We start from the raw sequence: 461373 nt of genomic DNA on the forward strand, positions 1-461373 counted from the left end.
CCGTAGAGATCGAAACGTTCGCCAATTGGGCTATATCTTTTATCTTTACCTTCAAGAAGATCACCATAACTTTCCATATGATTCACTTGGTGTTTCAACTCTCGCAAGCATATCACGGATAGCTTCAAGAATCCAAAAGATTGTTGTTGACCTAGGAAATAAAAGGTCCTATAATGATCGCTGAAGGAAAATTATTTCCTTGAAAAAAGCTTGTTTTGAACGATAAAGTTGAATTTTTGCTAAAAACAATAACTGAATTATTAATTCTAATGAATTTCGGGAAAATATTTTCCTGTGAAGGGTATATGAATACGAAGGAGCTGCATGCATTGAACAGAACATGGTGGAAAGAAGCCACAGCGTATCAAATTTACCCACGGAGCTTTATGGACAGCAATGGTGATGGTGTAGGCGATCTGCAGGGAGTCATTTCTAAACTTGATTATTTGCAGGAGCTTGGCATCAATGTCATTTGGATCTGTCCTATTTATAAATCCCCAAATGATGATAATGGTTATGATATTTCGGATTATCAGGATATTATGGCGGAGTTCGGAAGCATGGCCGACTTTGATCAGCTGCTGCACGAGGTTCATGCACGAGGCATGAAGCTGATTCTGGATCTAGTGATTAATCATACTTCGGACGAACATCCATGGTTTGTTGAAGCAAGTTCAAGCAAGAATAATCCGAAGCGGGATTATTATATTTGGAGTGATCCCAAGGACGGGAAGGAGCCGAATAACTGGGAGAGTATTTTCAGCGGTTCGATTTGGGAGCTTGATCCCGCCACAGAGCAATATTTTATGCATGTATTTTCCAAAAGACAGCCAGACCTCAACTGGGAGAATCCTGAGGTGCGCCGTGAATTGTATAGCATGGTCAACTGGTGGCTGGACAAAGGAATCGACGGCTTCCGGGTGGATGCCATTTCACATATTAAAAAAATCACCGGACATCCCGATCTGCCGAATCCACAGAATCTTCCGTATGTTCCGTCTGGCGATGGGCACATGAACCGTGAAGGGATTCACGATTTCTTGCAGGAGCTCAAGCAGGAGACGTTTGACCGATATGACATCATGACGGTTGGCGAAGCGAGTGGTGTAAATGTTGATCAGGCGGAGTCGTGGGTGGGTGAAGAGCAAGGCAAATTTAATATGATTTTTCAATTCGAGCATTTAGCTCTTTGGAATAAGAGTGTGACTGGTGGATTGGATGTTCTGCAGTTAAAATCAGCGCTCTCCCGTTGGCAAAAAGGTCTTGAGGGCAGAGGCTGGAACGCATTGTTCATCGAAAATCACGACCAGCCGCGTTCAGTTTCTACTTGGGGAAATGATGGCCAGTATTGGAAAGAGTCAGCTAAATCGTTGGCTACGATGTATTTCCTGATGCAGGGAACACCATTTATTTATCAAGGTCAAGAAATTGGGATGACCAATGTAAGATTTGAATCAATGGATGATTACGATGATGTGGCGATGAAGAACTTGTATCGTTTGGAGACTGAAGCCGGTAAATCACATGAAGAAGTCATGGAGGTAATCTGGAAGAACGGTCGGGACAACTCTAGAACACCAATGCAATGGAGCGACTCTGAAAACGCTGGTTTCAGCAGCGGCAAGCCATGGATGAAGGTGAATCCGAATTATACGGAAATCAATGTGGAGCGGGCGAAGCAGGACCCTTATTCCATCTATCATCATTACAAAAAGCTTATCGCTCTTCGGGCTGCTAATCCCGTTACTGTTTACGGGATATATGATCTCATTTTGCCTGAAGATGAACGTATTTATGCTTATACGCGGACGCTTGGAAATAAAAAACTGCTGGTCATGTCTAACCTGACAGCAGAGGAAGCGCTGTTTGACCTTCCATTTGATTTGGAGTTTGATACTAGTGAATTGCTCTTGCATAACTATGAGGTTGATCCTGCGGAGCCGATTGAGACTGTCGCATTACGGCCTTACGAGTCCCGTGTGTATATGCTGGTTAACGCACCTGTAGAGCAAGAGGGTAGCAGTGAACTTGTACCTGTACAAGAGGTAAGTGAAGCTTCTTTTCCAGAAACCGTTTAATATATTCATTGTAATTCAAAGCGTCCGGTTATCCGGGCGCTTTTTTTGTTGCGGTAGTGTAGGGCTCTTGCACAAAATGAATGCGCTTACTTAGGCGAGTCGTATAAAAATATTATTTTTTCTATTATTTTTGTTCCCAAAATTAATAGAATACTATATTATGTTATGAATACAGATTCATATAAGTGTATATTCATTCAATTTGGGGTGAAAGTAGACAAAATTATAGGAGGTAAAAAATGTCCAAGAGAATACTATCTTTATTACTAGCTTTTACACTTATGATGTCGGGTCTGCTTCCAGCTGCATATGCAGGTGAAGTTGCAACCGAAATTAACCCGCAGGCGGTTGTTGCTCCGGTTTCTACGGAGAACACAGCTGATCCAGCGGTGCTTTCTTCAGAACAAACTACGGTAGCGACTGCTGTCTATGAACAAATAGCGGCGACAGTTTCCACAGAAGTATACAAAGCTTCTATGACGGAAGCTAGAACATTAGAATTGACTTTAGATCTTCCTGATGGGGCATCGCCTCAAGATATCATCTGGAATTTTGGCAGAACGGCGGAAGAGATGAAGCCGCTGGCAGAGTGGAAGAAATGGAATAAAGATGCGAAAGATTATTCAGGTAATCCTTTCGTAACAGTGACCTATGAGCCGATCTCAGGTTCAAAAGTAAAGGCTTTAATTCATTTTGATTTGCTGTACGGAGAGAATCTTTCATTAACGGGTATACGTGCAGAGTACGTCAAACGAGTGGGAATTTATAATCTAATCGGGACATTACCTGCTGGAGATGTGCTGGTAGAGCAGCAAGTCAAACTAAATCCATATGAAACCTATCATACATATGATGAGATTAAACCGGCGATCGATAGGATTACTGCTGAAAGCAATAATAAATATGATCGATATGTAGAGTATCAGCAAATTGGGACCTCAACTCAAGGTCGTGCCATTCATTTCTCTATTGTTGCTAAGGATAAGTCCTCAGTAGATCAATATTTGAACGAGACCTTACCGCTTATGATGAATGATCCTGAAGCCCTGCAAAAGAAAATTAACGACGGGGATCTGCAGGATTATAAGGTACCTATCTGGTTGAACAACATTCATGCCGATGAAGCCAATGGTGTCGATGTAATCATTAAGTTTTTGGATACGCTGATGACACAGCAAATTGTCACCTATGATACCACTGATGAGAATGGAAATCCGAAAAAGGTAGTTCTGAACATCGACGAAGCGCTTGACCATGTGATTTTCCTGCTTGATTATGTAGAGAATCCTGACGGTCGCGCGTTAAACACGCGTCAAACTTCAACGCTGCTTGATCCAAATCGGGACAACTCTTACCAGACCCAGCCTGAGACACAAGCGGTAACTGCACAAATTGCTAAGTGGACGCCGCTTACCTTTTTGGACATGCATGGATTTGTAAGTGGCTTCTTGATTGAGCCTTGCACACCACCTCATGATCCTAACATTGAATATGATCTTGTAATGCCAAGTATGCTTGAGCAAGCAAATGCCATGGGGAAGGCGGGAATTGCTAATACTAAATATGATTCCTACCATATCCCTTATGAAGAATACGAAAAAACACAGCAGGATCCGAACTATAAAGGAATGAATGCAACAGGTTGGGATGATGCTTCACCGGCCTACACAGCTGTATATGCCATGCATCAAGGAGCACTTGGGCATACGATTGAAGTGCCTGAATTGAATGAAGATTCACTGGATGCCTTTTATTATGCGGCTTTGGGGGCAACCGATTATGTGATCAACAACAAGCAGGAACTGTTCCTGAATCAATTGGAAATCTTCAAACGGGGTATCCAAAATGAGAATACTAATGCTGCTGTTAAAGATTATCTAATCAATGCACAGAATGAGTCCATTGGACGTCCAGGGGTAGATGAGAATACGAATTTCTTCCCTGAGTATTACATTCTTCCGGTTGCAAAAGATTTGCAAAAAAATGATCTGGAAACCTACAAAATGGTTCAGTACCTACTGCGTAACAATGTGAAAGTAGAACGGACAACAGCCAGTGTAACTGTAGATTCTGTAGTCTATCCGGCTGGAACCTATGTGGTGAATATGCATCAAGCCAAAAGAGGTTATGCGAATCTTGTCTTGTATGATGGACTAGATGTCTCGGATTTTAATGAGATGTATTCAGATACGGTACAGAATTTCTCGGCTATGCGTGGTTTTGACCGATATATTAGCCGTTCTGTTGGAGCATTCACTGGGAAAACAGAACAGGTTAGCAGTGTAACGATCCCTAGTACGAATCTAGATCAATCTCCGTTCGAGCAAAATTATGTGATTAAAAACAGCAACAATGATGCGATAAAAGCTGTGAATGAGCTGCTAGCCAACCATAAGGCAGTGACACTGCTGGAGAATGGGGGGACGGGTTACGAGAAGGGAAGTTTCCTTGTTTCCAGATCCAACCTTAGAACGGTATCGTCTAAATATCTGCTGGATATTGTGCCGTTTAGTGCTTCAGAGAACAGAACGGGTAAATTGCTTAAGGCTCCTGAGGTAGCTATTGCAGGAGCGACTGCATTTATGCTGAAGGATCTTGGATTTAACGTAACTACGGATACAGTGGCAGCAGATGTTCTAATCAATTCGGGAACGAATCTGATTGCTACAGGTAAACCATTTATCGGTTATGGAAGAACGATGCTGAAAACTGTTAAAGGGCTTAAGGTCCTCCCTGGACTGGACTATTCAACTCCGGTCAATAAGGATGGCAAAGAAGATGCTCATGAGGGATTGTTTAAGGCTGAGGTCTCTCAGGACAATGTAATTACAGCGCCTTATGCCGATAGCGAATACCTCTACACGGTTTCCGCGGCTTATATTACAAAAGTGCCTGAAGGCGCAGAGATCTTGGCGAAATACGGATCAGGCGCTGACTTTTTCAAAGCAGGCTGGTGGCCGAATAACGAGGCTGCACAAGACCAAGTATTGGCGCTTACTTACAATACAGACAACATTCATGTGACGTTATTTGCGAATGATCTGATGAATAAATATCATCCGCAAAATCAATTCAGATTGCTTGCCAATTCAATCTATGCTGCCGCTCCAGCGGCGACTGAAGAGGATGGTATGGATAACGGGGTGAATGAACAAGAGCCAACAATACCTTCGACACCGTGGCAGCCATCTGTAACATCAACACCTGCACCGACCGTGCAGCCGTCTGCAACACCAACGCCAGCTCCAACTCCAACTGTGCAGCCGTCTGCGACACCAGCCCCAATAGGTTCTAACTTCACGGATCTAGGTAAGGTGGCGTGGGCAGCATCGGCGATTAAAGAGCTGGCGGCAAAAGGGATTCTGCAAGGGGTGAGCGATAATACCTTTGCTCCGCTTAAAGAGGTGACGCGTGCCGAGTTTATTACCATGATCGTGCGAGCTTTTGATCTGCTTGATGTGAAATCATCCGCTGCCTTCAGTGACGTGAAAGCTACTGACTGGTCTTACGGATACATTGCATCCGGGGTCAAGAACGGATTGATTAACGGTGTAGGCAATGGAAAGTTTGATCCTAACCGTGCGATTACACGCGAGGAAATGGCAATCATTGTATCCAATGCACTTAAGAAATTTAAAGGCAAGTCGGTAAGTGATACAAATGCCGCTTTGGCTAACTTTAAAGATCAGGCTACAATCGCTGCTTACGGTAAAGAAGCGGTGGCATTACTAACTCAGGAAGGTATTGTGCAAGGTCTGACTGCGGATACCTTCGGTCCTAAAAACATTGCCAACCGTGCTCAAGCAGCAGTGATTATCGATAGGATGTTGAAGCTTAATTAAGTTTTAGATTCTTATAAAAAATGCAAAAATGCCCCTCAGCTATTTGGCTGAGGGGCATTCTTTTTATAGTTACTTTGCATCATCCGTAGAGGGTAAATCCGGCAGTTGTTGAATGTAGCTGTTTGACATATTTAGAAGCCGCTGAACGGCGTCAAATTGTTCTTTTGTCGAACCGCCCTCTGTTTTTGAGCCATCGATTAGATTAAAGTTGTCTCCATCGTCGTAATCGACACCAGTTAAATACATGCTTGTGTCATTAATGAAAGAGCCGGTAGGCAAAAAGTGTCTGACAGGCAGCATGTTGGTCTGTTGGTTCATCAGGTCTTCTCCGAAGTGGAGCTGGTCTTTCATTGAAATCCCTAACAGGTTAGCTACAGTTGGCATAATGTCGATTTGGCCGCCAGTTTGGCTGTACACGGTAGGTTCACCTACACCAGGGGCATGAACGATGAAAGGAACATTGAACATATCGGTATAACCATATTCGTGTCCGACCATTTCTTCCATTAACGATTTCTCGTTGCCATCAAGGGAATATAGCGATACACCCTGATGGTCACCGTAAAAGACAATGACGCTATCATCCCATAGACCACTGGACTTTAATTGATCCAGGAATTGTCCCATTGCATAATCTGCGTAATTTTGAGCTAGAATATAGTTGCCAACTAGGGTGCCTTCATACCGTTTAGGCAGTGTCATTTTATTTTTTAACTCTGGCATTTTATAAGGGTGATGTGCGCTCATAGAAATGACCATCGCGTAAAAAGGATCATCTTTAGCATCCATTTTGACTAATTCAGGAACAGTCTTGGCATAGAGTACCTCATCTGAAGCACCGAATGCGATATGATCGTCATCCCCATAGAATGCTTGATCATAATACTTATCAAAGTCTAGTACTTTGTATAGGGTTTTGCGGTTCCAGAATTCTACGCTATTGGTGTGAAAGGTTGCTGTGTTATATCCATTAGCTTTCATCAACTTAGGCAGGCTCGGAAGCGCCTTATCCATATAATTGGATGAAGTGGCTACCTCGTGGTGGGGAACGTACAACGAAGTATTCACTACAAATTCAGCATCCGAAGTTGTTCCTTGCCCGGCATTAGTATAGAAGTTATTGAAATAATGTTCGCTTTTCAAAAGCTTATTTAGATTGGGTGTTACTTCCTGCCCGTCAATGCTCAGGCCCAGCAAAAAGTTCTGAAAAGATTCCATTTGTACCACGATTAGATTCTTACCTTGAGCTGCCGCCCAGTACTTCGGTGAGACAGGCTCTGTAATCCCTTTGGTCTCGTTAATGGATGGTTGCGTGATTTCTTTGCTGTCGATTATTTCTTCTGTTTCCCTTGTATCGGCAAAAATAGTATAGACCTCGTAATTAAGAATCCCCATACTCTCCGCTTTTTTGTTCTCGTTCATACTGGCATGATTTGGCCAAACATTAAAGACACAGACCGCCAAAGAAACACTGATGATTCCAAACAAAGCAGTCCGGTTCATGCGGCGGTTCATACCTCTTTCTTTCCAGATCGCAATATATTTCGGACGGAACATAAAAAACATGAAAACTACAATATCCACAAAAATGAACAAGTAGTAAGGGTCCAGCAATGAGTATGTGCTTTCTCCCACCTTAGTTACTTTATCTGCTTGTTCCAAGGCATGATAAGTAGCAATTACACCGTAATATTTGTAATACATTAGCACGGCAAAATATATGACTGAAATCAATAGGTTGGCTATCATGTAATACAGAAACTTTCGTTTGGAAGCCATCCATTCTATGAGTCCAAATACGATAAAGAAAAATGGGATCTCTGTCAGCAGCATGCTCCAGTTAGGACCGTCGCTAAAAACTACGAACCAGGCCACTGCGCATTTTAGCAGCAGGACGAAGCTAAAGACTAGGAAGGGTTTGTTTTTTATATCAAAATCTTTTTTCACTCGTTATCATCCTCTCTGATGCAATTACACCAAGGTCCTGCATATACCTGTATTTCATGGAAATCCGTTGCAATATGCCGAAGCTTATTATGCTCTCGAAGTTAACAAGTGTCAAAAGGTGGACGAGAGCCCTAGAGCGAAGCAACAGGCGATTTATGCCGCATAAGCAGGTAAAATCAACGCCAATCCCAAACTACAGGGTCCTATGCGTATAAAATGATTTTAATAATTTCCAGTATCCCGCAACTTTGTATAATATTCCTCAGTCTAAATATAGAGGAGTGATTAGAGAGGCGGGAATCAGATGACTAAGCGGCAGTTTGTAACGATGGTAACGATTTGTTTTTTTGTACTCTTAAACTCTGGATGTAATCAAGGGGAGAACTCCATAGGTGTGGAACCTGCTGCCTCTATAGCTTCAACGTCTGTACCACAGGTAACGCCGACATCTGCTCAAGTAACTATGATTCCCGAAGACTTTTTGCAAACACTGGATTATAAAGTTCAGAGCCATCCGGAGGTATTTGCAGTTGAGGTACCGCAGAACTGGGAGGTTAAGTTGGGGGAGTATCCAGTGGGACTTTACTGGCAATTAGCGAATGAGTTCTCTAAAGATGCAGGATTGGATTTGACACTGCTGAAGGGGACCACGGTAGAGGTGCAGCGGTATTCCTTAGTCGATGGTTTACCTGGTTCTGGCGAACAAAAAGAATTTTCTTATCCCTCCAACCTCGTTTTGCTTGTGCAATCAGGGAATACCGTTGGTGCGTGGCTGGAATTTAATATTCAAAGTATCGGGCCGTCGATTAAGAAGCGTAGCTTGACCGACATTACAGGACTTACATTTGAGGAGTGGACGGAGAGAGAAGGTTTGTTTGCTGAGGAAGGTGAGAATGGTGACTTAGCCTCATTAGGCCATTTCGAACTTCTGGATGCTTTCTTTCAGGCTATTCAGGATGGTAATCATACCCGTGCCCGCGCATGTTTGAATCCTAATGCCTTACTCACTGCATTGACGGTTAACCGTCAAACGCATCAACTCTATAACCCGGATTTTGGTGGTGAAAATGCTCTCAGTGAAAGTATTGTTGAGGCTAAGCCTACCTCTTATAAAGTGATGGATTATGATACTGGCTTAGAAATTAAAGACATCGGTGATCGCACAACGTTAAATATTGTGGTCGATCTGTATATGAAATCACTAAATCCCGTCTTCAATACCCCAGATGGCCGGGAGATTCGCTTCGCAGTGTTGACCAAACACGCTAACGGCTGGAAGATTGGAGGTTTTGGAACGGGACCGTGAGTTGTTGCGTTATCTATTTTTTAATAAAAGGAGTGATCTCAAGTGTTTAAACAAAGTTTGATGTCAAAAGTGCAGGTAAGTCGGATTTGTAGAGTTGTTGTCGGGACTGTTCTTTGCCTGACTATGGTCTCACCTTTAGTGGCAGCAGCAGATAATGTGAATTCACTTGAAGAAAAGAAATTATTGTCTGGCATCACCCAACTGGACGCTGGTGACAGAAGTGCGTATGCCGTCACTGCGGATGGAACAGCCTGGGCGTGGGGTGGTGGGTATGGCTCTATTGGTAATGGGGCGACCACACCAGCGTATACTCCCGTCAAAATGCATATCGATCATGTAAAGCAAATCTCAGGTGGTTATCGCCATAACTTGATGTTGAAGGACGATGGTACAGTGTGGGCGGTAGGGGGGAACGAGCATGGACAACTTGGCATTGGAACACAGTCTTCTAAGATTCTTGTAGAGCCTGTTCAAGTGCAAGGGCTAACAGATGTGAAAGCTGTTTCTGCGGGGGGCACCTTTAGCTTAGCTCTTCTTAAAGATGGAACGGTCTGGGCGTGGGGAGGCAATGAACAAGGAGAACTCGGTGACGATTCGCGGAAAAACAAGCTAACCCCGGTGCAGGTGAAGGGACTACCCACCGTCCTGTCTATAGCAGCGGGATCGAATAATTCAGTGGCTCTTGGTAACGGCGGAGAGGTATGGGTGTGGGGATCACAGCAACCACTGGGAACTCAGAAGGGCGTAATCTTAAAGCCTACGCTTATTAAAGGAAGCGGAGAATATAGAGCGGTTGATATGGATGGAGCCTATGGACTTTATGGGGCGGCATTGAGATGGGATGGCACAGTATGGATTTGGAATAATTACATAGATCCATATCTGGGAGAAGCTCTAAAGCCTGTTCAGGTTCCAGGACTTACAGACGTCATTTCGCTGACAACAGATTCCGCAGTGAAGGCGGATGGGACCGTGTGGCAGTGGACGGTTGGCGATAAGAACAAGATTAATGTTACACAGTCTAAAGGCATCCAGAATGCAGTTTCCGTTTCTAAAGGGAGCAGAAATCATTATGTACTCTTAAAAGATGGTCATGTCCTTGCCTGGGGGGCAAATGAATTTGGACAGACGGGTCTGGGGGTCAGAGAGATCGAGGTGAGTACGCCTCAGCTGGTGAAGAAATCTATTCAAGTGTTGTTGAATGGGAATGAAATGGAACTGACTATGCCGCCGTTACTAATCAATAATTCGACATATGTTCCTTTAAGAGGAGTCTTCGAGCAGATGGGAGTTAATGTTCGTTGGGATGTTCCATCGAGAGCTGTGGTTGCTGTGAAGGGATCTACAACGCTGATCTTGAATTCGGTAACTGTACAAACGACTGTTAATGGAAAGATTATCGCAACAGATCAAAAACCGGTCTTCATTAATGATAGCGTTTATGTACCCCTCAGATTGATAAGTGAAATGTTGGGGGCGCAGGTAGAATGGGATGCAGATGCTTATGCCGTTCGAATAAATTCCAATAAATAAGTTGACTATATATTAGAAGCTTTAGGCTGAACTCTCCTTCAGGGGAGCTCAGCTTTTTTGCGTGGAAGGCAGAAGATTTAGGGGGATATGCAATGACCGTAAACAAAGCGTACGCGATTTTGAAGAATGTGTGCGGGAATCTTTTCGAGGATTCTTTATACGGATGATGATGAATATTGGAAAAATGGGACAACTTATAATTATCCCAATGATCGTTCAATTATGGGCGCGAAACGGATGGGCATAGCAACAACGATTAATATTGGGACAAAAACGGGTAAGAGTATATATTACGGTCTCTTTGTATTTGTTGCAGTGCTGTTGATTGGAATGTGTGGAAACCGAACTTCTTTAGGCGGAGTTGAAAGGGTGGTGAGATTTTTCATTGATTTTAAAATAAATCGTATGAAGTATAACCCTCTTGTGATAGAATAATCTAGTTGCCCTAGTTTCTGAAAATCCACTCTGTTCCAGCAAAACACCTGATCTATACACGTGGATAATCGAGGAAATATGAGCATTTAAGAGTATTAACAAGATTTCTTAGAGATTTTACACAAAACACATCATTTTTTGTCGGTTTTTATTGATTTATTCAAAAATATTATGTATAATCAGCCTTGTTGATTTTGCAAATGGAATTTTAGGAGGTTTTTATTTTGGGAAAAGCGTTAATTATTGGCGCTGGCGGCGTAGCAAGTGTTGTTGTTCATAAATGCTGCCAGAACCCGGATGTATTTGAAGAGATCTGCATTGCTAGCAGAACTGTCGCGAAATGTGACGCTCTGAAAGATAAATTAGCCGGAGGCCGCACGAAGATTTCTACTGCTCAGCTCGATGCAGATAACACGGACGAAGTCATTGAACTGATCAAGAGCTTTGAGCCGGATGTCGTTATTAATGTCGCTCTCCCATATCAGGACCTGACGATCATGGATGCGTGCCTGGCAACAGGAGTGCACTATGTGGATACTGCCAATTATGAACCACAAGATACAGCGAAATTCGAATATTCCTGGCAGTGGGCTTACAAAGAAAGATTTGAGAAAGCTGGCCTTACCGCTTTGCTCGGCAGTGGATTTGACCCAGGAGTAACAGGCGTATTCACGGCTTACGCGCAAAAGCACTATTTTGACGAGATCCATACCATTGATATTGTAGACGCCAACGCTGGCGATCATGGATATCCATTCGCTACAAACTTTAATCCTGAAATCAATATTCGTGAAATTACCGCTAATGGCCGTTATTTCGAGAATGGCGAGTGGATTGAAACTGCACCACTTTCTGAGAAGAAAGTTTACGATCTTCCGGAAATTGGACCTAAAGATATTTATCTTTTGTACCATGAAGAGCTGGAATCCTTGGCTGTTAACATCAAGGGCGTGAAAAAGATCCGTTTCTGGATGACTTTCTCACAGAACTACCTGACTCACTTGAAAGTGCTTGAGAATGTGGGTATGACTTCTATCGAGCCTATCATGTACGAAGGTAAAGAGATCGTTCCTTTGCAATTCTTGAAGGCAATGCTGCCTGACCCAGCTTCCCTGGGACCAAGAACAAAAGGTAAAACTAACATTGGATGTATCATCCAAGGTACTAAAGACGGTAAGCCAAAAACTTATTATGTATACAACGTTTGCGATCATGAAGAATGTTATGCAGAGGTTGGCTCCCAAGCCATTTCCTATACTACAGGCGTTCCTGCAATGATCGGAGCAATGTTAATTATAAAAGGAATCTGGAAGAAACCAGGCGTGTACAACGTAGAAGAGTTCGATCCAGATCCATTCATGGAAGCTTTGAATAAACATGGTCTGCCTTGGCAAGAAGATTTCTCGCCAACGCTGCTAGACTAAGGCGCGATTGATGGATATTGATATCAGCGTTGTCCCGTCACCATGTTACCTTGTAGATGAAAGATTGCTTACCCGCAATCTTGAGATTATGAATTCTGTACAAGAACGTACAGGAGCTAAGATTTTGCTCGCGCAAAAAGGCTTCTCTATGCACTCCTTGTATCCGCTAGTTGGCAAGTACTTGCATGGCGTAACTTCCAGCTCCTTATTCGAAGCCAGACTTGGCTATGAAAAAATGGGCAAAGAGGTTCATGTCTACGCACCAGCTTATGTGGACAGTGAATTTGATGAGCTTCTTGAATACTCCGATCACATTGTGTTCAATTCTTTTGACCAGTGGAATCGATTCAAGGATCGTGTGAAAAATGCACCGAAGCACATCAGCTGCGGCATTCGAGTGAATCCGGAGTATTCCGAGATCGAAGTTCCGCTGTATGATCCATGCTACAATTATTCCAGAATGGGAGTAACTCTCCCTAACTTTAGACCTGAAGAGCTTGAGGGGATTGATGGATTACACTTCCATACCATGTGCGAACAAAATTCAGACACACTGGAGCGTACGCTCAAGGTAGTCGAAGAGAAGTTCGGACCTTATCTCAAAGGGATGAAATGGCTTAATTTTGGTGGCGGTCATCATATTACACGTCCCGATTATGATCTGGAGACCCTTGTCCGCTGCATTTTGCATATGAAAGAGACTTACGGTGTGGAAATCTATCTGGAGCCAGGTGAGGCCGTTGCGCTTAATACTGGATATTTGGTAGCTACCGTTCTGGATGTTATGCATAACGGAATGGACATTGCGATTCTCGATACTTCGGCTGAATGCCACATGCCAGATGTACTGGCTATGCCATACCGTCCGAACATTATCGATGCTGGACAACCTGGGGAATATCCTTATACGTACAGATTAGGTGGAATGACTTGCCTAGCCGGAGATGTTATTGGAGATTATTCCTTCAAGGAGCCTTTGAAATACGGCGATAGACTCGTATTCCTAGATATGGCGCATTATTCTATGGTGAAGAACCATATGTTTAACGGCGTGAATCTGCCAGCTATCGTCAGCTACAATGACGAAGAAGGAATTAAAGTAATCAAACAGTTCGCTTTCGAAGATTTCAGCGGACGTTTATCTTAATAGAATGATCTAAAAAGGTGTCCCTTCAGGGACACCTTTTTTGCTATAGTTCCAGTCCTTTGAATGCGCGATTACATCTAGGAAAAGAGAAGTGATGCTAAGGACCGTATAGCAGCTATTGGTATTTATTAGCTTATTTAGCTAAGGTAATGGACAGTATAGCTCTTATTGGCCGAATAGTGACTATTTTTAGGGCGCATTTGGTAGAATAGCTGCAACTGAGTCCGATTGTATGCTGATACAGCCGATTTTTCGGAAATAGAGTCTCCTCGGTCCGCTTCATGCTCGTGGGGATGGGGAGAAGATAGATATCGAACCGTTTTTTCATAGGGATGCTTCTCTTGTTATTGGGTTTATCTTACAGTTGGATACTTGTATTACTGGAAAAGTTTCTTCATAATTAGCCGCTCACAAGTAAGGTCTCATGTGATACAATAATTTAGTCTGTTTTTAAAAATAGTTATTGAAGGGTCCGTATCTGAGGAGGAAGTCAGCATCAATGAAACATGCACCGTTTATTGCAGTGGAAGGCCCGATCGGGGCTGGAAAAACAACATTAGCTTCGATGCTTGCAGAGGAATTAAACTTACCGATTATTAAGGAGATTGTTGATGAGAATCCGTTTCTGGCTAAATTTTATCAGAACATGGATGACTGGAGCTTTCAACTGGAGATGTTTTTTCTCTGTAATCGGTACAAGCAGCTTGAAGATACAGTAACTCAATACATAGATAAAGGTAAACCGGTGATCTCGGATTATCATATTTATAAGAACCTTATCTTTGGGGAACGAACGCTGAAGGGAACGAAACGAGAAAAGTATCGACAAATCTATCATGTGCTGACGGATGACCTGCCGAAGCCAAATATTATTCTCTATATAAAAGCGGATCTCGATACCTTGTTAAAAAGAATTGCCAAACGCGGACGCCCTTTTGAAGGGGATATGGATACTGCGTATTTGCAGCAATTGATAGAAGATTATGATGATGCGATGGCCTCTCTAGCGATTCAAGAGCCGTCTACCGTTATTATTACCATAGATGGAAATGCAGTCGATTTCGTGGAGAACCCAGAACACTTCGTCGAAATTGCCTCTCACCTAAAGGAGCTAATGAAATGAATCCATATAACATCCCAGATAACGCCATAATTACCGTGGCAGGAACCGTGGGGGTGGGGAAGTCCACTTTAACAGGTGCTTTGGCTAAAAGGTTGAATTTTCAAACCTCGCTGGAGCAAGTTGATCATAATCCTTATCTTGAAAAATTCTATCATGATTTTGAGAGATGGAGTTTTCATCTACAGATTTATTTCCTAGCCGAACGTTTTAAAGAACAGAAGAAAATGTTCGAAATGGGCGGTGGTTTTGTTCAAGATCGCTCGATTTATGAGGACACTGGTATTTTTGCTAAAATGCATGCGGATCAAGGCACGATGTCTAAGACAGACTATGAAACCTATACAAGCTTGTATGAAGCTATGGTTATGACACCCTATTTCCCGCACCCTGATGTACTGATTTATATTGAAGGCAGTCTTCCTTCTATTTTAGCGCGAATTAATGAACGTGGCCGTGAAATGGAAATTCAAACGGACGTGTCCTACTGGGAGCATATGCATGGCAGATATTCGAAATGGATCAATGAGTTTACAGCTTGCCCAGTGCTCCGACTGAACATTGATGATTATGACGTGAATGATTCGGCATCAATGGCGGATATTCTTACGAAGGTAGGCAACACCATTCGTAAGCCTGTTGATACAATATAATAGTTGATGATTAGCAGCTCCCGTGGTTTGGGGGTTGTTTTTTTATATGCTCATAAAAAAAGACCCAAATCTATGATTTGGGCTAATAGGGAAGTGTCAGTTGTCCTAATCATAAAATACGAAAAGTAAATTAAAATGGTGTGGACATTGTAATGTGCTTAAGGGCCACCTCCTATTTTATTAGCCTTTTTTTATAAAAATAGGTTCCAGTCTAATAGAAACTAGTTATTGGTCCATGTCTAAAATTAATAAGATGCGTACACTGAACTATCTTTATAGGGAGGTGTACGCATTGAGTTGTCCAGACGATAAAAAGTGTCATAAGAAAAAAGTCGCCACTGTATTTCCTTCGAAAAGAAAAAGAAAAGAACATCGCCGAAAGGTTATTAAGAAGATTGTAAAAGTAACCTGTCCTCCACCAGAAGTGAATGTTACTACTCCCACAGTCGTTGGAGCTACAGGACCGCAAGGGCCACAAGGAGCACAAGGACTCCAAGGAATACAAGGGGCCCAAGGCATTCCCGGAGCTCAAGGAGCACGAGGACTCCAAGGAGCTGAAGGACCTCAAGGACCTGCAGGCGGCCCTCCGGGACCCCAAGGACCTCAAGGTGAACCCGGGCCAGCGGGAGCGATTGGTCCTCAGGGTGTAGCGGGCCCCGTTGGTCCTCAGGGTGCGCAAGGCGTTCCGGGTGCCCAAGGAGTTGTAGGTCCTCAGGGATCGCAAGGTTTACCGGGTCCTGCAGGAGCTATAGGACCACAAGGTTTTGTAGGAGCAACGGGAGCGCCGGGAGCACCAGGAGCACCGGGAGCAACCGGAGCAACAGGAGCACCGGGAGCGCCGGGAGCGCCGGGAGCGCCGGGAGTAGCTGGAGCAACAGGAGCACCGGGAGCGGCCGGAGCACCGGGAGCAGCAGGAGCACCGGGAGCAGCAGGAGCAACGGGAGCAACCGGGGCGCCGGGAGCAGCAGGAGCACCGGGGGCAGCAGGAGCCGCGGGAGCAACCGGGGCAACAGGAGGCGTATTAGGTTTTGCTGATTTTTTTGCCCTAATGCCTCCTGATAATGCAGCAACTGTAGCACCGGGCACAGACGTAAGTTTTCCTCAAAACGGACCTACTAGCGGGACAACAATAGCAAGAACAGGTCCTAGTTCTTTTAATTTAGCGGCAATAGGGACTTATCAGGTGTTGTTTCAGGTTAGTGTAACCGAAGCGGGACAACTCATCTTGACTCTTAATGGCGCAGATCTCGCTTATACCGTAGTTGGACGCGCAACAGGTACATCGCAAATCGTAGAAATGGCTATAGTGCAAACAACGGTCATTAACACCATCCTGACCGTTCGGAATCCTGCTGGTAACTCTACTGCGCTTACTATTACTCCTCTCGCTGGAGGAACAAGATCTGTTTCAGCACATCTCGTTATTACACAATTAGCGTAACAAGGTGTATTTCGTATCGATAAGTTGGTCATCTTAATATTGGTGATTTTACTTATGATTATTGTAAAGAGGAGGACGAACGAAGGTCTTCCTCTTTACTCAGAGTATTTACTGGCTTTCAAAAAAGCAGCAATCGAACAAGTTCATTTTTTAATCAAGGTGATGCTAACATTCTATTGTTTTTCTATCGTCTAACAACTTAAAATTCATCATCTATTTATGTGAATTCTTTTGATTCTATCTTAAGATGCCATATCGGTTTCCTCATGATACAATAAAAGATAAGTTTATAAGGATGAGGTGACTTTAGTTGAAGTATGATTTCGATCGCGTAATTGACCGCCGTAATACTAGCTCTTACAAATGGGACCAATCCGAGAAGTTGTTTGGTGAGAAGGATATTATGCCGCTTTGGGTGGCAGACATGGATTTTGAAAGTCCTCCCGCAGTGAAGGAAGCCATTCTGCGCCGCGCAGAACAAGGAGTTTACGGTTACAGTGTACCTAGTGATACTTATAAAGAAGCCATCACGTCATGGTTTAAAAGACGGCATGATTGGCAGATCAAACCGGAGTGGATTTCAGATTCTCCCGGAATTGTAACTTCCTTAAGCCTCTCTGTTGAACTGTTTACTGAGCCTGGGGACGGGGTTATTTTACAATCGCCAGTTTATTATCCCTTTTATGATGTCATCCAGATGAATGACCGGAAGGTTGCCAAGAATCCGCTTATCGTCCGTAATGGGCGCTTTGAGATGGATTATGAGCAATTGGAAGGGTTGATGTTGGGTGGAGCGAAGCTGCTGCTGTTATGCAGTCCGCATAATCCAGGCGGTAGAGTATGGGAAAGAGAAGAGCTGTTGAAGCTCGGTGAACTGTGCTTGCGTCACGGAGTGACAGTTATCTCTGATGAGATCCATTGTGATTTGGCGCTTCCAGGTTATGAGCATATTCCTTTTGCGTCCTTGTCTGAGGAAATTGCCAATATTACGTTAACCACCCTTGCTGCGACCAAAACCTTCAATCTTCCGGGGCTTCAATCCTCTTTTATCGTGTCCTCGAATCCGGAATTGAAACGTAAATTTGATCAAAAAATGAAAGCCTTGAGCTTACATATGGCTAGTTTCTTCGCGCAAGGAGCGGTACAAGCCGCTTACAATGACGGAGAAGAATGGCTGGATGAGCTGTTACAATATGTATCAGATAATGTGGATTATACGGTCAGCTATTTGGCGGAGCATTTACCACAGGTTCATGTGATGCAGCCGCAAGGAACCTACCTGCTCTGGGTGGATTGCCGCGAACTGAACTTGGAAATAGACGGTCTGAAGCAGCTGATGTACAAAGAGGCTAAAGTGGCTTTTAATGAAGGTTCTGTTTTTGGAACAGAAGGCAAAGGCCATCTACGGATTAATCTGGCTTGTCCGAGATCCACATTAGTTGAGGCATTGGAACGCTTTTGCAAGGCAGCCGCAGCTTATACAACGAAATAAACGGTGATTACTGAAGCTTGATGATTCCGCTAATGGGATCGTTAAGCTTCTTTATTTTGCAATAGGGTAAAAAGAATAATAAAATAGAGTCCATTACGACAAGCAGGAGGACTGCAAATGAAATGGGTAGCTCAGCTTCCGTATTATAAGATACAACGAGAAATTAGGGATGGAGAACAACGAAGTGTTGCTTCGAATCGGCTAATGTATCTGTATCAAGATAGAATTGTAACACGCCATCGGGAATTCCCGCTAAAAGATATTTTCGATATGTCTTATCGCTCAATGGGGGATATGAGCGGCATGTTCTATCTCCACACGAGTAAGGGCGTGTATGCTTATTTGATAGAGTGCGATCCTGAGCGGTTTATTGAAGCCTTTAAAGAACAGGAATTGAATAAAAATTGAGCGACCCTCGTTGGCCGTGATATGATAGCTTTTATGAAAAAAACATAATGGGAGAGAACATAAATGAGCAAAACACGAATTATTATTGATGCAGATACAGGTATTGACGATGCACTGGCGATTCTATATGCCTTGCGTGCTCCAAACGTAATTGTAGAAGGAATTACAACCGTTTTTGGAAATATTGAGGTCGAAAAGGCGGCGGACAATTCACTGCGGCTAATCGAGCTTGTTAAGCCCGGTTATGAGATTCCTGTAGCGATCGGAGCATCCAAGGCACTTGTTCGTGAGCACTCAGGCTACGCCACTCATGTGCATGGTGAGAACGGTATTGGCAATGTGGAAATTGCTCCATCCAGCCAGCGTCCCATTAGTGAAACTGCATCTGAGTTTATTGTTCGGATGGCTAATGAGAATCCCGGAGAGATTGTATTAGTCACACTGGCACATCTAACCAACCTTTCAATGGCGCTTGATATGGACCCTGGTATTAAGAATACTTTGAAAAAAGTAGTGGTAATGGGCGGTACGATCTTCAATCCCGGCAATAGAACACCGGTTGCGGAAGCGAATATTGCCGGGGATCCGGAAGCTGCTGATCATGTATTTACATCTGGGCTTCCTGTTATGATGGTGGGTCTAGACGTTACGCTTAAGACGCGGATTACACAAGAGCATATCGATTTATTAAAACGTTTTGGACGTGAAGAAAATAAAGCGATCATTTCGTTTATGGAACAATCGCTTACTCATTATTTTAATTTCTATCGTGAAGCGAACTTTTTGATCAACAGCGCACCGCTGCATGATCCACTCGCACTTATGGTTGCGCTGCAACCAGATCTGGTAACCTACAAAGAGATGAATGTTCGTGTGGAGCACAAAGGTGAGTTTACAGCGGGAATGGTCGTAGCGGACTTGCGGGCTCAGCCAAAAGTGGGTAAACCCATACAAGTTGCAGTGGATGTAGATGTTGAACGAGCAGTGGGAACCTTTTTGAGCGTGTTTATGTAATTTTGCCGACCTCTTCTAATATGAAAAATAATTTCGCAGCTCATAGATGACAATCTATTAATTTTACAATTGGATAATCTTTGGTAAAATGGTAGAGGACATATAAGAGTTTACAAGATTAGACTGCATATCATAGAAGAGGGAGACTTAACATTCATGAATAAGCGAATCGGTAAAGTAGTATTATGTATGGCTATTTCGCTAGGAGGCACCACGGCGTTATTCCAAAATACTACACAGGCAGCCACAGCTGGTGGAGTTAGTATTGTGCTGGATGGTTATCCACTACCATTTCCAGTAGAACCTGTTGTGATGAGCGGAACAACGATGGTGCCATTCCGAGCTATATCTGAAGCTTTGGGAATTAATGTCGAGTGGAATCAAGCGCAGAAGAAAATTACGGCTACCAAAACAGATACTGCAGGGACCAAAGTGGTAACCCTGACCCTTGGCAGCAAAAATGCAGGTGTTAACGGCGCGGTTGTGAAGTTAGGAGTTGCTCCGCAGACGATCCGGGATACAACGATGATTCCCCTTAGCTTCTTCGGCCAGCAGTTTGGTGCGGGTGTAGCTTGGAATCAATCCACGAAGACCGTATCTATTACTTCGCCGAAGACTGAGCTGTACACTCTTGGTTTCTATGCGCTGAGTTCTTATAGTGAGATTTCCTTACTTCCTAATTTTGATGCTATGGCCTTCGGTTGGAGTGGGATTGATAAAACCGGGCAATTCACCACAACGGGGACTGATTTCAAATGGCCTCAGGCGGCTGGTGACGTAACACCAGAATCAATTGTCACGAATGCAGCGGCAGGTGGAACAGCTCCTTATCTGATGGTCTTCTCTGGAGACACCGCATCAGAGTTAACTAAGAACCTGGAAGATAAACAGCTTCAAGAACAGACGATTACTGGAATCGTAGATCTTGCAACGCAAAAAGGATTCCAAGGCATTACTCTGGATCTGGAGGGCCTAGGTCTAACAGGTGATAAGGCGAAGGTGCAAGCAGATTATAATGCTTTTGTGAAAAACCTATCACAAAAAGCACATGCAGCAGGACTTAAACTTACCGTTATTCTTCATCCATTAAATAGTTCTTATAAAGGTTATGATTACAAAACTTTAGGAACACTTGCAGATGATTTGGTCATTATGGCGTACGATTATTTACAAGAGAAAAAAGTTCCAGAGCCGATGAGTTTAGTTGATGAAGGCATCCGGCTTGCGCTTCAGCAAGTGAGTAAGGATAAGCTGATCCTCGGGATCTCTGTGTATAGCGAAAACGAATCTTCAGTGAATTCTAAGGTAGGACTTGCTAAACGTTATGGTCTTAAAGGAATTGCGATCTGGCGTTTAGGTCTGATCGGACAGCCTGTCTGGAACGAGATGGGGAAGTCAGTAGAGTAAGCAGCAACGATCAAAAAGAGTGGTACCGCGAAGGTTAAACCTATCGCCTCTTTGGAGGCGATAGGTTTTTTCTGTTCTCTATTGAATAAATACTATTGAAGGTGGGTGTTTTATCTACCTAAGGTTTTTTTATGGGCAGAATGCAACTGTTTAGAGAGAATATCAGACGAGAGTGTTGAACAATTGGACTGCTATGCCGCTGCTTGCGAGTATCTTTTAATACCAAAGTATGAAGAACGTTATTTAGATACGGAGGTTACACTCAACGATATAACTATGCACATGCAAAATCTCAAGAAAAAATGGATAAATGGATGGCGTGGATAATTAGCCGCCGTAACTGGCAGCCGATTGCTGTCTTCATAAGCGTTTAACGCCAATCTTTCGAGTGTTGGAGGTGAACACAACTGAGGGCATAAAGAGACCAAAAATACGAAACCAGTCCGAAGTTCGGAGCAGGTGTTGTGTTTTATCGTTCATTAAGCAGTAGCACAGAAAAATTGTAAGTTCTTCATTGGCCTCTGCATCTGCAGAGGGCTTTTCTATTGATCGGATCAATTCCATTAATCGCAATACTCAAGTCATTTAACTAACGAATCATATTCATGAGGAACAAACATATCACCAAATTTCTTTCTCATCATTATTTGAGTTTGTAATGCTTGTTCATAATTAGAACCCGTAGCAATGAAAGCCAAATTCTTCTCTTTAACATCTATCCAGTTAGTAGATGGCCAAATATTGATGTTTTCAAATCTATCATCAAACCACATTAGACCGTATTGATTTATTTCGTATGGTGCGGAGGAGTCTAGATAAAATAGAGTACTCATATTTATGCCTTTATTTCTTTTAGTGATATATACAGTGACCTCTTGATCTTTTGTGAAGTCATAGGCATCTATTGAGACATTTCCAACAAATTTCTTTTGACCAAATATTGGTTTATATAGTGTCCCATTAACCTTAATTATGGTACTTTTAGCTGAAGAAGAGTTGTTAAGGGTGAACACGACGGCAGTACGTTCTACGTTAACCTTTTTCGGGAAATTGTAGTTATATAAAAACAAAGCAACACCTATTAGCACTAAAAATAGTACAACTGAAATTAAGGTTATAGGTTCCTTTAATCTCATAATTCCCCTCCAAATCTCAACTTCAAATAATTGAAATCTATTACAATAAATAACCCATACCCATAGGCATAGCAGGGGTAATAGTTTGAACGGTTTTACCATCAATCCCGGTAAGAGTAATTTTTGTTATGAAAGAAGTTGCAGTAGGCCCGCTGAGATAATAATTTATTGCGGCAGAAGAATCTCTATGATACAGGGCAGTATAACTAAATTGTTTCGATGATCCCTGATTTATTGTTGCATTTGTTGTGGCACCAGTTGTTGAAGCATAGCTAAACGTAGGAATAGAATATGCACTAGCGCCGCTAACTGTACTAGTAATTAATGCTAAACTTTGATAAGAATCAGAAATAAAGTTCTTTACCGCGTCATATATAGTTATGGTAGCACCTACATAACTATTAAATGAACCAAGAGTAGTTGTCGCAGCTGACACCAAAAGATTGGAAGCCCCCGCTTGAATTTGAGTTTGAAAGAAACGTTACTCCCGTATTCTTGAGTGCAGAATTTTGAGCATTAGATTCTGCCGTTACATGTTGAACTTCATATGTAACCCCATTTTTGACCCAGTTAGACCGGAAACTAGACCAAACAATATTTGTGCTCGCCGGTAAATCAACAAATGGTTGTATTTGTGAGCTGTCTGTTCCTAAGAATTTTTTGTGCTATTACAACTTGTGCTTCCTCTGGAGTTAAATAATCTACCCCCAAAGATTCTAGTTCCTTCCCTAGCTTTTCATATTCTATTTCGTAGCCAGCCTTGTGTTCTCCCAGTAGATCCGCTCTTTCTTGATAAATCTTACTAATCTGTGCTTCGACATCGTTGTTGTTGCTACTTGAAGCGCTTACAACACCTGTTGATCCAAGAAGTAAAGAACTAATCAGTACTAATGAGGCAATTTTTCGGTATATCAGATTCCTCTTTTTACCAAAAATACTATATTTAGGATTTTTATTAGTATATAAGATCTTATGAAAATCTGTCAATGATTAACATAATCGAATGAAGGAGAGATTCAGGAATGCGCTTCGAGAGTACCATACAAGGGAGATATGATTGTAACTTCTGATGGTCGTAGGTAACTTTGTGTCATTGACTTTTGCGTGTTCTTCTAATTCCTCAAATGAAATACTTGTGAAGCTCACGTGCTCTTCTCTTACTTTAGGGGCTTCGCCAACAACGCCTACAGATAAACTTTCTTCATATAGAAGCTCCTTTAATTTAAAATGGTCTATATAATCCAGAGTGAAAGTAATGTAAAATATAACCTTTATTATATTGTATAACCAATATATAGTGGTAAAGGAAATTTTGAAACTGTGGCGTGTTAGCGACTGTCCGAAAGCTTTCCGAAGGAAAATTCGCCTCGTTAGCAGAGGTTGTCTCCGGAATCCGACCAATTGATACGGTAATAACAAAGAAAACTGGAGACAAATCCGGTTGGAAGAACGGATATTTCCGTAGTCACGATCGTTAGCTGTTATAGCTGGCAATCCGAATGTTATAAAACTCACATTAACCTAAGCCATAAACCTATATAATCTCTAAGGTTGAACTTTTGAACTAAATTCATTATTTTTCAGGAGGACTTTAGAGTATGAGATATAAAGCATTAGAGCTCGACAAACCGCTTACTTATGAGCTGGAAGGGTTAGAAATAGGGGTAACTTCGAACTGTAATTTCCGCTGCGATTATTGCTGTGCATATAATAGAAATGATGGACAAAGCATCAAAGCCAAAGAGGTCATCCGCATTCTGGACGAACTTCCAGGCCTTAAAAGAGTACGCTTATCAGGTGGAGAAGTGACGCTGAAATTCGATGACTGTGTGGAAATTGTAACCTACTGCGCATCCAGAGGGATTCAGACACAGTTAAATTCCAACGGCAGTCTTTTAAATGCTGAACGAATTGGCCAATTGGTCTCCGCAGGATTAACGACTATACATATTTCCTTCAATTTTACTACTGCGGAAGCTTTCTCAAAATATTATAATATTCATCCAAGCATCTATGAAAAAATAAGAGAAAATATTACCCTATTCGCTGCAACAAGTGTGGATACCGTACTGGAGACGCTGCTATTCAGTGAAACCCAGGATAATATGAAGGAGATCAGCGATCATGTCTACGCAATGGGCGTGCGCACACATGAAATTCAGAACAGTATTATCATGGATCATACGGGTTGGAAGTCTATAGCTGCACGGGAACAATTAAAGAATGCAGTGAGCGAGCTGATCGCACGGAAGAAAGAAGATACGATTCTGTATTTCACCTGTATGGACCGCTTTATGGACGCCCTTGGGTTCGAAGAGCAGCCGGGTGTGTATTTTCCTCACTGTATTGAGGGGAAGAAGCAGCTTCATCTGCATGGAAATGGCGACATTTTGATTTCAGAGCTTTGCCATCCGGTGATTATCGGCAACATTTATCAAGGAACTTCACTAAAAGATTTATACAATAATATGCCGGCGCCATTGGCACAGTTTTTGGATAAGCAACCCTGCCCAGCACTGGATGCATTGTTTCCACAAGGCATAGAAGTTTAACACTCTATATAGATTACTTCGAGGGACCAATTTAAGAATTGGTTCCTATTTTTTTATGGTAGACTTAATAAAAAACAAAGATAAGGGATGTATGAGCTTCATACATAAGGTGTACTGCCAAGTGTTTGCTAATATAAGAAATGGACTCATCAAATCTAATGTTGTTCTAGAAAAGATTATGCCGTTATTAACACCCACGGCCATCGTGGTCGGCGTATTTAACGAAAGCAGACTGCTGCCGTTCACAGGTCTCGTGCCCTGGATTTTTGCTGTAATGACGCTGATCGGTAGCTTGAAGTCCAACCTAAAGGATCTGTTGGGGGTACTTCTGAAACCTCAGAAGCTGATTATTCTAATGGTAATTTTACATATTGTAATGCCGCTGATCGGCTGGCTTGCAGCCATGGCTTTTTTTCCGGGAGATCCATATACAGTAACTGGTTATGTATTGTTGTTCGCGATTCCTACAGGTGTTGTAAGTGTGGTATGGGTGTCGATGTACGGAGGGAATATTGCGCTGACATTGGCGCTTATTCTGATTGATACGCTCTTGTCGCCCATTGTTGTCCCGGGTACCTTATATTTGCTGATGGGAGCGAGTGTTGAAATTCAGCTAGGCGATATGATGAAAGGGCTGCTATGGATGGTAGTCATTCCTTCTGTAGTTGGGATGCTGCTGAATCAATGGACAAAAGGGAAAGTAAATACGGTATGTGGACCGCCGCTTGCTCCGTTTGTTAAAGTCGGATTGTTTGTAGTTGTTTCTATTAATGGGGCCAGCATTGCCCGTTATCTGAAACATCCGGATGGCAAATTAGCGATCATTATTGGAGTGACCTTCATAACCGTTGTGCTTGGCTATGTGATCGGAGCTTTGGTGTCACGCCGTTTCCGCTTTAGTTATGAAGATTCCGTTGCGGTGCAGTATAATTCGGGTATGCGGAATTTAAGTGCAGGAGCTGTATTAGCGGTGAAATATTTTCCTCCTGCTGTCGCGCTTCCAGTAATTTCGGGGATGTTATTCCAACAAATACTCGCTGCGATGTCTGGTCTATTTTTACGTAGTAGAACTAAACGACTGTTAAGTGAGGGTGCATTAATGCAAGCGAATACGGTCTCTCAGCTAGAACCACCTAGTTCTTCTAGGACAGATGACAGGCCTTGTTAACCATCTCTTGAGGGCTATATGACCTAAAAGCTGTGATATTTTATTCATTTACATGAAAAATTTCGACATTTTATGATATATTTCTTATTTTTGCGCGATTTATATTCACTATTCAACTTTGCCACCCGATAGTAATTGTATTATTTACAATTTCATTGTTCGCAAATGAACAAGCAGTCGGAAGGATGAAAAGAATATGAAGATTCGCCTAAAGTTATCACTTGTTATGATAGGTGTGACCCTTTTATGTATTTCTGTAATGGGGATATTTACGTATTTGAAATCAACTCAGGCGATTGTGAATCTTACTGAGAATTCTATGAAGCAGGTCAATACGAACAAAGCTCAGACCATATCAGCCATGATAGCAAAAGAGCAGAGAAGCACAGAGCTTATTGCGAGCCGCTCGGAAATTGTTAATCTACTGCTGCAAGCTGGGAATGGTGGAGTTAACAAAGGAGATAAGCTTCAGAATGAGGCGAACGCCAGTCTTCAAAGCATTGTGGAGGAGGCCGGGAACCTTGAGCACATTCTAGTCAGTGATATGAAAGGTATTAGTGTGGCTGACAGTGATACTAAGCTTATAGGGACAGATTTTAGTGAAAGAGATTATACGAAAAGAGTAATGGAGACGGCTGAGCCTGTGATCAGTGAAACGCTGAAATCAAAATCCACAGGAGCTTATGTAGTGGCTTTTGTACAGCCCGTAAAGAGTAATGGAAAGATGATTGGATTTATTGCGTCAGCTGTTTCCGCAGATAGTATGATTAAGTATTTGGCCGATACCAAAGTGGTAAACACGACGAGCTCCTACGCTTATTTACTGGATGAGAACGGCAATAAATTATATTATCCGGATAAAACACAAATTGGTCAGCCTATTGAGAATACGCAGATCGCAGCTGTTATGGAGCGTGTGAAATCTGGTGAGAAGGTAGCGGATGGCCTGCTCAATAATACATATAATGGTGTGGAAAAAAAATCAACCTATACAGTTTTACCTGAGACGCACTGGTTGCTTGTATTAACCGCAGACCTCGATGAAATCGTGAAACCTGTCACTGATATGAGAAATTTCAACTTATTTCTTGGTGTGGGAAGTTTGATTATTGCCTTGCTGATTGCTCTTTATTTTGCTAAAAAAATCTCTTCTCCGATTGTTAAACTAACGGACATGATTAATAAAACGGCAGAATTGAATTTGACGCATGACTCAGAGTATGAGTATTTGACTAAAAACAAAGATGAGACAGGGACGATCGCCAAAGCGATGTTCAGCACTCGGGCTACACTTCGTGAGATGGCTGGAAGCTTAATTACGATCTCGTCCAAAGTGCTTGAAAATGCAGAAACGCTGGAGAAGCTGTCTATAGATGTGCGGGAAAATGCCCACGATAATTCAGCGACTACGCAGCAGCTATCGGCAGGTATGGAAGAGACCGCAGCCTCTACAGAGGAAATGACAGCAGCAATTACAGAAATTGATAACAATGTATCCGGGATCACCAATAATGTGAAGGAAGGCGCTGCCGTTTCTAGACAAATTAGTGAGCGGGCGCTGACTCTCCAAGATGAGGCAACAGAATCTACGACGAATGCTAAACAAATTTATGAATCCGTGCGAATGGATATGGAAAAAGCGATTGAGCAGTCGAGCGCGATTGCAGAGATTAATGTACTGACGGATACGATTCTATCCATTGCCAGTCAGACCAATCTGCTGGCCCTGAATGCAGCTATAGAAGCGGCAAGAGCGGGTGAGGCAGGTAAAGGTTTTGCGGTTGTAGCTGGTGAGATTCGGAAGTTGGCTGAGAAGTCGTCTAAGATTGCGGCCGGAATTCAAGGTGTGGTAACAGGTGTTTATTCCTCTGTTGAATCCATGAAGGAGAATTCTGAGGCATTACTTTCTTTTATTGATCAGAATGTTCTAGCAGATTATGAACGATTAACTGAGGTAAGTCAGCAATACAACAGTGATGCTGCCACCGTAAATACGCTGTTAAAACAATTCGAGAGCGCAGCTGATCATTTGAGTATGGCTATATCAAGTATTAATATTGCCGTTAATGAGGTAGCTGCTACAGTAAACGAGGGAGCTATAGGGATTCAGGATATCGCGGTAAAAACGGCGGATATCGTGGAAAAAACATTCCTAGAGGTTACTATGGCTGATGAAAATACTCAAAGTGCCAAAGAGCTTCAGGGGTTAGTAGATAAGTTTAAGATCTAAGGGTTTGAAATGAATTAAGGGAATCCTTATCTCTTTTTCATAAAATATTAAGCTTGCAGGGTTATAGTACATGTATAACCTCCCTTATATATAGACTTTACCCCGCCGGTCGCCGGCGGGGTCTTTTTTTATGCAGATCTTTTTAGGAGGATATCAGGCAGCAGTTTAGCCAGTAATAAGGTAGATAGCTTCATCTAATGGAACTATAACCTCTGTTTGTTCCTTCATATCCTTCAGACGCACCTTATCCACACTGGATTCACTCTCGCCGATCAGAATAACGTAACGTATATTTTGGGATGAGGCTGTGGCGAGTTGCTTTTTAAGTTTTCTTTTACCGGATACCAGACTGGTCCGGATAGAACAGGCACGGAGCTCGGCGGCTGCAATTAAAGCCTGTGGGAGCGTCTCGCCAATCGGAATGACCATAACCTCTGCTGTCTTGCGCTCTTGGATAGGACGTTCTGCAAGGAGCGCCATGATAGACTCCATACCAAAAGATAAGCCAACCGTAGGATATTGAATATCCTCTCTGCCTACTAGCTGTCCGATGATAGCGTCATATCTGCCTCCACCACCCAAGCTTGAGGTAAAGGAACCGGATGCATCAAAGATCTCGTAGACGGTTCCAGTGTAGAAAGAAAGCCCGCGGGATAAGAAGGGATCGAAACGGCAAGTCTGCTGCAGCTGAATGTCTTGGAGCAGCTTTTGCAGGACAAGAACCTCCATTGCTCCCGGTTGTCCGGTAAGACTATATTTTTCGCATAACTGCTCAAAGCTTGGATTGTCCATTTCAATAAGCTCTAGAATAGCAGCGATGGTTGCAGATTCGATTTCCTTGCTGATCAATTCATTTTTCACGCCGACGAGGTTGATTTTTTCTAATTTATCCAAGGTTAGCATAACGGACAGTTGGTCCTCGGCAGGTACACCAATCGATTCCAGGATCTCACCGAGAAAACGTCTGTTGTTCCATTTTAGGATGATCGGGATGTCCAGCTTACGAAAAGCCTCTGTGGCCAGCTGCATCAATTCAGCTTCCGCCTCAGATCCTGAAATACCAACAACATCAACATCGCATTGCAGAAATTCACGCAGGCGCCCACGTTTCACGGGACCATCACGGAATACTTTTCCGATCTCATAACGCTTGAAGGGAAACACTATTCCAGGATTTAAGGCGATCACTTTGGCAAAAGGGATGGTCAGATCATATCGTAAGCCCAGCTTGCGGTTGCCTTGATCGGTGAGTTGGTACATCTCCTTGAGAATTTCATCCCCACCTGCATATTTCGAGGTTAATAACTCCAGTTCATTTAATAATGTGGTGTCCATGGATTCAAAATCATAGAGTTCGAACAAATCCTGCAGCGTATTTTGAATGTTCTTTCTGAGCGCCTGCTCTTTTCCGAAGTAATCATAAGTTCCTTTAATGTTTTGCATCGTTAGTAGCTCCTTTGAATTGGCATAGTTTAGAAATAAAAAAACGCGCAGGACCTCATGGTCCTGCGCGTGATCTATGCCGCAGGGAGGCCAACGCGAGTAGCGTTAGCCTCCCTGAGAATTTCAGGGTTGCTAACGCTGTTTGTGATAATAATGAAGTTGATTCAGCATGATTGTTATGGTGTTCATCAGAATCAATTCCCTTCGACATTTTGATTACTGCCGATTATAGCGGATCATTTGGAGTCGTGCAAGTAAGAATTTGTTATAACAAAGATTTTTAGTAGGCGAATGGACAGGCAATCAGCTATAATAGGGCTTCGATATTTCATAGGTGAGGGGAGCTTGTTGACGATGAATCAACCTTTAATAATAGCCCGGGCGGAAGAATTTGTGAAAGAACAACTAGGACAAGATACTACGGGGCATGACTGGTGGCACACCCATCGGGTCCGCAGCACGGCATGTGAAATTGCTGAGATCGAGCGTGCGGATATTTTTATCTGTACGATGGCAGCCTTGCTGCATGATGTTGCAGACGAGAAGCTTAATCCGTCAAAAGAAGCAGGTCTGCTTAAAGTCCACACTTGGCTTACGGCAAACCTTACAGAGGAGGAGCAAATTCGTCATATCATGCTGATCGTTGAAACGATGTCTTTTAGTGGTGGTGGAGGAGAACCTATGCAGACTCTGGAAGGTCAAGTGGTGCAGGATGCAGATCGACTAGATGCACTTGGCGCGATTGGCATTGCCAGAACCTTTATTTTCTCAGGCGCAAAGGGACGTCCGGCTTATGATCCGGAAGTTTCTCCACGCGAGGAGTCGCTGCAGAAGGAATACAGGGATTATAGCAAAGGGACGGCTGTGAATCATTTTTATGAGAAGCTGTTGAAACTAAAATTCTTAATGAATACGGCTTATGGACGCAAGTTAGCGGAAGAACGGCATGATTTCATGTTGAATTTTCTGGACCAGTTCTATAAGGAATGGAATCAAGGACGCCAATAACTGTTATAATGATAAGTATGCACAAGATGGAAGGATCGCGGAGTTTCCGCTTTAACCAGAACAATCGGCATAGAAGAGGTTGAACGATGAGTGAATTGCAATTTAGAGATTATGAGTTAGACGAAGAGATAATTAAAGCACTGGATGTTCTGAAATTTATGACACCTACGGAGGTACAGAGCAAGGTAATTCCTGTAGCTTTGCAGCAAAAGGATCTGATTGTGAAATCGCAAACAGGCAGTGGCAAGACGGGAGCTTATGGTATTCCGCTTTGCGATCTGGTGGATTGGGTGGAGAATAAGCCGCAGGCTTTGATTCTTACGCCAACTCGGGAGCTTGCGATGCAGGTGAAAGAGGATATTACGAACATCGGACGTTTTAAACGGATTAAAGCAGTTGCTCTTTTCGGCAAGCAGCCCTTTGCCCCCCAAAAGATAGAGCTTACGCAAAAAACACATGTTGTCGTAGGTACGCCTGGACGCGTATTTGACCATATTGAAAGAGGCACACTTCCGCTAAATCGAATCAAATATTTGATCATCGATGAAGCTGACGAAATGCTGAGCATGGGCTTTATTGAGCAGATCGAGAAGATCATTAAGCAGCTGCCCAAAGAGCGAGTAACGATGTTATTCTCAGCTACCTTACCCGAAGTCATTAAGAATTTGTGCCTAAAATATATGAGCGATCCAACGGATATCGAGATTCAGGCAAGTGGAATTACGACGGCTACGATTGAACATGCGTTGATTGAAGTGAGACAAGCTGCCAAATTCTCTTTGCTAAGCGATATCATAACGGTGGAGAATCCGGATAGCTGTATTGTTTTTTGCCGTACGCAGGAGCAGGTGAATGCTGTATTCAGAGGACTGGCGGATCTGGAATATCCTTGTGATAAGATCCACGGGGGTATGGAGCAGGATGAGCGCTTTGAGGTCATGAATGCTTTTAAAAGAGGGCAATTCCGCTATTTAATCGCTACCGATGTGGCGGCTAGAGGGATTGATATCGAGAATATCACCCATGTGATTAATTACGATATTCCACTGGAAAAAGAAAGCTACGTGCATCGTACAGGCAGAACCGCGCGTGCAGGCAAGACAGGTAAAGCGATCACTTTTGTCACTCCGAATGAGCAGAAGTGGGTAACTGAAATCGAAAGCTATATTGGCTTCAGCATTCCGCATATGAAAGCTCCTTCGGACGACGCAGTGGCCTACGCAAAGGATGCGTTCGAGCAGAAGATCAATAAGCAACCTGTCCGCAAGAAGGACAAAAGCGAAAGCTTAAACAAAGAGATTATGAAGCTATACTTCAACGGCGGCAAGAAAAAGAAGCTAAGAGCCGTCGATTTTGTCGGCACAATAGCAAAACTTGAAGGTATTTCCGCCGAAGATATCGGGATTATCTCGATTCAGGACAATGTGACCTACGTGGATATTTTGAACGGTAAAGGCGCAATGGTACTGCAAGCGATGAGAGAGACCACCGTGAAGGGCAAGCAGCTGAAGGTTCATATTGCGAAAAAATAAGTCAAGGATGACAGCTTATTGCTGAGCTCCTTGCAAATATGCCGCTACTGATGCGGTTTATATGAAGAGGGAGTCGTGTTCACAACACGGCTCTTTTTTTATTTGTTGTTGTATCTCAGTATCTCCATTATTTCATTGTAAAATTATAGAAACTAGAATATAACTTGTAAGAGGTGATAGATTGAAAGGTGAATCTAGAAGCACAAGGATGAAAGCACTCCTACAAGTCACCATTGTTGTTTTCTTGCATTTAATTATTATCTACCTTTTGGGAATGAAAACGGGGAAGTTGGAAGTAGAAGTAGTAAAACAAATGTTTATAATGTATGCAGCACCAATAATTCTTCTGAATGTGTCTTGCAAGATAGCTTTAAAGACGGAAAAGCTTAGGTACAACATTTCTTGGTTAGTTATTAGTATTGTTCCTAGCACGAGAATTCTATTTTATTTAAAAGAATTACAAGGAAAAGAGTCTAGAGGTTCAGGGGTTGTTGATTTAAGTTTTTTTGATATTAAGCCTGACTTTGATCAGATAAGTCTTATCTATTTTTTTCCTGTAATATATTTAGGTATTCAACTAGTTTTGATTTTTTTACTACTGATCATGATAGTAACGAAAGAAAAATCAATAGCTGACTAGCATAATGTTCTTGTACATACTAGGAATGCCGAAATGAACGGTAAAAATCCCGTACAATGCACTGATCCTGCTGGAAACGCCGAAATGTACGGTAAAAATCCCGTACAATGCGCTGATCCTGCTGGAAACGCCGAAATGAACGGTAAAAATCCCGTACAATGCGTTGATCCAGCTGGAAACGCCGAAATGAACGGTATAATTACCGTACAATGCGTTGATCCAGCTGAAAGTGCCGAATTGTACGGTAGAAATCCCGTACAATGTGCTGATCCTGCTGGATCGTCCAAATGAACGGTAGAACTCCCGTACAATGCGCTGATCCAGCTGGAAGTTGCGAAATGAACGGTAGAACTCCCGTACAATGCGCTGATCCTGCTGGAAACGCCGAAATGTACGGTAGAACTCCCGTACAATGCGCTGATCCTGCTGGAAACGCCGAATTGTACGGTAAAATTCCCGTACATTCAGTCAGCATGTTATGTAATCCAAGGAACAACACCATAATGGTGTCGTCTCTTGGGTTTTTTCGGCGCTAAATGGAGCTGATAACGCAGATCCGTTCAGCTTAAGTAAAATAAGATCGAAAATAATTTATTTTCGTTCCATAAATGGAAACAAATGTGATATTATGGCGATATAGAGCCCATACTTCACGGATGACCTGCCTAGCTTGGTTCCTCCTGAGGATAGGCTCTGATTTTTTTTATGAGGAAGGTGGTGTGGCCCGAGCGGTATCGGGGAACAGGAAGAAACGAAGCCATAAGGTTCGAACCTAATTCAGAAGGGAGAATCGAAGCGATGAAAAAAGGAACTTTTTTGAAAGCGCTTAATTTTGTTTTGGTTTTATGTTTGCTTGTACCTGTGTATTGGGCTGCACCCGCACATGCGGAGAACACGCTTATTCAGCAAAGTGATTTTGAAGATGGCACTGTTCAAGGCTGGAGTGGGCGTGGGGAAGTTGAGGTGCTTACAGCTAAAACAGATGCGGCACGCAGCGGCACATATGGCCTGGAGGTAAGCGGCCGAACAAAAACGTGGCATGGACCTTCACTGGATGTGACTAGCCAGCTGGAAGTAGGACAAACTTATGTGTTTATTGGATGGGTGAAGCTGCCTGCCGGATCATCTAACGCGAATATCTATATGTCACTGCAGCGGACATTACCTTCTACCATTCATTATGACAATTTGACCTTTGGTGCAGTGACAGCGAACGGTTGGGTGAAGCTTCAGGCGCAGTACAAGCTATTGGAGCCGGCAGATCAACTTTCTATTTATTTTGAAGTGCCGGCTAGCGCGACAACTTCTTTTTATTTGGATGATTTTCGATTGGAAAAGCTACCCGATCTCGGTCCAATTGTCATCGAGGATGCGATTCCTTCGCTGAAGGATGTGTTTGCAAACAAATTTCTGATCGGCTCGGCGTTTACGAATAGTGAGCTGCTGACAGCTCCGGATCGGCAATTGTTGGCCAAGCATTTTGATAGTGTGACGCCAGGAAATGTTCTGAAATGGGACAGCACGGAGCCGCAGGAAGGTGTGTTTAATTTCGCTGAAGCTGACACGGCAGTAGCTTTTGCCACCGCAAATGGACAGCAGGTACGTGGACATACCCTAGTCTGGCATTCGCAGACACCGGATTGGGTGTTCCGTGACGTCAGCGGTAATTTGGTCTCCAAAACGGTGTTATATGAGCGAATGAAGAGTCATATTAAGACTGTTATGGAACGTTATAAAGGTGAAATCTATGCTTGGGATGTCGTCAACGAAGTGATTGACACTTCACAATCGGATGGCATGCGCCGCAGCCTATGGTACCAGATCGCGGGTGAAGAGTATATTGAGAAGGCGTTCCAGTTCGCTCATGAAGCTGATCCTAATGCAAAACTGTTCATCAATGATTACAATACGCATGAGCCAGCCAAAAGCCAGGCGCTATACAATCTGATTGTACGACTTCAGGCCAAAGGGGTTCCTATTGACGGAGTAGGGCATCAAACGCACATCAGCTTGTATTATCCATCGCTCTCTGAAATCGAGAATTCGATTATCAAATTCAAGGCTTTAGGGCTGGAAACCCATATTACTGAGCTGGATATTAGTGTGTATTCTGATAATTCTCAAGCCTATGAGATCTTCCCTGATAATTTGAAGCAGCGCCAAGCGGCTTTATACAAATCATTATTTGAGATCTTCCTGCGGCACACGGATACGGTCACGAATGTCACTCTCTGGGGGAAGGATGACAGTAATACTTGGTTGCGCACTTATCCGGTAGCCCGTAACAATTGGCCTTTATTATTTGATGAGCGCCTCCAATCTAAGCTAGCCTACTGGTCTGTATTGGAGACAGTGGCAGCTCCCGTAGTTCCAGCAGCTCCTGCTAACTTGAATGCAGCTGCAGGCAATGGGCTCGTGAATCTTAGCTGGAGCAACTCGGCGGGCGCAACTTCCTATACGGTGAAACGGTCACTTACGAGTGGTGGCCCTTATACCACTCTGACTACGGCTACCGGGACGAGCTATAGCGATGCGGCGGTTAGCAACGGAACGACTTATTATTATGTTGTGAATGCTGTCAATAGTGCGGGTACGAGCAGCAATTCTGTACAAGCGATGGCTACACCGCAAGACTCGGGGCCTGTCGAACCGGTCACCGGGCTTGCAGTGGCGTATCGGACAGCGGATACTAACCCAAATGACAACCAGATGAAGCCCTATTTTAATATTAAAAATAACGGCACAACTGCAGTCGATCTTAGCGAGCTGAGCATCCGTTACTGGTATACGATCGATGGAGACAAGCCGCAATCCTTTTTCTGCGATTATGCCCAGATCGGCAACAGCAAGGTAGCAGGCAGTTTTGTAAAGCTGGACACGCCTCGAACGGGAGCGGATTACTATTTGGAAGTGAAATTCAACGCAGGTGCGGGCATGCTTGCCGCTGGAGGAACTTCCGGGGATATTCAGACCCGGATACACAAGACAGATTGGAGCAATTTTAACGAGGCCAATGATTATTCGTTTAATTCACTTCAGACCGCTTATGCGGATTGGAACAAGGTGACCCTTTATCGGAACGGAGTGCTGGTATGGGGAACAGAGCCGCAATAGCGAAACTAGGGGAACTGAGCTTTAATTGTGCCGTTTTTAATTTTTAGGGAAAACCTCCCTGAAAATAGCTAATTTTTGCTGGTTACTTAGCTTTTCAGGGAAATCCTTCCTAAATATTGCCTGAATTCCACTATTAAGAGCAAATTGGGGTGAATTGCGGGAGGTTTTCCCTGATTGCAAGGGTTAGAGCAATAAACCAAAGAAAATCAGGGAGGAATTCCTTAATCAAGCATCACGTTTGCTGCAAACAGAGGAGTTACGTGAAAAAGTAAGCCTAGTCGCCAAAAACATGGTGACTAGGCTTGCTTCATTTTTGCCCAGCTGTGGCAAATTACTTTTTAAAAGTTATATTGTGCCTGATGCAGACGGCTGTAAATTCCACCAGCATGGACTAATTCTTCATGTCTGCCTTGTTCAGCGATTCCTTCTTCATTCACGACCATAATCCGGTCGGCATTTTTGATCGTCGTCAAACGGTGAGCGATGACGAGTGTGGTTCTGCCTACGGACAGATCAGCCAGGGATTGCTGAATCGCGGCTTCGGTCTCTGTGTCCAGCGCGGAAGTAGCTTCATCCAGAATCAGAATCGGCGGATTCTTGAGGAACATGCGAGCGATAGCCAGGCGCTGCTTTTGTCCACCGGACAATTTCACACCGCGCTCCCCGATGACTGTCTCCATTCCATCTGGCAGATTCTGAATGAGCTCCTCCAGATGAGCACGTCGCGCAGCTTCCCAGATTTCAGGCAGCTTTGCATCCAGTTTCCCATAGGCGATATTCTCGCGAATTGTCCCGGAGAACAGGAAAACATCCTGCTGCACGATCCCGATTTGTTTGCGCAGCGATTCCAGCTTCATGTCACGGATATCGATGCCATCAATCGTGATGGCCCCGGCTGTGACATCATAGAAGCGCGGAAGCAGGCTGCAGATTGTTGTTTTGCCTGCGCCGGACGGCCCAACAAAGGCAATGGTTTCGCCAGCCTTTACGTTAAGGCTTATATTTTGCAGAACCGGACGATTCTCTTCGTATCCAAAAGATACATCCTGGAATGTAATATCACCGCGCAAAGCGTTAATCTCCACGGCATCCGGTTTGTCACTGATGTCAGGTTCCGTGTCAATGATCTCCAGATAACGTCTGAAGCCGGCAATTCCTTTAGGATAACTTTCGATCACGGCATTGATTTTCTCGATAGGACGGAAGAAGATATTCGACAACAAGATAAACGCCACAAATTCACCGATTTGCAGCTCACCATTGATGAAGAACCATGCGCCGCAGATCATCACCAGGATGGTAATGAGGCGGGTCATCATATAGCTGACGGACAAGCTTCTAGCCATGATTTTATAAGCCATAAGTTTTGTTTTGCGGAACATTTGATTGTCTACTGCGAATAGCTCTTGTTCATGCTGCTCATTGGCAAAAGATTGCACGACCCGAATCCCGCCGACATTATCTTCGATACGGGCATTGAAACTGCCTACATTTCCAAATAGCTGGCGATAAGTTGAAGTCATATTGCGGCCGAAGTAGATGATTACCCAAGCCATAATTGGAACGATAATAAAAGTAATAATCGCCAGCTTCAGATTAATATCAGCCATTAGGAGAAAGGCTCCGACAAGGGTCATGATTGCAATAAATACATCCTCAGGACCGTGATGCGCCACTTCGCCGATATCATTTAAGTCATTGGTGATTCTTCCGATTAGATGGCCTGTTTTATTATTATCAAAGAATCGGAACGATAGTTTCTGAATATGGTCAAACATTTTTTTGCGCATATCAGTTTCGATATTTATGCCCAGCATATGACCCCAGTAAGTGACAATATACTGCATCACCGTATTTAAGGCGTAAATCGCCAGCAGCGCAACACAAGCGATAAGAATAAGCGGCCAATCTTGACCAGGAAGCAAATCATCAATAAATTTATTGACGGCTACCGGAAAAGCCAGTTCTAGCAGTCCCGCAAAAACAGCGCAGGAGAAATCCAATATAAATAATTTTCTATACGGACGATAGTAGGAAAAAAACCTTCGAAGCATTCTGTTCACTCTTTTCTGTGGTTTAAATATGAGTTCAAATGAAATTGATTCTCAACTACCCGATGATATGGATACTAAAGATGGTCAGCGGTTTTGTCAATAATTCGGGTATAAAATTACTTAAGGGTTGTAACTTCTAATAGAATAGTAGATGATGGTTCATAGTGTTTAAAATATTTCAAATCCTTGACAAGCTCTGTGCTTGGCGGGGTTATTTGTTTGTAATTTAGGAGGATACACGATGAAAGCTTCACAAAGCGAAGGACACATTCAGAATAATAGCTTAATGGACAGCAAGTATGATCGCTGGTTACTTGTGCTGGGAATTATTTTTATCGCTGCAGCGCTGCGGGCTCCATTTACTTCTGTGGGTCCATTAATACAATTGATTCAGGATGACCTCGGCTTATCCAATACTCTAGCAGGAGCTATTACTACTTTACCATTATTGGCTTTTGCCATCTTGTCCCCGTTTGCTCCAAAGCTGGCCCGCCGTTTTGGTTTAGCTAATGTGTTATTAGTTGCCATGGTCATGCTGGCTATGGGGATTCTAATTCGCTCGGGATCTGGAGCAGGTCTGTTGTTCACAGGTACTGCTATACTTGGATTATCTATTGCCGTGTGTAATGTACTGCTTCCAGGTCTTATTAAGGGGAAGTTTCCTCACAAAATCGGGCTAATGACAGGTATCTACACGGTTTCTATGAATTTATGCGCAGCTATTGCCTCAGGAATTAGTGTACCGCTGGCAACGAATGCTGGATTCGGTTGGAGAGGGACCTTGGCCATCTGGTTTATGATCGCAGCTCTAGCAACAGTGTTCTGGATTCCGCAAATGCGTAAGCTTAATCAAGGAACCGGCTCTAAGAGTGCAGCCTCAAGCAAAAATATGTGGCGTTCATCTCTTGCTTGGAAAGTCACGATCTTTATGGGCTTACAGTCACTGCTTTATTACGTCTTTATTGCCTGGTTTTCGGTTCTTCTCGGTGAACGGGGAATGTCGTCGAGTAATGCGGGTTGGTTTCTCTCGCTCATGCAATTGGCACAGCTACCCTTTACTTTCTTCGTACCGCTGTGGGCAGGCCGGATGAAGAACCAACGTATTCTAGTTATAATCACTGCTGTTCTTTATTTCATCGCATTAGGTGGCATCTGGCAAGGCAGCGGCGCTTTAATGGCTGTCTGGGCGGTATGCTTTGGTATTGCCGGAGGATTTGCCTTCGGTCTTGCGATGATGTTCTTCAGTCTAAGAACAAGAAGCACGCAAGAAGCGGCGGAGCTGTCAGGAATGGCCCAATCTGTGGGTTATGTACTGGCAGCAATGGGACCGGCATTATTCGGCTGGCTGCATGATGTAACGAACAGCTGGACGGTGCCATTGATTTTACTGCTGGGTGCAAGTGTGCTCTTGATGGTTGTGGGACTTGGCGCTGGCAGTGATCGGTACGTTGGAGATAGAAAATAGGATCCCGTGTAAAAAGAGTGTGCTAGCGCGTGTTAAGCGCCAGTGCACTCTTTTTTTGGCTATTGAACATGAGAAGTATTTCTTATCTATTCTAGCTTCGTTTGTAAGCAACAATCCGGATTCTGCGATAATCCATTACCCAGCGGCCGTCCTGATATAGCTTGGGTTTCAATTTCTGTTCCATAGAAGAGAGAACTTCTGCGCGTTCGGTGGGTGTGAGCACACTTAAGATTCCATCGGCAAAAGTATTCAGCCACCGCTGAAATCCTTGCTCCAAGCCTTCCAGTGGTGTTGGCCGGTCAAAACAAAGAGCGAGGTCCACGGTCAGTCCGTGCTTCTCTAGTAGAGTTGCATACTCGCCAACGCTTGGAAAGTACCAGGGCAAATGCAGCTTATGACTACAGCCAATGGCTGCAAAAGCTTGTGGAAGGCCAGCGACGATGGAAGCAATATTACCCAGTCCACCGAACTCGGCCACGAAACGGCCGCCTACCCGCAGGCTGGCCACGATGGACGCCGCCGCTCCGTTTGCGTCTGTTAGCCAGTGAAGGGCAGCGTTGCTGAACACAGCATCGACTGGCTGTTCCGCGACATAAGTTTGCCCATCAGCTAAGACAAAGCTTAGATGGGGATGTTTGTCACGGGCTGTCTGAATCATTTCGGCAGAGGCATCAATACCTGTCACAGTGGCGCCCCTAGCAGCAATGGCTGCCGCCAAATCCCCGGTTCCACAGCCCCAATCGATAATCTGTTCGCCTGGCTGTGGGTGAAGCAGCTCAATCAATGATTCTCCAAACTGAGACACAAAGGCCATATCAGTATCATAGGTTTGGGTATTCCACTGCTGGTTCATAAGTATTCATCCTTTCTATTGATCGATTATTCCGACATCTCCGTCATAGCGCCTTACTTTATCTATGTTGTACCATAGGAGGCTTTATAATAGAAATATATAAACTGAATAATATTGATTGGTTGTGCCTATGAGTTTATATGAAGCCTATTTCAATAACACAAAAACCTTGCGTTTTAAGTGCAGAGGGAGTATAGTATTATGTACAGGCGGTTTTGGTCGCCAGTTACATAATATGCGGTCATGGCGGAATTGGCAGACGCGCTGGCTTCAGGTGCCAGTGGTAGCAATATCGTGGAGGTTCGAGTCCTCTTGACCGCATCCTATCAACAAAAACAGGTTTCTGATTTACCTATTCAGGTAGATTGGAAACCTGTTTTTTTTATTGAATCAGGTTCGAGTTCTTCTTCGAAAAAATACTTACTTAGCTAAGTATTGATATTCACCGATTACTATGTTATTATTTTCACAATCTTAAGGAGGAGGTAATACATATGTTAACTACTTTTAAAGCGACAGCTAAAAAACTGCCTAATGGAATGCAAGTTGAAACCAATTCTAGAGGTTTTAAGATTATTATGGACGAACCAGAGGATTTGGGGGGGACCGATGTTGGTTTGAATCCCGTCGAGGCGTTATTGTGTGCCTTTGGTGCATGTCAGTCCATTGTCGCTAGTGCTTTTGCAGACGCTAACGATTTTAGCTTCGAAGAATTTTATGTTGAACTTGAAGGAGACTTAGATCCGGATGGTTTCATGGGTCTTGCAGATGTGAGAAATGGTTTCCAAGAAATTCGTTTTGTTATGCATTTTAAAACCAACGAAAGCCAAGAAAAGGCAGATGCTTTTGCTGACTTTATCGAGAAGACATGTCCTGTTGGAGATTGTCTTGCTAACGGTGTGAAGCTGGTAAAAGCAGGCGTAGTCATTCACTAATACATTCGCTTGAGGGGGCTCTTTATGAGTCCCCTCAAGGATATGAGGAGCATAACGATGGAAATAAAAATGTCTATGATTCCAGGTGGTAAAAAGGGGAAAGCAGGCAAGATAAATGTAAATATCGGAGACAAGATATCTGCAGGAGATACCTTGGTACAGATTGAAACTGGAAAAGGCAACAGATCGATTGAAGCGGCAGAAGAGGGGATTATTATCAATATATTATTTGAAGAGGGGAGCGAGATTGCCTCAAATCAAGTCTTATTTGAAGTAAATCCGATCCAGGTGGAGGCTCCGGTCCAATCATCTGTCCCACAACCTGCAGTCGCCGTGCAACAAACTCATGCTATAAACCCTGACTTGCTTATCATTGGAGCAGGACCAGGAGGTTACGTTGCCGCTATTTATGCAGCAAAAAAAGGACTTCAGGTAGCGATGATTGAGAAAGAAGAATTAGGAGGTACCTGCTTAAATGTTGGCTGTATCCCTACAAAATCTTTAGTCAAATCATCTGAAATCTGTCATGAAATAAAAAACTCCTCTTTGTTTGGTATAACAACAGGATCTGATCTTCAAGTGGATATGAAGCAGGTTATTCGTCGTAAAAATGAAGTCAAAGAGAAATTGGTCTCCGGCGTTGGTTATTTAATGGAAAAAAACGGTGTTCAGGTTGTTCGCGGCCACGCTTCGTTCCTATCGGCGCATGAAGTGAAGGTAACCGGCGAAAATAGTTACCGTATTTCAGCAAAAAATATCATTGTGGCAACAGGCTCGAGGATTTCCAAGGTGAACATCCCAGGAATTGATCTGCCATTTGTAATGAACAGTACTGAAGCGCTCGCCTGCGAAGAGTTACCAAAGGTAATAACTATCATCGGTGGCGGGGTTATCGGCATGGAATTCGCCTTCATTTACCGTAACCTAGGAGTTGAAGTTCATGTTGTAGAATTTATGGACCGTCTGCTTACGATGCTGGACAGTGATATTTCGGTAGAAATTATGTGTTTAGCTCAGCGGGCTGGGATTCATATTCATACCAACTCCAAAGTTTCCAAAATCCAACGTGCGGATGATGGTCAGGCGATTGTAACCTATGAGAATAGTGAGGGTGAGCATCTGCTAGTTAGTGAAAAAGTATTGGTCGCTATTGGACGCGAGCCTAACCTAGAGGGTCTGGATATCGAAAAAGCAGGTATTCAACTAAATGAACGTGGTAAAGGTATTGCCGTTGATAAACAAATGCGTACGAATGTAGAGAATGTGTATGCGATTGGCGATGTAACTAACATTATTCAGCTTGCTCATGTTGCTTCACATCAGGGCATTACGGCTGTAAACACCTTACTCGGTGAATCCCAAGATATGCATTATTCCGCGGTACCGAATGTAATTTTCACCTCTCCAGAGATTGCCAGCGCCGGGCTGTTGGAAGATGAATGTAAGGAGAATGGGCTGGACTATCGTGTGAGTAAGGTATCTTTTGCAAGTAACGGAAAAGCATTGACAATGAATGAACCGGAAGGTTTTATCAAATTAATCAAAGCTAATGGCTCCGGACAGATTGTGGGAGGGTCTATCATTGGTCCCGATGCGTCTTCTCTGATTAGTAGTCTTACACTTGCGATTGCCAATGGGCTTACGGAACAACAGATTACACAGACAATCTTTGCCCATCCAACTACTGGGGAAGTAATTCATGAAGCTGCATTCGGTTTAGGAATTGGGGCGTTGCATCAAGGATAAGTTGTTCTATGTATCTCAGGAGACGGATCCTGCTGCAGCCTAAATAAATGAACTATGTGATCACTTGAAAAGTATGTTCAGCTTCCTTAATATATTTTGCTATAATAAATTAGAAAAGAGTTGATTATTTTAAGATAAAACAGTTGGGATTGGTTGGTGTAAACAGTGTTTAATTTAGATGACTGTATGGCCTTTATTGCAAACCGTAGTGCAAAAATATTCGCGGAAGCCTTGGAAAAGGAATTTCGGCCGTATAATATGACCCGGAGCCAATGGATTGCGATGTATTACATCTATACCAGTGAATCCATTACCCAGAGAGAACTAGCAGATAAAATGTCTATAAAAGAGCCCAGCGTAGTCAGGCTGCTTCAAAAATTAGAATCTGAGGGTTTCTTGCATCGCTCTGGCACCCATGCGGATAAGCGAGTCAAGCAGTTGGAATTGTCAGATAAGGGAGTACAGATCTATCTCGATTTACTGCCGGTTGCCGAAAAGTTTAAAGATGATACGATCACCAATATTTCCGAACAGGATCTTCAAACTTTTAAAAATGTATTAGGTGTCATGGTTGAAAATGCCTCAAAAGAGAGACCATAAAAAACTATGCAGAACAAAATAAAGAATAGGTCAGGTTGGGTATGTTCCTTTTTTTTTACATATCTTATCTGGCCTATTTTTTGTATAGACTTTTGTAGTTTTAGTATATGTACGAACAGTGTCTGCTAACGGACCGTATGGCCGTTATTATTGATTTTTGGCACATTTTACAGAGGTTTCGGACTGCATAGCGCTTATTGCTAAGGAATCGTGTGAAAAGCGAGTGTTTGGAGACGAATAGCTGCATCTGAGTCCGAATGTAAGCTGAAACACGCTATTTTTCGGAAATAGCGGCATCTCAGTCCGATACTTCATAATGAGGAAGGAATAGGTGCCACGGTGGGAGTATCTAGCTGCTGAGTAGCCCCCAACAAATCCGTCCTAGCTAAGTGCTAGGCGTTTTTTTTGTTGCGCTCATAATCGCTGCGATGAAAAAATGGGTGTTTTTGTATTGACAATTATATCGGCTTCCGTAATAATGGTATTACGGAAGCCGATATATCGACAACAGTAATAGAATGGGGATGAAATGATGCCTGAAAGCACAGAAAGAGGCGCATTAACTGAAGCTGTATTTTATATCTTATTGTCTCTATATACAGCAATGCACGGATACGCAATTATGCAGAATGTGAAGGACTTAAGTAACGGTCGGGTTGATCTGGGCGCGGGCACTTTATACGGAGCACTTAACACTTTACTGGAAAAAGGCTGGATAAAAGCAGTGGAAGGGGAGCAAGGTTCTCGTAGAAAAGAATACGAAATTACCGGCTTAGGAAAGTCAGTGATTCAGGGAGAGATCATCCGTCTGGAAGAATTGATAGCCAATGGTAAGAGAATAGCTGGAGGTGAGTCCAAATGAAACATGTGGTTCGCAAGCTGATTTGGGATTATGAGAAGGAAGAACAGTGGCTTAATGAAATGTCTGCGAAGGGGATGGCTCTATCAGAATTATCTTGGTGCAAATATGTGTTTACAGAGACCCCCAATAATGAGTACACGTATAGAATTGAGCTTTTAGATAACTTGCCGGATCATCCGGATAGCATCAAATATATCAAGTTTTTAGAGGAAAACGGTATAGATTGTGTGAGTACTTACATGCGCTGGGTTTACCTTAGAAAGAAGTCAGTGGAAGGTCCGTTTGATATTTACACAGATCTGGAATCCAGAATAAAACACTATAAGCGAATCAACAGGTTATGGAAATCTGTAATGTGGTTAGAGTTGATTTTAGGCCTATTTAATGTGATGATTGGTGTAATAAATTATTCTTTTTCATCACAGAATCTCAGCATGGTAAACGTAATAATGGGCGGAATGTTGATTTTGTTAGGTCTTGTTTTTTTAATTATTGGTGCACCTATCCGGAAGAAAATTAAGAAGCTTCAGCTGGAAAATTTGATAATAGAATAGGACTTTAGAGTTGTAACATGCACACACGGCAAGTTTCCTTTTCAGAGGGAGACTTGCTGTTTATTTTTGCGGAGTTTTACTGCGAAAGTTACCAGTCTATCATTTAGGACTCAACTATCAAGCTTATTTACCGAAAAAAAGGTATACTGAAATTATTACAAGTTTGTTAATATAGTCCCCCATTTTCAAAAGAGGAGGCTTACAGGTGTCTGATTTTCTTTTTAAACAGCTATACTTACGGTCTTCTATCGGGATTGCGGTAGTCTCTCCAAAGGATGGGACGTTATTACAATCGAATCCTGCGCTATGCCAAATGTTTGGTTATGCAGAAGAAGATCTTTTGAATATAAATTATCTGGATCTTGTGTATCCGGAAGATAAAACTAATAACGATCATTCCGTTATCCTGAACGATTTGCTAGCTGAGCCTGGGACTGCATTGGAGAAAGAACGGCGGTTCTTGCGTAAGGATGGAGAAATCATCTGGGTAGCCCAACATATATTTTTAATCTATCAGGAGAATTCCAGTGAACCCTATGTCCTGATTTCTGAGTTAACGGATATCACTGACCGAAAACTTGCTGAACAAAAGATTCATGAAGATGAGCAGTTATATAATTTGATTACGAAAAATACACCGGATATGATTTCTTTTGGCGATCCTGACGGGACACTGCACTACGTATCTCCCTCAGTGGAGCTGCTATTAGGTTATTCTGCACAAGAAATGATAGGTACCAAAAGACCCGAGTATTATCACGTAGATGATGCTCTAGAGATGATTGAACAAGGTAAGATATATTCCGATACGGACGTATTTACTCGTAGAGCCCGTCATAAAGATGGACATTATTTGTGGATAGAGAGTTCTTCCCAAGTGGTACGTGATGAGCAGGGGAACGTTAAACAGATATTAACCATTGGTCGCGATATTACTCAGCGCAAGAAATACGAGGATATGCTGGCTAAAGCGCAACACCTTGCGAAGATGGGATCCTGGGAATGGGACATGACAAAATCACGGCTGACGGTTTCCAGAGAGATGCGTAATATTTTTGGCTTTTTGGAAGATGAGAGCAATCATTCTTATTTTGATTACAGACGTGTTTTTGCTTGCATTGATCCTGACGATTTCATCAGGCTTGAACGGTTAGTACATCAATCCATGGAGAATGGGACTAATGGCGAAGTAACGGTCCGTATTCATAGTGCGGATGGAGAGCTGAAATATCTGGATGCGCACTGGGAAGTGATTACGGATGAAGAAGGAAGACTGCTGCAGATCAGCGGGATAGCCCAGGATGTCACCGAACGTCAACGAATGGAAGAACAACTGCGGGAAAGTGAGCAGAACTATCGTCTGATCTCAGAAAATTCTATGGACTTCATTTCACGTAATGCAGCGGACGGGAGCTTTACCTATCTGTATGCCTCACCCATCTGCCAGACTATGTTTGGCTATGCACCAGAAGAAATGTGCGGAACTAGAGGGATTGATTACATACATCCGGAGGACAGAATCAAATTAACTTCATATCTCAGCAATTGTATGGAGGGGAAGAAGCTTGAGCCTGTTATTCTCCGGTTTATTTGCAAAGACGGAACCTGTATTTGGACAGAAACGACACTGCGGTATATTTACTCTGAGACCTGCGGGAATCAGGAGCTTGTCTGTGTAACCCGCGACATTGGGGAACGTACGCGTCATTTTGAAGAAATACAGAAATTAAGTAACGAGTATGCGCTGATCTTGAATTCGGTCTCTGAGGGCATATTTGGGATGAACCTTGAAGGCAACACGATGTTCATTAATCCAGCAGCCATTACTATGTTGGGTTTCGATCCTACTGAGTGGGGAAACAGCAAATTTCATGCGATTCACCAAACCTGGCTGGATAACGAGTCTTTTACAGGAATTCAGAAGACGCTGCTTCCTTCGCGCTCCAATAATCTCACTATTGAAGATAGGGAGGGTGTGTTTTGGAGGCAGGATGGTTCAAGCTTTTTAGTCAGATATCGAATGACCCCACTGTTTGATGGTGATGAACGGATTGGGGCGGTTGTCGTCTTTCGTGATATCACGGAGGAAAAGGAGATTGTGCGGGCGAAGGAGTCTGCCGAGGAAGCCGACCGGGCAAAATCGGAGTTCCTAGCGATCATGAGCCATGAGCTGCGTACGCCTATGAACGGTATTATTGGGATGGCTGATCTTTTATCGGGGACGGAGCTGGATGAAGAGCAAAGCTACTACACACAGATCATTAACAAAAGCGGAGAGGCATTGCTTCATATTCTGAATGAAGTGCTGGATTTCAGCAAAATTGAAGCAGGCATGATGACGCTTGAACTGCAAATGGTGGATTTGCATGAAGTGATACAGAACGTTTGTGAACTGTTTTATCCGAAGGTAAAGGAAAAAGGGCTTTTACTTACTAGCGAGTTATCTCCTGAGCTTCCAGCCGTCATCATGACTGATGGGGCGAGATTGCGTCAAATTCTCGTAAATCTGGTTGGGAACGCAGTGAAATTTACGGAGACAGGTGAAATCAGTATCTCTGTTATGCTAGAAGCCTCAGAGGCATCCGGAAATCTTATCGTGAAATTTGTCGTAAAAGATACTGGGTTGGGGATTCCAGTTTCCAGCCAAGGTCTATTATTTCAATCCTTCTCGCAATTGCATCCGTCGATCAATCGTAAATATGGCGGAACAGGGCTTGGACTTGCCATTAGTAAAAAGCTGGCCGAGCTTCTTGGCGGATCTATCGGTGTCAATAGCTGTGAGGATGAAGGCTCGGAGTTTTATTTTACAGTGGAGGTCTCTCTACCCAAAGAGGAATGGGATCAGAAATTGACCGTCAACGCCTCAACGGATTTGGTCAGAAATGATAAATCCACTGTTAAAGAGTTAACTACCGGTGAATATGGACCGATGTCCATTCTTATTGCTGAAGATCATCCTGTGAATCAGCAGCTTATGCAGGCGTATCTGAAAAAGAGGGGATATGTTCCTGACATCGCCTTAAATGGTGAGGAAGCAGTTCGGGCTGTGCTTTCCAATCATTATGATCTGGTATTTATGGATATTCAGATGCCTATTATGGATGGAATAGAAGCAACAGGAATCATACGTGAGAAGCTTGGGCTGAATCCAATCATCATTGCGGCTACAGCCTTTGCCAGAGATGAAGATAAGATGATGTGTCTTAGTGCTGGAATGCAGGATTTCATTTCTAAACCCATCTCGATAAAAGAGCTCGACCGGGTATTAAGAGAGTGGTCTGCCCAAATTCGTTTAGGTGAGCATCATTGACAAATAAGGTTATGATTAATATATTGATATTAATCGTAATCATTACGTATATTATTTGTCATGAAAGGATTCTTATCTTGCTAACAATGAAGCGCGGGGATATTTTAATTATTGTGATAGCCTTGTTAGCTGCGGGCTTGATTTATGGCATGAAGTGGTGGGACAGCAGCAATGAGCAGTATCAGCAAGGGGATTTGAAAGCTATAATTACGGTGGACGGTCAAGAGTACAAAACCGTTTCTTTGACTAAAGAAGAACAAATTATAGATATTCAAACGAAATTCGGCCACAATACGCTAAAGGTGTTTGATTATGGAATCCAAATGACCTATTCTGATGCTCCCTTAAGAATTGCTTTGGAAATGGGGTTCATCTCAAGACCCAAACAGCAAATTATCTGTATTCCAGCTCGTATTATGGTAGAAGTATTTAATCCTAATAAGTCTGAGGATGAGCTAGATGCGATTATTTAGTAATCTTAGTTGAGCCTTCTAGCTCCTTCCATGCGGTGATAGAGTCAGGACTGGTGTAGATGTAAGGTGTTACGGGTTGTTTGATAGGTGTAATAGACTCTGCACTAATTTGCATAATTTCTTGACCTTTATAGGGAACAACTTGAAGCTTGCCCCGGACCTCTATCCAGGTATCGGTAGGCAGGCTTTTTAGCTTGCCGGAATCCACTAATATCCCAAAAGGTGTAGCATCGGCAGTACAGCATTGGACCAGAAATCTACCTATGGCAAAAGAATTCTCTGAATGTTCACCTTGATCACGATATAAAAAGCCGGAAATAGTAATTTCTTTGCCTGCAAATTGTTGTTTGTACAGCTCAAGCGCACCTAAAGTTTCGGAGAAAATCGCCGAATAAACTGGGACCACAGGTTGTGCATAAAGGATCTTGGCCAGCTCAGTAAGCTCTTCATGGTAAGGATCAATGGACTCGAATCTCGCGGAATTTTTAGCTTCAGTGGGCAAGGAGGATAGGGAGATTCCTTTTTTAGCAGCAGCCATACTTCCCAATGCGCGATCAGGAAGAAGAAATCCGAGCAGCAGTGGAAAAAGGAATAATCCATATAGCGCTGTACTTTTGAAAAAAGAATGTGGGAGCCGATGCTCGCAGTCACAGAGAACACTACCTTTGCCAAATAAAGCCTGTATGGTCAGACTGAGCGCCATAAGTGTCAGCGGGATTGGGCATAATTGAACCCAGCGTGCCAGTTTAGGAGCTACATAATAATGCAAAGCGTCCTGCTGTACCAGATGCCCGATATAGAGGGCGAAAGCGAGCAGAATGACCGCCCTTAACAAATAGTGAAACCGGATGCTACGAGAGTCATTCATGCTCTATCCTCCTACCCATGTTGTAAGCAACAGCTTACCACCTCTATGAATTACAGCCACAAGGACATGAATACCGCCCCAACAAACACGCTTGCGAAGATCAGAAAGAACAAATAAAGAGCGAATTTGGTCTTAAACAGTGAGAGCAACATCAATGAATTTTTGAAATCCAGCATGGGTCCGAATACCATAAAAGCGAGCAGAGCCCCAGATGGAAAAGAATGTACGAAGGTGGAAGCTACAAAGGCATCTGAGGTGGAGCAGAGCGAGAGCACAAATGCCAGTCCCATCATGAAGAAATATGACCCCAGCGGCTTAGCTCCGATCGCGGCCAGACTGTCTTGAACCATAAATGTCTGAATACCAGCGGTTAACAAGCAGCCGATCATTAAATATTTCCCCATCTCAAAAAACTCATCTGAGGTATGGACGAAGACAGCGGCTATTTTTCCCCCGCGAGAATTATTCTGATGAGCTTCCCCCGTTTCACGCTGAACATTTAGGCGGATGGGAGATTTTTTGACCGTTGCGTAGATTATCAAGCCTATGAGACAGGCTACAACAAACGCCAGACCCATACGGGCATAGGCCAGCTCCGAGTGGCTGCGAAATGCTGTCATGGTTGCCCCATAGACGACAGGATTTAGGATCGGTCCGGACAAAATAAAGACGATAGCCACGTAAACAGGCATACCTTTATGGATAAGCCGGCGGACGAGTGGGATCATTCCACATTCGCAGACCGGGAAAATAATTCCGAGCAGACATGCGAACAGAATGGCCGGAAGAGGTCGCCGCGGAATCCACCGGGAAATCATTTCATCCGGGATAAAGACGCGAAGCAGTGAAGATAACAATGCTCCTGCTAATACAAACGGCAAGGCTTCCAGCAATATGCCGATAAAAGCGGTTTTGAAGGTGTCGATGTACGCATTATCCAACAGTTCCAGATGATACGGCAGCCATACAAAACCAATGATAATCAGGAACGAGATCGGGAGGAGCAACGGCAGTGTTTTTAATGGTGAAAAGGTAGTCAAAACTCGAATAAGGCGGACCACCGATCTGCCAGCTGTTCTTCATCTATATTCATCCCGATGAACACTACATAAGGCATACCAGGATAACGAGAGGCTTCCCAGGTAGTACGCATCCCCGCATATTGAACAAGCTGAACCGGCTCCTGTTCGGACAAAAGAATATGCCCCTTGGCACGTAATAGGTTGTCACCCCATTCTTGAAAGAAAGCCTCTAGGCGTTCTTTAGAAGGCATTGTTGTCCTTACCTGCGGAATGGTTAACGTGATGGCTGTTACCTGCGAGAAAGAAGCATGCTGCTCCTCATGCAGCTCTTTTACAGCGGTTCCCCCATGCTCTGAATGCATTTGTTTCAATGATGCTCCTTTGAAGGTTTGAGGCGCTCGCTGCGGAGCCGGAGCTATGATTTTACGTGGGATAATTCCTGACAATATCGGAGACAGGTTGATTTCACTGTAATGGGTGTACACAATTTCAGCCTCCGTATTTTGTTTACGAACTCCCTTTTCAATTCGCCATAAGGTTTCCGGTTCTACGAGATCACTTTTATTAACGACAATAAGATCAGCTGTGGAAAGCTGCTTACGCAGGGTCCGAACGAGCTGTTTGTCAGAGGAGAGTCTGCTGTTATATTCCAGAGCATTTTCCGCATCTAACAGAGTGATGGTATAGTGCAGCTCCACCAGATCCTGTAGAGGAGTTTCCTGCAACGTTTTGGCGATTTCTTCAGGATCGGCGACGCCGGTCAACTCCATATAAATGGCATCTGGACGTCCTCTCAGCAGCACCATCAGGCTATCTGCCAAATCCTCTTTACGGCTACAACATACGCATCCGTCCAGCAGTTTAGTTACAGCTGTACCGGTATGCTCCTGCAAAATATACCCGTCCACATCTCGTTTGCCCAGTTCATTCATTACTACTCCTGGATTCAGCCCTCTTACCTTGCTCTCTTTCAGCAGGGACAACAGCAGAGTTGTCTTCCCGCTCCCCAGAAACCCGCTCAAAATAATTACTGGTATCTTCATGATCTCCACTCCTGCCTGATTCTCTAGGAATTACAAGAATCATATTTTTTATAATTCCATCTATACGTAATTTGTCCACCAGAAAGACCACAAAATTAAGAGAGTTGAAATTTTTACAAGATCATAGTTGACAGATTGTGAATAAACCGTGTACGATGTGTTAATCGTAATTATTACGATTTAATCAAAAGGAGATGGAAATGATGAGAGTAATCATTACTCTGGCATGTACGGAGACAGGAGATCGCAACTATACCACTACCAAGAATAAACGAAATCATCCAGGGCGTATGGAAATGAAAAAATATTGTCCACGCCTAAAGAGAGTAACCTTACATCGCGAAACCCGTTAAGGGCGGATGTTTTTAATCTTGATTTTATAAACGATAGGAGTGGTATAGTTGAAAAAGCTCCCTGTTACCGTGCTCAGTGGATATTTGGGCTCTGGGAAAACAACATTGTTGAATCATATTCTGCACAACCGTGACGGTCTTAAAGTAGCTGTTATTGTAAATGACATGAGTGAAGTGAATGTGGATGCGAATCTGGTGAAGTCCGGAAATACGCTTTCCAGGACTGAAGAGAAATTGGTTGAGATGTCCAATGGTTGCATCTGTTGTACACTTCGTGATGATTTGATTGTCGAAGTACAAAAACTGGCTGCGGAAGGGCGATTTGATTACATCCTGATTGAATCCTCAGGCATTAGCGAACCTGTACCAGTAGCACAGACCTTTACCTATGCCAATCCCGAGTTGGATATTGATCTGACTTCGCTTGCTCAATTAGACACGATGGTGACTGTTGTGGATGCTGGGCGTTTCTGGCATGACTTCTCCTCAGGTGATAGTCTGATGGACCGCAACCAAACGGCTGGAGAAGGGGATTTCCGCGATATTGTGGATCTGCTTATTGATCAGATCGAAACTTGTGATGTCTTGCTGCTTAATAAGTGCGATCTGTTGAAAGAAGATGAACTCAATAAGCTTGAAGCTGTGCTGCGTAAGCTTCAGCCGTCTGCTAAGCTGATCCGTACAATTAACGGCGTAGTAGATCCAAAGGAAATTCTAAATACCGGATTGTTTGATTTTGAGAAAACAAGCTTATCCTCTGGTTGGATCGCCGAGCTGAATAAAGAGACCCATACCCCTGAGACGGAGGAATACGGGATTTCTTCTTTCGTCTATCGCCGGAGAACACCGTTCCACCCGCAAAGATTAAGTTTTTTCTTTAGCAACTGGCCGGAAGAGGTCGTTCGGGCAAAAGGGGTGGCATGGGTAGCGGCAAAAGGTGATCTTGCAGCTACTGTAAGTCAGGCAGGACCTTCCATTCAGTTCGGACCTGCTGGTTACTGGTTGGCTACAATGCCTAAGGATCAGCAGCTGGAGGTGCTGGAAAGCGAACCTGAGCTGCGGGCAAAATGGGACGAGCAGTGGGGCGATAGAATAAATGAAATCGTATTTATCGGTGTAAATATAGATCAGGCACAACTCGAAGCCAGATTGGACAGATGTCTGCTGACAGCGGAGGAGCTGAAGCAGGATTGGACAAAGTTCAACAATCCACTTCCGTGGCCTGTTGAAGAACTCCTTGCGGCTGCTGAGGAATAGATAGTTAGTAAATTAACGGTGGAAATCCGGAATCCAGAAGGTGGGATTCCGGATTTTTGTTGTATTCGAAAAAGGACTAATAGTTATTATTACGATTAATTTTCAGTTTTGGGTTTACAAATCGTAATGATTACGATATTATCAAATTTGTTAAATCGTAAAACTTACGATTTAATCTGGGTTGGACATAATATCAGTCAGAAGGGAGGCGAGGCATGATGATCCTATCATCCATGCGGAATGTAGTGTTCGGGTATGGGGATGAACCTGTTCTTGATGATATCTCATTAGATATTCATATCGGACAGTTTATTGGTATAACGGGACCCAATGGTGCTGCTAAAACCACCCTGCTGAAGCTAATGCTCGGCCTGCTTCGTCCATGGAGTGGAACGGTTCAGTTGAATAAAGAGTTATCAGATAACGGAAAGATGGTTATCGGCTACGTTCCACAGCAGGTAGCTTCTTTTAACGCAGGGTTCCCAAGTAAGGTGATCGAACTGGTTCGCTCGGGTTGTTATCCAAGGCTTGGATTATTTAGACGCTTTACACCTGAGCAGGACGAGATCGTTGAGCGAAGTTTAAAGCAGGTGGAGATGTGGCATTTGCGAGACCGGAAGATAGGAGAACTGTCAGGCGGCCAGAAGCAGCGGATTTGCATCGCTCGAGCATTGGCACAACAGCCGCAGATATTGGTTCTCGATGAACCTACTACGGGGATGGATCTGGACAGTCGTATTGGGTTCTATAAGCTGATGCGCCATGATGTCAGTGAACACGGCCGGACCGTAATCATGGTGACGCATGGCCTGGAAGAGACCAGCTCCTATCTGGATACGTTGATCAGCCTGGAACGAAAGGAGAATGAGGGTTGGCAATGTTTAGTTACGAATTCATGCAACGTGCATTTTGGGCCGGTGGATTAATTGGCATTATCGGTCCGCTACTCGGGGTATATCTCATGCTTCGCCGTCAGGTCCTAATGGCGGATACCCTCTCTCATGTTTCGCTTGCAGGAGTAGCACTAGGCTCAATACTACAGCTTAATCCGGCACTAAGTGGCTTCATGGTAGCGATTCTCGGTGGTATTGTCATCGAACAGCTTCGACGTTCTTATCGTACATATAGCGAGCTTCCGGTAGCGATTATTATGACCTCTGGATTAGCATTGGCAGTTGTACTTATGAGCTTAAAGCAGAATTTAAGTAAAAGCTTCAGTTCCTATCTGTTTGGTTCCATCGTTGCGGTCAGCGACACTCAACTAAAGATTATCGCTGTGGTTGCTGTAATCGGTCTGATCTATTTTATTGTGTTACGCAGATCCTTATATAATCTGACCTTTGATGAAGAGACCGCTAGTATCAGTGGAGTTCATGTGGGCTGGTTATCATTTTCGTTTGCTGTACTAACTGGAATGACAGTCGCTGCTGCGATGCCAGTTGTTGGAGTGCTGTTAGTCTCAGCGCTTATTGTTTTGCCAGCTTCGATTGCTTTGCGTATAGCGTCTGGTTTTACGACAGCTATATTGATCTCAATCGGCGTAGGATTACTCGGCGTTTTTAGTGGCCTAAGTGCCTCGTATTACATCAATACACCGCCTGGTGGGACGATTGCTCTTATACTGCTATCGTTCTTATTAATCGCAATTTTGGTACAGAAGCTGATCCGACTAAGAAATCGTCGGCGAATTCATAAAACTATTTCCAGTAAAGGAGTTACACCTCTCAATGAAATTTAGAATCCATCATTTAGCCATTTTGTCCCTGTCCGCGTTACTTATTGCCGCCGGTTGCGGTAATAATGCTGTTAATTCTTCTACTACTACGAATGCTTCTGGAGCCGCAGAAGCTACAGCCCTTCCGGAGTCATCTAAATTAAATATTAAAGTCAGTTTCTATCCTATTTACGAGTTTACCAAAAATGTGGCAGGAGATCTGGCGGACGTGGAAGCACTCATACCAGCAGGAATCGAACCCCATGATTGGGAACCGACAGCAAAAGATATGGCAGAAATCTCAGATGCGGATATGCTGATCTATAATGGCGCAGGAATGGAAGGTTGGGTAGATCAGGTGCTGGAAAGTGTATCTGGCACTCCGTTAATTACTGTAGAAGCGAGCAAGGGTCTGGACATCATGGAAGGCACGGAAGAGGAAGAGGCTGACCACCACCATGAAGAAGGGGAGCATGTTCATGAAGAAGGGGAACATGTTCATGAAGAAGGAGAGCATGCTCATGAAGAGCATTCGCATGATCACGGTGGATTAGATCCGCATGTGTGGCTCAATCCTACATTAGCCATTCAAGAAGTGCGTAACATTGAAGCAGCTTTAGCTGCTGCCGCACCTGAACATGCCGAGGATTTTAAGACAAATGCAGATGCTTATGTAGCTAAGCTGGAGCAACTGGATCAAGAATTTAAGGACGGTCTTAAGGATACTAAACGCAAGGATTTTATTACTCAGCATGCGGCTTTTGGATACCTTGCCAAGCAGTATGGATTAACTCAGGTCCCGATTGCCGGACTATCTCCGGAGCAGGAGCCTTCTGCCGCAAATATGAGTAAGATTGTGGAGTTTGCGAAAGAGCATAAAGTGAAGACGATTTTCTTCGAGACACTTGTATCCTCCAGTGTGGCAGACACAATAGCAAAAGAGATTGGTGCCAAAGCAGCCGTTCTAAACCCAATTGAAGGATTAACAGAGGAAGATCGCAGTCAAAACCTGGATTATTTAGGAATCATGCGTCAGAACCTGGAAGCCTTGAAGAGTGCATTGAACGAGTAGATTTAAAGGATGGAAGGAGAACGAACATGGCCAAGAAATCTAAAGTTGTGAAAGAATTGAAGAGACAAGCACTAGTCGCCAAATACGCTGTTAAAAGAAAAGAACTAAAGGAACAGGGGGACTATATGGCTTTGCAAAAGCTGCCACGTGATTCCTCCGCAACTCGTCAAAAAAATAGATGCCAAGTGTCTGGCAGACCTCGAGGCTATTTGCGGAAATTTAATGTTTCCCGAATTGTATTCCGCGAATTGGCGCATAAAGGTCAGATTCCGGGCATTACCAAGTCGAGTTGGTAAATGAGAACGGCTAATCCTCCGTAGTTTAGAGGATTGGCCGTTTTTGCTGTTCATCCATCATGGGCTTTAGAAAATTCGGCTATGCTTAGAATAGGAAAATGATTTATCATAGAAGGAATATATTTCTATTTAAGATGGAGGTGATGCAAATGAGCTATACCGATACTTTTATTCGTGTAGCAGAGGACTGTCCTGAGGAAATAGGAGTTCCTCCGATGTCTTGCCGAACGCTCCCGCCTGCACATGTGATTCAATATGAACTGTTAATCAATGAGCCCTACAAATACAATCATGAAGAACTTCTGTACGAGGTTCATGTGCGCCATAAACAAATTCCACAGGAAGAACGTTTGGCCCGTAAGGAAGAAATATGGAACGAACTATTTTCCAAAAATCATCCTTGTCTAAGGGCTTCACTGTTGCCGAAGCGTTTTGGTTGGGGTGTTCATTATAACGGTGAGGGGAAAATAGCTCTCTATGGCAAAGAGTCTCCCGAATATGACTATTTCACCTCCCAAGGGGAGGGAGCTGTGAAATTACTGCCTGCGATGCGTAACAAACGTGCTTCAAAAGGAGCGGATTAAGCTGTATAAATTCATAGAAGAAATCACACTTAATACTTGGCCGGCGGAGCAAAGCGTTCTCCTGCAGGGCTGGATTCTACGTTCGGCAGCTGGTTATACAAAAAGGGCCAATTCGGTCAATCCATTATACGGGGCTGACAGCTCTCAGGTTGAACTCACAGAACAAATCAAGCTTGCGGAGCGGTATTATGAGCATGCTGGACTACAGTCCGTGTTCAAAATAACCCCCTACATCCTGCCGCCAAAGCTTGATGAGATTCTTGCAGAGCGTGGCTATACAATTGCCGAGCCTTCATCTGTAAGGCTTCTTGATCTGGGGGACTTAGCGAGCCCCGATCTGCGTTATACGGTTCAGATACAGGAGAGCTTGACTGAAGAGTGGCTGCACACCTTCAGTGAGCTTACCGGCTTGTCTGATAAGAACCGGGAAACCTTAACTAGAATGTTGTCTGCATCACATTTGCAGCAGGGTTATGTCCTGTTGTTTAATCATGGTGTTCCTGTCGCCTGCGGTCTTGGTGTGATTCAGAACGGGTACTTGGGTCTGTATGATATTGTCACTTCCCCTGCTCATCGTAGAAAGAGAATGGCGGAACAACTGCTGCTAGCGTTGCTTAATTGGGGGAGAGCAAAGGGAGCAACGACTTCCTTTCTGCAAGTTGTGCAAGCGAATACGGGGGCTTCAGCCTTGTATGACAAGCTGGGTTTTAAGGAGATCTATCAGTATTGGTATAGAGTGAAAAACTAGCTGAGGAGGGGATGCGGTGAGAAAATTAGGATTGAATCTCCTGATCATTATTGTGTACTGTTTTCCATTTGTATATTTCGCGATGGATAAAGATTTCAATAATGGTTCAATGGTTGGTTATTTAATGATGATCGTCATAACATCACTAATAGCTTTTTTGGGAAAATGGTCTAATAATATAATTGCTATAGTCATTGGGAATATTGCTTCTGCATTTGTCTCTTATTATTTTATTAGCAACTTGTCAGGGGAAGGCGGTTGGGACGGGACGTTTTTCAAACCACTTGGACCTACAGGATCGTTTATATTTTTTAGTATGCTAAACCTGATCCCTCAGTTCCTTGCGATGAAATTAGCGAATAAATTTAAAAAGAAGGTCTAATCTATGTCCGAATACTGGAGTCGAAGATTTGCTCAGGAAGGAATGATCTGGGGGAGTGAACCTAGTCCTACAGCTCAGGCAGCAAGGGATATATTCCGGCAACATAACGTGAAATCAGTTTTAGTCCCGGGTGCGGGATACGGAAGAAATACGAAGGTGTTCTCAGATGAGTTTAAGACCTTAGGCATTGAGTTGAGCGAGGACGCGTTAAAGATGGCGGCAGAATGGGATCCCAAGAGCCATTTTATCTCAGGTTCTGTATTAGATCCTATTTCTGAAGTACAGGTTGATGCTGTCTACTGCTATGACGTATTGCATTTATTTCTCGAAGAGGATCGCCGCAGGCTCGTAGCTAATTGTCTGGAACAGCTGCGGCCGGATGGCTTGCTCTATTTTACCAGTTTTTCCGATGAGGATGCGAACAACGGCTGTGGAACACTTTTGGAACCGGGAACCTACGAATACAAAGAGGGAAAATACGCCCATTTTTTTAGTGAAGAAGATTTAAGACAACATTTTGCAGGTACGAAAATAATTACGACCGGCTCATGTGTGGAGACTTTATGTGGGCCGCTTGGAAAAAAACATCAATACATACTGAGATATATCGTCGCACGTAAATCTGCACTAAGCAAGTAATTTAGGGAGGAACTCCCTATAATTTCGTTGAATATCCGTAGAATCGGCTATATCAAATGAATTATAGGGACTTTTTCCCTAGACCTCTGTGCGCTGATCAGGAGTACCTTTTTTACACAAATTTACCTTGACCCGGTAGCGCCATTTCTTTGAAATTTTTGCACAAATGAGCAAGCTGAGTAGACAGCTCCTCACCTTCCATGGGTACTCCATGTCCCGAAAGAACAAGATGTGGATTCAGCAAGGCAAGGGTACGGACCGATTTCTCAGCAGCTTCCCAGTCTGTCGTGAAATAAGAGGGTGGGCCATGCACCACCTGATGCTGCGTAGCCACTGCAAATACAGATTCCTGTTTGACCGTAAGGAACGTATCACCTGCGATCAGAACTCTATCCTCAGGCCTGAACAGGGAGATATGTCCGGGACTATGTCCAGGGGTATGGATCCATTCCCAGCCCTTCGCACCAGGGACAGTCCTGTCTTCCGGCAAGGGATGAACGGCTGAACCAAGGTCAATGCCATGATGTGAAAATAAAGGGGAAATCATGCTCATAAGCCCGCCGCCTACGGCCGGATCGGCTGGAGGGTAGTCTTCTTTACCTGTCAGAAAAGGTAGTTCTAGAGGATGAGCATATACAGGCACATTCCATTCCTCAACAAGCCTTTTTACACCCCCAATATGGTCAAAATGCCCATGCGTCAGGATAATTGCCACCGGAGGTTTATCATAATGCTCCGTAGCAAAATCAATAATATTGCCTGTATATGAGCTAAGACCAGTATCTACAAGAACCCAATCCGAAGAGGGCTGGCCAATTAATGCGACATTTACAAACATAGTGCGAAGTCCAATGACACCAGGGGCCACTTTCCAAGTATCGGTATAGCCCTTTGACAGAATTCCGTTAAGTTTCATCTTGCGCCTCCTGACCCGTTCTTTAGTACTACACAATATATTTACACACAGTAGTATGACCTCTTTTTAAGAAAAAAAGGTATGGCAAATAACCCTTCTCATGATTTCTTGAAGAAGGGCTGTGTTAGACGTGTTTTGTGAGAGGATTGTATTAGAGCGTTCCGCAGTCTGCAAATAGAATATGGCGTGGAATCCGAAAGAAAGCTTCGGCTTTTTCCTGCAGAGCAGGGGTCGGCAGATGGCTGTTGTGGAGCCATTTTCGAAATGTTCCAGGATGGACGCCTATCCAGATACTTACATCCGTTACTGAGAAATCGTAAACCATACAAAGTCCGGTCAGGATAACATTGCTGCGCGGTGAACTGGTAATACTTCTTTTCATAAAACGTGAAGGTGTAGGCTGACATACAATGGGGCTTTGACGAATCAACGCTTCATTGAACAGAATGTGGGGTGGGTACCCCAATAGGCGGCAGGTCTTGTCAATGTTATTGTTGGAAGGGATACGACCTTCGTATACCCAAGCGCTTACACTGCGTGAGGATATACCAAGCTCTTCTGCGAGTCGTGACAGCTTGATATCCTTAGCCATCAATACAGCAAGCAGCACACGGTTTCTAATCTGGCTGCGCTTTGGACGGCGAAATCTTTTGACTCGAACGCCTTGTCCAAGGTATTTGCGATTGATCAGAGACCACGCCTGGATATTATGAGTTTCTTGTTGGTTATTAGGCATAATTCCTCCGATTTTTTAAAAATATACTACAACACTTTCTGGTATATCGGCAATGGTTAATGCTGCTATTTCTGACAACACCGTTTAAGTTTCTTTCAGAACAGCTACGCTTATGATATATTTTTAATATCTAATTACAATATTACATTAGGGAGCGATATAGAATGATCAAACATATTGTGTTTTTCAAATTAAAAGATCGGTCCGAAGAAAGCGTAGCGGCAACGGTAGCAGTACTGCGTAATATGGAAGGTAAGATCCCGCAGCTTCTCTCCATCGAGGTGGGTGCTGACATCATTCATTCCGATCGTTCCTTTGATATTGCTCTAGTCACAGAAGTGGCTTCTCTAGAGGATTTACAGGCGTATCAGGTTCATCCGGCGCATAAAGAAGTTATTGCTCACATTAATGAAGTCAAAGAGCTCTCGATTGCTGTAGATTACGAAATTTAAGCTGCTGCTTGAATATAGTATCATCATTTTATACCGGAAGCGGTGACAGGAATGCGTGAGCTTGAGTATCCAATGGAAGCGTTAACTTATTTAGTCGTTTTTCTCGGAGCATGTTTCGTAATGTTCTTCTGGCTGAAACGCCGTGGCAAACGCGGTAAGTAGAGATTAGGACGGTTCTCTAACAATTATAGACATGGGGGTATTGCTGTGTATTATGTCAACCGCAATCAAATCGAAACCATTCTTGCTCAAATCCCTGATATTACCGCTGGTCTTCGGACTGTAGCAGCTTCCTGGGATGGTACAACATTAACTGGACTAATACAGGAACGCTGCCTCCATCTGGCAATAGAGGTTGTAACAGACGTTGGTAGCTGTCTCATTGACGGGTTTATTATGCGTGATGCTGGAAGTTATGAGGATATAATTTCTATTATTCATGAAGAGAAAGTGCTAGGTCAAAGTGTGATTTATGAGAGATTGATAGAATTAGTTGCTCTGCGTAAGCCACTCGTTCAGGATTATTATGCCTGGGAGAGAGGTGATCTGCATCCACTTACCCCCATTCTTTCGGAAGTACTTGAGCAGTTTGCCGTTGAGGTACGGAAATATTTGGACCAGGAGCTTGGAGCCAGTGTACCGCTATAATAGCATAGGATAGAATCACATAGAATAGGCGATAGCCGTGAAAGAGAGGGGTTCCTTTATGATGAAGATGGGGCAGGAAAACGGATCGACAAGACAAATGATTATGACGCTCCTGAAGACGAAAGGAACACTGACCATCGGCGCGCTGGCAGAAGAATTGGGAATTACAGAGATGGGTGTCCGTCGTCATGTGCTTCAGCTGGAGCAAGAAGGGCTTGCAAAGACAAAAGTGGTCCGGCAAGCGATGGGGCGGCCTTTACATATGTACTCATTAACGGAGAGAGCCGAAGAATATTTTCCAAAAAGTTATCACAACTTGGCTTTGGAGCTTCTGCGTGAATTGGATTACGGCAGTGGACTGGATGCTGTTAATACATTATTTGAAGGACGCCGCCGCCGGATGCTCGCTCAGTATGCTCCGATGATGGAACGGCGGAATTTGGAAGAACGCGTCGCCGAATTATCTTCCATCCAAAATGCCGGTGGATATATGGCAGAATGGAACCGCGAAGAGGATGGCTCATATGTCATAAAGGAGTACAATTGCCCGATTCGCCAAGTGGCTACCCAGTATCGTAAGGCTTGCCAATGTGAGCATAGTCTTTTCGAAGAATTGCTGGATGCTAAGGTCACACGTAATGAATGTATGGCAGAGGGCGGCCATTGCTGCCGCTACGCTATCGTACCCAAAAATGTTACAGACAAAACTTCTGAAAAGTTATAATAATTAGTCACAAGACAATCCCCTGCTGCTTATGATATAGCAGATATAGGCATTAGCCCGGTAGAGCGGGGAGCAATGAATTTAAAGGAGAGATGAAACGATGAAAAAGGACACCAAAGGCTTATTATGGGGCGCTTTAGTCGGCAGTGTGGTTGGATCGGTGACAGCATTGCTGTTCGCACCTAAACCAGGTAAAGAGCTGCGCAAGGATATTGCGGAAGGAACTGCCGCTGGTATTGAGAAGGTTCAAGAAATTGCTGTTCAAGCCGGAGACAAGAGCATTGAGATTTATGACAAAGCAAAAGATTCGATTGGGCATGTAGTGCATGAAGTTCGGGAATGGAGCAAATCATGTGCGAATGCTGTTGATGAAGAAGAAAAAATCACAGTAACTGTAAGCGGTATTGCTACAGAAGATGCTGTAGAAGCAGTTGACGCTGTAGAAGCTGTTGAAGAGGCTGCTGCTACTTTGGAAATGGAAACTGAGTGGGTTGAGGCCACTATAAGTGAAGATGTAAGCGAAGAAGTTAGCCTTGAAGAAGTCGTTCAAGATGACAAGGTTGATAAAGAAATTCTATAATGGGACCGTGGTTTAAATCCTCTGTTTCAGTGGTAAAAGAGTACTCATTCTCTTATAATAGAGCCGCTTTTCGCATTGGGCGGAGGGTGGCTTTTTTAATTAGTTTACCCCCGCTTGCTAAATGATGGAAGAAGACTAGTCTTGAACTAAGAGGGCAAAAGGAGTAATATCTGCAATTGGGGCTGAAAGCCAGGTACATTTTGTTTTCACCTTACATAAGCTACACAAAACAAGTAGAAGGAAGCGGTGTGTTCGTGCAGCAAGCTATAGCAATATTAGACTCAGGTGTGGGAGGGTTAACAGTTGTCAAAGAAGTGATGAGGCAACTCCCGCGGGAGAAGATCATTTATTTCGGAGATACTGCCCGAGCTCCGTACGGACCCCGTTCGACCGAGGAAGTACAACTGTTTACTGAACAAATTGTAGATTATTTGATCCAGTTTAATCCTAAAATGATCGTTATCGCTTGTAATACCGCAACAGCTGCGGCACTCGATTATATCTCAGCCAAGGTCTCCATCCCTGTAATTGGGGTGATTCATCCCGGAGCACGCGCAGCAATTAGCGCAACCAAAAGCGGACATGTCGGCGTGATCGGTACGGTAGGAACCATCAACAGCGGAGCTTATACTAACGCATTAAAGCAGTTGTCCCCTTATGTTGAGGTTGTAAGTCAAGCCTGTCCAGCGCTTGTCCCACTTGTCGAGCAAGGCAAGTTCCGCTCAGAGAAAAGTTACGATATCGTAGAAGAGGCACTCGAAGGCATTAAAGACACTAACATCGATACTTTAATTTTAGGATGCACTCATTATCCATTTCTTGTAGAACCCATTGGTGAGACTATGGGATCAGGAGTCAAGCTGATCAGTTCTGCAGATGAGACCGCTCGTGAGATCAGCACAATTTTATATGACAAAGGCAAGCTGTCCATCGGCGATGAAAGTCCAATTCATCAGTTCTTCTGCAGCGGTGATGCTGAGATGTTTCAAAGCATCGCGCGAGACTGGCTTGGAGAACAAATTAGACGTACTCCAGTAGTGTGGCAAGTATCCACGTTATAAGCAGGAGCAATGTTGAATTGAATAGGGACAAACTCCATGGGAGTGTAAAAAGAAAAACAGACTGGGAAAGCACATTTCCCAGTCTGTTTTTTTGAAATATAAGCATTTATACGCTGCGGATCTGTAATATCCTTATTTTCATGAGAAATGGTTGCCATCTATAAAGGGCGATGACGTTGTTTTTTCTTGTGATTCATTTCTCCTTCATGCCGGGTAGTGGCGCTTGCATACAATAGAGTTAAGTGCTGTATGCCGCTGTTTTTGTATTGCTGTATCAGCAATTTAAGGCCGAGAGGATGAGACCTAATGCGACAATATATTGCAAACAGGGGAGATACCGTAAGCCGAATTGCCGCTCTACATGGATTAACTCCTGAGCATGTTATTCAAGGTAATCCATGGGTTGGGAGGCAGTCTTATTTATACCCAGGCCAGGTTTTATTTCTGCCATCTTCGCCGCGTAAAAGGTATGCTGTGCAGGAAGGGGACACTCCAGAACGCATAACCTCATTATTTAAAGTGAATTTAGAGGATTTGGAGAAGCTTAATCCTGGTGTGACCTCAGGGCGCTGCTGTACACCTGGGAAAATACTTGTCATTCCACCCCCGATTCCAGACCGCGTAGTGTTTCTGCGCGGGGAGTACGGTCCGGCTGATGTTGAGAGTGACATTGACAGCTTGCTTGTCCAATACCCGTTTATACAAGCAGCCACAATAGGCACGAGCGTACTCGGCAAGCCACTCCATGTACTCAAGATCGGGAACGGCACTCGTCATCTGCATGTTAACGCCGCTTTGCATGCCAATGAATGGCTGACTTCGCCATGCTTGATGTCCTTCATAGAGGAGTATGCGGCAGCTTATGCTGAAGGCTTGGAATGGAATGGACATAACCCTGAGGTTTGGTTCCAAAACTGGACATTATGGGTCGTGCCTATGGCTAATCCAGATGGTGTGGAGCTGGTTCAGGAAGGGGTTTTGCCTGACCATCCGTTTTATGATGACCTCATGAGATGGAATGGTGGACGAAGCAGCTTCCGGCATTGGAAAGCTAACATCCGCGGTGTGGATCTTGGGGATCAATTTCCCGCTCATTGGGAAGAGGAGCGGGAACGTCGGGGAGTAAGGCAGCCCTCACCTCGGGATTACAGCGGCCCTGAGCCGCTGAGTGAGCCTGAAGCAGCTGCTCTGGCAGCCCTGGCTGAGGAAGCGCCTGGCGAAGCTGCAGTGTCTCTGCATAGCCAAGGAGGAGAGATTTATTGGAACTACCGGGGGTATGAGCCTCCCGAGAGCCGTGAATTAGCCGCGCAGCTGGCAGTTGCGAGCAGTTACCGGGCAGTGGAGCTGACGGGAAGTGATGCCGGATATAAGGATTGGTTTATTCAGACCTTCCGCAAACCTGGATTTACTGTGGAGCTTGGGATTGGCAAAAATCCGCTGCCACTAGCAGATTTTGAAGATATGGCCCTGGAAACAGGACTTATATTAGCAACGCTCCTTTCCAATGTGAAATAATTATGAAACATTTGCAGTAAACTTGCGTAAAATAAACCATAGGGTATGGCCGCTGTCGTCACTACACGTTATCCGCGGCTGTATCCTTTTTACTTGGGAGGAGGGTCACCATGAAACTGAAAAAAATACTGTCACTAAAACAATGGTCCCATATCTTCAGTAGCTCCTGGCAATACATCCGCTCCCCTAAAGTAGCAATGGGGGACAAGCTGTTATTTACAATTCCAGTATTGCTCTATTGGGTCTTGCCGGACTTCATGCCATTTATTCCGATCGATGATATTGGAGTGACCATGCTGCTAATGGGCTGGTTCGTGTCACGAATGGGCCGGAAATATCCTACCCTTCAGCAGGGTGAAGGATAGCACCGCACATTTTCGACAAGAACTTCAGAGCTAATTAGCCAATATAGTTGCTTTTAGATGTCATTTACCTTTAAAATAAGTAATTGAGTATTTAATTTTCGGACTAGGAGATGGAATATAGATGAAGGTCAAAATTACCCGTAATGCGGCTAAAGTGATAAAGAAACAAATGGAGCTGGAAGGAAACAGTGAGTTGAAGCTGCGCGTAGCAATTACACATGCACACGGTGATCATGCTCACTACGGACTGGACTTGGACACGCCTAAAGAGAACGATGTTGTAGTATCGACAGATAAGGAAATCGATGTTATTCTTGATCCGAGCCAACCACTCCTTGATGGCGTGGTCGTTGATTATTTGTATCTTCCACAAGAAGGTTTTGTCATTACGAATCCCTCTAAAGGTAATCACGGCGATCACTAAACACTCGCCTGTAAATTTCGAACACAAAGAAGGGTTGCTCCATGGCTAACGAAATACAAGTGTGCGATGAATGTAATTTCATGAAGTTGAAAAGTATTATCCCAAAGCTGCAAAAAATGGCACCTGATGCCGAGATCAAGGTCGGCTGCAAGTCGTACTGCGGTCCATGTGGCAAACGGGCTTTTGTTTATGTGAATGGTCGTTATGTGAGTGCTCCAACGGAGGATGAAGTGTTGAAGAAAGCGGAAGCTTTTATCAAACAGCCCTCCGTTCAGAAATAATACTGAGTTCTTATCAACTAAGATAATAGGGTCGATCCCTCTTCATTCTCAGAATAAGTAAAAGTAAACAGAGCAGCGATTCTCCTGTTAATTTGGAGGATCGCTGCTCTGCGTTTTCTGGCCATTGACGGCTTACTTCAATCGTGCCCATCATCCCATCATTTCTCCGTCTCATCATCTCATCGTCCCACCATCTCACCGTCTCATCGAGCCCACCATCTCACCGTCTCATCGAGCCCACCATCCTATCATTCAACCATCCCACAGGGGTTACGGACTCAGATGACGTTATTTGCCTGTTTTTAGCCTTTAAAGCAAGATTTCGGACCCCAGTGACGCTATTCCTTAAAAAGAGGCTCATATCGGCGTTTTCTAGGCTAATAGCTGCTCTGGAGTCCGTTAGCATTCCAAATCTCGGATAATGCTGCGTTTAGGGTCAGCTGTGTCCGTTAGTGAGATACTTTACGTATCTAAGTCGGAAAACCAAACGTGCTTCCAACAACGATCAAGTGGTAAATGTCCAACATAGAGAGGATATCGCAGCAGCCCTTTTCGATAGTTTTTTGGGCAGTCTCTTCGTTTACCCGGATGTAAGCTTAAGGTGCAGATTGTGTGTTCTTGAGCTTCTTGATTCCATCATATTTCATGATATCGTCGGAGATCTGTAGGCGGAGCTTGCTGGTCTCATACCCGATGCTGCACTCCCCTACGTCAACGGCTTCCCGGCTTTCGAGACTATAACAGGTTCCGCTGGCAAATTGCCCATTTTCGCTGGGGAGATAAGAAAGCTTTGCATCGGCATAGGCACCGGATCGCAGCGTTACAAGACGCTCATGCCCGCTAAACAGATTATTGCCCATGAGATAATAAGGATCACGTGAGATCCCCAGCAAATGGAGCAAGGAAGGTGTAAGATCCAACTGACCAGCTGGAGCTGAATCTAGGACAGAGGCGTTAGAGCCTGGCAGATGAATGAGCAAGGGTACCTGATGCATTATTTGCTGCATATCGAGTGCGCTAAGGCTTTTGCCGAGAAATTGTTCGTAATAAGAGGTCTCCTGGATCGAATTATCATGATCTCCATAGAAAGCAACAATGGTATTATCCCACAGCCCACGCTGCTTCATCTCTTTGACCATTTCCCCTAAAGCTTCATCCGTATAGTGAACAGCCTGCAAATAATCTCCGAAGATCGTGCCCTTGAACTCTCCAGTATCAAGCCCTTGTTTATCTGCAGGGAGAGAATAAGGATGATGGCTGGATAGTGTAGTCAAAAATGAATAAAAAGGCTGCTTTATCGTTTCTGAAGTGTCCATAATATCGAGGGATTGCCGCAAAAAGGATTTGTCACCCAGAGACCAGCCTAGAGGTTCGTCTATTGTATAGTCTTTTTTGTTATAAAAATGGTCATAACCTATCGCGTTATACATAATCTGCCGATTCCAGAAGCTGCCTTCGTACGCATGAAAAGCATTGGTACTGTAGCCCTTTGATTTCAAAATAGCAGGCAGCGTGTCAAACTGATGATCCGGGTAACGGACAAATACCGAGCCGGAGACCAGCGGGTACAGGGAAGCGTTGGACGTGAAATCCGCATCGGAAGTTCGGCCTTGTGAGGTCTGATGGTAGTAGTTGCTGAAATAGGTGTTTTCTTTGATTAGAGCGTTCAGATTAGGCGTGATCTCCTGGCCGGATATTGAGCGTCCAACTACAAAGTTCATAAAAGCTTCAGCTTGAATAACAACGATGTTGCTTCCGCTGTATTTTCCAAAGCTGTCATTATTGGCATTTTGCTCAGTGTTTTGTTCATTGAACCAGAGCTGCATTGAGGTGGCTTCTTCTTGCGAAAGCTCGGGCTGCGGACCTAGATGATCTTTAGCATATAAGTAAATATCATAACCGTGAAAACCGATTAGTCCGGTTACGTTATACATCGCCAGACTCCACCAGTTGCCAGTGAATAGATCTTTAGCCCAGGTAGTAGCATAGGTGTGGATAGGGCCAAAGGTCAGCGCGCAACCTAGCGCCAGAGCAACGATGCCATTCACGCTTCTTTTTAGCATCTTGCTCAGGCGTGAAGAGCGGCGGGAATAACCGTTTTGAGAATAAGAGTGAGATTGCCCATAACGGCGAGGGGCGGCATTAGAAAAGTATGTATGGGTTTTCCGGTGGTAGAACCCTATTCCGATTCCATAGGCAATAAGCAGAAGCCAGTCAGCGAACAAATAAAGATCGGAAGGACGCAGTAGGGCGAAGATACTTCCACCAAGCGCATCCATCTGTCCAGCCTGAAACAATACGGGTACCGTGATAAAATCCTGAAAATAACGATAGTAGACGATATCCGAATAAATAAGCAGTGTCAGAAGCAAGTTTATACTTAACAACGCTATCGTCTGTCCCCGGCGGGGAAGCCACAGGGTCCAAAAAGACAATAACATGACTGAACCTACAGCAATCCATTTGTCCTGCCGGTTCATATCTATATTGGGAGCATGCAGCCCACTATGCAGAAATAATAACTTGGCCAGCATGATGCCAAGAAAAAGGAGATAACCGATATATCGGGAGCGAATCACAGCAGCTATTGTACTTGTTACGGTTCTGTTGCTCCGAATTGATGGAAAGTCAGACATTATAAAACCTCCTAACACAGAAAATAAATAAAACCAGAATAAACAATGTTGTTGTCTTTTTCAGATGATAAACGTTTCTCATAGAAATATATGAGCGAAAAGTTATAGGCGCTAAACTAAAACAGTCTTATACTCGGAGAAAAACGGACACCCTCCTCATACGAGGTAGATGTCCGTTCTGCATTCAAAGCAATGGTGATCCTAATTATTTCGGATTTCTAGGTGGAAGTGGACCCAAGTATTGATAATATTGACACTCGATACGTCCGTTATACAGTTTGCGGCGTTTGTCTGCCTTACGACCGTAAAATTGTTCGAATTCCTTGTATGGGGTGATCGCAAAAAATGACCATGTTGGCAGATATATCATCATTTCACCAAACTGGCGGGTCAGCTTTTCCACTTCTTTGTCATTACTGATCCGTTCTCCATAGGGAGGGTTGGTAATGATACAACCATATTCTCCTTCAGGTCTTGCTTTGGCAGCAGCCATCACTTTGAAGGTAATTTCTCCGGACAGTCCAGCACTCTTGGCGGCAGCTTCAGCAATTTCAATCGCTTCTGGATCGATGTCCGTACCTGTTAATTGCAAAGGATAATCATCGCGCACCGCATCGAAAGCTTCTTCGCGAGCCTCTTCCCAAAGATGTTTGGGGATGACTGGCCAATGTTCAGATGGAAATGAGCGGCGTAGTCCTGGAGCGATATTCCAAGCGATCATGGCAGCTTCAATTAACAGTGTTCCCGAACCACAACATGGATCGAAAAGCGGCCGATGGCCATTCCAGCGGCTAAGCTGGATTAGTGCAGCAGCCATTGTTTCCTTCAGTGGAGCCTCTGTTGCATGTCTGCGGTAACCCCGTTTGTGAAGCGCGGGTCCTGTGGTATCTAATGTGATCAAAGCGATGTCATTTAATAAAATCACTTCGATCACATATCGAGGACCGTTCTCCGGGAACCAGTCTGTATGATACGAAAGCTTCAGCTTCTCGACGATGGCTTTTTTGACAATCCCTTGGCAAGCGGGTACACTCGTTAGTTGTGATTTATGGGACCGTCCTTCAACCGGGAATTCTCCATTCTCTGGAATCCAGTCTTCCCAAGGCAACGCTTTAACCCCTTCGAATAACTCGTCAAAGGTTTTAGCAGGGAATTGGCCCATTTTAACCAATACGCGGTCAGATGTACGCAGCCACAAGTTACAGCGACAGATATCGATGTAATCACCGCTGAATAATACTCGTCCGTTCTCGACCTTGGTCTCATAACCCAGTTCGTTTAATTCGCGCGCTACCACAGCTTCTAAACCCATAGGGGCAGTAGCGATTAATTGTAATTTGCTCAAATACTCTCAACTCCGTTTAACTTGTAGATAAATACAAAAAGCCAGTACAATAAGAAGAGACGGCATTGTCGTCCTTTAAAGCATCCATACAAGTATAGGGGAATGTGGGACACTTCACAATGCCCGGCATTCCATAAATCATAAAATGTTCCCCGTCATCCCTTACTATGAGCAAACGGGGGATCCTCAAAGGAGAATCTTTATGCTTACGCAAGAAGAATACAGTGAACAACTTTATACAGAGGACGAAATTCTGCTTCGAGTAAAAGAAGCAATCGTCCAAGCAGGCATGCCGCCGGTGTCTGTCGAGCCAGGGTACGGAAGACTGCTCACCATGCTAGTTAGACTGTCTCGCTCTAAGCGTATTTTGGAAATTGGCGCACTTGGCGGTTACAGCGGAATTTGCTTGTCCCGCGGTTTCTCTGAAAGTGGCACACTGACTTCGCTAGAGCTGAGAGCCGACTATGCCGAGCTTGCCCAACGTAATTTAGAGCTGGCAGGCTTCGGCGATACTACGGAGTATAGAATAGGACCCGCAATGGACAGCCTGAAGGCACTGGAAGCAGAGGGCGCTAGGTTCGATTTCTTTTTCATTGACGCAGATAAGTTGAACTACACTAACTACTTGGAATATGCCATCAAGCTGGCCAATCCAGGAGCGATCATTGCGGGTGATAATATTTTTCTCCGTGGACGGACCCTAAATACAGATAGAAATGGTCCTGCCATCCTGGCTGTGCGCCACTTCAATGAGATGATCGCCACGGATGAACGTCTTATCAGTACATGCCTGCCTGCCTATGATGGACTGGCACTAGCGATGGTCAAATAACTGATTAGCGAAATAACCGCGGTGCAGTTACTTTGTACAGCTTTAATCGAACCCAAATCGTATTAACCAGCAGCAAGCAGCCGGATATAATGAAGAGCCCCTCAATTCCGATGTAACCTGATAGAAAGCCGCCCAAGATAGCTCCCAGCATATTGCCTAGCGCCAATGTACTGCTGTTGAAGCCGAATGCGCGGCTTTCTTTTCCGTCAGGGGTATAGGAGCGGATAAGCGCATTAACGCTGGGCAACAGTCCGCCCATGAAGACTCCCATTAGGAAACGGACTATAATCAGCTGCCAGACGCTAGTTACGAATGCCTGCGGAATTAGGAAGAGTGAAGCGCCAATTAACGCATAGGTCAGAATACGATGTGCGCCGACTTTGTCACTTAGCTTCCCAAGCAAGGGAGAAGCCAGCATATTGGAGATCCCTGTAACGGCACTGACCATCCCGGCCAAGAAAGCTATATTCTCAGCGGGTCCATTTAATTTTTCTACATAAAGTGGCAACAAGGCCATAGGACTAATCATTGCAAATTGCAGCAGAAAGGTTACACCGAATAGAGCTGGAAGCTGAGGGATTTTGATTAATTCCTTCAAGCCTGCGAGTACAGAAACCTGTGGCTCTTGTGCGGCTTCGGCGCGGTCGAATTTTTCTTTAACAAGAAATAATGCCAGCAGAGAGGCGATAAAGAGCAAGGCTCCAACGACATAAAAAATCGGCCGAAATCCGATTAAATCGGCAAGTAAGCCACCAATCAGTGGCCCTAGAATTGTCCCTGCTACAGATCCTGATTGCATCAATCCCATGGAGAAGCCCATACGTTCTTTGGGGGTAGTACCTGACACCAGTGCGATGGAGGCGGGATTGAAGCCAGAGATTGTACCGTTTAAGAGACGGAGCAGGAGCAGCTGTAAAGGGGATTGTGCGAAGCCCATTAATACCATGACAATAGCCATCCCAAAGCTGGAACGCAGCAACATGATTTTGCGTCCATATTTGTCTGCAAGCTTGCCCCATAATGGCTGGAATATGAAAGAGGTTAAGAAGTTTGCGGCAAAAATAAGTCCCGCCCAGATTCCAATTTCATGTTCACCCTGGACACCAAGATCCTTCGCAAGGTACAAGGTCAGGAAGGGTGTAATCATTGTCATTCCAGCATTCACCAAAAATTGCCCGAACCAAAGCACTAAGAGGTTGACCTTCCAGGTCTCCCATTTCTTCATAGTGCTTTCACATCCTTTCAAAGAATTTCAGAGAATATATGATTCACGGAAAAAATGCCATTTTATCAGTATATCATTTTTTGCAGCTTCATGTGTGCAACACATGTCATAGTAATGTCATAGGATTGTCATTCCAAACTCTTCGTATTAGTTGTTACAAGCTTTTAAAAAGGGCATAATAGTAGATATGCCGATTAAAAAATCTAATAAAATATAATGGAGATCTTATCATGACCTACAATGACACTTTTATCCGCGCCTGCAGAAAGCAGGACACGGAGCACGTTCCCGTATGGTACATGCGGCAGGCCGGCCGTTATGATCCCGAGTACCGTAAAATTAAGGAAAAGTATTCGTTGCTTGAAATCTGCAAGCAGCCTGAGCTGGCGGCAGAAGTAACCATGATGCCCGTTCGCAAGCTGGGTGTGGATGCGGCCATTTTGTATTCCGACATTATGAATCCAGTTGCTTCAATCGGAGTGAAATTCGATATCGTTAAGGATATCGGTCCAGTGATTGAGAATCCGATCCGTAGTGCAGCTGATGTGGAGAGACTAAAACCCATTGATGTGGAGGGTGATCTGAGCCACATTTTGGAAACGATTGCTATTCTGGATAAGGAACTGGACGTTCCTTTGATCACTTTTGCAGGCGCGCCGTTTACAATTGCCAGCTATTTGATCGAAGGTAGACCTTCCAAAGGATATATCCGTACGAAAGAGCTAATGTACAGTGAACCCCGTGTCTGGGAAATGCTGATGGACAAGCTGGGCGATATGATTATCACTTACCTCCGAAGTCATGTGCGGAGTGGAGGCAAAGCCTTCCAATTGTTCGACAGTTGGGTTGGTGCGCTTGCTCCACGCGATTTTGAAACATACGTGCTGCCGACGGTTTCTCGTATTTTTTCCGAATTATCTGATCTTGATGTACCTAAAATATACTTTCCTGGCGTAAGCTCTGGAGAATTACTGCCAAGTCTTACGAAGCTTCAAGCAGACGTAATCGGGCTGGATTGGCGAGTTAGCTTGACTGAAGGCCGACGCAGAATAGGCAATAAATTTGCGATTCAAGGAAATCTTGATCCATATTTGCTTACAGCTCCGATGGACCTCTTGAAAGAACGCGCGAAAGCACTGATCGATGAAGGTGTGCTTGAGCCAGGTTATATCTTCAATCTGGGCCATGGATTATTCCCGGAGGCCTCATTAGACAAACTTAGAGAATTGACGGAGTATATTCACACTTATTCTCAGGAAGTATTACAAGAAACGGCTAAGCAGCGTTCGTAAAAATATAAGAATTTATATGTTCCACGCTATTAAATTGTAAAGGGGACGGAATCCGTGACAGTAAAAATAGGTGTTCTCGTCATGTCGTATGGCACTCCTAAGAGCCTAGAAGATGTTAAAGCTTATTACACGCATATTAGACGGGGGAATCCGCCAACAGCGGAGCAGCTTAAAGAGTTAACCGACCGTTATGAAGCAATCGTCGGGGGGGTATTCCCACTGCGGGAGAATACAGACCGGCAAGTAGAAGCTTTACAAGCAGCATTAAATGCGGATAAAGCGGGAGCAGATGTTGAATTTGTCTGCTATCAAGGCTTGAAGCATGCCAGTCCCTTTATTGAGGACGGCGTGGAGGCTATGGCGAAGGATGGCATTACTCAAGCAGTGGGTATTGTTTTGGCGCCACACTATTCCAGTATGAGTGTAGGGAGCTACATCAAGCGTGCGCAGGAAAAGGCTGATGCATGCAAGATTGACATGGGTTTTGTGGAGAGTTACCATATGCATCCTGAATTGATCGATGTGTTAAGCCAAAGAGTGTCGGCGAAGCTGGATCAATATATTGAAGCAGGTGCGACCCGTGATGAGATTCGCGTATTATTCAGCGCTCATAGTCTTCCAGAACGTATTCTGGCTATGGGTGATCCATATCGGGATCAGCTGCTGGAAACTTCGCAGGCAATTGCAGCTCAAGCAGGCATAACCAACTGGCAGTTTACTTGGCAAAGTGCTGGCCGCACAGCTGAACCGTGGCTTGGTCCAGATATTCTGGACACGCTGCAACAGCTTAGTAAAGAACAGGTGGAATACGTATTGGTGGCCCCTATCGGATTCGTATCCGATCATTTAGAGGTACTGTACGATCTCGATATTGAGGCAACAGCCGTAGCTGCAGAGCTTGATATGCGTCTTATGCGGATTGACTCACTGAATAGTGATCCCGCATATATGTCTGTATTGAGCGATGTAATTCGTAAACGACTGGAGCAGATGAAGGCCGCTCAATCATGATTGGCCCCACAAGAAAAATTGTTATCATAGGCGGAGGGCTGAGCGGACTCAGCGCCGCCTTTTATATTCGTAAATTTTATAAAGAAGCGGGTATTAAGCCTGATATTGTTTTGCTTGAGAAAGAGAAAAACCTCGGTGGAAAGATTGAAACCTTACATCGCGATGGTTTTGTGATTGAAAAGGGACCGGATTCATTTCTGGCGGAAAGGGCGGAGATGTGCGAGCTGGCTAAGGAATTGGAATTGGATCACGAGCTGGTATCCACTAACCCTCTTGCTAAGAAGCGATATATCTTGCAGCGGGACAAGCTTAATCCTTTGCCAAACGGTCTTGTACTCGGTATCCCTACCGAACTGAAACCTTTTTTATCAAGTGGGTTAGTTTCGTTTGGGGGCAAAATACGTGCGATGATGGATTTTATTCTTCCTCCGCGGCGTAATGATGAAGACGAATCGCTTGGTGAGCTTATTGAGCGCCGTCTAGGGTCTGAAGTGCTGGAGAACTTAACCGAGCCACTCCTCTCTGGCATGTACGCCGGAGATATACAAAAAATTAGCCTGCATGCTACTTTTCCGCAATTTGGACAATTAGAACAACAGTATGGCAGCCTTATTCGTGGAATGCGCACAGGGCGAAAGAATAAAAAGGCACAGGAAGGTACTACACAGAGTACCTTCTTGACGTTCCGCAAAGGGCTGCAAAGCCTCGTGCATAGTCTGATTTATGAGCTGCATGATGTTGAACAACGGACGGAATCTAACGTAGTTTCTATTCAGGCTGTTGGGAGTCCTTCTATTTATGAGGTAGAGCTGGAGAATGGCGAACGGTTGCTTGCGGATGATGTATATATCACTACACCTAATTTTTCGGCTGCTGACTTACTTCGTCCCCATATGGAGGTTACGGCGCTGGAAGCGGTGGATTATGTTTCAGTAGCGAATCTAGTCATGGCTTTTAACAAAAAGGATATTGTTAACGAATATGATGGATCAGGTTTTTTTGTGCCTCGTAAAGAAGGGCGAAATATTACTGCCTGCACATGGACATCTACGAAATGGCCGCATACGGCTCCTGATGATAAGGTGCTTTTGCGCTGTTATGTGGGTCGTTCTGGTGATGAACAGAATGTTCAGCTGCCTGATGAGGCTTTGACGGAGCTTGTGCTTAAAGATTTACGAGAGATCATGGGCATTACTGCGAAACCAATATTTACGGAAATCACCCGCTTAGAGCATTCCATGCCGCAGTATCCTATAGGACATCTTGATAATATTACCGAATTCCGCAAAGAATTAGCGGCTTCGCTTCCTGGTGTGTATGTCATTGGCGCCGGATTTAATGGCATAGCAATGCCGGATTGCATCAAGCAGTCCAAGCTTATTGCGGAAAGCGTTGCTAAACAGCTAATGAATGAAATGTGAGTACGATGACTAAATAAAACAGTGAAGCGAAGCATGAGGCGCTTCACTGTTTTTCTTTAGTTAGTAAAATTTTCTATTTCTATCGACTCTCTTATTTGTAGGGTGCTGTGATAGATATGCTATAATAAAAACAATTTGAGAGTAGAGGAGATCACAGAAACCATGTATCCGCCGCGATCGCGTTCTAGACAAAAGAACAAACATAAGAGCAAACGCAAGCGCAGAACGGCCTGGGCTTGGATCAATGCAGGTCTTCTTTTGATGATTACCGTGTTATTGACTTATAGCTTTACGAATGACCCTGACAAGAAAAGCGCCTCACCGCCTCCGGTAGCAGAAGCGACAGCTACGCCTATACCAGAGAGTAGTGATCAGCCTCAGACAGCATCTCCGGTGGTTGCAGTTGCAACGCCTGAAGCTACAGAGACGCCAAGCCCTTCTCCTACGGCAACTCCAGAGCCAACGCCTACACCGCAGGAGGAGCCTGAAGAGATTATTGAAACACAAGCTCCTGAAGCGACAGCGACCCCTGCGAAGGATGAGGACAGCTCGGAAGCAGCAAATAATGATGCAGTGTCTGGTCTGCCGTCAGATGATAACGCGTCTGGTAAGACGGTAACTTTGAATTTTGGTGGAGATGTTATATTTTCCGGGAAAGCTGGAGAACTGCTGGAGAAGAAAGGTTATGATTATTCGTATGCCGCATTGGAGGGTCTGTTCAAGAAAGATGATCTTACGATCTTGAATCTGGAAACTCCAGTGACCACAGGTGGCGTAAGTGCCACTAATAAGCAATTTGTATTCAAAGGATCACCACTCGCTCTGGATGCGCTTAAGTCAGCGGGTGTGGACGCAGTAAATATGGCGAATAATCACACGCTTGATCAAGGAGAGCAAGGCTTGCGGGATACCCTTAACCACCTTGCTGAAAGAGGAATTCCTTATGTGGGTGCGGGGCTTAACAGTAAAGAAGCATATTCGGCGCAATATTTTGAACGTAAGGGCATTAAGATCGCTTTGCTGGGATTCACCCGGGTGATTCCTGCGTCGGATTGGATGGCAGGGAAAAATAAGCCGGGACTTGCCTCCGTATACGATAGTGCAGAAGGACTGAAGGCTATTGCTGCAGCCAAAAAGAAAGCCGATTTGGTGGTCGTAGTGGTCCATTGGGGTAAAGAACGGGTAGAACAATACGATAAAACGCAACAGTCGCTGGGCCATAGCTTTATCGATGCAGGAGCCGATCTTGTCATTGGCGGCCATCCACATGTGTTGCAAGGCGTGGAGCCATACAAGGGCAAATGGATTGCCTACAGCACCGGGAATTTTATTTTTACGAGATCTACAGTGCCTGCCACTTGGGAAACTGCGGTTTTTCAGGCGGAATGTAGTGTAAAAGGTCAATGCTCCTTAAAGCTGAAGCCTATGAAAGCCGAGCTAGCACAGCCTGTGCCAATGAACGAAGTGGATGGAAAGCTCTTGTTAAAAAGAGTAGAAGCTCTATCCGCAGGACGGGTAAAGATCGGCAGCGACGGTAAAGTCACTCAAGTTACCAAATAGGGTTCCTGGGAGGTCCTTATGATGAACAATTTGTGTGTAGCCCATCGAGGGTTTTCCGGTAAAGCTCCAGAGAATACATTGGCAGCCATTCGGATGGCGATTGCCATGCCCTTTGTGCACTGGATGGAAATTGATGTCCAGCTCTCCAAAGACGGCGTTCCTGTTGTCATTCATGATTATACGTTGGACCGGACGACCAATGGTCATGGCAAGGTAAAGAACATGGACTGGGAATATATCCGGCGTCTGGATGCGGGGAGCTGGAAAGGGCGTGTTTTTCAGGGCGAGCGGGTGCCTTCTTTGGAAGAGGTGCTGTCACTAGCCTCTGGAAGATTGCGTCTGAATATTGAACTGAAAACAGTGGGAGATATGTATCCTGGCATTGAGAAGACGGTGACGGATCTTATTTCTGCAAAAGGTATGCGGGACGACGTGATCTTGACCTCTTTTGATACTGGAGCATTAAAAAAAGTCAAGGAAATTGATCCCCGTTTTCGTACCGGATTGATCTTTGATTCCAGATTTGGCAATCCTGCACGCAGGCTGCATGAACTGGATTGCTCTTTACTTTCGATTAGCTTCTCGCGTCTGAATCCTAGACTGGCTAAGCTTTTGTCCGAGCGTGGGGTGGAAATTATGGCTTGGACTGTGAACAAAGCGAAAGAGATGCGTCGCTTAGCCGACATGCATTCTGATATAATGATCTGTACAAACCGCCCGGATATATGGGGCGACACCTTTCTGAAGGTATAAATAATCCAAATCGATGGGAAAGAGAGCTGACTGTTTATGTGCGCTGCTGTTAATAATCTATATTGTGTTGGACGCAACTACAAGCTACACGCGGAGGAATTGGGTAACAATGTGCCCGTGGAGCCGCTCATCTTCATGAAGCCCTCACATGCGGCTGTTTCCCTCGATAAAGCAGTAATTAAGCTGCCAAAGGATGCGGGTCAGATTCATTATGAAGGTGAACTTGTACTGCGTATTGCACGTGATTATACACCAGGCATGAGCGTGGAGGATCTGGTAGATGTTATGGCACTGGGACTGGATTTCACGCTGCGTGATGTGCATAATGATCTGCAGAAGAAAGGTTTGCCGTGGACGCCAGCTAAAGGCTTTAAAAATGCCGCACCACTCACCCCTTACATAGCGTTTCCAGATAAGGAAGAGCTGGAGGGAACTGATTTTACAGTGGTGAAAAATGGGGTGGAAGTACAACGCGGCAATGTTAAAAACATGATTTTTTCACTTCAAAAAATTGTTGATTTTATCGCGGAGCGCTACGGGTTAGGGAAAGACGATGTGATATTTACAGGTACTCCGGCAGGAGTGGGTCCTACTGTAGCTGGCGACGCTTTCGAGCTGTACTGGGGCGACAAGCTGATGGGGACTTGCCTGATCGGTTAATAGATCTGTTGGAGATGAATCTATGCAGTGGGTTATTGGCGCTTTAGGCGCTTTGATTGTTGCGGGAGCGGCATATTGGAAGCAGTCTTTAAGTCTCTCTGGCATGATTGCCGCGGTAGTGATGGGCACTATTTATTTTGGTGCCGGAAATGCTTTTTGGTTTGGGATATTGCTGATCTTCTTCATCACTTCAAGCCTGCTGTCCAAACTTCATCATGATAATAAAGCAGAATTAGAGCTGACGTATGCTAAGACGGGCCGCCGCGATGCCGGGCAGGTCTTTGCTAACGGTGGACTTGGCATGGTTCTGGTTCTTCTGAATGCGATCTTCCCGCATGAGCTATGGGGGTTCCTATTTATTGGTGTAATGGCTACAGTAACCTCGGATACATGGGCTACGGAGATCGGAACACTGAGCAAGAAACCGCCTCGTTCTGTCCTTACGGGTAAAGTTCTTCCTGCCGGAGCTTCGGGTGGTGTATCCAGCTTGGGTACGCTGGCGGCGGCGGCAGGAGGCGCACTCATCGGTGCGTCAGCTTGGCTGCTGCGTATGATATCCGGCATGCCGGATCACTCTTTCGTGCTGCTTACCCTAGCAGGACTTGCCGGAGGATTAGTCGGCGCCTTTGCCGACTCTATCCTTGGTGCAACCGTGCAGCAGATGAACCGCTGTACCGTATGCGGCCGCGAAGTGGAAGGCTCACAGCATTGTGGGGCTCCAGCTGTACACGCAAGAGGCTGGAAGTGGATGAGCAATGACGCAGTCAATGCCATCAGCTCTATCCTAGGAGGTGCGGCAGCCTTACTGCTGAGCATGATCATTTAGCATTTGAATTTAAGCTTTGAATGGCACAGTTTAGGGAGGGACCGATGAGTAGCGCATCCAATCAAAAACATACTGCTATTCTGGATGCCGCATACGAGCTCTTCGGTTCAGGTGGATTTTACGAAACGAAGATGTCGGAAGTGGCGGAGCAAGCCGGGATAGCAAAGGGCACCGTTTATTTATACTTCAAGAGCAAGGAAGATTTATTCATGGCAGTGACGCGCCGCGATTGTGAGGGGTTTCTCCTGCAATTACAGGAAAGACTGAAGGCTAGTGATACTTTGGCCGGTAAACTTTCGATCATTGCTAAACATCACTTGAATTATTATTATGAACGCAAGCGGCATACGAAGCTCTTTTTCCGTGCCCCTAACAATAATCCTGAATTAGTGGCGTATATGACTCAATTTATGGAGCAATACATGCAAGATGTGGTCAAGGTATTATTAGAAGGTGGAGCATCCGAGCCTGAGCTTATGGCACAGTCCTACATAGGGATGCTGGATCGTTTGAAGATGGATATTTTATTTGATCCGTCTTTTACGGAGGAGGACGCGTATAAACGCGCTGATTTCGCTGCTGGTCTTTTTATTAGAGGGGCCATGATCACCTGAATTTTGGATAGGATGATAGACCGGATAAATAGCATTGGTTAGATGCGGGCCGGTTTTATGAAAATATAAGGCAAGCGAGGAAATAGCATGAATATTATGACCGTGGAACATCTTTCCAAGAGTTATGGCGAGAAAGTACTCTTTAGCGACGCTTCATTTGGTATGGACGATCGGGATAAAATTGGCTTGATCGGTGTGAATGGAACGGGTAAATCAACCTTTTTACGGATTATTGCCGGTCTGGATACTCCGGATGGTGGACAAATTGCCATCGGGAATAATGTAAGAGTACAATATTTGGCGCAGAATCCTCCTTATGATCCTATGAATACAGTTTTGCAGCAAGTGTTCGCCGGGGATGATCCAGACCTTGCTACCATGCGTGAGTATATGGAGACTATGTCCCAGCTTGAACAGCAGCCTGGTAATGCTGAACTGGAAGGAAAACTAGTAAAGATTGGGCAGGCGATCGACGCTGCGGGAACATGGCATTTGGAGAGTGAAGCCAAAAGCGTGCTTACCAAGCTAGGCATCTTAAAGTTTGATGCGTTAATGGACACACTTTCTGGTGGACAACGTAAACGTGTGGCTCTGGCAGCTGCACTGATTACCCCCTCTGAACTGCTGATTCTTGATGAGCCTACGAACCATATTGATACGGATTCCGTGGCTTGGTTGGAGCAATATTTGCAGAAACGGCGCGGCGCTCTTTTGATGGTGACGCATGATCGTTACTTCCTGGAGCGTGTGGCTAGTGTCATGCTAGAGCTAGATGGTGGCCAGCTTTATCGTTATGAAGCTAACTATTCACGGTTTCTAGAGCTTAAAGCCGATCGAGAAGAACGAGAAGCCTCTGCCGAACAGAAGCGTAAGAATCTGTTGCGTACAGAGCTGGCTTGGATTCGTCGCGGTGCCAAAGCCCGTTCAACAAAACAGAAGGCAAGAATCGACCGCTTCGAGAAGCTGAAAGAGAGTACGGGAAGCAGCTCGAACGGTTCATTGGATATCTCTGTGGCTTCTACACGTTTAGGTCGCAAGATCATTGAAATTAATGACCTGTCGAAAGCGTTGGATGGTCGTCAGCTAATCAAAGATCTCAGCTATATCGCTGTACCCCAGGATAGAGTGGGCATCGTCGGCCCGAACGGCAGCGGCAAATCCACACTCTTAAATATGATTGCAGGTCAGCTGCAACCCGATAAAGGTGAAGTTCAGCTTGGCGCTACGGTTAAGCTTGGTTACTTTACACAAGAGCATCAGGATATGGATGACAGTATGCGTGCCATTGAATACGTGAAGGAAGAAGCAGAAGTGATACGGACAGCAGACGGCAGTGTGATTACGGCTGGTCAAATGCTGGAACGCTTCTTGTTCCCTCCTGCGATGCAGTGGACACCGATCTCCAAGCTGTCTGGTGGCGAAAAAAGACGCTTGTATCTGCTTCGTGTATTGATGGGAGCTCCTAACGTATTGCTTTTGGATGAACCTACGAACGATTTGGATATCGGCACATTGGCTGTTTTGGAAGATTATCTGGATGAATTTCCGGGTGTCGTCTTTACCGTATCCCATGACCGTTATTTCTTGGACCGTACGATAGATAAGCTGATTGCTTTTGAAAATGGCGATATCCGGATTCACGTTGGCGATTATACGGAATATGAAGAATGGCTGGCCAAAAATGTACCGTCACGCATTGGAGAACCGAACAAAGAAGGAAGCTCAAAGCAAAAAGAGGCCGCGGACACTGCCAGCAACCCTGCAGCTTCAACGGCTCCCAAAACAAAACTCAAATTCAGCTTCAAGGAACAGCGTGAATATGAGGGCATTGATGAGCAAATTGAGCTTGCAGAGCAACATTTGACGGATATTAGTGTACAGATGGAGGCGGCTTTTGCTGACTCTGGAAGGCTGCAGGAGCTAGTAGAGGAGCAACGCCTAGCCGAAGCAGAGCTGGAGCGTCTTATGGAACGCTGGACCTATCTGAACGAGCTTGCGGAGAAAATCGCTGGTAAGGCTTAAACCCGTTGGATGGCTTTGAATGAAAATAGGGGAGGGCTCTGTGTGGAAGATAAACTTAAAGCTGCCGTAGCCCTACGCAACGCTGGTAAAGCGGAAGAAGCCAAAATGATGCTGTTTGAGCTATATGAGCAGAATGCTGGGGACGCTGAACTTCTATATCAATTGGCCTGGACGCATGATGTGCTGGGTTTGGAGCGGGCGGCAGTACCCTTTTATGAGAAAAGCTTGGCGTTAGGATTACCTTCTGAGCAGAGAGTTGGCGCTCTATTGGGACTGGGCAGCACCTACCGGACACTCGGAGAATACGAGAAGTCAAAAGGTCTTCTGATGCAGGCTGTTCAGGAGTACCCGGAGAATAAGGAATTTCCGGCGTTCCTAGCCATGACCTTGCACAATCTTGGAGAGCATAGTCAAGCGATGGAACTGCTGCTTAAGCTGTTGGCAGAAACCTCTGCGGATGAAGGGATAAGAAGTTACAGTAAGGCCATTTCTTATTATTCAGATAAACTGGAGCAAGTCTGGGATTGAGGCTGGCTTTTAAATCACAGTGATTCTTACAAATCACTACCCGGACACAGCTGACCTTAAACGCAGCATTATAACCCATTTGGAATGTTAACGGACACCACAGTCGCTATTGACACTAAAAGCACCCAATACGTTCCTTTTTTGCGTGAATAACGTCGCTTGGGTCCGAAAGAATGCTCCAAAGGCTAATAATTTGCGAATAACGCCTTCTGGGTCCGTAAGCACCAGCCGAAAGTGATGACCACCGGAAATTCCGGCAGTGTCTGTTGAAGAACAAGTGAACCACCAATAAACAAAAAAAGAGTAGGATCCTCCACTAATTGGAGAATTCTACTCTTTTATTTTTCTACTTATTTATTTCGTTCCGTCCACAGCAATCATTTGTACTACAGACCGAGAATCGCCGGGTACAATGATTTCCTTCGCATTCATCTGGGAAGAGCCATCTCCGTCCAAGAAGATGCCTTCCAGACCCTTAGCAGGAACTGTCTGGAGGATCGCTGAACGGAACTCTGCCGCTGTTGAGAGCGTTGGGGTAACAATCAGCCAGAGCTTTCCTGTGTTGTCATACACCATGCCTGAGCGCAGGCGTTTCTCATCAGCGTAAGGAAGATGCTCTTCAGCTACTGCCGCTTCCCATAAGTCTTCGTGTCCCAGATTCATACTAATGCCACCTTGCGCAAAATAATGCTGGCGATCAGTAATCTTCAATTCTTCTCCAGAAGAGACAACCTGTACGGAGAAGCTACGGCTGGCACCATCCCAGACAAGGGTTCCACGTGCGTATTTAGCATTGAACCAGCCAGACCCATAACCCTTCTGGGCTCCGTTGACTGGAGTATCATTCATGATAGCCATGGATAAAAGCGCATCTTGATAGAAAAAACCACCGTTAATCCCATATGCATTAACTTGCCGTAAAGGGACACCCGCGGCCCTGAGCTTAATATCCTCAGGTGAAAGTGACATCATATAGAGCTGCACGTTATCTGTACTCACTGTTTCCAAAAAGCTATAGGCGTGAGGAAGACCTTTAAAGGGATCTTCCTTATGATTTCTAAATACCAGAAACAACGATAGCGCTAACCCCACTATCAATAACACCAGAAGTGAGACGATAAGTCCCTGTCTGCGCCTCCAGAGCTGGTTCAGCTTGCCAGAGCTACCCTCAGTTTGTCCCCACATAAGCAGCGAGAAGCTTAGCAGTGTTCACTACAGCTTGCTTATGCGTACGTTCCATGGAGTGGGAGGCATGTACACCTGGGCCAATCAATGCTGCACGGATATTGTTTCCGCCTCTGAGCGCTGCGGAAGCATCGGAGCCGTACATAGGATAAATATCAACGGCATAAGGAATTGCGAGTGCTTCTGCCAGTTCAATCAAACGACCTGTCATAACATAATCGTAAGGGCCGGAAGAGTCTTTAGCACAGATGGATACATCGGTTTCTTTACAGCTGAGATCATCACCCATGGCGCCCATATCGACGGCAATCATTTCATTGATTTCACCAGGAATCCAAGCTGTACCATGTCCCACTTCCTCGTAGTTAGAGATGAGGAAAGAAAGGTTGTGGAGAGGTTTCCAGCCTTCACGTTTAATACTTTCCAGCAATCCGAGAAGGGCAGCCACGCTTGCTTTGTCATCTAAATGACGGGATTTAATGTAGCCGCTAGGCGTAATCACTGCACGTGCATCGAAAGAAATGAAATCTCCGACGGAAATGCCAAGCTTGAGTACGTCTTCTTTAGAAGATACCAGCTCATCAATACGTACTTCCATGTTCTCCTCTGATCGTTTGAAGTCACGAGCGTCTGGATATACGTGAACAGATGGATGGCTGGTTAAGATGGTTCCTGTATAAGTTTTGCCGCTACGGGTATGGATCGTGCAGTATTCATTCTCAATGCTGTGCATGGCGAAGCCACCCACAGAGGTCAGACGCAGTGTACCATTAGCTTTAATCGAGCGGACCATGGCACCAAGTGTATCCACGTGAGCGCTGATGCCAATAGTACGAGAGGGATCTAGGCCAGGGACGTTAAGAATTACGCCGCCTTTTTCATTCCAGCTTAAAGGTACGTTCAGCGCAGCTGCTTCTTCAGCAACTAGTGTCATTACCTGTGCGGTGAAACCGCTTGGGCTGGGGGTGTCGAGTAATTTTTTTAGGATGGAAAGTATGTAGTCTTCATTAGGTTGAATGGTAATCATTAGTTAAGCCCTCCTGTTAAGCCATCATTGTCTGTGTTAAAAGAATCCAGTGAAGTGTCGGCATCACGAAGCTTGGTAAGCTCAGCAGTTAAGCTTTTAATTTGCTTTTGTAGTTTGTATTGACGAAAAATGCCGTAAGAGCCCACGATGATTCCGCCAATTAACGCGCAGCCAAGAATAACGAGTATAAGTGGTATATTAACCACATCAAAACCGAAATTGACTTGAACGGGATCAACGTTGATGACTGCGAATATGGCGGTTAGCAGCGCGAAGATTAGACCCGCAATTAGTGACCATTGAATTCTCATTGAATTCTTCCTCCTCAGGGGGATATAACAATATAAAATCCCCTGCCCAGATAGGGCAAGGGATTAATGTAATACTAAGCTCTCTGCCTTATTTGGTCAACTGTTCCATTTGCTCGATAACACTTTCGAACACACTCATCGCTTCGCGAATCGGCTCAGGAGACGACATGTCAACGCCTGCTTTTGACAAAATATTGATGGAGTAATCACTGCCACCGCTCTTCAGGAAGCCGAGGTAACGATCTACCGCCGGTTTACCTTCTTCAAGGATTTGTTTGGCAAAGCTAGTCGCTGCCGAGAAGCCTGTTGCATATTTGTAAACATAGAAGCTGTTATAGAAATGCGGAATTCGTGCCCATTCCATCTCGATATCCTGATCTACAACCATTTCTTTGCCGTAGTATTTGACATTCAGGTCGTAGTAGATACTTGAAAGATCTTGAGGGGTAAGCGAATCGCCCTCTTCAACACGCTGATGAATGATCTTTTCAAATTCTGCGAACATTGTTTGCCGGAAAATCGTTGTCCGGAACTGATCGGCATAGTAGGTGAGCAGATACATTTTTTCCTTAGGATCTGTAGACTTTTTGAGTAGATAATCCATAAGCAAAGCTTCATTGGTAGTCGAAGCAACCTCTGCAAGGAAAATGGTATACTGTGCATCCCGATAGTTCAGAGCGTTGTCTGAAAAATAAGAGTGTAGAGCATGACCCATCTCATGTGCCAGAGTAAACATACTGTTCAGATTATCGTTATGGTTCAGCAGGACGTATGGGTGTGTGCCATAAGGGCCCCAGCTGTAAGCTCCAGAGCGTTTATTCTCGTTCTCATAGACATCAATCCAGCCATTGTCGTAGCCTTTTTGCAGCACATTCAGATAATCTTCACCCAGCGGTTTGAGGCCTTCTTTGGTAATTTTCTTCGCTTCTTCGTACGTGATATCCAGCTTATATTCATCTACTAGTGGTGCAAATAGGTCATACATATGTAACTCATCCACACCAAGCAGCTTTTGACGCAACTTCATGTAACGGTGCATTAAAGGAAGACTCTCATGAATCGTATCGATCAGGTTGGTGTATACCTCTTTTGGAATGTTATCACCGTAAAGAGACATTTCCATTACAGATGGATACTTGCGGACGTGTGAGAAAAAGACGTTTTTGTTCACATTGGCGCTAAGCGTTGCTGCGATGGTGTTTTTTTGCTTACGATAGGTGTCATAGACTGCTTTAAAAGCATTTCGGCGAACCTCGCGATCGGAGCTTTCCAAGAACTTGATATAGTTGCCGTGAGTCAGCTCGACCTCTTTGCCATCTTCATCTTTAATCTTAGGGAATTTCAGATCTGCGTTGTTCAGCATACTAAAAATATTCTGAGGCGCTTGTGCTAGGTTTCCAACTTGGGCAAGCAGAGCTTCCTCAGCCTTGGACAATACATGCGCTTTCTCACGTTTCATCTCTTTTAAAGTGAAGGTGTAAGCGGACAGTTCAGGATCAGCAATAAATTGATCCAGCTTCTCAATAGGCAGTGCCAAGATTTCTGGGGTTACAAAAGAAAAGGCTTCGCCTGCTTCGATCCCAAGCTTCTTCGCTTTGGAGGACAAAGCTTGATATTCAGGATTAGCAGTGTCTTCATCCTGACGCATATGAGCATAGACAAAAAGTCGCTCAGTGGAGACGGACAGCTTGTCATCCAGCTCAAAACATTGTTTCACAGCTTCTGCGGAATCAAGTTTACCTTGGAAATCAGCAGCTTTTTTGATCAGTGATTTAGCTTCAGCATATTCTGCATCCCAATCCTTCTGAGAGGCAAATATATCTTCAAGCTTCCAACGATTCTCAGCAGGTACTTCACTTCTCTTCAATAATTGTTCCATAGAAACCCTCCTAGAATGATGAGATGTAGTAGGCATAATCTCCCTCGGCAATACTGTGGATGATATTTCACCCGGTAGCAAGCTGAGCACAAGTAGAAGAGGGATGGACTTGAGTGTAATAGGCATGACGTCCTCCTCTTTGAAAAGTAGAGTCAGCTTATTATGTCCTGCTAAGTCCTGATTATTAATATTTAGTCTTCTTTATATGGTAGTTATGCCAACAAGCTATAAATAACAAAGATGAAAGCAAACAGAATCATTACGACCGCAGCCATGGCCATGCCCCGCTTTAGTTTCGGCGGGACACGATCCTTGGTCATAATTAATACTGCGCCTAGACAGAGGACTAGGACAACATAAATCGTGAGATTTTCGTTATTCATTTCCTGTTATACCTGTTTGAAAGCTGCAATGATGTTTTTGTACTCTTCTTCATTGTCTTTATAAGATTCTTTGTTGAAGCGGTTATTCACCCATTGCATCATCGCTGGACGACTAAGGAAGGTATGTGTTTCTTCTCCCCATTGATCGGAAATTTCGCGGAGTACAATGTAGCGGCCTTGAACTTCTACCGTCATCATATTCCATTTGTCTGTTTTGTATATTTCATGTTTTTTGATCATTATCATTACCACCCTGGCGATTTTTGGCTTTTGGCTCAATGATAACGCACTGGAGAAGGGAAAAGCAAATTAAATCATATATTAAGGGTTGGGTTTGATTGATTTGAACAGAAGATTGCAGTATACTATAGTTATACGCCATATATGGCGGTTATTTTTAGGAGGTTGTTCAATTGAAAGGTACAGTAAAATGGTTTAACGCAGAAAAAGGTTATGGTTTTCTTCAAGTAGAAGGCGGCGAAGATGTATTCGTACACTTCTCAGCAATTCAAGGTGAAGGATTCAAGACTTTGGACGAAGGTCAAGAAGTAGAATTCGACATCACTGATGGTAGTCGCGGACCGCAAGCTGAAAACGTAGTAAAATTATAAGAAACAGCAGGACAGTTAAGCTGTCTGCTACAAATATATAATTTACTTGGCAAGCCCTTGCAAGAGTGGTTACCAACTTACAGAACACAGTTCTTTCGGGAACTGTGTTTTTTACGCTCACTATAGAAGTTATCCAAAATGAAAAAGGTCGTTTCACTCCAGTGAAGGGGAGTGAAACGACCTTTTTGTATTATGGAATAACACCAACCCTAATTATAGGGAGGCTTTTTTGTTCTTTTTTCTGAAATAATTGATCGGCTCCAGGTTGGATTTCAATAAATGCTGTCCCAGAAACCCTGCAAAAGCAAGTAAGCTGAAACCCGTAGCCACTATATAAAAAATATAACGCCCCGCCTCTTGATAAATAATGCCGCCAAAGGTACCGCTAAGCAGCCCAGAGGCACTTGACCAAACGACGGTGAAAATGGCAAGACCTGTTGCCCGAAGGCGATCCGGGATAATCCGGGTGATATAACGGACAGATGTTACATAAAAAACACCAAATGATATACTGTGCATGGCTTGAATGGCAATCATTGAGCCTGGATGATCCGCCAGGGACATCAAAAGAAAACGCAGAGCATACATCAGACTCCCCAAGGCCAGCAAGGGCAATTCTTTGAATTTGTCGCCGTATCTGCTGAGGATAAATAATACAGGGATTTCACTAAGAGCTGACGCGAGCAATGCCCAGCCAATGATTTCCTCACCAGCGCCTAGTTGTTTTAGACTGATCGTCAGAAAGGCTTCGTTCATTCTATGGCCTAACGCGAGTACAAACACACAGCCGAAGAACCACAGCACCTCTTTTTGCAACAATATATCTTTAAGTCCATTTTTGCTATTATCAGCTTCAGCTGTGTCCTTATCTTGATTCGTTGTTTCTATAACAGCAGGTCTTTTAACATCCTTAAGACCTAGGGTAATTAAAAGTGCAGCAATAATGATGATGATACATAGGGTCAAGCTCCAAGTAGAGCCCAATGCTCTTAATGCATAGCCAACGGTTAGAGCAAAGAAAGAATAGCCTAAGGAGCCAAAAACGCGAATGGTAATGAAGTTCCGTCCGTGTCTTTCGGCAACTTTGATAGCCATTGTATCGGCAAGCGGAAAAACTGGGTAATAGAAGAAGTAGAAGAAGGACAAAATAAGCATGACAGATGAAAATTCGGCCGCTCTGGCTAATAGAAGACCAGTTACTAATTGACCCGCAAGTAGTATGAACATGATCTTTCGAACGGTGCCTAACTTATCGCTTATCATACTCCAGAATAGATTGGATAGGATGGAGATAAGGGGACCGAGGGAATACAAGTAGCCTATCTGAGAACTGCTAAACCCTAAATGTGTGTAGAATAAAGGAAAGTAGGATACTACAAGGACGCTGGTACCATATATGGTAAAAAGAAAGGAACGCAGCCAGTTTTGATCACTGTAAAGGCTGCCGGTCCGTTTTGAAAACATGGATTGCACTCCTCCGAAATTGAAATATGCCTAGTATAGCATAAAGCAATGGGGAGATGTTTTTAAAAACTGCTGTATTTCTGAATCTTTCATGATTTTACGAAAGTGATTTTGTTGTTTGTACAAATACGCCTGATCATATTATAATAAGTGGTGATTTGGATAAGGAGACAACAATGTGGAGGCACTGTCATTGAGTGAATTAGAGCAAGGCCGTTACCTTAGCCCGCGTGGTCCACTGGGACTTATGAACAGGGTCTATAAGTACGTGCTGCCGGAAGTGAGAGAATGTCTCCATTTCTGGCGCCAAGATGCGAACGGGATTCCCGATCCCGAGCTCCGGAAGCAAGCACTTGCCAGCATTGAAACTAAAGAGTTTCATTGCATAGGCGGTGGTATTTATGCCGCCGGCAATTTATCGATGAAACATATACTGATTCCGCTAATTGTTGCTTATCAAACTATCAGTGATTATCTGGACAACTTATGTGATCGCAGTACTTCGCTTGATCCTGCAGATTTCAGGCTGCTGCATCAATCTATGCTGGATGCTATTGATCCAAATGCTGAGCCAGGTAATTATTATGCGCTTCGAAGTGAACAGAATGACGGCGGATATTTGTACAGGCTGGTTCGTAAATGCCAAGAAATGATTTCTTTGTTGCCAGGTTATTCCGCTGCTGCAGCGGAGATTCGAGAACTGGCTGTGCTCTATACAGATTTACAAGTGTATAAGCACATCCGCCCGGAACTCAGGGAAACAGCCCTGAAGGAGTGGTGGGAGGAACAGGGCAGTCGAGCGCCGCATCTGCAATGGAATGAGTTTTCGGCTGCAACGGGATCAACACTAGGTGTATTTATGTTATTTCTTTCCGCATGTGATCCGAAGCTGAACCAAGCTTCTGCGGCTTCGATTCGAGCCGCGTATTTTCCGCATGTATGTGGTCTGCACATTATGCTGGATTATCTGATTGATCAGGAAGAGGACCGAGCAGGCGGTGATCTTAATTTCTGCAATTATTATGATGACACGGATACCATGCTGAGTCGGATCGCTGCAATGGTTGAGTGGGCCCGTAAGGATGTTCGTAATCTTCCAGAGTCTTCGATGCATCGTATGGTGATTGAGGGATTGCTGGCACTTTATTTATCTGATCCCAAAGTTAGCGAACAGCGGGAAGTTCGCTCTGTATCTAAAAGCCTGATGAAAGGCAGTCCGCTTACAAGACTGTTCTTCTTCGCTAACAGCCGTTGGATACGCAAACGCTTTTTGTAACCATGTCGCGAAGTTGTTTTTATAAGATGTATCAGGCTTCGCACAATTTTAAGGAGGAACAACAGAATGTCTAAAATTCAAAAAATCGCAGTATTGACTAGTGGTGGAGATTCACAGGGAATGAACGCCGCTGTTCGTGCGGTTGTAAGAAGCGCACTTTATTTCGGTATTGAGGTATTTGGGGTGCAACGTGGTTATCAAGGTCTGCTGAATCGCGATATTTTCCCAATGGATCTTCGCAGTGTAGGGGATATTATTCAACGTGGCGGTACTGTTCTGCAGTCTGCAAGATGTCTGGAGTTCACGAAACCGGAAGGACAACAAAAAGGCGCGGATATCCTTAATGAACTGGGTATCGATGGTCTAGTAGTTATCGGTGGAGATGGTTCTTATAAAGGAGCTAACAAATTAAGTAAACTTGGTATCAAGACTATGGCTTTGCCAGGTACGATTGATAACGATATCTCCTTCACAGACTACACTATCGGGTTTGATACAGCGGTTGGCGTTGTTGTAGACGCTATTAACAAGTTGCGTGACACTATGTCATCCCATGAACGTTCTTCGATTGTAGAGGTTATGGGACGCCACTGTGGCGATATCGCGCTGCATGCTGGACTGGCCTCCGGAGCAGAAACAATTCTTGTGCCGGAAATGCCGTATGATTTGAATGAAGTTGCTGACCGGATGCGCGATAACTTTATCAGAGGTAAACGTCACAGTATCGTAATTGTTGCCGAAGGCGTTGGCAAAGGTGAAGATGTGGCTCAAGCTCTGAAAGACCGTCATGCTTCTCTGGATGCACGTGTTACTGTACTCGGACATATCCAACGTGGTGGAACACCAACTCCTGGAGACCGGAATCTGGCTAGCCGTCTTGGCGATTTTGCCGTACGTAAGCTAATCGAAGGTGAATCCGACAAGGCTTGTGGTATCATCAAAGGTGAATTAACTCTTACAGATATTGATCTCGTTGTAAATACGAAAAAGGGCTTTGACCTGGAGCTGTACGAGCTGGCTTCCCGTCTTTCCCAATAATTAGCGACGCTATATATAAAAAGGAACAGCTGCGAGATGCGCACTGTTCCTTTTTTGTGTAATATGGATCGTTAACTCTGTGGTTGTTCCTGTGTGTATTGTGCGGCATAACGCCGTTGAACTTTGATAAGCCGAGACAATAGCAGGGTCGCACCGATGGCAAGACCGGTAATAAGACCAATCCAGTAGCCGAATGCTCCTAGATCTGTATAAGTTGCAAGTACATAACCTGTAGGTAAGCCAATTACCCAATAGGCAATAAAACAAATGATAAAGGCTGGGTTAACATCCTTATATCCGCGAAGCGCCCCTTGAGTAGGTGTAGCAATTGCATCTGAGATTTGAAAAAAGATTGCATAGATCAGGAAATGCTGAATCAACGAGATGACATCGGGTTCATCTGAATATAGACCAGCTACATGATTTCCGGCAAACAAGAGTAATAAAGCTGTGGCCAGCGAAAGGATTGCTGCCAGCCCAATACCCATTATGGCATATTGGCGTGCATCCTTTTGTCTGCCAGACCCGGTCTCGAAGCCGACGAGGATGGTAAGGCTGATGCAAATACTGAGCGGAATCATATAGAGTGTTGTTGCAAAATTGATTGCTGCCTGATGCGCGGCAATTGTTACGGTATCAAATCGGCTCATTAACAAGGTTACAGCGGAAAAGACAGCCGTTTCGAAAAAAATCGAGAAACCGATGGGTACTCCGATTTTAAGCAAATCTTTAATGCTGTTTAACGATATGAAGTAGAAATTACGGAATAATCTGAGATTTACAAAGGCCTGAGAACGATATATGAACAGTAGAGCAACGGCAAATATAACCCAATAGGTAATGGCTGAAGCTACCCCTGCACCAACACCCCCGAGACGAGGGAATCCGAAGTTCCCGAAGATGAGCAAATAGTTCAAACCTACATTTACAGGCAAAGCTATTAGTGTAATACACATGGATACGCGTGTTTGCCCTAAAGCGTCTATACAGCTACGAAGTACCGTATATCCAAACAGGGGGATAATTCCGAACGAAATAGCACTGAGGAAGCGGAAAGCAACATCTCTTACACCAGGCTCCAAGTTCATAAAATTAAGAATAGGTGACAAGGCAAAGCTGCCAATCAGCAAGACGATGATCGAAACAATCAGTGACAGCCAAATACCTTGTGTGACTTGAAAGGCAACATCCTTATCTTTTTTGCTCCCGATGAGCTGTGAAACAATAGGTGTGATCCCCATAAGAATACCGCTGAGACCGGTTTGGATTGGAATCCAAAGACTAGTTCCTATCGCAACTCCTGCCAGATCGACGGTTCCGAATTTACCGGACATATTAGTATCAAAGAAGGTGATCGCGGATAAAGCAATTTGTGTAACAAGGATTGGGAATAAAATATGAAAAAATTGTCCTGCCTTTTGTTTTAAAGAGGTGGTCTGTATCATAATTCTGTGCCTCATTCTTTATGATTTTTCATGGAATAGGTTAAATAGTTCAATAAGTTTCCGTTAAAAGACCCGGCAGACGCCGGGTCTTTAGCATACGTATATCAGATCAGCTATAAATAATAAGGGCTGTATTCATTGTTTTTCGTAATCAACATCGGCTGTATAGCGATTATTGGCGTTCCAGAGAAGGAACTCATCCACATTCTCATCTTTTAAAGCGCGGATTTGATCTTCCACCTGTTTTTTACCATATTTCACATAATGACCACTTCCGAGCCAGCTTGCTGTAAAGTCTTGAATCCAAGGCCGAATAACGGGTTTGTAGCTGCCCAGTGGATCAAGCTTCTTATGTGTATCAACCATGGAGCCTTTGATTGTAGCGTAAGGATCTAAGTCGGGCTCTTTCACGCCAAACCATCCCGTTGAATAGTGACTTGGATAAACCATTGGACTGATAACATCCACATTCTTGGATATTTTAACAAAGTCTTGGCCGATACCCTCAGCAGGGGCAGATGCGGCATATCCAAAAATATCTACGGACACACGGACACCAAGTGGAGCTAGCTCTGCTTTGGCATATTTAACAAAATTAGATACAATTTCTACGCGTGAATCACTGGTTTTAGTGTATTTAAGGGTTTCAGCACGTTTTTCGAATCCTTCCGGAAAACGAACATAGTCGAACTGAATTTCTTTGAAGCCGAGCTTGACAGCTTCCTTGGCGATATCCACATTGTATTTCCAAACATCTTCATTATAAGGATTAACAAAGCTGTCGCCGCCTTTATTCTTCCATACAGTGCCATCAGAATTAACAAAAGACATCTGCGGGTTCTTCTTGGCAAGAATGGAATCTTTAAAAACAACAATCCGGGCGATAGGATAAACATCATGTTTCTTCAAACGTTCCATTAACTTGCTGATATCTCCAATAAAAGGCTGAGGGTTACCAAGCTTCTGAAGGTCGGCATTATCGGTCTTATACGTGATATAACCCGCATCGTCCTTAATGTCTATAACCATTGAGTTAAGTTCGGTTTGGTCAAGCAATGTAAGCAGCTTTTCCATTCGTTCCCCACCAGCACTGTAGGCGGTAACATAAATGCCTTTTACTTTGGGTGCGTCTGGCTGTGGATCGGTGTGTAACATACTTTCTGAGTTTGTTGCTTCAGGTGAAGCGCTTGGAGCTGGAGTTGCTACATTCGAATTGTTGTTTTGTTGTGCAATGATGGGGGGATTCATGGCGGACTTCAAAGCGATCGCCACTTCAGCGTCATGTTGGTTCTGTTGTACGCCTACGCTTCCCAAGGCCATCATCAGTAGAGCCCAGGTGATGTTCATTCGTTTTTCTCTCCCTTTATGTACTTTCCCCTAAATTATATAGGAACGGTTGCTCCCAAAAAGAACAGTGTTGTAACAATATTAGCTCAGATTGGGAATAAAAAACCGCCTTTGTTGTTTATAAACGAGATGTATGGATTCGAAACGGTATGAAAAAAGTAAATGCCGCCTTAAATCGGCAACAGGGCCGAACCCAAGGCGGCAACTATCAAGACTTCTCTTGCGGCTTGCTCATTGAAGATACGCAGAATTCTGATGTTCACAGATGCTGTAATGGATAATATCCATGGCATCTGCAGGTTCCAGAATACTTAGCCCGTCTCGCAGAACGATTACTGAATTTAATTCGTCCTGTTTGAGAAACGGCATCATATCAGGATACCACCTCATGACGATTGCTGACAGTTTTACCGTTTCCATTTCCACAAAAATCACCCTTTCCTTTTTCGATAGTTCTGAATAGATTCAGTGTTCATCGGAAAACGAAGTGCTTTGGAAAAAAGAGGGGTAAATCTCAATCTTTATGAAATTGTTAGGGTTCTGCGTGTGTATAATATATCATAATTCTGAGTTTGGTGCATTTTCCAATACTAGGAATTTTTATTTCCTCATTTTGTCTTTCCGGAAGGAGCCCATGACACCCACTGTTTCAACAATATTTACAAAAGCTTGAGGATCTGTCGTGCGGATGATACGTTGCAGCTCTGCAAGTTCGTAGCGGGTTGTTACCGTCATTAGCATGTCCTTTTCAACGTGAGAATAAGCGCCTTCTGTTTTAATCTTTGTGACACCTCGTTGAAGGCCTATTAGATGTTGCAGTAATTCATCTGTACGGTTTGTTACAATATATACGGTTACTTTTAAGTGGCTGATATGAATCATATCCAACACTTTACCTGTTACATATATAGATACCATTGATGAAAGTGCTAAATTCCAGTTCTGGTCAAGATAAGCGGCCGCCAGGATAACTAGTCCATTTAAACTTACCACTACATTACCGACCGGGAAATCACGGTATTTAGTGATAATTGAACCCAAGATGTCAAAACCTCCGGAAGAACCTCCTGCACGGAAAGAGATACCGCAGCCAATCCCAACGAGAACTCCGCCAAATACAGAGGACAGCAGCATATCTGTAGCCACCAGATGCTCGGGAATCACCGTTAAGAACCAGGTTGTAAACACAACGGACAACATGCTCATAATAATAAATCTCCGGCCTAACTGGAACCAGCCAGCAGCCAGCAGAGGAATATTAAAGAGCAAGTATAGGAGGCTTATGTTTAATGGAGTGAAATAACCCACTAACATGGAAAGCCCAGATACGCCACCACTTAGTAAACGGTGTGGAATTAAAAATAGATTAAATCCACTGGCGATCAGTGCTGCCCCTAAAAAAACAACCAAACAATTCAAAATCTGTCTTAACAAGTAAATCCACCCTTATATATATATTTAAAAAAATAAAACATGAAAGCAATGAAAAGAAAGGAACCCACTGGTATTCTCACATGTGTTTGTGATATAATGTATAGGATATTCTTGAGTAGAACGTTACAATGGTATTTTTGCATTGCATCGGATGTAAAGCTACAGTTGCTCAGGTACAACAAGGTACCTGATGATTAGGGAGGCTTTTCGTCCCAAAAGCGCTATATCATGCAGAAAATAGAGCATGATTGGACAGCCTATAAATGTGTTTACCGCTACTTAAGAATACAGACAAGCATGTGGAATGTCCACTGTATAGAAGGAGCATGAATAATTTGAAAACATTCGCAGAATTTGGCTTGGAGCCAAAAGTGCTACAAGCAATCACAGAGTTAGGATTTGAGGAGGCAACACCGATACAGGAACAGTCGATCCCATTAGCATTGACTGGGTCGGATCTGATCGGTCAAGCTCAGACTGGTACAGGTAAGACTGCTGCTTTTGGTATCCCCCTCATTTCGAAGATTAACCGTGAAGACGAAAAAATCTTGGCCCTTATTATGGCACCAACTCGTGAGTTGGCCATCCAAGTGTCAGAAGAAATTGGCAAGCTAAGCCGTTTCAAAGGTCTTCGCTCGTTGGCGATTTATGGCGGACAGGATATTGGACGTCAAATCCGTGGATTGAAAAAGAAACCACAAATCATTATTGGTACACCTGGTCGTTTGCTCGATCACATCAACCGTAAAACGATCCGTTTGGATGATGTTCAAACCGTTGTATTGGATGAAGCAGATGAAATGCTGGATATGGGCTTTATGGAAGATATTCAGACGATCTTGAAGCTCGTTCCTGTAGAACGTCAAACCATGTTGTTCTCTGCTACAATGCCACCAAACATTCAACGCCTAGCTCAACAATTTCTTAACAACCCGCAACATGTCTCCGTTATTCCGAAACAAATCAGTGCCCCACTGATTGATCAAGCTTATGTGGAAGTGCCTGAGCGTCAAAAGTTTGAAGCTCTTAGTCGTTTGATTGATATGGAATCACCTGAATTAGCTATCGTATTCGGACGTACTAAGCGCCGGGTTGATGAGCTTGCTGAAGCTTTGCAAAAACGCGGATATTCTGCTGATGGATTGCATGGTGACTTGTCACAGAACCAACGTGATGCTGTAATGCGTAAATTCCGTGATGGCAGCATTGACGTGCTGGTAGCTACTGACGTAGCGGCACGTGGTCTGGACGTATCCGGCGTAACTCACGTAATTAACTTTGACTTGCCACAAGATCCTGAAAGCTATGTACACCGTATTGGTCGTACAGGACGCGCAGGTAAAGAAGGTACGGCTTGGTCATTCGTTACTCCACGCGAAATCGATCACCTGCATTTGATCGAACGTGTTACTCGTCACCGGATTACTCGTAAACCTTTGCCAACAATGGCTGAAGCTATTGAAGGTAAACAACGCGTTACTGCTGAGCGTTTGCTTGAAGTGGTAGAAAGCGGAGAATTGAACGAGTACAAAGGAATTTCTATTCAATTGCTTGAGCAATATGATTCCGTACAATTGTTGTCCGCAGCTATGAAGCTTCTCACTGGCGACAAGAAGGATTCCGCAATTGAATTGACTCCTGAAGATCCAATTCGTGCTAAACGTCGTGGTGGCAAAAACGATATCCGCAGTGGCCGTAAACCTAATGGTGGTTATGGCGGAAACCGTGGTACTTCCGGTGGCAGCGGTAGCGGTGGCGGATACCGTGGTAACCGTGATAATAACGGTGGCGGTAGTCGTGGTGGCTATAGCAGCGGTGGCAGCAACTACGGTAGCGGCAGTGGCGGCTATGGCGGTGGCTATAAAGGCAACCGTGATGGCGCACCAGCTCGTGACGGTGGTGCAAACCGCAGCGCAGAGCGTAAACCATACACTCGTCCAAGCAGCACGAGCACTCGTCCTGCAAAACGTGAAGATTTCGATAATTAATACTTCGTCCAGATACCAAAGAAGACGAGATGCCGCATTGCGGTTCTCGTCTTCTTTTTGCTGAAATATAAGGATGTTTGGTGAATTGTTGTGTCCTTAGTAGGGCGCGAATTTGTTTTGTGAGATATTAGTATCCGAATGTACGAGTGATGATAACGAGCAAGATAAACAATACGAGGATCGTGCCTGTAGAAGTCCAACCGCCGAAGCCAACAGGTGTAGACATGAGATAACCTCCTTTAGAATGTGGGGATTTTGGTATTTCTTATGGTTACAATCCTAATATATGGACTATAAAGGCTTTACGTATAGACGATAGTCTATAATTCAGAAAGTTGGGCTATGGAAATGAGGAGGTCAAATGAGGTATAGTTAAGATATGTAGTATGTAAGAGACAGAGGAGGAAGGGAATTGGAGTTTAAAGGAGCAATGGGCGGCTTATACCGCGTCACAGAATGGATTTCACGTATCGCAGGAAGTAATATCTTATGGGCACTATGTTCCGCCCCGTTTTTGTTTTTTGGTGTTTTAAAGATGATTATGTTAGGGACAGGCGCAGGTGGAGCGAACGAGCAAATTACATTGAACTGGGCAATGGGGATTCTAGCGCCCTTTACGGTGTTTCCAGCTTCAGCCGCTTTATTTACTGTAGTACGTAAGTGGGTAATGGGGAATACGGATGTAGGAACTTTTCGTACATTTTTTCAGGGGTATAAAGAGAACTATGTAAAAAGTATGCTCGGAGGAGTTATCTATACATTGATGTTCGTTGTTATGTACGTTGATGTAACAGTTTACATGACACAAATGCCTAACTTCAGAATTGTTGGTATTTTGATGTTGGTGCTGATGATACTTTTGTCGGTATCCATGTTTAACTTCTTTTCCATTGTGGTTCACTACCAAATGGGCTTCAAGCAAGTGATGACCAATTCTATATTGCTGACTATAGCACGCCCAATTCGTGTGTTCTCTACATTGATTGCAGCCGCGGTTCTTGTTTATATCGGTCTTAGATATCCGGCTCTGTATTTCATTTGTATTCCAACGTTGATTGCAATGGCGGCCTTCTTTAACTTCTACGCTACTTATAATAAGCTACAGCTGCAAGTAGAAAAGAAGAAACTAAAAGAGCAGGAAGAAGCAGAAGCAGCAGCATTGAACAATCGGGCGGATGAATATGACGACGATGACGATGATGATGACTACGAGGATGAAATTGATGAAAAGGACACCAAACGCATTTAACAAAATGCTGGATTAAGCGTTGGATATTTCCAGGTAATTAATTCCTGTGTAAAAATAAAGCGCATACAGGTTTACTTTTTCGTTAAAACGCAATATAATAATAACAAATCCTGCGATGTACGTTACGGTTACTCGTTGTTTTGAACCAATGATAATGTCTTGGGAGATCTACACGAAGCGCAGCTGAACCGCCCTGTCTATATGACTTGGGGAATTCAAAAACGTTTTCTGCGATCACCCACCTGCTCTAGCAGGTTCAGAAGACACTGTAGCCGGACGGCATAAGCGGGTTTTCTCTTGTTTAAGCCAAGGCGCCCTGTTTCCCGTGAATAATGGGAGCGGGCGCTTTTTTGTATGTCTGGAATAAAGGGAAAGTGAGTTATACCCTTTTGTTCCTGAGACAAGAGTGTTACACTTAGAATAATGAACTTGGGATTTGTAGAGGGGGAAGAATTTTGTCGTTAAAAAGAACCTTGGTTGGCTTATTCCGCAGTCATGATGGAACAAGCGACCGCGCCAAAGATCCGACATTAAAAACGCGTTATTACAATCTAACTAAAGACAAAGCATGGGAAGAAGTTTCATCAACTTTAAAGAAAGTTCCTGGATTTAAGGTGCTTCACGAAGTGGAGTCTGTAGGTGAGATTACTCTTGAGAAAAGAACGGCATTTGGCCGTACGCTGGACATTACGGTATCGGTGCTAAATACGACGCCTGTTCGTTGTGGTGTAGACATGTATTCTGCATCTAGAGGTTCACTTGGTGATCTCGGGGCGAATTACCGTGTGATTCAACGCTTGTATGCATCTTTGGACAAAAAATTAGGAAAATACAAAGCAGACTGATTTTTAGAGGCCCGTCAAACCCTTCTTGCTTAGGGGTAGTATGAATGCGTTTACGTAAACGGTGAGCTGCTCAGTGTGTTATCGATAAATCTTTCTATTACAAAAAAAGCGGGAGAAGGATGGACCTTCTGCCGCTTTTTTAACAGAGATAATTAAGTATTGTTGGAATAACCGCTACTGATTAAAGAATTAGAGCAGCTTCTTCACAGCAGCAATAGCATCTTCATAGTTAGGGTGCTCGGTCATTTCACTCAAATATTCAACATACACGATCTTGTCGTTCTTATCCAGAACAAAGATGGAGCGCATATCTAAGCGGAATTCTTTAATCAGCACACCATAGGCTTGTCCAAATGAGGTTGCTTTGTGGTCGGATAGAGTAATTACTCGATCGATGCCGGCAGCACCGCACCAGCGAGCTTGGGCAAACGGCAGGTCCGTGCTTACCGTGAGAATTACCACATCGTCACCAAGCTCTGCGGCTTCACTGTTGAACCGGCGGGTCTGTGCGTCACATACCCCGGTATCAAGAGAAGGGACAACACTGATTAGCTTGATTTTACCGGCATAATCACTTAGAGACACGTCTTCTAGAAGATTCTTGCTCAGAACAAAATCGGGTGCAGGATCACCAGCTGTTAGCTTAGGTCCTACGAGAGTGATGGGGTTGCCTTTAAAAGTAGCTACGCCTGTTTTTTCTTGCGTCATATCCTTGTTTTCCTCCTCGAATTATAATATTGGATTCTTACTGCCACAATAAATTATAATCTTAATAGCAGGAAGATGTCCAACCGGACAAGATATATATGTAAAGGGATGGGTGTTATGATATTTATTCGATACGAAAATTGGAAAAGTTATGTCCGGTATTATCCGGTAACCTGTCTGCTCATACTGGCCAATGTGATCATGTTTATCCTGACGGTAATTAACGGAGGATCAACTAATATTCAAACGCTTATTGATTTTGGTGCTATAGTTGATGTGAGTCCGTACAAAGAGGAACTGTGGCGCTATCTGGCCGCTATTTTTTTACATAATGGGTTTTCCCATCTGTTCTTTAATTGCTTCGCTCTCCTGGTGTTTGCACCGCCTCTGGAGCGATTGCTGGGCTGGTGGCGTTATGCGCTGCTCTATGTGGCGGGTGGTTTTCTGGCAAATCTGCTTACAATTGCGATTAGTGCCCGCTCAGTTGTAGAGGTTGGTACGGTTTCGGTTGGCGCTTCTGGAGCAATCTACGCCATTTATGGTGCATTTTTATACATTGCCGTTATTCAACGGGCGATGATGGATGAGGGCTCGCGTAAGACTTTATACGGATTGTTAATGATCGGGATCATTATGTCGTTTGCTACACCGAATGTGAATTGGGTTGCACATCTCGGAGGTTTGGTTTCTGGCTTTTTCGTATATGGGCTAATTATTCGTATATTCAAAAAAAGCCTAAGACAGGGGCGATGATGGAGTGGAGCTAAGACAGCTGCAATATTTTTTAAAGGTAGCTCAAAAAGAACACGTAACAAGAGCGGCAGAAGAGCTTCATGTAGCGCAGTCTGCGGTAAGCCGTCAGATTCATCAGCTGGAGCAAGAGCTTGGGGTTGATCTATTCATGCAAAAAGGGCGCAATCTGCAGCTTACCCCTGTTGGGCAGCTCTTTTGCAAGAAGGTTGAGAGTATCCTTAAGGAGTTGGAGCATTCAGTAAATGAGGTGCATGAATTTCTGGATCCCGAGCGTGGTGAGATTCGGATTGGATTCCCGCATAGCCTTGGCACACATCTAATCCCGACTATCGTTGCAGATTTTCGTAAGTATTATCCTCATGTCAAATTTCGTTTTAAACAAGGATCTTACCCTTCTTTGATAAAAGACGTATTGTCTGGAGAAGTGGATTTAACTTTCATTTCACCTTTTCCTGAGAATGATGAGCATGTCTCGGGGGATATTGTAATGACTGAAGAGTTGTTTGCGATTCTTCCTCAGAATCACCGGTTGGCAGGAGAATCTGAAATTCGGTTGGAACAGCTGCAAAAAGAGAAGTTTGTTCTATTCAGCCAAGGCTATTCGTTGAGACCTATCGTTTGGCAAGCTTGCTTGCAGGCGGGATTCCAACCGCAGATTGCTTTTGAAGGCGGAGAGACCGATACCATTCGTGGTTTGGTGGCCGCAGGGATGGGTGTAAGCCTGCTTCCGGAGATGGCGTTCTATCAGACGAATCCTCTTCAACCAGCCCAGGTGAAGGTTGTGGAGCCTGCGGTGACGAGAACGGTTGGTTTGATCTACCGTACAGATAGTAAATTACCGCTGGTGGCACGTTCCTTTCGGACTTTTTTAATCTCCTACTTTAAAGCTAGGCAAAATAATACCCCGGTCGGCTCTTAGCCTTCCGGGGTTTTTGTTGTTTAGAGGTATGCGATATTAGTCGCGGTTGCCTAAAAAGACGGTGATCAAGCGAAGCAATTCAAGCAAGGATACTAGAGCGGCAGCAACATAAGTTAATGCAGCGGCGTTTAGAACCTTTGCTACTCCGCGTTCTTCTTCGTTGCGGATGAAACCTTGTTCTACCATGACCTGACGAGCCCGGTTACTGGCGTTGAATTCTACAGGCAGCGTTACGAGCTGGAATGCAACAGCTGCTGAGAAGAAAATGATACCCAAGCCTATAAGATTAAAGTAACCGAAGATGAAACCTGCCATCAGCATGAAAGGCGCGATGCCTGATGCGAAATTAACTACCGGGAACATCCGGTGACGAAGTGTCAACATAGGATAACTTACTTTATGCTGAATCGCGTGGCCTACTTCGTGACAAGCGACAGAAATTGCTGAGATGGAACTTTCATAATACACAGGCTCTGATAAGCGTACAACTCTGTGGATGGGGTCATAATGGTCTGAGAGTGTGCCTCTTACAGGTTCAATCGGAACATCGTGTAAGCCATTAGCATCGAGCATACGTCTCGCGGCTTCATATCCAGTCAGGCCGTTCGAATTAGCTACCTTTGACCACTTGCTGAAGGTTCCTTTGACTCTAAACTGTGCCCACAATGAGAAAAGAAAAGCAATAATTACTAATAGGTACATAAACATAGATGCATTCCTCCACTGTATTGTAAATATGGTATTTACATTGGCGGTCCTTGCGTAAGCAATAGCCGGATCGCTTCCATGCAGGCTAATCCCTGAGGGAGCAGATTTGAAAGTACGCGACTGGCCTGTCCTGGCTTCAAACCACTAATAAGAGGTTCAAGGGCTTTTACTTCCCGTTCTAGCCGCTGCATTTGCTGCTCTAACTCAACTAATTTATCAGAGACGTCAGTTTCTGGTGTTGCCTCGTTCCATTTGCCTAGCATAGATTTGATTTCTTCCAATGAATACTTGTCATGCTTTAATTGAGTAATACGTTCTAAAGCAGCCAAGGTTTCATGGCTGTATAGCCGATAATTTTTGGTGCTTCTAGATTCCGGGGAGATTAATCCCAGTTTCGTGTAATAATCAATAGTTCGTTCACTAATGTGAGCAGCCTTAGCTAATTCTCCAATTCGATACAAAATCATATCCCCATTTAATCTCGCCTCACTAATTGAATACGACTGCCGATAAGTGGCGGTCATCTCCTAAATTGATGGTTTCTTATGCTATCTGTAATGATAACAAACTGGAAACCATACAGTCAAACGTCATACTTTCATAAAGTATATGCAGTAAAGAAGGGTTAATTCATGAACGGTGATCTGTAGTTTCTATACAATACACTCAAACTCAAAGGGATATCAAATTTGAAGAATGATTGGGTTTGGAAATTATAAGTCACCCCAATACATAACATTAAATGTTATGTATTTTGTAATTTTGGTAAAAGATGCGTTCAATTATCAGGTAATATAAATGAGGTTGTGCGCGTAGTTATTTTAATGAAAATGCAGCTAGAATCAGGCCTTTAGGACCTCTAGTCCATTAGTACTGTGAAAATTTCGTGTGCTCAAATAAAATAAAATAAAAACATTCCTAAAATAGTCTTGTCAATTTACCTGACTTCTGATTATAATGACATTAAGAGTTTCACGCTTTGTTAGAAAATATAACATTGGGGAGTGGGGTAAAAATGAAAAAGAAATGGTTGATGATGTTACTGGCCATGATTACACTGATGATTTATCCGGTAAGTGCTTTTGCAGCGGACGGTCCGACGAACGTTGACTTACAAGTCGGATTGGACACAGCGTTTACCTTCCTGGCATTCATTTTAGTATTCTTTATGCAAGCAGGGTTTGCAATGCTCGAAGCGGGTTCGGTTCGGATGAAGAATGCAGGGCATGTAGCAGGTAAGACAGTACTTACCCTGGCTATCGCAAGTCTTTGCTTCTGGGCTATCGGCTTTGGACTTGGTTTCGGTAACGGCAATGGCTTCTTCGGTACTACAGGCTTCTTGTACGGAGGAGATTCAACCGCAGCTTCTTTTGAATCACTTGCATTTTCTGATGTTACTTTAAATGTTAAATTCTTATTCCAAATGGCCTTTGCAGCAGTTTCCTTGGCTATCGTATCTGGTGGTATGGCAGAACGTGCGAAGCTAAGTGTGTATATCATTTTCGGAATTTTGTTCTCCGTCGTAATTTATCCAGTTGTAGCTCACTGGGTATGGGGCGGTGGCTGGTTGGCTGAGCTGGGTATGCAAGATTATGCAGGTTCCACAGTTGTCCATCTTACAGGTGCAACGGCAGCAGTCGTAGCAACCATATTGCTTAAGCCTCGGCTTGGTAAGTTTAATAAAGAAGGTAAACCCGTGATCATTCCAGGTCATAACCAAGTATTTACTGTACTCGGTGTTATTATCCTCTGGTTTGGTTGGTTCGGATTCAATCCAGGTAGTGCTTTGTCCCCAATGGGCGGTTTCTTCGGTCACGTAGCCCTAACAACGAACATCGCAGCAGCAGCAGGTGGTTTGGCAGCATTGATTGCTTCTTGGTTGTACTTTGGTAAATCTGATATTCCAGCAATGCTGAATGGTGTTCTGGCTGCATTGGTTGCAATCACAGGAGCGTGTGCTTTCGTTGATCCATGGGCAGCAATCATTATTGGTTTTGTAGCCGGTGCTTTTACATTCATGACTTCCCAATGGCTGGAACGTGCAGGGCTTGATGATCCAATCTATGCTTTCTCGGTGCATGGTATTGCGGGGATGTGGGGTGCAGTTTCAACGGGTCTGTTCGCTGTACCTGAGCTTATTACTAAAGGCGGCTTGGTAGGTGAAGCTGGGTTGTTCTACGGTGGCGGTTTCCATCAACTAGGGGTTCAAGTGCTTGGTGTGGTTGGAACATTTGTTTTCGTAGCCGTTCTTTCTTTCATCATCTTGTATGTAATGAAGGTAACTATCGGACTTCGCGTTACAGAAGAAGAAGAATTAATGGGTCTGGATATCAGTGAGCATGGTACTTACGGATACCCTGAGCAAATGAAATTGATCGCAGATTCGGAATCCAAAACCCTTAAACAATAACATTTCAACTCGGACAGGGAGGCGGACCGTGTGGCATCGATGGAGTTAACAGATGAGTATAATGAAGAAAGCTTTAGGACCATCGTATTGGCCGGTTCGTCAGAGGAGCTTAGGGAGAGGCGTGTTGCCTGTCAAAAAGTACTTCTCGAACAGTTGAATGTTATTCCTATAGAGGAATGGATGTTCCGTGTGAATACTATGCATGATCTTATTGCCCAAACCGCAGTACTCATATGTGAGGCGCAGATGAAAGAGGCGGGCTATGGCCCGCCTCCCTGTGCTTATTCCTTTATTGTGTTTGGCAGCAGTGGGAGGCAGGAGGCAACGCTTTGGAGCGATCAGGATAATGGCCTGATAGTCGAAGGAGAGCCTGATGGGGAAAAAAATCGCTATTTCGAATTTTTCGGAACTTTGTTATCCGATATGCTTGAAGAAGTAGGATATGAGAAATGTGCGGGGAAGGTAATGTGCTCCCAAGTCATGTGGCGTAAGACATTATCTGAATGGATAGAGCAGCTTGATAGCTGGAGAACTCAGTTGGAATGGGAGCCGATCCGGTATCTTATTATCTCTTCGGATATGCGTCATGTGGCAGGAAGCGTGAAGTTATCAGCGAAGTGGCAAGAAGCTTTCTATGAAGGCTTTGCGGAAAATGAGCAGCTGTCTAATGCTGTTCTTCGCAATACAGTACGCCACAAAGCGACTTTGAATTTACTGGGACAGGTGTTAACAGAACGGTTTGGTGATTATGCAGGCGGATTTGATGTTAAGTATGGGGTCTATATTCCGTTAGTGAACATTGTTAGACGGTTGTCATTACTACATGGCATTAGAGCTGGCTCGACATTAGAGCGGATTGAAGCGCTTGATAGGCTTGGGAAATATCAACATTTAGAGGATATTCGCAGAGCTTTCTTATTAGCAATGCGGTTGCGAGTGAACACGCCATATAGTGTTCAGGATGGATTGTTAATCAGCAGTGATTATGTAGCTGAGAGTGAATTGAAGAATAAGCAGCTGCTGTCTGAGCTGCGTGAAAGCCTGCTGCTTGTCAGACGCCTTCATCGGGCGCTGCAGCGTCAGCTCCGCTCAGCGGAAAGGTGGCGGTCATGAGGGAGCCGAACAAAAGCGGAGGATTCTGGAGTAATCTAAGACAAGGTGGAATGCCCTCGGCAATTGCTTCGATGAGAGGTGGGGAAACTGCGCAACAGACTGCGCAGCAAATGGCCTTTATTCGATCTTTGATGCGAGAGAAGCGGCGGCCTGAGGTGCTGCATACCCCATTGTCTGAATTAGAGACAGTGATCTTTGATCTAGAGACTACAGGCTTTTCCCATCAGCATGGGGATGAGATTATGTCTTTCGGAGCCGTCAAGGTTGTTGGAGAGCAGATCAAAGAAGAGGAATGCTTTTATACACTGGTGAACTGTCAGACGGCTATTCCGGAGGATATTACAAGGCTAACTGGGATTACGGAAGAAATGACACAATCCGCTCCCTCCTTAATGGATGGCCTTCATAATTTTATGTCCTTTGTAGGTCAAAATGTGCTGGTGGCACATGCAAGCTCACATGATAAGGCTTTTCTTAATGCTGCTTTATGGAAAACCTCTAAAGTTCAGCTAACCCACCGTGTGCTGGACACGATGATGTTAGCGCGATGGCTTGAGCCACAGCGAAGTAATTATTCGCTGGATGAGCTGCTATATGTGCATGAAATTCCGATTCATGGCCGTCATCATGCCTTGGAAGACGCAAAGATGACAGCACAACTGTGGGTGATCTACCTGCGGGAAATTTCGGAGCGCGGCCAAGTGGATACCTTGGGTGATCTTTATGCTTATTTAAGTAGAACGTGAAGCGGGGCTTGAGATAAACCGCGGAACAAATTACCGCCGCGGTCATCAGGCAAACGCTTAATATAAAATCCGTTCAGAATGGGATTGCCGCTATCTTTGGTGTTGGGAGAACCTATAAGATAAAGCGCAAACTCAGGTCCTAGTGCTGTTAGTCCTTTATAATCGGCAACTGAAGGGATAGGTGCTGAATGTGGGTGGGAATGAAATAGACCGATGATAGTTGGTTCATTGTACAGTACATTAATCCACTCTTCAGGGTGGGGAGTAAAGGTGTGCAGCGGGTCTGGCGCTACGTTGCGCAAGGGTACGTAAGTATCTATGAGCATGCCACCCGCTGCGGCAGCACCCAGCAGGACTCCGCATGCTTCATGCGGATAACAGGACAGCAGGTGCTTCCCCAGTGCTTGCTGTACGGAATATTTCAGTCTAATAGGCTGGACATTTCCCTGGAATGCTGCCATTTGTTCACCCCTCTCTCTTCATTAGGGTTTCGTCGCAGACGAAACCCTCTTTTTTATTATAAAAGTATATATTATTGTGTAAAAAATGGATGGTTTGAAATTTAACCTATTGAGGGTACAATAGTAGAAAACTATTCCAATCGTAAAGGAACAGATGACTATGAAAGCAAGTAATAAATTAAATATAACAGTATTACTCATAGTTGTATGTGTTGCTGTGTTTGCGGTGTGGTATAATCGTGAGCCAAAAGCAGAAGCTGTGCTTGCGCAGCAAAATGAGCTGCCGATGAAGAGTGGACCTAAGGCTGGACTGCGTGCACCTTCGTTTTCACTTCAGGGAACAGATGGGACTACCTATGTAGTTGATGGTCCCAGAGATAAAGCGGTAATCCTTAATTTCTGGGCTTCATGGTGTGATCCCTGCCAGCAGGAAGCTCCTGAACTTAATACCATGGCCACTAAGTATAAGGATGTTCTAGATATTTACGGTATTAATGTGAGCAGTCAGGATTATAAACCCAATGCTGAACGTTTTATCAAGAAATACGGTCTTGTGTTTCCGGTTATGTTTGATGTAAAAGATGAGGTGTACAGCAAATATAATGGAGCTGTTTTTCCCACCAATGTGCTCATTGATAAGAATGGAGTGATCTCTGAGATTATTCTAGGTATTCTTAGCCCTGAAGAGTTGGAGGAGAAAATAATCAAGCTTACCGAATCATGAAGCAGGCTGTCCCATGTGGAGACAGATCTGCTTTTTTCTCCAAACAGCAAAAGTCTACAGATCAGCGATTCTTCTTTTTGGAGGATCGCTGATCTGCGTTTTTGGTCAGCCACGATTTGCTTTAGTTGACTCCAAGCATTAATTTCACTATACAGTGGAACAGAAATAGCTGGAACCCCGAAGGAAGCCTCATTGTACAATTGGGGAGTTTTTCCCTATTATTTCGAGATCTCGGGTCATTCAACGAATAATTAGGGAAAATATCCCTCTGATCTAGCTGTTTTGGTGGAAAATAATGAAATCACCCTGATTTTTAGGGAGGAATTCCCTGGTTCTGTTCATTTATAGCGAATATCGGCTATTTTCAGGGAGTTTTTCCCTAATTACTCTACCGCACCCGCACCCCGCACTCGCCCCCGCGCATCCCGCACCGCACACTGCCCATTGCTCACCACCCACCACCCAAAGTCTATGGGCTAAAGCAATAGTCCGATACACAGCCTATTTAATAAAAAGAAGCTGCCCTAAAAGTAGAATTCTACTTATGGGAAGCTTCTTTTTTGTCTTACAAAATTCTATAAGTGATCAATTAATGATTGACCAGGCCTCTAGGTTCACTGCTGGTCGTCTTCTCATTCTCCAAAGAGAGCTCATTGAGAAGCGCGTAGCGCATACTGTCAACAAGTGCCTCCCAGCTGGCTTCAATTACGTTACTGGAGACACCAACCGTACTCCAGGTGTCTGTGAAGTTCTTGGATTCAATCAATACCCTTACCTTCGCTGCAGTCTGATCCTGTTCATCTATTACACGGACTTTATAGTCGGATAGATGCATTTCCTTTAATTGTGGGAAATAGGTCTGTAATGCTTTACGAAGCGCGTTATCGAGTGCGTTGACTGGACCGTTACCTTCAGCAGCGGTATAAAGATTCTCACTGCCAACTTTCAGCTTCACGAACGCTTCAGATACTACTGGATGTTCTGCGGTTTTCTCAACTAACATCTTGAAGGATTCAAAGGTAAAGGTTTCATTCATCTCGCCAGTAGCTTCCCGAAGGAGTAGCTCCAGTGAGGCATCGGCACCTTCAAACTGATAGCCTTGATGTTCCATCGTTTTGATTTTCTCGATCACCCGGCGAGCCTGCTCGCTGCTTGGATCCAGATTTAAACCCATGTCCTGCGCTTTGGAAAGTACATTGCTCTGTCCGGCAAGTTCGGAGACCAGCACACGCTGCTTGTTCCCGACAAGCTCAGGAGCGATATGCTCATAGGTCCGTGAATCACGCATGATGGCGGAGACATGGATTCCACCTTTGTGTGCGAAAGCTGCATTTCCGACATAAGGCTGATTTACGGGCAGATTAACATTGGCAACTTCACTAATGTAGCGGGCAGTGTTGGTAAGCTGTGACAATGAATCGCCTGGAATACAGTGATAACCCATTTTGATCTGTAGTGTAGGAATAATAGAACATAGGTTGGCGTTGCCACACCGTTCACCGTAACCATTAATGGTACCTTGTACTTGCCGTGCTCCAGCTCCGATGGCGCTAAGTGCATTGGCAACCGCTAGCTCACAGTCATTGTGAGTGTGAATTCCGAGATTGGCTCCGGGCAATTGTTGATTTAGAGCGGTAACAATCTCATGAATTTCGTAAGGTAAGGTCCCACCGTTGGTATCGCACATTACAAGCCAATCTGCTCCGGCTTCCCGGGCTTTGGACAGAACAGCTGCTGCATATTCAGGATTATTCTTGTATCCGTCGAAGAAATGCTCGGCATCAAAAATCACTTCAAGGCCTTGGCGTTTCAAGTAGGATATGGAGTCGCCGATCATGGCGAGATTCTCCTCAAGCGTAGTCTGTAATGCAGTGTGTACATGAAAATCCCAAGATTTACCGACGAGTGTAGCAGCAGGAACCCCTGCGTCAATCATACGTTTTAAATTGTCATCGTTTTCGGCCAAGGAATTCTTCCGCCGAGTGCTGCCGAACGCTGTAATTTTGGCGTTCAGATGAAGCTCCTTGACTCTTTTGAAAAATTCAATGTCTTTATTGTTGCTTCCCGGGATGCCACCTTCAATATAGTGCACACCCAGATCATCGAGTTTCTTGGCAATCTTCAGCTTGTCGTCAGCCGACAGACTGATGCCTTCACCTTGGGTGCCGTCGCGTAATGTAGTATCGAAGATGGAGATGGACTTAGACATGAGAGTCCTCCTTATAGGGAAATGAATTTATATATTATAGCATTTTTACGCGGGAATGTAACAAAGAACTTTACAGCCTCTTAAGTTGACCTAACCGCAGCGGAGAGTTATTCTAAATTGGACAATAGAAAACCTGAGGATAAGAAGGTAGATATTGTGCAGAATGTTGATCAGTATTATCCAACGAGTGGCAGGGTTATCCTGCATGTTGATATGAATGCTTTTTACTGCTCTGTGCATGAGGCAGAGGACCCTGACCAATATAGAGGCAAAGCTACTGCGGTTGCGGGTAGTGTTGAATTGCGGAAAGGGATCATAGTGACTTGTTCCTACGTCGCCCGCAGAATGGGGATTTCGACGGGAATGCAGGTTCAGAAGGCGCTTCGTATTTGTCCATCGCTTATCGTTATTAAACCGGACTTCCATTTATACCGCAAATATTCTAATGCTTTTATGCAGATTGCATATAGCTATACTCCGTTACTGGAAGCAGTGTCCATCGATGAATGTTACCTTGATATAACTGGCTCCAGACAATTCGGTACACCCATGGAAATAGCGGAGACGATTCAGCGCCGTATAATGGAAGAATTGGGCTTGCCATGCTCAGTGGGGATCGCTCCCAATAAGCTGCTTGCGAAGATGGCTTCCGATTTAAAAAAGCCAAACGGTATTTCAGTGCTGCGACTGCGGGATGTGCCTAAGATTTTATGGGACAAGCCTTGTAACGAAATGTTCGGCATTGGTGGAAAAACAGCAGAAAAGCTCCGCAAACTGGGCATTTACAGTATTGGTCAATTAGCAGCGGCTGATGAAAATATGCTGGTTGAGAATTTCGGAGTTATGGGCTCATGGCTAAAGCGTGCTGGCAACGGTATTGATCATGGGATCGTTAATCCTGAGCGGGAGCAGAGTAAGTCGATTGGACACACCACAACATTGCCGCGGGATGTCATAGGTCTTGCTGAGGTACGACCGATTTTGTTGAATTTAAGTGATCAGGTAGCCCGGCGCTTGCGTAAGCAAGGACTTGTTGCTTCAGGGGTGCAGCTGACCATTCGGACACCCGATATGAAGACCATAACCCGTTCGCGTCAGCTAGAGGCTCCTTCGGAGAGTGGGGAGGATATCTACAAGTCCGTCTGCGATCTATATGTTCGTCATTGGAATGGGGAGAAGCCTGTGCGGCTGCTGGGTGTGACCCTGCAGGGCTTGATTGCTAAAGAGGATTCTGCCATTCAGCTTGATTTGTTCGATTACGAACGTCAGCCTAAGAAAGAGTCTCTTAACAAGACTATGGACATGCTACGTAATAAATTCGGTGAAAATGCAGTGTTGACCGCCGGGATGTTAAGCGATTCTCACTCTGCAAGGCTCCGCAATCATAAAGAACGTGGCACTTCGTTGCAAAAGGATAATCTTCTATCTGTCGAGTCTGATAAAGAGTAACAAGAACATTCTATGACATGTCAAAATAGATGCCGTAGAATGCGTCAGAAATGCAAACGTATTGAAAATCGATTGAAATTGTATTCTTTTTATATTAATATGAGAAAATATAAGACGCTGGTACAACAGCGCTGTATTGTTCAACGGGAGGCAGAGATAAAATGGCTAAGTACACTTGGGTCGAAAAAGACACTTGTATCGCTTGCGGTGCATGTGGCGCAACGGCTCCTGATATTTTTGATTACGATGACGAAGGTTTGGCAGAAGTTATTTATGAAAATGACGGAAACCACGGCATCACAGCGATTCCGGATGATTTGTTTGATGATCTCCAGGATTCTTGTGATGGATGCCCAACCGACTCTATTAAAATTGCGGATGAGCCTTTTAACAAAGAGGGCTAATTAGCCGGGATTTTGTAACTTCTAGCACAACATAAAGACATCTCTCGCGAACTTTTGTTCAGCTAGGGATGTCTTTTTTGCGATGTCTGACCGATATTAATGTAGGAAGGAATTATAAAATTTCGGAGGTTCCGATGAAAAATTCTCAGCACCTCAAAGCATATGTACAGATGCATCCAGACAATAAGATGGCATGGTACTTGCTGGGTAAGGAATACTATAAGAACGGTCAACAGGGGAAAGCTAACTATTGCTTCAATCAGGCTGGAGAAGTATATGAAGCTTTCGAGCATAGTAAGGTGCCTGCGGAAACGCTACGGGAATATGAGGAAGGGCTGCTTCAGGCAAGCCGCCAGCGGGACCGAAGGCAGCAAAGATTCCGCTACATTATGCTTGGGCTGATGCTTCTATTACTGGTTATGGTGCCATCGGCTGTGGCTCCGGGTCTAGATATTGCGGGAGATCAGGATACGGTCCAAGACACGGTTACTTCTGAAGTTAAAGATCCGCTTGATCAAAAAGATGTTGAGAAGGAACCCGTTCTAGAGGCACGAAAAATGATGTATACAGCGCAAGAGAGTGGAGCTTCGGCTTCGTCAGGGAAGCTGATGGCAACTATGCTAATGCGTGAGGAACCGTTTCAAGCTGCTATTTTGGGCATGGAGCGGGAAGGGAAGTGGCTGCTGTGGAAAGAGAAGCTTCCGCTTAATTCCACACTGCAGAAGAATGGGAACGGACGGTTGGTATACCAATCCTATGATCCAGCGGCATGTGCATGCGAACCGCCAGAGCAAGGGGAACTTGCGGTGGATGCAGCTAAGTGGCAGGGGGATCAAGAGGAGCTAGCTACATTATGGAGTGCAATGAGGTCTTATCAGAATCATAAAGGCAAGCTTCCGGCTTCTTTGGCGGAATTGACCAGATCTTTTCCGGAAAATTGGATTGGCGGGACGACACCAGTTATGAAGCGTGAGTTCAAATCTCTTAAGGAAATAGCAACTGCTAAGGCACTGGGTACACCGGAAGTTGCGGGTGAGCCTCCAAGCTCAATTGCTGAGGCGGGAATGGGCATACCGACGGCGTTAAGCGAGAGTGGAAGTAGTGGAAAGGGCGTTCCTTTTTTTGACCAGCCGCTTAGAGTGATTGTGGATAAACAAAAACACCGCTTGGCAGTAGTCAGCGGCTCTGTTATTCTACGAAATTATGAGGTAGGGCTTGGGGGAGACAAGACTCCGGAAGGCAATTTCATCATTACAGATAAAGTGGTCAATCCAAACGGTCATGATAATGGGGAGTTCGGAAGCCGCGGACTACAACTTTCAGATAGTAATTATGCTATTCATGGCACCAATGAGCCAGAAAGTGTCGGCAAGGATGAATCCCTTGGCTGTATTCGGATGAGTCGAGAAGATGTGGAAGAACTATTCGCTATGATTCCAAAAGGAACAAAAGTGGTGATTAGTAAAGGGGTTCTGCCTGACAAGCAGCTGCTGCCGGCGAAACGCTTCAACCCTGCTGCTCCATATGATCAGACCAACCCCCACAAAGTATACCACTGGCTGAATTAGTTCCCGGCAACTATAAACAGAACGATGATGAGAAGAATTAGTAAAGTTAAACTTACGCCGATCCACATTAGCGCTTTACGATTAACTTCTTCTTTCTTTTGCTGCAAAGTTGGTGGTTTACGTTTAGTTGACATCCAGCATACCTTCTTTCTCTCTTAATCGCTGATTACCCCTATATTGTAATGCGTTTACAAGAAAATTACTATACTTTGGGTTAAGCTCTCTGCACACTTACAGGGTAAAATGCTTTTCTTTTGTTCAAGAAAAGGCTAAAATTAAGAAGAAACCTACAGAATCGGGTAGACACGTGGATTAGTGAAGTACCCCTTAAGGAGCGAGAACGGTGTTGTATCGTAATTTTGGTAAACCAATTTTCTTTAAGCTGGACCCTGAGAAGGCTCACCATCTCGTCATAGGTGGATTGGATAAATCATCATCAGTTCCAGGGGGAAGCACGGCATTGCGTTTAATGTATGGCGTTCCTGAAACGGCAGATTTAGCAGTTGATCTGTTTGGCATACATTTTCCGACTCCAGTTGGACTGGCAGCAGGCTTGGATAAGAATGCCGAGGCCGTTACTGGATTCTCTTCGATCGGATTCGGATTTATGGAAGTGGGGACGGTTACCCCTAAGGGTCAACCGGGTAATGATAGCCCGCGTTTGTTCCGTCTTCCCTCTGATGAAGCTCTGATCAATCGTATGGGCTTCAATAACGAAGGGGCTGACGCTATGGCAGAGCGTCTAAAAAAATTAAAAAATCGCAGAGTTCCAATAGCAGTAAATATTGGACGGAATAAAATAACTAGTAATGAAGCGGCTCATGAAGATTATCGTCAGTGTATCCGTACGCTTTATCCGTACGGTGATTTTTTTGTGGTCAATATCAGCTCACCAAATACACCGGGGCTGCGCAGTCTCCAGCATGGCAGCGAATTAGCGTTCCTGCTGGCACAAGTAAAGGAAGAAATGGAGATTCAGCGTAAAGCCACAGGCCTGAATAAGAGCTTGTTGGTTAAGATTGCTCCAGATGTAAGTGACTCTGAGTTGGAGTATATGGTTCAATCACTGACAGAAGCTGGTATGGATGGTATTATTGCTACGAATACTACATTGAACCGGGATGGACTTAGTCATGAAAAGGCTAATGAGACAGGTGGATTAAGCGGTAAGCCACTTCGTGACCGGTCAACGGAAATCATTCGTAGGATTTATCGCCAGACTGAAGGGAAGATGCCGATCATAGGTTCAGGGGGCATATTCACCAGTCAGGATGCGTATGACAAGATAAGAGCAGGCGCAAGTCTGGTCGAAATTTATACAGCACTCATCTACGAAGGACCGGAGGTTAACCGCAGGCTGCATGCCGGATTACGGCAGCTCTTACGGCGGGACGGATTCAGTCATATCTCTGAAGCAGTGGGTGCTGATCATCACTGATTGAAGGAGTCGAAAGGACAGGAGGACGAAGGCGATGGACGGCAGGGACTGGGGAACTTTTTTGCTTCCATATGAACAGACTGTGGAAGAATTGAAAGTTAAATTCAAAACAATGCGTTCGGAGTTGAAGAAAAGAGAGGAATACACGCCGATTGAATTCGTAACTGGTCGTGTAAAGCGGCTGTCAAGCATTTTGGAGAAGGCTAAGCGCCTGAATGTGAAGATGGAGGATCTGGAGACAGGCATTGAAGATATAGCCGGGATCCGGATTATGTGCCAGTTTGTGGAGGATATCCGCAGAGTGGCCGAATATATCCGGGCTCGTAAGGATCTTGAAGTCCTGTATGAGAAGGATTACATCACCAATTATAAAGAGAGCGGGTATCGCAGCTTTCATATGATTATTAAATATCCTGTGCAGACAGCTCTGGGACAAAAAATAGTGCTCGCAGAGATCCAAATTCGTACACTAGCTATGAATTTCTGGGCAACCATAGAGCACTCTCTGAATTATAAATATCGGGAAAGCTTGCCGGATGAAATGCGAGTGCGCCTGAAAACCGCAGCTGAAGCAGCCTCCATCTTGGACAGCGAAATGTCCAGTATTCGTGATGAAATCCTAGAAGCGCAAAAGACCTTCGAGGAAAACTCGAATATGACGACTCAAATTCTCAAATCTATTCATCAATTGTATTTCTATCATTTGGTGAATGAGGCTATAGATACTCAGGCTCGATTTAACGAAATATGGCAGGCTCAGGACATGGAAGCGATGAAGGAGCTTCTGGATCATGTACGGGGACTTCTCTCCGCAGCTAAAAAGGATAGTTTGCCGGATGGCTTATGATCCGTTGTACTTGGCGTATCTAGTGTACTTTAATCGTGACCGGGATTATTTCGAATGTCACGAGGTGCTCGAAGAGCTATGGCTTGCCAAGCAACGCGACCCATTGTACAAAGCACTTCTCCAAGTAGCTGTTGGGTTGTACCATTGCCGCAATAATAATATGCGTGGTGCAACGATTATGCTAAGCGGGGCTGCTGCCAAGCTGGAAGAATATTCAGCAGTGACACTCGGCATTAATTTGGCTAAGCTAGTGGTGGAAGTGAAGGATTATGTTCGCCGCATGGAGTCGTGTGAGCAGCAGCCATTTTCTTATTATGATCTGACTATAGAAATCATTGATCAAGGTCTAGCGGATGAAGTGAACTCTGCGGCTGAGGTGATCACACCGAATAATCCTCAACGACGAGGTCCTCAAAGACCGACCTCTTCTCATCGTTAATAATGATCCTCTATAAATGAGTATTGCCAAAGGGACACCCGTAAGGGTGTTCCTTGAATCTTTAAACACCTAAATTTTAGCAGTACTATCAGGAGGACGGCATCATGGCGGCACAACTGCCCAGTTCTTTCAGCGAGCGTATGATGGACTTGCTGGGAACGGATTATAATCAATTTGCGGATTCGTACAAGGAGACCCCTAACGGAGGCGTTCGTGTTAATACCTTGAAAATTTCAGTGGAGAAATTGCAAGCTCTTTCCACTTTAGAGCTGGAACCCATTCCGTGGTGTCCAACCGGATTCTATACAGAGGATGGGGCCAGACCAGGTAAACATCCACATTATCACGCGGGATTGTATTACATTCAAGAGCCAAGCGCTATGGCACCTGTGGAACTGCTTGATGTACAGCCAGGAGATCGTGTCCTTGATTTATGCGCTGCACCTGGGGGCAAATCCACACAGATTTCTGCCAAGCTCTCAGGAGAAGGCTTGTTGGTTACCAATGATCTTCATCCAGAACGCACGAAAGCCTTAGCCAAAAATCTAGAGCTATATGGGGTGCGCAACGGTATCGTATTAAACGAAAGTCCAGATCATATTGCAGTGGCATTCCCGCTTTATTTTGACAAAATCTTGATTGATGCTCCTTGCTCAGGTGAAGGGATGTTCCGTAAAGACGAAGACATGGTGAAGCAGTGGGATTCAGGTACACCTGCCAAATATGCTGCCATGCAGCGGGATATTTTACGTTCTGCTGCAACAGCGTTGGCACCGGGAGGTACACTTGTCTATTCAACCTGTACATTTGCTACAGAAGAAAATGAAGAAATTATAGCGGAGTTTATTTCTGAACATCCACAGTTTTCGGTGATTACAGTTGGAGGCACTGGCTCATTTGCTCCTGGTTTTGGAGAACTATCAGGGACAGCAAGACTATGGCCGCATAAAGTAAAAGGTGAAGGACATTTCATGGCTGTGCTGCAGCATGTGGGGCCAAAGGTATCTGCAGAGGAACGTGATCAAGCCGAAGTTAAGTTGAGTGCAGTTACACGGAATACGAATAAAAAAGGCACTGCTCATATTAAATCCGCAAACAAACCAGAAGCCAGACGAGGGAAAGAAGGTAAGTTCTCTAATAAATCTGCTGCTGGCGCTGAACGTGGCCGTCAAGGTTCAGGAGAAGAGCAAGCCTTAGCTGCATATGGAGATTTTATAAAAGACCAGCTTGGCTGGGAGCCAAAAGGGTATCCGATTTTCTTCGGTGATCATCTGTACATCTCCCCACTACCTAAGGAAAGATTAAATGGATTAAAGGCGATTCGTCCAGGATGGTATGTAGGACATGTCCGTAACGGCAGATTTATCCCAGGACATCCAATGGCTACCGCGTTACACCCTGAAGAGAGCTGCCGAAGTGTCTCACTTTCCAGTACGAGTAATGAGGCTATTTCCTATCTTAAAGGAGAGACATTGTTGATTAGTCAAGAACGTCTCTCTATTAAAATAGGAACTACCCAAAAAGGATACGTACTGGTCTGCATAGATGGTTATAGTGCAGGCTGGGGGAAGTGGCAGGACGGTGTGCTCAAGAATGAATATCCCGCAGGCTGGAGGTGGATGTAAGAATGAGCCTATCAGGGAAAACTGCAAAAAAGCAGCGTTTAGATAAAGTATTGTCCCATATGGGGGTAGGATCACGCAGCGATATTCGTAAACAAGCCAAGCAAGGTTTAATTACCGTGAATGGTGCAGTCGTCAAGGATAGTGGATTTCATGTAGACCCTTATCACGATAAAATTGTGGTTGGCGGCGAGCTTGTTACCTATCGTGAATTTATTTATCTTATGATGAATAAGCCACCGGGAGTTCTGTCGGCAACAGAGGACAAGCGGGATCGGACCGTTCTGGATCTTTTAAAGCAGGAATATGTACAGTTTGAACCTTTTCCTGTAGGAAGGTTAGATAAGGACACAGTAGGGCTGCTTCTGCTCACCAATGATGGAAAGCTTGCTCACGAGCTACTATCGCCACGCAAGCATGTCCCTAAGACGTATGAAGCAACAGTTGAGGGAGACGTAGATGCAGACGATGTAGCGGCTTTTGCGGCAGGTGTCGAGCTGGAAGATGGATATGTTACTTTACCTGCACAGCTAACTATATTGGGAAGAGAACGCGGCAGTAAAGTAATCTCACATATTTCGCTGATCATCACAGAAGGAAAGTTTCACCAGGTTAAGCGAATGTTCCAAGCTGTCGGCAAAAAAGTCACTTTTCTGAAACGAGTATCTATGGGAGAATTGAAGCTGGACGAAAGCCTGCCACTGGGAGCTAGTCGTGAACTTACGCTAGAGGAACTGGCACTCTTAAGTACAGAAGCATTAGAACAATAATATAGAGAAAAAATGGTATGTAAATTGAATTTGGAAACTTGGGATTAGGGAATGAAGTGGCGGAGGGGAAATTTGGAACTGTAAAAGCGATAGCGACCGCCTTTGTTTCCGGATTTCAACCACTAGTAAACGGTATAAATCAAGAAATCTGGAAACAACAGCGGCTGGAAGTCCAAATATTCACCGCAGTTGCGACTGAAACTTAACTCAAATAGCCAGGTTCAATATATATAGAAAAAGAAAGACAAGGATGGTGGGAGTATGAGATACAAACTGATTGCACTAGATGTAGATGGTACACTGTTGAATGATGATCACCACTTGAGCACTGAGAATAAAGAAGCTATTGCTGAGGTTACGCGTCTTGGCGGGCAGATCGTGTTATGTACCGGCCGCAGTCCGCAGAACTCGATTCCTTTTATGGAGGAAATGGGGCTGTCTGGTTATGTGCTGGGTCATAATGGAGCTGCTACGGTTCGTGTGAAAGATCGGGAAGTGCTGCATCAATACGGTATGGATGCTCGTGGTCTTGACCCTTATATTGATTATTGTAGAAAGCATGATATTCATTATGATGTGAATACGGCTTTTGATATGTATGTAGATAATGTAGAAAACCTGACCAAAGAAGCCAATTATATGTATGAACACTTCCGTATCGTGCCGGCTACACTGCCAGCATGGGAAGATTTCCGTGAACCGGTTGTTAAGTTTACTGTATTTACACAACCAGAAATCCTTGACGAAGCTGAACGTGAATGGCGTACTTGGACCCATGAGTACAATATTTTGCGCAGTGGTGAATTTTTCGTTGACTTGATGCATCCGGAAGCCTCCAAGGGCAACGCCTTAAAGAATCTGGCTGTGAAGCTGGGAATTCCGCAAGAGGAAGTTCTTTCGATCGGTAATTATTTTAATGATATTTCTATGCTTACATACGCGGGTATGGGCGTTGCGATGGATAATTCTCCGGTTGAGGTCAAAGCGGCAGCGAATGCTGTCACGGGGTCTAACAACGAGCATGGTGTGCGAGATGCGCTGGTTAAATATTGTTTATCTTAATAATGGAAAGCATAAAGCGGACTTGAGTCCGTTCTATGCTTTTTTTGTTGTGAAGGAAATAAAAGAGAAACATAAACAGAAATGATTTTATCCATAAATAATCCGCCCTTAGGATTAACTAGAAAGGGCGGGACATAGATTAACTTCCTGCATTAAAGTTTAATTTCCTCGTTCCGGCTAGGATCGCTATATTTATAGATTCCAGGGTTCAGTTCGATTTTTTCGTCGAAAGGGATATCTTTGTAGCTATCAATATTAGTTCCTGTAGATATCATGCCCTTAGGTGTAATTTCAGGCACCACTTCTTTGCCATTAATCCGTAACGTAGTTTGGTTAACGCTTTTGAAGCCAGAAGATTTGGATGTTGATTCGACAATCAAATTTTCGCCCTCAGTATAGTAAGTGAATTCAATTTTTAACCCATCGACATCAAGTGAAGTGAACTGCTTTTCTTCTTTAGGTTTGTTTATAGTGATCCAATTCTTAGTAGTATCACGTTTCTCAATGACAGCATCCTTTAATATAAGTTTCATTGGAACATCGGACCAGTCATTATACCATTCCGGAGATTCGAATTGAAATAAATGCTGGTAGCTTTCGGAATGATCTCCCTTCAAATTCCAACCCCCAGTGATTGTTTGATCACCTATAACCAACTGAGCGGTATTATAGTGGACAATTCCTTTTTTAAGCGAATCATTTTCATCTATTAGAATTTGGATATCTAAAGGGGTAACCACTAGCTGATCTAAGGTTATGCCGGTCTTTTCTTGAAATTCAGGACTGTTATACAGTTTCTTAGTGTAAATCGCCTCACTTGCTTTTTGTCCATCTGCTTTAAAATCGAACTTCCACGTACCTGAAAATCGTTTCGCTTCTTCAATGTAACTAAAATGAAGACTAGCTTCCTTCCAATCTGATTCAGTTATATTGAAAACCTGTTCAATAAATAAATCCGATCCTTCGTTAGGCATGATGGTTGGAATTGCTTCATTCTCTTGACCACCAGTACTAACTACCAAATGTGGGTTACCCCGTCCTAAGTCAGATGGTGATGCAGCGACTTTGTAACGGATAATGGTTTGATTGGAAACATATCGAACGGATTCGATTTGAAGGCTTGGATATTGCTTAACTCCAGTATTGATAGTATCCCCTGCTTGATGATTAGATTGTAAGGGAATATTCCGATCACTGTAAAAAATGAGATTCCGTGCTTCAAACCTGTAGTCCTTTTTATCATCCTTTAATGTATCGGGTGTCTCATATACTCCAATGAGTTTCTGGCTTTCAGGATCGTATTCTAAATAACCGTATACCTTTGCCTTGGCACCGGATTCACTAGTCATGATGTTTTCCTCTGTAGCAAATCCAGTATATTTGGATAGATCAGATTTAGTATCAAGTGATAACAGCATTTTCATTTTTTCTCCATCAGTTACAACACCGTTCAAATTCATTGTTACTCCTGAACTGGAAGTTTGAAGATTATACTGTTGACCGATGCCGTTATTTAATGCATTGCTCACACTTCGACCACCAATTTTATCCCAATTAATCGTCATACTAGCGAATACAGGAATGGCTACAAGTAAGAGGCAAGAGAAGACAATACTGATAGGAATAACCTTTTTATTAGACCTAGGAGTATTCTGGGAGGCATGCAGATTTCTTTGACGTGTATAAGCTTCTTGTTTTATGGCAGTCCACATCAAATCATAATCCGGTCGGGGAATATGTTTATCTTTTTCAATATACAGACTCATTACTATTCAGCTCCTTTAGTTGGGTTCCACCCATTCTATTTAGTATTTTAAGTCCCTTGTTCAGTCTGGATTTTACAGTTCCTTCGGGTATGCTCATAACTTTAGAGATCTCGGGTACAGTCAATTCGTTTATAAAACGAAGGACTACTACCATTCTGATTTTGTCGGAAAGCTGACTGTATAACCCTTGTAATTCTTTTTTAGTTTCCTGTCGATCCAAACGTTTTTCTACAGGGTTTGATTCCTCAGACCTGGATAGTAAATAATTACGTACTTCTTTCATCCACCCCGTCTTACGCCTTTTGATCACACTGTTGCACTCATTCGAAGCAATTCGTAAAATCCAAGCTTTCAAGTTTCTTACCTTCGACTTATCCGCTAAGATAACTTTTACAAATACCTCTTGGGAAATATCCTCCGCATCTGCCTGATTTTTCATTAAGTAGTAACAAAAATAATATACTTGTTCTTTATAGAGCTCGAAAATTTCCCGGTCACTCATTTTGCTGCACCCCCTGTCTTTACTGTTCTCATTAATAAGACTTATAAGCGTATGTAATCGTTCATTTTTCATTTTGATTGTAGTATTTCTTCTGAGTATCATAGCGAATTCGAATGGAAGATAAGTCGTTTACAGGTAATTATAACCATGATAAAATTAGCGGTGGGACATGCGTCCGTAATCTATTAAAACTAATTGAATGTCCGCGTTAAAGGTAAAATCATCGAAAGATGATGACACAAAGCCATGGGTCTAAAGCCTTTCGACAGAAGGAAATGATCGCCAGGCCGCCATAGGGATGTCTTATGAAGCATAAAGGATAGCTCTAAGAATATGTAGTCTATTTTGAGCTCTTTTATTATTTCGACCTATACGGCGTTACATTATCGCAAGGGGCCGAAAGGGGAAGTACATGAACAGTTTTTTCAAAACAATAGGTACTAGTTTGGCAGTAGGTGCTTTATTGCTGTCCGGAACGATCGGATGGATGTCTAATCCAGGAGTAGTGTCAGCAGCTACCTCAACAGTAGTAACCGCGGATCAGATGATCAACAAAGTAACGGCAGCCTCCAAAGCAATAAAGAATTTCCATCTGGATGTGACCAAAAAACAGGATATTCAAAGCGGCGGGGTGCGTATCAGCAACACCAACACTCTGAAGCTGGATATCAACCGTCTGCCGAATTTTGCCGCAGCAGGCACTGTCGCTAGTAGTCTTTTAGAAACATCGTACAGTCTATATGCCAATGACAAGGAGTTTTACTATCTTGTAGACGGAAGTGAACTGATCGATGAATCTGAAGATGAAGGTTACGACGATGACGGGGAGCCAATCGATCCTGATGCACAATATTGGCTTGGACTGGAGAAAACGGAATGGGATGCCTTTTACTCTAAAGGCCAATACGATCCTGTTTCCATGCTTGATTCGGTCAAAAGTTATAAAAAATCCATGAAAGTCAGCACTGCTGGCGCACAAACAGTCTTACAATTCACGGTAACCGATCCGACAGCAGCTAAGGGGATAATCAAACTCTATGACCAGGAGAACCTCTGGGATGGAGAGACAGTTCAACCCAAAAGCGTAACGTGGAAATTATTCGTCAATACTAAGACCTGGCAAACGGAAAAGCTGATAGTCGATCTGAGTTATGTGCTGGTAAGTGATGGAGCCAAAGATACATACACCACGAAAATCGAAGCTAAATATTCCAAAAATAATAAAGGTGCAGCCATTGTAAAACCGGCCGAACTAGAATAATAAGGACGATTCATAACGAGCGAAAAGCGCTGTTCAGCGGAACAGCGCTTTTTGTTGTATCCAACAGCAGTTCTTTATTAGTTGACAAGAATAAATCATTGCTGTAATTTATATGTATGCGCATGTATATAATAATTTATCTAAATATAATTTAATGAAAGTTGGGAAAAAGATGATAGCACTAGACACAGCATTAACTTTTCGCAGAGGGCTGACATTAAAAAACCGAGTGGTTATGGCTCCAATGACCACGCGAATGAGCTTTTATGACGGTGTAGTAACACAAGATGAATTGAAATACTATTCGCTAAGAACGGGCGAAGTAGGTGCGGTCATCACTGCGGCAGCAAATGTACAAGAGGGTGGAAAAGGATGGGAAGGTGAACTTAGTGTTTCCTCCGATGAATTTATTCCTAGCCTCAGCCGATTAGCATCTACTATTAAACGAAATGGAACAAAGGCTATTTTACAGCTATTCCATGCAGGAAGAATGACAGATTCAAAAATATTGCGTGGCGTACAACCCGTTTCCTCCAGCGCCATTGCTGCCGAACGCCCGAATGCAGAAATTCCAAGAGCATTAACAGAAGATGAAATTTTCGGTGTAATTGAGGATTTTAAAAAAGCGACTCAACGTGCTATTCAAGCTGGATTTGACGGGGTAGAAATTCATGGAGCAAACACATATTTAATCCAACAATTCTTCTCTCCACACTCCAACCGTCGTGAAGATCAATGGGGCGGAAGCTTAGAGAAAAGATTTAATTTCATTAACCAATTAGTGGATGCAGTTATTGCTGTCGTTGACAATTCAAAGGTTAAGGATTTTATTGTCGGGTATCGTTTTTCTCCAGAAGAATATGAAGAGCCTGGAATTAAAATCACCGATACCTTTTATCTTATTGATAAATTAGCTGATAAAAAGCTGGATTATCTGCATATTTCATTAGGGGATTTTAAGAAAGTATCTGCATCAGAAGATTTTAAAGAAAAATCAATCCTGCAATATGTACATGAGAAAATCAATGGCCGTGTACCTTTAATTGGGGTAGGAGATATCCGTACCAAACAGGACGCAGAGGACACGTTGACAAATGCTGAATTAGTAGCAGTAGGACGATCTCTTATCATTGATCCTCATTGGACAAGTAAAGTGCTGGAGGGTAAAGAAGATATCATCAGAAGAGTACTTGCTGATCAAGATAGAGAAGAACTTGTAGTAGAGAATGGTATTCTAGAATTCCTTAAATTAATGATGCCTGATCGTTTACGCTAAACCCAAACACAGTTTTGAGGTCTAAATCTATAACGTTCCGCGGTAAATTCCGCGGAACGTTATTTTTCTGTAACGACTCTATTCCCTCTTTAAGATTGTTGTCGTATGTTTCAACATTCGATTCATGAGATTTCGCCGTTCTGTTTTTATGTCGGTGTCGCTTCTCTTTAATGCGTCGCGGATGGGGATGATCTCTGTAATTTTCCTGCCGCTTTTTATTCTTCGATCTACACAAGTCGGGATGTAACCTACGTTAGTTATACTCGTGTGTCCTTTTTCATCCTTCTTTATTTTAAGCGTAAGAATGATACCGCTTTGTGTATAAGGAATATTCATTAGTTTAGTCGAAACAAAATTCCCCAATGAGTAAATAACGAATTGTTTTTTTCCACGAAGCGCTAACGGTTGAAGAACATGTGGGTGAGACCCCAGTATGATGTCGGCGCCATTTTTAAAGAAGAGATTGACCAGCTCTTTTTGCCTCTTGTTTGGAGTGTAACGATATTCGCTTCCGAAATGCAGATAAAGCAAGACTAGATCGACTTTCTTTTTTAAATCTCGAATCTCCCGAATGATCTTGGGCGTAGATATCCGGTTAACCAGCCATGGCTTACTCACTGGTACAGGAATTCGGTTGGTTCCTGCTGTGTAGGAGAGGATGCCAATCGTAATTCCTTTGACGTTTTTAATAAGCGTTCTCTTGGATTCTTCTAATGATTTAGCTGTTCCCGTGTGGTCGATTCCATTACGGTCCAGAACTCGTAACGTCCGAACCAGACCCGGGGCACCATAATCCATGCAATGATTGTTGGCCGTTACTAATACGTCGAATCCGGCTTCCTTAAGTGCAGGGGCCAGTTCGTCTGGACATTTGAATATCGGACCGCCTGATCGGGGACTTTTCCGGCATTCGGGGCCACTTCCAGCAAAGGTGGTTTCGAGATTGCCAATCGTCAAATCAGCCTGTTTCAGATAAGGAGCTACTTTTGCAAACAGGGGGCTGAACGAATAGGTTCCGTCAGGCTGTTTAGCATCCGAAATAATATAACGTTTGACCATTAGATCTCCCACAGCAGCTATTTGTATTTCAGTCATGGATATCCACCTTTTTATTATTTTCATTAGGATATGGCATAAAGTTGTTATGGGTTATTCTTTCTTTAAGGCGAAGTGCAAACATTTGTGTGGCTTTTTATTTAAAATGTGACTCAACGCATAATCACTTTATTTAGATCGTCTAAATTTAAGGTATTCATTTTTTTCAAACTTTTATAATTTGATTCAAATCCTCTTTTTTGTTTGGCAGCCATAATAAAATAAGGTTGTTGATAAACATTATCAATCAAACATTGGAGGTTAAAGAAATGAGTACACAATTCAAAAAAATCGCCGAGGATACTTACTGGATAGGCAAAATCGATAACCGCCCGGTTCCATTTCACCGCCTGATTCTGGCAAAAGGAACTACCTATAATTCTTATTTATTAAAAACAGGTAAGCCAACTGTCATTGATACCGTAGATATGGAATTCGGACGTGAATATGCCGAGTGTCTGGGTGAAATGATTGATCTTCTAGATATCCATTACATTGTAATTAATCATACAGAGCCTGATCACTCTGGTGGACTGGCAGCTCTCGCTGCCAAGGCTGCAAATGCCACGATCGTATGCACCGAGATTGCTGTTCCCGAATTGCAGGAAATGTACAAGCTTCATAGCCGGAACTTCCTGGTGGTTAAAGACGGAGATAAGCTGGATATTGGCGGGAAAACGCTGCTGTTTAAAGAAACACCGTATCTCCATACCGCAGAAACGATGATCACCTATTGTATCGAAGATCAAATCTTATTTCCTTGTGATATTTTCAGCACGCATGTTGCGGTGGAGAATCTATTCAGCGATGAAGCCGGGTTTGATATTACGGAAGATTTCGAGGGCTATTACGCAGCAATTATTCATCCTCACAGAAGATATGTAAGAACCCTGTTAGAGGCTGTTAAGGATCTTGAGATCCGGATGATCGCTCCTTCCCATGGATTTGTGATCCGGAAGGACATACGTAAATATATCGGGATGTACGCCACATTGAGCCGTGAAACGACGCAAGGAAAAAAGGCAACCATCGTATATACCACCATCAAAAACAGTACCAAGAAGATGGCCAAAATCATACAGGATTGCTTGCAGGAAAATAATATAGAGACAGAGGTCTGGGATGCAGATAAAAGTAGTGCCACTGATATTCTGAACAGCATAACGTCAGCGGACGCGGTCTTTATTGGCAGCTCCACTAAATACGCGGACATGATTGGGAACCTGGAGAACATTCTGAAAGAATTGCACAATATGAATCTGGAAGGTAAACTTGCTGCAGCCTTTGGCTCCTACGGCTGGAGTGGTGAAGCCATTGAAGTCATTCAGGATTATCTGAATGGAACAAACATGACGGTGCAAAGCACATCTGAGGTTATTAAAACCACGGGGATGACACATGTAGAGTTCCCTGTACGAATCAGATTTTCCCCGAAAGAGCCTGAGAAAGTTCAAAAAATTAAAAATGCGGCTGAATTTGTTTCGGATTTGCTGCTGAGTTCATTTTAGGGAGGAGGAACATAGGATGACAAAACATTACGTTATTGTTGGCGGAGGAGTAGCCGCCGTCCATGCCGCCAAAGCCATCCGTGATCAAGACGCAGAATCGGAAATTTCGATCCTCGGGGAGGAAAGTCAACTGCCCTATAACCGGATTAAGCTGACCAAAGGGCTGTTTACCGACCTGCACAGTGAGAAGGTGCTGATTAAAAAGGAAAAATGGTACCGCGATAACCGTATCTCCGTAAAAACCTCGACCCGAATCCGTTCTGTCCACCCGGACCGGCAAATAGTTGTGACAGAAGATGGGCAGAGTGTTTCTTATCATAAGCTTTTATTGTGTATGGGAGCGAAGAATCGTGCACTCTCCCTTGAGGGCTTCGCCCTGAACAATGTTCATACCCTCCGGGATATGAACGACGCGGACAGATTGAAAGAAAACCTGCAGGATGGCAGCCATGTAGCCGTAATCGGTGGGGGAGTGCAGGGAATCGAAACCGCTTGGGCGCTGCATGAAGCTGGATATCAGGTAACGGTGATCGAAGCTTTTCACCGGTTGATGGGCAGACAGCTTGATGAGAAATCCTCACAGCTCCTTAAAGAGAACCTTGAACAAGCAGGTGTGAAGGTTATTCTTCGAGCTGATGTAGCGTCTATAACAGGAACTGAGTATGTTACCGGAATTACGCTGCACGACCAATCTCATTTTTCCTGTGACCATGTAGTCTACTCTATTGGTATTGTACCGAATACGAAACTGGTAAGTGGCTCGAATATTCAAGTCCGGCAGGGCATTATCGTAAATGAACAAATGCAAACAAATGATCCGCATGTGTATGCAGCCGGAGATGTGGCTGAAATTAACGGGCATGTGGAAGGACTGTGGGGCGGAGCGATTGAGCAGGGCAGGATTGCCGGCAGTAATATGGTCGCCAATCTGACGGCGTATCGTAGAGCCGTTCCGGTTACCTTGTTTACCGCCTTTGGTATCTCTTTATTTTCGATAGGCAACGTGGATGAACAGTGTTGCGATACGGCGGTAAGCGGAGATGACAATGGGGCGTTTACGCGTATCTATGTGAAAGATAACACAATGATCGGTGCGATATCCTGGCAAGGTGCAGCTGCTTCTCTTGGGTATAAAACCGCTGTAGAGTATGGCATCTCCCTTGAGGGGATCGATGTTAACGGGAGTAGCATCGAGGAGATTATGGCTGAAGTACAAACCAGGTTGAACTAAACTATTAACTTTTTAGGAGATGATAAAGATGAAAAAATACATTTGTCTACCCTGTGGTTATATCTATGATCCGGCATTAGGCGATCCCGATGAGGATGTTGTTGCAGGCACTGCATTTGAAGATTTGCCTGAAGATTGGGTCTGTCCGGTATGCGGTGAAGATACCAGTCATTTTGCGCCGGTTGAAGATAAAAAAACTTCTGTATCCTAAAGGAAAGTAGGAGTTGTACAAAAAAATGAACAACAGGGGGGACAGTTATGAAGGAGTATTCTTGCCAATACGCTGCTGAACCTTGTACCCGCAAGGTGCCTATTTTTGCTGCGTTAAGCGATGACGATCTCTCCCGGATCAGCGCTATGATCAAGCATCGTAAGTTTACTAAAGGTCAACCTTTAATTCTGGAAGGGGCGCCGTCAGATACGCTGTACATTATTCAGCGAGGGCATGTTAAATTATCCAAAACAACTCCTGAGGGCAAGGAACAAATTTTGCACATCTTGACGAATGGAGACTTTTTCGGGGAACTGAGCATTTTTAACAGCGATGAGCTGAGTAACTTCAGTGCTTATGCTCTGAAAGACACTAACATTTGCATGCTGACCCGAACGGATATGGAGCAGCTGATGAGGGATAATCCGGATATTTCGCTCAGACTACTGAAGAGTGTGACCAAAAGACTAGCCCATACGGAAAATCTGGCGCAAAGCCTGGCGACCAAAGATCCCGAAATACGAATTGCTTATATGATCATGGAACTCAGCGACAAATATGGTAAGCAGCGTGGCACTCATATTCATATTGACCTTCCGTTGTCTCGTGAAGAGCTGGCCAGTTATGTTGGGGTCACCCGCGAAACTATTAGCAGAAAATTCTCAAGGTTTGAAGATTCAGGTCTTATTGAGCTAATCGGAAACAAGCAAATGCTCATTATAGATCCAGCCGGTTTGGAGAGTTATATGGGGTATTAAGAGGATTACGGTGTATTGACCGCTCTGTATGACACCGTGGGTGCAGAACATACGCTATATGGGGCCAGACTCCGATACTTGTCGTTCCCAAAGGATTTCAGTATGATGAATACTATATAAACTTGTCCCTATGGGCTCGATTAATCGGAAGATGGCGAGGAAACCCAATGCAGAAAAGGAATAGCAGAAAATTTTTCCGTATCAGGCTAGAGGAAATGATTCAAACCTTGCGACATGAAATTCATTCGGGAAGTATAGCGATCGGCAGTTATCTTCCTTCAGAAAGCGACTTAGAGGTGCGCTTCGGACTTAGCAACGCTTCTGTGCGCAACGGGCTCAAGGTGCTGGTGGATGAAGGCTTAATTGAGAAAATTCCGCGTGTTGGCAATCGGGTAATTCCCCCCGTAGAGGAAGGCAGAACGACGATCAAGTTCGGATATGTGAACACCATCCCCAAGCTTGTAGAGATGCAAGAGCTACTGAATGAGTTCGGCAAACGCTATCCGCATATCGACGTTCAGCCGCTCGAGTTGTCTTCAGGAAACTACTCGACATCTTTGAAGGAATATTTGCAGTCGGAAATCATGGATGTCGTACTGATGAATAATAACAATTATCAGGATTTTTTGGAGCAAGGCTGTACGGAGCTGCTGGAGCCGATGGAGGAACAGCCGGACACGTATCGTTTTCTTTCCGACCCGTTCAGGTATGGTGACCGTAATCGCGTTCGCCCCTTCATTTATTCTCCAGTCGTGCTTTGTTATAATAAACAGCACTTTAAGGAAGCCGGCGTATCACCACCAGACAGTAGCTGGACCTGGGACGATTTGTTCGCTAATGGTCGAAAGGTAGCTGAAGGTCATGACTGGTATGGTTTTTATTTTTATTTGCCTTCTCGTAACCGGTGGCCGTTGTTCCTGCTTCAGAGCGGTACGACGTTTGCGGCAGAACAGGATGACGAAGGCAAATTCCGGTTCAGTGGCTCAAAGCTACTCGACAGTTTAGGAACCATTCGTAAGCTGATAGGCATGAAGGATGTATTTCCAGCCGTATTGTCCGAGAGCGATGCGGATGCGGAAGCCTTGTTCTTGCAAGGCAAAGTGTCCATGATTATGACGACCTATTACTTCTTGAATCAATTGCGTCAATCCGATTTGGCATTCGATATTGCTCCATTGCCGCGGCTGCAAAATGCTGATACGCTGCTGATTATAAATGGACTGGCGGTTAACAGCAAATCACAGAACAAGGATGCATCCATGCTGCTCGTTGATTTTCTCACCTCACACGAGGCGCAACTGATCATTAGGCGCAAAACACTGAATATTGCAGCCAACCGTTTGGTGATGGATTGGGAAGGTGAGGAAGTGGGGTATCGTCCGGCCCGTTTTCAGCTTTACCGTGAGATCTTCCCTACCTATCGTCTGGTTACAGAGCTGGGTTTGAGCAACCTCCAGTTGAAAGAGATTCAACGTGATATCATGATGTTTGTTTCAGGTCTACTGGACAACGACGAGTTATGCCGCAGGCTTGAGGAAATATTGAATGCGGTAAATCAGGAGACTCAGCACTCTTGAGGACTGAAAGTTTATGTGAAAATCCCGGCACAGGTTCAATTCTGAATCTGTGCTTTTTGGTATGTTGAAGTATTTGTTTGTTGCACAAGAATTGACTCATATATGACTCATAATAAACATAAAAACTTGTTGACTATGCTTTTGTTGTTATTATATGATGCAATAGAAGTCAGATATGAGTTAACGCGAACTCGATTTTATTAAGGTGGTGTAGCTGCAAAGATGGAAAAGGAAGGCGTTTATTTTCACAATGTTTCGGAGCTGGTTCATAAACCCTATCAATCTGGATTGCATCTCCAGCGTTTTCCACAGCATGTGCGCAATGGCTTGTCAGAGAAAGGAAGAACCAAAGCTATACAATCGAACGGCTGCGAATTGCGGTTTGTCACCGAATCCAAGCATGTTAGGGTCACTGTCGGATCGAATGATAGTAACGGCCGCGTTGTGGTATGCAGAGGGGATTTTTTTCATTCTCAGCATTTTCTGCAGGCGGGTACGGTAACCACTCTGCACTTGGAGGAGCCGGAACGTTTTACAGAGGTATCAAGTAAGCGGCTGAATCAGTCTGGATTTTCCTCTAACGTATGGCGTTTGCATTTTGATCGTTTCGGAGCTGTTTTCTACGATGTGGATGCTTTTGGTTGTGAAGTACGTGCGCCTAGACCGGAAGAGGTACCGAAGCTTACGATGCTCGCCTATGGATCTTCCATCAGCCAGAGCGCGGGATCCACGCATCATTTCAATGGTTACTTACAGCAGACAGCGCGCAGACTTGGTGTGGATGTGCTAAATCTTGCGCTTAGCGGATCTTGTTATTGCGAGGACGTAGTTGCCGATCATCTGGCTGAACGTGAGGATTGGGATTTTCTGTTTCTGGAACTTGGTGTCAATATGCGTGCTGTAGTGTCTCCAGAGGAATTCAAGCGTAGAGTGTCTTACATGCTGGACCGGGTTATCAAAAATCATCCTGACAAACCTGTGTTCGTTACTACGATTTATCCGAATCGTGCAACGTATTTTCTTGATACAGGCCATCTTCTTCATGTCCAAGAGGCGGTTTTTAACGAAGTGCTGCTTCGTTACTATGAGAGCAATAAACATCCACAACTACATCTGCTGGATGGCGCATCAGTCATGCGCGATCTAACCTCGCTGACCTCCGATCTTATTCATCCTTCCGATTATGGACACACGCTAATGAGCGAGCATTTAGCAAAGCTGTTGCGGCCCATGATCGAACCCCTCCGAACTTCTAGTCATTCTACCGAAGTGTCCCCAATTTTATAATAGGGAGTTGATGGAAATGAAGCGTTGGATGCTTACCATGGTGGGAGTTTCATTATTAGCCGTCTCTATGAATGGATGTTCCTCTTCTAATAAGGGAGGAGAAGAACAAGCAGGGGAGAGTCCGGAAAAAACCACTGCTTTCTCCATATCGTTCCGGAGCGGAAACATTTCGTATGCAGACAATCATCCGAATATCAATGATGACAAATGGGTCAAAAAGCTGGAGGAACTTACAAATACAGATCTTAACATCCGTTTGATGCAGCAGAAAAATTTTGATTCGCAAATGATTCAAATGTTCGCGATCAACGACATTCCGGATGTCGTGCAAGCAAGCTCTGGGCTGACGAACCCTCAGTTGGCAGGTTCCGTGGAGGCCGGAGTATTCATGCCCCTAAATGAATTGCTTGAGCAGTATGGGCAGGATCTTCTCAAGAAAGTCCCGAAGGAGGCATGGGAGAAGGAGACCGATGCGAAAGGTAATATCTATGCGATTCCGGAATGGCTGTCCAATCCGTCACGCCGGGCAACTTGGATTCGTGCGGATCTTTTGGAACAAACAGGGCTGCCAGAGCCTAAAACAGTAGATGACTTCCTGAATGTCATGCGTGCTTTTAAGAAGCTGGGTGTGGAGAATCCTTATATGGGCCGGGAGGACTTTGTATATTCGGATATGTTCTTCGGATCTTACGATACCTTTGCTAATTTCTTTATGAAACAAGGGGATCAAATTGTCCCGAAATTTATGAATATCGAAAATATGCAAAAGACGATCCAAACGTACAAGACAATGTTCGACGAAGGACTGATCAACAAGGAATTCGTCACAATTAATCCCACGAAATTTAAGAACGATATTCTTGCAGGCAAGGCGGGCATCTGGAACATGAATGCGAACCTGTTGATCCAATGGGATCAGCAGCTAAGAGAACAGGTGCCTACTGGTAAAATGAAGCTGATCGCCTCGCCCACAGGGCCAGACGGTAAGGGGGGACTTCGTCTTGTCGGTACGGTGCCGCGAGCGTATTTAATTAACAAGAATGCGAAAGACCCTGCCGGGATCGTCAAGTTTTTCAACTGGATGGTTAGTGACGAAGCGGAGAAGTTTTTTACCTTCGGAATTGAAGGGGAAAACTACACTGTAGAGAACGGAAATATTAACTATAACAGACCGAAAACAGCTGATGAAGTTGATGAAGAAACGTTCCGTCAAATCCTGCTGTGGTTCGTACAGGATACTACCTACAATAAAGGTGCGCTTAGTCTCACACCCGAAGGAAAAGATTTGATGAAGCTCTACGACACAGTACTTGCGAATGAGGGACGCGACGGGATTCAATTTGAACCGCAAGTAAAAGGCTATCAGAAAAACCCGGACATCACCCCAGGTGGAGATAAATTGCCACCAGTTATATTGACGCATGTGATCAATATGGTATACGGAAAAAAGCCGATTTCCGACTATCCGAAGGTGGTGGAGGAATGGCTGCAGAAAGGGGGAAGTGACGTCGTCAAGGAAGCAACAGAACGTTATAACAATAACGACGGTGTGATTTTGTCCCGACATTAATAAGCTGCATCTCACAAGAGGTTTGAACTCCATAATGCTTGTGATTACCTATACCATGTCAGGGAGGAATTCATTTGAGAAACGGACTATATAGGAAAGCTTTTCGAGTGGGCATTAGAGTACTGTTGGCTTTGGCTTTGTTATATTCGCCTTTGGAAATGCAAGCGCTTACTGTAGTTTATGCAGACGGAATAACCGATGACTATGTTACGCTCTACGAGGAAAACTTCGATGACCCTGACAATTTTGGATCTACCGGTGGTATTGCCATTCCGGGGCCTTGGCTGCAGGAAGGCGAAGGAAACAGTATGGCGAAAACTTCGGTTTCGTCCACGGCCCCGTCCGTACCGAATCTGGTGAAAATCGATGGCAAGGATGCATTGGCGCTGCCAGTGAATTCGACGGGGTACCGCAATCTTCAATTGAGTTATTATACACGGGCATCCTCCTACATCGGAGGAAGCGTCATTCTAGAATGGTCAAGTGACGGAGGGATAAATTGGACAACGCTGGAGGAATTTAAGCTGCCCCCAGGAACGCTGGAACAAAAGAACAGTGAGCCGAACCAACTCAAAGTCCAAAACTTGGGCAGCGGAGCTGACAACAACCCGAACGTCAAAATCCGGGTTCGTGTGGGGGAGCTTATGAGCGCGAATATGTACATCGATAGTGTCGCCCTCAAAGCTCAAGCGATTCCCGGAATACCACCCGCAGAGACACCGGTGCCAATCCCTACACCGGCTGAACCTAAGCCGTTTGTGGTTCCTGAAGGCGTTAAGCTGTATGAAGATGTGCGGATTGGGAATGCTGGAACGCGGCCGATTTATACTTCGATTGCCGTACCCAAGATCCTGCCTCAAGCACCCGTGCCAGTGATGGTATACATTCATGGCGGAGGTTGGAATCACGGAGACCGGAAGCAAGCCCTTGCCAGTATCTGCAACTATGTAACCAAGCGAGGATATATCGGAGTATCGCTGGATTACCGCTTAACCCCGGAAGCGCCATTCCCGGCGCAAATTCAGGATGTGAAGCTTGCTATTCGTTACTTGCGCGCGCATGCGGCAGAATACCATCTGGACCCGAGTCGGATCGGTGTATGGGGTTCGTCGTCAGGGGGGCATCTGGCCTCACTGCTCGGTACGACTGGGAACATTAAGTCAGGCGAGACAATCACATTGGATACAGGACATACCGTAAATGTTCCGGATTTGGCAGGGAATGGCGGTTGGCAGCAATATTCTGATCAAGTGCAAGCCGTTGTCGATCTCTACGGTCCAGCGGATTTTACAACAAACTTCGCTAATAGCTATAAATCAGTGAAAGCGCTTTTAGGCGGGAACGACGCGTTCTCTGTGCCAGACCAGGCAAGGTTGGCCATGCCTGGCACTTATGCGTCACCGGACGATCCGCCTTTTTTCATCCGCCATGGGGATGTGGATGCAACGATCCCATACACGGACAGCATTACGTTCTCCAATCAATTGAAGGATGCAGGCGTGAAAGTGGTCGATGTAAAAATTGTACCTAAACAAGGTCACGGTTTTATAGGCGAAGCGGCTGAGCAAGCAAGCGCCGAGGCTTGGGCTTTTATGGATCAATATGTAAAGAATCGAATGGCAACAACACCTGATGATGAGGTTGTATATCGCGATCTAGCCAGTCTGGCACCGAGCGACGATGCAGTCATCGACAGCAGCAAGCCCACTGTAAACTTCAATAGCGCGACGGGCAGCAGCAATGGATTGTTCAGTATTTCTTCTGGCGCCGAGAACAAGAAATATGTGTATTTTAAATTTGATGTCTCTTCATATAGCAATCCTGTAAACAGGTACATTTTTAATGTTGCTGCCAAAAAGGGTTCATCCAATGCGGACCTCGAACTTTCGTTATTCGGCCTAAAGGATATAAATTGGACTGAATCGGAGCTGACTTGGAGCAATGCGCCTGTCACAGATCTGACCATTGCTTCGTTAAGTGGGAAATTTACCGTAACGGCAGACAAATCAGGAGCTCCACAGGTTTACAGCATCGATGTGTCCGAGTTTGTCAGAGAAAGATTGTCCGCATCGGGCGGTAATATCGCTTTTCTGCTTGGTGATGCGGCAAGCACTGGAATTTCCCTCAATGTCTATTCGAAAGAAGCTAATGGCAACAGCAACCCCCGTCCACAGCTTGTTGTTCAAGAAGCGGTTGCACCTTCAAGCGACCATGAGAAACCTTCCTGGCCGGATGGAAGTTCTCTGAAAGCTGTCAATATAGGTACAGAGTTCATTCAACTTTCATGGCCGGCCGCCAGCGATAATCAAGGTATCGGCTCCTATCGCGTATACCGGGATAACACCCTGTTATCCAATGTTACCGGTGCAATGTATACAGCCGTTGGGCTTAGCCCTAGCACGGCGTACAGCTTTAAGGTTGAAGCGGTGGATCAGTCGGGCAATACATCCGTACCGCTTTCTTTTACGTGGTCAACGCTTACAGAACCCATCATTCCTTACGCGATTGCAAACGTGACAGCCAGCGACAGCGATGGCAATATCGCAACGAATACCATCGATAATAACTTGTTCACCCGTTGGTCCGCCGCAGGTAACAGCCCGTGGGTCCAATACGATTTAGGCGAACGGAAGCAGATCAGTTATTTAGGTATTGCCGTTTATAAAGGTGACACGCGTACGGCTCAATTGAGTATCGAAACTTCAAATGACGGTTTGGCTTGGACTACCATATGGACTGGTGCAAGCATGTACAGAACCATAGAGATGCAACCTTTTGATCTTCCTGACACAGAAGCCAGATATGTGCGGATCGTGGGTCTTGGAAATTCTGATGGCAGCGCGTTTACAAGTTTATCGGAGGTAAACATCTATGCGCCGTTCGCAAATGGCGATACACCTGTAGCCAGCATCCCGAACTACACACCTAATCCCCCCCGGGAACCGATCCCATTCACAGCTCCCGGATTAACCGAACCTGAGGGTACGGTGCATCCGGTTCATTCCTCACCTACTACCACTGGGCGCATCTTGAACGTGCTGGACTATAATGCTGATCTCGCCGATAACGACACAGATGACGGTATTGCTATTCAAGCTGCCATAAACAGTGCTGAGCCCGGCGATGAGGTCTATTTGCCGTCTGGGGTTTATAATTTGAACTCAACATTGGATACTCTTGTCAATTTGAAGCTCAAGTCAGGAGTAAACCTTCGCGGTGAGGATCAATCAACAACCATCCTCAAGACATCTCTCAATAAGGTAAAAAACAGCGCCCTGATGAAAGTATCCGGACAGCATGATCTGTCCATAACTAATCTCACATTGACTTCTACATGGAACGGTGTCTACACGACGGATCACAAAGTGAACAACCCGGACGCCGGTGGTCCCGACAGCATGATTACCATCGCAAATTTTGGTGAGGTTCCGTCATACAACGTCACGGTTGATGGAGTTACTGTAGAGAAGTATTCACGTATGGGTGTGCGTATCGACAACAGCCGTGATATCGTCGTACGCCGCAGCACGTTCCGAAATGCGACAGATGTAGGTCCGGGCGGTGCTGGCTATGGTGTGTCGATTCAGGGCATGGCCAAGCAGGATCGCAACGGGTATGAGAACGACACGGTTTGGAATGTTGTGGAGGACTCCCATTTCGAAGGCCCTTATTTGCGGCATGGGGCGCTGATCCAATTTGTTGCCCATAACAATGTCCTGCGAAACAATCAGTTTATGAATACAAAGCTGGATGCCATCGATCTGCACGGAGAACTCGAATATTTGAACGAGATATACGGCAATGTGATTAGCGATATTCCCTACGGCGCGGCGATCGGACTGGGAAACACCGGGGGTACAGCACCCAGCAATCACAGTAAGTCAGGACCGCGTAACTATATCCATGACAATACGATTCGTAATACAAGAGAAGGAATCAATGTAACTATGGGCACCCCGGATACAGTCATTGAGCGAAATGTGATTGAGAATACAACGCATATAGAGAACGCCAAGGGCATTCAGATTTTGAACGGGCCAGGTACTATCATTAAGGAGAATATCATTCGCAACAACACCGCGTCGAATTATTGGGCTGTATCCCTTGAGCATGATCCCGGCGACAGCAAAGCAAATGATATCGGAGCGGGCGACCCGCAGGACGTTCAATTGATCGCAAATTCGCTGATTGGCAATACGAACGGTATTCGACTTCTTGCTGGAAAAGGGATCATCCTGCAGGGGAATCTTATTGACAGTATAAGTTGCAATTATTTCAAAAATGATCATGTAGTAGTAGAGGGTTGGCCGTTACCGATTATACCCTAAAGAAAACACAAGCTCACTCATAGAAACTCCATATTGCAAGCGCTTTATTGTAGGTAGAATGAGGTTAGATTCATTCACTATTTAAGGAAATGGAGGAAAGCCGATGCCACATATTGAGATTAGGATGTACGAAGGCCGAACGAGTGAGCAGAAGGAGGAGATAGTCACCGTATTCACGCGGGAGTTATCCCGAATTATTGAACGGGAGGAACGATTTATTACCGTCGAATTTCAAGAAATTCCCCTGGATGAGAATGCTCCGGCGAACCTGCTGAAAACAGGACCTATAGGAAACGGTTATGAAAGCTAAGTTAACTGGGGTTGACCTTATTAACTACAAAGCCGACACGAAAAGGTCCTTGCTTTTAAACATGTGGAAATTCAGAGCACTCTATGTGATTGCGATTCCCGGGATCTTGTATTTTATTATTTTCAAGTACTTGCCGTTGGCTGGTTCAGTTATTGCGTTTCAGAACTACAATATTTTTAAAGGCTTTACAGGCAGTGAATGGGTGGGACTCGAGCACTTTAGGACGATGTTCCAATACCAGGATTTCGGAAGAATCTTGAGCAATACAATTCTGCTAGGCTTGTATGATCTTATATTCGCCTTTCCGGCTCCAATATTGCTTGCGCTTCTGCTGAATGAAATTCGGCTTGTGTTTTACAAACGGTTTTTGCAAACGGTGGTTTATATGCCCCATTTCCTATCTTGGGTAATTGTCAGCGGTATCGCCTTGGGTATCCTCTCCCCAGGAACAGGGATTGTGAATCAGGCTTTACAAGCTTTCGGCTTTGAACCGATTTATTTTCTTGGTGAAAATTCATACATTCGCACGATTTTGATCAGTTCCGGTATCTGGAGGGATTCCGGGTACGGTACGATCATTTATCTGGCCGCGTTGGCAGGAATAAACCCAGATCTTTATGAGGCTGCTGAAGTAGACGGAGCCGGGCGCTGGAAACAAACCTTAGCCATTACACTGCCGTCTCTTATACCGACGATTATGATTTTGTTCCTTCTCCATATCGGGAGATTTCTTGATCTTGGCTTCGAGCGGGTATGGGTATTCCTGAACGCGCTTAATACCGGGAACGGGGAGATTCTGGACACTTATATCTATAAGGCGGGGCTGCTGTCTCAGCAATACAGCTATACAACAGCAGTGGGGCTATTCAAGTCGGTAGTTGGACTCATTCTGGTGCTCATCGGCAACATTTTGAGCAAAAAAACAACCGGTGAATCGCTGTATTAATCGCTCTTTATGGAGGTAGGGATGATGAGAGTACGCTATACTCGCGGCCAGAATCTATTTAATGTGTTCAATCTTTTGTTTCTGACCGCTCTCGCTTTGGCTATGTTTCTGCCGTTTCTGAATGTGATTGCCCAGTCCTTTAGCAGCTCTGAAGCAATTATTAATGGCAGGGTAGGCTTGCTGCCAAAGGAATTTACCGCGATCAATTATCAGTACGTTTTCAGCGATCATTCCATTTGGCGGGCGTTCGGTGTTTCCGTCTATATTACGGTACTGGGCACCGCCATTAATCTGATTGCGACAGCTTCTCTCGCTTATCCGGTGTCGCGGCCGGAATTCGTAGGACGTAAATACATCGTCATGATGGTATTGTTCACTATGGTATTCAGTGCCCCTCTTATTCCAAACTTTATCCTGATCAAAAATTTGGGGCTTATGAACTCCTTATGGGCACTTATGATTCCGGGGGCCATCAGCGCATTTAACTTTTTCGTGATGAGAAGCTTCTTTATGCAGCTGCCTCAGGAGCTGATAGATTCCTCCAGAATCGATGGGTGTGGCGAGCTGCGGATCATAGTCAATATGGTACTGCCGTTGTCCAAACCGGTAATGGCCTCATTGGGGATTTTTTACGCCGTCGGGCACTGGAATACGTACATGAGCGCTCTGTATTATATCAACAAGCCGTCATTATGGCCTCTGCAAGTGATGTTGAAGAAGCTCTTCGAGACGGACGATATCAGCATTGATCCGGCTTCCTCAGTTTATAGCTCTTTGGCCCACACCTCACCTGAGGGCATCAAAATGGCTGTTATCATTGTCGCTACTATTCCGATTATCATGATTTATCCGTTTCTTCAACGCCATTTCGTTAAAGGAATGATGGTCGGATCCGTCAAATCCTGATCTATCATAGTGTGGTAGAATAGGAACGCGTTAAGCGAGACGAATCGGAAGGTGGTATCCATGGATGAGATGTGTATTAATCGTAGACGACGAGCCCATGATTCGAAAGGGACTTTCTATCATGATCCAGCAATGCGGCGAGCATCCGTATAACATTAAGCTGGCCCAGAATGGCGAGGAGGCCATCCAGCTCATTATGGAGGAGCAGCCGGATTTTCTTTTTACAGATATCCGTATGCCCAAGGTAGACGGACTGGAGCTGTGCCGGCGGCTGTCGGAGATGGAGACGGATATTCAGACTGTTGTCATCTCGGGTTATGGGGATTTTGAATACGCCCGCCAATGCGTGTCCTATGGAGTGAAAGAATATCTCCTGAAACCCGTGAGCAAAGGGAACCTTCAAAATGTGATCGCCAAACTGGAAGCGCATAGAGAGAAGTTAGAGAGTTTTGTCTCTGTCGCTAAGCTCGATGAATGGGTCGTGCGTATGGATGATGCCATCTGGACCTTGGATAAAGAAAGGCTGTACCTTGTACTGAAGGAATGGGAAACTGACTTCCTCCAGCGTAAGATGAGCCGGATTCAGCAAAAAGAGCTTCTGGAAGAGGGCTATGCTTTACTCGTGAAGAAGCTGCTTGTCAATTCAGTTACACCCGGTAAAAGCCTGTTAGACTTGTCCGCAGCAGCTGGACCTGAGCAGTTATTTCACTGCTTCGCAGAAGCGTCAGCAGCTATATTGGAAGAGCTTCGTAGAAAGCGCAAGGGTAAAGCGAAGGATCCGATAGAGGAAGCTAAAGCATTTATTGAAAAGCATCTCGCCCAGGAAGTATCGCTGGAAGAAGTGGCGGAAGTGCTTGGGCTAAATGCCTCTTATTTCAGCCAGATGTTTAAGCACTCAACAGGAGAGACCTTTGTACATTACCGCATAAAACGCAGGATGGAGAAGGCCAAAAGATTACTTGCCGATGCAAGCTATCGGATCACCGATATTTCCTATGAAGTCGGGTATGCAGACCATCCTCATTTTACGAAGACGTTCAAAAAGTTCACCGGGCTGGCTCCTTCGGAGTACCGCAACCAGCTGGGGATCGATTGATGAGAAAGAGTCTGTCGAACAAGCTGTTTGCCTCCTTTCTGACCGTCATTCTTCTATCCTTGTCCATGGTTGGATTTATCTCTTATTTTCAGGCTTCGGCTGAGCTGGATAAGTCTTCTGAGAAGTCCATTGCTCAAGTCATCAGAAGTGCGTCTTATCAAACGGATCTGTATTTGCAAAATTATGAAAAGGCTAGCGATTCCATCCTGTCCTACAATCAAGTCAAGGAGTTCTTGGATATGGACCCGGAGGATAGCTTCTCCTACTATCAATATACGAATGACATTCAGAAGTATTTGTTTCGTTCTTTGTTTATTCTGTATCCCCAGATTAATCTGATGTACGTCATCGGTGAACACGGCAAGGCCATTAGCGATGATAACTCCTATCAGGCACATAGCCTGCAGTTTCATCCTCAGGAACGCTACCGTTTCTTAAGCGAACATACGCCGGAGAGCGGCCGCATCACCATTCTCAACACGAATGTGATGAATGAAGGGGATAAGAACATTATTACGATGGTCCGCCGAATCAGAGGGGTCTCTTCCTATCGTCCCAAAGGTATAGTCGCCATTGAATTCAAGGCTGAGGATCTGGCCCGTATATGGGAACCTCTTGATCTGGGACAGGGCGGGTCCTATTTTATCATGGACGAATTCGGCAAGCTCCTTTACCGGGCGGAAGGGAATAATAACCACCCTGGGTTATCTGCTGAGCACATTCAGAACGTATTTCAACACCCAAATGACTCTGTGGTGGAAAAAGTAGACGGGAAAGAGTATTTGTTCGTGTCGAGAAAATCCGAATATTCCAAATGGCAGCTTGTAGTATCCATACCCGTTGGTGAGCTGCGCAAGCCTATTTCTACCATTCGTACGACCACGCTGGTGGTGGGAGTTCTCACGCTTGTCGGCACACTGCTCCTTGCAGCCTGGTTCGGACGATCCATCACGAAGCCCATCCTGATTCTTAAGGAGGGCATGAGGGAGACGGAAAAAGGCAAGTGGCGCAGGCTTGAGATGAACGGCCGTCAGGATGAACTGGGGGGATTGATGCGCAGCTACAATCTCATGGTGACCCGGCTGTCCGAAATGATTGAGCGGGTATACGAAGCGGAGCTTACCACCCAGAAGGAGGCTCTGGAACGTCATCAAGCTGAATTCCAGGCACTCCAGCTGCAGATTAATCCGCACTATCTATATAACACATTAGAGACTATCAAATGTTATGCGGTCGTTCAGGATTCGGATGAAATCACAGAAATAGTGGAGGCCATGGCATTCATGCTTCGCTACTCCATCCAAACTAATCTGGAGGAAATTACGATTGCCAATGAGCTTAATCATGTACTGAGCTACATGACGATTCTCAAGCACCGGATCGGCAGGGAGTTCGAAATTGACGTAGTGATTCCGCCGACGCTGCTACTGGCTAAGATGGTCAGGCTTACACTTCAGCCCTTGATCGAAAATATTTTTCAGCATGCGTTTCCCGAGGGAATTGAAGACAAGCACTATATTAGAATCGACGCCAGAAAAGAGGGAGATCGTTTTCTAGTTCTTGTAGAGGATAACGGCGCAGGGATGTCCCGCGAACGGCTTGATAAGCTTCGTGAGAAGCTGAATCTGAATCAGCTGGCGGATACGGAAGGAGACTCCCTCTATCATAGAGGTGGAATCGGGCTCATGAACGTGCACCGGAGAATTCAAATGGTGTTCGGTGAACAATACGGATTAAGTGTCGAAAGCGTGGAGAATGAGGGAACCCGGTTGATCTTATCCATGCCTGCGGAGTGAGGAAAAAGATGTTTTCAGAAAAAATTACTATTAGGAGGAAATAGGCAATGAAAATTGATTTGACTGGTAAAATTGCGCTTGTTACAGGGTCCAATGCAGGGATAGGCCGACAAATCTTGGAGACTTTGGCTGCTTCCGGCGCCAAAGTGGCGGTAAACTATTTGTTCGGTTCTGCGGAGGAGACGGTGGAAGCGATCCGTCAGGCCGGAGGAGAAGCTTATGCTTTTCAGGCAGACGCAACAAGTCCTGCCCAATTGGAAAATATGGTAAAGGAAATAGAGGAGCATTTCGGCGGAACCATCGATATTCTCGTCAACAATGCAGGCGGCATGATCAATCGGGTTCCCAATACTGAAATGAACGAAGAGCATTACAACAAGGTGATGGACGTCAATTTTAAATCATGCGTGTTTGCCTGCAAAGCCGTATCCGCAGGGATGATTGCCAAGAAAAGCGGTAAAATCATCAATGTATCTTCCCTTGCGGCCCATGACGGCGGCGGACCGGGGGCTTCCATTTATGCAGCGGGCAAAGCTGCGGTATGGTCTTATACCAAGGGACTTGCCAAGGAGCTGAGTCCTCACGGGATTAATGTAAACGCTATCTCTCCTGGATTTATCGGTCAGACCGCTTTCCATGCTACCTTTACTGCAGATGCGGCAAGACAGGCAACGATTGCGAAGATTCCGCTGGGCCGGGAAGGTGCTCCACAGGATGTGAGCAATGTGGCACTCTTCCTCGCTTCAGAGCTGTCGGATTATCTGACAGGCGAAATTATTGAAATTAACGGAGGCTTGTTCATGCGATGATGAACCTTAAGGAGAAAGCAGATACTTTTTCCTGGGTTGGTCTTGAGGTGGATAAATTGAAAATGGAGCTGGATCCCTTCCGGAGAGAAGAGATTCTGCTCCCGACAGAACCTGGTGGCTGGTGGCACCAATATGTATGTCCCCAGCATCATACTGAGCTAATCTTCGATGTTATGGAGCAAGATGCGGTTGTCTTTTCTTGCCCGAAGGGCTGCAAGCTGGAAGGTGAGCCCTACCGGGGAGCATGGCTGGTATACCGGCATCAGGCAATGGCGCGATACGCGCTGCAAGCTGCCGTGGTATTCGCCGCAGACGGAGAAGAATTCTACAGCAGCTTAGCCCGGAAGATTCTTGTCGGTTATGCGGAGCAGTTTCCTTTGTATCCGGTTCATCCCGATGCTCAACCCTGGATGCTTAGTGGCCGTGCCTTTCATCAGGCGCTGACAGAGGCTATCTGGTCCACTACGCTTATTCGGGCCTATCTGCTGCTTGTGGATCATGGAGTAACGTTCGCTGGGGAGGAAGAGGTAAAGCTGCAAGTGTTCTTCACGATGCTGGAGGAGAGTATGGAGCAATACCGCCACATCCTCATTTACGAGAAGAAGAATGCAGAGAACAATTATACCGCATGGCTGAATGCTAGCCTGGCTTGTGTATATGCCGCCAAGGGTACCAGAGAAAAGCTTGCTTCTTTGCTGGAGGGAGAAGGCGGATTCTATCATCATCTGTCCATTGGCGTGAAGCCAGATGGTTTTGAATTTGAAGGCAGCACGTACTACCATATTTTTGTATTGCGGGCTTATCTCATAGCAGCCGAGATGTACGGGCGCTTCGGGGTTGACCTCTATGCTGCCAAAGGAGAACAGGGACAATCCATCCGTGGCATGTTTCAGTTGCTGGCAGAGCTTAGCGGCGATAACGGGGAGCTTCCAGCCGTGCATGATGGTCCTTATGCGCGCGTTCCTTTCGCCCGAGAAATTGCTGAAGTATTTGAAATAGGTATTGCGGTTTACAAAGACCCGAGTCTCCAGCCAATACTGGCGAATGCTTATAGATATCTATACGGGCAGGAATTAAGGACTGGTCTGGAGGCAGTGCTGTATGGAGCAGGTGAGAGTAAGGAGCTTCAGACCAGTTACAGGGTGAGAGACTCTGTTCTACTGCCGGATTCCGGATTCGCCGTGCTCCGCCACCCGGGCAATCCGCTGTCCGTGCTGGCGGATTTCGGAGAGCATGGCGGATCACATGGACATTTCGACAAGCTTCATATCACGATTATGCACCGATGGGGCGAGGTTGCTCCCGAGCTGGGTATGGTTCCTTATGGATCTGTTTTGCGCAAGGAATGGTATTCCGAAACTGCGAGCCATAACACGGTCACCATCGGAGGTCGTTCCCAAGCTCCAAATACCGGAAGCTGCTGTCAATTTCGCCAGGAAGGCAACGCTACGTACTTATGGATTCGTTCAGACGGCGCCTATGAAGGAGCTGTTCTAGAGCGGCATCTTGTATTGGCCGACGGTTGGCTGCTGGATTGGTTTCATGTTGAGCAAGTAACGGAGCGGAGTCAGGAAGTAGACTTATGGTTTCATCCGACGGGACATTTGCTGTTACCGTTCGACCCTCACCGTGTCCAGAAGGATTCTCCGGCAGTCCTTGGACTGGAAGCGGGTTATGGCTCAGTAGAAGTACTGTCCGCAATGAAAAATGAGACGGACTGCCCGTTAAATACGGAGTGGAATATCCGTTATGATGGAGTGAGCACCTGCCGGGAGTATGAAGTATCCACGAGTACTCTACTGGCGCCCGGCTCCACTATGTATGAAATCCGCACACCGGGTAATGCCGAAGACCCGAGTAGATTGCTACGAGGCATTATGCTTCGGCACAAAGGCCCGTCGGTTGATTTTATTACGGTTTATCGGGACGGTCACGAACCTGCTGTACTGAAGCTAGTGAGTCAGGTGGGCGAACCGCCCCAAATCCAAATAGCAACAACTGGGCAAGCAGTGGTCTATTGCCTTGACCCTAAAGCGGGACTGATTCAGGAAAAGTCCCGGAATACGGAGGAGTAGAGATGTTAGAACCTTTATTTCAACCTACCAGCGGCGTACTCGACCTGTCGTATGGGCCAGATGAACATATAGATGTTGGAGAGAATCCTCCGCGGTTTACTTGGATGCCTGCTTGTCTGGAAGAGAGCATGTATGAGCTGCAGATCTCCTCAAAAACTGAATTTGAGTCTGAAGATACGTTGACCTACAGCAGAATTCCCTATAATTTGTTTACCCCGGATAAGCCGTTGGCGCCCGGCTCGTATTATTGGCGATACAGTCTTATCGGGGAGAATGATATCCGTTCCGAGTGGAGTAAAGTAAGAGCTTTTGTGGTGGAGGATGAATTGCCGCTAACGCCACTGCCTTCCCGTACAGAACGATATTCAGCTGCTTCCGCCAACCATCCGCGGCTTTGGCTTCAAGCGGAACAGCTACCGTCTTACCGGGAAGTTGTCCGCCAAGACCCGATTTCAACTGGCTGGGAAGACTTCCTGAAGCATTCCGTTCTACCCTGGACAAAGCGCGAGCTTATTCCCGAGCCTGCACCGTATCCAGATAATAAGCGTGTCGCCACACTATGGCGGCAGATGTATATGGACTGCCAGGAAGTCTTCTATGCTATCCGGCATCTTGCTATAGCTGGAGTTGTGTTGGAGGACGAGGCGCTTATCGCCAAAGCTAAAGAGTGGCTGCTTCATGCTGCAAGCTGGAACACAGATGGTACCACCAGCCGGGATTACAACGATGAATGCTCCTTTCGCATAGCCGGAGCGTTGGCATGGGGCTATGATTGGCTTCACGGCTCTCTGACGGAAGAAGAACGCCTTAAGGTAAGGCAGGCGCTACTGCGAAGAACCGGGCAGATCGCATTCCATGTCATCGAACGCTCCCGCATCCATCAAGTTCCTTATGACAGCCATGCGATCCGCTCTTTATCCTCTGTTCTCGTACCCTGTTGTATTTCCATGTTGGGTGAGGAGGAGAAGGCGCAGGAATGGCTTGATTATACGCTGGAGTACTTCTCCGCCATGTATACCCCATGGGGTGGCAAAGACGGCGGGTGGGCCGAAGGTCCGATGTATTGGACCACTCAGATGGCATTCGTTACGGAGGCGCTCAATCTAATTCGCAAATACATGGCAATCAATTTCTATGACCGTCCTTTCTTTCGCAAAACAGGTGACTTTCCGCTCTATTGCTTCAGTCCGGATACCATGAGGGCCAGCTTCGGCGATCAATCGTCACTGGGAGATCCGGTCAATCTCAAAACGGGCTTCAATATCCGTCAATTCGCGGGTTTAACCGGGAATGGCCAGTACCAATGGTATTTTGAGCAAACTAAGGAACTGAACCCTGACACCCAGATGATCTTCTATAACTACGGCTGGTGGGATTTCCGGTTCGATGAGATGGTTTATCGCACAGATTATCCGCAGATTTCTTCAGAGCCACCGGTGGCTGCAGAACCTTTGAAGTGGTTTCAGGATGTGGGATGGGTGGCCATGCATCATCGGATGGAGGATCCGCAGGAACATATCATGCTGTTGACCAAGAGCAGCCGTTACGGCTCTGTGAGCCATAGCCATGGGGATCAAAACGCCTTCCTGCTGCATGCCTTCGGCGAGCCCTTGGCTATTGAAAGCGGCTATTACGTTGCATTCAACAGTACGATGCATATGCAGTGGCGCAGGCAGACCCGCTCCAAGAACGCAATTCTTATTGACGGCAAAGGCCAATATGCTGGCACGGACAAGTCGAAGAACATGGCAGCCTACGGTAAGGTGTTGAAGGCGTATAGTACGCCCGGAATCAACTACACGCAAATGGATGCCACCGAAGCCTACCGCGAGAATGTACCCTATATCAAGCGGTATGTGCGGGAAATATTTTTCTTTGATAGCGCTTACTTTGTTATCACAGACAGTGTCGAGCTGGAACGTCCGGGAAAATTGGATTGGCTGTTTCATACGCTGTATCCCATGAAGCTGAAGGATCAATCTTTTAAAGTACATGGTAAAAAAGCTCAGATGGAGGGCAGATTTGTCTATAGTTCCTCGGGAGAAATGGCACTCAGTCAAAGCAATCAATTTACAGATGTAGATCCGAAAGAATGGGAAGGGCTGCCCGAGCATTGGCATTTGACTGCCTCTACCCAAGAGGCTGTAAGCCATCGGATCGTCACTCTTCTGATTCCCCAAAAAGCAGGAAGCCGGGATTACGTATCGTACTTTATGGACGATCAGGACCATGGGGTTCATGTCTACTTTACGAATCAGGGAATTACCCACCGTGTTGAGATCCCAAAAGCTTATTAGTCTTAAGATATCTTCATTTTACGTATACACCCCATTGTACAAGGAGAGGGTTATATTATGAAAAAATGGATTGGCATCTGTCTGGCTATCGTAATGGGTGCTACCGTTATTGCAGGTTGCTCGAACAAGGACAAAGAAGAGACTGCCGGAGGCGCGTCAAATACGCCGCAGAAAACTGAATTCTCGATCTCGATGCGGACGCTGGCTTTTAACTACGTTGAGAAATCACCCGACTTGAATAAGGACAAATGGGTGAAAAAGCTGGAGGAGATGACAAACACAGACTTGGATATTGTGTTGGTTCCTCATAAAGAGTTCGAGCAGAAAATGGTGCAGATGTTCGCTACTAATGATATACCGGATGTCGTTCAAGGTTCGGGCGGCGTAAATGGCAAGGAGATGGCTGGTTCTGTTGAAGCTGGTGTGTTCATGCCCTTGGATGATCTGCTGCAGCAAAACGGCCAGAACCTTTTGAAAGTAATCCCAAAGGAAGCTTGGGAGAACGTCACCTATCAAGGGAAAATTTATGCAATACCGGAGTTTCTATCCAATCCCTCCCGCCGGGCGACTTGGATTCGCAAGGACCTGCTGGATCAAACCGGCTTGCAGGTTCCAAAAACGGTCGATGAGTACTTGACTGTGTTGCGTGCCTTCAAAAAGCTGGGGATAGAGAACCCGTACATGGGCCGCCAAGACTTCAAATATGCGGATGCTTTCTTTGGCGCTTATGATGTTTTTCCGTATCTGACTATGTTCGAGGAAGTAAACGGCCAGGTTCAGCCGAAGTTTATGGATAGCGAAAATATGATGAAGGCGTTACAAACCTACAACACCATGTATACAGAGGGTTTGATCAACAAGGAATTTGCCACCATTAACCCGACCAACTACAAAAATGCGATTCTCTCAGGCAAAGCGGGCATGTGGACGATGAATGCCAACGAGCTTCTGCAGTGGGAGCAGCAACTGAAGGCTACGACGCCATCCGCCAAGCTGGAGATTATTCCTTCGCCAGTGGGACCTGATGGAAAAGGAGGCTCCTACTTGTACGGCTCCGCCACGCGCACCTATTTTATTAAGGAAGGTACGAAGAATGCTGCGGATATTGTGAAATTTTTTGACTGGATGCTGAGCGAAGAGGCAGAAACCTTCTTTACCTTTGGGATTAAGGACGAAACCTATAAGGAAGAGAACGGCAAAATCGTATACACTTCTCCTGCGGATTCCGCCGCTATAGATGAGGAGCGCTACCGCCAGTCATTCCTCTGGATGGTGCAGGATACTACTTATAATAAGGGTGTCCTTAACATGACAGAAGAAGGCAGAAGCTTGATCAATGTATACGATACTATTCTGGCTAACGAAGGCCGTGACGGAATTCAGTTCGACCCGCGGCTAGATGCCTTGGTGAAGAATCCAGACATTGCACCTAACTCGGACACGGCTCCTCCGGTACTGCTGACGCACATGGTAAAGATGGTATATGGCAAGGAACCTATCAGCGACTGGCCGAAGGTTGTGGAAGAGTGGCTTTCTAAGGGCGGTAACGATGTCATCAAGGAAGCTACGGAAAAATATAACAACAAAGCTGGCGTCACCATGCCTCGCAGATAGACTTATCCTACAGGGGAGTTGGAATTCAATTAAGGGCTGCCGAGAGGTAGCCTTTTTAGTTAGGGCCAGTTTACTTTAATATAATATCCAAAGTATGGATTATATGGTAAGTTAAATGGAGACATTCTAATGAACTATATAAAAAGAAATGGAGTGATTTCATGAAGATGCGGAATTCAAAACTTTTATATTATCTTGTCTGGATCATAGTGGGGGCGCTCTTATTACATTATGGAAACTCGCTAATTAGTCATTACACTGAAGAGGCACAAAAGAACTATCAATTAGAAAATACTGTATGGATCACGGCTATTATCCCGTTTGTCTATGGAATCTATCTGGCGTTATTAGAAGGATTACCTAAAGCTTTTGTTGTTAATTGGCTTCTGTTGTTTATTGTGTTTCTTCCAAGTTTTCTTCTGCTTATGTATCCAACTTTAGTAATGTATTTTAACATTTCGAATATGGAGATATTCAAATTCGCAACCATACATGATGGAATAGTATTTGGTCTGGTTAGTGGAATGGCACTAGTTAAATCTCTAACGACAAACCGTTAACGAGATTACAGCATTGCTGTTACAGAATTATTGGAGCAGTATAAAATAGTTATATGTAAAATCACCCTTTCAATTATTTGGGTTTTATTGCAAGATATTTATGCATCATGTATTTTATTGAATAATAAGGGGGAGTGCGAATAATGTTATCATCCACAGAGCTTAGCAAGCTGAACGAAGTGAATTACAGGGAGGACCGTTTAGAGGTAGTTAATCATTTTTATGAGGATCTCTGTGATAAAAAAGTAGTCGATGGTTATATTTATTCTCTTAGTCGTTACGGGAAAATCTTTGCTAGTGCTGCCGGAGGTCGTTTCAGTTACGAAGAAGAAAGCACCCAGGAAATGAAAACGGATACAATTTTTCGTGTTGCTTCAATTACGAAGCTGTTTACGGCGACAGCGATTTGGCAGCTTGCGGATGATGGTAAGATTTTTATGGGGCAGCCTGTGAGTTCTATTCTTCCAGAGTTTGATGCCGACCCTTTTAAGCCGATTACCATTGCACATTTACTGACTCATACCTCTGGCATCGCTCCCGATCCTGGCACTATAAGTGATACTTACTATAAAAGTGCATGGTGGTATATTTTTGAATCAGAGCTTGGAAAAGAAAACTGGATTAAAGCCGGTCTATCTAAAGGGATTCATTTTCCGGTAGGGACTCAATGGATGTATTCATCGTTTGGATACGCGATTTTGGGCGCAATTATCGAGAAAATAACAGGTGCTTTTGCAGAAAAATACATAATGGACCACATTGTAAAACCGTTAGGCATGAAAGATACCTTCTTTGATATACCAGCAGAAAAAGCTGGTAGGATCGCCATTCGTTCGGAAAGGGCTAAGGAATATCTTCAGAAGCTGCAAAACGGGGAAATTACGGATGCGGGACAAAGGTCTGAGGAAGAAATCAACGTTCCGGAAACTGGTGGTGGGTTATATTCCACAGTTGCTGATCTGCAAAAGTTCGGAATTATGCTGCTTAATCAAGGGCAATACGAAGGGAGTCATATCTTAAGCCGAATGGCTGTACAAAGAATGACCAAGCGGTTTAATTCTGAGAAAATTCCAAACTACGCATGGGGAGATGCAGGAGCGGATCGACCATACGGACTGGGACCAGACCTTCGCTATAATGTGAGTACTTCTTACTCTGAAGGCACTTTTTTTCACGAAGGGGCTGGGGCCTGTGCCTTATTCGTTGACCCGGTTGAAAAGCTGATTGCCGTTTGGTATCTTCCTTTTCACAAAGGGGTATGGGACGGTAGAGCGGTATTTGGCACCCACAATGTGATCTGGTCCGGACTCGAATAAGAAAAAGACTTTTTTTATGTGATATCTATAGATAGGCAGGATGTGACTTATGTTTGAGATGATAAAGCACCGCTTTCGCATTATGAGGGCGGTTGCTTTTGTTACTTATAAGGAATGGAGTGCGTACAGGACGCATTCGATGGTTTCTATTTTTGTAGGCCCAGTGTACTTTTTAGTGCAGTATTATATATGGAGCGCTGTTTATAGCGGGGAATCTTATATCAACGGGATGTCACTCTCCCAAATGCTTTCCTATTTTTGTGCTACGATGTTGATCAACTATTTGACGATGGATTTTGCCGATTGGAATTTACAAATGCTTATTCGCACCGGGAAATTCATTACGTTTTCGTTAAGACCGCTAAATCATATGTTCTTTGCTTTGTCTCAGAAGGCAGGGCATAGGGTACTTGGGCTTTTATTTGAATTTTTACCCTGCTTTATGATCTTTTTCTTTATTTTTCATATTGATGTCTTACCCGCAAATTTACTATACGCGATTCTTTCGATAGCTATGGCGTTTATGATGAATTTTTTCATTCATTATAGTATTGGAATGGTCGCCTTTTGGATGGTGCAATCCTCTAGTATTCGTAATTTTTTTAATCTTTGCGAAGGGATATTTTCAGGATCGCTGATTCCATTAGTATTTTTCCCAAAATCCTTACAAATGGCGTCCTTTTTTTTACCCTTTCAATACACGGCCTTTCTTCCTGCAATGGTCTATACAGGTAGCTATACTTTAGCGGATATAACCTTACCTATTCCTCAAGTGTTATTGCTGCAGCTCATAGCGGTAATTATTGCCGGAGTTGTCTGCCGGGTGCTGTATGCGGTGTCGCTTAAGCATTTTACGGGGGTGGGCGCATGAAACGTATGTATCAAATATATAAAACCTGCATGAAGGCGAATATTGCTTCTGCTATCACTTATCGTGTTAATTTTATTCTTAATAGTCTTATCATGCTCATAGGGAATGTGCTGTTTCCTCTAGTAACGGTATTCATTTATAATTCGAATGCTTCATTTGCAGGTTGGACCTTTAAAGAGGCGCTGTTGATTCAATCCGTTTTTATTCTGTCTACGGCTTGTGCCGGGATTTTTTTTAACGGAATTATGTGGAATACGATGTCTCATGTTGTAGAAGGGACTTTGGAAGTGGTATTAATTAAACCGACCTCGAGCCTTTTTCTGCTGTTGGCCAGATCTTTTGAGTTCGAAAGTATCGGGCTTTTAGGCGGAGGAGTAATCATGTTCGTATACGCACTTAGCGGAATCGATGGGATGACCATCGGCTCTTGGTTATTGTTCCTGTTGTTGTTTGGCGCAGGGCTGCTTGTTATGTTCGGCGTGGCGCTTATTGTGGCAGCGATTTCCTTCAAATGGGTAGCGAATTCCCGCTTGCCGGAGATGTTTGAGAGCATTAAGTCTTTTGGACGTTATCCAGGGACGATTTTTCCTAAAGCAGTCGTAGCCGTGAGTTCTTTTCTGTTTCCGGTTTCCATGATTGCTTACTTTCCAGCATCTACACTGATTGGCCGATGGGAACCCTATTTTTTTATAGCGATTATCCCTTGTGTGTTATTTGCTGCCTTCGGAATTTGGCTCTATACATACATGCTTCGCAGTTACAAAAGCGCTGGAGGATAAAAGATTAGTTTAGCTCTAAGAAGGAGAATTTCACTTGGACATTATTACCGTCAAGAACTTAACCAAGCAATATGAAACCTATCACCGTGGACAAGATGCAAAAAGCGTATTTAAAAGTCTGTTTCACCGTGAAAAATCGATCATTACCTCTGTAGAAGATCTTTCGTTCAGTGTTGGAAAAGGAGAAATCATTGGCATTCTGGGTCCAAACGGTGCGGGGAAATCTACGACTATTAAAATGCTGACAGGCGTTCTCTATCCTACCTCGGGCGAAATAAATGTTCTAGGGTACAACCCTCATAAGCAGAAAAATCAATATGTAAAACAAATCGGGGTATTGTTCGGACAGAAATCGCAGTTAATATGGGACATACCCCCTTTGGATAGCTTTTATATGAACAAGGAAATCTATGATATTCCTACGAACGACTTTCGTACAAGACTGGACCGATTTGTAAACATGTTTGAGATTGGCGATATTATCACTAAACCCACACGAACCCTTTCCCTGGGAGAACGAATGAAATGCGAGTTTATTATGGCGATGCTTCATTCACCACCTGTGGTTTTTTTGGATGAGCCGACGATCGGGCTGGATGTGATAGCTAAACAAAGAATCAGAGAATTCATTAAGCAAATGAATCAGGAAGGCACCACATTTATTCTGACAACACATGACTTGGAAGATGTAGAGCGTTTGGTTCAAAGAGTACTTATAATTCATCAAGGGAAAAAAGTATATGACGACAAGTTTTCTGAACTTCGACTGCATCTGGGCGCCAAAAAAGTAGTCAGGCTTTCAGCCGCCACAACTATTGGAGATATTGATCTGCCTGGGACTCTGATATCGGAAAGAATATCGGATTACGAAGTGGAGCTGCTGATCGATACCGAGCAATGTAAAATGGGCGAGTTTCTGCATATTCTTAGCGAAAAGGTAGAGATCCTTGATATATCTATTAAGGAGATTCCCATTGAAAAAATCATCAGCTCCATTTATGAGATGGATACGGGAGAGCATATTCAAGCTTGAGAACGGATCATCTGCAGATTTAGATCGACCATGGACCATAACTTTTCAGTGATCTCTTTTGCAGAGCAAGGATTACTATGAGTAAACCACCATTCAATCACTCCGACAGTCGCCGAACTCAAAAATTGCACAGATATATCTTTACTCAGCTCATCCAGGTTAAAATTGTTTTCTAAAAATTGTACCTTAATCTGCTCATTTATCATTTCTTGTAATTGGTTTCTAAAGGAGAGTAAAGCTTTGTTTCTTAATAAAGTCTTATAAAAGAGAGCATTCTCCTCCAATTGTTCCAGCGTGCGGAGCAATGACGCCTTCGAGGGATTAGGTTCGGTTTCATCCTCCACTGCGGAGCAGCTTTCGATTAGTTGCCGGAGCTGAGCCTCCAGACATTTATCCATCAGATCGTATTTATCCGCATAATGGGAATAAATCGTTCCGCGGTTTACATCAGCGCGCTCTGCGATTTCGTTGATCGTTATTTTTTCAAAATCTTTTTCAGCCATCAGTTGAATTAATGCATTCATGATGGCTGTTTGGTTTTTTTTAATTCTTCTGTCCATGGTAAGACTCCCTTTTTATTAAACAATGTATCGTATTCTGTTGAAAAATCAACAAACCCGATCAAACTAACGATTGAACCCTACCGGAGATGTGATAATCTGATTTTATCGAACAGTTGATCAAAATTCAACAAATGTCTAAAAAGGGATAGAGGAGTTAAATATGAGAGTTTTAGTTTTTGGAGCGGGAGTATTAGGCAGCTATCTTGCACATGTTCTAGTGCGTGGGGGAAATGATGTCACCATGCTTGCCAGAGGAAAGCGAGCAGAGCAATTGACGAAAGACGGACTTGTGCTTCGCCATTATTTTCAAATTAAAAACACTGTGGATACAGTAAAGGTCATCTCTACGCTTCGATCCGATGATCTCTATGATCTTATTTTTGTTGTTATGAAATATAATGATTTTCCATCTGTGCTACCTATTCTAGCTGAGAATCAGAGTCAGAATATAATTCTTGTGGGGAACAATGGCGATGCTCCTGGCATGCAAAAGGATCTACAGGAAATGAGCAATGTGAGGAAAAATATACTCTTCGGATTTCAGCTTAGTGCAGGAATTCGGGAAACGAGCGGTCGCGTTATCAAAATACACGCAGGAGGGCAAATGGTACTTGGCAGTTTAGACGGTGAGATTCCAATAAAGCCTGTACTGGATGATGCGTTTAAAAATGTTAAGTATAAGCTAACTTATCATGAGGATATGGATGCTTGGCTCAAAAGTCATATCGTGCCTATAGTGGCTTTGAACTCCCTTAGTTATCTGCATGACGGGGATTTGAAAAAGGTATCCAAAGATAAGAAGCTATTAAAACAAGCCATTTCAGTAATGGACGAGGGGTTTCAAATCATGGAGCAATTAGGTTATACTGTCACTCCAGCAGGGCAAGTTAACTTTGTTCGAAAGCACAAGCAGGCTGTATATTATGGTCTGACAATAATTCATAAATTACCGTTTATGAAATTAGTGGACGGTTCTTTCAGCGAAATAGCAGCTTTGTTTGATTCATTTGATATTTTGAAGCAACAAGCAAACATCGCAACGCCCAATTGGGATCAACTTAAAAAACAAGCGTTTTCGAAGTTTAATGCAAATGTATAACAATCTTGTTCAGGAGGTATACAATCGATGGCTATATATTTTATAAGGCATGGAATAGATGAAGAAGGCTTTCGTGGGGGTTGGAGTCAACGTGGACTTGTAGTAGAGGGATATAGACAAGCCGAACGTCTTGGATATTATCTTAAGGAAAATCAATCTAGCTTTAACATAACCCGTATTCTTTGTAGTGATTTGCAACGTGCGTTAGATACAGCAAATGAGATCGCCAGAGAGCTTAATTTGCCTGTTGAAAGCAGCCAGTATTGGAGAGAAACGAACAATGGTGTAATCGCTGGAATGCCCCATGAAATCGCAAATGAACGATACCCGGGTCTTTATTTCTCGGCTTTAAGAATGGATGAGAGATTTCCAGGAGGAGAAAGTCCCCAGGAATTTTTTACGCGAATAAGTTCAAGTTTCTCAAAACTATGTAATGAACTGGAGAGTACTGATCCAAATGAAAATGTAATTATGGTCACTCATGGTGGCGTAATTAATGTTATATACCATATTTTAAAAGGGCTAACGTGGACGAATAAGAATGCTCATTTCCCGACTTCATATACTAGTATTCATAAAATAGAGTATCAAGCAGATAAGTGGGCAGTTACAGCAGAAAATCTTACGGAACATATATCAAGGGATCAGGCTGCTGGTATGGCCAATTGATTGGGAGGTACAAATATGGGTTTATTGAATGCGCTGATTGAGCAAGCCAAGAATCCTAGAGGGTTCGTAGGAAATATCATGATCAAAATCATGAATCAGGCACATACCAGCATCACCGTTCAACGATGGATTTTTTGGGACGATCACAGCGATTCAGACGCATTATTTCTGGCCGGACCTCGAACAAGATATAAGTGAAGCATTTAGGGTGCTGATAGCAGGCGGTACATTTGTTATTATTTCTGAGATCTATAAAATCAATTATCATATGAAGCAATTCACTAAGAACGAAGAGATGGAGCAGTTATTACGGAAATCGGGCTTTCAGACGGTAAATATTCACGAGAATAACAAATGGAGATGTTATGTCGGAAAGAAATAAAGCGGCCGCACCGCCCCAAAAAAGGACGACACAGCCGCTTCGTTTCACCAGCTAATTAAGCCGGGAAGGTTTTAAACAAACAACGAACGGGAAATGATGACCAGCAAGATGAAAAGTACCAAAATCGCTCCGGTCGAAGTGAAAGCTCCTCCTTGAAATTCACCCATGATTTATTCCTCCTCAACTTATGTCTTCTTCTCAATTGCTGTGACTGGTGTCGCAGCTTTCTGAGATAATGACATCATATGCCGAAGAGGGCCTGTTGCACTGGTCTATGGCCTATTGCTCGTCAATATGGGCTTTTAGGATACGTAATCCTTTAGGGAGATGATTTTTAAGCTGGCCTAAACTCGCCTTGCCCCAACTAATTGGCAAACCATCTAAAGTTACAAGCGTCCATCCATGTAATTCGCTGGGGACAGGCAGGCTTTCACCGCGGAGCCAAGCATGTATTTCCGGGCCCTCACTGCTGAGATCAAAGCTTCGTGATGCTTGTAGGGGCTGAAGTGCCATAGCTAATGCATGAGCAGGTTCAATCCGATTTTTCTTCAAATGGGCAATATGTAGTCCAGCTCGTGGAATACGCAGTCCGTCCAGCAGCCCGGTATGGAGGTTGCCATTAAAGGATTCTGGCAGCAAATAAAGAGATTCGCCGAAGAGCAGGGGTACACCTTGGCATGAAAGACCAGGCAGTTCTACCGCAGCCCAGTCTTGAAAAAGCTGGTAGGCATCACGTACAGAAGAATTAGTTTTTGGGTTGTTTTTGCTTCGGCGTTTTTTGGCGTTGCGGTTGGCATCGTCATTTACGGATACAGTGTCAATTTGCTTACGCAGGAGTGCAACAAAGTGACCTTCGCCCTTTTCTAAATGCGGCCAAAGGCGTTTGCAGGTGAGTAGTTCCATATCGGGGTAACTAGCCGTCAATCGAGCAATGGTTTCTTCATTCTCTTGACGGTTAAAGGTGCAGGTAGAGTAAGCTAAAGTACCCCCTGGTTTAAGCATAATGTAGGCGTCTTGCAGGATATCCCATTGTCTCGCTGCGCACATAACTACATGAGCAGGAGACCATTCTTGAATGGCTTTTGGATCTTTTCGGAACATGCCTTCTCCAGAACAAGGAGCATCCAGCATAATTCGGTCAAAAGCTTGCGGGAAACGCGCAGATAGCTGTTCTGGTGTTGCACAGGTTACGAGGGTATTCTTAATGCCCAGACGTTCAACGTTCTCTGCTAGAATTTTTGCGCGTTCCGGATGGATTTCATTAGAGATTAAGAGGCCTTGTCCCTGCATTAAACCAGCGATATGCGTAGTTTTACCTCCAGGGGCTGCTGCAAGATCGAGGACGGTTTCACCGGGTTCAGGTGCCAGCAGTTCAGCTGCGGACATTGCGGAAGGCTCCTGAATATAATATAGTCCAGCTGCATGGTAAGGATGTCTGCCTGGTCGAGCGGGCTCATCATAATAAAACCCGCCCTGGCACCATGGGATAGGCTTCAAAATAAATTGTGAGACTGTACGGTCCACCGCAACTTGGCCTATGGCTGAGGTGCTTTTTAGCGGATTAAAGCGCAGTCCTTGAGTTCGTGGCGCTGAATAACTTTCTAGAAAAGCATCTGCCTCTTGCCCCAGCATTTCTTTAATAGATGCGGTGTAAGAGGCAGGCAGCTGTTCTTCCTTCATAGATCATTCTCCTTTTTCTTAGTTGCTGTTTCATGTTTATACCGATAAAATCAAGGTATGGGGAACGTAATCGTACCTGAAATTCTACATATATTCAACTATATCATAATTGCCAAGTCTTACAGTACACAGGGCAATTGTAAAGGGGATGTACCATATGAATTTGCTGCAAGCGCTCTTCTTCCCGCCGGAGCAACCCGGTGGTGTATCATCTATGATCCCTTATCTTCAGGAAAGATTCCGTTCAAGCCGTTGGGAGATGGATTTGTTTTGGCTGCCTAAGCGGATTCGCAATAAGGGGCATGAGGAAGTAATATTCGAGACGTTTGATTGGACGCAGTATGGAGAAAGTCCGATCGTTCAAAAATATATTCAGACCTATCGTGATTATTTATGGTGGACAAAACTGCGGATGAGTAAGCCTTATGATCTTATTCATTCTCATCATCCGATTGCTGGCTTAGCGATGAAAAAAGTGTTCCCTGATACTCCGTTAATTCATACCCTGCATTCCAGTTACGAGCGGGAATTGATTCTAAATGGAGCGATTTCCGAGGATGGCTTGGAGCATCGTTTTCTAGTCTCACTTTATCGTGAACTTGAGCATGTTAGTGATCGATTAATGACGGTGTCGCGATCTTTTGCAGAGTATGTGGCCCCTTATATTATTGATCCTTCTAATATAGGTGTTATACCGAATGGTTTTGATGAAAAAAGATTTAAGCCTGTTCCGCATGATAACGCTATTCCGCAGCTAGTGACCGTGACACGTCTGGTTCCGGCTAAAGGAATAGATATATTACTCAACGCTTGCGCGGAGCTTAAAAATCGCGGCCATGAGTATGTACTGCATATTATTGGCGACGGTCCTTCACGTGCGGATCTGGAAAAGATGGCCCAGCATTTAGGGATCTATAATGAAACGATCTTTTACGGATATACGCTGCACCCTGAAGAATTCATGCCATTCTTTGATATTTTCGTATTGCCCTCTCGGGCGGAGGCGTTCGGTTCAGTGTTTGCGGAAGCGGCACTTAGCTGCCTGGCTTTAGTGGGGACAAATGTGGGCGGAATACCGGAGCAGATTGAAGATGGTGTGAATGGTTTATTGGTCAGTCCTGACGATGAGATTGCTCTTGCTGATGCATTAGAGAAGGTGATATCTGATCCGGCTTATCGTTATGAGCTTTCGCGCTCCGCATGGGATAAAGCCAAAAGCCTATATTCGTTGACACGAGTTGCTAATGAACTTAAAAAAACCTATTTACAGTATCCTTCAGGAACGAAAGGGTGAGCACCTATGATTCCATTTCGCTTTCTGCATACTGCTGATTTACATCTGGATAGCCGTTTTGCCGGGCTGGCGCATATTTCGCCAGCCATTCGTGCTTATTTACGTGAGTCTACCTTTGCCGCCCTCGGGCGGCTTGTCCGCGTTGCGATCCAAGAGAATGTTGATTTTATTGTCATTAGTGGAGATGTGTATGATGTTTCAGATGCATCATTACAGGGACAGCTGCGATTTCAGGAAGCGCTCAAAGAACTCGGTGAGCACGGGATTCACGTGTTCCTGATTCATGGCAACCACGATCCGCTTGACGGACTGCGTCTGACAACGGAAATGCCAAAGCATGTTACCGTATTTGGCGGAGAGAAGCCAGATCACGCTACAGCTTGCCGCCGTATAGATGGCCAAGAAGTTGCCATCGTTAGTGGAATCTCTTACCCAACGGCGAAAGTGACGAACAACACAGCTGTAACCTTTTCTCGTAAACCTGGCAGCCGCCTGTTTCATATTGCGATGCTGCATGGCAATGTAGACGGTGATTTGCTGCATGAGACCTATTCTCCTTGCAGTCGCAGGGACCTTATCGAACGGGGGTTTGATTATTGGGCGCTTGGACATATTCATAAACGTAGTGTACTGCATGAGAAGCCTGTGATTGTATATCCAGGCAATATACAAGGGCGCAGCATTAAGGAAACCGGAGCTAAAGGTTGTTATATTGTGGATGTAGATGAGGCTGGAAGATCCACTCTGCAATTTCATGAACTGGATTTCGTCCGCTGGCAGGTTAGAGACTTATCTATAGAAGGATTAAGCAATGAAGCAGAATGGATACAGAAAGTGGAGCAGGTTATTGAAGACATCCGCGCGGAGCTCCCGGAGCTCATGTCGGTGGTCAGATTTCGTCTGATTGGGCGAGGGGACGTACATAAAGTATTGGCTGAAAAAGGGGCAGCAGAGGATTTGCTGTCTGAACTCCAGCGCCGTGAGGCGATTAGGGCTGAGCGTAAAGATTACAAAGGGCTTGTCTGGACGGAAGGGTTCGCTATAGAGTCCGGTTTAGCTATTGATCGCCAACGCTTATTGGAAGAGGATAGTTTTCTTGGAGAAATGCTGCGCATTGCAGAGCATACGGAACATTCCCCGGAAGCGCTCGAAGAATTATTAAATAGTGCGCTTAAACCGCTATTGGAGAATCAGGAGCTGCGAAAGCTGTTGTCTATGACTAGTCAAGAAGAGAAGTTGAGCTGGCTACGTGGTTCAGCAGAGCAGGGAATCACGATGCTTGGCGGGATGGATGATACTGTTGAAGCGGCGGAAAGTCTTTCGTATCAACAAGCCGGAGGGCAAAACGATGAGAATTGAACATTTGCATATCAATGGCTTCGGGCGTCTTCACAATCGAGAGATTCATTTAACGCAGGGAGTGACCGTACTTTATGGGCGTAATGAAGCAGGAAAAAGTACGACACTGCAATTCATACGCTCTATGCTGTTTGGAATTCCAAGCCGTGGAAATCCCTTGGAAAGGTATGAACCTATGCAAGGCGGATTGCATGGGGGAACTTTGAAGATACGTGATAGTAATGAAGGTTTGTGGACCATTCGCCGTTTTGCTTCAGGTGCTGAGGGATCAGGAAGAAATGAAAAGCTGAACATTACAGTAAATCATCCAAATGAAACGACTCAAGAGCTGGGACAAGCTGAAATGGAACGATATTTACTTGGGGGGATCTCTAGGAGTATGTTCCAGCAATTGTTCGCAGTTTCACTGGACGAGCTGCAGGAGCTTGCTGCCCTTCAATCTGAGGAGATGAGCAGCTTTCTTTTTCATGCAGGTATGGGCGGTGGCGGTACAATCATGCGTGCGGAACGCCGTTTGGTGCAGGAAGCTGAGAAGCTGTACAAACCTCGTGGCAAGCTGCAAGAAGCAGCAAAAGTTGTGCAAGCCATTGAAAAGCTTGAGCGACAAATGGTTGAGAGCCGTTCTTATCTTCCGCGATATAACGATAATATAGTTGCATTGAGGGTAACGGAGTCGGAGCTAGGTGAATTGGAGCAACAGCGCAAGCTCACTGGAGAGCAGCTAGTGATGTTTCGAAAAGCACAGGAAGTCCGTGAGCTGTGGTTAAAGTGGAGCGAGGCTCAGCTAGAGCTGCAAGGATTGCCATTGATTTCAGCCTTTCCTGAAGAAGGAGCAACTCGCTTTCAGGCGTTTGAAGGAGAAATTCGTAATGCACAGGGATCAGTAGTACGTTATGAACGTCTTCTAAGCGAGCTTACTATTGAACTGGCAAAGAACCCTCCAGATGAAGTATTAGCAGCGCAGGGGCCTGTTTTAGAGCGGCTGGACCGGCATCGGAGCAGTTACGAGAACCGTAGAACGGAAAGACAGCGGCTTGAGGGAGAATTAACGGCGCTGAATGAGCATTTGCGGCGAATTCTGCGCGGCATTGATGTGAGCTGGGGCCCTGCAGAGCTGACTTCATTCTCTGGGACAGCGGCGGATCGTGAAGCTGCACGGAAGTTTGCGGCGGCGTTCGCTAGTTATGACCGCCGCATGGAGGCGGAGGGTGCAACGCGGCAGTCGTTGCGATCCCGTTTGGCCGCTGCCTCAGCGTCGCTCCAAGCAGCAGAACGGGCGCTGGCGCGTGAGCACGCTACCGGCGCGGAAGCTTTTGCGCAGCTGGCTCCGCGCAGCGCCCGTGAAGTGCTGCAGCTGTGGGACGAGCTGCAGCAGGCGGCCGAACGCTGGCGCGAAGCGCAGCTCAGCGAAGGGCCAGCGCGCGGCGCCGGAAGTGACGGCCTTGGCGCGAAGCGCATGGCCGCGCTCTACCGGCGCCTGCTGTGGGCCGGGGCAGCACTAACCGTGCTGCTGCCCACAGTGTTGTGGCTGACCGGTGCTCCGCCGGCCAGCGCCGTGCTTGCGATCGGCCTGCTGGGCGCGGCCGATCTGGCCCTTTGGGCCGGCTTGCGCGGAGCGCGCCGGCTGGAAGCGTCCCCGCCAGAGCATGGCGGGGACGTCAGCGCAGCCGCAGCCGAGATGCTGCGGCTGCGGGGCAGCTGCTCTCCGGGGCGGAGCCGGAGAGCGTTGTGCCGGGGCGGCGGACGGCCGCCCCGGGGTCCAGCCCTGACGCAGGCGGCTGGAGGCCTCCATGAGGGAGCTTCGCAGGCTCATGGAGGCTTGGTCAGCTTGGCGGCAGCGCATCGAACGCTATGCCGCCGAGCGTGATGCCTGCCGCACGGAGCTGGAGACGCTGGCAGGCCAAGAGAAGCTGCTCGCTGAAGAAATGCACCGGGCGGAGGCGGCATTCACGGAAACGGCTGAGCAATATGAAGAATGGCTTTGCCAACGCAGGTTGCCTGAAGGATTATCTCCTGAAGGGCTGCCGGATATTTTTGCTATGGTTGAACAAGGGAATGAGCTGCTGCGCCAAGAGAATAAACTCTCCTTACGATTGAAGGAGCTGGAAGCAGAATGTAACGTGTTTGAGGAGGAGCTGCTCGCTCTTATTTATGAGTCGGGTGCTGATCTTGGCGACGAGTCTGGTGTAGCGGCAGCTGGTTTTGAAATAGATCCGCAAGAGGGGAAACGAGTATCTGCATTAACCTTACTAAGCTGGCTGGAACTGCGAAAAAGAGCATGGGATGATCTGAAAAAGGACTTGATTCGCCGGGAAACTATGCAGTCAAGATTGCAGGATGTGGATGAAGAACTCAAGGAGAGCCACAGGATATTAGGTGAGCTGAGAGAACATCGTGAGCTTCTGATACAGGAAGGCGGGGCGACTGGTGGAGAGGATTTCTTACGCAGGTCAGCAGCTGTGCAGCGGCGCAGTGATCTGAATAAATCGATTCGCCAGTGGGAGCTTGCTATGTTCGGTGGTTGGGAGGAGGAGCGGGTTGCTGCTCTGCTGGAATTATTAAATCATCATGATGCGGAAGCATTGCAGCTGGAGCGGTCATCGGCTGAAGAATTGATGGAACGGCAGGAAGAGGGTTGGAACACCCTGCTGGAGCAACGAGGCAAGCTGCTTCAGGAAAGGGAGTATTTGAAGGAGCGCTGCGTGGAGGATTCCGTTATTCAGCAACTGGAAGAGCAGAGAGCAGCCTTGCGGATCGTGGCTGATAAATATGCAGTGGCAGCGATAACTGCCGAACTAATCGGGCGAACTCGCCGTGTGTATGAGCAGGAGAAGCAGCCACAGGTATTACTGCTTGCCTCAGATTATTTCTCCAAGCTGACGGAAGGGGAATACAAAAGGGTTGTTATGACACTAGGGCATAAAGAGCTGAAAGCTGAACACAAGGACGGGGGACTGCTGGACAGTGGACTGCTCAGCCGAGGGACGGCAGAACAGCTGTATCTTGCCATCCGGCTGGCATTGGCAGAGACCATGTCACGGCAAGTATCGCTGCCGCTGTTATTCGATGATCTCTTCGTTAACTTTGATGAGTCTCGTCTTCATGCTGCACTTGGACTTCTTGGAGAACTGTCGATCTCCCGCCAGATTGTGATGATGACCTGTCACAAGCATGTGGCGGAAGCGGCAGCACGTATGATTCCTACAGCAGCGGTTATTTCCGTGTAGTTCGGGTGATTGGTTTTACGGATACGATACTGTTCCCCTTCTCCTTTGAGTTCGATGAAGTATTACTACCTGGTGGAGAGGACCATGGTGTTCGTAGCAGTTTGACAGCCCAGACCAGTGATAAACCTCCGAAGATTGGGTAGAACACGGAGAGCAGTGAACTAAAGCCGAACTGGCTCAGTAAATAGCAGACCAACATCAGAAGTGGTGTAATCAATGCGGTTGATAGGGGAAGCCGTTGCTTAAGCTGTACAGCTACTCCATAAATATCGGCGACAAAAGTGCTGAAGATCTCCAAAAAGATCAGCAGCAGATATATAGTTTGCACTACAGTACCCAACCGGACGGCGATGCTGCCCATCGGAATTTCAAACTTGAGAATCCCTGGCATCTGTGAGCTCATTGCGAAATGTGCGGCAATCAACATAAAACCAATCCCGGTACCCCCAATAATACCGCCCCATACAAGGGATTTTTCTTCCTCTGTGTGACGAGCCATAGGGACTAAAACAGCTTGTGCCATCCCTAAATTAAAGGCGGTGTAGAGCAGCGGTGACATCCATGCCCCAAAGAGAGAGCGATCGTTATCAAGGAACAGGAATCGTCCAGCTCCCGGAATTTGAAAAGTATTAAAAATAATGATAAGTGACAGAGTAAGCATTAAAGGAACTACAATACTGTTCATTTGCAGAATACCGGAAATTCCTCGTTTTAGCAGAAAGTATGAACCAAGCAATGTGATAAGTAGTCCAGTCTGATAATGAAGTCCGAGATGCTCCTGAAAAATAGCGCTTAAGCCCCTGCAAGCATAATACTGTTTACTCCGATCAGGACGACCATCGTGAACAAACTGATGGTGCTTCCGACCTGTTCCCCGAAGAGGTGACGGTTAAAGTCCTCATAGGATTCCGCTTCTATTCGCCGAGCAATGACCATCATTTTTGTACCCAGCCATATGAACAATATAGTTGAGAGCAGGATGGTCAGGACTGCCCAGTGCCCGTAACGTGTGAAGAATTTTAATATTTCCTGCCCGGTGGCGAATCCGGCTCCTACAATGGTGCCAATATAAGTGAAAGCGATCTGTAATGTTCGGACATGTGATTTCATGGCTCCCCTCCTAATAGTTTTACGAAGCTAAAGAAAAATCATAATGAGTGCTATGCAGGATAACCTTGTGTACTCTGTATAGTACAGGTTATGATGAGGATCAGTAGGACATGACTTCCGTCGTAATTGCTTTATGATCAGTGATTAATTTGTACGGAATGTCTGCGATTATAAAGGGTATTGGAGGTTCAAAGTCATGGAAGTGTTGAAACAGCGGATTTTGGAAGAAGGTGTCGTCGTTTCGGATGAGGTGCTGAAGCTGGATGCACTGCTAAATCATCAGGTTGATCCACGGCTTACGATGGAAATGGGACGGGAGTTTGCCGGGAGGTTTGCGGACTCAGGAATTACACGTATTGTGACCGTAGAATCCTCGGGCATTGCCGTGGCATTTGCCACCGCGTATGAATTAAAGGTGCCGCTAGTTTTTGCACGCCGCAAAAAAACACTGTTAGCTGATCCGGATGCGCTTTGCGAAAGAGTTCCGTCTTTTACAAAAGGTATTGTTACAGATATTATGCTGTCTCGCCAGTTCATCTCTCCAGAGGATAAAATCCTCTTTATTGATGATATTATTGCCAATGGTGATGCAGCGCGTGGATTGATTAAGATCATTCAACGTTCTGGCGCTGAGCTAGTTGGTCTTGGTGTTGTAGTAGAAAAAAGCTTTCAGGCAGGGGCTCGGACGATCAGAGAGCAAGGCATTCGTCTGGAGTCACTCGTAAGAATTACCTCTCTAAATGGAGGCACCATCGAATTTGGGGAATAACCTAATTGGCAATAAGAACAGGCCTATTTTTTAAACAACTGCTTTTCACCCTATGGATTTTCCTTTATAATAAAAATTAGACATAGGGAGGAGGCGTCACAATGGGGAAAGAACTTATGACTGAACAATTTTTTATTGATAAATTAACCGAGGCCAAGGATCATTTCGAGCGTGCGCTGGATTGCAAACACACGGAATTCGACGATCTGTATCCCTATATGATTGAACATCCTCAGTTTTTTTGGTACAAACGCTATGTAGCCTGGTCAGAGCTTCTGACAATCAAAGGTTTGTGCGAAGAGTTATCCTTCCCGTGGAGAGAGAAATTCACAACTAACCAAGTGGAGTATCTGGAGCAACGTGTGATGTCCGCTAAAGTTCTTGACTTCTGGTTTGAGAAGAATGAAGCGCTGATATAAGAATGCTTTAGTAGACATGCAAGTCGTTAATTGCCTACATGAGACCCAGATGATTTATCATTTGGGTCTTTTTTCTGAGACTAAATAGGACAAGCTATGACAGGAGGGATTAATGATGATTAGCGATGAGCAATTGGATGCCTATCGGATTTCCGGTGAGAAAATTCGTGTAGTGCGTGATGGCTTGGAAAGTAACGATGTAAAAGGGATAGTTCTTGCTTGGGATGATTCTCAGGTGATGATACGTCGTCAGAATAGACGAGTAGTGAAGCTGGATCGCAATTATTTATTCCAGCCATTTAGTGAACCAAGACAAGATCCGGATAATATATAATCTTCACAGTAATAATTTTCGCAGTAATCATCTTCATAATACAAAACAGCTCCTCGCCCTACTGGGCGGGAGCTGTTTCTGTAATATCATTTGGGATTATATAGTTAGAGCTAGTTCAGACGCATTCTCTTCTCTGGAGAGTATGGAGAGTTCTGTGGACAGTCCAAGATACGCGCGCATGCGCAGCATCATTTCTCTACGGAAGCCTGGCCATAATATATTCATCTCTCCTTGAAATCCTCTGCAGGAATATAAGGCTTCGACTCCTCGCTGATCTTGGCGAACGGTAGTAATCTTCAAATCATGGGAGCTCAGCTCGCGCGTAACCTCTTGAAGCATTAGTGACGTCTTCTTTGTGGCACCAGATACGAGCTCCATATATAGCTGAGGGGTCTTAAACAGGCCGCTTCTACTGATTACACGGCAGTCACGTTCGAACACTTTATGAATAAACGTTAGCAGCAAATAGCTTCTGACCAGGGACAGTTCTTCTTTAGTTACTTCTTCATCAATAATGGATGTGTTTAGCTTTGTAGTCGCCATTATAAATCACCTCATTTATATTATGCGAACTTTTGTTCTCATTATACCTTATATTCGGCAACAAAAGCAATAATTATCCATAAATTAATGAATGATAAGAAAACGGCGAAAATATATTGACGTTGGATTCTCAGCGTGGTATGATCTATCTTGTGACCGCAATAAGCGAGTCATTATAATACGCGGTCATGGCGGAATTGGCAGACGCGCTGGCTTCAGGTGCCAGTGGTAGCAATATCGTGGAGGTTCGAGTCCTCTTGACCGCATAGCTAAAAGGATTATAGAACTGCTCTAGTAGCAGGTTTATAATCCTTTTTTTATGTTTTTCAGCAGACGGTAGTGCGAAAGAGGAAGGTATCCTTAAGAACCATCACCTGAGGCTAACGGACCCAGATGAAGCTATTTGCTCATTTATCGCCTTTTGAGCGTATCGGACCCCAGTGCAGCTATTGCATGGAAAAAGGATCACAATTGGCGTTTTTTATGCCAATAGCGACTGTAGGGTCCGATAGGAATCCAAATGTGCTCTAAAGCCACAAATAAGATCAGCTGGGTCCGATAGAAATCCAAGTTTGCTCTAAAGCCACGAATAAGATTAGCTGGGTCCGATAGAATCCAATATGCTCGAATGCTAGAAATAAGGTCAGCTAGCGTCTTTCCACGCGCAGATTGGGGAAAGACTAATTAGTGTTTTGCTCCTACGTTACTCGCCCCGCGGAGTCATCATCATCACCTGATGCTAAAGGACTCAGATGAAGCTATTTGCGCATTTATCACCTTTTGAGCGTAGCATCGGACCCCAGTGCAGCTATAGCATGGAAAAAGGATCACAATTGGCGTTTTTTATGCCAATAGCGACTGTGGGGTCCGAAAGGAATCTAAATGTGCTCTAAAGCTGCAAATAAGGTCAGCTGGGTCCGATTGAATCCAAATGTGTTCTAAAAACACGAATAAGATCAGCTGGGTCCGATAGAAAACCACATGTGCTCTAAGTTACGAATAAGGTCAGCGGAGTCCGATATTGTCTTTCCACGCGCAGATTGGGGAAATACTAATTAGTGTTTTACCTCTACGTTACTCGCCCTGTGTAGTCATCATCACCTGAGGCTAACGGACCCAGATGAAGCTATTTGCTCATTTATCGCCTTTTGAGCGTAGTATCGGACCCCAGTGCAGCTATTGCATGGAAAAAGGATCACAATTGGCGTTTTTTATGCCAATAGCGACTGTAGGGTCCGATAGGAATCCAAATGTGCTCTAAAGCCACAAATAAGATCAGCAGAGTCCGATAGCACCATCGCACGCGCAACTATGCTCGAATCCAATAAAGTTTGTTGTCTAGATCAAAGTCTAAGACACGAAAGAAAACAGGTGCACCCGGCATGGCTTTTGGGACACACCTGTTTTTTATAGGATAATGAATTACACTGTTGCTCTACGCAGCATCAAAAACGATAAAAGAGCGTACACAACTGTCAAAGGCATGGACCACAAAGCAAGTTCAAATGCGGTATATCCAGCAAACCAGTTGAAGAGGTCTACCCACCACTGATTATAGGTCATTAATAATACACCGAGACTGCACAGGATAAACATAGCCCCTGAGAAAATGAACAAACCGCTTCGGCCAAATCTCCGGAAGATACTGGATATCATTAGCCCCAGAAAAAACATATTAAGAAAGAGCACAAAATACATCCACAGCTGTTCTATGGCATTACCATCATTTAAAAAGGGCAAATGAAAATAATGTAGTTCCAAACCCCAGCCACCCGTGAGCCTGCTTTCAATGATTGCGAGCAGGTAGAGGAGAATTGAGTAGGTGGCGCTAGTTATAATAGCCATTAAGGAAGTGCCTATGAAATAATCCGTTCTGCGTTGACTTAAGCCCAGAGCAAAAGGGAAGGTCTGCACCAAAATGAGTATACCGGTGATTAACATATAAATGAAGATGGAGACGAGACCGCCGGTATAGATTGGTTCTTGGATGAAAGAAGCGACGATGACATTCACCAAGAAGCTGGATAACAAGATTACCCAAGGCATATACAACCATAACCACTTATCTCTGAAATGCATTTTTATCATGCCTGCCGTAGGATTCATTACACGGTCACTTCCTTTCCTAGAGATTTTTTATTTGTGAGATGAACGATTAATTGCTGTAAAGATACAGGTGAGATTTCTAAGCCTAACTTTTCAGCATGTGCGTGATCTTTCGCGTTGAAACCGATAATGGTGGCTGTAAGCAATCCGCCAAAAGACTCGCGGGAAATGACTTGTTTGCCGGCGATAAAATCTTCGATCTTCGCTGTCGCGCCGATTACCGTAACAGCTTGCCCGCGAAGGGCTTCAGCATCTTCGTTAATAATTAGCTTGCCGTTGTCGATGACGATAACATGCTCTAAAAGCTGACTTACCTCATCGATCAAATGGGTGGACAAAACAACTGTGCGTGGATTTTCAGCATAATCTTCAATTAGGCGATCGTAAAACAGGCTTCTAGCTACAGCATCAAGTCCTAAATAGGGTTCGTCAAAAATGGTAAGCGGAGCACGGCTGGCTAGACCTACTACAATTCCTACAGCCGAGAGCATACCTCGGGATAGCTTTTTTATTCTTCTTTTTAATGGCAGATTGAAATCCTTGATTAAAGAGTGGGCATATTCCCGATCAAAGTTTGGAAAAAATAATTCGGATACCTCCAGTACATCGATGATTCGGTACGTGTCCGGATACCTTTGGCTTTCCTTAATGAAGCAAATCTGCCTGAGAACCCGGTTATTCTCGTATGGATGTTCACCAAATACGTTCAGGACACCACTTGTGGGGAAAAGCTGAGCTGTGATCATATGCATTATTGTGGTTTTTCCTGCACCGTTTCTGCCGAGAAGCCCGTATATCTTGTTTTTCTCCAATGAAAAACTGAGTTCATGGATGGCAGTGACATTTCCGTATGACTTAGTCAATCCTTTGATTTCAACAACTTCATTCATGACTTGTTGTCTCCCCTCTGAATCATAATTGTTAATTGATCCAACGTAATTCCTAATTTTTCAGCTTCACTGATCATGGTTACTACATACTGTTCATAAAATTGTTCTTTTCTCTTCTCCATCAATACTGCACGCGCTCCAGAAGCTACAAACATACCGATTCCTCGTTTTTTGTACAATATCCCTTGATCCACAAGCAAATTCACACCTTTCGCAGCCGTAGCCGGATTGATCTGGTAGAAAACAGCAAACTGATTTGTCGAAGGAACTTGTGACTCCTCCAGCAGTGTTTCTTCGATGATGTCATTTTCTATTCGTTCGGCGATCTGCATAAATATCGGTCGTGTATCATCCATTAAGTTTCCCATGTATTCACCGCCAACTTCATTGGTTAGTTAGTTATGTAATTAACCATATATGCAACGAAGTTAATTGTCAATATTTTTAATTATTTTGGGCTGTATCCACATAAATAAAGGCTGCCCGGAATGCTCTGGATAGCCTTTTATTTGCACAACATATCTGCTATGATTTTGTCCTTAGTAAAAAAGAAGGGGGAGTTCAGCTATGAATGATTATGGTCCGGATCTGTTCAAAGATACTGCAAGCTATTACACCAGATATCGCCCGCTATATCCGTCCTCACTGATTCGATATCTAGTGGACAAATTCTCACTTCACGGAGAGGGCCGGTTGCTGGACTTAGGTTGTGGTACTGGGCAGTTAGCGCTAAGGTTTACGGATTGGTTCGAAGAAATCATTGGCGTAGATACTGAACTAGAGATGCTAGATGAAGCAAAGCTGTTATCACAGTACAACAGGGTTGAGAATGTTAGCTGGCAACAGGGGAGAGCGGAAGAACTATTCAATGACTGGGGTTCCTTTCGTCTCATCATGATGGCTAAGGCGTTTCACTGGATGGACCGAGAATCCATACTTGAAGTTCTCTATCATAGTTTAGATGATAACGGTGGTATTGCTGTAATTGATACTTTTAATGAACAACAAGAACCGTTACCTTGGCAACAAAAGGTAGAGGAAGTAGTGAAACGCTGGTTGGGTGACGAAAGAATAGCCGGAAAAAGTACATATAAACATCCCCAAGAAAGACATGAGGATGTTGTAAAGCGATCCAGTTTTAAAGACGTTAAAAGACAGGTATTACCGAATTATTCCATCACTTGGACTGTTGATTCGATACTAGGAAATTTGTATTCTACGTCTTATGCTTCTAAGCGATTATTTAGAGATAACTTAGAACGTTTTGAAGATGATATGAAATCAGCTTTATTAGAAATAGAACCTACAGGTGTATTTACAGAGGACTTGTCGGTTTCCGTCATTACTGCCTTTAAAAAAGAAGCGGATTTACGATAAAAACCGCGCATTGATCTCACCGCATCCTGCTGTGTTAGGACTTAGTTTAAGGCGATACGTGTTCTTTTTTAGTATGGATTTTACTTGCTTAGGCGTAAGAGAAGGGTTCTTCTGGAGTAATTGCGCGATCACACCCGAGACGATAGGTGTTGAGACACTGGTACCGGACAGCACAAAGTAATCTTTAGCTATCCGCAAATAAGGAAGCTCGCGATCCAGCTTGGATCGTGGAGCACGAAGGGAGATGATCGTCTCGCCTGGAGCAACGAGATCTGGTTTCTTCCTTCCTCCCGGTGCGGGTCCGCGACTGGAGAACCAAGTAATTCGGTCGTCCGCTTGTGTGAGCGTGCGACGGTCATCCACTGCACCGACAGTAATTGCTGAAGGACTAATCCCTGGAGATTCGATCGTACTGCGTCCCGGGCCGCTGTTTCCAGCAGCTATTACAACGTTAAGTCCGGCTTTAATTGCTTTTTCTACAGCTTGGCAGAGTGGATCATCTGAACAAGGAAGATTCACCTTACCCCCGAACGACATCGAAAGAATACGAAGATTAAGTCTTCTCCGATTCGCAATACACCATTCAATTCCTTTAATGATTGTGGAGTCATATCCATCGCCATTTTTATCTAGTACTTTGACACCTACTATCCCTGCCTCTGGAGCAGGGCTTTTGTATTTTCCTTTACTCATCCATCCGTTGCCTGCTGCATCCCCTGCGATATGAGTTCCATGGCCGTTATCGTCATAGGGCTGTTTTCTATGATTGATAAAATCTTTAAAAGCAACTATACGGTTAACAGGGCGAAACAGGTCAGGGTGCCGATACACCCCTGTATCAAGAATGGCAATGTTGATGCCTTTTCCGGTAAGCCCCTTTTTCTTTTGGGCGGTTGTAGAACCAATGGATGGTGTCGCTATATTAAGGGATGTTTTTTTGACTTGATCCAAATAAATTTTTTCGATTCCATCCCAGCGGCACATCCGGTTCAGGCAGTTCTTTGAAACTTTGGATGATATCGAATTGAGCAGGTGAAGATGATATCTGATCGGAAGGTCGTGGGATTTTAAATGCTTTTGTAAAGACTGTAGCTGGGCTGTAGTTATTTTTTGTTTGAATTTAATGATAACTGGAATGGTATTCGCTTTATGCCCTGGAAGATAGGAACGTTGAACTCTTTTTCTCAAGGAATGGTGCATTTTCGAATGATATTGCTCTAGCCATTTTTGACCGTTCATTAGTAATGAATCACCTCTTGAAGGTATTATATGCACTGCAGAGCTAGTGGACACGAAACTATGAAACTAGGGTTTAACATATTTTCAGATTTGTAGGTGAAAGAGAGGTCAAACCTTACGATTCTTGCATTTACTAACGTATCCTAAAAAGAAAGTGGTGAAGTAAATGGCAATTATTAAAAAACCAGTTAACAAGAAAGCAGTTATGGCTAGCAAAGTTCTCGCGGCTAAAAAAGCGAAAGCAGCTCCTACAAGGAAGAAACGTAGAATTAGACAGACTCTGGATAGATTTATTGTTGTTGCTATTGGTACAAATGCAACGGGTACACCTAAAGATACTACGGGGTGGACAGCTTCATTGAGAGCTGGAACTACAACGGTTACTGCTGATTTTGACGAATTTGGTGTAGTTAGATTTCCAACAATTAGCACCTTAACATCGGTACCTTATCTTCTCACTTTAAGAGATGAGAGTGGAGCTACTATAAGAAGTTTTAACGTTCCCGCAGACCGCGAATTTTTTGTGGCTAGATTCTAGTTTGGACAAGCCAGGTCAAGTAAACAGCATGCGTCGATTTTATATCGATGCATGCTGTTTTTTTATTTTTCTAACTTTGATTCAAGTGAGTGATTTGTTACAGACAAACAGAATGGGGGGATGCCATACTTTCAGCATCATAATTTTGGGAATATAGTACAAAAATGGACAATATATAAGGCGGGTGAGAGGTTTCGTGAAAGAAAAAGGGAATATATCAGGTATTCAATATTTTTTATTAGGACTGCTTATATTTTTAATGTTAGGAATGGATATGTTCATCATGGGATTAGATCAATGGTTATGGGGGGATTTGTTTAATATAGACGACTTTTTTGTCAGCCCTTGGTACGTACTAGTTGTTCATTGGAGCATAGTTACCCTATTGTGGGCAGTAGGAGCTATGATGTTTCTACTTTGGTTCAGGAAGAGGAAGTTGATTGGACAGGTTATATCTTTGTGTTGGAGCTCTAAGGTCATTCCTTTGTTAATTGTAGCTTTTATATCAAGCTTTTTGTTCGCTGTGTTGGAATTTTGGATTAATGGGGAGAGCATTCCACAGATTTATAGGGAATATGAAAACTTCAAGTTAGAACATGGTTTTATGGGCATATGGGTTGCCTTGGTTCAAAACATATATTACATTGTGGAAGCTGTACTAGTTGTACTATTGGTTGCACTAATGCAGCGTGCAGGAGAAGTATGGTTTAAGAATCCTTCTCTTCCTTATGGGGGAATAGGTTTAATGCTGACTTGGGGATTAGGTCATTTGACGCATGGTCTGCAAAGCGGCTTGTATATTACTGCTTTTTCTTTGGTATTTGGCTGGCTGTTTGTGAAAGCGGGCAAGCAGTGGTGGCCAAGTTTTCTGTTTATCTGGCTTGTATTTGTTTTATAATATTTAGTTTAACGGGGGGACACCATTGTACAATTCAGAGAAGAGAACAATTACTACTGAAAGATTGATTTTAAGACCTTTTGCATTGTCTGATGCACAGCGTGTCAGTGAGCTCTGCAATAATTATAATGTTTACAAAAGTACATTAACTCTACCTTATCCATACCCTATTGATTGTGCATTATCATGGATTGAAACACATGAAGTTGAGTTCAATAATGATAATTCATATGAATTCGCTATTACTGATAAAAATACAAACGAACTGTATGGTGCTATAGGTTTGAGAAATAACCGGACACACAGAAACGGCGAGCTTGGATATTGGATAGGCGAGGAACACTGGGGTAATGGATATGCTACAGAAGCAACAAAAGCGGTCATTAATTTTGCTTTTACAGAAAAACATTATCACAAAGTGTACGCCAGATTCTTTGCTTCAAATCCTGGTTCGGGACGGGTTATGCAAAAATCTGGCATGCTGAAAGAAGGCGTTTTGTTACAGCATATTTATAAAGAGAATGAGTTTGTAGACCTTATTCATTATGGGATATTAAATTCGGGAGTTACTAACTAACGCTTGGATTTCATGCACCACTATTTGAAGTCACGCCCATAGGGCGTGGCTTTTTTATTAGAAATGCTAGTCTGCTTCAACGGACAATAATGAAATTCCTTCTTATTTAAAATTAAAATAAAATTCTTGACACTTCTCATTGATAACGATTATCATAGGAATCGATGAGTGAAAATGAAAATCATTATCACTATATGGGACGTATAAATATACATATTTGGAGGGATAGATTTTGAAAAAAATATTAGTACTACTGGTTATTGCAGCGCTTACGGCAATGACTGCATGTTCGTCTACAAATACAGCGGACAATCCAAAAAATGAAGCGGTAACGAATACAACTGCTAATGAATCGAAAGAAGCAAATGCAGCAAAAACAACAGAAGTAGCAAATACAGCGGAAGCTGCCGGCAAGGTGTACAGTCTGGAGAATGATGGTGTGGATGAAGCGTTGTTCAACGAAGCGTTAAGCCAATTCCCAGCCAAAGTACCGGAGCGTATTGTAACAACTTCTGTGCCGTTAACAGAAATGCTTTATTTGCTCGGCATAACACCGGTAGGTGTACCAACTTCAACGAATCCAATCCCTGCTGATTTCGAAACAATTGATCGTATTGGATCACCTATGGCGCCGGATCTGGAGGTAGTAACCAAACTCGAACCAGACTTGCTGCTGGGAGCGGAATCTCTTCGCAGCACGTTGGACAAATCGCTAGAAGGAATCGACCTACAAAAAGCATATTTGAGAACAGAATCATTTGAGGATCTAAAGCTTAGTCTCAAAGTATTAGGCACTTATTTTAATAAAAAAGATGAAATGAATGCTGCTTTAACTAAGATTTTGAACAAAGAAAATGAGCTGAGTCAATTAGCCGAAGGCAAAGAACTGCCAAGCGTGCTGCTAGTAATCGGAACCGCAGATTCCTTTATGGTTATGAGTGAGAAATCTTATTTAGGTAGCTTGGTTAAAAAGCTTGGTGCTGATAACATCGCAACTTCTGTATTGCAAGTTACTGACACTTACTCACCTATCAATATGGAGAACATTGTAGCCGCTGATCCAGACATCATTCTCGTACTCGCTTCAGGCGATCACGGAGCGACTGAGGATAAGTTCAAAAAAGAAATAGAGAAAAATGAAACTTGGACAAAGCTTTCGGCTTATGCAAATAACAAAATCAACATTCTAGATTACAGCGTATTCGGTGTCACTTCGATTATTAACGCGGAGACAGCCTTAACCGAAATTGCAAAATACTTCTATGAATAATTAAAGGAGACAGCAAGTGATAAATACATCTCGTAGCAGAATTATTGTTATTGTAACGTTAGCACTTGCGCTCGTTGCCGCTATAATTGCGATTGGACTAGGCTCAGTATACATTCCTATACCAGACATCCTAAGCACGATCTTTGGTTCAGCGGCAAAAGCGGTGAATGCGACCATCATATGGGATATTCGTTTGCCGCGTGTATTACTGGCGATGATCATTGGGGCAAATATCGCGGTTTCGGGTGCTCTTCTGCAAGCCGTGATGGGCAACCCACTTGCTGATCCAGGATTGACCGGTGTAACGAGTGGAGCGGCTGCATGTGTGCTTGTCATTATGCTTGCAGCTCCACAATATACGGAGTTCATTCCAATTGCGGCTTTTGTGGGTGGACTAATTGCTGCAGGGATTGTATATGCATTAGCGTGGAGAAGAACCGGTATTTCGCCCATCACTATTATTTTATCAGGAGTTGCTGTGAATGCTCTTTGCGGGGGATTAATAGGACTCCTGACCATCATGTACAGCGACAGACTTCCGGCAGCGGTCCAATGGTTAAACGGCAGTCTGGCTGCTAAAGGGAACAATGCTTTGATGATGGTTTTCCCGTATGCCATAGCAGGCTGGATCTTATCCTTTTTCGCGATCCGCAAGGCGAATATTATACGTTTAGGGGATCAGGTAGCTTCGAATTTAGGTGAAAATGTGGACCGAATTCGTATTCTACTTTCCTTGCTGGCAGTATTTCTAGCGGCTATCTCTGTAGCGGCTATTGGGATGATTGGCTTTGTAGGGCTTGTTGTGCCACATATGGCTCGATTGTTGGTGGGTTCAGACTATAAATTTCTTTTGCCGATGAGTATGGGACTTGGTGCATTGGTATTGTTGATAGCAGATACAGGTGGACGTACCCTATTTGCACCTTTAGATATTCCTGCGGGTATCCTTATGGCGGTGATCGGTGGACCTTATTTTCTATACCTGATGAGAAAGAAGGCGTTCTAACATGTTTACTGTCGATTCTATTTCGATCCGGTATGAGCAGAAAAACATTATTAACAACTTCTCTTTTTCCGTAAAAAAGGGTGAAATCGTCTCGATTATAGGACCAAACGGCTCAGGTAAATCTACATTGCTTAAGGCGGTATCACGGCTAATTCCATATCATACGGGTGCGGTCACACTCGAGGGTACGGATCTAAAGTCTATGACTGCCAAACAAGTCGCTCGAAAAATGTGTATGCTGAGCCAGAAGAACCAAGCACCTAATGATATGACTGTGATCGATCTCGTCTCCTATGGAAGGTATCCACATAAAAAATGGTTCGAAAAATTAAATCATGAGGATATGGACATTGTCGACTGGGCACTGGAGAAGACACATTTAAAGGATTATAAGGATCGAGCCGTTTCCTCGTTATCCGGTGGTGAATCACAGCGTGCTTGGATTGCTATGGCCTTGGCGCAGCGTCCTTTGGTTATGTTGCTTGACGAACCGACCACTTACTTGGATATTTCGCATCAGCATGAAGTTCTTGAGTTAGTACGTGAGCTAAATCAAGACATGGGGATGACCGTCGTGATGGTGTTGCATGACCTCAATCAAGCCTCTACCTATAGTGATAGTATTGTTGTGGTGCAGGCGGGTGAAAAAGCGATGTATGGGACACCAAATGAAGTTATGACAACCGATATGATCCGGGATATATACCGAATGGATGCCGAAGTTCAATATGTTCCTACAGAGACGAAACCTCGTATTCATTTGCTAAGTACCGTTCGCTAGATTCGTGGCTAGATTACATAACCTATTAATGGAGGGATTTTATAATGAAGAAGCCTGTAGATGTTGAAAAAAATAAAGAAAACTATTTGCAATTTATTGCGAATCGTAAAAATCTGATTTTGAGCTTGATTGATGACGAAGGAAAACCTTTTATCAGCTATGCTCCTTTTGTTAAGCATGAAGGCAAGCTGTATATCTACATTAGTAAGATCGCCGAGCATTACAGATATATGGAAAATAACGATTTTGTAGATGCGCTTCTAATTGCAGATGAGTCTGCGACGAATAATAAATTTGCAACGGAACGTGTGCGGTGGAATTGCACATCAAGCAATATCGGGAATGACGGGCATGAGGAGATCTTTGAATTGTTTAATGCTGATCATGGGGCGGCAATGGTGAATTTGCTGCGTGGATTGGATTTTTCATTGTTTGAATTGACCCCTCTCCAAGGGCGTTATGTTGTTGGTTTTGGCTTGGCCTTTGACATCGACGTAGATGCGAACCTGTTCAACCATGTGGTGATCGACAAGAAAAAAGACGAAGAAGCCACTGTACAAGGGAGCAAATAATCTATGGCTTTCACTTCAGTGTTGCCAATCTGGCAAGCGGTGCAAACGCGATTTCATAAAATGGTGAAGGCTTTGCCGGAAGAAGATCTTAACCTTAAGCTAGGGAACTCTACGATTGGGGGATTAATTCAGCATAATGCGGAGGTTGAGTTTATGTTCGCAGAGTGGTTTTTTGGAAGACCTAATCCTCAAGGCGACAAGGCGACATATTCTACATTAAGTGAACTCGTTGATCTGCTGACTGTTTCCAATGAGAATCTAACTGCTGCGATGCAGGAGCTTCCGGACGAAGCGTGGAATGTGAGTGTGGAGTCGGCTTTTGGCACATCTACACCGCTTGAAGCGATAGGCAGACTTATGTATCATACAGGCATTCATGCCGGACAGATTTCGCTTATACAGAAAAATGCAGTTCGAAGTGAAGTATAGTGAATTGGGAAATGATTGATGAGAAAACGGCAGAAATGTCGTTTTTTTTGTGCGTAAATAAGGAGTTTTTAAAAAGGAGTTTGGGTAGTTGTTGACGTTCTTTTGATGTCCTCTGCAGCCTCTGTTTGGTATAATATAGGGGATTCTAAGGGGGCACTGATTATGACAGAGTACTTGCGAGGCCAAATTGCCAAAATGGCGAATGTGAATATGGAGACGTTAAGGTATTATGAAGAGCTCGGATTAATTAGCACTCCCTTACGTTCGGAAGCTGGTTATCGTCTTTATTCGGATGAGGTGTTTAGCCGACTTGTTTTTATACATAATGCTAAATTGTGTGGTTTCACTTTAAAGGAAATTAAGAAGGCACTCACTAAATCTGAAAGCAGCGGCATTAGCATAGATGATTTTGTAAATGTTGTGGATAAGAAAATGGATCGAGTTCGTGGCGAAATTGCAAAACAGGAAATAAAACTAACAGCCCTCGCAGATTTGAGAAAAAATTTGTTAGCCACAGATAAACATCCAGGCGTACAGTCCACGCTCGAAATCCTAAAAATGGATTCTTAACTTGACCTTGTAGTCTCCTACAGCCTTTACAATCTGAGTTGAAAAGAATTGTAGGAGGGATTTACGAGATGGAAAAGACAAGTACAGAGCAGCTTGCAGCGATCAAAGTTTATTTGCGACAAAGCAACCGATTGGATTGCAAGTCTATCGGGCAAATACGGCAGGAGATGGCCGCGACGGCTGCGAACATGCCCAGTCCTACGGATGTTATCGTCGAGCGGGTCATGATTGGACCCTTAAGCGGAGAGTGGATTATTCCTGTGAATTCTGCTCCACCCGCTGATGAAGTGATCCTTTATTTCCACGGTGGGGGTTTTATTTCGGGGACTTGTGAATTTTATCGGGATCTGGTTACACGAATTGCAAAATCTAGTGGCACGAAGATCCTAATCATTGAATATCGCTTGGCACCAGAGTTTACTTATCCGGCTGCTAATGAAGATTGTATAGACGCTTATCTGTGGCTGCTCGCGAATGGATATTCTGCCGGGAATGTCGTGCTTGGAGGGGATTCTGTTGGAGCCAGCCTTGCGCTGATGACGTTGATTACTTTACGGGATGCGGGTGGAGAATTGCCGGCGGGTGCTTTTTTAATCTCACCACATACAGATCTCGTCCATTTGGATGGTGAATCGTATCTGAGTCGAGCGGATTTTGATCCAACAGGCAGCTTAGACGGAAATAAACGAATAATTGATGTTTATCTAGGTGCTCGGACAGAACTAGCTCCTATATTATCTCCCTTAAGGTTGGATTTGCAGGGATTACCTGATTTATTTGTTCAAGTAGGCGACCACGAGGTATTGTTAAGTGATGCAACGAGGTTGGCTGAACGAGCACAAGCTGCGGATGTTCATGTAGAACTGGAAATATGGGAGAACATGTGGAGTGTCTTTCACTTTTTAGCTTATATGCTGCCAGAGGCGCAGCAAGCGATTGCGAATGTCGGTAAGTTTGTTAGGACGAGGCTAGATCGGATTGAGCAAAAAAGCAGCTGATATTCCCCGCCTTCTTGAGAGATCAAGGAGGTTTTTTGGTGAAATCGTAGGTTAGCAGAAGGTGGATTGCTAGATACTAGGCTTCTTCATCGTAACGGACCGTATTGCAGCTATTTGCTCAATTTAGCGTGTTTGGCTAACTTTTCGGACTGCATAGCTCTTATTAGCACATTAGAATGCCGAAAAGGTGGGGAATTGGGTGAATAGCTGCATTGGAGTCCGATAGCATGGCGAATTACGGTGATTTCTGAAAATAAGGGCTCCTCAGTCCGAATTCATGTAGTACGGGGGCTACAGAGAATAAGATACTAAACTGGGACTTAAGTTTAATAATTGGGTGCGAGTATATACTGATAATGATTTAACGAATGACAAAGTGGTAATATTGTCAGTTCGTTTTTGAACATAATATGCTATGATAATTACCACCAGAGATAGAGCGAGGGGAATACATATGTCGAATGATCTTCCATTATCAAAAGAAAACATTTTGGACGCGGCTGAACAAGTGCTCCGGCGTTTTGGCCCGGACAAGACTTCTGTTGTAGATGTAGCGAAGGTGCTTAAAGTAAGTCATGGTACGTTGTATAGACATTTTTCCAGTAAATCTGCTTTGCGAGAAGCCGTAACCGAAAGATGGTTGCAGTATAATATTTCAGAGCCTTTAAAGAATATTTCAGAGCATTTTGATGGGAATGCCAAACAGCAGCTCCGATTATGGATGGATACGCTGATTCGTAGTAAACGCACCTATGCTGTGGATGATGCCGAAATGTTTGCTATGTACGCAGCTGTAACTTTAGAAGCGGTGGATATGATTACCCTACACGTAGATCAATTAATTGGGCAAATCGCAGGCATTATTGAAAAAGGCATACAATCCAAAGAGTATAGAGTGGTTGAACCAGTGGTAACGGCTAGAGCAATTTTTAATGCTACTTCGCGGTATCATCATCCAGCACATGCTATAGAGTGGCAGTCGGCTACGATTGATCAGGATTTCGCCTCCGTTTGGGATTTGATTATTTCCGGGATTTCTTTGTAACATCTACTTAAAACCTTCTGATATTCAGGAGGTTTTTTTGTGTCTTAAAGAGGTATAAATCCCGTGGATTTGATTGAATTGAGCGACTAACGGCGAATGAACGGTATAAATCCCGTAGATTAGTCTGAATGGAGCGACTAGCGGCAGATGAACGGTATAAATCCCGTAGATTAGTCTGAATGGAGCGACTAGCGGCGAATGAACGGTATAAATCCCGTAGTTTAGTCTGAATTGTGCGAGTTGCAGCAAATGAACGGTATAAACCCCGTAGATTAGGCTGAATCGAGCGACTAGCGGCGAATGAACGGTATAAATCCCGTAGATTAGGCTGAATCGAGCGACTAGCGGCGAATGAACGGTATAAATCCCGTAGATTTGATTGAATTGAGCGACTAGCGGCGAATGAGAGGTATAAATCCCGTAGATTTGATTGAATCGAGCGACTAGCAGCAGATGAACGGTATAAATCCAGTTGATTAGGCTGAATTGAGCGACTAGCGGCAGATGAACGGTATAAATCCCGTAGATTAGGCTGAATCGAGGAACTGTTGTGAAATATGTGCAAAAACAAATACAAATGACAAATATTAAAAAATGTCACTTGTAATTTGTAATCGATCGATTTATAATCAGACCAACAAGAAGGACAAAGTGATAGGAGGAGTAATTATGAATCAGAATTTAGCTGGAAAAGTAGCATTAGTAACAGGTGCATCGAGAGGCATGGGCCGGGAGATTGCGGAGAACTTGGCACAACAGGGTGCGAAGGTGGTCGTTAACTATTCGAGTAACCCCGGCAAAGCCGAGGAAGTCGTAACCGGTATTAAACAAAAGGGTGGAGAGGCCGTCGCTATTCGGGCAGACATCAGCCAGGTGGCAGAACTTGAACAATTATTCCAAACCACACTAGAAGCCTATGGACAACTCGACATTCTCGTCAATAACGCCGGGATTATGATTACGAAGCCCATCTTAAATATGACTGAAGAGGATTTTGACAAGCAGTTTGCGATTAATGTGAAAGGCACCTTTTTTTCTTGCCAGCAAGCAGCTAAATATATGAATGATAACGGACGGATTATCAATTTTTCAACTTCCGTTACGGGTCAAATGTTCCCGACCTACAGCGTCTATGCAGGAACTAAGGGAGCAGTGGAACAAATCACTCGTCAGCTGGCCAAAGAATTTGGACGAAAAGGAATCACTATCAATGCTGTTTCACCTGGACCTGTGAATACGGAGTTATTTACCGTAGGGAAATCAGCGGAAGAGATTGCGACCGTGGGGAATATGAATTCCTTTGGACGTTTAGGCGAGCCTGAGGATATCTCAAGCATTGTGTTGTTCTTAGCCAGTAAAGAATCACAGTGGGTTACAGGGCAAACGATCCGTGTGAATGGTGGATTCATTTAAGCTGGTGGTTAAAGGGATCTTTTTAATAGCTGAATGTGGTCAATCCTTCTAAAATGAATGTAAACAAAAGGAGGAGTGAAACCATGACGCAGATCATCTGCTCACCGACTAAATATATACAAGGACATGGTGAAATTCGTAAGCTGGGAGATTATTGTTTGCAGCTAGGAGCGACAAGAGCTTATGCCATTATTGATCCTTATATTTTCTCTGTGTACAAAAAAGAGATCACATACAGTTTTGAAATGAACGAAATGCCACTAGTGATGTGTGAATTCAAGGGCGAGTGTAGCCGTAATCAGGTCAATGAGATAGTTGCAGCACTTGGCTTGAAGGATACCGAAGTCATTATAGGGATTGGCGGCGGCAAGACCTTAGATACGGCAAAAGCAGTAAGCCACATGAGTAACCTCCCGGTAGTTATTGTACCCACAGTGGCTTCAACGGATGCACCTTGCAGTGCTTTATCAGTGTTGTATACGGATGAGGGAGACTTTGACTGTTATCTTCCACTAAAAAGAAATCCCGATCTGGTTATCGTAGACGTCGATATCATTGCTAAAGCTCCTGCAAGATTGCTTGTTGCCGGAATGGGTGATGCTTTGTCCACTTTTTACGAAGCAAGAGCTTGTCGAGAATCTGGGGCTATTACACACGCAGGTGGGACTAGCACAATTGCAGCCCTTTCATTAGCTCGTGCCTGTCTGGATACCCTTCTTGCAGAGGGTGAAACGGCATTAAAAGATGTTAAGCAAGGCATCACCTCTCCTGCGGTGGAACATATTATTGAAGCCAATATTTACTTGAGTGGCATTGGGTTTGAAAGTGGAGGACTTGCTGCGGCGCATGCGATTCATAATGGATTGACGCTGCATGAGGAATGCAGGAATACTCTTCATGGTGAAAAGGTTGCTTTTGCTACGATCGTTCAGCTTGTACTGGAGAAAGCACCATATGAAGAGATTGATCAGGTGATTGGTTTCTGCAAAAAAATCGGTCTTCCCGTTACTCTCAACGATCTTGGAATTACCAGTAAGGATATTGATCCATTGATGATGGTGGCGGAAGCTAGCTGTTCTGAGGATAGCCCCATCTGGAATATGCCCTTTGAAGTTCAAGCTGTGGATGTGCTGGAAGCAATTCTTGCCGCAGACGCGCGGGGATAATAGAAAAAGCCCGATTGTAAATTATTGCGAACCCTCCCCGTACATATTTAACCTTCGTGAACCAAACAATGAGAACAATTGTTTAAGACGAAGGAGGCGTTCCTCTTGATGAAGGACAGTCGAAAGTTCAAACGTTATTTACTAATTTGGATTGCTGTTGCTGCTTTAATGGTTACTTTAATCGCTCCCATGGCACCGTCTGTTTCAGCTGCCGAGTCCAGAGACAACCCTACAAACACACCAAGTAAAGAGAAGACATCTCAACGTAATAAGGTCGTAATTATTATTGACGATTTCGGCAATGGCATGAAGGGGACGGATGAAATGTTTTCGCTGCCAATAAAGCTTACTGTGGCGGTTATGCCCTTTTTGCCTACATCTGTGAAGGATGCCACACGCGCGCATGAACGCGGAGATGATGTTTTGGTCCATTTGCCGATGGAGCCCCGCCAAGGGAATCCTAAATGGCTTGGACCCGGAGCTATACTGGCTAAGATGTCTGATGAGGAAGTGCGTCAAAAGGTGGAGGCAGCGCTCGATAATGTGCCCTATGCTATCGGTATAAACAACCACATGGGCTCTAAAATTACTGGGGACGAACGGATTATGGGTGTGATCTTATCCGTGTGCAAAGAGCGGGGATTGTTTTTTGTGGACAGTAAAACCAACTACCGTTCTGTTGCTGGCAATATGGCTTATCGAATGGGGCTGCCGCGCGTAGAGAACCATATCTTTTTGGATGATACACACACAGCTAATCATGTGCTGAAACAAATGGGTCTAGTAAATAATCTGGCGAAGGATCAACGATTCTGCGTAACCATTGGTCATGTTGGTGTATATGGAAAAGAAACCGCCGCAGGCATCCGCAGCGGTGTGGAGCAAATAAAAGATGATGTTGAATTTATAGGCATATCTGATCTCGTTAAAAACGAAATGAAATGGAACTCGAATCCTACACTTCCATAAGATAAGCTACTATGCCGCCAGCAATTGCTTCAGCAATTTCTTGTTGCCCTTTAGGGGTGCACAGCTTTTCGCGATCTGTCGGACTGCTTACAAAACCCGCCTCAACAATTACGGTTGTGGCGGTTATTTTGTTGAGTAAATAAAAAGGTTTACCTGGTCTTGTCTCAGCCTGGATATTATAGAGACTGTTTAATTGTTGCTGAATGGTCTGGGCAAGAATAAAGCTGCGGCCTTCTTGGCGATATAACACAAGCGGACCATGCTTGGATGGTGAAGGTGCCCAGTTAACATGGATGCTGACCACTACAGTAGCTGGTAATGTCTCAGCTAGCTCTTTACGCTGGGCAAGGTCGCGCAGATGCCGGGATTTACTGCGCAGCCAGCGGTTCTCATCGCTTGGGGCGTAATCTCCATTACGATTTAAGGCAACGTCAAATCCATCGCTGCGCAGCAGCAGAAATAATCGGCGTGAGATATCTAATGTAATATCCTTCTCAAGAATGTTGCCGTAGGAAGTTCCTCCGTCGATCCCCCCATGTCCTGCATCAATTAAGATCATCCGGTGGCCGTGGCTTAAGAGATGCTGACGTTCATCATTCACTACGGGTTTGGATGGAGTTGCAGTAGCATATGCACTCCCCATAAACAGCATTAGAAGTCCAACTGTGGTTAAAGTAATACGCAAGCCGCATATTGCAGCTGCTGTCTTGGAATAAGCTTTATTTCTCCCAATGTTCAAATGAACTCCTCCTTGCATGTGAATAACCTCGTGCCCTAGATTCTTTGTTATATTGTGCTTTAATAGGTAAACCTATTCGAACAATTCGAGACAAGAGTTTAGATATATGCTCGGTGGTGCACACTAAGAGCATGGAACGACGCTGGCTATCTTAATTCACTTACAATGTAGGAGGTGTTACAAATGGCTTCCGGCGGCGATGAGCTTGTAAAGTATATCACTGAGAAGGTAGTTGTTTATATCGAGGATCCGCGTGCCATTCATGCTCGTAGAGCGGCTACAAAGCAGCCGTGGTCACAGAAATGGTTCGGTATGCTTCCGCTTGGTTGGTCGATCTGGCGAAGCAAATGGAGCCACAGTGACAAGGATTGAATTTCACAAATAACAAATAACAAATAACCTTCCAGTGCCTTGTTGAGGATGGCAGCGGAAGGTTATTTGTTATGTTTAGTTATAGATATTTCTGTCGGGCAGCTTGTGCAGTGTTCCTATAGCCTGCAAGGCAGTGAGTGGCAAATACCGTCTTCCTTCTGGCCCTGATGCTGCGTAAACGGTAGGCATGTTGTTTATTGCTTTTGTTTTATTCGAAGCAGGCAACCAGTTTTGATAACCTGTAATCATGAAAGGTGCCCCTACGATATCATTTTGGCCAGCGGCTTGATAAGCAATACTTTCCTTGGGACGAATCAGTGCGGCGATATTGTCACCGCCTACAGCAAGCAGTTTTGGGGAGGTCAACCACATGATATCTTTATAAGGATCATCTGTTCCCCCGCTTTGATAGGCCGAAAGCGGAGACAAATCAGTAGTTAGGTTAGTGATTACATCCGTTTCTGTCTGCTGTCCTTTAAGCACTTCTTCCGCTTTACTTAGCGTCCACGGTAAAACTTGCGGCACGGAAGCATTGATAAATATTGTCTTATCGTCAATGACGATTTTCCATACGGGTAGAAGTGGTGCATATAAGGCTGTGAGTTTTATTTTTCCTGTATAAGATGAAGGTATAAGTCCTTCCTGCACCAAAAATTGGCGCAGTTCTAATAAACTATAGGGGAGTCCGTAAGTGCCAGCTCCATATTCGCTAAGCATATACCCACCTTGATCCGTAGCGGAAATGATCATGTAGCCGATCCGCTGTTCACCTTTCATAACGTTGACAAGCCAGCTATGAGTACCTGGACCCAGAGGATAATATTCTATTCCTGCGTCCTTCCAGGCTGTAAATGGAGCTTCTGCTGCGAGCTTGTTCAGTGTACTCTTGGCAAATTCCTGGACTGTACCGGGTGAAGGTAAGATATCCATCCGTAGTAAAGGTATTAAATCCTGTGTGACTGAATCAACTACACTTACTCTGGAAGCGGCAAGCGCAGAAGAGGAACCGGAGCTCGTTGCGATGAGTCCGATGCATAGAAGCAGGAGGAAGCAGCTTTGACCTGCAAGAAGCAGCCTCCGCCGTACACTTATTTTCATGGCGTCGTTCACCTTTCTTTGTTATGAAATATCAGAAAGTAAAAAGCTTCCTTTTTATTGTAGAGGACAAGCTATAAAAAGGCTGTTGCTTGCTGTCGCGCCGGAAGGCGGAAGTTCTCTTGTTTTTTTGCCTGCTTTTAGCGAGTAGGGTCGCATTCTATAGGCTCCGCAGATGAAACAGTCCATAGGTTACCGCAGAAACTGCGATTTGCGGCTCATATTGCCAAATGGTCTCTTGTCGACGCCGATTATACTGCTCTTGAGTCGCTAGGCGTTTTTCTTCGTCAGGCTCCTTCAGCAGTTCTCCATAATAGACATCAATGATGTCCAGTTCAACCCTTAGCCGCTCACGTGCCTGTTCTGCCCAAGTGTAGTCCAGTTCGGCTAACTGAGCGGTAAGATGAGTTTCCAATAAGTCGGTAGCGGCTGCTACTGTCATTTCATAAGGCTGGATATGCACATTTTCCGGCAAGCGTGGCATCATCTCTTTTGTGGAAACTTTTGCATTAAAGTCATCAATGATGGTTCCCTTTGTTAGGGAGATGCCAAGATAATGGAGTTCTTCACGTTTCAAATCGCAGCTCATCTCCACTTTATAGCAGACACTAAGCCATGGCTCGTAAGCGGCAGAGAACAGCGTGTTTCGCTGCCTGCTGCCCGGGTCCTCAAATAAGTAAAGGCATTTCCCTTCGTCCCGAGCGGCGTTCCAAATCTGTTGCAATCGCTTGCTTCCGTAAATAATATCCTCTCTGCGGATCATTCCTGGCCCAATTCGTGGGAGTGCCGGCACAATGCCGAAGTAGCGGGCTAGGATACTTTCCTCCGGGTCAGTAGATGGAGCATTCACTGCTTCTGAGCCCGGGGAGGCGGATTCGAGTAAGTCAGCGCTGGCCTCTGCATCGTTTGTTACACCTGTATTTAGGCTTCCGGTGACAACTTGATTCAAAATGCCAGCACTACGATTTGCAATGGGGGTAACCTCTACTGCAGCTTGACTGTCGTATTTTTCCGGATCAAAAACAAAGGTGAAAGAAAGGGTCTCAGGATCTACACCTGTGCGCTCCACGAATCCCCAATAATACGGCCGGTCGGTGAGCATTTTGTCAGCTCTAGGTGATAATTTCACAGTTACGTGAAGGGGCGAAGCCTCAATGATGGAGCATTCAGTGGCTTCAAGATAGTCCATCACATGCTTGCGTACTTCCTGTGCGGTGAGGGTCATGTCGCAGTCCCACTTTCTTTTTTAATACCCTGTGTCAATTCACTGAGGGATTCACCAATATGGTCCAGCTCATGCCGCAATTCTTCGTCGGAGCGGGATTCGAGCATGATTTTGTATAAACTTTTCTCCAGCGATTCCTTCTTTTCAAAACGTTCCAGGATTACATCCAGCCCGCCAATCACCATTTCAAACATATTGATTTTTTCATGCAGCAGATGCAGGATATGTTCTTCAATCGTGCCTTGCGTAGACAGGTTGTAGATCACTACGTCATTTTCTTGCCCTAACCGATGGACACGTCCGATACGTTGCTCCACGCGCATGGGATTCCAGGGCAGATCAAAGTTGATCATATGGTGGCAAAATTGCAGGTTAATTCCTTCACCACCGGCTTCCGTTGCAATCATAACTTGAGCGCGGCCGCGGAAAAGATCCATCATCCAATCTTTTTTCCCACGGTTCATTCCGCCGGAATAAGAGACACACATCAGCCCATGTTCACGGAAATATTGTAGTAAATACTCTTGAGTTGCGCGATATTCCGTGAAAACGATGACCTTTTCATTCATTTCTTGAATGAGGGCTAAGGTTGTTTCAGCTTTAGTGTTTGTTTTAACGGTACGGAGGGTCTGTAGCAGCTCCATCATCCGGTCTCTTTTTGGGGAATCCGCAGGCAGCTTTTTGATCAAATTAACTAAAGTGATAAAGACGGCATCCCGGCTGCTGCACACCTCACGTTGAAGGGTTACCAGAGAAAGCATACTGCTAAGATTGCCGCCGGATTCCTGATACTGGTCTTTGACAAAGGAAGTAACACTGTTATACAAATCTTTCTCTTCTTGGGAGAGAACTAAGGGAATATTACGGACTTTTCGTTTCGTGAAATTAACAGGACCTTCACCACGGCGATTGCGGATCATGACCTTCGAAAGCTCGTCCCGCAGTTGACCTTCATTCTTGGGCTGGCGTTTATCAACCACGAAATTCGAGGCAAAATCGCCCTGATTTCCAAGTTGCCCCGGCTTCAGTATAGTAATCAGATTAAAGAGTTCGCCCAGATCATTCTGAACGGGAGTCGCGGTGAGCAGCAGGCAATATTTTTTGCGTAATTGCTGTACAAATAGATAATTGGTCGATTTTTTATTCTTCAGCTTGTGAGCTTCATCAATGATCAACATATCGTATTCATTTTCCAGCAAGATTTCCTTATGAGGATCTCGTTTGGCGGTATCCATCGATGCGACGACTATGGCGTTGCCCCACGAATAGGCTTTTTTCTGAGCGACAGCAGTGATGCCAAATTTCGCATTCAGCTCACGAACCCATTGCAATACTAGAGAAGCAGGTACGAGAATAAGCACTTTGGAGACAAGACCGCGTACGAGATATTCTTTGAGCACTAGTCCTGCTTCAATGGTCTTGCCCAGTCCAACCTCATCTGCAAGAATCGCGCGGCCTGACATTTCGAACAGAACCTTATGCGCTGTATCCAGCTGATGGGGAAGAGGGGACAAGCCGGATAAATGCTTCATACATTGCAGCTCATCGAAGCTCGTTACTAGACCTGTTTCCTCTCCTTGTACAGCAAGCTTAGATAAACGGTAGTCTCCCCAAGGGCCGCCCTTTTCCAATTTGAGCTCCAGATCTTGCAACCAATTCCGGTCAAAAGAAAGAGGAACAGGCAGTATCGGCGCGGGTGTTCCCCCTTGCTGGGATAGAGAATTACGGAATAATTGCGTCATAATGCAGCCTCCTCAAGCTCGGATTTATATCACCATTCGTAAGAGTAGTATGCTCGTAAACGAGAGAATTCATAACCTCCTATTTTTCACGATAGCCTTTAAAAAAGAGAGCAAGAGCGAGAAAAAGCAGCAACGTTTGCGATAATTCGGCAACTTGACTCTATTTTCGAATAAGACCTTCGATACAATATGTGGTATAGTTTAAAAGCTGACGCACACAATATATTGTGACAAAAGCTTGAAAATGTATTTTTTATAGAGTGCTTAGCTGGTATTTGTTATTGACAAGATGAGCTTCCTACATACACCTGTTAAGCAGTGGAGGATGGTAAGGGAGTTTTTGTTGTGGGCCCATACCTTGGACCGGAAACTAATATCTACTACACATGCGGGAGGTTTTTTTATTGAGTAAAGTGGAACGTAAGCAACGCCTTGAAGGGCTAAGTGAAAAAATATTTTTGGATCGTTATGCTTGGAAGGATGCAGACAGCAACAATGCTAAAGTAGGCGATGTTGTATTGGTGCTGACCAAAGATGATCCGAAGTTTCCAACTAAGGAAGTCGGAGAAATTGTGGAGCGCAGTGGTCGAATCGTAACTGTAAAGACGCGCAGTGGCGAACTTGTGAAATCGGATGTTGAAAAGTTGACCCTTAATATAGAAAAAACTCCTGAGGAAATGTGGGACCGTCTATCCACAGCGATGGCTTCTGTAGAGAAGACACCTGAGCTTCAAGCAGAATGGGCGGGCAAATTCCGTTCAATTCTGGATGATTGGAAGCTTGTGCCGGGTGGACGTATTGCGGCTGGTGCAGGTGCTAGTGAAGAATTAACATTGTTCAACTGTTATGTAATCCCTTCTCCAAAAGACAGCCGTGGCGGCATCATGCAGACATTGTCTGAAATGACGGAGATTATGGCCCGTGGTGGCGGTGTAGGCATTAACCTGTCTTCATTGCGTCCTCGTCGTGCGATTGTTAGAGGGGTTAATGGTTCATCCAGTGGTTCCGTATCTTGGGGCGGTTTGTTTAGTTATACTACGGGGCTTATTGAGCAAGGCGGCAGCCGTCGTGGTGCGCTCATGCTGATGATTAATGACTGGCATCCCGATGTTGAGGACTTCATTACCGTGAAGCAAACGATGGGCCAAGTCACTAATGCTAACCTTTCGGTATGTGTGAGCAATGGTTTTATGAAGGCTGTAAAAGAAGATCTGGACTGGGATCTCGTATTCCCGGATACAACCGATCCTGAATATAACGAAATATGGGATGGCGATCTCGACAAGTGGAAAGCTGCCGGCAAAAACGTTATCCATTATCGCACCGTAAAAGCGCGTGACGTGTGGCGTACGATCATTGAATCGGCATGGAAATCTGCTGAGCCAGGCGTCGTGTTCATGGAATACTATAACCAGATGTCTAACAGCTGGTATTTCAACCCGATTATTTGTACGAATCCTTGTGGAGAGCAAGGCCTGCCAGGCTGGGGAGTCTGCAATCTGTCTGCGGTGAACCTGTCCAAGTTCTACGATGAGAAAAATCATGATGTAGATTGGGAAGATCTTGCGACTACAACCCGTTATTCGGTCCGTTTTCTGGACAATGTAATTGATAAAACACCTTATCATTTCCCGGAAAATGAAGCGAATCAGAAAAAGGAACGCCGCGTGGGTCTCGGAACCATGGGATTGGCGGAGCTGATGATTAAATTGAACATCCGTTACGGCAGCCCGGAATCGTTGGAGTTTCTGGACAAGCTATACGGCTTTATGGCTCGTGAAGCCTACCTTGCTTCGGCAGAAATTGCTGGAGAGAAGGGTTCCTTCCTAGCTTTTGATACTGAGAAATATCTAATGAGCGGCTTTATGAAAAATATAGTCGAAGCGTATCCAGAGGTTGGCGAAGCGATTCGTGAACATGGTATGCGTAACGTTACAGTGATTACACAAGCACCTACAGGTAGTACAGGTACAATGGTAGGTACTTCTACGGGAATTGAGCCTTATTTTGCCTTCAAATATTTCCGTCAAAGTCGTCTTGGCTATGATGAACAGTTTGTTCCAATCGCTCAAGAGTGGCTGGAGGCTCATCCGGGTGAAGAGCTGCCTGACTACTTTGTAACTTCGATGGATCTGTCAGCTAAAGATCATATTCGTGCGCAAGCAGCGATCCAACGCTGGGTAGATAGCTCTATTTCCAAAACAGCGAACTGCCCGTCTGACTTTACGGTTGAGGAGACGGCTGAGCTATATGAAATGGCCTTTGATCTAGGATGTAAGGGTGTTACGATCTACCGCGATGGAAGTCGTGACGTTCAAGTTCTGGAAACCACGAAGAAGGAAGACAAAAAAGAAGCCGCTCCGGTTGCGGCAGAAGAAGCTACAACTACTGTAGAAGCGAGTACAAGTGTTGTAGCAGCAAGTCCAGCGCCTCAAGTCACTACAAAAGAGGCGGATAAACAATACAAAAAACGTCCGCAGGTTCTGCGCGGCGCTACCTATAAAATCAACACACCATTTGGGATGGCATATATTACGATCAATGACCTTGATGGAATACCGGCTGAAATCTTCCTGAATGTAGGTAAAGCGGGTTCTGACGTCTTTGCTATGGCTGAAGCATTAGGCCGTGTCTGCTCCTTGTTCCTCCGTTACGGAGATCATGGTGAGAAAGTGGAGCTGTTGATCAAACATCTGAAAGGCATTGGCGGATCAGGAGCTATCGGCTTCGGCGCGAACCGGGTTGAATCCATTGCTGATGCTGTAGCTAAGGCACTGGAATCACATGTGCTGAACAATGCTCATGATGATCATGTACCCGCTCCGATTGCAGCAACTTTGGAGCTGGAGGATTTCAATGAAGCATTAAATGCGGAGTTGAAATCGAGCGTTCCGTCAGCTACGGAAGATGGACATGGTGGTCATCATGGACATAACCATGCTACGGCTTCCCGTGACCTTTGCCCATCCTGCGGCAGCGCCTCGCTGATTAATATTGAGGGCTGTAAGACTTGTGGCAATTGCGGGTATAGTCGTTGCGGGTAAACGGTAGAGCCAATAGGTGTTTTATGGGAAATGTGATTTTTCATTTTAAATGAGAAATGGTTCATTTAAAGCGATAAAAATTCGTTTTAAAAGAGAAAAATCTCAGTCATTCAATAAATCGTATATTTATACATCTAAAAATAAAGCAACGAGTTTCACAATCTTTCTTATCAAGCCGGCAAGCCTAACTTTTTAGGGCTTTCCGGCTTTTCATTTAAGCGTAACTGCTATTAATAGGCGATTGATTCTAGTTGGTTTCTTCACTAGTTAAGGTTGATTCTCGATTTCTTCCTAATTGTAGTAATCCTAATGATACTATATAATCGATCAAAACGAACTCTCGTTCTTATTTTTTATTTGAATTGTGGAGGTATATGTATGAAGTTTACTGAATCAATGTTAGATAATTATTCCCAACCACTAAGCAAGACTGAAGATCAGTAATGTAAAAATGCAATTGCAATGGTTGTAAATGCCCTAAAGCCATTAGGATTTCAAGAAAAGAGAAGTATTGTGGAACCAATGTACCCTGAAACTTAGGCGTATTTTCAAGAATTGGAATCTCTTATGGAGGAAGACAAATTAAGATTTTCTTGCAGGGCTCTTATGCGAATAATACTAATGTACGCACCCAAAGTGATGTGGACATTGCAGTTGTAGAGGAAGATACATTCAGAACTCAATATAGATCTGGTGTAAGTGATTCCAATTATGGATTTGTTAATGCGCCATCTCGTTCTAAAACGTTTAAGGATGAAATAGAAGAAGCTTTAAAAGACAAGTTTGGGACTGACGTAAGCAGGGAGAATAAATCGATTAAGATTTATGGTAATACATATAGAAAAGATGCTGAATATCTTTTTTTCCATTTATATAGCCTGGATACTGAACCAATACTCATTTTCAGCTCATCTGTTAATAAATCAATATACATTTGAAATTCTGTCGGTTTTATTTCACCTGAGATAACTGGAATTAATATTTTATAGCGGTTATCCATAATTTTATATTCTTCATTGAATAACAGGTCAGGATCGTATAAGCGGGGTAACAGTTTATTAGTAGATTCTTTCTTTACAACAAGCCGTTTTTCATCCCATGCGTCTATCAATTCAATCAATTTATAAATCACTGGAGCTTTCCAGTTGGACTGAATAAAGAAACGAAAACTGTAATAATTATACTTAATGAAAATATTCTTTTTATATTATATTCCCCCTTTATTATTTCTAACGATTAGATTTTTTCTTATTTTGATTAGATAATATAGAGTTAAGATAAATTGTATAATAGAAATACTCCAAGGAAGCAGAAAGAGCATTTCCACTTGATATTTTGGAAAAAATTCAATAGAAACGACAACTCCATACTCACTATCACTGTCATCTTGCATTGCATTGAAAAATAAAAGAAGTAAGAGGCTGGATAGCATAGTTACCAAAAACCAAATGGCATTGTACTTTATCCTCTGAGTCCTTATAAACAAAAAAGAATTAATAAAACATAATAAAAGTGGTATAAAGTACACCTTAAATGAGATATTTAATAACTCCGTTCCCCATCCCTCTATTCTTATCTTTAAAAAATAGATTAAGATCAGATGCAGTCCAGCCACCAGTATTACATAAAGAATGGCTTGTAGTCCTGTCTTGAATGACTTCATCTTTCGTTCCCCTTTTCCATTCGTTCACTTAATGCTCTAATGATATCATCACCCTTCATCGAGATTTTCTTCTTACTTCAAGTACCTATATACCACCCCTGAAATTATATGGATTAATTTTAACTAAAACACTAAATATCCTTATAATGTAATCATCGGGAATTTTAAGGCGGAAATTAATAGTAAACCCCTCTTCCGAGTAACAGTACTAACTCAACCCCGACAATTGTAACCGGACTTAGCAATATAAAAGTCATAACAGCAGGCAATCTATTTAGTTTTGCAATTTCTAAGGATGGAAATGTGTGGGGCTGGGGAGCTAACACGAATGGCGAACTGGGAGATGGTACGAGAATTAATCCAGTTTCACCTGCCATGGTAGCCTTAACTTAAAAGAGACGTGTAGAGGAGTATTTTATTTTGGGAAGGGCAGGGAGTACATTTAAACCAAAAATATTGAGCAAGAAACCTGGTATTTTAACATATGGGATGACACCACCGAAGGCAAGCCATTCACCAGAAAAGATATCAGAAATTGCACAGAAACAGGTTGAAAGACTTAAAAACGTTGAATTAGATGCTTTAATTCTTTACGACGTCCAGGAGGAAGTAGAAAGAGTTGAGCATGAAAGGCCTTACCCATATTTACCAACGATTGATCCAGCTATTTATGGTGATAAATATCTAGGACAAGTGGAGGTCCTAGGATTTCATTTGAAGGAGCAAACAGTATATTACATTATTACGTTAAATGAAAAGTGTACCCATTTTACGGTACTCTTTTTAATAGCGCTTTTTCTCATTTAAAATGAAATATTAGATGATTATTAGTTACTGGGGATTTAAATTCTCAATTAAATTGAAACAGTCTCTCTTATTTTATAAGGGTTTTCTGATAGTGAATTTTCATTTAAAATGAAAATTCACAGAAAACTAGAAATGTGACTATGCATAGCTACTTTACTAAAAGCAAGCGATCATCGAGAGGAAGTGTTTATCCTTTTATCTCAATGGATCGCTTGTTTTTTATTATTGATGATGTTCATTGAGAGGTTTTAACTATATGAGTTTTAGATACTATAGAACTACATACAGACTATGATAAAGAATTTATTGAATTTAGGGTAAGAAATGCTTTGGAATGAAAAAGGTAGTATTTAAAGAAAAAGTTAAGGTTGGAATTGCGATTTGGTAAGTAACAACGTATTTACGCGGTGTGTCTGGTCTGTGAACTCTGTGTTCTGACTAAGCTTTTAACACAAAAAACACGCGTACTTGTCTAACACAGGTACGCGTGTTTTTGTTATTCCACTACGAGAGGAATTATTTTTACATATCTAAATTTTTGAATGCATAAGGCAATAAATCCTTTAAACTCAGTTCTAAGATCTCTTTTTTCTCATTGGTTAAATAGACAGGCATGTCGGGCAAACAGAATTCCGATAATACTTGTCTGCAGATACTGCATGGCGGCAGAAAATCCATTGTGTCACCTGCTACAGCTATAGCCTGAAAATCACCTTTAGTATAGCCCTTTGTAATAGCCGTGAAGATTGCTGTTCTCTCTGCACAATTAGTAGCGCCAAAAGATACATTTTCTACGTTTACTCCATTAATAACATTTCCATCTTTAAGCAATAAGGCTGCTCCAACTGGAAATTTAGAATAAGGGGCATAAGCAGCTTTCTTTGTGTTACGTGCGCTTTCCATTAATTCTTCTTTATTCATAATACTCACCCTTTTTAAATAAGAATGAACCTTTCGGTCCCCTTATCGCCAACTTTAAGGTTGGCAGGACTTCTAATATTATAGTCACATCAAATGGTTGTCAACATGTACTACTCGATAAGTATCATTAAGGAATCATAGCTTTAAAATATAACTAGATATAGTAAATAGAAGTTACACATATTAAGCCCGCCATGGTAACCTTATCTTAAAAGCGACGAGTAGAGGGGTTTTGTAATGTGGGAGCGGCAGAGAATACATTTAAACAAAAAATATTGAGCAAAAAACCGGGTATTATAACATATGGGATGACACCACCGAAGGCAAGCCACGCACCAGAAAAGGTCTCGGAAATCGCCCAGAAACAGGTTGAGAGACTTAAAAACCTTGATTTAGATGCGTTAATTCTGTACGACGTTCAGGAAGAAGTAGACAGAGTGGATCATGAAAGACCTTATCCCTATTTACCAACGATTGATCCGGCTGTCTATGGTGATAAATATCTAAGACAGGTGGAGGTCCCAAAAATAATTTACCGGTGCGTCGGTAATGATACAAGAGCCCAGTTCGAGGATTGGGTTAAAACTGACGAAAATGAAGATAGATTTTCCGTGTATGTGGGCGCTTCGTCTAGTAAACAAGAGGTGAAATTGAATTTACCAGAGGCTTATAAGCTAAGTAAACAGCTAAATAACAATTTAACTTTTGGCGGAGTTGTCATTCCGGAAAGACATATAAAAAAGAATGATGAGCATATACGGGTTGTCGAAAAGACCAACAATGGGTGCAACTTTTTTATTACACAGGCAACTTATAATGTAGAGGCATCTAAGAATTTATTGTCTGATTTATATTATTACTATACAAATAACGGTTTTGAGATGGTTCCTATTTTATTTAATCTTGCACCATGCGGCACGGCGAAAACATTACAATTTATGAAGTGGTTAGGGATCAGTATCCCGGGATGGTTAGAAAACGAGTTGAAATACTCGAATGATATTTTGGATAAATCAATCCAGCTATCGCAAAAAATCTTTGAAGAATTACTAGATTTCGGGCTGGAGAAGGGAATTCCTATTGGTTGCAGTATTGAAAGTGTTTCAACAAGTAAGTTGGAGATTGAAGCGTCCGTACAGCTTGTTAAAGATGTGAAGGCTATTTTGGATAAGAAGCTGCCGAGTCATGAATCCAACATAAAGCAATCAATCATGTAACATATTGCAAAGAACTAGGAAGTAGCGGATGGATTTTGCTAAGCCACCCTACTGCTCAGGATTACCTATTATGTTGGGCTATAAGCTGCTTCCGGTACACGATCGGAGGCAGCTTTTTTAGCTATATGCTTACAGATTCGCGAGTTTAATGATAGGTATCTTTTATAAATTGAATAAAACGTGCTGTTGCGGAGCTAAATAGATTGTTCTTTTTCCAAGCTAATACATGACCTGTCGTACGTTCAGGTTCAAATGGAACAAAACAAGTTTGCTCGCTTTCTCGGATGGTATATGAACCACTCACACAAATGGCATACCCAAGCTTTTGTTCTACCAGCAGCATGGCATTTGTCAGCAGATTGTGTGAGGCAAAGATACATAAGCTGCCATTTTCAACTCCAAGCCAGCTCGTAATTTCATTTTGTACAAGAGTACGGCGGGGGAGGATTAGAGGTAAAGAAAGAATATCCTCAATTCCAATAGAGATTTTCTGGGCTAGAGGGTCATCCCGTCGCATCAGAATTCCCCACTTTTCCTGATAAGGCAGACGAATGTAGTCATATTTGGCGGCTTCAATGGGTTCCAATAATATACCTATATCAATATATCCCCGGTCTAGCTTTTCTCGAATATCATCACCATCCGCACTATATATTTCATATTGTACTTTCGGATGCCGATTGGAGAACTCTTCTAGTAACTTTGGTAATGCCTTGGATACAGAGGATTCAACACAACCTATCGAAACTACTCCGCCAACTAGCTCTTTTTGCTCTGCCAGATCCCGTTCTGTTTTATCCAATAGCGCAACAATTTCTTTTGCCCGCTGCTGAAAGAGAAGTCCACTATCTGTTAATGTAATCTGTCTTTTTCCCCGAATAAACAAGCCGGTTCCCAATTCTTCTTCTAGATCCATAAGCTGTCTACTTAATGTTGGCTGGGTAATGTGGAGAATTTCTGCTGCTTTTGTTATATTACCAACCTTAGCCACGGTTAAAAAATATCTGAGAACACGCACATCCATTATTTTTAACATCCTTTCAAATTACAGCTGATATATTAGCATTGTCATATATATGCATTTTAGGCATGGTAAGTAATCCAACATAGGTATTAGATATTTATCGCTTTTGAATTTACCATAGATTTAATACCAATACAAAACGGAGCTAATCCTATGAGTAAACTGGAAAGTGCGATTACGAAACCAAGATTATTTTCAGACAAAGAACTAATGAAATTATTCCTGCCATTAATTATTGAACAATTATTAGAAGCATTGGTAGGGTTGGTGAATTCTATCATGGTAGCTTCTGTTGGAGAATCAGCAGTATCGGGTGTATCTTTAGTTGAAATGGTCATGTTACTGTTGATTAGCTTATTTGCAGCATTAGCTACTGGAGGAACGGTAATTGTCGGTCAATATCTTGGAAAAAAGCAAGCGCATCAGGCTAGAGAAGCAGCGAATCAATTAGTTTGGTTTACGGGTGCAGCTGGGTTAGTGATTATGATATTGATTTATTTGCTGAAGGGTTTTATTTTAAATGGGCTTTTTGGAACGATTACAGAAGAGGTATATGGGCATGCCAATACTTATTTATTAATTGTTGGGGCTTCCGTTCCTTTCTTGGCTCTATATAATGCAGGTGCAGCCGTATTCAGAACGATGGGAAACTCCAAGCTGCCTATGCAAATTATGTTGGTTGTGAATCTTGTGAATATAGCAGGGAATGCGCTATTGGTTTATGGTTTTGACATGGGGACAGCCGGCATCGCGATTCCAACTTTAATTTCCAGAACGGGCGCTGCTATTTGTATTCTTGTGTTAATCTCTAACCCTAAGAATCTCCTCTATCTGAAAAAGACCTTGCGGCATAAATTTGATACTAAGATGATTAAACAGATTATGAGAATTGGTGTCCCTTATGGGCTGGAAAATGGCATGTTTTATATTGGAAGGTTATTGATATTGAGTTTGGTGTCCACATTTGGAACGGCGGCAATAGCAGCAAATTCAGTAGGAAGTACTATTGCTTCCTTGCAGGCATTACCTGGAATGGCGATTGGTTTAGGGTTGTCTGTTGTTATTTCTCGATGTGTGGGGGCTGGGGATTATGCTCAAGCTAGATATTATACGAGAAGGATTATTGGTTTTATTTATATGGCACAGGTAGTCAGTTCTATTGTGAGTTTAGCTTTATTTCCAAGCATATTAAGCATCTATCATTTTTCAGCAGAAGCGGAACTCTGGGCAACAAAGATTGTGTGGAGTCATGCGATCATTATGATGTTGATCTGGCCTTTTGGAAATACGCTGCCCACGGTTTTTCGAGCTGCTGGAGACGCCAAATTTCCTATGGTCATCAGTATGATTACTATGATTTGTTGTAGAATTATGTTTGCTTATATATTGGTATATTGGCTGCATATGGATATGTTTGCAACGTGGATCGCAGTTTATTGCGATTGGCTGATCAAAGGGGTTCTGTTTATTTGGCGGTATGTTAGAGGGAAATGGACAAAATTCCATGCGATACAATAAGGATAACCCCGATGTAGATTACATCGGGGTTGTCATCTCTCTAGGTCAACTCACTAAACATTATAGCCGAAGCCAAGTATAGTAAAAGACTTGTCCTGATCTTCCGGCACCATTCTGATTTCTACCTGATGCTCCCCGCTAACCTCATTTTGATAAAGAATTACCGGATTGCAATGTGTCCAGTTATTCTCATGTGGATCAGCGGTGACTACAAGACAACCATCGACGTAAATGTTCGCCTTGCCGAATTCGCTGCTGCCAGAATCCTTGTATACGAGGATGAGATTTTTGCTTGTTATCGTCAGCTTGAAGCTGTGTTCCCCAGAAGACGCTGAATGCATCCAATTATGAGGGAATTCCGGAGTTCCGAAAGGATTGGCATCCATTTCTACCCGCTGCAAATCGGTATCGATCCCCGAAAATCCGCCCACCTCGATCCTGCCTGCGTCAATATGGCTTTTGCGGTCCAGCAGGAGGGTTCCCGCAAAATCATTCCCGATGACCGGATGTTGATCCAATAGGAGATCATCTTCGTCCATTAGCGTTTTGTGGGTTTCGGAGAATAAATAAGCCAGACAATCAGCCATCACCCGGTGACCATCATTAGTAGGATGATAGATATCATAGAAAAATTGCCGTTTCGAGAGGATGTTCCCCTCATTTTTGCTTAGGCGGAACTGCCCGGATACCGCATCTTTTACACTAACCATAGGAAGATTATAACGCCGCCCAATGGGGGAGAGTCGTTCCTGCAGGTTCCAGTCATTCATAAACACGCTGAACAGGAGAACTACTGCCGGTCTATTATCGGCGGAAAGTATTTTTAGGCATAAGCTTTCAAAACAGTTGCCTTTCGTTTCATCCCCTTCGTCGTTTACCGCAAATTCTACCACCACGATATCAGGTGTTACAGAACCTTCCCGGAGAATATCCCTTTCATAACGGATGACCCCAAGCTCGGACGGTGTTCCACCTACCCCAGCCTTCACAAAATGGATGTTCTCACCACCATTCGTACCGAATAATTCCTTAAATCTCAGATACGATTGGTAGGCATAACATTCTGTATGGATCGGTTTAGCGCCTGCTCCCTGAGTAATGGAACCCCCAATATAAGCAATCGTGATATCCTCACCTTTTATAGCCTTATGGATGGCCGTTTTTAATCTTTTATTATTGCCCGGATGAAGCAAGGATTGGGTAATGATCTCCCGGTATTCGTTAGAATCAAACGCTACAGGCGGTTCAATGATTAGCTCTGGTACAGAATAACCGTCATGCAAATAAAAAATTATACTCGCGATGGCCAGTTCGCCTTCATGTTTAAATTCAAAAGCGAATTTGCCGAGCACTGCATCCTCTTCAGACCATTCCAAATCCTCTAACTTCAAGAGGACTTCTGAACCGTCGGAGGGACAGGGCACACGTATGCTGCTGCCTGTTTCGTATTTGCTGGTTTTGCCCCAGTTCTGCAATAGAAAAGAGATAGGCTCGTTCTGCTCATGATCCCTTCTCACAGACACTCCGATACTATGGACTAATTTGCGAAATCCAACACAGTTTCCTAGCAGCTCCAGTATTGTCTCATCAGTGACGCCGCCAATATATCTGGCCTTGTCGATTAGATAGTTACCTTCCAGATAAACTTCCTGTGAAGGTGGACCTTCGGCCCGGGCTGTCGCCTCAATCGCTGTTTCGTAGAGCACAAAAAAACCGTTCCTGCGTTCAGCCGGGTCCTTGGGCGCCTTTGGACCTTCAATCTTGCCACCTGTAATGACCCCGTTATTGTTTTTCATATTGATCATCCTCGCTTTTTGTATAAGCTTTTCTTGTTATGGATGCGTTTGCAAAAAACATGCTTCTGTTAGAAGGAATACCTGTTAACAGTAACACCAAATATCCAGATTGTTCAACCGATAAACAAAGTTTCGTTTAATAATTACAAAAAGTTGCTAGTTTACACATGGAAGTTGAAATCGCTTACTTATATAATGTGCCTAGTCATACGAAAATAGGATGCTTAAGGGGAGAATTATCATGCCTACGAAGGAATTGCACCTTGTGAAGCAGGGCAGTGCTGCCAAGATTTACCTAGACCCCAAGGGGAAAGATTATGAGGGATTACGCCGGGTGGCACAGTCTTTTGCAGCAGATGTTAAACAGGTAACAGAGGTTGAGCCTGAGATATATACACAATTGAACGAATTGGATGGAACAGTCATAATCACTGGATCGATAGGGAGTAATGATTTTATCGATGATTTAATCGCGGAGGGAACCGTTGATGTATCGGTCATCCAAGGTAAAAGAGAATGTTATAAAATTCAGGTGGTTGAACAACCCACAGCGGAAGTGGACAAGGCGCTCGTCATTGTAGGAAGTGATAAACGGGGGACGATTTACGGGTTGTATTCGATCTCCGAAAAGATTGGAGTTAGTCCTTGGGTGTACTGGGCGGATATTGTGCCGGAGAAGAAGCCGGCATTGTCCATTCCTGATAACCAGCTTCATGTGATCTCCAAGGAGCCTTCGGTTAAATATAGAGGTATTTTTTTGAATGACGACTGGCCGTCTTTAGGTTCTTGGGTAACTCAAAGATTTGGTGACTTTAATGAAGATTTCTATGACAAGGTATTTGAACTCATTCTTCGCTTGAAGGGGAATTATTTATGGCCGGCGATGTGGAGCGCCGAATTCAGCCTGAATGGTAAAAGCAGCCCGATTGCCAACGCCAAGCATGCACAAGAATACGGAATTATTATGGGGACCTCCCATCATGAACCCTTATTCCGGGCAGGCAGTGAATGGCAGAAGGTATACAGCCAATACGGAACAAGTAACCTATGGGATTTCGCCCGTAATAAACAGGCGATTACAGATTTCTGGGAAGACGGAATCAAGCGTAATCAGGACTTTGATAACTTGATTACCCTAGGCATGCGGGGGGAAAGTGACTCTGCGCTGGAGGGCTCCGATCAGGAGAATATTGATCTGCTTAAGGATATTATACTTACGCAAAAAGAACTATTGAAGAAATACAATCTTGAACATGCGCCGCAAATTTTGGCCGTTTATAAGGAAGTTGAGAAGTACTGGTATGGCACTTCCGGGGTGGAAGGGTTGAAGGACTGGGATGTTCTGAATGACGTTACGATCCTGCTTGCTGACGATAACTTTGGCAATCTCCGCAAAATCCCGACGAAAAACGAACGTAACCGCAGCGCAGGATGGGGGATGTATTATCATTTTGACTACCATGGTGGTCCGCATTCCTATGAATGGTTAAATACGACCCCGCTTGAAAAAGTCTGGGAGCAAATGTGTATGGCATTTGACTATGGCATCCGTGATGTATGGATTGTGAACGTCGGGGATTTGAAGCCTATGGAATTGCCCATTTCCTACTTTCTGGATTTGGCCTACGATTTTGAGGCTTGGGGGACAGGTGCAATCAATCGGACTGTGGAATACACCAACCGTTGGGTAGAGCAGCAATTCGGATATGTGCTGGAACAAGAGACATGTCTGGGAATCGCACAATTGTTAGGGGATTATATCCGGATGAACGGTCGGCGCAAGCCTGAAATTATTTATCCGTCCACCTTCAGTCCTATCCATTACAATGAGGCGCACAGAGTTCTGGAGCAAGCGGTGATGATCGAGAAGGCTGCCGGCAAATACGATGAGCTAATCCCGGAACAACTAAAGGATGCTTACTTCCAGCTCGTATATTTCCCTGCTGTTGCCTCGGCCAATGTGGTCAAAATGCAAATTTATGCTGGACTGAACCATCTATACGCTAAGCGAAATAGTATGTTGGCAAATACTTACGCTGCTCTGACCCGCGAAACCATCGAACGGGATAAGTATCTGGAGCTGGTTTATAATAGCGGAATTTCGGATGGAAAATGGCAGGGAATGATGAGTTCCCCTCATGTAGGGTATATACATTGGAATGCAGAAGGGTGGAAATATCCGGATGTAAACACCTTGACGCCCGCCAGAGGTTCTTTAATGATTGTCGATGTGGAAGGAACGGAACAAGCGTATGTTTCCGGCACAGCTAATCTTCCGGTATTTACAAATCTCCAAAAAGAAAACTATCGCATCACAATCAGTAACGGTGGAGAAGCGGGTTTTGAATATCAGGTGCGGAGCAGCGTAGATTGGATCAAGCTTGAGAAAATACGCGGCTGGATTGAGGCAGGGGAGACGCTTCAGGTTTCCGTAGATTGGGAGAAGGTCAAAGAAGCATCGACGGGCGAAATTACGATCTCCGGTGCCGGGAATATAGTTAAGGTGAAGGCAGCCGTGGATTGGATAGACATTCCGGATATGCCACCGATGACATTCATCGAGACCCATAATATCGTGTCCATTGAAGCGGAGCATACCATAACTCGTGTTTCGAAATCAGGGGTGGTATGGAAGACCATTGACAGCTATGGACGTTCTTTATCCTCGGTTAAAATGTTTCCGGATGCTGTATCTTTTGAACAACCGGAGGATGCTCCTTGTCTGGAATATCAGATTCTAGTGCAGCAGGACACCGATTATAGCTTAACCGCGTATATTGCGCCGACAAACAATCTGTCACAAACTAGCGGGTTAAAATATGCGATAAGCTTCGATGATCAGGCACCCGTGATTAAGGATGCTTTACCAACGAACTTTGAAGGCGGCAATCATGATAATGAACCATGGTGCCGCGCGGTTATGGACAATATTCATGCTGTGACCACCAGCCATGCTTTAACGAAGGGTCTTCATACCCTCCGCTTTTACGGATTGGATGCGGGTCTGGTTCTGCAAAAGCTTGTATTGTCCGCTGCCCAGCTTCCTTATTCCTATTTAGGGCCGGAGGAGAGCTTTTATACTAGCGGGACGGCGTCCATTCTTAGTTAGGTTGAATTAAAAGGGCGAACAACTAGGTTGTTGCTTCGAATCCTCCGTTATTTCAGGGCAGATGACGGAGGATAACCCTTTATATTTTTGAAAACGTTGCTGAAGTAGGCGACATCTTGATAACCACAGTGCGCTGCCACTTCGGACACATTAAAACCACCTGCCGATAGAATCATCTCAGCATTGTTCACGCGCACCTTGTTTATAAATTCTTTACAGGTGGAGCCAGTGTTCTGCTTAAACAGCTTACCAAGATATACGGGATTTAGGGCAACCCAATCTGCCAGCTCCTTGATCGTAACTTCCTCCGAATAATGATCCATGATATAGGTCATCACTTTTTGGATTCTTAGATCTATCAGAGGTGTTTCTTGATGGTGGGCGATACTTAATAAGCGGTACACAATCAGTTGAAAGATGGCCCGGGCCTTCATTTTGTAGAAAGGTTGTTTGCCCATCCAGATATGTGAGAATTCTTTAATATCCTCTAGAATCTCTTTAGTTCTCCAATTCCTAGTTACAGTCTCAAAAGGGAGCTGCACATGATTGTCCTCACCCTCCCAGAAGAAATTGAAGGCAAAGGAACGCATGGGTGCCTCCTTGAAAGTCTGAGCTTCCCGAATGCTGCCAGAAGGGGCATAGAGCATATCCCCGGCTTCAACCGTGAATTTCTCTCCATTAATAAAATAGTCAGACTTTCCTTCTACGATGAAGGTAAGATCATGGAAATCAATTTTACTCCTCGTAATCTCCCAATCCGGGAAGGATCGGCGATCAACGAACAAAAAAACACGGGGAACAAGATTTTCGTATTTGGTAATGTCCATTTCTACCACCCCTCTTTCCTTATAAATAGATCCGCGCTAATGCCGATTGGTATATTATACAAAAATGAATCCGATTAAGAAATGGGATTGTAAATTGACTTTGCGCAATCAGAAGAATACAATAGTTTTATGACTATCGAACAATATTCCTTAAAAGATGATGAAAAGCGAGTGAAGATTTTTAAAGCATTAGCAGAAGTGAAACGAATTGAAATGATTCGTTATCTTCATCTCCATAAGGAGAACAATACATGTGGGTCCATTGGTGAATCTATGGGAATGGACAAATCCAATGTGTCGTACCATCTGAAGATTTTGTATGAAGCTGATTTAGTAAGTGTCACACGTATGGGGCAGAATAAGATTAGCCAGCTTCGAGAGGATACGTTTAGCGAATTATTACCGGGTTTCTTGGACAGTTTATAATATGTCCGGAAACCTATAATTTTTTCTTGATAGTTTGATAGTTTTATAACTATTTGATAATCATGTACAGGGTTTGGTTAATAGTTATAGGTAGCAGCAAAAATAAATATTAATGGAGTAGTGATCTATGAATCAGTTGAAAAATAAACAGGTCCTGTTAATTTCACGTCCTGTAGGCATGCCAACCCAGCAAAATTTCGAGTTCAAAGATATTCCTGTAGTTGAAGCAAAAGAAGGACAAGTTGTTGTACGTACGTTGTATTTGTCAGTGGATCCTTATATGCGCGGAAGAATGAATGATTCTAAATCGTATATTCCTCCGTATCAGCTTAATGAAGTCATCGCTGGAGGACTTGTGGGAGAGATTGTAGAATCCAAATCGGAGCGATTCAAAGCTGGAGATAAAGTCATCGGTATGCTGGGCTGGCAGTTATATAATACTGTAGATGCTAAAGCAGTAACCAAAATCGATGATTCGATTGCACCTGTATCGGCTTACTTAAGTGTTCTAGGTTTAACAGGGCTCACTGCATATTTCGGTTTACTTGATATCGGGCAGCCGAAAGAAGGAGAGACTGTCGTAGTGTCTGGAGCAGCGGGTTCAGTGGGGATGTTTGTTGGACAGATTGCCAAAATCAAAGGCGCTCGTGTCGTTGGGATCGCAGGTAGCGATGATAAATGCGACTATTTGAAAAAAGAACTTGGCTTTGATGCAACCATTAATTATAAAACAACGGAAAATTTAGGCCAGGCTTTGGAAGAAGCATGTCCAAAGGGTGTTGATGTTTATTTTGACAACGTGGGTGGATCGATTTCAGATGCTGTGATGAACTTGCTTAATGATTATGCACGTATTCCCCTATGTGGCGCTATTTCTTCCTATAATAGTACAGATGGAGATATGGGTCCACGTATTCAGAGCAGATTGATCAAAACCCGCTCCCTTATCAAAGGATTCGTTCTTAGTGATTACGCAGCCCGCCAGTCAGAAGGACTTCAAGAGCTTGGAAAATGGCTAACAGAAGGTAAATTAAAATATGAAGAAACAGTTGTTGAAGGATTCGATAATGTGGTTGAAGCATTCCTGCAATTGTTCCAAGGTGCGAACCTCGGGAAGATGCTTGTTAAGGTGAGCGACTCCGAATTCTAAAACAACACAAACAGCTCTGGTAGAGATTTTTATATATCAGGGCTGTTTGTATTATTACCAATCAAATCCGTTCAGACCATACCCTGTTTGGACTTCATGCATTTAAGATTGTATGTGCGGCCATAGGCTTTTGCATATTTGACGATTCGCTCAATCATGCTGGTGTCATTCAGTTTGGTAAACGGGCACGGATCGGGGGCAGTATTTACTTCCAAGATCCATGGTTTAAGGCGTCGATCCAAAGCAATATCCACACCGATTTCCTGCAGGCCGGGATAGGCTGTGCTCAGCTGTCTGGCGGAGTTCACTCCGATTTGTTGCATGGACCGGATCAACGCGCTACTATTCTCTACGTTTGTGTAGGATTCTAATAATGCCTCTACCGGATAAATCGTTCCCCCTTGGCTCCCATTCGTAACCACTTTGCGAGGATGAGCTACGCGACCCGCAATGCCTGTAGCTTCCCACCCACCCTTAAGATTTCTTTGCACCATAACCCGGATATCAAATGGCCTTCCCTCATAAACCAAAAGCCAAATCCCTTTTTGCACCAAATAGGACTTTCCTTGGGTCTCGCTAGAGATTGCCCGATAAGCCATCTCGTAATCAGAAAATGTATGTTTATGCGTACCGGACTGATAGCTGTAGGCTGGTCGTTTTTTGGAGGAATGATCTTGCGATCTTTCAATCCGGATTACACCCTGTCCCAAAGATCCACAGCAGGGCTTAATGTACACCATTTTATGTTTTTGCAACATCTCATAGAGTACGTTTTTATTCATTTTTTTCGTTATCGGGATATACTTCCTTAGCTCTTGTTTTCTAAGCAGTACCCTTGTTTTCGTCAGCTTATTGGATATCCGCCGTATTGGCTCCTTCATTTTGTTCCTCCGTTCTATATATCTATAGGCTATATTACGGGAATACGCAGTTTTTGCTTGGGCAAACACAGAATAATAGAACACATGCAAAGAATTCTACATATGAATATTGGAGGCATTTATTAAACTTGGGCTGCAGCATGCGGTCAACGGGAGGCGGCTATGATGCTGCTCGGGAAATTGCAGAATAAGGTGCAAGAAGTAATGGACGAATACCCTTGGTACAAGGGGCTGATTGATGGGGAGAAAACGAATTATAACCTGCAGAACTTACCTCTTATGTCTTCGAAAACACTTGAAACCTTCTATTATAACCAACCCATCGATCCTTCTTGGACTGTTTATAGGACGTCTGGTACAAGCTCAGGCCGTAGAAAAGCAATCCTCTACTCTGAGGAAGATGACAAACACTATGTGGATATTAAAACGAAGCTATTCGGCGAGCTTATTGCGGGAAGCGGATGTAACAGAGCGTTGGCGGATATGGGCACTGGACATGCAGCAAACACTGCGCTGACCATTTTTGAAAGGTTAGGATTGGAGAAAAGTTCAATACCCTTTGAACTGCCAATCGAACAGCATATTGAACAGCTTAAAGCTTTTAAACCTGACTTGCTCTATACGATGCCGTCCATCCTTGACCATATCGTATATGCTGCCGGAAACCCGCGTGATTTCGGAATTCGCAAGATTATTTTGGTAGGGGAAATTGCTCCGCCTGAGTGGCAGCGGAATATGGCTGGCTTGTTTGGTATTGATCCTAGAGATATCATCGATACTTACGGCTCCATTGAAATTGGTACGATCGCTTATTACTCCCATGATCACGGCAGGTACATTTTTGCCGACGGAATTTTTGCGGAAGGAATCGGGGTTCAGGAGTTAGACGAAGAAGTAAGGCCGCTTCGAAACAATGAAAGTATTCTGGTGCTTACCTCAACTGTCCGCAAGATGCTGCCAGCTCTTCGTTTTGTTACTTATGACGTCGTAAGGGATTTTAGGCCTGTGATGATAGACGGCGTTGAACAACAAAGCTTTGAGTCCATTGTAAAAAGAGTGGGTCAAGAACTGAAGCACGGTGAGAAGATCAGCCTGTACGATATCGAACAGGTCGTATACCGTCATATTGAAGATGCAATCATTCGGGTCAAAGTAAAAAACAATGCGCTCTCTATTTATATCATGAGTAAATCTGTGAAGCCCTCTATTATTCCGGTAATCAAAGAGGAAATCAGGGAGTGTATTCCGGAAATCGGGATGATGATTCGCAACCATCTCCTTGATGATATTGAGATCATTATAGTAGCTAAAGGGGAGTCGCTGGCCAGCGGGCAGGTCAAGAACAAGAAGTTATATTATCAGAAGGACAAAGCTAAGGTGGACATAAATATCCAAGGCGGTATCTTGTCGACTATCGGAAAAACGCCATTAATCAAGCTGAATAATCTGTTCCAGAACAGTGAGTTCGAAGTCTACGCAAAAATGGAACTGCTAAATCCGGGAGGAAGTGCGAAAGACCGTCCAGCTCTGCGGATGATCCATGAGGCATGGAAGGAAGGGAAAATCGGGCCGGGAACTACTATTATTGAGTCAAGTTCGGGAAATATGGCGATTAGCTTGGCGATGATTTGCCAATATTTAGGGCTGCGGTTTATTAGCGTGGTTGATCCAAGAACCACCACAACAAATCTGCAGATTCTGAAAACATTAACTGCAAAAATTGACTTTGTTAGCGATCCCGACCCCGAGACCGGTGAATATCTGCCTGCTAGACTGAATCGAGTGCAGCGACTCTTGGAGGAAATACCGGGCAGCTACTGGCCGAATCAATATGCAAACGCAAATAACTATTTGTCCCACTACCATACGACCATGAAAGAAATCGTGACTGAGCTTGGCGAAGTAGATTATTTGTTTTGCAGCGTAAGTACATGCGGCACGATTCGAGGTCTCGCGGAATATGTAAGGGATCATGGTCTGAAGACTAAGATTGTTGCCGTCGATGCGGAGGGAAGTACTATTTTTGGTGGCAACAAAGAGAAACGGCGGTTCCCGGGACTGGGTGCTGGCATCGTACCCCCTTTCTGCAGAACGGATTTAATCGACCGTATCGTGCATGTCTCAGACTTGGATATCGTAAAAGGATGCCGAGCACTCGCTCAGAATGAATCGATTCTGGCCGGTGCATCCTCAGGGGCTAACCTTGCCGCTGTTAGGCGTATGGAGCAAGAATTGGCTCCAGGATCTGTCTGTGCGGTGATCCTGCATGACAAAGGGGAGCGTTACCTCGATACGGTATACTCTGACCCATGGATTCAGAATGAATTTGGGCAGGAGTTCTCGGCTGACGGTGGAGATGTCCTTGCTTAACGAGCGGCAAAAGGAGGTTGTGGAATGCTGTATTTAAACGATCGGGACATCCGGGAGGTGGGGCTTGATTGGCCTTCTCTCGTGGAATCGATAGAAACTACGGTGCGCATACTTGATTCTGGAGATTACGCGCAGCCCGTAAAACCTTATCTAAGGTATAAAAATCCTCAAAATCGTATTATTGCAATGCCCGCATACGTAGGGGGGAACGTGAACGCAGCAGGGATCAAATGGATTTCCAGCTTCCCGGATAATATCCAGGTTGGTCTTCCCCGCGCGCATAGCATCATTGTCTTGAATGATCCCATTACGGGCGAGCCTATATCCGTCCTAAGCTCTCCGCTCCCCAGCATCGTAAGGACAGCTTCCATCAGTGGACTGATGATTGGCTACTTTTTGCAGGCACGTTCACTTGAACGGATTTATCTTGGCATTATCGGCTGGGGACCAATCGGGCAATATCATTTTCAAATGGTTATGGCATTGTACGGAGATCGAGTTGAACGTGTCCGCATCTTTGATATAAGGGAAGTAGATTTGTCAGACATCTCATCTATATATAAGAATAGGATAGAAGTGGAGGAGACGTGGTCGGACGTTTATCGAAAGTCCAATATCTTTATCACCTGTACCGTATCCAATCATAGATATATCGATATGCTTCCGGCGGAAGGTAGTCTTCTACTGAATATTTCACTGCGTGATTATAAGCCTGAGGCATTAGCTTCGGTGAAGGCCATAATCGTCGACGACTGGGATGAGGTGTGCCGCGAGAATACTGACATACAGCAGCTCCATCTGAAACATGGGTTAACTCGTGCCGATACCCGAATGATTACCGATGTCGTCTCGCGCCATTGCCTGAATGAACTCAGAGCAGATGAGCCGATTTTCTTTTGTCCGATGGGGATGGCGGTTTTTGATATCGCAACAGCGGTATACTTCGTGAAGAAGGCTAGAGAAAAAGGGATCGGGACTGAGCTACAGTAAGGTTGTAGGCATACGTTCGCTATGGGATTTTTTATAGATTTTTCTGATGTAACTAGACTATGATCCGTCACTTTTAAGGGTGGATTGCTGTCTAGTTTTTTTATTGTCTTGTTAACGTTCCATTCATAATACTCTGATAATCTCTATAAGTGTTAGGCGGATGATCATCCACCCCAATAAATGATGACTCGGAGGATAATAATGTTGACACCTATGAAAAAAAGGCTGATCGCTGGTCTGACCCTATTAGCTGTGATTAGTGCCGGCTTTGGCGCAAGCTTGGTATTTCCCGGGAAACAGGCCTCGGCTGAGAACCAAACGGGTCAAACCGGACTGCCGGCAGCGCAAATTGAAGCATTTGCCAATCTCGATGATACCTCGGGACTGACTAGCTTCGTTGATGGAATTATGGAAAAAGATATGAACCGGCTGCAAATTCCGGGAGCGGTTATCTCCATTGTAAAAGACGGCAAGATTATTTTGGCCAAAGGTTATGGCAGTTCCAATCTGGAAGAAGCGGCACCGGTTAATCCGACAACCAGCATGTTTCGAATCGCTTCAACAACAAAGCTGTTCACCTGGACAGCGGTGATGCAAATGGTCGAACAAGGTAAGATAGATCTGGACACTGATATTAACACCTACCTGAAATCAGTGAAGATCCCTGCTACATATCCTGAGCCGATCACGATGCGCCATTTGATGACACATACAGCGGGGTTTGAAGAGGGTGGAGTGGGTTATCAAATCACTACCGACCCTGCCAAATTGCCGGGATCAATCTCGGAAACACTCAATAAGCATATGCTGGCACGGGTAAGACCCCCCGGAGAGATGAGTTCTTATTCGAACTTCGGGGCTACTCTCGCGGGTCTGATTGTGGAGGAAGTCAGCGGTGTTCCTTACAATGACTATATACAAAAGTATATTTTCGATCCGCTCGACATGAAATATTCGACGGTGGTAGAGCCTTTGCCGGAGTCATTCATACCCAATCAAGTTGTAGGGTACACGAGTGAGAACGGCAGCTTTATTCCTGGCACACCTACCTTCGAGGGCGGCTTTCGTCCTGCCGGCTCGGGTACAGTATCAGCAGTAGACATGGCGCACTTTATGATTGCCCATCTGCAGAACGGGAAATATGGTGACCAGCAGATTCTTAGAACGGAGACTGCAGAACTAATGCATTCAACGGCGTACCAATTCGATAAACGTATGCCGGGAGTAGATCTGGGGTTCTCTGAGAAACGCATCAATGGTCTTAGACTAATCACTCATGGTGGTTCCGACCCCATGTTTAATACAGAGTTTTATCTTGTGCCTGCCAAGCATGTAGGTATCTTTGTTTCCTATAACGGCGGTCAGGGCGGTGATTCCGCGGCAAGCCTAGTCCATGCCTTTTTTGAGCGCTATTATCCCGATCCTGAAGCGAAGCAGCCTGAATTCTCCACTTCTGCAGAATCTGTTCAGAAATATGCGGGAACCTATCAATTCACACGCCGTAACCACAGTGATATTGATAAATTTTTCAATTTTTTTGCCCAGCTAAATGTTAAGGTAAAGGATAATAAGCTATCTTTGGGAAGTGGTAGTGAACAACAGTTGTATAGAGAAATCGCTCCGAATCTGTTCCAGCTCGAGGGAGGCACCGAACAAATCGGCTTCCGCACAAATGATACCGGTAAGGTTACACATATGCTCTTAGGTATGGCACCGGAAATGCCACTGGAGCGTACGCCACTCTTGAATCAGAATAAGTTTTGGCTTATCGTACTTGGCGGCTCGGGGTTGATTTTCATCACTGCATTGCTTGGACTAATCTTCTCCAGACGCAAGATCAAGGCGATGACGCCTCCGGAAAAGTGGGCCATCCGCTTATCTGCGGGAACTGCTGGGTGGGCGCTGCTATCTTTCGTTACGATATTTATGGTGGTTATGTCCATGGATACGATGCAGAAGTTCAGCGGTATCAGTCTTTCGCTTTCTCTCAGTTTAGTTATGCCAATCCTTTTGGTTGGACTGACTTTAGCTTTGCTAATCTCGGCTATACTGGTTTGGAAGAATAAATACTGGACAGCTTTCAAGCGTGTGCATTATACACTAGTGGCACTTTCGGCTGTAGTGATGACTCTGTTTTTCTACTATTGGAACCTGTTGGGTTGGCAGTTCGGATAACTTCGTTTCTTGTCAAGAATATATCATATATAATGTAAGCTTAAGAGAGGAGGACAATCGTGGCTACTATACTTATTGCTGATGATGATGATAACATCCGAAAGCTAATGTCTTTGTTTTTGCGAAAAGAAGGTTTTGACCTCAAAGAAGCCAGGGATGGCACCAAAGCGCTGTCCATTATAGAGAACTCGCGAGTCGATCTCGTCATCCTAGATATTATGATGCCAGGATTGGATGGTTGGGATCTGTGCAGAGAAATCAGGCGCTCTGATGCCAACATTCCCCTCCTCATGGTGACGGCTAAAGGAGAATCTGCACATAAAGTGAAAGGTTTTCAACTCGGCACGGATGACTATTTGACCAAACCGTTTGATCCGCTTGAACTGGTGATGCGAGTAAAAGCTTTGCTTAAACGCTCGCTGGTTGTTTCTTCCCAGTCTGTGCAGTTGGGCAATGTGGTGCTTAACCGCCGCACTTTCCAGGTTACGCGTGATGAAGAACCGGTAACGATTCCTTTGAAGGAATTTGAGCTACTGTTTCTGCTGGCTAGTCACCCTAGGCAAATCTTCACAAGAGAACAGTTGATTTCTCAAATCTGGGGATTGAACTATGAAGGAGACGGCCGGACTGTAGATGTGCATATAAGCCGGTTGAGGGAGAAATTCTGCGGTAACGACGAGCAATTTCAAATCGAAACGGCCCGCGGCCTAGGATACCGGCTGATCCCTGCGCTATGATCAAGACATTGTATGTACGCGTCGTTCTCACGTTTTTAGGCATCATTATCTTTAGTCTGATCTGTTCCTTTTTCATTGGTTTGTATGTCTTTCAGAAACAAATAAGTAACGAGGGACAGAATGAAATGATCACAGTGGGGAAGGAGATCATTCACCGTTATGATGACGCCAAGCCTGAGGATACAGACGAGTTCTTGAATAGTATGGTTAAGGTATCTGCATACCCTATCCACTTGTATAATCATTCCGGGGAATATACCTTTTATGGGCTCAAGGATAGTCCGGCCGTCACTATCACCCCCGAGGCTGTGAAACAAGTGCTGCAAGGAAAACTCTATCGTTCCTCCGCAAAAGATAAGGATACCTTTATCGGGATGCCCTTTATGTTTAACGGGGAGTGGCAAGCAATGTTCTTGCAGTATTCTGCCGAGAACGAAAATATCGTCAATCGGATGCTGCTCTTTGTGCTTTTACTCGTGCTTTTACTGGGTAGTCTATGCATTCTTATTGCCGCCAGATATTTGGTGGAGCCGATCAAAGCTTTGACGAATGCGACAAGAAGGCTGGCCAAGGGTGATTTCGAGGTAGAGCTTAAAGTAAACCGAGTAGACGAAATAGGGGAACTGACACAAAGCTATGTGGAGATGGCCGGGGAGCTGAAGCAGCTGGAACAGATGAGGCAGGATTTCGTATCCAACGTTTCTCATGAAATTCAGACACCGCTTACGTCTATTTCCGGCTTTGCCAAGGCATTGCAGAACAATGATCTAATTGTGGAAGAGGAACGTTCTGAATATCTTGATATCATCATTGCAGAGAGTGAACGTCTGTCGAGGTTAAGTGATAATTTGCTGAAGCTCGCTTCCCTGGATTCTGAACATCATCCCTTTAATGCAGGTTCCTTCAATCTTGACGAGCAGATTAGAACCATCGTTGTGACCTGTGAGCCACAATGGTCAGCCAAAGGCATCGTTATCGATCTTGAGCTGCCGGAAGCTGTCAAAATTAAGGGTGATGAAGATCAGCTGAAACAAGTATGGATGAATTTGCTGAGCAACAGCATCAAGTTCACACCTGAAGGCGGGAACATCCGCATTAGTATAGATGACAGTGCAGCAGATGTATCGGTCACCATCAGTGATAACGGGATCGGGATTTCCCCGGAAGAGTTCAACGCCGTATTCCAAAGATTTTATAAAATAGACAAGTCACGGAATGGAAACAACAATGGCAATGGCTTGGGACTTGCAATCGTTAAAAAAATTGTCTCCCTGCATCAGGGAAACATAGAAGTGGACGGTGCGGTTGGAGCGGGAACGACGATTATCGTCAGGTTGCCCCATAAGTGAAATTAAGGGTTTGTCTGATTCTTGGATTGCCGTACGCCAAACATAATGAAATCCTTGAATTGCCGGTCCATAACCCGATCTTCCTCCGTAACCACACCCCCCCGCTGATGAGTAATAATGACGGCTTTTTGTAAATACATGAAATACAGGTGGGTGGACTTGTGCAGAATGTCCAGCCACTTATTTTTTTCCTCCGGAGCGACTGATATGGACTCAAGGAGAATTAACCGTGAATACCAGCCTTCCATAGCCTGCTTAAAGTCAGGAAGTTCCGCGGGATTTTTGGAAAGCGTGCTGTAGTAAACTCCAAAAATGGCATCATAGTAGATCAGGGCTTCCTGCTGATCTCTTAATGCCAGATATTTATCGAGAATGTTCTCCAATGACTGTACAGGGTGTTCAAAATCAAAATCAAACAGCAGCTGTCCAAACATCCGCTCCAGATTAAGGACATAGATTTGAGCGGCTAACTCTTCCTTGTCCTTATAATGATGATATAAAGTACGCCGGGAGATGCCGGCTTGTTCCGCAATCTGTGCCATATCCGTGCGCTCAATACCTTGAGCACAGAATAAGCTAAGCGCTGTATCCTTAATGATCTCCCTTGTCATTTGCATTTGCTTTTCCCGCAAATTCATTGATTTTCTCTCCTGTCTTGTTGCAACTCTTCCGCTGCTTCTAGCACTATTTCTGAGCTGGCTTCGAATTCATGAGGAATTTGCTGCCCACTGAATAGGGGTTCTGCCGGTTGATCGCATCACCTAACCAATTCAGAAGCTTCGCACCATCCTGTTCAGCCTGAAAGAAGGTCTCTCTGGTGGCAAAAGTGTGCGGAGTTGTACCCGTCTTAGCGTTCAGTCCATAGTCGGTGAGATAGTAATAATAATTAGGTAAAGTGGCTGCCAAAGAAGAAACAGATTGCCGCATTTCCTGTGACCACTCATTAATGATGCTTTGATCTCTTGGCCCCTTGTAATCGTTGATGTTGTTCTGAAAGTGGATTAGAATCTCGTCAAATACCGAGTAGGATTGCAATATTATCGCATTCGCAGGAAGTAGATGGCCGTTCGCTTTAAAAGCTGCCCCGATGATATCCGCTTCAGGGGCATATCCGAAGTTCTTCACGAAGTCTGCCTGCCATTCCTGCTTCACAACATTTGGCCACTTGTCTGATTTCAAGAAGGAACTGTCTGAATATTGGAAAATCTCGGAGTTCTTGTAATGAGAGGCGATCTCGGGAGCCCAAAAAGCGGACCCGAAGCCACCAGCACTTTCGCCAGCAATCAGTAGTTTGCCGGGTTTATCCACGTTGGCATATATCCAATCGAGGCTGCTTCGCACATTATTGCTGCCGTTATAACGCATAGTAAAGGGGCTGCCGTCATCTTTTTTATATTCAACTGTGCGGTTGCCGATATGGAAGTCACCGGTTGAATAGGGAAGGTAGACCACATTCCAGCCATGAAAAGGATTGGCAGGGTTATCCGTATCCATCATGCCTCTCAGCAATGTCAACATATAGAAGGGGATGTTCTGGAAATAGTTGCCTGTATCTCCACCTTTAATAAAGTTCATAAGCTTGATGGGGTGTGCGGCACTTTGGGCATCCCAGCTGGCTCCGCCACCGGAAAAAAAGATGATCCAGTTATTATTTTCACCCTTTTTATTCCACAAAAAATACTCTGATCCATCACTTGATATGACATTTCCGTCTAGCGTGACTTTATTCCACTTGTAAGGCTTCACTTCCGCGATTACGGGGGTGGTAGTCGCCGGTCTTTTGATTACAAAAGCGCTGATTGCAAACATGGCAATCAAAACAAGGCTGAATAATCCAATACCTGTGAATATTGTGATTTTCCTCATTTTTCTCATATCCATCTCTCCCTTACTCGGAGTATACGTCAAGATCACTCATTACACAAGGTGTATACCTAAAATCATAAAACAATCGTGAGAAAATATATAAAGAGGTGTCCTCGTAGCCTTTGATCCATGGCTACAGGGACACCTCGATTGTGTATGTTACTTTATTAATTTTGCTGCTTCGATTTCAAATGTTTTTAGTTCGTAAGGTTCAAGTATAAAAGTAATGACAGGTTCAGTGTGGACTTCCCCTTCAGGACGCTCCATTAGATTACACTCTTGCCACGAAATAATATTCAAGTCGCTAGTCATATCAATTTGCTGGCGGCTTCCGGAATAGTCGTGCACACGTACGATTAATTTTTGACCATCCTCAGACTTCTTGATCGCAGAAACCATAACCTTTTGAGTAGAAAGGCGAATAAGCGACTTGGATGCTCCTTCTGCTTGACCCATGGTGCTCCGTAGAGGGTTGTTGACGGACCAAGCTTGACGGACGGTGTCACCCTGTAGCCAATCCCCAGTATGAGGCAGGATAGAGTAGGTGAAAGTATGTTCACCTTGATCCGCTTCAGGGTCAGGGTGCGTTGCCGATTTGATTAAGGATAGACGCATCACATTATCCTTGATGTCATAACCGTATTTGCAGTCGTTCAGCAAGCTAACGCCATAACCACGATCTGATAAATCTGCCCACTGATGCCCCACAGTCTCGAATCTAGCATAATCCCAGCTAGTGTTCCAATGTGTTGGACGCGTAACATTACCGAACTGGATATCATAAGTGGCTTCGGTAGCTCGTATTGCAACAGGGAAAGCTACTTTCATTAGCTGTTGTCGCTCATGCCAGTCTACCTTTGTCACGAAATCGATACGACGATGGTGTGCATGTAAGATCATTTGCTGCTTAATCGTGGAATCCATATAACTCCATGTGAATTGTACAACACATCGCAATGAACCCTTTTCTATGACTTCAATGCTGCGGCAGTCGGTGACTTCACGTTTCTTTTGCTGATAGTAGATGTCAATGTCCCAAGCTTCATGGGCTAGGGGTTTATCTTCAAACACTTGGAACACGTTACCGTGACTTCCGTTTGCTAATACTTGTCTTTGTTCATTTATATCATAGATGGATACTAATTGACCTTGTTCGTTCCACTCAATTTCGAAGTGAGGCGTTGAGATTCCTGATTCATTTAGCTTGAATGGAGCGCTTAGTGACTTAGAATTCACATCTTCTACAAAGGAGATCGTTGTGTATCCAAGAGAAGGAATGTTAGATACTTCAACGATCCAGCGGTCACCTTCACGCTGAGCTTGTAGTTGTTTTCCTTCTGAGCTTATCCAATGTCCTGTTTCCATCCCGGCTTCAACAGTAATTTCTACGAGTTCTGTCAGCTCCCAAGCAGCATTGTTCCAGATCGTATATTTACCGGCTTCATTTCCGCTCACAAGTGCCTTACTGGATTGCTCCCAGACAGACTGACCTATTGCTTCTGCTTGTGCATATTCAATCGTACTGTCTTCATATACTTCACGAATCGAAGAGCCCGGAATAATATCATGGAATTGGTTGCGCAAAATAATTCTCCAGCCCTCGTCTAAATCGGTCTGACGATAGTTCGACCAGTCACCTGTCATTACACTTTGCAGTGTATTTAGCCATTCCGCCTCACGGTATAGCAGTTCAAGCTTACGGTTCATCCGCTTATTGTAGGCTTGGCTTGTGTAGGTGCCGCGGTGATATTCTAAGTAAAGCTCGCCATCCCATACATGGACATAACGATCTGTATTTGCAACAGTTTCTTGCAGGGTACGGAAGTAGTCTCCCGCTGTTCCTGTTTCAATCTTCGGCAGACCGGGAAGATCGTTTAGCCGACGGCGCATCTCTAGCATTTCACGGTTCACACCCCCGCCACCATCGCCATATCCGTAAGAAAGTAACAGATTGCGATTTACTTCTTTATCCCGGTAAGTATCCCAAATTCCTTTTACAGTCTTAGGAATAATCCGGCCATTATAAGTGTAGAACCAAGAATCTTCTTCGGACCAAGGCTCAGGCGTTGTAATAAAGTGTGTTAACACCTCTGTGCCATCAATCCCACGCCATTGAAAGGTATCATGGGGCATCCGGTTATATTGATTCCAGCTAATTTTTGTGGTCATGAAGGTATTAATTCCTGATTTTTTTAGAATTTGTGGCAAGGACCAGCTGTAGCCAAATACGTCCGGCAGCCATAAATAGTCACATTCAACCCCAAATTCATTACGTAAGAAGCGAGTTCCATAGAGTAATTGACGGACTAGAGACTCCCCTGAGGTCAAGTTGCAATCTGCCTCAAGCCACATGCCGCCGCCAGCTTCCCAGCGTCCTTCAGCTACACGTTCACGAATATTTTCATAGATTTCGGGATAGTCATTTTTGATATATTCATAGAGTTGCGGCTGAGTCTGTAAAAAGGTATAGTCCGGGAACATTTCCATCAGACGTAGTACGGTTGAGAAGGAACGCGCACATTTCTCACGGGTGTGTTTCAATTGCCACAACCAAGCCACATCAATATGGGTATGGCCAATACAGGTAACTGTGACGGGTGAGGATTTCTCCATTTTGTTAATTTCATCACGCAAATAATTGCGGGCTTCCCCGATCGAAGCGTAGAAGTTGTCTGAACCTGGACGAGACCAGTCGATCAGAAGAAAGGAGCGGTCTACTGTACTCATAAGTTGTGTATATTCTGGAGTTTTGGCATCGAGTACGTTCAGCGTCTCAACTACAGCAAGCGCGGTAAAATAGAAATCATCCGTTGGTTCATCCAGCCAACAAATTTCAGCCATGCGAATCCCATGTGTCTGATCTTTTTTAGGGCCGCCACCTTCGAGTCCCGACCATAACCGGAAGGTCAGTGGAAGCTGAGTGCCTGCCGTTTCATTTGGCAAGAACACTTCGGTATGATTGGAATCCACACCTTGATAGGGTTTGCCGTTGAAAAAGAATAAGGATTCAAATCCGGAGTTATTTCCAGCACCCGTCTCGCCAAAATCAAATCGACCCAGTACTCTACGGCCTGCCCAAGTAGCGGGTACGTCTATATTTGTCGTTAGCCATAAATACAAATCGCGGCCTTTCCAAGTATCTCCAACTCGTAGCTTAGACCATTCTCCATCCACGGGCGGTTCGGCTGCAATTTCACCTTGTTCGTCAATCATTGAGTTGAAAAAAGGAATGTGTATACGATCCCGGTAACGATATTCGGAAATTTCGTTTAGTTGGGAGTTGAGTTTGCGTTTGGTTAGAAACATGAGTAATAGCCCCTCCAATATGTTGATGGGGGACGAGGAAATTAAGATCTATTTGGGTTATTATAAGTTTGTTTGGGGGGTAGAAATCAACTATAGACGATTTTGTGTGAGTTGTAAACTCTCGGTGGAGAGAAAAGTTGGAGCGCTAGAATATATAAATAAAAAAATGCATGCGCTTCCATTGCAGAAAAAGAAGTGTGATGTTAAGCTTCTAATCCTAAAGGTGATATTCAGAAAGAAGGTGGCTTTGTTGAATGTAAAGAAATTTTATCAAAACCATTTGCAGAAAAAACTGTTCAATAAAATTTTAGCTATATACTCTTCGATCATCATAATTACGTTAATTGCCTCATCCATTACCGTATATAAATACTATGAACAGACGATCACTCGCCAACATGTAGATGCCAATCGGGAGGTGCTGGATTATGTAAGTTTGTATATGAATCAGCAGTACGAAAGCATCCAGGTAGCCATCCAGCAAATTTATAGCGATGCCTCTGTTAGTGAGGATTTGTCCTACTTTTTGCAAAATGATTATGGGGATTATCTTAAATACCGTTTAGATCAATATGCAGACATAGGGAGCTCCGTTCCTCATACGTTCGATACTTATTTCAAAACCTATTTGAATCAGAAAAACGGGATTTATGACGTTATTTTATACAGTACAGAGAAAGAATTTTATTATTTATATAAAAATAATACCCGACAATTTTACTTGAGCGACATGGACGGTTCTAAGCAAAAGTTATCCTTACCGAAGAATGGCTGGGTCTCGCATGAAACCAAATTAGTGCTTAAGGAAATAAGAGAAGACAATAACAATTTGTATACAATGACTAGGGAAATTAAAGATCCGATTACACTGAAAACGATCGGGATGCTCATAGTAGATTTTGACGCAGAACTTATTTCAAAATGGCTTGGCACAAAAGTTGCAGAAAATAATGGTCAATTGTTGGTCTTAACCCCAAGCGGTGACGTTATATATGATTCATTGGGAAGGTATATGGGACAGCGATATCCACATCTCGATGCGCTTCATGCGGATGGTTGGACAACACTGGATGGGATCTCCAAGGTTAACTTAAATACAACGAATAGCTCAGGTCTTATTATGGCAGGGATCATTCAGAAGTCACAGGTCAACAACGAAATGAAAACGGTTCGAACTTGGATTATCGGGATTACCACAGCGCTTATTATTACTGCAATGTCTTTTACATACGGAATTATTTTACGTTTTTCTAAAAAAGTGAAGATCATTATCAAATCTATGAAGCGCTTACAGGAAGGTGATTTAAGCACACGTATTCACCTAAATCGAGAAGATGAATTGCAGCTAATTGCCAACAACTTTAACTATATGTGTGAAAGATTAGAACTCTATATTAATAAAGTGTACATTTCGGAGCTTACGCAGAAAAATGCAGAGCTAGTTGCACTTCAATCGCAGATTAATCCACACTTTTTATATAACACACTTGAGGCGATTAGGATGCGGGCAATTACGCAAGGAGCGAAGGATGTAGGTCAGATGATTTACATTTTATCGACATTATTTCGAACGATGATTAAGAAAAGCATGGTCGTTACAATATCTGATGAGATTGAATACTGCAATTTGTATCTGGAGTTGTTTCAGATTAGACATAAAGATAGGCTCCAAATCATATCACAAATAAGTCCAGTTGCCATGAATTGTTCTATCGTTAAATTGCTCATCCAACCGGTCATTGAAAATTATATTGTTCACGGATTTAGACCTGACCGTTTTGGCAATCTCATCCGTATTGAAGTTACTGAATCTGGCGGGGGAATTCAAATTGCTATAAGTGATAACGGGAATGGAATTACTGCCAGCAAGCTGACAGAGCTACAGCAAATGCTTCAAGTCAGTATGAGAATGGATGAACCTCCTTCTTCGGTAGGCCTATGTAATGTGAATGAACGAATTAAACTTTATTATGGGACTGAATATGGATTAACGATCGCTAGTGAAGTAAATAAAGGAACAATAGTCATCATGAATATACCAGTAGTAAGGGAGAGTACTAATAATGCACAATATACTTATCGTGGATGATGAACCTCTTATTCTTGAAGGATTACGTTCAGTGATTGAATGGGAAAAATATGGATTGAGAATCGCGGGACAAGCGTCTAATGGGGAAGAAGCTTTAGAATTTCTACGCAATCATAATGAAGGGATCGACATATTAATTACTGACATTACGATGCCAAAACTTACGGGACTTGAACTGATTCAGCAAATAAAGGTTTTTGATTCAAAAATGAGGTTTATAATCTTGAGCGGGTATGAGCAATTTGAGTATTTAAAAGCTGGAATGAGTCTAGGCATTGAAAATTATATTCTCAAACCCATTAATATACATGAGTTGGAATCAACCATTGAACAAATTGTTGAAGTGCTGAATCAAGAGGATGTTGAACAATTTCATGCTAAAGAGGATTGGCAAGTTCTACGTAACAATATTCTAAACCGCTGGGTAACTGGCAATATAGGCCGGCAGGAGCTACAGCACCGTTCAAAAGTCTTAAATATCTCACTGGACTGTTCATTTTTTACGGTGGCTGCGATTCGGCTTATCACCGAACAGGATGACGATGAGGGCCAGGATAAACTCCATAGGAATCAGCTTATGGATGAATGTTATCGTATCGCTGTGAAATCATTAGAGCAACTTGGAACCGTTATTGTATTTATAGATATGGAAGGTGATCTTGTTCTTATTATTGCTGAGCGGGCTGAAGCTGAGAACAAAGAAGAGCTTTATTGTGTACTGGAGCAAGTGCAATGTGAGATTATGCATGAGTTAGAAAAGTCTGTCTGGATAACGATAGGAAGTAAGGAGCATGCTTTTCAGGAAGTCCCAAATAGTTATAAAAAGGCGAAGAGTTTATATGTTGATCATCTTATGCTACCGGGTTACCCGATTATAGATGTGGAACAACTGTCAAAGATGGTTCTGCATGAGGAGAAGCTCGAAATTGATTATGAGGAATTCACCAAATTATTATTATCTGGAGACCGGGAGGCTACGAACCAATTTATCGCAGAAACGTTCGAAAAGCTGTTTGGCTGTGGCATGATTACCCGCATTGATAATTACAACGTAGCGATTGAGTTAATGTTGATTGCTAAGAAAATGGAGAAAAACTCTAATTTTAGTGCCGTGTTTAATCCATTGCTGCGCATACATACTATTGAGCAATTGGTGCACCATGTGCAGGAAAGTGTGAAAGAAACACTGGACCAATTATCATTAGTAAATGATGAGCTCAGTCCGAATATGAGATATATGGTTGATCAAGTAAGCAAACACTATAGAGAAGAGCTATCCCTGAAAACGCTCAGTCAGCGTATGGAAATGCATCCTAATTATTTGGGCCAGCTATTTCAGAAGGAAATGGGCCGTAGTTTCTCTGATTATGTTAATCAATTTCGAATTGAAAAGGCAAGACAATTGCTGCTTCAAACTACGTTACTAACCAACGAAATTGCAGCTGAAGTAGGATATCCGGATCCAGCATATTTCTATCGCCAGTTTAAAAAATCAGTAGGTGTATCGCCGACAGAGCTTCGGAATATGTACAAAAAAGCAAGATCCTAAAATAAAGGAAATGTTCCTGAGTATCACGTTCAAGTACGGGCTTCATGGACGTTGATAACGAGAATGTTTCCTTTTTTTTTGCTCAAATTTAAGGGGAAATAGACTTTTTAAATGTCCTTTCTGCTGTGGATCTTTAATTTTTACATCTGATTCTGGAGTTTTTCAACTTTATGAAACCGCTTTTATAGCGCAGAATTAAGGGTAGTTAAAGGGGCGAGGGAAAAAGATCGAAGGGATATATAGGGGTTGTTTGGGGATAGAGAGAAGGGGGATGTGGAATAATGCCTGCATTTTTCAAAAGTTTAATTAAGGATAAAGTACTCTGGTTTATGGTATTACCAGGGACATTATGGTTCCTGATCTTTTGCTACTTACCGATGTTTGGAACAGTAATTGCATTCAAGGATTTCAAGATTCATCGGGATGGATTCTTTGCAAGCGTTTTAAATAGTAAGTGGGTTGGCCTTGAAAATTTTAACTTTTTGTTCTCGACGGAGGACGCCTATATCATTACAAGAAATACGATTCTTTATAACTTGGCGTTGATCTCTCTCGGTTTAGTTCTTGCGGTGGGCATTGCGATCACCTTAAATGAACTTGTAAACAAACGGATGGCTAAAGTTTATCAAACGGCGATGTTTATGCCTTACTTCCTTTCTTGGGTCATTATTAGTTTCTTTACCTTCAGCTTTCTGAGTGTAGATAAAGGAATATTGAATCAAGTGGTTGTTTACTTCGGAGGCGATCCTATTTCCTGGTATGGGGATACTCGCTTTTGGCCATATATCCTAATTTTCATGGGGATTTGGAAATCAATTGGTTATTCAAGTGTTGTTTACTTAGCGGCTATAGCGGGTATCGACAAGTCCTACTATGAAGCAGCTATGATTGATGGGGCCAGCAAATGGCAGCAGATTAAGTTTATTACACTTCCTTTGCTTAAACCTTTAATGGTAACGCTAACGATTTTAGCGATTGGTGGTATTTTTAGATCGGACTTCGGTTTATTCTATCAAATCCCTCGGGATTCAGGTGTTCTATACTCCGTAACGAATGTTATCGATACTTATATTTATCGCAGCATGAGTACGACAGGTAATCTAGGGATGAGTACAGCAGCGGGTCTATATCAATCGATTGTTGGATTTATCATGGTGCTTGTAACGAATTCTATTGTGAAAAAGATCAGCAAAGAGAATGCGATATTCTAGAAAGGAGTTAGTGACGTTATGGCAGTATTCAAACGTAAGCCAAAAGAAATCGACAACAACGCCATTACTCCTTTATGGAATGTGGTACTCAATATTATAATTGGCATCTTCGCTTTTACTTGTGTGTTTCCGTTCTTGTTTGTCATAGCCATTTCTTTTACAGATGAGAAAGTACTTGCTCTAAATGGATTTAGCTTGTTACCCGAAAAATATAGTTTAGCAGCTTATCAGTTTGTTTTTAACACAGGTGATCAATTGCTTCGTTCCTTTGGAGTTACTTTGATGGTTACTGTACTAGGTACGCTCATTAGTTTATTTTTAATAACAACTTATGCGTATGTTCTCTCTCGAAGATCATTTCGCTATCGTAATTATTTCAGCTTCTTCGCCTTCTTCACGATGTTATTCTCAGGCGGAATGGTTCCCAACTATATCGTGGCTACGCAGTTTTTACATTTGTACAACACGATATGGGCTTTAATATTGCCCATCGCGATGAATGCATTCTTTATTCTAGTAATGCGGACCTTCTTCCAGACTAGCGTACCTGATGCACTCATTGAGGCTGCCAAAATTGATGGGTCTGGTGAGTTTCGGACCTTCCTGCAAATTGTACTTCCAATCTCTTTACCGGGGATTGCAACGATTGGATTGTTCTGTACGCTGGGCTATTGGAATGATTGGTTTAATGCCCTGCTGTATATAGATGATGCGAGTCTTGTTCCACTCCAAGCGATGCTGATGCGAATTCAGAATAATATGGAGTTTGTCATTCAGAACAGTATGCAGATGGGATCAAGCTTTGAGATTGCTGCAACCTTGCCAACAGAAACCGTTCGTATGGCGATGGTTGTACTGGCGACCTTGCCTATAGCACTAGCGTATCCGTTCTTCCAAAAGTATTTTGTACAAGGCTTAACCGTGGGCTCTTTAAAGGAGTAACACTACTAAGATGTATTTATTCGAATCGCTAGGACAGGAATCGATATAAATAAAGCGTTCATTAATCTAAAGGGGGAAAATAGAAATGAAAATGAAAAAAGGCTTAACACTCGCTCTTGCAGGGACAATGCTTTTTTCTGGCCTTCTAGCTGGATGTGGTTCGAATAATAATACAAATGCTGCTAAAGAAACAAACAATTCAGCGGCAGCAGGGAATTCAGCAGGGAACACATCAGAATTAAAGCCATATGAGTTGAAGATGTATTTAATTGGTGGGCCTCAAAAGGATTTAGATCTTGTCTTAAAAGAAGTTAACAAATATACCCAAGAAAAAATTAACGCGACGTTGAACATAACGATGTTCGATTGGGGCGATTACGATAAGAAGATGCAAGTCATCACCGCTTCTGGTGAGCCTTATGATATTGCCTTTACCTCTTCTTGGACAAATGACTTCCGCCGTAACGCAGCTAATGGTACGTTCTTGGGTCTGAATGATCTGCTAGATAAGTATGGTAAGGAAACGAAAGAAGTTTTGGACCCTCGTTTCTTAGAAGGAACTAAGATTAAAGGTGAGATCTATGGTGTTCCTGTAAATAAGGAGCTTGGACAGCAATGGGTATGGCGCTTCAATAAGAAATATGTTGATAAATACAACATGGACATTTCCAATATCCGTACATTGGATGATCTAGAGCCACTTCTTAAAACGATTAAAGAGAACGAGCCGGCTGATATTACACCGCTAGCTGTTCCTAAAGGCTTTAAACCATTTATGCCATTTGACTATGTACTAGGTGATGAGCTACCTATCGGGGTCTATATGGATTCCACAGATGGCAAGGTTGTTAATATTCTGGAGACACCTGAACTTGCAACATCGTTAGATACGATGCGTAGACTTTACACAGCAGGTTACTTACGCCCAGACGTTGCAACACTTGAAGGTATTGATAACATTAAGACCGGTAAATGGTTTGCCGATCGCGAAATTACACAGCCTTATGCAGAAAAAGGTTGGTCTCGTTCAGCAGGTTATGAAATTGTAACTTCGCCTATGCATGAGCCTTATGTATATACACAGTCCGCCGCTGGTTCGATGCACGCGATTTCCGTAACCTCAGGTGATCCTGAGCGCGCGATGATGTTCTTGAATCTTTTGAATACAGATAAGTACTTACGCAATTTGCTCAACTATGGTATTGAAGGAACACATTATAAGAAAATCTCTGACAATGTCATTGAAGATCTGCCAGCTATGCAAGATAGCTATGCAATGCCAGGCTTCACACTTGGAAACATGTTACTGACTTATCTGCATGCTGATGACCCTGCTGATAAATGGGATGCTTTCAAGAAGTTTAATGATTCTTCAAAAGAAGCCCCTACTTTCGGTTTTGCATTTGATCCTACACCTGTAAAAACAGAAGTAGCGGCTATCAACAACGTAACTAAAGAATTTATGCCAGCGCTATACACAGGTTCTGTTGATCCTAAAACATATCTGCCAAAAGCAGCGAAGAAATTTAAAGAAGCTGGACTTGATAAAGTCATTGCAGAAGTTCAAAAGCAACTTGATGAGTGGAACCAGACAAAGAAATAAGCTAATGAACGTAACACGCCTAAGATTAATCACTAAAGGTAACTCAAATAGGATTAGTGGAGACGGGCAGCTATGCTGCCCGTCTCTCTATCTATCCCCATTTATTATGAAGGAGTGAGAATATGGAACAATTCCGACTTCCCGCCATCTCTATGCCGAAGCTGCCGCTTCCTCAAGCGGTTCAAGAAGTATTGAACGAAGCAGAGGAGAAGTTAGCTCATCGGCCGAAGCTGTTGCAGCTCTTTAAGAACTGTTTCCCTAATACGCTTGAGACAACGACTAAGCTTATGGATGATGGAACAACGTTTGTAATTACAGGAGATATCCCGGCTTCTTGGTTGCGAGATTCTGTGGAGCAGGTTATGCACTACGTGCCCTTTGCTAAAAACGATCCCGATCTTCAGCGGATTATTGGCGGGTTAATTAAACGTCATATCGAGTATATTCATATCGATCCGTACGCCAATGCGTTTAATGAGACAGCGAATGATTGGCATTGGAGCACTAGCGATATTACGGAAATGTCTCCTTGGGTGTGGGAACGTAAATTCGAGATCGATTCTCTTTGTTTTTCCATGCGTCTGGCTTATGCCTATTGGAAAGAAACCGGAAAGGCTGATATATTCGACGCCGGATTTAAGGCAGCAATGTTCAAAATATTCAACCTGTTCAAAACTGAACAGCGCCATAGTGAATTATCTCCATACCGCTTTACGCGTAACAATGGGATTCCTGAAGATACACTGCGTAATAACGGTCTAGGTATGCCTGTTAATTACACGGGTATGGTCTGGTCGGGATTCCGCTCGAGTGATGATGCATGCGACTTTCATTACAACATCCCGGGGAATATGTTCGCTGTTGTTGCATTACGTCATATGCAGGAATTCGCTGAATGGGTATTCCGTGATCATGAATTTCTGGAACAGCTTAAAGCATTAGAAGCTGAGATTGATCACGGAATTCAATTGTATGGTATTTATCGTCATCCGAAATTCGGTCCAATCTACGCCTACGAGACCGATGGTTATGGCAACTACTGCTTGATGGATGATGCGGGAACACCAGGACTCCTGTCGATTCCTTATCTCGGCTATGTTACCGCAGAGGATGAAATTTATCAGAATACGAGACGATTTGCTCTGAGCAAGGAGAATCCTTTTTATTTTGAAGGAACCGCAGCGAAGGGAATCGGCAGTCCGCATACTCCCAAAGACTACATCTGGCATATGGCATTATCGATGCAAGGTTTGACGGCTTCAACTAAGGAAGAAAAGCTGGAGATGCTTGCGATGTTAGAAGCTACAGATGCGGATACTGGCTTTATGCATGAGGGATTCCATGTTGATGATCCGAATACGTTCACTAGAAAATGGTTCGCCTGGTCCAATAGCCTGTTCTCCCAACTTGTCTATAAAACGATGAAGGAAGGACTACTATGACCAGCTCGAGCAGACCTGTCATCATATTTTATGATTCTGATTTTCCAATTTCCAGTCCCATTCCTAGCGATGCGATTACATCCATGAGTGAGTTCGGATCTATTGTAAATGAGAATCAGCTTGCACAAACGCTATGCGAAACGGAAGGCGGCTGTTTCATCAATCTGCATGCCCCTTATTTCCCGAAAGCGGCCTGGATAGCCATTCTTGAATACCTGCAAAGAGGTGGCGGGCTGATTAGCATTGGAGGCGCACCCTTCAAACAACCTGTTCGTTGGGAAAATAGCCGATGGCATGTGGAAGCGGAGCAGACTTCCTATCATCAGGAGCTGTATATTCATGAGGCACTTCGTGTTGAATGCTCACGCAACCATTCATTGCTTGCCTTGGATGTCATTCCTCTGCTTAAGGGTCAAGAATCTCTTTTTCTAACGAGTGCAGACACATGGAACCTCGTGCCACATACGACAAAGTCGAGTGATTTACCACATCAAATGGGCTCGGCAGGTCCGATGAGCACACGGATTTACCCGCTCTTAAAGGGAATTACGTCCGAGGGTCGAGAAACGGCTGCCCCAGTGGTTCTTTGGGAGAATACGATTGGTTTATATGCAGGTTCACGCTGGCTGTTCGTAAATACACCTGCAACAGCTTCTTTTTGGGAGCAAAAAGGTCCTTCCGCGATATCCAATTGGGCTCGTTTCTGCAGCAAGGGTGTTACGGAAATGTGGGTTAAGCCCAATTACGCGTCTTATGAATCAGGAGAACGAGCTTCCCTAACCCTTCAGATTCAGCAGCTTGAACGAGTGAGACCTTCTATGCGAAATGAAGATACATGGAATTTCACAATTCATGTAGAGCATGAATCAGATACCTCTTTGAAGTGGTCTCAGAGTTTGGAAATGAAGGCGAATGCAGAACTAAACATGGTGCGTCTGCCTATTCCTTTGGAGATAAGTAGGGGCCTCTACCAGATTGTCTGTGAAGCAGAAGCCAGTGATGGTGAGGTTCGTATTCTGCGCCAAGGGTTCTGGGGTCATGCTCCTGAGCTGCTGGCAGCAGGCCATCCGGTAACGAGCGGCAGAGATTATTTTATAAAAGATGGGCGTCCGCTACCAGTGGTCGGCATGACTTATATGGCGAGTGATGTGGCGCGTAAATTTCTATTTCTGCCGAACGCCGGAGTTTGGGATCGTGATATGGGCCAGATGCGGAAGGCCGGGATTAACTGGATCCGTACAGGGATCTGGACAGCTTATCGCAATGTGATGCAAGACGATGGACATGTCTCGGAAGAAGTATTGCGGGCGATCGACGCCTTCATCATGACGGCGAAGAAGCATGATCTTCAAGTCACCTTTACTTTCTTTTCCTTCACCCCGGAAACTTGGGGAGGGGTGAATCCTTATCTGGACCCACAAAGTGTGGAGGCTCAGAAGCGGTTCATTCGGTCTATTGTATCTCGTCATAAAGATTCTTCGAATGTAGACTGGGATCTTATTAATGAACCGTCGATGTTTGATCCGGACCGTATTTTCTCGGACGGCCCGAGTTCATGCCATGATCGCTTTGAGCGACAAGCTTTCATAGAATGGCTTCGACATAGACATGTGGAAATTGAAGTACTACAGGAACGTTGGAATATGACGCCCGCACAGCTTACGGACTTTGCATCGGCAGGGCTGCCTGAAGCAAAAGAGATGAACTTCGACGTACAAGATATGCACAGTGCCAAGAGGGGAACACGCTGGTTGGATTATTGTCTGTTTTCTATGGAGATGCATAACCGTTGGGTGAAGCAATTATACGACACCATTAAGGAGCAATGTCCAGCTCAGATGGTTACGGTTGGCCAGGATGAGGGACTAGGAGCGCAGCGTCCTTCGCCGTTTTTCTATGAGGAGGCGGTAGATTACACTACTGTGCATTCCTGGTGGTTTAACGACTATTTGATATGGGATGGCATTTTTGCCAAAACCCCCAATAAGCCAAACCTAATTCAGGAGACTGGCGTCATGTATGTAGAAGCTCCAGATGGCCGAGCCAAACGTTCAGAACAAGAGCTGCGGAATTTGCTGGAACGGAAGTATGCTTACGCTTTTGGAACGGCTGGTGCGGGGGCTATTCACTGGATCTGGAATACGAATTTCTATATGGATAATGCGAATGAGTCCCATATCGGAGCACTGAGAGCAGATGGAACCGAGAAGCCTGAGGCAGACGTATCTTATGATTTCGGGAAGTTTATAGAAGGTATCCGTGATATATTTGGTGATCGGAAATTGGAAGAGATTGCGGTGGTGTTCCCTTATTCGAATGATTTCTCTAATCGAAAGTTGGCTTTTGCGTCTACAACAGAGCTTACCCGCATTCTGTCTTATGAGCTCAAGATGTCTTTTCGGGGGGCATCCGAATACCATCTAGATGATTTGGAAAAGAACCCTGCGAAGATGATTATACTGCCAAGCGCGCATAACTTCGCTGATGCAGCGATGGAACGGTTGTTACACATTGTTGAAGAGACAGGAGCGGTGTTGCTTGCCACTGGCCCGCTCGGAATTGATGCTTATTGGCGTTCATCAGACCGCTTGAATGATATTCTTGGCAAACGTGAATTGCGTAATGTGCGCCGCGAAGAAGTGCTTAGCCTTCAAGGCCAAGAACTCCCCGTCTCTTTCGGCCACCGCCGGATAGCTGAGGTGACGAAGGAAACGATCATTCAAAAAAATGGTGGAAGTTCTACTATAGACACTGTCGTGAACCTTCCGCTGGGCAAGGGTCGACTCCTATGGAGTCCACTGCCAGTTGAATTGAGTGAGCGTAGGGATACTACGGCTGCACTTTACCGCTACGCGGTTAATGCTGCTTTTGTGGAACGTGATTTTGAATGGATTAGTGGTGGGGACTTAGCGGGTATCTACGGACGAAAACTGAGCTTTGCTACGGGTGCACTTTTTACCTTCGTGTCGGAATATGCCCAAGATGCAAAGATCGAGGTGAAGGATTCAGCCACTGGCCGAACTTATTCGTTCGTGTTGGAACAGGAACGTTCTGTTCTTTTTGCCACGGATAGTAAAGGAGATTTGCTTGGTGTTTATCGCCCGCAGGAAGTCGAGATCCATGTGAATTATCCACATTTTCTACATTAAGCATCTTAGTAGATAGAACGCATTGCATATAAGGAGGTCTTCACTTTGGAAAGTTCAAAACAATCAATTAGCCCTCAGACAGCCCATATCATTTCACATACACACTGGGACCGGGAATGGTATCTTCCCTATGAGAAGCATCATGTACGCTTAGTGAAACTGGTTGATGAATTACTGAACCGGTTGGATGAGGATAACGAATTTAAGAGTTTCTATCTGGATGGACAGACGATTATTCTGGAAGATTATCTTCAGGTACGTCCCGAAAATCAAGAGCGGCTGCAGAAATATATTACGGAAGGTCGCCTTCTAATAGGACCTTGGTATATTTTGCAGGATGCGTTCCTTACTAGTGGGGAGGCCAATGTTCGTAATATGCAGATTGGCCATCAGGATTCGAAGCGTTACGGGGAACCCTCCAAAATCGGTTATTTTCCGGACACCTTTGGTCTAGTCGGCCAGACTCCACAATTAATGCTGCAATCCGGCATCAATAATGCCTTTTTTGGAAGAGGTGTGAAGCCCACTGGATTCAATAATACGGTGTCGGATGGAGGTTACGAATCCTCATTCTCGGAGCTGATTTGGGAAGGTCCTGATGGATCAAAAGTGGTCGGCATCCTATTTGCCAATTGGTATTCTAACGGAAACGAAGTGCCTGTAAATGAAGCAGAAGCCAAAGTGTTCTGGGAGAAAAAGCTGGCAGATGCGCGGAAGTTTGCCTCTACAGGTGAGCTGCTGTTCATGAATGGTTGTGATCATCAGCCGGCTCAACTGGATTTGCCAGAGGCTATCGAAACTGCGAAGCGGTTGTATCCAGATATGGAGTTCATTCATTCGAACTTTCCTGATTACCTTAAGGCCGTAGAGGGTGTAATGGATCGCAGCAATCTGTCGACTGTAAAGGGCGAACTGCGGAGCCAGCATACCGATGGATGGGGTACGTTAGTGAATACCGCGTCTGCTCGTGTCTATTTGAAACAGAGGAATCAGGAAGGGCAAATCTTGCTTGAAAAGTTGGCCGAGCCACTTGCTTCGTTCGCACATTTACTGGGAAAAGAGTACCCCCATCATCTGTTCACCTATGCATGGAAGACATTAATGCAAAATCATCCGCATGATAGTATTTGTGGATGCAGCGTGGATGAGGTACACCGTGAGATGGTCACCCGTTTTGACAAAAGCCGTCATGTGGCAGAGACCATTGTTGAGGATAGTAAACGAGTGATTGCAGAAGCTGTGGATACGTCCGGGTTTACAGCATATGGTGAAGACGTGCTTCCACTAGTAGCGATGAATATGACGGGTTGGAGTCGCACGGGTACTGTGAGCGTAGAACTTGATGTGGCGCGTCTATATTTGCGAGAAGGATTCTCTCTGGAAGAAACGGCTAGCCGTATGATTGGAATTGACTTGCACGGTCGTATGTTAGTAGACGATCAAGGGAATAACATTGCCTGCCAGCTGAAGGACTTGGGGCTTCAGTTTGGTTATGATTTGCCAGATGATAAGTTCCGTCAGCCGTATATGTGCCGCCGGGTAAGACTTACCTTTGAAGCCGTAGAAGTTCCTGCGCTAGGTCTTCGATCATATGCTTGGGTTCGCCGAGCAGATGCAAAACTGGCAATAGCCGCTGAATCTTTGCTATATGGAGATCGGGTGCTGGAAAATGACGTTATCAAGGTAGTCATTAATGATGATGGTTCGTTTATGCTAAGTGACAAAACTAGTGGAGTGACCTATCAAGATCTTGGTGTATATGAAAACACCGGGGATATCGGCAATGAATATATGTACAAACAGCCAGAGGCTGAACAAGCTTTGACGACTAAAGGACTGAAGGCTAACATTTGTGTACTGGAAAATACATCGTTTCGCGCCGCTATAGAAATTAACCATAACTGGGAGATTCCAGCCTCGGCAGATGATAAGCTGGATGAGGAGCAGCGTGCACTGGTTTATTATCCGGAGCGCAAAGCTCAGCGCAGTAGTGACACAGTCATTCTGAAACTTCGTACTGTAATCTCCTTGGAGCGGGGCGGAAAGGGATTGCATATCGAAACGACAATAGATAACCACGCCAAAGATCACCGGATTCGTATACTGTTTCCAACAGATTTGAACGCTGCCACGCATCGTGTAGATTCGATGTTCGAGGTTGCTGAGCGGAATATTGAACCAGCCACAGAATGGAAGAATCCGAGTAACACGCAACATCAGCAAGCCTTTGTTGATGTTAGTGATGGGAAAGCGGGTCTAACCGTCGCTAATTTTGGATTAAATGAATATGAAGTGCTGCGAGATGGGCGTAACACTATTGCGATTACGCTGCTACGTTCTGTTGGCGAACTTGGTGACTGGGGGCTATTCCCAACTCCAGAAGCGCAGTGTCTGGGAGAGCACGTTGTTCGTATGGAGCTAATCCCGCACACAGGTGAGGGTATAACTTCTGGTGCTTATGCTGAAGCTTACCAATTCCAGGTTCCGTGGATTGTATGTCAGACAGATGTACATGCAGGCGTGGTTGCGCCGGTGTATACTCCATTTGATTGGGAGAGTAGGGAACTCGCATTTTCTTCACTGAAAATGAACGAGCAGACTGGAGATATACTGCTGCGTTGGTACAACATGAGTCAGCAGAACACCAACCTGGCCTTCCATTCGTCTATTCCACAGCAGTATTTCTATAAAACGACGATTCTAGAAGAGGAGAGCCACCCAGTCACTAGTGATGAGAAAGAGAAAGGTAGCTTTGACTTACAGATCGGTTCATGCGAAATTGTAACGATTGGTATTAGAAAATAAATGGAAAAGGACGGTATCCAGAGAGTCGTATGACTTTTGGATATCGTCCTTTTTTGTATAAATACGTATCTTAGGAAGAAGATTTGCCGCGCGCAGTGGATCCAAGCTGATCAATCTGCTCTTCCAGAACCGCACTTGCTTGGCCTAAAAACTGCGAAATAAGGGCGAGCTCTTCATCCGTATAAGAAGCTGCGAGCTTAACCATGGCGGTATGGAGCGGTTGGTACGTATTAATGACATCATCTTTATTCTCATATAATGGCACAATAATCACTTTACGGCGGTCATTCGGGTCATTTTGTCTGCGGACATAGCCATTTTTTTCGAGCCGGTCTATTAATGCCGTAACACTGCCTGTGGTCAGACCGGTTAATTTAGACAGTTCTCCAGCAGTGATCGGACCTTTCTCCCGTAGAATATCTATAGATAAGAAATCATTATTGTATAACCCAAGTGAGGCGGCTACATTTTGTTGGTACAATACCGTTCGGTTTCCCAAACTGCGCATAAGCAAGGTGAATTGTTCCTGCTCTGGTGTAGGTTGTTCGTGGCTTGACAAAAGATAACGCTCCTTTTAAAATAATTATATCTTGATAGTCAAGATATTAGATTATAAAGTTATTTGAAAATTTTGTGATTTATCAAATACATTCTATCGAAATTAGAAATGTTTTGCAAAATAATTGCAATCCAACAGCTTTGGGCAACCATATGGATAGAAGATATAACTACGAACCAGTGGGTTGAATTGAGAGGGGAATAGATGTGAAAGAGACTATTGTTATTAAAGGGGCAAGAGAGAATAATCTGAAAAATGTCTCGCTCACGATTCCTAAGTATAAGCTAGTTGTCCTGACAGGACCTTCGGGATCAGGGAAATCGACGTTAGCTATGGATACACTTCAGCGGGAATGCCAAAGACAGTATTTGGATTCCATGGGCATGACGTCAGATACGATCAGCAAACCAAAGGTGGAGTCTATTATTGGACTGTCTCCGTCCATTAGTGTTGGACAACATGTCACCAATCGTAATCCCCGTTCGACAGTTGGGACAGTCACCGACATCTATACGTTTGTCCGGTTTATCTTTTCCAGATTAGGCGAGCGGGTTTGCCCTTCCTGTAGTGGCAGCATTCCACCTTCTTTTGAAGCGAGGGGATTGCTGATCGAGGAAGACGAGGAAATGCATGGTCAAACGATGGGTTGTCCGCATTGCGGAGCTGAGCTTGAGAAGCTGGGCATGTCACACTTTTCTTTTAATAAGCCGGAGGGAGCTTGTGAAGCCTGCGGTGGTGTTGGATCTGTGGCAACTATAAATGAAGCGGCAGTGTTTAATCCAGAGCTTAGTATGCGTGAGGGTGGGGTGGCCTCGCTGAATGGTGTTCATCGTGATATACAGATGCGTATATTAGTGGCCGCTGGCAAGCATTTTGGTTTTGAGTTTGACCCAGATCAGCCCTTAAAAAATTACGGCGAAATTCAGCGCGACTTGTTATATTACGGAGTGGAAAGTGAGGCGTTTAAGCGCCATTTTCCCAATGTTAAGCCGATTCAAGGCACCAAATTTGAAGGCGTCATTCCTGGTTTGTGGCGGCGATACAAGGAGAAGGAAGGAGAAGCTGGTACACAGGAAAAAGACGGCGGATTTTTTCATGAGCAGCAATGCCCAGAATGTCTTGGCACTCGCTTAAAAAAAGAAGTTCGTCTCGTTCGGGTAGCTGGCGCATCGATTACGGAGGTATCGGATTGGCCATTAAGCGATGTTTACGAGTGGACGAAAGGCTTGGAGGCGGCTTTGCCCGCCGAGGGACTTCATCTGCTTGAACCCATCCTTCACGAAATGCCTACCCGACTAAAACGGATTATCGATGTTGGTCTTGGTTATCTTTCCATGAACCGTCAGACGGTCTCCCTCTCTGGTGGAGAGGCACAACGGCTGCGCCTTGCCTCATTGCTGGGGTCAGGTCTGACTGGAGTGTTATACATTCTAGATGAACCGACGACCGGGCTTCATCCGCGGGATACTGTTGGCCTCATTCGAGTGCTTCAGGAGCTGCGCGATTTGGGTAATACGGTGCTCGTTATCGAGCATGATATCGAGATGATGCGCGCTGCCGATCATATTATTGATATGGGTCCGAGTGCTGGTCTGGACGGAGGGCAAGTTGTTGGCGAGGGCAGCATTGAGGATTTGATGGCAAGCGAGACTTCTGTTACGGGAGCCTATCTTAGAGAAGAGCGTAATAAGACTGCTGCATACGTTCGCCGGAAAGGTGACGGAAAACAAATCACCATCCGACAGGCACAGTACCGGAATATTGATATCCCGGAGGTTTCATTTCCTCTAGATTGTCTAGTTTCTGTAACTGGGGTTTCGGGTTCAGGCAAGTCGACACTAGTCTTTGATATTCTTGCGCAAGGCAGTACGAAAGGACATGAGCAAATAGGCTGTGCGGAGATTGCGGGCTTAGATCAGGTTGGAAATATAGTGATCTTTGACCAATCGCCCATGGGTAGAATGCTGCGTTCTAATGTAGCGACGTATACAGATGTATTCACACATCTGCGCCAGCTGTTTGCTGCTTTGCCGGAGGCGAAAAAAAGAAAACTGACCTCCAAGCATTTTTCCTTTAACACACCGGGTGGACGCTGCGAAACCTGTCAGGGTCTTGGGGTGCTGACTGTAGACATGAATTTCTTACCCGATCTGGAGGTTAAATGCCACGCATGCAAGGGGAGAAGATTTACGGATGAGGTTCTCCAGGTGAAATATGATGGATATTCCATCTCGGATCTGCTGGACATGTCCGTACAGGAAAGCTTGCCGATTCTTAAGTCGGAAGCCAAAATGGCGGGGATTATCGAGACATTGTGTGAGGTGGGTCTCGGTTACCTTAAATGGGGACAATCTGTCAAAACCTTATCCGGTGGTGAAGGGCAACGGATTAGACTGGCTAAAGAGCTGAGCAAACCTTCCAAAAACCATACGCTCTATCTGCTTGACGAACCCACAACAGGCCTTCATCCGTCAGACATCAAGCAGCTCCATACCTTATTGAGCAAATTGGTTGATACGGGAAATACTGTCGTAGTTGTGGAGCACAGCTTAGAGCTGATTCGGGAGTCCGACTGGGTGATTGACATCGGCCCTGAAGGTGGCGTTGTGGGCGGTAAGCTTGTAGCTGAAGGTACACCGGAGCAGGTTGCTGAAGTACGGGAATCCTACACAGGGATGTTCCTGAAATGGATTCTGGCTGAAGGGCTGTAACTTAATAAAAGAGGTGCCCAAAAGCCATGAAAATGGCTGGGGCACCTCTCTTTTTTTGAACTTAAACCAAACCTCTGCTCTCAACTCTAAACTTCGTCTGAACGTCTGAACCAATCCCATTCGCGCGTACTTAGCACTTTGGGATTAACTGATGAATTATACTTACGTAGAACTGTAGGATTAACAGATGATCATGAGTCAATGGTGTTTGATCCGCAGATGATTAGGATACGGTAGCAACAGACAGCGAAAGACTATGCTTCGGCGGTATCGGACTCAGCAGACCAGCGAATGATTATTCTTCGGCGTGTCGGACTCAGGAGTCCAGCGAATGATCATTCTTCGGCGTATCGGACTCAGCAGACTTTATAAGCAGGAAAATCCGCCAATTGGAGTATTATCGGACCGCATAGCTCCTAATGGCGGAAAAATCACCGTATAAGAGCCTGATTCTAAGAAATAGCTGCGCTGGAGTCCGATGAGTTGCTGAAAAGGCGATAAATTAGTAAATAGCGTCATTGGAGTCCGAAAGCCTCAGCAGGAGATCATGGTAGCAGTAGCAGTAGCAGTAGACCCAGCGAAAGACTATGCTTCAGCGGTATCGGACCCAGCGGACCTTAAATGCAGGAAAATCCGCCATTTGGAGTATTATCGGACCGCATAGCTCCTATTGGCGAAAAAAACGCATTATAAGAGCCAGTTTCTAAGGAATAGCTGCACTGGAGTCCGATGAGTTGCAGAAAAGGCGATAAATTAGTAAATAACGTCATTGGAGTCCGAAAGCCTCAGCAGGAGATCATGGTATTAGAGCAGTAGTAGCAGCAGTAGCAGTAGCAGTAGCAGTAGCAGTAACAGTAGCAGTAGCAGTAGTAGCGGTAGCAGTAGACCCAGCGAATGATCATTCTTCGGCGTATCGGACTCAGCAGACCTTATAAGCAAGAAAATCCGCCATTTGGAGTATTATCGGACCGCATAGCTCCTAATGGCGGAAAAATCACCGTATAAGAGCCCCTTTCTAAGGAATAGCTGCGCTGGAGTCCGATGAGTTGCAGAAAAGGCGATAAATTAGTAAATAGCGTCATTGGAGTCCGAAAGCCTCAGCAGGAGATCATGGTAGCAGTAGCAGTAGACCCAGCGAATGACCATACTTCGGCGGTATCGGACTCAGCAGATCAGCGAATGATCATACTTGGCGGTATCGGACTCAGGAGTCCAGCGAATGATCATACTTCAGCGGTATCGGACTCAGCAGACCTTATATGCAAGAAAATCCGCCATTTGGAGTATTATCGGACCGCATAGCTCCTATTGGCCAAAAAAACGCCTTATAAGAGCCAGTTTCTAAGGAATAGCTGCACTGGGGTCCGATGGATTGCTGAAAAGGCGACAAATTAGTAAATAGCGTCATTGGAGTCCGAAAGCCTCAGCAGGAGATCATGCATATAGCGCAGCTTAATAATCTAGCAGACGTCCATTATCATGCCATTGCCCGTACATTTTATTTTCTTTAGTGTTTGCAATGAATTTGTCTAATTTACTCTTAAATAAATCTGGCTGATGTTTATTGCTTTGGATCGTGTCGATCCGAACTCTTTTATAAAGGGCTGGAAAGGCTGTGAAATTCTCATATACTTGACTGTCCTCTTTTAGCCTTTGCTCTATAATCTTATCTACTATAAAAGAATCAGGGTTCATATCAGGAAGTACCCGTTTTCCTTCAGCACTCATTAACCCCAGCTTTTCAAGGCGGCGGACACGCTCTTTATTCAATTCAGTCCAAGAGCTTCTTTTGCTTCGGGGAGAGAGTCTTTGCGCCAGCTCCGTTTCCGAAATTTTCTTTTTCACTCCATCGATCCATCCAAAACACAAACATTCCTCAACTACGTCCAAATATAGCAACGTTTCTGGGTTTGGCGTCATACTAACGAGTACCCAACAAGATTGTTCAGTCTTACAATTCTCCTGCAGCCAAACTCTTAAATCTTCTCTCGTTTTTACTGTAATTAGATTTTTAATCTCCATAATTAAAATACAATTTCCTTTCTAGGTATGGAGTGGAGCGTCTTGCCCATCCGAGATTAAATAGCTTCCGTAGGAACCTGATACCAAAAAAGAGCATAGTCATTCATGGTGGAAGCATGGCCTAACTGCCGTAACATAGTAGATACATTGCCTCTATGATAAGTCCCGTGATTGGCGACTTGCAACACAATTTCTGATAGGTGTGTTTGGCGGATTCCGGCGAATGGATTGTCAAGCAGAATGGTTTGCTCCAAATCGGATTGGTTGTGTAACCATGCTTTGTATTGTTCTGATAGCTGGGCAAAGATATTTACGTATTCATCCACAGAATCTAGAATGCTCAAATTTAGCGGGATACTTTGTTGAAAAGCCTCTGGCATGGCAGTGCCTGTTAATACAAGATACCACATCGTATCAACCGCATAGATATGGCTAAGGGCATGAGCGATGGTGGGAAATGAGCTGTTCACTTCTTGACTTAGCACAGAAGGCGGGAGTTCCTTGATTCTCCCCAGGATAGTTTGGTTTGCCCATGTGTGGTATTTAAACATTTCTACTGGATAATTTGTCATTCGTACATTCTCCTTTTGAATGGTCATGGATTTGTTTTTTGTTACTGTAGTTAATATAAAAGAAGAAGTATGACATCAGACTGTCATACTTCTTCATAAAGTTTGAGTGTGTTTTGAAGCTGCTCTTTTAAAATACCTCGCAATGCAGGGGGTTCGAGGACTTCGGCGCCGCTGCCGAAACTCAGCAGAATGGACCAAAGCCAACGTGCTTCCAATGGCTTATACACAGGAATTCGCATCGTCATGCTTTTATCGAAATGAAATTCCTTGTCGACTTGATGAAACTGATCCAAAGCTTCTGCTAAAGCCTCAGGGCCTACCCGGATCACTATTTCCTCCACCTGATCTGCCCTGTTTGAACAGCCGGCCTCTTTGGGTACCTCATGTTGCGAATGAAAGGTATCCTGCGTCAGGAACAAATTCAGCATCCGGGAAAGTCGGAACTCCCGATAGTCCTGCCGTGTCCGGCAATAACCATAGATGTACCAGTTGCTATATTTAAAATGAAGCTTTACTGGTTCCATTTCACGGGTTGTATGTTCATTTTTTACACTGATGTAATCAAAACGGACAACATTTCGTTCCGCTATAGCCGCACGTAAAAGAGGAAGTGCGTCAGGATCCGTACGCCGGGTTTCAAGATCCACCGCGAGACTAGAGGTCTGTGGCTCCGTTCCAATCGTTTGCAGCCGTTCAATGGTTCCTTGCGTATGTTCATCTTCAAACACGGAAGAAAGACTGTTCAGTACAGTAATCAGAGAAGTGATATCATACGAACGGAGCAGGCTTTTATCCATTTTATATCCGTCCATGATGCCATATCCACCTTTAGTACCCTGATACGATACGACCGGGATGCCAGCGGCACAAATCACATCGATATCTCTATAGATTGTTCGCTGGGAAACCTGAAACTCTTCAGCCAGCTTGGAGGCAGATAAAACTTCGTGGTTCAATAGCTTGTAGATCATAGAAATCAATCGTTCCAATTTCATGTGTGCATTCCCACCCATTAGTCCATTTCGTGTTACAGCGTGATTATATCATAGATTTTTTCGGGCTAATTTTGGGAGGGAGGAGTTTTGTTGTTGGTGATGAAGAAATATCCTATGACAGAGTCGATTAAATCTATTTACAGATTAAATCCGCAGGCTCGCCTGATAAATCATTAACAGAAATAATAGCATCGTTTTTTTTCACAGGTGGGGTCCAATATTGCTCATTCCCAGGCAGGTCATCGAACCATTCGGCGTCCTTTGGACAATCTAGAATCATAAATTTTCCGTATTCCTGATCTCTGGATTGATGGTATTTGAGATAGGCTTTTCCGTTATCAATGGCGAGAATTTCTATTTTTCCTGAGGTGTGGCTCATGGATAAGCGTACTCTTTTGCCAAGTCCTGAGGTTCTGGCTTTGGCTTCTTCTACAATTTGATAGACTTGCTCGAGCGGTAATACGAAATCCCGGTTTCCGGCTACGGGCCGGTTCACAAAGAAGTAGTAGGGTGTAACGCCAGCCCATGAAAGCCGGTCCAGTAGTTCCCCTAAAATAACGGGATCATCGTTGATGCCTTTGAGGATGGGGGTCTGATTTACGACAATTGCCCCTGCGTTGTGGAGAGCTTTAAATGCTTTTTTGGCTTCAGGTGTGATTTCACGAGGATGATTGATGTGCGCCATAACATAGATTCGTTTGTCTTCGGTAGAGTAAGTACGAATCAGCTCCAGCAGTTCTTCGTCTTCAGAGATCCGCATCGGATTAAATACGGGAATTTTGGAACCCAGTCTAATGATCTTAACATGCTCAATGCTTCTTAGATTTTCAATAATGGATCTTAGCTTCGGTGTGGAGAGAATTAAACTGTCCCCGCCCGTAAGAAGTACGTTGTTAATCTCCGGATTATTTGCGATATACTCCAAGCCTGGAGAGACATCAGCCATCGCCTCTTTCACGTCATTTCGGAACAGACGCTTACGGAAACAGTAGCGGCAATAAGCCCCGCAGACCTCGGATACAATCAGTAGTGCAGTTGTTCTATACTTGTGCTGACAACCAGGTACCACATAATTCGTGTCCTCATCGGAGGCGTCCCAGCGCCCATACTCCAGCAGTTCACCTTCGTTAGGAATAACCAGCTTACGGATGGGATCATTTGGATCATCCCAGTTAATCAAAGACAGATAGTAGTCATTTACACGAAAAACAAATTTGTCCGTAATTTCTTTCAGATTCTCTTTTTCCAGCTCAGACAACATAGCTATTTTGTTAATATCCGTGAAGTACTTTACCTTTTGCACGTACATCTCTCCTTTGTCTCGTAGTGTGAGAAATGAGGGAGCCTTAGTGTCAAAGGCCAATCTACTGCCAGCAGGGTCCAAAAAAGCACAAAAAGAGACCCTTAGCAAGGGTCTCTGGTTATGTAAATAACATGAAAAGCAGACCCATCCACTGCTGACGAGGTTAGCTGACGGACTCGGGTAAGATGGTACCCTACATTCTAATGCTCAATGATTCGCCCCAATTAACTGGTTCCCCCGCTTTTCAACTGTAAAAGTTGGAAATTAAGCGTAGATAAAGTATACCCTATCAAGTTTTGAAAAGTCAAAAGAGAATCCTAGATTCACTTTCAATTGCTAGCGCTACTTCCGCCGAGTAGTTTAGGCAACAGCGTTAGCAGCTTCTCCCGGGTTAACGCATCACTAGAGTTCCATTTGCTTCCGTCGAGCAGATAAACATGTCCCTGACGTACTGCCGGGAGATTGTTCCAAAGTGAACTGTCTAGTAATCGTTCCATCGCAGCTCGCGAGTCTTTGCGTTCCGGAATGAACATGAAGATATGATCTCCGGCGTAGGCAGGCAGTCGTGTTGGATCAACTTCGGCGAACCCTAACTCTTCGTCCAATATGGCCTGGATCTCTTCAGTCGGTTGTAATCCACATGGGGCATAAAGCGCAGTGGAGAATCCGGACATTCCCATAGCATACAGATGATCTCCATGATCATAGACCAAAGCAGAGGCGGTTTCTCCAACTTGGAGGGTTGTCGTGTAAAGCTGCTGCCACATGGCAGCGTTTTTGATTGTGAATGACTCCAGCCATGCTTCGGCTTCGCGCTGTTTACCTAGCCAACTGCCTAGTGTCCGCATTCGTTTGTCGAGAGATGCAAATGAATCAAAGGTGAGTGTCGGAGCGATACCAGAAACTGCTCTGTAGGCTCTTTCATCACTATTTGCCAAAATGATCAAATCTGGGTTTAGGGAAGCGGTCAACTGCGGGTCCAGTGGAAACCCGACGTTGGCGAGCTTCTTAAGCCGATGTTTATAGACGCTGTTCCGGGCGAACGCTTCATCTCCACCGATAGGCTTTACGCCTAACGCGAGAAGGTCGCCAAGTGTTTCGCCATGATAGACAATACGTTTCGCTCGCTCTGGAATCTCCACCTCATGACCCGTCCAATCCTTGACGGTAAGCTTACGACCTTTCTGATGTGCATATTGTCCGGGTGTAACTCCGGTTTTTTGCCGAAAGCGGCGGCTGAAATAGTATTCGTCCGAGAAGCCGACCAGTCTGGCGATTTCCCGCAGTGGTTCAGTCGATTCCTGCAGGAATCGTTTGGAATGATTAATGCGCAGATCCGTCAGGTATTCAAGCGGCTTTTTACCCGTAAGCTGCTGAAAGATCGGTGTATATTGCCAGATTGATATTCCCGCCAGTTCAGCTAACTGCTTCACGGTGATACTCTCTGTATAATGCTCCTGAATGAATGTTATGGTCTTTTCTACGGATTCCGTAGGACTTGGCAGGTGTTTGGAAGGGTAATTATGCTCAAAAAGTAGCAGCAGCAATTCTTGGAATTTTAATTGTCGCTTGAATTGTTGTACATCATCGGTGTTATTCCTGTTCATGAGCAGGTCTTCGACTAGTCGGATTACCTTGGTGAACGGGTGCACAATTAACTCCCGTCTGCCGGAAAGCAGCTCTCCAGAATATCGTTTAGGATGCTCGGTTGTATAAATTGCTGTAAAGGTGATGAGGTAATAATACAACGTCAGCTCCTGGTTGTCCGTACTATAGGAGATTCCAGGAGATAGTAGATAACATTTATCCGTACTTAGTATCACGCTTTGATCATCGAGGTTCAATTGTCCGTTCCCTCCAGTAAATATGAGAAGGGTATAGTCCTGGGTTGTACGCGTTATAGAGCTTGAATCGGCAGCTTGAATCATCAGTTCGGCCTCGTTTAGCTGAAATAGCAGAGAGTGGAGTGGGGGGCAGGACGATGATGTATGCAGCATGGGTTCAGCCTCCGTTCATTTGGTGAGAATGATTATCAATGAATTCATTGTATATAAAAAAAAGAAGCATATCAACAGCTGTTGACATGCTTCTTGCAGTTTTTTATCAGCCTTGAGTTAAACTCTTCATCACAGAAGGTTATTTCATATTCAATAGCTGTGGAATTTCCCCAAGCAGCCATTCTCTTGTTGTCGCATCACTTGAAGTCTTCATGATGTCTTGTGTATAGACATATCCGTTCTTGACGGCAGGAAGGCTCTTCCAGATAGGGCTCTTTAATAGATTCTCTGTGGATTGTTTTGCTTCTTCTGCCACTGGAGTCAAGAGGAATATCCGGTCTCCGGCATATTCTTTCAGGACTTCCATGGATACTTCCTGGAACCCTTTACCTTCATCAAGGATTTTCTGAATAGCTGGAGTTGCCTTGAAGCCATTCTCCCCATAGAGTACCTGGGAAAGTCCGGTTGCTGCCATTATAAACAGTCTGTCTCCTGGATAATAAGTGAAGACCGCAGCCGTTTCGCCCTCTTTCATGCCTGCGGATTTCAATTGCTTCCACATGTTCTCTTCAGCGGTTTTATACTGCGCAAGCCATGCTTCTGCTTCAGTCGTTTTCCCAACAATTCCACCAATGTCCAGCATACGTTCCTGGAGTGGGGCAAAGGTATCAAATATTATAGTGGGTGCAATTTTGGAGAGCTGTTCGAAATCAGCTTCATCTGTGCCCGCATAGATGATCAGGTCAGGCTGAAGCTCCAATGTTTTTTCCAGATTGATAGGGAAGCCTACATCCTCCACACCTTGTAATTGATCTTCAAAAACCTGGCCTTCACCCATAGAAAGAGGATAACCTACCGCCTGCACACCAAGTGCGAGCAAATCGCCATAAGTTTCTCCAGAATAGATAATTCGCTGCGGATTCACCGGAATCTCTACAGTATGCCCTATGTAATCTGTATAGGAACGAGTAGTCGCTGCTGCTTCATCTGTACTGCTATCTGAGGGTTCTGCTGAAGGTACTGCGGTTGCAGCGGAAGAGTTCCCGGTTGCGTTTGCCGTACTATTGGCAGAGGATTGTTCCTTTGAGTTTCCGCACGCTAGTAGCAATGTACTCAGCAAAAATAGTACACATACCACAGCGAAGGACTGTCGTACCTTGTTCATATCTTATTGCCTCCCTATTATATGTAACGACCACCAATAATGATAATCATTCTCGATTAAAATATATCATAAATTAAAGCCTCTTTTTACTCAATGGACAAAAAATAACCCCGTAATTTGATTTGTACAATCAAGTAAAAAGGATGTGTTTAAAATTATTTTGAATTATTTTTAGCTGCTTGGAAAAATACTCTAAATAACAGCAATCGAGAGAAAGAGAGGGAGCTTGTCTTCATAATAAACTTGGCAAAGGAATCCCTTGAAGCACATAGGATTGTGGTGTTTTTTTGAATCTGATTACTGTTATGTATTAAGATGTTCAGGTGATGCAAAAATCCAGGTTTGTCCACATTGATTGTAATCGTTATCATTACGTGGCATGTTATCTACCGTGCTTGACGTCAGTAGAAGGGCTTTGTTATGGTTTTTATAGTCAAACGCAAGCCGAAATAGCTTTTTGTAGAATATGCAGAAGGTTTTGCGTAAGATATTCTAACCAAACATAATACGAGGGAGATGGTTGATTGTGATCAAAGGAATTATTTTTGATTTTGACGGAACGATTATCGACACGGAGACTGCTTGGTACACCGCATTTAACGAGGCTTATGCAGAATATGGAGTGGATCTGACGCTTGAACAATATTCCACCTGCATCGGCACGAGCTTGAACAGTTTTAATCCTTATGAATATTTAATGACTGATCTTAAGCTAGCGATTGACAAAGAAGAGTTCAGTAAGGCTGTTAAACAGAGACACAGTAAACTTATGGAGCTTGAAACAATACGACCAGGCATTCAGCATTATCTTGATTCCGCCAAAGCAGCTGGACTGCGCGTAGGGCTGGCCTCAAGTTCTTCACTGGAATGGGTGGAAAAATATCTGAATCAATTGGGTATTCGCGAGTATTTCGAATGTGTTCGGACTGCCGACCATGTGGCAAAAGTGAAACCAGATCCCGAGCTATATAACCAAACGTTAGCTTGTCTTGGAATCACAGCTGATGAGGCGGTTGCTATCGAGGATTCACCGAATGGATCTAAGGCAGCGGCAGCAGCTGGCATCCGTTGCATTGTGACGCCTAACGAAATTACTAATTTTCTTGAATTCGATAAGCAGCACCATAAAATTGATAATCTAAGTCTTCTTGAATTTGATCATGTAGTTACTCAACGTTGCTTCGTATAGAGAAACCGAGAAACTAAGTTCAAATTAAAGGGGGATACCAAATTGAGAGCCGTACATTTTGGAGCAGGTAATATTGGCAGAGGTTTTATTGGGCCTATGTTGTCGGACTCCGGTTACAATGTTTGTTTCGTCGGAAGAAATAAGAGTAAAATTGCCCAATTGCAAAAACGTGGGCAATATCCTGTCACCCTAGCTAACAAGAACCGGGACAGCTTTATTGTTGATAATGTTACTGCAATCAATCTGAATGATACTGAGGACGTTACTAGAGCTATAGCAGAAGCTGAAATTGTGACAACTGCCGTCGGAATATCCGCTTTAAAAGATATTGCTGAGACCATTGCGCAGGGCATCGAACGAAGGCTTGAAAATAGCAGAAATCTCAACCCTCTTCATATCATTGCCTGTGAGAATGGGATTGGAAGCAGTCAGAAGTTGAAAAAATCAGTTTATCGGCATATGAAGCAATCCTTCAAGGAACTTGCCGACCGCAATGTCGCTTTTCCCAATGCGATGGTGGACCGGATTGTACCTATGCAGAAAAATACAGATTCACTTGAAATCCTCGTTGAACCCTTCAGTGAGTGGGTTATTCCCCGCAGTGGAATGATTGGTAATTACAATGAAATTAAAGGCGTCCATTATGTGGATTCGCTGGCGCCATACCTCGAACGGAAGCTATATACTGTGAATACAGGTCATTGCAGTGCAGCCTATTTTGGATACCTGGAAGGTTATACTAGCATTCAAGAAGCGATGTCTGATCCCGAAATCAGAGTTCGTGTTCACGGGGTGCTTAAGGAAACAGGGGCCTTATTGGTGCATTTATATGGCTTCAAGCCCATAGAACATGACCGGTATATAGAAAAGATGATGGAGAGATTCACTAACCCCAACTTTAACGATAAAATTACACGTGTCGCCCGCTCGCCGCTTCGCAAGCTTTCACCTAATGATCGACTCGTAAAACCGGCAATGCTTGCTCATGAACTTGGTTTTGAGACCTCACATTTAGTCTCAGCTATTGCTTCTGCACTTTATTTTGATCATGAAAAAGATCCAGAAGCCTTACAGCTTCAAGCGGACATCCGAAACCACGGGCTAAGTGAAGTCATTGCTGCACAACTAAAAATCCCCACGGAGCATCCGCTTCATGGTCGCATTATTTTGGAGTCCAACAAATTAAACGCGAGATATCCTCATAGGACTAGAATGAAGACAGTAAACGTCAGGGTACCCTACTTTTAATATAAAACGATGGTTATAAACCTATAAAAGAGTGTTCTCTGCTGGATGGGCAAGAACACTCTTTTTATAGGTTACGAAGGTCTGTAAGTCTCTAATCCAATTCAATCCGCAGAACAACCGGAGTCTCACTGCGAACCGAGGTCGTTTTTATAACCAAGGCTTCATCGGTTCTTTCCCATGCAGGTTGTTCCTCAAAACCTAAGATTTTGATCTGTTTAATCATCCCATGGAAGTGAGCAGAGTTTTCTTTAAGGGATTTGATTTGCACTATACCGTTGTTTGGATAGACAAGAACAGTAGCGTAAAGATAACTGCCTTTTACCGTAAAGCGGATATCTTCATTAGTGAAAATTTTCGTGATCCCATCTGTAAACTGACCTTCAACGATCTCTGTAGGGCCTTCCCCGAAGGTGCGCCAGTAGGTCGTATCATAGATTGCTTCACCATTCACCTTTAGCCATTCTCCGATGCCAAGCAGAATTTCCTGATCCTGAGCTGGAATGCTGCCGTCCGCTTTAGGACCTATATTCAGCAGCAAGTTGCCGTTTTTGCTTACGATATCTACTAGATCTCTGATAATTTCTACGGCAGATTTATAATCATTTTCCGGTGTATAACACCATGAATTTTTAGCAACTGCTGTATCCGTTTGCCAGAAATAAGGTTTAAGCTCGGAGAAATGACCTCTCTCAATATCTGGGATTGCTGAGCCAAACATGAAGGCATCATGCTTATAATTGATTGCAACCGGAGTTCCCCATTCCTCTCCCTTATTGTAATAGTAAGCGGCGAACTTTTTGAGATAGGGTTTGAAGGCAGCTGTATGAATCCACCAGTCAAAGTAAAAGATTTTCGGCTGATAATTGTCTACCAGCTCGCAGCAGCGAATCAACCAATCCTCCAGAAATTCTTGATTAGGTGGGGAGCCGAATAAATCGTGATGATCGGGTTCGGGCATAGATGGCCAATAGAAATCTCCACATACAAGCGGTTCATGGATATCGGAATCAAATTCCTTGCCATGAGACAGGAAGAACCAGTGCTCAGCTCTATGGGAAGATACACAAAACTCTAATCCCTGCTGCTCAAAAGCGTCTTTCATTTCCCCGACTAAATCCCGCTTAGGACCCATCTCATATGTGTTATAGTGAGAGTAAGCGCTCTTATACATTTGAAAGCCGTCATGGTGCTCTGCAACAGGCATCACGTATTTGGCACCAGATAATTTGAAGAGATTGGCCCATTCCTCAGCATTGAAATGCTCAGCCTTGAACAAGGGGATGAAGTCTTTATAACCAAAGGTTTTATGCTCGCCATAGGTAGCAAGATGATGTTCATATTCCCGCGAACCCTGGATATACATATTTCGGGGATACCACTCATTGGCGAAAGCCGGAATAGAATAAAGACCCCAATGAATGAAAATACCAAACTTAGCGTTCTCATACCACGTAGGCACTTGAAATTGACTTAGTGAATCCCAATTGGCTTTGAATCTTCCAGTTGCGATCGTATCTTCGATTACTTTTAAATATTTGCTTTTATCCACCATTTTGCAATCATCCTTTCAAACGTTTATTTCTTCTTCATTGTAGTGATTAGAGGTGGAAATCAAAATGTAGGACATTAACTTTTAGATGTACAAAACTAACCTGATAAGGCGGAGTAAGGGATGGATAACCATGTTTTGCTTACAAATTATTTATCCAATTTAAAGGTTGATTTATTTATGGCTGATTACAATCTTTGTGGCCGTGACTGGAAAGATCTTGACTACACACCTGACTATAGTAAATTTTATTTTATTTGCGATGGGGAGGGTTGGTTAAAGATTGGCGATCGAGAATATTATCCGAAGCCTGGTCAGCTTTTTTTGATGCCTGAGGGAGTTAAGCAATCTTATTCTTGCATAAGTGATCAACCCTTTGAGAAGTATTGGTGCCATTTCAGCGCAAAAGTCGGAGACATTAATCTATTCAAAATGTTAGAGCTAAGTCATGTATGCAGAGAAGTAGATCCTCATGTAATCCAAGAGATATTCAGCAGCCTAACGAGTCATATGAAATCTGATGCGGTGTATGCTCATTTATTAGCCAAAAGTAAGTTAATGGAGTTATTTTCTTATTTTATTATGAACATAGATGTAGACGAAATCACTTTTAAGAATCTAAGCTCGATCGAAAAATTAACGAAAATATTAACGTACATAGACACCCATATCGAGCGTAATATCACCATACACGAGCTTGCCGAGATTGCGTACATGCATCCCAACTATTTTATCCGGCTATTTAAACAGCAAATCGGAGTTCCACCCATACAGTATATCACCAGAAAAAAGATAACTAAGGCCAAGGAGCTATTGAGGGGGACGCAAAGTTCTGTCGGTGAGATTGCCCATGATCTTGGTTTTAGTGATCTTTATTATTTCTCCAAACAGTTCAAGAAAAATGTGGGTTTAAGCCCTTCGGAATTCAGACAAGGAACAGTAGCAGTGAAATAAATAAAAGAAGACCGTCCTGTGTGGTAGAAACCAACCAGAGACGGCCTTTTTTATAAGTGGAAGAGATTAGAGCAGTGAGACAGTGAAACGGAAGATGTACGGGCGATTAGCCGGCAGAGTGAACTCTTCGTGGGTTGGTGCGCCCCAGCTGTCGTCCCCGCCAACACCCATTTGCTTGTAGTTAACTCTTAGTACGCTTTTGTTCGAGACTGGCAATTTATAGACGTGGTCATGGGCTTCCAGTTCCTCAGGCTTCCAAGGCAGGGCATTAATTTCGATAGGCGTTGCACTTTCAAAATAGAATCCTGTTCCATCGTTGCCCTCTGTAATCGAAGCGAATCTGACATCAGTCTTGTTGCCGCACTCTTGAGGTTTGAGATAAGGTGTGAATTGATCACTGACCTTACCAGTGTAACGTCCAAGTGGGGCTCCGGTTTGTCTATCCCAATAATTCTCATGAGGTCCGCGGCCGTACCATGACAGGGTATCAAGACTTCCATCTAGAACGAACATCATTCCGAACTCAGGGATTTCTGGCAGAACGCTGCTGCCCGGACTCAATTCTTGCGTGATCTCTAAAGTCCCGTCAGCACGAATCACGTACTGGACCCGAAGCGTGGAATCCGGACTTGTAGCCAGAAGGTAGCTGGCAGAGACGAAACAGAGAGAGCCTTCGGTTCTAAATGTAAAGCTGATTAAGTGTTGTTTATGCGATGCCTGCTTCCATACTGCACACCGCTGTGGCAATTTATTACCACAATCATTATCAGTGACTGCTCTCCAGAAGTTAGTTCTTACAGGTTCAAGCAGACGTTCTTTGCCTGAGGAACGATAAGAGTTCAGAGCACCCGTAGTGGTACTAAAGCTCAGTTCGAAATTATCACCTTGTACATTCAAAACATTCTCAAGCTCGCTGACACGCAGTGGTTCTGCGATTGTCTTTGAGGTATTGGTTACAAAACGGGGTGACAGAATGAACTGTTCCCAAGCGATTTCGTGATTAGCTTCTGCCCATATAGTTGCTGAAGGCTGAATAAAGGAAAGATTCAGAACTGCTTCATGATTGCCACGCAGTGAATCCAGCTCGTAAGGAACTTTGCATGAAATGTTCTCACCTGGTGCACATGAGATCTTCAGCAAGCCTTCTTGTGCAGTTACTCCGTCTAAACGAACTTCCCATTTGAGATCGTATTCCTTTAAGTTGGTAAATAAGAAGGAATTGCGAATCTGGAAGAGTCCTTCTAGGATATTTTCAGCCGTTACTTTAATATTTTGATAACATTTTTTGACCTCAAAGAGCTTAGGAGTAACCGTACGATCAGCAAAAAGCAATCCGTTGCCACTAAAGTTGCCATCATGAGGCGATTCACCAAAGTCCCCGCCATAAGCGAGATATTCAATTCCCTCGGAGGTGTGGGTCCGAATGGCTTGATCTACCCAATCCCAAATGAATGCACCTTGAACAATATCATATTTGTCGAATAAGTCACAGTATAAGTGCAGCCCACCGCATGAATTGCCCATGGCATGACTGTATTCGCAGAGGATATAAGGCTTTTTCGGATTATTAAGCGCATATTTTTCAACATCCTGCGGTTTAATGTACATAGTAGATTCTATGTCACTTGCTGCTTCCGATTCTCTACAGTGGAAGATTCCCTCATAATGAACCGGCCGCGAAGGATCGATTTCTCTCAGGTAGTCGTGCATAGCGATAAAATTGTCGCCTCCGAAAGATTCATTGCCGAGAGACCAAATGATGACTGAAGGGTGGTTTTTATCCCTTTGCATCATGGAGTTGCAGCGGTCAATGACATTGGCCCGCCATTCCGGTTTGCTTCCAGGGACATTCCCGTCATTCAACCCTTCTTGGCTGTATGCCCAGGTGCCGTGAGTTTCCAGATTAGTTTCGTCAATCACATATAATCCGTATTCATCACATAACTCGTACCAGACAGACTGATTCGGGTAATGGGAAGTTCGAACAGCATTAATATTATGTGTTTTCATTAATTGGATGTCGCGCAGCATATCTTCTTTGGCTAAAGCACGACCTGTGTCGCAAGAGAATTCGTGGCGATTGACACCTTTGAGTACGATTCTTTTGCCATTGATCTTCATAAGTCCGTCATTAATCTCGAACTTGCGGAATCCAACCTTACAGCTGACCGTTTCTTGTGTATGCCCGTTGCCGTCATTTATAGACAGAACTAAGGTATAAAGATAAGGGGTTTCAGCACTCCATTTAAAAGGCTGCTCAACCGGGGCAGCAAGCTTGAGTTGTTGAACGCCTTCTTGCTCAAAGGAACCCGTAGCGGAGATAGGAGTCTCCCAAACAGGCTGGCCCTCTTTATTGTAAAGCTGCATTTGCAGTGTATATGGGCTTTGCTCGTTAAAGTAATTTTCCACCTTGATATCTACATTTAAATCCGCATGTACGAAGTTTTCATCCAGATCTGTGTGGACGAAATAATCAGCAATATGAACGGAAGGAGCCGAATAAAGATAGACTTCCCGAAAAATACCGCTCAGGCGCCAGAAATCCTGATCCTCTAGCCAGCTGGCATCACACCAACGATAAACCTCGACAGCTAGTTTGTTGTCCCCTGCCACTAAATATGGGGTGATATCGAATTCTGATGGAGTAAATGTATCTTCACAGTACCCGACAAGTTCACCGTTTACCCAGACGTAGAAAGCGGATTCAACACCCTGAAAGCTTAGGTACACCGGTTGACCGTTCCAAGACTCAGGTACAGTAAAGGTTCGTAGATAAGAGCCTACTGGATTATATTTTGTTGGGGCAAAGGGGGCTTTAAGCTCTGGCTCGGATTCCGCCCAAGGATACCGGAGATTTGTATATTGTGGGTAGTCGTAACCTTGGAACTGCCAGTGGGACGGTACAGGAATTGTATCCCAAGTACTGCAATCAAAATCGGTTTTATAGAAATCCACAATTCGTTGATCCGGTGTTTCGGAAAAAGCGAATTTCCAAAGCCCATTGAGGGTTTGGTAGAAAGGTGAGGTTTCTTTATCGTTAGTTTGCGCTTGGGATAAGCTACGGTAAGGGATCATGGAGGCATGTGCATCCAATCGATTTAATTCAAAAGTCTCTGGGTTGTTATTCCATTCCGGATAACCGTTAGCAGGTGGCTGGTAGACAAACTTTGCTCGCATGAGTTGATCTCCTTTATAATCATTGTAATGTTATTATATTCATATTATAAGTTGAAGTAATGTTAGGATAAATAAAAGAATTTTAGTCCCAGATAACAAAATATGAAACGAGGACTTTTTATGGAGAGCAAAATTATTTTTTGCCAAACAGAAGATGTAATCATGCTGCCGCTTTATGCTACAACCCTTGGATTTTGGGAGCATCAGCCAGAAACTATACGTCCTGCAGGCTTTCCAGACTATCAAATACATCAGATTCACGAAGGCAAGGGTGAGCTTATCATTCATGAGAACCGATATCTCGTGGGTCCAGGGGATGTGTTCTTTTTGTTCCCGGATATTCCTCATTCGTATGCCCCTATCAGTGGGAAGGAATGGAAGGTATCATGGGTCTCGTTCAATGGCAGAGAGGTTGGTCAAATGCTGCTCTATGCGGGCATCCGCGAGTCTGGTCCTGCTAGATTAAAAGAAGATCAATGGCTCAATCCTCTAAAGCAAATCCTTATGCTGCCAGATAGCAATGAGCTGGAGACTAATTTGGCACGATCTAAACATCTTTATGCATTGCTTCTGGATTTAAAAAGAAAGCTAGTATCGCCTCTGAATGAGGCACATGAATTGGAGCGAATTAAGCCGGTGCTGCGTTATATTGAGAGCAATCTGCATAGGACGCTTCCTTTAAAGGAGCTGGCGGAGATTATTTCTGTATCGCCACAGTATTTATGCAGGCTTTTTCAAAAAACAATTCATGATCGACCTGTAACCTATATCAATAAGCAACGTATCAATTTGAGTAAACAGCTTATGTTTAATGGACGCGATAAAAAAATGTATGAAATTGCCCAGTTAGTGGGTTTTGATAATGCTAGTTACTTTTGTTTGGTGTTTAAAAGATTAACAGGGATGAGTCCTGAGCAATTTAAGCAGCTGCATGGTTTGGATTAGATAAACGCTTACTTGTTACCGTCTAGCACAACATGATATAGTTTACTTGAGTTCCTGCGATGTTTTTTTTGCGGCTTAGCCCATACTTTTACTGCCACAAGAATTCAATACATAGAACCAAATTAACAATCTGAAATGACGAAAAGCATCAGGAAGGAGACATCATTTTGAATGAGAAGCTAAAGCAAGCCTATGAGCGTTTGAACTTGCCTGAAGACGTTACCCGGGAGGAATTGAACAAAAGGTTAGATATGCATTTGAAACGCCGTCGATCGAATTCGACTGAAGATGAGGTTGCAGCTTATGAAGAGGAATTCCGCGCTTACAAAACCATCCTAGATGGCTTGGATCAGAAGGAGATTCAGGAAGCAGAGGACAAGCGGCTGGAGAAGTGGGGAGCCATGTCCGGCGTAGCACGTAAATCGGAGAATTTCTTTCGACTCTACAAAACGCACACTATTATTTCTATTATCGTGCTGCTGGTAGTTATCTTTGGAGGGAAAGCGCTCTATGATCAATGGCAGGAAAGAAAATATGAAGCTACGCTCCCACCGGTAGATGTTCGAATCATGTTTCTAGGCAACTATGAATCTCAGGACTCGTCAGGTAAGAATGAGGAGCTAAAACAAGAAATTATCAAACGTTACCCGGCTTGGAAGAGAGTGGAGGCAGAAATCGTTTATCTACCCTCAACAGGTGGGACGGACGGTGGAGCCTTGGATATGAGCTATATGCAGCGGGCTATGGCGATGCTGGCAGCCGATCATCCGGATATCCTGATTATGGATGATGCTACTTTTGAATGGATTGGCCAGCAGTCGGGACTGCAAAATCTGGAGTCGTTTATTAAATCCGCAGGACTTCCTCTTGATGATAACCGTCTGAAACGTATGACTAACCCGGAGAGTGGTCAAGAGCTGATTACTGGCATAGATATCACAGATACGGATTTTGCTACAGAACTCCCTATCCATTCAAATCAGATGATCGTCGGAACGTTAGGACAAGATGACAGTAAGACTAAATCAACTGATTTTGTTGAGTTTTTACTTAAACAGATCACTAATCAATAAATTAATAGGGCCGATGTTGTATGGATGTTCATACGATATCGGCTTTTTTATGATCTGTAGAGTTTGCGGTACGCGATGGGTGTCTGGCCGACTATTTTTTTGAATACAGCGTTAAAGGAGTCGATGTCACGGTAACCCACTAGCTCGGCAATCATATTAATTTTATGTCCAGAAGTACGCAGCAATTCACAGCTTTTATGCATTCGCAGATTCTTCAAGTAGGTCCCAAAGGACTGGCCAGTATGCTTGTGGAACATGCGCTGAAGATGCCTGCTGCTCCACTGTGAAATACGGGCTAATTCGGCAAGTGTAATCTTTTCCGACAGATTATGCTCTAGGTATTGAATGACTTGCGTGAAGTCTGCCATATCCATCGTAGATTTGTCATCTTCTCCGTATTTTTGCCTGTACACTGCTATGATTAATTGACTTAAGAGGGTGTAAAGCATTGTTTTGGAGCCCATACCGGATACCGACATTTCATGATATAAATTCAGCATTAAGCGCTCAATAGAGCCATCTCGATCTGAGACGGAAAAGTAAGATGAGCTGCTACTCCCAAGAGTGGCTAGGTGCTCCCGGATAGATGGCTCTTGAAGGACGATATTTAATTGCTCCACCATTTGCATATCAAAAAGGCAGTTATAGACGATCAGGCGATTCCCTAAAGTATCAGAAGATGCTGGACGGAACACATGGGGGGCACCTACAGGAATCACGAACAGCATTCCTTTTCTAACGGGAAAGATCTCATTTTCAAGGTGATGAAAACCTCTTCCTTCAGCTACATAGCAATACTCAATAAATTCATGAGCATGAAAAGGGGCGTGGAAGTTCTCTGAATAGCGGTTAACGAGCAGATGCAGATCGTTTTGAAAAAAGATTTCATTTTTGAACAACTCGGTGGTTCGTTGCATATTGAATTGCCCCTTCCAGATTCATGGCATGATTGCAGGGATATGATGTCCTTTTTACCGGGTGATGAAAGCGGTAACCCAGCTATAATTATAGGGCAAAGACTAATTTGTCGCTATAGAAGGAGGTTTTATCTATATGTTCGCAATCACTAAGCTTCGTTGTGAGTACAAAGAAAATCCGCTAGGAATTGATGTGATCAGACCCAGAATCAGTTGGCAGTTAGTTTCAGATGACAGGGACTGCATGCAGTCTGCTTATCAAATTCAAGTGGCGGAGAATATGCTTTTTCAAGGCAAGCTATGGGATACAGAGGAAGTAAAGTCTTCTCAATCGATCCATGTTGAGCTTGAAGGTCTGCTGCTGGAAGCTCGCACGCGTTATTATTATCGGGTTCGGGCATGGAATCAGAATGCAATAGACTCGGGTTGGTCTGAGGTTGCATTTTTTGAAACCGGACTATTAGATGCAGGGAATTGGCAGGCGGAGTGGATCAGCGCTCCTACAGCCTCTTTTTCACAAGATTCTGAGATTTGCCCACAGCTTCGTACATTCGTGGATGTAAAAGGTCCAGTGGAAAGTGCAAGGATTTATGCTACTGCTTTGGGCTTGTATGAACTGCAGCTGAACGGAAGTCGGGTGGGAGATCATTATTTTACTCCAGGCTGGACCAGTTACAGTAAGCGGCTGCAATATCAAACTTATGATGTCACAAAGCTTCTGCATGAAGGTGCGAATGCGTTAGGCGCACTGTTGGGCAATGGCTGGTACAGAGGGTATTTGGGCTGGGATAATCAAAAGGAGATTTATGGATCAAAGACTTCACTTCTGCTGGAGCTTCATATCCGGTACGCAGACGGTTCAAATGAGCTTATTAGCTCAGATCAGAATTGGCAGGCTGCAAAAAGCGCAATTATGATGTCTGAAATTTATAATGGTGAAACTTATGATGCTCGGCTGGAGCTGGATATCACCGATCCTTCATCAGAAGGTTGGCATCCAGTGGAGATTATTAATTATTCCAAAGCGATCATCGTTGCCCAGGAAAATGTGCCAGTGACACAAGTTGAAACCTTGAAGCCGATTGCATTGCTGACTACCCCGCAGGGAGATAGAGTGCTGGACATGGGCCAGAACATGGTAGGGTGGTTAAAATTTAATGTAAAAGGTCAATCTGGTCAGATGGTAGAACTTCAGCATGCTGAAATATTAGACCGGGACGGAAATTTCTACACGGAGAATATGCGTAAAGCGAAACAGTGCATCCGCTATACTCTGAAAGGTGGGGAGCAAGAGACGTATGAACCGCATTTCACCTTCCAAGGCTTTCGGTATGTGAAGCTTAGTGGGTTCTCAGCAGATCTTCAACTAGAGGATTTCACAGGAATAGTGATGCACTCTAATATGGAACGTACGGGTGATTTTCAGTGCTCAGATCCACTTGTGAATCAACTGCATCACAATATCCTGTGGGGGCAAAAAGGGAATTTCCTCGATGTGCCCACTGATTGTCCACAGCGTGATGAGCGGCTCGGCTGGACGGGGGATGCTCAGATGTTTGTCCGAACAGCCTCTTATTTGATGAATACGGCACCATTCTTTACGAAATGGCTGCGGGATTTGAAGGCAGACCAAACCCCTGAGGGCGGCATTCCGTTTTTTATTCCAGAGCTGAGAGCAGCGCCTCCTGGCGACGGAGATACTAACCATTCTTCTGCAGCCTGGGGGGATGCAGCTACGATCTGTCCATGGACAATCTATGAAATGTACGGCGACAAAAGGCTGCTTGCAGAGCAATACGAGAGCATGAAGCAATGGATTTCATATATCTATGCACAGGGAAGTAACCCTTATCTGTGGAATACTGGCTTTCATTTCGGCGATTGGCTAGCGCTTGATTCCAAGCCAGACAGCTATGTGGGAGCTACAGATCGGGATTATGTCGCCACCACTTTTTATGCCTATTCCGTTTCTCTTACTTTAAAAGCGGCAATAGCCTTAGAAAAATCGGAGGACGTGGACTATTATAGTGAGCTGCACGCCAATATTATAAAAGCATTCAGTGATGAGTTCATAACACCTGCGGGAAGGTTGTCCGTCTCTACCCAGACTGCACAGATATTAGCCCTACGTTTCGATCTTATAGAAGGGGTCGCCAAAGAACGTGCAATTCAGAAGCTCACTGAGCTGATTGCTGAAGCTAAGGATCATCTGACTACTGGATTCGTGGGCACACCATATCTGAATCCTGTGCTCAGCGAGATTGGAAATAATGAACTCGCGTATAAGCTTCTTTTTCAAAAGGATTATCCATCCTGGCTGTATCAGGTGACGAAAGGTGCGACTACGATTTGGGAACATTGGGATGGGATTAAGGATGACGGCAGCTTCTGGAGTGCAGATATGAATTCCTTCAATCATTATGCCTATGGCGCAATAGGTGAATGGTTGTATCGTTACGTTGCAGGAATCGGAACAGATGAGTTGGAGCCTGGTTTCAAAATCGTTCATATCAAGCCACAGCCAGGCCCCGGTCTGGATTACGTAGAAGCTAGTCTTGAAACCATGTACGGAAAAGTAGAGTCAGCGTGGCGGCGATCAGAGGATAATGGAATGATGATTCACGTTACGATTCCTGCCAATACCAACGGTATTGTCGTTCTGCCTGGAGCCAATCAACTAGGGTTATTAGAAAATGAAGTTCCTGTGGAGCAGTCCAGAGGCGTGCACAGCATCAGCTTGGTCGATAACGGAGTGAGACTTCAATTAGGTTCGGGCAGCTATCAATTTACGTTTTCTTTATAACCTTTACTAGGGCTTTCTAGTGTGAACTGACATCGAGGGATATTCGGTGTCAGTTTTTCGTTTTTGAATTGACGAATATAGAGAGGAGTTATTATAATGATTTATATTGATATGAACTAAGTAATATAAATATAAATCAAATTGGAATTCACAAGGAGGAAGACAAAAGAATGAAGACAGAAGGAAAATTGACGATACATACGCAGCAGCGGGGGGCGGAGTTAGGCGATCTATTCGGTATTTTCTTCGAGGATTTGAATCATGCGGCCGATGGTGGGCTTTACGCTGAGCTAGTTCAGAACCGATCTTTTGAATTCGACCCGATTGACCGGGCAGATTATCATGCACTGATGGCTTGGGAGCCTGTAGAACGTGGAGATGGAAAGGTAAATATCTCTGTAGAAGACAGCAAGCCCTTAAATGATCGTAACCAACATTATGTTGCCATCGATATTGTGGCTGAAGGTGACGGCGTTGGCCTGATGAATCTAGGCTTTAACAGTGGTATTCCGGTAAAAGAAGGCGAGAATTATAACTTCTCAGTGTATGCCCGCCGGGAGACAAGCTTTGATGTGCCGCTTACCGTAAACATCGAAAGCACAGACGGCATCATTCTTGGTGAAGTGGAGATCGCCGTAAGCAGCTCTGAATGGACCCGATATGAAGCCGTTATTACAGCTAATAGCACGGACACAAGCAGTCGTCTTGTAATCGTTACCAAAGGTAACGGGAAGGTATATCTGGATATGGTTTCCCTGTTTCCTGAGAAGACCTTTAAGAATAGACCTGGAGGCATGCGTGAAGATATTTCGCTGCTGCTCGCTGATTTAAAACCTAAGTTTATGCGGTTCCCAGGAGGATGTCTGGTGCATGACGGTTCCTTGGATCCAGATGACAGAGACTCCATGTACAGATGGAAGAATACGATTGGGGATGTTGCACAAAGACCGGCAAGACGCAATAACTGGTCATATAATCAGACGCTTGGGTTAGGTTATTATGAATATTTTCAGTTCTGTGAGGATATTGGAGCTAAGCCGATCCCCGTTCTTCCGGGCGGCTACGACCCGCATCATAAACGGATGGTACCGCTGGATGAATTAACGCCTTGGATTGAGGATGCTTTGGATTTAATTGAATTCGCCAAGGGGGATTCTTCCACGAAGTGGGGAGGCATTCGTGCAGAACTGGGTCACCCTGAGCCTTTTGGGCTGGAGTATGTCGGCATTGGGAATGAAGAGGTAGGTGCACCCTTTTTCGAGAGATATCCTTACTTTCATCAAGCCATCAAAGCAAAATATCCGGAAATCAAGGTCATTAATTCTAGCGGTCCGTTCTCTGCCGGTCAGGAATATGAACGGGGCTGGACGTCGGCAAAAGAGAACAAGTCTGACCTCGTAGACGAGCATTATTACTGTACACCTGAATGGTTCCTGGCTAATCATCATCGTTATGATGATTTCAAAGCCGATGAGCCAAAGGTATTCCTCGGTGAATATGCCTCATGGGGCAATACCTATTACAATGCATTGGTGGAAGCAGCATTTATGACAGGTCTGCAAAATAATGCGCATGCCGTTGGCTTAGCTTGTTATGCTCCAATGCTCTGTAATGTGGATTATATTAACTGGAAGCCGGATATGATCTGGTTCAATAATCATGAAGTGTACGGAACGGCAAACTATTATGTGCAAAAGCTATTCATGAACCATCAGGGAGATCATTTGCTGAAGATGGAAGCAGATGGCTTCACGGCACCGAAGGAAAGCAGAAAGGAAGCGATCACTGGAGCCGTCAGTTTCGGTGTGGATGCCTCTGCTGCTCGTTTCTCCGAGATCACCTTAGTCAACAATATTACGGGAGAAGTGAAAACGTATTCTGACTTATCAGAGGAAGTTTCAAATCTGCCTGACCCTGCTCAGAACAGAACGGCTAAACGGACACTAGAGCTTGGTGAGACAGAGTGGGAAAACTATACTTTGCATTTTAAGGCTACACGAACTGCAGGAAATAAAGGGTTTATCTTTTATTTTGGTAAAGCGGATGATCAGAATCATTTGTACTGGGAGCTGGGTGGCTGGCAGAATCAGGATTCGATTGTGGCCTCAATTATCAACGGAAGAAATTCTGTTCTGACGCATGCTATGTTTACGGTTGAAACAGATGTAGAATACGATCTTAAGCTAGAAGTAGTGGGCAGACAGATCCGTACTTTTATTAACGGAGAACTGGTGAATGAGACAGAAGATAAACTTCCGGTCATCGAACCGCTGTATTACACGGCAAGTGTGGAAGATTTAACGGGGGATATTATCCTCAAGACTGTAAACGTACAAGAGAACAGCGTTTCTGCTGAGGTTGCACTGGAATCTTTGGTAAAAGAAGCACTGACCATCGAAGTCTATGAAATGTCGGGATACCCGCTTGAGGACGAAAATAACTTCGAGAATAAGCAGCAGGTCTCTCCGAAACAAACCAGCTTTAAGACAGAAGGAAGCAGCTTTAGTTATGAGTTTCCGAAGCAATCCGTGACAATTTTCAGAATAAAATAACGAAGACGCCCCCATGAATCGATGGCTTATTAAAGATTCATGGGGGCATTTCTATGACTATTACAAGTTAGCTTAGCCGTTCACCCGCAGACGAATCACATTCCAGGAAGCTTTTGCGAGAAGGGCTTTTACATGTCCACTCTCAACAACGGCTTTGCCTTGGCTAGGCATCACGTTATGAGGATTGGATTTGGTATTTACAGCTTTTATATCTTCATGTTCCAGTACAATATGTTCAATAATGTTTACGGAACTGAAGCTGCGCAGATCCACGTCGAGCTCTAGTCCTTCGGATAAATGGCGGTTTACAGCCAAGACGGTTACTTCATTCAGCTCTTCGTTGTATACACTAATGGCTTCCAAGTAAGGCACATCAGTGAAATCTTTGGAATCGTATTTAGGGCTGGAAATCAGCGGGTGAAGTACGGTTCCACGACCATAAAGGGAAGCATGCAGGTACGGATAATAAGTAGTCTGCAGCCAAAGCGGTCCGCCATTTTCAGTCATAATTGGGGCGATTACATTGATCAGCTGCGCTAAGCAGGCCATTTTCACACGATCAGCATGCTTCAACAATGAAATAAGACAGCAGCCCACAACAAGTGCATCTTCAAGTGTGTACACATCTTCGAATTCTGGCGGTGCGATCTGCCAATGTTGTTCGGCACGGCTGCTGCCTTGTGATTTCCATACATTCCATTCATCGAGCGACAGATTAATTTTCTTTTTGCTCTTTTTCTTCGCTTGAACATAATCACAGGTGGCAGCCACACTGCTGATGAAATGATCCAAATCCATAGAGCGGGCTAGGAAGTTAGGCGTGTCGTCATTGTTGTTATTGTAGTACGTATGCAGTGATAAATAGTCCACATTATCATAAGAAAGATCAAGCACGGTAGCTTCCCACTCGGCAAAAGTGTCCATGCCGCTGCCGGAGCTGCCACAAGCCACAAGCTCAAGCGTTGGATCGACCCAGCGCATAGCTTTTGCAGTTTCGTTCGCTAACCGTCCATATTCGACCGCGGTTTTAGCTCCAATCTGCCACGGACCATCCATTTCATTTCCGAGGCACCAGGTCTTAAAAGCGTGAGGCTCTTTATACCCATGAGAGATCCGCAGGTCACTGTAGTAGGAGCCGGAAGGATGATTGCAGTACTCTACTAGATTTCTAGCTGCATCGATGCCGCGTGTTCCAAGGTTAACTGCCATCATGACTTCGCTGCCTACGAGCTTAGCCCAATCTGCAAATTCGTTGGTACCCACTTGATTGGTTTCCGTGGTCCACCAAGCTAATTCAAGAGATTGCTTGCGTTCGTGCTTGGGTCCAACCCCATCTTCCCAATTGTAACCGGATACAAAGTTTCCTCCAGGATAACGGATGATAGGAACGTTTAAGGCACGAATAGCTTCGATGGCATCGTTCCGAAAACCATTCTGATCCGCAGTAGGGTGACCCGGGTCATAAATCCCACCGTAAACTGCTCTTCCTAAATGTTCGATAAATGAGCCGTAGATCCGCGGGTCTACTTCAGCTAGTCTGAAATCTTTGTCAATAATCATTGTCGATTTAATCGGCATGAGTGTACAGCTCCCTCTAGTTGAATTAATGTTTTCACTAATTAAGTAATTGTTTTATGATTACATGATACTGATTTTAGCTTATAATAAGCAATGAATTAATTTAGGATTCGTTAAAATACTAATTCAATAAGCATAGGAGACGTTGAAATGTACTTAACCACAGATTCTGAATCCTTGCAGGTGTATGAAGCGCTGGCAAGTGAAGTTAGGCTGCGAATTATTGAACTTCTGGACCGCAGAGAGATGCACATCAAAGAGCTGGCAGCGGAGCTCTACCTTAGTAGTGCAATTGTCAGTACTCATGTAGCAAAGCTGCAAAAAGCAGGCCTGATCAGTTCTAAAATGAGACGAGTAAATGGAGGAACCTATAAATATTGTTCTTTGTCTGCGAATTATCTGCAGATTAAATTATCGGGCTCCCGTGGAGTTGCCAGAAAAGTGGTTGAAGTGTCTATCCCTGTAGGGCAATATACCGATATTCAGGCTTTACCTACCTGCGGGATTGCTACTACTGAGAAGCTGATCGGCTATTATGATGATCCGCGTTATTTTCTGGACCCGGAACGAGTGAATGCCGGCATAGTATGGTTTGCGAAAGGTTCTATCGAGTACAAGATTCCAAATTATCTATTTCAAGATCAAGTGGTGCAGGAGATTGAGATTTCGCTGGAAATAGGTTCCGAAGCTCCACATGTAAATGAGAAGTGGCCGTCGGATATTGGCTTTATGATGAATGGACAGGATTTAGGAAAATGGACCAGTCCGGGCGACTTTGGCCTCACTAGAGGACGATTAAATCCCATTTGGTGGCGTTCGGATGTTAACCAATATGGTTTGCTGAAGGTTCTGCGGATTAATGCAGGTGGAACCTTTGTGGATGGGCAGCAAATCTCAGATATTACCTTGGAGGATGTACGAGTAGAGCAGGATCAGTGGACCTTTCGTTTAACGGCAGAGAATAGCGGACGGAGAAGAGGCGGACTAACCATATATGGCCGTGGGTTTGGGAATTACGAGCAAGACATTATGTTTAGAGTGTATTATGAATGATTTCGAGTTTGCAGAAGAGGTGTTTTATAAGATTCTGTAGAAAATTTAAGCTTGTGTACCAATTATTACCTCTGATAAAATAAAGCTAAAAAATATATTGTAATGAAAACGTTTTTATGTTAATTTAAATCTATAAAAACGTTTTTATTCGTAAAGGAAGATTGAATCATTATGGAAAAGGTAACGATCAAAGATGTTGCCAGAGAGGCTGGAGTCTCCATTTCTACGGTTTCCAACGCGCTAAATGACGTAGATGTATTGAACCCGGAGACGAAATCACATGTTCTTAAGGTTGCGAAGCGATTAAATTATGTTCCTAACCTGAACGGTAAGCTCCTTAGGAATGGGAAAACCAAAATGCTGGGTTTTTTCACAACAAGTGTGTCGGGTCCATACTTCTATAAGCTTGTTGAGTCCATGTCGCGTGAATGTGATCGGCTAGGTTACGGGCTGAATGTATTTGTTACCAAGGACAAACAAGTGATTATGAGCAATATTCTAGGCCGGCGAGTGGATGGTGTCATTATCTACGAAGAGCTGAGAATAGACGAAGAGGAAATTGCCGCAATGGTGAAAGACAAGATCAAGGCTGTATTTCTGGATCGGCCGCTTAAGAACGACACGATGGGAAGCGTGATATTTGATTCCTTTGAAGCGGGGTTTGAAGCGACCAAATATTTAATCAGTCTAGGGCATAAAAAGATTGCTTACATATCTGGTGTGGATGAGATGTACGACAGTGTTCAGCGGAGAGAAGGATACTTAGCTGCTTTGCGTCAGTATCAGCTACCCACGCATGAAGAGTATATTATACAAGGATATTTTGAAGAAGAAAGCACTTACAACGCTATAAAATCTTTCCTTCACTATAGTCCTGATAAAATACCTGATGCCTTCTTAGCAGGGAACGACTTGAGTGCAATTGGATGTATTCAAGCTTTGAAATCGCATGGATACGAAGTTCCGCTAGATGTTAGCGTTATGGGGTTTGATGATATTGATATTGCGCAGTATTTCTCACCGCCTTTAACTACTGTAAGAAATCAAATTGCTAGACAGGGTATTTTGGCTATTAATCACCTAGTTCGCATGATCCAGAAGAAGGAACAGGGCGAGATGATGAAATTGGCGGGTGAATTAGTCGTAAGAGGTTCTAGTCAAGTAAAGATTGGTCGGTAAGAACACATATATGTAATGGGTTCAAGATTTCACCCGATCATTTTTTAAAATTTTGTTGTTTTGGGAGGGTTTTTTTTTCAAAAAAATAAAAACGTTTTTATTGTTTGGGGATCATGATTTGGAGGGGAGAAGAAAAAGTGGATAAATTAGCCGTAGTGCCAACAAACGGAAAGAATCCAATGAGCGGGAAAAAGCCTATGGGGCAGAGGGTCAAAGAATTTGTAATTGATTATAAGAGACAATGGGAAATTCAATCCATGGTCATCCCGGGAATTATTTTTATGATTATCTTTTGTTTTATTCCGATTTACGGATTGACGATTGCTTTTAAAAGCTACACCGTAATTGATACACTCGATTCTGCACCTTGGGTAGGGCTCGATAATTTCAGAATTATTTTATCTGATAAATATTTTTGGGACGCTGTAGTCAATACATTAGGGATCAGCTTTCTGAAATTAGCCATAGGGTTTGTTATTCCTATTATTTTATCCGTTATGATTTACGAATTAAGTGGTGGACGCTTTAAAAAGATAGTGCAAACCATCTCTTATTTACCACACTTTTTGTCCTGGATCGTTCTCGGCGGGATGCTGATTGCCTGGTTTTCCTCATCCGGTATGTTTAATGAGATTATGCTCAGTTTGGGACTGATTTCGAAACCGGTAAATATTTTGCTTGATGCGAATAAATACTGGTGGATTGCAACGTTATCCGATATTTGGAAAGAGGCTGGTTGGGGAACGATTCTCTACTTAGCCATTATGTCGAAAATTGATCCTACTTATTATGAGGCTGCCAAAATAGATGGCGCAAGCCGTATGAGACAAATTTGGAATATCACGCTTCCTAACATGAAACCGATTATCAGTTTAAATCTGATTCTCACTGTAAGCGGTTTATTAGGATCAAATCTGGATCAAACCCTGGTATTGATGAATTCTCAGAACCGCGTTAAGGCGGAGGTCATTAATTCTTATGTGTATCGTATGGGTATGACGCAAGGTGACTTCTCTTATGCTACTGCTGTTGGTTTAGGTGTCTCCATCGTTTCAGTCATCCTACTGATTAGCGCCAACAAAGTATCCAGTAAATTAAATGATAATCAATCAGTTCTGTAGAAGGAGGCATTTCTGTGAATCGTACGGTGGCTAAAGAAGATCTCGATAGTCGAATCTTTAATACCTTAAATATTATCCTGCTCTGTATTTGTACAATCATTATTGTCGTTCCTTTATGGAATGTAGTCATATCCTCTTTAAGCTCGGGCAAGGCGCTTGCGGAAGGCGGATTCATATTTTGGTCTCCAGAGTTCTCCTTGGAAAATTATCGTGCTGTATTTCAAGATGAGACCATTGGTTTAGCATTCGTAGTATCGCTTGCCAAAACATTTATTGGTGTCATTACCCACGTATTCTTTTGTGCCATGATCGGTTATGGCTTGAGTAAGAAATACATACGTGGACGTAAGCTGTATGTTGCCATGGGTGTAATCACTATGTTTTTCTCTGGTGGAATGATCCCTACGTATTTATTGATTAAATCATTAGGCCTCTTAAACAGCTTCTGGGTTTATATTATCCCGGCCTTGTTCAGTTATTATGATGTAGTTATTCTAATGAACTTCTTCAGAAATGTACCGGATTCACTTGAAGAGTCAGCCAAAATTGATGGTGCAGGTGACTGGCGCATTTTCCTGAAAATCTTTATCCCTCTTTCCATGCCGGCTATGGCCACCATTGCGTTATTTAACGGGGTTGGGCAGTGGAACGACTTTATGACTACCAAGTTATATATTACCGATCAATCGCTGTACCCGCTGCAGATGAAGCTCTATGAAATCATTGTTCAGTCGCAAACACAATCCATGCAAAATGTTGGTGGATCTGCGATTATCGAAACTACGACTAAAGGGGTTCAACTAGCAACAATTGTCATTACAACTTTGCCGATTGTTGTGATGTATCCAATATTACAGAGGTACTTTATCTCAGGCATGATGATGGGGGCGGTGAAGGAATAGTAAGTAAATCTCCAAGTAGTGAATGCTTACAAAACATTTTAGGGGGAAATAAAAGATGAACAAAGCATTTGGGAAAAAAGGACTCAAACTTTGTACGGCACTTATGGCTGTTGTATTAGTATTTACAGGTTGTGGATCGAAAGGTAATTCTGACAGCTCCAGTAAAGAGTTAAGCTCCATTGAAGGCCGTTATACTATAGATCCGGAAACACCGGCATGGAAGCTGGATACAAAAAAAGAAACAACAGATCTGACTTGGTACGTGAATGCAGACTGGTGGAATACTGATTTCGGGAAAGACCTTGTCACCAAGAAAATTAAAGAGGATTTAAACATCAACATTAAATTCATTACAGGCGATGACACTAAGCTGAATACGATTTTTGCCGGCGGTGAAATGCCAGACCTGTTGACTATTTTTGATTCCAACTCTCCAGTCGTACAAAAAGCTGCTACCTGGGCATTGCCTTTAAATGATCTGGCAGATAAATATGATCCGTATTTCAATAAAGTTGCAGAAAAAGATACGATGAACTGGTTCCAGTTAGCTGATGGCAAGACCTATGGATACCCTAACTATTCCAATACGCAAAACGATTATGATAGCGGTAACATTCCTGCTAAAACAGCCTTTGTCATCCGCAAGGATGTTTACGAAGCCATTGGAAAACCAAGCTTTGGAACTCCTGAGGAATTCAAGAGCGTTATGCAACAAATCAAAAAACAATTCCCGGACATGATTCCTTTTGGTTTTAACTCCATTGGTTCAGGCACTGGTTCTTTGGGAGATGTATTGGAGGACTTCATCGGAGTGCCGATGGAAACTGAAAATGGCGAATTCTACAACCGTAACCTGGATGAGGATTACTTGACTTGGTTGAAAACGTTAAATGAAGTCTACAGAAATGGTGACATCAGTGATGACAGCTTTGCTGATGACGGTACTGCCTTTGAAGAAAAAGTGAAATCCGGTAAATATGCAACAATACTTTTGGATGGAACACCTCAACAAAGTGGTAACCTGCAAATCTTCATGACAGAAAATCCAGGCAAGGAATATATCGCTATTGATGGCCCACAAAGTACTGTTGGACATGAACCAACGTTGAATCAATCCGGAATTACAGGTTGGATGATTAGCTATGTTACTAAAAAGGCTAAGGATCCTGCAAAAGCGATTCAAATTTACACTTATTTGCTCAGCGACGAAGGACAAAAGCTCATGAACTACGGTATTGAAGGAGAAACCTATAAAGTTAACGACAGCGGTAAAATTGAATTCTTGCCTGAAATCAAAGACCTGCAATTAAATAATGCCGATAAATTCAAAAAAGATTACCGGATGGGCGAATTTATGTTCTTTGGACATGACCGTGATAAAGCGCTGAGTAATGACGCATTCGCAGATTCCATTAAACAAATGCAAGAGTGGGGCAAAGGAAAGTTAAAACCACACTTTATTCTTGAAAACATTAACCCGGCTCAAGGAACGCCTGAAGCTCGCAGTCTTACTGCAATTGATACTACTTGGAACACTACGCTTGTAAGTATGATCCGCGCTAAAGACGATGCTACATTCGACAGCACCTTAGCTGCTTACAAAACATTTTTAAATGATAACAACTGGGATAAGATTGTAGAAGTTCGTTCTGAAAAAATGAAAAACAACAAAGAAAAATTAGGCCTTAAATAAGTTAGAAAATAGAATGTGGCCCCTTCACTGGGGCCTCTTCATAGAAAGATGGAGGGAAACAACATGCCAGAGCTTAAAATTTATCAATCCACCGGGGAGAATACATTGTTTGTAGAGCAAAGTCTGCAACAATTAACTCCAATTGCTGACGCAGAGGCGACCACTACTGTAACTATTGACGAGAATCAAACCTTTCAGGAAATGGATGGCTTTGGAGCATCCTTTACGGATTCATCCGCTTATTTGATTAATCAAGTCCTGAACAACGAACAGAAAAAGGAAGTCATGAGCAAGCTTTTTGACGCACAAGATGGAATTGGTTTGTCCGTATTAAGAAATCCAATGGGGGCATCGGATTATGCTAGAGATATTTATAGCTATGATGATAGACCTGCACAGGAAACGGATACGGAATTAACCCACTTCTCTATCGCACATGATGAAGCAGACATTATCCCTTTGTTGCAACAAGCTCTGGAAATTAACCCTGAGATCAAACTGATGGCTTCTCCATGGAGTGCACCAGGTTGGATGAAGACTAGCGGATCGATGATTGCTGGAGAACTTAAACATGAATATTATCAGGCTTATGCCGATTATTTTGTTCGATATATTCAAGCTTTTGAAGGGCACGGATTGCCAACTTATGCTGTAACTCCACAGAACGAGCCTTTATTTGAACCCAAACACTATCCTAGTATGTTAATGTTGCCTGAGGCGCAAAAAGATTTCATTAAAAACTACCTGAAGCCGAGCTTTGTTAAGCATAACATCGCTACAAAAATTCTCTGCTACGACCACAACTGGGATCGTCCAGATTATCCGTTAACCGTGCTCGATTATGCAAAAGATGAAGTAGATGGTGTAGCTTGGCACTGGTATGGTGGCAATGCGTCAGCGCAATCAGAGGTTCTGAAAGCTTTTGCCGATAAAGAAGTGCATTTTACAGAAGGTTCTGGTGGAGAATGGATTCCTCCGTTTGAACAAGCCTTCTCCAATGTAATGAGAACAGGGATTGATATTCTTAGAAATCATAGTAAATCCTTTGTGTTATGGAATATGGCCTTAGATGAAAAGAACGGCCCAACCGTACCGGGTTTTGGCAAAAGTACTTGTCGTGGTGTTGTGACAGTCAACCAAGAGACCAAGGAGCTTACGTATACGCTCGACTATTATGCGCTGGCCCATTTCAGTAAATTTATTCGTCCGAAGGCTGTGCGCATTGACGCCTCCACCAATCAAGAAGTGATTCGTTCCGTAGCTTTTAAGAATACAGATAACTCTATTGCAGTTGTTCTGTTCAACGATAGTGAAAAGGCTGAGAATGTGGCTTTGAACTTGCCGGGAGCGGATGAATTATCTTTCCGTTTGGCGTCAAAAAGTGCTTTATCCATTTTGATAAAATAATTAGAGGACGTAGCTCAGAAGCACTCGAATCTTGATTTGGGTGCTTTTTTTATGAAAATAATCGTATAAAAAATCTATGTTCGGTAAGCATAGTTTTGAATTTACGGATTTTCAATAATAGTAAATAAAAATGGCAGTCCAAAGCTGAAGTTCAGCGTCTGGACTGCCATTTATTTTTTTGTGTAATTGGATTGCGAGTTCTAACGTTCTAAACGGTAACCACCGTGAAATACAGGACCCACATATTCATTAAACGCAAATCCATTACGAATGGCTGCGGAGACAAAATCTTTAGCTTTTGCAACAGCTTCATGAACCGTTAAGCCATTAGCTAGACCGCCTGTAATTGCTGCGGCAAAAGTACATCCAGCTCCATGATTGTGAGCGGGTTCGATTTTGGCTGTTTGGAATACAGTGTACTCAGAACCGTCGAAGAAGATATCAATCGCTTGATCGCCGCCGAGTGCTTTGCCGCCTTTAACCACGACATTACGTGCACCGAGCTTATGAATCAGACGGGCAGCTTCTTTCATTTCCTCAAGGGTAGTAAGTTTGCCAAGACCTGAAAGAACACCTGCTTCAAACAAGTTTGGGGTGACCACAGTTGCTAGTGGTAGCAATAAGTCACGAATAGCCTCAGCGCTGTCAGGGTTCAAGACTTCATCTTCACCCTTGCACACCATAACTGGATCAATAACTACATTAGTCTGAAGATTTTCTTTGATCGCTTGCTCTGCAACGCGCACAATTTCAACACTTCCAAGCATACCTGTCTTCATGGCATTAACCGGGCCACCAGCGAAAATAGTTTTTAACTGCTCAGCAACAATGGAGGCATCAATTGGATAAACATTATGGTGCCAGCCGTTGTCCGGGTCCATAGTAACGATAGTGGTCAAGGCACTAAAGCCGTAGGTACCATACTCTTCAAATGTTTTTAGATCCGCTTGGATGCCTGCGCCACCACTGGAGTCGCTGCCTGCAATAGTTAGAGTTTTAATAATTTGAGTCATGGTTACGTCCCCTTTATATATGTCTGAATTCATAAACAACGCATTGCATTGATTATAACAAAAAATAGCACCTACGTCTTTCTAAAAGCAAGAGCAAGGTTGAAAATACCTTCCTCTAAAAATTCCCACCCTTAGTCCAGCTTCTCTGCGTTTGGGTCAGCAATGAAGAGCGGTCCATGATTATCTGTAAAGAATTTCATGAGGGTCTCCACTACTTCCTGCTGTGGGGATGTCTGAGCTTGATGTATTCCGATACTGCGGAATAAATAACCCCATTCTCCCTTATCGTAATAGGCAGCACCCTCATCCTGATAGCCATTCGCGTCTGCTTGAAGTGTATATCTGACCGTTCTTGCTTCAGCTCCTGCAGTACCTAAAATATGCTGCTCGCTAAACTTAAGCGGATTATTAATGGTAAATCCCAGCGCGTCAGCCCATTCGGCTTTTTCCGGGAAATAAGCTCCGATTGCAGTAATGGCACAGCCTATACAAGTCCAAGCCGTATCTGAATAGTTCATGTTTTGTTCCGGATGGTTCGGATCCTGAAAGGTAACTCCATAAGAACCGTTAGCGCCGACAACCGCGGTAGCCTGCCATCCGGCAGGAGCGAGTAGAAGATAACCTCCACCGATATCAGGACGGTAGACCAGCGTTGCTTCTACTTGGTTTTTCATGTCTTGAGATAAAGCAAAGGTCATTTCAGGTATGGGGGGGATTTCTGTATTTACATATTCGTCACCACTATCAATATTTAGCTGCGCGAGCGTAGTGTGCAGTGGAATGATGACCTGCCCATTATCGGGATCACTGCTAGGAAATTCGATCATTTCTTGAGTGGAGCTGGGTTTGTTATCTGCTTCATTATTAGTTTGTGCGTTGGTGGATGTAGGTGGTGTGGTAGGTGTACCCCAGTCGAGCCCTTTATATCCAACCAGCAGCACTAGTACAATTACGACGCATAATATTGAAGTTAAGATCCAGCCGTTTCTAACACCTCTTCGTTTGGATTTCATATATGTTGTACCTCCTTTGATCTTACTTATATAGACCTAAGAATGGAGTGGAAAGTTTCTTACATAACCTTTATATTTCTGAAGTTCTTCATGATCGGGCGGGATAGAGAGGGAGTCCGTTTCTTAAACCCTGCATATCAATATAGAAAGAATTTCAAACAAAGCGTGTAGGAGGGCGAGTATGGTTACGATTAGTTTATGTATGATAGTGCGAAATGAAGAAAAAAGCTTGCACCGATGTTTGTCTACCATTGCAAGTCTCGTAGATGAAATTGTTATCGTGGATACAGGCTCGACGGATAAAACAAAAGAGATTGCGTTGTCCTTCGGAGCTGTAATTTATGATTTTGAATGGATTGATAATTTTAGTGTCGCACGTAATTTTGCCTTTAGCAAAGCTACTCAGGAGTACATTTTGTGGCTTGATGCGGATGATTATATAAAGGAAGAGGATCAGATTCTTTTTAAAAAACTAAAAGAAATCCTGCCCGGACATATTCACAGTGTGAACATGCAATATAATCTGGCTTTTGACGAAGCGGGAAATGTCACAGCTAGTTTACGCCGCAACAGGCTGGTTCGGCGCAGCTGCAACTTTCAATGGATTGGGCCTGTTCATGAGTATTTAGAGGTAAGTGGTCCTTCTTTTAGTAGTGATGTCTGCATCACACATGAGAAAGATAAGGAATACACAGATCGTAATTTGCGGATTTATCAAAAACGAGTTGCACAGGGTGAAGTATTTTCGCCGAGAGACCAGTATTATTATGCGAATGAATTAAGGGATCATGCTATAAATGAAGAGGCTTGCAAATACTATGAGATTTTCTTAGCGGGTGGGCAGGGCTGGATTGAAGATAATTTCCAGGCTTGCCTAAAGCTTGCCGAATGCCGGGAACGGTTGGGGGATAAAGACGGTGCATTTGAAGCGTTATGTAAAACCTTGCAGTATGATAAACCACGGTCAGAGTTCTGTTGCCGACTGGGGGCACTTCTGCTGGAAAAAGGCCAGTTGCATCCAGCCGCATACTGGTATGAGCTAGCGATTCAGCTACCGCGGGATAACGATTCGATGGGGATGAAGAATGGGATCTTTTATACCTGGCTGCCGCATCTTCAATTGGCACTTTGTTATGATCGTCTCGGCCAACACGAGAAGGCGAATCATCACAATGAAACGGCGTTGAGTTTTTATCCATCCCATCCTAGTATGTTATACAATCGCACCTATTTTAAAAATCTGCTTGGCGATAAATATGTAGCGCTTCAGGCTTAATTTAGTAAAAGAGATGCCCCAGCCGTTCTGATTATAACTGCTGGGGCATTAATGCGTTTTTTGGAGCTTGCAAGATTACTGGCAGTGGGGAACCTTCCCGTGATCCCCGGCAAGCTTCGCTAATTAGCTCCAGATTTCCGCGTAGGAAGTAGCTATCGGACTCAGTTGACCTTAAACGTTGCTTTATGGCACATTTGGAATTCTAACGGACCGCATAGTCGCTATTGACCAGAAACACACTCGGTTTGGAGCAATATCTCAGGAATAGCTGCACTGGAGTCCGAAACTGTGCTCAAAAGGCGATAAATGAGCAAATAGCGTCATCTGGGTCCGAAAGCATCAGAGGGGAGAGGGTGAAGCGGATAGTAACTGGCGGAGTTGCGCTGTCCTCTTGATCCCCGGCAATCTTCGCTGATTGGCTCCAGATTTCCGCGTACGAAGTAGCTATCGGACTCAGCGGACCTTAAACGCTGCTATATGGCACATTTGGAATTCTAACGGACCGCATAGTCGCTATTGACCTGAAACACACTCGATTTGGAGCAATATCTCAGGAATAGCTGCACTGGAGTCCGAAACTGTGCTCAAAAGGCGATAAATGGGCAAATAGCGTCATCTGGGTCCGAAAGCACCTGGGGCGAGAGTGGGGCGGGTGGTTACTGGTTGTAAGAGTAAGCTCGGGGAAATGACTCCGGTAGTGTAGGAGAAAAGGCGTGGCGGATGATTACCGGGTGTAAGAGTAAGGTATGAGGTGTAAGATTCCCGGTAGCGTAGGAGTATAGGCGTGGCGGATGATTACTGTGTGTAAGAGTGAAGCGCATAGTTACTGGTGGGGTCTTGGTCGTTTCCCTTGATCCCCGTCAAGCTTCGCTGATTGGCTCCAGATTTCCGCGTACGAAGTAGCTATCGGACCCAGCTGACCTTAAACGCTGCTATATGGCACATTTGGAATTCTAACGGACCGCATAGTCGCTATTGACCTGAAACACACTCGATTTGGAGCAATATCTCAGGAATAGTTGCACTGGAGTCCGAAACTGTGCTCAAAAGGCGATAAATGGGCAAATAGCGTCATCTGGGTCCGGAAGCAGGGGCGAGAGTGGGGCGGATAGTTACTGGTGGTCTTGGGATTTTCTATGATCCCCGGCAAGCTTCGCTAATTAGCTCCAGATTTCCGCGTAGGAAGTAGCTATCGGACCCAGCTGACCTTAAACGCTGCTATATGGCACATTTGGAATTCTAACGGACCGCATAGTCGCTATTGACCAGAAACACACTCGGTTTGGAGCAATATCTCAGGAATAGCTGCACTGGAGTCCGAAACTGTGCTCAAAAGGCGATAAATGGGCAAATAGCGTCATCTGGGTCCGGAAGCACCTGAGGCGAGAGTGGGCCGGGTGGTTACTGGTTGTAAGAGTAAGCTCGGCGTAAATGACTCCGGTAGTGTAGGAGAAAAGGCGTGGCGGATGATTACCGGGTGTAAGAGTAAGGTAAGAGGTGTAAGATTCCCGGTAGCGTAGGAGTATAGGCGTGGCGGATGATTACTGTGTGTAAGAGTGAGGCGCATAGTTATTGGCGATGTTGAGCTGTTCCCTTGATCCCCCGGCATGTTTCGCTAATTAGCTCCAGATTTCCGCGTACGAAGTAGCTATCGGACCCAGCTGACCTTAAACGTTGCTTTATGGTACATTTGGAATTCTAACGGACCGCATAGTCGCTATTGACCTGAAACACACTCGATTTGGAGCAATATCTCAGGAATAGTTGCACTGGAGTCCGAAACTGTGCTCAAAAGGCGATAAATGAGCAAATAGCGTCATCTGGGTCCGGAAGCATCAGAGGGGAGAGGGTGGGGCGGGGGTTACTGGATGTAAGAGTAATGTTCGGCGTAAATGATTCCCGGCAGCGTAGGAGTAAAGGTAGACAGTAATTAATATTCAGAAGATATTCCAAAGAGGGTAACCCAGCATCCATGAACTAGATGCTGGGTTACCCTCTTTTAGTAAGCTGGATTGTATTGTTGTTCCTTTTTATAATCGTTTGGAGGGAGACCTACTTCTTGTTTGAAAAGCTTGGAGAAATAGGAGTAGTTGCTATAGCCGACTTTGTTCGCGACGGTATATACAGACATATTTGTGGTTTCTAATAGATGTTTCGCAGCAGCGATTCGGACGTGGATGACGTAACTGCCTAATGAAACCCCAGTTTCTCGTTTGAATATCCTCGCCAGGTAATCAGGATTGAGATAAACAATTTCAGCCAAATCATTTCGGGTCAGATCATCGCCGTAATGTGAATGAATGTATTGTTTGATTTCTTCTGCGACGGACTTAGGCTGGGCAGCAAAGTCACGATATTTCATGGCTGTAGTGACAAGGTATTTAAGATATTCTTCCATATCCTCGATTGAATCCAAAGAGTGCATAGATAACTTATCATTAGTTTTGCCAGAGTATAATTTGTGCGATCGTATCCCTTTCAGGTTGAGAAATGAATAGACTAGCTGAACTACATCTAAACGGAACAAGCTAAGGACAGAGGTCTCAAGTGTTCTATTGTTAAGCATGACCTTTAAATATTGTGTAACTTCTTCAAGAAAAGCAGTGAATTTATTCTGGTTCAGCAGCTCTTCCAAATAGGCAAGATCCGGTGGTGTATAGCCCGGTTTATTTTGCTGCAGATAAGCCTCCACCAAAAAGGTCTGATTTCTGCATCTCGTAATTTCTTCATCCATAGTCAGGGATTGTTTTAGAACATTCCCTACATTACTCAGTTTATCGTATAAGCCAATATTGCAGCAGACATCACATTTTAAATAAGGATTCGCCTTTTGAATAAAAGAAGAACATAATGCTTCAAGCCGTTGCGTGTCTGGTGCCTGGTTCCATTTTAAAATGGCGATCCAGTTATAATCTTTATATTCCAGAATGCTTTCGATGGTAAAACAAGGGTGCTGAAACAATTCGTACAATACATTTAGCAGGGCAAAATCAAACAGATCCTTTTCTTCTTTTCCCATGCTGCCATTGTAAGGGAATAAGTTAAATATCAAAGGCTGTAGAGTATCGCTCATTTGATAGGAGAGGTTTTGTTCTTCAATGGCATGTGTGATGTCTGCCAACTTAATCGGAAATGATGTACTGCCACTGACTAGCTTCCGCCAAAAATGCTCAAGAATCTTCGCCTGATTTTTTTGCCAAAAGTAACCGCCCTGAATGGCTTTTTCGTTTTTTTGCTGCTCTTTTGCTTGGGTGACCGCCTTTTGGATGATCAACATCAGCTTGTCAAATTCAATGGGTTTGAGGAAATATTCAAAGCTCTGCAATTCGATTGCTTTCTGCGCATAGTTGAAATCTGCATAATTGGTAAGAAGAATAGTCTGAATACTATAATTTCCCTCGCGAATCCATGCCAGTAATTCCAGTCCGCTGCCCTGCGGCATTTCAATATCTGAAATCAGAATTTGAACAGAATGCTTTTCTATTATTTCACGTGCTTGAGCGACATTATTAGCCGTATAAACGGTATCAATGTGGAGTGATTCCCAATCTATTTTCTTTTGCAATGCGGCAATAACATAAAAGTCATCATCAACAAGCAGTACATTCATAGTTTGCTCTCCATTCATTTAGATTTATCAGGAAGTTTCGGAAGATATAAGATTACACTAGCGCCGCCGCCCTCCAAATTGGAGAAGGTGACGGTTGCTCTTTTTAAATATAGGTACTCTAGTCTTTTAAGCGTATTCATAATGCCGATTTGCGTACCTTTACTTTGATCCAAGGGCTCTCCAAGATTAAGTTTCTCTAACACCTGAGGTGGAAAACCGGGACCGGTATCGGTGAGCTGGATAACGAGCATTTCTTCTTCCTGCTCCATCTGTAATCGTTGTACTGTAAGTCTGATCTCGGCTTCATGTTCGCGTGAAATCGCATATTTAATTGAATTTTCGATAAAGGTTTGCAGCACTAACGGTGGAATTTCCACACTGCCTGCCTGATCCTCTTGTTCGATGTAATAAATAAATGCGTCCTGATAACGTTGCTTTTGAATCTCCAAGTAGGTTCGGACATGCTCGATTTCATCCTCCAACCGGACAAAATTCTCGCCATTCTGAAAAATGTAACGGAAATACTTAGAGGTAGACAACGTCATATTTTCAATTTCTTTATACATATGAATTTGCGCCATGCTATAGATGCTAGTCAGACAGTTTAAGAAAAAGTGTGGTTTAATCTGTAGCTTCATATAGTCCAGCTGTATTCTTTGTTTCTCCAGTTCCTGCTCGTACATAGCGATTTTAAAGGTTTTGATTTGTTCAACCAAGCCTTTAAACTGAGTGTTTGCCTGTTCCAGCTCTATAATCTCACTGCTTTTGAAATCTGCGGGTTGCCCAGACTCATTAATGAAAGCAAGGTTATCGGAGAAGCTTTGAATCGGACCTAACACTCTTTTTTTGAAAAAGAGCAGAACAATGCATAACGTGGAGGTCACAATGAAGAACAATAACATAATAAGCAGCTGGGCAATCATGATTTTTTCGAATATGCCATATTTAATGACCATTTTGGTGCTGAAGGTGGTGTCTGAGAATGCGCTGTTGATGGTTGTACGCGATTGCAAAAGATTAGCGAATCCCCCATTTTCCGTTATTAACGTTCCGCTATTGGAGATCGGACTGGTTAAAGGCTGTTCATTCTCATCTACTAGAGAAACATAACCATTGGCGCCAAGATTAATTTGGCGTAGCGGCCGGATCAGATTATCTGCGGAGATCAGTCCAATTAAATAGCGATTGTAATAGGGCACGATATTAATTACATAATAATGGTTGTTCACAAGAATAGGCGTCCATTTGGAATAAAACTTCTCATACATCTCCTTATCATCAATATAAGAAATAATCTTCTTTTTCAGCTCCCTGTAATCCGTATAGGTTACGCTGATCGGTGCACAATTCAAAAAATAGGTCTCATTTTTCAAATAGTAGAAGAAGTTATACTCATGCCCGTAGTTTTTTTGCAGCTCGGTAAAGCGTTTGAACAGATTATCATTTGCTTTTAAGAACTCGATACTGTTGACCCCGTAAGTATTCATCGTTAGTAAGCTCTCATCGTTCCCAAGCGTCCAGCCCATATAGTGATTAATGTAGGCAAAATCATGATTAATACGATTGATGTAAAGCGCCGCAGTATCCTGCAAGTTTCGAGTGGACTGCTGCTTAACGATGGAAATGGAAGCGATGCTGATTCCTAAATCCAGAATAAGGACTGTGAATGAAACCAACATCATGACTTTTATATAATGGCGAATGGGGTAGGTTTTATGTTTCGCTGTTTTTTTGATCATAAAGTCATTATAAAACCTCTGCGTGAAAAAAACATAAGAACTCGCTAGTGATTTCCCTCAAAGTCCGGATAGCACATACAGAAGTCGGGATACTGTTATTAAATCTCCCCAAGTAGAGCATTTAGCTTTTGTATTTTTTGTAAGCGAATTCAAAGGTCTGGATAACCGTCTTAATGTGTCCGGAATACGAAAAAATAAGAAGTTATTATAAAGCTATTCAGATGCATTTTGATAAATTGAAATGGGGGATTAAGAGATGAGTCAACACAGTAAGAAAAAAACTGCAAAGAAATGGACTGTGGGTCTGCTGGCGGCTGCGATGGTATTTGGAATTGCTGGCTGCGGCGGTAACAACGGGAATAATGCAGCGACAAATGAAACGAGCAGCTATAACAAAGAAGGTCTGCCGATTGTGAATGAGCCTGTGACACTTAAAGTGCTGACTGTCCGTTGGGGGAGTATGGGGGACACCTTTACGCAAAACCAATGGCTGAAGGATCTGGAGAAAAATACGAATGTCAAAATCGATTGGCAAGTAATGTCCTCCAATGACTGGGGTGAGCAGAAGTCCATTATGCTGGCAAGTGGCACGCTTCCGGATATCGTTTTGGGAGATCAAACCTTTGGGGATGCCGATATCGTAAATAATCTGAGCTTTTTCCGGCCGCTTGATGATTATATTGAGCAAAATATGCCTAATCTCAAAGCAGCTATGGAAGAAACCCCAGAAATGAAAAAAATCAGCACATTTCCTGACGGGAAAATCTACTCCCTGCCAACAAGACTTCCTGCACGTCCAAAAAGCTCACGTCAGCCTGTGATTAACAAGACCTGGCTGGACAAATTGGGCTTGAAGGTGCCTGAAACGATTGATGAGCTTTATAACGTGCTCAAAGCTTTTAAAGAACAAGATCCGAATGGGAATGGAAAACAAGATGAGATTCCTTTTATTGAAATTGGTAATGACTTGATTAGTCCTTTCGGAATTGCCGATTTGAATAACAATAATATGATTATCAAGGACGGAAAAGCGATATATTTCCCTGTTTCGGAGGAGTTCAAAGAAGGTCTCAAATGGGAAAATAAATTGTATGCGGAAGGCTTGCTAGATAAAGAGGTATTCACTCAGGACGATACAATGAGATCGGCTAAGTTCCAGAATCCGGATGCTCCAATCGTAGGCTTTACGTACCAATGGACTCCAGACGCCGTGTTTGGGAAATGGAGCGATCAATATGTGACGATTCCACCGATTGCCGGACCAGATGGTAAACGTTATACGATCGGGAATCCGATTGGGATGAATCTTAATCGTAATGAGCTGCTGATCACCACATCCTGCAAATATCCTGAGGTTGCTGCACGTTGGGCAGATCAGTTCTATACTGACGAAGCGAGCATTCAGAATTTCTGGGGTGCGATTGGAACGGTTATTAAGAAAAACGATGATAGCACTTATACATTGATGGATCCACCAGCTGGAACCAGCGCAGATGCTTGGTATTGGGATCAATCGCTACGTGATTTTGGACCGAAATATGTGAGCCCATCCTTTGAATCGAAAATCGTCCTGAACCCTGAAAGTGGAGATGGACTGAAGCTGCAACTGGATAAGCTGGGCAGTGAATATGTAACCACACCTTTCCCTAACGTAATGTACACTTCTGAGGAGTTCGAGGAGCTGCCAACCTTGACTACGGATATCGACAGCTATGTGAATACTATGCGGGCGCAATTTATTAGCAAAGGCGGAATTGACGAGGGCTGGGATGATTATGTGAGCAAGCTTAATAAAATGGGACTTGAAAAGTTAGTTAAGATTCGCACGGATGCTTACAGCCGTTATATGAACGTGAAATAACCTATTCGTCTTTCGAAAAAGGTGCTGCCCTGCAGGATAGCTGTGGGGTAGCATTCTCTATTTTAAATAAGGAGGGGATGTCATGAAATCTAGTCCACTTCATTTCGGGCGGAAATTCGGACAAATCAAACAAAATTGGGGTCTCTATCTATTGCTTTTCCCTGCTGTAGTTCTGACGCTATTATTCGCGTACAAGCCAATGTACGGGGTGCTGATTGCTTTCAAGGATTATAGCCCGGCGTTGGGAATTGGAGGCAGCCCTTGGGCTGGATTCAAGTACTTCGAGAAATTTTTTCATTCCTATCAATTTTCATCAACGATTAAAAATACATTGATCATCAGTGTATACAGTCTGATTACCTTTCCGATTCCAATTATACTGGCGCTGATGGTTAACCAGATGAGACCTAACCGGTTCAGACGTTTTTTCCAGACGGTGTCCTATATGCCGCACTTTATCTCCACAGTAGTAATGGTGGGTTTAATGATGATTTTGTTCTCACCTAGCACCGGACTGCTGGGCAATATATATAGTCTTTTTGGAAAAGAGGCTCCTGATCTGATTGGCTCCGCTGGATTATTCAGCAGTGTGTATGTTTGGTCAGATGTGTGGCAGCATGTCGGCTGGGACAGCATTATCTTTATCGCTGCGCTCTCCGCAGTTGATCCTAGCTTGTACGAGGCGGCAACCGTAGACGGAGCAAGCCGGATGCATAAAATTCGTTATATCGATATTCCGATGCTGATGCCAACAGCGATAACCTTGCTTATTTTGCGGGTCGGTGGATTGCTTGGGGTTGGGTTTGAAAAAGTGTACTTAATGCAAAATGACTTGAACATCACTTCAAGCGAAATTCTTTCTACTTATGTCTACAAAATTGGCTTGCTCAGCAGTCAATACAGCTTTTCCTCGGCGATCAACCTGTTTAACACCGTTATTAATTTTATTTTATTGATCATGGTCAATCAGATTTCTAAAAAACTAAGCGAAAATAGCTTGTGGTAGAAGGGAGGAGCATTGAAATGGGAGGTTTAGAGACAGTTACTAAAGGGAATGTGGGGAAAATAAAGAAGAATCGTTCTTCGGATACTATAATGGAAATAGTGATGTATGTTATATCAGCAATTTTTCTAGTTATCTTAATTTATCCGCTATATTTTATCGTCATTGCTTCGTTCAGTGATCCTTCCGCGGTGGCGGGGGGGCAGGTTTGGTTATTTCCTAAAGGGTTCACCTTCGATGGTTACAAAGAGCTGCTGCGTCATGAAAATATTTGGATCGGTTACTGGAATACCATCATGTATACGGTGGTAGGGACGGCAATCGGTTTAATTGTAAATATTTCTGCGGCCTATGCGTTGTCCAGAAAGGATCTTGTGGGGCGAAAATATCTTTCCCTGTTTTTCATCTTTACGATGTTTTTTAATGGGGGGTTAATTCCGACTTTTCTAACGATCCGTGATTTCCATCTGTACGACACATTTCTGGTGATGGTACTGCCTTTCTCCGTTGGGGTGTTTAACATTATCGTTGCCCGCACCTTTTTTCAGTCGAGTATTCCGGGAGATTTATGGGAAGCTGCACAGATCGATGGTTGTGGAAATCTTCGATATTTTGTACAGATCGTTTTGCCACTATCGAAGGCGATTATTGCCGTGCTGGGTCTATGGATCGCCGTTGGTTACTGGAATTCATATTTTAATGCCTTGATCTATTTGAAAAATCCTAATATGTATCCTTTGCAGCTGATTCTGCGAAATATTCTGATCACCAATCAGATGCAATCGGGGATGGGAACCGGGGAGGCTGCGCAAATCGCATTACGACTCGCCAATATGATGCGTTATTCTGTTATTATCGTGGCAACGGTTCCGATCATGTGTGTGTACCCCTTTGTACAAAAATACTTTAACCAAGGGGTAATGATCGGCGCAGTGAAGGAATAGTACATTCGGCTATTCTACTAACATTCATTCGTAAGGAGCAAGAACGTTATGAAAAAGCAACAAAAAAACAGGATATATAGAACAATCACCGTCATTCTTTTAGTGACAACGTTGCTTGCTAGCCTTACTGCCTGTAAAGGGAGCAATGGGGTTAATTCTGTTGAACCTGAGCCGGGCGGATTTAACAAAGAAGGATTGCCGATAGTGGATAAGCCTGTGACGCTGAAAGTACTCACTGTCCGGTGGGTAAGCATGGGAGATTCTTTTACCGAGAATCAATGGCTCAAGGATTTGGAGAAGAACACGAATGTCAAAATCGAGTGGCAGGTGATGTCCTCCAATGATTGGAGTGAACGGAAGTCTATTATGCTGGCCAGCGGCACACTTCCAGATATCATTTTAGGGAGTCAGACCTTTGGAGATGCGGATATCGTCAATAATTTAAGCTTATTTCGGCCGCTAGATGATTATATTGAGGAAAACATGCCTAATCTCAAAGCAGCTATGGAAGAAACACCGGAAATGAAAAAAATCAGCACCTTTCCTGACGGGAAAATCTACTCGCTGCCTGCAAGATTACCCTCACGTCCTAAAAGTTCACGTCAGCCTGTGATTAATAAAACCTGGCTGGACAAATTGGGTTTGAAGGTACCGGATACGATAGACGATCTTTATAACGTGCTAAAAGCATTCAAAGAACAAGATCCGAATGGAAACGGAAAACAGGATGAGATTCCTTTTATCGAATTAAGTAATGATCTAATCAGTCCTTTCGGAATTGCAGATTTGAATAATAACTTCATGGTGGTCAAGGACGGAAATGCGGTTTATTACCCGATTTCAGAGGAATACAAAGAAGGGCTCAAATGGGAGAGCAAATTGTTTAAAGACGGATTACTTGATAAAGAAGTATTCACTCAAGACGAAACGATGAGATCGGCAAAGTTTCTAAATCCGGATGCCCCAATCGTAGGCTTCTCTTATCAGTGGACGCCAGACGCTATGTTTGGCAAATGGAGTGATCAATATGTGACCATTCCGCCAATTGCTGGACCAGACGGGAAGCGCTACACCGTTGGAAACCCGTATGGGATGAATCTGGAACGCAACGAGCTGTTGATCACCACATCCTGCAAGTATCCAGAAATTGCAGCACGCTGGGCGGATCAGTTCTATACCAATGAAGCCAGCATTCAGAATTTCTGGGGTGCCATTGGAACGGTGATTAAGAAAAATGACAACGGTACGTATACATTGATGGACCCTCCAACCGGCACCAGTGCGGATGCTTGGTATTGGGAACAGTCACTCCGGGATTTTGGGCCGAAATATGTAAGCCCAGCTTTTGAAAAGACCATCTTTCTAAATCCTAAAACCGGAGATGGACTGAAGCTACAACTCGATAAGCTGGGAAGTGACTACACAACACCACCTTTCCCCAACGTAATGTACACTGCAGAAGAGTTTCAGGAGCTGCCGACCTTGACCACCGATATTGATAGTTACGTCAATACAATGCGTGCTCAATTTATAATCTCAGGTGTTATTGACGAGCAGTGGGATGACTATGTGAAGCAGCTACGGGGGATGGGCCTCGAAAAGATGGTGAAAATTCGGACAGATGCTTTCAGCCGTTATATGGGCGTTGAATAACAAGAAATGAGGTTTTTACTTGATGGGAAATATAATGAAAGAGCCAACCCCTTTGGCGGCCCAATTAAAGCTGCATTCTGAACCAGGCAGTAATGCTGACGCGATTATTCAGGGGGAGTGCTATCGGTTCACTGTCTTAACTCCGGAGCTTATCCGGATGGAATATAGTGAGGAAGGTTTTTTCGAAGATCGGGCGTCACAGACCGTTGTGAATCGCAATTTCCCGGTTCCAGAGTTCCGCGTAATGGATCTGGGGAATAAACTTGAGTTGATTACGGAGCGCCTGCATTTAACTTATGACAAGCAGCCTTTCTCCCGGCATGGTCTCAATGTTCGGGTGAGAAACGAAGCGGGTCACCTAATGAGTGTCTGGAATTATGGAGATACAGTCCAAGATTTGGGAGGAACAGCACGTACCCTGGATAATGCAGATGGTGCCATTCCGCTGGAGTACGGACTACTTTCACGTGCGGGGTATACGTTAGTTGATGATAGCACCTCCCTAGTACTGGAAGAGGATGGACGGGTCGAGCTACGGGCGTTGGCTGGCCTCGATGTTTATTTTTTTGGATACGGTCATGATTATTTGCACTGCTTGAAGGATTTCTATCACCTTTGCGGTCGTACGCCCCTATTGCCACGTTATGCCCTTGGCAACTGGTGGAGCCGTTATTACCGATATTCAGAAGAAGAATACAAAGCGTTAATGGAGCGGTTTGAGCTCGAGCGAATTCCGTTCTCCGTCGCTGTTATAGATATGGATTGGCATCTCGTCGATATTGATCCGCAGTACGGCAGTGGCTGGACGGGTTATACCTGGAACCGGGAACTGTTTCCGGAGCCTCAAAGATTTTTGGCATGGCTGCATGAAAAAGGCCTTCGAGTAACGCTCAACGTACATCCAGCAGACGGTGTACGGGCCTTTGAAGATCCTTATCTGGCCATTGCTGCAGAGATGGGGATGGACCCGGAAAAAGGGGATGCTGTGGAATTTGATATCACGGATCCGAATTTTTTGCGGGCATACTTTAAGTTTCTGCATCATCCGCTAGAGGATGAAGGTGTGGACTTCTGGTGGATTGATTGGCAGCAGGGTGGAGTGACTAAAGTACCGGGACTAGATCCGCTTTGGATGCTGAACCATTATCACTATCTGGATAGCGGCCGGCGCGGCAACCGGCAGATTACTTTTTCCCGTTATGCAGGTCTTGGCAGCCATCGTTATCCTGTGGGCTTCTCTGGAGATACCATTGTCACTTGGGAGTCGCTGGATTTCCAGCCATACTTCACAGCCAACGCCGCCAACGTGGGATATGGTTGGTGGAGCCATGATATCGGGGGCCATATGAATGGTTATTTAGACGATGAGTTGGCAATGCGCTGGGTGCAATTCGGTGTGTTTTCACCTATTCTGCGGTTACATAGTTCTGCTAGTGCCTTTAACAGTAAGGAGCCATGGCGATTCAATAAGATTGCGGAAGATGTGATGAAGGATTGCCTGCGCTTGCGGCATAGTTTACTTCCCTATCTGTACACCATGAATCGCTACGCCAGCCGCGATAGTCTTCCGTTAATCCGACCGATGTATTATCATCATGCGTTGTCGAATGAAGCCTATGAAGTGCCCAATGAATATTATTTCGGAACGGAACTTATTGCCTGTCCGATTACACAGCCGGTCAACCCAAAGGTAGGCGTTGCCGAATTTAAGGCTTGGTTACCTGAAGGGATTTGGATAGATTTTTTTAACGGAAGAGTGTACGACGGTGGCAGAAAGCTTTCTCTTTATCGCAATCTTGAGAATATCCCTGTATTAGCTAAAGCGGGTGCTATTGTGCCCATGGCAGATCTGACGCAATTTACCTCTTCAGTGGATAATCCGAGGCATATGGAGGTCCGTGTATTTGCGGGAGGAAGGGGTCATTTTCATCTCTGGGAGGATGAGGGCGATACTGCGGAGGATCAGGACGATCAATGGTGTGATACAGAAATGATCCTGGAAATGGGGGATAGAGCGAGCTTCAAGATCCTCTCTGCTAAGGGAAATACAAAGGTTGTGCCTGAGCGGAGATCGTGGAAGCTGTCCTTTGTTGGTTTTGCTGATACGAAGGTACAGGTATTCGCTGGCGGCACAGAAATCGAAGCAAACATGGACTATGATGAGGCTACACATACGCTTACGATCATGATTTCGGATCAAGCGGTAGAGCATTCATTGGAGGTAACGTTCACAGATGCCCGGATTGCGGTGAATTCGGTAGATGATGAGGTGTTCAGCCTTCTGAACCGTGCGCAAATTCTTTTCCAATTGAAAGAACAAATTTACCATGTAGTCAAAGCAGCAGTAACGCCGATGGCAGCCCTGGCTTCTCTTGCCTCGTTGGATCTTGAACATACACTGTATGGAGCGTTATGCGAAATACTGTCGGCAAGACTTTAAGCACTATTTCATTGAATTTAATAAAAAAGGAGGTTCTCTCTGTGCGCTGGCATAAAGAGAACCTCTTTTTTATTAGGAATGAACCGCTGCTACTTAATTAGCAGGGTTTGAATGGCATGAGCCGGAATCATGTTCTCAGCCAGTTCGTCATGGAAGCGCAGGGTGAATGGAAGCTCTTGCTCTGTGCGATTCATAACGATAACAGCAATAGTGCCATCAGGGTTGCGGAAAGCTGTTGTTTCAAGCTTATCTGTATATTTGGAGAAACCAATGCGTTTAGCACCCGGACGAATATATTTACTGAAGTGCCCGATGTAATAGAAAGAGCTCTCAAAAGTAATTTCATCGTTTTTGGTATCTCCGATAATTGGAGCGTCACAGTAATTTCCTACATGATTAGGTCCACCTTGCTCATCCAAGACAATGTTCCAGTCTGTCCAGCTCGACATCCAGTTGTTCAGATTGCCAATGATATCATGTCCGTAACGTTCACCGGTGTTCCATGAGCCGAGATGAACGCCACCTTCTTGGCAGCCTTCGCTGAAGAACAGCTTTTTATCTGGGAAACGATCATGTACAGCAGAGAGGGCTTCGAAGTGATCACCGGAATACCAATGGAAGCAGATTCCCCATATGTATTTGGACGCTGCTTGATCTTCAAAAGCAACCTTAGCACGGTCATATACCCGTTCTTTGTTATGATCCCAGATCATAACTTTTACATGGCCCAAGCCCGCTTGTTCCAGAGCAGGTCCCAAGTAGTCACGCACAAAATCCTTTTCTTCTTCAGCGGTATACAGGCAGGAATCCCATCTTTGTACAGCTTTGGCTTCATTCTGAACACTGACAGCCCAGATATCAATCCCTTCTGCAGCGTACGCCTCAATATATTTAACGAACATGTTAGCCCAAGCCTCACGATATTCAGGCTTAAGAGCTCCGCCTCCGTTCATTTGCCCGTTTGTCTTCATGAACGCTGGAGGACTCCATGGGGAAGAGAACAGACGAAAATCTTCACCTACTGCTGCGGCAGCATTTTTTATGAGGGGGATAATTGATTCGTGATCTCTGGAAATATCGAATGAACGTAGCTCCGCATCGCCTTCCTCTACATAAGCATAGTTGCCCAGTGAGAAGTCGCAGCTTTGGATGTGTGAGCGGCAAAGGGTGTATCCGATGCCGTGCTCAGGATGAAAATAAGCGTCAATGATTTCTTTTTGTTTAGCTTCACTAAGTTTAGCGATAGTAACGGCAGAGGACTCCGTAAGGGCTCCACCAAAGCCTTCAATTTCTTGATACTCCAGATCATCATAGATATTGATTAGCTCTGATTCGACTCCTGACGTATCGGGAAGGAAAATCAGAGGGTCCTTTTCTGTTAAACGATCCGTGGTTTCTTTAGCGGTTTGAATGACGCGAATAGTTTTACTCATAATGGTTGATAACCTCCTACATATGAATTCTGTCTTTATTATAGAAGGAGATTCACTGCACTTTGAAGAAACTATATGGCTAAGAACCTCAACAATCTGGTCATTGATTACTATAGAAAGAGGAGCAAATGCGATGGAAACAAACAGCGTTCAAATTAGTTTGTGTGGATTTATCCGCCATACTCAGCCTTTTCGGCAACTATATCGCAGTGGGTTGGATACCTATATCATCAGGCTGCAAGCCGAAGGGGAATGTGAAGTCCTCATTGATGGAGAAATGACTACCGTAGTACCTGGGGATCTACTATTATTTAAGCCCTATGATATATATGATCTGAGAATCGGTGAAAAGAAAAGTCCTCTGGGACATAGTGTGGACTATTTTGTAATGTGTACAGGGGAATGGGTGGACCACTGGTGGAACCTGCGTGAGCGACCCAAAAAGGTAAGAATTGCGGATGATGGTAAGCTGCAAAGTATATGGCAACAGCTTGATCTGGAGAATAGAAGACTAGACGGGGGTAGCCCTGAAATACTTGAAGCACTATTTAAAGCTTTATGTTTGCTGTTAGATCGGGCTATGGAAGAGGCACCTGCATCATCTTCGGCTTCACTTCTACACGGACTTAAGATGAAGAGTTATGTGGAGGAGCATGCTACTTCAGAGATCAGACTAAAGGACGTAGCCGCTCATGCTGGAATTAGTGTGACAAGGGCCGTGCATGTATTCAAAATCCAATTCGGTTATTCTATTATGCAATATGCGGGGCAAATCCGGCTTGCGATGGCACTGAGATTAATGGACAATACCAATTACACCTTAGAGCGTATAGCAGAGGAGACGGGGTTTGGAAGTTATACCTATTTTCACAGGGTGTTTCGGGAGCGTTATGGTGTCTCGCCAGGTATTTATCGAAAGAGAGAGTAGAAGGTTTAGCAGTAAAAAGAAGCTGCCCCATAAATCACAGAATAGGGCTTAGGGGCAACTCCTCGATTAGACGTTAATTATAGTAAGGCCAGCCAGCTGAATCCCATTCGAGATCACTGATTAACAATTTGGGTGCACCATTCTCGGCGACACTGTAAGCATGGCGGACGATAACGTTGGTTCCGTATATATCCTGTCCACCAGGACCCGCCCAAAAACTGTTGCCGCTATCGATGACCGTAGCCCCGCCATTTTTCATATCAGTACCGTCCTTTGCATAGAAAGGACCCAGTACGCTGGTTGAGCGTCCCACTGCAATTTTATAGGTGCTGTTTACGCCTGAGCAGCATTGGCCAATGGATACGAATAGATAATAATATCCGGTATTTGGATTGTAAACCATGCTGGAGCCTTCAATCCCCCCGGATTTAGTGGCAATGCGATAGGAGTTGCCCGTTGGCTTCATGGTTGTTTTGTTGATGGAGGTAATGTAAATCCCGTTGCTCCAGGAACCGAAGGTCATCCATAGGTTTCCGTTAGCATCTGCCGTAATGTTAGGATCAATGGCGTTATAATTGGAGGCGTCATTTGACGAGATAACGACACCTTGGTCCGTCCATTTTCCCCCGGAGATCGATTTAGTAGTTACTAAACCAATAGCAGACACTCTTGAGCCGAATGTGGAGATAGAATAATAGAGGTAATAGGTACCGTTATAGTAGAAAATTTCTGGAGCCCATACATCTAGCCCTTCTTGATTGGGAACATAAGAGCTCCACCAGGAGGGTTTCGAGTTATAAATCGGAAGGGAGCGAATATAGTTCGTTCCATCGTTTGAAAACATCACTTGGAGACCTGATCCCGTGCTGAATACCCAATGTGTGTTTCCTTCTTTGATATATGAAGGGTCGTGTACGTTGGTATCTCCAGTCAGATTCCAGGTTGCTGCATAAGCTTGCGATCCTGCTGAGAAAACAGTTGTAAAAAGCATTAAAAAAGACAACAATAACAACCGATAACCTTGCCTACCTTTTTTCGCCATATTCCTTCTCCTTTTAGTTTAGACTTCCCTAAAGTGTTTCATTATTTTGCAATTGATAACGCTTACATAATATCTTGTATTATTTCTCTAGTCAATGATTCTTTTGGATCAATAAAAAAGCAAATCTCAGCCATCGGAGACTTGCTTTTTTATATTTTTATAATAAATCTGTGATCGCTTGTTCAAATAATCTGACACTATTTTCCCAAGTCCATTTGCGCGAATATCTTTCCCCCTGCTCCGCTAATTTAGTTCTTAAGTTGGGATCACGTATTAAGCGGATGACATCTTCACCGAGCCGGTTCTCATATCGATAAGAGAGCAAACAGTTTTTCTTGTGATGGGCGTATTCCATATTCCCACCCGAATATACACAGACTAACGCTGCTCCACAACGCATGGCCTCAAGTCCCGGTAAAGAGCCTGTATCAAAAATACTTGAGCTAACAAAAATATCCGCACCGTTATAGTGATAGCAGAGCTCCTCATCATTTGCTGGCGTAAAGAACCGATATTTGCCAGTAGCTTTCATTCTTTGGAGAATTTCTGAGGTGTTGAACTCGTCAGGCGGACTGATGAAGTTAATATTTACATCGGGATATTGGCTTTTTACGTAATCCAGCTGTTCTATAAGATAATCTTGCTCACGGTGCCAGGAGAAACCTCGTTCTGTTTTTCTTAATATAGCTGTTATGTTTAAAGGCTCTTGAAGACTGTGACGGATATTCATATTTTTAAAAGAGGAGCTAATGCCAATGGGCACGATACTGCCGGTGATACCATGATTTAAACGGATCAGCTCCTGCTGCCAACGTGATAAAACGATTAGATGCTCAGTGATGTGATAGGAGGGGAAGGAGCGTCCGTTATCCGGTAAAAAAGGTGGCTCATAACATAAAGATAAACGTACATGAACCCCTTTTCCTTGTTGGCTTGCTGCTTGGGCGATGGGGACAGTTGTATAATAATTAGAAACAATGACGTCTCCGGGAGGAAAGTCATGCTCGTGAATATTCATATGTGAGGAGCGGATTACGTTTGCGCGCACATCATAAGAAATAGCGCCATCCACAGGCAAAAGGAGATTGACCTGATGACCCAAGTCTGTCAGCCCATTGGTGAGCTCTACTAGCATACGTTGTGCTCCGCCATGAGATAAGGTCAGAATAGGGAATGTGAATCGCATTGATAATCCCGTCCCTTCCAAGTTAGAGCTATAATATGAAAAAATATGATTCAATCGTTCCTTTTTTTATTTTATTCAGCTCCTATAGAAAAGTACCATTTATCAAGTTTATAAAGAAAAGTAGAAGGAAGAGGGGTTAGTATGAGTGAAATCATTATCGAATGTATGAGAAGGCTCGATCAATCCTTGGGGTATGTGGAGCAAGCTGTAAATAAGCTAACGACCGAAGAGATCTGGTTTCGTCCAAAGTCAAAAATGAATGCCATTGGTAACCTATGCCTGCATATTGCGGGCAGCGAATATCAGCATCTGGTCAGCGGAATCGGCAATAAGCCAATAGAAAGAGATAGACCTAATGAATTTTTGACCAGAGGCGGTTATTCATCACAGGAATTATTGCAGTATATGCTAAAGGTCAGGGAAGAAAGCCGTTCGGTGGTGGGCAATTTGACGAAGGCTGATCTAGAACGGGAGGTCACCATTAGTTTCCCTGAGGGGGCTGGAATGGAGAATTATACTTGGAGTATTCAAAAGATTATGATCGGAGCGGCAGAGCATTATTCCTATCATACAGGTCAAATCGTATATGCCTCTAAATTGCTGCAGAAAGAGGATGATCATCTGCTCAATAACTGGAAGCATTATTTTTGAGCATAGATAAAGCTGGGGATAGATGCGCAGCTGCTGCTAACACCTATCCTCAGAAATGGATTTTTATTGTGTTATAGGTGCAAGCTTCTTCAGTAAAGCAACGGTTTCATTAACCTCCAGATCCTTGATATCTTCTAATGACACATCGATCATTGGCTTATATTCTTGGAGTTTGCGCAGGAAAGCCTCGGTATGGAATACTCCGCTGCCTGCTTTTCCGTGGTATGCTTTTTCACCATCTTGATAGATATCTTTTAAATGCGCCAGAATGATACGGTCGCCGAATAATCTAAAGGAATCATCGACAATTTGATCCTGCAAATGCGCAGCCGTGCCAATAAAATTACAAGGGTCCAATACAACACCTATACAGCTTGATGGGACTTCATCTAAGATGCGGCGCATCTTGTCTGGTGTAGAAAGTGTATGTGTGCAGACCCCTTCTAGTCCTAGAAAAACGCCCCATTTTTCAGCTTCCTCTGCAAGTTCTTCTACAGTTGCCCTTAACGTATCCCAGCCGATAGCTTCGTAATGGATCGGATCTTGTGCTTGAAAAGTAGTCAGCGCACCTGTTTCTGTTGCCACCATAGGTGCGCCGAATTGGCGGGCATAACGAAGATGCTCTTTAAAACGATTGATCTCAGCTCTCCGGATGACAGGATCCGGATGAACAGGGTTGATGTAACAGCCCAAAACACCGATACGTATTCCTGCTTTGTCAAATTGTTCGCCAATATAGCTGGCAAGACCTGGACTTAGTTTACCGGTAGAAGTGTCGATGTCCTGAATGGCTTTGGATAATGCAAGCTGAACAAAATCGATATCATAATTCTGAAGGGTTGCAGTTAACGACTTGAGCGGCAGGCAGCCAAATGTGTGGGCTAGAGTTCCGTATCTGATGAGTAACCTCTCCTTTAATAGAGTAAGTATGAGTAATAACCTTCATAATAGTAACGCTTTCATAAGGATGCAAGTGATTTATCATTATCGCGGGTCAGGAAATTGATGATTTCAGTGTTGACTCTATCTGGTTGCTCATGATTAATGCCGTGTCCCGCACGGGGGATCACTTGGTAATGAAACTTTCCATCCTCTAAAATATCTATGAAGTCCTTTGATTGTTTTAACGCGTGTTCTCCTACTAAAAAATAAAGCTTATCTCTGACGGCAACTGCGGCGTTTTTATCATATTTTTGAAGCTTATGAACAAACATAGCTTGCTGATTATGAGCTCGCATTAAAAGAATTAGATGAGCAGCTACTTCTGGGTGATTGTCAAATAAAGGGGAGTCAGGCGCACTTAACTTCTTCAGCACTTTCAGTAAATTGCGATCCGTGGGAATCAGAATCTCTGGGAACATCATCATTAGCGTTTGCAGCATGGCTTTGATGGGTGTGGTGACCATTCCGCCTTCCAAACAAATCACACGGTTCACTTTGTCCGGTTGCTTGGTTGCATAATTAAAAGCAATATAGGCTCCATTTGACACCCCTGCAATATTAAAGATGTCTATGCTCAGATGTTTGGCTATTTCATTAATCCATTCCACCTGCTCAAACTTTTGTTTATTAAAGTGCGCATTAGGAATACTTTTTCCGGGTCCGCCCAGAGTATCAATAGCAACGCAGTAAAAATGCCGCGATAATTCCTCGATGTTAAGGAGCCACATGACCGCCGAGTTGTCACCAACGCCATGAAACAGAAATAAAGGGGGATTACTCTTTTGCCCGGTAAGGATACAATGCGTCAGCCCATATGTGGTTGGGAGATCGAGCTCTTCAAGAGGAATAGGCCACTGATCAACTAGCTGTTGGTAGGATTGCCACACTCGTTCTTGCACCTTGGCATTTTTAAAGCTATTTACCATCACAAACCTCCTTAGTGAAAATACAACATCTGTATCTTATTCCAATAAGTATACTACGAGAGTGGGGAAGGAGGAGCGCGCAATAGGAACATTCCTGTGAAAAGAGGGGTGCAGACCAGATAAGTGTATTTCATACAACTAAATTGCTACTTTACTCTCACTACGGTGAAATAGATGTACTTCGTACAACTATTTCTCTCGTATTTAGCTGATTCAGCCAAATTGGGCGAATTTAATTGCACAAAGTACACTTAACACATTAGGCGTGAGCATTGAAGTTCATTTTAGTTGTAGAATGTGCAATTAAATAATGCATGCCGGTCTCTTTTGCGGTAAATTTTGATAGGGAAGTTATTAATAACGTTCTAGGTGGGGATGATTATGCTCGTTGAGCTAAAGGAAGCTAGTGTTTCAGATGGACGCGATATTTTTGAGCTGATTGTGGAGATAGGTCCGGGGGAGAATGGATTCGTCAATAACGGATTTGATCTGGCTTACAGTCAATTTCCTGATTTCATCCGGGATCGGATAGCACTTTCACAAGGTGATAATCTTCCGCCACAGTATGTAGCACAAACCAACTACTGGTTACTGATTGACGCTTATCCTGTTGGTGTCGGAAAACTAAGACATTCCTTAAATGATCAATTGAGGAAGTCCGGTGGACACATCGGTTATAGTATCAGACCCAGTGAAAGAGGAAAGGGTTATGGTACGATTTTTTTGGCAGAGCTGTTAAAAAAAGCTGCGGACATGGGGATTGATAAGGTCATGCTGACTTGTGAGCCGGACAATATATCTTCGAGAAAGGTTATTGAGGCGAACAAAGGAATACTACATGGCATTGAGAATGAAAAATGTAACTACTGGATCACCCTTTAAGCTGGTGTGAAAAATAGGGGAGGAGTTGCCAAGAGGCAGCTCTTTTTTGTTATTCGCGATGTTATTGTAGTTCATCCAATGGAGATTCGTCTAAAATGTGAAAAAAAATTAAAATTTTTATGAAAGCGCTCTATTCAAACGCAAACAAATAGTTTAAAATCAAAACAAACAAAAATAAACGAAAAAACAAACATTCAAAAACGGAGGTATTCACAAATGGTACAAAACTTATGGGATTCATCTCGGGAAACGAAATTAAACGGGGGATTGGATGCATTAGTGTTCCGCTCTAATCTGTTGGGCGAAGATCGCAGAGTCTGTAACTTTGGCGGAGGGAATACCTCCAGCAAAACGATAGAATTGGATTTTCGCGGGCGTGAGGTAGAAGTAATGTGGGTGAAGGGCAGCGGCTCTGACCTTGCTACGATGAAAGCAGGCAACTTTACCGGACTAAGGCTTCAGGATATTGCCCCGTTATTTGAACGTGATGAAATGCCAGATGAAGAGATGGTAGCTTATCTCGCAAATTGTATGATTGATCCTAAACATCCGCGTGCTTCTATCGAAACGTTACTGCATGCATTTTTACCTTTCAAGCATGTGGATCATACGCATCCAGATGCCATTATCAGTTTATGCTGCGCTCATAACGGTAAGGAAATTGCCCGTGAGATTTATGGGGATCGTTTCGTATGGGTGCCATACATCCGTCCAGGCTTCACTTTATCCAAAATGATTGCCGAAGGTGTGCTCGCAAACCCGAAAGCTGAATTAGTGCTGATGGAGAAACACGGTCTCGTGACTTGGGGGGATACACCTGAATCTTGTTATGCCAAAACAATCTCCATAATTAACGAAGCGGAAAGTTATATTGAAGAAAGAATTGAAGATCAGAACCTATTTGGCGGCCGTAAATCGGAAGCACTTCCGGAAGCAGAGCGGCGGGCTGTAGCGGCGGCAGTGATGCCACTGATCAGAGGCGCGGTCAGCGATGAGCGTAAAATGATTTTGACCTTCGACGATGCGGAGGATGTGCTGCGTTTTGTAGGAGGGGCTGACTCGGAGAAGTTATCCGGTGTAGGCGCAGCTTGTCCAGATCATTTGGTACATACCAAAATGAAGCCGCTTTTTGTTGCGTGGGAGCCAAATACCAATGATATCGATGGCTTGAAGGTGAAGCTGAGCGAAGCGATTAGCGATTATAAGGAGCAGTACAAAGCGTACTTCGACCGTAATAAACATGAAGGCGATGTAATGTTCGAGGCTGCGCCACGTGTGATCCTAATCCCTGGTGTGGGCATGATCAACACAGGTAAAAGCTGGAGCAATTCTAAGATCAGCGGAGCCTTGTATCACCGGGCGATTGCTGTTATGCGCGGAGCTACTGCGCTGGGAGATTTCGTCTCTCTTAGTGAGAATGAATCGTACAATGTGGAATATTGGCCCCTGGAATTATATAAATTATCCTTGGCTCCGGCAGAAGCGGAGTTCTCCCGTAAAGTTGCCTTTATTACAGGTGGTGCCGGGGGAATTGGGAGTGAGACGGCTCGTCGTTTAGTATCAGAAGGAGCGCATGTTGTATTGGCAGATCTCAATCTGGAGGGTGCACAAAAAGTAGCGGAAGAGATTAACGCTAAGTATGGTGAAAATCGTGCATTCGCCGTTAAAATGGACGTAACTCAGGAAGAGCAGGTAACCGCAGCTTATGCGGAGACAGCCCTTTTTTATGGCGGGGTCGATATTATTGTTAATAATGCTGGGCTTGCAACCTCCAGTCCGTTTGATGAGACTTCATTGAAAGAGTGGAATTTGAATATTTCTGTGCTGGGCACAGGATATTTTCTCGTTGCACGCGAAGCTTTTAAAGTGATGAAGGAGCAAAAAATCGGAGGCAGCATGGTATTCATCGGCTCCAAAAATTCTATTTTTGCAGGTAAAAGCGTCTCGGCTTACAGTTCTGCCAAGGCGCTCGAAGCCCATCTGGCCCGCTGCATAGCAGCTGAAGGTGGAGAGTTTGGCATCCGTGCCAATACGATTCTGCCCGATGCAATTCTACAAGGATCAGCCATCTGGAATTCGAACTGGCGTAATGAACGGGCGGCTGCTTACGGGATTGAGCCGGATCAATTAGAGGAGCATTACCGTAAACGCACGACGCTGCTAGTTAATATTTATCCACGTGATATTGCCGAAGGCGTTGCTTTTTTTGCTTCTTCCAAGTCAGAGAAAACTACGGGTTGTATGCTGACAATCGACGGTGGAGTGCCAGCAGCTTTTACTAGATAAGAAGTAGCTTGAATATAGATAGGAATAACGGAGGGAAATCATGCTGATTGCAGACAGATATGAACGAATCGTAGAACTAGTGAATGAACGTGGCAGCATCCGTGTCTCAGAATTGAGTACATTATGCCAAGTGACGGAAGAAACCATTCGCCGCGATCTGGATCGATTGGAAAAAGCGGGGCGGCTGCTGCGTTCGCATGGCGGAGCAGTTAGCCTGCGTGACCGGCAACCGGAGACTCCTTATGCCGAACGAGAAATCATGAATGCAGCGGAGAAACAGCGGATTGCCCGTGAGGCGGTAATGATGATTAAGCCGGGCGATCGGATTTTGCTGGATGCCAGTACAACGGCTTGGTATATGGCTTCGCATTTGCCGGATATGCCGCTCACTGTGTTGACCAATTCTACTAGAGTGGCAGCAGAGTTAAGCGGGAAGGAGCGGATCGAGGTCTTTTCTACAGGCGGGCAACTGAGCCGCAGATCAATGTCCTATGTGGGTCATTTAGCAGAACGTTCGCTTGAATTGTATCACGTGGATAAAATGTTTTTTTCCTGTAAAGGATTTCATCTCGAACGTGGCGCTAGTGAATCAAATGAGCTGCAAGCTATGGTGAAACGAAAGATGATTTCTATAGCGGAGCAAGTGATCTTATTATGCGATTCCAGTAAATTCGGAATTCAAGCGTTCACACATTTTGCGGCTCCTAGTGATGTGGATGTTCTAATAACGGATTACAGCCCTGTTGAAGAACAAATGAAGCAGTTGCAGAAGCTGAACATCGCAATAACGACGGTGTAGTAAATAGTTGTGCAGGAGGTGAAGGCATGAAGGTATCGATGTTTATAACCTGCGTCAGCGATGCCGTGTTCCCGAAGGTCGGGGAAGCCATGGCTCGTCTGCTGGCTAGATATGGCGTACAGCTGGAGTTCCCGGAGGTGCAGACCTGCTGCGGACAGCCTGCGTACAACAGTGGATATTGGAATGAAGCGCGGCAAGCTGCACTTACGATTCTGCAGGCCTTCGATGACAGTGATTTTGTCATTGCACCTTCCGGATCCTGTACGGGGATGCTTCATCATTACCCTAAGCTGTTTCAGGATGATCCGGTTAATCTGGTCAAGGCGCAGAATTTGCAACGTAAATCCTATGAATTCAGCCAGTTTATGGTGCAGGTGCTTGGCGTAACTGATCTAGGAGCAGTGTTTCCGCATAAGGTTACCTATCATCCTTCCTGTCATGGCACAAGGATTCTAGGGATTCGCGACGAACCTATGCAGCTTATGCAAAATGTGAAGGCGATGGAGCTGGTACCACTGCCTTTTGCTGAGGACTGCTGTGGGTTTGGTGGAACCTTTGCCGTGAAAATGTCTGATATCTCCGGGGCGATGGTCACTGAGAAATCAGATCATGTGCTGGAGACGGAAGCAGAAATCCTAACGGGTCTGGATATGGGTTGTCTGATGAATATTGCCGGAAATCTGCGTTACCGCCGCGAACCCGTTCGAGTTATGCATTTAGCAGAACTGCTGTATGAGGGGGTGACTGATAAATGAGCCAAGCCACCACCAATTCCACGGCGAGTTCAGAGAATGGAAAGCCAGCAACAGTAAAAGAGCGTGCAGACTTGGCACTGAATAATGACTTTTTACGCAAGGCTGTTCGTTTTACCACGGAGAGACTGCGTGATGGAAAACAAAAAGCGGCTAACGATCATGGCCACTGGGAAGAGTGGCGTGAACGTGGGCGGCAAATCCGTCTACACACGATCGCCCATCTTGATTACTATTTGAACCTTTTTGCAGACAAGGCAAGAGCAAACGGCACACATATTCATTTTGCAGCAACGGGTGAAGAGGCTGTGAAGATTGCCCTTGAAATCGCGCAGCGAAAACAGGCAGCTTCTGTGGTCAAATCCAAATCAATGGTTACTGAGGAGCTGCATTTAAATAAGGCGCTGGAATCCATTGGTGTGGAGACCATAGAGACGGATCTGGGGGAGTATATTATCCAGCTTGCCGGGGAAACCCCGTCACATATCATTATTCCGGCGATTCATAAGAACCGCTACCAGATTGCCGAGCTGTTGTCCAAAGAGGCAGGGGAGGAGCTTTTGCCTGAAACTACTATTCTTGCTGGATTTGTACGGCGAAAGCTGAGAGAGAAGTTCCTTGATGCGGATATCGGAATGACTGGCTGTAACTTTGCTATTGCAGAGACGGGTTCGATGGTGCTGTTCGAGAATGAAGGCAACGCTCGTATGGTCACCACTTTACCGAAAACACAAATTACCCTGATGGGGATGGAGCGGATTATTCCTTCGTGGAGTGATCTTGAAGTGATGGCTACATTATTGCCTCGTTCGGCAACAGGGCAGAAGTTAACGGTATATATGTCGGGTATTTCGGGTCCCCGCAGAACCAACGATGGCGATGGGCCGGAAGAGCAGCATATTATTATTCTTGATAATGGCCGATCTGAGCAGCTAGGCGATCCTGAGTTTCAGGAGCTGCTGAACTGCATCCGCTGTGGGGCTTGTCTGAATGCTTGTCCTGTCTACCGTCATATTGGCGGTCATGCATATGGGGGAACGTATAGCGGACCTATAGGAGCGGTGTTGACCCCGGCGCTGAATAAAAATGTAGATCAATGGGATGACATCGCCTCAGCCTCTAGCCTATGCGGAGCATGTTATGAAGCCTGTCCGGTCAAAATTCCTCTGCATGATATGCTCATCTATTTACGGCGGCGGAAGGTTGAACGTGGTTATGGGGATAAGGCAGAAGGTCTCGGCATGAAGGGTTTTGGGGCGATTATGGCGAAGTCACAGCGATTTAGTAATGTGATGAAGGTAGGTAGAATCGGGCAAAAGCTGCTCGTGCGAGACGGAGGAATTCCGTCGAAACTGGGGCCGCTGAAAGGCTGGAACAATTATCGGATCGCCCCGAAGCTGGCAGATCAATCCTTCCGTGAGAGCTGGAAGGGGCTGCAACAGGAGCTAGACAAGAACAGTCGCGAAATGGACCCGGCGATACAGAAGCGAATGGAAGATTTACTAGCGAAGCGGAAGCGGGAAGAGCTGGAAGGAGAGGCCGGGCATGACTGAAGAGACGCACAGTAACTGGTTGGAACGTATGGAGCAGGATTCACGTGAAAAGCAGCAGGGATTCATGAATGATATCGCTCGCCGCCTGAAGCGGCCGAGAATTACTGAAGCTCCCGCACACCCTTTTCGCGGCGCACCGCAGTACTGGCAGCAATTCAAGTGGAGTCCGGAGGAAAGGATTGAACAATTTACGGCGAATTTTCAAAGTGCCGGTGGCCATGTATTTCGTGTGCAGGATATGGATGAAGCCAAGGCTTTTATCGTCAGCAAAGCGGATGAGATGCTCGCACGGTATATTCTCCGGCAAAATGTCACCGAGCTAGCAGCACTTCGACTAGAGGAGGAACTCACAGATACACGGGTGTCTGTCTGGAATACGGATGATCAGGAGGCATGGAAAGCTAGGGCGGCCGAGGCTGATATTGGAATTGTGATTGCGGATTATGCAGTTGCCTATACAGGCTCCATTACTGTGCTGTCCTCTGAGAATAAAGGCCGTTCAGTCAGCTTATTACCTACCGCATTAATTGCCATCGTGCCATTGGAGCGGCTGAAGACTCGTCTCGGTGAGGTGCTTATTGATTTTGATGAAGCTGGGCCATCGGGGCTGCCGGCGGGCATCCATTTTATCTCCGGACCTAGCCGTTCAGCGGATATTGAGAATGATCTGACGATAGGCGTGCATGGTCCAGGAATCGTATTCGCTTTGCTAGTAGGCTGATAGGAGATAAGGAGTGTTGTATAGGGATGAATACACAAGCTCATAATCAAATGCAGTATCACATTGCTGTTGATATCGGAGCCTCTAGTGGGAGAGTGGTCTGTGGAACCTTGCAGCAGCCGGGAGGAACCCTGTCTATAGAAGAAATTCATCGCTTCAGTAATGGATTCGCTGAACAAAATGGTAATCTTTATTGGGATATAGATTATTTAGTTGCTGAAATCGTCAAAGGCTTACAGCAGGCCAAGGCTAGAGGGATCGAGCGCTGCACCGTGGGCATCGATACTTGGGGTGTCGATTATGTACTTCTCGATCAGGAGGGAGCGCGGATCCATGAGGTTTTTTCTTATCGTGACTCCCGAACGGATGGAGCGATAGAGAGGCTGCATCGTAACATCTCAACTGAAAGCGTTTACGGAAAAGTGGGGATACAATATCTCCCGATAAATACGTTGTATCAACTGTTTGTGCATGATCAGGCGGAGCTGGAAGCAGCACATTCCATCCTCCTGGTCCCTGATTATCTTTATTATCGGCTTACGGGTCGCAAGATTAGTGAGGTGACGATAGGTTCCACCTCTGGGATGCTGAATCTTCACACTCGTGATTACGATGAGGATCTTCTGTCGGTGCTTGGTCTTTCAAAAGAGCAATTCCCTCCCTTAACAGAACCTGGGGAACCCGTTGGGAGGTTGACGGAGGACTTGGCGGCTCGCGGCGATCTTCCAGATTGCGAGTTCATAGCAGTAGCCTCTCATGATACAGCATCAGCTGTACTAGGGGTTCCGGCAAACAGCGAGAAATGGGGATTTCTCAGTAGTGGTACTTGGTCACTCATCGGGGTGGAACGGAGTTCAGCCATCACAAGTCCAGAGGCAATGTTACGCAACTATACGAATGAATGGGGAGCCTACGGATCATTCCGGTTTCTTAAAAACATTATGGGCATGTGGTTGATTCAAAAGGTTCGTGAGGAGTACGGCGGACAATACAGCTTCGGCGAGCTGGTAGAGCTGGCAGCACAAGAAATCCCTTTTAGATCGATCATTTATTGCAATGATGAACGCTTCATGAATCCACAGAGCATGATTGACGAGATCCGCAGCTATTGTGTGGAAGCAGGACAGTTGGTCCCTCAAACACCTGGGGAAATGGCTCGATGTGTATTTGATAGTCTTGCTTTATCTTATTATTTCTACATTCAGGATCTCCAGCAATTGACGGGTGACAACTTAGAGAGGTTGCATATCGTTGGCGGAGGTGCGAATAACGGCCTGTTGTGCCAGATTACGGCAGATCTGTTGGAGATGGAAATTCACGCCGGACCAACGGAATCTACGGCTTTAGGCAATCTGGTGGTGCAGATGATCAGCACGGGTGCTGTAACTGATCTTCAAGAGGCGAGAGAAATTATAAGTCGTTCATTCCAAGTAACATCTTATATACCGAAGGGGATGGACCCCACGACCAAAAAAGCGGCTTTGGCACAGTTCGCCCGGCTGCAGGTCGTTAATTAGTAGCTAAGTTTAGTGGAAAACGAGCCAAAGAGAGGCAAAAGTGCCTCTCATCGTGCGGCGTATGCGGAAAGTGAGCTAAAGAGAGGCAAAAGTGCCTCTCATCGTGCGGCGTATGCGGAAAGTGAGCTAAAGAGAGGCAAAAGTGCCTCTCATCGTGCGGCGTATGCGGAAAGTGAGCTAAAGAGAGGCAAAAGTGCCTCTCATCGAGCGCGATACGCGGAACACGAGCTAAAGAGAGGCAAAAGTGCCTCTCATCGAGCGCGATACGCGGAACACGAGCGAAAGAGAGGCAGAAATGCCTCATCTAAAACACACTAAGTTAAAAATCAGGAGGCTCAAACATGGAGCAGAGTAAAGAGAGCTTACAGAGCATTCAGAACAGCTACAATGAAGCGAAAAAGCTTTACGCACAGCATGGGATCGAAGTAGATAAGGTGTTGGAGCAGCTAGCGGAAATTAAGATTTCTTTGCATTGTTGGCAAGGGGATGATGTGAAGGGTTTTTTGAATAAGGAAAAAGAACTGAGCGGCGGGATCGCAGTCACCGGAAGTTACCCGGGGCGGGCCGGGAATCCGGAGGAGCTGCGCCGGGATTTGGAACAGGCTCTAGCACTCATCCCAGGGCAACATAAAATAAATTTACATGCTATTTATGCGGATACAGAAGAGACTGTAGATCTCGACGCGTTAGAGCCTAAGCATTTTGAGCGCTGGGTGAGCTGGGCAAAAGAGCAGGGACTCGGATTGGATTTCAATCCTACCTGTTTTTCTCATGAAAAAGCAAATGATGGCTTCACACTGAGTCACCCAGATCCTGAGATCCGCAACTTCTGGATCGCTCATTGCAAGGCCTCACGTCGAATCGCCGAGTCCTTTGGTCAAGCATTAGGTCAGCCTTGTGTCACTAATTTTTGGGTTCCAGATGGTTATAAAGATACGCCGATCGACCGCTTGTCACCAAGGGTACGGCTTCAGCAGTCACTCGATGAAATCTTCAGCGAGGAAATCGATCAGCAATATAACATTGATGCTGTAGAAAGTAAGCTGTTTGGTATTGGTTCGGAAAGTTACGTGGTTGGCTCACATGAATTCTATATGGGTTATGCGCTAAGCCGGGGTAAGGCGGTGTGCTTCGATGCTGGGCATTTCCATCCAACCGAGACGATTTCGAATAAGCTGTCTTCCTGGCTGCTGTTTGGGGATCAATTGCTGCTGCATGTTAGCCGTCCAGTACGCTGGGATAGTGATCATGTGGTTACTATGGACGATGAGCTGCTCGAGATTGCCCGTGAACTGGTTCGTGGTCAGTTTCTGGGCAGAACGCATATTGGATTAGATTTTTTTGACGGAAGCATTAATCATGTTGCTGCTTGGGTGATCGGAACACGAAATACATTAAAAGCTTTGCTTCGTGCTATGCTGGAGCCAATCGAGCAATTGAAGCAAATTGAGCTGGATGGAGATTACACTTCAAGACTTGCCTTGGTCGAGGAATTTAAATCGTATCCGTTTGGAGCCATTTGGGATTATTATTGTGCGAAGAATGGCGTACCGGTCCGGGAAAGCTGGCTAAATGAAGTAAAACAGTATGAGGCTGAGGTTTTATCGAAAAGATAGAGGTAGAAGTAGAACGAGCTTTAACAATATAAGTAGATAAAAGATAGGCGGTTACCGGCAGGTAGCCGCTTTTTTATGTTTATGAATCGTGCATGATTTGAATTCAGCTCTGATCTCTGCTATGTTTTATCCAAAAGAGAGCGAGGCGCAAACTATGAAACAATATGGACCGAACCCGAATACGCTCTATCCCAATGAACAAATTAAAAGTATCTGTTATATAAAAAATGCGATTACAAGAGACAATATCATTGTTGGCGATTATACCTATTATGATGATATAAACGGTGCAGAGAAGTTTGAGGAACGTGTGACTCATCATTATGATTTTATTGGCGATAAGCTTATTATTGGAAAATTCTGCGCGATTGCCAAAGGCATTGAATTTGTCATGAATGGTGCCAACCACCGGATGAATTCGGTTTCGACCTATCCGTTTAATATCATGGCCCATGGCTGGGAACAGGCGGTCCCGGATTTAAAAGATCTGCCGCTAAAAGGTGATACAGTCATCGGAAACGATGTTTGGATTGGACAAAATGTTACGGTTATGCCAGGTGTGCATATTGGAAACGGAGCAGTTATCGCAGCCAATTCTACAGTTGTAAAGGATATTCCGGCGTATAGTGTAGCTGGAGGAAATCCCTGCAAAGTGATCAGACAACGTTTTGATGATGAAATGATCGAATATCTTGAAGCGCTGAAGTGGTGGGATTGGGATGCTGAGCGAATCTTTAAGAATCTTGAAGTGTTATGCAGCAGCGATTTAACGAAAATCAAAGCGATCAATTAATCGTAAGTAGGTTCAGGATACGGACTTTAGTTTATCTTAAAGATATAAACCTCAATTGAGGGAATACTTTAGGTATGTACGTCATATGAACCTTTCGGAGGGAACCGGCAATGAAGAAAGATAAGGTCAAGAATAGCATGGAGCTCACTGCAGAGGAATTTCCATATAGCAAAGAAAATGAGGAAATGGTAACGCAAAATTTTTGGACGAAAACTAAAAAGTTCGCAGGCAAAATTCCATTTACTAAAGATGCTATCGCGATGTATTATTGTGCCGTCGACGCTAAAACACCTTTATGGGCGAAAGGAATTGCTTTCGGTGCATTGGCTTATTTTATTTCTCCTATAGATGCTATACCCGATGCGATTCTAGGCCTTGGATTTACAGATGATGCAGCGATTATCGCAGCAGGCATTAAAGCGATATCCGGTCAGGTAACCAACGAACATAAGGAAAAAGCTGCAGCGTTTTTTAATGGGGAAAAATAAAAGGTGCAGCATTGAGCTACACCGTAATATCTGTACCTTCAGGACAGCTTTCTGCGGAAAGCTGTTTTGTTTTGTACACCTCGCCCCAATCTTTCATGAGTTTAATAATAGGAATCAGTGTCTTGCCGAATTCAGTTAAAGAGTATTCGACTTTTGGGGGAACCTGATGGTAGACCTCACGGTGTACAACCCCATCCTCTTCCAACTCTCTTAGTTGCAGGGTCAGCATACGTTGGGTAATACCCGGGCAGATCCGGCGGAATTCGTTAAAACGTTTCGTGCCATCAATCAAGTGATAGATGAGAATTCCTTTCCATTTGCCTCCTATAACGTCCAGTGTAAATTCCACAGGACAAGCTTCTTTGTTGCTTTCCGGGAAATTTCCGAAGCCACCTTTTCGGTCACGCATAGCTGTTCAACTCCCATGGTATCATTTTGTATACTACATAACATTATTGTGCGTACTTTTAAAGAAGTGATATATACACTAATATTAAGCATGTGATCGGCAAACAGTCAAATGCTCGTCGATGCTAACCAAGTAAAGGGAGTGTTACTCATGGATACTTTATCGTTAAACAAGAATGAAATCCTGTCTGCATATCAGTTCAGACATGCAACTAAAGAATTCGATAGCCGTAAAAAAATTAGTGAATCGGACTTTCAATTTATTCTGGAAACTGGACGATTGTCACCAAGTTCATTCGGATTCGAGCCTTGGCGTTTTGTGGTAGTACAAAGTCCGGAAGTACGTGAAAAATTACGTCCTTATGCCTGGGGCGCACAAAAGCAATTGGCAACCGCAAGCCATTTTGTGCTTATTCTCTCACGTCTTCCTAAAGATATGGCTGCTGACTCCGATTATATTAAAGGGATCATGGAGAATGTGCAGGAGTTGCCTCCGCAAGGAATGGAAGGAAAACGTAAAGTTTTTGATAAGTTCTTGAAGGTTGATTTCGGACTGATGGAGAATGAGCGGGCAATGTTCGAATGGAGCTGCCGGCAGACTTATCTGGCGCTTGGGAATATGCTGACTTCAGCTGCGTTAATCGGGATCGACTCCTGCCCAATGGAAGGTTTTGATAAAGCTAAGGTTGAGCAGATTCTGGAAGAAGAAGGGATTTTGGACGCTGAGCATTTTGGAATCTCCTGTATGGCAGCTTTCGGATATCGCCTGAACGAACCACGTGGTAAGACGCGTCAAGGTGCAGAGCAAGTAATTCAGTGGGTTTAACGAAATTGAATCTTAATCTTTGAGCCTGTAAAGTCTCTGTATTCTGGGGATTTTGCAGGTTTTTTTGCGATATTTCTTATAAGATTCAAAAAGTAATTGAAAGTTTCATGAAAACTCTGATACCCTTATGAAGGTGACTCCATATTAGCGCTATCGCTTTAACTTAATAATGAAGGGATCCTGCATCATGAAAATCATTCGCATTATTATCCAAGTGTTCCTGCTATATTTGTTCTACTTGGCTGGGGACTATCTGCAAAAGCAACTGCATCTCCCCGTTTCCGGGAGTATCGTAGGATTACTGTTACTTTTTGTTCTATTGCTATTCAGGGTCGTGCCTGTGAAGTGGATTGAAGAGGGTGCTACAACGATATTAGCTTATCTTCCGTTATTTTTTATTCCAGCGACAGCTGGGATCGTGAATCATATGGATATCTTTAGTGGTAGAGGTTTACTATTAATCCTAATCCTTATCGTTAGCAGTGTTCTCACGATTGCCGCAGCTGCACATTCTAGCCAATGGCTTACTAGCGTAAACAACAAGCTGAAAGCGGGATGGAGCGGCAAGAGACTAAGCGAAAAGGGGAAGGAAATATAATGTTTTTTATCGCAACAGGTATTGTACTGCTTAACGTAGCTATTTATTTGATGATGTCAGTAGTATATAGACGATTTCGTATTCCTGTACTTATTCCCGCGCTTACAGCAACAGTGATTGTTGTAACTTTACTACTATATTTTCATATTCCGTATGATACATATATGATAGGCGGCCAATGGATTAATCAGCTGCTCGGTCCTGCTGTAGTATCGTTAGCCTACCCATTATATAAACAACGTAATGTGTTGATTGGGAATCTCCCGGCAATTCTGGGCGGAGCCATTGTAGGTCTGCTTATAGGGATGTTTAGTGGACTGCTTTTGGCGGCAGGTCTAGGCTTCTCTAAATTATATGTTTTATCTTTATTACCTAAATCGATCACTACACCTGTAGCGATACAGATCTCGAACAGCTTAGGTGGGGACTCTTCTTTAACCTCTGTATTTGTTATGATTGCTGGATTTACAGGTGCGATTGGCGGACCTTTTATCATCAAACTGTTTAGAATTCGTAGTGAGGTTGGAATCGGAATTGGTCTAGGAACCGCTTCTCATGCTCTAGGAACAGCAAAGGCCTTGGAATATGGTGAACAATCCGTTTCGATGAGCTCGGTTGCGATGACTGTTTGCGCCATAGTTGGCTCTTGTATCGGCCCACTTGTAGCGTGGATGATGTACCCTTAAATTATTCTTTTAATTGGACTATGTTTGCAAAACACTCCATCGGGTAACTATAACTAAGGAACAAAAAAAGCAAAGCACCTGAGGAGGATTTCACATGTCCGATCACACACAAGATGAAGCGGAAATCCGCAACAAGGAAAATAAAGAAGGCGATTCATTAGCTGAAATTAAGAAGATGGAGAACGGTGTAGACATCGAGCCAGAGGCAGATGAGTGGGTAGCCAAACCTGCTGAATCCTCACACCCAGATCCGCTTCCCGATAATTTGGAGTAAATGATTCGGAAGACAGGCTGTCCTTTAGGGGACAGTCTGTTTTTGTTGATGAATATAGTAAGTATTGTATAATAAATAAAAGTACAACCTCATCAGAGTGTTTTCTCCAAGTTCGTCTTAGCTTTTCGCAAATTTCACAGATCTTTGCCAACAGGGAGGAAATGGAATGCGTAGTCGGAATGAGAACAGCCGTTACCGGCAAAAACGTGGTGAGGCTCTAGCAGGAAACTTTGAGAAAAAGTACGGTTCAAACTTTGGCGTACGCAGTGAGCTTAAGATGGATGCACTGAAGAAACCAAACGACGATCAGTTGCTGACGACACCTCATGAAGAAGAGCCTAAATAATTAGAAGGTAACAAGTGGGAGACTTTTACTCCTGGAATTCTGGAATGGAGGCATAACCTTTTGGGTTATGTCTTTTTTTGTGCGCATATTTCCAGAACGATCAAGACATAATAGGGCCGGATGGACAACTAAGAAAATAATGACAACGGGAGGCGAGATTAGGTCATGATTATTCCTATATTTTCGTTAAGTGGAGATATAGCAGTTACTGTGGTGGGCCAATACTTTTTTTATTTTATGGTCTATTCCTTTTTAGGTTGGGTATTGGAAGGGACCTATAATTTATACAGTAATGGAAGCTTTCGCAAAGAAGGATTTCTAAAAGGTCCATTTAAGCCGATGTATGGCTTTGCTCCACTATTGCTATTGATTGCTAGAGATTTGACGCTGCCACTTCCGCTTTTCCTATTTCTTGCGCTAATCATTCCTTCTGCTGTTGAATTTATAAGCGGTTGGCTGTTAAAAACGGTATTCCATAAGCAATGGTGGGATTACTCAGGAATGTCTTATCAACTGCAAGGGCATATTTGCCTGCGTTTTTCTCTATATTGGTGGGGGCTTTCAGTAGCTAGTGTGTATGTAATTCAGCCGCTTATGGAGCTTTTATATTCGGGTGTTCAGCCTATTTGGAAATTCGTGCTTCCGATCGTGGGGTTCTACTTTATGGCGGATTTATTATGGACCTGCTGGAGCCGGTATCGGATGGAGAAAACCCCTCAATATCAGAAATAATGGTTTTCTATATGTGTACTACGAGTCTTCTTTTGTGTATCAAGCACAAACATTTCGTGGACAGGCATTTCGATATTGCATATCCGTTTCTAGTCATAAATAATATAGCAATATATTAAATACTAGACGGACTGGTGGCGATAACGATGACAGGGAAGATTCTAGTGAGCGCATGTCTGTTAGGGCATAAAGTACGTTATGATAATGGCGATGTTCCGTGTCTCGATGCCCGATTCCTAAAGTGGTATGAGGAAGGGCGTTTTGTCCATATTTGTCCAGAGGTAGTGGGAGGTTTGCCAACCCCTCGTCCTGACGCACAGCGGCAAGGAGATCGGGTAGTGACGGGGGCAGGCGTCGATGTTACGGAGCCATTTATGAAGGGGGCTCAAGCCACACTAAAGCTGGCTAGGGAGCATCAGGTTGCATTAGCTATTTTAAAACAAGACAGTCCTTCATGCGGAAGCCTGTATATTTATGATGGAACCTTTAAGGATACGAAAGCACCGGGAGAGGGCACCACTACGGAGCTGTTGAGGAAAAATGGGTTTAAAGTATTTGGCGAAGATCAGCTGGATGAAGTCGAGCAGGAACTCGCACGTACGGACGGGCAGGGCATTCTTTAAGTAATAAATAGGCTGTAGGATACATAGTGTGTATAAGGGGAACGAAGCAGTGTCCTTGGGAGAGGAAATGCCGTCCGATGAGCCATCCTTCATTTGGGATAGGAGGCGGACGCAGATGAGTATTGATCAGCTCATTGCTTTGCTCGTTCTTGTCATTATGATCGTACAGCTTGCTGGCACAAAAGGTAAACACTAAGTCTCACCTCATTGTAACTGCTTCCGGAGCTCAGCATTTTTTGAGTTCGGAAGCTTTTTTTGTCCACGGCTATGCATATTGTGAAATCTAAAGGATTCCTTCATAGTGATGTCTAATATACATATAGTGGGTTTTTGGGAAGTCCAAGGAAAGAATTTAGGGGGAACTATGAAATTTAGAACATGGATAATCATTGTGCAGTTATTTATGATTGCTGTGCTTGTAGGCGTGTTGGCGGCCGATCTAGGTGAGACAGGCTCAGATGAGTCTAAACATGATGATATTTTAATACATTTTGATCAAAAAGATTTAAACAGGATGAAAGAAACCGTTCAAAGGTTTAGTGAAGGTAAAGGAGATAACCTGATGTTGATTGAGCCAACCACGGATAGTGGACGGTTAATTCATGATTTCTATTCTAATGGTAAAGAGCTTCATTGGGTAAAGGATGATACAAGAGATGCATGGAGTAGTAGTCCTGGGAAGATCGAATATGTATGCCAAGCGATTGAACTAATAGAGACAGGTGAGCGGTTTAATGTCGAGTTATCTCAATGTAATGTTCAGCCAGACGGTGAGAAAATAAACGTGATCAGCTTTTTAAAAGAAAGATTATAAACCCATTTACGGAGAGGATGGATGATCAATATGCCGATGTCTGAGTACTATCAAGGGATTCGTGGGAAAGTGGGCTCAGAATTATTAATGATGCCTTCCGTAGCTGCAGTAGTAAGAAATAAAGAGGATGAGATTCTGTTCATCCGCAAGCCAGGAGAATCTTTGTGGGGATTGCCTGCGGGAGCGATTGAGCCAGGGGAGCGTCCCGGAAGAACCTTACGCAGAGAGGTATATGAAGAGACAGGGTTGATGGTTCATCCTACGTCGATTTTAGGTGTTTTTGGTGGAGCGAAATATAGATACGAATATAGTAATGGCGATCAGGTAGAATATACGGTTATTGTATTTGAGTGCTCTATCATCAGAGGAACGCTTAGAGCTATAGATGGGGAGATCGAAGAATTTAAATTTTTCAAAGAGAACGAGCTGCCAGAGATTGCAATTCTTTATCCTAGAGAGATTTTTATAAAAGACCGAGAGAAGACTGCAACGATATTTGAGTGACTGAGAGGAGTGCCTCATGAAGACATACATTTATATGGTTAGACATGCAGTGTCACCTTTTGTATTAGGGAATGAGCGGGAACGGGGATTATCCGAAAAAGGACACGCAGACGCTTATAGAATCAAAGAGCTTTTGGCGGAGGAGAAAATTACATATTTTGTATCCAGCCCATATAGACGAGCCGTAGAGACAATTAAATATTTGGCAGAAGCTTCGAACCAAGAGATTGAACTGTATGAAGAACTCAGAGAACGAGCAATCGGAAGTGCCGAGATTGAAATCAGTGAAGATGATTTTCTGCAGGGCATTCGGACATCGTTCAGCGACAAGCAATATAAAATGCCGGATGGAGAGAGTACCCAGGAAGCACAAGAGCGTGCAATTCCTGTTATCAAGCAATTAATTCAACAGCATAAAGGCGGAAAAATCGCATTAGGTACGCATGGGAATATCATGACCATTATCCTGAACTACTTCGATAAGAAGTATGGATATGAGTTCTTTGAACAAACGTCCAAGCCGGATATTTATAAGCTGGAATTTGAAGAATTGGAGCTTACCCATGTGGAGCGGCTGTGGGACTCCGAAGTGCTGAACAGATGAAATATTTTATAAAGCTGAATGCACTAAGCGTACTTTATGCCTTTATGTTGTTTGTTGTAATAGAGCTGCCATTGAATATTTATCGAATCAGCAGAATTTCCGGCTTGGAGCTGGGAAAAGTAGATACCTTGCTGTTTATCTTCAAGCTTGTTTTATTTTTATTATCTTCTATAGTATTTATTTGGCTTACAAAAAAATATTTGAGCGGAAAAAAATCCATGTATTTCACTACGATCCTATGGTTTCCCTATTTGATTCTATTCATTAGTTTATTCGCAACCTGGTTCCCAATCACAGAACCTGCAGATAAACCTGCACCGGTAACAGGACTGATCATAATAGGGGCCATGATTATTTATCCGTTTTATATCGCAATGATTAGTATTATCGCAAGCATCAATTTTAAGTCAGAAGCTGGATAGAGGTTGGAAATGAGGATCAATGATCTGAAAGAAAGACTTTTTTATATTTGTATCTGCCTCGTTGTTATTGTATTGGGGTTAAGCACTAGAGTATTCACGGATCAGCTGCCTTTGTTTGTATCTAGACATTTCGGAGATGCGCTTTGGGGCAGTATGGTTTATTTTATGTTTCGGGTTCTACTGGTAAATCAAAAGCTAAGGCTCGCCTTTGTATGGAGTTTGGTGTTTAGCTTCGGCATAGAATTTAGCCAGCTGTATCAAGCGGAGTGGATCAACAGCATCCGTTCTACAGTATTGGGTGGTCTAATTCTCGGAAAAGGATTCCTGTGGATCGACCTTGTTAGATATTTAGTGGGCATTGCCCTTTGTTATGGATTGGATCAATACTTTCACCAAAAGGTGCACCGAAATAATAAATAGTGTTTATTGGAGAGGAACCTTTAAATGGTAAATAGTTTGATTGTGGTATGCTTGCTTACGATGATTATTCACACGGCAGAAACCTTATCGTATTCGGTACGATACGCCGGAGTGAAGCTGAACAAGATAGCCATTGCGTTATCTCTCACAGGCATTATTGTTCTCGTCTCAAGAACTGCAAATATGATCCAAGCTCCACTGACGGCTAAATTCGTAGATTATGCCAAAATACATTCCGATTTTCCACTTCTTAATTACTTGAGAATTATATTATTGGCTTCTTCATTAGGGACTTTAATTGCCATTGCTGTGTTCCCTACCTTTGTAGGCTTGTTTGGGAGAATCATCTCTAAGCTTGAAATCGAAGGTTCTATCCCAAAACTGCTTACCAGTGTGACGATCGGGCAACTTAAGAACACAAGAAAATACATAAGAAAACCAAAAGTGAACTTATATAACTTCAGATACCTGGGGATTCCTAAACGTTTTATTGTGATGAATGTTTTTGTTACAGCCTTTTACACCGTAGGTGTCATATCATCTTTGTACGCTGCTCATCTAATGCCTCAATATAGCACGACTGCTTCTCAAGCTTCCGGACTGATTAACGGTATGGCGACTATTCTGCTGACCATATTTATCGACCCACAGCTTGGTCTTATTACCCATAAGGCTACTGAAAATGTAGAATACCGTGATCAGCTAGGAAAAATATATGTGGTATTGATGGGTTCACGATTTGTAGGCACTATATTTGCTCAGCTCCTAATTGTGCCTGCAGCCCAATTAATTAGTATGTTAGTGAAGCTGATTTGAGCCGGTGGGGGCGAATCATAATCATTAGGGAAGTTTAGATTCTGCTGCTCGTAGTGCTAGCGAAGTCTTCTGTTCCCAGCTGTAAATATTCTGCTGCATGGAATGAATTCGTTTCATTTGCTCATAGGATGATTTCAATTCTGTGGCGGCTCTAACTGCATCTCCTTGCTTAACAGCTGCTTTATATTGTTTGTCAGCTTCCGCGCGTACTTTCTGCGTGGCAGCGAGATTCTTACTCTCGGCAGTTATTTGTTTCTTTAAAGCAGTGATGGGTGCCAACGCATCTTTGACGGGTTTAAGCTTAGCAGCGGTTTGCTTGCGAGCGGCTGCCAAAGCGGTTGTCTTTGTCTTAATTTCGGCTCGGGCGAGGGTTACAGCAGCCTTTAGTTTATTACGCTTCAGGTCCAGCAATGTGACTGTTTTCAAGTCTTTAGCTTTCTTGGCTGCGGTAGACTGTTTACTGAGTGTGCTGTATTGTTCCAGAAGGGGAGCATGTTTCTTCTGAACTGAGCTAGCTTCTGAAGATAAGCGGCTTAACAGTGCTTGATCTGTTGACTGTATGACGGTACGAATAGATTTCAGAGCGTCATTATTCTGTTTGCGTAACTTCTGAATTTTTGAGTTATCTGTCTTGAGGGTGGCTTGAAGCGCGGTATAATTACCATGAAGACTGTTAATGTCATCCAGCGCGGAATCCCAGCCAGTAGCAGCAGACACAAGTGTGAGGTTACAGGTTAAGAAAGCTGCTACCAGTACTACTTGAGCCATCCATTTTAAATCCCTAATTCTGAAAATGTTCGTTCTACATCTGACGGTGTTTTTTGGCTTAAACATTCCTCTCAGCTCCTTAATGAATTAGTTAATATACGCAAAAAAGCACCTCCAAGATAGGCATTGACGCCTGTCTTGCGAGGTGCTTCTCCCGCACAGAAATATAAAAGATGCTCTTACTATAACTTGAAATTAATGGATAGTCAATGAATAATAGAACATTTGTGCTTGTTTTTGTAATTGTGAAATACAAAGGGGAGTAAATATGAGTTCACATCTAGAGTATGGGCACGATCGTGTGGCCCTGATTACCGGAACCTCCAGTGGATTTGGACTGCTGACGGCGCTCAAATTAGCTGGACAGGGGTTTAAGGTGATAGCAACCATGCGTGATTTAAGCCGTAAAGGCGAGCTGGTGCAGCAGGCAGAACAGGCAGGAATTTTAAAGCAGCTTCATTTAATGACCATGGATGTAACTGACAGCGATTCTATAGAGACAGCAATATCTTCAGTACACGAAACATTTGGAAGAATTGATGTTCTAGTCAATAATGCAGGTTTTGCCATTGGCGGTTTCATAGAAGAAATATCTATGGAGGAATGGCGGCGGCAAATGGAGACGAACTTTTTTGGATTAGTGGCTGTGACAACAGCTGTGCTGCCCATTATGCGAGAACAGCAGAGCGGCACGATTATTAATGTAGGAAGTGTAAGTGGATTATCCGGATTTCCAGGTTATGCGCCTTATGCAGCTTCTAAATTTGCTGTTGAAGGCTTCAGCGAAAGCCTGCGTCATGAAATGTCCCCTTATGGAATAAGGGTGGTATTAATTGTACCGGGCTCCTTCCGAACACCGATATGGGGAAAAGGCATGGAGCAAATTCGACGTAAGGAGGATTCTCCGTATAAAGCGCGTCTTGACGCTGTGCTACGATATTCCAAACATACTGCTGAGACAGCGCCTGACCCTAGTCAAGTGGCTAATCTTATCGGTCGTATTACCGAAATGAAAGCACCACGGCTACGTTATCCTATCGGCAAAGGTACGCGAATCTTAATTTTAGGCAAAACGCTGCTTCCATGGAAGTGGCTGGAGAGAATTATTGCGAAAGAATTGAGGTGATAGGATGGAGTCATCCATAAATTTAACAATCATTAAACTAATAGGTTATGTGTCCAGTTTGATGACCGTTTTTTTATGGCTAATTTTTATATTCATCAATCCTTATGCTGAGATTACGAATCGCTCCACTCTTGTGATTAGTATAATCATGTTGTTATTACCGGCGGGGTTATTAGCAATAGGTGTCTTTTTAAACAGAAGTCGGCTAATGCTGCTTGCATTTATCTGGAGTTTTCCCTACAGTTTATATATGTTATTAACACCCGGAATCTTTAGGTTGTTCGGGATTACGAGTCTAATGTATTTACTTTGTTTTGTGTTATTTAGAATGAACAAGATTAGATATTGAACAAGGATAGAGGTGTGCCGATGCTAGAATCGTCCGGAATCCATATCTGTTTCAACGCAGATGGCCGTGAAATAGAAATCCTCGATGTTACTCCATTTGGCAAAGATAAATTTCGAATTGAAGAGACACCGATTTTTAATCCGGCTGTTACAATGGGAGATATTATACAGGTGAAGGAAGAAAATGGAGTCTATTATTACCAAGAGACTGTTCAGAAATCTCCTTTCAAAAGATACGCTTGGCTGCTTAGTAAAGAAGCTGTTGATTCAACGGCCATTGCAGCTTTTAAACATAGAATTATAGAGAATGAAGGCAAATGTGAGTTGATCTTTGGCGGTTTGTTCGTCATTCATATTCCTAAGAATACTTCAATTGATGTTGATGGGGAAATGAATCGAATTATTGAGCGGTTCGAGATTTAAATACTAAGGAAAAAATGCTGCGTCATGAAATGCAAGGAAACTTGCACATGATGACCGCAGCATGGAGAATAGAAGAAACGCTTTTTATTTTATTTCTTCCATAAATGTCTTAAAATTTTCGGCGATTTCTTTTGATTTGGTATGGTGCAGATAATGTCCTGCATCAAGTTTTACCAATTTTCCTTGTACGGAATTTTTGACTTGCTCTTCATGCAATGATATCCAATCTTTTAAGAGAGTATCATCCCCTTGAACAAAGAGCAAAAGGGGGAGATCCTTTGGAAAAGTTGAATTTAGAGCCCCTTTATAATTAGAAGACATATGTTCCACTTCATTTAAGTTAGTGTAATTATAAGTGTTTCTAAGCGTAAGCAATCTCAATTGTTCTTTAGTTTCATCATCAAACGGCAATTCAGCATAGGGATTTCCACTTGATTTAAATAACAATCTGCCCAAGCCTGATTCTCTAAGTAGTTTTAATTTTCCTGTTGGTATTTTAACACCTATTCTGTCTTCCGTTGCAATACTATTATCAATCCCGACAAATGCACTCACTTCGTTTGGATATTTGTTCACATAATTCAAACTGTACATACCGGAAATAGAGTGTGCCATTAGAATATAACGGTCAATATTAAGCTGCTTTACAGCTTCATGAATTTCACTCACAATGTTTTCTGTGGTTCGCTCTTTTTCAGTTCTATCACTTAATCCATAACCGAAAGGCTCAATCACGACAACTTTGTAAAATGGAGATAGTTCATCTATTAACAGCTTAAAATCAAGTCCCGGTGCCACCGTTCCATAACCAGGTAAGAGCACGACTGTCTCTTCACCCTTTCCTTGAATCAAAACGTTCATATTTTTACCATCGACGCTTACAGACTGACCATAGGGTTTTATTTTAGCTTGGTCCGATTTATTGAGGAAAATATTAGCGACAAAAACAGTCACTAGAAAAAGTACTATTGCAGTAGCTAAAGCCCCTAAGGAAATAAGTATAATTTTCAGCGGTTTATTCATCCTTTTTTTAATAACCTCTTCTTCTGGTTTCAATCGCATCTTCTCCTGTTCTAATCGCTTTATTCTAGCTATCTTAATGAGTTGCTAAAGAAAGCTTACCCGATGAAGATGAACTATACATGACGACAATATGAACTGAATATGAACCAGCTAAAAAAAGTTTGACTCTATAAAATGAATGTGAGGTGAGCAATAATGTTGAAATTTATGAAGCAATGGTTGCCGAGTATTGTGATCGCAGTGGTTATTTCTTTGTTTGTTAGAACCTATGTTGCTGAAGCCATGAGAGTTCCAACGGGCTCTATGATCCCAACGATTCAAATCAATGATCGCTTAATTGTTGAGAAAATGTTATGGATGACCACACTGGAGCATGGAGATATTGTTGTATTTACGCCACCTGTAGCTGGTGATGAGAATAAAAGATATGTAAAAAGGCTAATGGGGCTGCCTGGAGATACCTTGGAAATTAAAGATGGCGCACTTTACCGAAACGGAGCGAAGGTTAACGAACCTTACCTCAATGAACAGATGGATTACACTTTTGGACCGGTTACGGTACCCGCCGATCATTATTTTTTTCTCGGAGATAACCGGAATATAAGCTATGATGCTCATCTGTGGGATACTCCATTTGTGTCGAAGGATAAGTTGATTGGGAAAGTAATCGCTGAATTTAGCAATCCCTTTTAGGTAGTGTGTAAGACGGATAAATGTAAGGCTTAATCTCTAAAAATAGATTTAGGGGTGCTGAAGTCGCGGGGGTCTTTTGAACTAACCGAGTGCTTTAATGAGTCTTTAACCATATTGTTACTTTGGAAGAATTTAGCTATCCTTAAGGTAAAATATACCTACATATAGTAAGGGGTGCTGAATTTTGAAAGCTCATGTCACAGATCTCAAACATGGCGATTGTCTAATCACAGATACATTCAATAGTGTTGGCCTACACGTGCTTCCGAAGGGGACAGTGGTCTACGGAGAAGAAATCACCATCCTGATGAGGCATCAGATTGATTATGTCGATATTGAACCACGCATGATGGTGCTGGATAATGAAGAAATGAATGTGGCACAAGGGATAGATGGTAATTTTGATCAAGCCATCCAAAACTATGAATCTATATTTCTGGAAGCACTCAGCAAGGGTAGCTTTACGCAGTCGGATGTTGATAATACGCTGCAGCCATTGCTGGAGAAATTGGATGAACAAAAGGATGTCGTTTCTTTATTATTGCTGCTGGAACGTGATGATATCAGTACATACAATCATTCATTGCAGGTCGGACTGTTATCGTTTTACATAGCGACTTGGTTAGGTCATACAAAAGCCGAAAGATTTGAGATTAGTAGAGCCGGTTATTTGCACGATATCGGAAAAAGCCAGATTGCTCCACATATCTTAAATAAGACGGATAACTTAACTCCCGAAGAATCAGAAGAACTAAAACGTCATACTACGTATGGATACGACATTATCCTTAAATCGATGAATGACGAAAAGACCGCACTAGTGGCGCTTCAGCATCATGAATTCGAGGATGGTACAGGTTATCCTAACAATCTCCGTAAACAGGACTTGCATCCGTATACGCAGATTGTTGCTGTTGCAAATACTTATGTAGGCATGACCTTAGGAAGAGCGAATCAACCAAAACAAGGCCTGATTAACGTTCTGCGCAAGGTACATGAGCTTGGATTTGGCAAGCTGAATGGAAATGCGGTACAAGCTCTGATCGGACATTTATTGCCGAATTTTGTGGGTAAGAGCGTTCAGCTTAGCAATGGTGAGCAAGGTACGATTATTATGAATAATCCGTTGGATATTTTCAAACCTCTGGTAAAAATAAATGAGACTACGTTCAGAGACTTATCTAAAGAGCGTAATTTGACTGTTGAAGAAGTATTTATTTAACGAATATTTTTGTGGCGATAAATAGGAGGCTATCTCCCTGATCCGTAAAATCAGGGGATAGCTTTTTTGTGTTATAATCGAAATTGGGTTAAAAACCCTTCAATATGGAATAGGAGAGTGCTTATCGTGATTATCAAATTCATTCGTTTACGTTAATTTGAGGTGCAATTCAATGATGACATCATCCATTTTTTTGAAAATGTATTGAGTCTTATTTAACTGTGCATTCATTGATAAAATTCGAATGAAATGAGGAATGAACAATGAGCGAAAAAATAGTAAAAGTAAACGGAATTGATATATGTTCGGAAAGTTTTGGAAATCCTAGCAATCCTGCGATATTGCTGATTATGGGTGCCACCTGTTCTATGGTTTATTGGGATGAAGAGTTCTGTCAGCGATTAGCAGATACCGGACGTTACGTTATTCGTTATGATAACCGGGATGTCGGACGTTCCGTTGTTTATGAGCCTGGGAGTTCCAATTATACCGTGATGGACATGGCAAATGATGCTGCTGGGTTACTAGACGCCTATAATATAGAACAGGCAAATATCGTTGGAATGTCCTTAGGCGGAATGATTGCGCAAGTCCTTGCTACACGTCATCCGCAAAAAGTTCTAACCTTAACCTTGATCGCATCAAGTTTTTTCGAATCTGACGATAATGATCGGAACTTGCCTCCTATGGATGAGCGGATCCTCGCATTCCATGCAAATGGAGCAACACTGGATTGGTCTAATGAGGAAGAGGTAGCCAATTATTTGGTTTCAGGTTCCGGCATACTCTGTGGTTCAAAACATAAATTCGATGAGAAAAGAGCGTATAAACAAGTAAGGCTGGAAATAAAACGTGCCAACAACTTGCTTAGCATGTTTAATCATTCTCTTCTTACAGGGGATGACGGCTACGAGGGCAAGGCAAAAAATATCATGGTTCCTACCTTGGTTATCCACGGCACAGAAGACACGGTGCTTCCTATAGAGCATGGCTTGGCGCTTGCGGCGGAAATTCCTGATGCGTCGCTTCTAACCCTGGAAGGAACGGGCCACGAAGTCCACCCGGATGATTGGGAAACAATAATCAAAGCCATTTCGAATCATACTTTAGGCGGTAAAGCTTAACAGGGCTTAAAGAGTAAAATAAAGAAGGGCTACAATTCGGTCTTGCCGATTGTAGTCCTATTTTTTGTAGGATTACTTCGTCCCTAGGAATTAAATCGCTTCACTAATTTTTCTTTATGTGCAGTAAAAGCCTCTTCTAAAGTGATGCCATATAAGTCAGCTAACAATGCGATATTTCCGAGAACATCCCCGATTTCCTCAATCAAGTCGTTTTTCAGTTGCTCTGGAGTACGAGTCGATTCATCCGGTCGATCTCTGCCGATTTCATAGGAGCGTACAGCTCGTGCGACTTCACCTGTCTCTTCCATTAAGAATCCGACTCTTATAAAAGGACCATAAGTAGTCCAGCCTCGTTCTCCATAAAAATGATTAATCCATTTCTGCACATCGTTAATTTCCATATTATGTAGCACTCCTTAATCTTTCACATGATTTATACTCCAACATATAGTATATTAGATAGCGGACATTATCAATATATAGTTTGGAGATGAGATTTTGAAATCAATATGTGTTTTCGCAGGATCGAATTTAGGGGTGCATGAGGATTATAAAGCTAAAGCTGTTGAACTTGGTAACTACATGGCTATGCATAATTATCGTTTAATTTACGGTGGCTCAAAAATCGGATTAATGGGTGAGGTCGCTAATGCTGTTTTGAATGGTGGAGGCGAGGTAATCGGGGTAATGCCTAGAGGATTATTTAATGGGGAAATGGTACATAGAGAGTTAACGCAGTTGATAGAGGTAGAGGATATGCATGGCCGTAAAGCAAAAATGGGAGAGCTGGCAGATGGCTTTATTGCTTTACCTGGAGGGTTTGGAACGTATGAGGAGCTCTTTGAGGTTTTGTGCTGGTCACAAATTGGCATACACAAGAAGCCGGTAGGGGTTCTAAATATCAGGAATTATTTTGATCCTCTGATGAATCTGATACATAACAGTATCCAAGAAGGCTTCTCTAATTCTTCGCATCTAAGTCTGCTAAACGTATCCAACGAGCCGTTGGAACTCTTGACTCTTTTGAAGGAGTATGTTCCGCAAACGCTTGAGCAAAAGTGGAAACAGCTCAACTGAATAATGAAACTTTCAGTTTAATGATCGGGTACTCGGGTACACTGTGATCTGGACGTAAACCAACCGAAATCAGGCATTAGTTTCTCCATGACCTTTACCGCTGAGCGTTCGGACTCAGAAGGCGTTATTTGCACTTAGGTTACTTTGGGTTCTCGCGCGATTTGAACTATCCCCCATGCTTGTGAACACACTTTTCCGATGGATCGGACTCAGCTGACCTTATTTCTCCATTTCGAACGTTTTAGGCGAGCTATCGGACTATATTGCAGCTATTTACTCATAACCACACCGATTCTGCACTGTTACATGGTGATAAGAGCTATACGGTCCGATACTTCTGTAAAAATGACCAAAAAGCGCAAATAGCTGCAATACGGTCCGTAACATATTGAGGGTCTTTGGCTAGTTTGGTTATTTGGGTTAATTTAGTTTCTTGGGCATCATGGGTTTGGTTCTTAGGTTTATCTCCGTTTGAGCAGGGTTTCGGACTCCAGTGACGTTATTTCTTATGAAGAGGTTCATATTTTGTGTTATTTTGGCAATAGCGATTATGGAGTCCGATAGCATCCCGATTATGGGATTATACTGTGTATAAGGTCAACTGGGTCCTATAGCGACTTCGCCAGTGGATTCACGGCGCAAAAGATACGTAATCAAACGAAGTGTGAGGTTTGGATTATGGCTACATTACCGCTGAATTTGAAATTCACTAGTGGATTGGCTATGATAAATATAGAGAAACGCTACAAGAGGAGAAATGAGATAATGACCCCCGAGAATCAAATCGAACAATTTAAGAAGCTTAAGCACGATATCACTCGTTTCATGTTAATTTATAAATTTGCATTGGATGAGATGGAAACGAAGATTGAGATCCTAAAACAGGAGTTTCAGTCTCTGCATGATTACAGCCCAATTGAACATACCAAATCGCGTATTAAGTCTCCAGAAAGTATCATGAACAAGATGCTGCGCAAAAATGGTGAATTATCGCTGGATTCAGTGAAAAATTGTATTAAAGACATCGCTGGTCTGCGGATCACCTGTTCTTTTATCTCTGATATCTATCATGTTAGTGAGATGCTTCAGAAGCAGGATGATCTAACGGTCCTTGAGGTAAAGGATTATATTAAGAACCCTAAACCTAACGGATATCAGAGTCTTCACTTGCTGATTCAAGTCCCTGTTTTTATGTCCGATCGCCAGGAGCTTGTCTGTGTAGAAGTTCAAATTCGTACCATTGCTATGGATTTCTGGGCAAGCCTCGAACATAAAATCTTTTATAAATATAATAAATCAGTACCTGAGAGTATGACTCGTGAACTGAAAAATGCGGCGGATGCCGCTCATGCCCTTGATCTGCAAATGGAGCGTCTGCACCGGGATATAAAGGAAATCAAAGACGATGATGAAGATGATCTTAGCTCCTTCGAGGAAGAGCTTCGCCGTATAGTGGTTCATAATAAGCAGTTCACACTTCCAGCTAACTTTATTAAATTGCTTGACGACAAATAGACTGTTTTGTCCGCCTAGAGTTATCCGTTTCCTTTCGGGTGACTCTAGGTTTTTCTTGTATACATCATTGCCATAGATAACTAGAATAGAGTATTCTCAACTAGAAGAGAATGGTTACTTCAGCTTCATCATTTTTACATAAAAGGAGAATGAAGATGAGCGAGCGTACACTTCGCACCATTACTGTGAATCAAATCGGATATCCGCTGGATGGACAAAAGATCGCAGTATTTACAGGTACTGAGCATGATTTTCAGGTAGTTGATGTTGATAGTGGGACTATTGTGTTCAAAGGTAGTTCAGATGCTGGAAGATTTGATAAAGCCAGTGGATTAACTTTGCACACAGGTGATTTCTCGGAGGTCAATACTGAGGGGAGATATCGGATTGAGCAGAGCGAGGGTGTAGCTTCGGCATCCTTTACAATCTCAGATCAGCCTTATCATGAGCTTCAACAGGGCTTGCTGAAAGCTTTCTATTATTATCGCTGTGGCGTTGAGTTGACTGAAGAATATGCTGGAGATTGGAAGCACAAGGCGTGCCATACCGCAAAAGGGATTGTATATGGTCAACCGGATCTTCAACTAGACTGTTCGGGTGGCTGGCATGATGCAGGTGATTATGGAAAATATAGCGGTCCCGGAGCGAAAGCTATCGCGGATATGCTGCTTGCCTATGAATTATATCCCTCGGCTTTTGTAAGCGCTATCCCATTGCCTGAAAGTGATGGATCTACGCCAGATGTGCTGCTGGAATGCAGGGTGGAGCTCGATTGGTTGTTTAAAATGCAAGACTCCGCAACAGGTGGTGTATACCATAAATTGACTACGTTAAGCTTTCCTGGTCTGGATGTTATGCCTGAGGACGATACAGCAGACCTGTACTTCTCACCAATATCTGCTACTGCAACTGGGGATTTTGCTGGTGTTATGGCTATGGCTGCAAGAGTGTACAAGCCTTTTGATGCTGCTTATGCGCGGAAATGTCTGGATGCTGCGGGGGCAGCATGGGAATGGCTTGTACAGCATCCAGATGTACCCGGTTTTACGAATCCGCCTGAGATTAGCACTGGAGAATACGGGGATGGAGTCGATAAGGACGAGCGGTATTGGGCAGCGGCGGAGCTGTATCGTACGACAGGGAAAGAGGAGTATCATCAAGCTGTTCTGCAGCTAGTGCAGCTGACTTTTCCAAAATACAGTTTAGGCTGGGGTGATATGGGGGGCTATGGCACTATCGCTTATCTGTTAAATGGTGAGGAGCAAGCAGACCGTGCTTTATATGCCTCGTTAAAAGAAGGGCTTGTTGCTGAGGCACAACGATTAGCGGAACAGAGTCGTGAGGAGGGCTATAGGATCTCCTTAAAAGAGGAGGACTATATCTGGGGCAGCAATATGCTAGTAATGAACAATGCAATGCTGCTGCTGGCGGCTGAATATTTTAGTGGGGACTCCAGTTTTGCGGACTGTGCCTTAGATCATCTACATTATCTGATGGGGCGTAACGTTCTGGATATCAGCTATGTTACCGGGTTTGGGGATCATGCCGTGATGAATCCGCATCATCGCCCTTCTGTAGGTGACCATGTGGCTGATCCGGTGCCGGGATTGGTGTCAGGGGGGCCAGATCGTGGGCTGCATGATGAATATGTAGTTGAGCATTTACAAGGAAAACCAGCTGCGCAGTGCTTTGTCGATCATGAGCTTAGCTATTCTACGAATGAAGTGACGATCTATTGGAATTCACCTGCGGTGTTTGTTGTGGCCCGTTTTAATCAATAAAATGCAATAGTTCGAATAGGGAAAGACGTCCTGAAACTGGATGTCTTTCTCTTTTTTATAGCTGAAATGCTATAATACTAGACGGTATGCTATTTTAGCGGATGGTATTAGGAGGTAGGGGATTGAGTAGTATTTTTGAGATTCAGAGACTTGCAAAACTTAACTGGAAAAGTAACGAGCAAACTTCGAAATATCTTTTCTCGGAGATCTCCGCAGACATAGCTGAATCGGACCGCATCGCATTGATTGGTGCCTCTGGCCAAGGGAAAAGTACACTCCTTAGAATCCTGGCTCTCTTGGATGCTCCGGATGAGGGAGATATGTTGGTAAAGGGGACTTCATATAAAAGTATGGATGCGAGATTATGGAGGATGAAAATAGGGTTTGTAGCACAACAAGCGGTCATGCTGTCTGGCAGTGTGGAGGATAATTTAAGAACTGTCAGCAGACTGCATGACAAACCTTATGATCTTAAACTAGTGCAGCGACTAATTGGGCAATTGGGGCTGGAGCATTTGGATTTAAGCAAAAAAGCGGCAGATTGTTCGGGTGGTGAAAAGCAGCGGATTTCTTTGATTCGCTCCTTGCTGCTCCGACCTACGGTATTATTGCTCGATGAAATCACCGCTTCGCTCGATGTCAACAGCACTCAAATGGTTGAAAAGCTACTAGAGGATTGGCATAAGGAAGAAGGCACTTCGATGATTTGGGTCACTCATGATCTTAAGCAGGCGAGCAGAATAAGCACAACTACATGGTTTATGGGAAAAGGCAGGTTGGAACAGCATGTGAGCGAGTCTTTTTTTGCTGAATCTGCGGAAGAATTGGCTAAAAGGTTCGTTCGGCCTTCGGAAGGAGCGTCGTTGTTATGAGTTATACAGCACTAAGTTTCACGCTTCTGTTTGTATTAGGGACAATGTTGGTCTCCGTGTGGCAAAAGCTCGGACTGGAAAAAGATATTATTGTAGGCACAGTGCGGTCGGCCATTCAATTGCTTGCGGTGGGGTATGTGCTGCAATTTATTTTTAAATCGGATCAGGTCATTTATGTAATTGTGATAATACTCTTTATGATCAGTGTAGCCGCATGGAATGCAGCCAAAAGAGGCAAAGGCTTGCGCGGATTAGTCTGGAGAATTGGACTGGCGATTGCTACTATGGAACTGCTCATGATGGGCATTCTGCTCAGCTTACATATCATTGAGGCTACGCCACAATATATCATTCCGATTAGCGGCATGACCATTGGCAGTGCTATGGTGGTTTCAGGGTTGTTCATTAACCATATCAAGCATGAAATTCAGCAGAGCAAAGGGGAGATTGAAACGTTGTTGTCTCTTGGAGCAACGGTCCCACAGGCGGTCCAGGAAGTTAGAAAAAGATCTGTAAAATTCAGTATGATTCCTACCATCGACGGTATGAAGACGGTTGGGCTTGTTCAACTCCCTGGAATGATGACCGGAATGATCATCGCGGGTGCTGATCCTGTAGTAGCTGTTCGTTATCAGATATTAATTGTGTTCTCGTTCACTGCCTCTGCTGCCATAACGAGTATGCTGCTCAGTGTACTGAGCTACAGACTCTTTTTCACGCCGGATCTAAGGCTCAAGCAAATAGTGGAGCAAGGCTAAGCCTATTTCTCACAAGCAATTCCGTCTTTGTCACGGTCGCTTTTTTTATTGGCATTATAGAGTTCTTTCGATACGTAGGGTTTGTATTTCGTTTTGCCGCCTTTGTTCTTGGTTGAGCTGGAAATGGCAACTCCACCTTTGTAATCTTTGTTTAGCTCCGTGCAGTTTTTGTAGGTTTTGACCTTGGATTCTGCGCTTGCTGTATTCAAGGTAGCGACGGATAGAGTGAGTAGCAGACCTGCTGCTAGACAAATGTTTAAGATTTTTTTCATGGGAACACTCCTATAAAAATTTAATGAAATTGCTGGTTGTGTAGTATCATTGTATTTTATATTACCAGTTTAATTCATTGAGGTATACATTATTGGTGGATTTGGAAACCGTGTACATATTTATGAGTGAAGTGGGGGAATAATTAGATTCAATTCACATGTAGTGAACAGGCTACGAATGAGGTGATTCTAATTAGCAAAATGAAAATGGCGACTGCCCTAATTGCGGGATTGTTGCTTCTGCCGGGTATGGCTATGGGTGCATCAGCTCCCGTTACTATGACTCACGTTAATGGAGAACTGCTATCGGCTATGCCCAAGCCAGCTCCGGAGTCTAGGCGCATTATATTACCTTCTGCAATTCAAGCATCAGAGCTATACGGGTTCGGATTACAGCATCGGAATGCCTCGATTCAATATTCGATCTTCTCTAAAGATTTCAAAAAGATTATGTATCCGCGGTTTGTTGAACTAAACTGGGTGACGGGTGTCTCAAGTCCTTGGATCACGAACTACGAGGTCACTAAAGAAACGATAATTAACAAGAACTCAGAGGTCATAGAAATGCGTCTGGATACTGCGACTTCAAGTGGACCAGCACCTTCTATACTTTTGACAATCTCACTTGTGCAAGAGAAGAATAGCTGGGTGATTACCGGAGTGACATCGGACCCCGAGCTGCCGCGTGGCGGATTGCCTAGGAAGTAGGTTGGTTATGGATAGGAAAAAGAGCAAGCGTAGTAGGGGGGCCCATACGCTTGCTCTTTTTTTGATTCGAAAGCACATCGTTCAGTCCACGTGGTCTGTTTTTCCACAAATGATCAGCTTACGTTGGTGATTATTTAAGAAACCTCGCTTCACAGATCGTTACGGACCGTATTGCAGCTATTTTTGCTGCACTGCACGATCGTTACGGACCGTATTGCATTTTTGCTGCACTGTACGATCGTTATGAACTGTATTGCATTTTTGCTGTACTGCGCCATCGTTACGGACCGTATTGTAGCTATTTTGGCATTATGGTCGTCCTGGCGAGAGTTTCGGACTGTATGGCTCTTATTCCCCTGAAATCACGCATTATAGGAGTACATTTGGGTGAATAGCTGCATCTGAGTCCGATAGCAAGGCTAAATCGCCGAAATTATGAAAATAAGAGCTCCTCGGTCCGATCACCGCCAAACTCTAGTGTATTTAAAGTCGCAATGTTCAGCTCAGAGTGACAATGCCAGCTCAAAGTGGCAAGGCTAACTCAAAGTGGCAAGGCTAACTCAGAGTGACAATGCCAGCTCAAAGTGGCAAGGCTAATTCAGCGTCACAAATCATCAGCCTAAGTTGGTGATTACTTAAGAGACAGTGCTTCAGACATCGTTACGGACCGTATTGCAGCTATTTTAGCATTATGGTCGTTCTGGCGAGAGTTTCGGACTGTATGGCTCTTATTCCCCTAAAATCACGCATTATAGGAGTACATTTGTGCGAATAGCTGCGTCTGAGTCCGATAGCATGGCTAAATCGCTGAAATTATGAAAATAAGAGCTCCTCGGTCCGATCACCGCCAAACTCTAGTGTATTTAGAGTCGTAATGTGCAGTTCAGCGTGACAATGCCAGCTCAAAGTAGCAAGGCTATCTCAGAGTGACAGTGCAGCTCAAAGTGGCAAGGCTAACTCAGCGTCACAAATCATCAGCCTAAGTTGTTGATTACTTAAGAGACAGCGCTTCAGACATCGTTACGGACCGTATTGCAGCTATTTTGGCATTATGGTCGTCCTGGCGAGAGTTTCGGACTGTATGGCTCTTATTCCCCTGAAATCACGCATTATAGGAGTACATTTGGGTGAATAGCTGCATCTGAGTCCGATAGCAAGGCTAAATCGCCGAAATTATGAAAATAAGAGCTCCTCGGTCCGATCACCGCCAAACTCTAGTGTATTTAAAGTCGCAATGTTCAGCTCAGAGTGACAATGCCAGCTCAAAGTAGCAAGGCTATCTCAGAATGACATAGCCCAGCTCAGCGTCAGTAGTCTAGCTTGCTCACAAAGCGCAGCTCGAGCCGCCAACTCAGCTCACATCGCATAGCCCGGCCCAGCGTCATCAGCCCGGCTCGCATCGCATAGCTCAACTCACATCACATAGCTCAGCTCAATCACCAGCTCAGCGCCAAAAACCCCAGCCAAGCCACAACAGCTACCTAGACTATCCAGCTGTTAAACGACTAATCTCTTCCCGCCTTCACCATTAATTCCGCCAGCATTTTGGGTTCGGTTCGAACGGTGGTCATGTGATCTCCTTTGCCCTCGATGAAGCGGAAGATGCCTAAATGACTGGATTGTGTAGGGTGGAATCCGTATGGACCTTGCGGTATCGCGGTGTCCTCCGTTAGATAAAGGTAACTTTTAGGGATCTGGAGACTGTAAAATTTCTTGAGATCAAGCTTTTCGAAAAGTGGACTTGCTGGCTCAGGAGGAGCTTGTTTATAAAAAGCTTGCGCTTCCGCAAGACTGGCGGTGTTGACGAATGTATCCCGGAAAAGAGGGAAGGGGAGCGTTATGGTGTTATTGCCGGAAGTATCTCTCAGCTGTTCAAAGTACTTCAGCGAATCAGCTGGAAATTGGTCCGCCACACTTTGCCCATCTAGCGGTGCGAAGGCGTCGAAGAATACCAGACGTTTGATTCGATCTGGTACTTCCTGAGAGACGGTTTGGATCACCGAACCACCAAAGCTATGTCCGAGCAGAATGATATCCTTTAAGTCTTTTTGCTTGATATAGTCGACAACAGACTGTGTGATTTGCGCATGCGTTACATTATTGTTTTTGTCCCCGCCATGTCCGGCATATTCCGGAGTATAGACGGTGTGCCCTAAGCTGCGAAGTGCGGCGGCCGTTTGATCCCAAAAACCAGCAGTAGCCCAAGACCCATGAACTAGAACGAATGTAAGAGGCGCTTGTTTCGCTGCTGTTTTGTTATTGGCGGCCTCAACTGTGGAGCTAAGATTCATAGGCTGGAAACCCATAATTGTAAAGACAGTGATACATAAAGCTAACACTATTTTTGTGCGAATCGATTTCATACTGTGCCTCCTATGTGGGGTGAGAGTGTAATACTTAGAGGATGCCCCGTTTAGAAAAGAAAGATGAATTTTTATCAGGAGTAGTGAATCTCCGCACCTAGGCATAGGCAAACGCATATCTTGTGTTTAGGGAAAGCAAAAATTTATAGCAACAGAAAGGTAGGAAAAAAAGTGACTTCATACATGGACTATACGTCCCCCAATACAGAGTTTACTTTTGATGTGAACACTAATACACTTTTTAAAAAAGATGCCAACAACTTCATTAACTTGCTGTCGGTTAAACAATTGAATACGCTCGAGAACATATCACTGCTGGATATTTTTCTTAGCAAATCAAATGTGGTTGAACCTCATTATCATCAAAATGCTGCAGAGCTTGTATATTGTATCTGCGGTTCAGCGGTAGTGTCTTTAATCAATCCGTTCACAAATGAACTTCTGCATTTTCCGATTTGTCCGGGTCAAGTGGCAAATGTGCCGCAAGGCTGGTGGCATTATGAGATAGCTACTGTCGATAATACACATCTGCTCGCGATTTTTGACGCACCTATTCCTGAGGTTATCTTAGGTTCGGATATTCTTAGCAAAACCCCGGCAAATGTATTAGCCCATACTTACTGCTTAAATGAAGCTAAGGTAAAAGAAGCTTTAGCTCCAATCAAGCCTGGAACCTTCATCGGCCCTCCTGCTGACTGCTGCGAAGAAGATAAAGTAATGGGCAGCAGCAATATGGCTCCTAATATGGCCCCTAATATGGCTCCAAATATGCAAGCCAATGTTAAACCAAATATGCATCCTAATATGCAGCCAAATATGAATCCATACGCTCATATGCAGGCGCAACCCATCCCGATATCTTCACAAATGCCTCCAGCTACACAAGCCTTTAATTATCAGCCATACCCGATGCAAGGGTACTATACGCAGGGTTATGATCAGCATTATCGCCAACAACCCTATGTACAGCAGCAGCCGCATTACCAATATCCGAATAACCAAGAGTAAACTAAAAAAACCTCCCGGAACTCTAGATTCCGGGAGGTTTCGTTGTTAAACCTAGGATAAACGGACAAGTACTCTTCCTCTAAGGTTTCCTTGTAGAATATCTTCCAATGCTTGCGGTAGCTCGGTTAACGTGACTTCACGATCCACGAGGTTCTCCAGCTGACTTGGCTTCAGATCGCTCGCCATCCGTTTCCAAGCCTTCTGGCGAAGGTCTGCAGGACATTCAACGGAATCTATGCCGAGAAGGTTAACACCCCGAAGAATAAACGGAAGTACTGTAGTTGGAACTGAAGTGCCTCCGGTTAAGCCACTTGCAGCTACAGAACCTCTGTAGGTGATTTTACTCAAAACTGCGGCAAGGGTGTCACCACCCACCGAATCTACTGCGCCTTGCCATAATTGTTTGTCCAAGGGTTTGCTGGCGCCGCCAATGACCTCTTCACGTGAAATCACGTCTTCGGCTCCTATACCTCTAAGGTAATCGGCAGCTTCGGCGTTACCTGTGCTTGCCACTACGCTATACCCTTTTGCGCCAAGCATGGCAATAGCAGATCCACCTACACCGCCGGTAGCGCCTGTTACAAGTACTTTGCCTTTGTCCGGGGAAACGTCATGATCTTCCAGGGCCAGTATGGATAAGGCGGCTGTCAGTCCTGCAGTACCGTAGATCATAGCTTCTTTAAGCGTCAGGCCTTCGGGAAGGGGAGTGATCCAACCTGCGGGAATACGAGCGTATTCGCTAAAGCCACCAAAGTGTGATACGCCAACACCATATCCTGTTGCAATGACTTGCTGCCCTTTATGAAACCGCTCGTCTGTGGAAGATACCACAATACCGGATAAATCTATCCCTGGAATAAAGGGATATGTTCTTAGAATTTTACCGTTTGGAATACTGGCTAAACCGTCTTTATAGTTTACACTGGAGTAAGCAACCTTAATTACAACCTCTCCAGCTGGCAGATCCTCTAGGGTAACCGGTTTAACAGCTACGGAGAAGGATGATTCTGTTTTGTCGACAACTAACGCTTGAAATGATTCTGTCATAAGTGTGAGCTCCTTCAACTACGTTATAGGTAAGACATGTATATAATATTTATTCTGCCCGGTCAACTTGTGATTGTCTATGATATAGCGCAATTGTTTATTATGGTTCCGTTAAATCGCGTGATAGAGGGTGAAGCTTATGAAATGGAAAAATTTAAGGGTTACAGTCTTAGTGGGTATCACATTAGTCTCACTTGGTTTTAATGGATATTCTTTTTATAACAAGCCACCAAAAGAGACTAACCCAACTACCAAGGAGCTAGTTCAAACTATGGGTGTGATTTCAATCCAATCTAACTCTGAGAGCGGAGTGCAGGGTGAGAGTGTGGAGGAACTGAAAAAAATTATTTATAAGTTACCGCAAGTGGAGAAAGAATTAGCTTTTATAAAGGGCGTTATCACAGAAGGGAATACGGTTTATCTGGATCTGGATGAGGTGGAATGGTTCGGTGGAGCGGCAGCAGAAATTGCAGCTAAAGAAGATGGTGTAATAGAACCCGAATCATTGCCTAATGGATTCTATATCCGAAATGCAAGCGAAGAAATTAAGCGGGTTAAGCTGGAGCCTGATGTAACTATAGCTGAACTAAACGGGGCGAGACATCAGCAAGGGGACTATACGAGTTTTATTAGCGAAGAGCTAATGGAAAGATTATTCCATCTGACATTTGTAGAAGGTAAGGTTGTTTTGCTAGAAGAGCAGTACAGACCTTAGTGAAGGAGAACAACTAGAAAGGGCCAGTGGAGAAAAGGAATCGGCAGGATACTCTACAACATGCAGAAAAGGTAATGAAGAGTAGAAGAGCTTACGGTTTGTTTATGCTTACATACACTTAAGATTATGATGAATTTTATTTTTATGGGAAAAATGGCTCTGTGCCCGTAGCTGTCATACCTGATGTATTTGGGTCGGGTGCGGATGGGAATACTGTAAGAAGAAAAATTTTTCGTTGATCTAGTTAATAGGCGGAAGATATGTTTAAATGGGAAAGTATAGTATTTTTTAAATAATAGGATTGAAGAAAGAGAGGCTAATTCATGTCGATTGCGACTACAATGATTATCAGGCTCGAAATTCGGAAATCGGTTGCATCTTTTGGCGATGTTGCTTCAGGAATTGCCGCAGCTGGCGGAGATATTGTTGCTATTGACGTGATACGTGCAGGGAAGGATGTCACTACCCGAGATATAACAGTGAATGTGCAAGACGCAGCTAATGGAGATATTATCTCAATATTATCGAAGATGCCGGGAATTAAAATAATCAACGTGTCGGATCGGACCTTTCTGGCTCATCTTGGCGGAAAAATCGAAATCACACCTAAAATGCCGATTAAAAATCGGGAGGATTTATCCTTAGTGTATACGCCGGGGGTTGCCCGGGTATGTACGGCGATTGCTGAAGATCCCAGAAAAGCTTATTCTCTGACGATGAAAAGAAATACAGTTGCAGTCGTTTCGGACGGCACTGCTGTGCTTGGACTAGGGGATATCGGGCCGGAAGCCGCTATGCCCGTCATGGAAGGTAAGGCGATGCTGTTTAAGCAATTGGCGAACATTGATGCTTTTCCGCTGTGCTTAAATACCAAAGATCCGGATGAAATTATCAATATCGTAAAAGCAGTTTCTCCTGGCTTTGGAGGGATAAACTTAGAGGATATAAGTTCGCCACGCTGCTTTGAAATCGAACGCCGGCTTGCGGAAGAGCTGGACATTCCGGTATTTCATGATGATCAGCATGGAACATCCGTGGTGGCTTTTGCAGGACTTTTGAATGCGCTTAAAGTTGTAAATAAATCTATTGAAAATGCACGGATTGTTGTTGTGGGTATTGGGGCGGCTGGAGTGTCCATATGTAATCTGCTGCTGGCAGCGGGCGCGCGTTATATTTATGCGGTTGATCGTGAAGGCGTTCTCAGAAAAGATCTCCAGTATGATAATCCGGAATGGCAGAAGCTTGCTGCCGCAACCAATCCTGAGGGAATTGAGGGGGGAATAACGGAGGTTATACGAGGGGCAGATGTCTTTATTGGGGTGTCCCGTGGGGGAATTCTAACCGTGGATCATCTCAAAAGCATGGCCAGTGATAACATCGTTTTTGCGATGGCTAATCCTACACCGGAGATTGAACCGGATTTGGCAGAACCTTTTGTTCGCGTCCTAGCGACAGGCAGAAGTGATTATCCGAACCAGATCAACAATGTGTTATGTTTTCCGGGTATTTTCCGTGGCGCACTTGATTGCCGGGCTAGAACTGTGAATCTGGAAATGAAGCTGGCTGCGGCAAAAGCCATTGCATCGGTCGTTCATCCGGATGAACTCAATGAGCAATATATCATCCCAAGTATTTTTAACGAAAAAGTAGTTGAACAGGTGCGCCTGGCAGTAATACAAGCAGCTATATCCACGGATGCAGCACGCCGGATTCCTAAAGACGTAGCAGCTATAACGGAATAAGATCTATACGATAAATGGACTGCTTTGCTTACTTAGAGAGCAGTCTATTTGTTTTTATACTTGGAGGAAAATTGCCCGAATTGCAACTTTAAATCCACTTAAAGGTGAGGGAGTGTATGAGAAGAATTCATATTATGGGAGCCTCAGGCGTAGGAACGAGTACTTTAGGTTACGAATTAGCTAAAGTGTTGCCACATGTACAGTTAGACAGTGACGACTATTTTTGGGAGCATAAATTCACTAAGCAGCGTGAGGTCAATGCGCGATTAGCGAAACTTACAAGCGATTTGACCCATAAGGAGCCTTGGATTTTAAGCGGTGCGGTATGTGGCTGGGGAGATGGCCTTCGACCATTATTCGATTTGGTTATTTTTCTAGGACTTCCACCGGAAATTCGTTTAGATAGATTAAGAGCCAGAGAGTACGAAAGATATGGTGATCATATTTTGCCTGGAGGAAGTAAATACGAAGCATATCAGACCTTTATGGAGTGGGCGGCATTATATGATGTTGCTGGAGTTGAAGTCAGGAGCAAAGTGCTGCATGAGGAATGGATGTCCGCACTGGAATGTCCTATTTTACGAATAGAGGAAGATTTATCGGTTGGAGAGCGCGTTGAGATCGTGCTGAGATATTTACAAATGGTATAGGAGGAACTTTTGGTCGGCGGAATATATTCAACAGGCTACAGAAGAAGTCAGCAATAATATTGAGGGAGTCAAAGGTGAGTTGAAGTCCGTACATTCTGGGATTGGTGCGTTTGAGCGAGAGGATTCTATCATCAAAGTGGTAGTAGAGTGGGATGGACAGAAAGACGAATTCGAGTTGAAGGAAGTTTGGAATTATGGGCATTACTCTTTATGAAGGTGTTGGCGCAGCAGCTGGTCCAAAGAGGTTATAATGGAAAGCGAATATCTCATCCACGGAATGGCGGACTGTATGTGTATGAGTAGGGCTGTTAATTTAAAAGAAAGCAGGATGAACAATCATGGTTGTTATTAAAGAAATAGAAATGGAATCTCTTCCTGAACTGGGGAATTTATATCAAGAGCTGATGAATAAACCGTCTGACCTTAATAAGCTTGAAAAAGTATTTAAAGGGGTCAAGGCGGATAACCGCTACATCCTGTTGGGTGCTTTTGTAGAAGGAGAGTTACTAGGGTCTTTGATGGGGATCGTGTGTCAGGATTTAGTGGGGGACTGCAAACCGTTTATGGTGATTGAGAATGTGGTGGTTTCAGCGCGGGCACGCCGTCAAGGCGTTGGCAAAAAACTTATGAACGCCATTGAACAAGCGGCCCGGGAAAGAGACTGCTATTATATCATTTTAGTCTCCGGTGAGCAGCGGAAGGAAGCGCATGTGTTCTATGAATCGTTAGGTTATAGAGATGAAAAGGTGGAGGGATACCGAAAACATTTAAGCTCCCATTAAAAAGCACACAACTTTCTAGGAGGTTTTTAACCTGCAAACATTTTTTCAATATAACTGGATGGTCCGTGAACAATGGTATGAGTGGTGTGGAGATATTTCTGAGGAAGAGTTGCTCGCAACACGTATAGGTGGTGTAGGCAGTATTCTTAAGACGCTTTTTCACATTGTTGATGTGGAGTGGAGCTGGATTCAAGTATTGCAAGGAAAGCCGGATTTCCAAGAGGATTTTGAGCGGTACAAGACTTTGCAGCAAGTACGAGAATTGGATGCAAAATTCCACACAGAGGTGGAACCCTTTGTAACGGCTTGGCATGAGGGGCTGGAGCAGAGGGTTTTTGAGGATCATCTTCCGGATGGCAGGATCGTGACCGATGCCTGGGGTGAGGTAATGCGCCATGTGATTGCTCATGAGATTCATCATGTCGGGCAATTATCGGTCTGGGCTAGAGAGATCGGAAAACCGCCAGTTTCAGCTAATCTGATTGGCAAAGGGCTGATAAACAGCCTACCTGGCAAAGTGTAGACAAGCTATTCAGCGTATACTCAGATTCATATTTTACAATCTCCTTGAACTGCGAAAACATAAATCTGTACTTCAAGGAGGATTACACATGGTGAAGAAGAAAAATTTGCTGAGAAAGTTCATGGCAGCTACACTAAGTCTTGCTATCGTCTCAACGGCGTTTGGTGTTGCTGGAAACACGCCCGTAGTTAGTGCGGCGGATGCAGGTGTAACGAAAGCGTATGAATCCCTGTTCGCGGGTGACAGAATCATTGATGTTAAAGTAACGATTGATGATGCGGATTGGAAAAGTATATTAGCAAGTCCCCTCGAAAAAGAATACAAAAAAGTTAAGGTTGAAGTTGACGGGAATGTTGTTGAAAATGTTGGATTTTCTACTAAAGGGAATCTGACGTTAAAATCGGTAGCCAGTATGACAGACTCGGATAGATACAGCTTCCGGCTGAAATTTGATAAATATGATAAGAAGCAAACGTTACTTGGTCTTGATAAAATGGTACTGAACAACAATTACTCAGACCCTTCGTATATTCGTGAATATTTACATTACGAAGCGCTTCGTTCTGTAGGTGTGGATGCACCTTTGACTGTGTTCACCAACCTGTATATCAACGGAGAATTATATGGTTTTTATGTAGGTGTGGAAGCGATAGATGATAGCTATCTAGAACGTACCTATGGAGAAAATTATGACGATGGTGTTCTGTATGATACAGAAGAAAAAAGTTATCTGCAGTACAAAGAAGGCAGTGACTACGAAACAATAACTTATGATACAGGTAAGGAAGATGATAAAGCTTCGTTGAAGAACTTCATCAAGGTGCTGAATGAGATGCCTGCCGGTGAGAAGGGTTCTATTGAAAGTGTGCTAGATGTGGATTCGGCACTGAAGTATATTGCCGCTAATGCTGTATTGGGTAATTATGACAGCTATAACGGGGATAAAGGTCATAATTATATGTTGTACGGGGATGCATCCGGTAAATTTAGTGTACTTCCATGGGATATGAACATGTCCTTTAACGGGTATTCTGGTGGCGGAGGCGGCAGAACAGGTACAACAGACACAACAGCTGCTGCGGGCACAACTTCTACATCGGCAACAACCCTTGCAGCCAATACCAGCGCAGTAACTGCATCAATTGATAATCCAACGCTTGGGATAAGTTTAGATCAGGTCCCAATGATTGCTAATCTGTTGGAAGTGCCTGAATATAAGACTAAATACCTGAAATATGTATCTGAGCTGGTTGATTATTTGGAAGGAATTCAGAGCAGAATTACTGAATTGGCTACCTTGATCAAACCTTACGTTCAAGCAGACCCAACCAAATTTTATACCATGGAACAATTTGAAAGTAATGTTACTTATTCAGCAACAGGTGAAATGGGTGGTAGTGGAGGAATGACTCCGCCAGCTGGGATGGAGGGCATGACACCTCCGGATGGAACGACACCGCCAGCACGTCCTGATAATACAGCGACTGCGACTGATGGCAATCCTACACCTCCAACAGGTAACGCTGGAGGCGGGGGACAAGGTATGGGGACAATGGCAGCAGGTTCGATTATGACCTTTGCGCTGAACAGACTTGCTAATCTGCAAGGCCAGCTAGGACTTAACGTCACACCTCTACCCTCTGTAACTACAACGCCATCAACAACGAATCCGAACACGACGGGCACTAAGGGAATATCCGTACTTTTAAACGGAACAGCGGTCAGCTTTGCAGATCAGCTTCCTGTGAATAAGGATGGCCGTGTGCTGGTGCCAGTGAATGCAATCTTTAATGCTCTGGGTGCTACAGTAACCATGGATCAAACGACTAAGAAAATTACCGCAATAAAAGACAATACAACGATCGTAATGGCCATTGGCAGCAAGACTGCTTACATCAATGGCAAAGCACTCACACTCGACGTTCCTCCGCAAATTATCGGAAATCGGACACTGGTTCCGGTAAGATTTATTTCCGAGGGATTGAATATGGATGTGAAGTGGGATGCAGGGACTTCTACAGTTACAGCTACGACTAAAATAGCAGCTTAATAATTAGCTTTATCGCGTATGCGGAAATCCGGGGCAAGCTCTGGATTTCCGCATTTTTTAATTCAAGCAGATCAACTCGTGCTGCTACTAGAGAGCAGTGGCGGAAACCAGACATGACGAAGATCGACCCAACCCTGGCTATTGAAGCTAACCCCGCGGACAGAGGGGAGATAAGCTGTCTGAGTCGGCTTTTCATACAAAATATGTAGGTGGTGCTCTTTAATCAGACGGTTCTCGATGATACTGAAACTTTCCGCTCGGGCCACCGGATTAGGTTCGCGTGCGATGGTATACAGCCAGCCTTCTATATCCGCCCGGGTATGCGGTTCAATATGCTGGGAGAGCGTGAGGTATAGATCAAATAAACGAAGTTGTTCATCCTCGTCACGGAATAATGAGAAAACAATCAGGTCAGATTCCAGCCGAATCGGACCTTTAAATTCCTCTGGAGACACGGAAATGACATTGCATTTATAACCTTGTTGCTCTAGTCTAGTGGCAATAAAATCAGCATCGCCAGCATATTGTGGAATCGTAGAGATTTGCAACGTGATTTCTTGATCTATTATCGCTTCTTGCTCGATGGACGCTGAATCGTCTTTTAAACAGGAGACTATTTTTGCCCGAAGCAGGGGATCGCTTAGCGGTCCCTTTTTTTGCGTATTGCAGGTGACGAATTTCCGAATGGAAGACTCCGAATGAATTCGGCTCCAGGTCGAAGAACTGGCGGATGAGGGATTCTGAATCACGTGAAAAGCAGAACCCGTATCAGAGGATGACGTTTCGGTATCCCACGGGACATAAAGGATTTCAACCCGATCTAAATGAGCCCGTCCTTGAAAATAATAAGGAAAAACCTCCAGCACACAAGTGTCCTCGGTCATATCCACAACCTTAAAGGGGCCAGTCCCCACGGGTCTACGGCCAAAGCTCTGCTCATCCATTCCTTCTAAATCACGCGGTACAATTGCGGCTCTGCTCGTACACAAAAATGGCAGAAATAGTTCATTAGGCTGCTTAAGCGTAATTTGAACGGTAGATGGATTTAATGCGGTGACCCGCTGGATTTCTTTGAAAATATAGCTATAGAGTGTCCGTTTAGAGGTTTGCATCAACCGTCCCAGGGAATAGACTACATCCTTGGCTGTCAGCACTTTTCCATGATGGAATAACACCTCTTTGCGTAGAAAAAAAGTCCAGAGCGTCCGGCTCTCATCGACTTCCCAGGCGTGAGCCAGACAGGGAACAATTTTGTCCTGTTCACCGCTTCGTTTCACTAACCCGTCGAAAACATGGCTGGAAACAAATGACTCTGCCAGCAAATTCATATAGAGCGGATCGAAGGTATGGAGTTGCTGGGTAATAGGCAGCCGGAGAGTATCAATTTGCTTGTCACTACGAATTTCAGAATGATGCCCAAAATAGGTCAGCAGCCAACCCTGCAGTGTATCCTGCAGTGAGGTGGAGCTGGCATGGGTTTTGATGCCTTCTATAGCGTTGTGGACATCTTTGCGGCTAATCGCCTGCATCATGGATTGAAGGGCTATTTCTTCGGAGGGAACAAGAAATTGCAGCAAAGAGCGGCTTCCCCGCCCACGCTTAGGCGTCCATTTGATCCATTCCTGCAACATCATTTTATTCACAATATGCAGGGCATTGCGGTGTGTACAGCCGAAAATCAATGCCAACTCATCCATCGTCACTGAGATTTCTGTGGCTCCCCCAAAATGAGATTGCAGCTTTAAAAATTGACTATGCAGCTTCATTGTTTTGGTTCCTTTCGGAAAATAGGAAATTATAAATAAATTCTTTCTCTTTTTTTTCTTATTTTATCACGTAAAATAAGGATGAGAAAGTAAGAAAATGGGGGTAATTACCATGACCGAGGAAATGGAAACGGGAACGGGACTTAGGCTTAATCGATCGCTTGCTGCTTTGCTTGCCGCGTTCTTACTGGCAATAGTTCATCAGTATTTATTTTATGGAAAGCTGGCGGGCCTATCGTATCCAATCTTTGTATGTCTGTTCTATGCGTTCATGCTTTATTATGCCAAGGCTAAAATCCGCAAGCTTAACAAATTCAGTTACTTCTGGTTTGGAGCGATTTTTCTACTTTCATTAACCTATTTATTCTTTCATAATTTTTTCTTCTTTGGGCTGAACCTGCTGGTGATCCCGGTGTTGATTTTATTACATATGACTTATTTGCTTAGTGATAAACGGCCGGCTTGGAGCCGGCTTGGATTAGTGGGGAACACGCTGGAGCATGTGCTTCCACAGAATTTCCGCCATTGGAGCACTGTGTTTACGATCATTAAAAGGTCTGGCGGCAGTAAAATGAAGGACGAGCGTAAGCAGGTTATGGGGAAAGTGCTGATAGGACTTGCGATCTCTTTTCCAATATTGCTGGTTGTGGTGACTCTGCTGTCCTCAGCGGACGGAGTGTTTCATCATGTACTGCTGGCGCTGCCGAATGTACTGGATCGGATTTCATTTGGGGAAGGTTTTGTGCGGGTGCTGTGGATTATCCTGCTGGGCATGGGCTTGTTCGGCTTAGTGTGGGGGTATGTGGATTCGAAAATCTATGACTGGAATATGCAGCCTAAGGAATATGGTCCAGTGCTGGCGCCTGTAAGCTTTAAAATGGATCCGATAATTATGACGACGATTCTTATAGCCATTAACACGGTATATGTATTGTTTGTTTTCGTACAGTTTTCTTACTTGTTTGGAGCATGGGAAGGGATTTTACCAGAGGGCAGCTCATATGCTGATTACGCACGTAGTGGATTTTTTGAGCTGATTATGGTGGCTGCGATTAATTTCGTGATTTTACTGCTGGCTTTGGTATCGGAAGGAAAAAGAAGTGGGGGGCTGCAAAAATTCATTAATGTCCTGCTCTACATTCTGGTTGGTTGCTCGACAGTGATGTTATATTCCGCCTATACCCGTCTGACTCTCTATGAAGAGGTGTATGGCTATACCACGACTCGGTTTTTAGTGCATGCATTTATGATATTTATGGGCTTATTGTTGGTGGTTGCAGCCTTACGGATAGCTGTTCAGCGTGTGCCATTGGCGAAATGTTATATTGTGCTCGGCTTGATCTCCTACGTCGTCATGAACTATATCGGGATGGATGTTATTATCGCTAATAAAAATATGGATCGCTATGCAGCGAGTGGTAAATTGGACGCCAATTATTTGGTCCGTTTATCTCCGGAGGTCATCCCTTCTCTGATAAAGTTTAGTGAACAGGAAGATGGGATGCTGGATGATTTTTTAAAGAATGAATGGAGAGAACTCAATAAGCGTGAGCAGGCATGGCAGTCGTTTAATTTCCCGCAATATCTGGCGCAGCGTGAGCTGGCTGAATATTTTGCACAGTAAAGGTAAGAAGAAGGTGTGAGGTCAGTGAGGAAAAAGCCATTTAAAAGAGGCTGGTCATTTATCATTATTTTTATTACGGTAGGTTTAAGTTACGGGATCTATCATATCTATTTATACAATGCGCCCAAACAAAATCATTACTCGCGTGTTTCCAGCACCCATCTTGAACAGGAAAGTCTGGGCGGCATTCAGCTGTTTCAAAGCCTTGATTCAATCGCTAGGGAACCTAAGCCAAATAATGATATAGAGCGGTATCAGTATTATGATCTGGGTCACGAGACAACAATAGCCACAGCACGTGGTGATGATAAGATCATTCTAATCAGCGTCTATTCCGATCATACGATGAGTACGGCAAGAGATATTCATATTGGAGCTTCAGCAGACGAAGTGATCAAGGCTTATGGCACTTCTTATTATAAAAGAGGGGAGCAAGGGGCTGAGATTATCGGATACGTGGATAAAATCAACCATCGGAGTATTGAATTTTGGCTGCAGGATCAGAAGGTAGATATGATTCGTTATTGTGTGGATTCTGTTGTAATGTAAAGTGTCATAGGAAAACCTCATTAAAAAGGACATATGTCCTTTTTTTGTGGGGTATTCTAAATTACACTGGAGCAAACAATAGAGGGGGCACTACATGCAGACGATAAATGACCGTGAGGCTGTCCGTGCCTTGGCAGTGAAGAACGGTCTGGACGGAATATTTAGCCCGCTGGTAACGCATAAAATGGAGTTGAGACGTTACGCGGATGAAGAAAAGCTGTGTCTGGTTGGCGATCAATTGGATGGGATGTTCATATTGGTTGAGGGCAAGCTCAAAATCCAGACCTTGCTGCCAAATGGCAAATCTATGCTGGTGCGGTTTACAAATCCGATATCTGTGATTGGGGATGTAGAGCTGCTTCACCGGTTCCCTGTTAAGAATCAAGTGGAGTCTGTGGGTGAGAGCTTGATTCTTTTTGCAGGGAGAAGACTACTCCTGAGAGAGCTTGAGGAAAACACAGCGTTGTTACGTTTTCTCGTCGGAGAACTTAGTCACAAATTGCATACGCTCGGTCAAGCCTCTGCACTTAACCTGTTGTATCCTGTGGAGAATCGATTTGCCAGTTATTTAATGTCTTTGTTCGCGGATAAAAATGGTGACCGGCGGGTGGAGGAGATTCGGACCTCAAGTCTTATTGAGACAGCAGAATTGCTTGGCACAAGCTATCGGCATCTTAATCGAATCGTACGGCGTTTTATTGATGAAGGAATCATTACACGAAATCGTGGACGCTTAAGTGTACTGGATGAATCGAAGCTGGCAGAGCTGGCTAACGGAAATTTATACGAATAAAAAGATCTCAAAAGACCATTAGTTCCTGCCTCGGCAGGAAATAGGGGTCTTTTTGTTTTTTTTAAGCAAACATTCAGTTCAAATTCAGAGAGGCTTAAGGGAGAGCTAGTAGGATAAAAGTACCAAATAGATCTACATACATATAGAGATGAGGAAAACCGATGGTGAAAAGTATCCGTGGGAAAATAGTCTTAGGATTTACTGCTGTGATTATAGTCTTTCTAGTGGCGATAGCCGGAAACACATTGTTTCAGGGGAAGGTTACCCAATTGACAGATCAGGTTAATCGTAACTGGGACAAGCTGTCACTTGTTCAAGGCTTAACGGATAAGATTCGTACCGCAGATGAGTTGGGTGCTCGTTATGTGATGAGTAACACAGATGATGAGCGGAATTCATATCTGGCGCAGTATGAAGAAATGCTCCCATTGATTGAAAATGCTATTACAGAGCTGGAGAATGCCCGATTAAGTGAAGCTGAGTTAAAGGGTGTAGCTGAGCTGAAGAGCAAATGGAATGATTATTTAATCGTTCTGAAGGAAGCTTTTGCCTTAGCTAAGGAAGGCAACTTCCCGGAAGCGCAGAAGAAATTCACGAACCTGTCATTAGACGCTATGATTGAATCTCAGATTGTGTTTCAGAACATGCTCATAGAGGAAATAGAGAATGGGCAAAGCCTGGCAAATTCGCATCGTAACAACGCTTTGATTACTAGCTTTGGTGTGACTGGATTGTCGGTAGTGCTCGCGGTGATCCTTGCGCTGCTAATTTCTGGACGGATTATTAAACCGCTTCGTGATGTGAACACTCAGTTGAAGGAAATTGCAGATGGGGATGCCGATCTTACGCGCAAATTAAGTGTTCGTTCTAAAGATGAGATTGGTGAACTGGCGTTTAACTTTAATAAAATGACAGATAATCTGGGCACGATGATTGAACAGGTGAAGTTATCGGCGAATAGTCTCGCGAATTCCTCTACAAAGCTTAGGTCAGATAGTGGAGTGACAGCAGGCGCCACAGAACGAATATCGCATATTATGGGTGAAGTCGCTTCCGGAACAGCCAGACAGATGAATGATTTGCAGACCAATACAATTACAATCTCAGAAATATCTCTAGGAATCGGTCAAATTGCTGCCAGTGTCCAGGACATCTCGGAAGCCTCCCATCGCTCTGCGGCATTTGCCATTACAGGAGATGAATCCCTTCACGCCGCTGGACAGCAAATGGAATCGATTAATCGCTCCATACAATCTTTATCACAGCAAGTCCAAGGTTTTGTGAATCGATCCCAGGAGATTGGCAGTATTGTAGGAGTCATAAAAGGAATCGCTTCGCAGACGAATATGCTGGCCCTAAATGCGACGATTGAGGCAGCTCGTGCTGGTGAACAAGGTAGAGGTTTCGCTGTGGTTGCCGATCAGGTCCGTAAGCTGGCAGAGCAGTCCGCGGAATCCGCCAATCAAATTGCAGAAATGGCGACTGGGATCCAAAGTGAAGCAGATGATGCCATGAAGGTGATGATGAGCAGCATGCGTGAAGTAAAGGGAGGTACGGAGATTATCGAGGAAGCGGGACGTTCCTTCGGTGAGATTCGATTATCTATAGATTCACTCGCCGAACAGGTTCAGGAAGTATCTGGAGCCGTGGAGGAGATTACGGCGGCTGCGGATGAGATTGTAGAGTCAATTCGTAACGTTACGCAAATCTCGGAAACAACCGCTGCGAGTACTCAGCATGTGTCAGCAGCCTCACAAGAGCAAATGGCTTCAGTCGAACAAATTGCATCCTCTGCAAGTGAATTAAGTACAATGGCGCATGGACTGCAAGGGTTGGTAGCTAGATTTAATGTATAACACGAAGCTTCGGAGAGTTAAGGGGCAATATAGTCCCCTTGACCTCTCCGGGGCTTTTTTTGGTTGAACGTAATATCCCACATACAAAGCATAGAAATCGCCATCGACGGCCATCTACCTATAACTTATATTATTAGCGTTATTAGTAGCTTGTATCCGTAATCCATCATTTCAAATGTAGGAGGCGAATGTCTATAAAACTACTGTTTTGAAAGCGCATCCTTTCTGCTGTATAGCTCCACAAAATTTTGGGAGGTGGTTATTCAATGATAGCAGCTTCTAAAAGATTTACCGGGAAGACGGCAGTACTTTATTGTTTAATTGTTATATTATTTGTAGGTCAGTTAACGTTATATCCCTCGGTGAGTTTAGCTGCGGGGAATTTAGCCCAAGGGAAGACTATTACTTCAAGCTCCTTCGGTGATGTATACGTAGCAGCCAATGCTAATGACGGCAGCCAAGGAACGTATTGGGAGAGCGCAAGCGGTGTTTTTCCGCAATGGATTAAAGTGGATTTAGGGGCAGCAAGCAGCGTGAATCAGGTTGTGCTAAAGCTGCCAACGAATTGGGAAACAAGAACTCAAACGTTAGCGGTGCAAGGAAGTACAGATGATGCAACTTACAATAACTTAGTAGATTCCGCCAATTATACATTTAATCCAACGATTGATTCCAATACAGTGACCATCAGCTTTACAGCTGCGAATGTCAGATATGTTAAACTGAATTTCACATCCAATACGGTCTGGCCAGCAGCACAGTTAGCGGAATTTGAGGTTCATGGTAATACAACTACAACTCCATCCTCAGGATATGAAGCGGAGGATGCCGCATTATCCGGTGGTGCCAAGGTTAACACGGATCATACAGGTTATACAGGTACAGGATTTGTTGATGGTTACCTAAATCAAGGTGCTGCGACTGCATTTAGCGTTAATGTGGCTTCTGCTGGTAACTATGATGCTACATTAAGATTTTCAAATGCATCAGGCAGTACAAAAACCATTAGTGTTTTTGTGAATGGAACTAAAATTAAGCAAACCTCACTTGCGAATCTGGCCAATTGGAATACTTGGTCAACAAAGATTGAGACGCTGGCTCTGAATGCTGGTGCTAACACGATTACTTATAAGTACGATGCAGGAGACACTGGAAATGTGAATCTAGATAATTTGAACGTCACTCCAGCTTCTGCGACAACACCTACGCCAACGCCGACGGCAACTCCGACACCAACGGCAACTCCGACACCAACGGCAACACCTACCCCAACGCCGACGGTAACACCGACACCGACGGTAACACCGACACCGACAGTAACACCTACGCCAACACCGACAGTAACACCTACACCAACTCCAACGGTAACACCGACCCCGACACCAACAGTTACACCAACGCCTGGGGCGGGTTCCAATCTGGCTTTGAACAAAAGCATCAACGCTTCCTCTTCCGTCTTTACCTTTGTTCCTACAAATGCGAATGACGGTGATGTAACTTCTTACTGGGAAGGAGCAGGAGGAAGTTATCCCAATACATTATCTGTAAACCTGGGTAGTAATGCTGATATTACATCCATTGTCCTCAAACTGAATCCATCATCGGCCTGGTCCACACGTACTCAGACTATTCAAGTGCTTGGGCATAATCAGAATACAACAGCCTTTACTAGTCTTGTGCCAGCAACCGTGTATACTTTTAATCCGGCAACTGGCAATACGGTCACTATTCCGGTAACGGCCACGGCTAGTGAAGTACAGTTGAAGATTACCACCAATACTGGTTCAACCGCTGGACAAATCGCTGAATTCCAAGTGATGGGTGCACCAGCTGCTAATCCGGATTTGGCGATAACCGGTCTTACATGGTCACCTTCAGCTCCAGTAGAGACCAATGCCATTACTTTAAATGCAACGGTAAAAAACCTTGGAACGTTAGCTTCCATAGCGACTAATGTGAATTTCTACTTGGGCAGCACACTTGTAGGCACTAGCCCAGTGGGGGCATTAGCGGCTGGCGCATCTACGAACGTCACTTTAAATATAAGCGCAAAGGATGCTGCTACCTATACTTTAACTGCAAAGGTTGACGAGAATAATACGGTTATTGAATTGAACGAAGGCAATAACAGCTTCACTAGCCCAAATTCTCTTATTATTGCTCCCGTATCCAGTTCTGATCTAGTAGCTTCCCCTGTTAGCTGGACACCAAGCAATCCAGCAGGCGGCAATGTGGTCAGCTTCTCGGTAGCAATCAAGAATCAAGGGACAGCAGCATCCGCAGGGGGTGCGCATAACATAACCTTGAAGGTTCTGGATGCTACTACGAATGCTGTACTCCAAACCTTAACTGGAACCTATAACGGCGTGATTGGCAGTGGAGTAACAGCGCCTCCTGTTAGTCTTGGCACTTGGACAGCAGCTAATGGCAAATATACTGTGAAGACGGAAATTGCCGTAGACACTAATGAGCTGCCAGTTAAACAGGCCAATAATATTCAAACACAGTCTCTTTTTGTAGGTCGTGGAGCCAATATGCCTTACGACATGTATGAGGCTGAGGAGGGTGTGATTGGTGGCGGGGCTGTGAAGCTTACTGCTAATCGGACCATTGGAGATCTTGCGGGTGAGGCTTCAGGCAGAAGAGCAGTCACACTGAATACTACAGGCAGTTATGTAGAATTCACTACTAAGGCTGACACTAATACACTGGTCACCCGCTTCTCCATTCCAGATTCGGCGAGTGGAGACGGTACGAATGCTACACTGAACATCTATGTGAACGGAGTTTATACCAAGGCGATTAATCTGACCTCTAAATATGCATGGCTGTACGGTTCAGAGATAAGTCCCGGCAATTCACCAAGCGCGGGTTCTCCGCGGCATATTTATGATGAAGCTAACATTATGTTCGACAGCACGATTCCGAAAGGTAGTACGATTCGACTGCAAAAGGATGTGGCAAATACCTCGCAGTATGCCATTGATTTCATCAGTTTGGAGCAGGTATCACCGATTGCCAATCCAGATCCGGCCAAATATACGGTCCCAGCCGGCTTTACACATCAGGATGTGCAAAATGCGCTAGATAAAGTACGCATGGATACGACCGGAAATCTCGTAGGTGTGTATTTGCCGGCCGGTAACTATCAGACCTCCAGTAAATTTCAGGTCTATGGAAAAGCAATGAAGATCATTGGTGCGGGCCCATGGTATACCAGATTTTACGCTCCAACGAATCAGGAGAATACGGATATCGGTTTCCGGGCAAGCGATACCGCTAACGGCTCTACTTTTGCGAATTTTGCTTACTTTGGGAACTACACATCACGTATTGATGGCCCGGGTAAAGTATTTGATTTCTCCAATGTGGCAAATATTACGATCGATAACATCTGGACCGAACATCAGGTGTGTATGTATTGGGGAGCTAATACGGATTACATGGTGATCAAAAACTCCCGTATCCGCAACACCTTCGCTGACGGCATCAATATGACGAATGGCAGCACGAATAATCTCGTATCCAATATTGAGGCACGGGCAACAGGGGATGATAGCTTTGCATTGTTTTCGGCTATTGATTCCGGTGGTGCAGATATGAAGGATAATATTTATGAGAATCTCACTTCAATCTTAACCTGGCGGGCAGCAGGTGTAGCCGTCTATGGCGGATATGCCAATACCTTCCGCAACATTTATATTGCCGACACGCTTTGCTATTCTGGAATTACGATCAGCTCACTTGACTTCGGGTATCCAATGAACGGCTTTGGCGCTTCACCGACAACGAATTTTGAGAATATTTCCATTGTTCGTGCAGGTGGACATTTCTGGGGGGCACAGACCTTCCCGGCAATCTGGGTATTCTCAGCCTCTAAGGTATTCCAAGGCATTCGTGTCAGTGATGTGGATATCATTGATCCAACCTATCATGGCATCATGTTCCAGACCAACTATGTCGGCTCCACGCCGCAATTCCCAGTGACAGATACCCTCTTCACGAATGTCACAATTTCCGGTGCGCAAAAGAGTGGAGATGCTTTTGACAGCAAATCCGGAGTGGGCATCTGGGTAAATGAAGCGGCTGAGGCTGGGCAAGGTCCTGCCAGAGGGTCAGCCACCTTTAACAATCTGAAGATTACCAACACGGTAACGAATATTAAAAATAATACGTCTACTTTTACGATTAACGTTAATCCTTAAAAATAAATGCTGCCAGTACTGAACAGCCGTCTCCCGCTTTCGTGGGGGGCGGTTGTTTTCAGGTTGCAGAAAGTAAGGTTCTGAATCGACAGGAGGTGCTGCTCACGTTACAATAATGGAAGGTACAGAAATGAAGGAGGCTCTAAAATGACATCCTTAGTGGTTAACAATATAACAGAGCTGATTGGGAATACACCGGTTGTAAGATTAAATCGGCTGACTAGCCCCCAAGATGCAGAACTATACGTGAAGCTGGAGCTTTTTAATCCAAGTGGCAGTGTAAAAGACCGGGCAGCTTATAATCTAATCCTGCAAGCCGAGCTAGCAGGTTTGCTGAAGCCGGGCGGGACGATCATTGAGCCGACTAGTGGAAATACAGGGATAGGCTTAGCGATGAATGCCGCGGCAAAAGGGTATAAAGCGATTCTTGTCATGCCTGATAATATGACCAAGGAACGAATCAATATTCTAAAGGCTTATGGTGCGGATGTTGTGCTGACGCCCGCAGCAGAACGGATGCCGGGAGCTATAGCAAAAGCGATTGAGCTGGGAAAAGAAGTGGAGAACAGTTTTATTCCACAGCAATTCGAGAACAAAGCCAACCCGGATATTCACCGGACAACGACCGCTCTGGAAATCCTGGAGCAAATGGAAGGTAAGCTGGACGTGTTTGTTGCTTCATCAGGAACTGGGGGCACGATAACTGGAACCGGTGAGGTTTTGCGTGAGCATCTACCTGATATCCGGGTTCTTGTGGTTGAGCCGCAAGGCTCGCCCGTATTATCTGGAGGAAAGCCAGGACCACATAAGCTGGTAGGAACGAGTCCGGGCTTCGTACCCGCCATTTTGAATACACAGGTCTACGATGACATCGTTCAAGTTGCGGATGAAGCTGCCTTGGAGACGGTAAGAATGCTGGCTGCAAAAGAAGGAATTCTGCTGGGTCCATCCGGGGGTGCCACTGTATGGGCGGCGTTGCAGGAAGCGCGTCGTCTTGGGGCTGGCAAACGCGTGCTTTGCATTGCACCTGACACAGGGGAACGGTATCTTAGTATGGGAATATTTTAGTTTCGTCTGGAGGAATGGGAATGAATAAGCTCCGTGTGAGTTTCCTTATTGTTCTACTGCTGGCGGGCTGCTCAGGCTCTAACAAGCCAACCCCTTCTCCAAGTGCAGAGCCGACACCAACGGCAAGCATGCAGCAGCCAGCAGCTTATCTGGAAGCTGAAAAGCTGAAGGCGAATTTTGGTTTTGCAGATGAGTCTGGCAAGAGCATCTTAGTCACCGGGCAGGAAAAAGGGCTGGATGCGCAAATGCAACAATTGAATGAGGCGATCGGCGATCATGGGCAAGTGCTAAAAGTGAAATTGAATAAATGGCAGGAGGGTACGGAGAACAGTAATGGCCGGGAGATGGCTCACAATTTTGTGAATCTGCCAGGGTATCTTTATACGGTTGAAGAGGGGAATGCGACCCCTGATGAGACCTATTACCTGACGGATCAGGCAGAGTTTAATGCGAATGCGTTAATCTCTGTTAAGCCTACGGAGGTTAAGCAAGCCTCGCTAAATGTTGCAGAAAGTGTGCGGCAGAATATTGTTTCTGCGAAAAATCGTGAAGTAGAGCACATTTGGAAACTTGCTGACCTGTCTGGTGATCGGCAGCTGTATCTCGTTCAATTCATTAGGCAGGATCAGGAGATGTTATTTAGTCTTGTGCTGGAAGATAAGGCCGGGCTTACCTTTATGGATTATCCGGCTGTCATTCAAGGCGATGAATTTTCCGTCTGGAGAGTGGATGATGGAGGGGAAGTGATACCTGAGATGTTCTCTATTCTTTTTGCGGCGGAAACTGCTGAAGGTCCATTACTCGGTATGGAGTGGTGGGGAGCGGAAGGCGTAAACACATTTTTCCTGAAAAAAGAGGGAGATGTTTTTAAAGAAATGGACATTCAATACGGACGCTACACATCACCACTATAACTGGGATGCAGATACATCGAAGGATGTATCTTTTTTTTGCTACAATATAAGAAAGTATAAATTTTCACTATATATTGCTTATAATATTATGAAGGATAGCATTATTTTTTTAAAATACTTAAATTTGTAACAATAAGAACTTTAAATAGCCCGATCGAGTCATGTAGCAGAATTGTGACGGTGATATTGTTAATCATAAGATGTACGGGAGGGGACAGCAACGTATAACCGAATCAAGTATATGATCCTGTTACTGCCAACGCTAATGGTAGGGATCTGGGAGGTCGTGCGCCATCAGTTTCTAATGCCTTATATCTCGATGGATCTGGGGAATTATTTGACACCTGTCCTCGTATTTTTGTTCACTCTTGTATTGCTCGTCCCTTTGTTTTCGCTGATGGAGCGGAATCAGCGGGAGCTGGAGCAGGAACGTGCGCTCAAAGAGGCAATGAAAGCCCGGGAAGGGCTAGCTAAGGAACTGCATGATGGGATGGCGCAATCTTTATTTCTTTTATCTGTCAAAATAGATCGTCTGGAAGCAAGCCGCAGGAATGGGGAAGTCAGCGAAGAAAATGTGGATCAGATCAAAAAGACCGTCCACGAGGTGAACCGTTATGTTCGACAGGCGATCGCCAATCTGAAGGTACCTGTGTCTGAGCAGCACTCTTTTTCATTGGAACAGTCGGTTAAAGATCAGCTTGCTCAAATGGCTAACGAGATTATGATTGAGGTTTCCTTGGATTGGAGTCTACAGGATGAAGCCCTCTCTCCTTCGGAAAAAGCAGAGCTGCTATCTTGTATCCGAGAGGCTATTATTAATGTGCGTAAGCATACAAGAGCGGCGAAGGTTTCTATCACAGGTGCAGGCACTGAGAAAAACTGGAGCGTGGCGATTGTCGACAATGGCGAAGGATTTCAGCATGATCCCTTTGAGGTGAACGGAAGTTACGGCCTTCAGATCATGAAGGAACGTGTCGAAGGAATGGGATGGAAGCTTCAGGTGAGCTCCGACAATACGGGGACAAATGTGGAAATTACGAAAGGAGGGGGAAGTTTATGAGCCGGTACCGGGTTTTGGTTGTGGATGATCATGCGCATGCACGTGAGGCGATGTGTGAGATTTTGTCCATGGATGATAGTTTTGAGGTCATTGGTGTAGTGGAGAGTGGTCCTGAGGCGATCGCGTTCACGGCCCAGTGGATGCCTGATCTCATTCTTATCGACATTCAGATGCCGGAGATGGACGGGCTGGAGACTACTCGCCGGATCAAGCAGGAATATCCCTATGTCAAAATCGTTATCGTTACGGTATCGGACGAAATTTCCCACCTCCTCGAAGCATTGAAGCAAGGCGCACAAGGGTACTTACTCAAGAATCTGGCACCTTCCACCTGGATTGAATATTTGCAAGCCATTGTGAATGAAGAAGCACCGCTAAGCCGGGAGCTGGCTTTTCAAATCTTGAAAGAATTTACCGTTCCTTCATTAACGGACGAAGGGGAGTCTTTGACGGCGAGGGAGAAGGAGATTTTAAGCTGTGTGTCTTCCGGATCGACGAATAAAGAGATTGCCATAAGCCTGTCGATTTCGGAGCATACCGTAAAAAACCATCTGAAAAACATCCTTCAGAAGCTTCAACTCCAAAATCGTACGCAGCTAACGCGTTATGCTCTGGAGCAGGGGCTTGCTTCACGTAAACGTGATTTTCCGCGGTAAATATGAGGATAGAGATGAAAGTGAAAAATGATAAAATTACTTAAAGAAAGAGGCACTCTAACTATGAACAGATTATCTCGCAAAATAATGACACTCTTCGCACCAGCCGCTGCAACACTTCTGTTGTTCGCAGCCGTGGCTAGCGCGCACGTAACCGTAGCACCAGCACAATCCAGTACCGGAGCATGGGAGACTTACACACTTAAAGTTCCTTCAGAAAAAGATGTGGCGACTGTACAAGTCGATCTACGAATCCCGGCGGGTGCCGAGTTCAAGCAATATGAGGCTACACCGGGCTGGGATGTTACCATTGAGGGGAACAAAGTTAGCTGGATAGCTAATGGAGAAGGAATTAAAGCAGGGCAATTCCAACGTTTCTATTTCACAGCAAAGAATCCTGATACTGCAGGCGACATTGCTTGGGATGCTTATCAGCATTATGCCGATGGCAGCTTGGTGCAGTGGTCTGGTGAGGCAGGAACAGAAAGTCCGCATTCTATTACTTCGATTGTGCAAGCCTCCGGTGGGGATGAACATTCTCATGGTTCCAGTGACAATGGCATGAGCATGGAAGAACATAATGCCATCATGGAAAGCGAGAACAACTCCACCAGTGTCAACCCAATGGTCTATATCGCATTAGGGATCTCTTTACTAGCCTTTTTAATAGCAACCATAAGTATATTGCGCGGGCGAAAAGAGTAAGCGGGAACTAGTTGTGATACAAGAATATAGTGTTCATGCAAGAAGCCTCCGTCAATAAACGACGGAGGCTTCTTGCATGAATTAATTGGTGATGAGGATACTTTTTACTTATCTACAGCCGTTTGCGTTTGTAAAAGGTTACGAAAGCAGCGGTTAGTATTAGGAGAAGGATGGCGACGCCAGTTGTGATGGCTTCACTCGTGCTGCCTTTTTGCTGCATAGTACCAGCACCACCAAAGTCGCCACCGCCCATACCACCAGGCATACCGCCACCAAAGCCACCGCCGCCCATGCCGCCACCACCAGGACCATTTCCGCCGCCTTCAGGGAAAGCGGGTCCGCCCATAGCACCAGGCTCACCACCCGCGCCGCCGTCAAATCCACCTTGAGCAGCTTGGCCATTAGTGTTGGCCTGTCCACCTTGAGCAGCTTGGCCGTTAGTGTTGGCCTGTCCACCCTGAGCAGTTTGCCCTGTTTGTGTAGTCTGCCCACCCGCAGCTGCTTGTGAGTTACTGCTAGGCCCCTCGCCGGCATTAGGGATAGCCGGTCCGCCCATGGCACCAGGTTCACCACCTGCACCGCCTTGGGCAGTCTGTCCACCCGTAGCCGCTTGCCCTTCGGTATTTGGTGCAGCTGCATTTGCGCCAGCATTACCAGTAGCGCCAACCGCACCTGTGGCCTGCCCAGCACCCGCAGCGCCTTGAGCTGCGCCATTTTTAGCGCCGCCACCAAAGCCACCGCCGCCCATGCCACCACCACTTCCTGATCCGTCACCGGAGGAAGGAATGGTACCGTCGAGTTGCTGCTGGATACTTGTGGCCATGTTCGACATGAAGGTCTCAACAGCCTTTATCCCATTTTCATACTGTTCGAAAGTGTAGAAGGCGGATGGATCCGCTTTGACATAGCTGGAAATCATCGTGTTCAGCTCATCCATCCGAGCCTGGAACGTATCGTCCGCTAGATAGCCAGTAATCATCTCACTAACAATCTCATGATATTTCGTTTTGTATTCATCATTAGCGAGCAGTTTCGCAATCAGTGGACGTTCTGCCAACGCACCTTGGGTAGGCTCGTCAATTAACACATCTGCGCTTCCCATGCCGCCAAAAGCCATATTGTAATCCCACGGCAGAATCGAGAAGACCCCATCGTCTTCATATAAGTAATAATTCTGCTTATTTCCACCTAAATAACTGTCCATATTACCCGTGACCGCATTTAGAGCGATATACTTCAGCGATTCCTCTACGTCGATGTATTTTTCATAATCGGTGCCGTTGTTTAGCTCATTCAGCATGTCGACAAGAATATCATCGTTAGACTTATCGGATTTCATTTCTAGTCCAGTATAGAGGGATGGATCATCGCCCAGCCAAGTCAAATCACTGCCCTGACCGGTCATTACACCTTTATAAAGTGCACCATAAGTGTTGCCGAAATTGCGTTCCAGATAAGCATCACTGATCTGTTCTACTGCAAGATAGAAACCCTTCAGTTCATTGTTTACATACACATTGACGAAGGAATATTTCGGCGTCGGGAGACCGACACTTTCAGCGAGCTCATAAGTCAGAAATTCACGCATATAAGAAGCATCGCTGTAATTATTATTCAGGTTGATCTTAGTAATGCCGAATAAATTCTGGTTAACATACTCATCAAAAGAAATTTTGAAGCTGTAGCGGTCAGAGTCTGTCATCTGTACTACGCTTCTGAGACTGAGATTTCCTTTGGTCCGTACAGCTACATTATCGTATTTCATACCGTTGTACTCGACGGAAGCCATTTTATATTCTTCAGCACTGGCATTATCCAGCATATCCTGAAAATCGTCCGGGTCCAAGGTGATTTTGACATCCACGACCTTATCTTTTGGAAAGACCTGCTCGTCTAGCTTTTTCTCATCGCTCGAAATGACCTTGTCCTGAGCATCAGACGTTGGATTATTTATTGCAGACGGACTTGCATTCTGACACCCGGCTACGGCGATGACCAGCAGCAGGCAGCAAAAACTCAGCAGGATTGACTTACCTCTGGTTTTCATCTGGGGCACCGCCTTTCATCTCGTTGTAATTAAGATACATAGTCACCGCTATAGCTGATCAAGAGTGCATTTTTGACACCTTTTAGGTCAGAGACTGTGTTGACAAAGCCGCCTACTTTATCATCCAGACGAAGCTCCAGCGTCAATTCAATATTGTTTGCGGAGACTGTTTTTTGCTTCACATTGTAGCGTTTTACGGATTTGGTGATATGGCTGTGTACTTCACGTTCGCTTTCATCACTGTCGCAGTTAATGACCAGTAAGTATGGCGTTTCGATAGAAGAGTGTTTAATGAACAGGAACAAAATAAGGCCGATAATGATCGAACCGATAATAGCCAAGGTGAAAAATCCTGCTCCAGTTACAATCCCTGCTACAGCTGCCCAGAACAAGAAGATCAGATCAGTTGGATCTTTGATCGGTGTTCTGAAACGAACGATGGACAATGCGCCGACCATACCGAGGGACAGCACAAGGTTAGAGTTAATCGCGATAATGACAGTAGCTGTAATCATGGTCATGCCCATGAGTGAGACGTTAAAGCTTTTGGAATATAAAACGCCGCTAAAGACACGTTTGTAGAGCAGGTAAATGAAGTATCCGATCAGAAAAGCTACGCCCAAGGTAATCAGCATCTTGGAGATACTAATATCAGATACAAAATTGTCGATCACCGAGTTTTTAATAATGTCTGAAAAATTATTTGTAGTATCTGTAGTCGTTGTTGTAGCTGCTAGCGGTGCTAGTGATGCATTCATAATCAATAATCCTCCCAAGTGTTAGTTTTTAAGAATTTGCGGCAGATCACGTATTTCGAAGCGGACTGCCTATTCAGTCCCTCCAGCTGCAACGCGATTTTAATGTACTCCGGAATATACTCATCGAATTTCACTTCGAAAATTATGAAGTTCTCATCAATCGCCCGAATCGGATGCAAATCCTTATCGAAAATATCCGTAGAGTGCAGGCCCGTACGTAGTTCTTTATCGAACGTTATTCGCACATTTCCGTTGTGGCAAACATAAGGCTCGCGAACATAATCCACGATGACCTTGGGTCGCAGCAGGTTATGGCGCATCTGATCGTATAACTCCATGAACAGCGGACTGTCCGGGACGTTCAGCACTTCGTAGTTGCCCGCCATAATCTCGTCGTACATTTGCCGGGTTAGTGGTTCTTTGATTTTAGCGATATAATCGTCCATTTTAATTTTTTTCTCAAAGTGAATGATGTTGTCTTGAATGTTGTAAATGCGAATCCGGTATTTGGCCCGCTCTCTGAGACCGCCGAGCTTGTCTGCAAGTGCCGTGTTGTTGATATCGTCAAAATACAAACTCCGAATGTGGTATTCTCCACTCTCATTAGCGTGTTGATCTTTATCAATCAAGCTTTGCAATCGCTGGCGCAATATAAGGTATTGATGATAGTTAATGAAAAATTTAAGTTCATGCCGGAATTGAAGCTTCTTATTCATTTTCACACCTCGTTTCTCTCTCTATCTCTGGCTAACCTTCCTGCTTGACTAATTCTAGGAGACAGACCTTATGCTTAACTTAAAATAGACTGAATGTTTGCTGAATGTTTTACACTGCGTTAACAAAACTCTGTATAAAGATTCGTGTGCAGATTTGACTTCTGACTTTGTAGGGGGCTATCTTATTTAGAAGGCTAGAGAGAAATTTTCATAAGGAGGTACCGTGATGAGAGACTATAAATTTGCCATAATCCTAGGAGTGCTTGTGATTGTGGTTATTTTAGTGGCTTATGGGTTGGAACGATCGAAAAGCGGAAGTAATGCAAATTCACCAGCACCGTATGATCTCGTGACTACCTTTAAGGGAGATGCGAGCACAAGCCGCGCGTTTACTTGGTATACAAGTGATTCGAGTGCAGCAGGCATTCTGGAGATTGTAAAGGGACAGGTGTCCTCTTTTGCAAATACGGATGTACAAAGGGTAGAAGCAAAAAGTAGTTCCATCAAAACAGACAATGGCACCAAAGGTGTTCATAAAGTGGAGGCTACGGGTCTTGAACCCGGGACGTTATATACTTATAGAGTGGGTAGTGGCGTTGAAGGAGAATGGAGTCCGGCAGCGGAATTTACAACGGAAGAAGATGGACTGGACAGTGTGTCTTTTATCAACGTAACGGATTCTCAAGGGGAAACGGCAGAGGATTTTAAGCTGTGGGGAAATACATTGAACAAGGCTTTTCAGACATTTCCTGAAGCTGAATTTATTGTGCATAACGGGGATTTGACGGAGGATCCGGAGGATTCGGCAGGCTGGGATGATTTTTTTGGCAATGTGCAGGGCTGGATTTCAGGGATTCCGTTAATGCCGGTAACAGGCAATCATGATGAGGTGGATGAGGATGCAACGTATTATACTTCACACTTCAACCTGCCGGATAATGGGGCAAAGGGTTCAATTGCAGGCACCTCGTATTCCTTCGATTATGGACCTGTGCATGTAACGGTACTGAATACAGAGAGCAATCTAAAAAAGCAAACGGAGTGGCTGAAGGAAGATCTGAAGAACACAGACAAGAAGTGGAAAATCGTTGCGATGCACCGACCGGCTTACGGGGGGAACTCCTATAAGAAAGTTGAAAATTGGACGGATATTTTTGATACGTATGAGGTTGATTTAGTGCTGCAGGGTCATAATCATGAATACTCCAGATCCTACCCGTTACGTGGCGGAAAAATAGTTCCAGAAGGCGAGAGTTCCAAAGGTGCTAAACGAGGGACAGTCTATGTGGTGACCAACGCTTCTGGAGGGAAATTTAACGAGAAAAAAGAAGATCAGTTCTATCATGCGGTGCATTTTCAGAACTATAAGCAAATGTTTGCGGGCATTAACGTTACCGGGGATACATTAACCTATCAGGCCTATGATGTGGATGGAAAGCTGCTGGATGAGTTTGTGTTGACACATTGAGCTAAGAGAATTGGATAATATTATTTAAATACCTTCTCTGCTGTAAAGTCGGGGAGGTATTTTTTGATTTGCATTAAAACACTAAATTCAGCGCAACAACTGTGTATCTTAAGCCGTTTTTTCACATGTCTACCTTTTCCGTCATATAAGCTGTTAACTTTATAATGATAAAATAGATTTAGTTATATTTGGATTTCATTTGAAGTGAAGGGGAAGTAATATGTTTATCAGAAAAATGGTTTTTATCGGTATCATTTGTATGTTAGGTTTGACAGGTTGTGCAACGAACACTAAATCAGGTGCTGAAGGAGAGGGAGATAAGCGTGCAGAGGAGCTGCTCAGCATGTCTCGGAGTGAACTGGCTAAGCAGGAGAACTATACTATAGAAATGGAGAAACAAGAAGAAACATCCAGCAAATCGGAAAAAAGTGAAGATAAACATTGGTCGAGCGCTGTTTCATTTCATGTCGACTATGTTAGAAATCCTTATACCGTATATCTAAAATCGGAGACTGCGGAAGGAAAGGAACGAGAAGAATACATATCGGATACTGAATATCATACAAAGGTAATGGATGATTTATTTATTAAGCAGGACGATTATATTCCAGCGAAAGAAAAACAAATCGCACAAAGATTTATTGACCCGTATGATTATATAGACATGTACCGGATAGATTCTCAGGGGATCGTTGTTTCTGAGGAGGAACAAGAATACATACTTTCGATAGAGATATCGTCTCATGATGCGAGTAAGGAAACGATGAAATTGATGAAGCAGAATTTGACAGACAAGATTAAACTAAGATATACGCTGGATAAAACTACACTTTTGCCGCATAAAGTGGAGGCAGAAATATTCACTTCATTGAAATCAGAAAACTTAAATTCAGAGTCAGTGCTCACGTTGCAAACAACTATCAGCAATTTTAATGGTATAAAAGAGATTGTTATGCCTGTAGATACTAGTGAAGAATAGTTATATCAGAAGCCTCTGGGATTTATTCCGGAGGTTTTCTTTATCAGCAGAATTATTTTCAATCAAAATTTAGTGAAATTGTATCCAGAAGTGTGAAAATGGTACGATTTTTAGAGACAATCTTCTGCAAAATATAACCATTTTCTCTCGATAATGAAAAACCTTACCATTATAATGAAAGCGTTATCAGAAAATGGAGTCTAAGTTCTGAAGGTATGGATTAAGGGGGAGGGAGGAGCAGGGATATAGAGTAAGAAGAAGGCATAAACAAACCAATTATATCGTAGGAGGCGTAAAACGTGATTCGTAACCGTATCCGGAAAACAGGACTTTTGGTCCTGCTTGGCGCGATGGTAGGCTCTTTATTCTCTGCATTCCCAGCTACTACCCATGCAGCCTCAAGTGAACCTTACACCTGGAAAAGCGTTGTAACGGGAGCTGGCGGGGGCTTTGTACCCGGAATTATTTTTAATCAAACTGAACCGAATCTGATTTATGCCAGAACAGATATTGGCGGGGCCTATCGCTGGAATCAAGCTACATCTAGCTGGACATCAATTAGTGACTCGGTAGGCTGGGTGGATTGGAACAAGAATGGTGTTGATGCTCTGGCTACAGACCCAATTGATCCTAATAAAGTCTACATGGCAACGGGTACGTATACTAATCATTGGGATAATAATGGCCAGATTATGCGCTCTAATGACCGGGGGAACACCTGGCAAACTACTCCACTGCCTTTTAAAGTAGGTGGCAATATGCCTGGCCGTTCCGCTGGTGAACGTCTAGTCATCGACCCCAATAAGAACAACATTCTCTATTTTGGAGCTAGAAGTGGTAATGGTCTCTGGAAGAGTATTGATTCGGGTGTAACTTGGTCAAAGGTAACCTCTTTTCCAAACGTAGGAACGTATATTCAGAATCCGACACTTGATTATGGGAATGATCTTGTCGGATTGTCTTGGATCACTTTCGATAAGAGCACAGGTACACTTGGCAACGCTACTCAAACGATATATGTCGGTGTGGCCGATACGGCTAGCAGCGTATATCGGAGTACAGATGGTGGAGTAACCTGGACAGCTCTGGCTGGACAACCTACGGGGTTCTTGCCACATCACGGCGAGCTGTCATCCACAGGTGATCTCTATATTACTTATAGTAATGGTGTAGGTCCCTATGATGGCAGTAAGGGTGAAGTTTGGAAATACAACAAAACTAGTGGGGCTTGGACCAATATCAGTCCTACGACCGGTGAAGATAACTGGTATGGCTTTGGTGGATTGGCGCTGGATGCTCAGCACCCTAACACATTGATGGTATCCAGCTTAAACGCTTGGTGGCCTGATGAAGTTATTTTCCGCAGTACCAATGGTGGGGCTACTTGGAGTCGCATTTGGGATTGGGGCAATTATCCAGAACGGACTTATAAGTTCAGCATGGACATCACCGCTGCTCCATGGCTCGATCATGGAACCACTTCAACATCCCTGGATCCTTCACCGAAGCTAGGCTGGATGATGGGTGATTTGGAAATTGATCCATTTAACTCGAATCGAATGATGTACGGAACTGGAGCAACAATTTATGGCTCGAACAATTTGACCTCATGGGATACCGGAGGCAAGGTAAATATCTCTGTCATGGCAAAAGGTGTGGAGGAAACTGCAGTGCTGGGGCTAATTAGCCCGCCAACCGGAACCTCCCATTTGATCACTGCACTTGGTGACGTTTCCGGTTTCCGTCATGAGGATTTGTCGGTAGCGCCGACTAAATTCCAGACCAGTCCTTCATGGGCAACGACGATGAGTATTGACTATGCTGAACTGAGTCCGTCCTATATGGTGCGGGTAGGCAGTGCAGATAAAGAAAAAACGCCAAGTATGAAGTCCATTGGTATCTCTAACGATGGTGGAGTGAATTGGTACATGCCAAACTCCGAGCCTTCCAATGGAACCAAAACAACGGTTGGCCATGGACAAGTAGCTGTCTCTGCAAGTGGTAATTCCATTCTGTGGAGCACCTCAGATATCGGGGTGTATTATTCCAAAACCTCAGGCAATTCTTGGACAGCAAGTGCAGGATTACCGGCTGGAGCGAAGATAGCGTCTGATCGCGTGAATCCTAACAAATACTATGGATTTTATGCCGGAACCTTCTATGTAAGTGTGGATGGTGGAGCTACATTTACTGCCACCGCAGCTTCGGGCTTCCCGACCAATAATGTGGCTGGATTACAGCCGAATGAAGCCCAAATCAGTATGAAGGCAGTTCCAGGTATTGAAGGTGACATTTGGTTTGCCGGAGGAAATACGGTTGAGAATAAATATGGTCTATGGCACTCCACTAATTCAGGTGCGAGCTTCACGAAGTTAACGAATGTAGAAGAAGCTGACCTTATTGGTTATGGTAAGGCTGCTCCGGGCCAAACTTATATGGCATTGTACACCGTAGCTAAGATTGATGGTGTACGGGGCGTATTCCGTTCCGATGATGTTGGCGCAACTTGGGTTCGTATTAATGACAATGCTCATCAATACGCTAAGATCAATATGGCGATTACTGGGGATCCAAGAATCTATGGACGTGTATATCTCGGTACGAATGGCCGAGGCACCTTGTATGCTGATCCTGTAAATCCACCAGCTACAGGCTCGACCATTACGCCAATAACTGCAAGCTTTGATAAGAAAACAGCGAATCAGGCAGACGTTGCAGTAACTATGACGTTGAACGGAAACACGCTGAGTGCGATCAAGAACGGAACGGCAACCCTCGTAGCAGGAACGGATTATACGGTAAGTGGATCAATAGTGACGATTAAAAAAGCGTATTTAGCGACGCAAGCGGTAGGAACGACAACGCTGACGTTCAGCTTTAGCGCTGGAGCTACACAATCTTTGGCGGTAGCGGTAACGGATACTACAACACCAGTATCCAACTCCACGATAACGCCAACAAGCGCGGGATTTGATAAGAAAACAGCGAATCAGGCAGACGTTGCAGTAACTATGACGTTGAACGGAAATACGCTGAGTGCGATCAAGAACGGAACGGCAACCCTCGTAGCCGGAACGGATTATACGGTAAGTGGATCAACAGTCACTCTCAAGAAGGAGTATTTGGCAACTCAAGCGGTAGGAACGACAACGCTGACGTTCAGCTTTAGCGCTGGAGCTACACAATCTTTGGCGGTAGCGGTAACGGATACTACAACACCAGTATCCAACTCCACGATAACGCCAACAAGCGCGGGATTTGATAAGAAAACAGCAAATCAGGCAGACGTTGCAGTAACTATGACGTTGAACGGAAATACGCTGAGTGCGATCAAGAACGGAACGGCAACCCTCGTAGCCGGAACGGATTATACGGTAAGTGGATCAATAGTGACGATTAAAAAAGCGTATTTAGCGACGCAAGCGGTAGGAACGACAACGCTGACGTTCAGCTTTAGCGCTGGAGCTACACAATCTTTGGCGGTAGCGGTAACGGATACTACAACACCAGTATCCAACTCCACGATAACGCCAACAAGCGCGGGATTTGATAAGAAAACAGCGAATCAGGCAGACGTTGCAGTAACTATGACGTTGAACGGAAATACGCTGAGTGCGATCAAGAACGGAACGACAACCCTCGTAGCCGGAACGGATTATACGGTAAGTGGATCAACAGTCACTCTCAAGAAGGAGTATTTGGCAACTCAAGCGGTAGGAACGACAACGCTGACCTTTGAGTTTAGTGCCGGAGCGGCACAATCCTTGGTTGTCACTCTCTCAGATACGTCAGTAGCTCCTACAGCAGCACTGAAAGTGCAGATGTATAACGGTACAGTGACTGCTTCCGGAAATACGCTAAATCCAAAGTTTAAGCTGGTGAACACAAGTACAAGTGCCGTTGCACTTTCTGATGTGAAATTAAGATATTATTACACAATTGACGGAGAGAAGGCACAAAGCTTCTTCTGCGATTGGTCACAGGCTGGAAGCGCGAATGTAACGGGCACGTTTGTGAAGCTGCCAACGGCTAAAGCGGATGCGGATTATTATCTGGAGCTTGGATTCTCGAGTGCAGCAGGTTCACTAGCTGCGGGTGCGAGCATCGATATCCAAGTGCGAGTAGCTAAAGAGGATTGGTCAAATTACACTCAAACCGGAGATTACTCCTTTAATGCGGTTGATACCAATTTTGTAGACTGGACAAAAGCGCCCGCCTACATCTCAGGTAACCTGATCTGGGGTAATGAACCTAACTAAGAATCTTCACCAATAGTTATGCTGAAGAGGCTGTCCTAAAAAGTAGAAAATTCTACTTTTGGGGCAGCTTCTTACTTTAACCCTCAGGCTATAGGTGGTATGTACGCTATGTGCTACGTTCTATGAATCATGTGGTATGTGGTATGTCGGATGCATTTATGGTTCCTATAGTGTTGGCTATATAGTAATTAGGGAAAACCTCCCTGAAAATAGCCGATATTTGCTTTAAATCAACGAAATCAGGGGATTCTTCCCTGAAAATCAGGCGAATTCGTTAGTTTCCAGCAAATTAACCAATAATTAGGGAGGTTTTCCCTAATTATTGGCTGGATGACCAAAAAACTTAGAATTTTAGGGAGAAATTCCCCAATTATGCTATCAACGCTTCACTTCCTCCTGTACGGTACGCAAAAACCAGCTAATGATATTTAAAAGTAGTTCTGACATACCATTTGCTGTTTTGGCTGTTACAATGTTTGTCCGCTATCTATGGTAATGATCTGTCCAGTCATTGCTTCCTGTTCTAGCGCAGCGCAGACGAACTGGGCGATATTCTCGGCGGTTGAAATATGCTGAAGCAGCAGATTAGGGGCTAGTTTATGCATTTGTTCTTCTCGTCCAGACCACCATCTAGTAGCAACGGCTCCCGGTGCTACACAGTTAACTCTAATATGGGGAGCCAGCGCGTGTGCCAGAGATTTGGTAAGACCGTGGACAGCCGCTTTGGAGACGGCATAAGGAAGGGATGAGCCTAAGCCTGTCTGTCCAGCGATGCTGCCGAGATTGAGGATGGCTCCTGAATTTTTTTGGTTCATATACGGTGCAACCGCTCTAGCGCAGAAAAACATTCCTTTCACATTTACATCATATAACTCATCCCATACTTCCTCTGTTGCCTTTTCCAGATCTCCGAGAGCAATATGTTTAGTTATACTGGCGTTATTCACTAGCAGATCTATTGTCCCGAAATGCTGAATAATCGAATCGACCATACTTCGCACTTCCTGATCTTTAGACACATTCGCTTGTATTGCTATAGCCAACCCTCCTTGATTCAGAATCGTCTTTACGGTTTCATTGGCTTCATCCTCAGATCTAGAATAGTTCACTACGACGTGGGCTCCGCGTTTGGATAACTCCAAGCTTACAGCTTTGCCAATTCCAGTCCCTCCACCGGTTACTAATGCGACTTTATTGTTGAGATCCACCCTCAATCACTCCTTATGTTGGCGTATGTTGTTGTTATAAAGTATTCTATAGAGAAAAGTGGATTTCGTATAATTGAATATAATGAAGGTTTGGTTCAATTAATTTGAATTGAATAGGGGAGGGCACTAGGATGGATCTAAAAACAATAAAAACCTTTCAAACGATCGTAACTTCCGGAAGCTTTAATCGCGCAGCAGAAGAATTGAACTATGCCCAATCTACAGTTACGATGCAGATGCAAAGGCTTGAATCTGATCTGGGATGTCAATTGCTTGAGCGGGGGAAGCAAATCAGCTTAACAGAAGCAGGCAGATTGTTTTATGAAGAGAGCCTACATATTGTTAAAGATATGGAACGACTAGAGAGCCGTTTGGCTGATTTAAAAATAGGGGCAGCTGGCAACGTGCGATTAGGGGTAACGGACCCTACGGCGAGCTATCGTTTGCCGCAGCTTTTAAGTAGGTTTATGGTGCAATTCCCTAAAGTGAAGATCTCCGTGGATATTGCGGGAACCGCCGCACTTAGTGAACTACTCCTGCGTGGTGAAATTGATTTGGCAGTGTGTTCGGCACCAGAGCTCGGTAAGGAGCTGTATTTTGAACCCTTATTTGCGGAGGAATTCTTGTTACTTTTGCCAGAAGAGCATCCGCTAGCATCCAAGGAACGTATCACCCCAGAGGATCTACAGAGTCATCGCTTACTGATTACGGCAGCGAATTGTCCTTATCGTAAAAAATTAGAAAGTGTGCTGCAGGAATCAGGCGGGCCGCCACTAGATACAATGGAGATTGGGAGCATGACAGCGCTGAAATATTTTGTGGGAAGTGGTTTAGGTGTGGCACTTGTTCCTGAGATTGTGCTGAATCCAGCCCCAGCAGGAACTATAGTACGGAAGCTGGAGGGGAAGGTTATTGATATGACCTGTGGGATCCTATGTAAACTTTCAGATTATCCGCTTAAGCAAGCGAGCTCCAGATTGTATCATTTTTTAAAACAGGAACTAACCGTGACAAGGATATTTTGAATTTTAAACGAATTGTTAAGAAATAGAAAAAATAGAAAGGGCGGTGTTTGATGTTTTTTAGGAGGAAATTCAGTTTCTGGCTTTCAATTATAAGTATCATCATCTGTCTGAGTGACTATCTGGGGGTGGGGATCGCGAATATTATTCTTGTACGTTTGAACCCTATTATAGATACACTGATCTTTACAGAACCTTTTGAAAGCTTCATGGTTGATGTAAATAATTCGAGATGGGGAACCAGTAGTGCGTTAATCAGCGTCAGATTCCCAACGTATATTATTCATTTTGGAACGTTTTTGGTTTTGGGTATTCTAATGGATTACCTTATTCGTATATTAAAACAGAAGTAGAAGTGTAGATGAGCCTAGAAGAGGAAAGGTGAGCTGAGATGAGCGGAGCAAAGGGAAAACTTGATTTGGAGAGAATTGTTTTTATTGGCAGAACCTATGAGGAATATATACGTATGTTTGATTTGCTGGAATCAGATCTTATCGGCCAGAGCATTCTGGATTGTCCTGCGGGTGCTTGCTCTTTTACAGCAATAGCGAATCGGTTGGGTGGTGAAGTAACGGCTGCTGATATTGCTTACTATTACTCTGAAGATGAGCTGGCAGACAAAGGGGCTCAAGATATTGCACATGCGATGTCCGGAATGGAAAAAGTACAGGATAATTTCGTTTGGAACTACTTTAAATCAATCGAGGGACTGACCGAAGCGAGGAACGCAGCGTTAACCGCCAGCACTAAGGATCGAAGACAAACCCCGCAGCGATATGTTCCTGTGATACTTCCGGATCTGCCATTTGCGGATGAAGCATTTGATCTGACATTATCTGCTCACTTTCTATTTATGTACAGCGATCGGCTGGACTATGAATTTCATTTAGAGACTGTTAAGGAACTCATGCGGGTGACGAGAGGCGAGCTTCGAATCTTTCCACTAGTCGACCTCTCTTGTAAAAGGTATAAGTATTTAGACCGCCTTATTGATGATTTGGTGAGGCAAGGATTTACTGCAGAGGAACTAGAGGTTCCTTATGAATTTCAAAAAGGTGCAAAGCAGATGTTGAAGATTAGAAGAGCAGAATTGTTCCTCTGAAATATAAAAAACGAGGGTGCCTCAAGCCATGATGACTTTGGGAGCACCCTCGTTTTTTGTATAAATATCTATAAAGCTTACGCTACAGTTTCTTTCCGTTCTGCTACAAAACAAGCTATGCCTAATACCAGACCAAGGCCCACTAGAACCGCACCGACCCAAGGAAGCGAAGTGATCGCTAGATGAGAAATAACCCAACCGCCAATAAAGGCACCCGCTGCGTTACCGAGATTCCCGGCGGAGTGGCTGGTCGTTGAAGCAAGTGCAGGGGCTGCCTGAGCCAGACTCATAATTCGTATTTGCAGACCTGGCATGACCGCAAAGGACACCATACCCCAGAAAAATATTGTGATTACCGCAGCTATTGGGCTATGCATCGTGAAGGAAAAGATCGTTAGAATCATACTGACTGCAAAATAAAGTCCCACGATAGAAGGCATCAGCTTCCAATCCGCAAGCTTTCCGCCAACGATGTTCCCGATGGTCACCCCACAGCCGAATAAGACTAGAATCCAAGTCACACTATGTTCAGCAAAACCGGTCACTTCTTCAAGCAGTGGAGTAATATATGTGAACACGGTGAACAAGCTGGCGTTCCCTAACGCCCCGATCAATAAGAATAGCAGCAGCTTTGGATTAGCCAGCGCAGCAATCTGCTGGATAACACTCGCTGGTTTCTCTTGTTTAAGCTTTGGAATAAAAATGAGGATGCCGATCAGCGCGGCGACTCCCATGACAGCAATCGCTGCAAATGAGGCCCGCCAGCCCATACTTTGTCCAATAAATGTTCCTAGAGGAACTCCGACAATATTGGCTATCGTTAAACCTGCCATCATAATAGATACGGCTCCGGCCCGCTTATTGGGTTGTACAAGATTGGATGCAATGACTGCGCCAACCCCAAAAAAAGTACCATGAGTTAAAGCTGTAATTATACGAGCTACCATGAGAACGGTATAGTTTGGTGCAAACACAGAGATTCCGTTGCCCAGTATAAAAAGAATCATGAGAAGACATAACAGTTTCTTTTGCGGAATGCGCTGCGTGAGAATGGTCAGGATGGGTGCGCCAACGGCCACTCCAAGTGCGTACATTGTAATGAGTTGGCCAGCAGTCGAAATACTAACCTGTAAATCGTTGGCCACATTTGGTAAAATACCCATAATAACAAACTCAGTCATACCAATTGCAAAAGCGCCTACCGTAAGAGAGAGTATAGAGATGGGAAAGGGCTCTTTCCCTGCTCGCTCTTTGCGTGTTTGTGCCTTGTTGAGGTTTGGAATTGCATTCATGATGCCGATGTTCAACCTTTCTTCTGCCTGTAATGAAGCTCCACCTTGGTTAAGATGATAGATCCGACATGTAAGTATTGCTTTTCTATTATTTAGTTTTCTGAAAATATTTTCAAGATAAATATTTTTTCAGATAGTTTTCATTTTTATAGATCATTGAAGGGATGGTTATTTATGAATGATGAAGGCCAAGTCCAAGTGCTTGAATTGCCGGAAATGAAGCGAGAATTTAATAGCAGTTTGCAGAGTAATGATCGTGGATTGGTTATAGAAATCTATCAATTTGCGAACCCTTCCTGGCCCGATGAGACTGAATTGTTCCTTCCTTTGCGATGAGAAAAAATTATAAGCAGGCAGCTTTAATAGCGCTTCAGAACTTTGACCTGGATTGGACGCAGATTCGTTTTAACCAGCTATCGGATACCTGTACCTTTGTTATCGAAACTAATAAAGAGGGAACTTTTTTACTGCGCCTTCATTCGGGGAGATCTAAAGAGGAAATTAACTCCGAAATCGCGTGGCTGGAGCTTTTGAAGAGCAAAATTGATGTCCCCCTGCCAAAAGGTGTTCATGATCGCACGGGTGCTGTAACGTTCAGAGTGGAACAGGGAAATGGAGAAGGTGTTTATGCCTCTTTAATGCGCTGGGTTGAAGGGGAACATGCGAATGAAAATCTTACCGAAGAACAAATTTACAAAGAAGGCGTTCTATTAGCCAAGCTACATAAGGCGGCACAGGAGCTGGAGTTACCCTCTGGCTTTAATCGTCCTGTTTGGGATGAACATAGCTTTCGAAAAGCAATGCTTCGTTTAAAGCTGCATTATCATTGTTTTCTTACGGATGATGAGTTTGTGCTGTATCAGTCGGCAGCTGAGAAATTATTCAACTGGTTAAGCAAGCAGCATAAAAATAAGAACAGAAGGTCTTATGGCGTTATTCATGGAGATTTACATCAAGGCAACATCATATTTAAAGAGGGTGAGCCTCGGCCGATTGATTTTGGGAGATGTGGTTGGGGGTATTATCTTTATGACGTGGCACATACCCTTCTTGGACTGTATCCATTGCAAAGAGAAGGGGTCATTAAGGGGTACGAAAGTATCGCCAAGCTTGACGGGGAGTGGGTTCAGACTTTAGAGAATTTTACGGTCATGGTTATGATCGAAAATTATTGCCATCACGCATCCGATCCTAGGGAAACCGAGGGTCTAAAAGCAGAACAGACGTATGCGTTAGCGATCCTGAAAAATTATCTTAAGGGAGAACCCTTTCTTTTTAACAGGATTGAGATTTAACGTATAGAAATAGGGTCTCTTTGGGGAATTTATATAAAGTTCCCTAAGGAGGCTATTGTGATGAAAAAAAGCTGGATTGCTCCCCTTCTTGTCGCAGTGATGCTCGTTCTGACGCCACAACCTTGCTCCGCAAATAGGTTAATTCAACCTCAATCTGTAACACCTTCCAGGTCTGATTCGGGACTTCAACTGCCAGATCAAGATTCTCGCGAACTTAAGTTTCAAGACATGCTGATGTTATTTCTTTTACCCCATATTGAGAAAAAGATTGCAGATATTTATTCGCCGCTTTTGCGAGAATCGCCAATGGTTTATCCTTACTTTGTGGATGTGACTGAGGTGAAGCGGCTCAATGGTTTCCGTGGGTTTGATTTCTTGATTACACTTAACGTATATCCTACAGTTGGTCCACATATTTCAGTTGGAGAAGATACCATGACTTTTAGGATCTCTCCTGGTCCTAAGGTGAAGCTTGAATCGTTCAAGCATCTAAAAGACCCAAAAAAGTCAGACTTCCCACCAAATTATCAGAACATCCTGAGATAGTGTGGTTTCAGTAAGGCGCGTGGGTGGAAGAGTAGATATTAATATGTGCCGAACGTTGAGTTATGAGGCGAGCTATTTTTACATAAGTAGGGAGTTCTGAGGTAATGGTGATGGGAGTTGTAGGGAAAGGAGTCTTTGGGAGAGGGAAGGAAGGTTGGGTTAGTGGCATGATGAGGTGAGGGAGAGGGGAGGAAGGTTGGGTTAGTGGCATGATGAGGTGAGGGAGAGGGGAGGAAGGTTGGGTTAGTGGCATGATGAGGGTGTGTGAGGGGATGAAGGTTGGGTTAGTGGCATGATGAGGGTGTGCGTGCGTGTGTCCGCGAGCGGGCAAACGGGATAGTTGCAGTTTATACACTTATTTGCAGGAGATAAGAAGCTTAGTCACTTTTAGTTGCATTTGGTGCAGTTAAAAGAAGTCTTTTCACACTAATTTGTTAATATCGTTGAATTTAGTTGCAGAGAATACACTTATTTCGCTCGGGCAGCACAATGTATTGTTTATAGTTGTATAAAGTGCAATTAACTCATACATTCCCAAACGATTTTAAGCAAAATAAAAAAATCCATGGGTTATCGTTGCAATACCCAACTCATACCCAACTCATACCCAACTCATGCCCAGCTCACCGCACACACTCCGATCTTTGGGGTGTTTTTTTGTGGTTAGAATTGTGGTGGATTAATGGCGATTATGGTATTATGAAATTAGTGGATATATTGATTTAAGTTACTAAATTCAAATATGGAGGTGTGAGGGATTGGGTGATCATAAATTCGAGGGCGAACAAAAGGGGAGCAGTATTAGCGAAATTAAAAATAAGGTCACTAGCGATAGCGCAAGTAACAACGAGGATAAAGTCAAAGTAGGTGTAGCTACTAAAGACGGGCAGTTGGGGTTTCTTTTTACAAGGGGAGGGCTTCGGGAAGGTGCAGGTAGAAAAAGCACTGGTGTAACTAAAAAGGTATCACTGACGTTATCTGAGGACGTTTGGCAGGAGATAGAGCAGGCTTGCGCGGATCAGAACGCATCTCGCTCCCAAGTATTTCGGAACATCATTGAGGCGCATTTTGTAAAGGAATCTAAGGAGAGTTAGGTGAAGTCTTTGCTAATCCATGTATCAAAAGATTCTCTTAGTACCGCTTTACAGGCAGCATTAAAAGCCATATCCGCGAATAGTTCCTCACGTGTTCTATCAGGAATACTTATTCAAGCGCAAACTCAGGGTCTGATATTAACAGCCAGCAATATAAGAATGACCATTGAATATAAGCTCCCTGTGAAGATGGATTCGATGGTTGTGCACAACACAGGTGAGATCGTCGTTCCCGCGCGTTATTTTTATGAGATCATTCGTAAGCTTGATCCTGGACTAATTAGGCTGGAAATCGTAGAGTCATTGATATTAAATATTCAATCAGGGAGCACTCAATTTCGTTTATGTGGAATGGATGTGGCAGAGTTTCCAAGAATCCAATACATAGATCATCCAAACATTCAAAGGATAAGCATGAAGAACACTCTCCTGAAGCAAATATTTAAAAGAGTGGTTTTTGCGGTCTCTTCATCGGAAACCAGACCTGTGCTTACAGGAGTTTTGCTGCAAATAGAGAAGCATAATATTCGTGTAGTCGCCACTGATGGCATCCGCTTCGCCCAGCATGTTGTTGAAAGCGTAGAAGATTACGGGACAGTTCCTTTAGATGTTGTAATCCCGGGCAGCACCCTGGAGGATCTTTTAAAAATATTAAACGATGATCCAGACAGCAGCACCGATTTAGAAATAGGCCCCAAGCAGATCAGATTTATTTCTAGTGGATTGAGGGTTCAGTCTGCTCTTCTAGAAGGAACTTATCCCTCTGTCAATAATTTAATCCCAAAAGCGTACCTCTCCGAAGTGATTGTTAAGAAGGATCGTTTGTTACATGTGGTTGAACGTATTTCTATATTGGCTAGTGAGAGTGTTATGCTCAGCGTACTTCCTTCTAACATGCTAAGTTTAGTGTCCAAGACTGCAGAAATTGGGGATGTAAAAGAAGAGATTCCTTTGGAGCATCTGGAAGGTGATCATTTTCGAGTAGCCTTTAACGGAAAATATTTCAGGGACATCCTTCGGGCGATCGATAGCGAGACGCTTAGAATCAGGTTCGCGGGAAAAGAAAGGCCGCTGGTGATCCTACCTGTAGACGCATCTTCGTCCACACTTTTTTTAATTACTCCTGTGAGGACGCATGATTGAGGATTTGTTAAGTACAATATTTGAGCAGGTTTGGGTGAATAGCTGCAACTGAGTCCGATAGTGTGATAAAACGAGCGAAATTATGGAAATAAGAGCAACTGAGTCCGGACAGTTGTTAAAAAGAACACCGCCTGCCAAATTTGATCCTAGACGTGCTGCCCATTGCTTAAACTAGCTGTCTTGGGCTCAACTTAACTACTTCGTGCGGAATTAGCTACCTATGGCTCAACCTATCTACACCGTGCGGAATTAGCTCCCTATAGCCCAACCTATCTACTCCGTGCACGAAATTAGTTACCTATTACTCAACCTTGCCGCCTACGTCCTAAACTTAGCCGCCTACATCTCGAAACCAACTACCTTTTGCTCGATTGAAATCGTAGCGGACCGTATTGCAGCTATTTCAGCATATGGGTTCATTTTGCAAAGGTTTCGGACTGTATAGCTCTTATTGCCCCTGATTTGTGCAGAAAAGGAGTGCATTTGAGCGAATAGCTGCAACTGAGTCCGATAGTGTGGCAAAATGAGCGAAATTATGGAAATAAGAGCAACTGAGTCCGAATTAGCCAAAACCCATCTCAACTTCACAGCTTTCCCAGACGGGAATGAGGTATATTTGATCTGGGAGGGGATGGAATGCATAATGCAAAGACGGCCATATTTTATTTCTCAGGTACTGGCAATACGGAGATTATTGCTAAGCAATTTGCTGAAAGGCTAAGAAGTAAAGGGCAAGATGTAGATTTGTTTAGAGTGGAAGATGTTTTTAAAGGCACTCGTTCTGTAGAATATGAAGCCTATGATCTTATAGGTATTGGTCATCCGGTTCTAGGCTTTGGCGCTTCCGGTTTTGTTGAACGTTTTGCAGAAGGGCTACCTGATTGTAATGGAACCCCGGTATTTGTATTCAAAACGGCATCCTCTCCACACTATATCAATAACGGTGCTTCGTTCTTTGCGTGGGAAGGGATATAATCCCTTTCACAATTCGATTTTGGCGATGCCATGTAATTTTTATATTAAATATGATGACAGGTTGAATAAGCAGTTGTATCAAGCCGCACAGCGTAAGGTGGAATTGTTTGCAGAGGAAATCGAAAACCGGACACTACGAAATCTGCCGATTCACCCTGTGTTGGAGCGGGTTCTGAGAACAGTATATTATTGTGAGGAGCACCAAGGGGGAAAATACTTCGCCAAAGGATTGCGTACAACGGACGCTTGCACACTATGCTTAAAATGTGTCAGAAACTGTCCAACATCCAATATTAGTAGCGGCGTAGAAGGAATTGTTTTCAGTCAAAATTGTTTATTATGTATGCGTTGTGTTTATTCTTGTCCTCAGAAGGCAATCCAAGCGACACGACTTAAGGCTAGCGTAGTAGATCCCTATACTGGAGGTCCGAAGCTTCATAAACTAATGAAGGATTCTGCGAATGATGGACGGTTTGTTACTCCCAAATCCAAGGGCTACTACAAGCATTTTATTAAGTATTTGGAGGAATGACATATGAATCTGTTTCGGATGGGATCGAAGCCACTGGGGATTGAGCGGATCAGCACATTTTTGGAGGATAATTATGTGAGTATCGGCTACCCCGGAATAGGGGATCTGGAGAATCTAAGCACAGAGGAACTTCGTGATCGATTGATTGGCACATACCAATATAGTGAGTTGGAGCTTACGCAACATCTGCAAGCCCTTCAGCTATTTGTACATACGATGCAAGATGGAGATTATGTGCTGGTGGCCGATGGAGATTGGGTACATCTCGGGGACCTCGGAGATTATTTTTACAACGAGTTTACTGATAATGTTGACGAGGGTACATGCCATCGGCGTGGTGTGACGTGGTTGAAAAGTGTGCCGATTTCTGAACTAAACACAGGCGTGCGGGAGTTATTTAACCAAAGTGCACCGGTTGTACAATATAAGGGTCCCAAACCAAGTGCTCGCTTGGATCTGTGGATTACAGGTGTTTCTGCTAATGAACAAGAAATGAATAGTCCGCTGGAATTGGATGAGGAGACACTCTCTAAGGCGCTTAATATTTTGAAAGATGCTTTGATTTGTGATGACTCCGAACGACGGGAAAGAGCAGCGATAGCCATTTTACAATATGCGAAGTAGAGCCCCTCTTGTATATCGGGCGTACGGTTCATTATCTTCATGATGAGTTCCAATTAAAAAACGTTCCACCCGCTACTTGCCTCGGATGGAACGTTTTGCTGTATCTATAATCAGATGAATTCAACGAACTCGTTGACTGGCTTACGGTAGCCGCGGGGTCTGATTTTATGTTTTTTGTCTTTGCCGATCGTGATCAGCATAACAGGTACCATATGATCCGGCAGATTTAAGGTGGATTGGATAGCATCAGCATCGAAGCCGATCATCGGGCAGGTATCCCAGCCTTTATCTTTGGCGATCAGCATAAAGTGCATGGCAGAGAGAGAGGCATTACGTATTGCTTCATCTCTTTGAAAAGCATCCTTATCAATGTAAGCATTGTTAATCATCTCTATTTGCTCATCATATTCCTCTTGTGACATCGCTCCTAAAGCTTTAAGCCCGCCATAGATTTCTGGAGCCTGCTGATAAGCATGCTTATCTCCTAGCACTACAATAACTGCTGAAGCAGTATGGATTTTATATTGGCCGTAAGCTGCTTCGCGAATTTCTTCTTTTAAGCTCTCGTTAGATATCACTTTGTAATTTGTATGCTGTAGATTATAGGCCGAGGGTGCCAATCTGGCATAAGAGAACATTTCCTCTAATTCATTCTGAGGGATGATAACCCCTTCCACAAAATTCATAGCGGATCTGCGTGACTGAATCAAGTCTGTAAAAGCGCTCATAAGTATTCCTCCGTTGTGTATGTATTCGGTTGTAAAATATCAACACCTGATATTTGTAAATGAACTAACTAAATGTTACTAACTCAAAATAACACAGCCTAAAAAATTCGTCAATGATAAAATTTATTGAAGTTAATCTTGAATACCCTGTTGTCAAAAAATAGGACATAAATTAGGATATTAGGATATGTAGAAACACAGTGGATGAAAGGGTGGATAAATTGATTAATAGTAGAGAACAATTGATGATAGATTTGCAAAGAATCGAAGAGAATGACTACGAGCTTAGAAGTGGAGAGGACATAAAGGATTATGTGAAGTTGATGCTTGAGCATATAGGAGATCCCGAGCCTGTACTGCGTGATGAATTGATTTATTCCACATTCTACAAATGGATTAATGAGAAACATTGGTTTAATGATGCGGAGCTTCGTGAACTGCTGTGGATACTTCTTGACGAGCAGCATCTTTTTTATCACATTGGGAATAAAGAAGATCTGACGGTGTATACAAGAACATTTTCTGTATTGGTTGTTGCTCTTATTCTCCAGAGGCATAGGGAAATGGCTATATTGGATAGCTCTGAATTTATAAAGGTGAAGCAGGGTTTGATTCGTTATTATGAGGAAGAACGGGACTTAAAAGGTTATATGGAAAAAGAAGGCTGGGCACACGCAGCAGCCCATGGCGCAGACGCCTTGGATGAGCTGGTTTTATGCTCGGAGAGTGATGCCGAGGTGCGGGAAGAGGTTCTGACAGTTATTCAAAAGATGCTTTATAACGATCAATACATATTCAGGGAGGAAGAAGATGAACGGATTGCTACTATTATAGTTACAATCATCGATCATCATTTACTTCCACAGCAGTCTATAACCGATTGGATTCTCAACTTGGCGCAATGTGGCAGTTGGCCTAGAAGCCACAGCCAGTACGTTAATCGAATAAATACAAAGAACTTCCTGCGTTCTCTTTATTTCAGGTTACTTCTAACAGAGAAGAATATGGACATTGTGGAGGTTTTATTGAAAACTGAGAAGAATTTGAATGAATTTGTACATTAATTCACTCAAACGGTTTTAATTAACACTAGTAATTTAAATAATTTATTATAATGTAATAAAAATCACAAATTTTTATGGAAATTCAAAAACTTTGTGACATTTATAACTTGATAAGTGCTATAATAGAAATATGGCGTTAAAAGTTCTTATGTTTTTCATTACTATTAAGCAGCAAAGCTTATTGCAGAGGAGATTTGGATATGTCAGAATCAATCACTCAAACACAACCTGAACAAGAATCACCAAAAGTAGCTGTTAGCAAGGAACAAATGGATGTTCTAGAACAGCTCTTGAAACCAGAAGTCCAGGAATCATTAACAGTCTTGGTGGAACAGCTGCCAAAATTAACTGAGCTTGTTGGCGTGCTTACAAAGTCCTATGACTTTGTGCAAACTGTCGCAGCGGATGATGTTTTGAAAAGTGATACGGTAAGTGCAATTAAAGAACTTGCTGAACCTGTAGTGCATTCCGCGAAGAATATGGCAGCTACAGTGATCGAAGCAAAAGATCGTGCGAATGAAAGTAACGAAGTTATTGGTCTTTTTGGTCTTATGAAGTTGTTGAAAGATCCGCAAGCGCAAAAGCTTTTCCGTTTCGTAAATGCATACCTTCAAGTTGCTGGAGAACGCAGTAAGCAGAAATAATCATTTTCATATCTTATACGTAAGGGACGGAGGAAACATCATGTCTAAACATATTGTCATTCTAGGAGCAGGTTATGGTGGTCTACTAAGCGCCTTAACCGTACGCAAATATCTCAAAAAAGATGAAGCTAAAATTACTGTAGTTAATCAGTATCCTACCCACCAAATCATTACAGAATTGCATCGTCTTGCAGCAGGTAGTGTTGCAGAGGGTGCTGTAGCTATGCCTCTAACTAAGCTTTTCGCAGGGAAAGATATTGACCTGAAAATCGCGAAGGTTAATTCATTTTCTGTGGAGAACAAACAAATTGTTCTTTCTGATGGTGTGACACTTACTTATGATGCGCTTGTTGTAGGTCTTGGCAGCACTACAGCTTATTTTGGCATTCCAGGGCTTGAACAATACAGTATGGTATTGAAATCAGCTGCAGATGCTAACAAAATTCATCAACATATTGAAGATCGTATTCGTGAATATGCGAAATCGAAAAATGAAGCAGATGCAAACATCCTGATCGGTGGCGGCGGCTTAACAGGTGTTGAGCTTGTTGGTGAAATCGCGGATGTATTGCCTACACTTACTAAAAAATATGGCGTTGATCCTAAAGAAATTAAGCTAATGCTCGTTGAAGCAGGTCCTAAAATCCTTCCAGTATTGCCAGATGCATTAATCGAACGTGCTGTAGCAAGCTTGGAAAAACGTGGTGTTCAATTCCTGACAGGTCTTCCTGTTACGAATGTAGAAGGCAATGCGATTGACTTGAAAGACGGTCAAAAAATTATTGCTAACACATTTGTATGGACTGGTGGCGTACAAGGAAATCCACTCATCGGCGAATCCGGTCTTGAAGTTAACCGCGGTCGTGCAACGGTGAATGAATTCTTGCAATCCACTTCCCACAAAGATGTATTCGTTGCTGGTGACAGCGCGGTGGTCTTTGCAGAAGACGGACGTCCTTACCCTCCAACTGCGCAAATCGCTTGGCAAATGGGTGAATTGATCGGATACAATCTGTATGCCTTCTTGAAAAATAAATCGTTTGAAAGCTTTAGCCCAATCAACTCTGGTACACTTGCTAGCTTAGGCCGTAAAGACGGTGTTGCCATCGTTGGTGCAAGTTCTACTCCGTTAAAGGGCTTGCCTGCAACTCTGATGAAGGAAGCAAGTAATATCCGTTACTTGTCCCACATTAAAGGATTGTTCAGCCTAGCTTACTAATATAGCTTAACCCTAAACCCTGCTCAAATCTGAGCGGGGTTTTTGTTATTGTTTTTTTAGTGAAATGTTTGCATTATTGATGTTTCACAGTAGGCTGTATTCATTGTATTTGATATAATAGATTGGGTTATATTAACAGAGGTAGTTAGAGGAGGATTTCATTTATGATATTCCAACAAAACGATGTCATTCTGTTTCAAGGGGACAGCATAACAGACTGGGGGCGTAATCATGAAGACGCTTCATCACTTGGAGTAGGTTATGCAATGATGGTCGCCGCTCGTCTGGGGTATTTATATCCAGAGAAGAATCTTACTTTTATTAACCGTGGTATTGGTGGCAACCGTATTGTTGATTTACAGGGACGTTGGGATAAGGATTGTCTGGATTTGAAGCCGACTTGGGTGTCCATTTATATTGGAATTAATGACACTTGGCGGCATTTTGATTCTGGTGAAGAAACCACTCCCGAGCAGTTTGAAGCTTCATATCGGGACCTGATCGAACGTACTCGGAAATCTTTGGATGCTAAATTAGTGCTTATAGAGCCTTTTGTTTTGCCTGTACCGGAAGATCGTAGAACTTGGCGTCAGGATCTTGATCCTAAAATTCATATTGTCCGCGAGCTGGCACGTGAATATGGGGCGCCGCTGGTTCCGCTAGATGGACTTTTTGCAGCGGCTTCCGTAAAAGCAGAACCGGCTTACTGGGCATATGATGGAGTACATCCTACTCCTGCAGGTCATGCACTTATTGCGGATGCTTGGCTCAAAACGATGGGAGCAATCTAATCAATTGCCATTTTAAGACTAGAACCACGCTTTAATAAGCAGGTTGTAGTCTTTTTTTAATCGCGTGTTCATAAAGTCGTTTTTATATATTTATAGACACTGTTATAATTGGAATATGCTTATGTATTGGAGGCGATTCGCATTAGGCGGTTAATATGGATAGCACCTTTGTTATTGGTCGTAGTGTTAAGCGGATGTAAAAGTGATTTGGGCTTCATCAATGCCAGATGGATCGAAGGCGTGTCGTTGACACCCGTGGCAACGAGTGATCAGAAACAAGCGGATCGTCCTTTGCACTCAGAGAGCTTAACACTAAAGGATTCTGTTTTGATCAAGACGCTTGCGGAGGCTATGAACAAGAGCAAGAAATTTTCTGATGATCTGGATTGGGGTCCGGAATTTGAAATGAAGCTTGTTTATGGGGACGGCTATTCGGAAGATTATTACATAGCGCTTGGAGATCAACTTGGACATGAAGGGATGTTTACTACAGCAGAGAACAGCAGTCAGGGCTACACAATTCCTGTAAAAAACTCTGACCAGTTAAGAAAGCTCATTTATGGAACAATCGATACGGAGAACATTGAACAGGCAGACCCTGTGGAGACTTCTGTCGAGGTAACAGGTCCAGTAACCCTATCACATAATGAACTGTCTCCGGTCACAGGGAGAGCGGGATTTTTAAATCTGCAACTGCTAGAGGGGACATATAGCGAAGATTGGACTACACCGAGTCCGTTAGCGGGAAGAAACTGGAGTGGCCGATTTAGGCTAGTAGTGACTGACGAGCATGGAAAAACACTGAGTAGCTATCCGTTAAATGATCAATTTGCCCAGACCTTTAATGATTTTTTCCAGCTTCAGTTTGAGGATTATAATGGAGATGGTGATCCCGATTTTACGATCGGACAATATGGAACGAGTAACGGTTATTTCTACAAGCTTTTTACACTCAGAAGAAATAACGTGATAGAAGAACTGCCTATTAAACCTGAAAATCAGCTGTTTATCAGCAGTCCTGAGCGGTATTCCATAAAGCTGGATAAAGTTGATGAGCATAGCTTCAAGAGAAGTTACTACGATAACGCAGCAGGCAAACAAGTGGAAGATACTTTTCAGTGGGTAGGGAGTGCATTTCAGAGGCTGGACAAATGATTAATTCATGAAGTGAGAGGAATGTGTGTTGGATGACAAGTGATACGGTACAAGATTTAGAAGGGTTAAAAGCTATTGGAAAAGTGGTGGGCCACACCATCGCTGAGATGAAAAAGAAAGTAACCCCTGGGATGACGACTGCGGAGTTAGATCTTATTGGAGCTGAGATTCTGGAAAGCTTCGGAGCATCCTCAGCCCCGAAGATAACTTATAATTTCCCGGGCAGCACCTGCATCAGTGTGAACGAAGAGGTTGCTCATGGTATTCCGGGTCCGAGAGTGATTAATGCTGGCGATTTGATCAACATTGATGTCTCTGCTGAGCTGAATGGGTATTATGGGGATGCTGGCGTTTCTTTTCAACTGCCGCCCTATAACGATGATATTCTGCGTTTATGCCGGAGTACAGAGGAAACCATGATGAGTGTGATCAATCATCTGCGGGCAGGAATGAAGGTTAACGAGATCGGCAGAATGATGGAACTTGAAGCTCGCAAACGCGGTTATAGAGTGGTGCGTAATCTGTGCAGCCATGGAATTGGCAAATCACTGCATGAGAAACCTTTTGAAATTCTACCCTTCTATAATCCAAGAGTGACCACGGTGCTAAAGGAAGGACAAGTAATTACGATAGAGCCCTTCCTCTCGACTGGAGCGGACTATGTGGAGCAGCAATCGGATGGCTGGACGCTAAGTGTTGTAGATAACGGTCGGGTAGCACAGTTTGAACATACGATTATCGTGACTAAAGGTGAGCCTGTTATTCTGACTAAGGCATAAAGAGTAGTGTGCGAACAGACCTTATTATTTATGGGTTGTGCCCCGCATACGCGATGCAAGGAATTGTTCAAATCTGAAGATAACTATCGGAGGGACCAGAGATGGCTGAGCAAAAGATGATTGAAGTGCCGTTTCAGCAATGGGTAAACGATAAGGAGCTGTGGGTACAGCTTAATGATTTGATGATGCAGGAGAGTAAACTCCCAGGACCACGAGTGAATTTGGAGCTCTCAGACCATTTTGCCAAACAATTCGCTCATCCTAATCTAACAGATACAGGCTGGGAGCTGCTCGTCTCTTGGACTGACATTACTGAAGCTGAAGCTGGGGTGAATGATCCCCGTGAGTTTCTGCCGTTTTGTGCAGTTAGGGCGTTGGGTGCTTATTACAGTTACGCTGGAGAAGAGCAGCAAGTAGTGATTCAAAACATCATCAAGACAGCTATGAATGATTCGCGATGGAGGGTGCGTGAAGCGTCTGCTATGGCGTTGCAAAGTATAGGGGAGGATGATTTCACCCTGCTCAGGCAGCTGATTGACATGTGGGAGAAAGGTGCGAACAGGCTTGAACAACGGGCTTTTGTAGCGGCGTTAGCACATCCTCCTCTTTTAAAAAAGAAAGAAAATACGCTGTATTGTCTTCAGTTGGCTGCCGGAATCATGGAGAGTATAGATGGTGGGGGAGCGCAACATGAGGACGCTGAGCATTTTCGTGTATTATCTAAGGGACTTGAATACAGCTTGAGTGTATTTGTGGCGAATGAGCCTGAAGAAGGCTTTGTTATGCTGGAGAGATTTGCAAAGAGCCGAGATGCCCGAATCCTTAAGATTGTGAAGAGTAATCTTGGCAAATCGCGTCTGAGTAAAAAATATGCTGCCCAGGTGGCTGAGATCCTAAAGGAATTCGATAAGATAAGATAGGAAAAGACACTTAGGATACGAGTGCCATTTGGCAGTTGTATTTAATCATTTTTTTGTTTTTACTTATATTAGAATTAACAATTAAAGAAACAAAGAGAATTAATATAATCAAAGAAAACCACTCTATGGATTGTTCGAATATTAAACTGTACATTATATTAATAAATTCAAAGACAGCTATTATTATTATAAATATGTCCCAACGATCTTTTTTCATTAAAATGCACCAACCTATCTATATTTAATCATTTCAAAAGTATTACTCTATTTACTGTAAAAGTAAATGCAGTTCTTGAATTCTTGATGTTGGATTCAATAATATGTGTCATATTGAGGAATAATCTATATGGAGAATATTGATAGATTTTAAGTTGTTCATATCCTCAAAAGTTTGACAAATGCATGAAATGTAACTATTATAGTTGCATCTGAAGGATGTTTTGCAGCAAGGCAGAAGGAGAGATTTCCATGAATATTAGCACCCGATTTGCGGTAGCCATTCATATATTAACGTTGATTGACAGCAATAAAGAAGGCAAAAGCACGTCGGAGTGGATAGCTGGTAGCGTAAACACAAACCCTGTAGTTATCCGTCGGCTTACGAGTATGCTGCAAAAAGCAGGACTAGTAAATGCCCGCCCCGGAGTCGCAGGCGCTTCGCTTACACGTAGCGCATCCGAGATTACGCTGCTGCAGATTTATAAGGCAGTTAATGCGGTGGAAGAGGACTCGTTGTTTTCTGTCCATGAGCATCCTAATCCCGATTGTCCTGTTGGCAAAAATATAGCCAGTGCAATTGTACCTGTGTTCTCACTCGCCCAAAAAGCGATGGAGAATGTCCTCCAGGAGGTTACATTGGAACAGATTGTGAATGAAATGCCAGAACTATGATTCCTCCATATCACAGCTTAGAAGTAAGGCCAGAACATGTGAAAACGTGATTCTGGTCTTTTTTGGCTTAATTAGGTTTAGGGTCAAAGAAGGGAAGTAAGAGAGAATATAGAATCTGTATTTAGAAGCCGGATTAAAGATAATATACATACATACATTGAGGGAGAGCTAAAGAATGTTAAAGAAATTACTGCCTATACTACTAATTATAGTAATGATTACCGGATGTAATGAATCAAAGGATACCACTAAATACGAGGATACTAATTTTGGAATCACCTTTAACTATCCGGATGATTGGGTTGTAACTGAGAAGTATGGAGCGCCATTATGGTTGATAGTCTCTACGACTGATTATAAACCTGCTGAGGGACTTAAAGGTCCGGGAGTAATGCTCTTTGGATTTAAGCCTAAGGACATGGAGCTTGTCAACAAATGGCTCGAGGATGCCCAAACGAATTACAACAACGGGGCGGAGCTGACAAAAAGTAAAGCTAGTTTAGGCGGGTTAGAGTCCGTAAAGTACGAAACTGAAGTATTCGAAGAGGAAGGGAGTAAAGGAAAAGCTATCTATTACGTTATTGAGGCACCGGAAATGTCATTTATGGTGCAGTTCCCTTATAGTGTGGATGAAGTACATAAAGAAGATATGAAGAGGATAGAGGATATTTTACAATCCATAAAGTTTACAAAAGATTAAGTGTGACTAGAACGAAGTAGCTGGAATGGTGGAATGTACGGTATAAAATGCGGCTGAAATGGGCTGATGTGACTGGAATGATGAAATGTACGGTATAAATGCCTCAGATTTGGCTGAAATCATCCAAAGAAGCAAAAAGAGAAGCAAAAATGCCCTATAAACGAGCAATAGTCGCTGAAAGTGTGAAAAGAAAGGCAAAAATGCCCTATAAACGAGCAACAGTCGATGGATGAACTAAAAGAAAGGCAAAAATGCCCTATAAACGAGCAACAGTCGATGGATGAACTAAAAGAAAGGCAAAAATGCCCTATAAATGAGCAACAGTCGCAGAATGAGCGAAAAGAAAGGCAAAAATGCCCTATAAACGAGCAACAGCCGCTGATGCAGTACAATTAGTTTTAGGATAAGTAACTTTTTTAAAGATCAATATATACGGAGGTTCTACAGTGGAGCAAATTGCAATAATCTCAGACATTCATGGAAATATACCGGCCCTTACGGCCGTTTTAGATGACATCCAGCAGCGGGGAATCAGCAGAGTCTTTTGTTTAGGCGATATTGTTGGAAAAGGACCGAACTCAGACCTAGCCGTTGATATCATAAAAAAGAATTGTGAAATCAGTGTTATGGGGAACTGGGATGATTTAATGAATCAGGATGTTGATTTTGAGATGGCTCGGTGGTGCCGCGGGTTGTTAGGTCAAGAGCGCCTAGCTTATTTAAGCACGTTGCCGTTTTCGATTGAGTTTATGATGAGTGGTAAATTTGTACGGTTATTTCATGCTTCGCCACGAAGCCTGTATGAACGTGTTCAACCTTGGGATGATTATGAAAAGCGATTATCTTTGTTTGATTATTCTGATCTCTGCCAGGAAAAACGACAAGCGGATATCGTAGGTTACGGGGATATTCATAATGCTTTTATTCAACATCTAGAAGGTAAGACCTTATTTAACGTAGGCAGTGTGGGGAATCCGCTTGATCTAACCCAGGCATCTTATGTGATTATGGAGGGAGAATACATGGGAGTGTCAGCAGCTCCTTTGAATATGCAATTTGTAAGAGTGCCTTATGACATCGAGTTAGCTGTTCAACAGGCCGTTGAGGCAGATATGCCAGCTGCAGAGCCTTATATTCGTGAGCTTAGAACCGCGCAGTACAGGGGAAGTGTCCGGGGATAATAAAGGAAAGGATAATAAAGGAAACAAAAAGTCAAACTGCAACCCTGATCCAAGCCATCAAAAAGTAATGGAGGGAACAAATTGAAGCTTAGTCACGTATTTGAGCAATTCCCTACTTTGGAATCCGAGCAATTATTACTGAAAAAGATTGAAGTCAGCAACCTTAATGAGGTATTTGGGATATATAGCAATGATCAAGTGTTTGAGTACTGTGGAATTATTCCGAAACATAATAAAGATACAGTCAAGAATATGATCGGTCATTTCGAACGTGATTTTACCAAAGGGGTAAGAGTGAAATGGGGGATTTTCCTCAAAAATAACCCTTACATATTGCTAGGTATCATCGAAGTTATGGATTTTAATCAAAAGGTGGATATGGTGACGATCGGTTACTTTTTGGCGGAACCTTATTGGGGAAAAGGGATTGCAGCTCAGGCCATTCAGTTAGTGGTGAAATATTTATTTGAGACTGCAGAAGTCAATCGAATTCAAGCTGAGGTTATGCCCTTTAATGAACGATCGAAGCGGGTGCTTTTGAAAAATGGCTTTACGAAAGAAGGCACGTTAAGGCAGGCGCATGTATGGTCAGGTAAAGGTCTGGTGGATCTGGAGATCTACAGCATTTTGGCAGAGGAATATTTTGCAAGCATCGGTAAGCCAAGAGTGAGCAATAGGATGTAATCCTAGTGAAAGAAGGGGAAATCATGGGCACTATCGTAGTGATTGGCGGGGGAGAGTTAATCGAGCTTGAAACGCTGGAAATTGATCGTAAAGTTGTGCAGCTAACTCAAAAGGCTAAGCCGAAGGCGTTATTTATTCCAACAGCCAGTAGTGATGCGACAGGGTATTGTGATACTTTTAGCAAAGTATATGGCGATATTCTTGGATGTGAAACAAGTCACTTATTGCTTGTGAGCCAAACCTACACTCATGATGAGATTACAGATTTAATTACAGCTGCTGATTTGATTTATGTTGGTGGAGGCAATACCCGAAAGATGCTGGAGATTTGGAAAAATACAGGGGTAGATACGCTTTTGAAAGAAGCTTACTCCTCTGGAACCGTATTGGCCGGGCTTAGCGCAGGTTCCATCTGTTGGTTTGAATATGGGCATAGTGACTCTGAGGCGTTCGACGATCAGGGGGAATGGCAGTATATCAAGCTTGAAGCCATGGGGATTCTGCCGGGCATTCATTGTCCGCATTATAATGAGGATATTCGGGTTGAAGATTTTACACGCATGGTTAAAGGTGGAGGTTTGCCTGGAATCGCGGTGGATAACAATTGTGCAATCATCTATAAAGATAAGGAATATAAAGTGATGTCGACCAGAGAAGAAGCTAAGGCCTACCGTGTGATTGACTCCGAGCAAGGTGTTGTCGTAACGGAAATAGAAGAACATCCGAGCTACAGACCACTTCATGAATTGTATGGTGCGTTATGATTATTTTTGAAAAGCAAGAGATCAGACTGAGAACACTTGAGCTAAACGATGCCGCATTACTTGTAAAATGGCTCTCAGATCCCGTTGTACTGGAGTTCTATGAAGGTCGTGATCGCCCGCATGATTTGGAGCTGGTGAAGGAGCATTTTTACAACGAGCAAGCCGAAATTACGCGGTGTATTGTGCAATACAAGGAGCGGGATATAGGTTATCTCCAGTTCTATCTTATAGATGATGAAGAATTAGAAGTGTACGGCTACGTGGGATTCGAAGGTCAAATCTTTGGGATGGACCAGTTTATTGGCGAGCCTGATTTATGGAATCAAGGAATGGGTTCGCGACTCATTAAAGAAACGGTTAATTATCTTATCGAAGCAAAACAGGCTGGAAAAATTGTCATGGACCCGCAAGCCTGGAATAAAAGAGCCCTTAGAGTATACGAAAAGATTGGCTTTGTGAAAAAGAAATACCTTGAACAGCACGAACAACATGAAGGAGAGCTAAGAGATTGTTGGTTGATTGAATACACGAAGCAGGCGAGACAATAAATATCTTTTTAACAATCGGATAAGGAAGGTGCACTTATTAAACTCCTGTTTGTCTGCAGCCAGAATCGCTGGCGGAGTCTAACTGCGGAGAAGATCTTTCAAGGAATTGATGGTCATGAAGCGAGATCAGCAGGGACTGAAGATCATGCCAGAATTAAAATTTCTGAAGGGCATTTGGGTTGGGCGGATGTGATTTTTGTGATGGAGAAGAAACATGTTCGAAGAATTCAAGATAAATTTAGAGACTGTGTAAGGGGCAAAAAAATAATTTGCCTGAACATAGCTGATGACTATAAGTATATGGATGAAGACTTGATCGGCCTTCTGGAATCCAGTGTATCCGAATATTTTCTGGAATGGAGCAACAAAAATGAGGATTAGAACAGAAACTGTGGCAGACTATAATGGAGTATTTCAAGTGAATGTTGAGGCTTTTGGTGATCGGGAAGATGAAGCGCAGTTGGTCGAAAACATTCGTTCAGAAGCAAGGAATCGGCAAGGCGCTGATCCAAGAAGGGTTAGAAAGATGTAGAACGCTCGGATATGAGCTTGTCTTTTTGATCGGGCATCCCGAATATTATCCAAGATTCGGATTTCAACCCGTAGGGCTACATGGGCTGGAGTTGAAACAATTCGCGGTACCGGAGAATGTCTTTATGGTCTGTGAGCTGAAGGAAGGCGTACTGCAGAGGATTAAGGGAGAGTTGAAATACCCGGAAACCTTTTTTTGAATTACTTATTATATGTTCCTGTGAATCATGTTTGGCTGTGCACCAGTCGACATGATTTTTTTATAGGTAATTGACAAACATATAGAAGGTAACTATACTAAAGATAGTTAATTTGTAACTAAAACAGTTACAGCATGATTGGGAGGAATTTATAATGACGACTAAAACAATACTTCAACCAGACACTCAGATCGGTCTGGTGCAGATTAGAGTAAGCAATTTGGAGCGTTCGCTCACCTTTTATCAGAATGTTGTGGGGTTAAGCGTTTTGCGGCAGACTGGCCGCGAAGTTGAAATGACCGCTGACGGTCAGAATGTGTTATTGATTTTGCGGGAGATTGAAAATGCGCGGGTGATCCGTCCTAATTCTGTGGCTGGGTTGTATCATTTTGCTATCCTTGTTCCAGATCGTCCTAGCCTTGGATTGGTTGTGCGCAATTTGATCTCTTCGGGGATTGAAGTGGGGCAGGGGGATCATCTGGTCAGTGAAGCGTTGTATATTCAGGATCCAGATAATAATGGGATTGAAATCTATCGAGATCGTCCTAAGAGTGAATGGAAATATGATGCGGAAGGGCATGTAATGATGTCCACTGATCCAGTGGATGTAGATGGACTATTGGCGGCTTCTGAAGGTTTATCATGGAACGGGCTGCCAGCGGGAACAGTGATTGGGCATGTACACTTTCATGTGGGGAATTTAAATAAGGCGAAAGCCTTCTACGTCGATTTGCTTGGTTTTGAACTAACAGCTAATTATGGAAGTGCTGCTATGTTTATCTCTGCTGGTGGCTATCATCACCATATCGGGCTGAATGTTTGGGCCGGACAGGGCGCACCTGCGGCTCCAGCTGATACTGTAGGGATTGATTATTTTACCTTAATTCTTACGAATGAAGAGGAACGCAACGCTGTGGTGGAGCGAGTTCGGCAGGCTGGTTACGCAGTTACAGAAGTGAATGGAACTCCTACATTCCAAGATCCATGGAACATTGGAATCAGACTTGTTTTAGAGAGATAATTATATATCCATTTTCGTCCATTTATTTTATAATATTGGAAATAGATGGGTGGAAGGGTGAAGTTTGTTGGAAGCATTCAAAATGGCGTATATCATTCTTTGTCATAAGAATCCGGAGCAGATCAATTTGCTAATCGATAGTTTAACTAACGAGTCCGTAGAGTTTTTCCTGCATGTCGATCAGAAAAGTAATATTGAAGCTGACATTATTCATCGTAACGATATTCATTTTGTGGAAAAGCCTATTGATGTGGAGTGGGGGCATTACAGCCAGATTGAATGCATTTTGAAGTGCTTTTCGCTGATCAAAGAACATGGGGATTTCAATTATATTCACATTCTAAGCGGTCAGGATCTGCCTCTGGCTTCAAATGAAGTGATTCTAGATTTCTTTAAGGGGAATGAAGGTAAGGAATTTGTGAAGTATTTGCAGCTGCCTAATGCTGCGGAAACTTGGGGATGTTACGAGCGGGTCTCAGTTTATTATCCTAGATTCCTCATCTCAAGGACCCGGCGTATGACAGCGATCCGAATGAGGTACATTAAACTAATTATGAGCGTTCCGTTTCTGCAAAGAAGATTAAGCGCTCTGCCGAACGGTTTATATAAAGGCTCAAACTGGATGTCTATTACAGGTGGATGTATGGAGTACATCTTGGATTTTACAAAAAGCTCTCCGGAATACGTCAGATTTTTTAGGAACACTTTATGTGGAGATGAAATCTTTTTCCATACGATAATTTTGAATAGTGTTTATAAGATGCATGTGCTGAATGAAATTAAGCGGTATACAGATTGGGAAACAGGACCGGATTATCCTAGAACGCTAACGATTGAAGACTATGATCGGATCACTCAACGGGGCACGGAATGCTTTTGGGGGAGAAAATTTGATCTCGATATCGATAGAACCATCGTTCAGGAGCTCCTTGATATAAATATTAAAGCGAAAACATCGTAAACTCAGGAGGACAATCATATGAAAATCGCAGTTGTTGGAGCAAGTGGAAAAGCTGGAAGCCGAATTACGCAGGAAGCGTTGGATAGAGGTCAAGAAGTTACAGCGATTGTGCGGGATGCATCTAAAGTAACAAATAGTAAAGCGAATGTCGTTGAAAAGGATGTATTTGCACTTACCGCTGAAGATTTGCAGGGGTTCGATGTGGTTGTAAATGCTTTTGGTGCGCCGTTTGGACAAGAACATCTGCATGTGGATGCCGGGAATGTGCTTATTGAAGCGTTGAAGGCTTCGCCCGATACAAGATTGATTGTAGTTGGGGGTGCAGGAAGTCTTTATGTAGATGAAGCCAAAACGCTTAAAGTAGTGGATACGAATGACTTTCCTGACTTTATTAAGCCAACAGCGACGAATCAAGCCAAGAATCTGGAGATTCTGCAAGGGACAGATGCACTCTCTTGGACCTTTGTTAGCCCATCTGCTAATTTTGCCATCGGCACAAGAACGGGTTCTTATGTAAAAGGTAAGGATAATCTTCTGGTGAACTCCAAAGGCGAGAGTTATGTCAGCTACGAAGATTATGCCGTTGCTATTGTCGATGAAATCGAACAGCCGCAGCATATTCGTGAACGGTTTACGGTGGGTTCAGAGTTTTAAGTGATAATGAAGAATAACGATCCTATATAACAAGAGAAGGCAGAGCCGGATTTCAGGCTCTGTCTGTTTTTGTATCATTACAGCTTTCCTTTTCCTTCTGCTAGTTCAGCAATACGTCTGTTTGCATCTCCGCGGTAGCGTCCACCGTGATAACAAATGACCGTATCGATCTCATACTTAGAGAATTTGTTCAGAGAGGACAAAGCCAGCTTCATGTCAGGTGTGGCGGAAGGAGTGGGACCCTGTAGCTCGCCATCCTGAACGGTCAAGGCATCGGCGGCAATAAGTGTACGGCTATCATGATGGTAAAGACTGAGATGCCCTGGGCTATGGCCTGGGGTATGGATCACCGTAATTCCACCGGCAAAAGGTAACTTTTCTCCATCCACAAGCGTTTGATCCACTTTTCCTTTAGGAGGATGGGCTAATACAGAGAGGAAGGCACGCCGCCATTCCTCAGGTACATGAGCTGGGATCATAGCCGCTGCCGCCGCTAAAGCTTCAGGAGTGTGCTTAAGGAGCATTCGCTCTCCTTGAATATAAGGCTGCTCAATTTCATGAGCCAGAACAGTAAGCTCTAGATCTTCATCAGCCAATAGGGCAGGGAGGCAACCAATATGGTCTAAATCCTGATGCGTGATAATAAGGATACGGAGCTTCTCCCAAGGCACATGCGCTTCTTTTAGAGCCTCTTTGAAAGTAGAGAGTAGACCCGGGAATCCGGTATCGACGAGTACGGCGGCATGTTCATCCCAGAGTAGCGTGGGGTAAATCGTGTCTTTTCCACCCATAACCTGCGCTGTAATCTCGAGCATTTCTATTCCTTGAGCAATGTACATTATATCCCTCCGTGATTGATAATAAGAGCGACGCCGTGAGGCTAATGCATATATTACTCAAAACTGAAAATGAAAACAATAGATAAATATTTCATTATAACACAAATAAATATTTATGTCAATATGTATCTGATGGAATTTTTGTGGAATTTGTAGGGGATTTTAATGTTAAGAATCTTTTGCTAGATTTTGCCCTTGCCTAAAGCTTTGCGATATAATAATCAAATATAAAAAAGGGAGTTGATGTGGTTTGGAGACATTTCTAGTTGTACTCGTCCTACTTGGGCTTATCGCAATATCCAACATCATAAACCGATTCATTCCCTTCGTGCCGATACCCTTAATACAAATTGGCTTGGGTGTAGTGGTCGTACTATTGCCTTTGGGAATACATATGTCACTGGAGCCAGAGTTGTTTTTCGTGTTATTTATTGCTCCGCTTTTGTTCAATGACGGAAAGCGAACACCAAGAAATGAGTTATGGAACCTGCGGGCTCCAATCTTAATGCTGGCACTAGGCTTGGTATTTGCTACAGTGCTTATCGCTGGATATTCCATTAACTGGATGATCCCCACCATTCCACTCGCAGCTGCTTTTGCGCTGGCAGCGATTTTATCGCCGACAGATGCTGTGGCGGTAAGCGCAATCGCTGGGAGAGTACATCTTCCCAAGAGTATTCATCGTATTCTAGAGGGCGAATCATTGATGAATGATGCCTCTGGCCTTGTTGCGTTTAACTTCGCTATTGCAGCAGCTGTTACAGGCATATTTTCTTTGCCGAAAGCCTCCATTAGCTTTGTGATTATCGCTTTAGGTGGGCTAATTGTCGGAGCAATACTCGCGTTCCTCCTGATTCGGTTCAGTGTATTTATCCGCAGACTGGGGATGGAGGACATCACAGTACATGTGCTGCTGCAAATCCTGACTCCTTTCATTGTGTATCTGATTAGTGAAGAAATAGGGGTATCCGGCATTTTAGCTGTGGTTGCAGCAGGGATAATTCATGCGGTCGAGAAGGATCGTGCAGTTTCGCCACAGTATAAGCTACAGCTGGTATCCGCCAGCACATGGTCTGTGCTGCTCTACATCTTGAATGGCTTGGTCTTCCTTATTCTCGGATTGTCGATTCCAGATGTTATAGAAGTGATCTACCGGGATACAGCAGTGGACAATCTTATGGTGATTGGTTATGTATTAGCGATAACGTTACTGCTTTTTGTGCTGCGTTTTATATGGGTATATGTATTTTCCCTGGCTGGCGCCGGCCTGCAAAAAATGGAAAAATCGTCTATTAAGTCCATGCTAATCCTGACTATTTCAGGAGTGCGAGGCGCGGTTACTTTAGCCGGTGCCTTTTCGATTCCTTTTGTGTTAGGAGATGGCTCACCTTTTCCTGAACGTGATCTAATTATCTTTATCGCTGCGGGTGTGATTCTGATGTCGCTGCTGATCGCTAGTATCTTTTTACCAATTCTCGCAGGTAAAGAAGAGCCGGTTGCCGAACCAGGGGACACTGAGGTTGAACAGGCGGCCAAATCTAAGGTCGTTGCTGCCGGGATAACGCTGCTTCAAAGTATGATGACGGAGGAGAGCAAGGATTCCGCACAGCCAGCTTTGAGTGAATTCAGAGAAAAGGTTTATAGTCTGAACCGCGAGGATCAAGCAAACGATCCGGCATTTGAGGAACTCCGTCGGCTTGGGGTTGAAGCAAGGATAGTGGGCTTGCATGCTGAACGCAAAGAGCTGACCCGATTGCTTACTAACAATGAGATTCCTGCCTCAGTGGCTCAGAAAATGGAAGAATTCTTGGATCATAGTGAAGTTTTCTTAGCCAGAAGTCTCAACTCTCAAATTAGATTATCCCTTACAGAGATTAGAAGGCTATTTGCGGGGATGTTCTCAGGACAAAACGAACGGGAAGCTAGCCAACAAATGCTGCAACAGGCTGAATGTGCAAGAAAAGCTAAGGTTTCTATGTCCCGCGCAGCAATAGCTGCTGTTAATGCAAGTATGAATGAGAACAACCGAAAAGCAGTAGAGAAGGTTGCATGCAGTTATGAGCAACTAATCTCACGCTTCGAGCAGGGTCAAGGTTGGACAAAGGATGGTCTCGTTGATGATCAAAAGCTTGAATTGAAACTGAAAGCTATTCAGGAGCAACGGGATAAGGTGCAGCAAATGTACCAGGATGGAACTATTAACCGCAAGCTAGCCGGTAAATTACGCAAGTTCGTCGATCATTTGGAAACATCCATTTGGGAGGATTAGCTGTGTTGAACAAAGTAGTGGGAGAAAGTTTGTTATTCACTGAAATTCGCGAAGAGCATCTGTCGGATGTACTCGATATTTATAACTATTACGTGCTGAACACTACGGTTTCTTTTCATACCGAGCCTTTAAGTTTGGACGAAATGCGGCAATCAGTGATGAATGATGATCCGCGGTTCAAATCATACGTTATATTATCCTGGGATAATGTTATTCAGGGCTATGTTCTGATTGCTAGACATAAGAGTAAGCCGGCTTATGATAGCTCTGGGGAGATCAGTGTGTATTTGAAACCTGCTTGTGTGGGTAAAAGAATAGGACAGCATGCCTTACGCTTTATTGAAAAGAGAGCTGCCGAACTGGATTTCCATGTGTTAGTAGCTACCGTTTGCGCAGAGAATGAACGCAGTCGCCAGCTTTTCTCAAAGAATGGATATGAACAATGTGCCTACTTCAAGGAGATTGGCTGTAAATTTGGTCGAAGACTGGATATCGCCAGCTATCAGAAAATCTTAGGGGGAACTTAAAGATGAAACTTGCGGAAGCATTAGTGAACCGAAGTGATCTTACCCGTAAAATCGCGCAGCTAAAGCAGCGGCTCGATCGGGTCGTTAAGGTGCAGGAGGGGGAAGATCCGGCAGAGCAGCCGGAGGCTCTTTTGCATGAGCTAGAAATAGCTGTTAACGAGCAGACGATTTTGATTCGAGCGATTAATCGAACGAATTCATCTGTTGCCTTCAATGAGAATTGGAGTATTGCCGACGCCCTAGCCGAACGGGATAAAATGCTTCAGCTGCGGAAGCTGTTTAGCGATTTGCTTGAGCAAGCTTCGATCACTCAGGATCGGTATAGCCGCTCTGAGGTTCGTTTCCAGAGAACGGTGGATGTCGCTCAGATTCAGAAGCGGATTGATGAACTGTCTAAGTCTTATCGCGAGTTGGATTTTAAAATTCAGGAGAAAAACTGGACGGTAGCCTTAATCACACCGTAAAAAGCTTTATCACAGCAGAAGGTAACTGATCTTTATAAAGGCGAGCGCAACCCGCCAACAGGGAAAGTTGGACAAATTGACAGATGCCGGGCCATATCTGACCAATCATAACTTAGCCCCGTACTGTAACAACTGTAAAGAGTACCTATTAATGTAACTACCAAGCGCTGATTTATGTAAGAACGGTGAGGGTGGGGACGGGGATATTTTTGCTGTGGTTAGGCTTTTACATAACATGAACTGGCTCTATTAGGATAGGTATATTCGTCATAGATAATGTGAAATAATGTCGAATAAAGTTGAAAAAAGATGAATGAAATTTGCATTATCGGCCTGTTTTGCCTATCTTATCGCTCGTTATCTTGTATAATTTACGAATACGCACGAGGACTTCCTAAACCGCTGATCTATTCGTATGTTGATTGTACAGGATGAGAGAGTGATTCATTGGCCGAGAAGGTTTAGTGGCCCTTGTCTCTTCAAACATTCTACTATTCCTTTCATGAAAGAGAGAAGTGACAAGTGACCATGAAATCAATTGCCTGGGTAACCGACAGTACATGTACAATCGATCCTGAATTCGCCAAGAACAACCATGTGTATATTGTTCCTTTACGTCTGATTATTAACAACGAGTGTTATAAAGAAAATATAGATATTACGATCGATGAGTTCTATGAGAAAATGCGTCAGCATGATCAAGTAGGCAGCTCACAGCCGCCAATCGGTGAGTTTATCGAGTTATACGAACGGTTGAAGGAAGAATATGATGAGATTATCGCGGTGCATCTTTCGACAGGGCTTAGCGGAACATACAATGCTTCCATGCAAGGTGCTGAAATAGCAGAAGCTAATGTTATTGGAATTGATTCCAAGGTTGGCGCTTATCCGATTCGGGAAATGATTACGCGAGGTATTCATTGGCACAAGATGGGCTTTACTGGCCTAGAGATTAAAGAAAAGATAGAGAATATCATTCAAAATATGTCCTTCTACTTAATTCCTGCAAGCTTGTCCCAGCTTCACCGTAGTGGGCGTGTTTCTGGTACACAGGTAATTCTTAGTCAATTACTGCGGATAAATTTGCTGCTGCGTTTTGACGAGGGCAAGGTCATTGTTGTGGAAAAAATCCGCACCATGAAGAAGACGAAGCAGGCGCTGTTAGATATCTTTAAACAGGATGCTGGACTTGTTAGCGATGTGTGCATCATGCATTCCAATAATTTAGAAATGGCGCTGAAGCTAGAAGAAGACATCAAAGAGATGGCGCCTGATTTACGTACGGAGATTATGACTTACATTCCTGCCGTGGCTGTTCATGCGGGTGAAGGTACCGTAGGACTTTCTTGGATTAAAAATAACCGGATCAATAGTATTTATTCGGAGGTTGAACCTGTAGCAGTACTTGTGTAGCTAGGACAGTAAACAAAGAAATCGCTTCTTGGAAGAGGGACGGATGATCCTCATTATATCAAGAGACGATTTCTTTTTTTGAATCTATGAGATGACGTTGTAAGAAGGTTATGCTTTGCTTGCACGACGGCGGAACATTTGTCCGATAACTTCACTCAGTACCAGTCCAGCCGCAATTGCGCCAGAGAGCATTAATGCCCGAACAGCGATTTCTACAGCCAGATTATAGTTTTCTTCCACAAATCTACGCATAGCATCGTAAGCAAGGCCACCCGGAACAAGTGGGATAATACCGCCTACACTAAAAATAATAACCGGCATTTTGAAGGATCGGGCAAACAGCTGGCTGACGATGCCCACCACTACAGTAGCCGCAAACGTAGCAACAACAGGCCCGCACTCTACATCAAGGACTACATACACCATCCAGCCTACCATTCCAGCAAAACCACACTGCAGTAGAGCGCGCTTAGGCGCATTAAATAAAATACAGAAGGTTGCCGCGGCGATAAAACTGGTTATAAGTTGCAAAATCATGAAGGGCTAACCTCTTTCACATGGAAAATTAAAATAGTGATAGTACAAGCCCAATGCCTGTACCGATCGCAAAAGCAGTTAGAAAGGCATCTGCTCCTTTGGATATGCCTGAGACCAGATGACCAGCCATCAGATCACGAACGGCATTAGTAATGAGTAGACCGGGTACTAGAGGCATCACGGAGCCGATGATGATTTTGTCCATTTCTTGACCTATGCCCAGCTTTACAGAATAGAAGGCCAGAAGTCCGATCAGGAAGGAAGCAGAGAACTCTGCAAAAAATCTAGTCTGCACAAGACGATGCAGGTAGATAACCGCAGCAAAACCTAACCCGGAAATCGGTAATGCGGGGAGAGCATCCCACAAGCTGCCCTTAAACATAACGGTGAAGCAAGCGCCGGTAAGCGCCGCTGCTATGATTTGCAGCCATACCGGATACGCATGTGCGGCATCATCGACCTCACCTAATCGTGTCCGAGCTTCCTCGGCTGTAATCTGACGCTCGTTCAGACGCCGCGAGATATCATTAACCTCTGAGACTTTCTGCAGATCTGTTGTCCGTTCGGCGATCCGATATAACTTAACGGGCTCCGTTCTATTGGTGGTGAACATAATAACGGTTGGTGTCACATAACTGTGTGCCCCTGGAAAACCGAGAGAAGCAGCCATACGTGTCATTGTATCTTCTACTCTGTAGGTTTCTGCACCGTTTTGCAGCATGATCTTGCCAGCAAGAAGACAGAGATCAACGATTTCATAATAGGTAGTGTTAGTGTTGCTCGTGCTTTCCAACTTCTCCGGTCCTCCCCTGGAATGTTACATATCTATGTGTATATACTTATGATTGTCGCTTCATTGTGTGAAAATAACAACCTCAATATAGCATTATAAACGATATGGGATATATTTTAATATAGTTTCAGAAATAAAATGTATAAAGATGCACTGTTTATTTATAGTGCCCGCCAATCTTTCCGGATCTGTCCTTAAGTTGTCCGGCATCTGTGAACGATGCAGCGCGTCCAATGATCGATTCCCCGTATTTATTCTTCAGCGCATCAGTGGCCCGTTCGAGCTCACGGTAGCGGGGGCGCGACTCAAATAAGGTTAGCTGATATTGGCTTTCGTCAGACAGATTGGACAGGCTTAGATGAATTCGGCGCACAGGCTGACCCTCCCAATGCTGTTTGAAAAGAGCGAGGGCGGCCTCGTATACCAGCTGGGTTGCATTCGTAGGATCGCTCATCGTAGTCTGTCTCGAGAAGCCGCTGGGGTCATCAAAGCTGGCGCCTTGGCAGCCAACAGACACGACTGCACCATGCACCTTTAGTTTGCGGCTGCGCCTGCACACCAGCTCTGAGAGCTCCAAAATGATGGTCTTGATCTCTTGCATTGTATAGTAATCCCGTGGCAGCGTCATTTGGTGCCCGACGCTCTTGGGGGCAACTTCATAGGTAGCGGGACTTACAGGGCTATCGTCGATGCCGTTGGCAATTCGCCAATATAGCTCGGCATCGATATCGCATTTTTTATGGAATTTCTCCCGCATGCGCCATTTCAGCTCGCTTAGCGGCATCTGTGCCAAATGGCCAATCGTTGTGAGGCCCATGCTCTGGAAGTGCGCGGACATGCGGCGGCCTACCATAAACAACTCACTAATGGGCAGCGGCCAAAGTACATCTGGAAGCTCTTCCTGAGTGAGGGTAAATAGACCCTCCGGGTTCTTCTTGGCCCACAGGTCGCAAGCCATTTTGGCGGTAACCTTGGAATAACCTATACCGATACGTGCGCGCACACCTGTATTTCTGCGGATTAAGTCCTGAATGGTCGTAGCGATCTGTCTTGGGCTTCCGAATAAGCTGAGGCTGCCGGTGATATCAATAAACTGCTCATCGATGGAATAAGGTTCTACGAGGTCACTGAATTTGCGTAGAATGTCCGTGATTTGGGAGGAAACATCGATATATTGCTGCATATGTGGTCTGACGACGATTACTTCGGGGCATTTCGCGAGTGCTTCCTTCAAAGTCTCAGCGGTAGTAATGCCAAAAGATTTGGCTAACGGACAAGCGGCAAGTACAATCCCGCTTCGTCTAGCCGGATCTCCGGCGACAATAAGCGGTTTGTTGCTATATTGCGGATTAGAGGCCTTCTCCACGGAGGCGTAAAAGCTCTGACAATCGGATAACAAAATAACACGCTCTTTATTCATAGATTCACACTCTCCAGGTGAGGTAGAGATACGGTAGATGATTTTCTTATTATTATAATACGAACATATGATCGTGTATATTCATATTTTTTTCCATTTCTCTTCAGTCTCCAAGGTGCAGAGACCTGTGGCCACACCCCCAGCGATAATCGTGAGGATGGAGTGGAAGAAGGTTTCTTTGGAAATCAGGAGTCCTCCCGCGCCGATAATTATAAAATCTGTCAAAAAAATGATGAGTCCAAGGTTAAGCGGGAGATACCTTTTGATATATTGAGCAAGCAGATCCGTTCCGCCTGTACTGGCTTTGAACCGCAGCATAAGCCCAAGACCCGTTCCCATTAAAAAACCGCCAATAATGGCGCTGGAAATGGAGCCGAACTCAAAATAATACAGAAAGTGGTACTGCAAAGGACCGAGAAGCTCAATCAGAAACGATGAGGTCAATAAACCTAATACACTATTGAAAAAGATATCGCGTTCCTTCAGCCAGGCTAACAGGAAAATCGGAAAGCTGCAGAGAAGGACAGCTATACCGATTTTGGCATCGGATAAATAATTGATGATGAGGGCTATTCCTATTATTCCCCCATCTAGGATTTTATATGGGACTAGAAAAAAATTAGTTGCTGCTGCAATGAGCAAGCTTCCGATCAGGATGACCGCGTATCTCAATAATGACTGCATATTTAACATCTCCACATTAAAGGCATGTCTTATAAATATGCTTGTCACTTCCAAAAAATTGCAGTGAAGCAAAAAAACTGATTTCGGGCCTAATCATGCGGACCCAGGAGCCGCTATTAGGTAGATTCAAGGCATTTTTTCGAGCTAACGGACCCAGTAGCAGCTATTCCCACAAATGTAGTCCGATTCCGAGCAAATTATGAGCAATAAGAGCTATGCAGTCCGAAATTTCCGAAAAATGGGCCGAAAATCATAAATAGGTGCAATAGGGTCCGCAACGTTCAATAGATTTGAGTAACTCACCGCCCAGCCTCCATGCGGACCCAGAAGACCTTATTAGGCAGATACAAGGCATTTTTTCGAGCTAACGGACCCAGTTGCAGCTATTCCCACAAATGTGGTTCGATTGCGAGCAAATTATGAGCAATAAGAGCTATACAGTCCGAAATTTCCGAAAAATGGGTCGGAAATCACAAATAGGTGCAATAGGGTCCGATACGATCAAGATCGAGCAAAAGGTAGCTGATTTCGAGAATTAGACAGCTAGGTTGAGCCCCAGACAGCTAGTTTAAACAATGGCTAGCACGTTTAGGAGCAAATTTGGCAGGCGGCGTTCTTTTCAGCAACTGTTCGGACTCAGTTGCTCTTATTTCCATGATTCCGCTCGTTTTGTCACACTATCGGACGCAGTTGCAGCTATTCCCACAAATGTAGCCTGATTCGGAGCAAATTATGAGCAATAAGCGCTATGCAGTCCGAAACCTTCGCAAAATGAACCCATATGCTGAAATAGCTGCAATACGGTCCGATACGATCAAGTTCTAGCAAAAGGTAGCAGATTTCGAGACGTAGGCGGCTAGTTTGAGCAACAGGTAACTAATTTCTCGCACAGTGTAGCTAGGTTGAGCCCCAGACAGCTAGTTTAAACAATGGCTAGCACGTTTAGGAGCAAATTTGGCAGGCGGCGTTCTTCAGCAACTGTTCGGACTCAGTTGCTCTTATTTCCATGATTCCGCTCGTTTTGTCACACTATCGGACTCAGTTGCAGCTATTCCCACAAATGTAGCCTGATTCCGAGCAAATTATGAGCAATAAGCGCTATGCAGTCCGAAAATGCCGCAAAATGGATCGAAAATCAAAAATAGCTGCAATCCGGTCCGCAACGGGGAATGCTATGAATGGATGATTAAGCAGACGCGTCTCCGGGGGATATAGAGAGTAGTGTGATGGCTATACGGTGAGTTACTTGCTGATAAGCTTTGGAGGGTCGAGCCGCATAATCAGCGTTGAGCTATGGTAAGTATGAGTGCGCCACGCCTAGGAAGGTAAACTGGTAAAATTATTGCAAGGAGCAAGGAGCAAGGAGCAAGGAGCAAGGAGCAAGGAGCAAGGAGCAAGGAGCAAGGAGCAAGGAGCAAGGAGCAAGGAGCAAGGAGCAAGGAGCAAGGAGCAAGGAGCAAGGAGCAAGGAGCAAGGAGCAAGGAGCAAGGAGCAAGGAGCAAGGAGCAAGGAGCAAGGAGCAAGGAGCAAGGAGCAAGGAGCAAGGAGCAAGGAGCAAGGAGCAAGGAGCAAGGAGCAAGGAGCAAGGAGCAAGGAGCAAGGAGCAAGGAGCAAGGAGCAAGGAGCAAGGAGCAAGGAGCAAGGAGCAAGGAGCAAGGAGCAAGGAGCAAGGAGCAAGGAGCAAGGAGCAAGGAGCAAGGAGCAAGGAGCAAGGAGCAAGGAGCAAGGAGCAAGGAGCAAGGAGCAAGGAGCAAGGAGCAAGGAGCAAGGAGCAAGGAGCAAGGAGCAAGGAGCAAGGAGCAAGGAGCAAGGAGCAAGGAGCAAGGAGCAAGGAGCAAGGAGCAAGGAGCAAGGAGCAAGGAGCAAGGAGCAAGGAGCAAGGAGCAAGGAGCAAGGAGCAAGGAGCAGGAGCAAGGAGCAAGGAGCAAGGAGCAAGGAGCAAGGAGCAAGGAGCAAGGAGCAAGGAGCAAGGAGCAAGGAGCAAGGAGCAAGGAGCAAGGAGCAAGGAGCAAGGAGCAAGGAGCAAGGAGCAAGGAGCAAGAAGTAAGAAGTAAGAAGTAAGAGCAGCAGAAGGATTTAGGACGGATCACGGGTACACAATAAATGTGCCAAGCGGAGTACTGCTCCATCATAATAGTTACTTAAGTTTCTCCGATCTAGAGGAGCATTTCGCATCTCGCATCTCGCATCTCGCGTCCAATTAATCCAAAGCTGATCACGTAAGCCAGCAGCGCAGAAGAAAGCCAACAGCACACAAGAAAGCCAACAGCACACAAGAAAGCTACAGCAGCGCACCGCATTAACAACGAAAACAGCACGCCTCCAATTATGAGGCATGCTGTTTTTGCCGTTATCGGGAATACCGCTTGCGGAAGCGAAGCGGAGAGATTCCGATCTGCTGAGTAAAGCGACGCGAGAAGTAGGCGGTGCTCTCGAAACCGATACGTTCTGCGATCGCAGCTATAGGCATCTCTGTTTTAAGCAGAAGCAGCTTGGCCTGTTCCAAACGGTAATCCGTTAAATACTCCATCGGAGTCAGTCCATATACGCGTTTCATGCAGCGGGCAAGGTAGTTATAATGAAAATGCAGCGCATCCGCCAAAGAGGCATTGGAGAGAGGCTCCGCATAATGATTGCGGATATAAGTCTCTGTCCTCTCGGCGATCTCTACCGCATGACTTTCTGAAGTATCATGCTGCGCTAGATCCATCATCCGCAGCATTTCTTCAAAAATCCTTTGCTGCTCCCAAACTGCACTGGAACGTCTTCCAGTGGACAGCTGTAAAAGCTTCTCAGCTTGTCCACTCCGTTTAAAGGGATCAGGAAGGGGACCAAACTGCGGGATGCGAATGGTATATGGATGAGTAAGAAACTGCCGGAAATGTGTCTCTCGGTTGATATACACGGGCTCGCCATCAGAGCTTGACCAATCTGCGAGGGTATGAAAATGAATCCAGATAAACGAAGTCAGCTCCTCGCAAGACTTAACGGAATAATGATAGCGGTCAGGCAGCAGAAGCAGCGTATGCCCAGCCGCAACCTCCCATTGATTGTGCTCTTCACCGATAAATAGGCAACCTTGCTCTACAATAATCAGATCAAATAAGCCGATATGGCTTCTATTTGGATGCTGCTCTCCGGGTTGATAAACAGTGTGATTGCATTCCAGAAAATATGGAAAAGGCGGCGCTGCGAAATGTACATAGGAAGGACTCACTGTATTCTACCTCTCTTTTTATCGTAGTCCGAGCTCAAATTGTCCATGGAATTAGGAGTGTGAAATAGTACAAAAAAGGGGTTGCTTCTGATTATATTTTTTATCTATTGTACGCTCTATAATTGTAATTAGCGAGTATAAAATAAGGCTAAGGGGAAGATGATGATGAATAAAACGATCCAGGATCAGCAAGTTGTAAAAGATCAATCCGTTAGCATTAAAGATGATTTCTGGGGAAGTTATATAAAGCTGGTTCAGGATGTTGTAATCCCGTATCAATATGAGGCATTGCACGACAAAGCAGCGGGAGCTGAGCCCAGTCATGCCATTGCTAACTTTGAGATTGCTGCGGGCCGGAAGACCGGTGAATTTTACGGCTGGGTATTTCAAGACAGTGATGTAGCCAAGTGGCTGGAGGCCGTAGGTTATTCCTTAAGCATCAAACGTGACCCTGAGCTGGAGCGTCAAGCGGATGAAGTGATTGACCTCGTTGGAGAAGCGCAGCAGGAAGACGGGTACTTAAATACTTATTTTACGATAAAAGAACCCGGCAAACGCTGGACTAATCTGAACGATTGCCACGAGCTGTACTGTGCTGGGCATTTCATTGAGGCAGCCGTTTCTTATTACGAGGCTACAGGCAAAAGAAAACTGCTCGACATCATGTGCCGAATGGTTGATCATATCGATTCTGTGTTTGGTCCGGAAGAAGGAAAAATGCGGGGATATGATGGCCATCAGGAGATTGAGCTTGCGCTCGTGAAGCTGTATCGGCTCACAGGTGAGGAGCGGTATTTGAAGCTCAGCAGCTTTTTTATTAATGAGCGAGGTCAACAGCCGAATTTCCTAAAGCAACAATGGGATAGTCTGGGGAGTATCAATTTTTTCACAGGTCAGAAGGAGAATTTAGATTTAAAATATTACCAAAGTCATCTTCCGGTAAGAGAACAGGAAGTGGCTGTAGGACACGCTGTGCGTGCGGCTTATATGTATACTGCTATGGCTGATCTAGCTGCACTTACGGGAGATGATACTCTTCGCGAAGCATGCGAGAGACTGTGGAATAACATCACTACTAAGCAAATGTACATTACTGGCGGGATCGGATCTACGCATCGTGGTGAGGCTTTCACCTTCGATTATGATCTGCCTAACGATTCGGTGTACGCAGAGACTTGTGCATCTATTGGGTTGATCTTTTTTGCACAGCGAATGCTGAGAATATCGCCGGATGCACGTTATGCCGACGTGATGGAGCGGGCGCTTTATAACAATGTGTTGGGTTCAATGGCACAGGATGGTAAGCACTATTTTTATGTGAATCCACTAGAAGTATGGCCTAAGGCATGCAGCTGCAATCCAGATAAACATCATGTGAAGTCCGAGCGCCAAGGTTGGTTTGGCTGCGCTTGCTGTCCTCCGAATGTGGCGCGTCTGCTGACTTCGCTTAATCAATATATCTATACGATCCATGGTGATACGCTCTATACGAATTTGTATATTGGCAGTGAGCTGACAACAAAGCTGGGTGGAACAGATATTGCGATTCAGCAAGAGAGTAACTATCCATGGGAAGGTAAAGTCTCGTTGAAGATTAATCCCGCAGCGGAAGCAGAGTTTGGGATTGCCTTACGGATTCCATCATGGAGCCAAGGAATGGAGATCAGAGTCAACGGTGAAGCAATGAATACTCTTGAGAACATCGAGCAGGGATACCTCGTTATCCGGAGACTGTGGAGAGCAGGAGATGTAATCGAAGTGCATGACCCTATGGAGGCACATCGTATCTACGCACATCCAAGTTTGCGTGCTGATGCTCAAAAAGTAACGATTCAGCGTGGACCTCTTGTGTATTGTCTTGAAAGTATTGATAATGGTGAGCCGTTAAGCTCGATTTCTTTAAAAGAAGGCAGTGAACTTACTGCGGCTTTTGATGAGACGTTGCTCGGCGGCGCTGTTGTTGTCGAGGTAAAGGGGCTACGTGTAGATAAAGAGGGCTGGAGTGGTGAGCTTTACAGCAGAGTCAAAGCACCAGTTCAAACCGTAAAGGTTAAGGCGGTTCCGTATTACTTATGGGGAAATCGAGGCAGTGGTGAAATGAAGGTATGGATTCCGGAAGCCAGCGTTTAAGTTATAGGTAGACATTGATCTCGGGAATGACTGTGTTTTATCAGTATTTTCTAAGGGGACAGCTGTAATTTACAGTCTGTCCTTTTCTTTTTGCAAAAAGGAGAACACACGCAAAATGGCGAAATTAGAAGAAACATAGAAATATTCTTAAATCCTATAACAGTGGAGGCGGGCTATATTTATAATCATGCTCCAGAGGGTTATACTTGTCCCTTTTGTTTGTTGGTTTCGGGCATTGAAAATGAAGATGTGCATTCTAAGCAAGCGGATATTATTTATAAAGATCATTACATAACGGCTTTAATTGCTTCTCATTGGTATCCGAATAATGAAGGGCATGTTTTAATCATCCCTAATCAGCATATCGAGAATATTTACACATTGGAGGTTGAGATCTCAAACCGGATACATGAGCTGGAAATTGAAATTGCTAAAGGTCTTAAAGAAGTTTATAAATGTGATGGCGTTTCTTCTAGACAACATAATGAGCCGGATGGCAGCCAAGATGTATGGCATTATCATTTACATGTGTTTCCAAGATATCATGGGGATAATCTGTATGGTACTTTTGGGAAGTTATCGGATGAATCAACAAGAAAAAATTTCGCCCAATTATTAAGCGGATATTTGAGCAAAAATAAGAACATTGGGGCTTATTAAGTTGAGAGAGGGAGAAGTATGAAGTCAAACTTTTTCGAAAAAGGTATAGAGTCAGAAGAAGAGCTGAGGTCTTTATTTGGGTACCCAAGCGAATTGGTTAACAACAAAACCATAACTGTTATAGATCATCATTGCCGTGATTATATCTCAAAATCTCCAATGCTTTTTATGGCTACAAGCGGTTCGTCCGGTGCTTGTGATGTCTCTCCGCGCGGGGACGCAGAAGGTTTTGTTCACGTGTTGGATGATAAACATTTAGTGATCCCTGAACGCCCTGGGAATAGACGGTTTGATTCTTTGCGGAATATACTTGAGAACCCAAAAGTCGGTTTGATATTCATCATCCCCGGACTTGAAGAAACATTAAGAATAAATGGGCACGCGAGTATAGTTAAGGATGAAGATATATTGAAACCTATGGAAGCGCATGGTAAAGTCCCGATCATTGGAATTGGCGTGGAAGTAGAAGAATGTTATATGCATTGTGCAAAAGCCTTTAAGCGGTCACATTTGTGGGATGACGATCATTGGCTTGCGAAAGAAGTCTTGCCTAATCCATCAAAAATACTGGCGCAGCATGCCCGTAAACTTGGAGTTACTCCAGAGGATATCTCAAAATCACTAAAAGAAAGCTATGAAAAACGGCTATATTAACATTTTCGACTTAGAAATGGAATGGGATTTGCCCTTCATTGTATGCTATATTTGATCTGGATAAGGTAACTGATCATTTTACAGATAATAATGGAGGCATCACAATGAGTAAACGTTATCGGATGACAAGAGCAATGCAGAATGCTGGAGATTCAGCAACAACCCTATCTTTAGAAGAGTGTAAGCAATATTTCGCATCCAAACCTGATTTCACCTATACATCAGTTTTTACAGTAACAGGTGCCACTACCATGTCAATTGAGGGAGATTTCTTTATGTGGAGCTATGGTGATACAACAATCCCATTTAGACATTATCAGGGCGATATTTATGTTTCTGGCGCCAATGAAGCCGTGATTCCTAGAATGCTTGAGGTCGCGAGTGATTTAAGAGCAGATATTGTGGAAGGGTAAAAAAAAGATGCCCCCTGAATCCTTCAGGGGGCATCCCACTGTTAATTTTAGATCCGATCCGCTCAATCGTTCAAACGAACGGTGAGCGGATTTTTTTTGTATTAACCCAGTTTTACAACTACTTGGTGTACAGCACCGTCTCCAACTGGAGTGATGATGTTACCTTCTACAGCTGCGCCATCCAAGGTAAGACTAGCTACACCTTTGGATACATGGTTCGGGTTCTTGATTTGAATCACATAAGTATCTCCACGGAAGACACGGGTGATTTCAAAGCTGTCCCACTCTGTAGGAATACAAGGATCGATCTTCAGACCATTGAAGTCCGCTTGAATACCAAGGATAGATTGTGTAATCGCTACATAGTTCCAAGCAGCAGTACCAGTTAACCAGGAGTTTTTAGCTTCCCCGTGGCGAACGGCATCTTTACCTGCGATCATTTGCGAGTATACATAAGGTTCAGTACGGTGAATTTCACTGATGTCCTCCAAGTAAGCAGGAGCAATTTTAGCGTAAATTTCAAACGCTCTGTCGCCATGTCCAAGTACAGTTTCAGCGATCATGATCCAAGGGTTATTGTGGCAGAAAATACCAGCATTTTCTTTGTAGCCCGGAGGGTACGTAGAAATTTCACCCAGGTTCAGATAGTACTTGGAATATGGTGGCTGTTGCAATACGATACCGTATTTAGTATCCAAATGCTCTTGCACGGAAGTCAGAGCTTTTTCAGCTTGACCATCTTCCACACCGATACCGGCCATAACACAGATACCTTGTGGTTCGATGAAGATTTTACCTTCTTCGTTTTCTTTGGAACCGATCTTGTCGCCATAGTGGTCATAAGCGCGCAGGAACCAGTCACCATCGAAACCGTGAGTGAGTGTGATTTCACGCATGTTGTCAATCTTAGCTTCTGCATCCGTAGCTACGTCATTAAGTCCGCGCATCCGGCAGATTTCTGCATAGTCCGGTCCAACGAAGACGAACAGACCCGCGATAAATACGGATTCCGCTACGCGGCCTTCGATGTTGGCAGTAGTTTGGAAAGATTCGCCTGGTTCTGTAGAGAAGCAGTTCAGGTTCAAGCAGTCATTCCAGTCTGCACGACCGATCAGCGGCAAGCCGTGAGGTCCGAGATTGTTAGTTACATGCTCGAAGGAGCGTTTCAAGTGCTCAAACAGAGTAGCTGTGTTATCCGGATTGCTGTCAAAAGGAACCTGCTCATCAAGAATCGATGTGTCGCCAGTTTCTTTGATGTAAGCAGCTGTGCCAAGGATCAACCAAAGCGGGTCATCATTAAAGCCAGTACCGACTTCATTGTTACCTTTTTTGGTGAGCGGCTGGTATTGGTGATAGGCACTGCCGTCTTCAAATTGTGTAGCGGCGATATCGAGAATACGTTCTTTAGCACGTTCAGGAATTTGGTGCACAAATCCGAGCAAGTCTTGGTTAGAATCGCGGAAGCCCATACCACGGCCAATACCGGATTCAAAGTAAGAAGCGGAACGGGACATGTTGAAGGTAACCATACATTGATATGGATTCCAGATGTTAACCATACGGTTCAACTTGTCGTCGCCACTTTGGATTTGATATTTGGACAACAGGTTATCCCAGTGTGCAGCCAGTGCAGCCAAAGCAGCATCCACTTGAGCGTCTGTAGCAAATTGCTCGATCATAGCCTCTGCTGGTTTTTTGTTGATTACGTTCAGAGATTCCCATTTGTCTTCTTCTGGGTTTTCAATGTAACCAAGGACAAAGATGAAGCTTTGCTCTTCGCCCGGCTCCAGAGTAATGTTCAGGGCGTGCGATCCGATAGGGGACCAGCCGCTCGCTACCGAGTTAGTTGGTTCACCTGCAGCAACAGCTTGCGGGCTTTCCAGACCATTGTACATCCCTACGAAAGCTTCGCGGTCAGTATCAAAGCCGGCGATTTCTTTGTTAACAGAGTAGAAAGCGTAGTGGTTTCTGCGCTCACGGTATTCTGTTTTGTGATAGATAACAGAACCCTTCACTTCAACCTCACCAGTGCTGAGATTGCGTTGGAAGTTAGTCATATCATCTTGTGCATTCCAAAGACAGAACTCTGCAAAAGAGAACAGTTTAACGGATTTCTTCGCGGAACCCGTGTTTTTCACTACAAGACGATGTACTTCAGCGTTATGACCCATAGGTACAAAAGCAAGCTGGTTTACAGAGATACCGTTGCGTTCACCAGTAATGGAGGTGTAGCCAAGACCGTGACGGCATTCGTAGAAGTCCAGATCACGTTTTACTGGCATCCAGCCTGGAGTCCAGAAATCACCATCATCATAAAGATAGTAGTAACGGCCGCCAGCATCCATTGGGATATTGTTGTAACGGTAACGGGTCAATCTTCTGAGACGAGCGTCTCTATAGAAGGTATAGCCACCAGCAGTATTAGAAATAAGTCCGAAAAATTGTTCATTACCAAGGTAGTTAATCCAAGGGTAAGGTGTTTTTGGTGTGTTAATTACATACTCTTTACGAGTGTCGTCAAAGGTACCGAATTTCATGTGAGAAAGTCTCCTTTCGATTGTGAACGCGCGTTTATAAGTTTCAGGAAAAATTCCCTCGAGGGAAGGGATTCTTTCCGTTGTTTCTAAAAGATAGTATTAGGCAGTGATTTCGAGACCCAATGATAGCAGCTCCACAGAAAAATATTTATTCTTCAGTGAATGATGAATCTGTGCTACTTCTTCGGCGGTTGACAGGAATCTCTCTCCACTAAACGAGCTGGAAAGCTGATCGTGCTGAAAGTCGGCTGCTGTGAATCACACAGCTCGATTACTTTTTCCACTGCAGCCTTGGACATTTCATAAATCGGCAAGCGTACAGAGGTCAGCTTAGGCTGAATACGGGATGCCAGCTGAATGTCATCGAAACCCGCAATGGAGATATCCTCAGGGACAATGATTCCATGTTCGGAGAACGCTTCCATCGCTGAAATAGCCATGTCATCGTTGGAAGAGAAAAAGGCAGTCGGTAAAGGTTCACCAGAAGCAAGCAGCTTCTTGACCTCTTCATAAGCCGTCTCTTTCAGAAAATCACCCTTAAGAATAAACTTTTCATTCATAGGCAGACCATGTTTTTTCAGCGTGTCCTCATAGGCCGTGTAGCGTTCTCGACCAGAGTACGTATTCATTTGCCCACAGATAATGCCGATCTCTTGATGGCCTAAGGAGATTAAATGTTCAATCACTTCTGTGGTGCCCTCGTAATCTTTGGAATTCACAATGGCCAAATGATTGCGGTCAAGATGCTCCGACATAATCTCTGAGATATCATAATCAATCAGTACTAGCGGAGAATCGAGTCCCACCATTTCGCGGACGATATTAATATCCTTCTGAGTGCCGACAATTATACCACCGTCAATCCGTTTTTGCAGAAAAGCTTGTTTTACCTTCAGGAAATCGTCCGGAGAGTATACCGTATGAATCAGAACGTAACATCCGCGGGCATTCGACGTGTCGACTACGGCATCGACGAATGGTGCAAAGTAATTGTTCTGATAAATTCGGGTAGTGTTCTCTTTCTCGTTCATACTGATGGCGAACAATCCGATGGTATCGGTTTTCTTACCGGCCAGAGCCCGTGCAAAGCTGTTCGGTTCGTACTGATGTTGCTCAATCACCCGCAGCACTTTGGCCCGGGTTTCTTCAGGAACATTGGAATAGTTGTTGATCACGCGGGATACCGTACTACGGGAAACCCCGGCCAACTTAGCAATATCTTCGCTGCGCATGTTTCCCCTCTTTTCATAAACGCGCGTTTATGAGTTTATTGTAAGCGAAAGCATCGTATAAATCAATCGTAAAAAAAGAAATTTTGCGATCAAGTTAATAAAGGATGACATATTTTTAATAGAAGAAGAATCCTACCGAATAATGATAGAGCAGAGCAACTAGAAATAGTTTGTATAAGTTTTTTGCGGAGAAAGTGCATTGAAAGCTATGAAAGTCATGCTACTATTGTGATAAAGGTTATTGAGAATGATAATCAATGACAATAAAGCATAGGAGTGAAGGGATCAATGGCAAGATGGGGTCAGAAGTTTTTATGGGCAGCGGTACTTATAATGGCAATAACTGCGCTGGCAGCATGCGGAACGAATAACAATACTGCGAAAGAAAACGTTGCTAAGACACAGAATGCAGAGGAATCTACCTCAGCGAGCACTAGCGCACCAACTGAAGGAAATGGAAATGCCGCAGAAGAGGGTGCAACTCGGACGATTGCCGGGGAATTCGGGGATGTTGAAATTCCAATTAAACCGCAACGGGTAGCCGGGATCTATGTTGAAGATTATTTGAAGGCATTGGGCATTACCCCGGTGGTGCAGTGGTATCATCCAAGCTGGGGCAAACAGGATTATTTAAATCTTGATGTACCAGAATTTGATATTACCGGTAGTATGGAAGTGTTGCTGGAAAAAGACCCTGACTTGATTATTGTGGATGGAGGTGCGGATGCGGCGAAATATGAACAATATTCCAAGATAGCACCAACCTATCGTCTACCTGAGGCGGTGTTGCAAGACTCAAGACAAGTGCTTACGGCTATTGCAGATGCCCTCGGTATTCCGGAGAAGGCGGAATCTGTCCTTGCAGCGTACGATCAGAAAGTGGCAGAGGGGAAAGCTAAGCTGCAACAGGCCCTAGGTCAGGAAAAAGTAGCAGTGATCCGGCTCAACGTAGCGGATAAAACCTTTGCTCTATTCGGTGTTAAAAACCGTTTCACCGGTGTAATTTATTCTCAATTTGGCCTGACACCTGTGCCTATGGCGGCAGAAATGACCGAATATCAATCTATTATCTCCGAAGAGCTTATCCCTCAGCTCGAAGCGGATCATATCATTGTGTTCCCTGACAACGGGGGCTGGGATACTGAAGGGAATCAGGAAGCGACTCAAATCCTTGATGGCCCGTTGTGGAAGAGCCTGCCGGCGGTGAAGAACGGGAATGTTTATAGAATGGAACGTTCCCACTGGCAGACTGGTGCCATCACAGCCAATTCGATGAAGCTTGATGACTTGCTGAAAGCTATGGTGAAATAAAACGGCAGCCGTCGTAAGGAATAGCATAAAGAAGGTCTATCAGCATAGTTGATAGACCTTCTTTTTTATTCTAAACTATAGTAAAGTGAATGAAAATGGTTCTCAATTGGAGGGCGCTAGAATGGCAGAAGATTTACAAGACAGCAATAAAAAGAGGCTATTCTATAGCTTGATTAACATAGAAGCCCAATCCTTATCGGTGAACGGACAGACCTTAGTGTTTCAAAATCATACCCTGATCATTGTATCGGAAGGACAGGGATGGTTAGAAGCCGAGGAGAAGCGTTTTCCTCTGGAAAAAGGTGTCGGGTTCTTGTTCGAACCTGGGCTAATAAGCAAAATTAATGCCGAGGAGCGAGGACTTAGCTTTTATAGGCTTACGTTTGAAGTCATCGAAACGGGGGGAAGCAGGCAGAGTGGAATGGAAAAGGGGACTAAAGAAGGAATACTCCAGTCCGGTCCGCTAAGCTGCAGACCTTTTTCACAATGTGCATTACTGCTGGAGGCTATCTATCATAGTCGCAGAAGTACGGAAGAGATTGAATGGTTCGCAGGCCATACCCGCTTTCAAGAGTTACTGCTGCTGATCATGCGGGCAAATTCCTCTGTCATCCAGATGAAAGGAGCCCATGAGGCGGTACAGCGTTCCATCCGCTATATGCAGGAACACTACAATCACGCCATAACCGTCGATCAATTAGCTGAAGTGGCAGGCATTACACGTGCACGCTACACACAGATTTTTAAAGAAGTGACAGGGCGGATTCCCTTAGAGCATTTGAACGGACTTCGTATTGAAAGGGCGCAGCAGCAGTTGCTGCTTACGAATGACCGTATGCATGACATCGCGTTATCTGTAGGGTATAGCAATGAGTATTATTTTAACCGGCGTTTCAAAAGATCGGTGGGCGTTACGCCCGGCCAATACAGAAGCTTCCATCAGGAAGGGCTGCGGGTGTTCGCTCCTTTTCTGGAAGACTACCTGCTGGCTCTGGATATTACACCGGTGGCGCAATATTCTCACGCTCAGTGGGGGAAGCAAGAGTATCTGTCCCTCCTCGATGTGCCTGCGGTTGATATTTCGACTGGCGATTGGCAGGAGCTCTCCCAGTACATGCCCGAACTGATCCTGCTGGATGATGGCTTTCAGCGTTGGCACCTGGATGAGTGCAGCCAAATTGCTCCGTTGTTCAAGCTGCCTTTTCATCAAGAGGATTGGCGGGCCACGTTATTTTCCGCAGCAGCCGTCTTTGGCAGAACGGATCGTGTCCAGGAAGTGATCGGCAATTATGAGCATCGGGCGCAGCAAGCTAGACGAGTGCTAAACCGTTCTGTCCAAGGGCAGACTGTAGCATGCCTAAGAATATCTTCCTACGGAATCAATCTCTATGGATGCGGGCAATTGGGGTATACAGGTAGCGTACTCCATGATGATTTAGGTTTGCAGCCCCATGCCTTGGTTCCGAAGTTGACTCGTGGACAGAAGCGGGTGAGCCTAACAAGAGAAGAGCTTGCGAGCCTCACTGCAGATCATTTGTTCATTACCTTTGATCGACAGGAAGGAGAAGGACGGGAGCTGTTGGATACACCGCTTTGGCGCAATCTGCCCGCTGTTCGTAATCGTTGTGTATATGAGGTGGATTTTATGGCCTGGATGAATTATGGGGTATTGTCGCATCAGCGCAAGATTGAAGATGTGTTAAGAGCGTTAGGGTAAGTCAGAAACTAGTCCAGATAAAAAAGAGGATAATAAGTGCCACTATACTGCTGATGCGAGTCATTAATAAATAGGCATCACTGGGTTCTACATCACCTTTCATCATCCAGCCATAGCGCATGTACCATCCCAAATGAGGAAAGAAGATATTAAGCAATGCTAATAGTACAAAGAGGAATATAAAAAAGCCCATGATTTATCACTCCTTTATCTAATGTATACGCCAGACTATACGGAGCGTTCCCTAACTAACAAGTGAGCTTCCATATATTTATTTTTAGGCGGGGGATACCCTAGCCACCTTGACAGGTGGTTGGGGTATTTTTGCGGCACTATTCAAGGCTATGTTATTGAAGGTGAATGTTTAGAGGCGTGCTTGTTGTGTTTACATAACAAAGAGTTCGGAAAATATAAAAATGTATTTCTAAAAATAAAGGAGGAATTGATCGATGTCTAACCAATATACGATGCAAGATCCTACCACTCAGTACACTAAGGCTGGACCGGAATTTCAGCAGCAACAAGAGGAGCCGGGTCTGCAGAAGAAAATGAATCCAGTACCTGATACAGGAGAAGATACCTATAAAGGAACTGGGCGTCTGACCGGACGTAAAGCGTTAGTTACGGGAGCCGACAGCGGTATAGGCCGTGCTGTTGCTATTGCTTTTGCTCGTGAGGGGGCAGATATTGTTCTATCTTATATGCCCGAGGAAGAGGAAGATGCAAAGCAGGTGGTCAAGCTAGTGCAGGAAGCGGGTCGTACTGCAATCGCCATTCCAGGCGATCTGAAGGATGAGACATACTGCGAACAACTCGTCGATACTGCGGTTAAAGAGCTAGGTGGAATTGATATTTTAGCCAATATCGCGGGCAAACAGCAATTCGTTCCAGACATCGCTGATCTCACTACGAAGCATTTTGACGACACATTTAAGACGAACGTGTATGCTATGTTCTGGCTGTGCAAAGCTGCGGTGAAGCATATGCAACCGGGCAGCACCATTATTAACACTTCTTCTATTCAAGCTTATAATCCCTCACCGATCCTTTTGGACTACGCGACCACCAAGGCTGCTATTAATACATTCAGTAAGTCTCTCGCTCAGCAAGTAGCTGATAAGGGGATTCGCGTCAATGTAGTAGCACCTGGTCCCGTATGGACACCTCTTCAAGTTGTGGGTGGGCAACCGGAGGAAGTGCTGAAGGAGTTCGGGTCGAGCACACCACTAGGTCGTCCGGGACAGCCTGCGGAGATGGCTCCGGCATATGTATTCCTGGCCAGCCAGGAATCTAGCTATATCAGTGGCGAAACACTGAATGCGAACGGCGGAACACCAACTCCATAAACCGCTCAGCGGAATGTTGGTATTGTAAATACGGCGATGCATCCAAAAGTACCCTGCTAATTTTAGCTGTGGGGTGCTTTTGTTTTTATATATAGAAAGGAGTATTATAGAATTCGATACTTTTTCTCCCATTATTTTCATGGAATATGATCTATACTGATCAAGATTGTCGAATACATAGTTTTCCTGCGATTACCCAAGAAATAATTTGAACGGCTCTAAGTTATAGGGGAGACCCAGAAAGAATTAGGAGATGTATGATGCGAAAAAAGAAACTAGCGATCCTCACCATTTGCTGTGTCTTATTCATGGCGTGTTTTCAATCGGGATCTGTCCTTGCGGATAAAGGAAACGGAACAGTAGTAGATAGTGGAACCAAGGAAAGGCTGATGGAGAAGTATGATCTTGTAGAGCCTGAACCTGCAAATCCAGCAGCGCATGGGAGTCAATACGATTTTGGAATTAGTAACCCTATTGCTTTATTGGTCAGCATCAGTAGGCTGTATTTGTATCCATATGTTTTTGCAGCAGAGGAAATAATTAATCATATGATCGATCAAAGCGAAATTAGTTATTAGTTACGTGTATGTCTTTCAAAATATAATCCCAGCTATCATAATCGTTCATATCCTCAGGAACTTCTAACACACAAATATCATTAATGTTCCAATTTAATTCTTGTACCGAGGTTGATTCACGAACGGGAATAAGAATAAGAATAAGAAATTCGTTCGGTTTTAATAAATCAGACAAAATTGACTGTAGCTCTACAGCCTGTTCATATGAGGCGGACCATCTAATGAATAAAGTTTTTTTACTGTGGATTAACTTGTCCCAAAATCTATTAATTCGTAATTCCAGCTTCGCTTTATACGAAGGATAGGTTATAGACCAGTGTTTACCTTGCTGGATTGGAAAATCATGAACTGAGATAATGTTATATAAAGTATCCTGAATAAAATAGGATTTCACTAGTGCATTTTTATTCCCATTAGGATAGACTGGTAATCCATCCTCCAGAAAAAAATGTGTTTCATCAAGAATTTGCAGATTTATTAATTCCATGAAATTTTGAAATCTATTCTTATAAAGTCTATTTACATCAGCCAATGAATAAGAAACCATCCAGTCGAGCGGCATGGAGAATTTCCTCAAGCTATTTCTTTGCAGATTTATAGCAGGAGCACAAGACATCCCTAAGCTTACTATTAAATCATAGCTTTTTTTCACAGCTTGTAATTTCATGGACTCACCCAATTTCAATCAGATTCAGTTTCTAATAAATTATATACACCATTTTCTAGGGTTGATTGGACTTTAAGTGCAATGAGATACACAGGAAAAAGAGAACAGCAATGTCACTGCCCCCTAAATCTATTAGTTACGTTGTAACAAAATATATCCACTAATGCTTGAAGTTTTTTTACGAAAGACCACTTTAAAACCAACATCGTTGTCTAATAAGCAAGCCAAAGCGGTGTTAAGCAATCCGTTGGGTCTCAAGCTAGGTCTGCACGGCACGGCATTTCCAATAACACGGGCGGCAATAATCCTACGTGCTGATCCAGCAACCAAAGGATTTCTGCTCCAACTGATCAATACTAAATCTGGCTGACGAGTAGCCATGGAAGATCTACCCCTTTCTATTAAGTTTCTTTATATAAAATGCACCATTGATTTTAATGTGCTAAACCATAGCGGAGTAAGGAATACATAGGATCGAGTAGGGAGAGGGGCGAATAATATGGACAAGGTGTTACATAAGATAGCTAATTTGATTAGCGGTGAGGCTAATAGAATCATCATTGGGATTTCGGGTCATGGTGCATCTGGAAAAACAACGTTTGCTAATAATCTTTTAAAGCTTTTGCAGCAGGATGATGTGAATTATATTAATACAGACCCCTATATTGTTGAATCTAGTCTTAGAAAATACACTTCTATCGACTATGAATATAAGAATGTACATTATCACGATAAAGTGACAGCTTGTCATCCTGCTGCTCATCATATATTTGCTTTAGAGAGAGACATTCATATGTTGAGGGATGGGTTGGATTTTTACACAATTGGTACGGACTATACAAAAAGTATGTTCATATCTTCACAAAAGAAGGTAAATATTGTAGAAGGCATGAGTGTTGCCTTTACTGATCCGAATTTGTATGATCTGAAAATCTACTTATACACGGATGGAAAAACTGAGTTGATAAGAAGGAGTATACGTGATGTTTCTGAAAGAGGAACAGATATTAATTATTTAAGAAAATCCCATGAACAGCGTAGGATGCAATATGAGTTGTTTATGCATTCTTATCATCATAAATTTGATATCGTTTTAAAAAATTCCAATGAAGAGTATGTTCTTGAAAAGGAAACGTTGTAGAGGGGGAAGAGAATGCTTCCAAATGTTAGGCTAGCAACGATATGTGACGCGGATGTTTTGTCTAGATTAAATCATGAGTTCAATGGTGGAGTAAAACGTCCTGTGCCGGAGATCATCAAGTGTTTGAACAGCAATAATGAAGTGGTGGCCGTGGCTACTTTAAGGGATGAAGTGGTTGGTTTTGGCTGTGCTCAAAGTCTGAAATCATTTTGTTATAATGAAGCATATGGTGAAATTACTGAAATGTATGTAAAAGAGTCAGCTCGTAGAAATGGTGTCGCTACTGCAATAATTTCTTTTCTGGAAAGTCAGCTTTATTCTCGTGGAGTCAAAACAGTTAAGATTTTAACAGGAGAAGATAATCGTGTAGCCATTAAAGCGTATGAATTGAGCGGGTATGTTAAGGATGATGAAGTAATGTTAAAGAAAAAACTTTAAAGCCATATTGAACAGTGAATCAGGCAATTTATTGTGCTGGTCCAATTGGATAGCAATAAAAGGACGGAAGCCGCTTTACTGGCTTCCGTCTTTTTGGAACTGTGGAAATGAACAGACGCTATTTATTTATCGCTGAGTCACCTATTGGAGTGAATGTATTCTCCACAGTAAGGTTAGAGAACTTAGCATAGTTCAGTTGCTCAATCTTATTGGCGACATCATTGCTGTCAACGGCGAATCCGACATATACCGAACCATCCATAACAATAGTTCGCTCGCCAATTAGCTTCCAGTCTTTTCCGTCCGTTGATCCGTAAGCATAGAAAACATCTCCCTTACGGCCAAGCTTGAGCCAATACCCTTGCTCCACACCATTAATTTTAAATGGAATATCTGAAACAAGTTGAATGCCAGCTTTTTCAGCAGCAGATACGCTGTCTAAAGTTTCAGTTAATTCATCAAATCCTCCGCCCTTAATATTTCTGCCCGTCAGATAAGATGACCAGCTGGTTTCTTTGGACAACTTCACATAGGAGATACCAAGGGCCGCCGCGGCACTGTCTTTATTCAAGTCATCGCGGATCATTAGCCCGGTGAAGGCATGGTTGTCAACGGCCCCGATTTCTTCGAGCTTCGCGGTAAATTCCATATCTCCGTTCATTTCTTTATACACGAAGTGGAAGTCATCTTTGGTTGCATTGTTTGCTTCGGATCGTTCTGTGCCACCTTCACTTTTTCCAAGCTTTCCGTTGCCTTTAACGGTAAGCACATTATTTGTCATACTTCCGGAACCCTTAATGTTCGGATCACCGATATCTGCTGTAGTCCAACCCTTTCCAGCCAGGGAAGAGGTAGCAGCATTGATGTGGATGTTAGTGGCTGTGGTCTGCGTCTCATTTCCTTGGGTATCGGTCACTCTTGCAGAAATATAGTAGGAAGCATCCGTTAAATTCTTGAGGGTATATGTGTATGTGTTGCCTTTTTTGGCTGCTTCTCCAAGATATTTAGAACCATTATATACATCAACTTTTTTTATTTTGTTTCCGGATTTAGGGGAAGCATTAATTTTAACTTCGACCTCTTTCCCGGTAACAAATTGTGCATTGTTTTCTGGCGCTAAAAGCTTAGCATCAGGGTTTTCGGCGACGTGTTTCATATCAACTAGGCCGTTAATATAAAGCTCAAGCCAGGTGTAACCATTTTTAGTAACCGTTTTGTATGCATCCTTGATGCCCCAGATTTTATTTTTCTTTTCCCACTTGTCGTCTATTCCGTTTTTATTAGTGTCAAATTGCTTATCATATTGAGCCTCAATGACGCCAAAGTCTGAAATGTAACCCCCGACTTCATGTTCAGTGTTGATATATCTTCCCGAGTTCTGCTCGACTTCTGCCACAATTCTTGCATCGATAGCATCGCGACGTGGATAGGTAGCTCCCGCTTGTTGCAGAATGCTTTTTAATAGTGATTCATTCGCTAGCTTTACGCCGGACTTAACATAATTATCAAATGCTTTATTGGTAATACCATGGTTAACTCCAGTACTGTCCGCGGAAAGATATGGTGTGGCTGCAAGGGTCGTCTTTTGTTCACCACTCTGTACGCCAGAAAATTTCACATAATCTGAAGAATCATTCAGTAAGCCTGTGAGCTTACCGTTAATTCTGTTTCCAGTAATATAGAAACCGCCCAGCTTGGTAGCTTCACCGGCATCAATCACTCGGTTAGTTACATTATCTCTTGTACCTGGGCCGGCAATTTCGATATTGTTCATAAAGTTAGTAAAAGTAAAACCTCCGCCATAAGTGCCGTTAAAGCCCCAATTGTAAATTACATTGTTCGAGAACTGAACAACCGCCACATGATCAGCATCTGCAGCACCTGCGTAACCGCCGCCTAGTCTTGGATTTCGCGAGGTATGGTTCGCATACAGATTGTGATGGAATGTTGTTTTGTCTCCGCCTGAAATACCGCCGTAGCCATGTCTTCCTTTGGAATGCCCGGATAGAGTCAGACTTTCGGAAATAATGGACCACTGGATCGTGCCATTTTCGCCTCTATATAAAGATAGAGTTTCATCTGTGTTCCAACTGAAGGAACAATGGTCAATGAGGAAGTAGTTGTTGTCTCTCCCCCAAAGCGCATCCATTGAATCACTGCCATTATACACATTAGTGGCACCCGGACGGAAAGCGGTGTACCGAATAATGATATTCTCTGAATTGCTGATATTGGTATCCCAACCTGCAATGGTAATTCCGTTGCCTGGAGCGGTTTGCCCAGCGATGGTCAGGTTTTTAATATTATTGAGACTTAACGTGCTCTTCAGTTCAATCGTTCCGGAAACATGAAAAACAATGGTACGACCCTCTTTAGGCGTAGATAAAATCCCGTAGCGAAGGGACCCTGCAATCGGTTTGTCTTTTACAGCGTAATCTTCAAGGGTAGTTACGATGTATACATCGCCCCCTCGACCACCGCTTGTATAGGCGCCGCCACCTTCCGCGCCAGGAAAAGCAAGAATAGAGGCACCCGCAAAACTTTTGTCTCCGTCTGCCTGCCCTGAAGCTGCAAGTGTGTGACCTCCTAAAAATGAAAACGCTACCGAAAAACTCAATAAGACACCTATAACCTTACCTGATTTTTTACTCTTCCATTTCATCTTTTTGACGTATAACATGGAAACAGTCTTATCGCTGAATGCTGTTCCTGTTATACTTCCTCCTCTCAGTGAAATGATACTGGTCTGCGACAAGCAGCTTACTGGTAATACTTTAAAACTTTTAGGGCGTATTTACCTGCCAAAAAAATCTTTTTTTGTGCCAACTATTGCTCTTTGGTTCTTGCGTAAACGAACAAATTCATATTATGTTCTTAGTATTACAGCAGCTATAGTGCTTGGCATTCCATGACGACAGGGAGAAAAACATGAATATTAAATATCAGCATCGTGACCAGGCGTTTCACTCCTTTATTTCTACCAATAACACTTATCCTCTTCATCTACACAAAAATGTAGAGATAACAATGGTTTTGTCCGGCAAAATCAATATCAACATCAATGGAAAAGAGTATGATTTGTCTGAAGGAGACATAGCGATTATTTTCTCCAATCAACCTCACAGCTACAAAACCCTAGAGAAAAGCCAGATCCTACTGTTCTTTTTTGACGCCACTTTTCCGGGGGATTTTGCGGGGGATTTGCTTAATCATGTTCCGGATAACCCTATAGTTACGAAACAAAAGGTGCTTCAAGATCTGTTGGCAACCTTGTATAAACTATATAAAGAACAATGTGATGTTCGTCTGCTCAAGGCTTATACCTCTGTAGTATTAGGGCACGCGCTGCCGTTACTGCTAATGAAAAAAGTAGACTATAAAAAAGAAATGGATCTCGTCCCCAAAATCCTAGCTTACATCGACATGCATTTTTTAGATCACATAAATCTGAATACGCTTTCAAGAGAGCTTGGCATTAGTAAATTTATCATTTCCCGAATTTTTTCTGAGCAGTTTCACATTTCATTTCGTGATTACATCAATGGCCAACGGGTAGCCTTTGCTCATATGCTGCTGTTATCCACTACTCATCCGGTCACGGATATCGCGTTTGATTCCGGATTCAACAGTTTGCGTTCTTTCTATCGTGTTTTTAAAAATGAATACGGGATCACCCCCAATGAATTTCGCCGAAAAGTATCGAAGGAGTGTGTAGAATGAAAATGATGAGGGTGGCTTATATTCTATTTGATGGGATGACCACGTTAGATTTTGTTGGTTTTTACGATGCGGTTACCCGGATGGGAGTTCTAAAGGCGATAGAAAATGTATCGTGGGATTTTTGTTCCAACAAGGAAGAAGTCACGGATGATCGAGGATTGACGTTGAAAATAAACCAGGTTTCCCCTGATCTGTCAGCCTATGATTTGATATTTATCCCTGGAGGGTTTTCGACTCGACAACTTAGATTCGATACTAATTTTATAACATGGATTCAGACTAAGAGAAAATGGATTACCCATATTACAAAGACAATTAACCCTTCCAAAGGGAAATCATAACTATAATATATGGGAATTAATGATATAATTATCCAAAGTGAAATAATTAAGGTGATGAATAGAGGTGTAAGTATGTTGGACACAAATAATAGCAATAGAATGCTGGTAACTTTTCCTCATAGTAAAAAATATCCTTATTTAACTTCATATTGTTTATTAGCCAATGCTTTATACGTAGGTTTGAATGTGTTTTTTGATCTTAGTGTTTATTATTATTTATTTTTTGTCCTGCCAGTTTTTCCTTTTCTATTTATTTCGTTAAAAAGTCAAAAGGAAAAGCATAAACTTGAAGTACTAGATGATAATGTAGTAATTGGTGAAACAAATATTACGTGTGGTTCCTTGAAAAAAAATGTGATTCATAATCCTATTTCAATATTTTTTCATATAATTCCGGCTCGAAAAAAGAAAAAAATAATTACGATACAGGTAAATAAGGATGAAGCAAAAGATATTTTTACACTATTAAATAAATGGGCACAAAAAAATAGTGTGGAGATCGAAAAACAATATTAGAAGAGCCACTTAGTCCCAGAAGAGATGTTGAAGATATGAGGTGTCACGATGAAGATAGGAAAACCGATTAGAAAGAAGGTATACGGATTTATTTTGCAAGACAATGAAGTTGGAGAAAAGACTTTATTAGTCTATCTTAATGAACCAGAAGTACCCTTTAGATTAGTAGGTGGAAATGTCGATGCCGGGGAAACAGAAGAAGAAGCGTTATTCAGGGAAATTCAAGAAGAAAGTGGACTTAAACAATTTAAATTAGTAAAGAAAATAGGCACACAATATTATTATAAGGATTTTATAGATGCGAATGTCGAAAGACATGACTACCTTCTAATTCCAGAAACGAGATTACCTGAAAAGTGGAGCTTCACTGGAGAAGGAGAAGGTGAAGACTGTGGGACTATTTTTAACTACCAATGGATAAATCAAGATGAAATAGACTTATTAGATAAAGAGTTTAGAGAATACATGACGGAAGATTACATGCAAGAATTATTCAGCAAGGTAAAAAGGTAATCCATCTAAACCAAGTGCGAAATGATGATTTGAAAAATCGGCTGTAAGTATAAAAAGCATAAAGATGGTGGGATTGTTTTGCGTGCAGTTAAGCCTATAATGTTATGGTTTATTTCGACGATTTTATTCACCCTGGCAGCCTTTGGATTGGAGCTTTGGGAAGGAACTAAAATAAGTACAACAGAATATTACGGTTTTCAAAACATTGGGTTTGCTTTTATTTTTCTGGTGTTCCTCTTTTCAGTTCTTCTTTACCCGGTTATACTGCTTCCTTTATCATGGGTTATTCGAAAGATAGTTAATCCTTTAGTAAACCGCATAATGATATTCTTATTGAGTGGTATTGCGGGATATGGTTTCTTTTACGAGGTGTACGATGAACGCTTTATACGGGAATACCATTTGAATAGTAGTACAGCTATTATTTTTTTCGGTATTGCTGGTTTCATCTATGCTCTGGTGGATTACTATTTTGAGCGGCAAGCCATTAAAGCCGAACAAAATCCCTGCTAACCGTGGCGGCCGGCAGGGACGTTATTTTTTAATCTAAGTATTAGGTAATTTGTTAACCTCATCAGTAAAGGCTTCCAAGTACTGGGTGAATAATCCTGTATCTATTTTGGTGGTTGCATCATTTGCAATAGGAGGCGTATCTTGGATTTGTTTGTACATACGATCCATCTCACCCGTGAGCTTAGCCCAGATGCTTTTAATTGAATCATATTTTGCATCAAGGTTGCTGATATAACTATCGTATTCCATTTTTTGAATCATAGCTTTTCCTAATTGCTCGATTGTAAAATCTATATCTATTGTTTCACCCGTAGAGCCAGTTCCTGAACCTGCATACCAGCTGATATCAACAAATCCATCATTCCAAATATCTGAAACGACAAAATTACTGATTTCTTTAAGCATCGCTTCAGGAGACTGTTCAGTTGTACCTGCATTACCTGAATCAGAGGTATTATTTACAGGTTCCTTGAAGAGTTTCCTCACTTCGTTAAATGCATCCTTATCTTTGTCATTAGACGAATACCCCCAACCAACTTTGTCATTTTTAATAAAAATGATAAGTTCGCTATTGGAGGAAGACTTCTCACCTTGGATAAGCACGAGTTTATCTTTTCCGCCATCTTTGTCCGTATAATCAGCTGTTTCAATTACTGTAGGATTCTTAAGTTTATTATTCTCGGGTGTCTCAGTAGATTCAGCCATTTGGAAAATGGGTTGTACATCTGGAAGTATATTTTCGGATACGAATTTCTTTTTCGCTTCGATATCTGAACCATTGAGGAAAATCTCCACATAGTTGAGAGCCAGTTTCTCGGAAGCTGTAAGTTTCTTTTTTGGCTCAGGAGTGGGCTCTGAAGGGCTGGCTGTTGCTTCGGACGGTATAACTCCTGTAGACGTTGTATTTTTTTTCTCTGAATTTGTTGTGGAACTACCACATCCGGAAAGGATTACAATAGTTGCCACGATACATAAAAAAGCTTTTTTGTTCAATTTTATATCCTCCTAAATCTGCTAATAATTGCTAATTAATTCTACCAGATATAGGAATAGTAATCTATGAATTATAATTTATGGCGGAACCAATATATTAGATTAGCATGTTTTATTTGTCGGAGGTGAGCATTTTGCTGAAAGTACTAAGAGTGTGCGGTATTTTATTCAGTGCAGCAACAATCATTCTGGGAATCACATTTTTCCGCGGCCAGGATCAAGTGATAGTGTCTTGGACTATGCTGGGGATGTGCGGAGCTTTAATATTTAATGGAGCGGCATTGTATTTGAAAACGAAAGATAAAATGGCTGTGCTATCCTCGATTGTTGGGATTGTATTGTTAATAGTCTCGCTTACTCAGTTTCCTTTTTAAAAATTAAAAACAGCCTCGTCAACCTTAATGGGTCCGCGGGGTGTTTTTACGTTTTTTCCCTTTATATTTATTTCTTTTTTTTCTTAGTGGGTCCGATCTGACGTCTTACCTTATCGTTCTCATCTACCTCAATAATATAAATCTCCTTCACTGTACCGGAGAGAGTAAACCATTCACGCATAGCTTCAGCCTCAGTCATCGGTCCTAATATTCGTTTCCCCCTATAACATATAAAAAACACTCATACTCCTTAGTTTGTTTGCGGAAATGCAATAAATGCTTATAGAACAAATTATAAACCTGAGCGATGACTTTGTATGTAATAATTCATGCCTGACGGGATATTTTTACATTGATTAACGAACGTACGTTTGGTTATAATACAAACAAATGTTCTTATCCTTGGAAGGTGAGTAATTATGCAAATAAGCATCGGTCAAACCATTGAAATAGTGTATCAAGATAAATCAGGTAAGATATCTCAACGGAAAATTGATGTGAAAGGGATTCGTGGGGGATATATTCGCGCAACTTGCTTATCAACCGGAGCACCGCGCGTATTTCTGGAGGCTAATATTCTTGCTTGGCAGCCTGTGCAAAAAAAGCGCTATGCTTAGTGACACCGCCCGAAAGCTACTAATGATCATGCGCCACTCTGCCGTGCATCATGCTCATATGCCAACTTTACAGGAGTTAGAGATCAAGAGTGGACGGACACCAGATAAGATCATTAGTGGGCTTAGGGAATTAGTTAACGAAAAATATATAGAATGGACCCCACACACTCCACCCGAGAGCGCCCGAATTATTGAAGGCTGGGAAAGGATTGACCCTAGGTTTAAAAAGAGAAAGTCAGAGCCACAAGAACTCCAATGGGGGATAGATGGTAGTAAAACGAACTACTGGACGGATTATTAGGAGGGCAGCTTCATGATGAAAAAATTAGAGAACGTATGGGAGTGTAGCAGAATGATATTGCCCGAACATAAAAACCGGATTATAGATGACAATAATGAGCAGGAACGTCGTGAAAAACCCACTCTAGATCTACAGGAGATAGAGCGCTTTGAAATATTGTTATATCGTTCGATGGAAGAGCACAGCCCGATTACACTCACTCTGTTTGATCCCATGGAGAATATATTAAAACGAGGTATTGTGATGAAGCTGGATAAACAACAGGGAATTAAACTCCGCTGGTCGGAGGAGGAGTGGGATTGGTTCAAGATGGAGGATGTTATTGCAATAACTACATAATGCACTTCATAAAAAACAGGTTAGGAGCAATCTCCTAACCCGCGCTGTACTTCTGATGTTAATGTTCTGCTCCGTGGAATAAGACCACTGGTGAGGTACTTGGCAGTGCTGGCGCAATGCTGACGATAGTGAGGACCAACAATAAAGAGACGGCAAATTTTTTCACAGAGACTCAACCCTTTCTTTGAAATTTATTATTTTCTCTTCAAAATCTTTAATCTGAGTAGCATCAGCACATGAACGTAATGATTCGAAGTATACTACTGCTTGTTTAAAGATTTTATCAGAGTTTGTGACCTCAGCAGAATCTAATAATTTCATGCTATATTTGATAGCTGAATTATAATCTTGAATTTTTGTTTTATATCTGATCATATTAATAAAAAAAGTTTCTTGGTAGGAATTTATTATAATTTCATCAGCAGCGGTATCCTCAAATTTTAAAATACTATTAGAGAAAAGTTCTAAATGAGATTCAATGTTTAAATTGAAATTAGTAGCTGTTTTTAACAAAGTTATCAGTCCCGGTAGAACTTCTTTAGTGTTGGATAAAAGGAAAGAAACATAACGATCTATGAATTGAATATTTCCGGAAAGCACTTCTACTTCTAAGAGATTTGGCTCTGATATGTACTTATAATAGGCTACCTCATTTAATCCTTCAGCATCTAATCCCTTGAACCAACTCAAATCACTGTAAGCTTTAATGTAAGTTCGAGCTTTATCATAATTTTCGATTTCTTTGTGGGCTAGTCCCAACATAAGCAAGCTGTATCCATAATAATAAATTAAAGGTCGTTGGTGTTTTAGTTCCAGTTCATTATTGTGTGTGTAATTATTATAAATTTGAGTTATTCGGTTGAAAAAGGTATCTGCTAGTTTTAGAAGATTGGGCCAGCTTTCAAAAGAATATATCATTTTAAGAACTTTTACGGCTGGATCAAGATCTAGAAGATTTATATCTAAATCTAAATCGATATTTCCATCCAACGGCCTCACCTGCCTTTATTTTACATAATATACCTGTATTATACAATGTAATCAATAGATGGTCAATTAAGTGCTCCATATAAAAAATAGATGATTAATAGGGACCAATAGAGTAAATCTATCCATTATTGCGCCATGATGTGTGCCTGGGAAAGCTTTGGTAGTAGTAGATTACCGCTCTAGATGGCCACATAAAAAGTCATATAGATTATGTAATGCCTCAAGAATAGCAGCAGCTACGACATAAACTAAAAGGTTGCTATTGATTAAATCATTTACCGTATTATGTTTTGTGAGTACAAACTGGAAGAATGTGTACATCGTTTGGAGGATGTGACAACAGTTGCTCTACTTAATACACAGTACGAAGATACAGTTCATTAGACGAGTAGGAGTATCCCTCTTCTCCCAAAGGCTATGACGAAGTAGCCGCAAACTATTCATTTAGTTGAGTTGAGCAACGTGAAGTAAATAAAAAGCCTACACCATAAAAATGTAGGCCCACCCATTAAAAGTTACTCTGTTACTAATTTTGAGAAAATGCTTAAATCAATAAACTTTCCTTTGGACTTTTCGCACTTTCTCATTGTTCCTTCGAATGTATAGTTTAACTTTTGCAAAACTCTGATGGAATTATTGTTTTCGGGTTCGACTTTTGCTTCTATCCTGTTGAAATTTAAAGTGTTGAACGCATAATCCATCAGAGATTGAATGGCCTCAGGAGCATATCCCTTGCCCCAATAATCTTTACTAATATCGTATCCGATCTCTGCTTTAGCGTTTGAAGAATCTATAGAATTATAACCGCAGGAACCAATTATGCGATTTGATTCTAACTCAATTATGGAATAACGAATAGCTTTGCTTTCCAAAGACAGGTTATTAAGAATTTTAATCATTTCTACTGCTTGGCTTTCCTCAGTGAAACTATTGATATTCATAAACTTTGTAACCTCAGGATCAGACCAAATGTTAAACAAACTAGCAGAGTCAGATAATTTCATTTTTCTTAATATTAGTCTTTTGGTTTGTATTTCTGTAATCAATATATTACCTCCATTATCTATTTGTTTTGGGGTTAAGATATCGATATCTGCGCATAGTTCAGTCCCTTCAATATTTAATTCAACATTATTATAACGTAAGAGTTTTTTTATGTCACAGTACGATGATACAGAACATTAAAGGAGTAGGAGTGTCCCTCCAAAGGTCATGACGAAGTAGACGCATATTACGAAGTATAGAGGCTATCTAGCGGTAATGCAGCCTATTTCTCTTTTGGCAGAAGTAATGTTCTTATAAAAGCGCCAATACAGCCAGAAAGAATAATAATCATTACAACATTTAGTGATCTAATAAGTACCGAAGATGAAAAAATTAATTGAAGGCTTTTTTGTACGATGATAATTCCAAATACCAAAGACATGGTGATTAAGAATGTTTGGATAGATATTTTCAAATCATTAATTCCTCTCTAAACAAATTAACAAAATCTAAATTTAGTTTAACAAAAAATGATTGAGTGAAACGTAGTACGAAGATACATGACATTAAGGGATAGAGGAGGTTACAGCAATCCTCTCCCAAAGGCTATGAAGAAGTAGCAGCCTATTGCGCATCAGGGAAGAGAAGGTCGTCGTTTTGATAATGAAATGATGTTTTTGTCCTTATCATCACCATGGTCTGCATTTTCTTCTATCTCTTTTTTCTCATCGTGAAACTCAACAGGAGATTGGGCCGTGATGTAGTCAAATGGAGTGTAATTATTATTTGGTAATTTTCTTGTAAGGATTACCTTTACAATGATGATTCCTAATGAGAGATAGAAAATCGCGCCTACTCCAGCCAACATGAACAGTACTAATCTCATTGTTAACACCGCCTTTGTTTGATTTTATAATCAAATGTTAATATTTACAAGATTTAGGCTGCTGAGTACTATTCATTCGACTGAGATTTGATGCACAGTAGGAAATGCTTGGGCCACTAGATTTTACAAATGGTGGAACCTTCGAACATACGAATGAAGTGTAGCACAATAGTCATACCTACACATGAAATGATTTGACAGTTATAAATATTAATTACTTTAAAGCATCACAGAAAGGTTGTTTTACAGACACCATACTCATATGGATATCCGATCTCATCTTTAAATGTAACCTCTGCACCATATCGACAGATACCGCTCTTAGAGACAGCATCTTTAATGTTGTGTATTTCATCTACTGTGCTTCTTGGGAATAAGATAGGTTTTTAGATATATCTGTTTCTAACGGTAAGACCAATTTTTATGTAGTTACTACATTGAATAATAATGGAAAGTTAAGTTTCAAACGAAGCATCAACTACCCCTCAGAAGGCAGATCAACCTGAATCAGAACCATCTGGTGATCGCGTAATACTCACAATTACATTAATAACTGGTCTTGAAAAAGTCAGTGTGGCGGTGGTGCCCCGACTGCTGTATTTCTGTAACGTTTCCGCTTAATTGGATTTGTCAGATGCTTCATAGATTAGGCAGCGAAGGGTCTGATCAGGATAGCGGAACTCCGCGGTATAGCTACTTCCATCTTCCAGCAACAGTTTAACATCCACCATCCCGCGTTTGTTGTTAAATTCGGTATCGGTTAGATAAGCTTTGATAATGGTTCTTGTTTCTCCCTGCTTGTCCGTGATGACCTGCACGGCTTTATGAATCCAACTGGCATCCTTCTGGATGGTGCCGGCTGCGTCGTCGTCGATGGGAGTTCTCTTCAGTGCCAAATTAATGGCTGTCGTATCCTCTACGGCACCGGTTGTTGCATTAATCAACACATCATATTCCCAGAATACCTCGCCTGATCCGAGCAGGGTAAGATTCTTGTAAGGAGCAAAATGAACTGTCCAGGTTGGACGTTTGGTTAGTCCCAGCTCAATCAGCATTCCCGATGTTTTTAGCTTGGACACGTCGGCATCGAACAGCTTGCGCACACTGTCAGAGGCCAGTGCCTCAGCTTCAACCTGGCTGATTTTCTGAGGCTGAAGCTGAGGCACAGTCGGATTTCGTTTGGACACGAAGTAATTCAGCCGGTAGTACCAGTCAATCAGCTGTAACAGTTCCTCATCAGTCATACTCCTCTCCGGGTAGGTGTACGTATTGGTTTCTAAATCTAGATACAAATCTGCTTGTCCAGCCTTTAACGGCAGCTGCTGCTTGGGGCGGAGGCCGTCATACACATACTTATCGTCCAACACTTGTCTGCGGTTGATTTCGGATTCGGTTTCTTCCCGACCTGAAGTATGGGGATCTTCTGCCTTGTCTATAAAGTCATAGATTTGCTGGATTTGCGCTGCTGTCATCTGTTGATACAGGTCTTGTTGTATGGTGGATACTGGCGCCGGCGCCTCCACCTTCAGCACGGGTATCGTGCTTTCACTCAAAGCCAGCCGGTTACTGCCCTGAATTGACGAACTGTTCTTGGCGAAAACTACGGAATTCATCAGGCTGGGGACGAGCAGCGCACTGGCTGCAAGCACACCAGCTGAAAACAGGATAACAACTAATGTAGCGGACCGCTTTTTCTTGTTCAATCGGATTACCTCCATTGGGATCTAAGATGATGAATTTTAATACATCTTAACACCAAGTTATTATAGAATTAGGAGGACAGTTGTTATGGAGTTGTAAAAAGATCGGATACTTCCCCTTCACCAAGGACAGTCAGGAGTTAATCTCAATTTTGTCCACGTTTTTCTTCAAGAGCCACAGCTACAATGCAAGAAGTGTCTTTACAATAAAGATGTGCCAGAAGCGGGAAGTGTTTACTTAGTGTCGTATTTACATCGATGTGATTAGTCATAACTTTTCACCTAATTGGAAGTATGATTCGTGGGATAATTACATGAACAACAATAAAGTTATTAAGATGGACTTTAAAGCAGAAAAACGATTGGTTGCGAAGAAATAGATAGTTCGGAGAACAAGGAGTTTTTGTACTGATGAACAATAAAGATTTTCAATACAGAGAGACATACTTTATTGTGGGGAAACCAGCAACTCTATGGATACTCATACTTGGATTGGTTTCGTTTGGAACCAGATCCAATAGGTCATCTTATAGATTATGGTGGGATTGTAGAGGGGATGCACCGGATCTATTAAACTTGCTGGATCTCATTTTGTTTGGAAGTGATTTGAATTTAGAGCATGCATTCAATAACCTACGATATCACACTTCTTTAATCCGTTTGATCGCCCAAGAAGGAAAAGAAAATAAACCACTCTTAGTTCTTATTGTGAAGTAACCTGTAGAGTCGCTCTCCTGACAAAAACCAACATATGTCTCTCCACTGACTAAATGTATTTGTAGTTGTAATTCTGTTTCAATTGCGTGAAAAATCAGTGTGAGATTCATATTAAAGCCCCCTTGCATAAGATGATTATATTCATAAAATACCCACTTCATTGTTAATGAACGCAAAATAGTTGACAATTGACAATGTTGTAATATTTTAAACGTGATTTTGGCATAAGCATGTCTATAACAAATCCCCCATCAACCTTAAGTGGTAGGAGGGGGATTTGTTGTATTGATGAAAACTAACGATCCTTACCAGTGTTATAGAGCAGCATATATACTTCCCAATGAATTATATTAAGTTTATACAGTAAACTTTAATTCCTTTAGAATGATATTCAGGTGATTCCTAACGGATTTGTTTAATGGTTGTAAAGGCAAGGGAAGACTAGGACTTTTAATTAAGCCAATTATTTCAGCAGCTGCTGAAATCACTCGAAGGCTACCATAGCTATTGAATAACTTCCAGATCGGTTCTAGTAATGTTGAAAGGTGTTGTGCTTCTTCTAATGGCCACTTTGAGTCATTCTTGTGATATCTAGACATAACCTCGGAAATAAACCACCTAGCACTGAGACCATAAGTCACAACCTGCACTTAAGCCTGGATATGCGGATGGATTCCCGCTTATTCCAAACGTAACATGGAGTGGAATAACAGCTCTGAGTTTTTCTACAGCAATTCTGCTGTGCAGCTCATCACTGAAATGGAAATGTGAAGTGCCGGGATTATCATAAACACAAAGTGGAATGGAGAGTGAACTTCTCACCTGCTCGTATAGAAAAAACACCTCTTCATCTGCTAGTGCCTGATAGGAGATAGGAGCCAAGAGTACTGCACTTGCCCCAGCTTGTTGTGCATCTTCCGCTAATTGAAGTCCTTCTGAAGTTCGAATCGCACTTATGCTTGTCATCACGGGAATCCCTTCAGCAGAACTAACAGCAAGCTCAAGGACACGCAAACGCTCCCCTCTACTAAGATACGCATAGTTTCCAGTTGATCCCAGTACACCAATTGAGTCTACTCCCGCCTTTACCAATTCTTTAATAAAAAAAGGGACCAATTTTAGAGGCTAGGTGTTGTTAGAAATTATGAGTTGCCACGTTTGTCCCGTAGCGATTTAGATTCAGAACAAACATAAAATAACCTGTCAAGCTTATGCCTGAAGGGTCTATTAGTGCTTATACGATAAACTCTGTAAATACTGGGCTTCGAAGCATGCCAGATATGGTCCGGGACTCCAGATGTACAAACTCCGTATCCTTACCTTTGTATATCAAGATATCAAAGATGGCGTAATACGCTGGGAGTGTCCCAGTGAGTTGAGTTATTTTATCAGTTACTCTCGCTTGAAATCGACTCATAACAGATTCAAAATCGGATACTCTCAGTACGAAGATACAGGGACAGAGAGGGTTAATAGCCCTCCTCTCACAAAGGTTATAACGTAGTAGATACATATTGCGACATGAAAAAAAGATAAAAATGCTTATGCATCCTTATCCTTTTCAAGTAATTCTATTATTCTGTCTAATTTTTTTTCTATGTTAGTAGTTTTATCTGAAACTTTGTTTTTGGTTCCATAATCACCTTTTAACAGTAAAACCAAGGGAATCGCCAAAACAAATACCAACGGTATTAAAAAAAAATATTGCAAGATAGCACCTCATTAAAAGTTTTTATTTAAGTATAACAAATTTCAAAAAAAAGACTCTCTCCCACAAGGAGGATATAAGAGATAGTTTGGCTGTACTGAACTTATAAAGGGGTTGGATAATCTTCATTTCTTACCCATTAAAGATATACCATAGTAATCCATAAGCTATTCCGAAGTAAGCAATCACACCTAGTAAAGAGATGGATAAAAGAATAGTGATAACTTTCTTGCCGTTCATAAAATTCACCTCTTAATTAATATAGCACGGATTTAGGGAGGAACTGACGTCAATATGGTTAAGATCATCTTTGCTTTTATTCTCTTAGTTTCATTCATAGGGTAAATCGCCGAAATGGACAGAAATAAATTCGGTAGCATGACATGGCAGCAATATGTGTTGCTTCAATAATCGCATTAGCTGCGGTGGTTATTTTTTCATAAAACCCAAATTTGAGAGGAGCAATTATAAATGAAAGCCAACGTAACTACAAAGATCAAGGATATCAAATTTGGTAATAAAGAGGACGTAATCACGTTAACGATCGAGGGCAATATCACAGACCAGCAGGTATCCATCCTGCGAAACATTAAAAATACTGGCTAGCATTCGTAAGCTTCAGCAGCTCGCAAGCTGATCTGGATGATTATACTCCAACACATACGCATCAAGGTATTCGCGGAACGATTGATAATGATGGATCGGTTAATGTTGACTCCGGTCAGATGACGATAGAAGAGGTGACTGAAGAGGAAGACGAGAACGAAGAAAGAGAAGACGATCAGGAAGAACAGGAAGAACAACAGGAACTAAAAGATACAGATGGTCAAATAATTCCTGTGAATAAAGACGATCTGCCGTTCTAAGATGGTACACTCCCCGACTTCGGTGGGGGGATTCTTAACAAAGGGGGATTGCCCAGTGCAACAGATTTTATTGCCTGAGATAGATAGAGAACGGACGCAAGCTGCCGTTGAAGCGGCTCTTGAAAAATATAGGATATTTGAGTTTTTGTCTTTCGAGAAGGAGGAAGAGAAGGGTGATTGAACAAATGTATAAGACTACTTCTGATTATCCCTCTGTACTTACAGCGAAGGAAATACAACAAATACTTGGTATAGGTGAGCGTCAAACATATGAACTATTAAACTCGGGTCAATTTCATATCGTGAGGGTAGGAAAGATGATAAAAGTCTCAAAAGATGTATTTCTTAAATGGTTACAGGGATAAAAAAAGTGGTGCCGATTATGGCACCACTTTTGCTTTAGTCTACTACAGGGCACCATAATGGCACCAATTCGTAATTCACTCAAAACATAAACATCCCTAAACAAAAGAAAAAGCCTTATTATATAAGGCTTTTTCAGTATAGGACGGATGGGGTTCGAACCCATGACCCCTACCCTGTCAAGATAGTGCTCTCCCGCTGAGCTACCGTCCTGCGACGAAATTTATAATACCATACGATAGAGTAGGATGGCAATTCTTTTTTATAATCAATATAGATGTAGAGTTGTATTTACTTCTTAATTTTCTCCGATTAAGTAGTTAAATAGCTAGAAAGGGGATGACCCTTCATCCCCCTGCACCGAGTCAGATAAAAAACGGGAGTAGAAATAGACTGCTTATTCCGAAAAAAGGGATACGGCGTGGATAGAAGCGGCGTCTTGGGTAAAAGCCGGGCTGGAACCCGAATTGTCTATAGTTCGACTGCTCGGCAGGCATTCCGTTCATACGATCGACCATTTCATTGCTGGGAACCGCTAGGGTGATATAGTTCTGATCCACGTGAGCGATGAAGCCGTCAAAGGATTGACCATCAGTCGTTACTATACCTACATATTTATTCATGCAATTCCAAGCGACCTGTTGATGAAAATTTGTATTTGATTCCATGGATATCCTCCTCGAATGTTTCAATCCTGATAACAGTCTATGGTCCTTTGCCTACAACGTTCACGGCGTTTGCCTATATGTAGGAAGGTTAATTTTCAGGGATAATCACTGAGGAGGATTCGATTAGTTCTTTAATCTATACACATGCTTGTGCTGTACTTTCTAATCAGTATTATTCTTGGAGTTATTGGAATGAGCTTCAATGGAGTAGATAACTTCTTTTTTGCCAGTAAGCGGGGAGTCATTTATAAAATACAATTTGTCACCGCTCCGTTTTACGAATTTCAAAGTATCTCCTTTAAAAGGAACATCGTTATTTTCCGCATATTCCTGATCCTTTGCTGTGAGTAGCTCCTTATACAAAAGGGTTCGCTCGCCTGTTTGGCGGTCGATTAAGGTTAGCAATCCATTCTGATTTCCACGAAGCAGTATGATTTCTTTATCAATGCTTTCTACATAGTAAGCATCTTCCTCGCCACCCAGCTTTACAAGATCAAGAGTATCTATTACATTGCCTGTGCCGTCTTGGATGAAACGTAAGGTATTACCATCATGCAAGATGAGGTTGCCATCATAAGGTTTGAAATCCGCATCTCCTCTGAACTGGTAAGCGAATGTGGCCTTGCGTAGTAATGCACCATTTTTGAATATGAGTGTGATTTCGCGTGTATTAATATGAGGCTCTCCATAGGAATCAATAATCTTAATGACTAGCAGACCCCCCGCCGTTTTCTCGATCTTCATTCCTGCCCAGTCAAAGTTTGTTTGGAGTGAAGTGAGTTTTATCACCGTATCCTTGCCTTGTGAGACATATAAATCACCATTAGCTTTGACCAGCGTATAGGTACGCCCTCCAAAGGATTCTGTGAAAACATTGTAGGTCTTCAGATCATCTGCTAAAAGTGTGTTCGTTGTGGAGTCCAGACGGAGATGGCTGCCTTCGAAAGCCTTAACGATAAAACGGGCCGGCACATATATCCCATCTTCTTTGGATTTAAAAGGTATTCCTCCTAGATCTACCGCTTTCCCGTCAAGCAAGCCAGTTTGACTCCCGATTCGAACAGCAAAACTTTTAGTCCAGCCTTTGAACAGAGCACGTTTGCCGGATTTATCCCATTCCATTTTTAAGCCAGCTTGTTCAGCGATCCCCCGAACATCTACGTAGATTACACCATTTTTGAGCAGCGCAGGTCCGCCTATGTTTCCACCAGGAATGCCAAATTGGTAGTATACTTGCGAAGTACTAGCAGAGGAAGCTTGGGCAAGCGCAGAGGACTCCGATACAGTTAATGAAGAGCTTGCTGACATGGTGGCAGGGAGTAAAAGTGTTGAGAGCATTAAGACGGATAACCAAGCTTTGGAGTGAAAAGAGAGCATATTAACCAACCCTTTCTTTATCTGGCAGTAAAATTTATCCAAGATAGTTGGTTTGACGCTGAAACGTTTCTAAAAGTTGCGTCGTATACTTTCCGAAGGGCTCACTGTAGAAATATATTTAATGCTACTATGATAAGATAGATGGAACTGTACAGTAGTTTCTTAAAATTGAAAGATAAAGGAGCTTGTGATCTTGCCGCAAATGCAAAATGAGCAGAAAAAGAATACTTCTACTCCGCTGAAATGGTTGGGGGGCGGAGCCGCCATGCTCCTGTTAAAAGGAAAGGCGATTTTGTCTCTGCTGAAAATAGGTAAAATTGCCGGGCCGTTAATTTCCATGATGGTTTCGATAGGGGCATATGCTTTGATTTATCCGTGGGGGTTTGCTATAGGTATTGTCCTGCTTTTGCTTGTTCATGAATTGGGACATGTTATAGCCGCTAAGCGGATCGGGTTACCCGTCAGCGCTCCGTTATTTATTCCTTTTTTAGGCGCGTTAATTACTATGAAAAAACATCCGCTGGATGCGAAGACAGAAGCGTATGTTGCTTTTGGCGGACCGATTCTGGGTACTATTGGGGCTACTGCTGTGTTTGGAGCGGCATATTATATGGATAGTCCACTTCTTTATTCCCTGGCTTATATAGGCTTATTGCTTAATTTGATTAACCTGCTGCCAATCCATCCGCTAGACGGTGGACGTATTGCTACCGCAGTTACGCGCTGGCTGTGGCTTGTGGGTCTGGTGGGTGGCTTAGCTATAATCGTTTACTTGCGTTCGATTTTGTTCTTTATCATCTGGGCAATGTTTGCTTACGATCTGTATAATAAATATGTGAAAAGACGTAACAACAACCGGCCGCAGTCTGTCACTAAGGGGTTCTTAATTCCCGTGGAGCCCTTGCGAGAGGCGGGTTACATGATTCCAGGAGCTGAGCATCGCCGGGATTTACCTTTTACTACCTACAGTGATCTAGAGAGACAGCAGTATGTTGTGGTCAGATGGGACCAGCTGAATTATTATGGCAAAGCTACACTGCCACAGCAATGTATTATTGAAAAGGTAAGAATTTCGCAGCTGGAGCAAGTAACGTTAGAGAATGGTCTTCATTTAAAAATGCAATGTGACATCAGCTGTACCGTGCACGATAATGATAAGTATTACGATGTGCCAGCCAGTACACGCTGGAAATATGGAACAGCTTATTTTGTTTTAGCAGGCTTTTTGGTTGGGATGATGTATCTAGTCCATTTGGTTGGAAACGTCAATCTCTAAGAGGGCAACTGGAATGAATAGCTCCTATTGTTTATAAAGCTCCTGAATCGTCAAAGCTGTAGTGAGTATAACTGCAGCTGCGATGAAAGGAGCTTTTTTATGTCTAAAATTGTGAAATGGGAAGTCGGCGTTTGCCTAGTGTTACTGCTGGGTGTAGTGGGGTGCTCTACGGTGAAACCCGCAAAAGTTATCGAAATCAATGAGATGACCAATCTGGATGGCAAATCTAAAAGTCAGTATCCTCCGTTGTCACCTGTGATGCAAGACGTATATAACCGTTCAATCCCTGAAGAAGTATATTCTGTGGATTAGTCTACTGAGAGGTTACGGATTCCATGTGTAGGCTTTTCTTTCTTGTCATTATTTTATATAATAGACAACTATCGTTGGCTACATAGAGAGAGGAGTTTGCAACTAACATGGCGGCAGAAATCTTACGGGTAACTACAGAGGAACAGCTTCAGATGGGGCTGGATATCCGTACTAAAGTATTTGTTGAGGAACAAAAGGTACCGGCCGAGGAAGAAATTGACGAATATGATGCCATCAGTCCGAATGCGCACCATATTCTGATTATAGATGAAGGGATACCTGTAGCAACGGGTAGATTGATCTATTACAAAGCAGGTACTGCTAAAATGCAGCGCATCGCCGTATTGAAAGACTATCGGGTCAAAGGATACGGACGTGTCTTGTTACTGGCGATGGAAGAGCTTGCTCGGGAGCTTGGACTGGAAGCTTCAATTCTAGATGCTCAGTGTCAGGCAGAGAATTTCTATAAGAAACTCGGCTATGAAGTTATTTCTACAGAACCATTTTATGATGCAGGTATATTACATGTACGTATGCAAAAAATGCTTTAAAGATGGCGCACATAATTATTGGACGCTCTACGCAAGCTAGGATGTGCCGAATGATGGCAAATCCAAGTGCAAGGGGCGAACTTAAGTGCCAAATAACGAACGTGAATCTTTCGTAGCTGTTCAAAAAAATGGGGATGGCGATTTAACAAGCTTCCAGACCTCTACAGGACGTGTGCTGGCGTATGACCAAGCCCTGCAAGAAGTACAGGCCGGAAATATTGCCGGAGTGAACGCTTTTAAAGGTAAGGATGGAGAAACTTATATTCGCGGAGATGCGGATGGAGATCCAACTAACAATCTGGATAATTTGCCGACATTTTCATAGTTCAACACGAAAAGCCGTACATACGTCTACAGACGTTTATGTACGGCTTTTTTTTGTAAAGATCAGAGTTTATAGTTCACATGCTGCTCTAAAAATTCCATCTCTCCTGTAAGTCCGACGAAATCTGGTTGTTCATCGCTATAATGCATGAGCTTGATCCGCTCGCGAACATCTTTAGGCAGAGACATCAGCTCTTCCAGCGTAGTGTGAACAACGCCTGTTCCACCTAGTTGGCAGTCATGCAGGATGATCCGGATCCCGCGCTCCCGCACAAGGCTAATCAGTAGATCCGGCTGAAAGGTCATGTCCGCACTATAAAAAATCTCGTTGTTTATTAGAAGGGAATAACTGTTTTTCCCGGGAATATGCGGTGTTTGTATGATCTCTAATGAAAGAGTAGGAGAGAGCTTGTAGGTATTTTCAGGCTGCATGGGCTTAACATCGAAGATATCAGATAAGGAAGATACAGCATCTTCTTGGTATAAACCTCCCTTTAACGTATTGTTCCACAAGGGCTCTATAAGTGTCTCCGGAAGAAGTAAGGTCATTTTTTTACCGTGCACATGCTTTAAGGTTAGCGCAAGCTCTTCCAGCCCTCCAACATGATCTGCATGAATATGTGTAATGAGCGTAGCATTTACGTCACTGAAGGATTTTTCAAGTCTATGCATGGCAAGCGGGGCTGTTATCCCGCAATCAATCAGCAGGGTGTAATTTTCATCTAGCAGCAAGCCATTGTTGTTAAAATATTTTTTCGCAAAAGCATTGCCTGTTCCTAGCATTTGTAGGCTTAGACTCATAAGAAAGAACCCTCCTGAAATCGGTTATAGCTAATGTTTCTACTTCGAATAAGACCATAATATCATTTTTCGCAAGATCAATGAAATATTTACCTGAAATCAGCGCAACTTGCTGAAACAAAGTAAGTATATATTAACAGCATGAATTATCTGGAGGGTCTCAAATGAATAGATGGAAAAAAATCACTTTGTGCGTGTTTGCTTTTTCCTTAATGGGTGGCTCATTATTATTCGCCGATTCCGTTAATCAGAAAATTAGAGTATGGAGCAACGGAAAAGAAATTGTAGACGGCGGTTATCTAATTGATGGAAAAACGTACATTCCTGCTAGAGAAACAGGCGGGGTTGTTACTTGGGACGGTTCTGGGAAAGTTACGATCCTTAAACCTAATGTCCATATTGTACTTTTTAAAGGGGATACGGTTTTTGGCAATGTCAATGTAGGCAAGCTGAAAATAAAGATATTAACTCAGGTAGATAGTCTGACCGAAGAGATTTCAGCTGTGAAAGTGGCCATGACAGATCCGTCTGGAAACGTTAAGGATATTCAGTCACAGGTGCTTGAAGGCTCGCAGAAGGATAATTTCTGGTTTCCAACCTCGGAGTTTACTTATGATTTTAAAGAAGCGGGCAAATATCGGGTAGGCTTCTATATTAAGCCCTCCAAAAATGCCGATTACGTACTTGTGTCGGAGAAGGTAATAACAGCGTTAAATTAGGTGTTCTAAATTGACCTGAACTAATCTAACGTGGTACGATACCAGATGTAGGATAATACAATTCAAAGTGAGGTATTACAATGAGCGATCACAAACATGAGCATGGTGAAGCATGCGGTTGCGGGCATGATCACGACCATGAGCACGAGGAGTTTGTGCTGACCTTGACGAACGAGCAGGGCGAAGATGTGGAAATGGTGCTTGTAGAAACGTTCGACATAGGCGAGAAATTATATGCTCTGTTGTTAGAGCGCGAGAATCCAGAAGCAGACGGCATTATTCTGCGTATGGAAGAAGAAGACGAAGAAATGGTATTGTATAATATCGAAGATGAAGAAGAATGGAAAGCTGTTGAAGAAGCTTACAACAATCTGCTTGCTCAGCAAGAATAGATTCTAGCGACTAAACTTAAGCTGTTCTATGTGAATGGAACAGTTGATGCTTATATACAGAAACCCGATACTCATTATGGTATCGGGTTTTTGTATAAATGATTTAAGTTTTTAAGGAAAAAGATAGATCTTAGGATATAGGATCGGCTTCAACAATCACCTTAACATTAGTGATGCTGCGGTCCTCAGGCCCTTTAACCGGCAGGCCGATTTCGACGTGGTCGATAATGTAGTCGATATTATCCTGAGTAATGACTTCGCCAGGGAGGAGAATCGGTATCCCCGGTGGATATACATAGATAAACTCTGCAATGATGTATCCAGCAGATTCGCGGAACGGAACTAACTGAGTGTCAGCATAAAAAGCATCTCTTGGAATTAAAGCAAGCTGCGGGATTTCTGGAACCTGAACCTTCAGTTCATAGATTTCACCCTTGCTATAATGGATAGCGGATAGCACCCGTAAAGCAGCTAATAATTTATCTACTGATTCTTGAGTATCACCTGGGGTAATAAGGCAAAGAATATTATACATGTCACTCAGTTCAACTTCGATGTTGTATTTCTCACGCAGCCAGTTTTCGGTTTCGTAACCAGTGATCCCTAAATGGCGAACGTGAATGTTAAGTTTGGTTGGATCTAGATCGAAAGTTGCTTCTGTTCCAAGTATTTCTTTACCAAAGCTGTACAAGCCTTCGATAGTGTTAATGGTCTCGCGTGCGTAGTTGGACAATTGGATGGTTCTTTCCGCCATTTCATGTCCGTTTAGCGCGAGATTGCGTCTAGATGTATCGAGAGACGCTAATAAAATATATGAGGTTGATGTTGTAGTCAGCATGCTCATAATGGTCTGCACCCGTTGTGGGTTAATCAGCCCAGTCTTCGCATTTAGATTCAGTACCGAGCTTTGCGTCATGGAACCACCAAGCTTATGCACACTAGTGGCAGCTATGTCCGCACCGGCCTGCATGGCCGATACCGGCAGATCCTCATGAAAATGAATCAGTACTCCATGTGCCTCGTCCACCAGAACGGGTACCCCGTAACGGTGAGCCAGGTCGACAATCGAACGCAGGTCGGCACATACGCCGAAGTACGTTGGATTGATAACTAGAACTCCTTTAGCGTCTGGATGACGCTTTAACGCTCGTTCCAGCGCACTGGTGGTTATGCCGTGATCTATCCCGAGATTCTCATCCTGTACAGGCGAGACGAACACAGGCTTGGCTCCGGAGAAGATAATAGCCGACATTACGGATTTATGAATGTTACGCGGCACAATTATTTTTTCACCCGGTGAGCAGACAGAGAGGATCATCGTCATGATGGCATTGCTCGTGCCCTGTACGCTAAAATACGTATAGTCGGCGCCGAAAGCCTTCGCAGCCAGCTTTTGAGCCTCCTGGATTACGCCAGTTGGCTGATGTAGATCATCAAGCGGTGCGATGTTGATTAGATCTATGGATAGAGCGTTATCGCCGATAAACTCACGGAATTCGGCATCGGTTCCTAGCCCCTTCTTATGCCCGGGAATATGAAATTGAACTGGATTGCCGGCGGCATGCTTTTTTAGAGCTGTGAAGAGGGGAGTACGGTGTTGATTCATTTAATGCTGTCACAACCTTTCGCGAATAGTTAATTTTTAAGGCAAGCATCAGTATAACAAAACAATCTTCAGAATACTAGGATTTGGATGTGATAGAATGTCCACGAAAGCTGAACAACGGATGAATATTAGTTTAGCATCACCATTTATTGTTGAGATGTGGGTAATTATTTTTTTAGTTGAATTTGTTAAAGGTTCGCTGCTTGTTGCTTTATTGCCAGTGTATATGGAGAATATACTGGGGCTGTCGGTGACAGTAGTGGGATTCGCTTTTGCCCTACAGTATTTGGGGGACAACGTCTTCCGCAGCCCTTCAGGCTGGGTTATGGAGCGCATAGGGTTCCGCTGGACGATGACAAGTGCATTGCTGCTGATTCTAGTAGCCATTGGTTTGATCATCTATGCCAAAACGGCCGTTGCGTTATCCATCGCCTGTCTCATTCTTGGGATCGGGACCTCACCGCTTTGGCCATGTGTGATGACCGGGATTACCGAGCTGGCCGGATCAACCAAAAGCGGCAGCAGTGGTGCGGCCATGGGCGCTGTTGAGATGGCTTCTCTCGCAGGAACAGGAATCGGTCCAATTGTTGTGAATTTTTTAATGGATCAGGGTGGACAAAGCTATCACGTAGCTTTTCTAGTCTTGTTAGGTTGTGCTGCCGCTGTAGTTGTAGTAGCCCTTTTCTTACCTAAACGAATCTCTTCTAGCGGGTCTCATGCTGTCGTGAGGGACATGCATGGACTTGGCGGAGCAATGGAGCGTAAAAAGCTTAGTCCGTTAGAAAGTATAAAAAGAACGCTGCATCAGGTGAAAACTACGCTGAAAGTCAGCAGATGGCTGTACCCGGCGTTGTTCCTACAGGCCTTCGCCATTGGCTTGATGACACCTGTAGTTACCTTGTTCGCACGTACAGAGCTGCATGTTAGTCCCAATCAATTCAGTTTGCTCCTCATTGCAGGGGGAGGGATTACAGTTCTTGCACTTATTCCCGCAGGTAAGCTGGTGGACCGTATAGGGACAACGGTGTTTCTGAATATAGGTTTTTTGTTAGCTGCTTTTTCGCTGGCCTTTTTCTCTCAGGTTCGCTGGCTGCCACTTGCCTTTATCGCGGTGGCACTGGTCGGTATAAGCTACGCGCTTATCCTCCCGGCATGGAATGCCTTTCTGGCTAAGCAAGTACCTAAGGGAGAACGAGGGACGGTCTGGGGGCTGTTCCTGACACTCCAAGGCTCAGGAATGGTAGCGGGGCCAGTATTATCAGGTAGATTATGGGATCATGTAGGACATGGTGTCCCATTCCTGGCAAGTGCTATTGTAATGCTGCTGCTCTTCGGGCTGCATCTGCTTATTGTGCATAGAACGAAACAGAAATTTAAGACTAGCTGAGGAAAATAAAAAGCCGCTGATAACCGGAGAATGATCCGGTAAATCAGCGGCTTTTTAGAAAATTAGAAGGACATACGATATAACAGAAGTAAGTTTCGAAGGTCTTCTGTATGACACTGTGCAGCTGAAGGACTAGAACGTTTATGCTCCAAAAGGACTAAAAGGCATTAAAATTCTCGATCAGCGTTTGGAGAAAGGCTGTTGCGGGTAAAAATAGTCAATAAACCAAGTTACCGCTACATAAACTGAAGTATAAAATAAGATTAAGACGAACGCAAAAAGGAAGTTAACTCAAGAAGAGGTCCGGCAGCCATGATTACTCTGGAATTGAACTAATGAAGGTTGGCTTTACAGATGTGAAGCTGTTAGGGGGGAGTGCCGTGAACAAAAACGACGAGGTGGAATATTGTAACCTGGAACTGCGGTTCGACAGACAGCATATCCAGGACCTGATCAAGGATTTGATTCAAGAAGGTTATTCCCTATATTGGAGCGAGAATGAACAGGTCTTTGTGATTTCGGTCCGTACGGGTCGTAAGTTAGTGAAATTGCGGTTTCAAAGGATTAAAGACGGCTATAAGCTTGTGGGCGATTATATGATCCGTGATGCTCGCTTGTCAGAGTGGATGGAGAAATTAATTGGGGATATGCGCGGGCATGCAATCGTTAAACGTTTCCGGGATCGGCAGATTATTATTGAAAATATTTTGTTTGGCGAAGTGATTCGCCTAGTTGAAATTTCTGGTTATCAGCAGCGCGTGTTATATCAGAAGGGACCTATGCTCACAGATGAGGAGCTGACAAGACTCTTTTATTCTATTGAAGGGGAAGAACGGGTTCGCCAGCGGAGAATTGAAGTAGATGAACAGTTGGATCGGTTAAATGATGCCCTAAAGGCTGGAGATACGGTTCGCGCGGACAAATGTCGAGCTGAGCTTGCCTTTTTGACCAAGGAATTGTTTATGTTAGAATGGTAAGCAAGTGCCGCAAATGTTCTTTCAAGGCACCCCGTTCATCGGGGTGTCTTATATTTGTATTGGAACTTGCAGACAGGGGTTCACTTCTGACGTTAAAAACGTTAAAATAGTCATTGTGATCATTTCTTAGACTGAATTTGTCAATGAAATTGATCTCTATTCGCAGGGCAGGCTTTGCTGTCTCTGATAAAGGGTGGTATTCTTATACTGCGAGAAATGGATTTCACAAAAATATAGGGTGCAAAGGGTGGAGGACCAGATGGCAAAACAACAAATCGGCGTTATTGGCTTGGCGGTAATGGGCAAGAATTTGGCTCTAAATATCGAAAGCAAAGGTTTTTCCGTATCCGTATTCAACCGCTCCCCGGAGAAGACACATGATCTTCTTGCTGAAGCGGAAGGTAAAAACCTCGTAGGCACATTTTCCGTTGAGGAATTTGTAGCTTCGCTGGAAACACCGCGCAAAATTCTGATCATGGTTCAAGCTGGTAAAGCTACTGATGCTACCATCGAGCAACTGCTGCCGCATCTTGATCAAGGCGACATCATTATCGACGGAGGGAATGCTTACTTCCCTGATACAGTTCGTCGTAGTAAAGAGCTGGAAGAAAAAGGTTTCCGTTTTATCGGTACTGGAGTTTCTGGTGGTGAAGAAGGTGCTCTTAAAGGTCCTTCGATTATGCCAGGTGGTCAAGAAAGTGCGTATAAACTTGTAGAGCCTATCCTAACGGCAATCTCAGCCAAAGTGGACGGAGAGCCTTGCTGTACATATATCGGACCTGACGGTGCAGGACACTATGTTAAAATGGTGCACAACGGTATCGAATATGGTGATATGCAATTGATCTGTGAAGCTTATCAGTTGTTGAAAGATGTTCTAGGTCTGGATGCAAAAGAACTTCACAATATTTTCAAAGAGTGGAACAGCGGCGAGCTCGACAGCTACCTGATCGAGATCACTACTGATATCTTTGCTCAATATGACGAAGAAACCGGCAAACCTATGGTTGACGTTATCCTTGATTCCGCTGGCCAAAAGGGTACTGGTAAATGGACAAGCCAAAGCTCACTTGATCTTGGTGTACCTCTGTCCATGATTACCGAATCCGTATTCTCCCGCTTCCTGTCTGCTATGAAGGATGAGCGCGTAGAAGCAAGCAAAGTGCTTAACGGACCAGAAGCAACAACATTTGAAGGTGACAAAGCCGAATTCATCGAGAACGTGCGTAAAGCATTGTTCGCGAGCAAAATCGTATCCTACGCGCAAGGTTTCGCTCAACTTCGCGTAGCTTCCGACGAATATGGTTGGGATCTGAAATATGGCGAGCTGGCTAAAATCTGGCGCGGCGGCTGCATTATCCGTTCCCGTTTCCTACAAAATATCACAGATGCTTATGAGAACAATGCAGAGCTTAAGAATCTGCTTCTTGATCCTTTCTTCAAGAATGTTATGGACAATTACCAATCTGCATGGCGTAAAGTCATTGCTTCTGCGGTAACTTTGGGTGTTCCAGTCCCTGGATTCTCCAGCGCATTGGCTTACTATGACAGCTACCGTACAGAACGTTTGCCTGCTAACTTGCTTCAGGCTCAACGTGATTACTTTGGCGCTCACACCTTCAAACGTGTGGACAAAGAAGGCGTCTTCCACCACAACTGGATGGCAGCAGAATAATCTAATTGACGGTATGACAAGCGGCCCGGACGGCTTCACCAGAAATGGGGAGCCTTTCGGGTCTTTTTTTACTGGAAGAAGCGGATTGTCTAATGTTTTGACCCTGTGTTATGATATGACAAATATCGCGGTTGGAGGATAGTCATGGCTGGGGATACTGAAGAACTAAAAACGATGAGTCAGGAAGATAAGAACAAAAACATTATTTTAGTAGGGATGATGGCGACTGGTAAGTCAACCGTTGGTGCTATTTTGGCTGAGGAGCTGGGCTATGAGCTGGTTGATTTGGATCATGTCATTATTGAGACTGAAGGCAGAAGCATTGCAGAAATCTTCGCAGAAGATGGTGAGGAATACTTTCGAAGCGTAGAAACTACGGTTCTAAAGCAAATGCTAGAGTCTGAGAATAAATTAATATCCACTGGTGGAGGCGCGGTATTGGCGCCGGGAAATACAGCCTTAATGCTGAGTAAAGGGCATGTAGTTGCGCTAACGGCAACTGAGGAAGAGATTATTGCACGTGTTAGCGGGGATGAGAATCGTCCGCTGCTCGCCGGCAATGCAGAAGAACGGGTCAGACGAATCATGGAAGATCGCCAGGATGCATACCTATTCGCGCATTACACGGTCGATACAACGGGACTGACTGCGGCAGAAGTGTCGCAACATATTTTAATGCATTACCGCGGTTGAGCTTTTAAGAGAGTGACTCATTCCATTCAATCATACCGCCGCTGAGGTTCGCAGCGTTATAACCAAATTGCTGTAGATATTCGCAGACACGTTGGCTGCGGGCACCGGAACGGCAAATGAAGATCACTTTGGCATCGCTTGGAATATCCTCAGTACGGTGCGGAATTTCTCCCATAGGGATATGTTGTGCACCGGGAATCATCCCAAAGGCCACCTCTTCGTCTTCGCGAACATCGATGAGTACAAGGTCTTCACCTGTCTCTATACACTGCCGTAATTCTTGCGGTGTGATTTGTGGTACATTATGCATGGTTTTGACCTCTTTTCATCAGAAGAATGGTTTAATGATAACACAAGAACAGAATACCCTGTCAAACGAGCATTACATACCCACTACATCTACTAAGGAGAGTTTATATTATGGACGTTATTGTTAGGCCAACGCCATCTCTGCAAGGAGAATTTGGAGCCCTCTCTTCCAAAAACTATACGACACGTTATCTGCTGGTAGCGGCATTGTCTGAAGGAGTAAGTACGATTTATCATCCTGCACATAGTGAGGATAGCGACGCGATCCGCCGCTGCATAGCAGATTTGGGTGCTGTGCTTACAGAAGATGAGGAAAAGATTGTGATTCAAGGCTTCGGACGTCACCCAAAAGACGTTAAAGAACTTAATGTAGGAAATGCCGGAGCAGTGCTGCGTTTTCTTATGGCTGTGGCCGCGTTAAGTCCTGAGGTTACTTTTGTAAATACGTATCCAGACTCATTGGGCAAACGTCCGCATGACGACTTGATTGTGTCGTTGGAACAGCTAGGTGTTCAGGTGGAGCATAATGAAGGGAAACTGCCGATCACGATCCGTGGGGGTAAACCGGTTGGAGGCAGAATTACTGTCTCTGGTGCAGTAAGCTCCCAGTTCTTAAGTGCTCTACTGTTTCTGACACCATTGCTTGAAGAAGATAGTGAAATTATTGTCCTCGATGATTTGAAATCGAAGGTTGTCGTGGGCCAGACCTTGGAAGTGTTGGAGCAGGCAGGTATTGTGGTGCACGCCGCGGATGATTACATGTCCTTTAAAGTTCCAGGTCGTCAAGCTTATGCAGCTAAATCATATACTGTTCAAGGTGACTACCCAGGCTCTGCGGCAATCCTTGCGGCGGCTGCCGTTACAAAGTCGGATGTGAAAATTCACCGTCTTGCAGAACAAAGTAAACAAGGTGAAAGAGCCATTGTTGATGTACTGCGGATGATGGAAGTTCCTCTTACACATGAAGAGGGTACAGTACATGTCCAAGGGAACGGTATCCTAAAAGCTGTTGAATTCGATGGAGATGCTGCAACAGATGCGGTACTGGCCATGGTGGCTGCTGCAGTATTTGCAGAAGGTACCTCCCGATTCTACAATGTTGAGAATTTGCGCTATAAGGAATGTGATCGCATTACCGATTACTTGGCAGAGTTAACCCGTGCCGGAGCCAAGGTAGAAGAACGCCGCGATGAGATTATTGTTCACGGCATGCCCGAAGGTGTCGAAGGCGGAGTCACCATTAATGCGCATTATGATCACCGCGTAATTATGGCACTATCCGTAGTAGGCTTGCGTGCGCGTAAACCTCTTTTGATTAAGGATGCACATCATGTGGCAAAATCTTATCCGCAATATTTTGATCACTTGCGTGCGCTTGGTGCGAATGTGGAGTGGGTACAATAGGAATAAGGGAGCTAGCGTATCTAGCTACAGTTAAACAAGGATCATTAAGTGTAACTATGGAAAGGGGCACTACTTATGAGCTTTGAGAATCCAAGTCGGGAGCAGATCGGAGATATTCTTGCTTCCGCAGGTAACATTGCTGTTGTTGGCTTATCAGACAAAACAGATCGTACCTCTTATATGGTCGCGGGCGCCATGCAAAGCCGGGGATATCGGATCATTCCCGTTAACCCAACGGTGGACGGAGAAATCCTGGGAGAAAAGTGTTATCACACTTTAGCAGAAATTCCAGAGCCAGTGGACATCGTCAATGTATTCCGTCGAAGCGAACACTGCGCAAAGGTCGCGCAGGAGGCAGCTGACATTGGCGCACGTGTGCTGTGGCTCCAGCAGGGTATAGTTAGCGCGGAAGCCGCTGAAATCGCCGCTGAGCACGGTATGATCGCCATTATGGACCGCTGCATCAAGGTCGAAGAAGCGATCACAATGCATGGGCGTAGCCGGCAGTAGGTTCGGTCATATAAACTGTTGAACTGATCACGGAGTTAAATGTGTAGTGATTATAGTTAGCGTTGACCAACGGACGTCACAAAGAACTGACGAAGAACGAGCAAACTGACGAAAAACGAGCAAACTGGCGAAGAATGAGCAAACTGGCGAGAACGAACTAACTGGTGAAGAATGAGCAAGCTGGCGAAGAACGAACTAACTGGTTAAGAACGAACTAGCTGGCGAAGAACGAACTAACTGGTTAAGAACGAACTAGCTGGCGAAGAATGAACGGGCTGGTGATGAACGAACTAACTGGTGAAGAATGAGCAAACTGGCGAGAACGAACTAGCTGGCGAGAAATGAGCAAACTGGCGAGAACGAGCAAAAGTGGAATAAACTAACTAGGTTTAAATTTATGATGCTGTGGCTAATGCAAACTTAGATGATGAAGTTTAGCCAAAATAAGTGGTATTGTGTAACGCAAGGTGCGATTTCTAATGTAAAATGCCTGTTGAGCTAGTTATAATAAGATTAGACGAAGAACGTCCTTTAAACCGCTTTTTGCGGTGAAGGGCGTTTTTTTATTTTGTAGGGGAGGCTATAGGTTATGGAGTTTGAAGAAGCGCATGGTTTGTTTATCGACCAGCATATGAAATCAAGAGCAGGTGAAAGAAGAGGCAGGCTGCTTAGAGGACATAATTTTGCGGAAAAGCTGTTTTTGCAGAATGTATGGTGGCCTATGTTTGAGTCCCTAGACGATTTGCATCCAGAATACGAAGTATATGACTGGAATCGCAAATCACAATTTCTGGACTTTGCTTATCTTCCACAGACGGGCAGCAGCTTTGGGATCGAGTGTGATGGATATCAAAGCCATGTGAAAGATATGGACCGCGAGAAATTCAACTATTCAGTAAATCGGGATACTTTTTTGACTGGGATGGGCTGGAGGATGATTCATTTTTCTTTTGATGATATCCAGCAACGTCCCGAGGTCTGCCGGATGCTGTTGCAACTGGTGCTGGCGCCTTACTTGGCTCGTAAATCTGCTAGCGTAACTATTTTATCTGAGGAAAAAGAGGTTCTGCGTTTCGCTTGGCGTCTCGGTAGACCGGTTCGTCCAAAGGATGTGGCCATGCATTTCTGCATTAATTTCCGTACGGCGCGTCGATTACTGCAATCATTAAGTGAGAAGGGGTTGTTGAAGCCGTTTAATCAGGGAGAAAGAATTCGGTATTATGAGGTGAAGGTTCTCAGACCAGATCAAATGTGGTAAGGATCTTTAGAGGCTGCGCAAGGGAATAATTGCACTTTATACAACTAAATCGTCGAAATAGCTATCTAAATGGGAAATAGTTGTACTTTGTACACTTAAAACACCTCAAAGATTAGGTTAAGTGGAAAATCTCTAAAAATAGTTGTATGAAGTGCAGTTAAAAAGGTGCTCAGAGTAACGTCGATATGAATAGTTGCACAAAGTACACTTAAACTCAGGTGGAATTCCAAACTGTGAGTTTAGGGTGTTGGAGCTAGTTAATGGGGGAGAAAAGTTCGATGTTATGAAGCGAATGCTCTGAGATCAGTTCAGACCAGACCAGACCAAATCAAATCAAATCAAATCCAATCCAATCAGGTATGCTAGGGACATCTATGGGATAGCTGCGCAAGGGAATAATTGCACTTTATACAACTAAATCGCCGAAATAGCCATCTAAATGCGAAATAGTTGCACTTTGTACACTTAGAACGCATCAAAGATTAGATGAAGTGGAAAATCACTAAAAATAGTTGTATGAAGTGCAGTTAAAAAGGTGCTCAGAGTAACGTCGATATGAATAGTTGCACAAAGTACACTTAAACTCAGGTGGAATTCCTAACTGTGAGTTTAGGGTGTTGGAGCTAGTTAATGGGGGAGAAAAGTTCGATGTTATGAAGCGAATGCTCTGAGATCAGATCAGTTCAGACCAGACTAGACCAGACCAAATAAAATCAGACCAAATCATACCTGATCTGATCGGACCAGGTATGCTAGGGACATCTATAGGACAGCTGCGAAAGGGAATAATTGCACTTTATACAACTAAATCGCCGAAATAGCTACCTAAATGCGAAATAGTTGTACTTTGTACACTTAGAACGCATCAAAGATTAGGTTAAGTGGAAAATCACTAAAAATAGTTGTATGAAGTGCAGTTAAAAAGGTGCTCAGAGTAACGTCGATATGAATAGTTGCACAAAGTACACTTAAACTCAGGTGGAATTCCTAACTGTGAGTTTAGGGTGTTGGGGCTAGTTAAAGGAGAAAAGTTCGATGTTATGAAGCGAATGCTCTGAGATCAGATCAGTTCAGACCAGACCAGAACAGAACAGACCAAATCAGACCAAATCATACCTGATCTGATCAGACCAGGTATGCTAGGGACATCTATACGATAGCTGCGCAAGAGAATAATTGCACTTTATACAACTAAATCGCCGAAATAGCTACCTAAATGCGAAATAGTTGCACAAAGTACACTTAAACTCGATTCTAACTCTGTAGTATCGATAGCCTCACGTAAATACCAGCCGTTCTATGGATACTAATGAATAAATGTTTAGTGGAATGTGAGAATATTTGTTTTAAAAATGTAACGTGAAGATCTCATGAGTTTCTTTTGACAAAAATCCCCGCAGCGCTTACCATTCAATATAGAAAGAAAGGAGAGGGTAGCCTTGAATTGGCTCGGATCATTGCAGCAATTGGGCAGAGCCATAATGCTTCCTACCATGGTACTGCCGGCGGCAGCCATTTTGCTGAGTTTGGGCAGCTTACCTTGGTCTGCATGGGGACTTTCTTCGGTGTCTGAAGTGGCTACTTACGCGGGGCAGGCAATATTTTATTATATGCCTTATTTGTTCGCTGTAGGTGTAGCCTGGGGGTTATCCAATCAAGCTGGAACAGCGGGGCTTGCAGCGCTGGCTGGGATGTTCACTTACGACCGAATTGTCACCCAAATGGGAGACGGGCTTGTACAACCTGCAACACTAATCGGAATTTTGCTGGGGATCGTTGCGGGTGTCGCGCAAAACCGGTTTAAAAATATTAAGCTTCCAGAGGCGATCCAGTTTTTTGGAGGGTCGCGTTTTGTTTTGCTGTTCATGGGCTTGTTTTCTGCCGGGTTCGCATGGGTAATGTTAGGAATATCTCCGCTGCTGCAGATAGGGCTGGATAATCTTTTTCAGGGAATATTGCAGACGGGCGGGTTTGGTGTTTTTATCTATGGGGTCCTATATAGGGTTCTGACCGCTTTTGGACTACATCATATTCTTAATAATGTGTTTTGGTTTCAATTTGGGAATTTTACGACTCCTGATGGCAGTGCTGTGGTTCAGGGGGATTTGCCGCGTTTTTTTGCAGGTGATCCTACGGCGGGGATTTTTATGGCGGGGTTGTTTCCGATTATGATGTTTGCGCTGCCTGCCATTGCTTTTGCAATTATTCAGGAAGCGCGCGAGGATTTGAAGCCCAAGATTAAAAAGACTTTTGTGCGGGCGGCGTTGGTTTGTTTTCTGACCGGGGTTTCGGAGCAGATCGAATTTGCATTTTTATTTGCTTCTCCGTATTTGTTCGCGGTACATACTGTAATGTCCGGTCTCGCTATGGTGCTGACCTACATGCTGGGAATCCATCACGGGTTCTCCTATTCGGCTGGAGCCATCGATTTCTTCTTGAACATGCATTTGTCACAGAGGGCTTGGCTGCTGATTCCGATTGGTATCGGCTACGGGATTGTATACTATAATTTATTTCGCTGGGCGATTCGCCGTTTTCAAATCCCGACACCGGGGCGTGAAGAAGGTTCAGAGCTTGGGGATTGGGCCGGCAATATCCCTTATCAGGCACCGCTGATCTTAGAGGCGCTTGGAGGCAAGGAGAATATTGTACAAGTGCAGTCCTGTATCACCCGTCTGCGGCTTACCGTTCATAATGACCGATATATAGATACTGGAGCGCTTAAAGGTTTAGGTTCTGCTGGGATTATCAAGCTAGGCGGCGGAAATGTCCAGGTAGTATTTGGCACGTATTCAGAACTGATCCGCGAGGAGATTAATAAGCTTATGCTTCGTGATTTACCGCAGGTGCTGTTCAGTTCGCCAATGCAGGGTAGAATGATGCCCATTGAGGAAGTGCCTGATCACATTTTTGCAGCTAAGCTAGTGGGGGATGGTGTTGCATTTTTGCCGGAAAAAGGGGAACTTACTTCACCCGTATTCGGGAAAGTTATGCACGTCTATCCTACAATGCATGCCGTGGGTATTTCGACGCCGGAAGGGTTGGAAGTACTCATGCATATAGGGATCGACACTTCACAGCTCAAGGGACCCTTTGAGGCGGTTGTAAAAGAAGGCGACAGCGTGGAGCCGGGTCAATTGCTTGTTAAATTCGACCTCGCTTATTTGCGTGAACATGCGGCCTCATTGGCTACACCGATGGTGATCACGAATCCTGATCGAGTCAAATCATGGAGCTATGCTCCATTTAAAAATGTTAAAAAGGGGCAATCATCAGTAATGTCCGTAGTCTTACACGAAAGTAACGTTGGAGGGATTGAAGGATGATACAAGGCATAGGCGCAGCAGCAGGTGTAGCTATCGGGAAGGCCTTTGTCTTGCCGAACTGGGAATGGAGCTTACCGGATACACAAGTGAACCCAGTGGATCTAGCTAAGGAGTTTGAGCGTTTATACGAAGGTATCCGTACCTCTAAGGACGAGATTGAATTCATCAAAAAAGAGTTCAGAGAAGTGGTGGGTCCGGAGGAATCGAGTATTTTTGATGCTCATCTGGCGATCTTAGATGATCCTGTGTTCATGAGTGAAATCCGCGGGATCATTGAGCGCCAGTACAAGGCGGCAGAAGTAGCTGTGAAAGAAGCGATTGATCATTTTGTAGCGATGTTTGATCTGCTAGACGATGAGTACATGAAGGAGCGGGCGGTGGATATCAAGGATGTCGGAAACCGTCTTTTAAAACATCTTTTAGGCGCTCCAGAGGTTACGTTACCATCGGATACACAGCCATATATTCTTGTTGCGAAGGAGTTGTCTCCTTCCCAGCTAGCTCACTTGAATCCAACTTATGTTCTAGGTATTGTCACTATGATGGGCGGTAAAACCTCACATTCCTCCATTATGGCTCGTGCGCTAGGCATTCCTCTTGTAGCAGGCTTGGAGAATAATCTGTCTAATCCTATTCAGACCGGGGATATGCTTGTGATCGACGGCGATACCGGATCTGTACAAATCCATCCAGATGAACTTACGATAAATGAATACGTAGCGATTCGGGATAAACAGCATAAAAAGAAAGAGCAACTGGAACTGCTCGCCACCGTGGAGGCTGTTACCAAGGATGGTGTGAACCTGCGACTTGCCGGCAATATCAGTTCAGTTAAAGAACTCAACATAGCGCTTAAGTATGGAGCTGAAGGCGTAGGTCTGTTCCGCACGGAGTTTCTTTATATGGACCGCAGATCTTTTCCAACTGAGGATGAACAATTTGAAGTGTATAAACAGGTTGTCGAGAAGGTGGGCAATAACACTGTAGTGATTCGTACGCTGGATATTGGCGGGGACAAGCAGTTGGATTATATCCAGCTGCCTGAAGAGCAGAATCCTTTCCTTGGTTACCGGGCGATTCGCATCAGCTTGGACCGATTAGATATGTTCAAAACCCAGCTAAGTGCCATTTTGCGGGCAAGTGCATACGGGAATGTAAAGTTAATGTTTCCAATGATTTCTTCCGTAGAGGAAGTGCAGGCGGCAAAAGTTGTTTTAGAAGAAGTGAAAGCTGAGCTGGAGCAACGAGATATCCCTTTTAACCGGAATCTTCCTGTGGGTATTATGATTGAAGTTCCGGCGGCGGTTATGATTGCTGATTTACTGGCTGAGGAAGTTGACTTTTTCAGTATCGGTACTAATGATTTGGTTCAATATGTGTTAGCGGTAGACCGTATGAATGAACAAATTGCTCATATGTATCATCCGTACCATCCAGCGGTTCTGCGAATGATCCGTATGACGGTAGAAGCGGCACGTAATGCCAAGATTGATATCAGTGTATGTGGTGAAATGGCGGCGGATGAGCGTTCTTTGCCTCTTTGGCTGGAGCTTGGAATTAGAGAACTCAGCATGTCGCCGCAGGCGCTGCTGAAGGTTAAACACCGCACACTGAACACACTGGCCAAGGATGCTAAAAGAATCGCCAAAGCGTGTTTCCACCATCGTACAAGCTCAGAGACGGAAGAAATGTTAACTGCGTTTGCCCAAAAAAGTGGTCTTACACTTGGATCAAGCGGGGAACTACAGGAGAAAGCCTCATCCTAAAATTACTGTAACTTTTATTCAATTCATATCAAGGTTCGGCATTCTTGCCGAGCCTTTTTCTTCATTTAAGCCATACTTTTTAAAAAAACAAAACCGTTTGCCCTGCGGCGCAGTCAATACATAGAGAGAGTTACACAGAACCGATTTAAGAATAAAGGCAAGGGGGGAGGCGGGCCGAAAATGGATCACATTATAAATGACGAAATGGAAATGGCTGCTACGGACGAAGAGCTGTTTTATGAGCAAGTGGCTGGACAGAAAAGAAAACTTTATAGCATTGCTTACAGCTATTTGCGAAATGAAGCGGATTCGCTGGAGGTTTTGCAGGAGGCCACCTGCCGTGCATGGATTAAACGAAAAAGCTTAAAAGATGCGGAGCGTTTCGCTCCTTGGTTAACACGTATTTTGATTAATTGCTGTAATGATGAGCTGAAGCGCCGAAAGAGGAATACAGTCGCAGAAGCTGCTCGAAGTGATGAGGGGATCATGGAGATGAAAAGTGACCGCAGACTGGACATGGAACAAGCGCTGGATGGAGTGAAACCCAAATATCGCCAAGTGCTGGTGCTCAAATATTACAAGGATATGACCCTTGCCGAGATTGCAGAGGTGCTGGATAAACCCGAGGGCACAGTGAAGACATGGCTGAATAAAGGATTAAAACAACTGCGTGACAAAATGAAGCGGAAGGGGGAGCTATTTTATGGCTGAGTCTGAAGAGAAGCTGCTTAAAGATTATTTTCAGAAAATCGATGCGGAGGCAGAAGAAATTCTGGATGTAAAACTGGACACCGCGATCCGCAAGGGGATGCAGCAAGGGAACCGTTCACGTTTGTCTTTTAGAAAAAAGTACGCTGTTGTTGTATTGGTAGTCTTGGCATTCGCCTTACTTATAATTGTGCCTTGGGCAAATCAGATGATAAATCCCGTACGTGCGCAATTACCTCCAAAAAGCTGGGGTCAGCTTGAAGTGTTTAGACCCGTTATTGCTAATAATCTGACGATTAAATCAGCACTTGATGCGGGGATGATGAAGGAGGTAAATATCTCTTCTCCTGAGGTGGACGGGATAACATGGACTGTTAATGGAATCATTGCAGACCGAAGAGGCATTGCTGTGCTTTATACAATCCAGAACAATACGGATCAGAAGATGCGGCTTTTTGGCTTGTCTTTGAAAAAGACTCCAGAGGATAAATACCACCTTAGTGGATACAGCGGGTTTAGCACTTCTAATGCACAAGAGGTTGGGTCCCCTGGGACGACTCGTATGTATGAGCAAATCGTCTGGGATAAATATCAGGATGAGATACCAGAGGAGTTGAATATCACACTATCGCTTTTTCCAGATGCTCTTGGTCAAGTTTTTAATAACAAGGATATAAAAGAAATGGATGTCAAAATTCCACTGGAAGCTGATAACAATTATTTTGAAGGAGAACTCGTTGATCTGAAGGATAGTCTGTCTATCGTCGGACAGAAAATTATAATGGACCAGGTTTATATTGGGCCTACGGGTATTTATATGCGACAAACCTTTGGCAGAGAGAATACAATGAGGATTTTCAGTTTGCTTTCACCTAAGCTTGTCCTCGGAAAAGGGGATCATCAAGAGGAACTAATGTGGGCAAGTGGTTCGAATATTTACCACAATGACAATATGAGACCTGATGATCCAATCAAACTTGAAGTTGAGGGAATCTCTGCTCTAGATCAGTCAGAGGTCGAGCTAGTGATTAACACGGAAACACAGCAGATTTTAAAGGCACCGGATAGCTATCTCACAATTTCTAAACGGACCGCGGATGAGAAGAAGGGGATTATATTATTGGATTTATTGATTCCCAAAAAAGTTGAGGAGTTGCATGAAGCAACCGGTTTTGGGATAGACGATAATTTTGTGGATAGCGCTGGAAGCGGACATTGGCTTGTACATGATTCTGAGGGTTATTCTAGATATAGAGAATACCGTGAGGACGCTAAGGGAACTACAATAACTTATTTTCTCAACGTAGGCAAAGAAAAGCTGCCTCAACCGCTGACCTTCAAATTTAACGATTATCCAAACCTGATCATGGAAAAAGTAAGCATGCGGATTAGATAACCATCTGGATTTTAAACACCTCAAATCAAAAGCCCTGTTCCTCAAATTGTGAGAAAC

The 461373-nt window shown here is 43.9% G+C and carries 423 protein-coding genes, 3 tRNA genes, 1 other RNA gene, 4 pseudogenes and 2 riboswitches (1 of these 433 running past the window's edge); of the genes and pseudogenes, 310 read left to right on the forward strand and 121 right to left on the reverse strand.

The window, feature by feature from the left end:
- On the reverse strand, positions 1-55 hold the start of the coding sequence (locus MHH50_RS10015) for a LacI family DNA-binding transcriptional regulator (protein WP_256717185.1). 941 nt of this gene lie to the left of the window's left edge; the window shows 55 of its 996 coding nt (coding positions 1-55); its start codon is at positions 53-55; the stop codon falls past the left edge of the window.
- Between the two features lie 274 nt (positions 56-329).
- Between MHH50_RS10015 and MHH50_RS10020 the strand changes: the two genes are divergently transcribed.
- A complete protein-coding gene (locus tag MHH50_RS10020) occupies positions 330-2078 on the forward strand; it encodes an alpha-glucosidase (protein WP_340034261.1) in 1749 nt (582 codons plus the stop codon).
- A gap of 239 nt (positions 2079-2317) precedes the next feature.
- A complete protein-coding gene (locus MHH50_RS10025) occupies positions 2318-5920 on the forward strand; it encodes a M14 family metallopeptidase (RefSeq protein WP_340034262.1) in 3603 nt (1200 codons plus the stop codon).
- A gap of 69 nt (positions 5921-5989) precedes the next feature.
- Here the strand turns inward: MHH50_RS10025 and MHH50_RS10030 are convergent, their stop codons facing one another.
- On the reverse strand, positions 5990-7867 hold the full coding sequence (locus MHH50_RS10030) for an LTA synthase family protein (RefSeq protein WP_340034263.1): 1878 nt from the start codon (positions 7865-7867) through the stop codon (positions 5990-5992).
- 304 nt (positions 7868-8171) lie between these two features.
- Here MHH50_RS10030 and MHH50_RS10035 point away from each other — a divergent pair, with 304 nt between their 5' ends.
- The 12 genes from MHH50_RS10035 to MHH50_RS10090 all read left to right on the forward strand — a co-directional run bounded on the left by MHH50_RS10035 (position 8172) and on the right by MHH50_RS10090 (position 21247).
- The gene (locus tag MHH50_RS10035) at positions 8172-9173 is read left to right on the forward strand and encodes a DUF4830 domain-containing protein (RefSeq protein WP_340034264.1); all 1002 of its coding nucleotides are present in this window, start codon (positions 8172-8174) and stop codon (positions 9171-9173) included.
- A gap of 42 nt (positions 9174-9215) precedes the next feature.
- Positions 9216-10706 carry a stalk domain-containing protein gene (locus tag MHH50_RS10040; protein ID WP_340034265.1) on the forward strand — a complete coding sequence of 497 codons (1491 nt, stop codon included), beginning with the start codon at positions 9216-9218 and terminating at the stop codon, positions 10704-10706.
- 222 nt (positions 10707-10928) lie between these two features.
- A complete protein-coding gene (locus MHH50_RS10045) occupies positions 10929-11141 on the forward strand; it encodes a hypothetical protein (protein WP_139331009.1) in 213 nt (70 codons plus the stop codon).
- Positions 11142-11365: 224 nt separating this feature from the next.
- On the forward strand, positions 11366-12565 hold the full coding sequence (locus tag MHH50_RS10050; RefSeq protein ID WP_036679313.1) for a saccharopine dehydrogenase family protein: 1200 nt from the start codon (positions 11366-11368) through the stop codon (positions 12563-12565).
- Positions 12566-12575: 10 nt separating this feature from the next.
- Entirely contained in the window at positions 12576-13712 is a 1137-nt protein-coding gene (gene nspC / locus MHH50_RS10055; RefSeq protein WP_076125019.1) for a carboxynorspermidine decarboxylase, read from the forward strand.
- Between the two features lie 499 nt (positions 13713-14211).
- Positions 14212-14835, forward strand: coding sequence for a deoxynucleoside kinase (locus MHH50_RS10060; protein ID WP_076278612.1), 624 nt, complete (start codon positions 14212-14214; stop codon positions 14833-14835).
- Positions 14832-15485 carry a deoxynucleoside kinase gene (locus MHH50_RS10065; RefSeq protein WP_076125023.1) on the forward strand — a complete coding sequence of 218 codons (654 nt, stop codon included), beginning with the start codon at positions 14832-14834 and terminating at the stop codon, positions 15483-15485. Before MHH50_RS10060 ends, MHH50_RS10065 begins: the two co-directional genes overlap by 4 nt.
- A 283-nt stretch (positions 15486-15768) precedes the next feature.
- Positions 15769-16926: a collagen-like protein gene (locus tag MHH50_RS10070; RefSeq protein WP_340034604.1), complete on the forward strand. Its 1158-nt coding sequence runs from the start codon at positions 15769-15771 to the stop codon at positions 16924-16926.
- 310 nt (positions 16927-17236) lie between these two features.
- Complete coding sequence (locus tag MHH50_RS10075) at positions 17237-18418, forward strand: MalY/PatB family protein (protein WP_076278615.1); 1182 nt, start codon at positions 17237-17239, stop codon at positions 18416-18418.
- Positions 18419-18535: 117 nt separating this feature from the next.
- Positions 18536-18826 (forward strand): hypothetical protein, encoded by a 291-nt coding sequence (locus MHH50_RS10080; protein WP_076191275.1) that lies wholly within the window; start codon positions 18536-18538, stop codon positions 18824-18826.
- A 63-nt stretch (positions 18827-18889) separates the two neighbouring features.
- On the forward strand, positions 18890-19840 hold the full coding sequence (locus tag MHH50_RS10085; protein ID WP_076191277.1) for a nucleoside hydrolase: 951 nt from the start codon (positions 18890-18892) through the stop codon (positions 19838-19840).
- 189 nt (positions 19841-20029) lie between these two features.
- Complete coding sequence (locus MHH50_RS10090; protein WP_256717189.1) at positions 20030-21247, forward strand: stalk domain-containing protein; 1218 nt, start codon at positions 20030-20032, stop codon at positions 21245-21247.
- Between the two features lie 581 nt (positions 21248-21828).
- On the opposite strand, the gene MHH50_RS10095 is transcribed toward MHH50_RS10090, so the two are convergent.
- The 3 genes from MHH50_RS10095 to MHH50_RS10105 form a co-directional block, all read right to left on the reverse strand.
- Positions 21829-22383 (reverse strand): hypothetical protein, encoded by a 555-nt coding sequence (locus MHH50_RS10095; RefSeq protein WP_076191281.1) that lies wholly within the window; start codon positions 22381-22383, stop codon positions 21829-21831.
- 40 nt (positions 22384-22423) lie between these two features.
- The gene (locus tag MHH50_RS10100) at positions 22424-22819 is read right to left on the reverse strand and encodes a hypothetical protein (RefSeq protein ID WP_139331008.1); all 396 of its coding nucleotides are present in this window, start codon (positions 22817-22819) and stop codon (positions 22424-22426) included.
- 179 nt (positions 22820-22998) lie between these two features.
- Positions 22999-23370 carry a hypothetical protein gene (locus MHH50_RS10105; protein WP_340034266.1) on the reverse strand — a complete coding sequence of 124 codons (372 nt, stop codon included), beginning with the start codon at positions 23368-23370 and terminating at the stop codon, positions 22999-23001.
- 611 nt (positions 23371-23981) lie between these two features.
- Between MHH50_RS10105 and MHH50_RS10110 the strand changes: the two genes are divergently transcribed.
- From MHH50_RS10110 to MHH50_RS10120, 3 genes are all read left to right on the forward strand, one after another.
- Entirely contained in the window at positions 23982-24935 is a 954-nt protein-coding gene (locus MHH50_RS10110) for a radical SAM protein (RefSeq protein WP_038569765.1), read from the forward strand.
- A gap of 178 nt (positions 24936-25113) precedes the next feature.
- The gene (locus tag MHH50_RS10115) at positions 25114-26103 is read left to right on the forward strand and encodes a bile acid:sodium symporter family protein (protein WP_340034267.1); all 990 of its coding nucleotides are present in this window, start codon (positions 25114-25116) and stop codon (positions 26101-26103) included.
- A gap of 196 nt (positions 26104-26299) precedes the next feature.
- Positions 26300-28333: a methyl-accepting chemotaxis protein gene (locus tag MHH50_RS10120; protein ID WP_340034268.1), complete on the forward strand. Its 2034-nt coding sequence runs from the start codon at positions 26300-26302 to the stop codon at positions 28331-28333.
- Between the two features lie 165 nt (positions 28334-28498).
- Here MHH50_RS10120 and MHH50_RS10125 read toward each other — a convergent pair whose 3' ends face one another.
- A complete protein-coding gene (locus MHH50_RS10125) occupies positions 28499-29776 on the reverse strand; it encodes a histidine--tRNA ligase (protein WP_076125039.1) in 1278 nt (425 codons plus the stop codon).
- Positions 29777-30130: 354 nt separating this feature from the next.
- On the opposite strand from MHH50_RS10125, the gene MHH50_RS10130 reads away from it, so the two are divergent.
- The 3 genes from MHH50_RS10130 (at position 30131) to MHH50_RS10140 (ending at position 32956) form a co-directional block, all read left to right on the forward strand.
- Positions 30131-30784, forward strand: a complete 654-nt coding sequence (locus tag MHH50_RS10130) for an HD domain-containing protein (RefSeq protein ID WP_076125041.1) — start codon at positions 30131-30133, stop codon at positions 30782-30784.
- 86 nt (positions 30785-30870) lie between these two features.
- Complete coding sequence (locus MHH50_RS10135; protein WP_340034269.1) at positions 30871-32316, forward strand: DEAD/DEAH box helicase; 1446 nt, start codon at positions 30871-30873, stop codon at positions 32314-32316.
- Positions 32317-32497: 181 nt separating this feature from the next.
- On the forward strand, positions 32498-32956 hold the full coding sequence (locus MHH50_RS10140) for a hypothetical protein (RefSeq protein WP_076278620.1): 459 nt from the start codon (positions 32498-32500) through the stop codon (positions 32954-32956).
- Here MHH50_RS10140 and MHH50_RS10145 read toward each other — a convergent pair.
- Positions 32942-33217, reverse strand: a complete 276-nt coding sequence (locus tag MHH50_RS10145; protein ID WP_340034270.1) for a hypothetical protein — start codon at positions 33215-33217, stop codon at positions 32942-32944. The genes MHH50_RS10140 and MHH50_RS10145 overlap by 15 nt on opposite strands.
- Positions 33218-33754: 537 nt before the next feature.
- Between MHH50_RS10145 and MHH50_RS10150 the strand changes: the two genes are divergently transcribed.
- Positions 33755-36070: an endo-1,4-beta-xylanase gene (locus tag MHH50_RS10150; RefSeq protein WP_340034271.1), complete on the forward strand. Its 2316-nt coding sequence runs from the start codon at positions 33755-33757 to the stop codon at positions 36068-36070.
- Positions 36071-36408: 338 nt separating this feature from the next.
- Here the strand turns inward: MHH50_RS10150 and MHH50_RS10155 are convergent, their stop codons facing one another.
- Positions 36409-38124, reverse strand: coding sequence for an ABC transporter ATP-binding protein (locus MHH50_RS10155; RefSeq protein ID WP_076125049.1), 1716 nt, complete (start codon positions 38122-38124; stop codon positions 36409-36411).
- 286 nt (positions 38125-38410) lie between these two features.
- On the opposite strand from MHH50_RS10155, the gene MHH50_RS10160 reads away from it, so the two are divergent.
- A complete protein-coding gene (locus MHH50_RS10160) occupies positions 38411-39589 on the forward strand; it encodes an MFS transporter (protein WP_248549329.1) in 1179 nt (392 codons plus the stop codon).
- A gap of 91 nt (positions 39590-39680) precedes the next feature.
- Here the strand turns inward: MHH50_RS10160 and MHH50_RS10165 are convergent, their stop codons facing one another.
- Positions 39681-40442, reverse strand: coding sequence for a methyltransferase domain-containing protein (locus tag MHH50_RS10165; RefSeq protein ID WP_076280983.1), 762 nt, complete (start codon positions 40440-40442; stop codon positions 39681-39683).
- A gap of 237 nt (positions 40443-40679) precedes the next feature.
- On the opposite strand from MHH50_RS10165, the gene MHH50_RS10170 reads away from it, so the two are divergent.
- The 8 genes from MHH50_RS10170 (at position 40680) to MHH50_RS10205 (ending at position 48922) form a co-directional block, all read left to right on the forward strand.
- Positions 40680-40763 (forward strand) — tRNA-Leu (locus MHH50_RS10170).
- 173 nt (positions 40764-40936) lie between these two features.
- Complete coding sequence (locus MHH50_RS10175; RefSeq protein ID WP_076125055.1) at positions 40937-41377, forward strand: OsmC family protein; 441 nt, start codon at positions 40937-40939, stop codon at positions 41375-41377.
- Between the two features lie 57 nt (positions 41378-41434).
- A complete protein-coding gene (gene lpdA, locus MHH50_RS10180) occupies positions 41435-43123 on the forward strand; it encodes a dihydrolipoyl dehydrogenase (protein WP_340034272.1) in 1689 nt (562 codons plus the stop codon).
- 186 nt (positions 43124-43309) lie between these two features.
- On the forward strand, positions 43310-43723 hold the full coding sequence (locus MHH50_RS10185; protein WP_248549275.1) for a MarR family transcriptional regulator: 414 nt from the start codon (positions 43310-43312) through the stop codon (positions 43721-43723).
- 532 nt (positions 43724-44255) lie between these two features.
- Entirely contained in the window at positions 44256-44585 is a 330-nt protein-coding gene (locus MHH50_RS10190) for a helix-turn-helix transcriptional regulator (RefSeq protein ID WP_076133666.1), read from the forward strand.
- On the forward strand, positions 44582-45139 hold the full coding sequence (locus MHH50_RS10195) for a DUF2812 domain-containing protein (protein WP_076278624.1): 558 nt from the start codon (positions 44582-44584) through the stop codon (positions 45137-45139). Before MHH50_RS10190 ends, MHH50_RS10195 begins: the two co-directional genes overlap by 4 nt.
- 205 nt (positions 45140-45344) lie before the next feature.
- On the forward strand, positions 45345-48449 hold the full coding sequence (locus MHH50_RS10200) for a PAS domain-containing hybrid sensor histidine kinase/response regulator (RefSeq protein WP_076301233.1): 3105 nt from the start codon (positions 45345-45347) through the stop codon (positions 48447-48449).
- Positions 48446-48922 carry a NusG domain II-containing protein gene (locus MHH50_RS10205; RefSeq protein ID WP_340034273.1) on the forward strand — a complete coding sequence of 159 codons (477 nt, stop codon included), beginning with the start codon at positions 48446-48448 and terminating at the stop codon, positions 48920-48922. The genes MHH50_RS10200 and MHH50_RS10205 overlap by 4 nt, the downstream gene beginning before the upstream one ends.
- On the opposite strand, the gene MHH50_RS10210 is transcribed toward MHH50_RS10205, so the two are convergent.
- The 3 genes from MHH50_RS10210 to MHH50_RS10220 are packed head-to-tail and all read right to left on the reverse strand — an operon-like array spanning position 48915 to position 51855.
- Entirely contained in the window at positions 48915-49790 is an 876-nt protein-coding gene (locus MHH50_RS10210) for a TIGR03943 family protein (RefSeq protein WP_076191309.1), read from the reverse strand. The two genes, MHH50_RS10205 and MHH50_RS10210, sit on opposite strands and share 8 nt — an antisense overlap.
- A gap of 50 nt (positions 49791-49840) precedes the next feature.
- Positions 49841-50830 carry a permease gene (locus MHH50_RS10215; protein WP_076278626.1) on the reverse strand — a complete coding sequence of 330 codons (990 nt, stop codon included), beginning with the start codon at positions 50828-50830 and terminating at the stop codon, positions 49841-49843.
- Positions 50827-51855 carry a GTP-binding protein gene (locus MHH50_RS10220; RefSeq protein WP_036679372.1) on the reverse strand — a complete coding sequence of 343 codons (1029 nt, stop codon included), beginning with the start codon at positions 51853-51855 and terminating at the stop codon, positions 50827-50829. The genes MHH50_RS10215 and MHH50_RS10220 overlap by 4 nt, the downstream gene beginning before the upstream one ends.
- A 203-nt stretch (positions 51856-52058) precedes the next feature.
- Between MHH50_RS10220 and rpmG the strand changes: the two genes are divergently transcribed.
- The 10 genes from rpmG to MHH50_RS10270 all read left to right on the forward strand — a co-directional run bounded on the left by rpmG (position 52059) and on the right by MHH50_RS10270 (position 58900).
- Positions 52059-52208 carry a 50S ribosomal protein L33 gene (rpmG, locus tag MHH50_RS10225; protein WP_076098468.1) on the forward strand — a complete coding sequence of 50 codons (150 nt, stop codon included), beginning with the start codon at positions 52059-52061 and terminating at the stop codon, positions 52206-52208.
- A 48-nt stretch (positions 52209-52256) separates the two neighbouring features.
- Complete coding sequence (locus tag MHH50_RS10230; RefSeq protein WP_076125069.1) at positions 52257-53465, forward strand: GTP-binding protein; 1209 nt, start codon at positions 52257-52259, stop codon at positions 53463-53465.
- Positions 53466-53683: 218 nt separating this feature from the next.
- Complete coding sequence (locus tag MHH50_RS10235; protein WP_076184339.1) at positions 53684-54391, forward strand: metal ABC transporter ATP-binding protein; 708 nt, start codon at positions 53684-53686, stop codon at positions 54389-54391.
- Complete coding sequence (locus MHH50_RS10240) at positions 54337-55203, forward strand: metal ABC transporter permease (RefSeq protein WP_076125073.1); 867 nt, start codon at positions 54337-54339, stop codon at positions 55201-55203. The genes MHH50_RS10235 and MHH50_RS10240 overlap by 55 nt, the downstream gene beginning before the upstream one ends.
- Positions 55193-56251, forward strand: a complete 1059-nt coding sequence (locus MHH50_RS10245; RefSeq protein ID WP_076125074.1) for a metal ABC transporter substrate-binding protein — start codon at positions 55193-55195, stop codon at positions 56249-56251. Before MHH50_RS10240 ends, MHH50_RS10245 begins: the two co-directional genes overlap by 11 nt.
- A gap of 26 nt (positions 56252-56277) precedes the next feature.
- Positions 56278-56547, forward strand: coding sequence for a 30S ribosomal protein S14 (gene rpsN / locus MHH50_RS10250; protein WP_038569786.1), 270 nt, complete (start codon positions 56278-56280; stop codon positions 56545-56547).
- Positions 56548-56696: 149 nt separating this feature from the next.
- Positions 56697-57131 (forward strand): DUF6157 family protein, encoded by a 435-nt coding sequence (locus MHH50_RS10255; RefSeq protein WP_081383129.1) that lies wholly within the window; start codon positions 56697-56699, stop codon positions 57129-57131.
- Positions 57109-57879 (forward strand): GNAT family N-acetyltransferase, encoded by a 771-nt coding sequence (locus MHH50_RS10260; RefSeq protein ID WP_081388288.1) that lies wholly within the window; start codon positions 57109-57111, stop codon positions 57877-57879. The genes MHH50_RS10255 and MHH50_RS10260 overlap by 23 nt, the downstream gene beginning before the upstream one ends.
- A 16-nt stretch (positions 57880-57895) precedes the next feature.
- Entirely contained in the window at positions 57896-58261 is a 366-nt protein-coding gene (locus MHH50_RS10265; protein ID WP_076125079.1) for a hypothetical protein, read from the forward strand.
- 3 nt (positions 58262-58264) lie between these two features.
- Positions 58265-58900 (forward strand): class I SAM-dependent methyltransferase, encoded by a 636-nt coding sequence (locus MHH50_RS10270; protein ID WP_076125081.1) that lies wholly within the window; start codon positions 58265-58267, stop codon positions 58898-58900.
- A gap of 112 nt (positions 58901-59012) precedes the next feature.
- On the opposite strand, the gene MHH50_RS10275 is transcribed toward MHH50_RS10270, so the two are convergent.
- Positions 59013-59816, reverse strand: a complete 804-nt coding sequence (locus MHH50_RS10275) for an MBL fold metallo-hydrolase (RefSeq protein WP_076125083.1) — start codon at positions 59814-59816, stop codon at positions 59013-59015.
- Positions 59817-59967: 151 nt separating this feature from the next.
- The gene (locus tag MHH50_RS10280; RefSeq protein ID WP_036679391.1) at positions 59968-60552 is read right to left on the reverse strand and encodes a helix-turn-helix transcriptional regulator; all 585 of its coding nucleotides are present in this window, start codon (positions 60550-60552) and stop codon (positions 59968-59970) included.
- Positions 60553-60716: 164 nt separating this feature from the next.
- Between MHH50_RS10280 and MHH50_RS10285 the strand changes: the two genes are divergently transcribed.
- From MHH50_RS10285 to MHH50_RS10325, 9 genes are all read left to right on the forward strand, one after another.
- The gene (locus tag MHH50_RS10285; RefSeq protein WP_036689213.1) at positions 60717-61004 is read left to right on the forward strand and encodes a Dabb family protein; all 288 of its coding nucleotides are present in this window, start codon (positions 60717-60719) and stop codon (positions 61002-61004) included.
- 207 nt (positions 61005-61211) lie between these two features.
- Positions 61212-61652: a HepT-like ribonuclease domain-containing protein gene (locus MHH50_RS10290; protein ID WP_076125085.1), complete on the forward strand. Its 441-nt coding sequence runs from the start codon at positions 61212-61214 to the stop codon at positions 61650-61652.
- 58 nt (positions 61653-61710) lie between these two features.
- Complete coding sequence (locus MHH50_RS10295) at positions 61711-62376, forward strand: metalloregulator ArsR/SmtB family transcription factor (protein WP_076184345.1); 666 nt, start codon at positions 61711-61713, stop codon at positions 62374-62376.
- A 100-nt stretch (positions 62377-62476) separates the two neighbouring features.
- Entirely contained in the window at positions 62477-62956 is a 480-nt protein-coding gene (locus MHH50_RS10300; RefSeq protein ID WP_076125087.1) for a YtxH domain-containing protein, read from the forward strand.
- 254 nt (positions 62957-63210) lie between these two features.
- Positions 63211-64017 (forward strand): glutamate racemase, encoded by an 807-nt coding sequence (gene racE / locus MHH50_RS10305; protein ID WP_339191165.1) that lies wholly within the window; start codon positions 63211-63213, stop codon positions 64015-64017.
- 306 nt (positions 64018-64323) lie between these two features.
- A complete protein-coding gene (locus MHH50_RS10310) occupies positions 64324-65532 on the forward strand; it encodes a M14 family metallopeptidase (protein ID WP_340034274.1) in 1209 nt (402 codons plus the stop codon).
- A gap of 110 nt (positions 65533-65642) precedes the next feature.
- Positions 65643-65897, forward strand: coding sequence for a hypothetical protein (locus MHH50_RS10315; protein ID WP_076125091.1), 255 nt, complete (start codon positions 65643-65645; stop codon positions 65895-65897).
- A 121-nt stretch (positions 65898-66018) separates the two neighbouring features.
- Positions 66019-66321, forward strand: a complete 303-nt coding sequence (locus MHH50_RS10320) for a heme biosynthesis protein HemY (RefSeq protein ID WP_036689223.1) — start codon at positions 66019-66021, stop codon at positions 66319-66321.
- 41 nt (positions 66322-66362) lie between these two features.
- Positions 66363-66602, forward strand: a complete 240-nt coding sequence (locus MHH50_RS10325; protein ID WP_036689224.1) for a DUF1450 domain-containing protein — start codon at positions 66363-66365, stop codon at positions 66600-66602.
- A gap of 13 nt (positions 66603-66615) precedes the next feature.
- Here MHH50_RS10325 and MHH50_RS10330 read toward each other — a convergent pair whose 3' ends face one another.
- From MHH50_RS10330 to MHH50_RS10340, 3 genes are all read right to left on the reverse strand, one after another.
- Positions 66616-66780, reverse strand: coding sequence for a hypothetical protein (locus MHH50_RS10330; RefSeq protein ID WP_175617317.1), 165 nt, complete (start codon positions 66778-66780; stop codon positions 66616-66618).
- Between the two features lie 418 nt (positions 66781-67198).
- Complete coding sequence (locus MHH50_RS10335) at positions 67199-69238, reverse strand: LTA synthase family protein (protein WP_340034275.1); 2040 nt, start codon at positions 69236-69238, stop codon at positions 67199-67201.
- A gap of 205 nt (positions 69239-69443) precedes the next feature.
- Positions 69444-70583, reverse strand: coding sequence for a class I SAM-dependent RNA methyltransferase (locus MHH50_RS10340; protein WP_340034276.1), 1140 nt, complete (start codon positions 70581-70583; stop codon positions 69444-69446).
- A gap of 202 nt (positions 70584-70785) precedes the next feature.
- Here MHH50_RS10340 and MHH50_RS10345 point away from each other — a divergent pair, with 202 nt between their 5' ends.
- Entirely contained in the window at positions 70786-71415 is a 630-nt protein-coding gene (locus tag MHH50_RS10345) for an O-methyltransferase (RefSeq protein ID WP_076278631.1), read from the forward strand.
- A gap of 4 nt (positions 71416-71419) precedes the next feature.
- On the opposite strand, the gene MHH50_RS10350 is transcribed toward MHH50_RS10345, so the two are convergent.
- Complete coding sequence (locus tag MHH50_RS10350; protein ID WP_076278632.1) at positions 71420-72640, reverse strand: MFS transporter; 1221 nt, start codon at positions 72638-72640, stop codon at positions 71420-71422.
- Between the two features lie 230 nt (positions 72641-72870).
- Between MHH50_RS10350 and hemE the strand changes: the two genes are divergently transcribed.
- The 10 genes from hemE to MHH50_RS10400 all read left to right on the forward strand — a co-directional run bounded on the left by hemE (position 72871) and on the right by MHH50_RS10400 (position 83327).
- A complete protein-coding gene (gene hemE, locus MHH50_RS10355; protein WP_339190451.1) occupies positions 72871-73932 on the forward strand; it encodes a uroporphyrinogen decarboxylase in 1062 nt (353 codons plus the stop codon).
- 54 nt (positions 73933-73986) lie between these two features.
- Positions 73987-74943, forward strand: a complete 957-nt coding sequence (gene hemH, locus MHH50_RS10360; protein WP_076191329.1) for a ferrochelatase — start codon at positions 73987-73989, stop codon at positions 74941-74943.
- The gene (gene hemG, locus MHH50_RS10365; RefSeq protein ID WP_340034277.1) at positions 74940-76364 is read left to right on the forward strand and encodes a protoporphyrinogen oxidase; all 1425 of its coding nucleotides are present in this window, start codon (positions 74940-74942) and stop codon (positions 76362-76364) included. The genes hemH and hemG overlap by 4 nt, the downstream gene beginning before the upstream one ends.
- Positions 76365-76526: 162 nt before the next feature.
- Positions 76527-77924 (forward strand): CapA family protein, encoded by a 1398-nt coding sequence (locus MHH50_RS10370; protein WP_076278636.1) that lies wholly within the window; start codon positions 76527-76529, stop codon positions 77922-77924.
- An 18-nt stretch (positions 77925-77942) separates the two neighbouring features.
- Positions 77943-78677: a glycerophosphodiester phosphodiesterase family protein gene (locus tag MHH50_RS10375; protein ID WP_254847631.1), complete on the forward strand. Its 735-nt coding sequence runs from the start codon at positions 77943-77945 to the stop codon at positions 78675-78677.
- A 36-nt stretch (positions 78678-78713) separates the two neighbouring features.
- Positions 78714-79337, forward strand: a complete 624-nt coding sequence (locus MHH50_RS10380; RefSeq protein WP_036689251.1) for a fumarylacetoacetate hydrolase family protein — start codon at positions 78714-78716, stop codon at positions 79335-79337.
- 22 nt (positions 79338-79359) lie between these two features.
- Positions 79360-80163: a DUF92 domain-containing protein gene (locus tag MHH50_RS10385; protein ID WP_036689254.1), complete on the forward strand. Its 804-nt coding sequence runs from the start codon at positions 79360-79362 to the stop codon at positions 80161-80163.
- A gap of 44 nt (positions 80164-80207) precedes the next feature.
- Entirely contained in the window at positions 80208-80777 is a 570-nt protein-coding gene (locus MHH50_RS10390; protein WP_076191334.1) for a TetR/AcrR family transcriptional regulator, read from the forward strand.
- 87 nt (positions 80778-80864) lie between these two features.
- Positions 80865-82799, forward strand: coding sequence for an ABC-F family ATP-binding cassette domain-containing protein (locus MHH50_RS10395; protein WP_340034278.1), 1935 nt, complete (start codon positions 80865-80867; stop codon positions 82797-82799).
- A gap of 42 nt (positions 82800-82841) precedes the next feature.
- A complete protein-coding gene (locus tag MHH50_RS10400; RefSeq protein ID WP_249267663.1) occupies positions 82842-83327 on the forward strand; it encodes a tetratricopeptide repeat protein in 486 nt (161 codons plus the stop codon).
- Between the two features lie 354 nt (positions 83328-83681).
- Here the strand turns inward: MHH50_RS10400 and MHH50_RS10405 are convergent, their stop codons facing one another.
- The 6 genes from MHH50_RS10405 to MHH50_RS10430 all read right to left on the reverse strand — a co-directional run bounded on the left by MHH50_RS10405 (position 83682) and on the right by MHH50_RS10430 (position 88352).
- A complete protein-coding gene (locus MHH50_RS10405; RefSeq protein WP_076184353.1) occupies positions 83682-84512 on the reverse strand; it encodes a hypothetical protein in 831 nt (276 codons plus the stop codon).
- Positions 84496-85536, reverse strand: a complete 1041-nt coding sequence (locus tag MHH50_RS10410) for a M42 family metallopeptidase (RefSeq protein WP_076184364.1) — start codon at positions 85534-85536, stop codon at positions 84496-84498. Before MHH50_RS10410 ends, MHH50_RS10405 begins: the two co-directional genes overlap by 17 nt.
- A 2-nt stretch (positions 85537-85538) precedes the next feature.
- Positions 85539-85850, reverse strand: coding sequence for a lipopolysaccharide assembly protein LapA domain-containing protein (locus tag MHH50_RS10415; protein WP_042126298.1), 312 nt, complete (start codon positions 85848-85850; stop codon positions 85539-85541).
- Positions 85851-85938: 88 nt separating this feature from the next.
- The gene (gene pepF / locus MHH50_RS10420) at positions 85939-87729 is read right to left on the reverse strand and encodes an oligoendopeptidase F (RefSeq protein WP_076125113.1); all 1791 of its coding nucleotides are present in this window, start codon (positions 87727-87729) and stop codon (positions 85939-85941) included.
- 212 nt (positions 87730-87941) lie between these two features.
- Positions 87942-88112, reverse strand: a complete 171-nt coding sequence (locus tag MHH50_RS10425) for a hypothetical protein (protein ID WP_036689267.1) — start codon at positions 88110-88112, stop codon at positions 87942-87944.
- 6 nt (positions 88113-88118) lie between these two features.
- A complete protein-coding gene (locus tag MHH50_RS10430; protein ID WP_036689271.1) occupies positions 88119-88352 on the reverse strand; it encodes a hypothetical protein in 234 nt (77 codons plus the stop codon).
- A gap of 173 nt (positions 88353-88525) precedes the next feature.
- Between MHH50_RS10430 and MHH50_RS10435 the strand changes: the two genes are divergently transcribed.
- On the forward strand, positions 88526-88723 hold the full coding sequence (locus tag MHH50_RS10435) for a cold shock domain-containing protein (protein ID WP_036689272.1): 198 nt from the start codon (positions 88526-88528) through the stop codon (positions 88721-88723).
- 213 nt (positions 88724-88936) lie between these two features.
- Here MHH50_RS10435 and MHH50_RS10440 read toward each other — a convergent pair whose 3' ends face one another.
- The gene (locus MHH50_RS10440) at positions 88937-90187 is read right to left on the reverse strand and encodes an MFS transporter (RefSeq protein ID WP_076125115.1); all 1251 of its coding nucleotides are present in this window, start codon (positions 90185-90187) and stop codon (positions 88937-88939) included.
- A gap of 193 nt (positions 90188-90380) precedes the next feature.
- Between MHH50_RS10440 and MHH50_RS10445 the strand changes: the two genes are divergently transcribed.
- Both MHH50_RS10445 and pfkA read left to right on the forward strand, forming a co-directional pair.
- Positions 90381-91463, forward strand: a complete 1083-nt coding sequence (locus MHH50_RS10445) for a tetraprenyl-beta-curcumene synthase family protein (protein ID WP_036689648.1) — start codon at positions 90381-90383, stop codon at positions 91461-91463.
- Between the two features lie 66 nt (positions 91464-91529).
- Positions 91530-92501 (forward strand): 6-phosphofructokinase, encoded by a 972-nt coding sequence (gene pfkA / locus MHH50_RS10450; protein ID WP_036689277.1) that lies wholly within the window; start codon positions 91530-91532, stop codon positions 92499-92501.
- A 71-nt stretch (positions 92502-92572) separates the two neighbouring features.
- Here the strand turns inward: pfkA and MHH50_RS10455 are convergent, their stop codons facing one another.
- The 4 genes from MHH50_RS10455 to MHH50_RS10470 all read right to left on the reverse strand — a co-directional run bounded on the left by MHH50_RS10455 (position 92573) and on the right by MHH50_RS10470 (position 96727).
- Positions 92573-93946 carry an MATE family efflux transporter gene (locus tag MHH50_RS10455; RefSeq protein ID WP_076125117.1) on the reverse strand — a complete coding sequence of 458 codons (1374 nt, stop codon included), beginning with the start codon at positions 93944-93946 and terminating at the stop codon, positions 92573-92575.
- A 135-nt stretch (positions 93947-94081) separates the two neighbouring features.
- Positions 94082-95293: a putative glycoside hydrolase gene (locus MHH50_RS10460; protein ID WP_076125118.1), complete on the reverse strand. Its 1212-nt coding sequence runs from the start codon at positions 95291-95293 to the stop codon at positions 94082-94084.
- Positions 95294-95524: 231 nt separating this feature from the next.
- Entirely contained in the window at positions 95525-95713 is a 189-nt protein-coding gene (locus tag MHH50_RS10465; protein ID WP_036689649.1) for a hypothetical protein, read from the reverse strand.
- Between the two features lie 180 nt (positions 95714-95893).
- Complete coding sequence (locus MHH50_RS10470; protein WP_036689285.1) at positions 95894-96727, reverse strand: YitT family protein; 834 nt, start codon at positions 96725-96727, stop codon at positions 95894-95896.
- 335 nt (positions 96728-97062) lie between these two features.
- Between MHH50_RS10470 and MHH50_RS10475 the strand changes: the two genes are divergently transcribed.
- Positions 97063-98715, forward strand: a complete 1653-nt coding sequence (locus MHH50_RS10475; protein ID WP_036689288.1) for a DEAD/DEAH box helicase — start codon at positions 97063-97065, stop codon at positions 98713-98715.
- Positions 98716-98842: 127 nt separating this feature from the next.
- Here MHH50_RS10475 and MHH50_RS10480 read toward each other — a convergent pair whose 3' ends face one another.
- A complete protein-coding gene (locus MHH50_RS10480; protein ID WP_036689290.1) occupies positions 98843-98941 on the reverse strand; it encodes a hypothetical protein in 99 nt (32 codons plus the stop codon).
- A 186-nt stretch (positions 98942-99127) separates the two neighbouring features.
- On the opposite strand from MHH50_RS10480, the gene MHH50_RS10485 reads away from it, so the two are divergent.
- The 3 genes from MHH50_RS10485 to MHH50_RS10495 all read left to right on the forward strand — a co-directional run bounded on the left by MHH50_RS10485 (position 99128) and on the right by MHH50_RS10495 (position 100809).
- Positions 99128-99964 (forward strand): DUF624 domain-containing protein, encoded by an 837-nt coding sequence (locus MHH50_RS10485; RefSeq protein WP_076125120.1) that lies wholly within the window; start codon positions 99128-99130, stop codon positions 99962-99964.
- Positions 99965-100068: 104 nt separating this feature from the next.
- A non-coding RNA gene (gene ssrS / locus MHH50_RS10490) (6S RNA) lies at positions 100069-100260 on the forward strand.
- A 159-nt stretch (positions 100261-100419) separates the two neighbouring features.
- Positions 100420-100809, forward strand: coding sequence for a DUF1499 domain-containing protein (locus tag MHH50_RS10495; protein WP_036689295.1), 390 nt, complete (start codon positions 100420-100422; stop codon positions 100807-100809).
- Between the two features lie 189 nt (positions 100810-100998).
- Here MHH50_RS10495 and tpx read toward each other — a convergent pair whose 3' ends face one another.
- Positions 100999-101517 carry a thiol peroxidase gene (gene tpx, locus MHH50_RS10500; protein WP_076125122.1) on the reverse strand — a complete coding sequence of 173 codons (519 nt, stop codon included), beginning with the start codon at positions 101515-101517 and terminating at the stop codon, positions 100999-101001.
- Between the two features lie 117 nt (positions 101518-101634).
- On the opposite strand from tpx, the gene MHH50_RS10505 reads away from it, so the two are divergent.
- Both MHH50_RS10505 and MHH50_RS10510 read left to right on the forward strand, forming a co-directional pair.
- Positions 101635-102270 (forward strand): rhomboid family intramembrane serine protease, encoded by a 636-nt coding sequence (locus tag MHH50_RS10505; protein ID WP_076125160.1) that lies wholly within the window; start codon positions 101635-101637, stop codon positions 102268-102270.
- Positions 102271-102274: 4 nt separating this feature from the next.
- Positions 102275-103189, forward strand: a complete 915-nt coding sequence (locus MHH50_RS10510) for a LysR family transcriptional regulator (RefSeq protein WP_076125124.1) — start codon at positions 102275-102277, stop codon at positions 103187-103189.
- A 36-nt stretch (positions 103190-103225) separates the two neighbouring features.
- Here the strand turns inward: MHH50_RS10510 and MHH50_RS10515 are convergent, their stop codons facing one another.
- Together MHH50_RS10515 and MHH50_RS10520 are read right to left on the reverse strand one after the other, a co-directional pair.
- Positions 103226-103897: a zinc metallopeptidase gene (locus MHH50_RS10515; RefSeq protein WP_076125126.1), complete on the reverse strand. Its 672-nt coding sequence runs from the start codon at positions 103895-103897 to the stop codon at positions 103226-103228.
- Between the two features lie 35 nt (positions 103898-103932).
- A complete protein-coding gene (locus MHH50_RS10520) occupies positions 103933-104364 on the reverse strand; it encodes a MerR family transcriptional regulator (RefSeq protein WP_036689305.1) in 432 nt (143 codons plus the stop codon).
- A gap of 548 nt (positions 104365-104912) precedes the next feature.
- Between MHH50_RS10520 and MHH50_RS10525 the strand changes: the two genes are divergently transcribed.
- From MHH50_RS10525 to MHH50_RS10535, 3 genes are read left to right on the forward strand one after another with little or no spacing between them, the layout of a single operon-like run.
- Positions 104913-106307, forward strand: a complete 1395-nt coding sequence (locus tag MHH50_RS10525) for an ammonium transporter (protein WP_036689307.1) — start codon at positions 104913-104915, stop codon at positions 106305-106307.
- Between the two features lie 39 nt (positions 106308-106346).
- Positions 106347-107420 carry a DUF294 nucleotidyltransferase-like domain-containing protein gene (locus MHH50_RS10530; protein WP_076184365.1) on the forward strand — a complete coding sequence of 358 codons (1074 nt, stop codon included), beginning with the start codon at positions 106347-106349 and terminating at the stop codon, positions 107418-107420.
- The gene (locus tag MHH50_RS10535) at positions 107417-108166 is read left to right on the forward strand and encodes an exonuclease domain-containing protein (RefSeq protein ID WP_038569828.1); all 750 of its coding nucleotides are present in this window, start codon (positions 107417-107419) and stop codon (positions 108164-108166) included. The genes MHH50_RS10530 and MHH50_RS10535 overlap by 4 nt, the downstream gene beginning before the upstream one ends.
- Here MHH50_RS10535 and MHH50_RS10540 read toward each other — a convergent pair.
- Entirely contained in the window at positions 108148-108627 is a 480-nt protein-coding gene (locus MHH50_RS10540; protein ID WP_076220684.1) for a M67 family metallopeptidase, read from the reverse strand. The two genes, MHH50_RS10535 and MHH50_RS10540, sit on opposite strands and share 19 nt — an antisense overlap.
- A gap of 160 nt (positions 108628-108787) precedes the next feature.
- Here MHH50_RS10540 and MHH50_RS10545 point away from each other — a divergent pair, with 160 nt between their 5' ends.
- The gene (locus MHH50_RS10545; RefSeq protein ID WP_076191350.1) at positions 108788-109351 is read left to right on the forward strand and encodes a TlpA disulfide reductase family protein; all 564 of its coding nucleotides are present in this window, start codon (positions 108788-108790) and stop codon (positions 109349-109351) included.
- A 589-nt stretch (positions 109352-109940) separates the two neighbouring features.
- Here MHH50_RS10545 and cimA read toward each other — a convergent pair.
- Positions 109941-111560, reverse strand: a complete 1620-nt coding sequence (cimA, locus tag MHH50_RS10550) for a citramalate synthase (RefSeq protein ID WP_076191352.1) — start codon at positions 111558-111560, stop codon at positions 109941-109943.
- Between the two features lie 156 nt (positions 111561-111716).
- On the opposite strand from cimA, the gene MHH50_RS10555 reads away from it, so the two are divergent.
- The 3 genes from MHH50_RS10555 (at position 111717) to MHH50_RS10565 (ending at position 114981) form a co-directional block, all read left to right on the forward strand.
- Positions 111717-113009 carry a DNA polymerase IV gene (locus MHH50_RS10555; protein ID WP_076130151.1) on the forward strand — a complete coding sequence of 431 codons (1293 nt, stop codon included), beginning with the start codon at positions 111717-111719 and terminating at the stop codon, positions 113007-113009.
- A 161-nt stretch (positions 113010-113170) separates the two neighbouring features.
- Positions 113171-113413: a ferredoxin gene (locus MHH50_RS10560; RefSeq protein ID WP_036689316.1), complete on the forward strand. Its 243-nt coding sequence runs from the start codon at positions 113171-113173 to the stop codon at positions 113411-113413.
- A 134-nt stretch (positions 113414-113547) separates the two neighbouring features.
- Positions 113548-114981 carry a L,D-transpeptidase gene (locus MHH50_RS10565; protein ID WP_340034279.1) on the forward strand — a complete coding sequence of 478 codons (1434 nt, stop codon included), beginning with the start codon at positions 113548-113550 and terminating at the stop codon, positions 114979-114981.
- Here the strand turns inward: MHH50_RS10565 and MHH50_RS10570 are convergent.
- Entirely contained in the window at positions 114978-115115 is a 138-nt protein-coding gene (locus MHH50_RS10570; RefSeq protein ID WP_167348489.1) for a hypothetical protein, read from the reverse strand. The two genes, MHH50_RS10565 and MHH50_RS10570, sit on opposite strands and share 4 nt — an antisense overlap.
- A gap of 209 nt (positions 115116-115324) precedes the next feature.
- Here MHH50_RS10570 and MHH50_RS10575 point away from each other — a divergent pair, with 209 nt between their 5' ends.
- From MHH50_RS10575 to MHH50_RS10600, 6 genes are all read left to right on the forward strand, one after another.
- Positions 115325-116419, forward strand: a complete 1095-nt coding sequence (locus MHH50_RS10575; RefSeq protein ID WP_340034280.1) for a quinone-dependent dihydroorotate dehydrogenase — start codon at positions 115325-115327, stop codon at positions 116417-116419.
- Positions 116420-116453: 34 nt separating this feature from the next.
- Positions 116454-117266, forward strand: a complete 813-nt coding sequence (locus MHH50_RS10580) for a GTP pyrophosphokinase family protein (protein WP_036689325.1) — start codon at positions 116454-116456, stop codon at positions 117264-117266.
- On the forward strand, positions 117256-117705 hold the full coding sequence (locus tag MHH50_RS10585; RefSeq protein WP_340034281.1) for a DUF309 domain-containing protein: 450 nt from the start codon (positions 117256-117258) through the stop codon (positions 117703-117705). Before MHH50_RS10580 ends, MHH50_RS10585 begins: the two co-directional genes overlap by 11 nt.
- 104 nt (positions 117706-117809) lie before the next feature.
- Positions 117810-119330, forward strand: a complete 1521-nt coding sequence (locus MHH50_RS10590) for an RsmB/NOP family class I SAM-dependent RNA methyltransferase (protein WP_340034282.1) — start codon at positions 117810-117812, stop codon at positions 119328-119330.
- A gap of 2 nt (positions 119331-119332) precedes the next feature.
- Positions 119333-120097, forward strand: a complete 765-nt coding sequence (locus MHH50_RS10595; RefSeq protein ID WP_076186699.1) for a pseudouridine synthase — start codon at positions 119333-119335, stop codon at positions 120095-120097.
- 261 nt (positions 120098-120358) lie between these two features.
- Positions 120359-121159 (forward strand): Cof-type HAD-IIB family hydrolase, encoded by an 801-nt coding sequence (locus MHH50_RS10600; protein ID WP_036689337.1) that lies wholly within the window; start codon positions 120359-120361, stop codon positions 121157-121159.
- 152 nt (positions 121160-121311) lie between these two features.
- On the opposite strand, the gene MHH50_RS10605 is transcribed toward MHH50_RS10600, so the two are convergent.
- A complete protein-coding gene (locus MHH50_RS10605; protein WP_340034283.1) occupies positions 121312-122925 on the reverse strand; it encodes a DUF4179 domain-containing protein in 1614 nt (537 codons plus the stop codon).
- Positions 122909-123427, reverse strand: a complete 519-nt coding sequence (locus MHH50_RS10610) for an RNA polymerase sigma factor (RefSeq protein WP_340034284.1) — start codon at positions 123425-123427, stop codon at positions 122909-122911. The genes MHH50_RS10605 and MHH50_RS10610 overlap by 17 nt, the downstream gene beginning before the upstream one ends.
- A gap of 203 nt (positions 123428-123630) precedes the next feature.
- Positions 123631-123722, forward strand: a riboswitch (cyclic di-GMP riboswitch).
- A gap of 117 nt (positions 123723-123839) precedes the next feature.
- On the opposite strand from MHH50_RS10610, the gene MHH50_RS10615 reads away from it, so the two are divergent.
- Together MHH50_RS10615 and MHH50_RS10620 are read left to right on the forward strand one after the other, a co-directional pair.
- The gene (locus MHH50_RS10615; protein WP_340034285.1) at positions 123840-124688 is read left to right on the forward strand and encodes a DUF6612 family protein; all 849 of its coding nucleotides are present in this window, start codon (positions 123840-123842) and stop codon (positions 124686-124688) included.
- Between the two features lie 154 nt (positions 124689-124842).
- Complete coding sequence (locus MHH50_RS10620; protein WP_339281918.1) at positions 124843-125964, forward strand: NADH-dependent flavin oxidoreductase; 1122 nt, start codon at positions 124843-124845, stop codon at positions 125962-125964.
- 78 nt (positions 125965-126042) lie between these two features.
- Here MHH50_RS10620 and MHH50_RS10625 read toward each other — a convergent pair whose 3' ends face one another.
- Positions 126043-127059 (reverse strand): CapA family protein, encoded by a 1017-nt coding sequence (locus MHH50_RS10625; protein WP_076130122.1) that lies wholly within the window; start codon positions 127057-127059, stop codon positions 126043-126045.
- A 269-nt stretch (positions 127060-127328) separates the two neighbouring features.
- On the opposite strand from MHH50_RS10625, the gene MHH50_RS10630 reads away from it, so the two are divergent.
- The 22 genes from MHH50_RS10630 (at position 127329) to MHH50_RS10735 (ending at position 155937) form a co-directional block, all read left to right on the forward strand.
- Positions 127329-128567 carry an FprA family A-type flavoprotein gene (locus MHH50_RS10630; protein ID WP_076309864.1) on the forward strand — a complete coding sequence of 413 codons (1239 nt, stop codon included), beginning with the start codon at positions 127329-127331 and terminating at the stop codon, positions 128565-128567.
- A gap of 16 nt (positions 128568-128583) precedes the next feature.
- Positions 128584-129798: an FAD-dependent oxidoreductase gene (locus MHH50_RS10635; RefSeq protein ID WP_076309100.1), complete on the forward strand. Its 1215-nt coding sequence runs from the start codon at positions 128584-128586 to the stop codon at positions 129796-129798.
- Between the two features lie 28 nt (positions 129799-129826).
- The gene (gene rd / locus MHH50_RS10640; protein WP_076130123.1) at positions 129827-130009 is read left to right on the forward strand and encodes a rubredoxin; all 183 of its coding nucleotides are present in this window, start codon (positions 129827-129829) and stop codon (positions 130007-130009) included.
- A 47-nt stretch (positions 130010-130056) separates the two neighbouring features.
- Positions 130057-130767 carry a Crp/Fnr family transcriptional regulator gene (locus tag MHH50_RS10645; RefSeq protein WP_051491610.1) on the forward strand — a complete coding sequence of 237 codons (711 nt, stop codon included), beginning with the start codon at positions 130057-130059 and terminating at the stop codon, positions 130765-130767.
- 167 nt (positions 130768-130934) lie between these two features.
- Positions 130935-132344, forward strand: a complete 1410-nt coding sequence (locus MHH50_RS10650) for an extracellular solute-binding protein (RefSeq protein WP_076133614.1) — start codon at positions 130935-130937, stop codon at positions 132342-132344.
- Positions 132345-132566: 222 nt separating this feature from the next.
- Complete coding sequence (locus MHH50_RS10655; RefSeq protein ID WP_076280953.1) at positions 132567-133631, forward strand: GDSL-type esterase/lipase family protein; 1065 nt, start codon at positions 132567-132569, stop codon at positions 133629-133631.
- Positions 133632-133647: 16 nt separating this feature from the next.
- A complete protein-coding gene (locus MHH50_RS10660; RefSeq protein WP_076130127.1) occupies positions 133648-135201 on the forward strand; it encodes an extracellular solute-binding protein in 1554 nt (517 codons plus the stop codon).
- Positions 135202-135275: 74 nt separating this feature from the next.
- Positions 135276-139529 (forward strand): alpha/beta hydrolase fold domain-containing protein, encoded by a 4254-nt coding sequence (locus MHH50_RS10665; protein WP_340034286.1) that lies wholly within the window; start codon positions 135276-135278, stop codon positions 139527-139529.
- 103 nt (positions 139530-139632) lie between these two features.
- The gene (locus MHH50_RS10670; RefSeq protein WP_076130129.1) at positions 139633-139839 is read left to right on the forward strand and encodes a tautomerase family protein; all 207 of its coding nucleotides are present in this window, start codon (positions 139633-139635) and stop codon (positions 139837-139839) included.
- Positions 139829-140785, forward strand: coding sequence for an ABC transporter permease subunit (locus tag MHH50_RS10675; protein WP_076130130.1), 957 nt, complete (start codon positions 139829-139831; stop codon positions 140783-140785). Before MHH50_RS10670 ends, MHH50_RS10675 begins: the two co-directional genes overlap by 11 nt.
- 21 nt (positions 140786-140806) lie before the next feature.
- Positions 140807-141691, forward strand: a complete 885-nt coding sequence (locus MHH50_RS10680) for a carbohydrate ABC transporter permease (protein ID WP_139329962.1) — start codon at positions 140807-140809, stop codon at positions 141689-141691.
- A gap of 64 nt (positions 141692-141755) precedes the next feature.
- Positions 141756-142787, forward strand: a complete 1032-nt coding sequence (locus tag MHH50_RS10685; RefSeq protein WP_076130132.1) for a response regulator — start codon at positions 141756-141758, stop codon at positions 142785-142787.
- Positions 142787-144583 carry a sensor histidine kinase gene (locus MHH50_RS10690; protein ID WP_076130133.1) on the forward strand — a complete coding sequence of 599 codons (1797 nt, stop codon included), beginning with the start codon at positions 142787-142789 and terminating at the stop codon, positions 144581-144583. Before MHH50_RS10685 ends, MHH50_RS10690 begins: the two co-directional genes overlap by 1 nt.
- 47 nt (positions 144584-144630) lie before the next feature.
- On the forward strand, positions 144631-145392 hold the full coding sequence (locus tag MHH50_RS10695) for a glucose 1-dehydrogenase (RefSeq protein WP_076186672.1): 762 nt from the start codon (positions 144631-144633) through the stop codon (positions 145390-145392).
- Complete coding sequence (locus MHH50_RS10700) at positions 145389-147467, forward strand: heparinase II/III family protein (protein WP_340034287.1); 2079 nt, start codon at positions 145389-145391, stop codon at positions 147465-147467. The genes MHH50_RS10695 and MHH50_RS10700 overlap by 4 nt, the downstream gene beginning before the upstream one ends.
- A gap of 2 nt (positions 147468-147469) precedes the next feature.
- Positions 147470-149764: a DUF4962 domain-containing protein gene (locus tag MHH50_RS10705; protein WP_340034288.1), complete on the forward strand. Its 2295-nt coding sequence runs from the start codon at positions 147470-147472 to the stop codon at positions 149762-149764.
- A 57-nt stretch (positions 149765-149821) separates the two neighbouring features.
- Positions 149822-151378, forward strand: a complete 1557-nt coding sequence (locus MHH50_RS10710) for an extracellular solute-binding protein (RefSeq protein ID WP_076130137.1) — start codon at positions 149822-149824, stop codon at positions 151376-151378.
- Positions 151379-151539: 161 nt separating this feature from the next.
- Positions 151540-151938, forward strand: coding sequence for a hypothetical protein (locus MHH50_RS10715; protein WP_340034289.1), 399 nt, complete (start codon positions 151540-151542; stop codon positions 151936-151938).
- Between the two features lie 143 nt (positions 151939-152081).
- A complete protein-coding gene (locus MHH50_RS10720) occupies positions 152082-153254 on the forward strand; it encodes a serine hydrolase domain-containing protein (protein ID WP_339247814.1) in 1173 nt (390 codons plus the stop codon).
- Between the two features lie 139 nt (positions 153255-153393).
- The gene (locus MHH50_RS10725) at positions 153394-154125 is read left to right on the forward strand and encodes an ABC-2 family transporter protein (protein ID WP_256720942.1); all 732 of its coding nucleotides are present in this window, start codon (positions 153394-153396) and stop codon (positions 154123-154125) included.
- Positions 154122-154904, forward strand: coding sequence for an ABC-2 family transporter protein (locus MHH50_RS10730; RefSeq protein WP_036689373.1), 783 nt, complete (start codon positions 154122-154124; stop codon positions 154902-154904). The genes MHH50_RS10725 and MHH50_RS10730 overlap by 4 nt, the downstream gene beginning before the upstream one ends.
- A 34-nt stretch (positions 154905-154938) precedes the next feature.
- Positions 154939-155937 carry an ATP-binding cassette domain-containing protein gene (locus MHH50_RS10735; RefSeq protein WP_248549246.1) on the forward strand — a complete coding sequence of 333 codons (999 nt, stop codon included), beginning with the start codon at positions 154939-154941 and terminating at the stop codon, positions 155935-155937.
- Here the strand turns inward: MHH50_RS10735 and MHH50_RS10740 are convergent.
- Positions 155928-156497 (reverse strand): TetR/AcrR family transcriptional regulator, encoded by a 570-nt coding sequence (locus MHH50_RS10740; RefSeq protein WP_076309873.1) that lies wholly within the window; start codon positions 156495-156497, stop codon positions 155928-155930. The genes MHH50_RS10735 and MHH50_RS10740 overlap by 10 nt on opposite strands.
- Positions 156498-156660: 163 nt before the next feature.
- Between MHH50_RS10740 and MHH50_RS10745 the strand changes: the two genes are divergently transcribed.
- The 3 genes and pseudogenes from MHH50_RS10745 to MHH50_RS10755 all read left to right on the forward strand — a co-directional run bounded on the left by MHH50_RS10745 (position 156661) and on the right by MHH50_RS10755 (position 158650).
- The gene (locus MHH50_RS10745; RefSeq protein WP_076130143.1) at positions 156661-157599 is read left to right on the forward strand and encodes a 2-dehydropantoate 2-reductase N-terminal domain-containing protein; all 939 of its coding nucleotides are present in this window, start codon (positions 156661-156663) and stop codon (positions 157597-157599) included.
- Between the two features lie 27 nt (positions 157600-157626).
- Positions 157627-158268: a histidine phosphatase family protein gene (locus MHH50_RS10750; RefSeq protein WP_076191382.1), complete on the forward strand. Its 642-nt coding sequence runs from the start codon at positions 157627-157629 to the stop codon at positions 158266-158268.
- A gap of 15 nt (positions 158269-158283) precedes the next feature.
- Positions 158284-158650 (forward strand): annotated as a pseudogene (locus tag MHH50_RS10755) (methyltransferase domain-containing protein).
- Between the two features lie 71 nt (positions 158651-158721).
- Here MHH50_RS10755 and MHH50_RS10760 read toward each other — a convergent pair.
- Positions 158722-158817: a sporulation protein YjcZ gene (locus tag MHH50_RS10760; protein ID WP_081383126.1), complete on the reverse strand. Its 96-nt coding sequence runs from the start codon at positions 158815-158817 to the stop codon at positions 158722-158724.
- A gap of 112 nt (positions 158818-158929) precedes the next feature.
- On the reverse strand, positions 158930-160330 hold the full coding sequence (locus MHH50_RS10765; RefSeq protein ID WP_076305890.1) for an RsmB/NOP family class I SAM-dependent RNA methyltransferase: 1401 nt from the start codon (positions 160328-160330) through the stop codon (positions 158930-158932).
- A gap of 157 nt (positions 160331-160487) precedes the next feature.
- Here MHH50_RS10765 and MHH50_RS10770 point away from each other — a divergent pair, with 157 nt between their 5' ends.
- The 4 genes from MHH50_RS10770 to MHH50_RS10785 are packed head-to-tail and all read left to right on the forward strand — an operon-like array spanning position 160488 to position 166210.
- Positions 160488-161624: a glycosyltransferase family 4 protein gene (locus MHH50_RS10770; protein ID WP_076191391.1), complete on the forward strand. Its 1137-nt coding sequence runs from the start codon at positions 160488-160490 to the stop codon at positions 161622-161624.
- Positions 161625-161630: 6 nt separating this feature from the next.
- The gene (locus tag MHH50_RS10775; RefSeq protein WP_076218090.1) at positions 161631-162983 is read left to right on the forward strand and encodes a DNA repair exonuclease; all 1353 of its coding nucleotides are present in this window, start codon (positions 161631-161633) and stop codon (positions 162981-162983) included.
- Positions 162973-164850, forward strand: a complete 1878-nt coding sequence (locus MHH50_RS10780) for an AAA family ATPase (protein ID WP_340034290.1) — start codon at positions 162973-162975, stop codon at positions 164848-164850. The genes MHH50_RS10775 and MHH50_RS10780 overlap by 11 nt, the downstream gene beginning before the upstream one ends.
- Positions 164795-166210, forward strand: coding sequence for a hypothetical protein (locus tag MHH50_RS10785; protein ID WP_340034291.1), 1416 nt, complete (start codon positions 164795-164797; stop codon positions 166208-166210). Before MHH50_RS10780 ends, MHH50_RS10785 begins: the two co-directional genes overlap by 56 nt.
- On the opposite strand, the pseudogene MHH50_RS10790 reads toward MHH50_RS10785, so the two are convergent.
- A pseudogene (locus tag MHH50_RS10790) lies at positions 166197-167320 on the reverse strand (hypothetical protein). The gene MHH50_RS10785 and the pseudogene MHH50_RS10790 sit on opposite strands and share 14 nt — an antisense overlap.
- 196 nt (positions 167321-167516) lie before the next feature.
- Between MHH50_RS10790 and MHH50_RS10795 the strand changes: the two are divergent.
- The 3 genes from MHH50_RS10795 (at position 167517) to MHH50_RS10805 (ending at position 168842) form a co-directional block, all read left to right on the forward strand.
- A complete protein-coding gene (locus tag MHH50_RS10795) occupies positions 167517-168089 on the forward strand; it encodes a xanthine phosphoribosyltransferase (RefSeq protein ID WP_340034292.1) in 573 nt (190 codons plus the stop codon).
- A 101-nt stretch (positions 168090-168190) separates the two neighbouring features.
- Positions 168191-168508 (forward strand): hypothetical protein, encoded by a 318-nt coding sequence (locus MHH50_RS10800; RefSeq protein WP_340034293.1) that lies wholly within the window; start codon positions 168191-168193, stop codon positions 168506-168508.
- Between the two features lie 115 nt (positions 168509-168623).
- Positions 168624-168842 (forward strand): hypothetical protein, encoded by a 219-nt coding sequence (locus MHH50_RS10805; RefSeq protein ID WP_036689413.1) that lies wholly within the window; start codon positions 168624-168626, stop codon positions 168840-168842.
- A 96-nt stretch (positions 168843-168938) separates the two neighbouring features.
- On the opposite strand, the gene MHH50_RS10810 is transcribed toward MHH50_RS10805, so the two are convergent.
- Positions 168939-169385: a hypothetical protein gene (locus MHH50_RS10810; RefSeq protein ID WP_051491615.1), complete on the reverse strand. Its 447-nt coding sequence runs from the start codon at positions 169383-169385 to the stop codon at positions 168939-168941.
- Between the two features lie 182 nt (positions 169386-169567).
- On the opposite strand from MHH50_RS10810, the gene MHH50_RS10815 reads away from it, so the two are divergent.
- Positions 169568-169651 (forward strand) — tRNA-Leu (locus MHH50_RS10815).
- 1156 nt (positions 169652-170807) lie between these two features.
- Here MHH50_RS10815 and MHH50_RS10820 read toward each other — a convergent pair.
- The 3 genes from MHH50_RS10820 to MHH50_RS10830 are packed head-to-tail and all read right to left on the reverse strand — an operon-like array spanning position 170808 to position 172749.
- Positions 170808-171491, reverse strand: a complete 684-nt coding sequence (locus MHH50_RS10820) for a hypothetical protein (protein WP_076129967.1) — start codon at positions 171489-171491, stop codon at positions 170808-170810.
- Complete coding sequence (locus MHH50_RS10825; RefSeq protein WP_076186440.1) at positions 171491-172381, reverse strand: ABC transporter ATP-binding protein; 891 nt, start codon at positions 172379-172381, stop codon at positions 171491-171493. Before MHH50_RS10825 ends, MHH50_RS10820 begins: the two co-directional genes overlap by 1 nt.
- On the reverse strand, positions 172378-172749 hold the full coding sequence (locus tag MHH50_RS10830) for a GntR family transcriptional regulator (RefSeq protein ID WP_076195038.1): 372 nt from the start codon (positions 172747-172749) through the stop codon (positions 172378-172380). The genes MHH50_RS10825 and MHH50_RS10830 overlap by 4 nt, the downstream gene beginning before the upstream one ends.
- A 199-nt stretch (positions 172750-172948) precedes the next feature.
- On the opposite strand from MHH50_RS10830, the gene MHH50_RS10835 reads away from it, so the two are divergent.
- Positions 172949-173758, forward strand: a complete 810-nt coding sequence (locus tag MHH50_RS10835) for a class I SAM-dependent methyltransferase (RefSeq protein WP_340034294.1) — start codon at positions 172949-172951, stop codon at positions 173756-173758.
- Here the strand turns inward: MHH50_RS10835 and MHH50_RS10840 are convergent.
- The gene (locus tag MHH50_RS10840) at positions 173750-174997 is read right to left on the reverse strand and encodes a S8 family peptidase (protein ID WP_076219468.1); all 1248 of its coding nucleotides are present in this window, start codon (positions 174995-174997) and stop codon (positions 173750-173752) included. The genes MHH50_RS10835 and MHH50_RS10840 overlap by 9 nt on opposite strands.
- A gap of 205 nt (positions 174998-175202) precedes the next feature.
- On the opposite strand from MHH50_RS10840, the gene MHH50_RS10845 reads away from it, so the two are divergent.
- From MHH50_RS10845 to MHH50_RS10910, 14 genes are all read left to right on the forward strand, one after another.
- On the forward strand, positions 175203-175535 hold the full coding sequence (locus MHH50_RS10845; RefSeq protein WP_139331047.1) for a hypothetical protein: 333 nt from the start codon (positions 175203-175205) through the stop codon (positions 175533-175535).
- 196 nt (positions 175536-175731) lie between these two features.
- Entirely contained in the window at positions 175732-176433 is a 702-nt protein-coding gene (locus MHH50_RS10850; protein ID WP_076280562.1) for a hypothetical protein, read from the forward strand.
- A gap of 25 nt (positions 176434-176458) precedes the next feature.
- Positions 176459-177010: a GNAT family N-acetyltransferase gene (locus tag MHH50_RS10855; RefSeq protein ID WP_076195032.1), complete on the forward strand. Its 552-nt coding sequence runs from the start codon at positions 176459-176461 to the stop codon at positions 177008-177010.
- Between the two features lie 232 nt (positions 177011-177242).
- Positions 177243-178280 (forward strand): ABC transporter substrate-binding protein, encoded by a 1038-nt coding sequence (locus tag MHH50_RS10860; protein ID WP_081386282.1) that lies wholly within the window; start codon positions 177243-177245, stop codon positions 178278-178280.
- 16 nt (positions 178281-178296) lie between these two features.
- Positions 178297-179286, forward strand: a complete 990-nt coding sequence (locus MHH50_RS10865; RefSeq protein ID WP_051491618.1) for an iron ABC transporter permease — start codon at positions 178297-178299, stop codon at positions 179284-179286.
- Between the two features lies 1 nt (position 179287).
- Entirely contained in the window at positions 179288-180067 is a 780-nt protein-coding gene (locus MHH50_RS10870; protein ID WP_076129974.1) for an ABC transporter ATP-binding protein, read from the forward strand.
- Positions 180068-180111: 44 nt separating this feature from the next.
- Positions 180112-180639, forward strand: coding sequence for a pyridoxamine 5'-phosphate oxidase family protein (locus tag MHH50_RS10875; RefSeq protein ID WP_076129975.1), 528 nt, complete (start codon positions 180112-180114; stop codon positions 180637-180639).
- A gap of 3 nt (positions 180640-180642) precedes the next feature.
- Entirely contained in the window at positions 180643-181068 is a 426-nt protein-coding gene (locus MHH50_RS10880; protein WP_340034295.1) for a DinB family protein, read from the forward strand.
- A gap of 162 nt (positions 181069-181230) precedes the next feature.
- The gene (locus MHH50_RS10885) at positions 181231-181638 is read left to right on the forward strand and encodes a MerR family DNA-binding transcriptional regulator (RefSeq protein WP_076309880.1); all 408 of its coding nucleotides are present in this window, start codon (positions 181231-181233) and stop codon (positions 181636-181638) included.
- Between the two features lie 68 nt (positions 181639-181706).
- On the forward strand, positions 181707-182636 hold the full coding sequence (locus MHH50_RS10890; protein ID WP_340034296.1) for an alpha/beta hydrolase: 930 nt from the start codon (positions 181707-181709) through the stop codon (positions 182634-182636).
- Between the two features lie 454 nt (positions 182637-183090).
- A complete protein-coding gene (locus MHH50_RS10895) occupies positions 183091-183681 on the forward strand; it encodes a TetR family transcriptional regulator (protein ID WP_076306293.1) in 591 nt (196 codons plus the stop codon).
- 669 nt (positions 183682-184350) lie between these two features.
- Entirely contained in the window at positions 184351-185094 is a 744-nt protein-coding gene (locus MHH50_RS10900) for an SDR family oxidoreductase (RefSeq protein WP_076280931.1), read from the forward strand.
- Positions 185095-185177: 83 nt separating this feature from the next.
- Positions 185178-186260: a glycerol dehydrogenase gene (locus MHH50_RS10905; RefSeq protein ID WP_076306291.1), complete on the forward strand. Its 1083-nt coding sequence runs from the start codon at positions 185178-185180 to the stop codon at positions 186258-186260.
- A gap of 108 nt (positions 186261-186368) precedes the next feature.
- Positions 186369-187229 (forward strand): divergent polysaccharide deacetylase family protein, encoded by an 861-nt coding sequence (locus tag MHH50_RS10910; protein ID WP_081386280.1) that lies wholly within the window; start codon positions 186369-186371, stop codon positions 187227-187229.
- Here the strand turns inward: MHH50_RS10910 and MHH50_RS10915 are convergent.
- A complete protein-coding gene (locus MHH50_RS10915) occupies positions 187216-187968 on the reverse strand; it encodes an N-acetylmuramoyl-L-alanine amidase (RefSeq protein ID WP_254847629.1) in 753 nt (250 codons plus the stop codon). The two genes, MHH50_RS10910 and MHH50_RS10915, sit on opposite strands and share 14 nt — an antisense overlap.
- A 183-nt stretch (positions 187969-188151) precedes the next feature.
- Here MHH50_RS10915 and MHH50_RS10920 point away from each other — a divergent pair, with 183 nt between their 5' ends.
- Positions 188152-188340 carry a YqzE family protein gene (locus MHH50_RS10920; protein ID WP_036689445.1) on the forward strand — a complete coding sequence of 63 codons (189 nt, stop codon included), beginning with the start codon at positions 188152-188154 and terminating at the stop codon, positions 188338-188340.
- Between the two features lie 75 nt (positions 188341-188415).
- On the opposite strand, the gene MHH50_RS10925 is transcribed toward MHH50_RS10920, so the two are convergent.
- The 3 genes from MHH50_RS10925 to MHH50_RS10935 form a co-directional block, all read right to left on the reverse strand.
- A complete protein-coding gene (locus tag MHH50_RS10925; RefSeq protein WP_076280309.1) occupies positions 188416-189438 on the reverse strand; it encodes a hypothetical protein in 1023 nt (340 codons plus the stop codon).
- A 157-nt stretch (positions 189439-189595) separates the two neighbouring features.
- Positions 189596-190660: a YqhG family protein gene (locus MHH50_RS10930; protein WP_076308937.1), complete on the reverse strand. Its 1065-nt coding sequence runs from the start codon at positions 190658-190660 to the stop codon at positions 189596-189598.
- Complete coding sequence (locus MHH50_RS10935) at positions 190657-192402, reverse strand: SNF2-related protein (protein WP_340034297.1); 1746 nt, start codon at positions 192400-192402, stop codon at positions 190657-190659. The genes MHH50_RS10930 and MHH50_RS10935 overlap by 4 nt, the downstream gene beginning before the upstream one ends.
- Before the next feature lie 386 nt (positions 192403-192788).
- On the opposite strand from MHH50_RS10935, the gene MHH50_RS10940 reads away from it, so the two are divergent.
- Together MHH50_RS10940 and MHH50_RS10945 are read left to right on the forward strand one after the other, a co-directional pair.
- Positions 192789-195446, forward strand: a complete 2658-nt coding sequence (locus tag MHH50_RS10940) for an adenosylcobalamin-dependent ribonucleoside-diphosphate reductase (RefSeq protein WP_076277459.1) — start codon at positions 192789-192791, stop codon at positions 195444-195446.
- Between the two features lie 587 nt (positions 195447-196033).
- The gene (locus MHH50_RS10945; protein WP_340034607.1) at positions 196034-196384 is read left to right on the forward strand and encodes a nucleotidyltransferase domain-containing protein; all 351 of its coding nucleotides are present in this window, start codon (positions 196034-196036) and stop codon (positions 196382-196384) included.
- Between the two features lie 269 nt (positions 196385-196653).
- Here the strand turns inward: MHH50_RS10945 and MHH50_RS10950 are convergent, their stop codons facing one another.
- Positions 196654-197109 (reverse strand): hypothetical protein, encoded by a 456-nt coding sequence (locus MHH50_RS10950; protein WP_340034298.1) that lies wholly within the window; start codon positions 197107-197109, stop codon positions 196654-196656.
- A gap of 420 nt (positions 197110-197529) precedes the next feature.
- Between MHH50_RS10950 and MHH50_RS10955 the strand changes: the two genes are divergently transcribed.
- Positions 197530-197916, forward strand: a complete 387-nt coding sequence (locus MHH50_RS10955) for a hypothetical protein (protein WP_340034299.1) — start codon at positions 197530-197532, stop codon at positions 197914-197916.
- A 522-nt stretch (positions 197917-198438) separates the two neighbouring features.
- Here the strand turns inward: MHH50_RS10955 and MHH50_RS10960 are convergent.
- Positions 198439-198837, reverse strand: a complete 399-nt coding sequence (locus MHH50_RS10960) for a cytidine deaminase (RefSeq protein ID WP_076186474.1) — start codon at positions 198835-198837, stop codon at positions 198439-198441.
- A 239-nt stretch (positions 198838-199076) separates the two neighbouring features.
- Here MHH50_RS10960 and MHH50_RS10965 point away from each other — a divergent pair, with 239 nt between their 5' ends.
- Positions 199077-200054, forward strand: coding sequence for a 5,10-methylenetetrahydrofolate reductase (locus MHH50_RS10965; protein WP_340034300.1), 978 nt, complete (start codon positions 199077-199079; stop codon positions 200052-200054).
- 145 nt (positions 200055-200199) lie between these two features.
- Here MHH50_RS10965 and MHH50_RS10970 read toward each other — a convergent pair whose 3' ends face one another.
- Positions 200200-201078 carry a LysR family transcriptional regulator gene (locus MHH50_RS10970; RefSeq protein WP_076306288.1) on the reverse strand — a complete coding sequence of 293 codons (879 nt, stop codon included), beginning with the start codon at positions 201076-201078 and terminating at the stop codon, positions 200200-200202.
- Between the two features lie 153 nt (positions 201079-201231).
- Here MHH50_RS10970 and MHH50_RS10975 point away from each other — a divergent pair, with 153 nt between their 5' ends.
- A complete protein-coding gene (locus tag MHH50_RS10975) occupies positions 201232-202596 on the forward strand; it encodes an MATE family efflux transporter (RefSeq protein WP_340034301.1) in 1365 nt (454 codons plus the stop codon).
- Between the two features lie 53 nt (positions 202597-202649).
- Here the strand turns inward: MHH50_RS10975 and MHH50_RS10980 are convergent, their stop codons facing one another.
- A complete protein-coding gene (locus MHH50_RS10980; RefSeq protein ID WP_340034302.1) occupies positions 202650-204392 on the reverse strand; it encodes an SGNH/GDSL hydrolase family protein in 1743 nt (580 codons plus the stop codon).
- Positions 204393-204633: 241 nt separating this feature from the next.
- Between MHH50_RS10980 and MHH50_RS10985 the strand changes: the two genes are divergently transcribed.
- Positions 204634-207501 carry a glycosyl hydrolase 115 family protein gene (locus tag MHH50_RS10985; RefSeq protein ID WP_340034303.1) on the forward strand — a complete coding sequence of 956 codons (2868 nt, stop codon included), beginning with the start codon at positions 204634-204636 and terminating at the stop codon, positions 207499-207501.
- A gap of 47 nt (positions 207502-207548) precedes the next feature.
- Here MHH50_RS10985 and MHH50_RS10990 read toward each other — a convergent pair whose 3' ends face one another.
- The gene (locus MHH50_RS10990) at positions 207549-208328 is read right to left on the reverse strand and encodes a helix-turn-helix domain-containing protein (protein WP_076277455.1); all 780 of its coding nucleotides are present in this window, start codon (positions 208326-208328) and stop codon (positions 207549-207551) included.
- Between the two features lie 129 nt (positions 208329-208457).
- On the opposite strand from MHH50_RS10990, the gene MHH50_RS10995 reads away from it, so the two are divergent.
- Entirely contained in the window at positions 208458-208754 is a 297-nt protein-coding gene (locus MHH50_RS10995; RefSeq protein WP_038569940.1) for a metalloregulator ArsR/SmtB family transcription factor, read from the forward strand.
- A gap of 127 nt (positions 208755-208881) precedes the next feature.
- Positions 208882-209904 (forward strand): NADP-dependent oxidoreductase, encoded by a 1023-nt coding sequence (locus MHH50_RS11000; RefSeq protein WP_076280922.1) that lies wholly within the window; start codon positions 208882-208884, stop codon positions 209902-209904.
- A 71-nt stretch (positions 209905-209975) separates the two neighbouring features.
- Here the strand turns inward: MHH50_RS11000 and MHH50_RS11005 are convergent, their stop codons facing one another.
- Positions 209976-210785, reverse strand: coding sequence for a YheC/YheD family protein (locus MHH50_RS11005; RefSeq protein ID WP_076308932.1), 810 nt, complete (start codon positions 210783-210785; stop codon positions 209976-209978).
- A gap of 162 nt (positions 210786-210947) precedes the next feature.
- On the opposite strand from MHH50_RS11005, the gene sbnA reads away from it, so the two are divergent.
- The 5 genes from sbnA to MHH50_RS11030 all read left to right on the forward strand — a co-directional run bounded on the left by sbnA (position 210948) and on the right by MHH50_RS11030 (position 218406).
- Positions 210948-213155, forward strand: a complete 2208-nt coding sequence (sbnA, locus tag MHH50_RS11010) for a 2,3-diaminopropionate biosynthesis protein SbnA (RefSeq protein ID WP_340034304.1) — start codon at positions 210948-210950, stop codon at positions 213153-213155.
- A 24-nt stretch (positions 213156-213179) separates the two neighbouring features.
- A complete protein-coding gene (locus MHH50_RS11015; protein WP_340034305.1) occupies positions 213180-214145 on the forward strand; it encodes a 2,3-diaminopropionate biosynthesis protein SbnB in 966 nt (321 codons plus the stop codon).
- Positions 214146-214346: 201 nt separating this feature from the next.
- Positions 214347-216320: a serine hydrolase domain-containing protein gene (locus MHH50_RS11020; protein ID WP_340034307.1), complete on the forward strand. Its 1974-nt coding sequence runs from the start codon at positions 214347-214349 to the stop codon at positions 216318-216320.
- Between the two features lie 59 nt (positions 216321-216379).
- A complete protein-coding gene (locus MHH50_RS11025) occupies positions 216380-217057 on the forward strand; it encodes a response regulator transcription factor (RefSeq protein ID WP_076100805.1) in 678 nt (225 codons plus the stop codon).
- Complete coding sequence (locus tag MHH50_RS11030) at positions 217054-218406, forward strand: HAMP domain-containing sensor histidine kinase (RefSeq protein ID WP_340034309.1); 1353 nt, start codon at positions 217054-217056, stop codon at positions 218404-218406. The genes MHH50_RS11025 and MHH50_RS11030 overlap by 4 nt, the downstream gene beginning before the upstream one ends.
- 2 nt (positions 218407-218408) lie before the next feature.
- On the opposite strand, the gene MHH50_RS11035 is transcribed toward MHH50_RS11030, so the two are convergent.
- The 3 genes from MHH50_RS11035 to MHH50_RS11045 form a co-directional block, all read right to left on the reverse strand.
- Complete coding sequence (locus tag MHH50_RS11035; RefSeq protein ID WP_076129994.1) at positions 218409-219044, reverse strand: TetR/AcrR family transcriptional regulator; 636 nt, start codon at positions 219042-219044, stop codon at positions 218409-218411.
- A gap of 46 nt (positions 219045-219090) precedes the next feature.
- Positions 219091-220281: a pectin acetylesterase-family hydrolase gene (locus tag MHH50_RS11040; protein ID WP_179086845.1), complete on the reverse strand. Its 1191-nt coding sequence runs from the start codon at positions 220279-220281 to the stop codon at positions 219091-219093.
- A 150-nt stretch (positions 220282-220431) separates the two neighbouring features.
- Complete coding sequence (locus tag MHH50_RS11045; protein ID WP_076308929.1) at positions 220432-223578, reverse strand: alpha-mannosidase; 3147 nt, start codon at positions 223576-223578, stop codon at positions 220432-220434.
- A gap of 250 nt (positions 223579-223828) precedes the next feature.
- Between MHH50_RS11045 and MHH50_RS11050 the strand changes: the two genes are divergently transcribed.
- The 8 genes from MHH50_RS11050 to MHH50_RS11085 all read left to right on the forward strand — a co-directional run bounded on the left by MHH50_RS11050 (position 223829) and on the right by MHH50_RS11085 (position 238368).
- The gene (locus tag MHH50_RS11050) at positions 223829-225667 is read left to right on the forward strand and encodes a sensor histidine kinase (RefSeq protein ID WP_175623542.1); all 1839 of its coding nucleotides are present in this window, start codon (positions 223829-223831) and stop codon (positions 225665-225667) included.
- Positions 225642-227216: a response regulator transcription factor gene (locus tag MHH50_RS11055; RefSeq protein ID WP_076129997.1), complete on the forward strand. Its 1575-nt coding sequence runs from the start codon at positions 225642-225644 to the stop codon at positions 227214-227216. The genes MHH50_RS11050 and MHH50_RS11055 overlap by 26 nt, the downstream gene beginning before the upstream one ends.
- 281 nt (positions 227217-227497) lie before the next feature.
- Positions 227498-228427, forward strand: a complete 930-nt coding sequence (locus MHH50_RS11060) for an ABC transporter permease subunit (protein ID WP_076129998.1) — start codon at positions 227498-227500, stop codon at positions 228425-228427.
- A gap of 18 nt (positions 228428-228445) precedes the next feature.
- Positions 228446-229369 (forward strand): carbohydrate ABC transporter permease, encoded by a 924-nt coding sequence (locus MHH50_RS11065; protein ID WP_038569957.1) that lies wholly within the window; start codon positions 228446-228448, stop codon positions 229367-229369.
- A gap of 85 nt (positions 229370-229454) precedes the next feature.
- Positions 229455-230972, forward strand: a complete 1518-nt coding sequence (locus MHH50_RS11070; protein WP_076129999.1) for an ABC transporter substrate-binding protein — start codon at positions 229455-229457, stop codon at positions 230970-230972.
- A gap of 122 nt (positions 230973-231094) precedes the next feature.
- Positions 231095-232414 carry a glycoside hydrolase family 125 protein gene (locus MHH50_RS11075; RefSeq protein ID WP_076308928.1) on the forward strand — a complete coding sequence of 440 codons (1320 nt, stop codon included), beginning with the start codon at positions 231095-231097 and terminating at the stop codon, positions 232412-232414.
- Complete coding sequence (locus MHH50_RS11080) at positions 232411-235563, forward strand: beta-galactosidase (RefSeq protein WP_076308927.1); 3153 nt, start codon at positions 232411-232413, stop codon at positions 235561-235563. Before MHH50_RS11075 ends, MHH50_RS11080 begins: the two co-directional genes overlap by 4 nt.
- Before the next feature lie 45 nt (positions 235564-235608).
- Positions 235609-238368, forward strand: a complete 2760-nt coding sequence (locus tag MHH50_RS11085) for an alpha-mannosidase (protein WP_256716128.1) — start codon at positions 235609-235611, stop codon at positions 238366-238368.
- Between the two features lie 70 nt (positions 238369-238438).
- Here the strand turns inward: MHH50_RS11085 and MHH50_RS11090 are convergent, their stop codons facing one another.
- Positions 238439-238876 carry a MarR family transcriptional regulator gene (locus MHH50_RS11090; protein ID WP_076130010.1) on the reverse strand — a complete coding sequence of 146 codons (438 nt, stop codon included), beginning with the start codon at positions 238874-238876 and terminating at the stop codon, positions 238439-238441.
- A 257-nt stretch (positions 238877-239133) separates the two neighbouring features.
- Here MHH50_RS11090 and uvrA point away from each other — a divergent pair, with 257 nt between their 5' ends.
- Positions 239134-241638, forward strand: a complete 2505-nt coding sequence (uvrA, locus tag MHH50_RS11095) for an excinuclease ABC subunit UvrA (RefSeq protein ID WP_076308926.1) — start codon at positions 239134-239136, stop codon at positions 241636-241638.
- A gap of 1041 nt (positions 241639-242679) precedes the next feature.
- Entirely contained in the window at positions 242680-242940 is a 261-nt protein-coding gene (locus MHH50_RS11100; RefSeq protein ID WP_076308925.1) for a hypothetical protein, read from the forward strand.
- Positions 242941-243090: 150 nt separating this feature from the next.
- On the opposite strand, the gene MHH50_RS11105 is transcribed toward MHH50_RS11100, so the two are convergent.
- The 6 genes from MHH50_RS11105 to MHH50_RS11130 all read right to left on the reverse strand — a co-directional run bounded on the left by MHH50_RS11105 (position 243091) and on the right by MHH50_RS11130 (position 249692).
- Positions 243091-243660 carry a YdeI/OmpD-associated family protein gene (locus MHH50_RS11105; protein ID WP_076193786.1) on the reverse strand — a complete coding sequence of 190 codons (570 nt, stop codon included), beginning with the start codon at positions 243658-243660 and terminating at the stop codon, positions 243091-243093.
- A gap of 56 nt (positions 243661-243716) precedes the next feature.
- Positions 243717-244232, reverse strand: a complete 516-nt coding sequence (locus tag MHH50_RS11110) for a DinB family protein (protein ID WP_076308924.1) — start codon at positions 244230-244232, stop codon at positions 243717-243719.
- Positions 244233-244315: 83 nt separating this feature from the next.
- A complete protein-coding gene (locus tag MHH50_RS11115) occupies positions 244316-245227 on the reverse strand; it encodes a YafY family protein (RefSeq protein ID WP_076308923.1) in 912 nt (303 codons plus the stop codon).
- A gap of 133 nt (positions 245228-245360) precedes the next feature.
- A complete protein-coding gene (locus MHH50_RS11120) occupies positions 245361-246530 on the reverse strand; it encodes a KamA family radical SAM protein (RefSeq protein ID WP_076130594.1) in 1170 nt (389 codons plus the stop codon).
- 139 nt (positions 246531-246669) lie between these two features.
- Positions 246670-246811: riboswitch (cyclic di-AMP (ydaO/yuaA leader) on the reverse strand.
- 48 nt (positions 246812-246859) lie between these two features.
- Complete coding sequence (locus MHH50_RS11125) at positions 246860-248527, reverse strand: AraC family transcriptional regulator (RefSeq protein WP_076308922.1); 1668 nt, start codon at positions 248525-248527, stop codon at positions 246860-246862.
- 139 nt (positions 248528-248666) lie between these two features.
- Complete coding sequence (locus tag MHH50_RS11130; protein WP_340034315.1) at positions 248667-249692, reverse strand: ABC transporter substrate-binding protein; 1026 nt, start codon at positions 249690-249692, stop codon at positions 248667-248669.
- A gap of 526 nt (positions 249693-250218) precedes the next feature.
- Between MHH50_RS11130 and MHH50_RS11135 the strand changes: the two genes are divergently transcribed.
- Positions 250219-250881 carry an HAD family hydrolase gene (locus MHH50_RS11135; protein ID WP_076130591.1) on the forward strand — a complete coding sequence of 221 codons (663 nt, stop codon included), beginning with the start codon at positions 250219-250221 and terminating at the stop codon, positions 250879-250881.
- A 42-nt stretch (positions 250882-250923) separates the two neighbouring features.
- Entirely contained in the window at positions 250924-252129 is a 1206-nt protein-coding gene (locus tag MHH50_RS11140; RefSeq protein WP_340034316.1) for a mannitol-1-phosphate 5-dehydrogenase, read from the forward strand.
- 91 nt (positions 252130-252220) lie between these two features.
- Here MHH50_RS11140 and MHH50_RS11145 read toward each other — a convergent pair whose 3' ends face one another.
- Complete coding sequence (locus MHH50_RS11145) at positions 252221-253681, reverse strand: alpha-L-fucosidase (protein ID WP_340034317.1); 1461 nt, start codon at positions 253679-253681, stop codon at positions 252221-252223.
- 120 nt (positions 253682-253801) lie between these two features.
- Between MHH50_RS11145 and MHH50_RS11150 the strand changes: the two genes are divergently transcribed.
- Complete coding sequence (locus MHH50_RS11150; RefSeq protein WP_340034318.1) at positions 253802-254632, forward strand: AraC family transcriptional regulator; 831 nt, start codon at positions 253802-253804, stop codon at positions 254630-254632.
- A gap of 66 nt (positions 254633-254698) precedes the next feature.
- On the opposite strand, the gene MHH50_RS11155 is transcribed toward MHH50_RS11150, so the two are convergent.
- Positions 254699-257809, reverse strand: coding sequence for a glycoside hydrolase family 2 TIM barrel-domain containing protein (locus MHH50_RS11155; RefSeq protein WP_340034319.1), 3111 nt, complete (start codon positions 257807-257809; stop codon positions 254699-254701).
- A gap of 120 nt (positions 257810-257929) precedes the next feature.
- Here MHH50_RS11155 and MHH50_RS11160 point away from each other — a divergent pair, with 120 nt between their 5' ends.
- Together MHH50_RS11160 and MHH50_RS11165 are read left to right on the forward strand one after the other, a co-directional pair.
- Positions 257930-258754, forward strand: coding sequence for an AraC family transcriptional regulator (locus MHH50_RS11160; RefSeq protein ID WP_076143215.1), 825 nt, complete (start codon positions 257930-257932; stop codon positions 258752-258754).
- 167 nt (positions 258755-258921) lie between these two features.
- Positions 258922-259827: a hypothetical protein gene (locus MHH50_RS11165; protein WP_076130585.1), complete on the forward strand. Its 906-nt coding sequence runs from the start codon at positions 258922-258924 to the stop codon at positions 259825-259827.
- Between the two features lie 47 nt (positions 259828-259874).
- On the opposite strand, the gene MHH50_RS11170 is transcribed toward MHH50_RS11165, so the two are convergent.
- Positions 259875-260744: an AraC family transcriptional regulator gene (locus MHH50_RS11170; protein WP_076130584.1), complete on the reverse strand. Its 870-nt coding sequence runs from the start codon at positions 260742-260744 to the stop codon at positions 259875-259877.
- A gap of 136 nt (positions 260745-260880) precedes the next feature.
- Here MHH50_RS11170 and MHH50_RS11175 point away from each other — a divergent pair, with 136 nt between their 5' ends.
- Together MHH50_RS11175 and MHH50_RS11180 are read left to right on the forward strand one after the other, a co-directional pair.
- A complete protein-coding gene (locus tag MHH50_RS11175; RefSeq protein WP_340034320.1) occupies positions 260881-263547 on the forward strand; it encodes a family 78 glycoside hydrolase catalytic domain in 2667 nt (888 codons plus the stop codon).
- 170 nt (positions 263548-263717) lie between these two features.
- Complete coding sequence (locus tag MHH50_RS11180; RefSeq protein ID WP_340034322.1) at positions 263718-266099, forward strand: alpha-L-arabinofuranosidase C-terminal domain-containing protein; 2382 nt, start codon at positions 263718-263720, stop codon at positions 266097-266099.
- Between the two features lie 72 nt (positions 266100-266171).
- On the opposite strand, the gene MHH50_RS11185 is transcribed toward MHH50_RS11180, so the two are convergent.
- Positions 266172-267677 carry an alpha-N-arabinofuranosidase gene (locus tag MHH50_RS11185; RefSeq protein ID WP_340034324.1) on the reverse strand — a complete coding sequence of 502 codons (1506 nt, stop codon included), beginning with the start codon at positions 267675-267677 and terminating at the stop codon, positions 266172-266174.
- A gap of 150 nt (positions 267678-267827) precedes the next feature.
- Here MHH50_RS11185 and MHH50_RS11190 point away from each other — a divergent pair, with 150 nt between their 5' ends.
- The 6 genes from MHH50_RS11190 (at position 267828) to MHH50_RS11215 (ending at position 275032) form a co-directional block, all read left to right on the forward strand.
- Positions 267828-268730 (forward strand): ArsR family transcriptional regulator, encoded by a 903-nt coding sequence (locus MHH50_RS11190; RefSeq protein WP_076100771.1) that lies wholly within the window; start codon positions 267828-267830, stop codon positions 268728-268730.
- Between the two features lie 171 nt (positions 268731-268901).
- Positions 268902-269909, forward strand: coding sequence for a LacI family DNA-binding transcriptional regulator (locus MHH50_RS11195; protein ID WP_036689737.1), 1008 nt, complete (start codon positions 268902-268904; stop codon positions 269907-269909).
- Between the two features lie 179 nt (positions 269910-270088).
- Positions 270089-271030 carry an ABC transporter permease subunit gene (locus MHH50_RS11200; protein ID WP_036689816.1) on the forward strand — a complete coding sequence of 314 codons (942 nt, stop codon included), beginning with the start codon at positions 270089-270091 and terminating at the stop codon, positions 271028-271030.
- A gap of 14 nt (positions 271031-271044) precedes the next feature.
- Positions 271045-271932 carry a carbohydrate ABC transporter permease gene (locus MHH50_RS11205; RefSeq protein WP_036689738.1) on the forward strand — a complete coding sequence of 296 codons (888 nt, stop codon included), beginning with the start codon at positions 271045-271047 and terminating at the stop codon, positions 271930-271932.
- Between the two features lie 55 nt (positions 271933-271987).
- Entirely contained in the window at positions 271988-273625 is a 1638-nt protein-coding gene (locus MHH50_RS11210; protein ID WP_038569996.1) for a sugar ABC transporter substrate-binding protein, read from the forward strand.
- Positions 273626-273688: 63 nt separating this feature from the next.
- A complete protein-coding gene (locus tag MHH50_RS11215; protein ID WP_340034327.1) occupies positions 273689-275032 on the forward strand; it encodes a glycoside hydrolase family 30 beta sandwich domain-containing protein in 1344 nt (447 codons plus the stop codon).
- 200 nt (positions 275033-275232) lie between these two features.
- Here the strand turns inward: MHH50_RS11215 and thiD are convergent, their stop codons facing one another.
- Positions 275233-276045, reverse strand: a complete 813-nt coding sequence (gene thiD / locus MHH50_RS11220; protein ID WP_038570000.1) for a bifunctional hydroxymethylpyrimidine kinase/phosphomethylpyrimidine kinase — start codon at positions 276043-276045, stop codon at positions 275233-275235.
- 131 nt (positions 276046-276176) lie between these two features.
- On the reverse strand, positions 276177-277058 hold the full coding sequence (locus tag MHH50_RS11225; RefSeq protein ID WP_340034328.1) for a DUF4850 domain-containing protein: 882 nt from the start codon (positions 277056-277058) through the stop codon (positions 276177-276179).
- A 181-nt stretch (positions 277059-277239) separates the two neighbouring features.
- On the opposite strand from MHH50_RS11225, the gene MHH50_RS11230 reads away from it, so the two are divergent.
- The gene (locus MHH50_RS11230) at positions 277240-278334 is read left to right on the forward strand and encodes a glycosyltransferase family 2 protein (protein WP_340034330.1); all 1095 of its coding nucleotides are present in this window, start codon (positions 277240-277242) and stop codon (positions 278332-278334) included.
- Positions 278335-280333: 1999 nt separating this feature from the next.
- On the opposite strand, the gene MHH50_RS11235 is transcribed toward MHH50_RS11230, so the two are convergent.
- Together MHH50_RS11235 and MHH50_RS11240 are read right to left on the reverse strand one after the other, a co-directional pair.
- A complete protein-coding gene (locus tag MHH50_RS11235) occupies positions 280334-281944 on the reverse strand; it encodes a helix-turn-helix domain-containing protein (RefSeq protein WP_340034331.1) in 1611 nt (536 codons plus the stop codon).
- Between the two features lie 14 nt (positions 281945-281958).
- Positions 281959-283683, reverse strand: coding sequence for a histidine kinase (locus tag MHH50_RS11240; RefSeq protein WP_340034332.1), 1725 nt, complete (start codon positions 283681-283683; stop codon positions 281959-281961).
- Positions 283684-283939: 256 nt separating this feature from the next.
- On the opposite strand from MHH50_RS11240, the gene MHH50_RS11245 reads away from it, so the two are divergent.
- From MHH50_RS11245 to MHH50_RS11265, 5 genes are all read left to right on the forward strand, one after another.
- Positions 283940-285544 (forward strand): extracellular solute-binding protein, encoded by a 1605-nt coding sequence (locus MHH50_RS11245; RefSeq protein WP_340034333.1) that lies wholly within the window; start codon positions 283940-283942, stop codon positions 285542-285544.
- A gap of 82 nt (positions 285545-285626) precedes the next feature.
- The gene (locus tag MHH50_RS11250; RefSeq protein ID WP_076130366.1) at positions 285627-286550 is read left to right on the forward strand and encodes an ABC transporter permease subunit; all 924 of its coding nucleotides are present in this window, start codon (positions 285627-285629) and stop codon (positions 286548-286550) included.
- 17 nt (positions 286551-286567) lie between these two features.
- Positions 286568-287491, forward strand: a complete 924-nt coding sequence (locus tag MHH50_RS11255; RefSeq protein ID WP_076130365.1) for a carbohydrate ABC transporter permease — start codon at positions 286568-286570, stop codon at positions 287489-287491.
- Positions 287492-287539: 48 nt separating this feature from the next.
- Complete coding sequence (locus tag MHH50_RS11260) at positions 287540-289144, forward strand: extracellular solute-binding protein (RefSeq protein ID WP_340034334.1); 1605 nt, start codon at positions 287540-287542, stop codon at positions 289142-289144.
- A 22-nt stretch (positions 289145-289166) separates the two neighbouring features.
- Complete coding sequence (locus MHH50_RS11265) at positions 289167-291584, forward strand: TIM-barrel domain-containing protein (protein ID WP_340034335.1); 2418 nt, start codon at positions 289167-289169, stop codon at positions 291582-291584.
- 89 nt (positions 291585-291673) lie between these two features.
- Here the strand turns inward: MHH50_RS11265 and MHH50_RS11270 are convergent, their stop codons facing one another.
- A complete protein-coding gene (locus MHH50_RS11270; protein ID WP_076130363.1) occupies positions 291674-293017 on the reverse strand; it encodes a glycoside hydrolase family 30 protein in 1344 nt (447 codons plus the stop codon).
- A gap of 133 nt (positions 293018-293150) precedes the next feature.
- Between MHH50_RS11270 and MHH50_RS11275 the strand changes: the two genes are divergently transcribed.
- Entirely contained in the window at positions 293151-293945 is a 795-nt protein-coding gene (locus MHH50_RS11275) for an AraC family transcriptional regulator (protein WP_076130362.1), read from the forward strand.
- Between the two features lie 73 nt (positions 293946-294018).
- On the opposite strand, the gene MHH50_RS11280 is transcribed toward MHH50_RS11275, so the two are convergent.
- Positions 294019-294987 (reverse strand): glycoside hydrolase family 43 protein, encoded by a 969-nt coding sequence (locus MHH50_RS11280; protein ID WP_076130361.1) that lies wholly within the window; start codon positions 294985-294987, stop codon positions 294019-294021.
- A 157-nt stretch (positions 294988-295144) separates the two neighbouring features.
- On the reverse strand, positions 295145-296173 hold the full coding sequence (locus tag MHH50_RS11285; RefSeq protein WP_076280331.1) for a glycosyltransferase family 4 protein: 1029 nt from the start codon (positions 296171-296173) through the stop codon (positions 295145-295147).
- A gap of 141 nt (positions 296174-296314) precedes the next feature.
- Here MHH50_RS11285 and MHH50_RS11290 point away from each other — a divergent pair, with 141 nt between their 5' ends.
- Complete coding sequence (locus MHH50_RS11290; RefSeq protein WP_076280330.1) at positions 296315-296824, forward strand: DinB family protein; 510 nt, start codon at positions 296315-296317, stop codon at positions 296822-296824.
- Between the two features lie 63 nt (positions 296825-296887).
- Here MHH50_RS11290 and MHH50_RS11295 read toward each other — a convergent pair whose 3' ends face one another.
- Both MHH50_RS11295 and MHH50_RS11300 read right to left on the reverse strand, forming a co-directional pair.
- Positions 296888-297754: a sugar phosphate isomerase/epimerase family protein gene (locus MHH50_RS11295; RefSeq protein WP_076305635.1), complete on the reverse strand. Its 867-nt coding sequence runs from the start codon at positions 297752-297754 to the stop codon at positions 296888-296890.
- A gap of 29 nt (positions 297755-297783) precedes the next feature.
- Positions 297784-298692, reverse strand: a complete 909-nt coding sequence (locus MHH50_RS11300) for an alpha/beta hydrolase (protein WP_076130358.1) — start codon at positions 298690-298692, stop codon at positions 297784-297786.
- Positions 298693-299073: 381 nt separating this feature from the next.
- On the opposite strand from MHH50_RS11300, the gene MHH50_RS11305 reads away from it, so the two are divergent.
- The 10 genes from MHH50_RS11305 to MHH50_RS11350 all read left to right on the forward strand — a co-directional run bounded on the left by MHH50_RS11305 (position 299074) and on the right by MHH50_RS11350 (position 310099).
- Entirely contained in the window at positions 299074-299574 is a 501-nt protein-coding gene (locus MHH50_RS11305; RefSeq protein WP_076130357.1) for a GNAT family N-acetyltransferase, read from the forward strand.
- A 216-nt stretch (positions 299575-299790) separates the two neighbouring features.
- On the forward strand, positions 299791-301860 hold the full coding sequence (locus MHH50_RS11310; protein WP_340034336.1) for a bifunctional aldolase/short-chain dehydrogenase: 2070 nt from the start codon (positions 299791-299793) through the stop codon (positions 301858-301860).
- 40 nt (positions 301861-301900) lie between these two features.
- Positions 301901-302659: a DeoR/GlpR family DNA-binding transcription regulator gene (locus MHH50_RS11315; RefSeq protein WP_036689767.1), complete on the forward strand. Its 759-nt coding sequence runs from the start codon at positions 301901-301903 to the stop codon at positions 302657-302659.
- Positions 302660-302685: 26 nt separating this feature from the next.
- Entirely contained in the window at positions 302686-303414 is a 729-nt protein-coding gene (locus MHH50_RS11320) for a (Fe-S)-binding protein (protein ID WP_036689769.1), read from the forward strand.
- A complete protein-coding gene (locus MHH50_RS11325; RefSeq protein ID WP_076277958.1) occupies positions 303411-304964 on the forward strand; it encodes a LutB/LldF family L-lactate oxidation iron-sulfur protein in 1554 nt (517 codons plus the stop codon). Before MHH50_RS11320 ends, MHH50_RS11325 begins: the two co-directional genes overlap by 4 nt.
- A complete protein-coding gene (locus MHH50_RS11330) occupies positions 304957-305685 on the forward strand; it encodes a lactate utilization protein (protein ID WP_076218753.1) in 729 nt (242 codons plus the stop codon). The genes MHH50_RS11325 and MHH50_RS11330 overlap by 8 nt, the downstream gene beginning before the upstream one ends.
- A gap of 26 nt (positions 305686-305711) precedes the next feature.
- Positions 305712-307202 carry a rhamnulokinase gene (gene rhaB, locus MHH50_RS11335; protein ID WP_254847624.1) on the forward strand — a complete coding sequence of 497 codons (1491 nt, stop codon included), beginning with the start codon at positions 305712-305714 and terminating at the stop codon, positions 307200-307202.
- Between the two features lie 341 nt (positions 307203-307543).
- On the forward strand, positions 307544-308818 hold the full coding sequence (gene rhaA, locus MHH50_RS11340; RefSeq protein ID WP_076280893.1) for an L-rhamnose isomerase: 1275 nt from the start codon (positions 307544-307546) through the stop codon (positions 308816-308818).
- A gap of 154 nt (positions 308819-308972) precedes the next feature.
- Positions 308973-309611, forward strand: coding sequence for a Vat family streptogramin A O-acetyltransferase (locus MHH50_RS11345; RefSeq protein ID WP_076130349.1), 639 nt, complete (start codon positions 308973-308975; stop codon positions 309609-309611).
- Between the two features lie 110 nt (positions 309612-309721).
- Positions 309722-310099, forward strand: coding sequence for a YkvA family protein (locus tag MHH50_RS11350; RefSeq protein ID WP_081383451.1), 378 nt, complete (start codon positions 309722-309724; stop codon positions 310097-310099).
- A 16-nt stretch (positions 310100-310115) separates the two neighbouring features.
- Here the strand turns inward: MHH50_RS11350 and MHH50_RS11355 are convergent, their stop codons facing one another.
- Entirely contained in the window at positions 310116-310508 is a 393-nt protein-coding gene (locus tag MHH50_RS11355; RefSeq protein WP_076130348.1) for a helix-turn-helix domain-containing protein, read from the reverse strand.
- A 150-nt stretch (positions 310509-310658) separates the two neighbouring features.
- Between MHH50_RS11355 and MHH50_RS11360 the strand changes: the two genes are divergently transcribed.
- The 14 genes from MHH50_RS11360 (at position 310659) to MHH50_RS11425 (ending at position 318172) form a co-directional block, all read left to right on the forward strand.
- Positions 310659-311333, forward strand: a complete 675-nt coding sequence (locus MHH50_RS11360; RefSeq protein ID WP_076218750.1) for an NAD(P)H-dependent oxidoreductase — start codon at positions 310659-310661, stop codon at positions 311331-311333.
- Between the two features lie 169 nt (positions 311334-311502).
- Positions 311503-311931 carry a CidA/LrgA family holin-like protein gene (locus MHH50_RS11365; RefSeq protein WP_256716148.1) on the forward strand — a complete coding sequence of 143 codons (429 nt, stop codon included), beginning with the start codon at positions 311503-311505 and terminating at the stop codon, positions 311929-311931.
- Positions 311931-312617 carry an LrgB family protein gene (locus MHH50_RS11370; RefSeq protein WP_340034339.1) on the forward strand — a complete coding sequence of 229 codons (687 nt, stop codon included), beginning with the start codon at positions 311931-311933 and terminating at the stop codon, positions 312615-312617. Before MHH50_RS11365 ends, MHH50_RS11370 begins: the two co-directional genes overlap by 1 nt.
- A 94-nt stretch (positions 312618-312711) precedes the next feature.
- Positions 312712-312891 (forward strand): hypothetical protein, encoded by a 180-nt coding sequence (locus MHH50_RS11375; protein ID WP_036689781.1) that lies wholly within the window; start codon positions 312712-312714, stop codon positions 312889-312891.
- A gap of 166 nt (positions 312892-313057) precedes the next feature.
- A complete protein-coding gene (locus MHH50_RS11380) occupies positions 313058-313237 on the forward strand; it encodes a hypothetical protein (protein WP_076280322.1) in 180 nt (59 codons plus the stop codon).
- Between the two features lie 165 nt (positions 313238-313402).
- Positions 313403-313969, forward strand: coding sequence for a putative ABC transporter permease (locus MHH50_RS11385; protein WP_036689784.1), 567 nt, complete (start codon positions 313403-313405; stop codon positions 313967-313969).
- Between the two features lie 146 nt (positions 313970-314115).
- Complete coding sequence (locus MHH50_RS11390; RefSeq protein WP_076218746.1) at positions 314116-314592, forward strand: DUF523 domain-containing protein; 477 nt, start codon at positions 314116-314118, stop codon at positions 314590-314592.
- Between the two features lie 49 nt (positions 314593-314641).
- Complete coding sequence (locus tag MHH50_RS11395) at positions 314642-314788, forward strand: hypothetical protein (protein ID WP_155288116.1); 147 nt, start codon at positions 314642-314644, stop codon at positions 314786-314788.
- Between the two features lie 168 nt (positions 314789-314956).
- Positions 314957-315406 carry a DUF4362 domain-containing protein gene (locus tag MHH50_RS11400; protein WP_076130343.1) on the forward strand — a complete coding sequence of 150 codons (450 nt, stop codon included), beginning with the start codon at positions 314957-314959 and terminating at the stop codon, positions 315404-315406.
- 30 nt (positions 315407-315436) lie between these two features.
- Positions 315437-315910, forward strand: coding sequence for an NUDIX domain-containing protein (locus MHH50_RS11405; protein WP_076130372.1), 474 nt, complete (start codon positions 315437-315439; stop codon positions 315908-315910).
- A gap of 16 nt (positions 315911-315926) precedes the next feature.
- Entirely contained in the window at positions 315927-316514 is a 588-nt protein-coding gene (locus tag MHH50_RS11410; RefSeq protein ID WP_340034340.1) for a histidine phosphatase family protein, read from the forward strand.
- Entirely contained in the window at positions 316511-316936 is a 426-nt protein-coding gene (locus MHH50_RS11415) for a hypothetical protein (RefSeq protein ID WP_076130341.1), read from the forward strand. Before MHH50_RS11410 ends, MHH50_RS11415 begins: the two co-directional genes overlap by 4 nt.
- Positions 316937-316945: 9 nt before the next feature.
- Positions 316946-317356 carry a DUF2809 domain-containing protein gene (locus tag MHH50_RS11420; protein ID WP_076218742.1) on the forward strand — a complete coding sequence of 137 codons (411 nt, stop codon included), beginning with the start codon at positions 316946-316948 and terminating at the stop codon, positions 317354-317356.
- A gap of 24 nt (positions 317357-317380) precedes the next feature.
- The gene (locus MHH50_RS11425) at positions 317381-318172 is read left to right on the forward strand and encodes a lipid II flippase Amj family protein (RefSeq protein ID WP_036689792.1); all 792 of its coding nucleotides are present in this window, start codon (positions 317381-317383) and stop codon (positions 318170-318172) included.
- A gap of 24 nt (positions 318173-318196) precedes the next feature.
- Here the strand turns inward: MHH50_RS11425 and MHH50_RS11430 are convergent, their stop codons facing one another.
- Positions 318197-319006 (reverse strand): hypothetical protein, encoded by an 810-nt coding sequence (locus tag MHH50_RS11430; protein WP_143759902.1) that lies wholly within the window; start codon positions 319004-319006, stop codon positions 318197-318199.
- Positions 319007-319208: 202 nt separating this feature from the next.
- On the opposite strand from MHH50_RS11430, the gene MHH50_RS11435 reads away from it, so the two are divergent.
- Positions 319209-320066: an SDR family oxidoreductase gene (locus tag MHH50_RS11435; protein WP_340034341.1), complete on the forward strand. Its 858-nt coding sequence runs from the start codon at positions 319209-319211 to the stop codon at positions 320064-320066.
- A 369-nt stretch (positions 320067-320435) separates the two neighbouring features.
- The gene (locus tag MHH50_RS11440) at positions 320436-320837 is read left to right on the forward strand and encodes a DUF4265 domain-containing protein (RefSeq protein WP_076130337.1); all 402 of its coding nucleotides are present in this window, start codon (positions 320436-320438) and stop codon (positions 320835-320837) included.
- A gap of 84 nt (positions 320838-320921) precedes the next feature.
- Here MHH50_RS11440 and MHH50_RS11445 read toward each other — a convergent pair whose 3' ends face one another.
- Entirely contained in the window at positions 320922-321899 is a 978-nt protein-coding gene (locus tag MHH50_RS11445) for an alpha/beta hydrolase (protein ID WP_076187003.1), read from the reverse strand.
- Positions 321900-322055: 156 nt separating this feature from the next.
- Between MHH50_RS11445 and lepB the strand changes: the two genes are divergently transcribed.
- The 3 genes from lepB to MHH50_RS11460 all read left to right on the forward strand — a co-directional run bounded on the left by lepB (position 322056) and on the right by MHH50_RS11460 (position 324899).
- On the forward strand, positions 322056-322553 hold the full coding sequence (lepB, locus tag MHH50_RS11450) for a signal peptidase I (protein ID WP_076130335.1): 498 nt from the start codon (positions 322056-322058) through the stop codon (positions 322551-322553).
- 184 nt (positions 322554-322737) lie between these two features.
- Positions 322738-323775, forward strand: coding sequence for an HD domain-containing phosphohydrolase (locus tag MHH50_RS11455; protein ID WP_076130334.1), 1038 nt, complete (start codon positions 322738-322740; stop codon positions 323773-323775).
- 263 nt (positions 323776-324038) lie between these two features.
- A complete protein-coding gene (locus tag MHH50_RS11460; RefSeq protein WP_076303031.1) occupies positions 324039-324899 on the forward strand; it encodes an alpha/beta hydrolase in 861 nt (286 codons plus the stop codon).
- A gap of 83 nt (positions 324900-324982) precedes the next feature.
- Here the strand turns inward: MHH50_RS11460 and MHH50_RS11465 are convergent, their stop codons facing one another.
- Positions 324983-325300, reverse strand: coding sequence for a MazG-like family protein (locus MHH50_RS11465; protein WP_076130332.1), 318 nt, complete (start codon positions 325298-325300; stop codon positions 324983-324985).
- Positions 325301-325397: 97 nt separating this feature from the next.
- Here MHH50_RS11465 and MHH50_RS11470 point away from each other — a divergent pair, with 97 nt between their 5' ends.
- The 5 genes from MHH50_RS11470 (at position 325398) to fetB (ending at position 330902) form a co-directional block, all read left to right on the forward strand.
- On the forward strand, positions 325398-325976 hold the full coding sequence (locus MHH50_RS11470) for a TIGR00730 family Rossman fold protein (RefSeq protein WP_076193859.1): 579 nt from the start codon (positions 325398-325400) through the stop codon (positions 325974-325976).
- A gap of 765 nt (positions 325977-326741) precedes the next feature.
- Entirely contained in the window at positions 326742-327491 is a 750-nt protein-coding gene (locus MHH50_RS11475) for a GTP pyrophosphokinase family protein (RefSeq protein ID WP_076130330.1), read from the forward strand.
- A gap of 155 nt (positions 327492-327646) precedes the next feature.
- Positions 327647-329272 (forward strand): glycoside hydrolase family 9 protein, encoded by a 1626-nt coding sequence (locus MHH50_RS11480; RefSeq protein WP_340034342.1) that lies wholly within the window; start codon positions 327647-327649, stop codon positions 329270-329272.
- 122 nt (positions 329273-329394) lie between these two features.
- Positions 329395-330144, forward strand: coding sequence for an ATP-binding cassette domain-containing protein (locus MHH50_RS11485; protein ID WP_254847623.1), 750 nt, complete (start codon positions 329395-329397; stop codon positions 330142-330144).
- Positions 330141-330902 (forward strand): iron export ABC transporter permease subunit FetB, encoded by a 762-nt coding sequence (gene fetB / locus MHH50_RS11490; RefSeq protein ID WP_076187012.1) that lies wholly within the window; start codon positions 330141-330143, stop codon positions 330900-330902. The genes MHH50_RS11485 and fetB overlap by 4 nt, the downstream gene beginning before the upstream one ends.
- A gap of 2 nt (positions 330903-330904) precedes the next feature.
- On the opposite strand, the gene MHH50_RS11495 is transcribed toward fetB, so the two are convergent.
- The gene (locus MHH50_RS11495; protein ID WP_076187014.1) at positions 330905-331174 is read right to left on the reverse strand and encodes an excalibur calcium-binding domain-containing protein; all 270 of its coding nucleotides are present in this window, start codon (positions 331172-331174) and stop codon (positions 330905-330907) included.
- A gap of 207 nt (positions 331175-331381) precedes the next feature.
- Here MHH50_RS11495 and MHH50_RS11500 point away from each other — a divergent pair, with 207 nt between their 5' ends.
- Entirely contained in the window at positions 331382-331882 is a 501-nt protein-coding gene (locus tag MHH50_RS11500) for a hypothetical protein (RefSeq protein ID WP_139331043.1), read from the forward strand.
- A gap of 1505 nt (positions 331883-333387) precedes the next feature.
- Here the strand turns inward: MHH50_RS11500 and MHH50_RS11505 are convergent.
- Entirely contained in the window at positions 333388-334245 is an 858-nt protein-coding gene (locus tag MHH50_RS11505) for an alpha/beta hydrolase (protein ID WP_081392461.1), read from the reverse strand.
- Positions 334246-334416: 171 nt separating this feature from the next.
- Here MHH50_RS11505 and MHH50_RS11510 point away from each other — a divergent pair, with 171 nt between their 5' ends.
- Positions 334417-335253: a cupin domain-containing protein gene (locus tag MHH50_RS11510; RefSeq protein ID WP_081383448.1), complete on the forward strand. Its 837-nt coding sequence runs from the start codon at positions 334417-334419 to the stop codon at positions 335251-335253.
- 51 nt (positions 335254-335304) lie between these two features.
- Here MHH50_RS11510 and MHH50_RS11515 read toward each other — a convergent pair whose 3' ends face one another.
- On the reverse strand, positions 335305-336300 hold the full coding sequence (locus MHH50_RS11515) for an acryloyl-CoA reductase (RefSeq protein ID WP_076193867.1): 996 nt from the start codon (positions 336298-336300) through the stop codon (positions 335305-335307).
- 139 nt (positions 336301-336439) lie between these two features.
- Here MHH50_RS11515 and MHH50_RS11520 point away from each other — a divergent pair, with 139 nt between their 5' ends.
- From MHH50_RS11520 to MHH50_RS11550, 7 genes are all read left to right on the forward strand, one after another.
- Positions 336440-337015, forward strand: a complete 576-nt coding sequence (locus MHH50_RS11520) for a hypothetical protein (protein WP_340034344.1) — start codon at positions 336440-336442, stop codon at positions 337013-337015.
- 323 nt (positions 337016-337338) lie between these two features.
- Positions 337339-338757 carry an NAD-dependent malic enzyme gene (locus tag MHH50_RS11525; RefSeq protein WP_076130640.1) on the forward strand — a complete coding sequence of 473 codons (1419 nt, stop codon included), beginning with the start codon at positions 337339-337341 and terminating at the stop codon, positions 338755-338757.
- 116 nt (positions 338758-338873) lie between these two features.
- Positions 338874-339407 carry an AAA family ATPase gene (locus tag MHH50_RS11530; RefSeq protein WP_076219442.1) on the forward strand — a complete coding sequence of 178 codons (534 nt, stop codon included), beginning with the start codon at positions 338874-338876 and terminating at the stop codon, positions 339405-339407.
- 79 nt (positions 339408-339486) lie between these two features.
- A complete protein-coding gene (locus MHH50_RS11535; RefSeq protein WP_256715869.1) occupies positions 339487-339621 on the forward strand; it encodes a hypothetical protein in 135 nt (44 codons plus the stop codon).
- Positions 339622-339745: 124 nt separating this feature from the next.
- Positions 339746-340189 carry a GNAT family N-acetyltransferase gene (locus tag MHH50_RS11540; RefSeq protein WP_076193873.1) on the forward strand — a complete coding sequence of 148 codons (444 nt, stop codon included), beginning with the start codon at positions 339746-339748 and terminating at the stop codon, positions 340187-340189.
- Between the two features lie 31 nt (positions 340190-340220).
- Positions 340221-340712 carry a DinB family protein gene (locus MHH50_RS11545; RefSeq protein WP_340034608.1) on the forward strand — a complete coding sequence of 164 codons (492 nt, stop codon included), beginning with the start codon at positions 340221-340223 and terminating at the stop codon, positions 340710-340712.
- 88 nt (positions 340713-340800) lie between these two features.
- On the forward strand, positions 340801-342762 hold the full coding sequence (locus MHH50_RS11550) for a CotH kinase family protein (protein ID WP_340034345.1): 1962 nt from the start codon (positions 340801-340803) through the stop codon (positions 342760-342762).
- Between the two features lie 71 nt (positions 342763-342833).
- Here the strand turns inward: MHH50_RS11550 and MHH50_RS11555 are convergent, their stop codons facing one another.
- Complete coding sequence (locus MHH50_RS11555) at positions 342834-344528, reverse strand: ABC transporter substrate-binding protein (RefSeq protein WP_076130646.1); 1695 nt, start codon at positions 344526-344528, stop codon at positions 342834-342836.
- A 112-nt stretch (positions 344529-344640) separates the two neighbouring features.
- Here MHH50_RS11555 and MHH50_RS11560 point away from each other — a divergent pair, with 112 nt between their 5' ends.
- The 10 genes from MHH50_RS11560 (at position 344641) to MHH50_RS11605 (ending at position 357958) form a co-directional block, all read left to right on the forward strand.
- The gene (locus MHH50_RS11560) at positions 344641-346152 is read left to right on the forward strand and encodes a DUF4173 domain-containing protein (RefSeq protein ID WP_076280880.1); all 1512 of its coding nucleotides are present in this window, start codon (positions 344641-344643) and stop codon (positions 346150-346152) included.
- A 24-nt stretch (positions 346153-346176) separates the two neighbouring features.
- On the forward strand, positions 346177-346701 hold the full coding sequence (locus MHH50_RS11565; protein ID WP_340034346.1) for a hypothetical protein: 525 nt from the start codon (positions 346177-346179) through the stop codon (positions 346699-346701).
- Between the two features lie 94 nt (positions 346702-346795).
- The gene (locus MHH50_RS11570) at positions 346796-347494 is read left to right on the forward strand and encodes a cyclic nucleotide-binding domain-containing protein (protein ID WP_036683474.1); all 699 of its coding nucleotides are present in this window, start codon (positions 346796-346798) and stop codon (positions 347492-347494) included.
- Between the two features lie 161 nt (positions 347495-347655).
- A complete protein-coding gene (locus tag MHH50_RS11575; RefSeq protein WP_076309243.1) occupies positions 347656-349350 on the forward strand; it encodes a methyl-accepting chemotaxis protein in 1695 nt (564 codons plus the stop codon).
- Positions 349351-349616: 266 nt separating this feature from the next.
- The gene (locus MHH50_RS11580) at positions 349617-353555 is read left to right on the forward strand and encodes a discoidin domain-containing protein (protein ID WP_340034348.1); all 3939 of its coding nucleotides are present in this window, start codon (positions 349617-349619) and stop codon (positions 353553-353555) included.
- A 147-nt stretch (positions 353556-353702) separates the two neighbouring features.
- Positions 353703-354623 (forward strand): cysteine synthase A, encoded by a 921-nt coding sequence (gene cysK / locus MHH50_RS11585; protein WP_076187365.1) that lies wholly within the window; start codon positions 353703-353705, stop codon positions 354621-354623.
- A gap of 20 nt (positions 354624-354643) precedes the next feature.
- Complete coding sequence (locus tag MHH50_RS11590; protein ID WP_076280474.1) at positions 354644-355537, forward strand: hypothetical protein; 894 nt, start codon at positions 354644-354646, stop codon at positions 355535-355537.
- A 241-nt stretch (positions 355538-355778) separates the two neighbouring features.
- Positions 355779-356597 (forward strand): histidine kinase, encoded by an 819-nt coding sequence (locus MHH50_RS11595; protein WP_076280473.1) that lies wholly within the window; start codon positions 355779-355781, stop codon positions 356595-356597.
- A complete protein-coding gene (locus MHH50_RS11600; RefSeq protein ID WP_076130654.1) occupies positions 356594-357253 on the forward strand; it encodes a response regulator transcription factor in 660 nt (219 codons plus the stop codon). Before MHH50_RS11595 ends, MHH50_RS11600 begins: the two co-directional genes overlap by 4 nt.
- A 63-nt stretch (positions 357254-357316) precedes the next feature.
- Positions 357317-357958 carry a DUF1775 domain-containing protein gene (locus MHH50_RS11605; protein ID WP_076130655.1) on the forward strand — a complete coding sequence of 214 codons (642 nt, stop codon included), beginning with the start codon at positions 357317-357319 and terminating at the stop codon, positions 357956-357958.
- Between the two features lie 112 nt (positions 357959-358070).
- On the opposite strand, the gene MHH50_RS11610 is transcribed toward MHH50_RS11605, so the two are convergent.
- Genes MHH50_RS11610 through MHH50_RS11620 form a run of 3 tightly spaced genes read right to left on the reverse strand, consistent with a single transcriptional unit; the run spans position 358071 to position 361479 of the window.
- Positions 358071-360005, reverse strand: coding sequence for a CotH kinase family protein (locus tag MHH50_RS11610; RefSeq protein ID WP_340034349.1), 1935 nt, complete (start codon positions 360003-360005; stop codon positions 358071-358073).
- A gap of 29 nt (positions 360006-360034) precedes the next feature.
- The gene (locus MHH50_RS11615; protein WP_036683492.1) at positions 360035-360763 is read right to left on the reverse strand and encodes a DUF4956 domain-containing protein; all 729 of its coding nucleotides are present in this window, start codon (positions 360761-360763) and stop codon (positions 360035-360037) included.
- Between the two features lie 2 nt (positions 360764-360765).
- Positions 360766-361479, reverse strand: a complete 714-nt coding sequence (locus MHH50_RS11620) for a polyphosphate polymerase domain-containing protein (RefSeq protein ID WP_036683495.1) — start codon at positions 361477-361479, stop codon at positions 360766-360768.
- A gap of 226 nt (positions 361480-361705) precedes the next feature.
- Here MHH50_RS11620 and MHH50_RS11625 point away from each other — a divergent pair, with 226 nt between their 5' ends.
- From MHH50_RS11625 to MHH50_RS11640, 4 genes and pseudogenes are all read left to right on the forward strand, one after another.
- Positions 361706-362947 (forward strand): metallophosphoesterase family protein, encoded by a 1242-nt coding sequence (locus MHH50_RS11625; RefSeq protein WP_340034350.1) that lies wholly within the window; start codon positions 361706-361708, stop codon positions 362945-362947.
- A gap of 220 nt (positions 362948-363167) precedes the next feature.
- Positions 363168-363926, forward strand: a complete 759-nt coding sequence (locus tag MHH50_RS11630; protein ID WP_340012377.1) for a DUF6612 family protein — start codon at positions 363168-363170, stop codon at positions 363924-363926.
- A gap of 350 nt (positions 363927-364276) precedes the next feature.
- Positions 364277-367429 (forward strand): annotated as a pseudogene (locus tag MHH50_RS11635) (X2-like carbohydrate binding domain-containing protein); the annotation flags it as partial.
- Positions 367403-368185, forward strand: a complete 783-nt coding sequence (locus MHH50_RS11640) for a X2-like carbohydrate binding domain-containing protein (RefSeq protein ID WP_340034609.1) — start codon at positions 367403-367405, stop codon at positions 368183-368185. The pseudogene MHH50_RS11635 and the gene MHH50_RS11640, both read left to right, overlap by 27 nt.
- Positions 368186-368652: 467 nt before the next feature.
- On the opposite strand, the gene MHH50_RS11645 is transcribed toward MHH50_RS11640, so the two are convergent.
- Positions 368653-369393, reverse strand: coding sequence for an SDR family NAD(P)-dependent oxidoreductase (locus MHH50_RS11645; RefSeq protein WP_076220260.1), 741 nt, complete (start codon positions 369391-369393; stop codon positions 368653-368655).
- A gap of 131 nt (positions 369394-369524) precedes the next feature.
- Between MHH50_RS11645 and MHH50_RS11650 the strand changes: the two genes are divergently transcribed.
- Together MHH50_RS11650 and MHH50_RS11655 are read left to right on the forward strand one after the other, a co-directional pair.
- Positions 369525-370418 carry a LysR family transcriptional regulator gene (locus tag MHH50_RS11650; RefSeq protein ID WP_312150922.1) on the forward strand — a complete coding sequence of 298 codons (894 nt, stop codon included), beginning with the start codon at positions 369525-369527 and terminating at the stop codon, positions 370416-370418.
- A 388-nt stretch (positions 370419-370806) separates the two neighbouring features.
- Positions 370807-371517, forward strand: a complete 711-nt coding sequence (locus MHH50_RS11655; RefSeq protein ID WP_076279853.1) for an SAM-dependent methyltransferase — start codon at positions 370807-370809, stop codon at positions 371515-371517.
- Between the two features lie 77 nt (positions 371518-371594).
- Here MHH50_RS11655 and MHH50_RS11660 read toward each other — a convergent pair whose 3' ends face one another.
- Positions 371595-372809 carry an MFS transporter gene (locus MHH50_RS11660; protein WP_076190144.1) on the reverse strand — a complete coding sequence of 405 codons (1215 nt, stop codon included), beginning with the start codon at positions 372807-372809 and terminating at the stop codon, positions 371595-371597.
- Between the two features lie 174 nt (positions 372810-372983).
- Between MHH50_RS11660 and MHH50_RS11665 the strand changes: the two genes are divergently transcribed.
- From MHH50_RS11665 to MHH50_RS11700, 8 genes are all read left to right on the forward strand, one after another.
- The gene (locus MHH50_RS11665; protein ID WP_175618940.1) at positions 372984-373145 is read left to right on the forward strand and encodes a hypothetical protein; all 162 of its coding nucleotides are present in this window, start codon (positions 372984-372986) and stop codon (positions 373143-373145) included.
- A complete protein-coding gene (locus MHH50_RS11670) occupies positions 373142-374104 on the forward strand; it encodes a phosphotransferase (protein ID WP_340034351.1) in 963 nt (320 codons plus the stop codon). Before MHH50_RS11665 ends, MHH50_RS11670 begins: the two co-directional genes overlap by 4 nt.
- 60 nt (positions 374105-374164) lie before the next feature.
- Positions 374165-374650 carry a DUF3888 domain-containing protein gene (locus MHH50_RS11675; protein WP_256715141.1) on the forward strand — a complete coding sequence of 162 codons (486 nt, stop codon included), beginning with the start codon at positions 374165-374167 and terminating at the stop codon, positions 374648-374650.
- Positions 374651-375408: 758 nt separating this feature from the next.
- A complete protein-coding gene (locus tag MHH50_RS11680; protein WP_254847621.1) occupies positions 375409-375744 on the forward strand; it encodes a hypothetical protein in 336 nt (111 codons plus the stop codon).
- The gene (dnaN, locus tag MHH50_RS11685; protein ID WP_340034352.1) at positions 375745-376887 is read left to right on the forward strand and encodes a DNA polymerase III subunit beta; all 1143 of its coding nucleotides are present in this window, start codon (positions 375745-375747) and stop codon (positions 376885-376887) included.
- A gap of 636 nt (positions 376888-377523) precedes the next feature.
- Positions 377524-377862, forward strand: a complete 339-nt coding sequence (locus tag MHH50_RS11690; protein ID WP_340034353.1) for a flavodoxin domain-containing protein — start codon at positions 377524-377526, stop codon at positions 377860-377862.
- 25 nt (positions 377863-377887) lie between these two features.
- Positions 377888-378394: an EFR1 family ferrodoxin gene (locus tag MHH50_RS11695; protein ID WP_340034354.1), complete on the forward strand. Its 507-nt coding sequence runs from the start codon at positions 377888-377890 to the stop codon at positions 378392-378394.
- 3 nt (positions 378395-378397) lie between these two features.
- Positions 378398-379018: a hypothetical protein gene (locus MHH50_RS11700; protein WP_076220386.1), complete on the forward strand. Its 621-nt coding sequence runs from the start codon at positions 378398-378400 to the stop codon at positions 379016-379018.
- A 110-nt stretch (positions 379019-379128) separates the two neighbouring features.
- Here the strand turns inward: MHH50_RS11700 and MHH50_RS11705 are convergent, their stop codons facing one another.
- A complete protein-coding gene (locus MHH50_RS11705; RefSeq protein WP_076129923.1) occupies positions 379129-379746 on the reverse strand; it encodes a nitroreductase family protein in 618 nt (205 codons plus the stop codon).
- Between the two features lie 245 nt (positions 379747-379991).
- On the opposite strand from MHH50_RS11705, the gene MHH50_RS11710 reads away from it, so the two are divergent.
- The 19 genes from MHH50_RS11710 (at position 379992) to MHH50_RS11800 (ending at position 394453) form a co-directional block, all read left to right on the forward strand.
- Entirely contained in the window at positions 379992-380810 is an 819-nt protein-coding gene (locus MHH50_RS11710) for a DUF2785 domain-containing protein (protein ID WP_340034355.1), read from the forward strand.
- Between the two features lie 200 nt (positions 380811-381010).
- Positions 381011-381454, forward strand: coding sequence for a DUF1641 domain-containing protein (locus MHH50_RS11715; protein ID WP_036685888.1), 444 nt, complete (start codon positions 381011-381013; stop codon positions 381452-381454).
- A 40-nt stretch (positions 381455-381494) separates the two neighbouring features.
- Entirely contained in the window at positions 381495-382673 is a 1179-nt protein-coding gene (locus MHH50_RS11720) for an NAD(P)/FAD-dependent oxidoreductase (RefSeq protein WP_036685891.1), read from the forward strand.
- A gap of 164 nt (positions 382674-382837) precedes the next feature.
- Entirely contained in the window at positions 382838-383464 is a 627-nt protein-coding gene (locus tag MHH50_RS11725; protein WP_340034356.1) for an SGNH/GDSL hydrolase family protein, read from the forward strand.
- Between the two features lie 168 nt (positions 383465-383632).
- A complete protein-coding gene (locus tag MHH50_RS11730; RefSeq protein WP_143761996.1) occupies positions 383633-384619 on the forward strand; it encodes a hypothetical protein in 987 nt (328 codons plus the stop codon).
- Between the two features lie 32 nt (positions 384620-384651).
- Positions 384652-385398: a type I methionyl aminopeptidase gene (gene map, locus MHH50_RS11735; protein WP_076218952.1), complete on the forward strand. Its 747-nt coding sequence runs from the start codon at positions 384652-384654 to the stop codon at positions 385396-385398.
- 101 nt (positions 385399-385499) lie between these two features.
- Complete coding sequence (locus MHH50_RS11740) at positions 385500-386318, forward strand: hypothetical protein (protein WP_340034357.1); 819 nt, start codon at positions 385500-385502, stop codon at positions 386316-386318.
- A 468-nt stretch (positions 386319-386786) separates the two neighbouring features.
- Positions 386787-387209, forward strand: a complete 423-nt coding sequence (locus MHH50_RS11745; RefSeq protein WP_076100677.1) for an Rrf2 family transcriptional regulator — start codon at positions 386787-386789, stop codon at positions 387207-387209.
- Between the two features lie 175 nt (positions 387210-387384).
- On the forward strand, positions 387385-387909 hold the full coding sequence (locus tag MHH50_RS11750) for a hypothetical protein (RefSeq protein ID WP_076189801.1): 525 nt from the start codon (positions 387385-387387) through the stop codon (positions 387907-387909).
- Between the two features lie 225 nt (positions 387910-388134).
- Positions 388135-388305, forward strand: a complete 171-nt coding sequence (locus tag MHH50_RS11755; RefSeq protein ID WP_340034358.1) for a hypothetical protein — start codon at positions 388135-388137, stop codon at positions 388303-388305.
- 50 nt (positions 388306-388355) lie between these two features.
- A complete protein-coding gene (locus tag MHH50_RS11760; RefSeq protein WP_076279843.1) occupies positions 388356-389090 on the forward strand; it encodes a metallophosphoesterase family protein in 735 nt (244 codons plus the stop codon).
- An 81-nt stretch (positions 389091-389171) separates the two neighbouring features.
- Positions 389172-389774 (forward strand): GNAT family protein, encoded by a 603-nt coding sequence (locus tag MHH50_RS11765; RefSeq protein WP_051491425.1) that lies wholly within the window; start codon positions 389172-389174, stop codon positions 389772-389774.
- Positions 389775-389779: 5 nt separating this feature from the next.
- Entirely contained in the window at positions 389780-390538 is a 759-nt protein-coding gene (locus tag MHH50_RS11770) for a peptidase E (RefSeq protein WP_340034359.1), read from the forward strand.
- Positions 390535-391086, forward strand: coding sequence for a GNAT family N-acetyltransferase (locus MHH50_RS11775; RefSeq protein ID WP_340034360.1), 552 nt, complete (start codon positions 390535-390537; stop codon positions 391084-391086). Before MHH50_RS11770 ends, MHH50_RS11775 begins: the two co-directional genes overlap by 4 nt.
- A gap of 36 nt (positions 391087-391122) precedes the next feature.
- Entirely contained in the window at positions 391123-391467 is a 345-nt protein-coding gene (locus MHH50_RS11780) for a protein tyrosine phosphatase (RefSeq protein WP_340034610.1), read from the forward strand.
- A 68-nt stretch (positions 391468-391535) separates the two neighbouring features.
- Positions 391536-391817 (forward strand): N-acetyltransferase, encoded by a 282-nt coding sequence (locus MHH50_RS11785; RefSeq protein WP_340034361.1) that lies wholly within the window; start codon positions 391536-391538, stop codon positions 391815-391817.
- Between the two features lie 154 nt (positions 391818-391971).
- Positions 391972-392838, forward strand: a complete 867-nt coding sequence (locus tag MHH50_RS11790; protein ID WP_076129951.1) for a VOC family protein — start codon at positions 391972-391974, stop codon at positions 392836-392838.
- A gap of 67 nt (positions 392839-392905) precedes the next feature.
- Positions 392906-393799: a beta-1,6-N-acetylglucosaminyltransferase gene (locus MHH50_RS11795; protein WP_143762450.1), complete on the forward strand. Its 894-nt coding sequence runs from the start codon at positions 392906-392908 to the stop codon at positions 393797-393799.
- A gap of 18 nt (positions 393800-393817) precedes the next feature.
- On the forward strand, positions 393818-394453 hold the full coding sequence (locus MHH50_RS11800) for an NAD(P)-dependent oxidoreductase (protein WP_340034362.1): 636 nt from the start codon (positions 393818-393820) through the stop codon (positions 394451-394453).
- Positions 394454-394530: 77 nt separating this feature from the next.
- On the opposite strand, the gene MHH50_RS11805 is transcribed toward MHH50_RS11800, so the two are convergent.
- Positions 394531-395292: an MBL fold metallo-hydrolase gene (locus tag MHH50_RS11805; protein WP_076129953.1), complete on the reverse strand. Its 762-nt coding sequence runs from the start codon at positions 395290-395292 to the stop codon at positions 394531-394533.
- A gap of 250 nt (positions 395293-395542) precedes the next feature.
- Between MHH50_RS11805 and MHH50_RS11810 the strand changes: the two genes are divergently transcribed.
- From MHH50_RS11810 to MHH50_RS11825, 4 genes are all read left to right on the forward strand, one after another.
- The gene (locus MHH50_RS11810) at positions 395543-397561 is read left to right on the forward strand and encodes a Na+/H+ antiporter (RefSeq protein WP_076129954.1); all 2019 of its coding nucleotides are present in this window, start codon (positions 395543-395545) and stop codon (positions 397559-397561) included.
- A gap of 2 nt (positions 397562-397563) precedes the next feature.
- Entirely contained in the window at positions 397564-398088 is a 525-nt protein-coding gene (locus MHH50_RS11815; RefSeq protein WP_254847619.1) for a GNAT family N-acetyltransferase, read from the forward strand.
- A gap of 2 nt (positions 398089-398090) precedes the next feature.
- Positions 398091-398552 carry a DIP1984 family protein gene (locus MHH50_RS11820; RefSeq protein ID WP_076129955.1) on the forward strand — a complete coding sequence of 154 codons (462 nt, stop codon included), beginning with the start codon at positions 398091-398093 and terminating at the stop codon, positions 398550-398552.
- 528 nt (positions 398553-399080) lie between these two features.
- Positions 399081-399965, forward strand: a complete 885-nt coding sequence (locus tag MHH50_RS11825; protein WP_076129966.1) for a DegV family protein — start codon at positions 399081-399083, stop codon at positions 399963-399965.
- 108 nt (positions 399966-400073) lie between these two features.
- On the opposite strand, the gene MHH50_RS11830 is transcribed toward MHH50_RS11825, so the two are convergent.
- The 4 genes from MHH50_RS11830 to MHH50_RS11845 form a co-directional block, all read right to left on the reverse strand.
- Positions 400074-400502 (reverse strand): threonine/serine exporter family protein, encoded by a 429-nt coding sequence (locus MHH50_RS11830; protein ID WP_076306227.1) that lies wholly within the window; start codon positions 400500-400502, stop codon positions 400074-400076.
- Between the two features lie 28 nt (positions 400503-400530).
- Entirely contained in the window at positions 400531-401295 is a 765-nt protein-coding gene (locus tag MHH50_RS11835) for a threonine/serine exporter family protein (RefSeq protein ID WP_076129956.1), read from the reverse strand.
- A 157-nt stretch (positions 401296-401452) separates the two neighbouring features.
- Positions 401453-402715, reverse strand: coding sequence for a DNA polymerase IV (locus MHH50_RS11840; protein ID WP_076303466.1), 1263 nt, complete (start codon positions 402713-402715; stop codon positions 401453-401455).
- 81 nt (positions 402716-402796) lie between these two features.
- Positions 402797-403399 carry a YitT family protein gene (locus tag MHH50_RS11845; protein WP_340034363.1) on the reverse strand — a complete coding sequence of 201 codons (603 nt, stop codon included), beginning with the start codon at positions 403397-403399 and terminating at the stop codon, positions 402797-402799.
- A 1342-nt stretch (positions 403400-404741) separates the two neighbouring features.
- On the opposite strand from MHH50_RS11845, the gene MHH50_RS11850 reads away from it, so the two are divergent.
- Positions 404742-405446, forward strand: a complete 705-nt coding sequence (locus MHH50_RS11850; protein ID WP_340034365.1) for a hypothetical protein — start codon at positions 404742-404744, stop codon at positions 405444-405446.
- A gap of 303 nt (positions 405447-405749) precedes the next feature.
- Here the strand turns inward: MHH50_RS11850 and MHH50_RS11855 are convergent, their stop codons facing one another.
- On the reverse strand, positions 405750-406616 hold the full coding sequence (locus tag MHH50_RS11855) for an AraC family transcriptional regulator (protein ID WP_076183289.1): 867 nt from the start codon (positions 406614-406616) through the stop codon (positions 405750-405752).
- 162 nt (positions 406617-406778) lie between these two features.
- On the opposite strand from MHH50_RS11855, the gene MHH50_RS11860 reads away from it, so the two are divergent.
- From MHH50_RS11860 to MHH50_RS11875, 4 genes are all read left to right on the forward strand, one after another.
- Positions 406779-408746, forward strand: coding sequence for a beta-L-arabinofuranosidase domain-containing protein (locus MHH50_RS11860; RefSeq protein WP_340034611.1), 1968 nt, complete (start codon positions 406779-406781; stop codon positions 408744-408746).
- A gap of 90 nt (positions 408747-408836) precedes the next feature.
- Positions 408837-409406: an HIT family protein gene (locus MHH50_RS11865; protein ID WP_248548048.1), complete on the forward strand. Its 570-nt coding sequence runs from the start codon at positions 408837-408839 to the stop codon at positions 409404-409406.
- A gap of 18 nt (positions 409407-409424) precedes the next feature.
- Positions 409425-410060: a pyridoxamine 5'-phosphate oxidase family protein gene (locus MHH50_RS11870; protein ID WP_076130571.1), complete on the forward strand. Its 636-nt coding sequence runs from the start codon at positions 409425-409427 to the stop codon at positions 410058-410060.
- 104 nt (positions 410061-410164) lie between these two features.
- On the forward strand, positions 410165-410473 hold the full coding sequence (locus MHH50_RS11875) for a hypothetical protein (protein ID WP_076130570.1): 309 nt from the start codon (positions 410165-410167) through the stop codon (positions 410471-410473).
- A 101-nt stretch (positions 410474-410574) separates the two neighbouring features.
- Here the strand turns inward: MHH50_RS11875 and MHH50_RS11880 are convergent, their stop codons facing one another.
- Together MHH50_RS11880 and MHH50_RS11885 are read right to left on the reverse strand one after the other, a co-directional pair.
- The gene (locus tag MHH50_RS11880) at positions 410575-413010 is read right to left on the reverse strand and encodes a glycosyl transferase (protein WP_340034367.1); all 2436 of its coding nucleotides are present in this window, start codon (positions 413008-413010) and stop codon (positions 410575-410577) included.
- Positions 413011-413186: 176 nt separating this feature from the next.
- Entirely contained in the window at positions 413187-414242 is a 1056-nt protein-coding gene (locus MHH50_RS11885; RefSeq protein WP_036685989.1) for a LacI family DNA-binding transcriptional regulator, read from the reverse strand.
- A 288-nt stretch (positions 414243-414530) separates the two neighbouring features.
- Between MHH50_RS11885 and MHH50_RS11890 the strand changes: the two genes are divergently transcribed.
- Together MHH50_RS11890 and MHH50_RS11895 are read left to right on the forward strand one after the other, a co-directional pair.
- Positions 414531-415553: an ABC transporter substrate-binding protein gene (locus tag MHH50_RS11890; protein WP_076279835.1), complete on the forward strand. Its 1023-nt coding sequence runs from the start codon at positions 414531-414533 to the stop codon at positions 415551-415553.
- A gap of 121 nt (positions 415554-415674) precedes the next feature.
- Entirely contained in the window at positions 415675-417270 is a 1596-nt protein-coding gene (locus MHH50_RS11895; RefSeq protein ID WP_076141730.1) for a helix-turn-helix domain-containing protein, read from the forward strand.
- A gap of 1 nt (position 417271) precedes the next feature.
- Here MHH50_RS11895 and MHH50_RS11900 read toward each other — a convergent pair whose 3' ends face one another.
- Positions 417272-417463 carry a DUF6199 family natural product biosynthesis protein gene (locus MHH50_RS11900; protein WP_076130567.1) on the reverse strand — a complete coding sequence of 64 codons (192 nt, stop codon included), beginning with the start codon at positions 417461-417463 and terminating at the stop codon, positions 417272-417274.
- Between the two features lie 256 nt (positions 417464-417719).
- On the opposite strand from MHH50_RS11900, the gene MHH50_RS11905 reads away from it, so the two are divergent.
- Together MHH50_RS11905 and MHH50_RS11910 are read left to right on the forward strand one after the other, a co-directional pair.
- A complete protein-coding gene (locus MHH50_RS11905; protein WP_076141729.1) occupies positions 417720-418616 on the forward strand; it encodes an SDR family oxidoreductase in 897 nt (298 codons plus the stop codon).
- Between the two features lie 308 nt (positions 418617-418924).
- Positions 418925-419194 (forward strand): hypothetical protein, encoded by a 270-nt coding sequence (locus tag MHH50_RS11910; protein WP_340034368.1) that lies wholly within the window; start codon positions 418925-418927, stop codon positions 419192-419194.
- Here the strand turns inward: MHH50_RS11910 and MHH50_RS11915 are convergent.
- Positions 419184-419861, reverse strand: a complete 678-nt coding sequence (locus MHH50_RS11915; RefSeq protein ID WP_076279832.1) for a DUF1796 family putative cysteine peptidase — start codon at positions 419859-419861, stop codon at positions 419184-419186. The two genes, MHH50_RS11910 and MHH50_RS11915, sit on opposite strands and share 11 nt — an antisense overlap.
- A gap of 208 nt (positions 419862-420069) precedes the next feature.
- Between MHH50_RS11915 and MHH50_RS11920 the strand changes: the two genes are divergently transcribed.
- The 3 genes from MHH50_RS11920 (at position 420070) to MHH50_RS11930 (ending at position 421440) form a co-directional block, all read left to right on the forward strand.
- Complete coding sequence (locus MHH50_RS11920; protein ID WP_179088354.1) at positions 420070-420231, forward strand: hypothetical protein; 162 nt, start codon at positions 420070-420072, stop codon at positions 420229-420231.
- A 129-nt stretch (positions 420232-420360) separates the two neighbouring features.
- Positions 420361-421002, forward strand: coding sequence for a phosphoribulokinase (locus MHH50_RS11925; protein WP_340034369.1), 642 nt, complete (start codon positions 420361-420363; stop codon positions 421000-421002).
- A gap of 12 nt (positions 421003-421014) precedes the next feature.
- A complete protein-coding gene (locus MHH50_RS11930) occupies positions 421015-421440 on the forward strand; it encodes a GNAT family N-acetyltransferase (RefSeq protein ID WP_076183313.1) in 426 nt (141 codons plus the stop codon).
- A 118-nt stretch (positions 421441-421558) separates the two neighbouring features.
- Here the strand turns inward: MHH50_RS11930 and MHH50_RS11935 are convergent, their stop codons facing one another.
- On the reverse strand, positions 421559-424102 hold the full coding sequence (locus tag MHH50_RS11935) for an Ig-like domain-containing protein (protein ID WP_340034370.1): 2544 nt from the start codon (positions 424100-424102) through the stop codon (positions 421559-421561).
- 16 nt (positions 424103-424118) lie between these two features.
- Here MHH50_RS11935 and MHH50_RS11940 point away from each other — a divergent pair, with 16 nt between their 5' ends.
- The 6 genes from MHH50_RS11940 to MHH50_RS11965 all read left to right on the forward strand — a co-directional run bounded on the left by MHH50_RS11940 (position 424119) and on the right by MHH50_RS11965 (position 427043).
- Complete coding sequence (locus tag MHH50_RS11940; protein WP_340034371.1) at positions 424119-424352, forward strand: hypothetical protein; 234 nt, start codon at positions 424119-424121, stop codon at positions 424350-424352.
- A gap of 16 nt (positions 424353-424368) precedes the next feature.
- Positions 424369-425160 (forward strand): AraC family transcriptional regulator, encoded by a 792-nt coding sequence (locus MHH50_RS11945; protein WP_076130560.1) that lies wholly within the window; start codon positions 424369-424371, stop codon positions 425158-425160.
- Positions 425157-425501 (forward strand): DJ-1/PfpI family protein, encoded by a 345-nt coding sequence (locus MHH50_RS11950; RefSeq protein WP_340034372.1) that lies wholly within the window; start codon positions 425157-425159, stop codon positions 425499-425501. The genes MHH50_RS11945 and MHH50_RS11950 overlap by 4 nt, the downstream gene beginning before the upstream one ends.
- Before the next feature lie 9 nt (positions 425502-425510).
- Entirely contained in the window at positions 425511-426017 is a 507-nt protein-coding gene (locus tag MHH50_RS11955) for a hypothetical protein (protein ID WP_340034373.1), read from the forward strand.
- Between the two features lie 48 nt (positions 426018-426065).
- Positions 426066-426530 (forward strand): NUDIX domain-containing protein, encoded by a 465-nt coding sequence (locus MHH50_RS11960; protein ID WP_076183322.1) that lies wholly within the window; start codon positions 426066-426068, stop codon positions 426528-426530.
- A 78-nt stretch (positions 426531-426608) separates the two neighbouring features.
- Entirely contained in the window at positions 426609-427043 is a 435-nt protein-coding gene (locus MHH50_RS11965) for a hypothetical protein (RefSeq protein WP_081383513.1), read from the forward strand.
- A 33-nt stretch (positions 427044-427076) separates the two neighbouring features.
- Here MHH50_RS11965 and MHH50_RS11970 read toward each other — a convergent pair whose 3' ends face one another.
- Positions 427077-428036, reverse strand: coding sequence for a hypothetical protein (locus MHH50_RS11970; protein WP_139331038.1), 960 nt, complete (start codon positions 428034-428036; stop codon positions 427077-427079).
- Positions 428037-428170: 134 nt separating this feature from the next.
- Here MHH50_RS11970 and MHH50_RS11975 point away from each other — a divergent pair, with 134 nt between their 5' ends.
- Positions 428171-428410, forward strand: a complete 240-nt coding sequence (locus MHH50_RS11975) for a hypothetical protein (protein ID WP_076189823.1) — start codon at positions 428171-428173, stop codon at positions 428408-428410.
- 67 nt (positions 428411-428477) lie between these two features.
- Here the strand turns inward: MHH50_RS11975 and MHH50_RS11980 are convergent, their stop codons facing one another.
- Positions 428478-428609, reverse strand: a complete 132-nt coding sequence (locus MHH50_RS11980) for a hypothetical protein (protein WP_256715146.1) — start codon at positions 428607-428609, stop codon at positions 428478-428480.
- Positions 428610-428829: 220 nt separating this feature from the next.
- Here MHH50_RS11980 and MHH50_RS11985 point away from each other — a divergent pair, with 220 nt between their 5' ends.
- The 3 genes from MHH50_RS11985 to MHH50_RS11995 are packed head-to-tail and all read left to right on the forward strand — an operon-like array spanning position 428830 to position 429667.
- Positions 428830-429027: a hypothetical protein gene (locus tag MHH50_RS11985; RefSeq protein ID WP_282579736.1), complete on the forward strand. Its 198-nt coding sequence runs from the start codon at positions 428830-428832 to the stop codon at positions 429025-429027.
- Positions 428990-429328 carry a hypothetical protein gene (locus MHH50_RS11990; RefSeq protein WP_076130556.1) on the forward strand — a complete coding sequence of 113 codons (339 nt, stop codon included), beginning with the start codon at positions 428990-428992 and terminating at the stop codon, positions 429326-429328. The genes MHH50_RS11985 and MHH50_RS11990 overlap by 38 nt, the downstream gene beginning before the upstream one ends.
- A gap of 12 nt (positions 429329-429340) precedes the next feature.
- Complete coding sequence (locus tag MHH50_RS11995) at positions 429341-429667, forward strand: YolD-like family protein (protein ID WP_076279830.1); 327 nt, start codon at positions 429341-429343, stop codon at positions 429665-429667.
- A 162-nt stretch (positions 429668-429829) separates the two neighbouring features.
- On the opposite strand, the gene MHH50_RS12000 is transcribed toward MHH50_RS11995, so the two are convergent.
- The 7 genes and pseudogenes from MHH50_RS12000 to MHH50_RS12030 form a co-directional block, all read right to left on the reverse strand.
- Positions 429830-430657 carry a hypothetical protein gene (locus MHH50_RS12000; protein ID WP_076279829.1) on the reverse strand — a complete coding sequence of 276 codons (828 nt, stop codon included), beginning with the start codon at positions 430655-430657 and terminating at the stop codon, positions 429830-429832.
- Between the two features lie 515 nt (positions 430658-431172).
- Complete coding sequence (locus MHH50_RS12005; protein ID WP_076183325.1) at positions 431173-431703, reverse strand: GNAT family protein; 531 nt, start codon at positions 431701-431703, stop codon at positions 431173-431175.
- Between the two features lie 572 nt (positions 431704-432275).
- Positions 432276-432527 carry a DUF3951 domain-containing protein gene (locus MHH50_RS12010; protein WP_036686019.1) on the reverse strand — a complete coding sequence of 84 codons (252 nt, stop codon included), beginning with the start codon at positions 432525-432527 and terminating at the stop codon, positions 432276-432278.
- 617 nt (positions 432528-433144) lie between these two features.
- On the reverse strand, positions 433145-434230 hold the full coding sequence (locus tag MHH50_RS12015) for a hypothetical protein (protein WP_081386268.1): 1086 nt from the start codon (positions 434228-434230) through the stop codon (positions 433145-433147).
- A gap of 638 nt (positions 434231-434868) precedes the next feature.
- Entirely contained in the window at positions 434869-435054 is a 186-nt protein-coding gene (locus MHH50_RS12020; protein WP_139330169.1) for a hypothetical protein, read from the reverse strand.
- Between the two features lie 246 nt (positions 435055-435300).
- Positions 435301-436045 (reverse strand): annotated as a pseudogene (locus MHH50_RS12025) (dihydrodipicolinate synthase family protein); the annotation flags it as partial.
- Between the two features lie 441 nt (positions 436046-436486).
- A complete protein-coding gene (locus MHH50_RS12030; RefSeq protein WP_254847617.1) occupies positions 436487-436654 on the reverse strand; it encodes a hypothetical protein in 168 nt (55 codons plus the stop codon).
- 469 nt (positions 436655-437123) lie between these two features.
- On the opposite strand from MHH50_RS12030, the gene MHH50_RS12035 reads away from it, so the two are divergent.
- The 4 genes from MHH50_RS12035 (at position 437124) to MHH50_RS12050 (ending at position 437883) form a co-directional block, all read left to right on the forward strand.
- Positions 437124-437258, forward strand: coding sequence for a hypothetical protein (locus MHH50_RS12035; protein ID WP_256716060.1), 135 nt, complete (start codon positions 437124-437126; stop codon positions 437256-437258).
- Positions 437259-437377: 119 nt separating this feature from the next.
- Positions 437378-437518, forward strand: a complete 141-nt coding sequence (locus MHH50_RS12040) for a hypothetical protein (protein ID WP_175618939.1) — start codon at positions 437378-437380, stop codon at positions 437516-437518.
- 55 nt (positions 437519-437573) lie between these two features.
- Positions 437574-437699, forward strand: a complete 126-nt coding sequence (locus tag MHH50_RS12045; RefSeq protein ID WP_256716059.1) for a hypothetical protein — start codon at positions 437574-437576, stop codon at positions 437697-437699.
- 4 nt (positions 437700-437703) lie between these two features.
- A complete protein-coding gene (locus MHH50_RS12050; RefSeq protein WP_076100890.1) occupies positions 437704-437883 on the forward strand; it encodes a helix-turn-helix domain-containing protein in 180 nt (59 codons plus the stop codon).
- A gap of 139 nt (positions 437884-438022) precedes the next feature.
- Here the strand turns inward: MHH50_RS12050 and MHH50_RS12055 are convergent.
- The 3 genes from MHH50_RS12055 to MHH50_RS12065 all read right to left on the reverse strand — a co-directional run bounded on the left by MHH50_RS12055 (position 438023) and on the right by MHH50_RS12065 (position 439926).
- Positions 438023-438094 (reverse strand) — tRNA-Val (locus MHH50_RS12055).
- A 152-nt stretch (positions 438095-438246) separates the two neighbouring features.
- Positions 438247-438549 carry a hypothetical protein gene (locus tag MHH50_RS12060; RefSeq protein WP_036686108.1) on the reverse strand — a complete coding sequence of 101 codons (303 nt, stop codon included), beginning with the start codon at positions 438547-438549 and terminating at the stop codon, positions 438247-438249.
- A gap of 162 nt (positions 438550-438711) precedes the next feature.
- On the reverse strand, positions 438712-439926 hold the full coding sequence (locus MHH50_RS12065; RefSeq protein WP_340034374.1) for a copper amine oxidase N-terminal domain-containing protein: 1215 nt from the start codon (positions 439924-439926) through the stop codon (positions 438712-438714).
- A 202-nt stretch (positions 439927-440128) separates the two neighbouring features.
- On the opposite strand from MHH50_RS12065, the gene MHH50_RS12070 reads away from it, so the two are divergent.
- From MHH50_RS12070 to MHH50_RS12085, 4 genes are all read left to right on the forward strand, one after another.
- Positions 440129-441202 carry a site-2 protease family protein gene (locus MHH50_RS12070; RefSeq protein WP_076219152.1) on the forward strand — a complete coding sequence of 358 codons (1074 nt, stop codon included), beginning with the start codon at positions 440129-440131 and terminating at the stop codon, positions 441200-441202.
- Positions 441203-441301: 99 nt separating this feature from the next.
- Positions 441302-441514 (forward strand): hypothetical protein, encoded by a 213-nt coding sequence (locus tag MHH50_RS12075; protein ID WP_076219148.1) that lies wholly within the window; start codon positions 441302-441304, stop codon positions 441512-441514.
- A gap of 107 nt (positions 441515-441621) precedes the next feature.
- Positions 441622-442065, forward strand: a complete 444-nt coding sequence (locus MHH50_RS12080; protein WP_076136093.1) for a GNAT family N-acetyltransferase — start codon at positions 441622-441624, stop codon at positions 442063-442065.
- Positions 442066-442150: 85 nt separating this feature from the next.
- Positions 442151-442390 (forward strand): DUF3892 domain-containing protein, encoded by a 240-nt coding sequence (locus tag MHH50_RS12085; protein WP_036686113.1) that lies wholly within the window; start codon positions 442151-442153, stop codon positions 442388-442390.
- Positions 442391-442452: 62 nt separating this feature from the next.
- On the opposite strand, the gene MHH50_RS12090 is transcribed toward MHH50_RS12085, so the two are convergent.
- Positions 442453-443190, reverse strand: coding sequence for an MBL fold metallo-hydrolase (locus MHH50_RS12090; RefSeq protein WP_076129115.1), 738 nt, complete (start codon positions 443188-443190; stop codon positions 442453-442455).
- 164 nt (positions 443191-443354) lie between these two features.
- Between MHH50_RS12090 and MHH50_RS12095 the strand changes: the two genes are divergently transcribed.
- Both MHH50_RS12095 and MHH50_RS12100 read left to right on the forward strand, forming a co-directional pair.
- Positions 443355-443909 (forward strand): copper amine oxidase, encoded by a 555-nt coding sequence (locus tag MHH50_RS12095; protein WP_036686116.1) that lies wholly within the window; start codon positions 443355-443357, stop codon positions 443907-443909.
- Positions 443910-443989: 80 nt separating this feature from the next.
- The gene (locus MHH50_RS12100) at positions 443990-444301 is read left to right on the forward strand and encodes a DUF1292 domain-containing protein (protein ID WP_036686118.1); all 312 of its coding nucleotides are present in this window, start codon (positions 443990-443992) and stop codon (positions 444299-444301) included.
- 130 nt (positions 444302-444431) lie between these two features.
- Here the strand turns inward: MHH50_RS12100 and MHH50_RS12105 are convergent, their stop codons facing one another.
- Positions 444432-445907, reverse strand: coding sequence for an aminotransferase class I/II-fold pyridoxal phosphate-dependent enzyme (locus MHH50_RS12105; protein ID WP_036686120.1), 1476 nt, complete (start codon positions 445905-445907; stop codon positions 444432-444434).
- Positions 445908-446004: 97 nt separating this feature from the next.
- Between MHH50_RS12105 and MHH50_RS12110 the strand changes: the two genes are divergently transcribed.
- The 4 genes from MHH50_RS12110 to MHH50_RS12125 all read left to right on the forward strand — a co-directional run bounded on the left by MHH50_RS12110 (position 446005) and on the right by MHH50_RS12125 (position 450639).
- A complete protein-coding gene (locus MHH50_RS12110; protein WP_340034375.1) occupies positions 446005-447294 on the forward strand; it encodes an MFS transporter in 1290 nt (429 codons plus the stop codon).
- 380 nt (positions 447295-447674) lie between these two features.
- Positions 447675-448271 carry a hypothetical protein gene (locus MHH50_RS12115; protein ID WP_036686566.1) on the forward strand — a complete coding sequence of 199 codons (597 nt, stop codon included), beginning with the start codon at positions 447675-447677 and terminating at the stop codon, positions 448269-448271.
- A 259-nt stretch (positions 448272-448530) separates the two neighbouring features.
- The gene (gene gndA / locus MHH50_RS12120) at positions 448531-449946 is read left to right on the forward strand and encodes an NADP-dependent phosphogluconate dehydrogenase (RefSeq protein ID WP_038570246.1); all 1416 of its coding nucleotides are present in this window, start codon (positions 448531-448533) and stop codon (positions 449944-449946) included.
- Between the two features lie 144 nt (positions 449947-450090).
- Positions 450091-450639 carry a shikimate kinase gene (locus MHH50_RS12125; RefSeq protein ID WP_339190647.1) on the forward strand — a complete coding sequence of 183 codons (549 nt, stop codon included), beginning with the start codon at positions 450091-450093 and terminating at the stop codon, positions 450637-450639.
- Between the two features lie 4 nt (positions 450640-450643).
- On the opposite strand, the gene MHH50_RS12130 is transcribed toward MHH50_RS12125, so the two are convergent.
- Positions 450644-450949, reverse strand: coding sequence for a rhodanese-like domain-containing protein (locus MHH50_RS12130; RefSeq protein WP_076183347.1), 306 nt, complete (start codon positions 450947-450949; stop codon positions 450644-450646).
- 110 nt (positions 450950-451059) lie between these two features.
- Here MHH50_RS12130 and aroA point away from each other — a divergent pair, with 110 nt between their 5' ends.
- From aroA to MHH50_RS12165, 7 genes are all read left to right on the forward strand, one after another.
- Positions 451060-452352 (forward strand): 3-phosphoshikimate 1-carboxyvinyltransferase, encoded by a 1293-nt coding sequence (gene aroA, locus MHH50_RS12135; RefSeq protein ID WP_076279824.1) that lies wholly within the window; start codon positions 451060-451062, stop codon positions 452350-452352.
- A gap of 75 nt (positions 452353-452427) precedes the next feature.
- Entirely contained in the window at positions 452428-452862 is a 435-nt protein-coding gene (locus tag MHH50_RS12140; RefSeq protein ID WP_076104783.1) for a CoA-binding protein, read from the forward strand.
- A 589-nt stretch (positions 452863-453451) separates the two neighbouring features.
- Positions 453452-454120, forward strand: coding sequence for a hypothetical protein (locus MHH50_RS12145; RefSeq protein ID WP_340034376.1), 669 nt, complete (start codon positions 453452-453454; stop codon positions 454118-454120).
- Between the two features lie 1439 nt (positions 454121-455559).
- A complete protein-coding gene (locus MHH50_RS12150) occupies positions 455560-457446 on the forward strand; it encodes a glucose PTS transporter subunit IIA (RefSeq protein ID WP_036686132.1) in 1887 nt (628 codons plus the stop codon).
- Positions 457443-459212, forward strand: a complete 1770-nt coding sequence (ptsP, locus tag MHH50_RS12155; protein WP_076136100.1) for a phosphoenolpyruvate--protein phosphotransferase — start codon at positions 457443-457445, stop codon at positions 459210-459212. Before MHH50_RS12150 ends, ptsP begins: the two co-directional genes overlap by 4 nt.
- A 180-nt stretch (positions 459213-459392) precedes the next feature.
- Entirely contained in the window at positions 459393-459923 is a 531-nt protein-coding gene (locus tag MHH50_RS12160) for a sigma-70 family RNA polymerase sigma factor (RefSeq protein ID WP_094902125.1), read from the forward strand.
- Entirely contained in the window at positions 459916-461316 is a 1401-nt protein-coding gene (locus MHH50_RS12165) for a DUF4179 domain-containing protein (RefSeq protein ID WP_340034377.1), read from the forward strand. Before MHH50_RS12160 ends, MHH50_RS12165 begins: the two co-directional genes overlap by 8 nt.
- The last annotated feature ends 57 nt before the right edge of the window (positions 461317-461373 follow it).

This window comes from Paenibacillus sp. FSL H3-0302, from assembly GCF_037982245.1.
Lineage (GTDB): Bacteria > Bacillota > Bacilli > Paenibacillales > Paenibacillaceae > Paenibacillus_AQ > Paenibacillus_AQ odorifer.

What these genes read in the sequence shown, in the direction of transcription:
- MHH50_RS10025 (WP_340034262.1), top strand. Translation starts at nt 2,318, where the DNA reads ATGTCCAAGAGAATACTATCTTTATTACTAGCTTTTACACTTATGATG.
- MHH50_RS10035 (WP_340034264.1), top strand. Translation starts at nt 8,172, where the DNA reads ATGACTAAGCGGCAGTTTGTAACGATGGTAACGATTTGTTTTTTTGTA.
- MHH50_RS10045 (WP_139331009.1), top strand. Translation starts at nt 10,929, where the DNA reads ATGGGCGCGAAACGGATGGGCATAGCAACAACGATTAATATTGGGACA.
- nspC (WP_076125019.1), top strand. Translation starts at nt 12,576, where the DNA reads ATGGATATTGATATCAGCGTTGTCCCGTCACCATGTTACCTTGTAGAT.
- MHH50_RS10060 (WP_076278612.1), top strand. Translation starts at nt 14,212, where the DNA reads ATGAAACATGCACCGTTTATTGCAGTGGAAGGCCCGATCGGGGCTGGA.
- MHH50_RS10065 (WP_076125023.1), top strand. Translation starts at nt 14,832, where the DNA reads ATGAATCCATATAACATCCCAGATAACGCCATAATTACCGTGGCAGGA.
- MHH50_RS10080 (WP_076191275.1), top strand. Translation starts at nt 18,536, where the DNA reads ATGAAATGGGTAGCTCAGCTTCCGTATTATAAGATACAACGAGAAATT.
- MHH50_RS10085 (WP_076191277.1), top strand. Translation starts at nt 18,890, where the DNA reads ATGAGCAAAACACGAATTATTATTGATGCAGATACAGGTATTGACGAT.
- MHH50_RS10090 (WP_256717189.1), top strand. Translation starts at nt 20,030, where the DNA reads ATGGCTATTTCGCTAGGAGGCACCACGGCGTTATTCCAAAATACTACA.
- MHH50_RS10095 (WP_076191281.1), bottom strand. Translation starts at nt 22,383, where the DNA reads ATGAGATTAAAGGAACCTATAACCTTAATTTCAGTTGTACTATTTTTA.
- MHH50_RS10110 (WP_038569765.1), top strand. Translation starts at nt 23,982, where the DNA reads ATGAGATATAAAGCATTAGAGCTCGACAAACCGCTTACTTATGAGCTG.
- MHH50_RS10115 (WP_340034267.1), top strand. Translation starts at nt 25,114, where the DNA reads ATGCCGTTATTAACACCCACGGCCATCGTGGTCGGCGTATTTAACGAA.
- MHH50_RS10120 (WP_340034268.1), top strand. Translation starts at nt 26,300, where the DNA reads ATGAAGATTCGCCTAAAGTTATCACTTGTTATGATAGGTGTGACCCTT.
- MHH50_RS10125 (WP_076125039.1), bottom strand. Translation starts at nt 29,776, where the DNA reads ATGCAAAACATTAAAGGAACTTATGATTACTTCGGAAAAGAGCAGGCG.
- MHH50_RS10130 (WP_076125041.1), top strand. Translation starts at nt 30,131, where the DNA reads ATGAATCAACCTTTAATAATAGCCCGGGCGGAAGAATTTGTGAAAGAA.
- MHH50_RS10135 (WP_340034269.1), top strand. Translation starts at nt 30,871, where the DNA reads ATGAGTGAATTGCAATTTAGAGATTATGAGTTAGACGAAGAGATAATT.
- MHH50_RS10150 (WP_340034271.1), top strand. Translation starts at nt 33,755, where the DNA reads ATGAAAAAAGGAACTTTTTTGAAAGCGCTTAATTTTGTTTTGGTTTTA.
- MHH50_RS10155 (WP_076125049.1), bottom strand. Translation starts at nt 38,124, where the DNA reads ATGCTTCGAAGGTTTTTTTCCTACTATCGTCCGTATAGAAAATTATTT.
- MHH50_RS10160 (WP_248549329.1), top strand. Translation starts at nt 38,411, where the DNA reads ATGGACAGCAAGTATGATCGCTGGTTACTTGTGCTGGGAATTATTTTT.
- MHH50_RS10165 (WP_076280983.1), bottom strand. Translation starts at nt 40,442, where the DNA reads ATGAACCAGCAGTGGAATACCCAAACCTATGATACTGATATGGCCTTT.
- MHH50_RS10175 (WP_076125055.1), top strand. Translation starts at nt 40,937, where the DNA reads ATGTTAACTACTTTTAAAGCGACAGCTAAAAAACTGCCTAATGGAATG.
- lpdA (WP_340034272.1), top strand. Translation starts at nt 41,435, where the DNA reads ATGGAAATAAAAATGTCTATGATTCCAGGTGGTAAAAAGGGGAAAGCA.
- MHH50_RS10185 (WP_248549275.1), top strand. Translation starts at nt 43,310, where the DNA reads ATGGCCTTTATTGCAAACCGTAGTGCAAAAATATTCGCGGAAGCCTTG.
- MHH50_RS10190 (WP_076133666.1), top strand. Translation starts at nt 44,256, where the DNA reads ATGCCTGAAAGCACAGAAAGAGGCGCATTAACTGAAGCTGTATTTTAT.
- MHH50_RS10195 (WP_076278624.1), top strand. Translation starts at nt 44,582, where the DNA reads ATGAAACATGTGGTTCGCAAGCTGATTTGGGATTATGAGAAGGAAGAA.
- MHH50_RS10210 (WP_076191309.1), bottom strand. Translation starts at nt 49,790, where the DNA reads ATGAATGACTCTCGTAGCATCCGGTTTCACTATTTGTTAAGGGCGGTC.
- MHH50_RS10220 (WP_036679372.1), bottom strand. Translation starts at nt 51,855, where the DNA reads ATGAAGATACCAGTAATTATTTTGAGCGGGTTTCTGGGGAGCGGGAAG.
- rpmG (WP_076098468.1), top strand. Translation starts at nt 52,059, where the DNA reads ATGAGAGTAATCATTACTCTGGCATGTACGGAGACAGGAGATCGCAAC.
- MHH50_RS10235 (WP_076184339.1), top strand. Translation starts at nt 53,684, where the DNA reads ATGATCCTATCATCCATGCGGAATGTAGTGTTCGGGTATGGGGATGAA.
- MHH50_RS10245 (WP_076125074.1), top strand. Translation starts at nt 55,193, where the DNA reads ATGAAATTTAGAATCCATCATTTAGCCATTTTGTCCCTGTCCGCGTTA.
- rpsN (WP_038569786.1), top strand. Translation starts at nt 56,278, where the DNA reads ATGGCCAAGAAATCTAAAGTTGTGAAAGAATTGAAGAGACAAGCACTA.
- MHH50_RS10255 (WP_081383129.1), top strand. Translation starts at nt 56,697, where the DNA reads ATGAGCTATACCGATACTTTTATTCGTGTAGCAGAGGACTGTCCTGAG.
- MHH50_RS10270 (WP_076125081.1), top strand. Translation starts at nt 58,265, where the DNA reads ATGTCCGAATACTGGAGTCGAAGATTTGCTCAGGAAGGAATGATCTGG.
- MHH50_RS10275 (WP_076125083.1), bottom strand. Translation starts at nt 59,816, where the DNA reads ATGAAACTTAACGGAATTCTGTCAAAGGGCTATACCGATACTTGGAAA.
- MHH50_RS10280 (WP_036679391.1), bottom strand. Translation starts at nt 60,552, where the DNA reads ATGCCTAATAACCAACAAGAAACTCATAATATCCAGGCGTGGTCTCTG.
- MHH50_RS10285 (WP_036689213.1), top strand. Translation starts at nt 60,717, where the DNA reads ATGATCAAACATATTGTGTTTTTCAAATTAAAAGATCGGTCCGAAGAA.
- MHH50_RS10295 (WP_076184345.1), top strand. Translation starts at nt 61,711, where the DNA reads ATGATGAAGATGGGGCAGGAAAACGGATCGACAAGACAAATGATTATG.
- MHH50_RS10300 (WP_076125087.1), top strand. Translation starts at nt 62,477, where the DNA reads ATGAAAAAGGACACCAAAGGCTTATTATGGGGCGCTTTAGTCGGCAGT.
- MHH50_RS10310 (WP_340034274.1), top strand. Translation starts at nt 64,324, where the DNA reads ATGCGACAATATATTGCAAACAGGGGAGATACCGTAAGCCGAATTGCC.
- MHH50_RS10315 (WP_076125091.1), top strand. Translation starts at nt 65,643, where the DNA reads ATGAAACTGAAAAAAATACTGTCACTAAAACAATGGTCCCATATCTTC.
- MHH50_RS10320 (WP_036689223.1), top strand. Translation starts at nt 66,019, where the DNA reads ATGAAGGTCAAAATTACCCGTAATGCGGCTAAAGTGATAAAGAAACAA.
- MHH50_RS10325 (WP_036689224.1), top strand. Translation starts at nt 66,363, where the DNA reads ATGGCTAACGAAATACAAGTGTGCGATGAATGTAATTTCATGAAGTTG.
- MHH50_RS10330 (WP_175617317.1), bottom strand. Translation starts at nt 66,780, where the DNA reads ATGATGAGACGGAGAAATGATGGGATGATGGGCACGATTGAAGTAAGC.
- MHH50_RS10335 (WP_340034275.1), bottom strand. Translation starts at nt 69,238, where the DNA reads ATGTCTGACTTTCCATCAATTCGGAGCAACAGAACCGTAACAAGTACA.
- MHH50_RS10345 (WP_076278631.1), top strand. Translation starts at nt 70,786, where the DNA reads ATGCTTACGCAAGAAGAATACAGTGAACAACTTTATACAGAGGACGAA.
- MHH50_RS10350 (WP_076278632.1), bottom strand. Translation starts at nt 72,640, where the DNA reads ATGAAGAAATGGGAGACCTGGAAGGTCAACCTCTTAGTGCTTTGGTTC.
- hemE (WP_339190451.1), top strand. Translation starts at nt 72,871, where the DNA reads ATGACCTACAATGACACTTTTATCCGCGCCTGCAGAAAGCAGGACACG.
- hemG (WP_340034277.1), top strand. Translation starts at nt 74,940, where the DNA reads ATGATTGGCCCCACAAGAAAAATTGTTATCATAGGCGGAGGGCTGAGC.
- MHH50_RS10370 (WP_076278636.1), top strand. Translation starts at nt 76,527, where the DNA reads ATGTATCCGCCGCGATCGCGTTCTAGACAAAAGAACAAACATAAGAGC.
- MHH50_RS10375 (WP_254847631.1), top strand. Translation starts at nt 77,943, where the DNA reads ATGATGAACAATTTGTGTGTAGCCCATCGAGGGTTTTCCGGTAAAGCT.
- MHH50_RS10380 (WP_036689251.1), top strand. Translation starts at nt 78,714, where the DNA reads ATGTGCGCTGCTGTTAATAATCTATATTGTGTTGGACGCAACTACAAG.
- MHH50_RS10385 (WP_036689254.1), top strand. Translation starts at nt 79,360, where the DNA reads ATGCAGTGGGTTATTGGCGCTTTAGGCGCTTTGATTGTTGCGGGAGCG.
- MHH50_RS10390 (WP_076191334.1), top strand. Translation starts at nt 80,208, where the DNA reads ATGAGTAGCGCATCCAATCAAAAACATACTGCTATTCTGGATGCCGCA.
- MHH50_RS10395 (WP_340034278.1), top strand. Translation starts at nt 80,865, where the DNA reads ATGAATATTATGACCGTGGAACATCTTTCCAAGAGTTATGGCGAGAAA.
- MHH50_RS10405 (WP_076184353.1), bottom strand. Translation starts at nt 84,512, where the DNA reads ATGTGGGGACAAACTGAGGGTAGCTCTGGCAAGCTGAACCAGCTCTGG.
- MHH50_RS10415 (WP_042126298.1), bottom strand. Translation starts at nt 85,850, where the DNA reads ATGAGAATTCAATGGTCACTAATTGCGGGTCTAATCTTCGCGCTGCTA.
- pepF (WP_076125113.1), bottom strand. Translation starts at nt 87,729, where the DNA reads ATGGAACAATTATTGAAGAGAAGTGAAGTACCTGCTGAGAATCGTTGG.
- MHH50_RS10425 (WP_036689267.1), bottom strand. Translation starts at nt 88,112, where the DNA reads ATGAATAACGAAAATCTCACGATTTATGTTGTCCTAGTCCTCTGTCTA.
- MHH50_RS10430 (WP_036689271.1), bottom strand. Translation starts at nt 88,352, where the DNA reads ATGATCAAAAAACATGAAATATACAAAACAGACAAATGGAATATGATG.
- MHH50_RS10440 (WP_076125115.1), bottom strand. Translation starts at nt 90,187, where the DNA reads ATGTTTTCAAAACGGACCGGCAGCCTTTACAGTGATCAAAACTGGCTG.
- pfkA (WP_036689277.1), top strand. Translation starts at nt 91,530, where the DNA reads ATGTCTAAAATTCAAAAAATCGCAGTATTGACTAGTGGTGGAGATTCA.
- MHH50_RS10455 (WP_076125117.1), bottom strand. Translation starts at nt 93,946, where the DNA reads ATGATACAGACCACCTCTTTAAAACAAAAGGCAGGACAATTTTTTCAT.
- MHH50_RS10460 (WP_076125118.1), bottom strand. Translation starts at nt 95,293, where the DNA reads ATGAACATCACCTGGGCTCTACTGATGATGGCCTTGGGAAGCGTAGGC.
- MHH50_RS10465 (WP_036689649.1), bottom strand. Translation starts at nt 95,713, where the DNA reads ATGGAAACGGTAAAACTGTCAGCAATCGTCATGAGGTGGTATCCTGAT.
- MHH50_RS10480 (WP_036689290.1), bottom strand. Translation starts at nt 98,941, where the DNA reads ATGTCTACACCTGTTGGCTTCGGCGGTTGGACTTCTACAGGCACGATC.
- tpx (WP_076125122.1), bottom strand. Translation starts at nt 101,517, where the DNA reads ATGACGCAAGAAAAAACAGGCGTAGCTACTTTTAAAGGCAACCCCATC.
- MHH50_RS10505 (WP_076125160.1), top strand. Translation starts at nt 101,635, where the DNA reads ATGATATTTATTCGATACGAAAATTGGAAAAGTTATGTCCGGTATTAT.
- MHH50_RS10515 (WP_076125126.1), bottom strand. Translation starts at nt 103,897, where the DNA reads ATGTTTATGTACCTATTAGTAATTATTGCTTTTCTTTTCTCATTGTGG.
- MHH50_RS10520 (WP_036689305.1), bottom strand. Translation starts at nt 104,364, where the DNA reads ATGATTTTGTATCGAATTGGAGAATTAGCTAAGGCTGCTCACATTAGT.
- MHH50_RS10525 (WP_036689307.1), top strand. Translation starts at nt 104,913, where the DNA reads ATGAAAAAGAAATGGTTGATGATGTTACTGGCCATGATTACACTGATG.
- MHH50_RS10530 (WP_076184365.1), top strand. Translation starts at nt 106,347, where the DNA reads ATGGAGTTAACAGATGAGTATAATGAAGAAAGCTTTAGGACCATCGTA.
- MHH50_RS10535 (WP_038569828.1), top strand. Translation starts at nt 107,417, where the DNA reads ATGAGGGAGCCGAACAAAAGCGGAGGATTCTGGAGTAATCTAAGACAA.
- MHH50_RS10540 (WP_076220684.1), bottom strand. Translation starts at nt 108,627, where the DNA reads ATGGCAGCATTCCAGGGAAATGTCCAGCCTATTAGACTGAAATATTCC.
- MHH50_RS10545 (WP_076191350.1), top strand. Translation starts at nt 108,788, where the DNA reads ATGAAAGCAAGTAATAAATTAAATATAACAGTATTACTCATAGTTGTA.
- cimA (WP_076191352.1), bottom strand. Translation starts at nt 111,560, where the DNA reads ATGTCTAAGTCCATCTCCATCTTCGATACTACATTACGCGACGGCACC.
- MHH50_RS10560 (WP_036689316.1), top strand. Translation starts at nt 113,171, where the DNA reads ATGGCTAAGTACACTTGGGTCGAAAAAGACACTTGTATCGCTTGCGGT.
- MHH50_RS10565 (WP_340034279.1), top strand. Translation starts at nt 113,548, where the DNA reads ATGAAAAATTCTCAGCACCTCAAAGCATATGTACAGATGCATCCAGAC.
- MHH50_RS10570 (WP_167348489.1), bottom strand. Translation starts at nt 115,115, where the DNA reads ATGTCAACTAAACGTAAACCACCAACTTTGCAGCAAAAGAAAGAAGAA.
- MHH50_RS10580 (WP_036689325.1), top strand. Translation starts at nt 116,454, where the DNA reads ATGGACGGCAGGGACTGGGGAACTTTTTTGCTTCCATATGAACAGACT.
- MHH50_RS10585 (WP_340034281.1), top strand. Translation starts at nt 117,256, where the DNA reads ATGGCTTATGATCCGTTGTACTTGGCGTATCTAGTGTACTTTAATCGT.
- MHH50_RS10590 (WP_340034282.1), top strand. Translation starts at nt 117,810, where the DNA reads ATGGCGGCACAACTGCCCAGTTCTTTCAGCGAGCGTATGATGGACTTG.
- MHH50_RS10595 (WP_076186699.1), top strand. Translation starts at nt 119,333, where the DNA reads ATGAGCCTATCAGGGAAAACTGCAAAAAAGCAGCGTTTAGATAAAGTA.
- MHH50_RS10600 (WP_036689337.1), top strand. Translation starts at nt 120,359, where the DNA reads ATGAGATACAAACTGATTGCACTAGATGTAGATGGTACACTGTTGAAT.
- MHH50_RS10605 (WP_340034283.1), bottom strand. Translation starts at nt 122,925, where the DNA reads ATGAGTCTGTATATTGAAAAAGATAAACATATTCCCCGACCGGATTAT.
- MHH50_RS10610 (WP_340034284.1), bottom strand. Translation starts at nt 123,427, where the DNA reads ATGAGTGACCGGGAAATTTTCGAGCTCTATAAAGAACAAGTATATTAT.
- MHH50_RS10615 (WP_340034285.1), top strand. Translation starts at nt 123,840, where the DNA reads ATGAACAGTTTTTTCAAAACAATAGGTACTAGTTTGGCAGTAGGTGCT.
- MHH50_RS10620 (WP_339281918.1), top strand. Translation starts at nt 124,843, where the DNA reads ATGAAAGTTGGGAAAAAGATGATAGCACTAGACACAGCATTAACTTTT.
- MHH50_RS10625 (WP_076130122.1), bottom strand. Translation starts at nt 127,059, where the DNA reads ATGACTGAAATACAAATAGCTGCTGTGGGAGATCTAATGGTCAAACGT.
- MHH50_RS10630 (WP_076309864.1), top strand. Translation starts at nt 127,329, where the DNA reads ATGAGTACACAATTCAAAAAAATCGCCGAGGATACTTACTGGATAGGC.
- MHH50_RS10635 (WP_076309100.1), top strand. Translation starts at nt 128,584, where the DNA reads ATGACAAAACATTACGTTATTGTTGGCGGAGGAGTAGCCGCCGTCCAT.
- rd (WP_076130123.1), top strand. Translation starts at nt 129,827, where the DNA reads ATGAAAAAATACATTTGTCTACCCTGTGGTTATATCTATGATCCGGCA.
- MHH50_RS10645 (WP_051491610.1), top strand. Translation starts at nt 130,057, where the DNA reads ATGAAGGAGTATTCTTGCCAATACGCTGCTGAACCTTGTACCCGCAAG.
- MHH50_RS10650 (WP_076133614.1), top strand. Translation starts at nt 130,935, where the DNA reads ATGCAGAAAAGGAATAGCAGAAAATTTTTCCGTATCAGGCTAGAGGAA.
- MHH50_RS10655 (WP_076280953.1), top strand. Translation starts at nt 132,567, where the DNA reads ATGGAAAAGGAAGGCGTTTATTTTCACAATGTTTCGGAGCTGGTTCAT.
- MHH50_RS10660 (WP_076130127.1), top strand. Translation starts at nt 133,648, where the DNA reads ATGAAGCGTTGGATGCTTACCATGGTGGGAGTTTCATTATTAGCCGTC.
- MHH50_RS10670 (WP_076130129.1), top strand. Translation starts at nt 139,633, where the DNA reads ATGCCACATATTGAGATTAGGATGTACGAAGGCCGAACGAGTGAGCAG.
- MHH50_RS10675 (WP_076130130.1), top strand. Translation starts at nt 139,829, where the DNA reads ATGAAAGCTAAGTTAACTGGGGTTGACCTTATTAACTACAAAGCCGAC.
- MHH50_RS10680 (WP_139329962.1), top strand. Translation starts at nt 140,807, where the DNA reads ATGATGAGAGTACGCTATACTCGCGGCCAGAATCTATTTAATGTGTTC.
- MHH50_RS10685 (WP_076130132.1), top strand. Translation starts at nt 141,756, where the DNA reads ATGAGATGTGTATTAATCGTAGACGACGAGCCCATGATTCGAAAGGGA.
- MHH50_RS10690 (WP_076130133.1), top strand. Translation starts at nt 142,787, where the DNA reads ATGAGAAAGAGTCTGTCGAACAAGCTGTTTGCCTCCTTTCTGACCGTC.
- MHH50_RS10695 (WP_076186672.1), top strand. Translation starts at nt 144,631, where the DNA reads ATGAAAATTGATTTGACTGGTAAAATTGCGCTTGTTACAGGGTCCAAT.
- MHH50_RS10700 (WP_340034287.1), top strand. Translation starts at nt 145,389, where the DNA reads ATGATGAACCTTAAGGAGAAAGCAGATACTTTTTCCTGGGTTGGTCTT.
- MHH50_RS10705 (WP_340034288.1), top strand. Translation starts at nt 147,470, where the DNA reads ATGTTAGAACCTTTATTTCAACCTACCAGCGGCGTACTCGACCTGTCG.
- MHH50_RS10710 (WP_076130137.1), top strand. Translation starts at nt 149,822, where the DNA reads ATGAAAAAATGGATTGGCATCTGTCTGGCTATCGTAATGGGTGCTACC.
- MHH50_RS10715 (WP_340034289.1), top strand. Translation starts at nt 151,540, where the DNA reads ATGAAGATGCGGAATTCAAAACTTTTATATTATCTTGTCTGGATCATA.
- MHH50_RS10720 (WP_339247814.1), top strand. Translation starts at nt 152,082, where the DNA reads ATGTTATCATCCACAGAGCTTAGCAAGCTGAACGAAGTGAATTACAGG.
- MHH50_RS10725 (WP_256720942.1), top strand. Translation starts at nt 153,394, where the DNA reads ATGGTTTCTATTTTTGTAGGCCCAGTGTACTTTTTAGTGCAGTATTAT.
- MHH50_RS10730 (WP_036689373.1), top strand. Translation starts at nt 154,122, where the DNA reads ATGAAACGTATGTATCAAATATATAAAACCTGCATGAAGGCGAATATT.
- MHH50_RS10740 (WP_076309873.1), bottom strand. Translation starts at nt 156,497, where the DNA reads ATGGACAGAAGAATTAAAAAAAACCAAACAGCCATCATGAATGCATTA.
- MHH50_RS10745 (WP_076130143.1), top strand. Translation starts at nt 156,661, where the DNA reads ATGAGAGTTTTAGTTTTTGGAGCGGGAGTATTAGGCAGCTATCTTGCA.
- MHH50_RS10750 (WP_076191382.1), top strand. Translation starts at nt 157,627, where the DNA reads ATGGCTATATATTTTATAAGGCATGGAATAGATGAAGAAGGCTTTCGT.
- MHH50_RS10760 (WP_081383126.1), bottom strand. Translation starts at nt 158,817, where the DNA reads ATGGGTGAATTTCAAGGAGGAGCTTTCACTTCGACCGGAGCGATTTTG.
- MHH50_RS10765 (WP_076305890.1), bottom strand. Translation starts at nt 160,330, where the DNA reads ATGAAGGAAGAACAGCTGCCTGCCTCTTACACCGCATCTATTAAAGAA.
- MHH50_RS10770 (WP_076191391.1), top strand. Translation starts at nt 160,488, where the DNA reads ATGAATTTGCTGCAAGCGCTCTTCTTCCCGCCGGAGCAACCCGGTGGT.
- MHH50_RS10775 (WP_076218090.1), top strand. Translation starts at nt 161,631, where the DNA reads ATGATTCCATTTCGCTTTCTGCATACTGCTGATTTACATCTGGATAGC.
- MHH50_RS10780 (WP_340034290.1), top strand. Translation starts at nt 162,973, where the DNA reads ATGAGAATTGAACATTTGCATATCAATGGCTTCGGGCGTCTTCACAAT.
- MHH50_RS10785 (WP_340034291.1), top strand. Translation starts at nt 164,795, where the DNA reads ATGGAGGCTTGGTCAGCTTGGCGGCAGCGCATCGAACGCTATGCCGCC.
- MHH50_RS10795 (WP_340034292.1), top strand. Translation starts at nt 167,517, where the DNA reads ATGGAAGTGTTGAAACAGCGGATTTTGGAAGAAGGTGTCGTCGTTTCG.
- MHH50_RS10800 (WP_340034293.1), top strand. Translation starts at nt 168,191, where the DNA reads ATGGGGAAAGAACTTATGACTGAACAATTTTTTATTGATAAATTAACC.
- MHH50_RS10805 (WP_036689413.1), top strand. Translation starts at nt 168,624, where the DNA reads ATGATTAGCGATGAGCAATTGGATGCCTATCGGATTTCCGGTGAGAAA.
- MHH50_RS10810 (WP_051491615.1), bottom strand. Translation starts at nt 169,385, where the DNA reads ATGGCGACTACAAAGCTAAACACATCCATTATTGATGAAGAAGTAACT.
- MHH50_RS10820 (WP_076129967.1), bottom strand. Translation starts at nt 171,491, where the DNA reads ATGAATCCTACGGCAGGCATGATAAAAATGCATTTCAGAGATAAGTGG.
- MHH50_RS10825 (WP_076186440.1), bottom strand. Translation starts at nt 172,381, where the DNA reads ATGAATGAAGTTGTTGAAATCAAAGGATTGACTAAGTCATACGGAAAT.
- MHH50_RS10830 (WP_076195038.1), bottom strand. Translation starts at nt 172,749, where the DNA reads ATGGGAAACTTAATGGATGATACACGACCGATATTTATGCAGATCGCC.
- MHH50_RS10835 (WP_340034294.1), top strand. Translation starts at nt 172,949, where the DNA reads ATGAATGATTATGGTCCGGATCTGTTCAAAGATACTGCAAGCTATTAC.
- MHH50_RS10840 (WP_076219468.1), bottom strand. Translation starts at nt 174,997, where the DNA reads ATGAACGGTCAAAAATGGCTAGAGCAATATCATTCGAAAATGCACCAT.
- MHH50_RS10845 (WP_139331047.1), top strand. Translation starts at nt 175,203, where the DNA reads ATGGCTAGCAAAGTTCTCGCGGCTAAAAAAGCGAAAGCAGCTCCTACA.
- MHH50_RS10870 (WP_076129974.1), top strand. Translation starts at nt 179,288, where the DNA reads ATGTTTACTGTCGATTCTATTTCGATCCGGTATGAGCAGAAAAACATT.
- MHH50_RS10875 (WP_076129975.1), top strand. Translation starts at nt 180,112, where the DNA reads ATGAAGAAGCCTGTAGATGTTGAAAAAAATAAAGAAAACTATTTGCAA.
- MHH50_RS10880 (WP_340034295.1), top strand. Translation starts at nt 180,643, where the DNA reads ATGGCTTTCACTTCAGTGTTGCCAATCTGGCAAGCGGTGCAAACGCGA.
- MHH50_RS10885 (WP_076309880.1), top strand. Translation starts at nt 181,231, where the DNA reads ATGACAGAGTACTTGCGAGGCCAAATTGCCAAAATGGCGAATGTGAAT.
- MHH50_RS10890 (WP_340034296.1), top strand. Translation starts at nt 181,707, where the DNA reads ATGGAAAAGACAAGTACAGAGCAGCTTGCAGCGATCAAAGTTTATTTG.
- MHH50_RS10895 (WP_076306293.1), top strand. Translation starts at nt 183,091, where the DNA reads ATGTCGAATGATCTTCCATTATCAAAAGAAAACATTTTGGACGCGGCT.
- MHH50_RS10900 (WP_076280931.1), top strand. Translation starts at nt 184,351, where the DNA reads ATGAATCAGAATTTAGCTGGAAAAGTAGCATTAGTAACAGGTGCATCG.
- MHH50_RS10905 (WP_076306291.1), top strand. Translation starts at nt 185,178, where the DNA reads ATGACGCAGATCATCTGCTCACCGACTAAATATATACAAGGACATGGT.
- MHH50_RS10910 (WP_081386280.1), top strand. Translation starts at nt 186,369, where the DNA reads ATGAAGGACAGTCGAAAGTTCAAACGTTATTTACTAATTTGGATTGCT.
- MHH50_RS10920 (WP_036689445.1), top strand. Translation starts at nt 188,152, where the DNA reads ATGGCTTCCGGCGGCGATGAGCTTGTAAAGTATATCACTGAGAAGGTA.
- MHH50_RS10925 (WP_076280309.1), bottom strand. Translation starts at nt 189,438, where the DNA reads ATGAAAATAAGTGTACGGCGGAGGCTGCTTCTTGCAGGTCAAAGCTGC.
- MHH50_RS10930 (WP_076308937.1), bottom strand. Translation starts at nt 190,660, where the DNA reads ATGACCCTCACCGCACAGGAAGTACGCAAGCATGTGATGGACTATCTT.
- MHH50_RS10935 (WP_340034297.1), bottom strand. Translation starts at nt 192,402, where the DNA reads ATGACGCAATTATTCCGTAATTCTCTATCCCAGCAAGGGGGAACACCC.
- MHH50_RS10940 (WP_076277459.1), top strand. Translation starts at nt 192,789, where the DNA reads ATGCGGGAGGTTTTTTTATTGAGTAAAGTGGAACGTAAGCAACGCCTT.
- MHH50_RS10950 (WP_340034298.1), bottom strand. Translation starts at nt 197,109, where the DNA reads ATGAAGTCATTCAAGACAGGACTACAAGCCATTCTTTATGTAATACTG.
- MHH50_RS10960 (WP_076186474.1), bottom strand. Translation starts at nt 198,837, where the DNA reads ATGAATAAAGAAGAATTAATGGAAAGCGCACGTAACACAAAGAAAGCT.
- MHH50_RS10970 (WP_076306288.1), bottom strand. Translation starts at nt 201,078, where the DNA reads ATGGATGTGCGTGTTCTCAGATATTTTTTAACCGTGGCTAAGGTTGGT.
- MHH50_RS10975 (WP_340034301.1), top strand. Translation starts at nt 201,232, where the DNA reads ATGAGTAAACTGGAAAGTGCGATTACGAAACCAAGATTATTTTCAGAC.
- MHH50_RS10980 (WP_340034302.1), bottom strand. Translation starts at nt 204,392, where the DNA reads ATGAAAAACAATAACGGGGTCATTACAGGTGGCAAGATTGAAGGTCCA.
- MHH50_RS10985 (WP_340034303.1), top strand. Translation starts at nt 204,634, where the DNA reads ATGCCTACGAAGGAATTGCACCTTGTGAAGCAGGGCAGTGCTGCCAAG.
- MHH50_RS10990 (WP_076277455.1), bottom strand. Translation starts at nt 208,328, where the DNA reads ATGGACATTACCAAATACGAAAATCTTGTTCCCCGTGTTTTTTTGTTC.
- MHH50_RS10995 (WP_038569940.1), top strand. Translation starts at nt 208,458, where the DNA reads ATGACTATCGAACAATATTCCTTAAAAGATGATGAAAAGCGAGTGAAG.
- MHH50_RS11000 (WP_076280922.1), top strand. Translation starts at nt 208,882, where the DNA reads ATGAATCAGTTGAAAAATAAACAGGTCCTGTTAATTTCACGTCCTGTA.
- MHH50_RS11005 (WP_076308932.1), bottom strand. Translation starts at nt 210,785, where the DNA reads ATGAAGGAGCCAATACGGCGGATATCCAATAAGCTGACGAAAACAAGG.
- sbnA (WP_340034304.1), top strand. Translation starts at nt 210,948, where the DNA reads ATGATGCTGCTCGGGAAATTGCAGAATAAGGTGCAAGAAGTAATGGAC.
- MHH50_RS11015 (WP_340034305.1), top strand. Translation starts at nt 213,180, where the DNA reads ATGCTGTATTTAAACGATCGGGACATCCGGGAGGTGGGGCTTGATTGG.
- MHH50_RS11020 (WP_340034307.1), top strand. Translation starts at nt 214,347, where the DNA reads ATGTTGACACCTATGAAAAAAAGGCTGATCGCTGGTCTGACCCTATTA.
- MHH50_RS11030 (WP_340034309.1), top strand. Translation starts at nt 217,054, where the DNA reads ATGATCAAGACATTGTATGTACGCGTCGTTCTCACGTTTTTAGGCATC.
- MHH50_RS11035 (WP_076129994.1), bottom strand. Translation starts at nt 219,044, where the DNA reads ATGAATTTGCGGGAAAAGCAAATGCAAATGACAAGGGAGATCATTAAG.
- MHH50_RS11040 (WP_179086845.1), bottom strand. Translation starts at nt 220,281, where the DNA reads ATGAGAAAAATGAGGAAAATCACAATATTCACAGGTATTGGATTATTC.
- MHH50_RS11045 (WP_076308929.1), bottom strand. Translation starts at nt 223,578, where the DNA reads ATGTTTCTAACCAAACGCAAACTCAACTCCCAACTAAACGAAATTTCC.
- MHH50_RS11055 (WP_076129997.1), top strand. Translation starts at nt 225,642, where the DNA reads ATGCACAATATACTTATCGTGGATGATGAACCTCTTATTCTTGAAGGA.
- MHH50_RS11060 (WP_076129998.1), top strand. Translation starts at nt 227,498, where the DNA reads ATGCCTGCATTTTTCAAAAGTTTAATTAAGGATAAAGTACTCTGGTTT.
- MHH50_RS11065 (WP_038569957.1), top strand. Translation starts at nt 228,446, where the DNA reads ATGGCAGTATTCAAACGTAAGCCAAAAGAAATCGACAACAACGCCATT.
- MHH50_RS11070 (WP_076129999.1), top strand. Translation starts at nt 229,455, where the DNA reads ATGAAAATGAAAAAAGGCTTAACACTCGCTCTTGCAGGGACAATGCTT.
- MHH50_RS11075 (WP_076308928.1), top strand. Translation starts at nt 231,095, where the DNA reads ATGGAACAATTCCGACTTCCCGCCATCTCTATGCCGAAGCTGCCGCTT.
- MHH50_RS11080 (WP_076308927.1), top strand. Translation starts at nt 232,411, where the DNA reads ATGACCAGCTCGAGCAGACCTGTCATCATATTTTATGATTCTGATTTT.
- MHH50_RS11090 (WP_076130010.1), bottom strand. Translation starts at nt 238,876, where the DNA reads ATGCGCAGTTTGGGAAACCGAACGGTATTGTACCAACAAAATGTAGCC.
- MHH50_RS11100 (WP_076308925.1), top strand. Translation starts at nt 242,680, where the DNA reads ATGAGTTGCAGAAAAGGCGATAAATTAGTAAATAGCGTCATTGGAGTC.
- MHH50_RS11105 (WP_076193786.1), bottom strand. Translation starts at nt 243,660, where the DNA reads ATGGAGATTAAAAATCTAATTACAGTAAAAACGAGAGAAGATTTAAGA.
- MHH50_RS11110 (WP_076308924.1), bottom strand. Translation starts at nt 244,232, where the DNA reads ATGACAAATTATCCAGTAGAAATGTTTAAATACCACACATGGGCAAAC.
- MHH50_RS11115 (WP_076308923.1), bottom strand. Translation starts at nt 245,227, where the DNA reads ATGAAATTGGAACGATTGATTTCTATGATCTACAAGCTATTGAACCAC.
- MHH50_RS11125 (WP_076308922.1), bottom strand. Translation starts at nt 248,527, where the DNA reads ATGCTGCATACATCATCGTCCTGCCCCCCACTCCACTCTCTGCTATTT.
- MHH50_RS11130 (WP_340034315.1), bottom strand. Translation starts at nt 249,692, where the DNA reads ATGAACAAGGTACGACAGTCCTTCGCTGTGGTATGTGTACTATTTTTG.
- MHH50_RS11145 (WP_340034317.1), bottom strand. Translation starts at nt 253,681, where the DNA reads ATGGTGGATAAAAGCAAATATTTAAAAGTAATCGAAGATACGATCGCA.
- MHH50_RS11150 (WP_340034318.1), top strand. Translation starts at nt 253,802, where the DNA reads ATGGATAACCATGTTTTGCTTACAAATTATTTATCCAATTTAAAGGTT.
- MHH50_RS11155 (WP_340034319.1), bottom strand. Translation starts at nt 257,809, where the DNA reads ATGCGAGCAAAGTTTGTCTACCAGCCACCTGCTAACGGTTATCCGGAA.
- MHH50_RS11160 (WP_076143215.1), top strand. Translation starts at nt 257,930, where the DNA reads ATGGAGAGCAAAATTATTTTTTGCCAAACAGAAGATGTAATCATGCTG.
- MHH50_RS11170 (WP_076130584.1), bottom strand. Translation starts at nt 260,744, where the DNA reads ATGCAACGAACCACCGAGTTGTTCAAAAATGAAATCTTTTTTCAAAAC.
- MHH50_RS11175 (WP_340034320.1), top strand. Translation starts at nt 260,881, where the DNA reads ATGTTCGCAATCACTAAGCTTCGTTGTGAGTACAAAGAAAATCCGCTA.
- MHH50_RS11180 (WP_340034322.1), top strand. Translation starts at nt 263,718, where the DNA reads ATGAAGACAGAAGGAAAATTGACGATACATACGCAGCAGCGGGGGGCG.
- MHH50_RS11185 (WP_340034324.1), bottom strand. Translation starts at nt 267,677, where the DNA reads ATGCCGATTAAATCGACAATGATTATTGACAAAGATTTCAGACTAGCT.
- MHH50_RS11190 (WP_076100771.1), top strand. Translation starts at nt 267,828, where the DNA reads ATGTACTTAACCACAGATTCTGAATCCTTGCAGGTGTATGAAGCGCTG.
- MHH50_RS11195 (WP_036689737.1), top strand. Translation starts at nt 268,902, where the DNA reads ATGGAAAAGGTAACGATCAAAGATGTTGCCAGAGAGGCTGGAGTCTCC.
- MHH50_RS11200 (WP_036689816.1), top strand. Translation starts at nt 270,089, where the DNA reads ATGAGCGGGAAAAAGCCTATGGGGCAGAGGGTCAAAGAATTTGTAATT.
- MHH50_RS11210 (WP_038569996.1), top strand. Translation starts at nt 271,988, where the DNA reads ATGAACAAAGCATTTGGGAAAAAAGGACTCAAACTTTGTACGGCACTT.
- MHH50_RS11215 (WP_340034327.1), top strand. Translation starts at nt 273,689, where the DNA reads ATGCCAGAGCTTAAAATTTATCAATCCACCGGGGAGAATACATTGTTT.
- thiD (WP_038570000.1), bottom strand. Translation starts at nt 276,045, where the DNA reads ATGACTCAAATTATTAAAACTCTAACTATTGCAGGCAGCGACTCCAGT.
- MHH50_RS11225 (WP_340034328.1), bottom strand. Translation starts at nt 277,058, where the DNA reads ATGAAATCCAAACGAAGAGGTGTTAGAAACGGCTGGATCTTAACTTCA.
- MHH50_RS11230 (WP_340034330.1), top strand. Translation starts at nt 277,240, where the DNA reads ATGGTTACGATTAGTTTATGTATGATAGTGCGAAATGAAGAAAAAAGC.
- MHH50_RS11235 (WP_340034331.1), bottom strand. Translation starts at nt 281,944, where the DNA reads ATGAATGTACTGCTTGTTGATGATGACTTTTATGTTATTGCCGCATTG.
- MHH50_RS11240 (WP_340034332.1), bottom strand. Translation starts at nt 283,683, where the DNA reads ATGATCAAAAAAACAGCGAAACATAAAACCTACCCCATTCGCCATTAT.
- MHH50_RS11245 (WP_340034333.1), top strand. Translation starts at nt 283,940, where the DNA reads ATGAGTCAACACAGTAAGAAAAAAACTGCAAAGAAATGGACTGTGGGT.
- MHH50_RS11250 (WP_076130366.1), top strand. Translation starts at nt 285,627, where the DNA reads ATGAAATCTAGTCCACTTCATTTCGGGCGGAAATTCGGACAAATCAAA.
- MHH50_RS11255 (WP_076130365.1), top strand. Translation starts at nt 286,568, where the DNA reads ATGGGAGGTTTAGAGACAGTTACTAAAGGGAATGTGGGGAAAATAAAG.
- MHH50_RS11260 (WP_340034334.1), top strand. Translation starts at nt 287,540, where the DNA reads ATGAAAAAGCAACAAAAAAACAGGATATATAGAACAATCACCGTCATT.
- MHH50_RS11265 (WP_340034335.1), top strand. Translation starts at nt 289,167, where the DNA reads ATGGGAAATATAATGAAAGAGCCAACCCCTTTGGCGGCCCAATTAAAG.
- MHH50_RS11270 (WP_076130363.1), bottom strand. Translation starts at nt 293,017, where the DNA reads ATGAGTAAAACTATTCGCGTCATTCAAACCGCTAAAGAAACCACGGAT.
- MHH50_RS11275 (WP_076130362.1), top strand. Translation starts at nt 293,151, where the DNA reads ATGGAAACAAACAGCGTTCAAATTAGTTTGTGTGGATTTATCCGCCAT.
- MHH50_RS11280 (WP_076130361.1), bottom strand. Translation starts at nt 294,987, where the DNA reads ATGGCGAAAAAAGGTAGGCAAGGTTATCGGTTGTTATTGTTGTCTTTT.
- MHH50_RS11285 (WP_076280331.1), bottom strand. Translation starts at nt 296,173, where the DNA reads ATGCGATTCACATTCCCTATTCTGACCTTATCTCATGGCGGAGCACAA.
- MHH50_RS11290 (WP_076280330.1), top strand. Translation starts at nt 296,315, where the DNA reads ATGAGTGAAATCATTATCGAATGTATGAGAAGGCTCGATCAATCCTTG.
- MHH50_RS11300 (WP_076130358.1), bottom strand. Translation starts at nt 298,692, where the DNA reads ATGGTAAATAGCTTTAAAAATGCCAAGGTGCAAGAACGAGTGTGGCAA.
- MHH50_RS11305 (WP_076130357.1), top strand. Translation starts at nt 299,074, where the DNA reads ATGCTCGTTGAGCTAAAGGAAGCTAGTGTTTCAGATGGACGCGATATT.
- MHH50_RS11310 (WP_340034336.1), top strand. Translation starts at nt 299,791, where the DNA reads ATGGTACAAAACTTATGGGATTCATCTCGGGAAACGAAATTAAACGGG.
- MHH50_RS11315 (WP_036689767.1), top strand. Translation starts at nt 301,901, where the DNA reads ATGCTGATTGCAGACAGATATGAACGAATCGTAGAACTAGTGAATGAA.
- MHH50_RS11320 (WP_036689769.1), top strand. Translation starts at nt 302,686, where the DNA reads ATGAAGGTATCGATGTTTATAACCTGCGTCAGCGATGCCGTGTTCCCG.
- MHH50_RS11325 (WP_076277958.1), top strand. Translation starts at nt 303,411, where the DNA reads ATGAGCCAAGCCACCACCAATTCCACGGCGAGTTCAGAGAATGGAAAG.
- MHH50_RS11330 (WP_076218753.1), top strand. Translation starts at nt 304,957, where the DNA reads ATGACTGAAGAGACGCACAGTAACTGGTTGGAACGTATGGAGCAGGAT.
- rhaB (WP_254847624.1), top strand. Translation starts at nt 305,712, where the DNA reads ATGAATACACAAGCTCATAATCAAATGCAGTATCACATTGCTGTTGAT.
- rhaA (WP_076280893.1), top strand. Translation starts at nt 307,544, where the DNA reads ATGGAGCAGAGTAAAGAGAGCTTACAGAGCATTCAGAACAGCTACAAT.
- MHH50_RS11345 (WP_076130349.1), top strand. Translation starts at nt 308,973, where the DNA reads ATGAAACAATATGGACCGAACCCGAATACGCTCTATCCCAATGAACAA.
- MHH50_RS11350 (WP_081383451.1), top strand. Translation starts at nt 309,722, where the DNA reads ATGAAGAAAGATAAGGTCAAGAATAGCATGGAGCTCACTGCAGAGGAA.
- MHH50_RS11355 (WP_076130348.1), bottom strand. Translation starts at nt 310,508, where the DNA reads ATGCGTGACCGAAAAGGTGGCTTCGGAAATTTCCCGGAAAGCAACAAA.
- MHH50_RS11360 (WP_076218750.1), top strand. Translation starts at nt 310,659, where the DNA reads ATGGATACTTTATCGTTAAACAAGAATGAAATCCTGTCTGCATATCAG.
- MHH50_RS11365 (WP_256716148.1), top strand. Translation starts at nt 311,503, where the DNA reads ATGAAGGGATCCTGCATCATGAAAATCATTCGCATTATTATCCAAGTG.
- MHH50_RS11370 (WP_340034339.1), top strand. Translation starts at nt 311,931, where the DNA reads ATGTTTTTTATCGCAACAGGTATTGTACTGCTTAACGTAGCTATTTAT.
- MHH50_RS11375 (WP_036689781.1), top strand. Translation starts at nt 312,712, where the DNA reads ATGTCCGATCACACACAAGATGAAGCGGAAATCCGCAACAAGGAAAAT.
- MHH50_RS11380 (WP_076280322.1), top strand. Translation starts at nt 313,058, where the DNA reads ATGCGTAGTCGGAATGAGAACAGCCGTTACCGGCAAAAACGTGGTGAG.
- MHH50_RS11385 (WP_036689784.1), top strand. Translation starts at nt 313,403, where the DNA reads ATGATTATTCCTATATTTTCGTTAAGTGGAGATATAGCAGTTACTGTG.
- MHH50_RS11390 (WP_076218746.1), top strand. Translation starts at nt 314,116, where the DNA reads ATGACAGGGAAGATTCTAGTGAGCGCATGTCTGTTAGGGCATAAAGTA.
- MHH50_RS11400 (WP_076130343.1), top strand. Translation starts at nt 314,957, where the DNA reads ATGAAATTTAGAACATGGATAATCATTGTGCAGTTATTTATGATTGCT.
- MHH50_RS11405 (WP_076130372.1), top strand. Translation starts at nt 315,437, where the DNA reads ATGCCGATGTCTGAGTACTATCAAGGGATTCGTGGGAAAGTGGGCTCA.
- MHH50_RS11410 (WP_340034340.1), top strand. Translation starts at nt 315,927, where the DNA reads ATGAAGACATACATTTATATGGTTAGACATGCAGTGTCACCTTTTGTA.
- MHH50_RS11415 (WP_076130341.1), top strand. Translation starts at nt 316,511, where the DNA reads ATGAAATATTTTATAAAGCTGAATGCACTAAGCGTACTTTATGCCTTT.
- MHH50_RS11420 (WP_076218742.1), top strand. Translation starts at nt 316,946, where the DNA reads ATGAGGATCAATGATCTGAAAGAAAGACTTTTTTATATTTGTATCTGC.
- MHH50_RS11425 (WP_036689792.1), top strand. Translation starts at nt 317,381, where the DNA reads ATGGTAAATAGTTTGATTGTGGTATGCTTGCTTACGATGATTATTCAC.
- MHH50_RS11430 (WP_143759902.1), bottom strand. Translation starts at nt 319,006, where the DNA reads ATGTTTAAGCCAAAAAACACCGTCAGATGTAGAACGAACATTTTCAGA.
- MHH50_RS11435 (WP_340034341.1), top strand. Translation starts at nt 319,209, where the DNA reads ATGAGTTCACATCTAGAGTATGGGCACGATCGTGTGGCCCTGATTACC.
- MHH50_RS11440 (WP_076130337.1), top strand. Translation starts at nt 320,436, where the DNA reads ATGCTAGAATCGTCCGGAATCCATATCTGTTTCAACGCAGATGGCCGT.
- MHH50_RS11445 (WP_076187003.1), bottom strand. Translation starts at nt 321,899, where the DNA reads ATGCGATTGAAACCAGAAGAAGAGGTTATTAAAAAAAGGATGAATAAA.
- lepB (WP_076130335.1), top strand. Translation starts at nt 322,056, where the DNA reads ATGTTGAAATTTATGAAGCAATGGTTGCCGAGTATTGTGATCGCAGTG.
- MHH50_RS11460 (WP_076303031.1), top strand. Translation starts at nt 324,039, where the DNA reads ATGAGCGAAAAAATAGTAAAAGTAAACGGAATTGATATATGTTCGGAA.
- MHH50_RS11465 (WP_076130332.1), bottom strand. Translation starts at nt 325,300, where the DNA reads ATGGAAATTAACGATGTGCAGAAATGGATTAATCATTTTTATGGAGAA.
- MHH50_RS11475 (WP_076130330.1), top strand. Translation starts at nt 326,742, where the DNA reads ATGACCCCCGAGAATCAAATCGAACAATTTAAGAAGCTTAAGCACGAT.
- MHH50_RS11480 (WP_340034342.1), top strand. Translation starts at nt 327,647, where the DNA reads ATGAGCGAGCGTACACTTCGCACCATTACTGTGAATCAAATCGGATAT.
- fetB (WP_076187012.1), top strand. Translation starts at nt 330,141, where the DNA reads ATGAGTTATACAGCACTAAGTTTCACGCTTCTGTTTGTATTAGGGACA.
- MHH50_RS11495 (WP_076187014.1), bottom strand. Translation starts at nt 331,174, where the DNA reads ATGAAAAAAATCTTAAACATTTGTCTAGCAGCAGGTCTGCTACTCACT.
- MHH50_RS11500 (WP_139331043.1), top strand. Translation starts at nt 331,382, where the DNA reads ATGGCGACTGCCCTAATTGCGGGATTGTTGCTTCTGCCGGGTATGGCT.
- MHH50_RS11505 (WP_081392461.1), bottom strand. Translation starts at nt 334,245, where the DNA reads ATGAAATCGATTCGCACAAAAATAGTGTTAGCTTTATGTATCACTGTC.
- MHH50_RS11515 (WP_076193867.1), bottom strand. Translation starts at nt 336,300, where the DNA reads ATGACAGAATCATTTCAAGCGTTAGTTGTCGACAAAACAGAATCATCC.
- MHH50_RS11520 (WP_340034344.1), top strand. Translation starts at nt 336,440, where the DNA reads ATGAAATGGAAAAATTTAAGGGTTACAGTCTTAGTGGGTATCACATTA.
- MHH50_RS11525 (WP_076130640.1), top strand. Translation starts at nt 337,339, where the DNA reads ATGTCGATTGCGACTACAATGATTATCAGGCTCGAAATTCGGAAATCG.
- MHH50_RS11530 (WP_076219442.1), top strand. Translation starts at nt 338,874, where the DNA reads ATGAGAAGAATTCATATTATGGGAGCCTCAGGCGTAGGAACGAGTACT.
- MHH50_RS11540 (WP_076193873.1), top strand. Translation starts at nt 339,746, where the DNA reads ATGGTTGTTATTAAAGAAATAGAAATGGAATCTCTTCCTGAACTGGGG.
- MHH50_RS11550 (WP_340034345.1), top strand. Translation starts at nt 340,801, where the DNA reads ATGGTGAAGAAGAAAAATTTGCTGAGAAAGTTCATGGCAGCTACACTA.
- MHH50_RS11555 (WP_076130646.1), bottom strand. Translation starts at nt 344,528, where the DNA reads ATGAAGCTGCATAGTCAATTTTTAAAGCTGCAATCTCATTTTGGGGGA.
- MHH50_RS11560 (WP_076280880.1), top strand. Translation starts at nt 344,641, where the DNA reads ATGACCGAGGAAATGGAAACGGGAACGGGACTTAGGCTTAATCGATCG.
- MHH50_RS11570 (WP_036683474.1), top strand. Translation starts at nt 346,796, where the DNA reads ATGCAGACGATAAATGACCGTGAGGCTGTCCGTGCCTTGGCAGTGAAG.
- MHH50_RS11575 (WP_076309243.1), top strand. Translation starts at nt 347,656, where the DNA reads ATGGTGAAAAGTATCCGTGGGAAAATAGTCTTAGGATTTACTGCTGTG.
- MHH50_RS11580 (WP_340034348.1), top strand. Translation starts at nt 349,617, where the DNA reads ATGATAGCAGCTTCTAAAAGATTTACCGGGAAGACGGCAGTACTTTAT.
- cysK (WP_076187365.1), top strand. Translation starts at nt 353,703, where the DNA reads ATGACATCCTTAGTGGTTAACAATATAACAGAGCTGATTGGGAATACA.
- MHH50_RS11590 (WP_076280474.1), top strand. Translation starts at nt 354,644, where the DNA reads ATGAATAAGCTCCGTGTGAGTTTCCTTATTGTTCTACTGCTGGCGGGC.
- MHH50_RS11595 (WP_076280473.1), top strand. Translation starts at nt 355,779, where the DNA reads ATGATCCTGTTACTGCCAACGCTAATGGTAGGGATCTGGGAGGTCGTG.
- MHH50_RS11600 (WP_076130654.1), top strand. Translation starts at nt 356,594, where the DNA reads ATGAGCCGGTACCGGGTTTTGGTTGTGGATGATCATGCGCATGCACGT.
- MHH50_RS11605 (WP_076130655.1), top strand. Translation starts at nt 357,317, where the DNA reads ATGAACAGATTATCTCGCAAAATAATGACACTCTTCGCACCAGCCGCT.
- MHH50_RS11610 (WP_340034349.1), bottom strand. Translation starts at nt 360,005, where the DNA reads ATGAAAACCAGAGGTAAGTCAATCCTGCTGAGTTTTTGCTGCCTGCTG.
- MHH50_RS11615 (WP_036683492.1), bottom strand. Translation starts at nt 360,763, where the DNA reads ATGAATGCATCACTAGCACCGCTAGCAGCTACAACAACGACTACAGAT.
- MHH50_RS11620 (WP_036683495.1), bottom strand. Translation starts at nt 361,479, where the DNA reads ATGAATAAGAAGCTTCAATTCCGGCATGAACTTAAATTTTTCATTAAC.
- MHH50_RS11625 (WP_340034350.1), top strand. Translation starts at nt 361,706, where the DNA reads ATGAGAGACTATAAATTTGCCATAATCCTAGGAGTGCTTGTGATTGTG.
- MHH50_RS11630 (WP_340012377.1), top strand. Translation starts at nt 363,168, where the DNA reads ATGTTTATCAGAAAAATGGTTTTTATCGGTATCATTTGTATGTTAGGT.
- MHH50_RS11650 (WP_312150922.1), top strand. Translation starts at nt 369,525, where the DNA reads ATGGATCTAAAAACAATAAAAACCTTTCAAACGATCGTAACTTCCGGA.
- MHH50_RS11655 (WP_076279853.1), top strand. Translation starts at nt 370,807, where the DNA reads ATGAGCGGAGCAAAGGGAAAACTTGATTTGGAGAGAATTGTTTTTATT.
- MHH50_RS11660 (WP_076190144.1), bottom strand. Translation starts at nt 372,809, where the DNA reads ATGAATGCAATTCCAAACCTCAACAAGGCACAAACACGCAAAGAGCGA.
- MHH50_RS11665 (WP_175618940.1), top strand. Translation starts at nt 372,984, where the DNA reads ATGAATGATGAAGGCCAAGTCCAAGTGCTTGAATTGCCGGAAATGAAG.
- MHH50_RS11670 (WP_340034351.1), top strand. Translation starts at nt 373,142, where the DNA reads ATGAGAAAAAATTATAAGCAGGCAGCTTTAATAGCGCTTCAGAACTTT.
- MHH50_RS11675 (WP_256715141.1), top strand. Translation starts at nt 374,165, where the DNA reads ATGAAAAAAAGCTGGATTGCTCCCCTTCTTGTCGCAGTGATGCTCGTT.
- MHH50_RS11690 (WP_340034353.1), top strand. Translation starts at nt 377,524, where the DNA reads ATGCATAATGCAAAGACGGCCATATTTTATTTCTCAGGTACTGGCAAT.
- MHH50_RS11695 (WP_340034354.1), top strand. Translation starts at nt 377,888, where the DNA reads ATGCCATGTAATTTTTATATTAAATATGATGACAGGTTGAATAAGCAG.
- MHH50_RS11700 (WP_076220386.1), top strand. Translation starts at nt 378,398, where the DNA reads ATGAATCTGTTTCGGATGGGATCGAAGCCACTGGGGATTGAGCGGATC.
- MHH50_RS11705 (WP_076129923.1), bottom strand. Translation starts at nt 379,746, where the DNA reads ATGAGCGCTTTTACAGACTTGATTCAGTCACGCAGATCCGCTATGAAT.
- MHH50_RS11710 (WP_340034355.1), top strand. Translation starts at nt 379,992, where the DNA reads ATGATAGATTTGCAAAGAATCGAAGAGAATGACTACGAGCTTAGAAGT.
- MHH50_RS11715 (WP_036685888.1), top strand. Translation starts at nt 381,011, where the DNA reads ATGTCAGAATCAATCACTCAAACACAACCTGAACAAGAATCACCAAAA.
- MHH50_RS11720 (WP_036685891.1), top strand. Translation starts at nt 381,495, where the DNA reads ATGTCTAAACATATTGTCATTCTAGGAGCAGGTTATGGTGGTCTACTA.
- MHH50_RS11725 (WP_340034356.1), top strand. Translation starts at nt 382,838, where the DNA reads ATGATATTCCAACAAAACGATGTCATTCTGTTTCAAGGGGACAGCATA.
- map (WP_076218952.1), top strand. Translation starts at nt 384,652, where the DNA reads ATGACAAGTGATACGGTACAAGATTTAGAAGGGTTAAAAGCTATTGGA.
- MHH50_RS11740 (WP_340034357.1), top strand. Translation starts at nt 385,500, where the DNA reads ATGGCTGAGCAAAAGATGATTGAAGTGCCGTTTCAGCAATGGGTAAAC.
- MHH50_RS11745 (WP_076100677.1), top strand. Translation starts at nt 386,787, where the DNA reads ATGAATATTAGCACCCGATTTGCGGTAGCCATTCATATATTAACGTTG.
- MHH50_RS11750 (WP_076189801.1), top strand. Translation starts at nt 387,385, where the DNA reads ATGTTAAAGAAATTACTGCCTATACTACTAATTATAGTAATGATTACC.
- MHH50_RS11755 (WP_340034358.1), top strand. Translation starts at nt 388,135, where the DNA reads ATGGATGAACTAAAAGAAAGGCAAAAATGCCCTATAAACGAGCAACAG.
- MHH50_RS11775 (WP_340034360.1), top strand. Translation starts at nt 390,535, where the DNA reads ATGATTATTTTTGAAAAGCAAGAGATCAGACTGAGAACACTTGAGCTA.
- MHH50_RS11785 (WP_340034361.1), top strand. Translation starts at nt 391,536, where the DNA reads ATGAAGCGCAGTTGGTCGAAAACATTCGTTCAGAAGCAAGGAATCGGC.
- MHH50_RS11790 (WP_076129951.1), top strand. Translation starts at nt 391,972, where the DNA reads ATGACGACTAAAACAATACTTCAACCAGACACTCAGATCGGTCTGGTG.
- MHH50_RS11800 (WP_340034362.1), top strand. Translation starts at nt 393,818, where the DNA reads ATGAAAATCGCAGTTGTTGGAGCAAGTGGAAAAGCTGGAAGCCGAATT.
- MHH50_RS11805 (WP_076129953.1), bottom strand. Translation starts at nt 395,292, where the DNA reads ATGTACATTGCTCAAGGAATAGAAATGCTCGAGATTACAGCGCAGGTT.
- MHH50_RS11820 (WP_076129955.1), top strand. Translation starts at nt 398,091, where the DNA reads ATGAAACTTGCGGAAGCATTAGTGAACCGAAGTGATCTTACCCGTAAA.
- MHH50_RS11825 (WP_076129966.1), top strand. Translation starts at nt 399,081, where the DNA reads ATGAAATCAATTGCCTGGGTAACCGACAGTACATGTACAATCGATCCT.
- MHH50_RS11830 (WP_076306227.1), bottom strand. Translation starts at nt 400,502, where the DNA reads ATGATTTTGCAACTTATAACCAGTTTTATCGCCGCGGCAACCTTCTGT.
- MHH50_RS11840 (WP_076303466.1), bottom strand. Translation starts at nt 402,715, where the DNA reads ATGAATAAAGAGCGTGTTATTTTGTTATCCGATTGTCAGAGCTTTTAC.
- MHH50_RS11845 (WP_340034363.1), bottom strand. Translation starts at nt 403,399, where the DNA reads ATGCAGTCATTATTGAGATACGCGGTCATCCTGATCGGAAGCTTGCTC.
- MHH50_RS11860 (WP_340034611.1), top strand. Translation starts at nt 406,779, where the DNA reads ATGATGAATAAAACGATCCAGGATCAGCAAGTTGTAAAAGATCAATCC.
- MHH50_RS11870 (WP_076130571.1), top strand. Translation starts at nt 409,425, where the DNA reads ATGAAGTCAAACTTTTTCGAAAAAGGTATAGAGTCAGAAGAAGAGCTG.
- MHH50_RS11875 (WP_076130570.1), top strand. Translation starts at nt 410,165, where the DNA reads ATGAGTAAACGTTATCGGATGACAAGAGCAATGCAGAATGCTGGAGAT.
- MHH50_RS11880 (WP_340034367.1), bottom strand. Translation starts at nt 413,010, where the DNA reads ATGAAATTCGGTACCTTTGACGACACTCGTAAAGAGTATGTAATTAAC.
- MHH50_RS11885 (WP_036685989.1), bottom strand. Translation starts at nt 414,242, where the DNA reads ATGCGCAGCGAAGATATTGCTAAGTTGGCCGGGGTTTCCCGTAGTACG.
- MHH50_RS11890 (WP_076279835.1), top strand. Translation starts at nt 414,531, where the DNA reads ATGGCAAGATGGGGTCAGAAGTTTTTATGGGCAGCGGTACTTATAATG.
- MHH50_RS11895 (WP_076141730.1), top strand. Translation starts at nt 415,675, where the DNA reads ATGGCAGAAGATTTACAAGACAGCAATAAAAAGAGGCTATTCTATAGC.
- MHH50_RS11900 (WP_076130567.1), bottom strand. Translation starts at nt 417,463, where the DNA reads ATGGGCTTTTTTATATTCCTCTTTGTACTATTAGCATTGCTTAATATC.
- MHH50_RS11905 (WP_076141729.1), top strand. Translation starts at nt 417,720, where the DNA reads ATGTCTAACCAATATACGATGCAAGATCCTACCACTCAGTACACTAAG.
- MHH50_RS11910 (WP_340034368.1), top strand. Translation starts at nt 418,925, where the DNA reads ATGGCGTGTTTTCAATCGGGATCTGTCCTTGCGGATAAAGGAAACGGA.
- MHH50_RS11915 (WP_076279832.1), bottom strand. Translation starts at nt 419,861, where the DNA reads ATGAAATTACAAGCTGTGAAAAAAAGCTATGATTTAATAGTAAGCTTA.
- MHH50_RS11925 (WP_340034369.1), top strand. Translation starts at nt 420,361, where the DNA reads ATGGACAAGGTGTTACATAAGATAGCTAATTTGATTAGCGGTGAGGCT.
- MHH50_RS11930 (WP_076183313.1), top strand. Translation starts at nt 421,015, where the DNA reads ATGCTTCCAAATGTTAGGCTAGCAACGATATGTGACGCGGATGTTTTG.
- MHH50_RS11935 (WP_340034370.1), bottom strand. Translation starts at nt 424,102, where the DNA reads ATGAAATGGAAGAGTAAAAAATCAGGTAAGGTTATAGGTGTCTTATTG.
- MHH50_RS11940 (WP_340034371.1), top strand. Translation starts at nt 424,119, where the DNA reads ATGGAAACAGTCTTATCGCTGAATGCTGTTCCTGTTATACTTCCTCCT.
- MHH50_RS11945 (WP_076130560.1), top strand. Translation starts at nt 424,369, where the DNA reads ATGAATATTAAATATCAGCATCGTGACCAGGCGTTTCACTCCTTTATT.
- MHH50_RS11950 (WP_340034372.1), top strand. Translation starts at nt 425,157, where the DNA reads ATGAAAATGATGAGGGTGGCTTATATTCTATTTGATGGGATGACCACG.
- MHH50_RS11955 (WP_340034373.1), top strand. Translation starts at nt 425,511, where the DNA reads ATGGGAATTAATGATATAATTATCCAAAGTGAAATAATTAAGGTGATG.
- MHH50_RS11960 (WP_076183322.1), top strand. Translation starts at nt 426,066, where the DNA reads ATGAAGATAGGAAAACCGATTAGAAAGAAGGTATACGGATTTATTTTG.
- MHH50_RS11980 (WP_256715146.1), bottom strand. Translation starts at nt 428,609, where the DNA reads ATGACTGAGGCTGAAGCTATGCGTGAATGGTTTACTCTCTCCGGTACA.
- MHH50_RS11985 (WP_282579736.1), top strand. Translation starts at nt 428,830, where the DNA reads ATGCAAATAAGCATCGGTCAAACCATTGAAATAGTGTATCAAGATAAA.
- MHH50_RS11995 (WP_076279830.1), top strand. Translation starts at nt 429,341, where the DNA reads ATGATGAAAAAATTAGAGAACGTATGGGAGTGTAGCAGAATGATATTG.
- MHH50_RS12010 (WP_036686019.1), bottom strand. Translation starts at nt 432,527, where the DNA reads ATGAGATTAGTACTGTTCATGTTGGCTGGAGTAGGCGCGATTTTCTAT.
- MHH50_RS12020 (WP_139330169.1), bottom strand. Translation starts at nt 435,054, where the DNA reads ATGAATCTCACACTGATTTTTCACGCAATTGAAACAGAATTACAACTA.
- MHH50_RS12035 (WP_256716060.1), top strand. Translation starts at nt 437,124, where the DNA reads ATGAAAGCCAACGTAACTACAAAGATCAAGGATATCAAATTTGGTAAT.
- MHH50_RS12040 (WP_175618939.1), top strand. Translation starts at nt 437,378, where the DNA reads ATGACGATAGAAGAGGTGACTGAAGAGGAAGACGAGAACGAAGAAAGA.
- MHH50_RS12050 (WP_076100890.1), top strand. Translation starts at nt 437,704, where the DNA reads ATGTATAAGACTACTTCTGATTATCCCTCTGTACTTACAGCGAAGGAA.
- MHH50_RS12060 (WP_036686108.1), bottom strand. Translation starts at nt 438,549, where the DNA reads ATGGAATCAAATACAAATTTTCATCAACAGGTCGCTTGGAATTGCATG.
- MHH50_RS12065 (WP_340034374.1), bottom strand. Translation starts at nt 439,926, where the DNA reads ATGCTCTCTTTTCACTCCAAAGCTTGGTTATCCGTCTTAATGCTCTCA.
- MHH50_RS12070 (WP_076219152.1), top strand. Translation starts at nt 440,129, where the DNA reads ATGCAAAATGAGCAGAAAAAGAATACTTCTACTCCGCTGAAATGGTTG.
- MHH50_RS12075 (WP_076219148.1), top strand. Translation starts at nt 441,302, where the DNA reads ATGTCTAAAATTGTGAAATGGGAAGTCGGCGTTTGCCTAGTGTTACTG.
- MHH50_RS12080 (WP_076136093.1), top strand. Translation starts at nt 441,622, where the DNA reads ATGGCGGCAGAAATCTTACGGGTAACTACAGAGGAACAGCTTCAGATG.
- MHH50_RS12090 (WP_076129115.1), bottom strand. Translation starts at nt 443,190, where the DNA reads ATGAGTCTAAGCCTACAAATGCTAGGAACAGGCAATGCTTTTGCGAAA.
- MHH50_RS12095 (WP_036686116.1), top strand. Translation starts at nt 443,355, where the DNA reads ATGAATAGATGGAAAAAAATCACTTTGTGCGTGTTTGCTTTTTCCTTA.
- MHH50_RS12100 (WP_036686118.1), top strand. Translation starts at nt 443,990, where the DNA reads ATGAGCGATCACAAACATGAGCATGGTGAAGCATGCGGTTGCGGGCAT.
- MHH50_RS12105 (WP_036686120.1), bottom strand. Translation starts at nt 445,907, where the DNA reads ATGAATCAACACCGTACTCCCCTCTTCACAGCTCTAAAAAAGCATGCC.
- MHH50_RS12110 (WP_340034375.1), top strand. Translation starts at nt 446,005, where the DNA reads ATGTCCACGAAAGCTGAACAACGGATGAATATTAGTTTAGCATCACCA.
- gndA (WP_038570246.1), top strand. Translation starts at nt 448,531, where the DNA reads ATGGCAAAACAACAAATCGGCGTTATTGGCTTGGCGGTAATGGGCAAG.
- MHH50_RS12125 (WP_339190647.1), top strand. Translation starts at nt 450,091, where the DNA reads ATGGCTGGGGATACTGAAGAACTAAAAACGATGAGTCAGGAAGATAAG.
- MHH50_RS12130 (WP_076183347.1), bottom strand. Translation starts at nt 450,949, where the DNA reads ATGCATAATGTACCACAAATCACACCGCAAGAATTACGGCAGTGTATA.
- aroA (WP_076279824.1), top strand. Translation starts at nt 451,060, where the DNA reads ATGGACGTTATTGTTAGGCCAACGCCATCTCTGCAAGGAGAATTTGGA.
- MHH50_RS12140 (WP_076104783.1), top strand. Translation starts at nt 452,428, where the DNA reads ATGAGCTTTGAGAATCCAAGTCGGGAGCAGATCGGAGATATTCTTGCT.
- MHH50_RS12145 (WP_340034376.1), top strand. Translation starts at nt 453,452, where the DNA reads ATGGAGTTTGAAGAAGCGCATGGTTTGTTTATCGACCAGCATATGAAA.
- ptsP (WP_076136100.1), top strand. Translation starts at nt 457,443, where the DNA reads ATGATACAAGGCATAGGCGCAGCAGCAGGTGTAGCTATCGGGAAGGCC.
- MHH50_RS12160 (WP_094902125.1), top strand. Translation starts at nt 459,393, where the DNA reads ATGGATCACATTATAAATGACGAAATGGAAATGGCTGCTACGGACGAA.
- MHH50_RS12165 (WP_340034377.1), top strand. Translation starts at nt 459,916, where the DNA reads ATGGCTGAGTCTGAAGAGAAGCTGCTTAAAGATTATTTTCAGAAAATC.